We start from the raw sequence: 461,373 nt of genomic DNA on the forward strand, positions 1-461,373 counted from the left end.
CGCTCCCCCCTGTGGGACTGGGCAGGGTGGTTACCCGTAAGTAGCATGGGAGGTGAGCGCGCGCTCAGGGCGTGTGTGTCGCGCAGCAGTGCCATCCCGCATCTGGAGGAGAGCCATCGTGCCTCGTACCGTCAGGGACGTCGTCTTCGTCGACGGCGTCCGCACCCCGTTCGGCAAGGCGGGCCCGAAGGGCATCTACCACGAGACCCGTGCCGACGACCTCGTCGTGAAGGCGATCCGGGAGCTGCTGCGCCGCAACCCCGGACTCGACCCGAAGAAGATCGACGAGGTCGCCATCGCCGCGACCACGCAGATCGGCGACCAGGGCCTGACGCTGGGCCGCACGGCCGGAATCCTGGCCGGGCTGCCGCAGTCCGTGCCGGGCTACTCGATCGACCGCATGTGCGCCGGTGCGCTGACCGCGGTCACCTCGACCGCCGGTTCCATCGCGTTCGGCGCGTACGACGCCGTCATCGCCGGTGGTGTCGAGCACATGGGCCGCCACCCCATGGGCGAGGGCGTGGACCCGAACCCGCGGTTCGTCAGCGAGAAGCTGGTCGACGAGTCCGCCCTGTTCATGGGCATGACCGCCGAGAACCTGCACGACCGCTACCCGCACATCACCAAGCAGCGCACCGACGAGTACGCCGTGCGCTCGCAGGAGAAGGCGGCCAAGGCCTACGCGGACGGCAAGATCCAGGCCGACCTGGTCCCGATCTCCGTACGCCGCACCAACGCCGAGGCCGGTGAGACGGGCTGGGGCCTGGTCACCGCCGACGAGCCGATGCGTCCGGGGACCACCCTGGAGAACCTGGCCGGTCTGAAGACGCCGTTCCGTGTGCACGGGCGGGTCACCGCCGGTAACGCGGCCGGTCTGAACGACGGCGCGACCGCCTCGATCATCGCGTCCGAGGACTTCGCCCGCGAGAACAACCTGCCGGTCAAGATGCGCCTGGTCTCGTACGCCTTCGTGGGTGTCGAGCCCGAGGTGATGGGCTACGGCCCGATCCCGGCCACGGAGAAGGCGCTGGCCAAGGCCGGTCTCTCCATCGAGGACATCAACCTCTTCGAGATCAACGAGGCCTTCGCCATCCAGGTCCTCGCGTTCCTCGACCACTACGGCATCGCCGACGACGACGCGCGCGTCAACCAGTACGGCGGCGCCATCGCGTACGGCCACCCGCTGGCCTCCTCCGGCGTCCGGCTGATGACCCAGCTGGCCCGCCAGTTCGAGGAGCAGCCGGAGGTCCGTTACGGCCTCACCACCATGTGCGTCGGCTTCGGCATGGGCGCCACGGTGATCTGGGAGAACCCGCACCACAAGGACGCCGGAGGCGACAAGTGAGCACCACTGAACTCCTGAAGGGCGCGGCCGAGCTGTTCCCCGACGAGGTCGTGACGTCGGCGCACGTACGCCACCTCGACCTGCCGTTCGGCGCCGGGCGCTTCGCGCTCATCACGCTCGACAACGGCCTCGACCACACCAAGCCGACCACCTTCGGCCCGGCCTCGCTGGCGAACCTGAACACCGCCCTCGACCAGGTCGAGAAGGAGGCCGCGGCCGGCGAGATCATCGGTGTCGGTGTCACCGGCAAGCCGTTCATCTTCGCGGTCGGCGCGGACCTCAAGGGCGTCGAGCTCCTGAAGGACCACAAGGACGCGCTGGCCATCGGCAAGGGCGGCCACGAGGTCTTCAAGCGCCTCGCGGCCCTCGCGGTCCCGACCTTCGCGTACTACAACGGCGCGGCCATGGGCGGCGGCGTCGAGGTCGGTCTGCACTGCACCTACCGGACCGTCTCGAAGGCCCTGCCGGCCTTCTCGCTGCCCGAGGTGTTCCTGGGCCTGGTCCCGGGCTGGGGCGGCTGCACGCTGCTCCCGAACCTCATCGGCGCCGAGCGTGCGGTGAGCGTGATCATCGAGAACTCGCTCAACCAGAACAAGCAGCTCAAGGGGCAGCAGGTCTTCGACCTGGGCATCGCCGACGCCCTCTTCGAGGGTGCGGACTTCCTGGAGCAGTCGCTGATCTGGACCGCCCAGGTCCTCAAGGGTGACGTCAAGGTCGAGCGTCCGGCCGTCGACCGCGGCGAGGCCTGGGACCAGGCCGTCGCCAAGGGCCGCTTCATCGCGGACAGCAAGGTGCACGGGGCGGCTCCGGCCGCGTACCGCGCGCTGGACATCATCGCCGCGGCGAAGAACGGCGACCTGCAGCAGGGTTACGACGCCGAGGACGTGGCCCTCGCCGACCTGATCATGGGTGGCGAACTGCGCGCCGGCATCTACGCGTTCAACCTGGTGCAGAAGCGCGGCAAGCGTCCCGCGGGTGCCCCGGACAAGAACCTGGCCCGCCCGGTCACCAAGGTCGGTGTCGTGGGCGCCGGTCTGATGGCCTCACAGCTCGCCCTGCTCTTCCTGCGCCGCCTGGAGGTGCCGGTCGTGCTGACCGACATCGACCAGGAGCGCGTCGACAAGGGTGTGGGCTATGTCCACGCCGAGATCGACAAGCTGCTGCTGAAGTCCCGGATCAACCAGGACAAGGCCAACCGCCTCAAGGCCCTGGTCACCGGTGTGCTGGACAAGGCCGAGGGCTTCTCCGACGCCGACTTCATCATCGAGGCCGTCTTCGAGGAGATCGGCGTCAAGCAGCAGGTGTTCGCGGAGGTCGAGGCGGTTGCCCCGGCGCACGCGATCCTCGCCACCAACACCTCCTCGCTGTCGGTGACCGAGATGGCGTCGAAGCTGAAGAACCCCGAGCGGGTCGTCGGCTTCCACTTCTTCAACCCGGTCGCGATCCTGCCGCTCCTGGAGATCGTGCGGGGCGAGGTGACGGACGACGCCTCCCTGGCCACGGCCTTCGCCGTCGCCAAGAAGCTCAAGAAGACCGCGGTTCTGGTCAAGGACGCCCCGGCGTTCGTCGTGAACCGCATCCTCACGCGCTTCATGGGCGAGATCCAGAACGTCATCGACGAGGGCACGTCCGTCGAGGTCGCGGAGAAGGCGGTGGAGCCGCTGGGTCTGCCGATGTCGCCGCTCGTGCTGCTCGAACTGGTCGGCCCGGCTATCGGTCTGCATGTCTCGGAGACGTTGAACCGGGCCTTCCCGGAGCGCTTCACGGTCTCCCCGAACCTCGCGGCCGTCGTCAAGGCGGGCAAGCGTGGCTTCTACGTGTACGACTCCGGAAAGCCGGAGCTGGACCCCGAGGTCGCCGCGCTGCTCAAGCAGGGCGATGTCGTGCTGAGCGAGGAGCAGGTTCGCGCGCGGGTCCTCGACGCCGTGGCGCAGGAGATCGGGCTCATGCTCGACGAGGGTGTCGTGGCCGAGGCCCAGGATGTCGACCTGTGCCTGATCACTGGTGCGGGGTGGCCCTTCCACCTGGGTGGGATCACGCCCTACCTGGACCGTGAGGGCGTCTCCGAGCGGGTCAACGGCAAGCCGTTCCTTGCGCGGGGTGTGGCTTCCGTGCCCGCGTAGCCGTTCCACTGCGTTGCGCGAGTGCCCCGCACACCGACCGGGTGTGCGGGGCACTTGGCGTTCGTCGCGCAGGTCCCCGCGCCCTCAAGGGCTGATCGGTGGTTGCGTGTCATTGATCGTCGAGGAACAGCTCTTCGATCTTCAGGTCGAAGAGCCTGGCGAGACGGAAGGCGAGGGGAAGGCTTGGGTCGAACTTCCCTGTTTCGATGGCGTTGATCGTCTGTCTGGACACACCGGCACGCTGAGCCAGGTCGGCCTGTGTCCAGCCGTGTTCGGCGCGAAGGTCCGTGATGCGGTTCTTCATCGGTATCGGATCCTGCCGACGACGAACGCGATCACAAAGACGACTCCCATGAGTGCGGGGAGGACGGCGATATCGACGTCGCGGGCGACGAGTTCGCCGGCGTCCACGACGACATAGGCGAATCCGACGACCCACCCCACGCCGAGGGTGACCGCCAGCGCATCCTGCATGATCTTCCGTTGCAGCTCATCGATCACGCGGAGAAAGCGCGTGAAAGCGACGATCCAGCCGATGCCGACGGCGAAATTGACGGCAACGGCGGCCCAGCTCGCCACCTGCTGTGTATCCCACAGGCGTTGGGGCCCGAACTTGGCCAGGGCAAGGGTCACCACCCAGGCGAGTGTCCAGAGCGCGAGCCGAACGGTCGCCTTGATCTCGTCGAGTGCTTGCACGGGTACCCTCCTCCAGCGCCATGTCAAGTTCACTTGACACGCTAAAAGGCACCTCGTGAGATGTCAAGCACACTTGACACCGGGCGTCACCTGGGGACCCTCTAACAGGGCTAACGACAGCCGGCCCGCACCCGAGGGGGGCTAAATGGTCTGCCAGGCCTCCAGGGCCAGGCCCGGCTCTTCCTTTCGGCGGGTCAGGAGGAGGTGGCCGTTGGCCGGCTGGAGGGTGGCGGCCGTGACGCGGCCCTCGTGGTCGTGGCCCAGCGACAGCTGGACGTCCGCGGGGAGCTGGGGACCGGACTCGGTCCACCACGCCCCCGCAGACTCCTGCTCGGTCGGATAGGCGGCGAAGGCGATACGGCCGCTCAAGGACCGCTGGGCGAGCAACGTGCAGTCGACGCCGTCGAGCGTGCAGCGGATCGCGGACACCGGTCCCGGCCCGGCGCAGGTCAGAAGCGCGACCGGCTCACTGCCGGCCCGCCACGCGCACACCGTGTCCGACTCGTCCGTGAAGAAGAGCGTCACATGCTCGTCGGAGGTGGTGAGGGCCCTCAGCGTCCCCGGCCGCGCCGCCACCTTCAGCGGCTCCTCGTCGATCGCGGGGATGTGGCCAGGGCCGAGCTGGGTCCAGCGCAGGATGCCCGCCGGCGAGGCCGCGTACAACTCGACGAGCCCCGACGCCCGGGTCACTGCCGCCAGTTCGCCCTCGACCTCACGGCCCTTGAGGTCGCGCCACGGGCCCCACCCGCCGCGCTCCTTCTGGCCGCGCATACTGACGCCGCCACCCCTGTTGGGTACGAAGACATGGGCGCGGCCCTGCGCGTCGACCGTGACGGCCGGTACCCCGGTCGCCTCGCCCTTCTTGTTGGGATGCCCGAGGGGATTCCAGTCGAGGGCCGCGAGATGCGGCCGGAAGTGCGTGGCGTGGACGAGCCCCGACTCCTGCCCGCCGGTGGGACGCCAGGACACCAGATGGGCGTAACCGTCGGTTCCCTGCCCCACGGCGAGCGCGGGATGGACACGCTGGTCGCCGCCGACCGTACGGGGCGCCGACCATGCGCCGCCCGGGTGCTGCTCGGCCCAGCACCACACCGCTTCGTCCCGCGGAGCGTAGGCGCCGAGTCTGCCGTCCCGGCCGCGTATGAGCCAGTCACCGTTCACTGTGCGGACCATTGACACTCCCCCACTCTAATCGGGTCGTGTGATCCCCCTCCGTGCGACCCTGGCCACATGGACGCCCCGCTGCTCGTGATCGTCGACGCCGCCAATGTGGTCGGGTCCGTACCCGACGGCTGGTGGCGCGACCGCAAGGGCGCCGCGGAGCGTCTGCGGGATCTGCTCGTCCCGTACGCCACCGACGGGCTGCCGGCGCACCCGGGTCCCCTGGAGCTGGTCCTCGTGGTCGAGGGCGGCGCTCGCGGCATCGCCTCCGCCCCGGGCGTACGGGTCGACGAGGCGCCCGGCAGCGGCGACGACCGCATCGTGGAACTGACCGCCGAGGCCGCGGACCGCCCGCGTCTGGTGGTCACGGCCGACCGTGAACTGCGCCGCCGGGTGAGCGAGTTGGGCGCGGAGGTCACGGGCCCACGCACGGTCCGCCCCTAGCCCCCACACCGCACGTCGTCGCCCCTCACCTCATAGGCCCGCACACCGTCCCAGCCCCTGGGAGCCGTCTCACGGGCGCGTACGGCACCGCCCCGTCCCACCCATGCCCACTTGTCCGTACCGGGCCGTCAGGGGCCGCCGTGGCGACGGCGGTCGGCGCGCGGACGCACGCGGTCCGGCCCCGCGGTCTCCGCCGGAGCGGGACGTACGGGGCCGGTTGATCGCGAGGGTCGGTCGATCGCGAGGGTGGATCGAAAGCGGGGCGGTTACTCGCTGTCTCCGCGCTGCGGCTTGACGGTATCGGCGGCCACGGCCTCCTCGCCGCGTCCGAGACGGCTGTGGGAGCGGCCGTACACGAAGTACACGAGGAAGCCGATCGCCATCCAGATGCCGAACCGCAGCCAGGTCTCGGCGGGCAGGTTGAGCATCAGCCACAGCGAGGCGAGGACGGAGACGATCGGCAGGAACGGCACCAGCGGGGTACGGAAGGAGCGGTGCAGTTCGGGGCGGGTGCGGCGGAGGATGATCACGCCGATCGCGACGACGACGAACGCGAACAGCGTGCCGATGTTGACCAGTTCGGCGAGCTCGCTCAGGCTCGTGAAGCCCGCGAGGATCGCGATGATCACGCCGAGCAGGATGGTCGGCCGGTGCGGGGTCTTGAAGCGCGGGTGGACGCGCGAGAAGAAGCGCGGCAGCAGTCCGTCGCGGCTCATCGCGAAGAAGACCCGGGTCTGGCCGAGGAGCAGGATCATGCAGACCGTCGTGAGGCCGACTGCGGCGCCGAAGCTGATGAAGCCCGCGAACCAGGGGTGCCCGGTGGCCTTGAACGCGTCGGCCAGCGGGGCGTCCACGGAGAGCTCGGTGTAGTGCTGCATACCGGTCACGACGATCGCCACCGCCACATACAGCGTCGTACAGATGATCAGGGAGCCGAGGATGCCGCGCGGCATGTCCCGCTGGGGGTTGCGGGTCTCCTCGGCGGCCGTGGCCACGACGTCGAAGCCGATGAAGGCGAAGAAGACGACGGAGGCGGCGGTGAAGATGCCCATCACGCCGAAGTTGGAGGGGGCCCAGCCGAACATCAGCTGGATGAGCGGGGATTGGAGATCACCGCCCGCCGACACCTCCTGCGCCTTGGGGATGAACGGGTCGTAGTTGTCGCCCTTGATGAAGAAGGCACCGGCGATGATGACGACCATGACGACGGTGACCTTGATGGCGACGACGATCGCGGTGATCCGGGCGGAGAGCTTCATCCCGATCACGAGGATGCCGGTGAGCACCAGCACGAGGGCGGCGGCGAGGATGTCGAAGCCGAAGCCGTCGGCCCCCTCTCTTCCGCTGAGCGCCGCCGGCAGTTGCCAGCCCGCGTTGTCCAGCAGCGAGGCGATGTAGCCCGACCAGCCGACGGCGACCACCGCCGTGCCGAGCGCGAACTCCAGCACGAGGTCCCAGCCGATGATCCAGGCGGGCAGCTCCCCGAGCGAGGCGTACGAGAACGTGTACGCGGAGCCGGCCACCGGAACCGTGGAGGCGAACTCGGCGTAGCAGAGCGCGGCGAGCGCGCAGACGACCCCGGCGACGATGAAGGCCAGGGCTACGGCGGGACCGGCGTTGTTCTTGGCGACCGTGCCGGTCAGGACGAAGATGCCGGTGCCGATGATGACACCGACGCCGAAGACGGTCAGATCCAGCGCGGACAAGGATTTCTTGAGCGCGTGCTCTGGCTCCTCGGTATCGAGGATGGACTGTTCGACCTTCTTCGTCCTGAAGAGGGTGCTGCTCACGGCGTACCTCCCACGCTTGTCGTCCTCGACATGATCGAGAGGGGGCGTGGTCCGTATGCCCCGGCGCGGCAGGTTTCACGCTAATGGGCCGGTTTCACCACCGTAAAGGGTGTGGAAACCGGCCCATTGAGCCCTGTTCAGTCGCGGGCGGACTCCACCGTGGCGTGGGCCTGCTCGGTGGGGGTCCCCCCGTTCGAGCGAAGCCGGGAGTGGGGGAGGCCGTCGAGCTTGGAGACGAGGCCGGTGACCTGCCGGGCGATGTCCGGTGCGGTCAGTCCGATCTCGGCCAGCACCTCCTTGCGGGAGGCGTGGTCCAGGAAGCGGGGCGGGATGCCGAAGTCGCGCAGCGGTACGTCCACGCCCGCGTCGCGCAGGGCCTGGGCGACGGCCGAACCGACGCCGCCGACGCGGGAGTTGTCCTCGACGGTGACGACCACGCGGTGCTGCTCGGCGAGCGGGGCCATGGCCTCGTCGACGGGCTTGACCCAGCGCGGGTCGACGACGGTCGTGGAGATGCCCTGCTTGTCGAGAAGGCCGGCGATCTCCAGGCACATCGGAGCCAGGGCGCCGACGGAGACGAGCAGCACGTCCGGGGCGTCGGTGCCCGGCTCGCGCAGGACGTCCATGCCGCCGATCCGGCCCACGGCGGGTACGGCGGGACCGACCGCGCCCTTGGAGAAGCGGACCACGGTCGGCGCGTCGGTGACCTCGACGGCCTCGCGGAGCTGGGCGCGGACCTGGTCGGCGTCGCGCGGGGCGGCCAGCCGCAGCCCGGGGACGACCTGGAGGATCGACATGTCCCACATGCCGTTGTGGGAGGCGCCGTCGGTGCCGGTGATGCCGGCCCGGTCGAGGACGAAGGTGACTCCGCACTTGTGCAGGGCCACGTCCATCAGGACCTGGTCGAAGGCGCGGTTGAGGAAGGTCGCGTACACGGCGAAGACGGGGTGCAGGCCGCCGGTGGCGAGGCCGGCCGCGGAGACCGCCGCGTGCTGCTCGGCGATGCCGACGTCGTACACCCGGTCCGGGAAGGCCTTGGCGAACTTGTCGAGGCCGACCGGCTGGAGCATGGCGGCCGTGATGGCGACGACGTCCTCGCGCTCCTTGCCGAGCTTGACCATCTCCTCGCCGAACACGGACGTCCAGTCGGCGCCGGAGGAGGCGATCGGCAGGCCCGTGTCGGGGTGGATCTTGCCGACGGCGTGGAAACGGTCCGCCTCGTCCTGGAGGGCGGGCTGGTAGCCGCGGCCCTTCTCGGTGAGGCAGTGCACGATGACGGGGCCGCCGAAGCGCTTGGCGCGCACGAGCGCGGACTCCAGGGCCTCGATGTCGTGGCCGTCGATCGGGCCGACGTACTTCAGGCCCAGGTCCTCGAACATGCCCTGCGGGGCGATGAAGTCCTTGAGGCCCTTCTTGGCGCCGTGCAGGGTTTCGTAGAGCGGCCTTCCGACGACGGGCGTGCGCTCCAGAATGTCCTTGCCCCGGGCCAGGAAGCGCTCGTAGCCGTCGGTGGTGCGCAGGGTCGCCAGGTGGTTGGCGAGGCCGCCGATCGTGGGGGCGTACGACCGCTCGTTGTCGTTGACGACGATGACGAGCGGGCGGTCCTTGGCGTCGGCGATGTTGTTGAGCGCCTCCCAGGCCATGCCGCCGGTGAGGGCTCCGTCGCCGATGACGGCGACTACGTGGTCCTCTTTTCGCAGGACCTCGTTGGCTTTCGCGAGGCCGTCGGCCCAGCCGAGGACCGTGGAGGCGTGGGAGTTCTCGATGACGTCGTGCTCGGACTCCGCCTGCGAGGGGTAGCCGGACAGGCCGCCCTTCATCTTCAGCTTCGAGAAGTCCTGGCGGCCCGTGAGCAGCTTGTGCACATAGGACTGGTGTCCCGTGTCCCAGAGGATTCTGTCCTTCGGGGACTCGAAGACGCGGTGCAGCGCGATGGTGAGCTCCACGACACCGAGGTTCGGGCCGAGGTGGCCGCCGGTCTTGGAGACCTCTTCGACGAGGAAGGTCCGGATCTCGCCTGCCAGCTGGTCCAGCTGCTCCAGGCTGAGCCGGTCCAGATCGCGCGGTCCCCTGATGCGGGTCAGCAGCGGCACCCGTGCCTCCTTGCAGTAGAGCTGATCGAGCTTTCGCCGGGTCTGTCGAGTCTAATGTTCCGCCTTTCACGGCGGCGGCCGGGCTGTGCGTCGTACGTCACGCGTTCGGCCGTAAAACATCTCGCCCACAGCTCCCGCCACCAAACGCACCAGGACAAACGAAAGTGCCCGACACCGCCATTGGTGTCGGGCACTTGTCCGAAAGGGGCTTCGCCCTGTCGAGGGGCTTCGCCCCTAAGGGGCGCGGGGAACTGCGCGACCAGCCACAAGCCGGCCGGCAGCTCTCCACAACCGTCAGGCCATGTACCGCTACGCGCGACCCGCCGTCTTCTGCGTCTTCCGGGTGATCGAGTCGATGACGACCGTGGCCAGAAGCACACCACCAGTGATCATGTACTGAACCGGCGTGGCGATGCCCTCAAGGGCCAGCCCGTACTGGATCGACGTGATCACCATGACACCGAGCAGCGCGTTCCACGTACGCCCGCGCCCACCGAAGAGGCTGGTGCCACCGATGACCGCCGCCGCGATGACGTTCATCAGAAGGTCACCCGCACCGGCGCTCTGGTTGGCCGCCGCGATCTTCGAGGCCCAGAACAGACCGCCCACCGCGGCGAAGAAGCCCGCGATGGCGAAGACCGAGATCCGTACCGCCGTGACGTTGATACCGGCACGCCGGGACGCCTCCACGCTGCCGCCGAGCGCGAAGATCTTGCGGCCGTAGGTCGTGCGGCGCAGCACGAAGTCCGTGATCACCAGGACCAGGACGAACAGCAGCAGCGCCAGGGGCAGACCCTTGTACTGGTTGAACATGATCGCCGCGGCGAAGGCGACGACCGCGAGGATCGCCGTGCGCACCACGATGTCGACGAGCGGCCGGGCCGGGATGCCCGCCGCCTCACGGCGGCGGCTGTCCAGGAACGAGGTGACGAAGAAGAGCGCCACCGCGACCACCGCGAGCCCGTAGGCGGCCGCGACGTCCGAGAAGTAGTACGTGGTCAGCTTGCCGACCACGCCGTCGCCGTCGAGGTTGATCGTGCCGTTCTCGCCCAGGATCTGGAGCATGAAGCCGAGCCAGAACAGCAGACCGGCCAGGGTGACCGCGAACGCGGGCGCGCCGATCCTGGCGAAGAAGAAGCCGTGGATGGCGCCGATGGCCGCACCGCTGGCGAGGGCGATGAGGACCGACAGCCACTCGTTCACGCCGTTGGTGACGCTGAGCACGGCGGTGATGGCGCCCGCCACACCGCTGACCGAGCCGACCGACAGGTCGATCTCGCCGAGCAGCAGCACGAAGATGATGCCCACCGACATCATGCCGGTGGCGACCATCGCGACGGCGATGTTGTTGAGGTTCTCGGCCGAGAGGAAGGCCGAGTTGAGGCTCTGGAAGATGACGCAGATGACGATCAGACCGACGACGACCGGGATGGAGCCCAGGTCACCGGCGCGCATCTTGCGCTTGAACTCGTCGAGGTAGCCCGCGAAGCCCCGCTCGCGCACCAGCAGCCGGGGGTCGACGGCGACATCGGCGCCGGCCGCGGCCTCGGGGTTCTCGACAACGTGGTCGTCGGGAGTGACGGAGGTCTTGTCGATGCTCACTTCTGAGCCTCCCCGTTGCTGCGCGCCGCACGACGGGTCACGGCGTTGTCCGTGGCACCGGTGATGGCGGAGATGATCTCTTCCTGCGAGGTGGTCTTGACCTCGAACACACCGTTGTTGCGGCCGAGCCGGAGCACGGCCACCTTGTCGGCGACGGCCTTGACGTCGGCCATGTTGTGGCTGATGAGCAGGACCGCGTGGCCGCGCTCGCGCAGCCGCTCGACCAGGTCGAGGACCTGGGCGGTCTGCTCGACACCGAGGGCCGCGGTGGGCTCGTCGAGGATGACCAGCTTGGGTGCGCCGAGCATGGATCGGGCGATGGCCACCGTCTGGCGCTGACCGCCGGAGAGCGAGGCGATCGGGATGCGCACGCTGGGGATGCGGATCGACAGCGTCTGGAGCAGTTCGCGCGAGCGGCGCTCCATCTCGACCTCGTCCAGGATGCCGCGCTTCTTCAGCTCACGGCCCAGGTAGAGGTTGCCGACGACGTCGATGTTGTCGCACAGCGCGAGGTCCTGGTAGACGGTCGCGATGCCCAGGTGCTGGGCGTCGTGCGGCTTGTTGATCTGGACGGTCTTGCCGTCCCATTCGATGACGCCCTCATCGATGGGGTGCACGCCGGCGATCGTCTTCACCAGCGTGGATTTTCCGGCGCCGTTGTCGCCGACCAGGGCGACCACCTCGCCGGCGTGGACCTCGAGCTCTACGTCGGTGAGCGCCTGGACGGCACCGAACCGCTTCGAGACCCCGCGCAACGCCAGGACAGGCGTAGCGGACACGTTAACCATCTCCTTCGCCGCCTGACCCGGCGGGAGGTTGTGCAGAAGAATTGGGGGAGGGAGGAAGGATTCCGTCCGGCGCCCCGCCCTAGCTTGCGGGGCTGGTGGTTGCGGGGCGCCGGAGGAGCTTCTGGTACGCGAGCCCCGGACGGGATTCCTTGCGGGAATCAAGCCTCGTACGGGAATCCGATGACGAATTCCCGTACGCGGTGAGGGACTTGCGTTTCGGCTACTTGAGACCGATCTTGTCGCAGGCGGCCTTGAACTTCGCCGTGCAGATCTCGTCGAGGGTGTAGATGCCGTCCTTGATGACGGTGTCGTTGATGTTGTCCTTGGTCAGCGACACGACGGGGACGAGCACCGACGGGACGCCCTTGGTGGTCGGGCTGTCGACCGAGTCCTTGGCGATGGAGTCGAGCTTCTCGCCCTTGGCGAGGGCGACGGCCATCTCCGCGGCGACGTCCGCCTCCTGCGGGTAGGGCTTGTAGACGCTCATGTACTGCTCACCGGAGACGATGCGCTGCACACCCGCGAGCTCGGCGTCCTGGCCGGTGACCGGCGGCAGCGGGGTGACGCCCGCGGCCTTCAGGGCGGTGATGATGCCGCCCGCCATGCCGTCGTTGGCGGAGTAGACGCCGACGATGTTGTTCTTGCCGATCGCGGAGATCGCGCCTTCCATGTTGGCGTTGGCGTTCTCCGGCTTCCACTCCTTGGTGTCGTACGACTTCGCGATGTCGACCTTGCCCTCGAGCTCGGACAGCGCGCCCTTCTTGAAGAGGGCGGCGTTCGGGTCGGTGACCGCGCCGTTCATCATGACGATCTTCGCGGAGGGCTTCGCCTTGTCGCCCAGGGCCGTCAGAAGCGCCTTGCCCTGGACGCGGCCGACCTCTTCGTTGTCGAAGGAGGTGTAGGCGTCGATCGGGCCCTCGGCCAGACGGTCGTACGCGACGACGGGGATGCCGGCGTCCTTGGCCTTCTTCACGCCGTTGGCGATGGCCTTGGAGTCCACCGCGTCCACGATCAGCACGTCCACCTTGTTGGTGATCATCGTGTCGACCTGCTGGGACTGCGTGGTGGCGTCCTGCTTGGCGTTGGCGTAGACGATCTCGCCCTTGTTGTTCGTGAGCTCCTTGACCTTCTTCTCGATCAAGGGCTTGTCGAACTTCTCGTACCGCGCGGTCTGGTTCTCCGGAAGGAGGAGGCCGACCTTGATGGCGTCGCCCTTGGCCGCGGACTTCGTGCTGTCACTGTCGCCGGCCTCGTCGGCACTGCCACAGGCAGCCAGCGAGACAGCCATCGCACCTGCGGCAACAGCAAAGGCGGCGCGACGCATACGCGTATTCACTTCAGAAACCTCCCTGACGAGGCCGCGACGTTGCGGCCGAGGTGGCTGGAAGTCAACTCGGCCACAAGTGCGACGTCAAGAAGTAAATCCTTAACGAGATGGCAACGGTGCCATCCGTTCTCTAAGTGAAGGCAGGCGTGGCGGTCGTGAGCGAACCGTCCAAAAGGGTCGAATCGCCCATCTCGCTGAGTGCGAGAGCGAGCGCCCCGAGGACCTCCGCCCGGCCGCCAAGTGCCCCTGGCAGAACGGATAGTTGACGTGCCGCACTGGGGATCGCATAGCGGCCGACGGACTCCCTTATGGGCCCGAGCACGAGCTCTCCGGCCTCGGCGAGATCACCGCCGAGAACCACCCGACTCGGGTTGAGCAAGTTGCAGAGATTGGCGACTCCACTGCCGATGTGTCGGCCGACGTCGGCGATCACCCGACGACAGCCAGGGTCTCCGTCCCTCGCCAGCCGTACGACACCTTCCATGGTCAGGTCCGTGCCGTGGCTGGACTGGAGGAGCGGCAGCACATAGCGCGCCGCCGCGAAGGTCTCCAGGCAGCCCCGGTTGCCGCAGCGACAGACCGGGCCCGACTCGTCAAGAGTAATATGCCCGATTTCTCCCGCTGTGCCACCCGGGCCGCGATAGATCTTGCCGCTGATCACGAGTCCGGCGCCCACACCGCTCGCGACCTTGATGTATGCCAGGTCCCGGACACCCCGGCCACTCCCCCAGACGAGTTCGCCGAGGGCTCCCAGGTTGGCGTCGTTGTCGACGTGCACGGGCACGCCGAGCCGTCCGCCCAGCTCCTCGGCGGGTTTGGTGCCGGTCCAGCCCGGCAGGATCGCGGTGGAGCCGAGCGTCCCGGACTCCACGTCGATCGGCCCCGGCACGCCGAGCCCGACGCCCGCGATCTTCGTACGGTCCACACCGGTGGCAGCGATCAGGCGGTTGACCAGCTGTTCCGCCCGGTCGAAGCCCTGTGCGGCGGAGGCGTCCACATCGAGTGGCTCGGACTCCTCGGCGAGCACCTGATGGGCGAGGTTGCCGACCGCGACGCGCAGGTGTGTGTGCCCGAAGTCGACGCCGATCACGATGCCTGCGTCGCCGCTGAGACTGACGCTGCGGGCCCTTCGGCCGCCCGCCGAGGTGGGGGTGACCTCGACCGTCCCGCCGTCCTTCAGCTCCCGAACGATATTGGAGACCGTGGCCGCGGACAGGCCCGTCGTCCTCGCGATCTCGGCCTGCGTGAGCGACCCGGCCAGGCGCACCGCACGTACGACCCGTTCGAGATTGGCTCGGTGCAGCGACGACTGCGACCCCGGAGTCTCCACGACGACCTCCTGCGTACGGGGTCGCCTCAGTGAGACCCCGTCTATGTCCAACTAGTGAACTCTAAGCTGAGCCGTTTGGGTTGCCTCCCGTCAAGAGGTTGAGCAAGAGAGGGGCGCGCCGGCGCCCGCACACACAAGGGTGGCCCCGGCTCCAATCCGGGACCACCCTCGCAAACCGAACCGACGGCCGAACCGTTACTTGAGCGCACCCGCGGTGAGGCCCTGGACGACCTGGCGCTGGAAGACGATGTACGCGGCGAGCACCGGCAGCATCGCCATCACGAGGCCGGCGAAGAGACCGGACCAGTCACCTTTGTAGCCCTGGCTGACGGCCAGCTGGACGAGCCCCTGGGTGAGCACCTTGTTGTCCGGCTCGGTGTTGAGCACGGTCGGCAGCATGTACTGGTTCCACTGGCCCAGGAAGTTGAAGATGGTGATGCTGATCAGGCCGGGCTTGGCCATCGGCAGCATCACCTGGAAGAACGTCCTGGTGTGCGAGGCGCCGTCCACGAAGGCGGCCTCGGCCACCGAGGACGGCAGCGTGCGGAAGAAGGCCGTCATGAAGAACACGGTGAACGGCAGCGAGTAGCCGATGTAGACCAGGATCAGTCCGGGCAGCGTGTTCAGCAGCGAGAGGTTCTGCATGACGTAGAACAGCGGGACCAGCGCCAGGATGATCGGGAAGCTCATTCCTCCGATGAAGAGGAAGTAGATGAAGCGGTTCCCGGGGAACTCGAAGCGCGCGAGGACGTAGGCCGCCATGGAGCCCAGCAGCATGGTGCCCAGGAGCGAGAACCCCACCACGATGATCGTGTTGAGGAAGTAGTCGCTCATGTTCGCCTCGGTCCAGGCGCGCGACCAGTTGTCGAAGTGCAGCGAGTCGGGCAGCGCCCAGGGCGAGCTGAAGATCTCCTTGTCCGTCTTGAACGAGGTCATCACCGCCCAGAGCAGCGGCAGCACGACCATGAACGCCCAGAGGATGAGCATGCCGTGCGAGAAGATGTTGAGGACCCTGCCCTCGGTGGCCTTCTCCCTCGGCCCGGGCGCCGGCGTCGTCTTCATGACGGGCGGCCTCTCCTCGGTGGTGTCGGCGGGAGGCATGTCGGTCGTCTTCACTCGTGGCCTCCTCGCGGCTCGGTCAGCTCGGTCTGCATCAGTACTCCAGCCGCTCGCGCCGGCCCAGCTTCATGACGACGGCCACGAACAGCAGCGTCACGATGAGCAGGGCGACACCGATCGTCGTCGCGTAGGCGGCCTGACCGTCGCGGAACGCCTTCTGGTAGACGTACAGCGGCAGGACGGTCGTCGAGTAGTCGGGACCGCCGCCGTTCGGGCCCACGGTCATGATCTGCACGACCGCGAAGGCCTCGGCGCCGAGCGCCAGGATGCCCACATAGGCCCAGCCGGACTGCACGGTGTCCCAGAGGAGCGGCAGGGTGATCTTGAAGAATGTCGTGATGCGGTTTGCGCCGTCCAGCAGCGCCGCCTCGTAGTAGTCCTTGGGAATGGAGGCCATTCCCGCGGAGAAGAGCACCACGAAGAAACCGACGGTGCACCAGACGAGTACCGCGAAAACGCACCAGAGGGCCAGATCGGGGTCACCGAGCCAGTCGGGCTGAACGCTGTCCAGTCCGATCGCCTTCAGGGCGGAGTTGATCGCACCGCTGTTGGGGTTGTAGGCGAACTGGAACAGCAGCGCGACGATGGCGATCGACAGCACCTGCGGAAAGAAGTAGACCACCTTGTAGAAGGCGGAGCCGCGGACACCGGCGATCGCGGCATTCTTCCGGCGCCGTCCGCCGACATTGAGCATGAAGGCGAAGAACAGCGCCATGGTGAGGGTCACCAATGGCAGCAGCACGACCAGCATCACGCTGTGCTGCAACGACTTCCAGAAGACCTCGTCATCGAGCAGTCGCGTGTAGTTCTTGAAGCCCACCATCTTGAACTCGGGGCTCAGACCGCTCCAGTCCGTGAACGAATAGTAGATGGACTGGATGAAGGGCCAGATCACGAAGAGGCCGTAGATGGCCAGGGGGGCCGTCAAGAACCCCACGATGAAACGGTATTTGCCGTGTTGCATTCCTACCGACCCGATCTTCCCGCGGGGGCTGCCGTCGATGCCGCACTTCCAGGTCCTGTCTCCCCGATCTTCGCGGATCGGCGCGCGGCGTCTGGTGCGGTGCGTCGGCGTGTGGCCGCATCGCCCTCGTACTGGACGTACTTGGGTGATGCGGCCGTGCGTCGAGGTGCCGTGCCAGGCGTCGTGCGCCCGCGAAGATCGGGGAGACAGGGCCTGGAGCCGGGGCCCCGGTCACCGCCCGGGGCCCCGGCCTCACTCACTGGTGCTTGTAGTGCTGGATGTTGTCGTCCTTGGCCGCCTCGTCGGCATAGCCCTGGATCTTCTTGATGGCTTCTACCGGGGTGAGCCGCCCCGCCATCATCTCGCCGAGGCCGCCGACACCGATCTTCTCCTTCTGCAAGGCCACGTACCAGTCCTGGATGCGCGGGTTGACCACGTTGGTGCCGGCCTTCTCCAGGGCCGCGACACCTGACTTCAGACCCGGCGTCAGCTCGATGCCGTCGGTGCCGCCGTTGAACGCGGTCAGCGACTTGACGGACGCCGTGAAGTTCTTCGACGAGGCCTCGCTGAGCATGATGCGCAGCTGCTCCATGCCGCCGTCCGTGTTCTTGGCCTTGGCGGGAACGATGAAGGGCTCGCCGCCGGACGCCCAGATGGTGCCGAAGGGCATCTTGTCCGAGCTGTCGATGCCGCTGGGCGCGTTCACCGCGAGGTTGAAGTCCTTCGGCATGGTCTTCGCCGCCTCGTTCTCCACCCAGGAGCCGTTCGGGATGAAGAGTGCCTTGCCCTCGGTCCAGGCCGTCTGGGACTGGATGTGGTCCAGGCCCGGGGTGCCCTTGAGGATGTAGCCCTTCTTGTAGAGCTCGTAGTACGCCTCGAAGCAGGTCTTGACCGCGGGGTGCTTCCAGGCGTTCGGCTCCAGGTTGTCGATGGCGTCGAGCACCTCGACACCGCCGACCTTGGCGATCATCGGGTAGAGGGAGAAGGGGATGTAGTACGGGTGCTTGCCCGCGTACGTCCAGCCCGCGATGCCCTTCTTCTTCGCCTTGGCACAGACCGCGAGCATGTCGTCCCAGGTCTCCGGGTACGTGGCGTCGAGGGACTCCAGCGCCTTCTGGGAGTACCACACGCCGTAGACGGTGTACGCGTAGTACATGATCCAGACCGGGTCGCCGTCGAACTGGCCCATCTCGACGATGCCGGGGCGCAGAGTGTCCCGGACCTTCTTGGCCGGGTCGTCGACGGACGGCGCGTCCAGCAGCGGGGTGAGGTCCGAGAGCTGCTTCTTGCCCACGAGGACGCCCATGTCCATCTGCTCGGCACCCGAGTTGTCGATCAGGTCCGGCGGAGTTCCCTGGTTGAAGCGCGGCTGCAGGACCGACTGGATCTTCTGGGTCGACGAGAACTTGACCTTGGCCTTGGGGAAATTCTTCTCGTAGATCGCCTTGGCGTCCTCGGCGTACTTCGTGCCGAAACCGCCGTCGAAGATGACGATCTCCAGCGGCGCGGTCTCATTGACGGCGAGGGGGTTCTCCTTGGTCTTCTTGCCCTTGTCGACCTTTTCCTCGCTGCCGCTGTCGCCGCTGGCACAGGCCGACAGGAAACTCATCGTGGGTACGGAAATCAGGCCGAGCGCAGCGGTCCGCTTGATCAGATCGCGGCGGCCGACACCCTCTGGGTTGTTGTGGGCGGAAGTGGATCCCATGCTCAAGTCCTCGCCTTCATCAGGACTCAGGCGGTGAACCGGACCCTCCCCGGCACCGCGGTCGGTACTGCATTACCCGGGGGTCAACCCCCGGACCCCCGGCAGGAAAAGCAGGTCGGACGGCTTGCCCGGCGCTTTCCGCGGGGGGACGTAGAGCTGGATCGTGCGTGGAATGCCGGGATCGGCGGGAATACGCGGCAGTCGCTGATCGCCACGCCCCCTTCTTCTCCCTGGCCTGTGCCTGTCCGCGGCCCGTCGAACGACTGGGCGGACGCCGACAGGTATAGTCCACTTCCCGCCAGCGGAGCAAGATCGAATGCACAGTTGGCCGACACTCTTTCCCGAAGTGAGACCTCGCGGAAATATCAGCTGCCCACAGGCCCCGCCGCACAGTGGGCGATCAGCGAACGATCAGCGGCCGAACAGGAAGCCGACAGGTGAGCCCGTGGATGGGCCATCGGGCCGACTGTCGTCATTACCCCCGTACGCCACGTTCAACACCCTTGACATCCCTGACCACTTGACTCCCTACTGGACCTGCGCAGCAAATATGACAACGTTGTCCAGGCGCACGTGACAGGGAGGGTGCTGGCGCATGCACCACAGATCTCGGCAAGGATCTCCGCACAGATCTCGGATCAGGGCACGGCACGGATGGGGTTCCACGGCGGTCCTCGGAGCGACCGCCTTCGCGCTGGTGGTGGCCTCGCAGGGCGCCGCCGTCGCCCGTCCGGCCGAAGCCGCCGCCGCGGACAGGGAATTCGGTTCCTCCTTCGAGGCGGGTGAACCCGCACCCGACTGGCTGAATACAGTCGACACCGCGCCCGATGGTTCCAAGCGTTCGTCGGGTGTCGACGGCGGCTTCAGCACCGGCATTCCCGGCAATGTGACCGAGCACGTCACGGATGTCGCCGCGAGCGGCGAGAACTCGGGCTCGGGCGAGGTGAAGGAGAACCTCGTCGACGTCGAGCCCGGCACCAAATGGCTCACCTTCGCACCCACCGGCTGGGTGGAGTTCGAGCTGGACGCCCCGGTCAAGCTGGTGACGTACGCGCTCACCTCGGCCAACGACCACGACGAGCGCGACCCGGTCGACTGGACGTTCCAGGGGTCCACGGACGGCAAGGACTGGAAGACCCTCGACACCCGCACCGGCGAGTCCTTCGGCGAGCGCTTCCAGACGAAGTCGTACGACCTCGCCGAGCCCGCGGAGTACCAGCACTTCCGGCTCGACATCACCAAGAACAACGGTGCTTCGGACGCCACGCAACTCGCCGACGTGCAGTTCTCGACGGGCGGCGGCGCGGAGCCGACGCCCAAGGACATGCTCTCGCTGGTGGACCGCGGCCCGAGCGGCTCCCCGACCGCGAAGTCCGGCGCGGGCTTCACGGGCAAGAAGGCCCTCCGGTACGCGGGCACGCACAAGGCGGACGGCCGCGCCTACTCGTACAACAAGGTCTTCGACGTGAACGTGGCCGTGGGCCGCGACACCGAGTTGGCGTACCGGGTCTTCCCGTCGATGGCGGACGGCGACCGGGACTACGACGCCACGAACGTCTCGGTGGACCTGGCGTTCACGGACGGCACCCATCTGAGCGATCTGCGGGCCCAGGACCAGCACGGCTTCCCGCTGACTCCGCAGGGTCAGGGCGCGTCGAAGGTGCTGTACGTCAACCAGTGGAACAACGTCGTCTCGCGGATCGGCTCGGTCGCCGCCGGCAAGACGGTCGACCGGATCCTGGTCGCGTACGACTCCCCGAAGGGGCCCGCGAAGTTCCGCGGCTGGCTGGACGACGTGAACCTGAGCGTGAAGAAGCCCGAGAAGCCGAAGGCGCATCTCTCGGACTACGCGTCCACCACGCGCGGCACCAACTCCAGCGGCGGCTTCTCGCGCGGCAACAACTTCCCGGCGACGGCCGTGCCGCACGGCTTCAACTTCTGGACGCCGGTGACGAACGCGGGTTCGCTCAGCTGGCTCTACGACTACGCCCGCGCGAACAACGCGGACAATCTGCCGACCATACAGGCGTTCAGCGCGAGTCATGAGCCGAGCCCCTGGATGGGTGACCGGCAGACCTTCCAGGTGATGCCGTCGGCCGCGGCCGGCACCCCGGAGACGGGCCGCACCGCCCGCGCGCTGCCGTTCAAGCACGAGAACGAGACGGCACGCCCGTACTACTACGGGGTGCGGTTCGAGAACGGGCTGAAGACGGAGATGGCGCCGACGGACCACGCGGCGGCCATGCGCTTCACCTACCCCGGCGACGACGCGAGCGTCGTCTTCGACAACGTCACCGACCAGGCGGGCCTCACCCTCGACAAGGAGAACGGGACCTTCACGGGCTACTCGGACGTGAAGTCGGGCTTGTCGACGGGCGCGACCCGCCTCTTCGTGTACGGCGTGTTCGACGCGGAGGTCGCCGACGGCAGCTCCTCCGGTGTGAAGGGCTATCTGAAGTTCAAGGCGGGCGAGGACCGCACGGTCACGCTCCGCCTGGCCACGTCCCTGATCAGCATCGACCAGGCCAAGGACAACCTCCGTCAGGAGATCCCGGACGGCACGTCCTTCGACGCGGTCAAGTCGCGCGCCCAGAAGCAGTGGGACAAGATCCTCGGCAAGGTCGAGGTCGAGGGCGCGACCCCGGACCAGCTGACGACCCTGTACTCCAGCCTCTACCGGCTGTACCTGTACCCCAACTCCGGCTTCGAGAAGGTCGGTGGGAAGTACCAGTACGCCTCGCCGTTCTCGCCGATGCCCGGCCCGGACACCCCGACGCACACCGGCGCGAAGATCGTCGACGGCAAGGTGTACGTCAACAACGGCTTCTGGGACACCTATCGGACGACCTGGCCGGCCTACTCTCTGCTGACACCCGGTCAGGCCGGTGAGATGGTCGACGGGTTCGTGCAGCAGTACAAGGACGGCGGCTGGACCTCGCGCTGGTCCTCGCCCGGCTACGCGGACCTGATGACCGGCACCTCGTCGGACGTGGCGTTCGCGGACGCCTACGTCAAGGGGGTCGACTTCGACGCAAAGTCGGCGTACGACGCGGCGGTCAAGAACGCCACCGTCGTACCGCCCTCCTCGGGCGTGGGCCGCAAGGGCATGGCGACCTCGCCGTTCCTCGGCTACACGAGCACCGACACGCACGAGGGTCTGTCGTGGGCACTTGAGGGCTACCTCAACGACTACGGCATCTCGAAGATGGGCCAGGCCCTCTACAAGAAGACGGGCGAGAAGCGCTACAAGGAGGAGGCGGAGTACTTCCTCAACCGCGCCCAGGACTACATCAACCTCTTCGACTCCAAGGCCGGCTTCTTCCAGGGCCGCGACCAGAAGGGCGACTGGCGGGTCGAGTCGTCCAAGTACGACCCGAGGGTGTGGGGCTACGACTACACCGAGACCAACGGCTGGGGCTACGCCTTCACCGCGCCCCAGGACTCCCGCGGCCTCGCCAACCTGTACGGCGGCCGCTCCGGGCTCGCGGAGAAGCTCGACACGTACTTCGCGACCCCCGAGACCGCCTCTCCCGAGTTCGTCGGCTCGTACGGGGGCGTCATCCACGAGATGACCGAGGCGCGTGACGTACGGATGGGCATGTACGGGCACTCCAACCAGGTCGCCCACCACGTGAACTACATGTACAACGCGGCGAGTCAGCCCTGGAAGACGCAGAAGAACGTCCGCGAGGTGCTGTCCCGGCTCTACACCGGCAGTGAGATCGGGCAGGGCTACCACGGCGACGAGGACAACGGCGAGCAGTCGGCCTGGTTCCTCTTCTCCGCGCTCGGCTTCTACCCGCTGGTCATGGGCAGCGGCGAATACGCCGTCGGCTCACCGCTGTTCACCAAGGCGACCGTGCACCTGGAGAACGGCCGGGAGCTGGTCGTGAAGGCTCCGAAGAACAGCGCGAAGAACGTCTACGTGCAGGGCCTGAAGGTCAACGGCAAGGCCTGGACGAAGACTTCGCTCCCCCACTCGATCATCTCCCGTGGTGGCGTGCTGGAGTTCGACATGGGGTCGAAGCCGTCCTCGTGGGGCACCGGGAAGAACGCGGCGCCCGTCTCGATCACCGAGGACGACAAGGTGCCGTCGCCCCGGAGCGATGTCATCAAGGGCGAGGGCGAGTTGTTCGACAACACCTCGGCGACGAACGCGACCGTCGAGTCGGTGGATCTGCCGACCGCCGACCGGGCCAAGGCCGTTCAGTACACGCTGACGTCGGCCGAGCGCTCCAAGGCTCCACAGGGCTGGGTCCTCCAGGGCTCGTCCGACGGGACCACGTGGAAGGATCTCGACAAGCGGTCCGGTCAGTCCTTCACCTGGGACCGGCAGACACGGGCGTTCTCGGTCTCGGCGCCCGGGTCGTACACCAAGTACCGCCTGGTCCTCGACGGTGAGGCGACGCTGGCGGAGGTGGAACTGCTGAGCTGACGCGCGGCACGCTCGGTACGGCAAACACGCACGGCGTACACGGCACCGGTTACGGCAGGACGGTAACCGGTGCCGTGTCGTTGGCGGGGTCGGGGTCCCGGCGGTCGGAATCGGGGGCGTCCGTCACCCGCACGCTGCCCTCGGCCGGTCCGCCGAGACGGAGCGTGAACTCGAAGGTGCGTGTCTTCCCCGCTTCGAGCCCGCTCCCCACGGAGCAGGAGTACGTGCCCTTGTCGAGGTCGCAGTAGGGCTCGTACACGTCCTCGTCGATGGCTTCCATGGGCTGCTTCACCACGGTGGCGCTCTCCGGCGGGGTGAACAGCAGTGTGGTGCTGCCGGGGTTGGCGGGCCCGTTGTTGCGGACCTTCAGGCGCACGGTGTGCTCGCTGCCGCGCCCGCCACTCACCTCGACGGCGAAGACCTCGAAGTCGGCGTACGTGTCCACCCGCACCTCGCTCCATACGTCGCCGCCGGCGAACGTCCCCTTCAGGTCGGCGCCCTTCGCGGCGCCGGTCGTCAGCCGGGGGCCGTCGCCGCGGTCGCCGCCCTCGGGCACCACGCTGTTCTTCGCGGGGCCCATGTCCAGGGCCCACGCCTGCTGGCGGAACGAGGAGTACATCTCCGTTTCGGCGACGTTCAGTGCCAGGGCCGGGCGGAGGACGACCGCCTGCCCGGGCTGGATGCGCACGCCGGGGAACTCGCACACCGCGAGGGAGCCCTTCTGCGGCTCCGGGTAACGGCAGTTGCCGTACCGGTTCTCGAAGCGCAGGCCCGTGCCGACGGCGAGTTGCAGGCCGACCCCGCGCACGGGCACCTCCCCGGTGTTGCGGACCACGACCGGCGTGCTGAGGACGGAGCCGGGCCCGACGTCCTCGAACACCTTCGTCGTGCGCACCTTCACCACGGGCTCGCCGACGACGACCCGGGTGCGGGCGCTGAGCTTCTTCCCCTTCTCGGTGGTGAAGCTGAAACGGACCGTTCCGCTGTCGCCGGGCTTGCTGCCCGGGGCGGCGTACGGATAGACCCGGTCGATGTCGGACCAGCTGTTGTAGGCGCCGCTCACCCGGCAGACGACCCGGGTGTCGGTCCCCGCGCACCTGGGGTTCTTCTTGCGGATGTCCGAGATCTTGAGCCGTACCGCGTGCTCGGACCCGGTGACGTCCACCGTGAGCCGGTGGTCCTGCGTTCCGACGCTGCTCCTGGCCTTCACGTCCTCGGCCTGGACTTGGAAGGGCACCTTGTTCGTCGGACCGGACCTGTCCCCGGGCGGCCGGAGATAGAACTGGTCCGGCACCGCGATCCAGGACTTCTTCGCGGCGCCGACGCCGTCGCCGCATCCGGCGAGTCCGCCCAGCAGCATCACCAATGTCAGGCAGACCGCCGCGGGCCGCGGCACTGTCCCTCGCGCGCGCATGGTTCGTCCCCCGGGGAGATCGTCGGAATCGCACACGCTACCGCCTCCGCCGGTCGGAGCACCGGCGGAGGCGGATCACCTTGCTGGGAAGCGGGTTCCCTTGCTGGGGAAGGGAGTTCAGTTCACCGCGACGGTGAACACATGCAGGTCGGCGTTGTCCGGCAGTTTCACGCTCTTGATCGTCCTGCCCTCCGGCGCCTCGAACGGCTTCGTGGCGAAGACGTACGTGGCGACCGGGTCCTTGTCGGCGCCCGCGACGTTCCGGTACGCGGCCCGGGCGACGACCTCGTTGCCGTACTGGACGGCGCCGCCTCCGCCGCCGACAGTCCAGTCGGTGAAGGAGAGGTCGATCGAGTCGGTGGTGCCGTCGTCGTACGTGACGGTCGCCCGGGTCTGCTGGTTGCCGTTGACCGCACTGCCCAGGAAGCTCAACTCGGCTGCTGATGAGGGGAGTTCGATGGTCTGCCCGGTCGCCGACGCGTTGTCCGGGCGGCCCGCCGGGGAGTTCGGCCAGGTGTAGGCGAGACCCTTCACCGAACCCTGCCCGCCCGGGGTGAGACCGGCGGCGGCGAGGGCCTGACGGGAGTAGCTCCAGCCGCCACCGTCGTAGTCGCCCTCGGCGTGGTCACCCTCGTCGTCCGTGGTCCCGGTGTTGTTGTACGCGGCGAGGAGGGAGCCTGGTGCCGCGACGGTGAGGGCGACAGGCTGGTCGTACGAGGTGTCGCTGTCGCCGGAAGTGACGCTGACCTTGACGTCGTAGAAGCCCTGCTCGGCGTTCTCGTCGGCGGCCAGCGTGATCTCCTGGGCCCCGTCCGTGACCGTGCCCTCGGCGGGAGTCGCCCGGACGCCTTCGGGGGTCTCGACGCGGAAGCGCACCTCGGGGCCGTCACCGCCGCTCAGTGCGAGCGCGCGGATGCCGAGCTTCGTGCTGCCGCCGGGGGCGACCGTCGCCGTGGTCGGGCCGACACCGATCTGGTAGGGCTGCTCCCCGTCGCGGAACGACGGCGGGGCGTCCTCTGCGCCGCTCCCCCAGGCGCGGTTCGGGGTGCCGGCGAGGGTGTAGTCGAGCGTGCCGCCGTCGCGCACGAAGGAGGCGGGCAGCCAAGGCCGGTCGCTGGTGCGCCCGTTGACCTTCAGAGACTGGACGTACGGCGAGTCCGCAGACGCGCCGGCTGCCCGGATGTCGATGTCGTTGCCGTTCGGGCGGGAGATGTGGGCCCTCGGGAACACCGGTGATCCCAGGACGAGTTCGGCCCGCGAAGGCACCTGGGGGTACATGCCGAGCGCGGAGAAGACGTACCAGGACGACATCGCGCCGAGGTCGTCGTTTCCGGGGATCCCGGCGGGCTCGGTGGACCACAGCTTGCCCATCGCGGCCCGTACGGTCTCCTGGGTCTTGTGGGGTGCGCCCGCGTACGCGTACAGGTAGGGCACGTTGATGGACGGCTCGTTGTCCAGTTCGGACTTGTCGCCGCCGCTGCCGGTGAAGGCCCAGCTGCCGTCGGCGTTGTGGAAGAAGGAGTCCAGGCGCTCGACCGCCTTGTCCTGCCCGCCCATCGCGGCGAAGAGGCCCGCCGGGTTGTGCTGGACCATCCAGGTGTACTGGGCCGCCGTGCCCTCGACGAATCCGTTGCCGGTGGCCGGGGTGAAGCCGGTGACCCAGCTGCCGTCGGCCTTGCGGTTGGCGATGTGGCCGCCGGTGGGGTCGGCCGCGATGTTGAAGTTGTTCTGCCACCACTGGGAACGCCGGGTGAAGGTCTCGGCGGTCTTCTTCTCCCCTGCGGCGGTGGCGAGTTGGGCGAGGGCGAAGTCGGCGCCCGACATCTCCAGGGTCTCGGCGGCGCCGCCCCAGGCGTTGGACACGGACGGCATGTAGTGCTTCGCCAAGTACTTGTCGAGGGACGGGCGTTGGCCGACGGACATGATGGGCTTGCCCGCCGGGCTCAGATCGAGGTCGGTCGGGACGGTGGCGGCCTTCACCAGCGAGTCGAGCGCGCCGCGCAGGTCGAAGTCCCGTCCGCCGAAGGCCCTGATGCCCGCCAGGGTCGCCGGTGCCGGGTCGCCGTTCATGACGTGGGTGCCGCTCGCGCCGTGCAGCCAGCGGTCCCAGACGCCGCCGTTCTGGCGGGCCAGTTCGAGCAGCGACTGCGCGATGTCGGAGCCGGTGCGCGGGTCGAGCAGGGTGAGCAGCTGGACCTGGGAACGGTAGACGTCCCAGCCGGAGTAGGTGCCGTACTGGGCCCGATGTCCCGCGCCCACCCGGTGCACCTTGCCGTCGGCGCCTCTGTATCTCCTGTCGGAGTCGCTGATGACGTTCGGGTGCAGGAGGGAGTGGTAGAGCGCGGTGTAGAACGTGGTGCGCCCGTCGTCGGTACCGCCGCCGACCTTCACCGCGGAGAGACGGTCGCGCCAGGCCTTTCGCGCAGCGTCCTGAACGTCGTCGAAGGAGCGGCGGGGCGGGTTCTCGGCGGCGAGGTTGGCCTCGGCGCCTGCCCTGCTGACGTACGAGATGCCGACCTTGACGTTCACCGGTCCTGCGCCGGGCTCGAACTCCACGTATCCGCCGGCTCCCTTGCCCGCGACCGGCCTGCCGTTCGTGCCGAATCCGCCGGTGCCGCCGCTCGCCTCGGTGGCGCCGGGGCTCAGCTTGCCGTCCTGCCAGGTACCGGTGGCCTTGAAGTCGCGGTCGAAGCGGGCGGTGAAGTGGAGGGTGTAGTAGTCGCGTTGGCCCTCCGGGTCGAGGTAGCCGCAGAAGTTGCCGGACGTGACGGAACCGGAGACCGTACGGGCCTCGGGGTCGATGCGGACGTCCGAAGTCGTCGAGCCCACCTCGGAGTTGGCGGTCCGGATCAGCAGCGAGGCCGGTTTGTCGGCGGGGTAGGTGAAGCGGCCCGAGCCCGTGCGGGCGGTCGCCGTGAGGTCCGCGGTGACGCCGGAGGAGAGGCCGACCTTGTAGTGGCCGGGTTCGGCGGTCTCGTCGGCGTGCGCGAAGTCCGAGGCGTACACCGCGTCCTTGGTGTCGCTCGCCGGGGAGGAGGTGACCTCGCCCGCGTACGGGAAGAACGGGATGTCACCGCTGCCGCCCGCACAGCCCGTGCCGGACATGTGGGTGAGGCTGAAGCCGCGGATACGGGTCGCGTCGTACTGGTAGCCGCCGGGCGCGGCCGTGCGGGTCGCGTCGCCGCGGGTGTTCTCGGGGCTCCAGGAGAGCATGCCGAACGGCACGACGGCGCCCGGGAAGACATTGCCGCCGTTCCTCGTGCCGATGAGGGGGTCGACGTACGGGGTGGGGTCCTGGACGAGCGCCGGTACCTGTGAGGGTGCGGCCAGGGCCGGGGTGGCTCCGCTGCCGACGGCCATGGCGGCGGCAAGAGCAACGGCGGGAAGCACGGATGACGGACGGAAACGCATGACGCGGCCCCTCCTCCTTCGGACGGGTCGCGCACCACGGGTCGCACAAGCCGCAGGGACAGTAGCGTGCCGCACCTGTACCACGGAAGAGCGCCGGGCAGCGGAGAGGCACGCGTGGCCGACACTCGGACGGCTCAACGCCCAACAGGTTTGACAGCGTTGTCTGTTGGAGGAGTAGAGTCTCGGCCAGACCATTCGACAACGTTGTCGCGTCCTCTGGTCCACACAAGCCATGTTCCATCCGGGCAGACCTTCCCCCGAACCTGCCCGGCTCGCGGACCCGGTGGATTACGGCCACCGGGTCCGCCCCGAGCACGTGGTGCCCGCGCCGGCGGTTTCGCAGGGTCCGCCGGCCCGGCTCAGCCCGGCCGACAGGCGAGGGCGGTCGCCGGATCACCCCCGGCCCCCTGGACGACGTACCCGAACGAGGCACTCTCGCCCGGATCGAGCGACCCGTTCCAGTCGGCGTTGTGGACCATCACGTTCTGACCGCTGTACGTGGCGTTGCCGCTCCAGAGACTGGCGACGGACTGGCCGCCCGGCAGTGCCCAGTCGACCATCCAGCCGAGCATCGGCACCGCACCGGTGTTGGTGACGGTGACCTCGGACTGGTAGCCGCCGGACCAACTGCCCGTCGTACGGCGGGTGGCGGAGCAGGCGCCGGGCGGGGGCTCGGTCGGGTCGCCCGGGTCGTGGATGCCCGTCACCTCTCCGTTGCCGCCGTCGAAGACGACGTCGGAGCAGGAGTAGAAGGTCTCCGCGCTGTCCGAGCGCTGCCAGACCATGTAGATGAGATGGCGGCCCGACTTGCCCGAGGGAAGCCTGCCGGACCAGGAGTAGTTCGCCTCGACCGTGCCCGGGGAGCCGTTGAGCGGCGGGTGGTCGACGCTCAGGAACGGCTGTGCCTCCATGTCGTTCCAGGTGAGCGACTTGGTCGGGTCGAAGCCGTCCTTGGAGATGTAGACGTAGAACCAACCCGGGTGCGCGGCCCAGGCGTTGTAGGAGAAGTCGACGGTCGCGCCCGAGGTCAGATGGGTCAACGGCCAGTCGGCGCTCGGGGAGTTGAAGCCCGTGAAGTTGGTGTTGCCACCGCTGCACAGCTCGCCGTCGGGCACGAAGCCACGGGTGCGGCCCGCGCCGTCGGAGCGCAGCACCGAGAACCAGTTGTAGAACGGGGTCGTGCCGCTGACCTGCTGTGCCTTCTTGCAGGCCGGGTTGATCGGCTTGATCTCACCGGTGTCGGTGAGCCCGTCCTGCCAGCACAGGAAGGTGCGGCTGCCGGGCTTCATGGGGGTGCCGTGGGCCTTCGCCTCGCCGCCGGCCGAGACGACCAGACCGAGCGCCGGGATCGTGACGACCAGGGCCAGCAGGATGAGGAGGAAGGCTCTGCCACGGGCGGGGAGCGGTAATCGCCGTGGGGGGCGGGGGGTGGGTGGGGATGTTGTCAGGATCATGACAGATCTGTCCGTCCCTTCGTTCATGGGCCGTGCCGGTGTCGGGTGATGTCCGTGTGCGGATGCGCGAGATGGGAGCGAGCCCGGGGCGGGTTCCGGTCCACCAGATGTGGGAGCGCTCCCACCCCACGTGGTTTTGACGCTAGCGCGGACCTCTGCACCTGTAAACGCCTGGCGCAAGGGGGTTGCACCCGGGTGGGTGCGGCGCTCGCGGCGGCTGGGAAACCGGGTCTCTGTCAGCTCATGGACGAGGAGGCGATGTCCGGGGCTCGTGTCGGTGCTGGGGTGGGGGGTGGTGCGGGCGTCTGGGCCTGGGTCTGGGGCTGAGTCGGGGTCGGCGCCTCGGTCCGGGTCGGCGTCGAAGGGGCCGAGACCGTGTCCACGGGCAGCAGTCGGGGCATCCCGACGGGTGGCAGTTCGATGGTGAACTCCGTGCGTCCCGGCTCGCTCTCGACCGCGATCCGGCCCCCGTGCGCCTGTGTGATCGCCGCCGCGATGGCGAGGCCCAGACCGGAGCCGCCGGACCTGGCGTCCGGGCGGGAGCGCGAGACGTCGGCGCGGGTGAAGCGTTCGAAGACCCTGGGGAGCAGGGCGGGCGGAATGCCGGGGCCGTTGTCGCGTACCCGGATGACGCGGCGCTCGTCCGTGGCCTCGACCGAGGTGACGACGGTCGTGCCCACAGGTGTGTGCATACGCGCGTTGGCCAACAGATTGGCCACCACCTGATGCAGCCGGGCCTCGTCGCCGACGACGAGCGCCGGGGTGTCGAGGAGCAGCCCGAGCTGCCAGTCGTGGTCGCCCCCGGCGGCCCGCGCGTCCCACACCGCGTCGGCGACCAGGGCCGCGAGATCCGCCTCGGCGGAGTGCGACAACCGTCCCTCGTCCAGTCGGGCGAGCAGCAGCAGGTCCTCCACGAGGCCGGTCATGCGCGCCGACTCGGCGGAGACCCTCCGCCAGGCCAGCGTGGGCTCGATCATGTCCGCGTCGCGGTTCATCAGTTCCGCGTATCCGGCGATGGCCGCGAGTGGCGTACGGAGTTCATGGCTGGCGTCGGCGAGGAGGCGGCGTGTGCGTTCCTCGCTGCGGCGGATCTCCTCCTCGCCATGCTGCCGTTGGGCGAGCGAGGACTCCACGTGGTCGATCATGCGGTTGAGCGCGGCGCCGACCTGGCCTGCCTCGCTGGCGGGGTCGGTGTCCCGTTCGGACACGCGGGTGAGGCCGGACGCGGGGGTCGGGCCGATGGCCCCGCCCCGGTCCAGGGGCGAGCGGGAGACCTCGACGGCGGCCGCGGCGACCCGTCCCAGCGGCCGCAGTTGACGTCGTATGACGACGGCGCAGACGCAGCCCGCGGCGGCGAGACCGACGGCGCCGACCACGGCCTCGACCACGACCAGGTCCCGGATCATGTCCTGTACGCCGTCCATCGGCAGGCCGGTGAGGACGGCGTGCCCGCTGTCGGCGAGGGCGGTGACCCGGTAGGTGCCGAGGCCGGGCACGGTCCTGGTGTGCAGGGAGCCGTCGGGCTCGATGCCGTCGAGGGCGGCACGTTGGGTGGCGCTGAGATTTCGCGGGTCGCCGTCCTGGGGGACGACCCGGGCGGCGGACACGTACCCGTCGGCTTCGAGCGTGGCCGCGATCGTGCCGACGGCCTGACCTCGCTGGTCGGGGAACGCCAGGTCCGTGACGGGGGTGGTGCCCCTTGCACCGCCCTGCACGCGCTCGGCGGCGTTGGTGACTCGCTGGTCCAGATCGCCGAGCAGATAGGCGCGTTGGACGAGGAAGACGGTGAGCGCCGTCACCACGCACACCGCGACGAGCGTGACTCCGACGAGCAGCGGAAGGCGGGCCCGCAGCGAGCGCCCGCGCGGGGAACGGTCCCGCTGCGACCGCCCGGACGGCCGGAGCCGCAGCCGCAGCCGCAGCCGCGAACTCATCTCCCGGCCTCCGTCGGTCTGCGGGCATACGCGGCGCCCCGTCCGGCATGGGTCGTCGGCGCCGAAGTGGGTCCGTCCGTGCGGGATTCCGGCCCGGCCGGCCGGTGCTCCGGCCCGCCCGTGTCGTGTCGCGTTCCGTCGAGGGCGTCGCCGCGCCGGACGCCGCCGCGCGCCCCGCGACTGTGCGCCGTACCGCTGTGCGCACCACCGCTGTGCGCAATCCCGCTGTGCCCGACGCACGGCACGGACGCGCCGTCCGCAACCCGGCACGGCCGCCCACCGGTCGCGGTGACGGACCCAGTGCCGGTCGCGGTGACGGAACTCGTGCCGACCCCGGAGCGCGGTCCCGTGTGGCCGGTTTCGTCGTCGACGTTCAGCACGCGGACGTGCTCCCTTCGGATGCCAGACATGTCTTGATCCTGTCCCGGTTCGCTGGCAGAACGCTGTGTTCCGCCTGAGCCGCAGCCGTGCGACCCGGTGGGCCGGGGCAGACGGCGACCCGCCCCCGGGCGTAGGCAGCCCATCAACTCCCCTGGCCAAAAGGGGCATTGGCATTCCTCGGCCACGCGAATCCCTTGAGCCCCCTGCCGCGCGGCGCCCACTCTGATCACTGGCTTCCGCCCACCAGGCCGGAAGCGTTGTCAGCGTTCAGGGGAGGACGTCCACCCATGCGAAGACACCACGCCCTCTGGGCCGTGGCCGGAGCTGCCGGACTGCTCGCGGGGGCAGTCACGCCCGCGACGGCCGGTCCCGGAGACACGGTCACCAAGTCCGACGCGACCACGAGGACCGGAGCGGGAACCGGAGCGGTATCCCGCGCCGGGACCACGCAGACCGTCACCCTCCTCACAGGCGACACGGTGTCGCTCACCGCCGGTCCGGACGGCAAGTACGCCGTCGACGTCCGGCGCGGCAAGGGCCGCGAGGCCGCCACCTTCCTGTCCACCGAACGCGACGGCGAGATCAGCGTGCTGCCGGCGGACGCGATCCCGCTGGTCCAGGCCGGCCGCCTCGATCCGGCCCTGTTCAACATCACCCAGCTGGTGAAGCAGGGGTACAGCGACGCCACGACCGGCACCACCCCGCTCATCGCCACCTACACGAAGGGCAGCGCGACGCCCGACGGCGCACGCCGCACACTCGCACTCCCGGGGATCGACGGAGCAGCACTGAGCGCGAAGAAGTCCACCGCCTTCTGGGCGGACATCGCCCCCGCGCTCGGCGCCGAACCCACCACGAAGGCCGCGAAGCAGCTCGGCGACGGCATCGCCAAGATCTGGCTGGACGCCAAGGTGAAGGTGTCCCTCGACAAGAGCGTCCCGCAGATCGGCGCGCCCGAGGTGTGGCAGTCGGGCTACGACGGCAGGGGCGTCAAGGTCGCCGTCCTGGACACGGGCGTGGACACCGGCCACCCGGATCTGGCGGGAAAGCTCGCGGAGACGAAGAGCTTCGTACCGGACCAGACCGTGCAGGACGGCCACGGCCACGGCACCCATGTCGCGTCCACGATCGCCGGTTCCGGCGCCGCCTCCGACGGCAAGCGCAAGGGCGTGGCACCCGGTACGGAGCTGCTGGTCGGCAAGGTACTGGGCAACGACGGCCGCGGCCAGACCTCCTGGATCCTCGACGGCATGGACTGGGCCGCGCGCTCCGGTGCGAAGATCGTCTCGATGTCGCTGGGCGGTGACGCGTCCGGCCCCTCCGACGTGCTGAGTGAGACCGTGGACGAGTTGTCCGCGTCCACCGGCGCCCTCTTCGTGATCGCGTCGGGTAACTCGGGCCCGTCCGAGAAGACGGTCGGCACCCCGGGCATCGCGGACTCCGCGCTGACCGTGGGCGCGGTCGATGGGTCCGACAAGCTGGCCTCGTTCTCCAGCCGCGGCCCACGGCTCGGCGACTCGGCCATCAAGCCGGAGATCACCGCGCCGGGCGTGGGGATCACGGCGGCCCGTTCCCTTGGCACGAACATGCCGGGGAGCACGCCTGTCGACGACAGGTACACGACGGCGAGCGGCACGTCGATGGCGACGCCGCATGTCTCGGGCACCGCGGCACTGGTGGCGCAGGCGCATCCCGACTGGACGGGACAGCAGATCAAGCAGGCTCTGGCCACCACTGCCAAGACCAGCCCCGACGCCTCCGTGTTCGAGCAGGGCGACGGCCGCGTCGACGCCGTACGGGCGGTCGGGCAGGGCGTCTTCGCCACCCCGGCGCTCAGCTTCGGCCAATACGAGGCCGACGGAGCCGAGGCCGCGAGCAAGGACATCACGTACACCAATACCACCGACAAGGCAGTGGAGTTGAAGCTGGCGTCCTCGCTCACCGAGGCCGCCCTGGGCGCGGATGTCGTGACGGTCCCCGCGAAGGGCACCGCCACCGTCACGGTCACGGTCGACCCGGCCGAGGAGGCCGAGGGCCGGTACACGGGCCATGTCACCGCGAGCGCCGACGGCGTCCGGGTCACCACGGCCGTCGGCTTCGAGAAACTGCCGAAGACCTACGACCTGAAGGTCTCGCTGGTGAACCGGAGCGGCCAGCCGTCGACCTCGGCGTCGCTCTTCGTGCTGCAGGAGCTGAACGGCGCGTACCCGGACAGCCACGGGTTCCTCGGCCGCGGCTACACCTTCAAGGTGCCGGCCGGTACGTACTCCATGGCGACCTGGATCCCGGAGCGGGACGCGGCCGGACTGGAGGTCGCCACCTCCGTCGTCGGTGATCCGGAGATCAAGGTCGACAAGGACACCGAGGTCGTCTTCGACGCGCGCAAGGCCGTCGAGATCAAGCCGAGGACGAAGGAGAACTCCGAGTTCCAGGGCTTCAGCACCAACTGGCACCGGGAAGGGCCCGGAACCGCCTTCGGAGCGACCTACGCCCAGAACTGGTGGACCGACCGCGTCTATGTCGCTCCGACCGAGAAGGTCACCGAGGGCCTGTTCGAGTTCTCCTCCAAGTTCCGTCTGTACGAGAAGGAGCTGACGGCGAGCGTCAGCAGTCCCGAGAAGTACGCGCTGCCTCTCGACTACTCGCAGAACGACAGCCTTCCGGTGAAGTTCAGCGGAAAGCGCACGGTGCGGGCAGTGGACGCTGGCAGCGGCACCGCGGCCGACTTCCAGGGGCTCGACGTCAAGGGCAAGGTGGCGGTGGTCCGGCTGGCCGCCGGGAAGACCGCGGACGAGGCGCTGGCCAACGCGACCGAGGCCGGGGCCGGTTACGTCATCGCGTACCAGGAGAAGCCCGGGTACTGGATCTCCTGGGTGGACAGCGCGACGATCCCGCTGATGGTGGCCACCGGCGAGGACGGTGCGAAGCTCGGCGCGCTGCTGAAGAGCGGGAAGAAGGTCACGCTGAAACTGGACGGCACCGCGGTCAGCCCGTACGTCTACAACGTGATGTTCCCGCAGACCGGCGCCATCTCGAAGAACCAGACGTACTCACTGAACAGCTCCAACACCGTGCAGCAGAAGGTGCGTTACCACGGGAGCCGGGCCGGTGACGTCGGCAAGGACGCCGTCTACCGGTACCGCCCGTGGCAGGGCGCCGCCATCGAGACCAGCCAGTACGCCCCCCTGGGCACGACACGCACCGAGTACTACAACGTCGATCCCGACACCCGCATCTGGAACACCGTCACCCCGAACTGGCAGACCGGCAGGGGTCAGTGGAACGACCTGCGGACCTTCGACAAGGCGGGCAGGGCGCCCACCGAGGAGTGGCTGCGGCAGGTCGTCCGCCCGGCGACCAGCGAGCGGTACGGCCTCTCCCAGCGCACCGGTGACAAACTCGCCCTCAGGGTGCCGGAGTTGAGCGACGCGACACCGGGTCACTACGCGAGTGTGGACGGCGCCCAGGACACCGCGAAGGGCACGTTGTACGCGGACGGGAAGCTGGTCGGCAACAGCGCGCTAGGCGGCTACGGCACGTTCGACGTCCCGGCGACGAAGGCCTCGTACCGCTTCGTGCTCGATGCGCAGCGCAAGGCCGACTGGGCCACGTACTCCACCAGCACCCACACCGAATGGTCCTTCGCGTCGGCGCACACGAACCAGCAGACCGCGCTGCCGCTGCTCTCCGTCGACTACGGCCTGGACGGGCTCGACCTGCTCAACCGGGCGGAGGCGAAGCGGAAGTCGAAGCTCGAACTCTCCGTGCGGGACCAGAAGTCGGGCATCACGGCCCGTGAACTGAAGGCCTGGGTGTCGTACGACGACGGCGTGTCCTGGAAGGAGGTGAAGGTCCGGGGCGGCAAGGCGGAACTCAAGCACCCGAAGGGCGCCGAGTTCGTGTCCCTGCGCGTACGGGCCGCCGACCGGGAGGGCAACACGGTCGACCAGACCGTCCTGCGGGCCTTCGGCCTGAAGTAGACGGCGGCCCGGACCGGTACGACAACAGAGTTAACAAAGATCGCCTACCGTGCCGAGCCATGGTGAACACGGCATATGGCACGGCGGGACAGAACACGGCGGGACGCGCCCCTGCCGCGAGCCCTTGGGCCGCGGTGGGGGTGTCCGCCTTCCAGGAGCGGGTGTACCAGGCGATCCTCCATCAGCCCGACGCCGGTGCCGCCGGCTGGGCCCTGCTGACCGGCGGCTCGCCGGCCCAGGTGCGCGAGACCTGCAACCAACTCCTCGGGCTCGGGCTGCTCCAGCCGCCGGACTCCATGGGCGGGTTACGGGCGGTCGACCCCCGGGTCGCGGTGCGCGCGCTCATCCGCCGGCGCGAGACGGAGTCCGAACTGCTCGCGGCCACCGCCGAGGAGATGGGCACCGCGTACGAGGCCGGGCTGCTGCGGGAGGAACCGTCCCGGCTGATCGAGGTCGCCTCCGGCGAAGGCGCCATCGCGGCACGTCTGGAGGAGATGTACGCACGCGCCGAACGGGAGGTGTGCCTCTTCGACACGCCGCCGTATCTCGCCCCGCCGGCACCGCAGGCGGATCTCCAGGCCGATCTGCTGCGCCGCGGGATCGTCTCTCGCGGGGTGTACGCGGCGACGGCCCTGGAGGACCCGAAGATACTGTCCCGCACCTGGAAGATGGTGGAACTCGGTGAGCAGGCGCGGGTGTTGCCGTCCGTGCCCCTCAAGCTGCTGGTGGTCGACGGGTGCCGGGCGATGCTGCCGCTGACCGCCTCGGCGGCGGGCGGCTACTGCGCCGTCGTGGTGTGGCACTCGGCGGTCACCGAAGCCCTGCAGAAGCTCTTCGAAATGGCCTGGCAGCAGGCGACACCGCTCGGCCAGCCGACCGGCGACGGTGAACTCCTGGAAAGCGAGCGGACGTTGATCCGGTTGCTGGCGGCCGGGATGAAGGACGAGGCGGTGGCCCGCCATCTGGGAGTGAGCCTGCGAACCCTGCGGCGGCGGGTGAGTGAACTGCAGGACCGGCTGGGGGCGGCGAGCAGGTTCCAACTGGGGGTACGGGCTGCCCAACGCGGCTGGGTGTAAGGGCCGCAACAGGCCCCGCTGTTCGGGCCCCTGCGAGGCGAAGGGCCGCGCCCTGGTCGGGAGCACGGCCCCGCCTCCGTCGACTGCCGTGGCCGAAGGGTGCATTGGCACGCCCTGGCCACAGGAATCCCTTGAAGCGCCTTCCGCACACCGCTCACTCTGTTACATGGCTTCCGCCCACCAGGCCGGAAGCCTTTGCAGAGTTCAGGGGAGGAAGTCCACACATGCGAAGACTCCACGCCCTCTGGGCCGTGGCAGGAGCAGCCGCACTGCTTGCGGGGGTCATCACCCCGGCGATGGCCGGCCCCGAGTCCCCGGTCACCGATCCGGGTGCCACGCCCGTGCCGAGCGTCACCACACCAGGCGCCACCGGCACCCAGACCGTCACCCTTCTCACCGGCGACACCGTGTCGATCACCGCGGGGGCGGACGGCAGGAACGCCGTCGACGTCCGGCGCGGCAAGGGCCGTGAGGCCGCCACCTTCCTGTCCAGCGAGCGCGAGGGCGAGATCAGCGTCATCCCCGCGGACGCCGTCCCGCTGCTCCGGGCGGGCCGTCTCGACCCGGCCCTGTTCAACATCACCCAGTTGGTGAAGCAGGGCTACGCCGATGCCAGGACCGGCGCCACCCCGGTCATCGCCACCTACAGCAAGGGCAGCGAGACTCCGAACGGAGCGCGCCGCACGCTCGCGCTGCCCGGCATCGACGGCGCGGCACTCAGCGCGAAGAAGTCCACCGCCTTCTGGGCGGACATCGCCCCCTCGCTCGGCACCGAACCCACCACGAAGGCCGCGAAGCAGCTCGGCGACGGCATCGAGAAGATCTGGCTGGACGCCAAGGTGAAGGCGTCCCTGGACGTGAGCGTCCCTCAGATCGGCGCGCCCGATGTGTGGCAGTCGGGCTACGACGGCAAGGGCGTCAAGGTCGCCGTCCTGGACACGGGCGTGGACACCGGGCACCCGGACCTCGCGGGGAAGGTCGCCGAGTCCCAGAGCTTCGTACCGGACCAGGCGGTGCAGGACGGTCATGGCCACGGCACGCATGTGGCGTCCACGATCGTCGGTTCGGGCGCGGCCTCGGACGGCAAACGCAAGGGAGTCGCGCCGGGCGCCGAGCTGCTGGTCGGCAAGGTGCTGGGCAACGACGGCCGGGGCCAGTCCTCGTGGATCATCGCGGGCATGGAGTGGGCGGCCCGCTCCGGTGCGAAGATCGTGTCGATGTCGCTGGGCGGTACGGCGTCGGGCCCCTCCGACGCGCTCAGCCAGAGCGTCGACGAGCTCTCCGCCTCCACGGGCGCCCTCTTCGTCGTCGCGGCGGGCAACACCGGCCCGTACGAGCAGACCATCGGCACCCCGGGCATCGCCGACTCGGCGCTGACGGTGGGCGCGGTCGACAAGGACGACAAGCTCGCCCCGTTCTCCAGTCGCGGCCCGCGTCTCGGCGACTCCGCGGTCAAGCCGGAGATCACCGCCCCGGGCGCGGCCATCACGGCGGCCCGCGCCTCGGGCACCTCCATGGGTACGCCGGTCGACGCCAACTACACGACGGCGGGAGGCACTTCGATGGCGACGCCGCATGTCTCGGGCGCGGCGGCCCTGGTCGCGCAGGCCCATCCGGACTGGACGGGACAGCAGATCAAGCAGTCCCTCGCCAGTACGGCGAAGACGAACGCCGACAACTCCGTGTTCGAGCAGGGCGACGGCCGGGTCGACGCTGTACGGGCGGTCCGGCAGGGCGTCTTCGCGACTCCGGCACTGAGCTTCGGCAAGTTCGAGGACGGTGACGCCGGGGTCGTCAGCAAGGACATCACGTACACCAACACCACTGACACGGCAGTGGAGTTGAAGGTCGCCTCGTCGCTCGCCGCGGCCGTCCCGGGCGACGGTACGGTGACGGTTCCGGCCAAGGGCACCGCCACGGTCCCGGTCGGCGTCGACCCCGCGAAGGAGGCCCAGGGGCGGTACACGGGCCATGTCACTGCGACCGCCGACGGCATCCAGGTCACCACGGCCGTCGGCTTCGAGAAGGCGCCCAAGACGTACGACCTCAAGGTCTCGCTCCTGGGCCGCGACGGCAAGCCGCCCACCGGGGGCTCGATCTACACGCTGATGGAGCTGAACGGCGCCTACCCCGACGAGTACGGCTTCCTCGGCTCCGGCTGGACCTGGCAGGTTCCGGCGGGCACCTACTCCATGTCGACCTGGATCCCGGACCGCGACGCGGGTGGGACGGCCGTCGGCACCTCGGTGGTCATCAACCCCGAGATCAAGGTCGGCAAGGACACGGAGGTCGTGCTGGACGCCCGCAAGGCAGTGGAGATCAAGCCGAAGACCAAGCAGGACTCCGAGTTCCAGGGCTTCAGCACCAATGTGCACCGCGAGGGGCCGGGCAGCGGCTGGGGCCTCACCTACAGCCAGGGCTTCTGGACCGACCACGTCTATGTGACGCCGACCGAGAAGGTCACCGAGGGAACCCTGGAGTTCTCCGCCAAGTTCCGGCTCTACGCGAAGGAGTTGACGGCGAGCGTCACCAGCCCCGAGAAGGTCGAGCTGTCCTCGCTCTACTACTCCCAGACCTACAACGACTTCCCGTTGAAGATCAGCGGCGACCGCAAGGTCCAGGCGGTGGACGCGGGCGGCGGTACCGAGGCCGACTTCGCGGGGCTCGACGTCAAGGGCAAGCTCGCGGTGGTCAGGGTCGGCGCCGCGGACCGCGCACAGAGCGCCCTGGACAACGCGACCGAGGCCGGGGCCGGTTACCTCATCGTGTACCGCGACAAGCCCGGTTTCTGGGTCGAGGCCGTGGACCGCGCGACCACCGTCCCGCTGATGATCGCCACCGGCGAGGAGGGTGCCAAGCTCACCGGCCTGCTGCAGAACGGCAAGCAGAGCGGCAAGAAGGTCACGCTCAAGCTGGGTGGCACGCCGGTCAGTCCGTACGTCTACAACCTGCTCGCCGCGCAGAGCGGATCCGTCTCCGCGGACCAGACGTACAGCCTGGACAGGTCCAACACGGTGAAGCGGCCTGCCCGTTACCACGGAGCCACGGCCGGCGAGATAGGCGCGGACGCCCTGTACACCTTCCGCCCCTGGCAGCTCTTCGGCATCGAGAGCAGCGTGTACATGCAGCTGGGCACGGAACGCGACGAGTACTACTACGTCGACCCCGACACCCGTACCTGGCACGTCGTCTACCCCAACTGGAATACGTTCAGGGGTCAGTGGAGCCCGCTGCGGACCTTCAGCCGGCCGGCCACCGAGCCGACCGAGAACTGGCTGCGCCAGGTGATCCGTCCCGGAACCAGCGAGGAGTACGGCCTCTCCGTGCGCGAAGGTGACAAAGTCACCCTCTCCGTGGCCGAGTTGACCGACTCCACGCCGGGCCACTACGGATACATCGACGGCACCGACAGCACCGCGAAGGGCAAGCTCTACGCGGACGGAAAACTGGTCGGCGACTCGACGCTCGGCGGCTACGGAATCTTCAACGTGGCGCCGGACAAGGCCTCGTACCGCTTCGAGCTGGATGTGCAACGCCGGGCCGCCTGGGCGAAGTACTCCACGAGCACGCACACCGAGTGGACCTTCGCCTCGGCGCACACCGACGCCGAGAGCGCGCTGCCGCTGCTCACCGTCGGCATCGCCCCCGAGGGCCTCGACCTCCTCAACCGGGCCAGGAGCGACCGGGAGTTGGAGATCGGGCTGCCGGTCGCGAACCAGCTGGGAAGCGTCCGGGCCAAGACGCTCAAGGCCTGGGCCTCCTACGACGACGGCGCGTCCTGGAAGGAGGTGAAGGTCGAGAAGGGCCAGGCGCGGTTCAAGCCCGCGAAGGGCGCCGAGTCGGTGTCGCTGCGCGTGCGGGCCACGGACCGGGACGGCAACGCGATCGACCAGACCGTGCTGCGGGCCCTCGGCCTGAAGTAGCCGTCTGTCGGTTCATCGCGCCGGCCCGGAGCAGCCGTCCGCCCGGCGCGGTGTATCAGCCTCAACAAAGATCCTCTACCGTGCCGGGCCATGGTGAACACGGCATACGACACGGCACGACAGACCCCCGCCGCGAGCCCCTGGGCCACGGTGGGGGTCTCCGCCTTCGACGAGCTGGTGTACCAGGCGATCCTCAACCAGCCCGACACCGGCGCGGCAGGCTGGGCGCTGCTCACCGGTGGCCCGCCGTCACGGGTGCGCGAGTCCTGCAACCGGCTGCTGACACTCGGACTTTCCAACCCCCGGACTCCATGAGCGGGTTACGCGCGGTCGACCCACGGGTGGGGATCCGCGCGCTGATTCGGCGGCGCGAGACGGAGTCCGAACTCCTCGCCGCCACCGCCGAGGAGATGGCCCCCGCCTACGAGGCCGTGCTGCCGCGCGAGGAGCCCGCCCGGCCGGTCGAGGTCGTCTCCGGCGAGGGCGTCGACGCGCCGACCGCCACGGAGGACCCGGACGTGCTGACGCATGCCTGGAAGATGGTCGAACTCGGCGAGCAGGCCCGGGTGTTGCCCTCGGTGCCGGTCAAGATGCTGCTGGTCGACGGGCGTCGGGCGATGCTTCCGCTGACCGCGTCCGAGACGGGCGGCTACCGCGCGGTCGTGGTACGGCACTCGGCGGTGACCGAGGCCCTGCAGAAGCTCTTCGACCTGACCTGGCAGCAGGCGACTCCGCACGGGCCAGCCGGCCGGAAGCGGTGAACTCCCCGAGGGGGGAGGTTCCAGCTGGGGGTACGGGCCGCCCAGCGGGGCTGGGTGTAGCGACCGCGCGCCCCACGTCACCGCCGCACGGCAAAGGCCGCACCCCCGTCTCCGGGAGTGCGGCCCCTCAACTGCCGTACTGGACCGCGTACTTGCGGCGCCCGCCTACTTGCGGATCAGGCTGCGCAGCACGTACTGCAGGATGCCGCCGTTGCGGTAGTAGTCGGCCTCACCGGGGGTGTCGATGCGGACGACCGCGTCGAACTCCACACCGGTGTCGGTGGTGACCTTGACCGTACGGGGGGTGGTGCCGTCGTTCAGCTCGGTGATACCGGCGATGGAGAAGGCCTCCTCGCCGGTCAGGCCGAGGGACTCGGCGGACTGACCCTCCGGGTACTGCAGCGGGATGACGCCCATGCCGATGAGGTTCGAGCGGTGGATGCGCTCGTAGGACTCGGCGACGACGGCCTTGACGCCCAGGAGCGCGGTGCCCTTGGCCGCCCAGTCGCGGGACGAGCCGGAGCCGTACTCCTTGCCGGCCAGGATGACCAGCGGGGTGCCCTGCTCGATGTAGTTGCGCGAGGCGTCGTAGATGAAGGAGACCGGGCCGCCGTCGACGGTGAAGTCGCGGGTGTAGCCGCCCTCGGTGCCGGGCGCGATCTGGTTGCGCAGGCGGATGTTGGCGAAGGTGCCGCGGATCATGACCTCGTGGTTGCCCCGGCGCGAGCCGTAGGAGTTGAAGTCACGCCGCTCGATGCCGTGCTCGGTGAGGTACTTGCCCGCCGGGGTGTCGGCCTTGATCGCACCGGCCGGGGAGATGTGGTCGGTGGTGACCGAGTCGCCCAGCTTGGCGAGGACGCGCGCGCCGGTGATGTCGGAGACCGGGGTGGTCTCCATCGTCATGCCCTCGAAGTACGGGGGCTTGCGCACGTAGGTGGACTGCGGGTCCCACTCGAAGGTGTTGCCGGTCGGGATCGGCAGCGCCTGCCACTGGGCGTCGCCCGCGAAGACGTCCTGGTAGGACTTGTTGAACATGTCCTCGCCGATGGCGTTCGCCACGACGTCGTTGACCTCGGCCTCGGTCGGCCAGATGTCGGTCAGGAAGACCGGCTTGCCCTCCTGGTCGACACCGAGCGCGTCGCGCGTGATGTCCACCTTCATGGAGCCCGCGAGGGCGTACGCGACGACCAGCGGCGGGGACGCCAGGTAGTTCATCTTGACGTCGGGGTTGATCCGGCCCTCGAAGTTGCGGTTGCCGGAGAGGACCGAGGTCACGGCCAGGTCGTGGTCGTTGACGGCCTTGGAGACCTCCTCCGGCAGCGGGCCGGAGTTGCCGATGCAGGTGGTGCAGCCGTAGCCGACGAGGTTGAAGCCGACCTTGTCGAGGTAGGGGGTGAGCCCCGCCTTGTCGAAGTAGTCGGTGACGACCTTGGAGCCCGGGGCGAGGGTGGTCTTGACCCACGGCTTGCGGGTCAGCCCCTTCTCCACGGCCTTCTTCGCGACGAGCGCGGCGGCGACCATGACGTACGGGTTCGAGGTGTTGGTGCAGGAGGTGATGGCCGCGACCGTCACCGCACCGTGGTCGATCTCGTACGTGGAACCGTCGGCGGCGGTCACGGTGACCGGGTTGGACGGGGCACCGTTGGGGTGGTTGGCCGGGGCGTCGGAGGCCGGGAAGGACTCCTTGCCGGCCTCGTCGGCGGTGTCGACGTAGTTGCGGACGTCGCTCTTGAACTGCTCGGCGGCGTTCGCGAGGACGATCCGGTCCTGCGGGCGCTTGGGACCGGCGATCGACGGGACGACCGTGGAGAGGTCCAGCTCCAGCTTCTCCGAGAAGTCGGGCTCGGCGGCCGGGTCGAGCCAGAGGCCCTGCTCCTTGGCGTACGCCTCGACGAGGGCGACCTGCTGCTCGCTGCGGCCGGTCAGCTTCAGGTACTTCAGCGTCTCGCCGTCGATCGGGAAGATCGCGGCGGTGGAGCCGAACTCCGGCGACATGTTGCCGATGGTGGCGCGGTTGGCGAGGCTCGTGGCCGCCACACCCTCGCCGTAGAACTCGACGAACTTGCCGACGACACCGTGCTTGCGGAGCATCTCGGTGATCGTGAGCACGAGGTCGGTGGCGGTGGTGCCGGGCGTGAGCTCACCGGTGAGCTTGAAGCCGACGACGCGCGGGATGAGCATCGAGACCGGCTGGCCGAGCATCGCGGCCTCGGCCTCGATACCGCCGACGCCCCAGCCCAGTACGCCCAGGCCGTTGACCATGGTGGTGTGCGAGTCCGTACCGACGAGGGTGTCGGGGTACGCCTGGCCGCCTCGGACCATGACGGTCCGGGCCAGGTGCTCGATGTTGACCTGGTGGACGATGCCGGTGCCCGGCGGGACGACCTTGAACTCGTCGAAGGCGGTCTGGCCCCAGCGCAGGAACTGGTAGCGCTCGCGGTTGCGGCCGTACTCCAGCTCGACGTTCTGGGCGAACGCCTCGTTGGTGCCGAACTTGTCGGCGATGACGGAGTGGTCGATGACCAGCTCGGCGGGGGCCAGCGGGTTGATCTTCGCCGCGTCGCCGCCCAGCTCCTTCACGGCCTCGCGCATGGTCGCGAGGTCCACGACACAGGGCACACCGGTGAAGTCCTGCATGATCACGCGGGCCGGCGTGAACTGGATCTCCTGGCTGGGCTGGGCCTGCGAGTCCCAGCCGCCAAGAGCACGGATGTGGTCGGCGGTGATGTTCGCGCCGTCCTCGGTACGGAGCAGGTTCTCCAGCAGGACCTTGAGGCTGTACGGAAGGCGGGCCGAGCCTTCCACCTTGTCCAGCCGGAAGATCTCGTACGACTCGTCGCCCACGCTGAGCGTGCTACGGGCGTCGAAGCTGTTCGCCGACACGACAGTCTCCTTCATTCATGTGCGCGTACCACCGCATCCTGCCGCCACGCCCTCCTGGCCGATCCGCTAAGGTAAGGCTAAGTTAGGTAACCCTTACCGGTCCGGGCGGCTGCGGCACGCCTCGGCAGATATCTCGATGTCGAGATAACTCTAGTACATGACCGCTGGGCGGTCATGCCCGGAGGGTGTGTCCTGTCGCACGGACACGCCCGCCGACCTGCGCCGGAAGCCATCTCAAGACGGCCCGAAACCGCGCCGCGGGGCAGCCGCGAACACCGGTCCGGAGCGGCCTCCGACACGGACAGGGACCCGATCCGGAACCCGGCCCGGACCCGAACCGCGCCCGGGGGCAAGCGCGTTCGGCGTATCGACCGGCATCCGGGGTACCCGGCGACGGACGACAAGGAGGCACGCATGCCCCTCACATTCCGCAAGAGCTTCCGGATCCTGCCGGGAGTACGGCTGAACATCAACCGTCGCTCGTGGTCCATCACCAGCGGCGGCAAGAACGGACCGCGGCGCACCCACAGCAGCACGGGCCGCCGGACCACCTCCATGGATCTGCCGGGCCCCTTCGGCTGGCGGCGCACCACGACCAAGCGCCCCAAGCGCGGCTGAGGGACCGTCACCCACTCGGACCCCCCGAGATGCCCCATCTCATATGTGAGATAGCCTGCCGCCATGGCAGACGACTACCTCGTACGCATCGGCAAGCTCATCCGTGACGCCCGTCAGCACCGGGGCTGGACACAGACGCAGCTGGCCGAGGCGCTCGGCACCAGTCAGAGTGCGGTGAACCGCATCGAACGCGGCAACCAAAACATCAGCCTTGAGATGATCGCCCGAATCGGTGAAGCGCTGGACAGTGAGATCGTCTCGCTCGGCTACGCGGGTCCGATGCATCTGCGGGTGGTCGGCGGCCGTCGGCTCTCCGGCTCGATCGACGTGAAGACCAGCAAGAACGCGTGCGTGGCGCTGCTCTGCGCGACGCTCCTGAACCGGGGCCGCACAGTGCTGCGCCGCGTCGCGCGCATCGAGGAGGTGTACCGCCTTCTGGAGGTGCTCGGCTCCATCGGCGTACGCACCCGGTGGATCAACGGTGGCGTCGACCTGGAGATCGTGCCGCCGGCCGAGCTGGACATGGGGGCGATGGACGCGGCGGCGGCCCGTCGCACCCGCTCGATCATCATGTTCCTCGGCCCGCTGCTGCACCGCATGGACAGCTTCACGCTGCCGTACGCGGGCGGCTGCGACCTGGGGACGCGGACGATCGAGCCGCACATGATCGCGCTGCGCAGGTTCGGCCTGGACATCGCGGCCACCGAGGGCCTCTACCACGCACAGGTGGACCGCAAGGTGACCCCGGGCCGCCCCATCGTGCTGACCGAGCGCGGCGACACGGTGACCGAGAACGCGCTGCTCGCGGCCGCGCGCCACGACGGCACGACCGTCATCCGCAACGCCTCGTCCAACTACATGGTCCAGGACCTGTGCTTCTTCCTGGAGGCACTGGGCGTACGCGTCGAGGGCATCGGCACCACCACACTCACCGTGCACGGCGTGCCGAACATCGACGTGGACGTCGACTACTCCCCCTCCGAGGACCCGGTCGAGGCGATGAGCCTGCTGGCCGCGGCGGTCGTCACGGAGTCCGAGCTGACCGTGCGCCGGGTGCCGATCGAGTTCCTGGAGATCGAGCTGGCGGTCCTGGAGGAGATGGGCCTCGACCACGACCGTACGCCGGAGTACTTCGCGGACAACGGCCGTACGCGCCTGGTGGACCTGACCGTCCGGCCCTCCAAGCTGGAGGCGCCGATCGACAAGATCCATCCGATGCCGTTCCCGGGCCTGAACATCGACAACGTCCCCTTCTTCGCGGCCATCGCGGCCTCGGCGCTGGGCAAGACCCTGATCCACGACTGGGTCTACGACAACCGCGCGATCTACCTCACGGACCTGAACCGCCTCGGCGGCCGCCTCCAGCTCCTCGACCCGCACCGCGTGCTGGTCGAGGGCCCGACCCGCTGGCGCGCCGCCGAGATGATGTGCCCGCCCGCCCTGCGCCCCGCCGTCGTCGTCCTCCTGGCGATGATGGCGGCCGAGGGCACGTCCGTCCTGCGGAACGTGTACGTCATCAACCGCGGCTACGAGGACCTGGCCGAGCGGCTCAACTCGGTCGGGGCGCAGATCGAGATCTTCCGCGACATCTGACCCACCCGGCCGACCCGAGGGCCCTTGCCGACCAGCACGAACACCGGTCGGCAAGGGCCCTCGTCGTTGAGTCAACTCCTCCACCTGCGTAACTGTACCTTCCGGATGGTACAGTTACGACTATGCGACCGAGCTCTCGAACCCAGATCCTGGATGCCGCGATCCGTGTGACCGAGAAAGAGGGGATCACGAGCCTGACCCTGGAGTCCGTGGCCGTGGAGGCCGGGCTGACCAAGGGGGGCCTGCTCTACCACTTCCGTACGCGGGAGGAACTGCTGATGGCGATCCAGCGGTATCTGACCGAGGGATGGGAGAAGCAGTTGGAGGCGCGGCTCGGGAAGGCCTTCGCGGAGGCGACGGCGGCCGAGCGGGCGATCGCCTACACGCTGATGGACCTGGAGAGCGAGCCGCGCAAGGCGGATCTGGCGTTCATGGTCGAGTCGGCGTCCGACCCGGAGCTGGCGCAGGTGTGGAACGCGCTGGTGGACCGGTGGGTGCCGGTGCCGTCCGAGCCCGATCCGGCGCAACTGGAGCTGTTCCTGGCCCGGATGGCCGCGGACGGACTGTGGCTGTTCGAGGCGACCACCGGGACGAGCCTCACGCCCGCGGTGAAGGATGCCCTGCGGCAGCGGATCGCCGCGCTCACCGAAGCGGCCACTCCGTGACCCACAGGCTCGGCGCCCGGCCGGCGCACCGTCGAATCCAGAAGATCCGAGGTACGAGATGAGCAAGGCACGACGCTGGTGGGTCCTGTTGACCGTCTCGGCAGGGCTGTTGCTGATATCGGTGGACATGACGGTGCTCTACACCGCCCTGCCCACCCTGACCGGCGACCTGCACGCCGACGCCTCGCAGAAGCTGTGGATCATCAACGCCTATCCGCTGGTGTCGGCCGGCCTGCTGCTGGGCACCGGCACACTCGGCGACCGGGTGGGGCACAAGCGGCTCTTCCTGGCCGGCCTGGTCATCTTCGGCGCGGCCTCGACGATGGCCGCCTTCGCCCCCTCCCCCGGGATGCTGATCACCGCGCGCGCCTTCCTGGCGGTGGGCGCGGCGACGATGATGCCCTCGACACTGGCGCTGATCCGGCTCACCTTCGAGGACGAGCGGGAACGCGGGGTGGCGATCGGCATCTGGGGCACCACGTCGGTGGTCGGCACCGCGCTCGGACCGGTTCTCGGCGGCTTCCTGCTGGAGCACTTCTGGTGGGGTTCGGTGTTCCTGGTCAACGTGCCCGTCGTCCTGCTCGCCCTGGTCGCGGCGGTGTTCCTCGCGCCGGGCGGATCGGGTCGCGCCGACCGGCCCTGGGACCCGGTCGCCTCCGTGTACGTCATGGCCGGCCTCGTCGGCCTGGTCTACGCGATCAAGGAGATCACCAGGCCCGATCCCGCGCCCCTGCACATGGTCGGGGCACTGCTGGTGTCCTTCCTCGGCTTCCGGGCCTTCCTGCGCCGCCAGCGCTCCCAGCCCTACCCGCTGATCGACTTCGCGCTCTTCCGCAACCGGCCCCTGCTCGTCGGCGTGCTCGGCGCCGGCCTCGCGATGTTCGCCACCGCGGGCATCCAACTCGTCCTGGCCCAGCGCCTCCAGCTGGTCATCGGCCACACCCCGCTCGGCGCGGGCCTGCTCGTGGCCGCGTGCGCGCTGGGCGCCCTGGTGGCGGGGGTCGTCGTCGGTGGGCTGGTCCACCGGGTCAGCGTGCGTACGCTGATCGGCGGCGGCCTCGCCACAAGCGCAGTGGGCATCCTGCTCACCCTGCTGCTCACCCCCGGCGCGGTCCCCCTCCTGGACTCCGCGCAGAGCTCCGGCTGGGTCGTCCCCGGCCTGATCCTGGCCGGCGCGGGGCTGGGCACCACGATGACCGCCGCCTCCGCCGCGATCATCGGCGGCGCCCCGCCGCACCGCGCCGGTATGGCCTCCTCGGTGGAGGAGGTCTCGTACGAACTGGGCAGCCTCACCGGTGTCGCGGTCCTCGGCAGCGTGCTGACGGCGGTCTACACCGGCACGGTCACCCTGCCCGCGGGCACCCCCGACACAGCGGCCGACAGCCTGGACGAGGCCCGCGCCACCGCCGACCACCTGCCCGCCGAACAGGGCCGCCCCCTGCTGGACGCCGCCACCTCCGCCTTCGACAACGGCTACAACGCGACCCTGGTCATAGCCACCGCCCTCCTGGCCGTCGGCTCCCTCTTCACCTACCGCTACCTGAACCGCGTCCCCAAGCCCACCCCCGTCACCACGGAACAGACCGAACCGGCCCTGGACCCCTCCCCCTGACCCGGCGGCTAGCGTGCGGCGAGCTCACCGAACACCTCGACGGCGCGGTCGAGTTCGGCCTCGGTGTTGTAGTAGTGCGGCGACAGCCGCACCAGCGGATGGACGCCCCGGTCCTCGGTGTCGAACTGGGTGTGCGCGGCCACGGTGGTCGTGACATTGACGCCGTGGGCCGCAAGTGCGGCAGCGACATCCGCGGTGGACACGCCGTCGACCTTGGCGGTCACGATCGCGCAGCGCTCCCGACCGAGGTCGTACGTCGTGACGCCGGGCACGGCGTCCAGCCGGTCGCGCAACAGCTCCCCGAGCCCCACAGCACGCCGCCCAATGTCGTCCATACCGATCTCCAGAGCCTGTTCGACGGCGGAGCTCAGGCCGAGCACGTTGGCGTAGCTCACCTCCCAGGTCTCGAAACGCCGGGCTCCGTCGCGCCAGGTGAAGCCCCGCTTCCCGTCCCAGGTGGCGGAGGCGATCTCGCTGACGTACGGCTCCAGGTGGTCCAGTGCTTCCCGGCGCACCCACAGGAATCCCGTACCGCGCGGGCCGCGCAGGAACTTCCTGCCCGTGGCGGTGAGCATGTCGCATCCCAGTTCGGCGACATCGACCGGGAACTGGCCGATCGACTGGGTGGCGTCGAGCAGGAAGGGGACACCCGCGGCGCGGCTGATGCGACCGATCTCGGCCGCGGGGTTGACCAGGCCGCCGCTGGTGGGGACATGGCTGACACCGACCAGCCTGGTCCGGTCGTCGATCAGCTCCGCCAGGGCCGCGGTGTCGAGCTGCCCGGACTCGTCGTTGGGGACGACGACGACCTCGGCGCCGGTACGGCGGGCGATCTGCAGATAGGCGAGGACGTTGCTTCCGTACTCGGCCCGGCCTGTGAGGATGCGGTCGCCTGGCGCGAACGTCATGGAGTAGAACGCGGCGTTCCAGGCGTGCGTGGAGTTGTCGAACAGCGCGACCTCGTCGGGGCGGCCGCCGATGAGCCGGGTGACGTTCGCGTACGTGGCGTCGATCCGGTCCCGTTCCCGGCCGGCGGCCTCATACCCACCGATGGCCGCCTCCAGCTCCAGATGCTCGGTCATGGCCCGAAGGGTCCTCCGCGACAGGAGTGCGGCGCCCGCGTTGTTCAAATGAACCCGGTTCGCCGTGCCCGGGGTGTCCCGGCGGATCGCTTCGATGTCCATTCCTGTGCCCCATCTCTACGGTCGGACGCCTCTGCCTTCCCTTCCCAACCGACCCATCCCCCACGCGGGGCTCCGCCGGGGCTTCTGGGCCAGGTGCGGGTGCGTTGTGGCTGGTCGCGCAGTTCCCCGCGCCCCTAAAAACCCGTGGCCAGGGCCGGTTCACCACGTGCCGGCCCGTCTTGAGTTGCTCGCTCAGTTCCTCGCGCCCCTAAAAGACTGCGCCGTTCCCCGCGCCCCTAAAGACCCGTGGCCGGGGCCTGTTCACCACCCACCGGCCGTCCTGGGTTGCTCGCGCCGTTCCCCGCGCCCCTGACGGGGCGCTGCCCCCGTCCCCCCTGCCTGCCCGGGGCCGGATGGTCCGTCGGCCGGAGGGGACGTGGCGGGATGTGTGGCCGCAGCTTACGAGGACACCAGTGGGCGGTCAGCGGGCGGCAACTGCGCTTTACGTCAGCGGCTGCGGACGCACATTCCGACGCGGCCCCGCACCCAGGCCACGAGCCGCAACCCCCACCCACCCAGGGGCGCGGGGAACTGCGCGACCAGCCACAACGAACCCGCAGCCGACAACGAACGCGAACCCCTACCTACACCCCCAACCCCCGAAGCGTCGCAGCCTCCCGCGCAAGGAGTTTCTCGTCATCCCCCGGCACGAACTCGAGAAGAACATCCAACGGCCCGCCACCACCCCCCACCCGCAGCCGATCAAGAACCCCACCCCACAACTCGGACCGCGCGGAGAGCGGAAGCCGAGTCGTCCCCGGCCACCACGAAAACGCATGCACCGCGGCAACGCGGTCAATCACCGCATCGAGACCGAGAAGCGCATCCGAGTCGGCCACATCGAGCGGCGGCTGCCAATACGTGAGCACGTCAGGACGCCCCACCTCCTCCAGCAACCGCACCACACGATCCGCACCATCCGTGAGCGTGTTGCGGTGGAACTCGTAAGCGAGATACACCCCCGCATCGGCCGCAAGCTCCGCCGCACGCCGAGTGTCCTCGACAACCGCAGCCCGCTCCTCCGGCGACGCCTCCTCCGTCCCCGTCACCCCCGCCCAGATCCGAATACGCGGCGCCCCGAGGAGCACGGCGGAGCGAAGGACTCCGTCGAACTCCGCGGGGTCGGTACGCCCGGCGCGGTAGTACGAGCCGTACGAGGCCACCGCGAGCCCCGCTTCCTCGGTGGCGCCGCGGACCCGTACGGCCGCGGCCTCGTCCCCCGCAGGCACGTGGACGTCGGCACCCCACTCCACACACTCCAGCCCCGCCTCGACCGCGGCCGCGAGAACTCCGGCCACATCAAGGTGCCGCAGGGTGACGGAACACAGCCCCAGCCTCGGCGACACCCGGCTCACACCGACTCTTCGGTGACGGAGAGACCACACGCACCAACCGCACCACCCACACCACCACCAAAGTCCACGACCGTTCGCACCCCATCGCCCCAGCGAACAGCGACAACAAGCCCACTCACCTCAACACCGACCTGCCCGGCAAGCGGCGCCGCGCCCTCTTCCCCCGTAAGGGACGCCAACGCAACAAACACCGTCCCCTCACCCTCCGACTCCACCTCCGCCCCCGCCCCAACCACTCCGGTGAGTTCAGGAACAAGAGCCCAAGCCCCATACGCCGTCCCCTGCGGCGCCCGCACCACGCACTGCGTCTCCCAACCGTGCAGCCCAACCAGTTGACTCGTCACCTCCGCCCCGTCGAGCCGTACCTCCGAGCCCTCTTGGACCTCTGGGACGGCCCCCGGCGACACCGCGACGGCCCAACCGCTGTGATGGACCGGCGTCCCCACCGGCACACCGACCGTGCGATGCACACGCAGTTCGAACCTGCCGCGGGCCAGCGTCAGGCTCTCGATCCGCGCAGACGGAAACACGGGCCCGCCCGCCGGGAAGACGGGCCGATGCCACGAGGCGAGCCAGTCCCGCCCGGCACCCAGCGGATGAATGCGTACACGGGCACTCCGCAAGCCACGGGCCGACAACGCGACATGGTTGTCGGCGGCGTTGGCCGCGCCGGTCGGACCGGTACGGGTGGAGTACGCGAGCCGCGCGTACAACGGGTTGCCCGGCGCCCGCTCCGGCTCCCGCGAGTCGAGCTTGTAGCTGCCGTGGTTGTGCAGGCGCGCCAGCCCGTCCCCGCCCGTGGTCTGGACGAGCAGCCCGGGCGCGGGAAGGGCGAGCACACGGTCTGCCCCCTCGACCGGCGCTGAACCCTCCGTGACCGTCCACACCGGATCGTCGGCCGGGATCAGCAGCGAGAGGAACCCCTTGGAGGCCCAGTACGGCGACCCGGGCCCGGAGTACCGCTGAAGAGTCGCCTCGTGCGGCCCGTACCACCCGAGCCCGAGGAGCCCGTCCGCGGTCGGCGCACCCCGGTCGACAAAGTGGCGCAGCCCCCCGCTGAGGATGCGGCGGGTGACGCCCGGGTCGAGCGGAGTCTCACCCGTGAGCGCACCGAGCGCCACGGCGGTGACGGCCGCGAAACGGTACGTCAGCGAGCGCCCGTGGTGAATCGGCGCACCGTTCGCGTCGAAGAGGAGCGCGAACCCCTCAAGGAACTCCCGCAGCCGCGGGCCGAGTCGGTCGAGCAGCGCGCGGTCGCCCGTGAGATGGGCGTGCAGCAGCGGGTAGAAGTGGAGCGCCCAGCCGTTGTAGTGGTCGAAGGAGCGGCCGTCGCCGTCGGAGTACCAGCCCTGGCCCTGGTACCAGCCGTCCAGCAGGCCGAGCGCCCGGTCGATCGCCCCGCGCGTCTCGGCGTCGCCCCGTCCCACGGACTCCAGGAATCCGGCCACGGTCAGCGGGAAGAGGTACCAGTTGTTGGGGGCGGGCGTGTGCCGCAACGCGCCGCGCAGCCACTGCTCGACGCGGTCCTGGTCGGCGGCCGGGAGGGTGTCCCAGGTCCAGGGCGTGGTGAGCCGCAGGGCGAGCGCCACGGAGGCCGACTCCACCATGGGCTGGCCCTGGATGCCGTGGTGGCCGATCTCGGGCCAGGACTCGGCGTCGTCGCGGCCGGGGGTGCGGGTGCCGCGCGCGACGCCGGCGGTGTAGCGCTCCAGGAATCCGTGCGGGTCCTTGCCGGACGCCCCGGCGGTGCGGAACGCGGCGAGCAGGAACGTACGGGCGAACCCTTCGAGACCGTCGGAGCGTACCCCCGACTGCGAGGGCGGGCCGGGCAGGTCGATCAGGGCGTGGCCGGGGGTGGCGTATCGGAGGGCGGCGGCCAGCAGCCGGTCGCCGGTGGCTTCCCAGTGGGCACGGGTGTAGCCGGTGTGCGGGCTGAGGGTGCGGTCTTCTTCGGGGGCCGTGGGCAGCGGGTGTTCAGGCATGGGAGTGGCCATGTCTCCTGTTCGTTCCGTCGGTTTCCGAGAGTCCGTTGAGGCGGTTTCCGAGAGCGGCTGCGATGGGCGGGGCACGTCAGGCGAGGCGGGCCAGGTGTTCGGGCCGGACGGGGTGGGCGAAGGGGCGGCCGAGGGCGTACGACTCGATCTCGGTCAGTGCCAGGTCGGCGAGGCGGCGCAGTTCGCCGCCCTTCGAGCCGGCGATGTGCGGGGTGATGAGGACGTTCGGGCAGTCCCACAGCGGGGAGTCGGCGGGCAGTACCTCCGGCTCGGTGACGTCCAGGACCGCGTTGATGCGCCCGGACACCACCTCGCCGGTGAGAGCGGTCTGGTCGACGACCGCGCCGCGCGCGGTGTTGATCAGCGTGGCGCCCGTGCGGAGCCGGCCCAGCAGTTCGCGGCCGACCAGGCCGCGGGTCTCGGGCAGCAGCGGTGTGTGCACGCTGAGGACGTCGCTGACCGTGAACAGATCGGGCAGGGAGACCGGCTCCGCCCCGAGGTCGCGGGCCTCGGTGTCCGTGACGAAGGGGTCGTGGAGCAGCACGTTCAGATCGTGCGGGCGGAGCAGGTCGATGACCCGGCGTCCGATGACGGAGGCGCTCAGGATGCCCACGGTCCTGCGGTAGTTGCCCGCGTCGGGGTGGCGTGCGTTCCAGTCGATGCGGCGGCGCTCGGTGCGGTAGGTCCGGGCGGTGTCGAGGACGCGTTTGTTGGCGAGCAGGATCATGGCGAGGGTGTACTCGGCGACCGGCACGGCGTTGGCCGCGGCGGCGGAGGACACGGTGAGGCCGCGCTCCCAGCAGGCGGCGGTGATGTGGTGGCGTACGGTCCCCGCGGTGTGCACGACGGCGCGCAGCCGGGGTGCCGCGTCGAGCACCGCCACGTCGATGCGCGGGCAGCCCCAGCCCGTGACGAGCAACTCGGCGTCGGCGAGCGCGCGGTGGGCCGCGGGGGTGGTGAGGTCGTCCAGGACGAGCTCAGGGTCGATGTCGGTGAGGGCGGCCAGCCGGGCCCGTACATCCGGGTCGAGGACCTGTTCCGCGGTCCTGTGTGCCATGGCGAGCACGGCACGCGGTCGGGGACGGGGCCGGAGGTCGGGGTGGGTCACTTGGCGCTCCTACGGGTCAACTGGGTCTCCTTGCACATCACTTGACGGTGCATCACTTGACGCTTCCGGCGGTCAGGCCGGACTTCCAGTAACGCTGCAGCGTGACGAACGCGACAATCAGCGGCACGACGGCGAGCAGCGAGCCGATGACGACGAGCGGGTAGTACTCGGGCGAGACGGTGGCGGAGCTGTTCCAGGTGTAGAGCCCGAGGCTCAGCGGATACAGGTGCTGGTCGGAGAGCATCACCATCGGCAGGAAGAAGTTGTTCCAGATGGCGGTGAGCTGGAAGAGGAAGACGGTGACGAATCCTGGGCCGAGCATGCGCAGACTGACGCGTATGTAGGTCTGCAGTTCGCCGGCGCCGTCCACGCGGGACGCCTCCAGTACCTCGTTGGGTACGTAGCCGCTGCTGAGCAGGCGGGCGAGGTAGACGCCGAAGGGGTTGAAGAGGACGGGTATGAAGACCGCCCAGAAGGTGTTGACCAGGCCGATCTCGGAGGCCACCAGATAGAGCGGGAGGGCGAGCACGGTCTGCGGGACCATGACGCCGGTGAGGACGAGACCGAACAGCTTCTCCTTGTGCCGGAACTCGTACTTGTCGAAGGCGTATCCGGCGGAGACGCTGATGAGGGAACCGACCAGGGCGCCGCCGACCGCGTACAGCAGGCTGTTGAGGTACCACTCGCCGTAGAGGCCGCCGTCCATGGCGAAGAGGTCGGAGAGGTTGCGGGAGAGGGAGAAGTCGCCGAGGGAGAAGATGTCGCTGCCGAAGAGGGCGTCGGCGTTCTTGGTGGACGCGAACAGCAGCCACAGGGCGGGCAGCATCGTGTAGAGGGCGGCGATCAGGACGACGGCGTTGGCGACGCCGCGGCTGGTGAGCCCGGACTTCCCGAAGGGGCGGCCGAGTGGCTTGGTGGGCGCCCCGGCGGAGGTGGTCGTGGGTGTCGTCGTGGTCATTTCGCGCTCCGTTCCCGGCGGCCGGCCCAGCGCGTCACGGCGAACGACAGTGCGCAGGTGACGACGAGGAGGATGACGGAGGCCGCGGAGGCGAGTCCGTAGTTGTTGCGGCGGAAGGCCGCGTCGTAGATGTACATGTTCGGTGTGAAGCGGGAGTTGACCATCGGCGTGGCCTGGTTCATCAGCATGGGCTCGGTGAACAGCTGCAGGGCGCCGATGAGGGAGAACATGCACACCATGAGGACGGACCCCCGGATGATGGGGATCTTGACCTGGAACGCGGTGCGGACGCCTCCGGCCCCGTCGATCGTGGCCGCTTCCAGCACCTCGCGCGGCAGCGCCTGGAGGGCGGCGTAGAAGATCACCATGTTGTAGCCGAGGCCGCTCCACAGGGCGATGTTGACGATCGACGGGAGCACGGTGTGCAGGCCGAGGAAGTCGATGGTGATGTCGGCCTCGGCGAAGAGCTTGATGACCGGACTGAGCCCCGGTGTGTAGAGGTACAGCCAGATGACCGCCGCGATGATGCCGGGCACGGCGTGCGGCAGGTAGAGCAGCATCTGCGCGGTGCGCCGCAGCCGGATCAGTCCGGAGTCGAGCAGCAGGGCGAGGCCCAGGGAGCCGGCGACGACGAGCGGGACGAAGATCACGCAGTACAGGGCGATGGAGCCGAAGCCGGAGACGAAGCTCGGGTCCTGCAGCACGGCGAGGTAGCTGCGCAGTCCGGTGAAGATGGTGCGACCGCCGCCGAAGCCGAGGCCGTCGTGGTCCTCGGAGAAGAAGCTGAGGTAGACGGCGTAGCCGACGGGGACGAGGAACACGGCGACGAGCAGCGCCGTGAACGGGGCGAGGAGCGTGACGTAGGCGAACCTCTGCTGTCGCCGTCCGGCTCTGCGGGTGCGGGCGGGGTCCGCCGGTGGCGGTGTGGTCCCCGTCCGTTTTCTGGGAGTCATCACTGTGCTCACGGATGCACCTCGGATCCAACCTGATGTGCGGCTCTGGAGGGGTGGTGTGCGGGGGCATGGTGTGACGCGGCGCGGTGCGGCACGGCTGCCGGTCAGCGGGAGGTGACGGACAGGCCGAGGCTCTTGAGGTCGGGCAGGGTTTTGCTCTGTGCCTCCCGGAGGGCCTCCAGGATGGTTCCGCTGCCGACACCGGCCCGCGCGAGGCCGTCGTCGCCGGAGCTGATCGTCGAGACCATGCGCGGTCCCCACTTCCATCGGGTGGAGATCAGCTCGGCCTCCCGCTGGAAGAGGGAGAAGATGTCCTGGCCGCCGTAGTAGCTGGTGTCCATCTCCTTGCGGGCGACCGGAACGAGGTCGGGCACGGTCGGATACGCGCTGCTGACGCCGCTGGCGAGCTTGGCCTTCAGCGCGTCCGGGCTGGTGACCATCCAGGTGATGAACTCCAGGGCTTCCTCGGGGTGCTCGCTGTCCTTGGTGACCATGAAGGTCGAGCCGCCCTGGGTGCCCAGGGAGGGCTTCTTCGGGTCCCACTGCGGGGAGGGGGCGATGGCCCACTTGCCCTTGCCGCCCGGGGTGGAGGCCATCATCGAGCCCGCCGCCCAGGCGCCCGCCAGCCAGCCGGCCGTCTCACCGCTCTGCAGATGCGCCCGCCACTGCTGGCTGGACGAGGGCTCGACACGCACCAGGTCGTCGTCCACCAGGCGCTGCCAGTACGCGGCGACCTTGCGGGTGGGGGCGTCGTCCATGGAGACGGTCCAGGACTTGTCGGAGGTGTCGTACCACTGGGCGCCTGCCTGCCAGCTGAGGCCGGCCATGGCGAGCGTGCCGCCGGTGGTGAAGAGAGAGGCGATACGGGAGTCGGGCCTGGCCTTCTTCAGCTTGCGGGCCGAACTCTCGAACTCCGCCCAGGTCCTGGGGACGGGGATGCCGTACTTGGTGAACAGGTCCTTGCGGTAGAGGAAGACCATCGGCTCGATGTCGACCGGCAGGGCATAGGTGCGCCCCTCGAACGTGGTCAGGTCCATCGCCTGCGGCAGGATCTTGCGGCGCACCGAGTCGGGCAGCATGTCCGTGATGTCGCGGGGCACACCGTCGATGGCGTAACTGGGCAGCTGGGGATACTCGATGGTGGCGACGTCGGGGGCGTTGCCCGCCCGTGCGGCGTTGCTGAGTTTGGCCCAGCCGCCCTGGTCGCCCGAGGGGACCTGTTCGAAGTCGACCTTGATCCTGGTGTGGGTGCGGTTGTACTCGTCCACGACCTCCTGGCTGCCGCGCAGCGCCGACCAGAAGGTGACGTGCACCGGCCCGTCCCCGGCGCTGTCCCCCTTCCCGCCGCCGGAACAGCCCGCCACCAGCAGCATGGCGAAGATCGTGAGCAGTGCCGTCACGGCCGCACCTGAGCGTCTGGCCGCTGGGCGTTGAGCAGGCATGGGCCCTCCCGCGTCGTTGCTGGGTCATGGGCATCCTCAGCGTCAGACGAAAAAGGCGTCAATACATCGAACAGAAGAAACTAAAACGGTCAAACGAACAAGTCCGAACGCCGGGCGGCTGTGGACGGGGTCAGACCACCGGCGCGGCCGTGGACTCCCTGATCACCAGACCCGGCAGCAGTTCCACGTGCCGGCTGGCCCCGGGCCGCAGCCCGCCGCCCGCCATGTCGAGCCGGCGCAGCAGCAGCTCGACCCCGGTCCGGCCGAGCTCCGTCTTGGGCGGGGCGACGGCCGTCAGCGGCACCGGCCCCATGTCGGCGACCACGTCGTTGTAGGCGACCACCGAACAGCGCCCCGGCACGTCGATCCCCGCCGCCAGCAGGCGTTGCACCAGCATCAGCGCGTCCATGTCGCTGTGGATCAGCACCGCCGTCGCGCCGCTCTCCCCGACCGCCTCGACCAGGTCGGCCGCCCGTGGATCGGCGACGCGCGGGTCGGGACCCGCGGTGCTCGAACTGAGAATCGTGGGGCATCCCTCCGCGAGCCCCCGGGCGGCGGTCTGCTCGGCGAACTCGGCGCGGATGACCCGCGCGGTGGGGCTGTCGTCGCGCGCCGCCAGCACGATCCGCCGGTGCCCGAGACCGACCAGGTGCCCGAGCGCCAGATGCACGCCGTACGCGTGGTCCGTACGCACACAGTCCAGTGAGTAGATCCCGCCTGCCCGGGCGGGGCGCCGCTCCACCAGCACCGCGGGGACGTCAAGGGCGGCCAGCCACGAGTGGTCCGCCTCCGCCTCCGCGCGTGTGCGCCAGTGCGGCGACAGCAACAGACCGCGCGCCCCCGCGTCCACCGCCTGGCGTACCGCCTCGCGCTCCGAACCGCCGTCACCCGCGGTGATGTGCAGCGCCAGCCGCAGACCGGCCTTCGCCGCGGCCTCCCGCGCGCCCTGCACGGCCTCGGTGAGATAGGTGTTGCTCTCCGGTACGACCATGGCGACCGCGTCGCCGCCGACAGGAGCTTCCTCGGGCACCGGCCGCAGTGAACGCGCCACCCCGTGCCCGCGGCGCACCTCACCGCGCCGGGCCAGGTCCTCGACGTCCCGGCGCACCGTCACCACGGAGACGCCGAGTTCGTCGGCGAGATCGGTGATGCGCGCGACACCCCGCTCCCGCACCGTCTCCGCGATCCGGTCCTGCCGCGTCCGCGCCGACTCCCGCATGTCCCCACCGCTCCCGCCCACGTCCGCCGCGCCGCCCGGTCACCACCGCCCGCGGCTCGCACGATCGAGTTTCGCGCGATGACTCCATCGTAGCGATCAATCGATCAAAGTGACGGCCGCGGCCGAGGTTCGTTGGACCGGTCACTGGACCGGGCGGGCGTTTTCGGGCGTGCGGCACAAAGGCCGCGCGGGGCCACGGAACGTGGCCTGGTAGGGCTGTTCCTTCGCCCCTCCGTGGACATCGAAGAATGAACGTCAAATGAACGTCGACGGAGGGAATCGCATCTACCTCCCCAGCAGTCCCTCCCGCCCCGCCCGCTCTGCCCCAGGAACAGCCTTCATGCACGTACAGCCGTTCTCCGCGGTCGCCACCGCACCCTCCGGACCCGACGGCGTCCTCGACGTCCCCCGGAGGCCCGCGTACCGGCCGCTCCGGCTGTGGGCGGGCCGCGTCCCGGTGGTCGCCGTCCTCGCCGTCCTTCCGCTGTACGGGGTGTGGGCGACGCTTCTCGCGACGGGCGGCGGCGACCTCGCGGCCCAGTACGCCTGGGCGGGATTCTTCGCCCGGAACCCGGACTCGGCGTACGGACTGTTCTGGTACGGCGGTACGCACACCGCCAACTACAGCGTGCTGTCCCCTCCGTTGATGGCGATGCTGGGTGTACGGACCGCCTCCGTCCTGGCCGGGGTGGCCGCCACCTGGCTGCTGGGCACGCTGCTTGAGCGGACCGTCGCCAGGGCGCCGCTGTGGCCCGCGCTGCTCGGCGCTCTCGGACTGTGGGCCAACGTCGCCTCGGGGCGCACCACGTTCGCCCTCGGGCTGGCCTTCGGACTCGCGGGACTGCTGGCCGTGGCGGGCCGTCCCGAGCGGTGGGACCGGCTGACCGCGGGTGCCCTGGGAGCGCTGCTGGCCACCCTGGCCAGTCCGGTGGCCGGGCTCTTCCTGCTGGTGGCCGGTGCCGGGTATCTGCTCGACCGGCGGTACGCCAAGTGCCTCGCGCTCTGCGTGCCGCCCGTCGTCGTCTGCGCCTCGACGGCACTGCTGTTTCCCTTCCAGGGCGAGCAGCCCATGCCCGCGGTCCGCGTGCTGCTGCCCCTGCTGCTGTCCGGCGCCGTGCTGTGGGCGGCTCCCCGCGCCTGGCGGGTGCTGCGGGGCGGGGCGGCCGTGTACGCCGTCGGAGTCGTACTGACCTGTCTCGTCCCCTCGCCGATCGGCACCAACGTGGAACGGCTCGCGGCGCTCTTCGCCCCCGCGGTGCTGCTCCTGTGCCTGCGAGGCGCGGCCGGGTCCGGTGACGCCTTGTCCGCCCTGCGGACGGCCTTCGTACGGCGGGCCTTCGTACGGCGGGCTTTCGTACGGACGGCCTCCGTGCGGCAGACCTCCTGGTGGCGGACCTCTTGGTGGCGGACCTCCCCGCGCTGGGTCGCCCCGGTCGCGCTCGCGCTCGCCGCGTCGGTCGCCTGGACCACCACGACGACCGCCAACGACCTGCGGGTCACCACGTCGGTGCCGGCCTGGGCCACGCACACCGGCGGGGTGCTCGCCGAACTCGACCGGCTCGACGCGGATCGCGACCGGGTCGAGGTGGTGCCCGCCCGCAACCACCGCGAGGCCACCCTCTTCGCGCCGCACGCGCAGCTGATGCGGGGCTGGAACCGGCAGTTGGACGTCGAGCGGGGACGGCTGTTCTACGAGGGTGCGCTCGACGCTCCGCGCTACCACGCCTGGCTGCGCCACTGGGCCGTGGGATACGTCGTCGTGCCAGACGGGACGCCCGACGGTCCCGCCGAGCACGAGGCCGCGCTCGTCACCTCCGGGCAGGACTGGCTGGAGCCGGTGTGGCACGACGCGTACTGGAGGATCTACCGCGTCCGGGACGCGGAGCCCCTCGTCTCGGCGCCGGCGCGGGTGGTGCGGGCGGGCGAGGCGTCCGTGGTGCTGAGGGTGCCGGGGCCCGGGACCGTGACCGTCCGGGTCCGGTACTCGCCGTGGCTGCGGGCCGCCGGGGCCTGCGTACGGCCGGACGGACCCTGGACGCGGCTGACAGTGCGGCGGGCGGGGCTGTACCGGCTGGACTCCAGCTATGTGAACGGGCCCGCGGACGAGGACGGTTGCCTGCCGGCCGAGGACGGCTCCCGGCAGGGATCGCGGTGACCGACCGGGACGACCGTGGCCCGGCACGGGCAGCAGTGGCACAGGCGGCAGCGGCACGGGCCGCAGCCGGTGAAGCCGAACCGGGCCCGCCCGCCGGTCTCCTGGGACTCGGCGGGCGGGCCCGGCCCGGTACGTGCTCGTCGGCGGTCAGTCGACGAGCGTGACGTCCTGCTGCTGTCGCGCGTGGAAGTACGGCAGCGGAAGGCCGCCGCCGGAGCGCAGTTCCATCACCGTGGCCTCGACGCGGGCCGCGCCCGGCTTGAACCGTCCCGGCTCGGTGCGGTCGGTGTTCGTCCAGCGGTGCTCGGCACCGTCGCAGACCGCGCTGGTGCCTCCGACCCCCTTGCGTGACTTGCCCTCGCCCTGGCCCAGCGAGGAGCTCACGAAGACCGGTCCGCGGCTGCCCGTGCAGCGGTAGGTGCCGGAGAGGGTGACCGTGCCGTCCGCGGTGACACGGCCCGTCGGATCGACGGTCACCGTCTCGAACGGCCCGGACAGTTGGGAGGGTTCGAGCGAGGGGGCGACCGCGTGCGCGGACGAGGGGGCGGTGAGGAGCAGCAGCGCGGCACCGGCGGCTGTGCCCATGACCTGGCGCAATGGCATTGGAGTACCTCCTGGAGTGGGGGGTCTCCACAGGTACCGGCCCGGTGTGCTCGCGCGCGTGATCATCACCCCTTTGGTGGCGAGTCCGCACCATCCGTCCTGGGCACGTCCGAGTGTTGTCCGCGTGTTGTCACGCTTCCCTTCCCGCTGTTCCGATGAGTTCGCGGCAGGAGGATGGTCTATCCGCAAGAGGCGGCGACAACTCCGCCGAACCCTTCGCACGTGGAGGTACGCCATGTGTTCCCACCGGACTTCGTGCCCGTCCGCCGACCGCTCCGAGCTCTCCCACCGCGACGAGGCGCACATCGTCTCCGCGCACCCCGAGCAGGGCTGGTACCTGCTGTGCGACGGCGCGATCGTCTTCGACGACACCGGCGCGCTGCTGCCCGACGGCCGTGTCGTCGCCCCGCACCGGGTGCCGGCCGAGCAGCTGACCATCGCGGCCTGACGCTCCCTGGGATCTCTCGGTTCTCCCCGGATCTCCTCGGATCCCGCCCGGCACAGGCCGGGCCGCAGGCGGCAAGGGCCGGCTATCGCGGCCCATTGACTGCCGTCATGAAGACGATACGCTCCAGGTGCGACCCCACCACGACAAGGGGGCGAACCACCATGGAGCCCAGGAACCCCCGGGACGTCGACACCTTCCCGCGCGACAGTCTGCCGCCGCCGGACCAGTGGCCCGAGCTCCGCTTCGACCTCCCGGAACTGCGCTTTCCCGAGCGCCTCAACTGCGCCGCGGAGCTCCTCGCCCGCACCGCCCCGGACCGCCCGGTCTTCCGTACCGCCTCCGGTGACACCTGGACATACGGCGAGCTCCGCACCCGCGTCGACCGCATCGCGCATGTCCTGACCGGTGAACTCGGTGTGGTGCCCGGCAATCGCGTCCTGTTGCGGGGGCCCACGACACCCTGGCTGGCGGCATGTTGGCTGGCGGTCCTGAAGGCGGGCGCGGTCGCCGTCACCGTTCTCGCCCAGCAGCGCCCCCACGAGCTGACCACGATGTGCGGGATCGCCCGGGTCGAGCACGCGCTGTGCGACATCCGGTCGGTGGACGACCTGGCGAAGGCGGAGATCCCCGGCCTCCGGATCACGACGTACGGCGGGGACTCCCCCGACGACCTGCTGAACCGCGACGCCCCCGACGAGCCGTACCCAGCTGTGGACACCGCGGCCGACGACGTGGCGCTGATCGCGTTCACCTCGGGCACGACCGGCCGCCCCAAGGGCTGTATGCACTTCCACCGCGATGTGTTGGCAATAGCGGACACCTTCTCGAAGCATGTGTTGCGGCCCCATGCCGACGACGTCTTCGCGGGCAGTCCCCCGCTGGGCTTCACCTTCGGGCTCGGCGGTCTGGTGATCTTCCCGATGCGGGCCGGCGCGAGCGCGCTGCTGCTCGAACAGGCGGGTCCCGGGCAGCTGTTGCCCGCGATCGCCGAGCACCGGGTGTCGGTCCTGTTCACCGCGCCGACCGCGTACCGCGCGATGCTGGACGAGCTGGGCGCGTACGACGTCACGTCCCTGCGGCGCTGTGTCTCCGCGGGCGAGAACCTTCCGGCCGCCACCTGGCAGGCCTGGCACGACCGCACGGGCCTGCGGATCATCAACGGCATCGGTGCCACCGAGCTGCTGCACATCTTCATCTCCGCGGCCGACGAGGACATCCGCCCGGGCACCACCGGCGTTCCCGTGCCGGGGTGGCACGCGCGCGTGGTCGACGGTTCCGGTGAACCCGTGCCCGACGGCGAACCCGGACTGCTCGCCGTCCGCGGCCCGGTCGGCTGCCGCTACCTCGCCGACCCGCGGCAGCGGGAGTACGTACGCGACGGCTGGAACATCACCGGCGACACCTACGTCCGCGACTCCGACGGCTACTTCAGTCATGTGGCCCGCGCGGACGACATGATCATTTCTGCCGGGTACAACGTCGCGGGCCCGGAGGTGGAGGACGCGCTGCTGCGTCACCCGGACGTGATCGAGACGGCCGTCGTGGGGCATCCCGACGCGTCGCGCGGCCAGGTCGTGGTGGCGTACGCGGTCCTGCGGCCCGGGGCCCGCCGGGACCCCGAGGCGCTGCGCGCCTTCGTCAAGTCGGAGCTGGCCCCGTACAAATGCCCGCGCGAGATCGTCTTCCTGGACGCGCTGCCGCGCACGGCGACGGGCAAGCTGCAGCGGTTCCGGCTGCGCGCGGACGTCAACCCGGTACGTACGGAAGGCGGTTCCGTACGAACGGAAAGTGATCCCATGCCCCTGGAAGGCGATCAAGCGTGATGGTGACGATCTAGAGTGATCAACGTGTCCGAGCAGCACACTCCCCGGTCCCTCATCGTCACCTTCTACGGCGCGTACGGCCGCTTCGCCCCTGGTCCCGTACCCGTGGCGGAACTGATCCGGCTTCTCGCCGCGGTCGGCGTGGACGCGCCCTCCGTGCGCTCGTCGGTGTCCCGGCTCAAACGCCGCGGGCTGCTCGTGCCGGCGCGCACGGCGTCGGGCGCGGCCGGGTACGTGCTGTCGCCGGACGCGCGGCAGCTCCTCGACGACGGCGACCGACGGGTCTACGCGGCCTCGCCCCCCGAGGACGACAGCTGGGTGCTCGCCGTGTTCTCCGTGCCGGAGTCCGAGCGGCAGAAACGTCACGTACTGCGCTCCCGTCTGTCCGGCCTCGGCTTCGGGACGGCCGCGCCCGGGGTGTGGCTCGCGCCCGCCCGCCTCTACGAGGAGACCCGCCACACGCTGGAACGGCTGCGGCTCGACACGTACGTGGAACTGTTCCGCGGCGAGCACCTGGGCTTCGCGGCGACGGCCGACGCGGTCGCCCGCTGGTGGGACCTGGCCGCGATCGCCAAGCAGCACGAGGCGTTTCTCGACACCCACGAGCGCGTGCTGCACGACTGGGAGGCGCGGGACGACACCCCCGAGGAGGAGGCGTACCGCGACTACCTGCTCGCCCTGGACACCTGGCGTCATCTCCCGTACGCCGATCCCGGACTGGCTCCCGCGCTGCTGCCCGAGGACTGGCCCGGCGCCCGCTCGGTGGCCGTCTTCCGCGCGCTCCACGAGCGGCTGCGGGACGCGGGGGCCGCCTTCGCGGGCGTACCGGAGAAGGATCCCAAACCCGAAACCATGTGACGCCGGCCACACTATGGACCGCTAAGGCAACGCTCAGGCTGCTCAGTCCCTCTTCTCATAATCCTTACCTAGCGTCGTGACGCATGAGTCTGATGCGCAGTCTGAACCGGGCGCTCTCCGCCACCACCGGCCTCCAGGTGCGTAGGGCCACCGCCGTCGCACCGCCGGGGCCGAAGAAGGCAGCGACGAAACCCGGCAAGCGGCCCACGCCGGTGTACCGATGTCCCGCGCCCGTGGACCTCGCGACGGACCGGCTGCTTCGGGAGCCGGTCTTCATCATGTCGCCGGTGCGCTCCGGCTCGACCCTGCTGCGGATGCTCCTGAACGCGCACTCACGGTTCCACTCCCCGCACGAGCTGCACATCCGCCGCCTGGAGGTCGACTTCGGCAGCAGGCTGTCGCAGCGCGCGATGAGCGCCCTCGACCTGGAGCGCGGCGATCTGGAGCATCTGCTCTGGGACCGGGTCATGCACCGCGAACTGGTCAGGTCCGGCAAGGACTTCATCGTCGAGAAGACGCCGAGCAACGCGTTCGTGTACCGGCGCATCCGGGACTGCTGGCCCGACGCCCGCTTCGTCTTCCTGCTCCGCCACCCGGTGTCCATCGCCCGGTCCTGGCACGAGGGCGACCCCGGCAAGCGGACCTTCGACGAGGCCGCCGCCGACGCGCTGCGCTACATGCGGGCCGTCGACGACGCACGCGAGGGGATCACCGGCGGCCACACCCTGCGCTACGAGGAGATCACCGCCGGCCCCGAGGAGGAGATGCGCCGCCTCTGCGCCTTCCTGGACGTGGACTTCGAGGCGTCGATGCTCGACTACGGCAGGAAGGACGACATCCAGGTCGTGAAGGGCCTCGGCGACTGGCGGGACAAGATCCGCACAGGGCAGGTGCAGAGCGGCCGGGCGCTGCCCGCCGAGGACGAGATACCGGAGATCCTGCGACCGATGTGCGAGGCCTGGGGCTACACCTCGTGAAGCCGCACGCCGAGATAGCCGAGGTCTGGCCGCGTGACGGGCGCGTGAGACTCGTCGGACACATCCACGGGCATCCCGCCGAGGGCGAGTGGCGGCTGCTGCTCACCCGCCGGAGCCACGCGGAACAGCGCCTCGACTATCCCGCGCAGGTGAAGGGCGACCGCTTCGAGGGCGAACTGCCTGTCGCCGACCTGGCGGCGGCGACCGACACCACCGAGGCCGAGAACGGGATCGGGGTCGGTGTTGGTGTTGGTGTCGAGGAGTGGGACATCCATCTCACCGACGGCGAAGTGGAGTTGCGGGCCGGACGGCGGCTCGACGACATCCACGGCAAGAAAAAGATCATGGTCTTTCCGGAGCAACGGGTACGCGGCATCGGCGTGCGTCCGTACTACACGGTGAAGGACAACCTTTCGCTGGAGTGCCGCACGGGAGCCGCAACATGACGATCCATCAGATCGGAGGGCGGCCGAAGGTCCGCTATCTGCTCCTGCACGCGTACGGACGCGGCGGCACCATCCGCACGGTGATGAACCAGGCCAACTCCCTGGTGCAGGCGGGCTGGCAGGTCGAGCTGGTGAGCGCGCTGCGCCGCCGTGACGACCTCCAGTTCCCGCTCGACCCGCGAGTGCAGGTCACGACGGTCGTCGACCTGCGCGAGGAGGCCCACACCCCGCCCTCGGGCGTGGTCGGCCGCTGGCAGGACTGGCGCCGCGGCCGGCTCACCGAGCAGCCCGCGCGGCACATCCCGTGCGGCGAGTTCGGCTACCGCTACTTCAACCGCTACGTGGAACAGCGGCTGATCGCGTACCTCTCCTCGCTGCGCGACGGGGTCCTGGTGACGACGCGGCCCGCGCTCAACTTCCTCGCCGCGGAGCACGCGACGGGCGGCGTGGTGCGTGTCGCGCAGGAGCACATGAACCACGGCACCCACAAGCACGACGTGCGGCAGCGCATCCGGGAGACCTACTCACGCTTCGACGCGGTCGCCGTCCTGACGGAACGGGACCGCGAGGAGTACGAGCAACTGCTGCCCGGCACCCGGGTCGTGCGCATCCCCAACGCCGTGCACTCCCTCGACCAGGTGCCTTCGGACCACCGCTCGAAGATCGCGGTGGCGGCGGGCCGGCTCTTCCCGCAGAAGGGCTTCGACCTGCTGATCCCGGCATGGGCGAAGCTCGTCGAGACGCACCCCGACTGGCAGTTGAGGATCTACGGCAGCGGCGAGAAGAAGGCCGAGCTGCGGGAGCTCATCGAGGAGCACCACCTCTACAACCACGTGTTCCTGATGGGCCACACGGACCGGCTCGACGACGAACTCGCCAAGGCCTCCTTCTACGTGCTCAGTTCGCGCTTCGAGGGGCTGCCGATGGTGATGATCGAGGCGATGAGCCACTCGCTCCCGGTGGTGAGCTTCGACTGCCCGACGGGGCCCTCGGACGTGCTCACGCACGGAGTCGACGGTCTGCTCGTCGCGCCGGAGGACCCCGACGCGCTCGCCGACGCCATGGCCAAGCTGATGGGCGACCGGGCGCTGCGGGCGGACATGGGCGTCGCCGCCGTACTGACGGCGGCCTCGTACGGACCGGACGCCGTGCACCCCCGCTGGGAGGCCCTCTTCCGCGAACTCCACGAGGTTCGCGAACTCCACGACCTCCACGAACTTTCCGACCAACGGCACCGCGTCGCGGGTGCCTCGAAGGGACAGCGCGCATGACCACCACGGCCAGGGGCTGTCAGAAGCCCCCCACCGCCCAGGGAGCCACCGTCTGGCTCACCGGGCTGCCGAGCGCGGGCAAGACGACCATCGCCCGCTTCCTCGCCGGCCGGCTGCGGTCCGAGGGACACCGCGTGGAGGTCCTCGACGGCGACGAGATCCGCCGCTTCCTCTCCACCGGCCTCGGCTTCTCCCGCGAGGACCGCAACACCAACGTGCAGCGCATCGGCCTGGTCGCCGAGGTACTCGCGCGCAACGGGGTGCTGGCGGTGGTACCGGTCATCGCCCCGTACGCCGACAGCCGCGAGGCGGTGCGCAAACGGCACGAGGCCAGCGGCACGCCGTACATCGAGGTGCATGTCGCCACTCCGGTCGAGGTGTGCAGCGAGCGGGACGTGAAGGGCCTGTACGCGCGTCAGGCCGCGGGGCAACTGACCGGCCTCACCGGGATCGACGACCCGTACGAGCCACCGCTGGACCCCGCCCTGTCCCTGGAGACGCAGTCGCAGACGCCCGAGGAGTCGGCGGACGCGGTGCACGCGGTGCTGGCCGCCAGGGGGCTCGTGTGACACCGGGCCCGACGACCCCCGCGGCGCCCGAGCGCGCGCAGGCGCTCGCCCAGCACACGCTTCCGCAGCCCGTGCTCCCCCGGCACGCGCCCTCGCATCTGGACGCTCTGGAGTCCGAGGCGGTGCACATCTTCCGCGAGGTGGCGGGCGAGTTCGAGCGGCCGGTGATCCTGTTCTCCGGCGGCAAGGACTCCATCGTCATGCTGCACCTGGCGCTGAAGGCGTTCGCGCCCGCTCCGGTGCCGTTCTCGCTGCTGCATGTGGACACAGGACACAACTTTCCGGAAGTCCTCGACTACCGGGACCGTGTGGTGGCCGCACATGGGCTGCGGCTCCATGTGGCCTCCGTACAGGACTACATCGACCGGGGTGTGTTGAGGGAACGTCCCGACGGGACGCGTAATCCGCTGCAGACGGTGCCGCTGACGGAGAAGATCCAGGCCGAGCGGTTCGACGCGGTGTTCGGCGGCGGACGCCGGGACGAGGAGAAGGCCCGCGCGAAGGAGCGGGTGTTCTCGCTGCGCGACGAGTTCTCCCAGTGGGACCCCCGCCGCCAGCGCCCCGAGCTGTGGAACCTCTACAACGGACGCCACGCGCCCGGCGAGCACGTCCGCGTCTTCCCGCTCTCCAACTGGACCGAGCTGGACGTCTGGCAGTACATCGCCCGCGAGGGCATCGAACTCCCGGAGATCTACTTCGCCCACGAGCGGGAGGTCTTCCAGCGGGCCGGCATGTGGCTCACCGCCGGCGAATGGGGCGGCCCGAAGAAAACCGAGACGGTCGAGACCCGTCTCGTCCGCTACCGGACCGTCGGTGACATGTCCTGCACGGGCGCCGTCGACTCGGACGCGGTGACCCTCGACCAGGTCATCGCCGAGATCGCCGCCTCCCGGCTCACCGAGCGGGGCGCCACCCGCGCCGACGACAAGATGTCCGAGGCCGCGATGGAAGACCGCAAGCGCGAGGGGTACTTCTAGAGATGACCAGCACCACCGTGGACACACTGCGGTTCGCGACCGCCGGGTCCGTCGACGACGGCAAGTCCACCCTCGTAGGCCGACTGCTGCACGACTCCAAGTCGGTCCTCACCGATCAGCTGGAAGCCGTGGAGCACGCCTCCCGCAACCGCGGACAGGACACACCCGACCTCGCACTGCTCACCGACGGCCTGCGCGCCGAACGCGAGCAGGGCATCACCATCGACGTGGCCTACCGCTACTTCGCCACCGCCCGGCGCCGGTTCATCCTCGCCGACACCCCCGGACACGTGCAGTACACCCGCAACATGGTCACCGGCGCCTCCACGGCCGAACTGGCGATCATCCTGGTCGACGCCCGCAACGGCGTCGTCGAACAGACCCGGCGCCACGCGGCGATCGCCGCGCTGCTGCGCGTCCCGCACGTCGTGCTGGCGGTCAACAAGATGGACCTCGTCGGATACGAGGAGAAGGAGTTCGAGCGGATCGTCGAGGACTTCGCGGGCCACGCCGCCGAGCTGGACCTGCCCGGTTTCACGCCGATCCCCGTGTCTGCCCTGGCAGGCGACAACGTGGTGGACCGCTCGACGCGCATGGACTGGTACGAGGGCCCGGCGCTGCTCCGGCATCTGGAGTCCGTCCCGGTCGGCGGCGACCGCTCGGGCGAACCGGCGCGATTCCCCGTCCAGTACGTGATCCGGCACGCGGAGATCCGTCACTACGCGGGCCAGTTGGTCTCCGGCACGCTGCGCGTCGGGGACCGCGTGACGGTCCACCCCTCCGGCGGGACGTCCGCGATCACCGGCATCGACGTACTCGGTGAGGACGCGCGGGAGGCGTACGCCCCGCAGTCGCTGACCCTGCGCCTGGCCGACCAGCGCGATGTCTCTCGCGGCGACATGATCACGACCGGGGCGGACGTGCCCGCGCTCACCCGGGACGTCCGGGCCGCCGTCTGCCATCTGGCCGACCGTCCGCTGCGGGTCGGCGACCGGGTCCTGGTCAGGCACACGACCCGTACGGTCAAGGCGATCGTGAAGGATCTGGCCGGGGCCGCCGAACTGGCCGCCAACGACCTGGGCCGGATCACCCTGCGCACCGCCGAGCCGCTCGCGCTCGACGACTACGCGGACTCGCGCCGCACCGGGGCGTTCATCCTGGTCGACCCGGCGGACGGGGCGACGCTGACGGCGGGGATGGTCGATCTGGGGGAGCCCCGCTCGCCCGCGTGAGCCGGGCTCCCCCACGCCCACCACCCGTCCGTCCGGACAGGGCCGTGGGAGGTCAGGCACCGACGTGCCTGACCTCCCACGGCCCTGTTTCGTTTTGGCGACTGCCGTCATGAATGCGCGACAACGCGGTCACGGAGTCACGACTCGTCGATAGGCCGGTAACGACGGGCGCAGAACACGGGATGCGGACCGTTCACCTGGGTAAGCAGCCCGATACCAGGTCGAACGTCCCGAAAAAAGCCCGCCGAGCGCCTCTGTCCGGTTGCGTCGTACCATTCCTAAAGTTGAAAGCAGGACATCCTGCTCCATGAACGGACCCGCCTTGCACGATCCCCACGCCCCAGCCTCCTGGCGCATCGCTCTGCCGCACACCGCTGCGGCAGTGCCCGTCGCCCGTGCCCTGGTCCGTACCGCGCTCGCCGAGCTGGAACACGCCGCCGACAGCGACACCGCAGAGCTGCTCACCGCGGAGCTGGTGGCGAACGCCGTGGAGCACACCAAGGGCGACAGGCCCATAGAGCTGGTCGTGGAGCTGCTGCCGACCGGCTGCCAGGTCGAGGTCCACGATCCGGACCCGTCCCCGCCGGGCGATCTCACGATCCCCGACCCGTCGGGCGAGCCCGACCCCTGGCAGGAGCACGGCCGCGGGCTGCTGCTGATCCGCGCTCTCAGCTCGTCGTGCGGGCACCGCCCCACGGACTCCGGGAAGGCGGTCTGGTTCAGGCTGCCGGCGGTGCCGCACCAGCGGAACCCGCTGTAGCGACGACGTAACCCGTCGCGCCTCAGACACCCCAGGCCCTCTACAGCCCGAGCAGCCCCCCTCCAGCCGCCCAGCCCCAGCCCTCGCAGCTTCCGCAGCCTTCAGGCGAGGGTCGCCACCAGCATCGCCTTGATCGTGTGCAGCCGGTTCTCCGCCTCGTCGAAGACGACCGAGTGGGCCGACTCGAAGACCTCGTCGGTGACCTCCAGCGAGTCCAGGCCGTGCCGCTCGTGGATGTCACGGCCGACCTTGGTGCCCAGGTCGTGGAAGGCCGGCAGACAGTGCAGGAACTTGACGTCCGCGTTGCCGGTGGCCCGCAGGACGTCCATCGTCACCGCGTACGGGCCGAGGGCGACGATGCGCTCGTCCCAGACCTCCTTGGGCTCCCCCATGGACACCCAGACGTCGGTGGCGACGAAGTCGGCACCCGCGACCCCCTCCGCCACATCCTCGGTGAGCGTGATCCGCGCCCCGCTGCGCACGGCGAGCTCACGCGCCCGGTCGACGATCTCCTCGGCGGGCCAGTAGGCCTTCGGCGCGACGATCCGTACGTCCATGCCGAGCAGCGCGCCGGTGACCAGGTAGGAGTTGCCCATGTTGAAGCGCGCGTCGCCGAGGTAGGCGAAGGCGATCCGGTTCAGCGGTTTGGTGGTGTGCTCGGTCATCGTGAGCACGTCGGCGAGCATCTGGGTCGGGTGCCAGGCGTTGGTCAGACCGTTGTAGACGGGCACGCCCGCGTGGGCGGCCAGTTCCTCGACACCTTCCTGGCTGTCCCCGCGGTACTGGATCGCGTGGAACATCCGGCCGAGCACCCGCGCGGTGTCCTTCACGGACTCCTTGTGCCCTATCTGCGAGCCCGAAGGATCGAGGTAGGTGGTGGAGGCCCCCTGGTCCGCGGCCGCGACCTCGAACGCGCAGCGCGTACGCGTCGAGGTCTTCTCGAAGATCAGCGCGATGTTCCGGCCCCGCAGGTACTGGGCCTCCGTCCCGGCCTTCTTCGCCGCCTTCAGCTCTGCGGCGAGCCCGATCAGGCCGCGGAACTCCTCCTCCGTGAAGTCCAGCTCCTTCAGGAAGTGGCGGCCGGCGAGGGCGTACGGGACTGTCGCCATGGGGGCGCTCCAGGGTTACGTAAACAGGGACTCTTGGAATTCTATACGATGGTCCACATTTCTATACGGAATCTCTTTCGAGACGTGGGCCTCACTTTCGAGGCCCCGCGCCGACGCCGACCGCTCCCCCTGAGCCCTGACCTCTGACCTCTGACCTCCGACCGCTGACCTCTGACCTCTGACCTCTGACCTCTGACCTCTGACCGCTACCCGACCGGATCCCGTACCACCGGACAGCTCATGCACCGCGGACCGCCCCTCCCCCGCCCCAGCTCGCTCCCCGGGATCTCGATCACCTCGATGCCCTGCTTGCGCAGATGCGTGTTGGTGGTCTGGTTCCGCTCGTACGCGACGACGACGCCCGGCTCCACCGCGAGGACGTTGCAGCCGTCGTCCCACTGCTCGCGCTCGGCGGCGTGGACGTCCTGTGTGGCCGTCAGCACGCGGATCCGGTCCAGCCCCAGCGCGGCGGCGATCGCGCGGTGCATGTGCTCCGGCGGATGGTCGGTGACCTTCAGCTCCTTGTCGCCGACGCCCGGTTCGATGGTGTACGAGCGGAGCATGCCGAGCCCCGCGTACTGGGTGAAGGTGTCGCCGTCGACCATCGTCATCACCGTGTCGAGGTGCATGAGGGCGCGCTTCTTGGGCATGTCTAGCGCCACGATCGTCTTCGCCGAGCCGGTGGCGAACAGCTTGTGCGCGAGCATCTCCACGGCCTGGGGCGTCGTCCGCTCGCTCATCCCGATGAGCACGGCGCCGTTGCCGATCACGAGCACGTCGCCGCCCTCGATGGTGGACGGGTAGTCGGCCTGCCCCTCGGACCACACGTGGAACGTCTCGTCCTGGAACAGCGGATGATGCCGGTAGATCGCCTCGAAGTGCACGGTCTCGCGCTGCCGGGCGGGCCAGCGCATGGCGTTGATGGAGACGCCGTCGTAGATCCAGGCGGAGGTGTCGCGGGTGAAGAGGTGGTTGGGGAGGGGGCCGAGGAGGAAGTCGTCGAGCTCCATGACGTGGAAGCGCACGGAGGTCGGCTCGGGGTGCGCCTCCAAGAACTCCCGCTTGGTCATACCGCCGACCAGCGCCTCCGCCAGCTCGCCCGCGGGCAGCCCCTCGAAGGACGCTCTGAGATGGTCGGTGGCCAGCGGCCCGTACTCCTTCTCGTCGAAGACCCTGTCCAGGACGAGCGATCTGGCCGCCGGGATCGCCAGGGCCTCGGTCAGCAGGTCGCCGAAGAGGTGGACGGTGACTCCGCGGTCGCGGAGCACGTCGGCGAAACCGTCGTGCTCCGCGCGGGCCCTGCGCACCCACAGCACGTCGTCGAAGAGCAGGGCGTCCTTGTTGCTCGGGGTGAGCCTTTTGAGCTCAAGATCCGGCCGGTGCAGGATGACGCGGCGCAGCCGCCCGGCTTCGGAGTCGACGTGGAATCCCATGCCTCCATCCTGACCACCGGTGACCGTCTTCACCCCCTGGTCGACCGTTTCCGCGATTTCTCGTTCTCGTCCTCTTGACGATTAGAGGCGGCGACGATTATCGTCGTACTGACGAAAACGGATGAGGGGGACGCACACACATGGCCGACATCACCCGGCGCCTGGGCTGGCGCCATCTGCGCGGTGCGCCGACGGCACACGTCCGGCACCACCGGGGCGGCAAGCTGCTGCACGACGGACCGGGACTCAGCTTCTGGTTCCGCGCGCTCACCGCGGCGGTCTCCGAAGTGCCGGTCGACGACCGGGAGTTGGCGATGACCTTCCACGCCCGTACGTCCGACTTCCAGGACGTGGCGGTGCAGGCGACGGTCACCTACCGGGTCAGCGACCCGGCACTCGCCGCCGCCCGGCTGGACTTCTCCATCGACCCGGACACGGGAGTGTGGCGGGGCGCGCCACTGGAGCAGCTGGGCACACTCCTCACGGAGACGGCCCAGCAGCACGCGCTCGACGTCCTCGCCCGTACGACGCTGTCGGCGGCCCTGGTCGACGGGGTGGCGGCGGTCCGCGAGCGCGTCGCCGTCGGCCTGGGCGCGGAGCCCCGCCTGCCGGCCACCGGTATCGAGGTGGTCGCGGTGCGCGTGGTGGCGCTGCGCCCGGAGCCCGAGGTGGAGCGCGCCCTGCGCACGCCGGCCCGGGAACTGATCCAGCAGGAGGCCGACCGGGCCACGTACGAGCGCCGGGCGGTGGCCGTCGAGCGGGAGCGGGCCATCGCCGAGAACGAACTGGACAGCCAGATCGAACTCGCCCGCCGCGAGGAGCAGTTGGTCGACCAGCGCGGTACGAACGCCCGCCGCGAGGCGGAGGAGCACGCGGCGGCGGACGCGGTACGGGCGGGCGCCGAGGCGGCCCGGACGGTGCGGCTGGCCCAGGCGGAGGCCGAGCGGTCGGTGAAGCTGGCTCAGGCGGAAGCGGAGCGGTCGGTGAAGCTCACCGAGGCCGAGGCGGCGCGCACCGTGAAGCTGGCCGACGCCGAGGCCGCCCGGTCCGTGCGGCTCGCCCGCGCGGAGGCCGAGGGCGCGCGCGAGGTGGGCGAGGCACGGGCACAGGCCCAGGCGGCATGGCTGCGGGTGCACGGCGAGGTGGACGTGGCGACGCTGCACGCCCTCACCGGGACGCGGCTCGCGGAGAACCTGCCGAACATCGAGAGCGTGACGGTGTCGCCGGACGTGCTCACCGGGCTGCTCGCCAGGTTCGGCACCGGAGAGCGGGCGTGAGTCTCGCACCACGGGTCGTGGTGGTCCACCGGACCACGGAGTACACCGAGTTGGTGGCCCACCACGGCACGCACGGACAGGCCGCCTTCTTCCTCTCCTCCCGGGGCCGGGACATCGAGGAGGTCGCCGAACGCCATCGCCGCACCCGGCGCGCGCTGACCGACGTGACCTCGGCGATCCCGCTGACCTGGCGTCAGACACTGGTCGAGCGGCGTGACTTGGACCGTTTCCTGTTCGCGCCGGAGGACGTGGTGGTCGTGGTCGGCCAGGACGGCCTGGTGGCGAACGTCGCCAAGTACCTAGCCGGCCAGCCGGTGTTGGGCATCGACGCAGACCCCGGCCGCAACCCGGGCGTCCTGGTCCGGCACCGCCCGGCGGACGCGCCGGCGCTGCTCCCCGCGGCCCTCACCAGCGCCGTCGACGAACTCACCATGGTCGAGGCCGTCGCCGACGACACGCAGCGGCTGGTCGCGCTCAACGAGATCTATCTCGGCGCCGTCGGACATCAGACGGCCCGATACCGCCTGGACCTGGCGGGCGACGGGGGTGTCGTCGAGGCCCAGGCCTCCTCCGGGGTGCTGGTGGGGACCGGCACCGGGGCGACCGGATGGATCCGGTCGGTGTGGCAGGAGCGGGGCAGCTCACTGCCCCTGCCACGCCCCACGGAGGACCGCCTGGTGTGGTTCGTCCGCGAGGCATGGCCGTCACCGGCGACCGGCACGTCCCAGGTCGCCGGCCAGCTCTCCGCCTCGTCCCACCTCAGCCTCACCGTCGAGTCCGAACGGCTGATCGCGTTCGGGGACGGGATGGAGGGGGACGCGCTGGAGTTGACCTGGGGGCAGACCGTGCGGGTGGGGGTGTGCGGGGAGCGGTTGCGGTTGGTGGGCTGAGACGCTCACCACCACTCCGGCAACTCCGGTGGGGAGGCCGCCACACCGCCTCCCCACCGGCGGATGCCTACAGCCGCGGGTCCACCGGCTCCGACTCCAGCGCCAGCACCCCGAACACCGCCTCGTGCACCCGCCACAGCGGCTCACCCTCCGCGAGCCGGTCCAGGGACTCCAGTCCCAGGGCGTACTCGCGCAGGGCCAGTGACCGCTTGTGGTTGAGGAAGCGGCCGCGGAGGCGGTCGAGGTTCTCGGGGCGGGTGTACTCCGGGCCGTAGATGATCCGCAGGTACTCCCGGCCCCGGCACTTGATACCGGGCTGGACCAGTCGGCCGTTCCCGCCGCGCACCACGGCCCGGTCGGGCTTGACGACCATGCCCTCGCCGCCGCGGCCGGTCATCTCCAGCCACCAGTCGACCCCGGCCCGCACCGACTCGGGGTCGCCCGTGTCGACGAAGAGGCGCCGGGTGGTCTGTAGGAGCCCGGACGGGTCGTCCGCCACCAGCCGGTCGATCAGCGCGAGCTGCTCCTCGTGCGGCAGGGCCGCGAGACTCCGGCCCCGCACCGCGAGGATCTGGAAGGGCGCGAGACGGACACCGTCGAGCCCGGACGTGGTCCAGCAGTAGCGCCGGTACGCGTCGGTGAAGGACGCGGCGTCGACGGCCCGTTCGCGCTGCTTGGCCAGCAGGTCCTGTACGTCGACACCACGCGCCGCGGCACCTTCGAGCGCGGCCACCGCTCCCGGGAAGACGGCTCCGGCCGCCGCACCCACCGCGGCGTACTGCGAGCGCAGCAGCCCGGAGGCCTTGAGCGACCAGGGCAGCAGCTCGGCGTCGAGCAGCACCCAGTCCGTCTCCAGCTCCTCCCACAGACCCGCCTCGGTGACGGCGGCACGGACCCGCCCGAGGATCTCCTCGGTGACGGCGGAGTCGTCGAAGAAGGGGCGTCCGGTACGGGTGTAGAGCGCGCCCGACACCCCGGTCGCGCCGAACCGCTCACGCGCGGTCTCCTCGTCCCGGCACACCAGCGCCACCGCCCGCGACCCCATGTGCTTCTCCTCGCACACGACCCGCGCGACGCCGTCGGCCTCGTACTGCGCGAAGGCCTCGACCGGGTGCTCCAGGTAGCCCTCCACCTTGGAGGTCGCCGTGGGCGCCATGGTCGGCGGCAGATACGGCATCAGCCGCGGGTCGACGGCGAAGCGGCTCATGACCTCCAGGGCCGCGGCCGCGTTCTCCTCGCGTACGGAGACACGTCCGGCGTACCGGGTCTCGACGACCCGGCGGCCGTGCACGTCCGCGAGGTCCAGCGGCCGTCCCTCGTGTCCGCCGGGCGCCTCGGAGGCCAGCGGCTTCGTCGGCTCGTACCAGACCCGCTCGGCCGGTACGTCGACGAGTTCGCGCTCCGGCCAGCGCAGCGCGGTGAGCTTGCCGCCGAACACGGCACCGGTGTCCAGGCAGATGGTGTTGTTCAGCCAGGTGGCCTCCGGGACCGGGGTGTGGCCGTAGACGACGGCCGCCCGGCCCCGGTAGTCCTCGGCCCACGGGTAGCGCACCGGCAGCCCGAACTCGTCGGTCTCGCCGGTGGTGTCGCCGTACAGCGCGTGCGAGCGCACCCGGCCCGACGTACGCCCGTGGTACTTCTCGGGCAGTCCGGCGTGGCAGACGACGAGCCGGCCGCCGTCGAGGACGTAGTGGCTGACCAGCCCGTCCACGAACTCCCGTACGCGCTCCTTGAATTCGTCGCTCTCGCCCTCCATCTGCTCGATGGTCTCGGCGAGGCCGTGGGTGTGCTGGACCTTGCGGCCCTTGAGGTGACGGCCGTACTTGTTCTCGTGGTTGCCCGGCACGCACAGCGCGTTGCCCGAGCCGACCATGGACATCACGCGGCGCAGTACGCCCGGGGTGTCCGGGCCGCGGTCGACGAGGTCGCCGACGAAGACGGCCGTACGCCCCTCGGGGTGCACGCCGTCCGCGTAGCCCAACTTGCCCAGCAGCGACTCCAGTTCAAAGGCGCAGCCGTGGATGTCACCGATGATGTCGAACGGACCGGTGAGGTGGGTCAGGTCGTTGTACCGCTTCTCGGTGCGGACCTCGGCGCTCTCGATCTCCTCCACACCCCGCAGGACGTGCACCTTCCTGAACCCCTCGCGCTCCAAGTGCCGCAGGGAGCGCCGGAGTTCGCGGGTGTGGCGCTGGATGACGCGGCGCGGCATGTCGGCGCGGTCGGTGCGCGAGGCGTTGCGCTCGGCGCACACCTCCTCGGGCACGTCGAGCACGACGGCAATGGGCAGCACGTCGTGCTTCCTGGCCAGCTCGATGAGCTGCTTACGGCTCTCCTGCTGCACGTTGGTCGCGTCGACGACCGTGCGCCGGCCCGCCGCGAGCCGCTTGCCCGCGATGTAGTGCAGGACGTCGAAGGCGTCGCCGCTGGCGCTCTGGTCGTTCTCGTCGTCGGCGACGAGCCCTCGGCAGAAGTCCGACGAGATCACCTCGGTCGGCTTGAAGTGCCTGCGGGCGAAGGTGGACTTGCCCGACCCGGACGCGCCGATCAGCACGACGAGGGACAGGTCGGTGACGGGCAGGGAACGAACCTTGTTGCTGTCGGTACCGGTCATGCGGCCTTCTCCTCCTTCGTGTTCCGAGTGGTCATGGTGAAAACCGCCATCTGCGTGGGCGGTCCGACCTCGGGGTCGTCCGGTCCGACCGGCACGAACTCCACGTCGTACCCGTGCCGTTCGGCCACCGTCCCAGCCCAGCCGCGGAACTCCTCGCGCGTCCACTCGAAGCGGTGGTCGCCGTGCCGGACATGGCCGGCGGGGAGGGTCTCCCAGCGGACGTTGTACTCGACGTTCGGTGTCGTCACGATCACGGTCCTGGGGCGCGCCGAACCGAACACCGCGTACTCCAGGGCGGGCAGCCGCGGCAGGTCGAGGTGCTCGATGACCTCGCTCAGCACGGCGGCGTCGTACCCCTTGAGCCGCTTGTCGGTGTACGCCAGCGAACCCTGGACGAGCTTGACGCGCTCGGACTGCCGCTCGCCCATCCGGTCCAGCTTGAGCCGCCGGGAGGCGATGGTGAGCGCGCGCATCGAGACGTCGACCCCGACGATCTCGGTGAACCGCGTGTCCTTGAGCAGCTCCTGAACCAACTGACCCTGTCCGCAGCCCAGATCGAGGACCCGTACGGCGTCGGTGCCCTTCAGCGCGCCGACGATCGCGTCACGCCGCTGGACGGCGAGCGGTACGGGCTTCTCCTCGGTGTCCGTCTGCTCGTCGACGGCGTTGTCGATCTCCTCGACCGCGCTGTCGTCCGTCTCGGCGAGCCTTACGAGTTCGAGGCGCTCCATGGCCTGCCGGGTCAGCGACCAACGGCGGGACAGATAGCGGCTGGTGATCAGCTTCTGCTCCGGGTGCTCCGGCAGCCAGCCCTCGCCGGCCAGCAGCAGCTTGTCGACCTCGTCGGACGACACCCAGTAGTGCTTGGCGTCGTCGAGAACCGGCAGCAGGACGTACAGATGCCGCAGCGCGTCGGCGAGCCGCTGCTCACCTTCGAGTACGAGGCTCACGTACCGCGAGTCGCCCCACTCGGGGAACTCGGTGTCCAGGGCCACGGGTTCGGCACTCACCGTCCAGCCGAGCGGCTCGAACAGCGCCCGTACGAGGTCGGCGCCGCCGCGGGCCGGCAGTGCGGGCACCTCGACGCGCAGGGGCAGCGGGCGCGCGGGCAGCTCGGGCTTCGCCTGGCAGGTGCCCTTCATCGCGCTGGAGAACACGCTGCTCAGCGCCACGGCGAGCAGGGACGAGGCGGCGTACGGCCGGTCGTTGACGTACTGCGCGAGGGCCGCGTCCGGGGCTCCGCCGCGACCCTTGCCCTTGCCGCGCCGGACCAGTGCCACCGCGTCGACCTCCAGCAACAGCGCCGCCGTGCAACGCTCCACGCTCGCCTCGGGGTAGACGACATGCGCCTTTCCGTAGGAGGTGGAGAACGCCTGCGCCTTGTCGGGATGCTTGTGCAGCAGGAAACCGAGGTCGGTCGCGGGGCGCTCTGGAGTGCCGGTGGTACTGATCGTCAGGAACATGGTGGGAATACCTCGAGAACTCTTCTGACCTGCGGAAACACATCGGCGGGCAGGGCCCGGGCGCGCAGTTCGTGCGCACGTGCCGGGCACCCGTGAACCTCAGCGGCGGGAGAGCGGACCTCGGTGGTCACCGCTCCTGGCCCTTCCCCGACCTCATGGCGGTGAGTACGCCGCGCCGCGGTGGGCCGCCCACGCAACTCCCCTTCTTCGATGCGCCAGCACAACGTACAGCGGAGGACGAGGACGAAGTCATGTATTTTCGCCCGCCGTCAGGCTCCCCGGACACCCTCTAGGTCGACTGCGGGGTGAAGACACGGGCGAAGGTGGCCAGCAACGACTTGGGGCCGGACAGCTCGACCTCGCCGGACTTGATGGCCTGCATGATCTCTCTGTACGTAGGCACCGCGTCCGCCGCGATGGTCACCACGAGATCGGGTTCGGTCGGCGCGGGCCCGACACCGCTGGTGAGGTGTCCGTCGGTCACCACGGCGTGCAGAACGACCTCGGCCGCTCGGAGTTCCCACGAGGCGGTCAACCCGCTTGCCGCGTCGCGGTTGAAGGTGGCACGCAGTCCCATGACCAGTGAGGACGGCGGTACGAGGTCGCCGGGCTGGTGCTCGCCGAGCTGTGTGTTCCCCCAGCGGGCGAGCGTAAGGACAGCGGCTTCGAGGCCCTCCCCCTCCTTGGTCAGGGCGTAGACCACACCGCGCTGGGGAGCCGGGGCGATGCGCCGTTCGACGATGCCGGCCTCCTCCAGCTCCTTGAGCCGGGTGGAGAGCACGTTGGTCGGAATGCCCGGCAGGTCTTCGAGCAGATCCGTGTACCGGCCGGGGCGGGCCAGCAGCTCTCGAATGACCAGAAGGGCCCACCGCTCACCGATGAGCTCCAGGGCGCGAGCGAGCCCGCAGTACTGACCGAACTCTTTACGCCTCACGCATGGAGCATAGCAGCCTGCTCGAACTGCCGTAGACTTTCCCTATCGCAGTTCACTTGCAAAAATGAAGTTGGCGCACCTACGCTCCCTGGCATGACCAATCGGAACCCCCTGGCGCCCGCTCCTGTGCGGGCCGCCGCACCACCACCGGCCGGGCGCAGTCCGCGTTCGATACTTGCGATCCTGTCGCTCGCCGGGTTCATGGCGAACCTGGACGTCTTCATCGTCAACGTCGCCTTCGACGACATCGCCGACGACTTCCACGGCTCGTCGATCAGCGACGTGAGCTGGGTACTCAACGCCTACGCGATCATCTTTGCCGCGCTGCTGGTCCCGTTCGGCCGCCTGGCCGACAAGGTCGGCCGCAAGCGGATGTTCCAGCTCGGGATGGGCCTGTTCACCCTTGCCAGCGTGGCGTGTGGCGTCGCCCCTGGCCTGTGGTGGCTGGTCGTGTTCCGGGTGCTGCAGGCCGCCGGTGCGGCCGCGCTGACCCCGACCGCACTCGGTCTGCTGCTGGCCGCCGTACCGGCGGAGAAGCGGTTGCACTACGTGCGCATCTGGTCGGCCGTGGCAGCGGTCGCCGCGGCGGCCGGGCCCGTCCTCGGCGGTCTGCTCGTCACCGCGAGCTGGCGCTGGGTGTTCCTGGTCAACCTGCCGATCGGCGTCTTCGCGATCATCGCCGCCCAACGCAGGGTCCCCGACTCGCGCGACGCGAGCGTCACCAACATGCCGGACATCGTCGGCTCCGTCCTGCTCACCCTGGGCATCGGGTCACTCGCCCTGGCGATCGTCAAGGGCGGCGACTGGGGCTGGGGTGCCGGCCGGACCGTCGGTGGCTTCGTCGTCGCCGGTCTGCTTCTCGCCGCCTTCGCCTGGCGGGCCGAACACCACCCCGTCCCGGTCATCGAGCCCGACCTCTACCGGGTGCGCACCTTCGCCTCGGCGAACCTCGCCATGGTCGCCTTCGGCCTCGGCATGTCCGCCTATCTGCTCATCACCGTGCTGTGGATGCAGAACGTCTGGCACTGGTCGGTCATCACGACCGGGTTCGCGATCGCGCCGGCACCCGCGATGGTCCCGATCGTCACCGTGCTGGCCCAGCGACTCGTCCACAGGATCCCCGCGAGTGTCCTGTCGGCCCTGGGGTGCGCGATATTCGCGGCCGGGACAATCCTGACCCTGTCCCGCATCGGTGCGCACGGGTCGCACTACGCGAGCGAACTGCTCCCCGGTCATCTGCTCGTCGGCATCGGCATCGGGTTGGCGCTGCCGACCATCCTGGCGACCGCGACCCACGACCTTCCCCAGCATCGTGCGTCGACCGGCAGTGCCGTCATCAACATGGCCCGCCAGATCGGCTTCGTCCTGGGCGTCTCCGTGCTCGTCGCCATCCTCGGCACCCCGACGACCTACCAGTCGGCGCACACCGCGTTCGTGCACGGCTGGTGGACCATCGCCGCCGTCGAACTGGCCGCCGCGGTGGCCTGCCTCGGCATCGTCAAACGCCGTGGCGCCACACGATGACAGCCGAGTCAGGCGACGCCGTGGCCAAGGAACCGCCTCGCCGACCACCCGGCAACTGCCTGCTCTTCTACCCGATCCCGGCCGACGACGAGCCCGACACCCAGGCACCGCCCGACGCGGCGCACGCGCCCGGCGCCGACCGCCGTACCCACGAACTCCCGCGGCCGGCAGACCGACCGCGGGCGCACCACGAAAGCCTTGTCCAGGAAAGGAACACCACGATGACCTCCCTCAACGGCGCGACCGTCCTCGTCACGGGCGCAAACGGCGGACTCGGAACCGAGTTGGTCAAAGCCGCCCTCGACCGCGGCGCGCGACGCGTGTACGCGACCGCGCGCAGCCCCAAGGAGTGGGGCGACGAGCGTGTCGTACCCCTGCGGCTCGACGTTGCCGACCCTGAAGCCGTCGACCGGATCGCGCGGCAAGCCGGCGACACGACGATCCTGATCAACAACGCGGCCGTCTACCCCAAGGGCGACCTGCTGACGGCGTCGGCCGAGGACATCACGACGACCATCGACACCAACCTGCTGGGCCCGATCCGCCTGACCCAGACGTTGGCATCCGCGCTTCGCTCGGCCAAGGGCGCGCTGGTCAACGTCGGCTCCGTGCTCGGCTGGCTCGCCATCGGCAAGGCTCACAGTGTTTCCAAGGCGGGTCTGTGGATGGCGACCAACGCCTTCCGACTCGAACTCGCACCTGCCGGCGTCCAGGTCCTCGGTGTCTACGCCGGCCCGACCGACACTCCGATGCAGGCAGGCAACGACCCGGCCGGGATGAACAAGCCGTCCGACGTCGCCTCCGCGATCCTCGACGCCGTCGAAGCCGGAGACCACGAGCTGTTCGTCGACGAGCTGACCACAAAGGTGCACACCGCGCTCTCCGCACCGGTCACCGCTCTCTACCCGGCTCTCGCGCAGTAGCCGACCATGCGGTTCGCCCCCGAAAGGCGATTCCGACCTCGGTCATGACGTGGACGTTCCCGGCTCGTCGGACGGCGCGCTGTCGCCACTCTGCCGCTGACGTTCCGCACGCTGCTGGACGAGTTCCTCGACCGCGCTGGGCAGGGTCGTCTCGAAGTCGATCAGCTTCGCCCACGTCGGCGTCATCACGATGCGGACCATGCCGTCGTAGAGCGAGCGGATCTCCGCCTCCCACTCGACCCGCTGCTCGGCCGTCATCTCGTAGGAACCGTTCATCTCCAGGTATTCCTCGGGAATGCCCTCGACCTCGTCGAGTTCGACGGTGCCGCGGACGAGCAGGATCTTCGGCGGGTGCACCTCGGTGTCGATCGTGATGGCGACGACCGGGTTCTGACGGAGCGAAGCCAGCTTCGGGGCGTTCTTCGACGTGCACATCACGGCCTCCTTGCCGTTCCAGGCGAAGGCGATCGGGATGTTGCGCGGTGTCCCGTCCTTCGCTACGTAGGCGAGGCGGCAGAGGTCACGAGCCAGCAGCTCCTGGCTCAGCGGGCGGTTGAGGATCTCGGCGATCTGGTCGTTCGTCATGGCGGACCTCCTGAGGGCCATGCGACCACGGTGGTCGCTTCTGCCCCTGGGACGGAGCCGCCACGCCGTTCTCGACATCCTCGCCGAACTTTCCCCCGCGGGCCTGCGCACCGCGTGGGGAAGGGCCGACGGGCGAAGGCGCACGCTACGTGCGGCGGATCACGGAGGGCTGCAGGGGTAGTTGTCGCCGGTGCCCAACGCAATGGAATTGATCGGGCTCAGATCTTCGACGAACCCGTATCCCGCGAAGATGATGGATTTGCCTCTGCCGGTGCCGTTGTAGCCGGTGCACAGCTCCACCCAGGCGCCACCGTACTGATTGTTCATCACGTAGTGGTTGCCGAACTGGTTGCTGAGGTTGTGCGGGCCATAGGCCCAGTAGACACCGCCGCTCTGGATACCCGAGTTCGGGTCGGCGTTGTTGTAGATGCACACGGCGCCGTACGGGCATCCGTAAGCGGAGTCGTTGGAACTCGCGGACGCGGGCCCGGCGGTAACCGCCACGAGCGACCCCGCCACCGCGACGGCCGAAACCGCCAGCCTCACCAATTCACCGAAAATCGCAAGTACCTCCTTTTGGTAACGCGAGCGGATCCTTCAATCCGCTCGCTACTGCTGCACGGCTGCCGACGGATCACGCGCCGGGAGCCCTTCGATGGTGCGGAGAGGCGGACCGCCGCCGCTCCCTTCCCGGTCAGGTCAGGTCAGGTCAGCAGTTGCGGATCGACCAGACCGGCTCCCAGTCCACGTCGGGTGCGTCGGTGCTGACCGGGAAGGTCTGGATCACGTTGCCGCTCTGGCCGTAGGTCGTCGCCTGGGCGTTGTCGGTCTGGCTGTTCATGACCTCGCCCGTGCCGTGCCAGTTCGACAGGTAGTAGCGGTTGCAGTCGTAGAGGAAGAAGACCCGCCACTGGTTGACCGTGGGGTCCCAGACGCCTGCGCAGAAGTTCCCCGTGTCACAGGTGACGGAGCTGCCGGCGGGCACCAGCTGCGAGGGGGCGGCCGGTGAGACCGTCGGCGAGACGGCGGACGTGCCGGAGGACGCCGCCTGGGCCGAGCCGGAGGCAAAGACGGAGGCCAGCACCAGAGTCATGGTGCCGACCACGCCGAGAAGGGATCGCTGAGGACGCATGGGTTCGATTGCTCCTGTGGGGAGGGGCCAGCGGTGGGTATGAGGAGGCCGGCCGGATGCCGGCAGTGGCGACCGACGACCGAGGACCGACCGGCGAAAGCGCGTGCGGAGGGACCTCGGAGAGATCGGGGTATTCCGAACTGACAGAAGCGGTGCGCACAGCAACGTAGAGGGCCGCCGACCTCAACGGTCCCTGACAGATGTCAGGAACCCGCCCCGCGTCCGGGACGACAGAGCAACGCGGAGCACGACCGTGTCCAAACAGCGAGACAGATGCGAACGTGCGCCCCCACATCGATGACTCCAGCCCGGGGCCGTGACAGGTGATCAGCAGGTCCGGCTCGAAGTATCGGTTCACGGCGCGTGTCCGGGCGAGAGGGGAATGCCGATGGTCTCGTGGTCCGGGAGCGCGGTCTGCCACGTACTCGTACGTCACCGATCGGGTGCCGCGGAGGACGTCCTGGGCGCCCCGGCCCTCGATGTCCTTCATGTGGTCATGTCGGCTTCCCTTGGCGGCAGTTGGCCGGGCACTTGCTCCAAGTTGGCGTCTCCGGACGGGTCGGTTGCCCCTCGGGGTGACTCGTCACCCGTGGTCGCGGCCTTTGTGGTCTGTCGCGGCTCTGCCGGGTCGCGCAGGTGTGCCTCCCAGTGCGAGGGCGGTTGCTGCGACGGAGGTGAAGGCGAGGGTGGTGAACAGGCCTGGGTAGCCGCCCAGGGTTCCGGCCAGCGCCGCTCCGGCGAAGGGGGCCAGGGCTGAGGCGAGGGTGGCCGGGGCGGCGAGCAGTCCGGAGAGGCGGCCGTAGTGGGTGGTGCCCCAGCGGTCGGTGACGGCGGTGGCCTGGAGCAGGGTGAGGTTGCCGCGGACCATGCCCGCGACGAGGGACAGCAGGAGCAGCAGGGAGTAGGGGCCGGGGACCGCGGCGAGGGCCATCGTGGTGGCGCCGCCCGCGGCGATCAGCGTGACCGTGCGGGTGGTCACTCCGGTGTACCGAGTGAGGGTGGCGTAGAGCGTGCGGCCCAGGGTTTGGCCGGCGCCACCGAGGCCGAGGGCCCAGGCTGCCTGGGTGGGGCTTGCACCGCGTTCCAGCAACAGCGGAACCAGGGCGATGACGACCGCGTACATGGCGAAGCCGTTGAGGGTGAGCGCGGCGGTGAGAACCAGGAAGGGGCGACTGCGGGTTACTGCCCGGCTGTTGGGGGCTTGTGGGGTGTGGTGCGTCGGGGCGGGTGGCCATGGGGTGCGCAGCGCGAGGGCGTGAGCGGGGATGGTGACGGCTGCGAGGATCACGGCGAGGACGGTGTAGGTGGTGCGCCAGCCGAAGGATTCGGCGAGTACGGCGGTGAGTGGTGCGAAGGCGGTGGAGGCCAGACCACCCGCCAGGGTGACGATCGTGAGGGCGCGGACGCTGTCCCTTCCCCACCAGCGGGTCACGGCGGCGAATGCGGGCTGGTAGAAGGTGGAGGCCATGGCCAGCCCGGCGAGCAGCCAAGCGGCCGTGAAGACAGCCAGATTGGGTGCGTGCGCGAGAGCGAGCACTGCGATCACGCCGAGCAGTGATCCGGTGGTCATCACGGCGCGCGGGCCCCGGCGGTCGAGGATGCGACCGATGGGTATCCCCGCGAGCGCGGACACGACCAGGGCGCTGGAGAAGGCTCCGGTCGTGGCGGTGGTGGACCAGCCGGTGTCGGCGGTGATGCGCGCGTTGAGGACCGGGAAGGCGTAGTAGACGATGCCCCAGCTGGTGATCTGGGTGGCGCACAGGGCGGGCAGGACCGCGCGAGGCCGCGCCCGGTCCCCCGTTCCGGGCGCGGCCTCGCTGGTGCCGAGGTCTGTCATCGGGCGGTCAGCAGCAGGTGCCGGCTGCGGTGACCGACGGCTCCGTAACCGCCTCGGACGGGCCGGTGCAGCAGGTGCCGCCCTGTTGCCCGGCCAGGGTGTCGGCGTCGGCCTTGACGACGTACACCTCCCAGGGTTCCCGGCCGGGGCCGTGGACCCAGACCTTGTCCTGGAGGGCGTAGCAGCAGGTGGTGTCGTTCTCCTCGACGGTGGCCAGCCCGGCTTCGGCGAGCCTGGTGGTGGCGGTGTGCACGGCCTCGGTCGTCGCCACCTCTACGCCGAGATGGTCCATGCGGGTGTCCTCGCCTGCCGCGCCTTCGATCAGGACGAGCTTCAGCGGCGGCTCGGTGACGGCGAAGTTGGCGTAGCCGTCGCGGAGTTTGGCCGGTCCGGTGCCGAAGAGCTTGGTGTAGAAGGCGATGGACGCGGCGAGGTCGGGGACGCGGAGGGCGAGCTGTACGCGGGACATGGCATGCCTCCTGGTGGGTGAGGGGTGGGGTGGCGTGTCAGCAGCCTCCGCTGGATGAGGCCGGTGCGCCGATCCCGATCTGGAGGGTCGCGGGGGCTGCGCAGCATCCGCCGCCTTCCCCGCTCTGCGCGGCGTCGGGGTCGTCGAACAGGCCCACCCCACCGCACACTCCGGTCTCGGGCAGCGTCAACTCGACGCGCTCGGCGGCTTCCTGGTCACCGGCGAGTGATGCGGCGATCGAGCGGACCTGCTCGTAACCGGTCATCGCGAGGAAGGTCGGGGCGCGGCCGTAGGACTTCATGCCCACCAGGTAGATGTCCTTCTCCGGGTGGGACAGCTCGTTCACGCCGTGCGGGTAGACGGTGCCGCAGGAGTGGACGTTCGGGTCGATGAGCGGGGCCAGCGCGGTCGGGGCCTGGAGGCGTTCGTCGAGGCCGAGGCGGATCTCGGAGAGGAAGGACAGGTCGGGGCGGAAGCCGGTGAGGACGATGATCTCGTCGACTCGGTCCAGGCGGCGGCCGTCTTCGGCGACCAGCACCAGGCGCCCGTCGGCGGTGCGCTCGACAGCCTCGGTACGGAAGCCGGTCGCGGCGGTTGCGTGGCCGGCCTCGACGGCGGCCTTGGCGCGCAGGCCCAGCGCGCCGCGGGCGGGAAGCTCGTCGGCCTCGCCGCCCCCGTACGTACCGGCGCCGATGCCTCGTCGCAGGATCCACACCGCGTGCGTACCGTCCTCGTCCTTCGCCAGGTCGGCGAGCGAGGCCAGGGCGGTGAAGGCGGAGGCTCCGGAGCCGACCACCGCGGTGCGCCTGCCCGCGTAGCGGGCTCGGACCGCCGGGTCCTTCAGGTCGGGCACCCGGTAGGAGATCCGCTCGGCGGCGGTCTTCTCGCCGAGCGCGGGCAGGCCGTCCGCGCCGATGGGGCCGGGTACGGACCAGGTGCCGGAGGCGTCGATGACGGCCCGGGCGGTGATCCGCTCCTCGCGGCCGTCGGCGTGCGCGAGGTGCACGGTGAAGGGCTGCTCGTCGCGGCCTGAGTCGACGATCCGGTCACGGCCCGCGCGGGCCACCCCGGTCACGGTCGCGCCGAAGCGGACCCTGGTGCCGAGGACGTCGGCCAGCGGCTGAAGGTAGCGCTCGGCCCAGTCACCGCCCGTGGGGTACGTGGTCCCGTCGGGGCGGATCCACCCGGTCGGGGCCAGCAGCTTCTCGGCGGCGGGGTCGACGAGTTCGGCCCAGGTGGAGAACAGGCGCACATGCGACCAGTCCCGCACGGCGGTGGCCGCGGACGGGCCGGTTTCCAGGACCAGCGGTTCGATGCCGCGCTCGACGAGGTGGGCGGCGGCGGCCAAGCCGACGGGGCCTGCTCCGATCACCACGACGGGCAGCTGGTCGGCGGTGGGCGTGCTCACGGGATTCCCCTTTGATTCGACATTCGTCGATACCTTGCACGGCCAGAATGACACCTGCTTCGACAAGCGTCAACATAGACACTTATCGAAACCGGAAGGTGGCCTTGCCCGGCAGACGGACCCCGGACGCACCTTGGACGCGCCTTGGACGCACCTTGGACGCACCTTGGACGCACCTGGAAAGCGCCTCGGACTTGAGGTCTTTCACGCCCATCCGCGGCGCCGCCGTCCGGCCCGGGAGGAGAATCACCGGCATGACCATGGTGAAGGACATCGATGTCCGCGGCATGCAGCACTGCGAGACGACGACGCTGGGCGTGCTGCTGCGGCATGAGGGACTGGACCTGTCCGAACCCATGCTGTTCGGGCTCGGCTCCGGGCTCTCCTTCATCTACTGGGACAGCAGGAGCATGGGCTTTCCCTTCCTGGGAGGCCGGGTCAAGCCGTTCGAGCTCACCAGGAACCTGGCCGCCGCACTCGGACTTGAGCTGAGGGTCGGGGAGACCACCTCCCCGCGCAAGGCATGGCACAACGTGGCGGCACCGATCGACGCCGGTCGGCCGGTCGGCCTTCAACTCGACAGCTACCACCTGGACTACTTCAGCACCAAGGTGCACTTCGGCGGGCACGTCGTGGCCATGTACGGCTACGACGATCAGGACGCCTACCTGGTGGACACCGACCCGCAGGGCGGAGCCGTCTCGACCAGCCTCGCGACCCTCGCCAGGGCCAGGGCCGAGCGCGGCCCCATGACCGCCAGGCACCGCTCCTTCACCCTCACGGCGCCCAGTAGTCCGACGTCACCGCAGGACCGGATCGTCCCGGCGATAAGGACCTGCGCCGACGCGTTCCTGAACCCGCCCATCGCGAACCTGGGCCACCGGGGCATCGAGAAGGCCGCCGAGCAGGTGCCGAAGTGGCTGCAGCGCAGCGACAATCCGAGGGAGGACCTGCCACGGACCGCCCTCCTCATGGAGAGGGCCGGTACCGGCGGCGCCCTGTTCCGCAATCTCTACCGGGACTTCCTCGCCGAGTGTGCCCAGCTCATCGACAGCAGCCATCTGCGCACTGGCCACAGCCTGTACGCCGAGGCCGCCACGCTCTGGACGCAGGTGGCCGCACTCATCGCAACGGCAGGCGAATCCGGCGACGCGAAGCACCTCACGCAGGCAGGCTCCATGCTCCACAAGCTCTCGCGCATCGAACGCGATGCGATGCGGGCGCTCGGCATGGTCTAGACGCCGATCGTCCGCTCGATCAGCACCGGACCGACTCCCGGCTCACTGGTTCGACATGTGTCAACATAGACGTATGTCGAATGTCGAGGTGCTGCCGCTGCTGGAACCCGCGGGTGCCGAAGCCGTGGCGCCCTGCTGCCCGCCGCTGTCCGAACGTCCCTTCACCGCCGAAGAGGCGGAAAGGACGGCGCGGATGTTCAAGGCGCTCGGCGATCCGGTGCGTCTGCGCCTGTTCTCCCTGGTCGCCTCGCACGAGGGCGGGGAGGCGTGCGTGTGCGACATCTCCGACGTGGGTGTCTCGCAGCCGACCGTCTCCCATCACCTGAAGAAGCTCAGGGAGGCCGGGCTGCTCACCTCCGAGCGGCGCGGCACGTGGGTCTACTACCGCGTCGAGCCGTCGGTCGTGGCCGCGCTCGGCGGGCTCCTCAGCGCCAAGAACTGATCCGCGCGTACGGCCGCCGGTGGGCACTGCCCGACGGCCGTACGCGGATGATCACATGTCGGCCGCGTCCACCACGGCTCCGAGGTCGACGAACTTGAAGCCGGTCGCCGTGCGCGTACCGCCCTCACCGTCCGGCACTGCCGGCGTCTCCTGGCCGTCCTGGACGACGAGCAGGCCGCGCGGATAGCGGGCTCCCAGCGGGGCGTTGAGCACGGCGGCTCCGTCGCACTCCTCCACGCTGTCGAGCGTCGGCGTGGCGGCCCCGATCCGGAAGCCGCCCTCGTACTCGTTGTCCTCGCCCACCTCACGGTCGTACAGCGCGAAGGTGTTGTCGCCCTGACTGGAGGCGAGCAGATAGCCGTCGCCGCCGCGTTCCTGGAACAGGGTCAGGCCCTCGACATCGGCCGAAAGACGCTTGCCGCCGTAGCCGGGGTCGGCGCCCGGTGCGCACTCCTCGGTGTCCTCGTCGTAGACGCCGGGGACGCCGTACTCCTTCACCTTGTCCACCAGGACCGGTTTGCCGGTGAGGTCGGCGCGCAGTCGCCAGATGCCGATGTCCTCCTGTCCGGCGTAGAGCGTGCCGGTCGCCGGATCGACGACCATGCCCTCGACCTGCGGGAGTTCCCCGGGCTCCGCGCAGGGGCTCCACGTCGTGCCGTCGGGCAGACGGAACGAGGACGGCAGATCAAGGGTGCGCACCTTGCGGTAGCCGACGGTGCCACCCTCGCCCGGCAAGAGTTCGAGAAGGGCGAGGCGGGTCCGCTCTCGCCGACTGACCAGGGCGTACGTACGTCCGGTGGCCTTGTCCGTCCAAGTGGCCAAGCCGTATGTGGTCCGCTGGTCGTTGATCTCGGCCTGGTCGGCGGAGAACACCGGGGTGGCGGCCGGGTCGGTGATGTCGGTCAGCGGGCCGCCCGGCTTCGACGGGTCGATGCGGTAGATCCGCAGCCGGTCGCCGCCCCGGTCGCTCACCACGGCCACGTCGGCCCGGCCGGTCGAGGTGCGCAGGCCGCTGACGAGGTCGACGTTGTTGTAGCGCCCCGGGGCGTCGTCCGGCCCCGGCGGGCGCGGAGCGGACAGCGACTGCACCAGGCGCGCGTCAAGATCGTAGACCCGCAGCCCGCCCTCCTTGGCGGTCGTGACGACGAGGCTGCGCCCGGGGTCGGCGGCGTTGCGCCAGATCGCGGGGTCGTCGGCGTCGGAGTTGCCGCCCGCCTCGTCGTCGTAGAGCGCGGCGGTCTCACTGGTGGCGGTCACGACAGGCAGACCGGGCGCGCCCGCCCCCGCGGGGGATGCTCCGAGCAGGGTGACGAGCGCGATGCCCGAGGCGAGGGCTGCGGCTCTTCGCTTGGTGCGGTGCGTCGTTGTCACAGGCGTTTCCTTGGCTGTCGGGGGTGGTTGGTTCGGTCAGGGACATGCCCATGGTCCGAGTGACAGCTTGCGTACAGAGAGCCGTGAACTGTCCATGCCATCACGGGAATTACCCCAACAGGTCGGTTGAAGTTCGCCCGAGGGTCGCCCGGTCCACCGAAGCCTCGATGGCCGAACTCCGTCCTGGCGGACCGGGGAGACAGGTCAGGCGGCGCCTTGCCCCATCGCCCGTCAGTCGGCAACTGCGGCGAGTCCGACCCGACCGCCACCGATCACGACAGCGTGGGTCGTTCGCGTCATGGGGCGGGCTGCTCCACGGCGGCTCGGCCGGGCATGAAGATGAGCGCGACCAGTGCCAACCCGACCACGGCGCCGACGAGTTGCATCGCGATGAAGGCCGCGAGCGAGCCGGGCGCGATGCCCGCGAAGGAGTCGGTGAAGGCGCGGCCGACGGTCACCGCCGGGTTGGCGAAGGAGGTGGAGGAGGTGAACCAGTAGGCGGCGCCGATGTAGGAGGCCACCGCGACGGGGGCGAAGCGCAGCCGGTCGGTGCGGGCGAGGCCGAAGATCAGCAGGATCAGCCCCGCGGTGGCGACGACCTCGCCGAGCAGCAGGTGACCGGCCGAGCGGTCGTGCGTGGACCACGTCACCGGCGGCTGGTCGAACATCGCGTTGGCGAGTACGGCTCCCGCGATCGCGCCGGCGATCTGGGCGGGGACGTACACGGCGACCTCCCGGCCGGTGACACCCGCGCCGCCGCGCCGGGCGGTGGTCCACCACTCGGCCAGCGTCACCGCCGGATTGAAGTGCGCACCCGACACCGGGCCGAGCAGCACGATGAGCACCCCGAGCCCGAAGACCGTGGCCAGCGAGTTGGCCAGCAGCTGCACGCCCACGTCACGGGTCAGCTCGGTGGCCTGGATTCCGGAGCCCACCACGATCGCCACCAGAGCGGCGGTGCCGACCAGTTCGGCCGCCGCCTTGGCGGTCAGCGGCGTACGGGGTGGGGTGGCGCCCGGTGCGAGCCGCGATTCACCGGCCGCCATGACGGACTCCGCGGCGGACTCGTGGGTGGCGGTCAACAGTCACTCCTTGGAACGGCCGCGGCGAGCGACGGGGATCAGGGGCAGGAACGCTTGTTGCCAGCGGCGGTACGCGCGGACTCGGCCAGGTCGGCGAACTGGCCCGCGAGCCGGGCGATGACCTCGGGGCAGAGCTTGTAGTAGGTGAACCGTCCGCACGGCTCCGTCTCCACCACCCCGGCCTCGCGCAGCACCCTCAGATGGTTGGAGAGGTTGGTCTGCCTCGCACCGGTCTCCTCGATCAGATGGGTGGTGCAGAGCGTTTCCCGGGCGAGCAGGGTGACGATCCTCAGGCGGAGCGGGTCGGCCAGAACCCGCATCAGATCAGTGTCGACTGACGTCAGCATGGACTGATACTTTCACATCAGGCCAGACTGATACCAGTGCTCCACTTGAACCGCTTCGCGAAGGAAGAACCGATGTCCTCGACTCCGCTCGCCTCCGTGCTCTTCGTCTGTGTCCACAACGCAGGGCGTTCGCAGATGGCCGCCGGATTCCTCAACCACCTCGCGGGTGACCGGATCGAGGTCCGTTCCGCCGGCTCGATCCCGGGCGACCAGGTCAACCCTGCCGCGGTCGAGGCCATGCGGGAGGTCGGCGTCGACATCTCCGGCCAGAAACCGAAGATCCTCACCACCGAGGCCGTCCAGGCGTCCGACTACGTCATCACCATGGGCTGCGGCGACGCCTGCCCGATCTTCCCCGGCAAGCACTATCTCGACTGGGCCCTCGAAGACCCGGCCGGCAAGGGCGTCGAGTCGGTACGTCCCATCCGCGACGAGATCAAGACCCGCATCGAGGCCTTGATCGCCGAGATCGACACGAAGCACGAGGCGTGAAGCGCAAGGCGTGAGGCGTGAGGCGTGAGGCGTGAGGCGTGATCACGATGGCCGCGACGGAGAACGTACGCAAGGTCGTCATCGTCGGTGGCGCGCTGAACCCCCCTCCGGACGCCTGGCCGATCGGACCGGGAGCTTGGCCGGTCGGACCGGGAGCCTGGCCGGTCGGCCGACGCCCTGGCGTGAGGTCGCCGTCTAGCGTCGGTCGTGTCCGGCCACAGCAGCCCGAGGGGAATGTCGATGCACCAGCGACCGACGACCGGAGAACACACCGACGCCACCGCCATGGACGGGTCGGCCGCATTGGCCGGTGCGGCCACGGAGTTCGAGCTCGACGTCGTGGAACTGCTCGTGGAGGCACTGCGCGACGCGGTGAAGTTCGAGTCGCCGGCCGTGGGTACCGAGAACCTGCTGTCCGCGCTCGTGATGGGTGAGACGGACGCCGGTTCGGCGATGGCCCCCGGGATGCGGAAGGCCGGCTCGCTGAGCGGTCTGGTCGCGGGCCGGGCCGGGAGCGGTGGGGCGGCCTGGGCGAACGACGACGGATACGGCAGCACTCCGGTGGACGCCACCGACGAGGACGAGGCCGAGGTCACCGCCGCCTGGCGCGAGGCCCAGTGGCGTCTCGGGCTCAAGGCCGGCGAGTCGCGCGGCTCGCGCAAGGCGAAGGAACCGGCGAACGAGAGCGGCCGGTCGCTGCCAGGGATGACCGACGCGACGCGGATGTGCCTGCTGCTCGCGCTCGGGTCGGCCCGCGCCGAAGGGACGGTCGCGGTGCGCTGCCGGCACGTGGCACGAGCCCTGCTGAACCTGCCGGCGAGCCGCGCCCGGGAAGCACTGGTCGTGGAGAGGCTGGACCTGGCCGCCGCGGCCACGGCACTCGACGCACTGGACGCGAAGGCCTCGGCGGAGACCGAGGGACCGGAATCGCGTGGCGTGCTGCTTCTCCGCCGGGCCGGCACGCTGGGCAAGAGCGGCAACCGCCTGTCCCGCGCGATCACGTCGTGGACCGCCGGGTCGTCCATCTACGGCTCACCGGTGATGTTCGCGGTGAGCGTCGAGGCCGCACGGCAGGTGGCGCGGTACGGGCGCGGCAGGACGGAGCCCGTGGACCTCCTGCTGGGAATCCTGGCCCTGGACCGGGCCCTGGCCGTTGCCGGACGGTCTCTGCCCGAGGATCTGGCATCGGTCAGCACGGCCGCCGAACTCCTGCGCCGGCACGGCGTACGGCACGAGTCCCTGGCCCGTGCGGCGACCATCGACGCGCCCGTCGGTGGCCTCGACCAGACACAGCTCTCCGACTCCGCCCAGCAGGCCAGGGCGGTCGCGCAGCTCATCGCCGCCGAGCAGGGTTCGCCCACGGTCGGTACGGTCCACCTGCTGGCCGCGCTGCTCGAAGCACCCGCGGCCGACGCGGAGGCGGGGGACGAGGGCCGGACGGTCGGACGGCTGCTGGCCGCCGAGCGCGTGGACACCGCCGCGCTGCGGGCGGAGCTGGGTCCGCGGTCGGGCGCGTGACATCGGGGGACCGTCCGGCAGCGCGCCCACCTGCCGCGGATACCGTTCCTTCCGGCGGATCCGTGATACGCGGATCCGTGATGCCGGGGGCAGAGGCGAGCATGAGTCAAGTGACGGAAGAACAACGGCAGTTGCCCGAACCGCCGACGCGCGGGCCGGCCGGTCCGGCACGCCGGTTGCGCCGCGAGGCGGCCGAGATCCGGGCCGCGCTGCGGGCCGCTCCACGCCGTACGGTGGTCGCCGAGGGACTGGTGTGTGCCGTGGCGGCGGCCTTCGGACTGATCCCGCTGCTGCTGATTCCGCCGGACCGGCCGGTGCTCGCGGTACTGGAGGCGTTGTGGGCGGCGCTGCTCGTCGCCGCGCGGCGCGGCCGGCCGGTCGCCGCGGTCCTGGGCGCCTTTCCACTGCTGGCGGGTGCCAACGTATGGGTGCTCGCGGTGGTACCGCTGATCGTGCTGTCCGCCACCCGCCGCATCGCACCGCCGCGGCGCGCGTGGCGGATCGTCGGGGTGGCCTGCGCCGCGCTCGGCGGACTGACCGTCGCCGGGGGCCTGTTCCGGTGGGAGACCCTGCCGATGAATCTGGCGGAGAACGCCGTCTCCGCCGTACTCCTCCTGCTGCTCCCCACCCTGGCCGGCACCATGCTGGGTCGGCGACGGCCCCTGGTCGACCTGCTGCGGGAGCGCAACACGTATCTGGAGCAGACTCGTACGCTGACCGCCGCGGCGGCCCGGATGGAGGAACGGACCCGGATCGCACGGGAGATGCACGACCTCCTGGGCCACCGGCTGAGCCTGATCTCGGTGCACGCCGGGGCGCTGGAACTCGCCGCCGCGCGCCAGGCACCTCCCCTGGCCGGACAGGTGGAGCTGCTGCGCACGACCGCGGGAACGGCCATGGAGGAGCTTCGCGAGATCCTCGGCGTCCTGCGGCACTCGGACCTGTCGGACCTGCCGGACGAGACCGGGGGCGACCGGGGAACGTACGAGGACATCACCGCTCTGGTGGCCCAGTCCCGGCAGACGGGTGGCGGCCCGGTCGAGCTGGCCTGGTCGGTTCCCGACACGGTCGAGGTGGGCGCCCGTGTCCGGCAGGCGATCCACCGGGTGGTCCGCGAAGGGCTGACGAACGTGCTCAAGCACGCGTCCGGCGCGCCCACCCTGGTGGAGGTCAGGGGCACGGACGCGGGCATCGAGGTGTACGTCACCAACGGGGTGCCGCGCGTGCCGGGCGACTCCCGGGGCGGAACGAGCAGCGGGCTGGCCGGACTTCAGGAGCGGATCTCATTGCTCGGCGGCACCTTCGGGGCGGGTGCGCTGCCGGACGGCGGCTTCCGCGTGACGGCATGGCTGCCGTCCCACGCGACGAACGGGCCTGTGCCCGCCGCACCCTCGGAGGCCGGCGCCGAACCCCTGCCACCTGCACCCCGCCCTCCTTCCGGCGACGGCGACACCTGGCGGGCAGGGGCCAACAACCCGTTGTCGGCCCAGACCCTGACCTGGCCGCGTGTCCTCGGCGCCGGCTGCACGGCGGTGCTCGTGGTCCTGCCCACGGCGGGCTTCCTGATCGTCCTGCTGGTGATGGCGGCCCTAGGATGACCTGATGATCCGAGTGCTGGTCGCCGACGACGAAGCGCTGATGCGCGTCGGAATCCGGCTGATCCTGGAGAACGCCGACGACATCGAGGTCGTCGCCGAAGCGGGCGACGGCCTGGAGGCCGCGGCGGCCTGCCGCACCCAGGACATCGACGTCGCCCTGCTCGACATCCAGATGCCGACCCGGGACGGCATCGCGGCCGCCGAGGACATCGCCCGGCTCTCGCCCCGTACGTGTGTGGTGATGCTGACGGCGTTCGGCGAGGAGGCGAGCGTGACGCGGGCCCTGCGGGCCGGGGCGAGCGGTTTCCTCCTCAAGGACACCGGCCCCGCCGAACTGATCCGCGCCGTGCAGCTCGCCGCGAAGGGCGAGCCGGTCCTCGCGCCCCGGATCACGCGCCAACTGCTCGAACGGCACGTGCGCTCCGGCCGTGACACCGAGGCCGCCGTGCGCAGGATCGAGGAACTCACCCCGGCCGAACGGGATGTCCTGCGCCTGCTCGGCACGGGCCTGTCCAACGCGGAGATCGCCGACCAGCTGTATATGAGCGCCGGTACGGTCAAGGCCCACATCAGCCGGATCCTGACCCGCACCGGCTGCGCCAACCGCGTCCAGGCAGCGGTCCTGGCCCATGACGCGGGGTTGCTGACGGACTGCTGAGGCGGGGTCCACCGCCTGGGATCCGTGCGTCCTGCCTCCCCTGTCCCTTCGGCCCCGGCTTCGGTCCCGGTCCCGGCCAGAGAACTTCCGTCGGCCGGGGACCGGGACGAACCCCACGGCAGTCACCGGTCGGCGGATTGCCGGGGGAAGCGCGGCGAGACCGCCCGGCTACTACAGCTGCGACTGCACCTGGGAGGAGATCAGGTCCAGGTGGTCCAGATCGTCGAGGTCGAGGATCTGCAGGTAGACCCGCTGGGAACCGATCTCCGTGTATCGGCCGATCTTTTCGACGACCTCGTCCGGGGTACCGGCCAGCCCGTTCGCCTTCAGCTCCTCCACCTCGCGGCCGATCGCGGCGGCGCGGCGGGCGACCTCCGCGTCGTCCTTGCCGACGCAGGCGACGAGCGCGTTGGAGTAGACGAGGTCGGTGCCCTTGCGGCCGGTCTCCTCCGCCGCCGCGCGCACCCGGCCGAACTGCCGCTCGCTGTCCTCGATCGACGCGAACGGCATGTTGAACTCATCGGCGTAACGGCCCGCGAGGCGCGGCGTACGGGTGGCTCCGTGGCCGCCGATGAGCACCGGCACCTTGGGCTGCGCCGGCTTGGGCAGCGCGGGCGAGTCGGTGAGCTGGTAGTACGTGCCGTCGAAGCTGAAGGTCTCGCCGACCTTCGTCTCCCACAGCCCGGTGACGATCGCCAGCTGCTCCTCCAGACGGGCGAACTTCTCCTTCGGGAAGGGGATGCCGTACGCCTTGTGCTCCTCCTCGAACCAGCCCGCGCCCAGGCCCAGTTCGACGCGGCCGCCGGACATCTGGTCGACCTGGGCGACCTGGATCGCCAGGACGCCGGGCAGGCGGAACGTACCGGCGGTCATCAGTGTGCCGAGGCGGATTCGCTTGGTCTCACGGGCGAGTCCGGCGAGGGTGATCCAGGCGTCCGTGGGGCCCGGGAGGCCGTCCGCGGAACCCATGCGGAGGTAATGGTCGGAACGGAAGAAAGCGTCAAAGCCGAGGTCTTCGGTGGCCTTGGCGACGGCGAGAAGGGTGTCGTAGGTGGCGCCCTGCTGGGGCTCGGTGAAGATTCGAAGATCCATGCCTCCATCCTGCACGGTCGAACGTCGGTCAACCCCATCGGTCCCGCCGGTCCTCCGCGTCCCCGGTCGGGTGAAAATGCGTCAACCGTGTACGTGGCGGGATACCGCGCCAGTGACCCGTCTGGGCGGTGATCGTTGGCTCGGGCGGAGCCGGACCGCCCGGCACCCGTCGCCGGCGGTCGGCCGGTGCGTTGCTGGTTCTCCCTGTGGGGAGGGCGAAGGCCGAGGAGGCCGTCATGTCCCAGGAAACCGTTCCCTCGTCGCAGCCCAAGGGTTTGCTGCAGCAGATGGAGGAGCTGATGGCGGCGCTCAACGCGGATCTGTCGCAACTCGACGCGGATTTCCAACAGTCGGCCGAGCGCCCGGCGACCCCGACCCCGGCCGACGGTTCCGACCACGCCTGATCTTTTCGCCCCCGCCGCCCCTACCCATTCCCGTCCCTTGGGGCTCCGCCCCCAAACCCCGCTGAAATTCAGCCCCTCCGGCGTTCGAGGAGCGGGGGTTCGGGGGCCGGCCCCCGAGTAGTGACGGGAATGGGTAGGGGCGGCGGGGGCGAAAGAAACCCCCTACCCCGCCGCCGCCCCCTGATCCCGTACCGCAAGTCTTCGCAGCATCTCCAGCACCCGGTCCCTGGACTCGTCCGCCGCGTCGATCGCCTCCATGCACTGCCAGTACGTCCCCTCGTCATTGGCCGCGCAGGCTATCCCGACGAGGGCTATCCCGACCTCGCCGAGCAACCCGCCGAGATCGAGAAGCGCGAGGCGCGCATCGCCGAGCTCCGTGAGCTGGGCGGCCCGCAGCCTCCCCACATCGAGCACCGGCGCGTCCAGCACCCCGCATCCCCGCCCCGCCAACTCGGTCAACCCCAGTGCCTCGCCCCGTAATTCGGGCGGCCCGGACACCGCCAGCCGACTGCCTATCGCCTGTGCGAGGGCCTGCGCCTGCCAGGCCTCCGCCATGATCCCGGGAGCGTCCGCACTCCCCATCAGGGCACATCTGCTCGCGCCGATGAGCCGCACCGCGTCCATGCGCTGACCCCGTCTGTCCCGACGCGCTCTTCACACGCCTGCCCGAACTCCGCCTGTCCACTACCCAGAGTGAAGTGCTTCGGGACGAAAAGCCAGAGGAAGCCTGAAATCTGTGGACACGGAATTGATTGTGGACAGATCAACAACTCCGGAGAGTGACAAACGGGGTCTTCAAGTCCCTTTCCGGGGGCGCCTCATGGAGTCATGCGGACATGAAGCGGCCGTCAAGCGGACTGTCACGACCCCTCCCCCACCGGAAACCTCCGTTCATTCCGGTCGATCTTCGCATCGAGCGCCGCAAGGGCATCGATACCGAGCACCTCGCACACCTGCAGCAAGTACGCGAGCACGTCGGCGACTTCGTCCGTCACACGGGAGGCCCGCTCCGGGTCGTCCATCACCCGGGCCGACTCCTCGGGCGTCAACCACTGGAAGATCTCGACGAGTTCGGACGCCTCCACGCTGAGCGCGGCGACGAGGTTCTTGGGCGTGTGGTACTGCTCCCAGTTCCGCGCCGCCGCGAACTCGGTCAACCTGCGCTGCAACATCGCCACATCAAGTTCGGTCACGGCTCAAGGTCTACCACCGTCACCCCGCCCACCCCCGCCGCCCAGGACGCGTCGCTCACGGCCCCCACCAGCCGGATGTGCCCGCGCTCGCACATCCGCGCCGCCAGCCGTACGAGCCCCTCCCGCTGCCGTACGTCCAGATCGCGGTCGAAGCCGTCGGCGAGGACGGTGAGCGTCTGCAGTGCCGCGGGCACCTCGCCCGCCGTGTCGACCTCCAGAACCCCGGGCCCGGTGAGCAGCACCAGGGACAGCGCGAGGTACCTCAACTCCCCGTCCCCCAGTCGCCCGAGCGGTGTGCGCAGCCCGTCGCCCCGGTCCAGCAGCCCCCGGACCGTGCCGTCGATCCTGCCGATCTCGCCGGGCTGCCGCTCGGCCAGCAGGTCGAGGACCGGCCCCGCGCATCCCGCGCGCACCGCGTCGACCAGCAGCCCGTGCCGGCGCCCGCACTCCGACCGCGTACGCCACAGCACTTCGGCGAGGTTGCCGCAGCCGCGCAGCAGCCGTCCCGCGCCGAGCGGCACCGCCGTGCGCATCGAGCGGGGCAGCGGATCGCAGGCGAAGACCGACCGCAGGGCGACCACCATCTGCTCGGCGGCGGCCAGGACTTGGCGCTGGCCGTCCGTCTTTCCGGCGACGCGAAGCGGCAGGAGCGGCGTGCCGAGACGGTCGTCGGGCAGTGGCGCCCGGGTCACCGGGGACGAGCCCGCCGTGTGCCAGGCCGCCTGCACGGACCGCCGGCCCGGGTCGCGCAGCGCGGTCTCCAGGAGGGTCAGCCCGCCGGCCGTCAACCGCTCACCCACAATGCGCAGTTCGGGCTCCGCCTGTACGGCGACGTCGAGCCGTACGGGACCCTCGGGGCCGTCCGCCGTGCAGCCGATGCGGAAGCCGCGCCGCCGCTGGGCGTCGGGGCGGGCCCGTTCCGGCACGCACGCGACCGGGTCCGGGAACACCTCGTCCAGTTCGGCGCCGCCGCCTAGCCGGGCGAGTGCCTCGTACGCCCGCAGGGCACTCGATTTGCCGCTGCCGCTGGGGCCGGTGAAGAGGCTGAGCGGTCCGAGCGGGAATCCGGCGCGGCGGTGCGCGGCGAACGCGGTGAGCCGCAGTTCGACGACGCTCGGCCGGTCCGGACGTGCCTCGGCCTGCGCGCGGGACCCTAGAGATGACACGGTCATATCCGGACGGTAGGACTCCGCGACCAGGCGGAACCGTTTCGTCCGCGAAACCTTCCTACGAACGGGGTACCGATCGAGGGTTGACATCCCGATCCGTCGGAAAACACGCCTCGGAATCACGCCCGCGTGCAACACCTCGCGCGTCACGCCCCCGGACCCGGAATCACGCCCCGCGCACAACACTCGGCGCGTCACACCCCAGAGTCGCACTCCGAAAGTCGGGCCCCGTGCGTCACACCCCGGGAATCCCCGCCCCCTCCATCAGCCCCCGCACCTCGGTTCCCGGCGGCGTGAGCAGGAAGACATTCCGGTCGACCCGATGCATCCCGCTCGCGAGGCCGAAGACGACACCCGTACTGAAGTCGAGTACGCGCTTGGCGACGTCCGTCTCGGCGCTGGTGAGGTCCAGGAGGACCGGGATGCCGGCCATCAGGGTCTCGGCGACCTCGCGGGCGTCCGCGAAGACATTGACCCGGAGCACCACGAAACGGCGTCGCGCCTCGGTCTCGGCCTCCGGTATCGCCCGGTGGCCGACCGCCGAGGGCCAGGCGTCGCGACCACGCAGCGGTACGACCTGGGCGAGTCCTTCCCACTGTTCATCGGTGACGTCGTGGCTGTTCACCGGTTCCCCCCGACCTGACTCGCACTGATTGCCTGCACCGGGCAATTCTTGCGCATGATCACCCGTTCGGCCCAATGCGACACGGTCCGCGGCGGACCGCGCCCCTATGCGTCCCCTCACACCCCTGTCACGCCTCCGGGTCCCCTCACACCTCGCCGACGGCGGCTGTGTGGCGCGTGTAACTCCTCAAGATCGCGTCACGTGACACAGGCGTAACGGGCAATTCGTACGCTCATGGACCGAGGTCTTCCTCGGAGAAGCTCGGAATGGCTCGGAAAGGCCGGAGAAAGGCAGCGTGTGAGCACCACCTCCCCCACGTCGCAGGTGCGCACGGTCTGCTCGTACTGCGGTGTGGGCTGCGGCATGGTCCTCGACATCGGGATGGGCCCCGACGGACGGCGTACGGTCCTGAAGGCGTCCGGGGACAAGGCGCATCCGGCGAACCGCGGCCGGCTGTGCACGAAGGGCGCGACCACCGCCGACATGCTCGCCGCGCCGGGACGGCTGACCAGAGCCCTCGTACGGGACGACCGCGGGGCGGAGCCGGGGCCGGCGCCCGTGGACGCGGCGATCGCCGAGACCGCGCGGCGGCTGCGCGCGATCATCGACGAGCACGGTCCCGATGCCTTCGCCTTCTACGTCTCCGGGCAGATGAGCCTGGAGGCCCAGTACCTGGCGAACAAGCTGGCCAAGGGCTTCGTACGGACGAACCAGATCGAGTCGAACTCGCGGCTGTGCATGGCGAGCGCGGGCACCGGCTACAAGCTGTCGCTCGGGGCCGACGGGCCGCCCGGCTCGTACCAGGACTTCGAGAAGGCGGACGTCTTCCTCGTCATCGGCTCGAACATGGCCGACTGCCACCCGATTCTGTTCCTGCGGATGATGGACCGGGTGAAGTCGGCGGGCGCGAAGGTGATTGTCGTCGACCCGCGGCGCACCGCCACCGCCGACAAGGCCGATCTGTACCTGCGGATCAGGCCGGGGACGGACCTGTCCCTGCTGAACGGGCTGCTGTATCTCCTCCACGAGAACGGGCACACAGATCCCGAGTTCATCGCGGACCGCACCGAGGGCTGGGAGGCCATGCCCGGCTTCCTCGCCGACTACGCGCCCGCGGTCGTCGCGGAGACCACCGGCATACCGGAGGACGACATCCGTGAGGCCGCGCGGCTGATCGGTGAAGCGGGCGAGTGGATGAGCCTGTGGACCATGGGCCTCAACCAGTCCACACACGGCACCTGGAACACGAACGCGCTGGTCAACCTGCATCTCGCCACCGGTGCGATCTGCCGCCCGGGGTCCGGGCCCTTCTCGCTCACCGGGCAGCCCAATGCCATGGGCGGCCGCGAGATGGGGTACATGGGGCCCGGTCTGCCGGGGCAGCGGTCCGTGCTCGTCGACGACGAGCGTGCCTTCGTCGAGGAGCTGTGGGAGCTGCCGCCCGACACCCTCCGCAAGGACGGGGTCGGCAAGGGCACGATCGAGATGTTCCAGAAGATGGCCGACGGCGAGATCAAGGCCTGCTGGATCATCTGCACCAACCCCGTCGCCTCGGTCGCCAACCGCCGGACCGTCATCGAGGGTCTTGAGGCCGCCGAGTTCGTCGTCACACAGGACGTCTTCGCCGAGACAGAGACCAACGCGTACGCCGATGTCGTACTCCCCGGCGCGATGTGGACCGAGACCGAGGGCGTCCTCATCAACAGCGAACGCAACCTCACGCTCGCCCGCGCCGCCGTGGAACCGCCGGGCGAGGCGCTCGCGGACTGGCAACTCATCGCGCGGGTCGCCTGCGCCATGGGGTACGAGAAGGGGTTCTCCTACGAGAGCGCGGAGGAGATCTTCGAGGAGATCAAGCGCGCGTGGAACCCGAAGACCGGGTGGGATCTGCGGGGAGTGACGTACGAGCGGCTGCGGGAGACGTCCGTGCAGTGGCCGGCCGCGCGGGAGGACGGGGACGACCGGAATCCGATCCGGTACATCGACTCCGGGGACCCCGTTTTTCCCACGGCCAGTGGGCGGGCCGTATTTCACGCGCGGCCTCATCTTCCCGCCGCCGAGATGCCCGACGACGACTTTCCCTTCGTGCTGAACACCGGGCGGCTTCAGCATCAGTGGCACACGCTGACCAAGACGGGGCGGGTGGCCAAGCTCAACAAGCTCGATCCCGGGCCGTTCGTGGAGGTGCATCCGGAGGACGCGGCGGTGCTCGGCGTGGCCGAGGGTGACCGGGTCGAGGTCGCCTCGCGGCGGGGGCGGGCCGTGCTGCCCGCGGTGGTGACGGACCGGGTGCAGCGGGGGTGTCTGTTCGCGCCGTTCCACTGGAACGACCTGTTCGGGGAGTATTTGAGCGTCAATGCCGTCACCAGTGACGCCGTTGATCCTTTGTCGTTTCAGCCGGAGTTGAAGGTGTGTGCGGTGTCGGTGGTGAGGGTTTCCTCCCCCGCCCCGCCCCTTCCCGCCCTTCCCGAAAGCGGGGCGCTGCCCCGGACCCCGCTGGGGGCGCTGCCCCCAGGCCCCCGCTCCTCAAACGCCGGAGGGGCTGAAAATACCGGTGGCTCCGGAGGGGCTGAGATTTCCGGTGCCGGTCTTGCCAGTGCTGCCCTCGGCCTGACTCCCGCCCCTCCCCCCGTCCTCACCGCCCAGGAACGCCAGTACCTCACCGGGTTCCTCGCCGGGATTCCCGCGGGTGCCCCCGGTGTGCCCGTGCTCCCGCCGGACGCGCCCTTCGGCCCCGACCATGCCCTGTGGGTGAACGGCGTTCTCGCCGGGATGTACTCACGAGCGGCGGACGCCCCGCAGGCCCCTGCCACTCCCCTGCGCGAAGTCGTCGTCCTCTGGGCCTCGCAGACCGGTAACGCCGAGGAGTTCGCGGTCGCGGCGGCCGAGCGGATCACCGCGACCGGGCACCGGGCGACGCTCCTCGGGATGGACGACGCCGACCCTCGTGCGCTGCCGCCGGGAGCGGATCTGCTGTTGATCACGAGCACGTTCGGCGACGGAGACGCGCCCGACAACGGCTCCGGCTTCTGGGCGGCGCTGGCCACTTCCGAGTCGCCGCGCATGGACGGCGTGCGCTATGCCGTACTGGCCCTCGGCGACTCCTCGTACGACGACTTCTGCGGGCACGGCCGCCGACTCGACCGGCGGCTGGACGAGTTGGGAGGGGTGCGGCTCACCCCGCGTACGGACTGCGAGCCGGACTACGAGCCCTCCGCGCAGGCCTGGCTCGACCAGGTGCTCACCGCGCTCGTGCCCGCTCAGCAGGGCGCTCCCGCACCGGCTCCGAGCGCAAGTACAAGTGCGCCTTCGGCGTCGCGGAAGCCCGCCCCCGTCACCGCCCGGCTCACCGGCAACCGGCTGCTCAGCCTGCCGGGCGCGGGCAAGGAGGTCCGCCGGTTCACCTTCGACACACGGGACAGCGAGACCCCGCTGACGTACGAGGCCGGGGACGCACTCGGTGTACGGCCGGTCAACTCCCCCGCGCTGGTGGCGGAGTGGCTGGAGGTGGCCGGGCTGGAGGCCTCAACGACCGTCGATGTGAACGGAGTTGGCCACACCTCCCTGGCCGACGCGCTGGGCCGGCATCTCGACATCACCAGGATCACCCCGGACCTGCTGCGCTTCGTGGCCGAACGGACCGGTGACAACCGGGAGTTGAAGAGACTGCTGCGTCCGGACAACAAGGACGGGCTGGCCAAGTGGAGTTGGGGTCGGCAGGCCGTCGACGTCATCGCCGAGCACCCCGTACGGGCGAGGGCCCAGGAGTGGGCCGGGGTCCTGAAACGGCTCCAGCCACGCCTGTACTCCATATCGTCCAGCCCGCTCGTCGACCCGCACCTCGTGTCGCTGACGGTGTCCGTCGTGCGGTACGAGAACCTCGGCGGACAGGTCCGGGGCGGTGTCTGCTCGCCCTTCCTCGCCGACGCCGAACCGGACACGCCGGTACCGGTGTTCGTGCAGCGCTCCCCGTATTTCAGGCCCCCTGCCGACCCGTCGACCCCGATGGTGATGGTCGGGCCCGGCACCGGAGTCGCGCCCTTCGTCGGCTTCCTCCAGGAGCGGCGGGCACTCGGCCACCGGGCGCCCAACTGGCTGTTCTTCGGCGAGCAGCACCGGGCCACCGACTTCTACTACGAGGACGAGCTGACGGGCTTCGTCGACGACGGCACCCTCACCCGTCTGGACACCGCGTTCTCCCGTGACCAGCGCGCCAAGGTCTACGTCCAGGACCGGATGCGCGAGCACGGGCCGGAACTGTGGTCCTGGCTCCAGAGCGGCGCCCGCTTCTATGTCTGCGGTGACGCCTCCCGGATGGCCAAGGACGTCGACCGGGCCCTGCGGGACATCGCCGTCACACACGGCGGCCTGAGCGAGACCGAGGCCGCCACGTACGTGAAGCAACTCGCCGCGGACAAGCGGTACGTCCGGGATGTGTACTGACAGACCGCCAGGAGCGGCTTCCTGACGGATCGCCAGGGGTGGCCTCGGGAACGGCTTGGGGAGCGGCTTGTTGCGGGGGGGATACTCCCCGCCGGGCGGCCTCGGGTCGCTCTTACCGGCCTCACACCGGGCTCTTCACCTCCGGCACCGCGGTGCTCACCACCGCGCATTAGCTTCCGATGCCGTGTACGTGACAGAGACAAGGCCCTCGGCAACCGGTCTGCGGACACCCGCGAAGGTGTCGTCGCCGGACGGGGCACCCGCGCAGTGGCACCGGCTCCTGACCCTGCTCGCCGACATCAGCCTCTTCATCGGTACGCGTCCGGTGTGGGCGCAGGCCGCGAGCCACCGCCCGCTCGTGGCAGCGCTCATCTCCGTCTGTTACGCGTCGATCCTCACGACCGGTGTCCTGGTCCTGGTGGTCCGCCGGGGCCGTTCGCTCGCCCGGCTCGACCTGTGCGTCCTCGTCACGGCAGTCACGCTCACCCTCTGCGCGTACGCCATGGACCACGGCGGCAGTGACGAGGCCCTGCTCACCACACAGGCCGCGCGGCAACTCGTCCACGGGCTCCCGGTCTACGGGCAGCCATGGCCCGGGCTGTTCGGCCACGGGGTGGCGCTCACGCCCACGGCGGCCGGCGGCTACGACTTCACGTACGGCTATCCGCCCCTGGCCGTGCTGCTCACGGCGCCGTTCGTGGGGGTGGGGCACGGGGCGATGGCCGCGACGCTGGTGAGCACTGGCGCTCTACTGGTCGGCGCGGTCGTCATGTGGTGGATGCTGCCCGTTCCCTGGCGGTCCGCGGCCACTCTCGTGTGCCTCGGTTTCGGGCTGCTCCCCGACTACGCGCGGCTCGGCTATCCGGCGGTCGTCGCGCTCGCGCTGCTCGTGCCGGTGGTGGTGGGCTGGCCGGGGACGGGAGCGGGCGGCCGGCTCGGTCCGGCCGGTCTGGCGCGGGCGGCATGCCTCGGGGCGGCGAGCGCGGCGCAGCAACTGCCGTGGTTTCTGGCGCCGTTCCTGCTGGCCGGGATCTACGCGGTACGCCGTGGGGAGCTGGGGCCGCGCGGGGCCGCCCGTGTCGTGGGCCGGTTCGTGGCGGTGACCGCGACGGTCTGGCTGCTGATCAACACGTACTTCATCGTGCGACAGCCCCACGACTGGCTCTCCGGCATCGCGCTGCCCCTGACCCAGGGCGCGGTCGTCCACGGCCAGGGTCTCGTGGGCATCTCGCTCTACCTCACGGACGGCAGCGGCCGGCTGGTCTGGTACTCGTACGCGAGCCTGCTGCTAGCCGCGGCCCTGCTCGCGCTGTTCGTCCTGTTCGTACAGCGTCTGGGTCCGGCCGCGGCCGTGCTGCCCTGGTGCGCGTTCTTTCTGGCGACCCGTTCCCAGGACGGGTACTACCTGCTGATGACACCGCTGTGGGTGGCGGCGGCCGTCACCGCGCCACCCACGTCGTTCGCGACGGCGTGGCAGCCACGGCTCGGGCTCGGGCGGCGCGCCCGTGCCGGGCTGAGCGCGCTCCTCCTGGCCCCGGCGGCGGTGGGCGTGACCGTCGCGGCGACGAGCACGCCGCCGCTCCGCATGACCGTGCTCGATGAACACCTCGTCGGCCGCGCGGCCCTGGCCGACCTCACCGTGCGCGTCACCAACCGCGGCGACGACGACCTGCGGCCCCACTTCACCCTGACCACGGGTCAGGGCATGTCCCGCTACTGGTCGGTGGCACGAGGCCCGGCCGTCCTCGCCCACCGCACCTCGGCGACGTACGAACTCCGGCCGCCCGCAGGCGGGTTCACGCTTCCCCGGCACGGTGTACGGATCCGGTTGCGGGCCTTCACGGGGGCGCCGATGACGCTGTCGAGCACGGACGTACGGGTCGAGCCCTGAACCGCCGCGGTCAGGCCTTCGCCTCGGCCGTCTCGGGGGTGGTGTCCGGTGCCGTGCCGGGCTCCGGCTCGGCGGCCGTCTTCGGGACCGGGATGAAGAAGGCGACGGCCGCGGCCACGAGGGCGACACCGGAGCCGATCAGCATGGCGACCCGGAACCCGTCCTCGGACGGCAGGGCGAAGCCGCCGAAGTCCGTGGTCATCTGGGCCAGGACCACCGCCATCACGGCGGCCGACACGGAGCTGCCGATCGAGCGCATCAGCGTGTTGAAGCTGTTGGCGGAGGCGGTCTCCGACTGGGGCACCGCGCTCATGATGAGGGCCGGCATCGCGCCGTACGCGAAGCCGACGCCCGTGCTGGTGACGATGGTCACGGCGAGCAGGCTCAGGGGCGAGTCGGTGCCGATCATCGGCAGGGAGATGCCGTAGCCGAGGGAGATGATCAGGGCTCCGACGGTCAGGGTGACCTTGGGGCCGGAGGCGGCCGAGACCTTGGCGCCGATCGGCGACATCACCATCATCATCAGACCGCCGGGGGCCATCCAGAGACCCATGGCCAGCATCGACTGGCCGAGGCCGTAGCCGGTGGCCTCGGGCAGCTGGAGAAGCTGGGGCACGACCAGCGACTGGGCGTACATCGCGAAGCCGACCAGGATCGAGGCGACGTTCGTCATCAGCACCTGCGGGCGGGCGGTCACACGGAGGTCGACCAGCGGCTCACGCGTCCGCAGCTCCCACCAGCCCCAGGCCAGCAGGACGACGACCGCGGCGCCGAGCAGTCCGAGGGTGGTGCCGCTTCCCCAGCCCCAGTCTGCGCCCTTGGAGACGCCGAGGAGCAGACAGACGAGCGCGACGCCCAGGCCGACCGCGCCGAGCAGGTCGAAGCTGTTGCCCGCGGCGGGGTTCGCCCGGCCGACGGGCACGACGAACCAGATCAGGGTGCCGACCGCGAGGGCCAGGGCCGCGACGACCCAGAACAGCACGCGCCAGCTGGCGTTCTCGGCGATCGCCGCGGAGAAGGGCAGACCGAGCGCACCGCCCACACCCATGGACGCGCTCATGATCGCGATGGACGAGCCGAGCTTCTCCTTCGGCACCACGTCGCGCAGGAGGCTGATGCCGAGGGGCACCACGCCCATGCCGAGACCCTGCAGACCTCGTCCGGTGATCATCGGGATCACCGAGGAGGACAGGGCACAGACGACCGAGCCCACGACGAGCGGTATCAGCGAGGCCAGGAGCATGCGCCGCTTGCCGTACATGTCACCGAGGCGTCCCGCGACGGGAGTCGCCACCGCCGCGGCCAGCAGCGTCGCGGTGATCACCCACGAGGCGTTCGAGGCACTGGTGTCGAGCAGCTTCGGCAGGTCCCCGATCAGCGGCACGACCAGCGTCTGCGTGAGCGCGGCCACGATGCCCGCGAAGGCGAGGATGCCGACGACACCGCCTGAGCGGGACTCGGCCTTGGGACTGTCAGGACTTTCCACGGGGGGACTCTCCCTCTTGCGCTTCCGGATCACGGCGGGCGCGACGCACTGCACGGCAGGAATGCGGCATGCATAGAATGTGCATCGTACATGCCCAGTGCATCATGCATATTCGCGACGACGCCCACGCGATGCGATGCGGCGTGACGGGCTGCGGGGTGACGGGATGTGGCGTGACGGGGTGCGGCGGCACGCCGTGCGGTGTCGCACAGACGAGGGGACGCCCCGTCCCAGCAGGCCCAGGACCCAGATCCCCCTCCCGGAGCCGAGGAACCCGAATGGACAAGCCGACAGAGCTGATCGAGTTCGAGGCCATGCTGCTCGGGCGCCACATCCACCTGCTCACCCCGCACGCACGGGGCCTGCACGGACGGCTCGACCGCAGCGCCTATCTCCTGCTCAGCCGCATCCAGGCGGAGGGACCGATGTCCATCGGCCGGCTCAGCGCCGCCTTCGGCCTGGACGTCTCCACCCTCAACCGGCAGACCGCCGCCATGCTGCGCGCGGGCGTCGTGGAGCGCATCCCCGACCCGGACGGTGGCGTCGCCCGCAAGTTCGCCATCACCGCCGAGGGCGAACGGCGACTGACCGCCGACCGCGCCGAGAACGTCCGGGGTCTTGAGAAGGTGGTGGCCGACTGGACGCCCGAGGAGGTCGCCGAGTTCGCGACCCTGCTCAGCCGCCTGAACCGCGATGTCGAACGCCACGACGGGCGCCCTTGGCCGCGGAGTTGAGACCAGCGGCTCCGGTGAGAGCCGCGCGACGGGCCCAACACCCCGGCCCTGAGGCCACCGTCGGTACGGGAGTCAGGAGGCGGCCTCACAACTCCCGTACCCGCACCCCTTGTTGGGGCCGCCGGACTCAACGCCTGGGTACGGCCGAGGGAGGACCGCCCACCGAACCCCGGACAGCAGCGTCCGTGAGTTCCTTCACCCGGGCGGCAGGCACCGGAACGCCAGGGGTCTCGAAGAACCAGCGCCCCATCTCTTCCTCACTCAGCCCCTCGGGCCGCTCCGCCATGTACGGCTGCACGTAGACCGGGGTGTTGGGCTCGCTGCGCCAGCTGTCGGCGAGGGTGCCGATGTCCACCGCGTCGTAGCCGAGGGCGTCCAGGAGACGGGCCACGTCCGCCTTCGCGGCGGGGTCGTCACCGGCGACGGGCAGGGCGCTGCGGTCGGCGGCACCGGAAGGCCGGGCGCTGGTGAACAGGCGCCGGAAGTCGATGTTGTTGAACGCCTTTACCAGCCGCGCACCCTCCAGATGCCGCTGCACGAGAGCGCTGGAGGTCAGCTCGCCCGAGTCCAGCTCGGCGATGCGGCCGTCGCGGTCCGGGTAGTAGTTCATCGTGTCGATCACCGTCCTGCCCGCCAGGGCTTCCACGGGCAACCGGTCGTAGGCGCGCAGCGGGACGGTCGCCACCACCAGGTCACCGGCCCGAGCGGCTTCGGCGGGCAGGGCGGCGCGGGCCCGCTCGCCGAGTTCGGCGACGAGGTCGCCGAGGGTGTCCGGGCCGCGGGAGTTGCTCACGACGACGTTCAGTCCGGCGGCGACGGCGAGGCGGGCCAGAGCTCCGCCGATCATGCCGCTGCCGATGATTCCAAGGGTCTGGGTCACGGTGTCGAATCCCCTTCGATGAATATCGATGGCAATCGGTAGTAGATAGTCGGTGGCATGGATGAAACTCAGTGTCACAGATGCCACCAAGACTCTCTCCTGCGATCCAGGGTCGGTCAAGGGGTACGATCACGGGGTGAGTGGAGCGGCGCGTACGAACACGCGAGACATCGCCAGGGCGGCCGTTCGGGCCGAACTGGCCCAGGTGGCCTTCGAGTTGTTCCGTCAGGAGGGCTTCGCCAAGGTCACCCTCGACGACCTGGCGGCGGCTGCCGGGGTGTCCCGCAGCACGTTCCTGCGCTACTTCGGCACCAAGGAGGACGCGGTCCTCGGCGCCTTCAACGCCCACGGCACCCAGGTCGCCGACGCCCTACGGGCCCGCCCCGCCGACGAGGACGACTGGACGGCCCTGCGCCGGGCACTGGACACGGTCGTCGAGCGCTACCGTCTGGACCCGGCGGGCTCCCTGGCGATGACACGCCTCGTGCAGGACACCCCCGCCCTGTGCGCCCGCCAACTGGAGAAGCAGCACGGCTGGCGCCCCGCCCTGGTCGAGGCCCTGGCCGAGCGCGACGACTCCGCAGCCTCCACAACGCTGAGCCGATCCGTACGAGCCGCCGCCGCCCTGGACTGTCTGAACGTCGCCCTCGACCACTGGACCGCATCCAACGGCCACCTGGACCTGGTCGACCTCCTGGACGAGGCCTTCACGGCACTCGCACCACACTGATTCAGCCGGTTCAGGCACCCTTCGAGACGGGCTCCAGAATCGCCACGCACTCCACGTGATGAGTCACCGGAAACGTGTACGACTCCATGCCGCCAAAGAAGTCGCAGGTCAAACCATGCTTCTAGCTTCTCCGCAGTGAAATTCCGGGGCTGGAGCGTCACGCGAGTCTGCCGCATCCCAGAGGGTGAGACCCGAGCACCAAAGCTGGCACGAGATCGCGTTTCGCGATCTCCAGGCTGACGTCCGAGGACGCAACGAGGTCGAGGCGTTCGGCGGGATCGCCAACACCTTTGTGAGCCAACGCAGTACACCGACATGCTCCGTGCCCCCGCCACGCTCCAGTCGGCGCACATTGAACTGGCGACAGCACAATTCGTGGCGCCCTCCAGCTTCGTCGGACATGCCGTCGGGCGTGGTCGAGAACCGGCACCCAGCGCGGCGCCAGGATCTTGGATGCCACGGATAACATCACCAATCTGCGCAACCGGCGCCGCTTTTCACGGGGTCCCGGCCAGTACGGTTCGCTTGCCAGATACCAGAAGCCCGCCCCCTGGGGGACGACCCGGCCTTTTCGGCCGACAAGTCGACGTGGATCGAGCCGGGATCACGTGCGGCCGGGTGTAGTCGTAGATCCAGCAGTCTTGTGGGGACCCGCCGGCACCGGACGAGTTCGGCCAGTGGCACGGCGCTCCAGCCACGGCGTTCGGGCGGCACCGGCCGGAATGAGGGCTCGACTTCGGTCGATTTCGGACTCGAAGGCGAGCTCGGGCTCCCCAGGGCAAAGCGGGCCCATGCTGGACGTCGATCTGCACGCCCAGGTAAGTGACACCAGCCACCCACTCGAGGAGAAGCAGTGTGCCGAACAGGTGTCGAGCCACGTGTCCACCGTCCCTGCATCAAACTGTCCCGGTTCCAGGGGGTTGCGGGCACTGCCCAGACGTCCTCAGCAAGCCAGACCGGCACGACGATCGGCTGGGCGACGTAAAGTACGGACTCCGCTACGCACCCGGTAGCGACCGCTGCGCACCTCCAGATGAGACGGGAGCGAGTGCAGTGTCCTGCGTCTGATCCCGAACCACCCTGTCAACTCAGCCGCCGTTGTGGGTACCCAGAGGGTCCATCTCTCTGTCGAGAACGCGCACGTCGGTGGCGCCCAGACCAGAGGCCTCCGCAGACGATCCCGGAGAGGCCCTGGAGCAGGCCGCTGAAGAGATTGCCCGTGTAGTTCCTGGTCCGGTCGACAGCGTGGTGCACCAGCCCTGGCAGAGCCGCGAAACAGCGCGCCCGAGTGCGCTACGACCTCCGCCGTCGCCGCGTTGCCCTACGGTTCCGGCACATCGTCCGCCTCGATCGGCGCGCCCATTCCCCGTCATCGGTGTCGAAGGTCGAACGTGGGCCGACGGAAGCGGCCTGGAATCGGATCCAGCAGCCGGTGGCGCGACGGGCTCCTCGATCAGTCCAGGACGGTACTCGCGTCATTCCTTCGGTACGTGGACGGATGCCTGCCGCTGCTATGCGTGTCATCACCGACTGGCAGTGCGCCATCCGTCACTATTGCGACAACGTCTCGCATGCTCGATGAACTAGGCACTAGCGGGCGATGAAGCTGCCCGATGTGATACATCGCCGCCGCGTCACTGCCCGCGCTTCAGGTCACCGCGCCAAGTGACGCCAATTCGGAGAAAGGTCACCCGGTCGCTCGTAGAAGTCCGAACGGTGAACCACTCCGGCTCGCCCCGCATTCAGCACCGTAACCGGAGTTGACCGTGATCGAAGACGCCGCGCCCACTACCGTAGCGCTGCCTGATCTCGTACGCGAGGTCGTCACCCCTGCTGTGGCAGCCGAAATCCTTGAGAAGACCCGCTTGCACAGCTGCAACCCACGCAAGCTGGATTCCTCTCACGCCCGGCGGCTCGCCCGTGACATGTGCAGCGGTAGCTGGGACGACTACAACCCCGACGTCCTGTCTCTGTGCAGTCATGGAGCCGCAATCCAGGGACAGCACCGCCTCGAAGCGGTAATCATCAGCAAGACGCCCCGCAGCTTCCTTGTCGCCCGGAACGTGCCACATGGTGCGGCAACAACGATGGACTGCGGCAAGGCTCGATCGGCTGCGACCGCGCTGTCCCTGGTGGGCGTCGATGGGCATCGCAAGGACATCTCTTCGACCATCCGGCTGCTGCAGAATTACGACGTCGAACGCAACAAGGTTGCCTGGCCCGCATGGCGGTCGGTCGTCTACACCAATGCAGAGATCGTACGGTTCTTCCGGTCCAAGTATTCCGACCTGCCGGACTTCCTGCCGCTGATGACCGCTCTGAAGAGCGGCGTGTACTCCGCCCCCGCAGCGTCACTGGCATGCGCGTACCTGGTCCATCGGGACAGCGGGAGCACCTCGCACGCGGACGACTTCTTCCAGGGCCTGGCCTCCGGAGCCCACCTGGACACAACCGACCCTAGGTGGATCACTCGCCGGTACTTCCACAGCCCAGCCCGGCCACGACGCGGCAACATCACCAGCGCCCTCCACCTGGGACTGCTCCTGAAGACGTGGAACCTATGGGCCACCGGTCAGAGCTGGGAGATCGCCAACTTCCGTGCGACGCAGCGCATGCCCGACATCGTCAACGCGCCATGTCCTGCACAAGCGCAGCAAGCCTTCAGAAATCCGAGCAAGGACGGACCCTCCATTCCACGCCGCCGAGCTACAGACCGAGCCGCCGTTCCTGGGCAGACGATGGGCATCATGCACCTGCCCATGGAAGAGTGCTTCCCCGTATGAGAGGCGCATCCAGCACACGGCGACGGCGTTTGGCCGCTCGCCCTGCACGACGCGTTCAAAAGGCACTGCTGGGCACCAAGGCTTTGACGGGCGGACACGCAACGCCAGGCCCCACCGACCTTCGGACATGGTTGTCGGCTCGGACATCGACGTGGACGTACCAAAGGAGCCCTTGGCTCTGCCCCCTAGGGCCGACCGGCATGCTTGGTCGCCTCCTGCGGCGAGACCACCGCGGAGTGTCGCTGCGACCAGCGGCTGGGACGGGCTGCTGTCACGGCGTTACCGGTGCAGCGGGCCTCGCTGCGAGGAGTGATTTCGCGTGATGCCGCTCCATGCCGAGCACGGCGGGACGCCGGTGGAACCCGACACGCATCGAACCAGGCAAGAAAACGCTTGCGCAAGCAGAACGTCCTTCGACAGGGCTGACGGCAAGCCGCGGTCGTCCGTCTTCGGCGTAGCGCCGAATCATTGAGCGAATGGTCACACCCGCGGCGCCTAGTTGCGCCACTCGGTTTCACCTGGTCACGCCACGACATCGATTCACGTCACAGAAATTGATCTCGGGTGGTGCGACTGATCATATAAAGGTGGGAGCCCTCCTACCAAGGGCTCCCACCACCTTCCCGTGTCCTCTGAAAGGTGAAACACGGTCATGAGTCACCCTTCCAGATCCGGAACAACTTCACGCTGGCGCAGGACCCCTGGTGATGCCGTCCCTCAATCGGACGCAACTTCACCGCTCTGCAATGCCCCTTCGCACCCGAAGCCTCCCGAGAGCGCCCCCATCACGGCAGCCCGGCACAATTCATTGTTCAAACAGCGCACCCTCCTCGTGTTGTGCGCCGCGGTCACTCTTGCCAACAGCGTGGGCTACATCGTGGCGTCCGCAGGCGACGATCCACTGGCCGGGCTAGCCGCAGGAGTCTGCGCATTCGGTGGAACCATCGGATTCTTCCATGAACATACAGACTGACATCACCGGCCACTGAATACCGGTCCTTGTCGAGCTGACGGTGCACCGCCCGCCTCGCCGTCAACCGTGCCCCATTCTCGATCCAGAAGAGGAAGCCGAGCCGTCGGCAAAGGCGGGCATTAATCACCGCACTTGGCTCACTTCCCACAAAACAAGGTCACCTGCTCCGGCAACGTGATCCCACTCCTGACTACGCAAACAAGAAACGTCGCTACGAAAAACGCCACCCAATCGCCCCAGTCTCGGATCCATCGGAGTCTGACATGAACGACGAGAGCACGTCTTCCTCTGCACCACTCCCCTTGCCGGTGCGTGAGATCGTCACCCCTGCTGCGGCAGCCGAAATCCTTGAGAAGACCCGCTTGCACGGCTGCAACCCACGCAAGCTGGATTCCTCTCACGCCCGGCGGCTCGCCCGTGACATGTCCAACGGTAGCTGGGACGACTACAACCCCGACGTCCTGTCTCTGTGCAGTCATGGAGCCGCAATCCAGGGACAGCACCGCCTCGAAGCGGTAATCATCAGCAAGACGCCCCGCAGCTTCCTTGTCGCCCGGGACCTGCCGCACCAGACAGCCACCACTATGGACTGCGGCAAGGCGCGCTCCGCCGCCACAGCGCTGTCCCTGGTGGGCGTCGAGCGACACCGCAAGGACATCTCATCGACCGTCCGGCTGCTGCGGCTCTACGACGCCGAACGCAACAAGGTTGCCTGGCCCGCATGGCGGTCGGTCGTCTACACCAATGCAGAGATCGTAAGATTCTTCCAGTCGGAGTACCTCGACCTGCCGGACTTCCTGCCACTGATGGCCGCCCTGAAGAGCGGCGTGTACTCCGCCCCTGCAGCCTCACTGGCATGCGCGTACCTGGTCCACCGGGACGGCGAGAGCACCTCGCACGCGGACGACTTCTTCCAGGGCCTGGTCTCAGGAGCCCACCTGGACACAGCCGACCCCAGATGGGTTGTCCGCCGATACTTTCAGAATCCGGTCCGGCCACGACGCGGCAACACTGTCAGCTCACTTCAGCTGGGGCTACTGCTCAAGACCTGGAATCTATGGGTCTCTGGCGGGGCCTGGGAGATGGCGTACTTCCGACCCAACGAGCGTATGCCCGAAGTCGTCCGCGCTGGCTCGGCACGCAGATTCACTGAGATGCAGCACGAATCAGCCGACCCGGACAATAACAAGATGTCCTTGTCACCACGCACTGCACGCCAGGCCCGTGTGCCCGACCAGAACATCAACACGGCTCAGGTACGCTCCTGAACCATCCGTGCCGGGCTTCCTCGTGGCCGAGTTGGCGCAGCGTCAGGGCTACAAGGCGGCAGTCGCCACCAGTAACCAGGCGACTTCCTCGCCGCGGCCATCAGCCGTTCGGACGCCCCGGAAGCGTCGCCAGGACGCCACTGGCAACGACCTCACGCAGGGCAGCCGACATCCCGCCGTCGCTGGCCTTCAGAAACCGCCGAAGGCCAGTCGATTTCGATTCCCGCGGAGTGGGCATGCCCTGAGGATCCTGGTCGCCATGGTCCGCCGCCTACACGCCCTACAGGCACGCCTGAAGTCCACCGCCGCTGGGAGTTGGCGGCTGACTGGCTCTTGATCGGACCGGCGTCGGAGTCGTGGCGGCAGCCTGAACAGCCTTCGCCAAGGTGCGAGCCGCTGGGCGGCCGGTCCGTGAGGTCTGTGGTGAAGACGCGCAGTCGCCGCCTGATGGAGTGTTCGCCGGAGGGCGAGCGAGGCGTCTTCCCTCGTTCAAGCTTCGCCGCGTCCCTCCTCGCGGTCCATGTCCACAGCCCTCGACGGCGAGCCGTACGACTCCAGACCGTGCTCCCCGGCCTTCGCAAGAGTCACGGCGCATGTCCCGTCATCAGAATCGGCCGCATCGCGATCACTCGGCCGTTCTCGACGGTCGGTCAGCGACAACAACACCTCCGGAAGTCGGCATCAGTCGCGCACCCCGCCGTTGCTTCGACCTCGCCTTGCTGTCCGTCTACACGGCCTTCCCATCTATGTGTGCGAGACTCACCAGGGCCTGCAGAGAGCCGTCTCCCACACAGGCGCAGTCCAGCCAAGCCGTCGCCGTTTCCCCGGGCTTTAGCCAGCCTCGGACACCCGAGTCATCGCCTCGCTCAGCGATGCGCCGTACAAAGAGTTCGACTCCTCGGGCGTTCCCGGCCCTGTCACAGACCAGCACCACGCTGCGGCGTCGACGTAGCCGGCCAAAGCGTCTCCCTCCAGCAGCAGGGCGGACTCATCGTGCTCGCCCATGCCTTGGGCGATCCAGGCTGCCCGCGCCAATTCGCGTCGCCTCTACGGCCACCGCTTTCAGCGCACCGACACCGCTTCGCCCGGCTCGCCGCATTGCTCCACGGTTTCGCCGAGCAGACTCCCGTGCTCGGGGGCTTCCTCGATACAGGACGCGGTCGGTCATTCGTTCGGCTCGGTCGCCATCCCTTTGAGTACCCAGGGGAGGCCGACTGGGCCATTGCCTTGCCGCCGTCGGCATCGACTGCCTGTGTGGCAAGGCATTTCACCCTGTCCTGGTCACCTGCCCACCGCGGAGCCCCGCCCGCAGAAACAGGGTCTCCATGCCATCTGTCTCCCCGCCTGCCGAAGGTTGCGCCCCGCTCTCGCGGTGTCCCGCCGGTGCCCAGCCTGCGTTCGCTCAGCCTCGCAAACCCGACGTGCCAGCCTCGGCGGCTGTCTACTGTCGATGCTGACGCGCACTCCAGTCCGACAGGCCCCGAATTCCGGAAGTCCCCATATGGGATCAGAAATGCCATACCTATGTCATGGCCGACGACACAGCCTTCTTCCCCGGCGATGGACCCAGCAGCGGCATCTTCGTCACCCTCACCGCCGACATGCGAAACCTCATCCGTCCCCCATCGCACGACGTCGAACGTCAGGAAACGGGGAACCAGGTCGAGAGGTGCTTGGCGATGACCGGTACATCGATGGTGTCCTGCGCCACTTCCTCGACGAACAGGCCGGCAACAGAGACGGGCGGCGGGACGGTACTGGCGCTGATGCCGTTGAACCGCAGGAAGACGCGCATGGCGAGCCAGGCGGCTCACTTGTTGTCGTCAATCAGCGCGTGATTGCGAGCGACGGAGTGCAGTAGCGCCGCAGCCTTCTCGTGCAGCGTGGGATACAACTCAGCTCCGAACACGTTCGTCCGGGGTCGCTCGATCGCCGACACCAGAAGTCCCATGTCACGCACGCTGTGCTCGCTGCCGTTGACTGTGCGGGCCATGGCCAGGATCTCGTCGATCTAGATATAGCGCACCTCGGTCACTTCAGGTAGTCCAGGATCTCCGCATCGCTGTTCATGAGCTCGGCCAGCACGTCATCGACCTTCAGTTCAGCTCGATTCTGAGCGTCACGGATGGCCTCAATGGCAAGTTCCTGCTTGCTGCGGCCCTCCCGACGAGCCCGTTCGGTGAGCTTTGCGTCTGGACGAGTCGCCGATGCAAGCGCCTCGCTCACGAATTCGCAGGTCAGAGAGCACTCAAAATCGATCCGTCCACTCGAGCCGCTGCCCGGAGGGAAACACGTCGAGCAACCCACCCGAACCATAAAACCTCAGGTCAGATACCTTTGCCCACGGGCTCCAGAATCGCCACGCACTCCACGTGATGCGTCATCGGGAACAGATCGAACGCCCGCAGCGTCCGCACCCGGTATCCGCCCTCCCGGAAGTACGCCAGGTCCCGCGCCAGCGCGGCCGGATCGCAGGCGACGTACGCGATCTTGCGGGCGCCCAGGGAGGCCAAGTGCTGGACCGTCTTCTTGCCGGCGCCGGCGCGGGGCGGGTCGAGGACGATGAGGTCGACCTCGGTGATGCCGGTGCGCGGGAGGACCGTCTCGACCTTGCCCTGTTCGATGCGGACGCGGTCGAACGCGGCGAGGTTGTGCTTGGCGTCCTCCACCGCGCGCTTGCCGGACTCGATGCCGAGGACCGCGCCCTTGTCGCCGAGGCGGTCGGCCAGCGCGCCGGCGAAGAGGCCGACGCCGCAGTAGAGGTCGAGGGCCATGTCGCCCTTGCGCGGGAGCAGGCCCTGCATGACGGCCTTGACCAGGGTGTCGGCCGCCATCGGGTGGACCTGCCAGAAGCCGCCGCTGCCGACCCGGTGCGTACGGCCGTCGGCGCGCTCGCGGACGAAGGCGCGGCCGTGGACGCGGTGGATACCGCCGTCGTGCTCCTCGACGCGCATCACGGAGACGGGCTTGTCGAGTTCGACCAGGGGCAGGCGGGCGCCGGGCCGCGGTTCGAGGATCACCATGCGGTCCTGCGAACCGGTCGCCGCGATCGCCTCGACCGACTCCATGCCGGACCAGTCGCGCTCCTCGATGCCCAGCTCGGAGACCCCGGGCGCGGCGATCATGCAGTGCTCGATCGGCTCGACCTCGTGCGAACGGTGGCGGCGCAGACCGGCGTTGCCGTCCTCGTCGACCGCGTACTGCACGCGCGTACGCCAGGCGGGGACCTCACCGGCGGGCAGCTTGTCGCCCTCGGCCGGCATCACCGTGCCGTCCCAGCCGGCCTCCTCCGGTGTGAGGCCCGCGAGCCGCTGGAGCTGCTCGGTGATGACCTCGCCCTTGAGCCGCCGCTGTGCGCCCGGCTTGGCGTGCTGCCAGTCGCAGCCACCGCAGCGGCCAGGACCGGCGTACGGACAGGGCGCCTCGACACGGTCCTTGGAGGCCTCCAGCACGGTCACCGCGTCCGCCCGCAGGAAGCGCGAGTCCTCCTCGCCGTCCGTCACCCGTGCGACGACCCGCTCCCCGGGCAGCGCGTGCCGCACGAAGAGGACCTGGCCGGCGTCCGTACGGGCGATGCAGTGCCCGCCGTGCGCGACGGGGCCGATCTCGACCTCGTACTCCTGACCCACGAGCGACCCCGCCGGCGATTTCTTCGGTTCTGCCTGCATGGCGGGGTGACTCCAGATGCGAAATGGGGAACGGCCGGACAACAGCCCACCAGTCTACGTGGACACCGCCCGGCCGCTCACCACGAGCCCGCAGGCCCCCTGCTCCCCGTTTCTCAGCTCTTCGGGGACGACGGCTCCTTCGGCCGGTCCTCGGCAGGCCCGCGCCGCACGGAACCCGGCGCGTTCCAGTCCTGCCGCTTGCGGGCCCGCTTCTTGGCCACCTCGGAGGACTCCAGCTGGTACGGCACGGACGTCACCATCACGCCCGGCGTGAACAGCAGCCGCCCCTTGAGCCGCAGCGCGCTCTGGTTGTGCAGCAGCTGCTCGTACCAGTGGCCGACCACGTACTCGGGGATGATCACCGACACCGCGTCGCGCGGGGACTCACGGCGCAGCCCCTTCACGTACTCGATGACCGGCCGCGTGATCTCGCGGTACGGCGAGTCGAGGACCTTCAGCGGTACGTCGATGCCGCGCCGCTCCCACTCCTCGCGCAGGGCCTTCGTCTCGGCCGGGTCGACGTTGACGCTGAGCGCCTCCAGGGTGTCGGAGCGCATCAGCTTGGCGTACGCGAGGGCGCGCAGCGTCGGCCGGTGGATCTTCGAGATGAGCACGACGGAGTGGACGCGGGAGGGGCGCACGCTGTCGTCGGACGGGCCCTCGGGCGCGGCGATCTCCTCGGCGACCCGGTCGTAGTGCTTCCGGATCGCGGACATCGTGGCGTAGAAGATCACCATGCCGAGCAGTGCGACCCAGGCGCCGTGCGTGAACTTGGTGACGAGGACGACGACCAGGACCAGGCCGGTGAAGAAGGCGCCGAACGCGTTGATCGCCCGGGAGCGGACCATGTGACGGCGCTTGGCCTGGTCCTTCTCGGTGGCCAGGTGGCGGTTCCAGTGCCGGACCATGCCGGTCTGGCTGAGCGTGAAGGACACGAACACGCCGACGATGTAGAGCTGGATGAGCCGCGTCGAGTCGGCGCCGTAGACCCAGACGAGCAGGATGGCCGCGCCGGCCAGCAGCACGATGCCGTTCGAGAAGGCGAGCCGGTCGCCGCGGGTGTGCAGCTGGCGCGGCAGGTAGCGGTCCTGCGCGAGGATCGAGCCGAGCAGCGGGAAGCCGTTGTACGCGGTGTTCGCGGCGAGGAAGAGCACGAGCGCGGTGGCCGCGGCGAGCACGATGAACAGGAAGCTGCCGTCGCCGAACACGGCCTCGGCGACCTGGGAGATCACCGGGTTCTGGACGTAGTCGGAGCCGACCTCGACGCCGTTCTTCAGCAGGTCGTGCGCGGGGTTCTCGGCCATGCGGACGTTGGTCGCCATGGCCAGGCCGATGATGCCGCAGAACATGGTGACGGCGAGCAGGCCCATGGCCGCGAGCGTGCTCGCCGCGTTCTTGGACTTGGGCTTGCGGAAGGCCGGGACGCCGTTGGAGATCGCCTCGACGCCCGTGAGCGCGGCACAGCCGGAGGAGAAGGCGCGCAGCAGCAGGAAGACGAGGGCGAAGCCCGCGAGCCCCTGGTGCTCGGCCTTGATCTCGAAGTCGGCGGTCGGCGCCTTCATGGTGTCGTCGAGGACGAACCCGCGGAAGGCACCCCACGCGATCATCAGGAAGACACCCACCACGAAGACGTACGTCGGGATCGCGAAGAGCTTCCCCGACTCCTTGACCCCGCGCAGGTTCATCAGCGTGAGCAGCACGATCACGGCGATCGCGCAGAGCACCTTGTGCTCGACGACGAACGGGATCGCGGAGCCGAGGTTCTCGATGCCGGACGAGATCGACACGGCGACGGTCAGGACGTAGTCGACGAGCAGCGCGCTGGCGACGGTGAGGCCGGCCTTGGGCCCGAGGTTGGTGTTGGCCACCTCGTAGTCGCCGCCGCCGCTGGGGTAGGCGTGCACGTTCTGCCGGTACGAGGCCACAACGGTGAACATCAGCACGACGACCGCGACCGCGATCCAGGGGCTGAAGTGGTAGGCCGACACGCCCGCGATGGAAAGGACGAGGAGCACTTCCCCGGGTGCGTACGCCACGGAGGAGAGCGGGTCGGAGGCGAAGACGGGGAGTGCGATGCGCTTCGGCAGGAGTGTCTCTCCGAGCCGGTCACTGCGCAGTGCGCGCCCGATCAAGATCCGTTTGGGCACGTCGGTCAGTTTGGACACGCAGAGGATCGTAAGCGGTCGAACACGGCCACGCCCACCCTCCCCCGCCCTCGGTGTCGCCCGGAGGACACGGCGGCCGTCCTTCGTCTGCCCTCCGAGTGAAATCCCGTACGGGCCCGGTTGCGGATTCCGCCGCCGGGCGAAGCCGCATGCCTATATGAAAAAAGCCAAAACTTTGCCACCCCTTGCCACTTCATGGAGGTTCCATGCACGCCACCGCGGAACTCATCGGTGCCGCCGCCGGACTCGTAGGCCTCGGGATCCTCACTCTCGTCAGCGTGCGCAGCATCAGCCGCCGCTGATCGCCGGGATCCCGCGGGCGATCGTGCACGGGGGGTGCCCCCCGCGGACCGCGCGTGTGTAGCTTGGGCGTCGGTCTGAGACGCTGTCTTGGCGTATCAGCCTGAGCAGTAACTTTTCACACCGGAAGGACGGTCGTGCACATCGTCATCATGGGCTGCGGAAGAGTGGGTTCCGCTCTTGCCCAGACCCTGGAGCAACAGGGGCATACGGTCGCCGTGATCGACCAGGACCCCACCGCCTTCCGACGACTGGGCTCCGGGTTCGGCGGCCGTCGTGTCACCGGCATCGGCTTCGACCAGGACACCCTGCGCGAGGCGGGCATCGAGGACGCCGGTGCCTTCGCCGCCGTCTCCAGCGGTGACAACTCGAACATCATCGCCGCCCGGGTGGCCCGCGAGATGTTCGGCATCGAGAACGTCGCGGCGCGTATCTACGACCCCCGCCGTGCCGAGGTCTACCAGCGGCTGGGCATTCCGACGGTCGCCACCGTGCGCTGGACCGCCGACCAGATGCTGCGCCGGCTGCTGCCGTCGGGCGCCGAGCCGCTGTGGCGCGACCCCACGGGCGGGGTGCAGCTCGCCGAGGTGCACGCGTCGACGGCGTGGGTCGGCCAGCGGATCAGCCGGCTCCAGGAGGAGACCGGTGTGCGCGTGGCCTTCCTCACCCGGCTGGGCGAGGCGGTCCTGCCCACCTCGCAGACGGTGCTGCAGGAGGGCGACCTGGTGCACGTGATGATGCGTACGGACGACGTCGAGAAGGTCGAGGCGTCGTTCGCCGAGGGCCCCGAGGAAGAAGGCGGTCACTGATGAGGGTCGCCATTGCCGGTGCCGGTGCGGTGGGCCGCTCGATCGCGGGCGAGCTCCTGGAGAACGGGCACGAGGTCCTGCTGATCGACAAGGCGCCGACCGCCATCTCGGTCGAGCGCGTTCCGCAGGCGGAGTGGCTGCTCGCCGACGCCTGCGAGATCACTTCGCTGGACGAGGCCGCGCTGCAGCGGTGCAACGTGGTCATCGCGGCGACGGGCGACGACAAGGTGAACCTCGTCGTCTCGCTCCTCGCCAAGACGGAGTACGGGGTCCCGCGGGTCGTCGCCCGCGTCAACAACCCCAAGAACGAATGGCTGTTCAACGAGTCGTGGGGCGTGGACGTCGCCGTCTCGACCCCCCGTCTGATGTCGGCCCTGGTCGAGGAGGCGGTGAGCGTCGGCGACCTGGTCCGCCTGCTCCGCTTCAGCCACGGCGACGCCAACCTCGTCGAACTGACCCTGCCCCCGGAGTCGGCCCTCGCCGGCACCCAGGTCGGCGAAGTGGCCTGGCCCGAGGACACGTCCCTCGTCACGATCATCCGTGGCACGCGGGTCCTCACCCCCACCCGGGAGGACTCCCTGGAAGCGGGCGACGAACTCCTCTTCGTGGCGGCCCAGGCCCGCGAGGAACAACTGGAGGACCTGCTGTCGGTACGCCGCGAGGAGACGACGGGCTGACGGCCGACCGGATGTCCGGAGACAAGTGGAGGGGCGCTCGGAGTTTTCTCCGAGCGCCCCTCCACTTGTCAGCTTGTCCGGCGGCACCAACCAGCCCGTCCGGCGTTTGAGGACGAGGCCGTTCAGGCCGACAGCGGGGGTCTGAGGGTGCAGCCCCCAGCGGCCCACACAGGCACCGCGTACCTAGTCGGCGGACCGAGCAGCAGACTCCCGCTCCTTCTCCGCGCGCTCCTCCGCCTCCATCTCCGCAAACACATCGATCGGCGGCGGAGCCTTCGCCAGGAAGACCCATGTGAGCCAGACGGCGAGCAGGAAGGGCGGGATCTTCAGTGCGATCAGGACCCAGCCGAACTGGGTCGTGTCGGCCCACCAGTACAGCGGGAACAGGATCGCGCACTTGGCGAGCAGAATGAGCCCCCAGGCCCAACTGGCCTTCGCGTACGCCTTCTTGCGTCCCGGATTGCGCGTACGCCAGGAGAGGTTCTCCTTGAAGACCGGGCCGAGAATGAGCCCGATCAGCGGAACTCCCGCGAGCGTCGTGATGATGTAGGCGAGGGCGAGGCCGAGCGTGTAGAGCATGCCCGGCAGGTAGAAGTCCTTCGCGTTGCCCGTCATCATCGCGAAGACCACGCCGAAGGCCACACCGAAGACGCCGCTGAAGGCGTGCTTGACGGTGTCCTTCATGACGAGGCGGACCACGACCAGCAGGATCGAGACGCCCAGGGCCGCGATGGCCGCCGAGTGCAGATCCTTGTTGATCGTGAAGATCGTGACGAAGAGCAGGCCCGGCAGGACCGTCTCGATCATGCCCCGCAGACCGCCGAACGCCTCGAAGAGCGCGGCCTCGGTCACCGCCCGCGAATCCCGCTGGGCGTCTTCGGTCGGCTTGTCGAGCGACGTCACCGGCTACTCCCGTCCGAGGGGTCTGAGTTCGTATTTGGGGTTGAACAGCACCCGGCGGCCCCGGCTCATCGAGATCCGGCCCGATGCGATCAGCTTGCGCCCCGGTTCTATCCCCACTATGGAGCGCCTGCCGAGCCACACCACGTCCAGCGCGGCCGAACCGTCGAACAGCTCGGCCTCCAGGGCCGGGACACCGGCCCTCGGGCGCAGCGTGACCGTGCGCAAGGTACCAGTAACGGTGACCACCTGTCGGTCGCGGCAGTCACCGATACGCGTACAGCCCGCGGTCTCCGTGTCCTCGCGCAGCTCCTCCGACTCCAGGTCCTGCTGGGACGAGGAGAGCCGGTCGAGCATCCGCCGGAACCGGCCCGCCGGCTTTTCGGAACGAGGAACAGCGCTCATATCCGAAGCGTACCGGGGGGCGCTGACGTCTACGTACCCCTGGTGCCGCCGCTCGAACCGGCGTACGACCCGAACCTCGCTCACTTCTCGAACCGGTACCCCATACCCGGCTCCGTAATGAAGTGCCGGGGGTGCGCCGGGTCCGTCTCCAGCTTGCGGCGCAATTGGGCCATGTAGACCCGCAGATAGTTCGTCTCGGTGCCGTAGGAGGGGCCCCAGACCTCCTGGAGCAGCTGTTTCTGGCTGACCAGGCGGCCCGTGTTGCGCACCAGCACCTCCAGGAGGTGCCACTCGGTCGGGGTGAGGCGCACATCGCGGCCGTCCCGGTTGACCTTCTTGGCGGCCAGGTCGACGGTGAAGTCGTCGGTCTCGACGATCACGTCCTCCTCGTCGCCCCCGGTGGGCTCGGCGCGGCGGACGGCGGCCCTCAGACGGGCGAGCAGCTCGTCCATGCCGAAGGGCTTGGTCACATAGTCGTCGGCGCCCGCGTCGAGGGCCTCGACCTTCTCGTCGGAGGAGTGCCGGGCGGACAGCACCAGGATCGGCACCCGGGTCCAGCCGCGCAGCCCCTTGATCACCTCGACGCCGTCCATGTCGGGCAGGCCGAGGTCCAGCACGACGACGTCCGGGTGCCGGGCGGCCGCGAGCTGGAGCGCGGTGGCGCCGTCGGGGGCCGCGTCGACCTCGTACTTGCGTGCCTTGAGGTTGATCACGAGGGCTCGGGTGATCTGCGGCTCGTCGTCGACCACGAGGACGCGGGTCATGAAGCCTGCCTTTCCGGTTGTACGAGTGCTGTGACGTCCACGAGGGGTGTCGGGTGGGCGGGGGCCGCCCTGAGGGTGAGGACCATGGTGAGGCCGCCGCCGGGGGTGTCCTCGGCTTCGAGGGTGCCGCCCATGGCCTCGGCGAAGCCCCGGGCGACCGCGAGGCCGAGGCCCACTCCGGAGCCGCGCGGGGCGTCCCCGTACCGCTGGAAGGGCGCGAATATACGGTCCTTCGCCTCGTCCGGGACCCCGCGGCCGCGGTCCACCACGCGTACCTCCACGCGGTCCCCGAGGACGCTGGCGGCGACCAGGACCCGCTCGCCCGCGGGGCTGTACTTGACGGCGTTCTCGACGATGTTGGCGACCGAGCGCTCCAGCAGGCCCGGGTCGACGGCGACCATGGGCAGCGTCTCGGGGATCTCCAGCTCGACGCTGTCCTCCGGTACACCGCCGAGGGCCATCGGGACGACCTCGTCGAGGTCGATCTCACGGATCAGCGGGGTGACCGTGCCGGTCTGCAGGCGGGACATGTCGAGGAGGTTGCCGACCAGGTGGTCGAGCCGGTCGGCGCCCGCCTCGATGCCCTCCAGGAGTTCGGCCTCGTCCTCCTCGGACCAGGCCACGTCGTCGGACCTGAGGGACGACACGGCGGCCTTGATGGCGGCCAGCGGGGTGCGCAGGTCATGGCTGACGGCCGCCAGCAGCGCCGTACGGATGCGGTTGCCCTCGGCGAGTGCGCGGGCCTGCTCGGCCTCCTCCTGGAGGCGTTTGCGGTCCAGGACGACGACTGCCTGGGCGGCGAAGGCGGCGAGCACCCGGCGGTCCTCGGCGGGCAGGACCCGGCCCGAGAGGGCGAGCGCGGTGTGGTCGCCGACCGGCATGTCGACGTCCGCGTCCTCGGGGAGCGTCGGCGGGTGCGGGCCGACGCTGCCCGCGCAGGTCCACGGGTCCACGTCGCTCTCCCGCTCCAGCAGGGCCACCGACTCCATGCCGAAGGTCTCGCGGACCCGCTCCAGCAGGGCGTCCAGGCTGGTCTCGCCGCGCAGGACGCTGCCGGCCAGGAAGGAGAGGATCTCGGACTCGGCCCGCAGCCGGGCTGCCTGGTGGGTACGGCGGGCGGCCAGGTCCACCACGGAGGCGACCGACACCGCGACGCCCACGAAGATCACGATGGCGACGATGTTCTTGGGGTCGGCGATGGTCAACCGGTGCAGCGGCGGGGTGAAGTAGTAGTTCAGCAGCAGCGAGCCGAGGGCCGCCGAGGCGAGCGCCGGGAACAGCCCGCCGAGGAGGGCCGCCGCGACGATCAGCGTCAGGAAGAGCAGCATGTCGTTGGCGAGCCCGAGGTTCGAGGCGCCATGGGTCAGCAGCAGGGCGAGGAGGGCCGGGCCGACCACACCGACCAGCCAGCCCGCGACGATCCGGGACCGGCCGAGCCGCGATCCCCGGGCGGCCGGCAGTCCGCGCCCCTTGCCGACCGCGTCGTGCGTGACGATGTGCACGTCCAGGTCGGGCCCCGACTCCCGGGCGACCGTGGCTCCGACGCCCGGGCCGAGCACGTACTGCCAGGCCTTGCGCCGCGAGGAGCCCAGCACGATCTGGGAGGCGTTGACTCCGCGTGCGAACTCCAGCAGCGCGGACGGGATGTCGTCGCCGACGACGTGGTGGAAGGTGCCGCCGAGGTCCTCGGCGAGGGTGCGCTGGACGGCGAGCTCCTTGGGCGAGGCGGAGGTCAGTCCGTCGCTGCGGGAGATGTAGACGGCGAGCACCTCGCCGCCGGCCCCCTTCTCCGCCAGCCGGGCGGCTCGGCGGATCAGCGTACGGCCCTCGGGTCCGCCGGTCAGGCCCACGACGATGCGTTCGCGGGCCTGCCAGGTGGAGCGGATGCCGTGCTCGCCGCGGTACTGCTGGAGGTACTCGTCGACGCGGTCGGCGACCCAGAGGAGGGCCAGCTCGCGCAGGGCGGTGAGGTTGCCGGGGCGGAAGTAGTTGGAGAGGGCCGCGTCGACCTTGTCGGGCTTGTAGATGTTGCCGTGCGCCATCCGGCGGCGCAGCGCCTGGGGCGACATGTCGACCAGCTCGATCTGGTCGGCCCGGCGCACGACCTCGTCAGGGACGGTCTCGCGCTGCCGCACTCCCGTTATCGACTCGACGACGTCACCGAGCGACTCCAGGTGCTGGATGTTGACCGTCGAGACGACGTCGATCCCGGCGGCGAGGAGTTCCTCGACGTCCTGCCAGCGCTTGGCGTTCCGTGAGCCGGGGACATTCGTGTGGGCCAGTTCGTCCACCAGGGCGACGGCCGGGGCGCGCTCCAGGACGGCGTCGACGTCCATCTCGGTGAAGACGGTGTCCCGGTAGGGGATCTCCCGGCGGGGGATCCGCTCCAGACCGTGCAGCATGACCTCGGTGCGCGGCCGGTCGTAGTGCTCCACGAAGGCCACCACGCAGTCCGTGCCTCGCTCTACGCGGCGGTGCGCCTCGGACAGCATCGCGTACGTCTTGCCGACGCCCGGTGCCGCACCGAGGTAGATCCGAAGCTTGCCGCGTCCCATGGCCCCATTGTCTTCCCAAAACGCACTGCGTACGCTGCGTCGACCCTACGGCCAACAATCCTGACAAATGGGGTGAGGGGTGGGGCGCGGGACGTCTTTGACAGAACCCTGACGCGCCCCTGAAGGACCCTCCTGGCCTCAGTGCTCGACGATCTCGCCGTCGCTCAGCTCCAGGACCCGGTCGGCGAGGTCCAGGAGGGCCGCGTCGTGGGTGGCGACGAGCGCGGTGACCCGCTCACTGCGGACGACCGCCCGCAGCAGTTCCATCACCGCGATACCGGTCTCGGCGTCGAGCTGGCCGGTGGGCTCGTCGGCGATGAGGAGCGCGGGCTCGTTCGCGAGGGCGCGGGCGATGGCCACGCGCTGCTGCTGTCCGCCGGAGAGTTCGCCGGGCCGCTGCGCCGCGTGGTCGGCGAGCCCGACCAGGGAGAGCAGCAGCTCGACGCGCTCCTCGCGCTCGCGGGGCTCGGCCCGGCGCAGCCGCATCGGCACGCCCACGTTCTCGGCGGCCGTCAGGATCGGGATGAGACCGAAGGACTGGAAGACGAAGCCGATACGGTCCCGGCGCAGCTCCAGCAGCCCGTTCTCCCCGAGCCCGGAGAGGTCGAGCCCGTCGACGGTGATCCGCCCGTCGTCCGGCTCGTCGAGCCCGCCGACGAGGTTGAGCAGGGTGGTCTTGCCGGACCCCGACCGCCCCTTGAGGGCGACGAGTTCACCGCGCGGTATGTCGAACGAGACGCCGCGCAGGGCGTGTACGGCGGTTGCTCCGCTGCCGTACGAGCGGTGGACGTTCTCGACGCGCACCATCGTTTCGGTGACGACCTGGCTCATGACCCTCCCCCGTGGACCGGGCGCCAGTATCACCGTCCGGCGCCCGGTCGGGCAACGGTTCAGTTCGGGTTGTCGCCGTGCGTGAGCGTCTCCCAGGCGACGAAGAGGTTGTTGCTCCCCGACGGACGGTTCTGCTGCGTCAGCCGCTCGGTGTTGGTCATGACATGGCCGAGGCGGTTGCTCAGCGCGTTGTGGCCGACCTCCGTGATGGGCCCGAGCCCGAGGTGCAGCGACCCGCCGCACAGCCAGCTCGGGGGCGCCTCGCCCAGCTGGTACTTGGCCTGGAAACCGAGCGCGTGCCGCAGCCTCTCACCCACATCGGTGCCGTACAGGTCCTGGCCCTGGATGCGGCTGGTCTCGGCGACGTGCGAGATGGCGGAGATGCCGTATCCGGTGTGCGTGAGGTCGCGGCAGGTCTCCTGGGTGAGCCCGTTGACGAAGGTCGACTGCCCGTGCCAGTAGTTGATGATCTTCTGCGTGGTGTCGAGGTTCTGGCTCGGCACGGTTTTCGGCAGCGCGCCGTCGGAGGACAGGTACACGAACGCGGCCGTACGGGTGCGGAACTTCGCCATGGCCTTGTCGTACGAGGCCTTGTCCTCCAGGAAGACGGAGATGCCGACGGCGGCCTCCATCATCGACAGCTCCCAGTTGCCGTTGGAGTTCGAGCCGTTGATGATCTCGGGCAGGTACACGGTGCGCAGCATGGTCGCGAAGCGGCCCGAGTTCGCCCAGCCGCCGTCGTACGTGTACTTGATGATCTCGGCGGCCTTGGGCCAGGACGAGCCGGCCCAGCCGGTCTGCAGCGGGGCGTTGCTGTTGGTGTGGTCCCGGATCGTCGCGGACCAGGCGTCCATCAGCTCGATCGCCTTCCTCGCGTACCGCGCGTCCCGTGTGACGTACCAGGCGAGGGCCTGGGTGTACGCGGCGATCGCGTCCTCGCGCTCGTCGGTGCAGCCGTTGTTGGGGTTCGAGTACGAGCCGCACTCGACGACGGCCCGGGGCTTGGGGGTGCGCGTGAGCGAGCCGTACTTGCTCGCCAGCATCTGGTCGTACGCGCCCTTCCAGGGCTGTGCGCCGGCGTTGACCTGTTGCCGGGCGAAGTCCAGTTGGCCGCGGGAGACGGTGACTCCGGGGTGCGTGAAGGTGGCGGGAGCCGCCTCGGCGCGGTCGGCGGCGGGCCAGGCGAGCGCGCCCGCCACGAGGGCGGCGACGGTCGCGAGGAGCGCGAGGCGGGATCTGCGGCGATGACGTGGAGGTACCGGGGTGTTCAGCATTGTGGGGGACATCCGTTCTCGTATGTGAACACGGAATGCCTTTATGAACACAGGCGTTGGCGGTGACCATAGGTACGGACCAATTTCACGTCAAGAGAAAAGGCAGGGGAAAAGAAGCGGGGGAACCGCGACGGCCCGTGGGCTCCAGAAGTCGTCCGGAGCCCACGGGCCGCGCGCCGAGGTGCTGAAGTTCACTCAGTCCTTGACCGTGAAGCCGTGCTCCTTGCCGAGCCTCTTCAGCGTCGTCTGGCCCGGGATGCCGTTGGCGTCCGCACCGCTGAAGCCGTACCGGCGCTGGAGGCTTGCGTACGCCTCGACGGTCCTGCTGCCGAAGGAGCCGTCGGCCCACTGCGCGGGCAGCAACCCCTCGGCGACGAGGGCCTTTTCGACGACGAGGACGTCCGCCTTGTGGGTCTTGCCGCCCTGGGGCAGACCCGGGTCGCGGCGCGCGGCGGCGATGACGTTGCTGAGGTCGACGACCGGCTTCGACGGCTTGGACGGCGTGTCACCCGTCGCGGGCTTCCCGATCGGGGCCGCCTCGAAGAGCGCGGACTTGTCGATGTTGCCCGGGTCCCAGTGGTCGTTGCCCGGGATGTTGGCGTGGCCGTAGTGGCCGCCCTTGCTCATCCAGATCGTCCGGGGACGGTTGGTCGCGTCGGCGCCCGAGGTCGCGAGACGGCCTGCCGGGAAGGTGTCCGGGATCTTCCAGGAGCGGATCGCGGCCATCATGGCCCGGTAGTTGGGCCCCGGCTTCCAGGTGGCGGTGAACGGCTTGCCCGCCCGCCCGAGCACCTCGATCTGGATGCAGACCTTGCCGACGCGGTTGGTCCTCGTCGAACCGTCGTTGCGCAGCGCGCGGGCGCTCGCGTTCAGCGGCCCATACTGGCCGAGCCGGTCGGTCGTCGGGTCGTACAGCAGATGCGGCTCGGCGGAGACGCTGATCAGATACGCGGACACGGAACGGAAGGCGTCATCGCCGGCGCCGCTCTCCGTGGTGTGCCAGACGACGCGGCCGGGGATCGACGGATGGTCCATCGCGCCCCCGATGCTCCCGTCGCCCAGCCGCTGCGCCTTCTCGATCCAGTTCGTACCCATGCCGGGCTCCCGTGCTCTGTTGCGTAGGTCGGTAAGTCGTGGGTGGTACAGGCGAGTTGACGGTCCGGCGCCAGCTCCGCCCTGGGTGACGCAGCGTAGCCACCCACGGGTTCCGGTTCAGACGTTTCTTTGCTTTTCCAGCGCAACGAGTGACTCCTGCCCTTGACGGCGAAAAAGTGTGAGTGGTTGAGTACTCACATGCAGACGGAACGACGACGCCACCTGTCCACCGCCGAGGAGCGCCGCGAGACGGTGCTCCGCACCGCCATCGGCGCCTTCGCCTCTCGGGGCTACTTCGGCACGACGACCACGGAGGTGGCCAAGGCCGCCGGAATCTCCCAGGCGTACGTCTACCGGCTGTTCCCGAACAAGGAGTCCCTGTTCGCCGCGGTCGTCGAGCACTGCTTCGTCCGGGTGCGCGAGAGCCTGGAAGGGGGCGCGGCCGAGGCGAAGGGCAGTTCACCGGAGGCGGTGCTCTCGTCGATGGGCGACGCCTACGCCCGCCTGATCAGCGACAACGACCTGCTGCTCGTCCAGCTGCACGCCCAGGCCGCCGCGGTCTCCGTCCCCGCCATCCGGGACGCAGTGCGAGCGGGATACGCCCGCACGGTGGAGTACGTGCGCGGCGCCTCCGGGGGCGACGACCGGCAGGTCCAGGAGTTCTTCGCCGTCGGCATGCTCTGCCATCTCGTGGTGTCGATGGAGGCGCAGGAAGTGGACGCCCCATGGACGCGCACGCTCACGGCGGGCATCCGGCACTACTGACGAGCCCGCCGGCGGCGGGGCGAGGGTCGCTGAGGGGTCACCTTTCACGCCTCGACAGCACCGCCTCTTTTTGAACCCAATCTTTTTTGGACCCAAGAGTGAGTGGTCAACCACACATACTTCATACGCACTCCTGGCGCCCAAGAACTCACAGGAACTCACAGGAACCCGCGAGAAGGGGAACCCGATGTCCAGCACGCGAAAGGGAGCAAGGGCGGTCCGCCCCGGCGCCGCCCTCGCGGTCCTCGCCGCCGCCCAGTTCGCTGTCGCGCTCAGTACGTCCGTCGTCAACGTCGCCCTGCCCGCGGTCCGCGACGGCGTCGGGCTGTCGGACACCGGCATGTCCTGGGTCGTGAACTCCTACGGCCTCGCCTTCGGAGCGCTGCTTCTGCTGGGCGGCCGGACCGCCGACCTCGTGGGCCGGCGCCGCGTCCTCCTCGGCGGCCTCGCGCTGTTCACCGCGGCCTCGGTCGCCGCGGGCCTCGCCACCGGCCCGTGGACACTGATCACCGCCCGCACCGCACAGGGCGTCGGAGCCGCCGCCGTGGCACCCGCCGCACTCTCCCTTGTCATGCGGCTCTTCCCGCCGGGGCCCGGACGTGCCAGGGCACTTGGCGTCTGGGGCGCGGTGTCCGGCGCGGGCGGAGCCGCCGGAGTCCTGCTCGGCGGGGTGCTCACCGAGGGTCTGGGCTGGCCGTGGGTCTTCCACGTGTCCGGACTCGGCGCGGCCGTCGTGCTCGTCGGCACCCTGGCACTGGTCCCCGCCTCACCGCCCGACGACGGCGCTCCCCGGCGGCTCGACCTCGTCGGCACGCTCACCGTCACGGCCGGACTGGTCGCACTGGTGTACGGGCTCACATCGGCCGGACGCTCCGGCTGGACCGATCCCTGGGTGCTCGGCGCCCTGGGCACGGCGGCCCTGCTGCTCGCGCTGTTCCTCCTGGTCGAGCGGCGCCACCCCGCCCCGCTGCTGCCGCCGCGCCTGTGGACGGAGGGGCTGGTCGCGCCCGCCAACCTCGTCATGACGCTGCTCGGCGCCGTCTGGGTCGGCCTGTTCTTCTTCCTCCCCCTCTATCAGCAACAGGTCCTCGGCGCCGGACCGTTGGAGACGGGGCTGTCCCAACTCCCCCTGGCGGCGGCGAACATGCTCGGTTCCTGGTTCGCCCCGCGGCTCGCCCGCCGGCTCGGCCCGCACGTCACGCTCGCCGCGGGTCTGCTCACCCAGGCCGCCGGACTGCTGTGGCTGTCCCGGATCACGGCGGACGGCAGCTACCCGACCGATCTGCTCGGCCCGATCCTCGTGATCGGCCTCGGCCTCGGCACCGCGTTCGTCCAGCTCACCGGGGCCGCCGTGACCGGCGTACGGCCCGCCGACTCGGGGCTGGCCAGCGGCCTGGTCAACACCACCCGGCAGATCGGCGGAGCCGTGGGCCTGGCCGTCCTCGGCACACTCGCCGCCTCCCGCACGGCCGCCGCCGCGCACCACCACTCCCCCGCGGCCGCCCTCACCGAGGGCTACCGGCTCGCCTTCCTCGTCTCGGCGGCCGTACTCGCCGTCGGCGCCGCACTGACTCCCCTCCTGTCCCGCCGCCTCGCGGCACAGCCCCGCGCCGAGCAGGCCCCGACCCCCGCTCCCATCCGCTGAACGCCCGTCCGACACCCACAGAAGGAGATCCCGCCATGACTGCCGACAACACCAAGAACGCCGAAAACGCCAAGTCCGCCAAGAACACACCCGGCCACTGCGTCGACGAGGACGCCCCCGTCGTCGTACGCCTCTCGACCACCGTCGACGCCCCGCTCGCGACCGTTTGGGCCCTGCACACGGACATCGGTTCCTGGGCCGACTGGAACCCGGACATCGAGAGCGTCGACTTCGGCGGCCCGCTCGCCCCGGGCTCCTCCTTCCGGTGGCTCACCCACGGCCTGGACATCACGTCCACGATCCGCGAGGTCGTGCCCGGCGAGCGGATCGTCTGGGGCGGTCCGGCGCACGGCATCGAGGGCGTCCATGTCTGGACCTTCGAGGAGAACGGCGAGGAGACCGGCGAGGGAACCGTGACGGTCCGCACCGAGGAGTCCTGGGCCGGAGCTCCGGTCGAGGAACGCCCCGAGGAGATGCGGGAGGCGCTGCGCCAGTCCCTGGAGAGCTGGCTGGACCGCCTGCGCTCCGAGGCCGAGCGCCGCCGCTGACGCCGTACGGCGAGCGAGGTGTCCGCGTACGCCGGAGCCACCCGCCCCCCGCTCCACGAGCGAGAACCCACCGGACAAGAACCCACCGGAGAACCCGCCAGAAAGGTCACCGTCATGAGCGTCGACAAGCCCTACCTGACCGGCCACTACACCCCCGTCACCGACGAGATCACCGCCACCACGCTCCCCGTCGAGGGGACGCTGCCGCCCGAGCTGACCGGCCGGCTCATCCGCAACAGCCACAACCCGAAGCCCGGCATCACCCCCACCCACTGGTTCAAGGGCAGCGGCATGGTGCACGGCGTACGGCTGCGCGAGGGGCGCGCGGAGTGGTACCGCAACCGCTGGGTGCACACCCCGGCGCTCGAAGGCGTGCCCTACATGACCGAGCGGGGCCCCGACCTGACGGCCAGCACCGCGGGCACCCATGTCATCGAGCACGCCGGACGCCTCCTCGCGCTGTGCGAGGCGAACCTCCCCTTCGAGCTGACCGCCGACCTGGAGACCGTGGGCGCGTACGACTTCGGCGGCAGGTTGACCTCGGCGATGACCGCGCACCCCAAGGAGGACCCGGTCACCGGCGAGCTGCACTTCTTCGCCTCGTCCCCGTTCCCGCCCTACCTGATCCACCACGTGGCCTCCCGCGACGGTCAGGTCCTCGACAGCCAGGAGGTCCCGGACGCGAGCGCCGCGCTCAAGCACGACTTCGCCATCACCGAGCACCACGTCGTGTTCCTGGAGGGCTCGGTCACCTTCGACCCCGCCGAGAACTCCGGCATCCCGTACGGCTGGAGCGACGCCCAGCGGTCCCGTATCGGGGTCATGCCGCGCGGCGCGGGAGGCGCGGCCCGCATCCGCTGGTTCGAGATCGACCAGGGATACGGGATGCACTTCGCCAACGCCTACGAGGACGCGTACGGCCGGATCGTCGTCGAGGGCCCGACGGTGGGCCGCACCGGCTGGCGGCGCTCCTGGAACTGGTGGGTCGGCGCCCCGGAGCGCGGCGCGGAGCCCAACTCCGGTTCCAGGACGAAACGCTGGACGGTCGATCTCGCGGCGGGCCGCGTGAAGGAGGAGCAGATCGACGACCTCACCGTCGAGTTCCCCACCATCAACGACGCCTTCACCGGCCGCGAACACCGCTACCAGTACGCGCTGTCGTTCCCCGACGACCTGGGCATCGGCAACCACACGCTGGTCAAGTACGACCGCCGGGACGGCACCCGCCAGTTGCTGCCGTTCGGCAACGGCCAGCTGCCCAGCGAGGCCGTGTTCGTCCCCGCGGCCGACGCCTCAGGCTCCTCCGGCTCCTCTGGCTCCTCCGAAGAGGACGCCGGGTATCTGCTCACCGTCGTCGGCGACCTGAACGCCGACGCGTCCCGGCTGCTCGTCCTGGACGCCTCGGACCTGTCCCTGCCGCCGGTCGCGACGGTCAGGCTGCCGCGCCGCGTACCGGCGATGATCCACGGCTCATGGATCCCGGACGCCGCCTGACGGGAGACCCCGGGAAAAGGCGAAACGGCGTTGGGCCGCGCTCCCCCAAGGGGAGTGCGGCCCAACGCCGTACTTCCTTCTACGCGGCTACCGGACCTCGGTGATCTCCGGTCCGCGCTGCAGCTGACCCATGCCGCCGGAGAAGCGGGAACCGGCCTGCTCCTCCTGCTGGACGCCCTCGGCGACCATCTGCGCGTCGTCCGGCAGCTTCAGGACGATCGGGTCGCGCGGGGCCATCGGACCCTCGCCACGGACCACCACGGTGTCCCGGAAGATCGACTCCAGTACGCCGCCGGTCTGCGGCTGCACGGCGCCCTGGCCGGAGATCACTCCGCGCAGGAACCAGCGGGGCCCGTCCACACCGATGAACCGGACGACCTGGAAGCCGCCCGTCCCGTCCGGCAGCTGCACCGGTACCTGTGCGCGCAGCTCCCAGCCCAGCGGGCCCTCGACCTCGTCGATGACACCGCCCTGCTGGGTGATGCCGGTGGCGATCTCCTCGCGGACCTCGCCCCAGATGCCCTCGCGCTTGGGGGCGGCGAAGGCCTGCAGCTGGACGGCGCTGTCCTTGAGCACCACGGTCGCCGCGACGATGGCGTCGCCCGCGACCTCCACCCGGAGCTCCATGCCGTCGACCCCGGGCACGAAGAGACCGCCCAGGTCGACCCGGCCCTCGGCCGGATCCCGGACCTCTGTGCTGTCCCAGGGGCCGTCGGGGCGCGGCTCGGGCTCGAGCCTCACGCGCTCGCGCTCCGCGTCGTCCGCCTCAGTGTCGACACTGTCGACGACCTGCTCGGCCTCGCCCGCCGCGTCCTCGGCGGCACTGCCCTTCTTGCGACGTCCGAACACGTCACTGTCCTTCCCGGTCGGATACGACCGAAGCGTATCGATTCCCACCCGTTGTGCCGCCCACGCCGGCATGCCCGCCGGTGGACCCGAAGCCCCCTGCGGCCCGCGCCGAGTCGGGAAGCTCCGCCACCTCCTGGAAGCGCACCTTCTCGACCTGCTGGACGACCAGTTGGGCAATCCGGTCGAAGCGCTCGAACCGCACGGACTCGCGCGGGTCGAGATTCACCACGATCACCTTGATCTCCCCACGGTACCCGGCATCAACCGTCCCCGGGGCATTCACCAGAGCGACACCGCAGCGGGCGGCCAGCCCGGAACGCGGGTGCACGAAGGCCGCGTACCCCTCAGGGAGCGCGATGCACACTCCCGTGGGCAGCACGGCCCGCTCGCCGGGTTCCAGTACGCGGCTCTCCGTCGTCCGCAGGTCCGCGCCGGCGTCACCGGGGTGCGCGTATTCCGGAAGCGGTACGTCCGGATCGACGCGCTTGATCAGCACGCCCACGGGCGTCCGGGTCGGGGTCACGGGTTCACCTCGAAGGCACGGGCACGACGGACCTGGTCGGGGTCGTCCATGGCCGCTCGGATCTCCTCCGGGCGGCCGTTGTCGATGAAGTGCTCCACCTTCACCTCCAGGAAGAGCGCGTCCGCGCGCACGGCGACGGGCCCGTCCGGGCCGCCGGTCCGTCCGGTGGCGGACGAGTAGATCTTGCGTCCCGCCACCGCCGTCACCTCGGCCTCCAGGTACAGCACGGTGCCGACGGGCACGGGCCTTACGAAGTCGGTCTCCAGCCGTCCGGTCACGGCGATGGTGCGCAGCAGCCAGTTCAGCGAGCCGAGGGTCTCGTCGAGGGCGCTCGCGAGGACTCCGCCGTGCGCGAGGCCGGGAGCGCCCTGGTGGGCCGGCTTCACGGTGAACTCGGCGGTGATCCTCACCCCCTCGCCCGCGCGGGCCTCCAGGTGCAGTCCGTGCGGCTGCTCTCCGCCGCAGCCGAAACACTCGCCGTAGTGCGCGCCGAGCAGTTCACCGGGCGCGGGCGCGTCGGGATGCCTCACCGGCGCCACGGCGTCGGCCGGGGGCCGCAGAGCTGAAGATGTACCACTCACAGGCGCAGACCTTACCTCCGCGTCAGCGCCGCGCACGCACCGTGGCAGGCTAGGCCGTATGCAGCTTTCCGCCTCGCCGTACGAAGAACGTCTGACAGCGCCCCGTTCCTGGTGGTTCATCAGCCTGCTGGTGGGTCTCTCGATGGCCCTGATCCTGCTGCCGTTCGGCACGCTTCCCCTGCTGGGGGGCCTGGTCGGCGGCACGGCGGTCGCGGCGGTGGCGGCCAGTTCGTACGGCTCCGTGCGGATCCGGGTGGTGGCAGGGTCCCTGATCGCGGGCGACGCGAAGATCCCGGTCTCGGCCCTTGGCGAGGCCCATGTCCTCGACCCGGAGGAGACGCGCGCCTGGCGCACGTTCAAGGCCGACACACGCGCCTTCATGCTCCTGCGCTCCTACATCCCGACGGCGCTCCGCGTGGAGGTCACCGACCCGGCCGACCCGACGCCGTACCTGTATCTGTCGACCCGCGAGCCCGAGCGCCTGGCCGCGGCACTGGAAGCGGCACGCACGACGACGGCGTAGCCCGGCTCCCCGCTCCCGGCCGGGTTTGGGCCGTGCTCGCACGCGTGTCCCGTACGGAAACTTTCCCTTCCGCGGGTCAGAACTTTGCCTGCCAGGGCCGGGGGAAGGGGTCAGCGCCCCAGCTCCTTGGGGATCTCCCCGACGCGCAGCGGATCGGCGGGCTTCTCCAGGGGCGGCAGCGCCGGCAGCGCGTCCCACGGCACCTGTGCCTTGCGGAGGTCCTTGCGGATGCGCTCCGCGAGCTTTCTCGTGTCACGGCGGTTCATGACCGCCCCGACGGCGGCGCCGACCATGAACGGCATCAGGTTCGGCAGATTTCTGACCATGCGCTTCATGATCTGCTGGCGCAGCTCGCGCTTCAGCTGGCCTCCGAGGGCCACGTTGAGCGTCGACGGTTTGGTCACGTCGATTCCGCGCTCCTCCGACCACGAAGTCAGATACGTGGTGGAGCGCTCTCTCAGGCTGCCCGGCGGCCGCAGGCCGTAGACCTCGTACAACTCCGCGATCAGCTTCATCTCGATCGCGGCCACGCCGGTGATCTCGGCGGCCAGTTCCGTGGGCATCGCCGGAGGCACGGGCATCATCGCGGCCGCGCCGATTCCCGCGCCCACCGTGGAGGTCGCGTTGCACGCGCCCGCCACAAGCTTGTCCGCGAGCTGCTCGGGGCCGAGGCCCGGGAACTGCCTGCGGAGGGTCGCGAGGTCCCGTACGGGGATTCGCGGGGCGTTCTCGATGATGCGGTCGGTGAGGTACGCCAGGCCCGCCCTGGCGCGGCTGCCGCCCTTACGGACACCTTCCTTGACCCCGTGGCCGACCGCGGCGGCCCGGCGTTTGGCGACAGGCGCCTTTGGAACCGGCACCTCCAGGGCACCGGAGGCGCCTGTCGCGTCCACTGCTTCGAGCGAGGCCGGGTGGCCCCGCTCGTCGTCACGCATGCCGTCCGAGGACGGACCGGCCGCTCCCTGGTCACGAAAGCGGCGCTTCCAGGGCGGGGTCGAGCCTGTCACGGCCGACCCTGCCTCAGTCGCAGTCGCGGCAGATCGGCTGGCCGTTCTTCTCGCGGGCCAGCTGGCTGCGGTGGTGGACCAGGAAGCAGCTCATGCAGGTGAACTCGTCCTGCTGCTTCGGCAGGACCCGGACGGCCAACTCCTCGTTCGAGAGGTCCGCTCCGGGCAGTTCCAGGCCTTCTGCTGCCTCGAACTCGTCCACGTCGACCGCCGAAGTCGACTTGTCGTTCCGGCGAGCCTTCAGTTCTTCAAGGCTGTCCGAATCGACGTCGTCGTCGGTCTTGCGTGGGGTGTCGTAATCCGTTGCCATGTCGCTCTCCCCCTCTGGGTGTCTGCGGTGTCTCCAGCGCACGTAACGCGTGAGAGGCCGGACTTGTGCCCGACCCGAGGCGGAGATTTTGCCTCACATCAAGGTCTGTTACTCAATCGACACCCAATCGGACCCCTCAAGAGTGATCGGCTTGGATGGCGAACGGGACCGTACACGGTCCGAATGCCGCACTTCAAAGGCGTCTCACCGTGTACTTCCCGTGATCTCGACCCCCGAAAACCCGGATGTTCCCGGCTTTACGACGGCCTTCTTGATCACGGAGAGTAGATGGCCGGAAATTCGCCCTTGTGATCGATCACACACGAGGCAGCCCTCTGGATGCCCAGAAAATTCCGCGCAAAGCGAACATCCTCGCGTGTCGGCGACATGGTCTCAGACAGGCAGGGTTACTCGCATCACCAGCCCACCCCCCTCACGCGGTTCCGCGGCGATATGACCGCCGTGGGCACGGGCCACCGACCTGGCGATCGACAGGCCGAGACCCACGCCTTTGTCACTGCCCGTCCGCTCCGTGCGCAGTCGCCGGAAAGGCTCGAAAAGATTGTCGATCTCGTAGGCGGGCACCACGGGTCCCGTATTGGAGACCACGAGAACCGCCTGACCGTGCTGAACCTCCGTGGTCACCTCGACCCAGCCCTCCTCCGCCACGTTGTACCGCACGGCGTTCTGGACGAGGTTCAGGGCGATCCGCTCCAGGAGGACGCCGCTGCCCTGGACGACCGCGGCATCGCGCTTCCCGCGGATCGCCACGCCCTTCGCCTCCGCCTCGCCACGGGCCTGGTCGATGGCCTGCGAGGCGACCTCGGCGAGGTCGACCGGTTTGCGTTCGACGATCTGGTTGTCGCTGCGGGCCAGCAGCAGCAGGCCCTCGACAAGCTGCTCGCTGCGCTCGTTCGTGGCGAGCAGCGTCTTGCCGAGCTGCTGCAGCTCCACGGGCGCTCCCGGATCGGACAGGTGCACCTCCAGGAGCGTGCGGTTGATCGCCAGCGGCGTACGCAGCTCGTGCGAGGCGTTCCCGACGAACCGCTGCTGGGCCGTGAAGGCTCTCTGCAGCCGCTCCAGCATGTCGTCGAAGGTGTCCGCCAGCTCCTTGAACTCGTCGTCGGGACCGTCCAGCTCGATCCGCCGTGACAGGTCCGAGCCCGCCACCGCGCGCGCGGTGCGCGTGATCCGGCCGAGCGGCGACAGCACCCGGCCGGCCATCGCGTAGCCGAAGGCGAACGCGATGACGGCGAGGCCCAGGAGGGCGAGGAGCGAGCGGCTGAGGAGGTTGTCCAGGGCGTGCTGGCGCTGTTCGTTGACGCACGCGTTCATCGCGTTGTTGAGCTCGGTCGCCGACGGCTCGGACGGGAAGTTGCAGGTGGGGCTGGTCACGCCGCCGGAGACGATCCTGAAGGGCAGATCGCTGCCCACGTTCAGGGCCTGGGCGGCGAGCAGGTAGATGATCGACAGCAGGAGGATGCCCGCGATCAGGAACATCCCGCCGTACAGCAGCGTGAGCCGTATCCGGATGGTCGGACGCAGCCACGGGAACGGGGGTTCCGGCTTCCGCGGGTCCCAGGTGGGCTTCGGAGGCGCCGTCGGGGGCGCGGGCGTCGTGGCCACCACGGATCAGATCCGGTAGCCGGAACCGGGCACCGTGACGATGACCGGGGGCTCACCGAGCTTGCGGCGCAGGGTCATCACCGTGACGCGCACGACGTTGGTGAACGGGTCCGTGTTCTCGTCCCAGGCCTTCTCCAGGAGCTGCTCGGCGGAGACGACGGCGCCCTCGCTACGCAGCAGCACCTCCAGGACGGCGAACTCCTTGGGCGCGAGCTGGACCTCCTTGCCGTCGCGGAAGACCTCGCGGCGGTTGGGGTCGAGCTTGATCCCGGCGCGCTCCAGGACGGGCGGCAGCGGCATGCTCGTACGCCGGCCGAGGGCACGCACGCGTGCCGTCAGTTCGCTGAACGCGAAGGGCTTGGGGAGGTAGTCGTCGGCGCCGATCTCCAGGCCCTCGACCCGGTCGCTGACGTCTCCGGAGGCCGTGAGCATCAGCACGCGTGTGGGCATGCCGAGCTCGACGATCTTGCGGCAGACGTCGTCGCCGTGCACGAGGGGGAGGTCACGGTCGAGGACGACCACGTCATAGTCGTTGACGCCGATGCGCTCCAGGGCGGCCGCGCCGTCGTACACGACGTCGACGGCCATGGCCTCCCGGCGCAGTCCGGTGGCCACCGCATCGGCGAGCAGTTGCTCGTCCTCGACGACGAGTACGCGCACGTCGCTTGTCCTTCCTCTGTCCACCCGCGTAGCGCCTCTTCGGCGCATGCGGGCAGGGTCTGTCGCGGGTTGAGTCTCCATCCTGCCCTTTTCGGCCATAAGTCGGCTGTAAGGCGGGTGCGGAGGCCGGGGAATGCGAGATTTTCTCGCGCTGTTGAGGTTTCCGTGGAAGGGAGCGGGGGGAGGACGGCTTTACACCCCGCGATCACGCTCTGCTTGTGCCGCACCACCATGCGGTACGTCACGGTCCGCTTCCGCAGGGCGGGCGTGGGTGTCCGGCACCGTCGCCGCCCAGTGCGGGCAGCGCTGGGCACCCTGGAGACGTGATCGCCCCTTCCGAACGGCACACCCCCGTGCCACCGACCCACGACCCAGGACGAGGGGGCGCAGCATGGACGCATTCACCGCAGGACTTCTGCAGCGCATAAGGGCGACCGAGTCCGACCTGACGATGGCTCGCGAGACCGGCGACGACTTCCTCGCGGAGGTCGAGCAGGCAGAGCTCGACGATCTGCACCGCCTTGCCGCCGAGCACGGCGTGGAGGTCGGCGCGTCACGCGTCTGATCAGCTCGCACCAGAGCGGGGCCCCGGCATCGATCCAGTGCCGGGGCACCCGTTTTTTTACGGCTCGGTTCACCGCCGGGCGTCCACGCGCGCTCAGTCGTGCCAGGCGCCCAGTTCGTCCAGGCGGGCCTGGAGCGGTTCGAAGAGGCCGGGTGGGGCCGCGATGGTCAGGTCCGTGGAGAGGGGCTCTCCGGGGCGTCCGCCGGTCAGGGCGCCCGCCTCGCGGGCGATCAGGTCGCCGGCGGCGTAGTCCCAGGGGTTCAGGCCCCGCTCGTAGTACGCGTCCAGGCGGCCCGTCGCCACATCGCACAGGTCGATCGCCGCGGAGCCGCCGCGGCGGATGTCCCGGACCTGGGGGATCAGGTGTCCGACCACCTCGGCCTGCCGGGCCCGGCGCTCGGCGACGTAACCGAAGCCGGTGCCGACGAGGGCCAGCCCGAAGGCGGGGGCGGGCCGCACGCGCGCGGGGCGGTCGTTCACGTAGGCGCCCTGCCCCAGGACGGCCCGGTAGGTCTCGGCGCGCATCGGGGCGTGCACCACTCCGACGACGGTCTCGCCGTCCTTGAGGGCCGCGATGGAGACGGACCAACTGGGCAGTCCGTACAGGTAGTTGACCGTGCCGTCGATCGGGTCGATGACCCACTGGACGCCGCTGCTGCCCTCGACGCTGGCGCCCTCCTCGCCGAGCACGCCGTCGTCCGGCCTGCGGTCGGCCAGCAGACCGGTGATCAGCTTCTCGGACGCGATGTCCATCTCGGTGACGACGTCGACGGCACTGGACTTGGTGGCGGCCACGCCGAGGTCGTCCGGGCGGCCGTCACGCAGGAAGGCGCCCGCGCGGTGGGCCGCGTCGAGCGCGATCTCCAGCAGCTCGGCCTTCAGATCGTCGTTCGCTGTGGCGGTCACGGTGCTCCTCATGCGTACGGGCTGTCGGCGCCCGCGGCTGCGGGCTTGGGGGCGCGGGCCGGGCAGCAGCCCACGGGGCACAGGTTGTGGCTCGGGCCCAGGGCGCCGAGCGCGCAGGGCGTCACGGCCCGGCCGTTCTCCGCGGCGGCCCGCTCCAGGACGAGCTCGCGGATCGCGGCGGCGAACCGGGGGTCGGCGCCCACGGTGGCCGAGCGGCGGACCGGCAGTCCCAGCTCCTCGGCCTTGGCCGTGGCCTCCGTGTCGAGGTCGTACAGGACCTCCATGTGGTCCGAGACGAACCCGATGGGAGCCATGACGACGGCCGGGACGCCGGAGCCGTGCAGCTCCTCCAGGTGGTCGCAGATGTCCGGCTCCAGCCACGGGATGTGCGGGGCGCCCGAACGCGACTGGTAGACGAGCCGCCAGGAGTGGTCGATCCCGGTCCGCTCACGCACGGTGTCGGCGACGAGCCGGGCGACGTCCAGGTGCTGCTTCACGTACGCCCCGCCGTCGCCGTGGTCCTCGGCCGGGCCCGAGGTGTCCGCCGAGGCGTTCGGGATCGAGTGGGTCGTGAAGGCGATGTGCGCGCCCGCGCGGACGTCCTCGGGGAGGTCCGCGAGGGACTTCAGGAGGCCCTCGATCATGGGCTCCAGGAAGCCGGGGTGGTTGAAGTAGTGCCGCAGCTTGTCCACGCGCGGCAGCTCCAGGCCCTCGCCCTCCAGGGTGGCCAGGGCCCCGGCGAGGTCCTCGCGGTACTGTCTGCAGCCCGAGTACGAGGCGTACGCGCTCGTGGCGAGCACCAGCACCCTGCGGCGGCCGTCGGCGACCATCTCACGCAGGGTGTCGGTGAGGTACGGCCCCCAGTTCCGGTTGCCCCAGTACACCGGCAGGTCGAGCCCGTGCTCCGCGAAGTCCTTGCGGAGGGCGTCCAGCAGGGCGCGGTTCTGGTCGTTGATGGGACTGACCCCGCCGAACAGGAAGTAGTGCTGCCCCACTTCCTTGAGGCGTTCCTTGGGGATGCCCCGTCCACGTGTCACGTTCTCCAGGAACGGGACCACGTCGTCGGGGCCTTCGGGGCCGCCGAACGAGAGCAGGAGCAGGGCGTCGTAGGGGGTGGCATCGAGCGCGTCTCGCATGTCTCGATCCTGCCACCCGGCTCCGACAGCCGGACAACGGCGGGGTGCCGGACAGCGGGCGGACGGAGTGATGGCCGACATCCGCGTATGGGTTAGGGTCACCTGACTCGTAAGCTGTATCAGCCGCATTCGCGCCTTACCGGACCCGCTCCCGGAGACCCTCGTGCCCAGCCCCTACCGCGCCCTGTTCGCCGCCCCAGGCTCCAAGGGCTTCACCACCGCGGGCCTCCTCGGCCGGATGCCGCTGTCGATGATGGGCATCGGCGTGGTCACGATGATCTCGCAGCTCACCGGGCGGTACGGGCTCGCGGGCGCGCTCTCGGCGACCATGGCGCTGTCCGCGGCGGTGTTCGGCCCGCAGATATCCCGCCTGGTGGACCGGCACGGTCAGCGGCGGGTGCTGCGCCCCGCCACTCTGTTCGCGCTCGCCTCGGCCGCCGGACTGCTGCTGACCGCGCACTTCGACTGGCCGGACTGGGTGCTGTTCCTCTGCTCGGCCGGCATCGGCTGCGTACCGAGCGTCGGCGCGATGACCCGGGCGCGCTGGGCGTACCTGTACCGGGGCAAGCCCCAGCTGCACACCGCGTACGCCTTCGAGTCCGTCGTCGACGAGATCTGCTTCATCTTCGGGCCGATCATCTCCATCGGTCTGTCCACCGTCTGGTTCCCGGAGGCGGGGCCGCTGCTCGCGGCCTGCTTCCTGGCGGCCGGCGTCTTCTGGCTGACCTCCCAGCGCGCCACCGAGCCCCCGCCGCATCCGCGCGAGCACCACACGGGCGGCTCGGCCCTGCGCTCGGCCGGACTGCAGGTCCTGGTGGCCACCTTCGTGGCCACGGGGGCGATCTTCGGGGCGGTCGACGTGGTCACCGTCGCCTTCGCCGACGAACAGGGCCACAAGGGGGCCGCGAGCGTCGTCCTGGCCGTGTACGCGGCGGGCTCCTGTCTGGCGGGTGCCGTGTTCGGGCTGCTGCGCCTCGGCGGAGCGCCCGCCCGCAGGTGGGTGCTGGGCGTATGCACCATGGCCGTGAGTATGATCCCCCTCCTACTGGTCGGAAACTTGCCGTTCCTGGCCGTGGCGCTGTTCGTTGCGGGCCTGTCCATCGCGCCGACGATGATCACGACGATGGCCCTCGTCGAACTGCACGTACCTCGCGCGAAACTGACCGAAGGCATGACGTGGGTGAGCACGGGGCTCGCGGTCGGGGTCGCGCTCGGCTCCTCCCTGTCCGGCTGGGTGATCGACACGGCCGGGGCGCGGGCCGGGTACGGGGTTCCGGTCGCCGCCGGAGCCGTCGCGGTCGCGGTGGGTTTCCTGGGGTATCGCCGGCTCAGCAGGCCGGTTCCGCAGCGGGAGGGGACCCATGAGCAGCACAGTGAGCGGGAAGAGCGGCACCTGGCGTAACTGGGCGGGGAACGTCACCGCCCGGCCGGCCCGGGAGGTCACTCCGGCTTCCGTCGAGGAACTCTCCGCCGCCGTGCGCCAGGCTGCGGAGGACGGGCTCAGGGTGAAGGCCGTCGGCACCGGTCACTCCTTCACGGCGGCCGCCGCCACCGACGGTGTGTTGATCCGCCCTCAACTGTTGACCGGGATCCGCAGGATCGACCGTGAGGCAGGCACCGTCACTGTTGAGGCGGGCACCCCGCTCAAGCGTCTCAACCTGGCTCTCGCGCGCGAGGGGCTGTCGCTCACGAACATGGGCGACATCATGGAGCAGACGGTTTCGGGGGCGGTGAGCACCGGGACCCACGGCACGGGCCGTGACTCCGCCTCGATAGCCGCCCAGATCACGGGCCTTGAGCTGGTGACGGCCGACGGCTCGGTCCTCAGCTGCTCGGAGAAGGAGAACCCCGAGGTCTTCGCTGCGGCCCGTGTCGGCATCGGCGCCCTGGGGGTCATCACCGCGATCACCTTCTCCGTAGAGCCCACGTTTCTCCTCACGGCCCGTGAGGAGCCGATGAGCTTCGACGAGGTGACGGGGTCCTTCGACGAACTGTTCGCGGAGAACGAGCACTTCGAGTTCTACTGGTTCCCGCACACCGGCAACTGCAACACCAAGCGCAACAACCGCAGCGCGGGCCCTGAGAGACCGGTCGGCACCGTGCGCGGCCTCTTCGAGGACGAGTTCCTCTCCAACGGCGTCTTCCAGGTGGCCAATTACGTGGGCCGGGCCGTGCCCGCCACGATCCCCTCGATCGCCAGGATCTCCAGCCGCGCGCTGTCCGCGCGCACCTACACCGACATTCCCTACAAGGTCTTCACTTCCCCGCGCCGGGTCCGCTTCACGGAGATGGAGTTCGCCGTTCCGCGCGCGGCCCTCGTCGAGACGCTGCGCGAACTGAAGGCCATGGTCGACCGTTCGCCCCTGCGCATCAGCTTCCCGGTGGAGGTGCGTACGGCGCCCGCGGACGACATCACGCTCTCCACGGCGTCCGGCCGGGACACCGCGTACATCGCCGTCCACATGTTCCGGGGCACGCCGTACCAGGCGTACTTCAGCGCCGCCGAGCGGATCTTCACCGCGCACGAGGGGCGGCCGCACTGGGGCAAGGTGCACACGCGCGACGCGGAGTACTTCGCCGATGTCTACCCGCGCTTCGGCGAGTTCACCGAACTGCGGAACCGGCTCGACCCCGAACGGCGGTTCGCGAACGACTACTTGCGCCGGGTGCTGGGCGAGTAGACGCGGACGTTTGCACGAGTGCTTCGAGACGCCCGCGCGAGAAGAGGACGTACAGGCGAAACCATTCGTTCCGTTTGCGGTGATTCCGTGAAGCGCGCCACGCGCCATGGTCACCGGAACGTCGCCCCGGGTGGCCAACTCCCGCCCCCGGACAGAAGTTCGGCGGCGTGCCGATCCACGCAAGTGGCCCGAATGGAGTACTGTTGCGAGCCCTGGGTCCGGACACTCGCCAGGGCGTCCGGGGCCTTCCAGGACCGCCGGGAGGGGGCTCGTTGCACAGGGTGATGGAGTTCGTCACTTAGCGTTGCGAATAGGTAACCGTGCCATAACGGCGATCCCGGGCCACCGCCCGACACGCCGGGCAACTCGGCAAGGTTGTGGCAGGCTGCACCCGGGCAGGCCACACTCGACTAGCGGAAGCAGCGACGCACGTGACGTCGGCAGGCACCACCCGGGAGGTCCCCATGCCCGAACTGCGTGTCGTGGCCGTCTCTAACGACGGCACACGGCTGGTGCTGAAGGCTGCGGACAGCACGGAGTACACGCTTCCGATTGACGAGCGTCTGCGCGCCGCCGTACGCGGCGACCGTCCCCGCCTCGGCCAGATCGAGATCGAGGTGGAGAGTCATCTCCGCCCCCGAGACATCCAGGCACGTATACGTGCGGGAGCGTCCGCCGAAGAGGTCGCCCAGCTCGCCGGTATCCCCGTCGACCGGGTCCGTCGCTTCGAGGGACCCGTACTCGCCGAGCGTGCCTTCATGGCGGAGCGTGCCCGGAAGACCCCTGTCCGCCGCCCAGGCGAAACCACCGGTCCCCAGCTCGGCGAGGCGGTGCAGGAGCGGCTCCTGCTGCGCGGCGCCGACAAGGAGACCGTCCAGTGGGACTCCTGGCGCCGTGACGACGGCACCTGGGAAGTCCTGCTGGTCTACCGGGTGGCGGGCGAACCGCACTCGGCGAGCTGGACGTACGACCCGCCCCGGCGGCTCGTCCAGGCCGTGGACGACGAGGCGCGCTCGCTGATCGGCGAGTCCGACGACCTCGCCGCGGCCGAGCCCAGCTTCCCGTTCGTGCCGCGCATCGCCCGGCTGCCGCGCGACCGTCCGATGGACCGTGCCCTGGACCGGCAGACGGAGCGGCCGAGCCTGCCCTCGCCGTCACCCGAGCCGGACCTGGAGGAGACCGCGAGCGAGCGCGACTCGCTCACCAGTCTCCTGGAGGCGGTGCCCAGCTTCCGCGGCGACATGGTGGTGCCCGAGCGCCCTTCGACCGCTCCCGCTCCCGCTGCCTCGACCACCTCCACCACGGAGCGTCCCGAGGTGGAGGAACCGCTCGACGCGGAGCCCGAGGCGGAGGAGCCCCCGGCTCCCGCGGCCTCGGCCGGTTCCGCGTACGCGGACGTGCTCATGCCGCGCTCGGTGGCCAGTCACCGTGACCGTCTGATCGGTGCGACCGACCGGCAGGCCGAGGCGGACGGGGTCCGTCCCGGACGCAGAGCGGCCGTACCGAGCTGGGACGAGATCGTCTTCGGGACACGCAGGAAGAAGCAGGACTAGGACATGCCGGAAAGGGCTCGCACCACCTCGGTGCGAGCCCTTTCCGCTGCCGTGCGCCGTTCGTCGCGGACCCGTACGGCCACAGCCACGATGGAACTACTGCGGGTCCGGGCCCGTGGCCACCGGGCGGTTCTCGTCCTGGGACCACTCCGACCAGGAACCCACGTACAGCGCGGCCGGGATTCCCGCGACCGTGAGCGCGAGGACCTCGTGCGCGCCGGAGACGCCCGAGCCGCAGTAGACGCCGACCTCGGAAGTGCCGGTCACGCCAAGCGACTTGAAGTGGTCGGCGAGGTCCGCGGCGGGGCGGAAGTGGCCGGATTCGGCCACGTTCTCCGTGGTGGGGGCGGAGACCGCCCCGGGGATGTGCCCGCCGACGCGGTCGATGGGCTCGACGTCGCCCCGGTAGCGTTCGGCGGCCCGGGCGTCCAGGAGCAGACCGGTGCGGGCCAGCGCCGCGGCGCCGTCGGCATCGAGGAGGGACAGCGCTCCGGGGGCCGGTACGAAGCTGCCGGCGGAGGGCGACGGGCTGCCGGACTCGACCGGGCCGCTCCAGGCGGCGAGGCCGCCGTCAAGCACACGCACCGACGGATGACCCGTCCAGCGCAGCAGCCACCAGGCGCGCGCGGCGGCCCAGCCGAGCCCTCCGTCGTACACGACCACATCCCGGTTCTCGGACACTCCGGCCGCCCGCACGGCCGCTCCGAAGACCTCCATGTCGGGCAGCGGATGGCGGCCAGCCGCTCCTGCGGGGGCGGCGAGTTCGGAGTCCAGGTCCACGTAGACGGCCCCCGGAATGTGCGCCTCCTCGTAGGCGGAGCGCAGGTTCGGGCCGCCCAGCTGCCAGCGGATGTCCAGGACGACCGGCGGATTCGGACCCGCCAGGTCGCTCGCGAGTTCGGGTGCGGAGATGATGGCGTTCATGGCCACCATCCTCGCGCACGGGGTGGCCGCATCGTCCAGCTCCGGCTACTCTGCTCGGCCGGGCCGCCCCGACCACTCGGCGTGCGGGCCCGGCCACACGCTGTATGTCTGATGGACATCATCAGGCAATGGCGGGGAAACGGATGGGAACCAGCAATTCGGGCATCCTCCCGCCATGGGCCACTCGGCCGGTGCGCGCCGTGCCCCTGGTGGTGCGAACATCGGCACCGGGCGCGGAAAGCGCACGGCGGCGGAACACGCGGTTCGGTAGTGGAAGTGAAGCGGCCCCACGAGGCGCCGAGGAGAGGGTGACGATGACCGAGGCACGGGGGTCGGCCGGCCTGAACGGCACTGCGCACACGCCCGGCACACCCTGCTGGGTGAGCCTGATGGTGCACGGAATGGCCGCGACCCAGGAGTTCTACGGGGATCTGTTCGGCTGGGAGTTCCAGCCGGGCCCGCAGCACCTCGGCTCGTACGTGCGGGCACAGCTCGACGGCCAGGAGGTGGCGGGTATCGGCCAGCTCCCGCCCGACCGTCATCTGCCCATCGCCTGGACGCCCTACTTCGCCTCGGACGACGTCGATCTGACGGCGGAGACGGTCCGGCACTGCGGCGGCACGGTCGGTGTCGGCCCGCTCGACGCGGAGGACGCCGGGCGGCTGGCGATCGCCTCGGACCCGGCGGGGGCCGTGTTCGGTGTCTGGCAGGCCGCGGCCCACCTCGGCACGGGCATCACCGGCGTCCCGGGCACCCCCACCTGGAACGAGCTGATCACCCGCGACTCCTCCGGCGTCGCCAAGTTCTACGAGACGGTCTTCGGTTTCGAGGAGGAGCCCGTCGTCTCCGCCGACTTCGACTACATCACCCTGCACATCAAGGGGCGTCCGGTGGCGGGCATCCACGGCGTCGGCAACTCCCTGCCCCGTGACCGGGGACCCCATTGGATGACGTACTTCGAGGTCGCGGACGTGGACGCGTCGCTCGCCCATCTGCTCGACCTGGGCGGCCATGTCCTCAAGCCGGCCCGTGACACCCCGCACGGCCGGATCGCCACGGTGGCGGACCCGGAGGGGGCGGTGTTCTCGGTGGTGCGGACGACTTCCTGAGGAGAGCCCCGGCGCCCGTTGCAGGGCCTCCCCTTACGGGCAGGCAGGTCCCCCTGCAAGCAGGTCCCTCACAGGGGCAAGTCCCTCAGGTCCGGGACACCGCGTCCACCGGCAGCACGTCCGGGGACAGCACGCCCGCGCGGGCGCTGGCCGCGGTCGTCCGCCGGCGGTGATGCCGACGGCACAGGACCTCGTAGCCGATGTCCTCCGACTGGTCGACGTCTCCGACGACGACCTGGGCGCCCTCGACGACCATGTGGCCGCCTATGGTGCGGGCGTTGTGGGTGGCGCGGGCGCCGCACCAGCAGAGGGCCTCGACCTGGAGGACCTCGACCCGGTCGGCGAGTTCCACGAGGCGCTGGGAGCCGGGGAAGAGCTTGGAGCGGAAGTCCGTCGTGATGCCGAAGGCGAAGACGTCGATGCCCAGGTCGTCGACCACACGGGCGAGTTGGTCGATCTGCTCGGGGGCGAGGAACTGTGCCTCGTCCGCGATGACGTAGTCCGCGCGACCGCCCCGCGAGAGATGGTCGACGACGTACGCGTACACGTCCTGGTCGTCCTCGACCTCCACCGCGTCCGTGACCAGGCCGAGGCGGGAGGACAGCTTGCCCTCGCCGGCGCGGTCGTCGCGGGTGAAGATCATGCCCTGCAGGCCGCGGGCCGAGCGGTTGTGCTCGATCTGGAGAGCCAGTGTCGACTTCCCGCAGTCCATGGTTCCGGAGAAGAACACCAGCTCGGGCATGGGGAGTTGAGCACCTTTCGGCATGAGGGGTTCGCTGGGCGGGCGGGGAGGGTCAGGAACGGACTTCCAGGAGCGGGATGTGCTGCTCGACCGGTGTCATCGAGCCGTGGTTGCCGACCATCGCCGACTCCTTCGGCTCCCGCTCGGACGCGATGATCAGCACGTCGTCGCGGGCGGCCGCGACCACGTCGCCGATGCGCGCGTAGACCCGCTCGTCGATGTGCGGGCCGAACCAGCCCGCCGCGATCGCCTCGTCCCGCGAGGCCACCCAGAACTGCTCGCCGAGCACCTCGCGCCAGCAGGTCAGGACGTCCGACTCGGCGCCCGGGACCGCGTAGACGTGCCGGGCGCGGCCCTCACCGCCGAGGAGGGCGACTCCGGCGCGCAGCTCCCAGTCCTCGTCGAAGTCGATGCGGTGCTGCTCGTCGAAGGGGATGTCGATCATCCCGTGGTCCGCCGTGACGTACAGGGCGGTGCGCGGGGGCAGTTGCTCGGCCAGGCGCTGGACCAGCCGGTCCACGTACATGAGTTGTCCGCGCCAGGGGTCCGAGTCGACGCCGAAGCGGTGGCCCTTGCCGTCGACCTCCGCGTAGTACGTGTAGACCAGCGAGCGGTCACCTGCGGCCAGTTGCTCGGCCGCGAGGTCCATGCGGTCCTCGCCGGTCAGCCGCCCGTGGAAGGTGCCGCCGCTGAGGGCGACCTTGGTCAGCGGGGTGTTCTGGAAGTGCGGTGACGACACCTGGGCGGTGTGCACGCCCGCCGCGTCGGCCAGCTGGAACAGGGTGGGGTACGGCTGCCACTTGCCCGGCTGCGTCCACGGCTGCCAGCGGAGCTGGTTCATCAGCTCGCCGGTCTCCGGGTTGCGCGCGGTGTAGCCGGGCAGGCCGTGTGCGCCCGGCGGCAGGCCCGTACCGACCGAGGCCAGGGAGGTCGCGGTGGTCGCGGGGTAGCCCGCCGTGATCGGGCGGCCGGTGCCGCCGCGCGAGCTGCCCAGGAGGGAGGTCATGAACGGGGCCTCGTCCGGATGCGCCTTCAGCTGTTCCCAGCCGAGGCCGTCGATCAGGAAGACGCAGTTCCGGTCGGCCGGGCGCAGTTCCGTGAGCGAGGCGGTGACGTCCGGGACGTCCATGCCCGCGGCCAGTGTGGGCAGCAGGTCGGCGAGCGAACCGGCCCCGTACTCGGGCACGGGGGCGGAGTCGAGGGAGAGTGGTTCCGGGTGGTCCCAGACTTGCTGGGACATCAGCGGGTGACGTCCGCGGTCGCCTCGGAGAGCGACTGCGCGAAGGCGAGCGTCTGCCGCACGGCGTCCGGGCCGTCTCCGGCCTCGCTGACGCGCAGGCTCAGGTCGTCGGCCGTCGAACTGCCCGTGTACCCGTGGTCCGCCTCGCAGTTGGGGTCGCCGCAGGCGGCGGGCTCCAGGTCGATACGGGCGACCGCGCCCCAGCCGATGGTGAGGACGACCTCGCGCGGCAGCGTCCCCGGAACGTACTTCTCCGGATTGGCGACGACCCGGCTGAGAACCACCGACGAGATCCGGCCAAGCTTCACGGACTCGGTCGACGTGGTCGCGTACGGCGTCGGGGACGTGCTGTCCGCCGCCTGTTCGTCGGTGTGGCTCACGATGAAACGGTTTCCCGTGAGGACGAGCACCGTCACGTGCCGACGCACCTCGTTGGCGTCGAACGTCGTCTCCTGATGGACCAGATACGACCGGATGGGCTCGCCGCCCACAGCGGCCTCCACAGCCTCGGCCACGAGGGCCGGGTAGTAGCCGCTGCGCTCGATCGCCGCTCGCAGCCCCTGGGTCGTCGTACTGGTCTTGGCCATGACGTCCATCCTACGGGGGCGCACTGACTGCGAGGCACCGCTCAGTACACAGGAAGCGTGCGCGGACCGAGGTCGTCGCGGGCGGGCGGGGGCGCGAGCCGCACGGAGGCGCCGAGCGCGCTCAGCCCGTGCGGGGCCACGACGACGGGCTCCAGGGACACGGAGACGACCTCGGGGTGGTCGTCGACAAGGCGTGACAGGCGCAGCAGCAGTTCCTCCAGGGCCGCCGTGTCCGCCGGCGCGGAGCCCCGCCAGCCGAAGAGGAGCGGTGCGGTCCGGATCGACCGGACCAGCGAGGCCGCGTCCCGGTCGGTGACCGGAATCAGTCGGTGCGCGGTGTCTCCGAGCAGCTCCGAGGGGGCCCCGGCGAGCCCGAAGGAGAGCACCGCTCCGGCCGCGGGGTCGATGACCGCCCGTACGACCGTGTCGACTCCGCGCGGTGCCATCGCCTGGACCACCGGGCGCAGTTCCTCGGGCGTCCCGAAGAGGCCGGTCAACTCGGCGTACGCCCGGCGCAGTTGCTCCTCGTCCGCAAGATCCAGCCGTACGCCCCCGAGGTCGGCGCGGTGGCGCAGGTGGGGGGCGGTGGTCTTGAGCGCCACGGGGTAGCCGAGGCGATCCGCGGCGGCGACGGCCTCGTCGGGTGTGGGCGCGGGGAGGGCACGGCGGACGTCGATGCCGTACCGCCCGAGCAGGGCGCAGGTGTCCTCGGGGCCGAGGGTGAGGCCGCCCATGCCGCCGTCACCGAGCAGTCCGTCGATCTGTTCGGCGGCGCCCTTCTCGTCGATGTCCTCGTACTCGGGGACGCGACCGGGGTCGGCGGCCTCGCGCCGCCACTGGCCGTATCTCACGGCCTCGGCGAGGGCGCGGACGGCTCGCTCGGCGGCGGGGTAGGCGGGGATGAGACGGGAGTCGGCCTCGGCCTCGGGGACTTCGGCCACCGTCGGCGGGCGGTCCGCCGGGCGGATGGGGTGGTTGCTGCCCGAGAACGGGGGCGCTGCGGGAGCCGCCTGGGGCGCGGTGCTTGCGGCCGCGGACAGCGCCTCCGCGAGGCCGCCCAGCTCGACGTGGACCACGAGGACCGGCTTGGCGGGAGCGGCGGCGGAGGCCGAGCGCAGCGCCTCCGCCAGGGCGGCGTCGGCCGTGGAGGCCTCCCCCACCGCCGGAATCGCGGTGACCACCACGGCGTCGCAGGCGTCGTCGGCCAGCGCGTGCGTCAGCGCGGCGCGGAAGTCCTCGGCCGAGGCGGCCGTGGTCAGGTCCACCGGGGGCAACGGTCGCAGCCCCTCGGCGAGGCACGCGTCGTACGTCAGCAGCCCGAGGGACTCGGAGTTCCCGAGGATCGCCACCCGGGGGCCGGTCGGCAGGGGCTGGCGCGCCAGGAGCAGGCCCGCGTCGACCAGCTCGGTGATCGTGTCCACCCGGATGACGCCGGCCTGCCGCAGCAGCGCCGACACCGTCGCGTGCGGCAGCCGGGTGGCCCGGACGGCATGTCCCTGGGGCGCGGCACCGCCGTGCCGTGCGCCCTGGACGACGACCAGCGGCTTCGCCGCCGCGGTGCGCCGCGCGAGGCGGGTGAACTTCCTCGGGTTGCCGATGGATTCGAGGTACATGAGGGCTACATCGGTGTCGGGGTCCTCGTACCAGTACTGAAGGACGTCGTTGCCCGACACGTCCGCGCGATTGCCCGAGGAGACGAACGTCGACACGCCGGTCACGCCCGTGACCCCGCCGCCGCGCCGGTGCAGCCGGGACAGCAGCGCGATGCCGATGGCGCCGGACTGCGCGAACAGGCCGATCCGTCCGGCGCGCGGCATCTCCGGTGCGAGCGAGGCGTTGAGCCGCACCTCCGGGGAGGTGTTGATGACTCCGAAGGCGTTCGGTCCGATGATCCGCATCCCGTACGTACGCGCCTGGCGCACGAGCTCGCGCTGGCGCTCCCTGCCTTCGGGGCCGCTCTCGGCGTACCCCGCGGAGACCACGACGAGCCCCTGCACCCCGTGTTCACCGCACTCGGCGACGACCTCGGGGACGCGCTCGGACCGGACGGCGACGACGGCGAGGTCGACGGGCTCGGGGATGTCACGGACGGAGCGGTAGGCCGGCACTCCGCCGAGCTCCTTCTCCTGAAGTGCTCCGTTCACCGCGTACAGGCGCCCGGTGAATCCCGCTTCGCGGAGGTTCTCCAGGACGCTGCGGCCCACTCCCCCGGGTGTGCGGCCCGCGCCGATGACGGCGACCGAGCCCGGCGCGAGGAGGCGGGCCACCGAGCGCCCCTCCGCCCGCTGCTCCCGCGCGCGCTGCACTGCGAGCGAGCGGTCGGTGGGCTCCAGGTCGAACTCCAGGCGTACGACGCCGTCCTCGAAGTGGCGCTTCTGCTGGTACCCGGCGTCCGTGAACACCTTGATCATCTTGTTGTTGGCGGGCAGCACCTCGGCGGCGAAGCGGCGGATGTCGCGCTCACGGGCGACGGCCGCGATGTGCTCCAGGAGGGCCGATGCCACACCGCGGCCCTGGTGGGCGTCCTGCACGAGGAAGGCGACCTCGGCCTCGTCCGCGGGGGACGATGCGGGGAGGCCGTCGGCGTTGATGCGGTCGTAGCGTACGGTGGCGATGAACTCGCCGCCGACCGTGGCCGCGAGTCCCACCCGGTCCACAAAGTCGTGGTGCGTGAAGCGGTGGACGTCCTTGGCGGACAGGCGCGGATACGGCGCGAAGAAGCGGTAGTACTTCGACTCGTCGGACACCTGCTCGTAGAAGCTGACCAGGCGGTCGGCGTCGTCGGCCGTGATCGGCCGGATGCGCGCGGTGCCGCCGTCGCGCAGCACGACGTCGGCCTCCCAGTGAGCGGGGTACTCGTGCCGGTCCGGCGAGGTCTGCATGGGGCCCAGAGTACGGCTCGGGTCCGACAACGGCCGGTCGTCGTCCCGGGGGTTCATGTCCCGGGCCCGGTCGCGGGTCCGGGTCCCCGGGTTCGCCTCCGAGGGGTTCACGTCCCGGCGACGGCGGGCTCGCGTCCGACAGGGGCGCGAGGCAGTCTTGGGGGACCGAAGCCGCCTCGGGCCCGGAATCCGCATCCGCTCGGGGCACGCTTCACGATATGGAACAATGGTCTAGACAACCGTGAGACACCTGAAGGGCAGCATCACATGGCTGAGCGCCGCGTCAACGTCGGCTGGGCCGAGGGCCTTCACGCCCGTCCCGCCTCCATCTTCGTCCGGGCCGCCACGGCTTCCGGCGTCCCCGTGACGATCGCCAAGGCCGACGGCAACCCCGTCAACGCCGCCTCGATGCTCGCGGTTCTCGGCCTGGGCGCCCAGGGTGGCGAGGAGATCGTCCTGGCCTCCGACGCCGAGGGCGCGGACGCCGCGCTCGACCGCCTGGCGAAGCTGGTCGCCGAGGGCCTTGAGGAGCTTCCCGAGACCGTCTGATCTCGCGGACCACATACGGCGGAGCCGCGTCCACCCATGCCGGGGGACGCGGCTCCGCCGTTTCCGTCTGCGCGGCGAGCGGCACGGTTCGAGCGTACGTGCCGTGCGCGACACTTTTCCCACGACCGCGTCGGCGTTTTGTCCGTACGTCGCGTCGGCGCGCGGCTTTCCGCCGCGCCGTCGGCATCGTCCGGAATTTCTTCGCCTGCCCTCGCGCCGAGTTCCACTCACGCGGTTCCGCGCATGCGGAAATCACGTGCGCGGGAATTCTCGGCACGTGGAGAAAAGGGGCAGCAGAAATAGACCCCTACGAATAACTCTCTTTGTATACGGCGCCACTGTTAATGCCGCAGGCCCGCCGTGTTTACGGGATGTTGCGAAGTCCTCACACGCTCCGCGCGGTCACCGCCGCCGGGAAAGCGCAGCCGGTGCGCGGCCATCGCCCGCTCGGTGTGCAGCGCCGTGATCGCCCTGGCCCGGTCGTTGTCGCCGCGCGCGACGGCGTCCACGATGGCGCCGTGCTCGGCCCAGGACTCGGCGGGATGGGCGGGCGCCTCGACCGAGTACATCCAGGCGATCTTGTGCCGCAACTGGGCGAGCGTGGAGGTCAGTGCGGGGCTTCCGGAGGCCTGTGCGAGCGTCTCGTGGAACCAGCCGCCCAGTGAGCGCAGATCCTCGCTGTTGCCCCTCCTGGCGCGCTCCTGGCCCAGCCTGACCAGGCCGCGCAGCACCTTGAGGTGCGCCTCGGTGCGGCGCTGGGCGGCCCGCGCGGCCCCCAGCGGCTCCAGCAGCATGCGCATCTCCAGGAGGTCGGCGGCCTCCTGCTCGGTGGGTTCCGCGACGCACGCGCCCGCGTGCCTGCGCGTGACGACGAATCCCTCCGCCTCCAGGGTGCGCAGAGCCTCCCGCACGGGGACCCGCGAGACGCCGTACCGGCGCGCGAGCAGTTCTTCGGTGAGCCGGCCGCCGCGCTCGTAGACACCCGCGACGATGTCGTCACGGATCGCCGTGCATACCGAGTGCGCGGGAATACGCATGACCCGACCTCCGCCTTAACCCCCGCGAAACGCGGTCGATTGACGCTTGTTCGGTGACTCTATTGCAGAGAGCGGGAAATTCCGATGGCGGACCGGAATCCGTGGATATTTTTTGGACACACCTCGCTTCTGAACAGGCAGTCGTCCGGTACGAAGTCGGTCGAGAAGTGGTCGAGATGCCATCAGGAAGTGATCAGGACCGCGCGAAGGCCCCGGCTCGGTGAGCCGGGGCCTTCGGGACAGTGCCGCGCCTGGAGGGCCGTCGCGCGGAGGGCTGCCGTGTGGAGGGCCGTCGCGTGGGGAGCTGTCGCCCTCCGTCAGACGTTCACGCCGTGCTGGCGCAGGTACCCGAGCGGGTCGATGTCCGAGCCGTACTCCGCGCTCGTCCGCGCCTCGAAGTGCAGGTGCGCCCCGGTGACGTTGCCGGTCGCCCCGGAGAGGCCTATCTGCTGGCCGGGCGTGACCGTCTGACCGACCGAGACACCGAGGAACGACATGTGCCCGTACTGGGTGTAGGTGCCGTCGTTCATCTTGATGACGACCTGGTTGCCGTACGCACCGCCCCAGCCGGCCTCCACGACGGTGCCGGCGCCCACCGCGTGCACGGCGGTGCCGCTGGCGGCGTGGAAGTCGATGCCGGTGTGGCTGCCGGAGGACCAGACGGCGCCGCCGGCCTTGTAGCCGGTGGAGACGTACGAACCGGAGATGGGCGCGGTGTACGACTTCAGCAGCCGCTCGCGCTCGGCCGCGCGGGCGGCGCGGGCCTTGACCTCGCGCTCCTTCTTGGCCTTCTCCGCGGCTTCCTTGGCACGCTCCTTGGCGGCGGCCTCGGCCTTCTCGCGGGCGGCGGTCTCGTCGGCGGCCTGCTGCTGGGCGGCGGCCTGTGCGTCGATCTGGTCGGCGACCGAGTCGCCGATGGTGATCGCCTGGGTCAGGGTCTGCTCTGCGGGGCTCTCGGCGGCGAGTGCGGGAGCAGCCAGGGTGCCGACGACACCGGTGGTGGCGAGTGCGGCGACGCCGACGGTCCGGTTGGTCGTGCGCTTCATGCGGCTGGGACGACGGTGCTTCCCGGTGGCGCGGGTGAACGCCATGAAGTGGCTGGTCCTTTCCTTCCTTCTCGCCTACCGGGTTAGCTGACGGGTTCGGAGCAGGAAGGTCTCCTACGGACCCCCTTCGGGAAGGGCGTCCGATTCACCCCAGGGACTACATATGGGTCCCCGGCTCCCCTGGCTCGCGCCGTACGGGGACTCGGCGATGACTGTCCGGTGCCGCGGGCGCGGCGCACTGCCTGACGAACAGCCGGACCGACGCTAAGCGGGGCGTCTTTCAATCAACAAACGGATCAAGGGTTTTGTAGCGCATGCCACAGGGCAGACGGGCAACCTCTCTACCAATACGGACAACTCGCCGATCGAGTGCTGAAGTCCGGGCAAAAGGAGAACCCAGGCGACTCCTCAGTCACCTGGGTTCTCCATGGAGAAGCGTTGTACTGCTCCGCTCTACTCCGCCGTCACGACGCTGACTTCGCCGATTCCGAGGGCCCGGACCGGCTCCTCGATCTGCGCGGCGTCACCGACGAGGACGGTCACCAGACGGTCCACCGGGAAGGCGCTCACGGCGGCCGCGGTGGCCTCCACGGTGCCGGTCGCGGCGAGCTGCTGGTACAGCGTCGCCTGGAAGTCGTCCGGCAGGTACTGCTCGACCTGGTCGGCGAGAGTGCCCGCGACGGCGGCCGCCGTCTCGTACTTCAGGGGTGCCACGCCCACGAGGTTCTGCACGGCGATGTCGCGCTCGGCGTCGGTGAGTCCCTCGGCCGCGAGCGTGCGCAGCACCTTCCAGAGGTCGTCGAGCGCCGGGCCGGTGTTCGGGGTGTCCACGGATCCGCTGATGGCGAGCATCGCGGCGCCCGTCCCGTCCGGCGCGGAGCGCAGCACCTGGCCGAACGCCCGCACACCGTAGGTGTATCCCTTTTCCTCGCGCAGGACGCGGTCCAGGCGCGAGGTGAGGGTGCCGCCGAGGCAGTACGTGCCGAGCACCTGGGCGGGCCACACGCGGTCGTGCCGGTCGGCGCCGACGCGGCCGATGAGCAGCTGCGTCTGGACGGCTCCGGGACGGTCGACGATGATCACGCGGCCGGTGTCGTCGGCGGTCACCGGCGGAATGGGGCGGGCCTCGGCCTGCGATCCCGTCCAGGCGCCGAGCGTGTCCCCGAGCAGCGCGTCGAGGTCGACGCCCGTGAGGTCGCCGACCACCACGGCGGTCGCGGTGGCGGGGCGTACGTGCTTCTCGTAGAAGGCGCGGACGCCCGCCGAGTCGATCGAGGTGACCGTCTCCTCGGTGCCCTGGCGCGGGCGCGACATGCGCGAGGTCGCCGGGAAGAGCTGCCGGGAGAGCTCCTTGGCCGCGCGGCGGGCCGGGTTGGCGGTCTCGTGCGGGATCTCGTCGAGCCGGTTGCGCACCAGCCGCTCGATCTCGCTGTCCTCGAAGGCGGGTGCCCTGAGGGCGTCGGCGAGCAGACCGAGCGCCTTGGGGAGCCGGGAGACGGGGACTTCGAGGCTGATCCGTACGCCCGGGTGGTCGGCGTGCGCGTCGAGGGTGGCGCCGCAGCGCTCCAGCTCGGCGGCGAACTCCTCGGCGGAGTGCTTGTCGGTTCCCTCGGTGAAGGCACGCGCCATGATCGTGGCGATGCCGTCCAGGCCCTTCGGCTCGGCCTCCAGCGGGGCCGCCAGGAGGATCTCGACGGCGACGACCTGCTGGCCGGGGCGGTGGCAGCGCAGCAGGGTCAGGCCGTTGTCGAGCGCGCCGCGCTCGGGGGCCGGGAAGGCCCAGGGCCTGGCCTCGCCGGCCTGGGGCTGCGGGTGGAATTCCATCGTGGCGAGCTCGGTCACTTGGCCGCCTCCTCGTCGGTGTCGTCAGCGGCGTCGGTCTCTTGGGCCTCTTCGGCGACGGTCGGCTCGTAGACCAGCACCGCGCGGTTGTCGGGGCGCAGGCGGGCCTTGGCGACCTCCTGGACCTCCTCGGCCGTGACGTCGAGAACGCGCTGGACGGCCGTCAGGGCGAGCTGCGGGTCGCCGAACAGCACCGCGTACCGGCACAGTTCGTCGGCGCGGCCCGCGACCGTGCCGAGGCGGTCCAGCCACTCGCGCTCCAACTGGGCCTGGGCGCGCTCCATTTCCTCGGCGGTGGGGCCCTCCTCGGCGAACCGGGCGAGCTCCTCGTCGACGGCGGTCTCGATCACCGGCACCTCGACGTCGCCGGACGTCTTCACGTCGAGCCACCCCAGGGAGGGTGCTCCCGCGAGGCGCAGCAGGCCGAACCCGGCCGCGACGGCGGTGCGGTCGCGGCGTACGAGCCGGTTGTAGAGCCGGGACGACTCGCCGCCGCCGAGCACGGTCAGGGCCAGGTCCGCCGCGTCGCACGCGCGCGTGCCGTCCTCCGGAAGCCGGTAGGCGGCCATCAGCGCGCGGGCCGGGACCTCCTCCTCGACGACCTCGCGCAGCTGCTCGCCGATGGTCTCGGGCAGCGCGCCGTCGCGCGGGGCGGGCTTTCCGTCGTGGCCCGCGATCGAGCCGAAGTACTTCTCGACCCAGGCGAGCGTCTGCTCCGGGTCGATGTCTCCGACGATCGAGAGAACGGCGTTGTTGGGCGCGTAGTAGGTGCGGAAGAACGCGCGCGCGTCCTCCAGCGTGGCCGCGTCCAGGTCCGCCATCGACCCGATGGGGGTGTGGTGGTAAGGGTGGCCCTCCGGGTAGGCGAGGGCGGTCAGCTTCTCGAAAGCGGTGCCATAGGGGACGTTGTCGTAACGCTGCCGGCGCTCGTTCTTGACGACGTCCCGCTGGTTCTCCATGGACTCGTCGTCGAGCGCGGCGAGCAGCGAGCCCATGCGGTCGGCCTCCAGCCAGAGGGCGAGCTCCAGCTGGTGCGTGGGCATGGTCTCGAAGTAGTTGGTGCGCTCGAAACTGGTCGTGCCGTTGAGCGAACCGCCCGCCCCCTGCACCAGTTCGAAGTGACCGTTGCCCTTCACCTGACCCGAGCCCTGGAACATCAGGTGCTCGAAGAGGTGGGCAAGTCCGGTGCGGCCCTTGACCTCGTGGCGCGAACCGACGTCGTACCAGAGGCACACCGCCGCGACCGGGGTCAGGTGGTCCTCGGAGAGCACCACACGCAGGCCGTTGGCCAGGCGGTGCTCGGTCGCTGTCAGGCCGCCGGAACCGGCCTCAGCTGTGGCCGTGTGACCCATGGGCATGTACGTCCCTTCGATCGCGGAAAACTGCTGAATTCCTGCTAGTCATGCCACTGTATGCAAGCGCGCGGACAGCTGGCGAAGTTCCCGCGGCGCGTACGCCGAGAGCGAGCACGCGGGCGGCGCCGGGAGCCCGTACGCTCGTGCGGCCGCACGGCCTCCGAAGCCCTGTGCGGGCACGCGGCTCCGCCGCTTCCGAGGCCTGTGGAAAAGGCCGAGAAGGCGGCCCGCGACGCCTGTTGGGGCGGCCGGACACCCGGCTCTGGAGGCCCGTACGGACGGGTCGTGGTCCGCGTTGTCAGTGGGCCGGTCCACAATGGAGCCCGTCAGAACCCGTTCATGCCCCGGCAGAGACTGTGAAGGAGTCGCAGCAGCGATGGCCCGCCGCAGCACGAAGACCCCGCCGCCAGACGACTTCGAGGAGCGCATCCTCGACATCGACGTCGTCGACGAGATGCAGGGCTCCTTCCTCGAGTACGCGTACTCGGTCATCTACTCCCGAGCCCTGCCGGACGCCCGCGACGGCCTCAAGCCGGTGCATCGCCGCATCGTCTACCAGATGAACGAGATGGGCCTGCGTCCCGACCGCGGCTATGTGAAGTGCGCCCGCGTCGTCGGCGAGGTCATGGGTAAGCTCCACCCCCACGGCGACGCGTCGATCTACGACGCCCTGGTCCGCCTGGCCCAGCCCTTCTCCATGCGGTTGCCCCTGGTCGACGGCCACGGCAACTTCGGTTCGCTGGGCAACGACGACCCGCCTGCCGCCATGCGGTACACCGAGGCGCGGATGGCCGACGCGACGTCCCTGATGACGGAGTCGATCGACGAGAACACGGTCGACTTCTCCCCGAACTACGACGGCCAGGAGCAGGAGCCGTCGGTCCTCCCGGCCGCCTACCCGAACCTCCTGGTCAACGGCTCGTCGGGCATCGCGGTCGGCATGGCGACGAACATGGCGCCGCACAACCTCGGCGAGGTCATCGCCGCCGCCCGTCACCTGATCCGCCACCCCGGCGCCGATCTCGAGACGCTCATGAAGCACGTCCCGGGCCCCGACCTGCCCACGGGCGGCCGCATCGTCGGCCTCACCGGCATCAGGGACGCGTACGAGACGGGCCGCGGCACGTTCAAGATCCGCGCGACGGTGTCCGTGGAGAACGTGACAGCGCGCCGCAAGGGCATCGTCGTCACCGAGCTGCCGTTCACCGTCGGCCCGGAGAAGGTGATCGCCAAGATCAAGGACCTGGTCGGCTCGAAGAAGCTGCAGGGCATCGCGGACGTCAAGGACCTCACCGACCGTGCGCACGGCCTGCGTCTGGTCATCGAGGTCAAGAACGGCTTCGTGCCCGAGGCCGTCCTGGAGCAGCTCTACAAACTGACGCCGATGGAGGAGTCCTTCGGCATCAACAACGTGGCGCTGGTGGACGGCCAGCCGCTCACGCTGGGCCTCAAGGAACTCCTGGAGGTGTATCTCGACCACCGTTTCGAGGTCGTGCGCCGCCGCAGCGAGTTCCGCCGCACCAAGAAGCGCGACCGGCTGCACCTGGTCGAGGGCCTGCTCGTCGCCCTGCTGGACATCGACGAAGTCATCCGTCTCATCCGCTCCAGCGACAACTCCGCCCAGGCCAAGCAGCGCCTGATCGAGCACTTCTCGCTGAGCGAGATCCAGACGCAGTACATCCTGGACACGCCGCTGCGCCGGCTCACCAAGTTCGACCGCATCGAGCTGGAGACCGAGCGCGACCGGCTCAACGGCGAGATCGACGAGCTGACCGGCATCCTGGAGTCGGACGCCGAGCTGCGCAAGCTGGTGTCGTCCGAACTGGCCGCGGTGGCCAAGAAGTTCGGCACCGAGCGGCGTACGGTCCTGCTGGAGTCCGCCGGTTCCGCCGCCACGACCGTGCCGCTCCAGGTGGCCGACGACCCGTGCCGCGTGCTCCTGTCGTCGACGAAGCTCCTCGCGCGTACGGCCAACGGTGACCCCTTCGGGGAGAGCGAGGGCAAGCGCGCCAAGCACGACCTGATCCTCTCCGCCGTTCCGGCGACGGCACAGGGCGAGATCGGCGCGGTCACGTCCGCCGGCCGGCTGCTGCGGATCAACGTCATCGACCTCCCGCAGCTGCCCGACACCACGGCGGCGCCCAACCTCTCGGGAGGCGCGCCGGTCTCGGAGTTCCTGACCCTGGAGGGCGACGAGGACATCGTCTGTCTGATGACGCTCGACGAGTCGTCACCGGGGCTCGCCCTCGGCACACAGCAGGGTGTCGTCAAGCGCGTGGTGCCCGACTATCCCTCCAACAAGGAGGAGCTGGAGGTCATCACGCTCAAGGACGGTGACCGTATCGTCGGCGCGGCCGAGCTGCGCACGGGCGAGGAGGACCTGGTCTTCATCACCGACGACGCCCAGCTGCTGCGTTACCAGGCCTCCCAGGTCCGCCCCCAGGGCCGGCCCGCGGGCGGTATGACGGGCATCAAGCTCACGGACAACACCAAGGTGATCTCGTTCACGGCGGTGGACCCGGCCGTGGACGCGGTGGTGTTCACGGTGGCGGGCTCGCGCGGCACGCTGGACGACTCGGTCCAGACGACGGCCAAGCTGACGCCCTTCGACCAGTACCCGCGCAAGGGCCGCGCCACGGGTGGCGTGCGCTGCCAGCGGTTCCTGAAGGGCGAGGACTGCCTCAGCCTCGCGTGGGCAGGCCCCGCGCCGGCCCGGGCCGCGCAGAAGGACGGCACGCCCGCGGAGCTTCCCGAGATGGACCCGCGAAGGGACGGCTCGGGCGTCTCACTGGCGAAGACGGTTTCGGTGGTAGCCGGCCCGGTCTAGACGTCGTAGGCACCCGGCAGGTCGGCGCCTCGGTCCCGACCGTCCGGGCCCTGCGCCGCCTCCGCCTCCTGCGCCCCCTCCCGCTCCTGTACGTAGCGGAGGACGCCCCACATGCTGTGCTCGTCGGCGTGTGGGGCGTCCTCTTTGCACGCCTCCAGCTCCTTGCCGAGGGCGAGGGCGTCGATGCCCGAGCCGATGAGGACGAGCTGGCTGAGGCGCTCGCCCGGGGCCCAGGGCTCCGGGTAGAAGCGCAGGAAACGACCGACGGCGTGCACGGCGTACCGGTTGCGGGGGTCGGCGGGGCCGAAGTCGACGTACCCCTTGATGCGGTAGAGACCCTCGGGCTTGCTGTCGAGGAAGTCCATCAACCGCCTGGGACTGAGGGGCACTTCGGAGGTGAAGGAGACGGACTCGTAGGCGGAGTGCAGATGGCTGTGATGGCCGTGATGGCCGTGGCGATCGGGGTCGTCGTGGCGGTCGGGATGGTCGTGGGAGCCATGGCACTGGGGAGACCCATCCTGCTCGCCCTCGCCCTCGCCCTCCTCGTGCCGGTGCAGGTCGTCGAGCCGGTTCAGGTCGTCGAAGGAGAGCTGCCCGATGCGCTCCTCCGTGGGCCTGCGGTCGAAGAGGAACTCGGGGTCGATCCGCCCGTACGAGGCGGACACGACGGCGGCGGCGCGGTCGGTGAGGGACCGGACGAGGCCGATCACACGGTCGGGATCCGTCGCGCGGTCCGCCTTGTTGACGACGACCAGATCGGCGATGGCGAGGTGCCGGTCGATCTCGGGATGCTTCTGGCGGGTCGCGTCGAACTCCGCGGCGTCGACGACCTCCACGAGCCCGCCGTAGACGATGCGCGGGTTCTCGCTGGCCAGGAGCATCTTGACCAGCTCCTGGGGCTCGGCCAGCCCGCTCGCCTCGATGACGATGACGTCGATCCGGGCGGAGGGTCGAGTGAGCCGGTCCAGGAAGACGTCGAGCTCGCTGGCGTCCACGGCGCAGCACAGACACCCGTTCCCCAGGGAGACGGTGGAGTCGCCGAGTGCCCCGGCCACGGCCATCGCGTCGATCTCGATGGCGCCGAAGTCATTGACGATCGCCCCGATACGACTGCCTCCGCTGCGGTGCAGGAGATGGTTGAGCAGGGTGGTCTTGCCGGAGCCCAGGAAGCCGGCGAGGACGACGACCGGGATCTGCTGGGGGCTCGCCTGACTCAACGCGCGACCTCTCTCACACCAATGCGTACACCGGCTCACGGACCGGCTCTCACGACGGGAAACGAATGCTCACTCAGGATACGAGCCGGTGGAAAGCCCTCGAAGTGAACGATTGTTAGCGGCGCTCGCGGGGCACACGTCTGGCATGGCGCCGAGTTGCGCGACCCGCGCTTCCCTCCGTGCGCCTCCTCTCCGCCTCCCTGCCGATCAGAGCCGCTCGGCACCCTGGGAGACGGCAAGCGCGCCGCCCACCGCTCGCCGGTCCGCCCCCTGGCGACCCACACCGACGACCGGCGGACGGTCGCCTGATTCGGGGGTTGACATGGTCACACAATCTGGGAAGCAAAGGCTGAGCTCCGCGGTCACAGCGGGGCTCGCGTTTGCAGCGGGGGCACTCGCAGCGCTGGCCGCCCAGCAACGCCGGTACGAGGAACTGCGGCTGCGGGTCGCGGAAGTCGAGCGGAGTGACAGGCAGGCCATGCTGACCGAGCAGCAGCGTCTGCAGTTCTACCTGCTGAGCAGGGCGATGGAGGACCCCGATCTGGCCGCCGTCTACAGCAACGTCCAGGTGGACTCACCCACACAGCGGCGCCAGTACCTCTTCGCCAACGCGCTCTACACCAACGCCCTGCTTGCCTACCGCGTCGGCGTCGTCAACTGGGAGGAGTTGCACGGCCACCTTCGCATGATCTGCCTCAACCCCATTTTTCGGGACTACTGGGAGGCGCACCGACCCCATCGGGCCAGCCTTGAGGACAACTCAGAGGAGGCCAGGGTCGGCCGAATGGTGGACGTCCTGATCCGCGATTTGGACGAGGCGGACACCGAAGAGTGGTGGGTGGTGGGCGAACCGCCGCTGGAATAGAGAGAGTTGACGCGACATCAACGCTGGCGTGCCGACTTGACCGCTCGTCAACTCGCACATGCCAATCGGACCCCTCCGCCAAGATCGACTCAATCCTCGTTGTACGATCCCGCCCCGAATCATCTATCACTCCAGAGGACAGGGATCCCTTTGAAGATCGTGCGCCGCATCGGTGCGTCCCCACGCGAACGAGGCAGTCTGTCCGGCGACTCGTGTCCGGACATTTTTGAACTCAGCGACGGGAACTTCGCAGTCATCGGAACAGAGGCCACCGCGGCGCTCGACCAGGAACTTCCCCCGGACGCGGCACGCGCGGACTATGAACGCATCGTCATCGTCAGCAGAGAGACGCTGGTCCGCGCCAAGGCGGACATCCCCGACGCGTAACGCGACCACAGGGCTGTCATAAGGACGATCCCGTCAACTGTTGAGGTCCATCCGGTCACCCCGTTGAGGTTCGCCTCCGGGAGACGGTGCCGTTCCAGCCCGCCCCACACACCCACCACGCCCCGCGCACCACTCCCTGACGACAGGGGCCCACCGAGAAGGCCGGCGCCTACCTCGCCGCCCGCTCGATCCAAGCTTCCCGAGGTCCGGCACCTGAACGGTGCCGGACCTCGCGCGTACACACCGCATGCCGTGCCCTACGTCGAATGCGTGACCCTCAAGCCACCGCTGGCACCGCAACCGGCGCCCCCGGACCCACATACCGTGCCGCCGGGCGGATGATCTTCGGGTCCTCCGCCTGTTCGAGGATGTTGGCGCTCCAGCCGACGACGCGGGCCGCGGCGAAGGTCGGTGTGAACATCTCGCGTGGCAGGCCGCAGAGTTCCATGACGACGCCCGCGTAGAACTCCACGTTCGTGTGGAGTTCCCGGCCGGGCTTGAGCTCCGCGAGGATCGCTTCCACGTGGCGTTCGACCTCGACCGCGAAGTCGACCAGGGGACCGCCGAATTGCTGGGCGATGCCGCGGAGCATGCGCGAGCGGGGGTCCTCGGTGCGGTAGACGGGGTGCCCGAAGCCCATGATGCGGTCGCCGGCGAGGACGCGTTCACGGATCCAGGAGTCGATGCGGTCGGGAGTCCCGATCGCGTCGAGGGTGTCCAGGGCCCGACTCGGGGCGCCCCCGTGGAGCGGACCGGAGAGGGCTCCCACCGCGCCGACGAGACAGGCCGCCACATCCGCCCCCGTCGACGTGATCACCCTCGCCGTGAATGTTGATGCATTGAATCCATGGTCAATGGTCGAGATCAAGTACTGCTCGATCGCCCTCGCCCGGTCCGCGTCCGGTTCCGAACCCGTCAGCATGTAGAGGTAGTTGGCGGCGTAGGGCAGATCGTCACGCGGCTCGATCGGTTCGAGGCCCTGCCCGAGCCGGTGGAGCGCCGTCAGCAGCGTCGGCACGGCCGCCGACGCGGCGAGCGCGTCCGCTCGGCGCTGCTCGGCGTCAATGTCGTACACCGGCCGGAACCCCAGCGCCGCACCGAGCAGCGACAACGCGGTGCGCATCCCGGCGAGCGCCCCCGACCCTCCACTGGCCGCGGCGATCGCGGGCAGTACGGCCCGCACCTCCACCGGCAGCCGCCGCAGTTCCGCCGTCCGCGCGAGAAAGGCGGAACGCTGCGTCGCGTCCGGCAGTTCACCGTGCACCAGCAGATGCCACACGTCCTCGAAGCCGCGGGTCCGTGCGAGGTCGACGGCCGAGTACTGGCGATAGTGATAGAACCCCTCGACCCCCCTGACGTCACCCAGCACGGTGTCGGTGACAACGACGCCCGCGAGTCCTCGCGGTACGTCGACAGAGGCGGTCGCGGCCCGGTTGATCGGCATGTTTCCTCCCTGGACTTGATTCGACTGTCCATGCTTGACTCAATTCCTGTCAATATTGATTGAATCAATACTCAACTGCACGGATACGGTGATACTCATGACGGATCAAGAACCGGCCCTCGCGTACGACACGCGGCGGATCAGCACCAAGCAAGCCGCCGAACTGCTCGGGGTGAAGCCCGAGACGGTCTACGCGTATGTGAGCCGCGGCCAGCTCAGCAGCCGACGCAGCACGGGCGGCCGGGGCAGCACCTTCGACGCAAAAGAGGTGGAGGCGCTCGCGCGTCGCAACAGGCGCGAGCCGGCCGAGAGTTCACCGGCCGCCGGCAAGCTCTCCGTACGCACCCGCATCACCTTGATCGACAAGGACCGGTACTACTTCCGAGGCGTCGACGCGACCGAACTGGCCTCGCGCCACTCCTACGAAGAGGTCGCCGAGTGGCTGTGGACGGGCGTCCTGCGCCCGGGTGTCACGTTCACAGCACCGGAGGCATCCGTCGCCGTCGCCCGTCGCGCCGTCGACGCGCTGCCGGAGCACACCGGCCCGACCGACCGGCTCCGCGTAGCGGCCATCGCCGCGGCGACCGCCGACCCGTTGCGCTTCGACCTCTCCGAACAGGCCGTGCTCGGCACGGCCCGCACGCTGATCCCGACGCTCGTCGACGCCCTGCCCACCAAGGGGCACGCCCCTCGGGACGGAGGCTCGCTCGCACACCGCCTGTGGGCCCGGCTCAGCGGCCGCGAAGCCGACGAGGCATCCCTGCGCGCCCTGGACACCGCGCTCGCGCTGCTCGTCGACCACGACCTGGCCGCCTCGACGCTGGCGGTCCGGGTCGCCGCATCGGCCCGCGCCCACGCGTACGCCGCCGTCTCGGCGGGCCTCGGCGTCCTCGAAGGCCCGTTGCACGGAGCGGCCAGCGGCCTGGCACACCGGATGCTGCTCGACGTCCTGGACCGGGGTACGGCGGCCCCGGTGGTCGCGGACGAGCTGCGGGCCGGGCGCCGCGTCCCAGGGCTGGGTCACCGCATCTACCCCGGCGAGGACCCACGCGCGCGGGTGCTGTTCGGCCTCCTGGAGGAGGTCCCCCGCGCAGCCCCCGCCCTGGCCGCGGCCCGCGACATCGTGGACACCACTGCCCGCCACGCACCCCTGCATGCCAACGTCGACCTGGCCCTCGCCGTCCTCACGGCCACGTCCGGCATGCACGCCTCGGCGGGCGAGACGATCTTCGCCGTGGCCCGCACGGCAGGCTGGATCGCCCATGTGCTGGAGGAGTACGACGAGGCCCCGCTGCGCATGCGCCCGAGCGGACACTACGTAGGCGCACGGCCCCCTCAGCCACTTCCGCAGCCACTTCCGGAGCAGTGACACCACCCGCCCGGAAGTCACCCCGATCAAGTCAGGTTAGGCTCACCTCTGTGAGTACGTGCGCGAAGGTCTCACGGGACCTGGAGGAGCCCCTCGCGGGGACCGCCGCCACCGCGAGGACGTGGCTGCTGGTCGAACAGCCCGGCCCCTGGGGCGCCAAAGCGCTGACATCGAGCCACCTGGACCCCGCGCTCGGCCGGGCGCTCGAGAAGGCCGCCGAGGGCACCGGCGTACGCATCGCGCTGATCCGCCGCCCGGGCCGCCACGCCGACTGCCACACGGTCGCCGAGCGCCAGGTGTACGCGGCCCACACCACTCCGGGAAACGTATGGCTGCACAAGGCCACCACGTCTGCTCCCGAGCGACTACTCGAACTTGACTTCACCGAGCTCGGCGAGGGCCTGCCCGGGACGTTCGACGCGACTCTCGACGGCGCCCCGCACACCGGCGACCCGCTCGCGCTCGTGTGCACGAACGGCAGGCGCGACCGCTGCTGCGCCCTACTGGGCCGCCCCCTCGCCGCCGAACTCGCCGCCTCGGGAGTGGACGGCATATGGGAGGTCACGCACCTGGGGGGCCACCGCTTCTCCCCCACCCTCCTCGTACTGCCGTTCGGATACGCGTACGGGCGAGCCGAGGCCCATGCCGTCAAGGAGATCCTCCAGGGCGTACGGGAGGGCCGTGTCGTCACCGAAGGGTGCCGTGGGAGCTCTGCCTGGGAACGCCCGGGCCAGGCTGCCGAGCTGGCCGTACGCACGGCGGCGCACGAGGACACCGCAGGCGCGCTGAGCGTCGTCCGTACGGAGGGTTCGGCGCCCCGCTGGGAGGTCACGGTCGCCCACGCCGACGGCCGCCACTGGCTCGTCACGGTCGCCCAGGGCGCGGCCCTGCCGCCCCGCCCCGAGAGCTGCGGCTCGGCTCTCGGCTCTCCGGCCCGGATGGACGTGATGGCGGTGCGCGAGCTGTCCCGTACGGCTGTCGCGCACCCCACGGGCCACTGACCGCCCCTCCCAAACGAGATCCACGCCACACCCCCTACGGCACCGTGCGCCCCTCCCCGTACCGTCGTAGGCATGAGCCCCACTCCCCCTCGACGACTCCGCCTGGGCATGCCGAAGCGGATGTTCTCGCAGGTGCTGCTGATGCAGGTGGCGATCGCCGCCGGGGTCGCCGTCCTCGCGACCGGACTGTTCCTCGCTCCGCTGAGCGAACAGCTGGACGACCAGGCGATGCGCCGCGCTCTCGCGATCGCGCAGACCACGTCGGCGCAGCCGAGGCTCGCCGAGGAGCTGAAGTCGACACCGGCCTCGGCCGACGGGCCCGTACAGGCCGAGGCGGAACGGATCCGCAAGGCCAGCGGAGCCGAGTACGTCGTCGTGATGGACGTCCACGGCACCCGCTGGTCGCACACGAACCCCGCCGAGATCGGCGGGCACGTCTCGACCGATCCCAGGTCCGCCCTGTCCGGCCGGGAGGTCATGGAGATCGACAACGGCACCCTGGGCCGCTCGGCGCGCGGCAAGGTCCCGTTGCGCGACACCGACGGCCGGATCGTCGGCGCGGTCTCGGTCGGCATCGAGTACGACAGTGTGCGCGCCCGCCTCATCCACGCGATCCCCGGGCTCTTCGCGTACGCCGGAGGAGCCCTGGCCGTGGGCGCGCTGGCCGCCTATCTGATCTCACGGCGGGTGCAGCGGCAGACCCGTGACCTGGCCTTCTCGGACATCGCCGGGCTCCTGGCGGAGCGCGAGGCGATGCTGCACGGCATCAGGGAGGGCGTCGTCGCGCTGGACCGGGACGGCAGGATCCGGCTCCTCAACGACGAGGCCCGGCGCCTGCTCGGGATCGGCGACGAGGCCGTCGGACAGCCCCTCGACACCGCGCTCGGAGAGGGCCGTACGACCGATGTGCTGGCCGGGACCGTCACCGGAACCGATCTTCTCACCGTCCGCGGCCAGCGTGTGCTGGTCGCCAACCGCATGCCCACCGACGACGGCGGTGCCGTCGCCACCCTGCGCGACCGCACCGAACTGGAGCAGCTGGGCCGCGAACTCGACTCCACGCGCGGCCTGATCGACGCCCTGCGCGCCCAGGACCACGAACACGCCAACCGCATGCACACACTGCTCGGGCTGCTGGAGCTGGAGATGTACGACGACGCCGTGGAGTTCGTCGGCGAGGTGGTAGGTGACCACAGGGCGACCGCGGAACAGGTCACGGAGAAGATCCATGACCCTCTGCTCGCCGCCCTCCTGGTGGGCAAGGCCACCGTCGCGGCGGAACGCGGAGTGGCTCTGTGGATCTCGGACGCGACGCTGTTCCCCGACCGGTTGATCGATCCGAGAGGGCTGGTCACGATCGTCGGGAACCTCGTCGACAACGCGCTCGACGCAGTCGCGGGCACTCTCCACGCGCGCGTGGAGGTCGAATTGCGCGCGGAAGGGCGCACGGCCGTCCTGAGAGTGCGGGACACAGGGCCCGGAATTCCTGCCGAACAGCGTGAGTTGATCTTCACGGACGGGTGGTCCACGAAGAAGCCCCCGGCCCACAGAAAGCGCGGGATCGGCCTCTCCCTGGTGCGCAGGCTCGCCGAGCGGCAAGGTGGCAGCGCCCGGGTCTCGGAGGCGGACGGCGGAGGCGCCGAGTTCACCATCGTGCTGCCGGAGGCACTGGCGGAGCCGGGACTCGCTCCGGAGCCCACGACCGGCCTCGTACTGAAGAGTGCCGCCACGACCGTCAACGAGGAGTCGAGATGATCGAGGTACTGGTCGTGGACGACGACATCCGGGTCGCCCGGGTCAACGCCGCCTACGTGGAGAAGGTCGCGGGCTTCCATGTCGCGGGCGAGGCGCACTCCGCGGCGGAGGCGCTGCGGCAGCTGGAGGCGCTGCCCCGGCTGGACCTGGTGCTCCTCGACCACTACCTGCCGGACGAGACGGGCCTCGCGGTCGTCCAGGAGATGCGCAGACGCGGCCATCAGGCCGATGTGATCATGGTGACCGCTGCCCGTGACGTCTCCACGGTCCAGGCGGCGATGCGGCAGGGCGCGCTCCAGTACCTGGTGAAACCGTTCGCCTTCGCCGGACTGCGCGCCAAGCTGGAGGCGTACGCGGATCTGCGCCGCACCCTCGACGGCGGCGGCGAGGCCGAACAGGCCGAGGTCGACCGGATCTTCGGCGCCCTGTCCGCGGGCTCGGAGCCCGGTCTGCCCAAAGGGCACTCCCCCACCACCGCGGAGGCCGTACGCCGGGCGCTGGTGACCGCGGAAGGCCCTCTGTCGGCCCAGGAGATCGCCGACCGGACCGGACTCAGCCGCCAGACCGCCCAGCGCTATCTGAAGCTCCTGGAGCGCACGGGACGGGCCACGCTGACCCTCAAATATGGTGACGCGGGCCGCCCGGAGCACCGTTACGTCTGGGCGACCCGCGCCTGAGGACACGGCCGCGGTACGGGGGAAGCGACCGCACCCGCCTGCGTACGGCTGTCAGGGGAGTTCAGCCGTGCGCAGGAGCTCAGCCCGCGGTCGGGGGAGACCGCTGGTCGGGGGGTTCAGTTCACGCTGGTCGGGGGTTCAGTCCACGACCTTGTCCACGAACTCCGTGGTGTACGTCCTGCTGAGGTCCACGTCGGCGTTCTTGATGTCGGGGTTGAACGCCTTGAGGACCTTCTCGACGGTCTTGGGACCGTCCTCGGGCATCACACCGTCCTGGGTGAACATCGGCATGGTGCTCTGGATCGCGCTGGCGTAGAGCGTCCCGTTGCCCTTCGAGTAGTCGTCCGGCATCTCGTCGGCGATCTCACTGGCGCTGTGCCCGGCCATCCACTTGAGCGTCTTCACGAAGGCGTTGGCCAGCTTCTGGACCGTCTCCTTGTTGTCGTTCACCCAGTCCGTCTGCATGTAGAGGCTGGACGACGGGTACGCGCCGCCGAGCGCCTCGTCGGAACCCTGCGGGGTGCGCATGTCGAGGAGCACCTTGCCGCTGTTCTCCGCCAGGATCGTGGCGACGGTCGGGTCGGTCGTCATGCCGCTGTCTATGTCGCCCTTCTTCAGCGCGGAGATGAAGCTCTCTCCCGCGCCGACCGGGACGGTCTTGAACTCGCTGACGGACACACCGTTCTTGACGGCGAGATACTTGGTGAGGAAGTCGGTCGAGGAACCGAGGCCGGTGACGCCGAGCCTCTTGCCCTTGAAGTCCTCCGGTGAACTGATCTCGGTCGCCGCCTTGTCGGAGACGATCTGGACCTCGCCGGGCGCGTGCGAGAACTGCACCACCGACTGGACTTCCTCGCCCTTGACCTGCAGATCGAGGGTGTGGTCGTAGAAGCCGACGGCTCCCTGCACCTGCCCGGCGACGAGCGCCGTCTCGGCCTCCACACCGGCATGCTCGCCCAGCAGCTCCACGTCCAGGCCCTCGTCATCGAAGTAGCCGAGCCGCTCGGTGAGCATCGCGGGCAGGTAGATGACCTTGTCCAGGCCGCCGACCATGATTTTGACGCTCTCCCCCTTGCCGCCCGCCTCGTCGGCGGCGGCCGATCCGGCCACGTCGTTGGCGCAGGCGGTGAGCGAGGAGAGGACAAGCAGGCCGGCGGCTGCCAGCGACCCGTGTCTGAGGGTCTTGGGCATGTTCGTTCACGTCCTTGTGAAGAAGGCGGTGCGGGGAAAACGAGCGCCCTGGAGAGACCGGTGACGGGGAACCGGCCGCTCCCCCAAGAGACCGACGCCGAAGGAGAACCGGTGTCCTGAAGAGGGCTGTCTGCGAAATGCGCCCCCTAGGGAGGGGCTCAACGAAAACGGGGACCTAGGAGGGGCATTTGGGGCTGTGCGTGCCCTGAGAAGGGAGTTCGGCTCTCGGTCTACAACGGCGTCCACCTGGAGCTACGACGCTCGGCGGACGTGGGCAACCCCTCCTGGAGCGTCACCCGGCAGGCACTCGCTCCCAGGGACCGCGCGTCGCCTGCCAGGGGCAGCAGGCGGGGGACGGCGACAACAGCCCCGCTTCCGAGGGCGGCCCGCGCGCGGAAGCCCGTAGGGGCCGTCTTGGCACGCTCGGCAGCCTCGGGGGCCTTGGCAGCGGCTGACGCGGTCAGCGTCCAGCGGATGACCGAGTCGCGCGTGTCCTCCCGTGGGTCGAGCGATTCGTCCGGCACCACGGCTTCGCACTCCAAAAGTTCTTCGAGACCGCTGACGAGGGTCGGTGTGGTCGACCTGCCTCGGCCCGTGGGGGCCACGACGGCTGTGAACCCGCAGCGTCCCACGGTCGGATCGAGTCCGATGGCGGCCGTGTGCAGTTCCCCCGACGGGGTTGTGAAGACCTTGCGCACGCCTCGCGGTGCGACGGCGGGGCCGGTGTCTGCGCTCATGCCCCGCGACCGTAGCCCTGGCCCGCATCACGACATCAGTCTTGTGTGCGCAAGGCGTTCTTCTGATTACAGAAGGGTGTTGTGCTCTTTCTGCTCACTCCACAACACTGGGGCCGACAGCACGGGCTCACCGCTCGCCCGGCTCGGGGAGAGAGGCCCGATGATTGACGTCCTGGTCGTGGACGACGACTTCCGTGTCGCCGAAATCAACGCCAAGTTCGTGGGGAAGGTTCCCGGCTTCCGGGTGGCCGCCCGTGCGCACAGCGCCGCCCAGGCCCTGGACGCGGCGGGCCGGGAGCCCGTCGACCTGATCCTGCTCGACCACTATCTGCCCGACCGGACGGGCCTCGAACTCGTCCAGCAGATGCGGGAACTGGGCATGGGCGCGGACGTCATCATGATCACCGCGGCCGGCGACGTGGAGACCGTACGGGCCGCGATGCGTCTGGGTGCTCTGCACTACCTGGTCAAGCCGTTCACATTCGCAGCGCTGCGAACGCGGCTCGAGTCGTACGCCGCACTGCGCCGCACCGTCGACAGAGTCAGCGACCAGGGCGTGGCAGGGCAGGAACAGGTCGACCGCATGTTCGGCGCCCTGCGTACGACGCCCGCCCCCTCCTCGCCGGGTCTGCCCACCGGCCACTCGGAGCCGACCACGGACCTGATCTGCACTGTCCTCCACCAGGCCGACCACCCCCTTTCGGCCCACGAGGTCGCCGCCGAGACGGGCCTCAGCCGCTCCACCGCCCAGCGCTACCTCCGCCACCTGGAACAGGCGGGCCGCCTCCGGCTCTCACTCAAGTACGGGGACACAGGGCGTCCGGAACACCGCTACGCGTGGGTTGCGCCTTGAGCCGGTGAACCCGTAACCCTGCCGGACCGCCACGCAGGCCTCACGGGCCTTCTGGCCTCGCCTGAAGGCGTCCCGCCGGGCCTCCCCTTCGCCACCCCGTCGGTCAGACCGCTCCCGCCCCCGTAAGCGCCCGTACCTCGGTCTCGGCGTGCTTGGCCTCGTCCGGCGGCTCCGCCGAGGTGACCGTGCCGAGCCAGCCCGCCAGGAAGCCGAGCGGGATCGACACCAGGCCCGGGTTCTCCAGCGGGAAGTACTGAAGGTCGACTCCCGGGAACAGCGACGCGGGGCTGCCCGTCACCACCGGAGACAGCACGACGAGCACCAGAGCCGGCACCAGGCCCCCGTACACGGACCACACCGCGCCGCGTGTCGTGAAGTTCCGCCAGAACAGCGAGTACAGCAGCACCGGCAGGTTCGCCGACGCGGCGACGGCGAAGGCAAGCCCCACCAGGAAGGCCACATTGAGGTCGCGCGCGAGCAGGCCCAGCGCGATGGCGACGACACCGATACCGACCGCGGCGGTCCTCGCCACGGCCACCTCGCTGCGCGGCTTCGCCCGCCGACGCAGCGAGGCGTACAGGTCGTGGGCCACGGACGCCGAGGAGGCGAGCGTGATTCCGGCGACCACCGCGAGGATCGTGGCGAAGGCGATCGCGGCGACGATCGCGAACAGAACCGTTCCTCCGGTGGAACCGGCGCCACCGCCCAGATCGAGTGCCAGCAGCGGAACCGCCGTGTTCCCGGCCGCGTTCGACCCGCGTACGGCATCGGGGCCGACGATCGCCGCCGCCCCGAACCCCAGCACGATCGTCATCAGGTAGAACCCACCGATCAGACCGATCGCCCAGACGACCGAGCGCCGCGCGGCTCGCGCGGTCGGCACGGTGTAGAAGCGCGACAGAATGTGCGGCAGCCCCGCCGTGCCCAGCACGAGCGCGAGTCCCAGGCTGATGAAGTCCAGGCGCGCGGTCCAGTCCCCGCCGTACCTCAGCCCCGGCGCGAGGAACGACATCCCGTGCCCACTCCGATCCGCCGCCGCACGCAGCAACCGGTCGAAGTCCCCGTGGAACCGCATCAGGACGAGCACGGTCAGCGCGATCGCTCCGCCCATCAGCAGGACCGCCTTGACGATCTGGATCCACGTGGTGGCCCGCATCCCTCCCATCGACACATAGATGACCATCAGCGCCCCGACGCCAATGACCGTCCAAGCCTGCGCCGCCTCGCTCGTACCGCCCAGCAGCAGCGCGACCAGGCTGCCCGCACCCACCATCTGCGCCACCAGGTACAGAACGGACACGGTCACCGAAGAGGTTCCCGCAGCGATCCGCACCGGTCGCTCCTTCATGCGGGCCGCGACGACGTCCGCGAGCGTGAACCGCCCGCAGTTGCGCACCAGTTCGGCGACAAGGAACAGCACGACGAGCCAGGCGACGAGAAAGCCCACCGAGTACAGCAGCCCGTCATAGCCGAAGAGCGCGATCAGCCCCGAGATACCGAGGAAGGACGCGGCGGACATGTAGTCGCCCGCGATGGCAAAACCATTCTCCATGGGCGAGAAGAGCCGTCCGCCCGCGTAGAACTCCTCCGCCGAACCATGCCGGTGGCGGCTCACCCAGGTCGTGATCCCCAGGGTGACCGCGACGAACGCGCTGAACAGCAGCAGCGCCAGCGTCTGATGGTTCCCGGTCACCGGCCACCACCCGCGACGCTTCGCGTCAGCTCCTGTGTGTCCCAGCGCAGATCGAGCGCCGCCCGGTCTCTGCGCAGCCTCGCGTGCCGTGCGTACGCCCAGGTGAACAGGAACGTCGTGAGGAACTGCCCCAGCCCCGCGAGCATCGCCACGTTCACCGCGCCGGCTACGGGTTGCGCCATGAACTCCGGAGCCGTCGTCGCCGTCACCACATAGCCCACGTACCAGGTGAAGAAGACGGCGACGGCCGGGACCACGAACCTCCGGTACCGGCTGCGCACCTCCTGGAAGGCCGCGCTGCGCTGCACCTCCAGATAGACGTCGGCCGCACGGGCGGTCCGGTCCTCCTGCTCCCCGCGCGCGGGCGGCACGGCGGGAGCGGGCGCGCCCGTACTGTCCAACTCGCCCCAGCCGGAGGCGAGCGCGTCGTACCAGGGGTCGTCGAACCGGACCTTTCCGGAGTCGGGACCGTCGTACTTCTCCACCGAACTCTCCTTGTCCGCTGCCCGTTTCGGCCGCGTGCCCAAGGATGGACAGATCGGGAAGATCCCAGACTCTTCTCTCCGCGCTCTTCACCCCATCAGGTGACTCACCCCCCTGGTGGCCGCACAAGTCCCTTCCCGAAGGCGTAACGGACCGCCTGCGCACGGTCCTTGAGCCCCGTCTTGGCGAACAGGTTGTTGATGTGGGTCTTCACGGTGGCCGTCGAGACATGGAGCTTGCGGGCGATCTCCTGGTTGGTGAGACCGTCGGCGATCAGCACGAGCACCTCCGTCTCCCGCGCGGTGAGCCCGTCCGGCGCCTCGGCGCCCTCCGCGGGAACGGCGGGTTGCGGCTCGGACAGCCTCTCCAGCAGACGCCGTTGAATGCCCGGGGAGAGCCCGGCGTCCCCCGACAGGACGCTCCGCACGGCCCGTACGATCTCGTCGCCGCCCGCATCCTTGGTGAGATAGCCGCGGGCCCCGGCCCTGAGCGCGGGGAACAGCGAGGCGTCGTCGGCGTACGTGGTGAGCACGACGACCTGTGTCCTGGGGTGTTCGGCCCGGATGCGTCTGGTCGCCTCCACCCCGTCACAGCGGGGCATGCGCAGGTCCATCAGCACGACGTCCGGGTCGAGCTCGGCCACCAGCCGCACCGCCTCGTGCCCATCGGCGGCGGCCCCGACGACCTCGATCCCGGGCAGCAGCCCGAGCAGCATCACGATGCCCTCGCGCACCACGGTCTGATCGTCCGCCACGACGACACGGGCCGGTGCCCCGCCTTCCTCCTCCGTCATACGGGCACCTTCAGCGTCACCACGAACCCCTCCTCGTACGGCCCGGCCTCCAGCGAGCCGCCCAGCAACTCGGCCCGCTCCCGCATTCCGAGCAGACCGTATCCGGCACCGGAGTGTGTGAATTCACCCGGCGGCGCTCCCGAATCCCTTACGTTCAACATCACTTCGTGCTCGCCGTAGTCCAGGCGTATGCGGATCTTGGCCCCGGGCGCGTGCTTCCGGACGTTCGTCAGCGCTTCCTGGGCGACCCTGCGCACCGCCTGCGACGCCTCGGCCGGCAACAGCCGCCGTTCACCCGTGACGGTGACATCTGCACCGGCGGTGTCGGCGACCAGTTCGCTCAGGAACTCCTCCAGCGGGGACAGCTCTCCGCGCAGCGCGGAGAGTGCCTGCCGGGTCTCGGCGAGGCCTTCGCGGGCCATCCCTCGTGCCGCCACGACCCGATCGAGGATCTGGTCCCGCTCCGCTCCCCTCTCGATCAACAGCCGTGCCGCCTCCAGGTGCACGAGTTGCGCCGACAGGCTGTGCGCCAGCACGTCGTGGATCTCCCGTGCGATCCGGGCCCGCTCCGCGAGCGCCGCCGACTCCGCCTCGGCCGCCCGCGCGGCCCGCTCCTGAGCGAGTAGCCGCAGGGCGCTGCCCCGGGCCTCCGCGTCCAGCCGCAGCACGTATCCGGCCAGAGCAAGCCCCACGGTCGTGGCCAGGGTGGTGAGCCACGCGTCGTTGTTCACTGCCGCGTACGTCCCGAGAGCCACGGCCCCCGCGGGCAGTGCCGCCGCGAGCGGCAGCCGTTCCATGGCGCTGACGGCGCAGACGCACCACACGACGAGGGCGGGAACCCGCAGCCCCGCGCCCTCCGCCACCGTCGCTATGGCGAAGAGCAGCACGAGCGACCCCAAGGAGGGAAGCAGGCGATGCTCGAGCGTGGCCCTCCAGAAACCCCAGACCCCGAGTCCGCAGACAAGGACTCCCAGAACAGCCCCTGCGACACCCCAGCCGTGCAGGTCGCTGTCCGCGAAGGTCGTCACCAGGAGGACACCGACGGCGAAGACGCGCGCGACCCCGGCAAGCGCCCGTCTGGCTCTGTGCACTCCCTCTCGGGAGAGCGCCTCGCGGGAGGGCCAGAGCATCCAGACGTTGTCCGTCATACACGCTCCTTCCGCGAAGGCTGGGGCATGCCGTCACCGTACGCCGCGCTCCGCCCGCTCGCCGGGGGCAGTGTCTGCGCCCGCCGGACCATGATCCCGGAGCGCACCAACAGCGTCACCGCGAGTGCGAGGAGCAGGGCGGAGCTGTCCTGGCGCAGGCCGAGGGCGGCGCCGAGGCCGAACAGACCCGCCCGCAGAGCTATCCCGGCGGTCCAGACGAGAGCACTGGCCTTGCTGCTCCTGCTCCACACCGTGCCGTCCGGTGTCCTCCACATCCGGGTGGTCCACGCCCAGCCGACGCCGGTGGCCAGGCCGATGAGGAGTTCGGTGCCGAGCAGCAGGACCGAAAGCGTCCGGTGGTCAGGGTCGAGCAGGCCCGGTTCGCGCAGAGCCAGGAAGACCAGGACCGCGGGCACGACCCACCAGCTCCTGTCCGTCGTTATGCGACGGGTGCGGAACTGGCGGGCGATCACCAGGACGACAACGGCGAGGATCACCAAGGCATCGACAAGCCCGGACATCGCGGCCTCCGTGTGCGGGAAGGGCGGGTGCCGACAGCGGGCGCTGTCGACGCCTTCGACGCTACGGAAACGGGCAGGTCGGCAGATCGGAGCCAGGGTGGATCATGGGTGGATCCGGGAGGCGCCCCGTCTCCACCCGCGGGTGGAGACGCCCTCACGGACGTCTCCCTCTCCACGGTCCCCGGAGGGCCCGACGCCCGTCGGAACCCCTCGCGGTCCCGACGGGCTCACTCGACCGTCTACGCGTCGATGCGCGAGCGGTCCAGCGTCGCCGCGGAGCTGGAGATGAACTCCTTGCGCGGGGCGACGTCGTTGCCCATCAGCAGGTCGAACACCTGCTCGGAGGCCTCCAGGTCGGAGATGTTGATCCGGCGCAGCGTACGGAAGCGCGGGTCCATGGTCGTCTCGGCCAGCTGGTCGGCGTCCATCTCGCCGAGGCCCTTGTAGCGCTGGATCGAGTCCTTGTACCGCACGTTCTTGCGCTGGAGCTCCAGCACGGTCTCTCGCAGCTCGCGGTCCGAGTACGTGTAGATGTACTTGTCCTGGCCCTTCTTGGGCTGGCTGAGCTCGATGCGGTGCAGCGGCGGCACCGCCGCGAACACGCGCCCCGCCTCGACCATCGGCCGCATGTAGCGCTGGAAGAGCGTCAGCAGCAGGATGCGGATGTGCGCGCCGTCGACATCGGCGTCGACCAGGAGAATGATCTTCCCGTAGCGCGCCGCGTCGATGTCGAAGGTCCGGCCCGACCCTGCTCCTATGACCTGGATGATCGCGCCGCACTCGGCGTTCTTCAGCATGTCCGTGACGGACGCCTTCTGGACGTTGAGGATCTTTCCGCGGATCGGCAGCAGCGCCTGGAACTCGGAGTTCCGGGCGAGCTTGGCCGTGCCAAGCGCGGAGTCTCCCTCGACGATGAACAGCTCGCTGCGGTCCACGTCGTCGCTGCGGCAGTCGGCGAGCTTGGCCGGCAGCGAAGAGGACTCCAGGGCCGTCTTCCTGCGCTGCGCGTCCTTGTGCTGACGGGCGGCGATGCGCGTACGGGCGGCGGAGACGGCCTTCTCCATGACGACCCGGGCCTGCGCGGCGGCATCCCGCTTCGTGGAGGTCAGGAAGTCCTTGAGCTCCTTGGAGACCACGTTCGTCACGATCCGGCGGGCCGCCGAGGTGCCGAGGACCTCCTTGGTCTGGCCCTCGAACTGCGGTTCGGCGAGGCGGACCGTCACAACAGCCGTGAGGCCTTCCAGGGCGTCGTCCTTGACGATGTCGTCCTCGGCGACGCGCAGCAGCTTCTTGGTGCGCAGCACCTCGTTCATCGTCTTCGCGACGGCCTGCTCGAAGCCCGCGACATGGGTGCCGCCCTTGGGCGTGGCGATGATGTTCACGAACGACTTCAGGGTCGTGTCGTAGCCCGTGCCCCAGCGCATCGCCACGTCGACGCCCAGTTCCCGGGTGACCTCGGTGGGCGTCATCTGCCCGTGGTCGTCCAGGACCGGAACCGTCTCCTTGAAGGTGCCCTGCCCGGAGAAGCGGAGGACGTCGCAGACAGGCTTGTCGCTTGCCAGGTACTCGCAGAACTCGCTGATGCCGCCGTCGAAGCGGAAGGACTCCTCACCCTTGCTGCCTCCCTCGCCGAGCCCGAACTCGTCGCGGACGACGATGGTCAGGCCGGGCACCAGGAAGGCGGTCTGCCGGGCGCGCTGGTGAAGGTTCTCCAGGGAGAGCTTCGCGTCCTTGAGGAAGATCTGCCGGTCGGCCCAGTAGCGCACGCGTGTGCCGGTGCGGGTCTTGGGGATCCTCTTGAGCTTGCGCAGCCCGCTCGACGCGTCGAAGGCGGCGTCGGCCCCGTCCCCCTTGAACGCTCCGGGGGTGCCACGACGGAAGCTCACCTCGTGGGTGTGGCCCCCGCGGTCCACCTGGACGTCCAGACGGGCCGAGAGCGCGTTCACCACGGAGGCGCCCACGCCGTGCAGGCCGCCGGAAGCCGCGTACGAGCCGCCGCCGAACTTGCCTCCGGCGTGCAGCTTGGTCATCACGACCTCGACGCCGGACATGCCGGTCTTGGGCTCGACGTCGACCGGGATGCCCCGGCCGTTGTCGCGCACCTCGACCGAGCCGTCGTCGTGAAGGGTCACGTCGATGTGGTCGCAGTAGCCTCCGAGGGCCTCGTCCACGGAGTTGTCGATGATCTCCCACAGGCAGTGCATCAGACCGCGGCTGTCGGTCGACCCGATGTACATGCCCGGGCGCTTCCGCACGGCCTCGAGTCCCTCGAGGACGAGCAGGTGCCGCGCGGTGTAGTTGGAACCGTCCCGGTCTGCTCCGGTCAGCAGCGCTGTGGACGGCACGGACGTCTCGGCGGTCACGCGGTTCGCTCCTCGCTGAATTTCAAATGTGGCCCTCTTGGGTAAGGGCCCGGCTTCGGTCGCCGCTCCGAGGGTACCGAGGCCTGGTAGAGCCGTCGTAACGCCACCCTCGTCCGAAACTCAGACTAGACCAGCGTCGCATGCTTGTTCGATCCCTCGTTGGAGTGAAGTACATATCACGTTCCCTTCCAGGCATGAACCATTTAGGCTCCGGGCACGTCCTCAAGAACAACCGGCAAGCCAGCCGGTGAGGACTGAACCTGACAGAGCGCGAACCCGTAAGACACGAAGACACGCAATACGGCTCATTCGCCGCCAACCGGCAGCAGACAGCCGACTCGGAAAGATTTTTTTCGAGGAAGAGCCACGAGCGGGAACGTTTTCGGCCTGGTTGGATGTTGACCCTGGTACGACAGCTCGTCGAGCTAGAGAAGAGGCGACGTGACTACTGTTCTGACCCCCGCGAGCCCGCTGACGGCCGCTGACCGCTGCGACCGTTGCGGCGCCCAGGCATATCTGCGCGTCGTCCTCCTCAGCGGTGGTGAGCTGCTCTTCTGTGCCCACCATGGGCGCAAGTTCGAGCCGGAACTCAAGAAGATCGCCGCTGAGATACAGGACGAGACGGAGCGGTTGACTGCCGCCCCGGCAAGCGCCAACGACGAAGAGCACTGACACTTCGCGCAGACGACGAGCCATCTCCGGCACAGGCCGGTGACCGGGCGGCCGCCCCTATCCAGGGGCGGCCGCCCGCGCTCGTGTCTCCCTGAGGCCGTGAGACCGCCCACACCTCTCAGGGCCGCGGAAGGGCCTTCAGCGGCCCGCTCCGAGCGTCCTGACGACCTCCGAGACCCGCGTGTAGACACCGGGGCTACCGGGCCGCCCACAGCCGCTCCCCCACGACACGAGGCCGATCAGCCGCCCCTGGGCGACCAGCGGTCCGCCGCTGTCCCCCTGACAGGCGTCGCGGCCCCCCTCCCTCTCCCCCGCACACAGCATGGAAGCGGCCACGTACGTTCCGTCCACGCTCCCCGGATAGGCCTCCTCGCAGAGCGCGTCGGGCAGTACCTGCACGCGCGCGGCCCGCAGAGCGGTCGCGTAGTCGCCGCTCCCCGTGGTGTCGCCCCAGCCGTAGACCACGGCCCCCGGGCCGGGCTTGTACGCGGCGTCACCGGGGCCCGCCATGGGGATGACGGCGCTCGCGGCGAGGGGCTCCGCGAGAGTGAGTACGGCGAAGTCCCCGGCGTTCGTGAAGCTGTCATAGCGCGGGTTGATCCAGGTGTCGCGCACAGCGATCTCCCTGCCCTCGGCCGACAGCAGGTCCCCGCGGCCCGCGATCACCTTCAGATCGCGAACCTGCCGTGGAGGTGCGCCCAGTACCTCCTTGCTCAGACAGTGGGCCGCGGTCAGCACCGTCGAGCGGCTGATCACCACACCCCCGCAGAACTGTCCGGCACGCGTACCCCCGAACCGGTCACGGCTGGACACGGCGACCGTCCAGGGACTCTCGGAGATCTCGACCGGGTAGCCGCCGATGATGACATCGGCCGTCGCGGGGGCCGGACAGGCCAACGGTATGACGGCCGCCGTGGCCGCGACGGCCAGCGCTCGGGCAAAGGGACGAGGCATGCGCGCTCCTCACTCTGGGGTTGTCATGAGACACCCAGCGTGATCCAGATGGCGGCACTCCGCACTCCGCACAGACCGAGGGCCCGGCTCCCTGAGCGGGAAACCGGGCCCTCGGTGACGTACGGCCGAGACCTAGTCGAGGTAGTCGCGCAGCACCTGCGAACGCGACGGGTGACGCAGCTTCGACATCGTCTTGGACTCGATCTGGCGGATGCGCTCGCGCGTCACGCCGTACACCTTGCCGATCTCGTCGAGGGTCTTCGGCTGACCGTCGGTGAGACCGAAGCGCATCGAGACGACGCCCGCCTCGCGCTCGGACAGGGTGTCCAGGACCGAGTGCAGCTGCTCCTGGAGGAGCGTGAAGCTGACCGCGTCGGCCGGGACGACCGCCTCGGAGTCCTCGATGAGGTCACCGAACTCGCTGTCGCCGTCCTCACCCAGGGGGGTGTGGAGGGAGATCGGCTCACGGCCGTACTTCTGGACCTCGATGACCTTCTCCGGGGTCATGTCGAGTTCCTTGGCCAGCTCCTCCGGGGTGGGCTCGCGGCCCAGGTCCTGGAGCATCTGGCGCTGCACGCGCGCGAGCTTGTTGATGACCTCGACCATGTGCACCGGGATACGGATGGTGCGGGCCTGGTCGGCCATGGCGCGGGTGATCGCCTGACGGATCCACCACGTGGCATACGTCGAGAACTTGTAGCCCTTGGTGTAGTCAAACTTTTCCACCGCGCGGATCAGACCGAGGTTGCCCTCCTGGATGAGGTCCAGGAAGAGCATGCCGCGGCCGGTGTAACGCTTGGCCAGGGAGACCACCAGACGGAGGTTGGCCTCCAGGAGGTGGTTCTTGGCGCGGCGGCCGTCCTCGGCGATGATCTCCAGCTCGCGCTTGAGCTTCGGGGCGAGCTTGTCGGCGTTGGCCAGCTTGTCCTCGGCGAACAGACCGGCCTCGATGCGCTTGGCAAGCTCGACCTCCTGCTCGGCGTTGAGCAGCGGGACCTTGCCGATCTGCTTGAGGTAGTCCTTGACGGGGTCGGCCGTGGCACCGGCCGCGGCGACCTGCTGCGCGGGCGCGTCGTCCTCGTCCTCGTCGGACAGGACGAAGCCCTGGGCGCCGTCCTCGGCGGGCTCCTCGCCGCCGGCCTTGGCCGCGCCGGGGGTCTCCTCGGCCGCCTCGTCGTCGACGATCTCCGCGTCGTCCTTCTTGGCGGTGGTCTTCTTCGCCGTCGCCTTCTTCGCGACGGTCTTCTTCGCTACGGCCTTCTTGGCCGTCGCCTTCTTGGCAGCGACCTTCTTCTCGGCTGCGTCCTCGGCGGGAGCGTCTGCGGCAGGCATCGCCGGGGCGGCGGTGGCGGTGGCCTTCTTGGCCGTCGCCGTCTTCGCCGCGACGGTCTTGGTGGCGGTGCGCTTGGCCGGACTCTTCGCTGCGACGCTCTTTCGGGTGCGCTTGGGCTCCGCGGCACTGACCATCAGCGTCACACCCTCTTCCTCGAGGATCTGGTTGAGGCTGCGCAGTACGTTCTTCCACTGAGTGGCCGGAATCTGGTCAGCTTCGAAGGCCCGACGCACGTCATCGCCGGCGATCTGCCCCTCAGCCTTTCCCCGCTCAATGAGCGCCATGACAGAGACGGACTCGGCGATCTCCGGCGGGAGCGTACGGGATGTGCTGGCCGACACGAACAACCTCTCGGAACGTTGGAAAACGGCTTCCGGCCCCGTCCGGTACGGACAGGAGCCGACGACCGCCGACTTGGGGATGGGCCGACGGCGCGGGCGAGGGCCGGGAAGAGTCACAGCGCCTTGAACGGCGTCTGTATGCCCTACTCGGCTGTCACCTCTTAGGTCATCGCGCTGCCCCGTGGAGCGTTACGCCCAATCTGCGTGGCCCGAGTCACACCCCGTAAGTGCTCAAAAGCTCCCAGACACGGTCAGAGGTGGTCAGCCGTTGACCTCAGTACCCCATCACACCGCCGGACCCCGCCGGATTCAGAAGCATCCAGGGGGTCCGGCGGCAGATGGTTCGCCGGCCAAGCGATGCCACACGGGCACCCGCCACCGACCGCGCTGCCCTCGGTGCGCGGTCAGTGCTCGCGCGGCGCGGGCACGACGCGCTCCACCTCGGGGTGGACGGTGAGCAGTTGGCGCATGGCCGTCTCGGCGCCCGATCCGTCGCCGGCGGCGAGAGCGTCGACGATGCGGGCGTGGTGCCCGAGGGACGCCTCGGTCGGCCGGTCGCAGCCCGTGACCGGGTTGCCGGACACCTGGAGCGCGGCGGACACGATCCCGGAGAGATGCTCCAGCATGCGGTTGCCGGCGACCTGGATGAGCAGGGAATGGAACTCCGCGTCGGCGCGCGAGAAGGTGAGCGCGTCACCCTGCGCCATGGAGTGGCCCATGATCTCGACCATGTCGCCGAGCCGCTGCTGCACCTCCTCCCGGCCGTGTCCGGCGGCGAGACGGGCAGCGAGCGGCTCGATCGTCCAGCGGAGCTCGCTCAGCTCGCGGCGCTGGTCGTCACGCTGCGGCCCGAAGGCCCGCCACTCGATGATGTCCGGGTCAAGGAGGTTCCAGTCGCTGACCGGGCGTACGCGCGTGCCGACATTGGGGCGGGCGCTGACCAGGCCCTTCGCCTCAAGAACGCGGAGCGACTCACGGACGACGGTACGGGAGACCTCGAATCGCTGGCCGATCTCCTCGGGCACCAGCGGGCGGTCCGCGCCCAGGTCGCCGGAGACGATCATCTGCCCCAGCTGCTGGACCAGTTGGCCATGCAGGCCTCGGCCGCGGCTGCCGGCGGCACGTCGGCCCATGCGGCCCAGCTCCGGGTCCGTGCCGTCCCACACGGAGGCGCTGAGGCGGTCTGCGCCGGGAACCTCCCCGTAGGGGTAGCGGTCGAGTTCGCCCGGGCCGGCGAGGCCGGAGTCTGCGGAACGGGCGGCGGTCATCATGGTGTGCGCAAGGGTACTCACGGATCCTTTGTCGGCTCCGTCTCCAACTCCCTTGAGGTCTTTGGTGAAAAGCACACGAAAGGGTGATCGCTCACCCCGTCGCAATTGACGCCTTATCGGAAAGAAATGGGCGTTCTGCGTGGAGTTGCGCACACGAAGGGAACGCATGTGCACCCGCCGCCGTCATCGAACCCTGCTCCGTAGAGTGGTGAGCAGGTATGCGCAGAGCAGGGCACTGATCGACAACATCAGTGCGCCGCCGACGGGTTGGGCGATCACTCGCGCCACAGCACCCACATAGCGCTCGCCTCCGAACGGCCACTGGACCAGCACGAGCTCGCGCAGCCGGGTCGAGAACCCGGCGGCGGTCCGCACGGACGGTCCCTCCAAGACCTTCTGTACGAGCGGTACGACGAGGACCGGTACGGCCAGTACCGCCGCGAGTCCGGCGGTCGTCGACCGGAAGATACCGGCCGCCAGGACACCCGCCCAGGCACAGCCCACCACGAGACCGATCCAACTCACGCTCAGCGAAAGCCAGTCCTCGGGAACTCCGGTGAGCTCCCGTCCGTAGACGAGGTAGAGCAGTTCGGCGTCCACACCCACCGCGAGGAGTGCCAGCAGCAGCGCGGTGGCGGCGGCGACGAGGAGTTTCGCGGCGAGCAGCCCCAGGCGGCGGGGGACGTTCCCGCGATCCGCGGCCAGGGCGGGATGGCGGAACTCGTCGCCGAAGGCCATGGCGCCGAGCAGCCCCGCGCCGAGCGCCGCGGGCGGCAGAGGAAAATCCCGTGGCCACGCGGCGAGCAGACGCGACTGCGGGGTGTGCCCCGCTCGGGCCAGGAGCACGGAGATCAGGGCCGAGGAGACGAGCACGGCGACCGCGGTGAGGTAGCCGGTGGCGACCCCGGCCGCACGACGCAGTTCGTAGCGCAGCGGCCGCAGGGGGCTGGCGCCCGGCCTGACGGAGATGGGCGGCGGGAGGGGAGACAACTCGTTCGCGCCCTCCGCCTCCGCGGTGCGCACGGGCTGCTCGGCCTCCTGAGAGTCACTCGCCGGGTGCCGCGCGGGAACGGGCCCCATGTCGCCGACTTCGTCCGCGAGTTGGTGTACGAGGATGCTGTGGCGGTAAGCGGTTTCGCCGATGTCGGCGCACGTGCTGCCGTACACGGAGAGGCGGTTGCCGTCCTCCCGCACGACCTCCACGGAGCGTCGCGTGGTGCGGGCCTCCTTGGTGAGCAGGGCGCCGAGCCGGACGGCGTGCGGGCTGCGGACGGCGACGCGGGGTCGGAGACGGGTGCGGGCGAAGTCGGTGACGTCCTGGTCGGCGACAAGCCTGCCCTCCTCCAGCGTGACGACACGGTCGGCGGTCCGCGCGGCCTCCTTCGGGTCGCCCGTGGCGAACAGCACAGTGCCGCCCCCGGCGGCATGGGCTCGCAGAATCCCGTGCAGCCAGCGACCCTCGCGGGCGGAGAGCCCGTCGGCGGCGTCGTCGAGCACGAGCGTGTGCGGGTCGGACAGCAGTGCGCAGGCCAGTCCGAGGCGACGGTCCATGCCTCGCGAGAGCGTGCTCAGACGCTGGTCGCGCAGGCTGACCAGGCCCACCACTTCGAGGACGTCGTCGGCGCGCCGGGCGGGCACACCCGTCGCGGCGCACAGCATGCGGAGTTGGCCGCGGACCGTGCGTGCCGGGTGGCCGGGGACCTCTCCGAGGAGCACGCCGACCTCGCGCGAGGGATGGGCGATGCGGTGCAGCGGGCGGCCTCTGAAGTAGGTGATTCCGCGGCCCTGTTGGAGTTCAAGCATGAGCCTGAGCGCCGTCGTCTTGCCCGCGCCCGGGGCTCCGAGGAGCGCTGTGACGCGGCCCGCGGGCACCTCGAAGGAGACATCGTCGACGGCGGGGGGAAGCTCCTTGCGGGCGTTGCTGGTCAGTCCGATGGCCTGGATCACCCGAAGCAAGATAGCGCGATATGTACGGTTTTTCGGGCATCTTGAGCACGCTGGACGGCATGCCCCGTCCCCTTCCGGCCACTTGGCCCGACGGGGAATCTCGGGGTGGCTTCAGGTCGCGGCACGGAACTCGGAGCCATGCCCGGCCTCGGCACGGATGTCGAGACCGCGCCCGTCCTGGCACGGTTCCGTCTCTGCACCGCTCCAGGAGCGGTGTCAGACCTCGGGACGGAGCATCGGCGGGTTGAGCAGCGTGGCGCCGCCCGCGCGGAACAGCTGGGCCGGGCGGCCGCCCTGGCGGGTCGTCGTACCGCCCGTGGGGACGAGGAATCCCGGCGTGCCGGTCACCTTGCGGTGGAAGTTTCGGGGGTCGAGTGCCACGCCCCACACCGCCTCGTACACCCGGCGCAGTTCACCGACCGTGAACTCCGGCGGGCAGAAGGCGGTCGCCAGCGACGAGTACTCGATCTTCGAGCGGGCGCGCTCGACACCGTCCGCCAGGATCTGCGCATGGTCGAAGGCCAGCGGCGCGGCCTGTTCGCCGTCCCGGCCGTAGCCGCCCCGCTGAAGCAGTTCCTCGACGGGGGCCCAGCGCGCGCTGTTCGCGTCTCCGCCGGCCCTGGGCGCGGGCAGATCGGGGGCGAGCGCGAGGTGGGCGACGCTGACGACCCTCATCCGGGGGTCGCGCTTCGGGTCGCCGTAGGTCGCGAGCTGCTCCAGGTGTGCGCCGTTGGCCTGTGCGGGGGCGGCCGGGTCATGGGCGCACAGCCCGGTCTCCTCACCCAGCTCCCTCGCCGCCGCCTGCGCCAGATCCTCGTCCGGCCGTACGAAGCCGCCGGGCAGCGCCCACCGTCCCTGAAAGGGCGGCTCACCCCTCCGTACCGCCAGCGCGCACAGGGCATGGCGACGCACGGTCAGCACGACCAGGTCAACGGTGACGGCAAACGGCGGGAAGGCTGACGGGTCGTAGGGCATGCCGAGATCATAGTCGTCTGCCTGACGATAAACACTCCCTTCGTCGGTCGCTTCACTGGCTGATCCACTGCTCTCCGGTACGAGTGCCGGGGACGCCACCGGCCCGCCCTCGTCGGCTTCCGCCCGCTCACACGCCCAGCTGGAGCCCGTCGGCGGCCTCCTCGACCATGGCGAGACCGAGCCTGCTGACGCGTACGGAGAAGGGGGCGCCCGCGACGCGCAGGCCGGTCAGGCCGATCTCGCCCAGGGGCGCGCCACGGACCGGCCGCAGCGTCACCGTCCCGGCAGGGGCGTCCGGACGGATTCCGGCGAGGGTGGTGAGCAGAAGGACTCCGGCGGCCGCGGCCGTGGCCGCGGGTCGGCAGGCCGCCGGATGCGGCAGCGGGGCACCGACTTCCGTCCGCTGCTCCCCCGCGTACATCTCCGGGAGCCGGTGCCCGAAGGCCTCGGCTGCCGACAGCACGCCCCGCAGGAGTGAGCTCGCCTCCTTCTCGTAGCCCGCTGCGGCTAGTCCCGCGACGGCGACAGCCGTCTCGTGGACCCGCACGGCCCCGCCTCGATGCCCGAACGGGTTGTACGCCGCCTCCTTCGCGCCGAGGCTGCGCAGTCCCCAGCCCGAGTCCATGGCGGGCCCGCCGAGCAGCCGCGCCAGCTGTTCCGTCTGCACCTTGTCGAGCAGCCCCTGGGCTGGAGCGCCCACGCCGAGCAGCCCGGTGTCGAGGAGGTGCACACTGGCCGCGCCTAGGTGCGGCACGATCCGCCCGTCCGACAGACGGGCCGCGGCCGGTCTGCCGCCTCCCCTGTCCTCGATCCAGAAGTCCTCCTGGAACGCGGCCCTCATTCCGCGAGCCCACCCCCGCAACTCGGGGCCACCTCCCCTGCCGTACGCGTCGAGGAGATCGGCGCCCAGCAGCGCGGCCCGGTGAGCATGCGCCTGGGTCTCGCAGCGCCACGGTCCGCCGGGGCGTGGGTCGGACAGATACGTACCGTCGCCGACCGCCGTCCGCAGCCACTGCAGGCAGCGCTCGGCCACAGGAAGCAGTTCCTCGGTCTCCTGTTCAGGGAGCCCCCAGCGCCTGGCCTCCGCGAGAACGACGGGGAACAGGAGGGTCGCCTCTTCGCCCGTGCAGCTCGGCGGCAGATGCGTACCGGCGTGCCGTCGCGGCCCGGGGAGCAGCCCAGATCGCGGCCCCGCGCCCACCAGTTGGGTGCGCGCGAGGGTGCGCAGGGTGCCCGCGGCGAGTCGCGTGCCCAGCGGCAGGGTCATGCGCGCCGCCGCCAGCGCCTCGGCCGGTGCCATGCCGCAACGCCAAGGCGCGCCGGCCGCGAGGTGGTTGTCGGACGGATGCACGGGGTCACGCAGCAGAAGGGCCTGGAGGTCCTCGATGCTCGTGCGCAGGAGCGCCTGGACCCTCGGGTCGTCGCTCACGGCCCGTGCCGGGGCAATCGGGCTCGTGGCAGCGCGCGCGACGGCCCGGATGGGACCCGCACCTGTCGGCCGTACCCTCAGCTCCACGCTTCGGGTGTCGCCGGGTGGCAGTTCGAGCTCCCATCGGAGCAGCCCCGCGGAGGCCAGCGCGTCCGAGGGCGGCGGGTTGGCCGTAACGACGGAGTGCCCGGTGGCGCAGGACCACCGCATGCCCGAGTCGTGAACGCTGGCGGGCAGGTCGGGACCGGCCCGCCCGGAGGCGACCGCGCCCAGTTCCGCCAGGTCCGTGCCGAGCGACACCTCGACGGGCAGGCGCAGATGCCGGTGGGCCGCGCTGCGCAGGGTGATCCGCTCGGTGCCGTCCGCGTATCGCGTCCGTTCGACGATGACGTCCGGGTCGGGGCCGCCGTCGGCGGACAGGCTCAGCGTCGCCACGAAACGGGCCTGGTCGGCCGCGATCATCCGGGCCTGGATCGCGAGAGGCTCCCGCCCCGCGACGCGCAGTCGACATCGGGAGAGCATGCGTCGGCCCGCGCGGTAGAAGCCCTCCAGCCCCTGCCCGGTCAGCTGGCCGTGCTCCGTGGAGATCGCAAGCCCGGGCAGCGCGACGCAGATCAGCGCGTTGTGCGCGGGAGGCAGATTCCCTGTCGCGTTCGGCAGGGACAGGGGTGCCTTCTGGGTTGTGGCACTGCCGGGTGTTATGGGGGGTTGTGCTGGCCTGCGGAGCAGAGGGTGATTGTCGTGCTGAGTGGAGGACTGGGTGGGCAGGGGCATGGGGCGGCTTCTTCTGTGCTCCGTGCGCTGAGTGCGCACTCAGCGGCGTGTAGGGGGCTCCGGAAGGGCGGGTTCGATGCGATGGCACGGCCCGGCCGCGGGCTGCGCCACTCAGGTGAACGGAACGGGCCTGTCCCGGGTCACGCCCCGGTTCACGGAAGCCGACCGATTGGCGGTGGGCGGGGGGCTCCGGGGTGCGTCGGCGGCTGATCCGAGCACGCACCCCACGCCACATCGTCCCGAGTCCGGCAGACCCCCACACCAACCCAAGCCCCGCCAGCCCCCAGGCCATCACCCGTAGCAGCCATTCCGACCAGCCCAACCGAATCGGCCGACTCGCTCGGAGCCACTCCCCCGCCCTCATGTCTCGCCTTGCTTCGTCCCGTGCCGGCCGGCCCCTCGGCGGGACCGGGTGGCGCCGCCCGTACTGTCACCCGCCCTGGTGGGTGCTTCCGGCGCCGGGGAGTCGTCGGCGCTGGACCGGGGACGGCGCATGCCCGCAGATCCGGAGGGCCGGGAACCCGGACGGCTCACCGCACTCCCCGTGGACCGCGGCTTGCGTCGGCGACGGGAAGCCGCCCGGGTGGACGATGTCGAGGCGGGCCCGGACGGCCCATCGGCGTAGACCGGGGACTCTGAGTGCTCCGAGGACGCCAAGGACGCGATCACCTCCGCGTCGGCACGGTCCACACGCTCCTTACGGAGGCAGCGGCGGATCGACTCCGGGTCCAGGCCCTCATTGCACGCCTGGTGGAGAAGGCGGGCGAACAGGTATCCCGGATCCGCTCCGAGGGCCATCGCCAGGGCTTCGCGGGCTTCCAGTTCGTCACCGGAGGACCAAGCAACCCATCCCACGAGGGTGAGCGGCGCCGCGGCATGCTCGCCGTACGGGCCGACACAGCGTCGGGCCAGAGCCCGCCAGAGGCGCAGGGCGGGGCCGGCCTCGTCGCCTTCCATCCACTCCGCCGCCCGGTCGCGCGTAGTGCGGTCCTGGAGGCCGAGGATCAAAGTGGCTGCCTCGTCGTGGCCCAGGAGTTCGTCGTCCCGGAGATCCGCAGACAGGGCACCGGACACACCTGCCGCACCAGACAAAGCAGATGCGGGAGATACAGCAGACACACCGGGCACACCCGGTACGCCCGCCGCAGACGTGGAGTCGGCGAATCGGCGCATGACCCGATGAGCCAGGTCCAAGGTCTCGGTCGCCACAGCTGTGCGGCTCTCGTCGTCCAGGATTCGGGGGATCAGCGCCATGCTCACCGCGTTGAGCGCGGACTCCTGCTCCAGTGCGGCCGCGGTTTCCCACGGAATGAGCCTCGCCCTGAACTCCCGCAGGGATCCCCGAACCTGAAGACCGGCGTAGGTGGCCGCCGCGGCCAGCACGGACGTGCCGGGCAGCCCCATGGGTGTCCCGTCGGACGGACAGCACTGCTCACTGGGGCAGCAGTACGACCAGAAGCGACCGTCCGAGATGCACAGTGCCTCGATGACGGGCACGTCCAGGGCACCGCAGGCCCTGCGCAGAAACTGCGCGAGTGGGCGCAGTCGTTCCATGACATCCCGGGCCGACTCTCCGCCCCTGGGGTCTTGGCAGAGGAAGGCGACCATGCTCTCGGGGTGCGCGCCCCTGCGTTCACTGCCCTTCACAAGTCCTTCGGTCAACTGTCGGGCGACGGACGCCCAGTCGTCCGCGTTGGCCGGGATACCAAGCCGGGCCCGTCCGCCGAACCTGCCACGCCCGTCCCTGTCGTGCAGGGCGGCGAGCACGATGCTGTCCTCGGGCCGGTATCCGAGCAGGTACGGCAGCGCGTCTGCCAGTTCGGCGGGAGTGCGGAGTGTGACCTGATGCTCGGCGAACGGGACACCGGACGCGCCGTGCGCGGGGCCGACACTGCTCTCACCTCCACGGCCCGCACCCCGTGCACCCGGTCCCGAGCCGTGCCCTCCGCTCGCCGAGCCATGTCCTCCGCTTCCTGGACCACGCCCACTGCTACCTGGACCGTCCACACCGTGCTCCGAACCCGGTCCGCCAGGCCCTGAACCGTGTCCGACACATCCTGAACCGCGTCCCCCACGCCCTGAACCGTGCCCGCCACCGGCCTCGCCCTGACCGCCAACCCCTTCGCGATCACCCCCACCGACTTGGCCATGCTCACCACCCGCACCCCCGCCCCTTCCAAGCCCTCCGAGCCCACCGGCCCCTCCAAACCCGTCGAGCCCCTCAAGCCCCTCAAGCCCGTCGCGCTCGCCACGCTCGCCGCACCCGCTCATGTCACCGTCGCCGAGATTCCCGGCCGCTTCGCTGTGATTCGTCATGCCGTGACCATCCCGCGGATCCCGGCATTCCGCTTTAGCCTGTGGATAACCACGACCATGATCACGTCAGAACTTGTCCACAGGCTGACCGCCTCATTCGCGCGATGTCCGACCCATCGGGTTGCATGGGGCCATGAGCAACGCAGAGCTGCGCACCGCGGCCGACACTGTCCTCGCCCGCCTCGTCGGCGCCCCGGCGGGTGACGCCCGGCTGCGCGAGGACCAGTGGCGAGCCATCGAGGCACTGGTCGCCGACAAGCGCAGAGCCCTGGTCGTGCAGCGCACCGGCTGGGGCAAGTCCGCCGTGTACTTCGTGGCGACGGCGCTGCTGCGGGAGCAGGGCGCGGGCCCCACCGTCATCGTCTCCCCACTCCTCGCCCTCATGCGCAACCAGGTCGAGGCGGCCGCCCGCGCCGGCATCCGGGCACGGACCATCAACTCGTCCAACACGGAGGAATGGGACACGATCCAGGACGAGGTGGCCGCGAGCGAGGTGGACGTCCTCCTGGTGAGCCCCGAGCGGCTGAACAATCCGGACTTCCGCGACCAGGTGCTGCCCAAGCTCGCCGCCGCGACCGGCCTCCTCGTGGTCGACGAAGCACACTGCATCTCCGACTGGGGACACGACTTCCGGCCGGACTACCGCCGGCTGCGCACGATGCTCGCGGACCTCCCGCCCGGCGTCCCGGTCCTCGCCACCACCGCCACGGCCAACGCGCGCGTGACGGCCGATGTCGCCGAGCAGCTGGGCACAGGTGGCAGCACGGACGCTCTCGTCCTGCGCGGCCCGCTGGACCGGGAGAGCCTGAGCCTCGGTGTGCTGCAGCTGCCCGATGCCGCACACCGGATGGCCTGGCTGGCCGAGCATCTGGGCGAGCTGCCCGGCTCCGGAATCATCTACACGCTCACGGTGGCCGCGGCCGAGGAGGTCACCGCGTTCCTGCGGCAGAGCGGGCACACAGTGGCCTCGTACACCGGGAAGACGGAGAACGCGGACCGGCAGCAGGCCGAGGAGGATCTGCTCGCCAACCGCGTCAAGGCCCTCGTGGCCACGTCGGCGCTGGGCATGGGCTTCGACAAGCCCGACCTCGGGTTCGTGGTGCACCTGGGGTCACCGTCCTCCCCCATCGCGTACTACCAGCAGGTCGGCCGTGCGGGGCGCGGGGTGGAGCATGCCGAGGTGCTGCTCCTGCCGGGCAAGGAGGACCAGGCGATCTGGCAGTACTTCGCGTCGATCGCCTTTCCTCCGGAGGAGCAGGTCCGGCGCACCCTGGACGTCCTCGCCCAGGCGGGCCGTCCGCTGTCGCTGCCCGCGCTCGAACCCTTGGTGGAGCTGCGCAGGTCACGGCTGGAGACGATGCTCAAGGTCCTGGACGTGGACGGCGCGGTGCACCGCGTCAAGGGCGGCTGGATCTCCACGGGCGACCCGTGGACGTACGACACCGAGCGCTATGCCTGGGTCGCCAAGCAGCGTGCGGCCGAGCAACAGGCGATGCGTGACTACGTGACGACGACCGGCTGCCGAATGGAGTTCCTGCGGCGCCAGCTGGACGACGAGGGAGCCACTCCGTGCGGTCGCTGCGACATGTGCGCTGGGCCCCGGTTCACCGACGCCGTCTCCTCGTCGTCCCTGGACTCCGCGCGTGGTGAGCTGGGCCGGGCGGGTGTCGAGGTCGAGCCCCGGAAGATGTGGCCGACGGGCCTGCCTGCGGTCGGTGTCGACCTGAAGGGGCGCATTCCGGCCGGTGAACAGGCCACTTCCGGGCGAGCCCTGGGACGGCTCTCGGACATCGGCTGGGGCAACCGGCTGCGGCCGATGCTCTCGCCCCAGGCCCCCGACGAGCCCGTTCCGGACGATGTGGCGAAGGCCGTGGTCGGTGTGCTGGCCGACTGGGCGAAGGGTCCCGGCGGCTGGGCTTCGGGAAGCCCCGACGCGCAGCCGCGCCCGGTCGGTGTCGTCACCATGGCCTCGCACGGCCGACCGCGCCTGATCCAGTCGCTGGGCGCACGGATCGCGGAGGTCGGACGCCTGCCCCTGCTGGGTTCCATCGAGTACGCCCCCGGAGCCGGGGCGGCGCAGGTGTCCAGGAGCAACAGCGCGCAGCGGTTGAAGGCCCTCGACGGGGCGCTTGTGGTGCCGCCCGGCCTGGCCGCCACGCTGGCCCAGGCCCAGGGCCCCGTCCTGCTCGTGGACGATTCGACCGAGACCGGCTGGACGCTGGCGGTGGCCACGCGCCTGCTCCGGCGGGCCGGTGCACAGGGGGTGTTGCCGCTGGTCCTTGCCGTGCAAGGGTGATCCAGGCGTGACAGGGAGGGTTACGGGCAGGGATATATGAGGCGGATCACCGGATAACGGTCGGTGGCCCCAATTGCTCGTTGCCGCAACCAAGTTCGACAGGAAGAATTGGCCTCGCGCCCCGCGCGGTCCTTCCAGGGCCGCCCGTTCGGGCTGTGTCGCGGTGCGCTCCCCCAAGTCCGACCCCCCGCCCGTTGTATGGGCGCGTAGCCGAAGGGAGGACCGTGACCTTCGGATTCGCTCCGTCCTCGGCGGCATCGATGTCGACGTCCGCCACTTCCGCCAACTCACTCGCCCGGATGCTCGAACCCGCCGAATGGGCCGCCGCGGGGATTCCGCTGCTGCGCAATCCCCGGGAAGTCGTCAGCGGGCTGCACTCCCGGCATCGGCCTCGGCCGGACACCGCGATCGTCGCCGTCCTCGATCCGGACGAACGGCTCAGGGCCAGCGCCTCGTTCGTCCGGCGGCCGGCCCCGGCGGACGGCTGGATGTTCCGCAACGCACTGCTCGCGCAACTGCGCCGGGTCATCCCGCACGACCTGCGGCGCCGCACACCGGTGCGTACGGCCGTCCTGCTCTACTGCCGTGAGGGCGACGGACGATGGACGGAGGAGGACGGGGCGTGGATGTGGGGGTTGCGGGACGCCTGCACGCTGCACGGGCTGCGTTGCGGGGCGTACATCACGCTGACGCGTGAGGGCTGGCAGGTGCTCGGGGAAGGACGGGGCGGACGTCGGCCGAGCGCGGGCTCCAAGCCGGAGTCCCTGGACGCCCTCGCCGCGGTCGAGGCCATTCAGCCACGCACGGGTGGCTCGGCCTCGGAGGTGCTGCGCCGCGCGGCGGCCCGCTGAGACGGGGCCCGCGAATGCCACACGCGGCACCGGTCGGCCGTTCATCCGGCCGACCCTCAGCACCGGCCCCACCGGCCGCCGCGCAGCCACGCAGGACCACCTGCCTCACTGCGGCAGGACGGGCAGTCGGGTACAACACCGGCCGGCTGGCCGGCCGAAGACTGCAAGGGAACGGCGAAGCCGGTGCCCCGAACCCGCACGGCCCCCTCGGACAAGTGCTGCCCTCTCGGGCACATGCAGCCCCCTCGGGCACGTGCGGCCCTCTCGGGCACATGCAGCCCCATCGGGCACGTGCGACAACAACGCTGAACAGCCACGCCGACCGCGCAGACCATGACAGCCGTGCCGGCAGTCAGCGGCCGGCACGTCCCCCGTACTGGCCGTTTCCGGCACACGTCGAACCGTCCACCGTGCTCATGCCACCGCAGCCTGGGCCGCAGTGGCACTCCACCCCCCAAGTACCCCCAGAAGAACGGGGGTCCTCAGACCCCCGCGCCCAGCACCGAGTTGATCTGCTGCGGATCCCCGCAGACGATCAGCAGGGTGCCGGCTCGGCCGAGGGCCAGCGGCAGGGCGGTGGCGGCAGTGGCGTCGGCTCCGCCGTTCACGGCGACGACGACCACGGGCCGGGACGCGGCACGACCGAGGGCGGACGCGTCGGCGTAGAAGACGTCGTCTCCCGCGTCGTGCTGGGCCCAATAGGCGGCCTCGCCGAACGAGAGCTCGTGCGCGGCCCACGGGTGAGGTTCGCCGGTGGTGATCACCAGAACCTCACCGGGGACGCGGCCCGAGTCAAGGAGCAGGTCGACCGCTTCCTCGGCCGCGTCCAGCGCGCCCTCGGCCGAGGCCGGGATCAGCTGGATCTGCGGAGTCGAGGGGGCGGTGGGGGCCGCCGGGGCGGATGGCCCCGGCTTGGCCACGGCTGTGTCGCGCGGCGTGCGTTGAACCGGCGGCGCAGGCCGGACAGGACCCGGACGGCCGGGACGCGGTGGCGCCACGGGACGGGGTCCGGGTACGGGACGGGGGGTCGGCGCGGTACGGCCGGCGGCCGGAGTGGCGCGGGGACCCTGGGCACTCTCGTGAATCTGAGGCTCCTCGGGAATGAGAGGCATGAGCTGATTTTTATCAAACGCCGGTGCGAGTCGCGTCGGCGGGTGGCACATGAGTGCGAGTGGAACGGTCAGAAATCGAAGCCGAGCTGCCCTTCGATCTCCGGAACGCTTCCATCCGCCCAACTGCGGACCTTCTTGAGGTGCCGCCACTGGGGCAGCGCATCAAGATACGCCCACGTCATCCGGTGGTACGGGGTGGGGCCCCGCATCTCCAGCGCGGCCTTGTGCACCGGTGACGGATACCCGGCGTTGGCCGCAAAACCGAAGTCTGCATGGTCGATACCCAGTTCGGCCATCATTTTGTCGCGCTGCACCTTGGCGATCACGGAGGCCGCCGCGACGGCGACGCAGGACTGGTCGCCCTTGATCACCGTACGGACCCGCCAGGGATCCCCGAGGTAGTCGTGCTTCCCGTCGAGGATGACCGCGTCGGGACGCACCGGCAGGGCTTCGAGGGCACGGCAGGCGGCCAGTCGCAGCGCGGCCGTCATCCCCATGTCGTCGATCTCCTCCGGAGAGGCGTGCCCGAGGGCGTACGACGTCACCCACTTCGCCAGTATCTCGGCGAGCGCGGTACGCCTCTTGACGGTCAGGAGCTTGGAGTCGGTGAGGCCTTCGGGCGGGCGGCGCAGGCCCGTGACCGCCGCGCATACGGTGACCGGGCCGGCCCAGGCGCCTCGGCCCACCTCGTCGACACCGGCGATGACCTTCGCTCCGGTCGTGGCGCGCAGCGAGCGCTCGACAGTGTGGGTTGGTGGTTCGTACGGCATGGCTCCCTCAGCCTACGCCGCTCGGAACCCCACGCGACACCCAGGTTTCCCCAGGCAACCTCGGCGCTCCGGCCTCACCGTCACAGAGACCACTCACTCACTCGTCGGCCGCAGCAGCGGAACCATGAGCCGGTCGATCATCTCCTCGATGTCCCGCTCGCTCCATTCGCTCGCGCACACCTTGGACCGGTACATCATCATTGCCGGAATGACGTCGAAGACATACGAGTTCGCCGCGTCGGGCCGCACCTCTCCCCGCCGGATTCCACGGTCGACGACCTCGCCGAGCAGCCGGATGGTCGGCTCCACGGCACCTCCGAAGATGATCTCCTGGAAGCGCCGGGCCTGCGACGCGTCACATTCGTGAATCACCGAGCGCAGCGCGAATCCGGGGCGCGAGAACATCGCCTCGCGCGCACGTCGGCACAGCTCCAGCAGGTCGTCCCGCACGCTCCCCATGTCCGGTACGTCCTCGAACGGCGGCAGCCCCGCCTGGAGTGCGTCCGCGACCAGATCCTCCTTCGACGGCCAGCGGCGGTAGACCGCGGCCTTGCCGGTCTGGGCGCCGGCGGCGACGCCCTCCATCGTGAGTCCGTTCCAGCCGACCGTACTGAGCTGATCCAGCGCGGCTTCGAGGATCGCACGTTCGAGTACGGCACCACGGCGGCGCGGGGAGGCCGCCTGAGCGGAGGCGGCCGTCCAACTCGAAGTAACCATGAGCGTGTCTCCGTCTGAGCGGGCAAGCGGCACGCACGCACGCGCGTGCAGACGTGCCGTGCGGACCGGGGGTCCGCAAGCGGTCAAGTAACGCAAAGCGGCAGCGACTTCAGTGAACGCTTGCGTTCACTGTCGGGGACTCACTACCGTTTGACGCGGCAGTGAACGCGAGCGTTCACTAAGGCACTCGTGGGGGACTTGATAGTGACAACCTCTCCGTTGATTAAGGAACCGAAGCCAGGAGCGGCACGCCGGGAGGGGCATCCCGGCATCGCGCTCACCGTCATCGCGGCCTGCCAACTCATGGTGGTACTCGACGCGACGATTGTGAACATAGCCCTCCCGCACATTCAAAACGCGCTCGAGTTCTCCACCACCGACCTCACCTGGGTCGTCAGCGCGTACACGCTCACCTTCGGCGGTCTGCTGCTGCTCGGCGGCCGCGCCGGTGACATCCTCGGCCGTCGCCGGGTCTTCATGACCGGCATCCTGCTCTTCACACTCGCCTCGCTGCTGGGCGGATTCGCCCAGGAACCATGGCAGTTGCTGGCCGCACGTGCCCTCCAGGGCGTCGGTGGCGCGATCGCGTCGCCGACCTCGCTGGCACTGATCACCACGACGTTTCCCGAAGGGCCCGAGCGCAACAGGGCGTTCGGCGTCTTCGCCGCGGTCTCGGCCGGCGGCGGTGCGATCGGTCTGCTGGCCGGCGGCATGCTCACCGAGTGGCTCGACTGGCGCTGGGTGCTCTTCGTCAACGTACCCATCGGTGTACTGATCGCCGTGCTCGCGCCGCTCTACATCAGCGAGTCCGAACGGCATCCGGGGCGCTTCGACATCGCGGGTGCGCTGACCTCGACGGCCGGTATGGCGTCGCTCGTCTACGGCTTCATCCGGGCCGCGGAAGAGGGCTGGCGGGACAGCCTCACCATCGGGTCCTTCGGCGCGGCGGTGGTCCTGCTGGCCGCCTTCGCACTGGTCGAGTCCCGGGCGAAGGAACCGATCACACCACTGCGGATGTTCGCCGACCGCAACCGCTCCGGTACGTACGTGATCATGCTGAGCCTGGCCGCGGCGATGTTCGGCATGTTCTTCTTCATCGTCCTCTTCGTGCAGAACGTGTTGAGCTACACGCCGATCGAGGCGGGCCTGGCCTTCCTCCCCGTGACGGTCGCGATCGCCGTCGGTGCGGGTCTGTCGCAAAAGTTCCTGCCGGTGCTCGGCCCGAAGCCGTTCATGATCGTCGGCTCGGCCCTCGTCGCACTCGGGCTCGGCTGGCTGACCTTCATGGACCCCGGGAGTACGTACGTCGGCGGGGTGCTCGGTCCGATGCTCCTGTTCGCCTTCGGCATGGGTCTGAACTTCGTGACGCTGACCCTGACAGCGGTCTCCGGAGTCGCCGTGCACGAGGCGGGCGCGGCGTCCGGCCTGCTCAACGCCACGCAGCAGGTGGGCGGTTCGCTCGGTCTCTCCATCCTGACCACGGTCTTCGGCACGGCCAGCCGTGACGAGGCGGAGAAGCAGGTCGCGGACTTCATGGCCACCGCCTCGGCCGAACAGAAGGCGGAATTCGCCAAAACACAGCAGCTGCCGGCGCCCTGGAGCCACGAGGTGCTGTCCCAGGGGATCTCCACGGCCTTCATCCCGGCCGTCGCGATGGCGGTGCTCGCCCTGGCCGTCGCCGCGTTGGTGATCCGGGTCCGCAAGAGCGACCTCGACGCCCTGGCGGGCACGTCCGGACCCGCCGGGGGCTGAACCACACGACAGGGCCGGGCCGCCGTACCGGGGACGGCGGCCCGGCCCTGTCGTTCGTACGAGTCCGTCAGCGAGGATCCCTCGCAGACGTGTACGTGTACGTATTCGTGTACGCGGTCCGTGCGCGCCCCGTCTCAGCGGCGGTACGCCAGCTCGGTGCCCAGGCGGTTGCACTCGCTCCAGTCGGCGTCGGGGGACAGCGGCCGTCGGTCGAGGATGTCCCGGGCGCGTGCCTCACCCAGACTCGTGGCGTACCAGGACTCGTCCGCCCCCGCCAGGTCCAGCGCGATGGACTGCAGGGCACAGGAACGCAGCGGCTCGTCAAGTTTGTCGAGAGCCGGTGCGGCGTCGGCGGACAGCCCGCGCGCGTAGTCGAGGTCGAACGACCCCTTCGCCTCGTACCGCTGGACGTTGCGCTCGGCGATCAGAGCGTCCGGCGACATCAGCCCGAAGGCGAGCACTCCCGCGGCGGCGCTCGCCAGCACCGCACGCGGCAGCCAGCGGGCACCCCAGACGCCGGCCGCCATGATGAGCACGATGACCAGACCGAGCCAGAGCTCCACGGTCACCACGGAGATCCTCAGTCGCGTCAGCCCGTACGCCTCCACGTACATGTCCATCCGCCGCACCGCCGATGCCACGACAACGAGCGCGAGGACGCACAGCGTTCCGAGGACGGCACGCACCAGCGTCCAGTCGCCGGAGCTGTCACGAGGGGCCCAGCGCAGGGCGAAGACGATGACGAGCAGGGTGAGGAGCGTGACCAGCAGCAGCTGCCAGAAGCCCTGGCGCGCGTACTCGGCGTACGTCTGGCCGGTCTTCTCCAGCACGGCGTCGTATCCGCCGAACAGGACGGCGAGCTGGACCGCGTTGAAGACCGCGAAGAGCGCGGCGAGCACGATCAGGGGCAGTGCCCACTCGACGCGTCCGCGAGGGCGGCCCGCCGGTACCTCGACGCGGTCCCACTGAACGGGTGCGGCGGCCGTGTGCGCCACGACCAGGGCCCCGACCACGCCGATCGCGAACAGGACGGCGTGCCAGGGCCCTCCGGAGACCGACGCGTCGGGCACGAGACCGCCGAGAAGGTCCGCGAAGGCGGCGTCCGCCCCGGCGAAGAGCGCGCCGAAGACCACCAGCAGGACCGCGGCGACGGCGAGCGCGCGGACCAGCGGGCCCACGTTGCCCCGGGCGCCGCCGGACCGCTCCCGCAGGCCGCGCCAGCCCCAGAGGGGTCCGGTGACCAGCGAGGTGTGGAGACCGATCGGGCCGAACAGCACTCCTGTCCAGGTGCGACCGCCGTGCAGGGCGAGCGAGCCCGCCCCCACGGCGGCCACGACGGCGAGGAACGAGGGCCAGTCGGCGTCGCGAAGCGCCGGCACGCTGAGCAGGGCAAGTCCTCCCACGCCCCACACCAGCGTCCAGCGGTGCGGTCGCCGACCCGCTGCCTGAGCCGCGTAGTACGCGCCGAGCGCGGCCGGTATCGCCACCAGCAGGAGGTTGAGGGCCAGGCCGTCGCCGAGCAGGAGCATGCTGAGTACGCCGGTGGCGAGGGCGGCCCAGAGCGTGGCGTTACGGATGGGGGCCGGGCGCTCCGCCTGAACGTCGGCGAACCAGGACTCGACGACGGGGCCGTCCCACTCTTGATCCCCTTCGCCCTCTTCGTCGCCGACGCCCTGCCGGTGGACATCTCGCGTGGCGACGCTGCGTTTCTTGGACTCGGTCCCGCCTGAATCGGTCCCGCCTGAATCGGTCCGGCCCGACTCGGTCCCGCTCGAATCGGTCCCACGTGAGTCTGTCTCGTTCGAACCGGGCCCGCCCGAACCGGCCCCGACTGAACCGGTACGGGCCGCGGGCACCTCGTCCGCGGGCGCCTCCGGCACCTCGGGTACGTCAGGCTCCTCGGCATCGATTCGGGGCTTCACCCCTGAACCCTTCGAGGCCGACCCTCTCGGCTCGGCCTCGGACGGCGTGTCGGACACGGGACCCCCTCCCGACCGGTCCGGGCAGCGCGGCTCGTGGCTGCCACGTAAGCCCAGGGACCGGTGTCTCGTCGGCGCACGCCCGTGATGATCAACGGGCGGCGTGGCGGAAAGGTTAACCGTGGGACACGCGGCGCAGCCGGTCACCGGCTCTCTGTGGCAGGGCTGTGACAGTGACAGACGCTTGGGGCAGAAGGGAACGGGCAGGCCCGGCACCCTCGCCGCAGCCGAACGTAAGCCCCGCCCCGCAGCTCTCATCCACAGCCGTGGTCCATGGCCCTCGCCGCAAGCTTCAACCCGCCGGCCTCAACCCGCGGCCCTCGCAGCAGGCCTCAACCCGCGACTTTCGCCGACAGCCACTCCGGAACCGCCTCGGTCCGCTCCACCCATTCCGTGGGCGGCGTCCCGGCCTTCCCCGCGGCCACGACGCCTCCGACGATGGCGCAGGTCGTGTCCATGTCGCCGCCGACCTGGGCGGTCGCCCAGAAGCCCTCTTCGTAGTCACCGAGGGCCCGCGCCGCCGACCACAGGGCGAACGGCACGGTGTCGTGCGCGGTCGTACGCCGCCCGCAGCCGAGGACCGCGGCGACGGTCGTCGTGTCTGCGTAGTCGAGCATGTCCCGGGCGCGCCGCAGACCGGCTTCCACCGCGCTGCGCGGCACCAGGGCGATGACCCCGTCGAGCAGCGCCCCGGGGGTCGGCGGACCGCCCGGTGCGGCGGTCAGCGCAGCCGCCGCGGCCACTGCCATGGCGCCGACCACGGCTTCGCGGTGCTGGTGCGTGGGGTAGGCCGAGATCTCGGCCTGGTGCGTCGCCTGCTCCGGATCGTCCGCGTACCAGGCGCCCAGGGGAGCGATCCGCATCGCCGCGCCGTTCCCCCACGAGCCCTGTCCCTTGAAGAGGGCCGAGGCCAGCTCGCGCCAGTCGCCGCCCTCCCGGACCTGCCGCAGCAGCCGGTTGACCGCGGGGCCGTAGCCACGGTCGAAGTCGTGGTGCTCGGCGAAGGAGCGGGCCAGCGCGTCCTGGTCGATGCGGCGGTGGACGGCCAGAGTGGCCACTACGGAGGAGGCCATTTCCGTGTCGTCGGTCCACTGCCAGGGGCCGGGCGGCAGCCCTCGGCGCTTGAGCAGCGGATAGTTCGCGGGCACGAAGAACTGCGAGCCCAGCGCGTCCCCGACCGCGAGTCCGCGCAGGCTGGCCAGGGCGCGGTCCAGGCGCCCGTCGGGAGAGGAGTCAGCGGTCATTGCCCTGCCACTCTATCCGGTGACTCCGTACGGTTCCGGATCACGCCAGCGTTCGAAAGGACGGTCAAGGGTGTACTTGCCGTCCTCCCCGAGAACGAGCATGCGCACCTCCGCGTTCCCCGGGTTCGACAGCGACTCGAATTCCGCGACCGTCCAGTGGAACCAGCGCATGCAGAACAGCCGCATGGCGAGGCCGTGGGTCACCAGGAGCACGTTCGGCGGGTGATCGGGGGCCTCGAAGCTCCGGAAGAGGCTCTCCAGGAAGCCGCCGACCCGGTCGTACACATCGGCACCGGACTCACCCTGCGCGAAGCGGTAGAAGAAGTGCCCGTACGCGTCGCGGTACGCCTTCTGCAGCCGTACGTCGTCCCGGTCCTGCCAGTTTCCCCAGTCCTGTTCGCGCAGCCGCGGCTCCTCGCGTACGCGTACCTTCCCGGGGTCGAGATGGAAGGCCCGGAAGGTCTCGTGGGTGCGGCGGTACGGGGAGACGTAAACGCTTACGCGCTCGTCGCCGAGGACCTCTCGAATGCGTGTGCCCGTCTCCTCCGCCTGCCGCCACCCCTTCTCGGTGAGCGCCAGGGCGTGGTCGGGTTCGCGTTCGTACACCGAGTCATCGGCATTGCCCACCGACTCGCCGTGCCGGACAAGGACGATGCGCCGTGGACGTGCCATACCGAAACCCTAGATCGAGTTACGCCCGATCGAGCACTCGTACGGGCTCTATACGGCACAGGTCACATAAATCGCGCGCGTCTCAGACCGTCCAGGACGGTTCCAACTGGACGATGTCGCCCGTGAGCGCCGCGACGTCCGCCTCCAGCTGGGCGCGCAGGGCGAGGCGCTCCACCCGCTCGGCCCGGTATTTGCCGTGCTCGGCGGCGGACTGCCACATGGACAGGACCAGGAACTCGTGGCCGGGTGCCTCGCCGAAGAGGCCCCTCACCATGCCGGGAGAGCCGGCCATCGCCGGGTTCCACACCTTTTCCTGCATCAGCGCGAAGTGCTCGGCGCGCTCCTCGTGGACGCGACAGTGCGCCACCCGGACCAGATCGGTCTCCGTGAAGCGCGGCTCGAAGCCGGTCTTCACGTCGAAGCGGTGATCGAAGAGTTTGCTCTGCGCGTCCTTGAAGGTGCCCGACTGGGCTGCGGCCAGCCGGTCATGGGAGCGCGCCATGAAGGAGTCGTAGAAGGCACGGCTCTCCCAGAAGGCGAAGATGTGGGCCACTCCGGGCCTTCCCCGGCTCCAGCCCCCGCCCTGCCCCCGGAAACCCGGCTCCCCCAGAAGTCCCGCCCATTTCCGCTGCCCCCGTTCAAAACCGCGGCGGTCCACCACGGTGCAGCGAATCCACTTGACCAGCACCGCGCCATCGTACGGCCCAGGAACGTGGCGTCGGTCACGCTCGGGCGGACTGCGGCCGCCCGTGCGCCCCCATGCGCGTGGCACGATGGGCAACACGCCTCACCTGCCAGGCAGTTGAGGCGACCGTTGCAGGGGGACCACGAGGGGAGAACCGGTGAACGGCCTCAACAAGGGCATCAACAAGGTCGAGATCTCGGTGAAATGGGATCCCGGACCCGTCGGCGAACCGGCCACCGATCTCGACATCGTCGCCGCCACCTACCTCGCGACCGACACGCACAAGAACCCTGACTACGTAGTGCACTTCGACAGCCGCTCACCGGACGGCACGATCTATCTCAACCGGGACAGCAAGGACGGCAAGGGCTTCGGCTGGGACGAGGTGATGACCCTGGAGCTCAGCCGCCTCGACAAGCGGTACGCGCGCGTGGTCGTCGGCGTCGCCATCCAACAGCGCTCCGGACGGGCCACCTTCGTCAGCGTGCACAACCCGGGCCTGCGGATCCGCGAGGGCTACAACGTCCTGGCCGAGGGCGATTTCGGCAGCGTTCTGGGGTCGACGGCCACTACGGTCGCGGACTTCGTGCGCGACGACTCCGGAGAGTGGACCTTCCAGTCGGACATCCGCGGCTTCGACGCCGACCCGGCGACCTTCGCCAGGATCATGGGCAGCCCCCAGGAGTCCTGACCCACGACGCACTCATGCACGCCGAAGGGGCGGTACGGCCGATGGCCGTACCGCCCCTCACGGTTTGTGGATCAGCTGCAGCCGCTGGTCGAGCCGCAGCCCTCGCAGATGTAGCAGGAGCCGGCCCGCTGCATCTTCGTACCGCAGGAGAAGCACAGGGGGGCGTCCGCCTGGATGCCCAGCTGCATCTCCACCAGTTCGGCGCTGGTGTGGGCCTGCTGCGGGGCGGGCTTGGCCGCCTCGACCACGGCCTTCGGTGCGGCGACGGCCTTCAGTTCCTGCGCGCGGGGCGCGGACTGGGCGAGACCCTCGACGTCCAGCTCGTCGTCGGTCGGCTCGTAGGAGCCCGTCTCCAGGTGGCGCTGACGCTCGTCGGCGGAGTGGATGCCGAGCGCGGAGCGCGTCTCGAAGGGCAGGAAGTCGAGCGCCAGGCGACGGAAGATGTAGTCGACGATCGACTGCGCCATCCGCACGTCCGGGTCGTCCGTCATACCGGCCGGCTCGAAGCGCATGTTGGTGAACTTCGAGACGTACGTCTCCAGGGGCACGCCGTACTGCAGGCCCACGGAGACGGCGATCGAGAAGGCGTCCATCATGCCCGCGAGGGTGGAGCCCTGCTTGGACATCTTCAGGAAGACCTCGCCGAGACCGTCGTCCGGGTAGGAGTTGGCGGTCATGTAGCCCTCGGCGCCGCCCACCGTGAACGAGGTGGTGATGCCGGGACGTCCCTTGGGGAGACGCTTGCGGACCGGGCGGTACTCGACGACCTTCTCGACCGCGGTACGGATGGTCTCCTCGGCCTTGGCGGTGACCTCGGCCTTCTCCTTGTCCTTGGTCTTCGCGGAGAGGGGCTGGCCGACCTTGCAGTTGTCGCGGTAGATCGCGAGCGCCTTGACGCCCATCTTCCACGCCTCGAAGTAGACCTCTTCGACGTCCTCGACGGTCGCCGTCTCCGGCAGGTTGACCGTCTTGGAGAGCGCGCCGGAGATCCACGGCTGGATCGCGGCCATCATGCGGACGTGGCCCATCGCGGAGATGGAGCGCTCGCCCATGGCGCAGTCGAAGACCTCGTAGTGCTCGTGCTTGAGGCCCGGGGCGTCGACGACATTGCCGTGGTCGGCGATGTGGGCGACGATCGCCTCGATCTGCTCCTCCTGGTAGCCCAGGCGGCGCAGGGCCTGCGGGACGGTGCCGTTGACGATCTGCATCGAGCCGCCGCCGACCAGCTTCTTGAACTTGACCAGCGCGAGGTCGGGCTCAAGGCCGGTGGTGTCGCAGGACATCGCGAGACCGATGGTGCCGGTCGGGGCGATGACCGAGGCCTGCGCGTTGCGGAATCCGTTCTTCTCGCCGAGGCGCAGCACGTCCTGCCAGGCCTCCGTGGCGGCGGCCCAGACCGGCGAGTCCAGGTCGTCCACGCGGACCGCCACGGCGTTGGCGTCGGAGTGCTGCTTCATGACGCGCTGGTGCGGCTGCGCGTTGCGGGCGTAGCCGTCGTACGGGCCGACGACCGCGGCGAGTTCCGCGGAGCGCTTGTACGAGGTGCCGGTCATCAGCGAGGTGATGGCGCCGGCGAGGGAGCGGCCGCCGTCGGAGTCGTACGCGTGGCCGGTCGCCATCAGGAGGGCGCCGAGGTTGGCGTAGCCGATGCCCAACTGACGGAAGGCGCGGGTGTTCTCGCCGATCTTCTGCGTCGGGAAGTCCGCGAAGCAGATGGAGATGTCCATCGCGGTGATGACCAGCTCGACGACCTGCGAGAAGCGCTCGACCTCGAAGGACTGGTGGCCGAGGCCGTCGTCCTTCAGGAACTTCATGAGGTTCAGCGAGGCGAGGTTGCAGGACGTGTTGTCCAGGTGCATGTACTCACTGCACGGGTTCGAGCCGTTGATCCGGCCGGACTCCGGGCAGGTGTGCCAGGCGTTGATGGTGTCGTCGTACTGGATGCCGGGGTCTGCACAGGCCCAGGCCGCCTCGGCCATCTTGCGGAAGAGCTCCTTGGCGTCGACCTCCTCGATGACCTCGCCGGTCATACGGGCGCGCAGGCCGAACTTGTCGCCGTTCTCCACGGCCTTCATGAACTCGTCGTTCACGCGGACCGAGTTGTTGGCGTTCTGGTACTGGACGGACGTGATGTCGTCGCCGCCCAGGTCCATGTCGAAGCCCGCGTCGCGAAGGGCGCGGATCTTCTCCTCTTCCTTCACCTTGGTCTCGATGAAGCCCTCGATGTCGGGGTGGTCGACGTCGAGGATGACCATCTTGGCCGCGCGGCGGGTGGCGCCGCCCGACTTGATCGTTCCCGCGGAGGCGTCGGCACCGCGCATGAAGGAGACGGGACCCGAGGCGTTGCCGCCCGAGGAGAGCAGTTCCTTGGAGGAACGGATACGGGAGAGGTTCAGGCCGGCGCCCGAGCCGCCCTTGAAGATCATGCCCTCTTCCTTGTACCAGTCGAGGATGGACTCCATGGAGTCGTCGACGGCCAGGATGAAGCAGGCGGAGACCTGCTGCGGCTGGGGCGTACCGACGTTGAACCACACCGGGCTGTTGAAGCTGAAGATCTGGTGCAGGAGGGCGTAGGCCAGCTCGTGCTCGAAGATCTCCGCGTCGGCGGGCGAGGCGAAGTACTTGTTGTCCTCGCCGGCCTTCCGGTACGTCTTCACGATGCGGTCGATGAGCTGCTTGAGGCTCACCTCGCGCTGCGGGGTGCCCACAGCGCCGCGGAAGTACTTGCTGGTGACGATGTTGACCGCGTTCACCGCCCACTCGGCGGGGAACTCGACGCCACGCTGCTCGAAGTTGACCGAGCCGTCGCGCCAGTTGGTCATGACGACGTCACGGCTCGCCCACTCGACCTCGTCGTACGGGTGCACCCCCGGGGTCGTGTGGATCCGCTCGATGCGCAGGCCCTTGTTCGCCTTCGTCCCCTTGGCTCGGGAACTCCGTGCCGGACCGCTCGCCGTCTCTGTCATGCCGCCTCCCTGTATCGGGCTAAAACGCCCAGAAGTGCCTCGTTCTTCCCGTGGCACGGTGTGTGTCTGAATGCCACGAGCCACGCGTACGCGTCCGCTCGCAACAGGTCCGTGGTCGCCGCCGTCCGGGCCGGGCCGGCCCCTCTCGTCAGTCGGCGGCGCTGGCGGGCACGGGGACTTCGACAGTCTCTCCGGACCCGCGGTCGATTCCCTGGCACCCCTGGCCCGCGTCTTCGTCGGCCGCGGCGGGGTGCTGCGTTTCTTCCCTGAGTTCAGTGATGGCGGCCTCGAAGTCCTCCAGCGAGTCGAACGCCCGGTACACGGACGCGAAGCGCAGATAGGCGACGAGGTCGAGCTCCTGCAAGGGGCCGAGTATGGCCAGTCCCACGTCGTGGGTGGTCAGTTCGGCGCTTCCGGTGGCCCGCACCGCCTCCTCGACCCGCTGGCCGAGCTGAGCGAGTGCGTCCTCCGTGACAGGCCTTCCCTGGCACGCCTTGCGCACGCCGTTGATGACCTTGGTACGACTGAAGGGCTCGGTGACTCCGGACCGCTTGACCACCATGAGCGAGCACGTCTCCACGGTCGTGAAACGACGGGAGCAGTCGGGACACTGGCGGCGCCTGCGGATCGACGTACCGTCGTCCGTCGTACGGCTGTCGACGACGCGGCTGTCGGGGTGCCTGCAGAAGGGGCAGTGCATCGAACTCCAACCCTCCTTCACAAGCACGACTCAATAGCCTCGGCAGGGCCCTTGGGCCCCTCGAAGCAGGCTCCAGCATAGGCGATGACCATGGGTCCGGAAGACCGGGGGACCACAACTTCTGGGCTGCTGCTGCAATCCAACCACTAGATGTGGGGCTTGACCCGTAAATTCGCACCTTGCGCGCGTGTCGCACCCGTATTGGCATGTGCCGCAGGGCCATACCCGTGAGAGGCGTACGGGGATACGGTGGGCGCCACAGGGGCAGGGGGCCGGTTCCCGGCCGACGGAACACCTGGTGGCAGACTGACCCTCGCCCCGCTCCGGCCCACAAGGCCATCGCCCCGGCGGTGAAGAGTACAGCAATGAGCGCTTTTGTCCGCCCGGTGCAGCGTTAGCCATACACCCAGACACGTGATCACGTCAGGCCATCCACACTTTTTCACTCGAACGTGTGTTTGGCGCAACCTTTCGAAAGCAACTACCGTTGTCCAGCAGGGAGACGAACGAGAGGGGCCGACGTGACCACCACCGCAGACAGTGCCACCATCACTGCCCAGGACCGCTCCCAGGGCCGATTTGAGCCGGTGCATGCCATGAATGAAGTGAACCAGGAGGGGCCCAAGCCCACACGCTCCCTGCCGGGCCGACCTCCAGGTATCCGGGCGGACAGCTCCGGACTCACCGACCGGCAGCGCCGGGTGATCGAGGTCATCAGGGACTCCGTGCAGCGGCGCGGATACCCGCCGTCGATGCGGGAGATCGGACAGGCCGTAGGCCTCTCCAGCACCTCCTCGGTCGCACACCAACTGATGGCACTGGAGCGCAAGGGCTTCCTGCGCCGCGACCCGCACCGACCGCGGGCCTACGAGGTGCGGGGGTCCGACCAGTCCACCGCGCAGCCCACCGACACGGCGGGCAAGCCGGCCGCGTCGTACGTCCCGCTGGTCGGCCGGATCGCCGCCGGTGGCCCGATCCTCGCCGAGGAGTCGGTCGAGGACGTGTTCCCGCTGCCCCGGCAGCTGGTGGGTGACGGCGAGCTGTTCGTCCTGAAGGTCGTCGGAGACTCGATGATCGAGGCCGCGATCTGTGACGGAGACTGGGTGACGGTCCGCCGCCAGCCGGTCGCGGAGAACGGCGACATCGTGGCCGCCATGCTGGACGGCGAGGCCACGGTCAAGCGCTTCAAGCGCGAGGACGGCCACGTCTGGCTGCTCCCGCACAACTCCGCGTACCAGCCGATCCCCGGCGACGAGGCCACCATCCTCGGCAAGGTCGTGGCGGTGCTGCGGCGGATCTGACTCCGCCCCTGACCGGGCCCCGGGACCCCTGCGCCGGTTCCGGGGCCCTGTGCTGCCCCCACGTGCGCATGTCAGTGGCCTGCCCCCGACCTCGGCCGGGGGCAGGCCACTGGCGTCTATGCCTCTTCTGTCTTCGCCTCTTCTGCCTTCGCCGCTTCGGTCGTCTGTTCCGCTTCTGCGTTCTGTTCCGCCTTCTTCGCCACCTCGTCGATGGCGGCCAGGGACCTTCGCACCTGGTTACGGTCCGTCGTGAACCAGAAGTCGGGCAGTGACGCCTTCAGATAGCTGCCGTAGCGAGCCGTGGCGAGCCGCTGGTCCAGCACGGCGACCACACCGCGGTCCCCCGTCGCCCGTACGAGACGGCCGGCGCCCTGGGCCATCAGCAGGGCCGCGTGGGTGGCCGCGACGGCCATGAAGCCGTTGCCCCCTGCGTCCTCGACCGCCTTCTGGCGGGCGCTCATCAGCGGGTCGTCGGGACGGGGGAAGGGGATCTTGTCCATGACGACCAGCTGGCAACTGGCGCCCGGGACGTCCACACCCTGCCAGAGCGAGAGTGTGCCGAAGAGACAGGTCTTCGGGTCCGCCGCGAAGTTCTTGATCAGCTCGCCGAGCGTCTCCTCGCCCTGAAGCAGAATGGGGAACTCCGGGATACGGGAACGCAGTTCCTCCGCGGCGAGCTGGGCGGCCCGCATCGAGGAGAACAGGCCGAGCGTGCGGCCGCCGGCGGCCTGGATCAGCTCGGTGAGTTCGTCGAGCATGTCCCCGCGGTCGCTGTCCCGCGCCGGTCGCGCGAGGTGCTTCGCGACGTACAGGATTCCCTGCTTGCCGTAGTCGAAGGGCGAACCGACGTCGATGCCCTTCCAGGGCGGGATGTCCTCACCCACGATGCCTTCCGGGGCCAGGCCCAGTGAGGCACCCACGCCGTTGAAGTCACCGCCGAGCTTGAGGGTGGCCGAGGCCAGGACGACGGAGCGGTCCGTGAAGAGCTTCTCGCGCAGCAGGCCCGACACGGACATCGGGGCAACCCGCAGGGAGGCGCCGAAGCGGTCGTGCCGCTCGTACCAGACGACGTCCCACTCCGAGCCGTTCGTGATCCGCTCCGCCACGTCGTGGACCGACTCCACGGAAGCGAGGGCCTGTTTGCGGACCGCGTCCTCGTCGGCGATGGACTTGTCGCGGGTCGCGCCGATCGCGGAGATGACCGTGCGCGCGGCGTCCCGCAGGGCCATCAGCGCGTACCCGAGATCCTCGGGGACCTCCTCCAGGCGGCCGGGCAGAGCGAGCTCCATCAGGCGCTCGAAGCCCTCGGCGGCTGTCTGGAGCTGATCGGCCGCCTTCTCGTTCACGAGCCTCGAGACGCGGCGCACGGCACGGTTGACCTGGCCCGGGGTGAGCTCGCCGGTCGCGACGCCGGTGACGCGGGAGACCAGCTCGTGTGCCTCGTCCACGATCAGCACCTCGTGCTGCGGGAGGACCGGGGCGCCTTCGATGGCGTCGATCGCGAGGAGGGCGTGGTTGGTGACGACGACCTCGGCGAGCTTGGCGCGCTCGCGGGCCATCTCGGCGAAGCACTCCGCTCCATAAGCACACTTCGAGGCGCCGAGGCACTCCCGGGAGGACACCGAGATCTGTGACCAGGCACGGTCCGAGACACCCGGGGTGAGATCGTCGCGGTCGCCCGTCTCGGTCTCGTCCGCCCAGTCCCGCATCCGCAGCAGGTCCTGACCCAGCTTGCTGGTGGGAGCGGCCGCCTCGAACTGGTCGAAGAGGCCCTCCTCCTCGTCCTGCGGGACACCTTCGTGAAGGCGGTGCAGGCACATGTAGTTCGACCGGCCCTTGAGCATCGCGAACTCGGGGCGGCGGCGCAGCAGCGGATGCAGTGCGTCCACCGTGCGCGGCAGGTCCCGCTCCACGAGCTGCCGCTGGAGCGCCAGGGTGGCCGTCGCCACGACGACCCGCTCACCGTGCGCGAGCGCGGGCACCAGGTATCCGAGCGACTTTCCGGTACCCGTGCCGGCCTGGACCAGCAGATGGGAGCCGTCGTCGATGGCCTGCTCGACGGCTTCGGCCATGGTCACCTGGCCAGGGCGCTCCGTACCGCCGACGGCTGTGACGGCGGCATGCAGGAGTTCGGGGAGTGAGGGCTCTGTCATAGCCCGACCACCCTACGGGGCCGCACTGACAACCGGGCGATCAAGGCCGCGGCGAGGGACGCGATCAAGACGGGTGCACGGTCGGTGACGAGGTCGGTCACGTCGTCGGTGATCACGGCTGGTGCAGCGGGTTCGGAACGGTGCCGTGCACCGCGGCGTGCGGGCGCTGGGGGCGGTCCCGGTAGCCGTCCAGGTGCAGTCGATTGCGGTTGAGGCACAGCCGCTCAATACGCGGAGTGAGCAGGTCGAACGTTTCGTAACGCTCCTTGAGCTCCGGGAAGAGCCTGTGATGACGGAGAATCTCCGCCCGTACGAGCGACCAGAACTCGGCCTCCGGAACGCCCAGTTGCGCCTCGCAGAGCGGGGCCAGGTAGCGGAAGACACCGACGAAGAGCCCGGAGTGGATGAACTGCGTGAGGAAAGCAGCCGGTTCCGTGAGCAGAACGGCCCGTACGTCGTCCGGCATGGACGCGTGCTCGGGAAGCCGCTCGGCGCTGACGTTCACGTCGTCCACAAAGTCCTTCACCGCGAGCCGGACGGGTACGTCATGGTCGTCGAAGACAACGATCGCGTTCTCGCCGTGTGGGCTGAACACAGTGCCGTAGCGGTAGAGGAAGTGCAGCAGGGGCGGCAGCAGCGCGGCGAAGAGACGGCGCAGCCAGATCCTCGGGGCCAGGCCTGAGCGCTCGACGAGCTCAGCCGTGAAGGCCCGGCCGTCGGGGTCGGTGTGCAGGAGAGCGGCCAAGGTGCGGGCGCGCTCGCCGGGCGCCAGATGGAGGGAGAGCGGCTCGCGCCAGATCGCGCCCAGCAACTCCTTGTACTGGTACGGGACCTCCGGCAGCGTGTCGTACACGGGGTGCCCGACCGTGACGGACGCGACCTCCCCCAGGAGGATGACGCCGCAGGTGTCGCGCAAAAAGGGGTCCGCGTCGCGCAGGCCATGCATCCAGGCGGTGACGGCGGGTGCCGCGAGAGTGCGCTCCGTCGGAAGGCCCCGCCACACCAGGGTGTTGAGGACGGACAGCGGCAGTTTGACGGTGTGCCGGTCCGGGCGTGAGGTGTTGAGGAAGGTGCGCACCGACTGCTGGGGCAGGCGTAAATCGGCGTCCGGGGGCAGCGGAACGATGGCGCCTGCGGCGACAGACGGCGCGAAGAGTGGCAGCACGACGTCGTTCCACTGCCAGGGGTGCACGGGCAGGTAGAGATACGACTCCGGCGTGAGCCCACGCGCGCGTAGTGCGACGGCGTAGGACTCCCTGGTGGCGGGATCGAGCTCGCGCGCGTAGAGCTCGTCCGCGGTCTCCAGGCCCGCGACGCCCCGATATGTGGCCAGTGAGGTGTGCACCGCGATCCACGGCAGGGCTGTGCCTCTGCGGCCCTCGGGTGCCCAGTGGGCGGCGTCCGTGGCGGAGAAACCGAGGCGGCCTTTGTTGAGGACGATCCAGGGGTGACCCGTCTGATGGCCTTCCAGCTCGGCGTATCCGAGGTCGGCGAGCCGGGCGGCGGGCAGCGCTGTGTGGTCGAGGCGTGCGTCCGCCGCGAGTGTGGTGGTCAGTTCCCTGATGACGTGCCCGAGGGTGGCGCCGTCCAGCCCGAGGGTGGCGCGGGCGCGGGTGAGGAAGTCGAGGGGGTCGGTGTAGAGGCGCGAGGGTCCGGGTCCCGCGGTCTCGCTGGTCGCTCCGGTTGCCTCGGTCAAGGTGAGGGAGGACGGATCGACCTGCCAGCTGTCGTACGCGCCGCGACGGGCGCGGAAGCCGATGATGCCGCCGGCGTCGAGGCGGAGGGTGTACGACCGCTCGTCGTCGGCGCCTACGGCGGGCGGCGAATCGTCTCCTCTGAGGTCCGGGACGCTGCCCGGTGCCGTGGCCTCGGGAGGATCGGTGGCTGCCGCCGCAGCACCGGGGCTGTTCCCGTCCGCCTCGGGTACCAGGATCTCCTCGTGCGCGAACTCCCCGATCATCTTGGCGAGCAGTCGTCGCCCCGCTCTTTCCCATCGCTCCGGGCTCAGTTCGGGCGGGTCGTAGAGCCACGACGGCTCTTCGGGAGTCGGGGCGGCGGACGGGTTCGGCACGGGGACTCCTCGACTGGGAACCTGATCGGGGCGAGCGGTGTACTAAAAGTGACGGCGCTACAACAGATCGCGCAGGGCCCGGTCCCGGACCATGAGGGCTGCCTTCTTGTCGGGCAGATCGACCTCGGCGGAGAACCGGAAGCCGGCACTGAGAAAGGCGGACACGGAGGGGATGTTGCGGAGGTCGGGTTCAGCGATGACGCGTGCGCATGAGGGACGACGGTCGAGGACGAGATCGGAGACGGCTCTGAGCAGAGTCGTGCCGAGTCCGCGCCCGCGATTGGCGACACCGCCGATGAGGAGGTGGATACCGGTGTCGTGAAGGCGGGCGGGATAGTGGCGGGCCAGGGGGTCGAGGTCCGCCCGGTAGATCTCCCAGTAGCTCATCGGCGTGCCGTCCAGCACGCCGAGACAGGGGACGCTGCGTCCGTCGCCGCCGAGCTGGGCGCGCAGGTGGTCCTCGGTCGCCGTCCCGGGCCCGGAGAGCTCCCAGAAAGCGGCCACCGCAGGGTCGTTCATCCAGCGGCTGATGAGCGGGAGGTCTCGGTCGAGGTGTACGGGGGCCAGCTGGAAGACGCCCGCGGCGGTGGCGATCGGCCCCCAGTCACCGACACGGTCGAGCAGGTCGTCACCGTCCGGGGCGACAGGGGCGGGCCACGCTGTGCCCGGCGCCGAGCCCCGCGCCGTGCCCACCGTGTTCCGGCCCCCGCCGTTTCCCTCTGCCCGTTCCGCGGCTCCCCCGGCCGCCTCGGCCTTCGCTTCCCCTGCCTTCTCCGCGAAGAAGGTGAGGAATTCGTCGGGCAGGCGCAGATCGAGGGTGTCCTCGGTGTCCGCACCGGGACCCGTGTCTCTGTCGGCGGTGGTGTAGGGGGCGGTACCGGCGTCGGTGCTCGCATCGGTGGGAGGCACGGCGACGCTCCTCTCAGGAGACGGGGTGGGTCATGTTCCTCAGGAATGAAGGGGGTTGGCGATGGTGACGTAGACGGACTGGGTGTCGACCGGACCGACAAGTTCGTCGAGGCCGTGCAGCCGGGTCAGCAGGTTGGCCTTGCAGCGCAGAACGGGTGAGTCGAGCAGCTGGGGGGGCAGGGAGGTACGCAGCCGGGCGGGTCCCGAGGCGACATCGGTGAGGAATCGGCGGAAGGCTGCGAGCAGCAGGCGTTCGTCGGCGAGGCGCTGGGAGCCGAAGGCCCCGATCAGGCCGAGCACGTTGTTGATGCCGAGGTAGTAGGCGAAGCGCTCGTCGGTGACCTCGTCGGAGACGAACGTGTCGCTGTTCTCACCGATGCCGGGGAGTCGTTCGTTCAGTTCCGCGCGCCGGGACTCGCGGAAGTAGTAGCCCTGGTTGTCGCGGTAGCGGCCCCCCGCGGGCCACCCTTCCTGGTCCAGCAGGAGCAGGGTGTTCTGCTGGTGGGCCTCCAGCGCGATGCCCGCCTCGCTGTCCAGCCAGAGGACGGGGCGGACGACCTGCTCCAGGTAGCGCAGGAACCACTCGGCGGCGACGGCGCCGCGTGGCCGGCCCGTGCGTCCGGCGAGCCGGGTGACGATCTCGGTGAGCCTGGCCCGTGTCGTGGTCCTGCTCTGCTCGGAGTGCTGTTGTCCGGTGGGCTGGGCCTGGGGCCTGGGCGAGACGAGTCCGGCGACGCAGGAGACGTCGTCCGTCGGCGTGAACGGATTGTGGCGGATCATCACGTCGAGGCCGGGCACGGGGTTGCCGTCCGGGTCGTTCACCGCGAGCCAGGCCGGGTCGCGGACGATGTCGAAGCCCGGGTGGGCCGCCTGCCACTGTTCGGCGAGGCCGACGCGCAGCAGTCGGTGGACCTCGACACCGCGGTGGAGTTCCTTGCGGAGGTTCTCCCGGCGGGAGTTGGTGATGCGCAGGCCCAGCGAGAGCTTCAGCATCGCGGGGGCGTCGGAGCGGTAGAGGGTGCGTACGGAGGAGGTGGGGTACCACGGGGAGCCATGAGGACCGAGGTCCAGAAGCAGACCGGCGTCCAGAAGTTTCGCCGTGTCCGGGCGGTGGCGGATCTCGCGGACCTGCCAGGGGTGCATCGGCAGCGCGGCGTATCCGTCCGGCAACCGCAGTCCGGCGCCGGCGAGCCTGGGGGTGAGCTGCTCTGCGGGTACGAGACGGCCTCGCTCGGTCCAGGCCGAGTCGGTGGCGAGCGCGGAGGGGGCGACGGCCATCCAGTGCAGAGGGAAGGAGCCGCGCAACTCGGGTGAGTAGAGGCGGGTTTCGGCCCCGGAGAGTCCCTCGCGGCTCTTCGGGGTGGGGTGCAAGGGGTGGCCGAGCAGCAGCGCCTGCTCAGCCGAGAGGAACAGGTCGGGGCCGTCGGCGGGATTTTCCCTGCGGTCCGTGATGAAGACGACGGTCCGCCGTACGGAGTCGGCGACTCGGCCTACCAGGTCACCGCCGTCGGCCGAGGCGTGGGAGTGAGAGTGGGAGTGGGCGGGGGTGTCGGAGGTATCGGGGGCGTCCGTCGTGGCGGAGGCGCGTGGCTCAGCAGGAGCGTCTGGGGCGCCGGAGGCATGGGGTTCAGCAGCATCCAGCGCGTCGGAGGCGATTGGCTCGGCGGGAGCGTCCGGGGCGGTGGAGGCGATTGGAGCGTCCGGGGCCGTGAGGGCGGTCGGCTGGGTGGGGGCTCCGGTCGTCGGGGTCTCGCGTCCCAGAAGGGCCGCGAGGGTGACCGCGTCCGTGGGAGGTGCCTGGTCGGGGGCGTCGGAGAGGTAGGGAGGGCCGAGGCGGTGCCATCCCGTGGGGGACCAGTAGTGGACGGGGACGACGAGGGCTGTGCCGCTCGCAGGGAGGGGGATGCGGAGGGTGCCGTCGTCGGGGGCGGCGAGGTCGTGCTCGCGTACCCAGCAGCGCAGCAGGTTCTCGATGGTGGCGGCCTGGGCCGCGGTGTGGGGATCGGGGTGTTCCAGCAGGTCGGTGGTGGCGCCGCGCAGCCGTTCGGACTCCTGGGACCCTGTCTTCTGCCTGGGGACCGATTCGGCCCCCGACCCGAGCGGGGCCTGTGTGCCGCGCGCTCCTCGCTCGTGGGTGTAGGGGTGGCCGTCGGGTGCGGGGATGGCGTTCAAGAGGCTTCCTCGGGGGTGGTTCAGGTTCGTGCGGCGACGAACCGGGGCTGTTCCGGCGTGCGTTGGACCCGTGCGATTCCTGGTTGATGCGGGTGCGAGTGCGGGTGTCGTCCGGTTTCGGGGGTGCGGGGTGGATTCGGGGGTGCGGGGTGGAGGAGGCAGTTCCGGTGGTGCCTTGCGGGTGTCACCGGAGGACGACGTCTCCGGGGCCCCACTGCCGAGCCGTCCAGTGGGCCGGCTGCTATCCGGATCGCTCGCCCCGTTGGGTGTGCTCGGCGCCTTGGGCGTGCTCAGTGACTTGGGCGTGCCCGACCATCTGGGTGCGCCCGGTTGCTGTCCGCCGGGTGGCCTCTGCCGCCGAGCCGGTGTGCGCCTTGGCGACGTCCGCCACCGCGTCCGCCAGCCGGTTGAGCACCGCGCTCGCCTGTTCGTCGCTGATCGTGAGCGGTGGAAGCAGGCGCACCACGCTGGAGTTCCGTCCGCCGAGTTCCACGATCAGTCCGCGGCGCAGGCACTCCCGTTGGACGGCGGCCGCCAGTTCGGGGGCCGCGGGAGACGGCCCGCCGGGCGACGACGGCGGCTTCTCGGGGTCCACGAGTTCGACGCCGATCATCAGCCCCCGGCCGCGCACGTCGCCGACGCAGTCGAAGTCGTCGGCAAGGCACTGGAGTTGGGCGATCATGCGAGTGCCCAGAGTCGCGGCCCGCTCGGCGAGGCCGTTCTCACGGACGTACGCGAGCGTCGCGGCGCCGGCAGCCATGGCGAGCTGGTTGCCGCGGAACGTGCCCGCGTGGGCGCCCGGTTCCCACACGTCGAGGTCCTCGCGGTAGACGACGACCGCCAGTGGCAGGCTGCCGCCGATGGCCTTGGAGAGGACCATCACGTCGGGTGTGATGCCGCTGTGCTCCACCGCCCAGAAGGCGCCGGTCCGCCCGACTCCCGTCTGGACCTCGTCGGCGATCAGCGGGATGGAGCGCGCCGAGGTGATCTCCCGCATCCGCCGCATCCAGTCGTCGCGGGCCGGAATCACTCCGCCCTCGCCCTGCACCGGTTCCAGGATCATCCCGGCGGGGCTCGGCACTCCGGACTTGGTGTCGTCGAGGATGGACTCGGTCCAGCGCGCGGCGAGTTCGGCACCCGGCTCGCCGCCGACGCCGAACGGACAGCGGTAGTCCTGCGGATAGGGCAGGCGCGCGACCCGTACGTCGGACGCGCCCCCGGATGCCGCGAGCGCCCCCGCGGTCATCCCGTGGTACGCGCCGGCGAAGGCGAGAATCCCGCTGCGCCCGGTCGCGGCGCGCACCAGCTTCAGGGCGGCCTCCACGGCGTCCGTACCGGCGGGCCCGCAGAACTGCACGCGCGCGTGGTCGGCGAGACCGGGCGGCAGCGTGCGGAACAGCTCGGTGGTGAAGGCGTCCTTGACGGGCGTGGCCAGGTCGAGGACCTGCAGCGGCGCCCCGGAGTCGAGGACCTTCCTGATGGCTTCCAGTACGACCGGGTGGTTGTGGCCGAGGGCCAGCGTCCCGGCGCCCGAGAGGCAGTCGAGGTAGCGGTTCCCGTCGGCGCCCTCGATCGTCAGGCCTCGTGCGCGGACGGGGACGATCGGCAGGGCGCGTGCGTAGGTGCGCGCCGCGGATTCACGCGCCGCCTGACGCCGCAGGATCCCCTCGTGCGCCGCGCGCGCCCCGACGTTCTCCTGGGTCGCGCGCGCCCCCACGGCCTCGGGCATCGCGGGCGCCGTCTCGGGTGCAGACTCGGTCACAGCCACGTCTGTCGGTCCTCCCGCTGTCCAGAAGAGGCGAGTTGCTCGGCCGCCCGGTGGGAGGCGACAGGGGAATGAACGCAGCCGGAACGTCCCCCGTACGTACCAACGACGAGGACCGCGAGGGGCAACGGTGGGGCGAAGATCCTTGCCGTGACGGAACCGTTGCGGTTCCGTCGGAAGTCCCCCACAGCAACGGCATAGTCTGTGGTGCCGTTCAGCGAATCCCCGCTGATCAGCACCCACGGTCCACGTCGGACACATCCGGGTCACCGGATGCTTACGAAGTCCCATGTGGCAGCACAGAGTTGTTCGTTCACCTCCAGGGGGAGTCACACCATGCGACCCATACGCCCGCTCTTCACCGCCCGTCGAGGGAGGAGCTCGCGCCGCAGAACCTCCCCCATGCTGGCCGCGGTCGGACTGGCCACCGCCCTGGCGCTCACCGCCACCGCCTGCGGTTCGGAGGAGGACTCCAACGCGGGCGCTCAGGCGTCGGCGTCAGCGGCGGGCGACGGCAAGATCAAGATCCCGGACGACATCAAGGACAGGCTCAAAGAGCACGGGATCGACATCGACCAGTGGAAGGGCGGCGCCTGGAAGAACTGGGACAAGGACGACTGGCTGCGCGAGGCCGGGGACTACATCAACCCGATCATCAAGGACCTGTGGGACCCGGACCGTATGCGCGAGGCCGAGGACCCGGACCAGGGCAAGGGCGTCGACGAGAACGACCTCTCGGGTGACCAGGGCGTGACCGACCCGGAGCCCGCGCCCGTGGAGGCGAAGGGCGTCCCGGCGGCGTACCACGAGAACGCGCCCGAGGCGGGCAAGGTGTTCTTCGACTCCCCCGAGGGCACGATGGTCTGCTCGGCGACCGTGGTCCAGGACCCGGCACACCCGGGCAAGTCCAACCTCGTGTGGACCGCGGGCCACTGCGTGCACGCCGGCAAGAAGGGCGGCTGGTACCGCAACATCGCCTTCGTGCCCTCGTACAACAACGACGCCATGTCGGCGGCGGAGCTCGCGACCGCCACCAAGGAGGAGGTCGCTCCGTACGGTCTCTGGTGGGGTGACTGGGCGCAGACCTCGGACCAGTGGATCGAGCAGGGTGGCGCGACGGGCGGCGACGGCGCCTCGTACGACTTCGCGGTCATTCATGTGACGCCGGAGAAGGGCAGCGGGGGCAAGTCCCTGGAGGAGACCGTCGGTTCGGCGCTTCCGGTGGACTTCAACGCTCCGGCCGTGTCGCAGGTCGGGGACATCACCGCGACCGGCTACCCGGCGGCGAAGCCGTTCGACGGGGAGACCATGTTCCAGTGCGCGGACAAGCCGGGCCGGCTCTCGATCGCCGAGGCCGAGCCGACGATGTACCGCATCGGCTGCACCATGACCGGCGGTTCGTCGGGCGGCGGCTGGGTCGCCGCGGGTTCGGACGGCAAGCCCGCGTTGGTGTCCAACACGTCGATCGGCCCGGTGACCGCGGGCTGGCTCGCGGGCCCGCACCTGGGCACGGAGGCCAAGGGGATCTACGACGCGGTGAGCAAGAAGTTCGCGGCGCAGCAGTAGCAGCGCGGCAATAGCGGCACAGCCGTGGCGACGCGGCAACAGCGGCGCAGCCGTGGCAGTACGGCAGTAGCCACACAGGGACGGACGGCGGCAGGGTGGGCCTCACGGAAACCTTCACCACCTGGCCGCCGTTCGTCCTCGACTCCCCGGGCATAGTGGGGTGTCGCGGTGAAACGGGCTCCGCGGAGAGCCTTCTTCGCGCTCTTCGCGCCTGACCCGCAGACGAAAGCTGCACGTTCAATCGGGGGTAACAACACCATGCATTCCACACGTCCGTCCTTCTCGGGGATGCGCGGGCGACGCCGCGTCCTCGTCGCCGCCGGGCTGGCGGCGGCTCTGACGCTCACCGCCACCGCCTGCGAGTCGGGCGACGACAACGCCGCCGACAAGCCGGCCGCCACCGGCTCCGGGGCCTCCGGCGGCGACAAGATCGAAATTCCGGCCGACATCGCCGACAGGCTCAAGGAGCACGGCATCGATGTCGACGACTGGAAGGACGGCGAATGGAAGAACTGGGACAAGGACAAGTGGCTCACTGAGGCCGAGGACTTCGTCAACCCGGTGATCGAGGGCCTCTGGAAGCCCGAGCGGATGAAGTCCGCCAAGGACCCGGACAAGACGATCTCCGCGAAGGACGCCTCGGCCGACCAGGGCGTGAGCGACCCGGCCCCCGCGCCGGTCAACGCGACTCGGGAAGAGACCCCGTACCACGACAACGCCGCCCCGGTCGGGAAGGTCTTCTTCGACTCCCCCGAGGGCTCGATGGTCTGCTCGGGCACGGTCGTCAAGGACCCGCGCAACCCGGGGAAGTCCAACCTCGTGTGGACCGCCGGCCACTGCGTCCACGCGGGCGGTGGCGGCGGCTGGTACCGCAACATCGCCTTCGTGCCCGCCTACAACGACCTCGGCAAGTCCGAGTCCGAGCTGGCCAACGCGACACCGCAGGAGATCTCCCCGTACGGCCAGTACTGGGCGGACTGGGCGTCCACTTCGAACGAGTGGATCCAGGGAGGCTCGGAGTCGGGCGGCGCGGGTGCCGCGTACGACTACGCGGTGCTGCACGTGAAGCCGGAGTCGGGCTCCAAGTCCCTTGAGGAGACCGTCGGTACGGCGCTGGACGTGGACTTCTCCACCCCCGCCGCGGCGGACGCGGGCACGATGGGCGCCTGGGGTTACCCGGCCGCCCCGCCGTACAACGGTCTGATCATGCACAAGTGCGTCGACCGGCCGGGCAGGCTCTCGCTCAGCCCGAGCCTGCCGACGATGTACCGCATCGGCTGCACGATGACCGGCGGTTCGTCGGGCGGCGGCTGGTTCCGGGTCGTCGACGGCAAGACCGTGCTCGTCTCGAACACCTCGATCGGCCCGGCCGACAACACCTGGCTCGCGGGACCGCAGCTGGGGCAGGGCGCCAAGACGCTCTTCGACAACATGAGCAAGGAGTACGGCGCCAAGTAGGCGCCCCTACGAACGCCGGCGCCACGCCCACGGCATCCGCGCCACGGATACGGCGAAGGCCCGCCCCCTCTGGCAGGGGGCGGGCCTTCGCCGTATGCGATCGGATCGGGGATCAGACAGCCGGCACCGGAACGTACGCCGCCAGCTCCGCCGCCAGCTCCTCGTGCACCCGCACCTTGAGCAGGGTGCCCTCCGGGGTGTGCTCCTCGGAGATCACCTCGCCCTCGGAGTGGGCGCGCGCGACCAGTCGGCCGAGCGTGTACGGCACGAGCACCTCGATCTCGACCGAGGGGTGCGGCAGTTCGACGTCGATGAGCGCGAGCAGCTCGGCGATGCCCTGGCCCGTGCGGGCCGAGACGGCGATGGACCGCTTCTCGTTCCGCATGAGCCGCTGGAGCACCAGCGGGTCGGCCGCGTCCGCCTTGTTGATCACCACGATCTCGGGCACCTTGGTGGCGCCCACGTCACGGACGACCTCGCGCACGGCGGCCAGCTGCTCCTCCGGCGCCGGGTGCGAACCGTCCACCACGTGCAGGATCAGGTCGGAGTCCCCGACCTCCTCCATCGTGGAGCGGAACGCCTCGACGAGGTGGTGCGGCAGGTGCCGGACGAAGCCGACGGTGTCCGCGAGTGTGTAGATCCGCCCGCTGGGCGTCTCGGCGCGGCGCACGGTCGGGTCGAGGGTGGCGAACAGCTCGTTCTGCACCAGCACGCCCGCGCCCGTGAGGCGGTTGAGCAGCGAGGACTTGCCGGCGTTGGTGTACCCGGCGATGGCGACGGACGGCACCTTGTTGCGACGGCGCTCCTGGCGCTTGATCTCGCGGCCGACCTTCATGTCCGCGATCTCCCGGCGCATCTTCGCCATCTTCTCGCGGATCCGACGCCGGTCGGTCTCGATCTTGGTCTCACCGGGACCACGGGTGGCGAGTCCGCCGCCCTTGCCGCCGCCCATCTGACGGGACAGCGACTGACCCCAGCCTCGCAGCCTCGGCAGCATGTACTGCATCTGCGCGAGCGCGACCTGCGCCTTGCCCTCTCGGGACTTGGCGTGCTGGGCGAAGATGTCGAGGATCAGGGCCGTACGGTCGATGACCTTGACCTTGACGACGTCTTCGAGGTGGATCAGCTGGCCCGGTGAGAGCTCACCGTCACAGATGACGGTGTCCGCGCCGGTCTCCAGCACGATGTCCCGCAGCTCGTTGGCCTTGCCGGAGCCGATGTAGGTGGCCGCGTCGGGCTTGTCGCGGCGCTGGATGACGCCGTCGAGCACGAGCGCGCCCGCGGTCTCGGCGAGGGCGGCGAGCTCCGCGAGGGAGTTCTCCGAATCGGTCGCGGTCCCGGAGGTCCACACACCGACGAGCACCACGCGCTCCAGACGGAGCTGTCGGTACTCGACCTCGGTGACGTCCTCGAGTTCGGTGGAGAGGCCCGCGACGCGGCGCAGGGCCGCACGCTCGGAGCGGTCGAACTGGTCGCCGTCCCGGTCTCCGTCGACCTCGTGGCTCCAGGCGACGTCCTCTTCCATCAGGGCATCGGCCCGAAGACCGTCGGGGTAGTTCTGCGCGAAGCTCTGCGTGTCCTGGGAAGGGGAAGAAGAGGAGGTCATTGGGTCCTTACGTCGATGGGGATACCTGTGGGACGACGGACTTCCGTCCGACATTCACGACAACGTCCGGGGCCGCCGGGAGATTCCCGTCCGGATTCCGGAGGGCAGTGCCGCCGACCCGAAGTGGCGTCGACGTGAAGATGTTCGCACGGCACGGCCCGTCTCGTCACCGGGTTTTTTGCGGCTGTCGAGTGGGCTTGGCGGGCTTCTCCACGGGCTTGGCGGGCTTCTCTGCCGGCTTCTCCGCAGGCTTGGCGGGCTTCTCCACGGGCTTCTCGCTGCGCCAGTCGGGGTGGCCCGGCATGGGCGGGGTCTTCTCCCCGTAGAGCCAGGCCTCGAAGAACCCGCTCAGATCCCGGTCCGCGATGCCCGAGGCCAGGTGCATGAAGTCCGCGGTGTCCGCGACCCCGTCGTGGTGGGTGCTCACCCAGGTCCGCTGCAGCTGCTCGAAGGAGCGGCGGCCGATCTCCTCGCGCAGCGCGTACAGGACCAGGGCGCTGCCGTCGTAGACGTTCGGGCGGAAGATGCTGAGCTTCTCGCCGGGCGCGGCCCCCTTGGGCGCGGCGGGCGGGCCTCCCGTGGCGCGCCAGGTGTCGGAGGCCCGGTAGGCGGCACGCATCCGCGCCTCCATGGGCCTGTCGGCCTTCTCCTCGGCGTAGAGGGCCTCGTACCAGGTGGCGTGGCCTTCGTTGAGCCACAGGTCGGACCAGGTGCGCGGGGAGACGCTGTCGCCGAACCACTGGTGCGCCAGTTCGTGCACCATGATCGCCTCGACGTACCACTTCGGGTACTCGGGCCGGGTGAAGAGCTCTCTCTCGAAGAGAGAGAGTGTCTGTGTCTCCAGTTCGAACCCGGTGCGGGCCTCGGCGATCAGCAGCCCGTACGTCTCGAAGGGGTAGTCGCCGACCTTCTCCTGCATCCAGGCGATCTGGTCGGGTGTCTTCTTGAGCCACGGTTCGAGCAGCTCGCGGTCCTTGGTGGGCACGACGTCTCGTACGGGCAGTCCGTCCGGTCCGCTCCGGTGCAGCACCGAGGAGCGGCCGATGGAGATCTGGGCCAGCTCGGTGGCCATGGGGTGCTCGGTCCGGTACGTCCAGGTGGTCGCCGCGGCGCGCCGGTTCACGTCCAGGGGCAGCCCGTTGGCGACGGCCGTGTAGCCGTTGGGCGCGGTGACCCGGAAGGTGAACAGGGCCTTGTCCGAGGGGTGGTCGTTGCTCGGGAAGACCCGGTGGCCGGCGTCGGCCTGGTTGGCCATCGCGAGTCCGTCCTCGGTCCGCACCCAGCCGCTGTCCTGGTCCTTGCTCGACACGGGGTTGCTGTCGTGGCGCACGGTGATCCGCATCCGGATGCCGGGCGGCAGTGGCTCCGCGGGGGTGACCACCAGGTCCTCGCCGACGCTCCGGAACTCCGCGGGCTCGCCGTTGACCTCGACGGATCGCACTGTTCCGAGCGAGTAGTCAAGATTGACCTGCTCCAGCCGGTCTGTCGGCCTGGCCACGATCGTGGTGACGGCCGGCAGCGGCTTGCTGTTGCTGCCGGGATAGGTGAAGGCGAGGTCGTACGCCATGACGTCGTACCCGGGATTGCCCAGGTGCGGGAAGAGCCGGTCGCCGATGCCGAGCGGGGCCGGAGCGGGCGCGCTCGCGGCGATGAGGCAGACGGAGGCGGCGGAGGCGAGGAACGCCGTGCGGAGCCTTCGGGGGACCTTCTGGGGTGGCGTCCCGGCACGGGGGGTGGTCCTGGGGGTGCGCAGCATGGACCACGGCTATCAGCGACCGCCCGCCCCACGGCGACGACTCGCGCCGAGCCCACCCGAACGGGCGCTTTCCGCCGAGTCGCTGTTCTACGGAGTCGTCGTCTGGTGCTGTGCGCGGCCCACGTCGAAGACACCCGGAACATTGCGCATCGCCCGCATCAGCACGGGAAGGTGGGCGGCGTCGGGGAGTTGGAGCGTGTAGGTGTGGCGTACTCGCTGCTGGCTGGGTGGTTCGACGGTCGCCGAGACGATGTCCACACCCTCCAGGGCAATGGCCTCGGTGAGGTCGGCGAGCAGATGGGGCCGCCCGAAGGACTCGACGAAGAGCGTGACGCGGCACTCCGAGGTGTCGCCCCAGCGCACCGAGACCTCCGTGCGCCCGAGGTCCTTCATGCGGGTCACGCCCGCGCACTCGACGCGGTGCACGGTCACCACTCCGCCGCGTACGGCGAAGCCGGTGATGTCGTCGGGCGGCACGGGCGTACAACAGCCCGCGAGGCGTACGGTCGCGCCGGGCTGGTCGACGACCACGTCCGCGGCGGCCGGGCGCGCGGCAGGCGCGTCCGCGGAGGGGCGGCGGGTCGTGGCGGGAGCCTCGGGCGGTGTCGCGGGCGACGGGTGCGCGGCCAGCCAGCGGGTGATGGCGATCCGCGCCACGGGCGTGTGCGCGTGCTCCAGCCACTCCCTGGAGGGCTCGGAGGCCGCGTCCTGGCCCATGAGCAGTTGAACGGTGTCGCCGTCGCTCAGGACTGTACTGAGCCTCACCAGGCGGCCGTTGACGCGCGCGCCGATGCAGGCGTGCGCGTCCTCGCCGTACTGGGCGTACGCGGCGTCGACGCAACTGGCGCCCGCGGGCAGCCCGAGCGTGCCGCCGTCGGGCCGGTAGACGGTGATCTCCCGGTCCTGGGCGAGGTCCTCGCGGAGCGTCGACCAGAACGTGTCGGGGTCCGGGGCCGCCTCCTGCCAGTCGAGGAGGCGGGAGAGCCAGCCGGGACGGGTCGGGTCGGCGCGCTCGCCGTCCACCGCGTCGCCGGCGCGCGTGCCGTCGCCGTCCGTCTGCTCCTCCGAAGGAGGAGCGTAGGGATTGCCGAGCGCGATGACGCCGGCCTCGGCGACCTTGTGCATCTGGTGCGTCCGGATGAGGACTTCGGCGACCTGGCCGTCGGTGCGGGCGACCGCGGTGTGCAGCGACTGGTACAGGTTGAACTTGGGAACGGCGATGAAGTCCTTGAACTCCGAGACCACGGGCGTGAGACAGGTGTGCAGTTCGCCGAGGACCCCGTAACAGTCGGCGTCCTCGTTGACGAGCACCAGGAGCCGTCCGAAGTCGCAGCCGCGCAGCTCGCCGCGTTTGCGCGAGACGCGGTGCACGGAGACGAAGTGCCGTGGCCGGATGAGGACTTCGGCCTGCAGACCTGCCTCGCGCAGGACCACCCGCACCTCTTCGGCGATCTCGTCGAGCGGATCGTCGGCGCGCGAGGCGTTGTTGACGATGAGTTGGCGGGTGTGGGCGTACTCCTCGGGATGCAGGATCGCGAAGACGAGATCCTCCAGCTCGGTCTTCAGGGCCTGCACGCCCAGGCGTTCGGCGAGCGGGATGAGGACATCTCTCGTCACCTTGGCGATGCGCGCCTGTTTCTCGGGGCGCATCACGCCGAGGGTGCGCATGTTGTGCAGCCGGTCGGCGAGCTTGATCGACATCACGCGTACGTCGCTGCCGGTGGCGACGAGCATCTTGCGGAACGTCTCGGGCTCGGCGGCCGCCCCGTAGTCGACCTTCTCCAGCTTCGTCACGCCGTCGACGAGATAGCGGACCTCCTCGCCGAACTCCTCACGCACCTGATCGAGAGTCACTTCCGTGTCCTCGACGGTGTCGTGGAGCAGAGACGCCGTCAAAGTCGTGGTCTCCGCGCCCAGTTCGGCGAGGATCAGCGTCACGGCGAGCGGGTGCGTGATGTACGGCTCGCCGCTCTTGCGCATCTGACCGCGGTGCGAGGACTCGGCGAGGACGTACGCGCGGCGCAGCGGGTCCAGGTCGGCGTCGGGGTGGTGGGCGCGATGGGCCTCGACCACGTGGCCGATCGCGTCGGGCAGCCGGCCGCGGACCGTGGGCCCCAGGAGAGCGGCCCGGCCGAGGCGCCGCAGGTCGATCCGGGGGCGGCTTCTCCTGCGCTGTGCCCCGGGCGTCATGGGGCCGGGCGTCGCGGGGTTCGTGGCCTCCGCACTCATGGGCACCTCCGGCTGCGTGGACCGGCGGACGGGGTGCCCCATGGCGTACTGCGCGGCTCTGGGGATGGCGTCGTTCCCCCGTCCGGGCCGGTGCTTGATGCTACCGAGCCCACCACGCCCGGCTGACCGCCTCTCGCCGAGCGTGAAACGGATCACCCATTCGAGCGAAGGTTCAGGGGGTCGCGGTTTCGAGCCACCCGGCGTCGATCTCACCCTCTGCGACGATCACCGCGGGCCCGGTCATCTCGATCTCGCCGTCGGGCCGCTCGGTGATCACCAGACGCCCGCCGGGCACGTCGACCGTGTACGTCGCCGGTGTGCCGGTCACCGCGGGGTCGGCGCCGTCCCTGCGCGCCGCCGCCACGGCCACGGCGCACGCGCCCGTGCCGCACGAGCGGGTCTCGCCGGAGCCGCGCTCGTGAACACGCAGAGCAACGTGACGAAGACCACGGTCGACGACGAACTCGACGTTCACGCCGTCCGGGTACGCGGAGGCGGGGCTGAACGGCGGCGCGGTGTACAGATCTCCGGCGTGGTCGAGGTCCTCCACGAAGGCGACCGCGTGGGGGTTGCCCATGTTGACGTTGCGCGCGGGCCAGCTGCGGTCGCCGACGCTCACGGTGACATCCCCTTCGGGGAGGAGCGCCTTGCCCATGCCGACGGTGATGTCGCCCTCCTTGGCGATGTGCACCGTCTTGACGCCTCCGCGGGTGGCGACGGTGATGTCACCTTCGGCCACATGTCCGGCGCGCTGGAGATAGTGGGCGAACACACGCACTCCGTTGCCGCACATCTCCGCGACCGAGCCGTCGCCGTTGCGGTAGTCCATGAACCATTCCGCTTCGGCGGCCATCGCCCGGGCCTCCGGGTGCGCCGCGGACCGTACGACATGCAGCAGACCGTCCCCGCCGATGCCCGCTCGGCGGTCGCACAGGGCGGCGACGGCGGCCGGGGGCAGGTCGATGACGTTCTCGGGGTCGGGGATGATCACGAAGTCGTTCTCGGTCCCGTGCCCCTTGAGGAAGGCGATCCGCGTGCTCATCCCTCGATCGTAAGGGGTCGGTACGACAACCCGGCCGTGCGGTCCGGCAGCCGGACCACACCGGAGGAGGCTCAGCGCAGCCGCGCCACTCGCCCCACGGCGAGCACCACGACCGCGGCGACAACCACCGCGTACGCGATCACGACCCGCCAGTCCGGGCGGCGGCCGGAGCCGCGCTGTGGCAGGCCCGGCCACGTGTAACCCACGCGGCGGGCCGCCATCATGCCCCAGCCGGCGGCACAGGAGCAGATCAGCAGGCCGAGCATGGCGATCATGGCCCCGCTGTCGCCGAAGTCGAAGGCGAGCGGGAAGGCGAACATCAGGGAGCCGAGTGCGGCGAGGCTCACGATGGGTGCGAGCTGCCAGATGCGCATGCGGCGCTGCGGGCGGAGCTCGACCTCGACCTCGGGCCCGGGGAACATCTCGTCGGGCTCGGGACCGTCGGCGGTGACCCCGCCGGTGATCTCGTCGGGCCCGTCCGGGCTCAGTCGGTCCTCATCGGGGTCCTGCTGCTCCTGTGCGGTGTCGTGCGCCCCGCCGGCGGCGGTGCCTTGTTCCGCGCCTTGTGCGGTGTCGCGAGGGCCGGCCTCCATCGCCACGCGCCCTCCCAACTCGGACTCCACTTGGTCGATCGAAGCTCGATGATGGCACGGCCTCGGATACCGGGATGACGGCCGGAGCGTCCCGATGCCAGGACGTGATCAGGCTGTGACCGGTCGTTCGACCAACGCCAGCGCGAGCTGCGGAAGTTCTGTGAGATCCGCCGCAGCCCCACTCAGCCAATGCACCCGTGGATCGCGTCTGAACCAGGAATCCTGACGGCGCGCGAAGCGCTTGGTGGCCCGTACGGTCTCGGCACGCGCCTCGTCCTCCGTGCACTCCCCCGAGAGCGCCGCGAGCACCTGCTGGTAGCCGAGGGCGCGCGACGCCGTACGCCCCTCGCGCAACCCTTGCGCCTCCAGTGCGCGCACTTCCTCGACCAGGCCGGCCTCCCACATGCGGTCCACCCGCAGGGCGATGCGGTCGTCGAGCTCGGGGCGCGCCACGTCGACGCCGATCTGCACGGTGTCGTAGACGGAGTCGTGGCCGGGGAGGTTGGCGGTGAAGGGCTTGCCGGTGATCTCGATGACCTCCAAGGCCCGGACGATCCGGCGGCCGTTGCTGGGCAGGATCGCGTGGGCGGCCTCGGGGTCGGCGACGGCCAGCCGGGCGTGCAGGGCACCGGAGCCACGCAGGGTGAGCTCCTCCTCCAGACGGGCCCGCACTTCGGGGTCGGTGCCGGGGAACTCCAGGTTGTCGACGGCGCCCCGGACGTACAGCCCGGAGCCGCCGACGAGGATCGGCCAGCGGCCCTCGGCGAGGAGTGTGTCGATGCGGTCGCGCGCGAGGCGCTGGTACTCGGCGACACTCGCCGTGACCGTCACGTCCCAGATGTCCAGGAGGTGGTGCGGGATGCCACCCCGTTCCTCGGGCGTCAGCTTGGCGGTACCGACGTCCATCCCCCGGTAGAGCTGCATCGAGTCGGCGTTGACGACCTCACCGCCCAGGCGCTGGGCCAGATGGACGCCGAGATCGGACTTTCCCGCCGCGGTGGGACCGACGACGGCGATGACCCGCGGGGCGGGGGCAGGACTACTCACCGCAACAGTCTCGCAAACCTCGGGGCCACTTCTCGAACGAGCTACGTGACGGCGCGGGGCCGGGGTCGTTGCCTGTTGCGAGGTTCCAGCCGCCGGTCGTGAGGGCCGGTGACCCGGGCGACGCAATGGGACGCACCGGGCAGCTCGGAATTTCGCCCACATGAGTAGAGTATGGAGATGATATGGGCGTTTTTGCACGACTTCTTCGTAAGGATGGGCCTAAGTCCAAGGGTTCGGAGGAGGCGTCAACGGCTGAGGCTGAGACCGACGCTGTGACGGCCGAGTCCGGGGCGGACGCGGAGGACTCGGCGGAAGACGCGGCGAAGGGGTCGGCCAAGGCCGAGACCGAGACCTCGTCCGGAGCGGCGACGGAGTCGGCGGAGTCCGAGGAGTCCGCGGCGGAGGGCGTCGAGATCCCCAAGCAGCAGTCCGCCGAGGCGGCGGCAGACAGCGAGGCCGGCGAGGGCGCCCGCAAGTAACTGTCCCGCGAGGGAAGGTGAACCATGAGTCTCCTGGACAACCTCAAGGCCAGGCTCGCGCCTGCCAAGGAGAAGGTCTCCGACCTCGCGCAGCAGCACGGGGGAAAGATCGACAAGATCGAGCAGGGTCTCGACAAGGCCGCGAAGCTGGCCGATGAGAAGACCAAGGGCAAGTACAGCGACAAGATCCAGACGGGCACGGGCAAGGCCAAGGGCGCCCTGGACCGACTCGCGCACAAGGAGGGTGACGGTACGGACGGCGGGGCGACGCCCCCGTCTCCCCCGGCATCACCGCCCTCGGCATCCTGAGCGACACCACATCGGCGGACGGCCTCGGAGCACGTTGAGCTCCGGGCCGTCCGCCGTGTTGGCAGCGCCCTGACGCCCCACGGCCTCGCGGCGACCGCCCGCCTGTTGCCCCCTGCGGGCCGCCTCGCATCTGCCGACTTCGCCCGTGCCCGAATCCCCGGCAGAGGCGCAGAGGGCGTCCAGGCCGGTACCACGTACCCGACGCGCGCGGGCACTACGACCAGCGCGCGGGGCCAGGGCGAGCGCGGTCACTACAACCGCCTCGGGCGCTACGACCGACCATCCCGGGCACTCGGACCGGCCGCCCCGAGTTCTACGCCGGCCCAGGCCCTGGCCCTGCTCCAGGCCCAGGCCCCGCCCAGGCCCAGGCCCCGCCCAGGTCCGGGCCCTACTCCGGTCCCAAGCCCAAGCCCGACCCCAGTCCCAAGCCCAGGTCCAGGCCCCACGCCAGGCCCAGGTCCAATCCCAGGTCCTACGCCCGATGCCCGACGCCTGGCCCAGCCACTACGACCAGGCCGCCACCACGTACCCCACGCCGTAGGGCGCGTCCTCGTACAGGAGCGCGCCCGCGAGCCCCGCCCCCTCGGCCGCGCCCGCGAGCACCTGCCAGGGCGCGCGCCCGGAGGCCTTCAGTTCGTGCGCCAGCTCCGCGTCCAGTGTCTTGAGCGCGGCCACGTCGGCCGTTCCGAGCGCATGCGTCACCTCCGCGTCGAAGCCCGCCGCCCGGTCGTCCAGATACCCGGGTGCCTTGAGCGTGCGGCATGCGCTGGCGTCGCCCATCACCAGCAACGCCACTCTCTCGGCCCGCGCGGCGATTTCCTTTCCGCTTTGGATACACCGCTCGGCCGCGAGAGGTTCCCCCACGCCGAGACCTTCGACGGGGGCGTCCGACCAGTCCGTACGACCGAGCAGCCAGGCCGCGACCGCGAGCGACGGCGGCAGGGGCCGATCGGCACCCTCGACGAGTCCGGACCCGGCCGGACCCTCCGGCGTCCGGACCCTGTTCTGGCCCAGCCGATCCCCCTTGCGGCCCATCCGATCCCCGTTCCGCCCCAGCCTGACCTCGAGATCCACCCCAAACCCGTGAAACGTGCCCCGCGCGCCCTCCGGGTGGGCTCCACGGCCGCTCTGCTCGGCAGGGCCCACGACCACCAGCAGGTCGGGCCGTGCGGCGGCCAGTACCCCCAGCGCGTCAGTGCAGGCGGCACGCGCCGCGTCCAGTTCGGGCGCGGCGCCCGCGGCGACGTCGGGCACGAGAAGGGGCGGGCAGGGGCAGACGGCGGCGGCGACAAGCATGATCGGCAGCGTAGCCCCGAGCGACGTCCGGACGGGACTCCTCAGCAGCGAGGCCACACCCCGTCCGCGTTACGCCGGGCCCTCAGTCGCAGCCGCAGCCGCTGCCCGTGGCGACCGGCAGCGGGGCGGGCGCGCCGATCTTCGGCAGCCCCAGCATGACGCCCGCCGGCTTCGCTGCCTCGGTGGCGTTGCGCTTGTCCCAGGCGTCCCCCGCGCGCGTGCGGCGCACATCGAGGACGGCGCCCTCGGCGAGCAGGTGGTGCGGTGCGGCGTACGTGATCTCGACGGTGACGACGTCGCCGGGGCGGACCTCGGTGTCGGGCTTGGTGAAGTGCACCAGGCGGTTGTCGGCGGCGCGGCCGGAGAGGCGGTGGGTGGCGCCGTCCTTGCGGCCCTCGCCCTCGGCGACCATCAGCTCCAGCGTGCGGCCGACCTGCTTCTTGTTCTCGTCCCAGGAGATCTCCTCCTGGAGGGCTACGAGACGCTCGTAGCGCGCCTGCACGACCTTCTTGGGGATCTGCCCCTCCATGGTGGCCGCCGGGGTGCCGGGGCGCTTGGAGTACTGGAACGTAAACGCTTGCGCGAAGCGGGCCTCGCGGACCGCGTGCAGGGTCTGCTCGAAGTCCTCCTCGGTCTCGCCGGGGAAGCCCACGATGATGTCGGTGGTGATCGCGGCGTGCGGGATCGCGGCGCGGACCTTGTCGATGATCCCGAGGTAGCGCTCCTGCCGGTAGGAGCGGCGCATGGCCTTCAGGACGGTGTCCGAACCGGACTGCATCGGCATGTGCAGCTGCGGCATGACGTTCGGGGTCTCGGCCATCGCGGCGATGACGTCGTCCGTGAAGTCGCGCGGGTGCGGGGAGGTGAAGCGGACGCGCTCCAGGCCCTCGATCTTCCCGCAGGCCCGCAGGAGCTTGCTGAAGGCCTCACGGTCGCCGATGTCGGAGCCGTAAGCGTTTACGTTCTGCCCGAGCAGCGTGATCTCGGAGACGCCCTCGCCGACCAGCGCCTCGATCTCGGCGAGGATGTCGCCGGTCCTGCGGTCCTTCTCCTTGCCGCGCAGCGCCGGGACGATGCAGAAGGTGCAGGTGTTGTTGCAGCCGACGGAGATGGAGACCCAGGCCGCGTACGCGCTCTCGCGGCGGGTCGGCAGCGTCGAGGGGAACGCTTCGAGCGACTCGGCGATCTCGACCTGTGCCTCTTCCTGTACGCGGGCGCGCTCCAGGAGGACGGGCAGCTTGCCGATGTTGTGCGTACCGAAGACGACGTCCACCCAGGGCGCCTTCTTCACGATGGTGTCGCGGTCCTTCTGGGCGAGGCAGCCGCCGACGGCGATCTGCATGCCGGGCCGCTTCGTCTTCATCGGCGCGAGCCTGCCGAGGTTCCCGTAGAGCCGGTTGTCGGCGTTCTCCCGGACCGCGCAGGTGTTGAAGACGACGACGTCGGCGTCACCGTCGGAGCCGTCGGGCGCGCGTACGTATCCGGCGTCCTCGAGCAGTCCGGAGAGCCGTTCGGAGTCGTGGACGTTCATCTGACATCCGTAAGTGCGTACTTCATACGTTCTCGTCAGGTCCACTGCACGGCTCCGGTCGCTGCTGCTCATGCGACAAGGGTAGGCGGTGCCCGGAGTACGTCCGGCCCTGGCGCCCGTCGTGCGGGGACGAGCGGACCGTGGCGCCCGCCTCCGGGGGCCCGGCCCTGGTCATCGTGGGCTGTGTGCTGGCAGGATCGCGGCATGTTCCAGGCATTTTCCCGTATCGGCAGACGCCGGGCCCTGCAGGGTTCGGCCGCCGCCTTCGTGGCCTTCGGGCTGCTCCTGTGGTGGCTGCTGCCCCTGGGCAAGAGCTCACCGGGCGGGACGGTGTCCTTCAGTACGGGATCGGCGACCGGCGTGTACCAGCTGTACGGGACGCTGCTGCAGGAGGCGCTCGCGAAGGACATGCCACGCCTGAACGTGGAGCTGCGGGAGAGCGTCGGCTCGCAGGAGAACGTGCGGCGGGTGGCGACCGGAAAGGCCGACTTCACCATCGCGGCCGCCGACGCGGTGGCGAAGTACAAGCGGGAGGGCGGCCGGGGCGCGGAAAAGCTGCGCGGCTGCGCCCGACTGTACGACGACTACGTGCACGTGGTCGTCCCCCAGACGTCCACCGTGGAGTCCATCGGGCAGCTGAAGGGCAAGAAGGTCGCGGTGGGACAGCCCGGCTCCGGGGTGCGGCTCATCGCCGAGCACGTGCTGAGAGCGGCCGACCTGGATCTGAACAAGGACATCCAGCCGGTGTCCGCCGGCATAGGGGAAATGCCGAAGCTGCTCGAATCGAAGAAGATCGACGCCTTCTTCTGGTCCGGCGGGCTCCCGACGAGTGCGGTGACCGACCTCTCGAACAGGTTCGACATCAGGCTGGTCCCGATCACCCCCGACCTCGTGGAGCAGCTGCACGAGCAGGGCCAGGAGGCCGAGTACTACCGGTCCGCCGTGATGCCGGCGGAGGCCTATCCCCGTGCCCAGTCCGGAGTCTCCGTGCAGACGGTCGCGGTGGCGAACCTGCTCGTGACCCGGGCGGGAACGGACACGACGCTGACCGAGGGGATGACCCGCACGGTGATCCACAGTCGCGACCGCATCGGCGAGGAGGTGCACGCGGCACAGCGCGTGGACCTGCGGACCGCCATCTACACCGACCCGCTGGAACTGGACGAGGGCGCGAGGCGCTACTACCGCTCGGTCAAGCCGTAGCGGTTCGGACGGCGGCAGGACCGGGGCGGCGGCACAGGTACGGCACGGGCGCCGCTCACGGGGCCGTTTCAGGCTCCCGGCACCGTCCGCGGCACGCTCACCGTCACCTTCAGGCCGTGCGGCTCGTGGTGCTCGTACGCGATGGTGCCGCCGCCCGCCGAGAGCAGGGCGCGGGAGATGGACAGGCCGAGGCCCGAGCCCTTGACGTTCTGGTGGCCGGGGCTGCGCCAGAAGCGGTCGCCGACGCGGGTGAGTTCCTCGTCGCTGAGGCCGGGGCCGAGGTCGGTGACGACGATGGTCGAGACCTCGCCGTTGGAGGCCACCTCGACCTCGACGGACTCTCCCTCGGGGGTGAACTTCAGCGCGTTGTCGATCACCGCGTCCAGGGCGCTGGAGAGGGCGACGGGGTCGGCCCACGCGGTCGTGGCGGGGCAGGTCCCGACGAGTCGTACGCCCTTGTCGTCGGCGACCGGCGACCAGGACGCCACGCGCTCGGCGGTGAGCTCGCCGATGTCGGTGAGCCGCAGGTCCGCCTCGGCGTGCTCGGCGAGGGCGAGGTCCAGGAGGTCGTCCAGGACCTGCGCGAGGCGCTTGCCCTCGGTGCGGACGGAGGCGATCTCCTCGTTGCCCTCGGGCAGTTCCAGGGCGAGCAGTTCGATGCGCAGCAGCAGCGCGGACAGGGGGTTGCGCAGCTGGTGCGAGGCGTCGGCGACGAAGGCGCGCTGCTGTTCCAGCACGTCCTCGACGTTGTCGGCCATCTCGTTGAACGACCGGGCCAGGCGTCTGAGTTCCGGCGGCCCGCCCGCGGCCGCGACGCGGGACTTCAGGCGGCCGGTCGCGATGTCGTGGGTGGTGGCGTCGAGGACGCGTACGGGCCGCAGCACCCAGCCGGTCAGGCGCAGCGCGGCGCTGAGCGCGAGGAGCATCGCGGCGATCTCGCCGACGCCGATGACCAGCCAGCCGCGCAGGATCTTGGAGCGCATCTGTCCGGTGGGCGAGTCGGTGACCACGACGGCGATGACATCACCGTCCCGGATGACCGGGGACGCCACGACGAGACGGTCCCGTTGCCACGGCCAGACCTGTTGGGGGTCGTGGCTGCGGCGGCTCTGGAAGGCCTCGTCGAAGGCGTCGCGGGCCTCGCCCTTCACGGGGATGTACCAGTCCGCGGGCGCCTTGGCCATGATGTTGTCGCGGTAGAACACGCCGACCTTGATGCCGTACAGCCCGTTGTACTTGATGAGTTCCCTGCCGAGCGTGTTGAGGCGCTCGTCCGAGGAGTCGACCCGTGAGCCCTTGGGCGGGTCGGTGACGAACTGTGCGAGGGACGCGAAGCGGGCCGTGTCGTCGATCCGGTCGACGACCACCTTCTGCTGCTGGGCGGCCGCCAGGCTGACGGCGAGGGGCACGCCGAGGGCGAGCAGTACGGCCGCCATCAGGATGATGAGCAGCGGGAGGAGACGTGCGCGCACCTGACCCCGCTACGCGGCGGGCGCGACGAGCCGGTACCCGACGCCGCGCACGGTCTCGATCAGGGCCGGCATGCGCAGCTTGGAGCGCAGGGACGCGACGTGCACCTCCAGGGTGCGGCCGGTCCCCTCCCAACTGGTGCGCCAGACCTCGCTGATGATCTGTTCGCGCCGGAACACGACGCCGGGACGCTGGGCGAGGAGGGCGAGAAGGTCGAACTCCTTGCGGGTCAGTTGGACAACCGAACCGTCCACGCTGACCTGCCGGGTGGGCAGTTCGATCCGTACGGGTCCGAGGTGCAGTGCGGTCTCGCCGGGTGCCGCGGCCTCGTCGGCGACGGTGCGCCGGCTGACGGCGTGGATACGGGCGAGGAGCTCCCCGGTGTCGTACGGCTTCACCACGTAGTCGTCGGCGCCGAGGTTGAGGCCGTGGATCCGGGAGCGCACGTCGGCACGCGCGGTGACCATGATCACGGGGATGCTGGTGCGCTTGCGGATCTTGCCGCAGACCTCGTAGCCGTCCTGGTCGGGCAGGCCGAGGTCGAGGAGCACCACTCCGAAGCCGGCGCCTTCGGGGACGAGCGCCTGGAGGGCCTCCTCGCCACTGCGGGCGTGGGTGACGTCGAAGCCGTGACGTGCGAGGACCGCGGACAGAGCGGCGGCCACGTGGTTGTCGTCCTCGACGAGGAGCAGTCTCATCCCGGCCCCCTTCGGTTCATCGGTCGTACGTTTTCGGTGGATAGACGTGGGCACGCGCGCGTGCCCCCTGGAAGTCAGTCCGATGACGCTGACGGCGTCAAGTGTGTTCGGGGCGCGGCCGACTTCCGTTACGCAGCCGGTACGTGCCCGCCACGGCCTTCACGAAGAGTGTCCGGTTGCTACCAGATCGTTATGCTCAATTTCCCCTCAGATGTAATGACGCTGGTCGTGCGGCATCACTACTGTCCTCCGCAACCGAGGAGGACGGAGCAAGAGGCCGATGACCGAAGTATCGGTGACCAAGGACGCCGTACCCGCGGCCGACGATCTGGTCGTACTGAAGAACGTCAACAAGCACTTCGGTGCGTTGCACGTGCTCCAGGACATCGACCTGACGATCGCGCGTGGTGAGGTCGTCGTGGTCATCGGGCCCTCCGGGTCCGGAAAGTCCACCCTGTGCCGCGCCATCAACCGCCTGGAGATGATCGACTCGGGAGACATCTCGATCGACGGCAAGCCGCTGCCCGAGGAGGGCAAGGAACTGGCCCGGCTGCGGGCCGATGTCGGCATGGTCTTCCAGTCCTTCAACCTCTTCGCGCACAAGACGGTGCTCGAGAACGTGATGCTGGGCCAGCTCAAGGTCCGCAAGGCGGACAAGAAGGCCGCGGAGGAGAAGGCCCGCGGGCTGCTCGACCGGGTGGGTGTCGCCACGCAGGCGGACAAGTACCCCGCCCAGCTCTCCGGCGGTCAGCAGCAGCGTGTCGCGATCGCGCGGGCGCTGGCGATGGACCCCAAGGTCATGCTCTTCGACGAGCCGACGTCGGCTCTCGACCCGGAGATGATCAACGAGGTCCTCGAAGTCATGCAGCAGCTTGCGCGTGACGGGATGACGATGGTTGTAGTCACACACGAGATGGGTTTCGCCCGTTCGGCCGCCAACCGCGTCGTCTTCATGGCGGACGGACGCATCGTCGAAGAGGCTGTGCCGGACCAGTTCTTCAGCAACCCCCGCAGCGACCGGGCGAAGGACTTCCTGTCGAAGATCCTGCACCACTGACGGCCTGCGTCACCCGCCACCGACGGATCGCACATCTTCACCACTCAAAGGATGTTCACCATGAAGCTCCGCAAGGTCACCGCCGCCTCGGCCGCCGTCCTCGCACTCGCCCTCACGGCCACCGCCTGCGGCTCGGACGACAAGGACAGCGACAGCGCTGACACCGGCTCCGGCGGCAGCAAGAAGATCACCGTCGGCATCAAGTTCGATCAGCCCGGCATCGGCCAGAAAACGCCGCAGGGCTACGAGGGCTTCGACGTCGACGTCGCGACGTACGTCGCCAAGCAGCTCGGCTACAACGCGGACCAGATCCAGTGGAAGGAAGCGAAGAGCGCCGACCGCGAGACCATGCTCCAGCGTGGTGACGTCGACTTCATCGCCGCCTCCTACTCGATCAACGACGAGCGCGCCGCGAAGGTCGACTTCGCCGGTCCGTACCTCCTGGCCCACCAGGACGTCCTGATCCGCGCCGACGACGACTCGATCAAGACGCCGAAGGACCTCAACGACAAGAAGCTGTGTTCGGTGACGGGCTCGACCTCGGCGCAGAACGTCAAGGACAAGCTCGCCCCCAAGGCCCAGCTGCAGGAGTACCCGACGTACTCGGCGTGCCTGACCGGTGTGCAGAGCGGCCAGCTCGACGCGCTGACGACGGACGACTCGATCCTCGCCGGTTACGCCTCGCAGGCGAACTTCAAGGGCAAGTTCAAGCTCGGCGGCTTCAAGATGACCAACGAGAACTACGGCATCGGCGTCAAGAAGGGCAGCGACCTCAAGGCCAAGATCGACACGGCTCTCGAGAAGATGGTCGCCGACGGTGCGTGGGAGAAGGCCGTGACGGCCAACTTCGGCCCGGCGAACTACAAGAACGAGCCCGCCCCGAAGATCGGCAACATCGTCAAGTGAAGCGGGACCTGACCTGACAGGTGCGCCGTCCTCCGGGACGGCGCACCTGTCAGGAAGGCCCCTCCCCACACGCGGAAGCGCGGGAGATCGTGTTCGACTTTCTTGAAGGTTACGACCTGTGGGAAGCCTTCTGGACGACGGTGCAGCTCACCGTCCTCTCCGCCGTCGGCTCCCTGATCTGGGGAACCCTGCTGGCCGCCATGCGGGTCGGTCCGGTGCCTCTCATGCGCGGTTTCGGTACCGCCTACGTCAACATCGTGCGGAACATCCCGCTCACCGTGATCATTCTGTTCGCCTCGCTCGGCCTCAATCAGACGCTGGGCATCAGCCTCGGATCGGACCAGGTCGACACCACGAACTTCCGGCTCGCGGTGCTCGGTCTGATCGTGTACACGTCGGCATTCGTGTGTGAGGCACTGCGGTCCGGCATCAACACGGTGCCTGTCGGCCAGGCCGAGGCGGCGCGCGCCATCGGCCTGAACTTCACGCAGGTGCTGACGCTGATCGTGCTGCCCCAGGCGTTCCGTTCCGTCGTCGGCCCGCTGGCGAACGTTCTGATCGCATTGACCAAGAACACCACGGTGGCCGCCGCGATCGGTGTCGCCGAGGCGGCGCTGCTGATGAAGGAGATGATCGAGAACGAGGCGCAGCTCATCGCGATCTCCGCGGTCTTCGCATTCGGATTCGTGTGTCTGACGCTGCCGACCGGTCTGATCCTCGGCTGGGTGAGCAAGAAGGTGGCGGTGAAGCGATGAGCTCGGTCCTGTACGACGCCCAGGGCCCGCGGGCCAAGCGGCGGAACGTCGTGTTCTCCGTGGTGTTCCTCGCCGCCCTCGCCGCGGTGCTGTGGTGGGTGTACACCATGCTCGACGAGAAGGGCCAGCTGGAGTGGGTGCTGTGGAAGCCCTTCTTCACCGGCACCGAAGCCTGGAGCACGTACCTCTGGCCCGGTCTGCAGAACACGCTCAAGGCCGCGGCTCTCTCCATGGTCATCGCACTGCCGCTCGGTGCCGTCCTCGGTATCGCCCGGCTGTCCGAGCATGCCTGGGTACGCGTTCCGGCCGGCGCCGTGGTGGAGTTCTTCCGCGCCATCCCGGTGCTGGTCCTCATGATCTTCGGACTCGCGCTGTTCTCGGAGTACACGAACGTCAATGCGGACGACCGTCCGCTGTACGCGGTCGTCACCGGCCTGGTGCTCTACAACTCCTCGGTCCTCGCGGAGATCGTCCGGGCGGGCATCCTGTCGCTGCCCAGGGGCCAGTCCGAGGCCGCTCTGGCGGTCGGTCTGCGCAAGAACCAGGTGATGCGGTTCATCCTGCTGCCGCAGGCGGTCACGGCGATGCTGCCGGCGATCGTCAGCCAGCTCGTGGTGATCGTGAAGGACACGGCACTCGGTGGCGCCGTCCTCACCTTCCCCGACCTGATGGCGGCCGTGAGCCCGATGAGCGCCTACTACGGCGCGAACACCATCGCCAGCTTCACGATCGTCGCGGTCATCTACATCGTGATCAACTTCGCCCTCACAAGTTTCGCGAGCTGGCTGGAGGGCAGGCTGCGCCGCGGCAAGAAGTCCACCGGTGCGGTCCTCGGAGTGGACGCGGTCGACGAGCTCAGTGCGCCCGGCGACCACGTGGACGTCACCCACGAGGTCGACAAGGGTCCGTGAACGACCCGCGCACACCGAAGAACTGACGAGATGTGAGCAACCGGAGGCAGTGGCGTGATCGCCACTGCCTCCGTCACTTGACGCAAGCACCGGCAATGGGTTGCATACGTTCTGTGATCGTGCACCCCGCTCCACCTGCCACTCCCGGTAAGACCCTCGGTACACCTCTCCGGGCAGGGGGCGCCGCGCCGTGGACCCGGTGATCATCGTCGGAGCGGGGCCCGTCGGACTCACGCTCGCCCTGGCGCTGGCCCGCCAGGAAGTCCCGTCCGTCGTCCTGGACGAGGGTCCCGGCAAGGACGAACAGAGGCTCGCGCGCACGGTCGTACTGCGCGAGGACACCACCGCGCTGGTCGAGCGGCTGACAGGGTTCCCGCTCGCCGAGGCCGGTTTCCGTTGGGCCGGATGGCGGTCGATGCGGCGCAAGCAGGTGATGCGGCAGATCACGTTCGGCGACGACGAGCCCGCACCGCTGCATGTCCCCCAGCACGTACTGACCGCCGCGCTCAGGGCCGCCATCGCGACCCAGCGTCTGGTCAAGGTCGCCGTGGACAGCCGCCTCGACTCGATCGAGCAGGAGACCTCGGGCGTCACGGCGCACACCCGCGAACCCAAGGGCACCTGGTGGCGCGGCAGCTACCTGATCGGCTGCGACGGACCGCGCTCGACGGTGCGCAAGCTCCAGGACATCCGCTTCCCCGGTCGCACCGCCGTGGAGCGACACGCCGTCGCCGCGCTGCGTACGGAACTTCCGTGGCCCGGCGAGGCGTTGTTGCACCGGATGCCGCCGTGGCGGACGTCGGGCCCCTCGGCCGGGGAGGTGACCGCACGCCCGCTCGCGGACGACGTGTGGCGCCTGGACTGGCTGCTGCCGCCGGGCAAGGACCTGGTCACGCCGGATCTGCTGGTGGCGCGCGTCCGCGAGACCCTCGCGGGCTGGAGCGGGGGCACGACACCCCCGTACGAGCTGCTGGACACCGGAGTCCACACGGTGCATCACCGGCTGGCGCGCCGTTGGCGGGCCGGCCGTGTCTTCCTGGCCGGGGACGCCGCGCATCTGCTCGGTGCGCTCGGTACGCAGGGCCTCGACGACGGTCTGCGGGACGCCGACAACCTCGCGTGGAAGCTGTCCCTCGCCTGGCACCACGGCCCGCACGAGGCGCTGCTCGACAGTTACCAGGTGGAGCGGCGCGCGGTCGTCGCCGCGCGCCTGCGCGCCGCGGACCAGGCGCTGCCGATACTGCGTGCCGGAGGACTGCGCTCGGCGGTGCCCGGGTCGGCCCGCGGCCATGACTCGTTGCTCACCGACGGTCATTTGGGGCGCGGCCCGCTGGGCGCGCCGGGGGCGTACGCCGATTCGCCTCTCGCGCCTCCACGCGCCGAGTCGTCGGCCGAGGTCGGCACGGCGGTGGGCGACCAGGTCACCGATGTACGGGTGACGGCGGAGGACGGTTCCTTCGTACGGCTGCGGGACCGGCTGGGCCACGGGGCGCTGCTGGTCCTGCTGATCGCGCCGGGAACCGGGGTGTGGGAGCGCAAGCACTGGGTGACGGCCGGGATCATGCCGCGCCTCGCGGCCGCCGTGACCGCGCTGCCGCACCACGCCGAGCTGCTGGTCGCCGAGAGCTACCCGGGTGCGGCGGCGCACACGGTGCTGCTGATCCGCCCGGACGGACACCTGGTCACGGCGTTGAGCGGGGTGCGCCCGGCGGATCTGTACGAGGCGGCGGAGGCGGCCCTGGGCGGCCCCCGGGCCACGGCGGAGGCCGCCGCGGGTACGTCCTGAGCGGGCTCTGTCCAGTCGGTGACACTGAGTTGACCGGTCCGGACCGTCATGGTGTACTCCAGATCGTGACCGACACCTGTGTGCGCCTGTGGCGGAGGGTCCATATGGACCTCGTCCGCTATGCGGGCTGCGTGTGTCGCCCGTCCTGCTGAATTCGCATCCTCTCCACCCGCGCGCGTCGCCGATGTCGTTCCCGCGCGCTCCCACGCGAACGCTGACCAGGACGGTACCCGTGTCTGTCTCCCCTTCCCTGACGCCCGCTGCCTCTGCCGCCGCTCCGGCTCACGGCCCCACGCAGGCCGAGCTGCTCGACTTCGTCCGGCGCACGGCCGGTGACGCCGAGCTGATCTCCTCTCTCCCGCTCGACCCCGAGGGCCGTACATGGGTGCGCCTCGAAGGGCCCGGCGGCAGCGAGGCCTGGCTCATCGGCTGGCCGCCCGGTACGGGCACCGGCTGGCACGATCACGCCGAGTCGGTCGGCGCCTTCCTCACGGCGTCGGGCGAGCTCAAGGAGCACTCGCTCACCGCGCGGCTGCCCACCGACGGCTGGAAGACCCTCGAACTGACCGAGGGCATCGACCGGGAACGGCGGCTGGGAGCGGGCAAGGGCCGTTCCTTCGGTCGTCACCATGTGCACGAGGTGCTCAACGAGTCCACGGAGGAGCACGCGATCTCCGTCCACGCGTACTATCCGCCGCTGCCGCAGATCCGTCGCTACAGCCGCAGCGGCCAGGTCCTGCGCCTTGAGCAGGTCGAGCGCCCGGCGGACTGGCAGTGACCGCCGAAGGCCCCCTGCGAGCCGAAACCCCGGTCGGGATCGACGAGTTGCTGGAGCGGGTCCGTGAGGGCCTCGACCGGGTCGAGGCCGACGCCGCCCACGAGGCCGCGCGGGCGGGCGAGGCCCTGCTGGTCGACATCCGGTACGCGGCACTGCGCGAGCGCGACGGGCTGATCCCCGGCGCCCTCGTCGTCGAGCGCAACGAACTGGAGTGGCGCCTCGACCCCCAGGGCAGCCATCGCGCTCCCGAAGCCACGAGCCATGCCCTGCGCGTCGTGATCGTCTGCAACGAGGGCTACGCGTCGAGCCTCGCGGCCGCGTCCCTGCGCCAGTTGGGACTCCACCGGGCGACAGACCTGGTGGGCGGCTTCCAGGCTTGGCGTGCGGCCGGCCTGCCTGTGGCTCCTCAGACGTCCGGCCAGAGCTCCGGTCAGGCCTCCGGCCAGACTTACTGATCCGGGCTACGTCCCAACCGGGTGCCCAACCAGGTGCGCGGGTCGGAGCCGCGGCCCTGCCTGGCCCAGGTCGGAGATACACGCCCCTGCCCGGGGTGCCCTGCGGCGGTTCCTGCCGCACACAAAGCCTCCCCTGTCGGCGTACTCCGCTGCCCACTTGGGCATAGTTAGCGGTGGGGGCCCCTTCGAGTAAGGGGCCCCCACCATTGCGCACCACCCCTTACTCCCAGCCCCCTCAGGTCACTCCCTGGCCGTTGCCACCGTGACCGGCCGCGCCTTGAGGGCCACCCGGCCCGGCAGCGCGGTGCCGACGAGGGCGAGCAGTCCGGCGGCGGCGACCACCGTGACGTACACCAGGGGTGTGACGGCCGGGGCCGCGCTGCCTGTCATCCCGATGCTGAAGGCAGTGAGGACGGCGAGCGCGATGCCGCTGCCGAGGGTCGTGGCGAGGAGCAGCACCGACAGGGCCTCGGTCCGCAGCATCCGCAGTACCTGGCGACGCGTGGCACCGGCGAGTCGGAGCAGCGCGAACTCCCGTACACGCTCGGAGACCGACATCGCGAGCGTGTTGACGACCGCGATGGCGGTGAAGGCGAGAACGAGCCCCATGGCGAAGTAGTTGACCTCGGCGTTGGCCTGCAGGCGCTCGGCCTGCAGCGAGTCCGCGGTGGCCGGTGAGACGACCCGGACTCCCGGGAACTTCCGGACGGCGGCCGCGAGTTCTTCCTGTGAACGGGCGGTGGAGACGAGGACGGTTGCCGCGAGCGGGTTGTCGACGTGGCGGGCGACCAGGTCGTGGGCCATGGTGAGGTCACCGAAGCCGAGGCCCTTGGCGTAGACGGCGGCGACGGTGAGGGTGGCGGGCGTGCCGTCGCCGAGGGTGAGTTTCAGCGTGCTGCCGGGCTTCAAGTGGAGCTGGTCCGCGGCGAGTTCGCTGACGGCGACGGTTTTGTTGGTGAGCTCGGCGAGGGAGCCGGCGGTGACGTCGGGGTCCCAGGTGCGGGTGAGGCCGGCGGGGCTGACGCCCTGTGCCGCGTACTTGTCGAGGCCGACACGGACGGTCGTCCGGACGACTTCGGTGGCGACATCGCGGTCCGTACGCAGCTGCCGTGCGGCTTCTGCCGGGACGCCGGGGCCCTCGGCGGCGAGGACCCAGTCCGCGCGGATGCCCTCGCGGGCCTGGGCGCGGGCGGCGTGTCCCAGGGTCGGCTGGACGAAGAGGACGGTGCAGGTCATACCGATGAGGAGGGTGAGCGGGGTGACGACGGAGGCCATGCGGGCGGCGTTGCCCCGCAGATTGGCGGTGGCGAGCCTGCCGCCCGGGCCGCTGAGTCGCAGCGGGGCGCCCAGGACCGCCGCGGCCGCCCTCACCAGGAGCGGGCCGAGCAGGGCGACGGACGAGGCGAGGACGACAACGGCCAGGAACGTCACGGGAGTCGATGCCGGCTCGGTTCGCAGGATGCTGAGTACGGCGACGAGGACCGTACCTCCGGCGAGCAGCACGAGCCCGGCGAGGATGCGCCCCCAGGCGGGGCGGCCGCTCTCGGCGGCGGCTTCGGCGAGCGCCTCGGCCGGGCGAATACGGGCGATGCGGCGTGAGGAGACACGAGCCGCGGCCCAGGCACCGACGAGGGTGGCGGCGACGGCGGCGAACAGCGGGAACACACTGACGGTGTGCTGAAGCGTGGCGGGCACGGCTCCCAGGGCGACGAACCTGCTGTGCAGCCAGCTGCCGAGCGGTAGCCCAGCGAGAGCTCCGGCGACTCCGGCGGCCGCGCCGACCAACAGGGCCTCGCGGCCGAGGAGCTTGCGGATCTGTCCCGGTGTGGCGGCGATGGCGCGCAGCAGGGCGAGTTCGCGGTGCCTCTGCTGCACGGAGAGCGCGAAGGTGCCGACGACCACGAGGACGGCGACGAGCAGGGACGTGCCGCCCATCGCTCCTCCCATGCTGACGAGCTTGATCCGGGCGGCGGCCGCGTCCAGGAACTCGACGGGACCGCGCTCGTCTCCTGCGCTGACCTGCGCGGTCGTGCCGCGCAACGCCTTGGCCACGGCTGCTTTGAGGTCGGCGGTGTCGGTGCCCCTGGCCGGGACGACGCCGATCGCCGTGACCTGGCCGGGGTGTGCGGCGAGGTGACGGGCTTCGGCGGTGGAGAAGAAGAGCGAGGTCTGGTGGCGTATCTCGTCTCCACTGGGCGCGGCGATGCCGGTGATGCGATACGTGCGCGGACTCTGGGTGGACTGGACGGTCACGCGGTCGCCTAGCTTCAGCCGGGCTCGGTCGGCGAGATAGCGGTCGACGACCAGGTCGTCCCGGGCTCGGGGAGGGGTTCCGGTGGCGAGGGTGTACGGCGTGAGGGCCGCTGAGTCCCAGGCGTGGCCGTAGGCGGTGCGACCGCCGGTTCCGGTGGGCGTCAACGGCTCGGCGAGGAAGGTCAGTTCGGGGATGACACGTTCGGCACCGGGGACTCGGCTGAGCCTCGTGGTGAGGTTCTCGGACAGCCAGGCCCGTTCGGCGATGGGCTTGGCCTTGTGCTTGGTCTTCGTCTTGCCCTTCTTCTGCTTGACCGTGGTCTGGTGGACGTTCTGGTCGGCGGAGACCACGACGGGGGTGGCGGCGTAGCGCTCGGTGCCGATGGTGCCGCGCAGTCCGGTTTCGAGGAGGGTGCCGCAGGCGGTGATGAGGGCTGCCGCGCACATCAGGGCGAGGAAGGCACCGAGAAATCCGCCTTTGCGGTGGCGGACGGTCCGCAGGGCGTAGCGAAGCATCATGGGGTCTCGGTCTCTCTTCCGTCGTCTGCGGTGTCGGGAGCGGAGCCGGGCGGGGAGTCAGGGGCGGGCGCGTCTGCGGCGGCGGCCTGGGCGGGGAAGGCGAGGAATCGGGTGAGTACCGTGCGCGCGTCGGCCGGCGTGTCCGCCTCGGGACGCTTGTAGCGGTTGAGGAGCGCGATGTACTCCTCGAAGAACTCGCGCAGTTCGGGGAGCGTCAGCCGGATCGTGCCGCGCGAGTACGGGAAGGCGTCGGCCCATGGCTCGTCCGCCGCGTCCCGCTGGAGCTGCTCGAAGAGTTCGAGGTCGGCGGCGTACGCGTGGTGGTTCAGCTCGTCCATCACGAGCCGCATCTCGGGGCTCTGACGGCTGCGCGGCGGGAAGCGGCGGTCGCCGGGTATGGCTCGCCACCAACGTTCGCGGCCGTGTCCGGCGGTGCCCGTCTCCTCGACGAAGCCGTAGCGCGCGAGTTCGCGCAGGTGGTAGCTCGTGGCCCCGGTGTTGAGCCCGAGCGCCCTGGCGAGCGTCGCGGACGTGGCGGGGCCGTGCACAGTGAGGTGCTGCAGCATCCACTGCCGCCGGGGCTGGGCGAGTGCCTTGAGCGCGGCGAGATCGGAGAGCTCGACGGGGGCCGGGCGGGGGTCGGGGTCGGGAGCTGTGTGCTCCGGTTTCGCGGGGTCGGGACGCGTGCGTCCCTGCTCAGCAGGGTCGGTGGCGCCGGGTTCCTGTGCCATGCGTACACAGTCGCCTGTGCACAGGGGTCTGTGCACTGCGGTCGGCCAGCGTCTTGGACCGGGGGTTAACCCCACCCTCGCTCTTGGCAACGGAGGCTTCCCGGAGGGGAGTTGGTGCTCGTCCGGAGCGGGGCGCTCCGGTGCCGGCGCGGGCTTCCGACGCCGATGTCGGTGCTGACGTCAGTGCTGGCGTCGGTGTCAGTGCTGGCCCCGGGAACCCGCGCCCCGCCCAGCCCCTTCCGCCCTGCCCTGCACTGCCCCACCACGCTCCACCCCGTCCCGGCCCGGACCCGGATGCGATGGGCGCCCCCGCGCGTCCACCGTGCCCGGGGCCCGGAACCGGTCGGCCCGGAGGCAGCCCCACGCCTCCTCAAGGGCCCGTCTCAGAACCCCTCGCCGTCATCGAGGAACTCCGTTTCCTCGCCCTCTTCCTCCAGCGCCTGCCGGACCACTCTGAGGGCCATGCCTTCGGAGTAGCCCTTGCGGGCGAGCATGCCCGCGAGGCGTCGTATCCGCTTGTCGCGGTCGAGGCCGCGCGTGGAGCGCAGCTTGCGAGCGACGAGTTCGCGTGCGGTGGTCTCCTCCTGCTCGGAGTCGAGCTGTCCGACGGCCTCGTCGATCAGTGCGGAGTCCACGCCCTTGGTCCGCAGCTCCCTGGCGAGCGCCCGCCGGGCCAGGCCCCGGCCGTGATGCCGTGACTCCACCCAGGCATCGGCGAAGGCACTGTCGTTGATCAGCCCGACCTCTTCGAAGCGGGAGAGCACCTCGTCCGCCACGTCGTCCGGGATCTCGCGCTTGCGCAACGCGTCCGCGAGTTGTTTCCGCGTGCGCGGGGTCCCGGTGAGCAGGCGCAGGCAGATGCCCCGCGCCCGCTCAGCCGGGTCCCCTGGGGGCTCCCCCTTCTCGGCCCTCGACGAGGCAGAGGAGCCTCCGTCCTGTGGGTCGCCGTCGGCAGGCGATTCGCCGAAACCACGCCGCCGACCGCGGCCACGTCCACCACGGCCGCCACCGCGCGGGGCTCCGGCACCCCGTTCCCCCGTGCTCTGCGGGCCGTCGCCCTCGTACGACCAGCCGTCGTCACCGCGTCGGCCGGAGCCGCGGCGCGAGCCGCCGCTCGGCGTGGTGTCACCGTCCCGCGAATCGTCGCCGCGGTACGGACCGTCATCGCGGCGCGGGCTGTCGTCCGGCCGTCCGTCCCCCTCCGGATCGCCGTACGCGGCCTTGGCGTCCCAGGCCCCGAGACCGTACGGCCCGTCAGTGTCGTATGCCCTGTCGCTGTCTCCGGCCGTGCCGCTGTCACCCCCGCGCCTCTTCCCTTCGGAGGCGGCGGGGTGAACGTACTCGGCCCAGTCGGTTCGCCGTGTCACGGACTAGCTCTTGGCCGCCGCGGCCTTGGGCTTGACGGCCTTGGCAACGGGAGCGGGAACCGTCTTCGCGGCCTCGTCCGACGCTGCCGACACCGCCGCGTCCGCGCCCGGCTCGGCGGCGGGCTTCTCCGGCTTCACACCGACGCCCAGCTTCTCCAGGATCTTCTTCTCGATCTCGTTGGCGAGGTCGGGGTTGTCCTTGAGGAAGTTGCGCGCGTTCTCCTTGCCCTGACCGAGCTGGTCGCCCTCGTACGTGTACCAGGCGCCGGCCTTGCGGACGAAGCCGTTCTCCACGCCCATGTCGATCAGGCCGCCCTCGCGGCTGATGCCCTGCCCGTAGAGGATGTCGAACTCGGCCTGCTTGAAGGGCGGGGCGACCTTGTTCTTGACGACCTTCACGCGGGTGCGGTTGCCGACCGCGTCCGTGCCGTCCTTCAGCGTCTCGATACGGCGGATGTCGAGCCGCACCGAGGCGTAGAACTTGAGCGCCCGGCCACCGGTCGTGGTCTCCGGGGAGCCGAACATCACGCCGATCTTCTCGCGCAGCTGGTTGATGAAGATCGCCGTGGTCTTCGACTGGTTGAGCGCGCTGGTGATCTTCCGCAGGGCCTGGCTCATCAGGCGGGCCTGGAGACCCACGTGCGAGTCGCCCATCTCGCCCTCGATCTCCGCGCGCGGCACGAGCGCGGCGACGGAGTCGATGACGATGAGGTCGAGGGCGCCGGAGCGGACCAGCATGTCCACGATCTCCAGAGCCTGCTCGCCGTTGTCCGGCTGCGACAGGATCAGGTTGTCGATGTCGACGCCGAGCTTCTTCGCGTACTCGGGGTCGAGGGCGTGCTCCGCGTCGATGAAGGCGACCTGGCCGCCGGCCTTCTGCGCGTTCGCCACCGCGTGCAGGGTCAGGGTCGTCTTGCCGGAGGACTCCGGGCCGTACACCTCGACCACGCGGCCGCGCGGCAGACCGCCGACGCCGAGTGCGACATCGAGTGCGGTCGACCCGGTGTGGATGACCTCGATGGGCTCGTTCGGCCGCTCGCCGAGGCGCATCACCGCGCCCTTCCCGAATTGCCGTTCAATCTGGGCGAGAGCGGCGTCGAGCGCCTTCTCGCGGTCAGTACCTGCTGCCATGGGTTCCACCCGATTTGCTTGAGTCGATCGCTTCACGTCAAAGACGCTAACGCCTGCCACTGACAATGCGCCCCGACGCCCGTCCGGCCTGTGGATAACTCGGGCGCTTCTCCACCAAATCCCCGTCGACATCCCGTCTCGGGCTTCGCCGGAGCCTCCATCAGAATGGATGTTCGATTTTGGTGTCAAGCGCACCACGCGCTTCGACGGGAGCGTGTCGCGAGCCGTGTCTCCCGCCTGTTTCCAGGGTCGTACGGGCGCCGCGCCGGTGCGCTAGGAGGCGTCGCGGGGTTCTTCGTCCTCCGCCGCCCGCGCCTCCCGGGGCCCCTTCAGCGCGCGACGTATGCGTGCGAGGAGAGTGCCCGTGGTCCGCTGCCGGCGCCCGTGGACCCGGGGGTCGTCCGTGACGTCGTACCGCTTCACATAGGCCCCCAGGAAGGCCTGCAGCGTGGCGACCGCCGGGATGGCGATCAGCGCGCCGACCGCGCCGAGGAGTGCGGTGCCCGCGATGACCGACCCGAAGGCGACCGCCGGGTGGATGTCCACGGTCTTCGCGGTCAGCTTGGGCTGCAGCACGTAGTTCTCGAACTGCTGGTAGACCACGACGAAGATCAGCACCCACAGCGCGTACCAGGGGTCGACCGTGAAGGCGATCAGCATCGGCAGGGCGCCCGCGAGGTACGTGCCGATGGTGGGGATGAACTGCGAGACCAGGCCCACCCAGACTGCGAGCACGGGCGCGTAGTTCACGCCGAGGGACTCCAGCAGGATGTAGTGAGCTACGCCGGAGATCAGGGCCATCAGCCCGCGCGAGTACAGATAGCCGCCGGTCTTGTTGACTGCGATCTCCCACGCGCGCAGCACCTCGGCCTGCCGGGCGGGCGGCAGTACGGAGCACAGGGCGCGCCGCAGCCGTGGGCCGTCGGCGGCGAAGTAGAAGGCGAACAGTGTGATCGTCAGGAGCTGGAAGAGTCCGCCCAGCACCTGTGTGGACACGTCCAGGACACCGCTCGCGCTGTTCTGCACGTACTTCCGCAGCCAGTCGGAGCGCAGCAGGCCCTCCTGGATGTCGACGCGGCTGAGCTCCGTGTGGAAGGTCGTGTTGATCCAGCTGATCACCGAGTCGACGTACTTCGGGAAGTCCTCGACCATGTCGATGATCTGTCCCGCGAGCATCGAGCCGAGCAGCGTGACGAAGCCCGCGCTGGCGATCATCACGAAGAGGAACACGATCCCGGTGGCCAGGCCTCTGCGCATGCCGTACGAGGCCATCCAGCTCACCGCGGGCTCGATGGCGAGCGCCAGGAAGAACGCGATCAGGATGTTGATCAGCAGCCCGGTCAGCTCGTGGAAGGCCCAACTGCCCAGCTGGAAACAGGCGATGAGAGTGAGGGCGAGCACCATGGCCCGCGGCAGCCAGCGCGGCATGCGGGCACCCGTCTCGGCCGCGCTCCCGGCCGGGGGCCTGGGGGGTGTCGTGCCGAGCGGGGATGCCTGCTGACCGACGTGCGCGGTCTCATCTGTCGATGCCACGGACCAAGTCTCGCCCACGCCTCCGACAATCGACCCCCGCCCCCGGATCTTCGTGGCCCGTCAGCGGTTTTCGTAGGGAACGTTCACCGCTGTACACACCGCGCGCCACACGTCCTTCGCCTCCCAGCCCGCGTCCAGCGCCTGCCGCACCGTGCGTCCACCGAGTTCCGACATCACGTGGTCGCGCGCGAAGGTATCGGCGTACCCCGCTCCGAAGTGATCCGCCATTCGCTGCCAGAAGACCGTCAACCGCATGACTCCAGTATCCCGCCCCTGAGAGTGGGCCAGGGCCGGGACCGCTTGCCGAGAACGCTTTCCGTCCTACGGTCTGACTCATGGCCGAAACAGGAGCATCTCCACTCCCCCCGACGCCCCCGGCGCACACCCCCCTCGCCCGCGCCGAGCGCTTCGTCTGGCTCACCGCGCGCGTGCTGGAGCAGCATCGTTTCGCGTACCACTTCCTGGGTGGCAGTGCGGACGCGGTCGAGACCGCGCTGTCCGCCTACCGCAACGAGGACGACGGGTACGGTCACGCGCTGGAACCCGATCTGCGCGGCCCGGTCAGCCAGCCCCTGCACACCGGGCACGCTCTGCGCGTCCTGGACTCGATCGGGCGCTGCGGCGGGCAGCGGGTGGAGCGCATGTGCCGCTATCTGACCTCCGTGTCGACGCAGGACGGGGCACTGCCGACGATCCATCCCAGCCAGCGCGGCTTTCCGGCGGCGCCCTTCCTGCCGATCGTCGACGACCCACCCAGCGAACTCCTCGCCACCGGCCCCGTGGTGGGCTTGTTGCACCGCAACGAGGTCTGGCACGCCTGGCTGTTCAGGGCCACCGACTTCTGCTGGCAGGCGGTGGAGTCCCTGGACAAGTCGCATCCGTACGAGATCGAGGCGGCCGTGGCCTTCCTGGACTCTGCGCCCGACCGCCCGCGCGCGGAGGCGGCCGCCGACCGGCTCGGCCGCCTGGTGCGCGAGCACCGGCTCGCGGCGCTGGACCCGGCGCGTCTCGACGCGTTCCCCGTGGCCCCCGGTTACGCGCCGGGGGAGCACCACTTCCCGTACGACTACGCGAAGACCCCGGGCTCACTCGCGCGCGCGTGGTTCACCGACGCCGAGATGACGGGCTCCCTGGAGTTCCTGGTGAGCCGACAGCAGGAGGACGGCGGCTGGCCGACCCGCCGACGCCAGTGGGCACCGAGCACGGCCCTGGAGGCACGCCCGATCGAGACGATCGAGGCCCTGCGCACCCTGCGGGCCCATGGACTGCCCGTCGGATGACATCGCCGCCCATCCCGCTCGCGGACCTGTCCCAACCAATGGCCGCCAAAATCCGCTGCCGATCGCCGACGGGACCTTGATCAGGGTGCACACGCACGCGTGCCCCTCCTCAGCCCAAACGTCACCTCAGCCCGCCCCTCCCCGGCCCGGCCCTCCTCATCCAGCCATCGCCCGCACCCCCGCCGTGACGAGCACGGCCGCGGCGACGACCAGCAGGAACGGGGCACGCAACAGCAGCGCCACGCCGGCCGCGGCAAGCCCCGCCGCCTTCGCGTCCAGCACCAGGACGCGTCCGTCGGCGAACGTCTGCTGGGCCGTGAGGGCGGCCAGCAGGGCGACGGGCAACAGAGCGGCGAGCCGCTGGACGAGCGGTCGCTCCAGCAGGCCCGCGGGAATCAGCAGCCCGATGAGCTTGACGGCATAGCAACCGACGGCGGTGAGGCCGATGGCGATCCAGATGTTCAACGCCCCTCCCCCACGGTGTCGTCGTCTTCGGCCGGCCCGGTGCGCGCCCGGCGACGCCCTTCCGCCCACAGGACGGCCGGGGCGGCGAGCGCGGCCACCAGGACGGGAACACCGGCGGGCAGGACGGGCAGCAGCCCGAGCCCCAGGACGACCGCGAGCCCCGCGACAACCCGCTCCGTGGTGGTCTTGATCATGGGCGCGAGCAGCGCCAGGAAGACGGCGGGCCCGGCCGCGTCCAGGCCCCAGGCGTCGGTGTCGCCGATGGCGTCGGCGCCCAGCGCGCCGAGCAGCGTGGTGAGGTTCCACAGCACGTAGAGGGTGAGCCCGGTGACGGTGAAGCCGATCCGCACGCTGCGCCGCGTGGGCTGGGCGAGGGCCACGGCGGTGGTCTCGTCGATGACCCACTGGGCGGCGAACGGCCGCACCGCGCGCGGGAGTGCCAACAACTGCGACAGACGCAGTCCGTAAAAGGCGTTGCGCACCCCCAGGAAGAACGCGCCCGCCGCGGCCGTGAACGGGTTCCCCCCGCCTGCCAGCGCCCCCACCAGTGCGAACTGGGAGGCGCCGGTGAACACCAGAAGACTCAGTGCGCAGGTCTGCAGCAGCGTGAGCCCGCTGCCCACCGAGGTCACGCCGAAGGCGAACCCGGACAGTCCGACGGCGACCCCGACTCCGAGGGCGTCCCGTACGACGGCGGCGTCGGGTTTTCCGCCGTCTTCACTGCGTATGTCTGCGAGAGCTGCGTGTTCTGCCACGCCCCGGACGGTACGAGAATCTCCCGCCGCGATTCTTGTACGTTCTTGCGCTCGCGCTGATACGCGCCCGGCGGCACGCCCACGATCCGCGTGAAGTGCCGATTGAGGTGCGGCTGGTCCGTGAACCCCACCGCGACGGCCGCCTCCGCGGGCGCGACACCCGAGTCCAGCAACCGACGCGCACGCCGTACCCGGACATCGGTCAGCCACGCGTGCGGGGGCATCCCATAGGCGTCCCGAAAGGCACGCAACAGCGCGAAGGGACTGGTCCCGAGATCGCCGGCGAGCCGCTCCAGAGTGGGCGGCTCCACGATCTGCTCCTCGAGAACGGCACGCGCGCGTGCCGCCACCCCGGCTCCCGCGGTCCGCAGGACCCGCTCCGGCAGCGGCCCGCCGTTCACCCGCAGCAACCGGGTCACGGCAACGCGCAACAAGGTGTCGGCAGCGAGCGCGTTGCCCTCCTCGGCGGCCCGCAACACCTGATGAACCAGCGTCACGGCATACGGATCATCGAGAACCGGGCTCACGAACCCCGGAGTGCCACGAAGAGCGGTGGTCTCGGCAGCGATCTCCGCGACCAGCTCCGGCGACGGATAGACGGCCCCGTACCGCCAGCCCTCGGGCACCCCTGCCCGCCCCGTGTGCGACGTATCGGGATTGACCAGCGCCAGCGAGCCGACCCCCACGTACTGATCCGCCCCACCGTGCCGGAAGACCTCGACACCATCGGTGATGGCGGCGATGACGAAGTTCTCATGCGTATGCCGGACAAAGGTCTTCTGCACATACCGAGCCCGCAGCAGATCGACACCGGGCAGCTCCGCATACTGCCAGTGCCGAGCCCGCTCCTTCCCAGCTCCAGCCATGCCCCCCATTCTCCGCCACCGGGGCAAACACGAGACGGGCACACCCCACGCCCAGCAGCCGCCGGACAACGGAAGGGGCCGGTCCGGGGGTGTCCGCCCGCAGCGGATGGCGCGTCGACTGCACCCCCGTGAAAGCAAACCGATTCCGCGCCAGACCGAGGACGGACACCCCCGGACCGGCCCCGACCCAAAACGACGACAGCCGCGCAACCCACCGGCCCGCAGCCAACCCCTCACAGCGAATCCCCCGCAACCGATCCCTCCGCAGGTCAGCCCCGTTGTCAGTGCCCGGGTGCAGGATGGACGCATGGTCAGCTCCGCACACCGAGCCCTGGACGGCTTCTCACCAGCGACCCGTGCCTGGTTCACGGGTGCCTTCGACGCGCCCACCGCGGCCCAGGCCGGAGCGTGGCGAGCCATCGGCGAGGGCTCGGACGTGCTGGTCGTGGCCCCCACCGGCTCGGGCAAGACCCTGGCAGCGTTCCTGGCCGCCCTGGACCAGCTGGCCTCGACCCCACCCCCGGCCGACCCGAAGAAGCGCTGCCGGGTCCTGTACGTGTCCCCGCTGAAGGCCCTCGCGGTCGACGTGGAGCGAAACCTGCGCAGCCCGCTGACCGGCATCCGGCAGGAAGCCGTGCGCCTGGGCCTGCCCGAGCCCGAGGTGAAGGTCGGCATCCGCTCCGGCGACACCCCGCCCGCCGAGCGCCGCGCGCTGTCCACCCGCCCGCCGGACATCCTGATCACGACCCCGGAGTCGCTGTTCCTGATGCTCACGTCGGCCACGCGCGACGCGCTGACGGGCATCGAGACGGTGATCCTGGACGAGGTGCACGCGGTCGCGGGCACGAAACGCGGCGCCCACCTCGCCCTCACCCTGGAGCGCCTGGACGAACTGCTGCCGAAGCCGGCCCGCCGCATCGGCCTCTCGGCCACCGTCCGCCCGGTGGACGAGGTCGCCCGCTACCTCTCCCCCCACCGCAAGGTCGAGATCGTGCAGCCCCCGTCAGGCAAGGAATTCGACCTCTCCGTGGTCGTGCCCGTCGAGGACCTGGGCGAGCTCGGCGGCTCCCCCGTCGCGGACTCCGACACGGGAGCCGAGCGCCCCTCCATCTGGCCTCACGTCGAGGAGAGAATCGCCGACCTCGTCCAGTCCCACCGCTCGACGATCGTCTTCGCCAACTCCCGCCGCCTGGCGGAGCGCCTCTGCAACCGGCTCAACGAGATCGCGTACGAGAGGGCGACGGGCGAGCCCCTGGAGGAGCACCACGCGCCGGCCGAGCTGATGGGCGGTTCGGGCGCGGCCCAAGGTGCCCCGCCGGTCATCGCCCGCGCCCACCACGGCTCGGTCTCCAAGGAGCAGCGCGCTCTCGTCGAGGAGGACCTGAAGGCGGGCCGCCTGCCCGCGGTGGTCGCCACGTCCAGCCTGGAGCTCGGCATCGACATGGGCGCGGTGGACCTCGTCGTCCAGGTCGAGTCACCGCCGTCCGTGGCATCCGGCCTCCAGCGCGTGGGCCGTGCGGGCCACCAGGTCGGCGCGGTCTCCACAGGCGTGGTCTTCCCCAAGTACCGGGGTGACCTCGTACAGGCCGCCGTGGTCACCGAGCGGATGCGCACCGGCTCCATCGAGTCCCTCCGCATTCCCGCCAACCCGCTGGACGTGCTGGCCCAGCAGCTCGTCGCCATGACCGCGCTCGACACCTGGCAGGTCGACGACCTGCTCACCACGGTCCGCCGCGCGGCCCCCTTCGCGTCGCTTCCGGAGTCGGCGTTCACGGCGGTGCTCGACATGCTCGCGGGCCGCTACCCCTCCGACGCCTTCGCCGAGTTGCGGCCCCGTGTGGTGTGGGACCGCGTCGCCGGTACGGTCACGGGCCGCCCCGGTGCCCAGCGCCTCGCCGTCACCTCCGGCGGCACCATCCCCGACCGCGGCCTCTTCGGCGTCTTCCTCGCCGGCGCCGACCCCAAGAAGGGCGGCGGCCGGGTCGGCGAGCTCGACGAGGAGATGGTCTACGAATCCCGCGTGGGAGACGTCTTCACGCTCGGCACCAGCTCCTGGCGCATCGAGGACATCACCCGCGATCGCGTCCTGGTGTCCCCCGCCCCCGGTGTGCCGGGCAGGCTGCCGTTCTGGAAGGGCGACCAGCTCGGGCGTCCGCTCGAACTGGGCCGCGCGGTGGGCGCCTTCCTGCGCGAGGTCGGATCGCTGCCCAAGGACGACGCCCGCCTCCGCCTCCTCGCGGCGGGCCTGGACGCCTGGGCGGCCGACAACGTCCTGTCCTATCTGGCCGAACAGCGCGAGGCCTGCGGCCACATCCCGGACGACCGCACCATCGTCGTCGAGCGTTTCCGTGACGAGCTGGGCGACTGGCGGGTCGTCGTGCACTCGCCCTTCGGCGCCCAGGTCCACGCCCCGTGGGCCCTCGCGCTGGGCGCACGCCTCTCCGAGCGGTACGGCATGGACGCCCAGGTCATGCACGCCGACGACGGCATCGTCCTGCGCCTCCCGGACGCCGACCTGATGGGTCTGGACCTGCTCGACCAGGAACCCACCAAGCTGGGCACGGAGTACGACTCCGACCAGGCCCCCGTGGGCGCGGCGGACGTCGCGTTCGACAAGGGGGAGGTCAACCAGATCGTCACCGACCAGGTCGGCGGCTCCGCCCTGTTCGCGTCCCGCTTCCGCGAATGCGCCGCCCGCGCCCTGCTTCTGCCGCGCCGCAGCCCCGGCAAGCGCACCCCCCTGTGGCAGCAGCGCCAGCGCGCCGCCCAACTGCTCCAGGTGGCCAGTGAGTACGGCTCCTTCCCCATCGTTCTGGAGGCGGTCCGCGAATGCCTCCAGGACGTCTTCGACGTACCGGGTCTCACGGAACTGATGGGCGACCTGGAGTCCCGCAAGGTGCGGCTCGTCGAGGTCACGACGCCGGAGCCGTCACCCTTCGCCCGGTCACTGCTGTTCGGCTATGTCGCCCAGTTCCTGTACGAGGGAGACTCCCCGCTCGCCGAGCGGCGCGCCGCGGCCCTGTCGCTGGACTCGCGTCTGCTCGCCGAGCTCCTGGGCCAGGCGGAGCTGCGCGAGCTCCTGGACGCCGATGTGCTGACGGAGCTGGAGAGCGAGCTCCAGTGGCTCACGGAGGATCGCCGCGCCAAGGACGCCGAAAGCGTCGCGGACCTCCTGCGGATGCTCGGCCCGCTCACCGACGCCGAACTGGCCGAGCGCGGCGCCGAACCGGAGTGGGCCCGGGACCTGGCTTCGGCCCGCCGCGCAATCCGGGTCCGGATCGGCGGGGCCGACCACTGGGCGGCGATCGAGGACGCGGGCCGACTGCGCGACGCGCTCGGCACGGCGCTGCCGGTCGGCGTCCCGGAAGCCTTCACCGAACCGGTCAAGGACCCGCTCGGCGACCTCCTCGCCCGGTACGCGCGCACGCACGGCCCGTTCACCTCGACCACTGCGGCGACCCGCTTCGGCCTAGGTCCGGCCGTCACCGAGGGGGCGCTGCAGAGGCTCGCTGCGGCCGGTCGCGTCGTCCAAGGGGAGTTCCACCCGGCGGGGATCGGCCAGGAGTGGTGCGACGCGGCGGTGCTGCGCCGGCTGCGGCGCCGTTCGCTGGCCGCTCTGCGCCACGAACTGGAGCCGGTGCCGCCCGCCGCGCTCGCACAGTTCCTGCCGCAGTGGCAGCACCTCGGCAGCGGGCACGGCCTGCGCGGCATCGACGGACTCGTGCGCGCCATCGAGCAGTTGCAGGGCGCTTCGGTGCCCGCGTCGGCGCTGGAGAAGCTCGTCCTGCCGTCCCGCGTCGCGCACTACGCGCCCGCGATGCTCGACGAGCTGACCGCCGCCGGAGAGGTCGTCTGGGCCGGAGCGGGCGCGCTCCCCGGCAAGGACGGCTGGGTGTCCGTCTATCTTGCGGACACCGCTCCCCTCCTCCTGCCGCCCCCGCATCCCCTGGAGCTGACCGCGCTCCACCAGTCGGTCCTGGACGCCCTCTCCGGGGGCTACGGCCTCTTCTTCCGCCAGATCACCGACCAGATCCGCGCCACCACACACCCCGATGCCACCGATCCCCAACTCGCCGACGCCATCTGGGACCTGGCCTGGTCGGGCCGGCTGACGAACGACACGCTCGGCCCGATGCGCGCTCTCCTCGGTTCGGGCCGCACCGCCGGTTCCACCGCGCACCGCGCGAAGCGCACGGTGCCCCGCGGACGTTACGGAAGCCTGACGGCCGCCGCACGCCCCCAGTCCCGGACGGGCCCTCCGACCGTCGCGGGCCGCTGGTCACTGCTCCCCGCTCTCGAGCCCGACGCCACGGTCCGCGCCCATGCCCTGGCCCGTACCCTGCTCGACCGGCACGGCGTGGTCACCCGGGGCGCGGTCGCCGCGGAGGGCGTGGAGGGCGGCTTCTCCGCCGTCTATCGCATCCTGTCCGCCTTCGAGGACAGCGGTCAGGCCCGCCGCGGGTACGTGGTGGAGGGGCTCGGCGCCGCCCAGTTCGCGATGGACGGCGCGGTGGACCGGCTGCGCGCGGCGGCCAACGCGCGCGAGCGGGGCGAGGCCCTGCCCGAGTCCGGGTTCCCGGGCATGCCCCTGCCCGGCGGCCGCCCGGGCACCCGCACGCCGGGCCACACCGAAGGTCCCACCGAACACCCGGACCCCTTCGACGACCCGGGCGACACAGGCTTCCCTGCCTCCGACGCCCTCCGGTCGGACCACGACCCGTACTCCTTGCGCGACGGTTCCGGGCCGCCCTTCCCCGGCGCCCCGACGCCCGGCTCCGACCACCGGTATCCACCCCCCTTCGCCGACACTCCCCGTACGGCCCCGCAGGCCTTCCCGGGAGGCCCCGCCTCCGCCCGTGCCCGCGCGGCCAACGGCAACCGCGCCATCGTGCTGGCCGCCGCCGACCCCGCGAACGCCTACGGCGCTGCCCTCCCCTGGCCAGAACCCCCCACCGGCGCCGGTCACAAGCCGGGCCGCAAGGCGGGCTCCCTGGTCGTGCTGGTCGACGGCGAGCTGACCCTCTACATGGAGCGCGGCGGCAAGACGCTCCTGGCCTGGCCGTCCACTCTCGACGGCTCGCCCTCCGACAGCTCCTCTCCCGACGACTCTCCGCTCCACGACCCGCGCCTGCGCACAGCCGCCGAGGCACTCGCCGCGGCCGCCCGCGCGGGATCCCTCGGCACTGTCACGGTGGAGCGGGTGAACGGCGCCTCCGCGCTGACATCCCCCTTCGGCACCCTCCTGGAAGGAGCCGGTTTCCACGCGACCCCAAGAGGGCTGCGCCTCCGCGCGTGAAGCAGCCCGCGGCGTAAAGCCCGCCCACCCCCACCCAATCCCGTCCCCACCGCTCCCCTCTCCGCCCACCCCACCCCATCCCCTCCCCAGCCTTCCCCGCCACACAAGACACCCCGCCCGCCCCATGCCACCCTGGACCCCATGCCCGAAGGAGACACCGTCTGGCAGACCGCCCGGCGCCTGCACACCGCGCTCGCGGGCCACGTGCTCACCCGCTCCGACCTCCGGGTGCCGAAGTACGCCACGGCGGACCTCACCGGACGCACGGTCCTGGACGTCACCCCACGCGGGAAGCACCTGCTCACCCGTATCGAGGGCGGCCTGACCCTGCACTCGCATCTTCGGATGGACGGCTCCTGGAAGGTGTACGCCCCGGGCGAGCGCTGGAGCGGCGGCCCGGGCCACCAGATCCGGGTGATCCTCGGCACCGCCGACCGCACGGCCGTGGGCTACCGGCTCCCCGTACTGGACCTGCTCCGCACCACCGACGAGGCCCGAGCCGTCGGCCACCTCGGCCCCGACCTCCTGGGCCCGGACTGGGACCCCGACAAGGCCCTGGCGAACCTCCTGCGCGACCCCGCCCGCCCCCTCGGTGAGGCCCTCCTCGATCAGCGCAACCTCGCCGGCATCGGCAACATCTACAAGAGCGAGCTCTGCTTCCTGCTCCGCGCGACCCCCTGGCTCCCCATCGGCGACCTCCCCGCCGAGCACGCCGCCCGTCTGCCCGCCCTCGCCAGGAAGCTCCTCGAAGCCAACCGGGACCGCCCGGCCCGCAGCACCACGGGCCGCCGCGACCAGAACCTGTACGTGTACGGCCGCGCACCCCGCCCCTGTCTGCGCTGCCGCACCTCGATCCGCACCGCGAACCAGGGCGACGGCTCCCGGGAGCGCCCCACGTACTGGTGCCCGACCTGCCAGCCGGGCCCGTCCCCGCACTCCTGACCAGCCCACCGCGAACAACCCATCGCATACGAACCCACCACGCACGACCAATTGACGACCCGTCAGAAACCCTCGTACGGTCCCCTCATGCCCGTCACGGCGTACGACCTCACCGGACGCACCGCATTCGTCACCGGCGCGGCAAGCGGTATCGGCCGCGCCAGTGCCGTGCTGCTCGCGGAGGCGGGGGCCACCGTCCACTGCGCGGACCGCGACGCCCAGGGCCTGGACGAAACAGCGGCCCGCATCAAGGACACGGGCGGTACCGCACACTCGCACCCCCTCGACGTCACCGACCGCGCCCAGCTCAAGGACGCGGTCGCCGCCTGTGAGCGCCTGGACGTCATGGCCGCGGTCGCCGGGATCATGCACAGCAGTCCGGTCCTGGAGACCCGGGACGAGGACCTCGACCGCGTACTCGGCGTCAACTTCAAGGGTGTTCTGTACGCCTGCCAGGAGGCGGCCCTCGCGATGATCGCGTCAGGTACGCGCGGCAGCATCATCACGATGGCGTCCGGAGCCGTCGACACCGGCGGGCCGGGCCTGCTCTGCTACGGAGCGGCGAAGGCGGCCGTCGTCCAGCTTACGAAGACGCTGGCGACGGAGATGGGCCCGCACGGCATCCGCGTCAACGCGGTGGCGCCGGGCTGGATCCGTACGCCCATGACCGACCGCCACGACGGCGAGGCCCAGGCGCGGACCGAGGGGTTCATGGCCCGGATGTCACCACTGGGCCGGGTCGGCGAGCCGGAGGACATCGCCCACGCGGTCCTGCACCTCGCCTCCGACGCCTCGTCGTTCACAACGGGCCAGATCCTCCGCCCCAACGGAGGCGTGGCAATGCCCTGGTAGCGAGGCACTGACGCCTGCCCCTCCCTCACCCCGACACACGCCCGGCACCAACCGACGACACACACCCCCCTCCAGAGCCCCCCAGAAGCCGCCGCGGGGCCCGCCCAAACCCTCCCAAGCTTTCCGATGCCCTTCGGAAACGCGCGGCCTGCGCTGCGTGCGCGGCCTGCGCCTCAGGAAGGCCCCCCACGCCCCAGATGCGGCCCCCGCCTCCTCCGCCAAGCCTCCGAAACGCGCCGCGCCCACTGGTCCGACCCGGCCGCCCCCGCAGCACGCCCCTTCGGCACACAGTGCACCGGAAGCAGACTCAGACCCCACCCGCCGGCCGCGACCGCCCCCTCAAGCACGCCGGCGTCCGACGCGAACGCCAGCCGCGTCACGGCCCACCACCACAGCCCTCCAACGCCGAGGGCCAGCCCCCATCTGCCTATTCGCCCCATCCGCCCCGCCATGGCACCACCTCCAGCCGGACGCCCGACGCTAGACCGCCGAGTTCACCCATCGACAGGGCGCATCGACACGAACGGGGCGCCCGGCGCACACCACCGGCGCCCGCCCCACAACCGCACACCCAGACCCGAAGCCGAGGCCAACCTCAATCCCAAAACCACAGCCACAGCCACAGCCACAGCCACAGCCCACGAAACCCGGCAGAGCCACCCTCACCCGTTCTCCGCCTGGAACATCCAGTGATGCTTCTCAAGATCCGCGGTGATCCCGATGAAGATGTCCTGGCTCACCGGATCCGCCTCCCCCGTAGCCCTGACCCGCTCCCGCATCCGCTCGATGACGGCTGCGAGCGCGTCCACGAGTGCCCCCACCGCGTCGGTGTCCTTCACCCACCCGTCCGGCGTGACCCCGATACCGCTGCTGGTCGCGACGGTCGCGGCACGTCCATCCGGGGAGACCCCGAGCGTGGAGGCACGCTCGGCCACGGTGTCGGAGTGCAGCCGGGCGGTGTCCACGACCTCGTCGAGCTGGAGATGGACGGACCGGAAGCGCGGTCCGACCACGTTCCAGTGAATCTGCTTCGCCACGAGCGACAGATCCACCAGATCGACGAGCGCCCCCTGCAGCGCCTCGGACACGGTCTTCAGATCAGCATCGGTCAACGGGCTCTTCACGACGTACATGGACATCCTCCGGTCGACAACGCCCCCGGCTTCAGCCCCCGCTCCTCCACCATGGCCGCCCCGACCAGTACCGGCAAACGCTGACAAAACCCACTGCACCACCGAGTCACACCATCAAGCCTCACCTCACGCCACACCCCCGGCTTCGGCCTCCGCCCACGCAAAAGCCCCGACCGCCCCCCTCCAGGTCTCCCCGGAGAAGGCCCCGGCCGGGGCTCTCACACAGTTCTTCGCATCTCAGCTCGCGGGCGCGAGCCCGTGAGCGTCAGGCGGCGACGACGTCGACCGCCTCCGCAGGCGCCTTGATGGTCACCCGTTCCGGCGGCACACCGGTCACCGATACGGAATTGAGCCTCGGGCGCACCGGTGTGGGCACAGGCTCGGTGGCCGCTGCCGACCGGGCCAGCTCGGCGAGTGCGAGCTCGTCGCTCACTTCCCGCATGAGCTCGGACATCCGTACGTCCAGCGCGTCGCAGATCGCGGAGAGCAGTTCAGAGGAAGCCTCCTTCTGCCCCCGCTCCACCTCGGAAAGATAGCCGAGTGAAACTCGGGCGGACGAGGAGACTTCGCGCAGAGTACGGCCCTGGCGCTGGCGCTGCCGACGCAGCACGTCACCAAGCAGGCGACGGAGCAGAATCATCGGTGGCTCCCTCCTCGGACCGCGTAGCCGCATCCTTCTCGCCCCACCGTACCGCCTTGCGCCGCGGCCGTGCGGGGAGCGATGTCGTGTTCACTCAGGGCTGCAAACATCAAAACCCCCCGTTCTGTTCCGTATCCTGTGCCCGCTCATTCTCAGTGAGTTCGCCCACAAGCTGCTCCAGAAGCAGTGCGAGCACGCTCCGTACACTCTCCATACGGATTTCCGTCCGGGAGCCGTTCAACCGCAACGCCACCACTTTCCCGCCAAGAACGCCTTCGCCGGACGTGCCGTGCGGCCCGTCCACGGCAACGAAAACCGTGCCGACGGGCTGTCCGTCCTGGGGTTCGGGGCCGGCGACACCGGTCGTCGAGATGCCCCAGTCCGCGCCGAGCACCTTGCGGGCGCCGGCCGCCATCTGGGCCGCGACCTGCGGATCCACCGCTCCACGCTGATCCAGCAGAGTGGCGTCGACGCCGAGTACATCGCGCTTGAGATCGGTGGCGTACGCGGTCACCGAGCCGCGGAAGGCCTTGGATGCTCCGGGGACCGCCGCGAGATCCGCGGCCACCAGACCGCCGGTCAGCGACTCGGCGACAGCGAGCGTCTCACCCCTCACCGTGAGTAGTCGCAGCACTTCGGCGGCCGTGGAGGTCACGCTTCCGCCTCCTCGGCGGCGGCCTTCCGGTCGGCCAGTCCCTGGCGCCGCAGCACAATGGCCTGTCTCACATAGTCGAGCCCGGTGACGACGGTCAGGGCGACCGCCGCAGCCATCACCCAGAACCTCAGGGTCGCCAGTGGCCCCGTCAGCGCCAGGACGTACATCCCGACGGCCACTCCCTGCGTCAGCGTCTTTATCTTGCCGCCGCGGCTGGCGGGGATGACGCCGTAGCGGATCACCACGAAGCGCAGCAGGGTGATCCCGAGCTCACGCCCGAGGATCACGCCCGTCACCCACCACGGCAGATCGCCGAGCGAGGAGAGGCAGATGAGCGCCGCTCCCATGATCGCCTTGTCGGCGATCGGGTCGGCGATCTTCCCGAAGTCGGTGACGAGGTTGTACGTACGGGCCAGATGGCCGTCGAAGACGTCCGTGATCATGGCTACGGCGAAGGCCGCCCAGGCCCAGGCCCGCCACACGGGGTCGTATCCGCCGTCGGCCAGCATCAGCGCCACGAAGCCCGGCACGAGCACGAGCCGGAGCATGGTGAGGAGGTTGGCCACGTTCCACAGGCTGGCCTGGTTGACGGCCGCGGCGCTCAGCTTCGCGCCACGCGGTGTCTTCGAGCCCTGGGCGCCGGTGGCACCCGTACCGGAGGTTCCGGAGGTTCCCTTGCCGGAAGCGCTGGAGGCGCCGGCAGCACCACGCGTACCGGGCGCACCGGGGCCGCCCGCCGCGGGTGCCGGGACTCCGGTCATCTGGCCGCCTCCTCTGTACATGCGAGCGAACCCGGGAGCGGCTCGGCCACCAGGTCGACACCTTCCGTACCGACCACCTTCGCCTCGACCATACGGCCGACGGTGAGGCCTTCGCCGCTTGTGAAGAGCACCTGGCCGTCGGTCTCGGGCGCCTGATGGGCGGCGCGGCCGTACGCGGGCTCCTCCTCGCCGTCGGAACCGGCGGAGCCCAGGGACTCGACCAGCACCTGCAGGGTCTCCCCGACGCGCTCCTCCGCCCGCTGCGAGACCAGTTCCTCGGCGAGCCGGGACACGCGCGCGAGGCGCTCGGCGACGACGTCCTCGTCCAGCTTGTTCTCGTACGTCGCCGCTTCGGTGCCGTCCTCGTCGGAGTACCCGAAGACGCCGATGGCGTCCAGGCGCGCGCCGGTCAGGAATCGCTCCAGCTCCGCCAGGTCGTCCGCGGTCTCGCCCGGGAAGCCCACGATGAAGTTGGACCGCACACCGGCCTGCGGGGCCTTGGAGCGGATCGTGTCGAGCAGCTGCAGGAACTGGTCGGTGCTCCCGAAGCGCCGCATCGCGCGGAGCACCCCGGGGGCGGAGTGCTGGAAGGACAGGTCGAAGTAGGGCGCGATCTTCGGCGTCGAGGTCAGTACGTCGATGAGTCCGGGCCGCATCTCGGCGGGCTGGAGGTAGCTGACCCGCACCCGCTCGATCCCGTCGACGTCGGCGAGCTCGGGCAGCAGCGTCTCCAGGAGGCGGATGTCGCCGAGGTCCTTGCCGTACGAGGTGTTGTTCTCGGAGACCAGCATGACCTCCTTGACGCCCTGCTCGGCCAGCCAGCGCGTCTCGCCCAGGACGTCGGACGGCCGCCGCGAGATGAAGGAGCCGCGGAAGGACGGGATGGCGCAGAAGGAGCAGCGCCGGTCGCAGCCGGAGGCCAGCTTCACCGAGGCGACCGGTGAGCCGTCGAGCCGGCGGCGCAGGGGCGCGCGGGGGCCGGACTCCGGAGCGAGGCCTTCCGGAAGATCGACGGGAGCGTGCCCCGGAAGGGCGACCTCCGTGCCCGCGCTCTGCCGCTCGGCCGGGCTGATCGGCAGCAGCTTGCGCCGGTCGCGCGGGGTGTGGGCGGCGTGGATTCCGCCGTTCAGGATGGTCTGGAGGCGGTCGGAGATGTCGGCGTAGTCGTCGAAGCCGAGCACTCCGTCGGCCTCGGGCAGGGCCTCGGCGAGTTCCTTGCCGTACCGCTCGGCCATGCAGCCGACGGCGACCACGGCCTGCGTTCTTCCATGGCCCTTGAGGTCGTTGGCCTCCAGGAGGGCGTCGACGGAGTCCTTCTTGGCGGCCTCGACGAAGCCACAGGTGTTGACGACCGCGACGTCCGCGTTCTCGGCGTCCTCCACGAGGTGCCAGCCGTCCGCCTCCAAGCGGCCTGCGAGCTCCTCCGAGTCCACCTCGTTACGGGCGCAGCCAAGAGTGACGAGTGCGACGGTACGGCGTTCAGGCATGGGCTCAAGAGTACTTCGTCCCACTGACAGCCCACGTCGACGGGGTTGGCCGATCTTGGCCAACCCCGTACCCGCATGCCCCTTGAGGTCGCTTGTCCGACCTCGGGGTCGATCATCCGACCTCGGGGTCGCCCTTCGTGTAGGTGAGGCGCTCGACCCCACCGGGCTGGAACTCGTCCTCGATCTTCTTGCCGTTGACGTAGAGCTGGAGCGCTCCCGCGTCACCGAGGACGAGGTCGATCTTCTCCTTGTCCTGGAAGGTCTTGGAGTCGCCCTGCTTCAGGAAGCCGTCGAAGAGCAGCCGGCCGTTGTGGTCCTTGGCGGAGATCCAGCTGCGCCCGTCGGGGGCGGTCACCTGGACGGTCACCTTGTCCTGCGGCGCGGCCGCGATGGCGCTGTCCGACGGGTCGGGCTTGGGGTCGGCGGGCTTGGTCGGGGTCGGCTTGGTCTTGACGGGCTTGCTGGCGGTGGGCGTGGATCCCTCTGCGACCTGCGTCTTCGAGCCGTCCGAGTCGTCCTTGACCATCGTGAACCCGACGAAGCCGATCACCGCGACGATCGCGGCGACCATGGCAGCGGTCCAGTTGGGACCCCGGCGCTCCGGACGGATCCGCTCGGCCTCGAACATCGGTGCCGCGGGGGTCGGCGCGGGCCGCCCGCCGTGATCGTCGTCGTACTGGGCGAGCAGGGGCGCCGGATCGAGGTGGACGGCGCGCGCCAGCGTCTTGAGGTGACCGCGCGCGTACACGTCGCCGCCGCAGGGCGTGAAGTCGTCCTGTTCGATCGCGTGCACGATGGCGATGCGGACCCGGGTGGCGTTACTGACGTCGTCGACTGTCAGCCCCGCCGCGATGCGCGCCTGCTGCAGAGCACGGCCGATCGAAGGGCGATCACCCTTTTCGATGGGAGGCTCGTCCTGAGGGGAGTTGTCGTCAGGGGAGTTGCCGATGGACACGGGGGCGCCTTTCGAGCGTGTAGCCACCTGTGCTGGAGGTTCAGTCTAGGGGGGTTGCGAAAGGGTGGGGCAACCGGGCGGTGGGACTTTGTACGCCATCAGAACGGCCGGTCATCCTGATGGTGGGACACGTGCCTTTCCCTTCCCTCAACTTGACGTGCGACGAAGGGAAACGGTTGCTCACGGTTCCCTTACAGGTGAGTCACGTTCGAATCACCCACGTGGCCCTGACGTGCTCACCCACGTGGCCGCGGCCCATCCGCAAGAGGAAACGGACTTCCCCGTTTCTCTACGGATGAGCCTCCCCACGGATCACCGCGAGCACTCCGTCCAGCTCGTCAGGTTTCACAAGAACATCACGAGCCTTGGAACCCTCGCTCGGTCCGACGATGTTGCGGGACTCCATGAGGTCCATCAGCCGGCCGGCCTTCGCGAAGCCGACGCGCAGCTTGCGCTGGAGCATCGAGGTCGACCCGAACTGCGTGGAGACCACCAGTTCGGCGGCCTGGCACAGCAGGTCGAGGTCGTCGCCGATGTCCTCGTCGATCTCCTTCTTCTGCTTGGTGCCCACGGTGACGTCGTCCCGGAAGACCGGCGCCATCTGGTCCTTGCAGTGCTGGACGACGACGGCGACCTCGTCCTCGGTGACGAAGGCGCCCTGCATACGGGTCGGCTTGTTCGCCCCCATCGGCAGGAAGAGCCCGTCGCCCTTGCCGATCAGCTTCTCGGCGCCGGGCTGGTCGAGGATGACCCGGGAGTCCGCGAGCGACGACGTGGCGAATGCGAGCCGCGAGGGCACGTTCGCCTTGATCAGACCGGTGACGACGTCCACGGACGGCCGCTGCGTGGCAAGCACCAGGTGGATGCCGGCCGCACGCGCGAGCTGCGTGATGCGCACGATCGAGTCCTCGACGTCCCGTGGCGCGACCATCATCAGGTCGGCGAGCTCGTCGACGATCACCAGCAGATAGGGATAGGTCTTGAGCTCCCGCTCGCTGCCTTCCGGCGTCTTGAGCTTGCCGTCGCGGATGGCCTGGTTGAAGTCGTCGATGTGCCGGTAGCCGAAGGCCGCCAGGTCGTCGTACCGCAGATCCATCTCCCGTACGACCCACTGGAGAGCCTCCGCGGCCCGCTTCGGGTTGGTGATGATCGGCGTGATCAGGTGCGGGATGCCCTCGTACGCGGTCAGCTCGACGCGCTTGGGGTCGACGAGGACCATGCGCACGTCCTCAGGGGTCGCGCGGACCATGACGGACGTGATCAGGCAGTTAATGCATGAGGATTTACCGGAACCGGTCGCTCCGGCCACCAGGACGTGCGGCATCTTCGCGAGGTTGGCCATCACATAGCCGCCCTCGACGTCCTTGCCGAGCGCGACGAGCATCGGGTGGTCGTCCTCGGCGGCGTCCGCGAGGCGCAGCACATCGCCCAGGTTGACCATCTCGCGGTCGGTGTTGGGGATCTCGATGCCGACCGCGGACTTGCCGGGGATCGGGCTGATGATCCGCACGTCCGGGCTGGCGACGGCGTACGCGATGTTCTTGGCGAGCGCCGTGATCCGCTCGACCTTCACGGCCGGGCCGAGCTCGACCTCGTACCGCGTGACCGTGGGGCCGCGGGTGAAGCCGGTGACGGCGGCGTCGACCTTGAACTCCATGAAGACGTTCGTGAGCGAGGCGACCACCGCGTCGTTGGCGGCGCTGCGCGTCTTGCCCGGGCCGCCGCGCTCCAGGAGGTCGAGCGAGGGCAAGGAGTAGGTGATGTCCCCGGAGAGCTGCAGCTGCTCGGCGCGCGGAGGCAGGTCGCGCGGTGCCTCGGGGGCGGGCTTGGTCAGGTCGGCGACCTCGGCCTTGAGCATCTCCTGCTTGGGCTTGGCGCCCTTGGTCCCCTTGGCACGCGCGGCGGGCACCGGCGTCGGCTCCCCGCGCCGGCCCGTGTCCTGTCCGCCGGTGTCCTCACGGTCCCCGCGGTCCGCGCCGACGCCCTGCGTCAGATCGGCCACCAGCGCGCTGGGAGGCATCCCGTGCATCACGGCGCCGTCGAGCGCCGCGGCGGCGGCCGCGGCCACGTCCACGGCGTCCATGGGCCTGTCCAGCGCGGGCTGCTGCACGGCGGGCCGCCTGCGGCGGCTCCGGCGCGCGGAGAGCGCCTCCTGCTCGGCACTGTCCGGGTCGTACTCCTCGGGCGCCGCCCGGCGCCGCCGGGGGCTCGCGGGCAGCGCTTCGCGCCACTGGTCGTCGTAGCGCTCGTCGTCCTCGCCGAAACCGTCGTCGGTCTCACGAGGGTGTACGAGGCCGAGCCGGGCGCCCAGCATGCGCAGCCGCTGCGGAATGGCGTTGACCGGTGTCGCGGTGACCACCAGCAGCCCGAAGACCGTGAGCAGCGCAAGGAGCGGTACGGCGAGGACCTCGCCCATCGTGTACGTCAGCGGTGTCGCCGCACCCCAGCCGATGAGCCCGCCCGCGTCCCTTATCGCCTGCATGCCGTCGCTGCGCGCGGGCGCCCCGCAGGCGATGTGGACCTGGCCGAGCACCCCGATGGCGAGCGCGGACAGACCGATCACGATGCGGCCGTTGGCTTCGGGCTTCTCTGGGTGCCTGATGAGGCGTGCGGCGATGACCCCGAGCAGTATCGGCACGAGCAGGTCGAGGCGGCCGAAGGCACCGGTCACCAGCATCTCGACGAGATCGCCCACCGGACCACGGAGGTTGGACCAGGTCCCGGCGGCGACAATCAGCGCCAGCCCGAGCAGCAGCAGCGCGAGACCGTCCTTTCGATGCGCCGGGTCGAGCCCCTTCGCGCCCCGCCCTATGCCGCGGAACACGGCGCCGACGGCGTGCGCGACCCCCAGCCACAGGGCGCGCACCAGCCTGTACACGCCCCCGGTCGGATTGGGCGCCGGCTTCGGAGGCGCGGCTTTCTTGGCCGCGGCCTTCTTCGCGGGCGCCTTTTTCGCCGGAGCTTTCTTCGCAGGGGCCTTCTTCGCCGCAGCCTTCCTCGGAGCGGCCGCCTTCTTCGCGGGCGCCTTCTTGGCTGCGGACTGACGTGGGGCCATGAGTGTGAGGTTACCGGTGGAGACCACTGCGGACACGTGTGCCTACTGCTTCACCCGTTCGTGTCGCCCACACAGGGCACCGAACTGACGCCGCCTCAACAGGCGGGGCCCGTAAGAGGCGCGGGGCCGCACCATGTGCGGCTCCGCCGCGTGGGCGCGATCAGCGCCCGCCAACCCGCAAGCCACACACCGGCCTTGACGAACCCGGTGCGACTCAGTTCTGCGAGGGCAGCGAAGAAGCCGCCCCGCTCCCGGTCCCCGGTTCCAACGCGTCCAGCGCCCGCCGCAACCCCGTGAGTTTGCGTTCGAGATGGGCGGCGGTGGCCACCGCCGCCGCGTCCGCCGAATCGTCGTCGAGCTGTTTGGAGAGGGCCTCGGCCTGCTCCTCGACAGCCGCGAGCCTCGCGGAGAGTTCGGCGAGCAGCCCGGCAGGCTCCTTGGTGTCGCCGACCGCCGCCTTGCCGCCTCCGCCTTCGAGCTGGAGCCGCAGCAGCGCGGCCTGCTCCCGGAGTTGGCAGTTCTTCATGTAGAGCTCTACGAAGACCGAGACCTTCGCGCGCAGCACCCACGGGTCGAACGGCTTCGAGATGTAGTCCACCGCACCCGCCGCGTATCCCCGGAAGGTGTGGTGCGGGCCGTGGTTGATCGCCGTGAGGAAGATGATCGGGATGTCCCGGGTCCGTTCTCGCCTCTTGATGTGCGCGGCGGTTTCAAAACCGTCCATGCCCGGCATCTGGACGTCCAGCAGAATGACCGCGAAGTCGTCCGTGAGCAGTGCTTTGAGCGCTTCCTCCCCGGAAGATGCCCGTACCAGTGTCTGATCGAGCGCGGAGAGAATCGCCTCCAGCGCCAGCAGATTCTCCGGCCGGTCATCGACCAGGAGGATCTTGGCCTTCTGCACCATGGCCCGCCCTCCTCGTCCCGGCAGTGCACCGGGCGCCGCCCCAGGGGACGACTCCCTTGCGTCGCCCATCCTTGTGCCGGTCATGGTAGCCGCACCCCGCCTGTCGCCACACCCTGTCACCGCGATGTCACTGTGCACGTAGCAGAAACGTAGCGGGAGACCAGAAGGTTCCCCGAATCCCGGGTTTCTACACCGCCTCGGGCACACTCAGTCAACAGCCCGGCGAGCCCGGGCCAGAGCCCGGACACCCCTGGCCACCCGGCCGTTTCCGGCCTGCCGATCACTCCCGCCACTCTGTCACCCTGTCACTGTCCGCTCATCCACTGCTGCATCACCGCGAGCAGATGATCGGGATCGACCGGCTTCGTCACGTAGTCGGAAGCGCCCGACTCGATCGCCTTCTCCCGGTCGCCCTTCATCGCCTTGGCGGTGAGCGCGATGATCGGCAGCCCGGCGAACTGGGGCATCCGGCGGATCGCCGTCGTGGTCGCGTATCCGTCCATCTCGGGCATCATGATGTCCATCAGGACGACCGTCACATCGTCGTGCTGTTCCAGCACTTCGATGCCCTCACGGCCGTTCTCGGCGTACAGCACCGACAGCCCGTGCTGCTCCAGGACGCTGGTGAGCGCGAACACGTTGCGGATGTCGTCGTCGACGATCAGCACCTTCTCGCCCTCGAAGCGGATGACGGCGCGCGAGTGCACGGACGTCTCCTCGCCGCCGACGGTCCAGGAGTCCCGGGCCTGCGTCTGCGGCCCCGGAAGGGCGGGCCGCTGCTGGGCCGAGGGCATCGCCCTGCGACGCCGCCTGAAGAGCGCGGCGGCCCCGTTCTGGGTCTCCTGGTACGACTTGACCTCGGCGGGGGTGTCCACATGCTCCTCGTCCGAACCCGCCGGAAGCGCCCCGTTCTCCATGGGCGTACCGAGTTGCGGATAGCCCTGGGGGGGCAGTTCGCTCGGGTGCAGCGGCAAATACAGCGTGAAGGTCGAGCCGCGTCCCGGTTCGCTCTGCGCGTGGATCTCGCCGCCCAGCAGTCGCGCGATCTCCCGGGAGATGGACAACCCCAGTCCCGTACCGCCGTACTTGCGGCTCGTCGTGCCGTCCGCCTGCTTGAACGCCTCGAAGATCACCCGCATCTTGCTGGCCGCGATCCCGATACCCGTGTCCGCCACGGAGAACGCGATCAGATCGGCGTCCGCGTCCCGCAGCGAACCCGCCTCCAGGAGCTGTTCCCGGATGGCGACCGGCACCTCCGCACCCGCGGGCCGGATGACCAGTTCGACCGCTCCGGAGTCGGTGAACTTCACCGCGTTGGACAGCAGGTTGCGCAGCACCTGGAGGAGCCGCTGTTCGTCCGTGTGCAGCGTGGCCGGCAGCTCCGGCGACACCCGTACGGAGAAATCGAGGCCCTTCTCCGCCGTCAGCGGACGGAAAGTGGCCTCTACGTAGTCGACGAGTTGGACCAGCGCGATACGCGTCGGCGACACGTCCATCTTGCCCGCCTCGACCTTCGACAGGTCGAGGATGTCGTTGATCAGCTGGAGCAGGTCGGAGCCCGCGCCGTGGATCGTCTCGGCGAACTCGACCTGCTTCGGGGTGAGGTTGGAGTCCGCGTTGTCGGCGAGCAGCTTGGCGAGGATCAGCAGCGAGTTGAGCGGTGTACGCAGCTCGTGCGACATGTTGGCGAGGAACTCGCTCTTGTAGCGCATGGAGACCGCGAGTTGCTCGGCGCGCTCCTCCAGGACCTGCCGCGCCTCCTCGATCTCCGTGTTCTTGACCTCGATGTCGCGGTTCTGCTGGGCGAGCAGCTCGGCCTTCTCCTCCAGTTCGGCGTTGGACGCCTGGAGGGCCTTCTGCCGGTTCTCCAGCTCGGCCGACCGCTCCCGCAGTTGCTCGGTCAACTCCTGCGACTGCTTGAGTAGTACCTCGGTCTTCGTGTTGACCGCGATCGTGTTGACGCTCGTCGCGATCATCTCGGCGATCTGGCTGAGGAAGTCCTTCTGGATGTGCGTGAACGAGTGGAACGACGCCAGCTCGATCACACCGAGGACGGTCCCTTCGAAGAGCACCGGCAGCACGATGACATGCGCGGGAGGCGCCTCACCGAGCCCCGAGGCGATCTTCAGATACCCCGGCGGCACGTTCTCCACGAGAATCGTCCGCTTCTCCTTGGCCGCCGTCCCGATCAACGTCTCACCGGGCCTGAACGACGTCGGCATGGAGCCCATGGAGTACCCGTACGACCCGAGCATGCGCAGCTCGTACGAGTCGTCGTGCGCGGCACCCACGTCCTTGCCGTCGTCCAGCGGCATCGCCAGGAAGAACGCGCCGTGCTGCGCCGAGACCACCGGAGTCAGCTCGCTCATGATCAGCGAGGCTACGTCGGCGAGGTCTCGCCGGCCCTGCATCAGACCGGAGATCCGGGCGAGGTTGCCCTTCAGCCAGTCCTGCTCCTTGTTGGCGATGGTGGTGTCGCGCAGGTTGGCGATCATCTTGTTGATGTAGTCCTGAAGTTCCTGGATCTCGCCGGAGGCGTCCACGTCGATCTTCAGGTTGAGGTCGCCACGGGTCACCGCGGTCGCCACGCGCGCGATGGCACGCACCTGCCGGGTGAGGTTCCCGGCCATCTCGTTCACCGACTCGGTGAGGTCGCGCCAGGTGCCGTCGACGTCGCGTACGCGTGCCTGGCCGCCCAGTGCTCCCTCGGTGCCTACCTCACGGGCGACCCGGGTGACCTCCTCGGCGAACGACGACAGCTGGTCGACCATCGTGTTGATGGTGGTCTTCAGCTCCAGGATCTCGCCGCGCGCGTCGATGTCGATCTTCTTGGTCAGGTCGCCCTTGGCGATGGCCGTGGTGACCATCGCGATGTTGCGCACCTGGCCGGTCAGGTTGGACGCCATGCCGTTCACGGACTCGGTGAGGTCCTTCCACGTACCGGACACACCCGGTACGCGCGCCTGGCCGCCGAGGATGCCGTCCGTGCCCACCTCGCGGGCCACCTTGGTGACCTGGTCGGCGAACGAACTCAGCGTCTTCACCATGGTGTTGAACGTGTCGGCGAGCTGCGCGACCTCGCCGCGCGCCTCGATCGTCACCGTCCTGGTCAGGTCGCCGTTGGCAACGGCCGCGGCAACCTGGGAGATGTTCCGCACCTGCACGGTCAGGTTGTTGGCCATCAGGTTGACGTTGTCGGTGAGGTCCTTCCAGATGCCCGTGACGCCCGACGCGTGCGCCTGTCCGCCAAGGATGCCCTCGGTGCCCACCTCGCGGGCCACCCGGGTCACCTGCTCGGCGAACGACGACAGCTGGTCGACCATCGTGTTGACGGTGGTGACGAGTTCGAGGATCTCGCCCTTCGCGTCGACGGTGATCTTCTTCGACAGGTCGCCCTTGGCGACGGCGGTCGTGACCTCGGCGATGTTGCGCACCTGGATCGTCAGGTTGTTCGCCATGAAGTTCACGGACTGCGTGAGGTCCTTCCAGGTGCCGGAGACACCCTGCACCTCGGCCTGTCCGCCGAGGATGCCCTCCGTGCCCACCTCACGGGCGACCCGCGTGACCTGCTCGGCGAAGTTCGAGAGCTGGTCCACCATCGTGTTGAGGGTGTTCTTCAGCTCCAGGATCTCGCCGCGCGCGTCCACGTCGATCTTCTGCGACAGGTCACCGCGAGCCACCGCCGTCGCGACCTGCGCGATGTTGCGCACCTGGGCGGTGAGGTTGCCGGCCATGCCGTTCACGGAGTCGGTCAGGTCGCGCCAGACACCGGCGACGCCGGGCACCTGCGCCTGACCGCCCAGCCGGCCGTCCGTACCGACCTCACGGGCCACCCTGGTCACCTGCTCGGCGAAGGCGCTGAGCTGGTCGACCATCGTGTTGATGGTGTTCTTCAGCTCCAGGATCTCGCCGCGCGCGTCGACCTCGATCTTCTGCGACAGGTCACCCCGGGCCACCGCCGTCGTCACCTGGGCGATCTGCCGCACCTGGGACGTCAGGTTGCCCGCCATGAAGTTGACGGAGTCGGTGAGGTCCTTCCACGTGCCGGACACACCGTCCACACGCGCCTGACCGCCCAGCCGGCCCTCCGTGCCCACGTCACGCGCCATCCGCGTCACCTGGTCGGCGAAGGACGACAGCTGGTCCACCATCGTGTTCACGGTGTTCTTCAGCTGGAGCATCTCGCCGGAGACGTCCACGGTGACCTTCTGCGACAGGTCGCCGTTGGCCACCGCCGTCGTCACCTGCGCGATGTTCCTCACCTGTCCGGTGAGGTTCCGGAACGCCGTGTTGACGGAGTCCGTGAGGTCCTTCCACGTACCGGCCGCGCCCGGCACCGCCGCCTGGCCGCCCAGCTCACCCTCGACACCGATCTCCCGCGCCACGCGGGTCACCTCGGCACCGAAGCTCGACAGCTGGTCGACCATCGTGTTGACGGTGTTCTTCAGCTCCAGCATCTCGCCGGCGACCTCGACGCTGACCTTCTGCGACAGGTCACCGTTGGCCACCGCCGTCGTCACCGCGGCGATGTCCCGCACCTGAGTGGTGAGATTCCGGAAGACCGTGTTCACCGAATCGGTGAGGTCCTTCCACGTTCCCGCCGCACCCGGCACGTTCGCCTGCCCGCCGAGCCGCCCCTCGCCGCCGACCTCGTTGGCCACCCGGGTGACCTCGTCCGCGAACGTACGCAGCGTCTCGGTCATCTGGTTGATCGTCTCGGCGAGCTGCGCCACCTCGCCGCGTGCCGACACGGTGACCTTCTGCGACAGGTCGCCGTTGGCCACCGCCGTCGTCACCTGGGCAATCCCGCGCACCTGCGCGGTCAGATTGCCGGCCATAAGATTCACCGAATCGGTGAGGTCCTTCCACACTCCGGCCACACCCGGCACCTGTGCCTGGCCGCCGAGCTCGCCCTCGGTGCCCACCTCGCGCGCGACTCGCGTCACCTCGGAGGAGAAAGAGGACAGCTGGTCCACCATCGTGTTGACGGTGTTCTTGAGCTCCAGCATCTCGCCGGCCACGTGAACCGTGACCTTCCGGGACAAGTCACCCTTGGCCACCGCAGTGGTCACGAGCGCGATGTCCCGCACCTGAGCCGTCAGCCGGTACGCCATGGTGTTGACCGAGTCCGTGAGGTCCTTCCACGAACCGGACATCCCGCGCACCCGCGCCTGCCCGCCCAGCTTGCCCTCGGTGCCGACCTCGCTGGCCACGCGCGTGACCTCGTCGGTGAACGTGGACAGCTGGTCGACCAGGTTGTTGACCGTGCGCCCGACCTTCAGGAACTCCCCGCGCAGCGGATGCCCGTTCCCGTCCGCGGCCTGCGCACGCAGCTCCATACGCGGCGACAGATCGCCCTCCGCCACGGCGGACAGCACCCGTCCGACCTCGGAGACGGGCCGTACGAGGTCGTCGACCAGCGCGTTGGAGTTGTCGATCGCGGTGGCCCAGGAGCCCTCGCAAGCGCCCGACTCCAGCCGCTCCGTCAACTTCCCCTCACGGCCGACCATGCGCCGCACACGCGCCAGCTCGCCCGTCAGATGCAGATTCCGGTCGGCCACTTCATTGAAAACCGCCGCAATCTCGGACATCACGCCATCGCCCGAGACCGTGAGCCGCTTACGGAAGTTGCCGTCCCGCATCGACACCAGGGCCGCCAGCAGCCTGTTCAGGGCAGCCGTATCCACGTCGGTGGTGCCATTGCGTGGTTTGCGCTGGTTACTCAGGGACTGTCCGCCTTTCGCGCGCGTTTTAGTGCCCCGCGTCGCTGCGCCAGACTCCACTGTGTCCCTCCCGCAAGGGTCGACCATTTACTGCTCGGCGTACTCGGGTACTACTGCTCGGCGTACTGGAAGGCACTCTGCCTGCCCGGACCTTCCCTGGAAGCTTGCCCAGTGTTTCACCATGGCTGAACCAGGCCATAACAGTTCGGCAGCTTCGCACATGGTCCGCACACACGCTCCGGAGTGGAAACAGTGGTGACCGGCATCCGCATGGACGGCGAAGGTAAGTAACCTTGCATGCGGCTGTCCAGCCACGCCGGTCCTTCCGGCCTGGGCGGTGGCACGAGCACGAGCGGGCAGGCATCGGAGGGGCACCGCACCATGACCACCGAACTGCATCCTGGGGGACCGCCCCAGGATCCCCGGCCGACGGGGAACCAGCCCCTGCCACGGCAGGAGCGGGTCGGCCACGCAGCGCTGCCCTCCGACAACCGGACAAGGAGTTCTGTGATCACCGCGCGCGCGGCCGCCAGCTTCGATCCTGTCGGGCGGTCCGTCGCGACCGCTCGGTCCTTCGTCCGTGACACCCTCCAGGGTTGGGGCTTCGCCGACATCGTCGACGACGCCGTGGTCCTCACCAGCGAGCTTGTCACCAACGCCGTGGTGCACGCGGGCACGTCCGCCGACGTCCTGTGCCTGCGCAGCGACGAGGGCGTACGGATCGAGGTGGGGGACCGCTACCCGGAACGTGAGATTCCACTCCAGGCGACCGCCATCAACATGGGCAGCCCCGACCGCGAGGGAGGCCGCGGCCTCCAGCTCTGCGCCGCCCTGGCCGGCCGCTGGGGCGTCGAGTACACACCCACGCACAAGCAGGTCTGGTTCCAGCTGGAACTGCCGGAACGCTCGGTGGGCACCCGCACGGCCGGCCCCGCCCTCCCGGCCAACCTCCTCCCGCTCGCCGACGGCCGCGTACGCGTGGCGGTCATCCAGATCGACCGCACCGGCGCCATCAACGCCTGGAACGAGGACGCGGAAGAACTCTTCGGGTACGCGGCCGAACAGGTCATCGGCAAGCCCCTCACCGACCTCGCGGCCTGGCCGCACACACCCGGCACCAGCACCGGCATCGTCGAGGCGCTCCAACTCTCCCGCTGGGAGGGCAGCTACGGCCTGCGCGCGGCCAACGGCCGTGTGACGCCCGTCTACGCCTCGCATCTGCGCGTCCGGGACACCGGCGGCGAACCCTCGACGGTCTGCCTTCTCGTACGCGACCACGAACGCGCCGTCCTGCAGACCCCGTTGCGCGTCAACGCCTCGGACACGACCACCAGTTCGGAGGGCCAGGCGTCGGACCCCTTCGAGGTCTTCATCGGCTCACCGGCCCCCGACGACCTGGACGGCCTCCTCCAGCGCACGGTGGAGCGCGCCCGCGACATGCTCGACGGCGACTCCGCCTTCCTCCTCCTGGCGACCGACGACGAAACGGAGCTGGAGGTCCGCGCCTCCACCGGCCTCCCCTCCGCCCGCCAGCGCTTCGCCCGCGTCCCCGTGGAAGCGGGCCCGGGTCGCTACGGCTCGGCCCGAATGCCCGCGGTGCACGAGGACCTGACGGTCGTTCCGGGCGCCGTACCGCTGCTCAGCGGCACGGGCATGCGCTCGGTCGTCACAGTCCCCCTCAAGGTCGAGGGCCGCCTGACCGGTTCGCTCGGCGTCGCGGCGGAGGCCCAGGGCCGGTATTCGAACGAGGAGGCCCTGCGCCTCCAGTTCGCCGCCGACCGCATCGCGCTCGCCGTGGAGTCGGCACGCCTGGGCGAGTTGGAGCGCCTGCGCCGCGGTTCACTGTCCTTCCTCGTCGAGGCCTCGGACCTCCTCGCGGGCACGCTGGACCGCGACCAGACACTGGCCCTGATGGCCCAGATGACGGTCCCGACCCTGGCCACCTGGTGCGCCGTCTACACGATCGCCGACCAGGCATCGGATCCATATCTTTCGTACGTCCTGCACGAGGACGAGGAGCGCATCGACGGCCTCAAGGCCCTCCTGTCGAAGATCGCCCCTCCGGACCCCGTCCCGACCCCGGGCGCCCGCGTCTGGGGCGCTCCCGCGGAGGCCGCCCACCAGGCCGCCCTGCGCACCTCCATGCGCAGCCTCGGCCTCGGCGAGCCTGCCACGGTGAGCTCCGGCATCGGTACGACACTGCAGACGGCCGCCGCGGTCGGCGGTGAGACCGTCGTACTCCCCCTGGTGGCCCGCAACCGCGTCATCGGCATGCTGACGCTCGGCAAGCCGTCGGACGAACACTTCCGCCAGGAAATCCTGGAACTGGCCGAGGACTTGAGCCGCAGGGCCGCCCTGGCCCTCGACAACGCCCGCCTGTACTCGGAGCGCACGGCCATCAGCCAGTCCCTCCAGCGCAGCCTCCTGCCCCCGGAACTCCCCCAGATCGATGGCGTGGAGGTCGAGGTCATCTACCGCGCGGCGGGCGAGGGCAACGAAGTCGGCGGCGACTTCTACGACCTCTTCCCCATCCGTGACGGCGCCTACGGCTTCGCCATCGGAGACGTCTGCGGTACGGGTCCGGAGGCGGCCGCGGTCACAGGGCTCGCCCGCCACGCGCTGCGTCTGCTCGCCCGCGAGGGCTTCGGCGGCCCGGCGGTCCTTGAGCGCCTGAACTCCGCGATCCTCGACGAGGGTGCCCGCAGCCGCTTCCTGACGCTCCTGTACGGGGAGTTGTGGCCCCAGGAGGACGGCTCGGCGCTCCTCAAGGTCGTCTGCGCCGGCCACCCGCTCCCCCTGCGCCTCCGTCAGGACGGCACGGTCGAACCGGCCGCCGAACCTCAGCCGCTCCTCGGCGTGATGGAGGACCTGGAGCTCTACGAGCAGACGATCACGCTCGACCCGGGCGACGTCCTGCTGTGCGTGACGGACGGCGTCACCGAACGCCGCGAGGGCACACGCATGTTGGGCGACGACGGCCTCATCGACGTCCTCACCACCTGCACGGGCCTCACGGCCGGAGCCGTGGCCGCCCGCATCATGCGCGCGGTGGAACGCTTCGCGTCGGACGCCCCGTCGGACGACATGGCCATTCTCGCGATGCGCGTCCCGGGCCTTCAGAACGACTGAGCCCGGCCCCGGAGGAACCGGCCCCGGACACACGAAAGGCCCCCGCCCACAAGGGCGGAGGCCTTTTTGTCTGAGCCCCCCAACGGAATCGAACCGTTGACCTTCTCCTTACCATGGAGACGCTCTGCCGACTGAGCTAGGGGGGCCAGTTACCTTTCGAGGTCTCCCTCGCGGCAACGAAATAGATCATACCCCGAACGGCGGCGTGCTCCCAACCCTGTTCGACGCCTAGAAAGCGGGCTGCAGGAGCCCACCGAGCGCATTGCACGCGGACACCATCCGCTGCATCTGCCGCTTCGACAACGACGCGTCGACAGGCAGAGCCAGCGTCTCGTCGGCGGCCCGCTCGGTCTCCGGCAGACAGACGTCCCGCCTGAACACAGGCATCCGGTGCACGGGCGTCTTCACCGGCACCCGGCACTCGACTCCCTTGGCCCGTACGGCACGCGCGAAGGCGTCCCGGTCCGGCCGCCCGTTCCCCGGCACCCGCACGACGTACTGCTGGTACGTGTGTCCGATGCCGCGCACCGGCGTCCGCACGCCCCTCAACCGCCCGTCGAGGTACGCCGCATGCGCCCTGCGCTCCTCGATCTCGTCGTACGGCGCCTCGGACTCGCCCTGCTCCAGCACGAGCAGCCCGTGCCGCTGCCCGACGTCCCGGAGCCGCGTGATGTCCGCGGGCCGGCCGAAGCGGTGTACGGCGACGACAGCGACCGTCCGCGGACCGACGGCCGCGTTCACCTCGGCGGCGTCCAGGCAGTACGTGGCCGGGTCTATGTCGGCGAAGACCGGCATCGCACCGGCCTGGATCACGGCCTCGGCGACCTCGACGTTGCCGAACGCCGGCACGATGACCTCGTCACCGATTCCCACGCCCGCGGCCCGGAGCATTGCAGCAGTACCCATGTGCCGGATGTTGGTCGCGCAACGTGAACTCCAAGTGACGCACAACAAAAAAGAGCTGGTCCCTGAACCGAAGTTCAGGGACCAGCTCTATTAATAATAGTTCGGCGGTGTCCTACTCTCCCACAGGGTCCCCCCTGCAGTACCATCGGCGCTGTAAGGCTTAGCTTCCGGGTTCGGAATGTAACCGGGCGTTTCCCTCACGCTATGACCACCGAAACACTATGAAATTCTGAACCGGTGCCTCAACCCCCCTGTGGCCCAGGAGGGGAGACGTGTCGTTCGTTATTTCAGAACTGACACAGTGGACGCGAGCAACTGAGGACAAGCCCTCGGCCTATTAGTACCAGTCAGCTTCACCCCTTACAGGGCTTCCACATCCGGCCTATCAACCCAGTCGTCTACTGGGAGCCTTAACCAATCTAGTTGGTGGGAATACTCATCTCGAAGCAGGCTTCCCGCTTAGATGCTTTCAGCGGTTATCCCTCCCGAACGTAGCCAACCAGCCATGCCCTTGGCAGGACAACTGGCACACCAGAGGTTCGTCCGTCCCGGTCCTCTCGTACTAGGGACAGCCCTTCTCAATATTCCTACGCGCACAGCGGATAGGGACCGAACTGTCTCACGACGTTCTAAACCCAGCTCGCGTACCGCTTTAATGGGCGAACAGCCCAACCCTTGGGACCGACTCCAGCCCCAGGATGCGACGAGCCGACATCGAGGTGCCAAACCATCCCGTCGATATGGACTCTTGGGGAAGATCAGCCTGTTATCCCCGGGGTACCTTTTATCCGTTGAGCGACGGCGCTTCCACAAGCCACCGCCGGATCACTAGTCCCGACTTTCGTCCCTGCTCGACCCGTCGGTCTCACAGTCAAGCTCCCTTGTGCACTTACACTCAACACCTGATTGCCAACCAGGCTGAGGGAACCTTTGGGCGCCTCCGTTACTCTTTAGGAGGCAACCGCCCCAGTTAAACTACCCATCAGACACTGTCCCTGATCCGGATCACGGACCCAGGTTAGACATCCAGCACGACCAGACTGGTATTTCAACGACGACTCCACCATGGCTGGCGCCATGACTTCACAGTCTCCCAGCTATCCTACACAAGCCGAACCGAACACCAATATCAAACTGTAGTAAAGGTCCCGGGGTCTTTCCGTCCTGCTGCGCGAAACGAGCATCTTTACTCGTAGTGCAATTTCACCGGGCCTATGGTTGAGACAGTCGAGAAGTCGTTACGCCATTCGTGCAGGTCGGAACTTACCCGACAAGGAATTTCGCTACCTTAGGATGGTTATAGTTACCACCGCCGTTTACTGGCGCTTAAGTTCTCAGCTTCGCACACCCGAAAGTGCACTAACCGGTCCCCTTAACGTTCCAGCACCGGGCAGGCGTCAGTCCGTATACATCGCCTTACGGCTTCGCACGGACCTGTGTTTTTAGTAAACAGTCGCTTCTCGCTGGTCTCTGCGGCCACCCCCAGCTCACGGAGTAAATCCGATCACCAGTGATGGCCCCCCTTCTCCCGAAGTTACGGGGCATTTTGCCGAGTTCCTTAACCATAGTTCACCCGAACGCCTCGGTATTCTCTACCTGACCACCTGAGTCGGTTTAGGGTACGGGCCGCCATGAAACTCGCTAGAGGCTTTTCTCGACAGCATAGGATCATCCACTTCACCACAATCGGCTCGGCATCAGGTCTCAGCCTTGATGAGTAGCGGATTTACCTACCACTCGGCCTACACCCTTACCCCGGGACAACCACCGCCCGGGCTGGACTACCTTCCTGCGTCACCCCATCACTCACCTACTACAGGTCTGGTCCGTCGGCTCCACCACTCCCCTTTGCCCGAAGGCTCCAGGGCGGCTTCACGGACTTAGCATCGCCTGGTTCAATGTTTGACGCTTCACAGCGGGTACCGGAATATCAACCGGTTATCCATCGACTACGCCTGTCGGCCTCGCCTTAGGTCCCGACTTACCCTGGGCAGATCAGCTTGACCCAGGAACCCTTAGTCAATCGGCGCACACGTTTCTCACGTGTGTATCGCTACTCATGCCTGCATTCTCACTCGTGAACCGTCCACCACTAGCTTCCGCTGCGGCTTCACCCGGCACACGACGCTCCCCTACCCATCCCAGCGGGCGTTGGCCCTATATGCTGAAATGACACGACTTCGGCGGTACGCTTGAGCCCCGCTACATTGTCGGCGCGGAATCACTAGACCAGTGAGCTATTACGCACTCTTTCAAGGGTGGCTGCTTCTAAGCCAACCTCCTGGTTGTCTCTGCGACTCCACATCCTTTCCCACTTAGCGTACGCTTAGGGGCCTTAGTCGATGCTCTGGGCTGTTTCCCTCTCGACCATGGAGCTTATCCCCCACAGTCTCACTGCCGTGCTCTCACTTACCGGCATTCGGAGTTTGGCTAAGGTCAGTAACCCGGTAGGGCCCATCGCCTATCCAGTGCTCTACCTCCGGCAAGAAACACACGACGCTGCACCTAAATGCATTTCGGGGAGAACCAGCTATCACGGAGTTTGATTGGCCTTTCACCCCTAACCACAGGTCATCCCCCAGGTTTTCAACCCTGGTGGGTTCGGTCCTCCACGACCTCTTACAGCCGCTTCAACCTGCCCATGGCTAGATCACTCCGCTTCGGGTCTTGAGCGCGCTACTATACCGCCCTGTTCGGACTCGCTTTCGCTACGGCTTCCCCACACGGGTTAACCTCGCAACACACCGCAAACTCGCAGGCTCATTCTTCAAAAGGCACGCAGTCACGACCCACCAAGTAAACTTGATGAGCGACGCTCCCACGGCTTGTAGGCACACGGTTTCAGGTACTATTTCACTCCGCTCCCGCGGTACTTTTCACCATTCCCTCACGGTACTATCCGCTATCGGTCACCAGGGAATATTTAGGCTTAGCGGGTGGTCCCGCCAGATTCACACGGGATTTCTCGGGCCCCGTGCTACTTGGGTGTCTCTCAAACGAGCCGTTGATGTTTCGACTACGGGGGTCTTACCCTCTACGCCGGACCTTTCGCATGTCCTTCGCCTACACCAACGGTTTCTGACTCGTCTCACAGCCGGCAGACTGTGAAAGAGAGATCCCACAACCCCGTACACGCAACCCCTGCCGGGTCTCACACGTATACGGTTTGGCCTCATCCGGTTTCGCTCGCCACTACTCCCGGAATCACGGTTGTTTTCTCTTCCTGCGGGTACTGAGATGTTTCACTTCCCCGCGTTCCCTCCACACACCCTATGTGTTCAGATGTGGGTGACAGCCCATGACGACTGCCGGGTTTCCCCATTCGGAAACCCCCGGATCAAAGCCTGGTTGACGGCTCCCCGGGGACTATCGTGGCCTCCCACGTCCTTCATCGGTTCCTGGTACCAAGGCATCCACCGTGCGCCCTTAAAAACTTGGCCACAGATGCTCGCGTCCACTGTGCAGTTCTCAAACAACGACCAACCACCCACCACCCCACCCTTACGGGCGAGTTCACTGGGGCCGGCACTGAAGATCCAGACACAAGGTCCGTACCCTCAGACACCCAACAGCGTGCCCAGCCGGCTCCCGCCCAGAGATCATGCTTTCCACACCCTCTTACGAGGGCAGTACTTGCAAGCCTCCGGCTCGTGAACCGGCCGAATAATCAACGTTCCACCCTTGAGCAACCACCGTCGGACGTGTGCCGACGTAATGGCTCCTGGACCACCAAGCAGAGCTTGGCGGCCTAGATGCTCCTTAGAAAGGAGGTGATCCAGCCGCACCTTCCGGTACGGCTACCTTGTTACGACTTCGTCCCAATCGCCAGTCCCACCTTCGACAGCTCCCTCCCCACAAGGGGTTGGGCCACCGGCTTCGGGTGTTACCGACTTTCGTGACGTGACGGGCGGTGTGTACAAGGCCCGGGAACGTATTCACCGCAGCAATGCTGATCTGCGATTACTAGCAACTCCGACTTCATGGGGTCGAGTTGCAGACCCCAATCCGAACTGAGACAGGCTTTTTGAGATTCGCTCCGCCTTGCGACATCGCAGCTCATTGTACCTGCCATTGTAGCACGTGTGCAGCCCAAGACATAAGGGGCATGATGACTTGACGTCGTCCCCACCTTCCTCCGAGTTGACCCCGGCAGTCTCCTGTGAGTCCCCAACCCTCCGAAGAGGTTGCTGGCAACACAGAACAAGGGTTGCGCTCGTTGCGGGACTTAACCCAACATCTCACGACACGAGCTGACGACAGCCATGCACCACCTGTCACCCGACCACGAAGGGGCACCATCTCTGATGCTTTCCGGGCGATGTCAAGCCTTGGTAAGGTTCTTCGCGTTGCGTCGAATTAAGCCACATGCTCCGCTGCTTGTGCGGGCCCCCGTCAATTCCTTTGAGTTTTAGCCTTGCGGCCGTACTCCCCAGGCGGGGAACTTAATGCGTTAGCTGCGGCACCGACGACGTGGAATGTCGCCAACACCTAGTTCCCACCGTTTACGGCGTGGACTACCAGGGTATCTAATCCTGTTCGCTCCCCACGCTTTCGCTCCTCAGCGTCAGTAATGGCCCAGAGATCCGCCTTCGCCACCGGTGTTCCTCCTGATATCTGCGCATTTCACCGCTACACCAGGAATTCCGATCTCCCCTACCACACTCTAGTCTGCCCGTATCGAATGCAGACCCGGGGTTAAGCCCCGGGCTTTCACATCCGACGCGACAGACCGCCTACGAGCTCTTTACGCCCAATAATTCCGGACAACGCTTGCGCCCTACGTATTACCGCGGCTGCTGGCACGTAGTTAGCCGGCGCTTCTTCTGCAGGTACCGTCACTTTCGCTTCTTCCCTGCTGAAAGAGGTTTACAACCCGAAGGCCGTCATCCCTCACGCGGCGTCGCTGCATCAGGCTTTCGCCCATTGTGCAATATTCCCCACTGCTGCCTCCCGTAGGAGTCTGGGCCGTGTCTCAGTCCCAGTGTGGCCGGTCGCCCTCTCAGGCCGGCTACCCGTCGTCGCCTTGGTGAGCTTCTACCTCACCAACAAGCTGATAGGCCGCGGGCTCATCCTTCACCGCCGGAGCTTTCAACCCCACAGATGCCTGTAGGAGTGTTATCCGGTATTAGACCCCGTTTCCAGGGCTTGTCCCAGAGTGAAGGGCAGATTGCCCACGTGTTACTCACCCGTTCGCCACTAATCCACCCCGAAGGGCTTCATCGTTCGACTTGCATGTGTTAAGCACGCCGCCAGCGTTCGTCCTGAGCCAGGATCAAACTCTCCGTGAATGTATTCCCGTAATCGGGACAACACACACGAGAGCGGAACAACCAGCCGGAATAAGACCGGTCGTTCACTGCGTCCTCGCTGTGCGCCTGCCGGAACAATGCCCGACAGGACTTTTTCAAAGGAACCTCATCCTCGGCCATGACGACCGGAGACGGGGTATCAACATATCTGGCGTTGATTTTTGGCACGCTGTTGAGTTCTCAAGGAACGGACGCTTCCTTCGTACTCACCCTCTCGGGCTTTCCTCCGGGCGCTTCCCTTCGGTCTTGCGTTTCCGACTCTATCAGACCGTTTTCCGATCTGATTTCCTCGGTGCTTTCCAGGTTTTCGCTTTCGCGTTTCCCTTTCCGGCGACTCCGACTTTATCAGAAGTTCTGAGTCGGAATTCCCGTCCCGGTCGGGGTGGTCCGGACGCACAGTTGCGTCGGGTTCCCGTTCAGGCGGAGCCGTAAACCTACTGGAGCGGGGCGCCCCGATGCAAATCGAGGGGCCCCGCTCCGGGTTCACGCGTACGAGGTGCTCAAACCTCGACCACGACCGGCAGGATCATCGGCCGGCGGCGGTAGGTGTCCGAGACCCATTTGCCCAGCGTGCGGCGGATCAGCTGCTGCATCTGGTGGGGTTCGACCACGCCGTCCTGGGCCGAACGCTCCAGGACCTCGGTGATCTTCGGGAGGACGTCACCGAAGGCGGAGTCGTCGATGCCCGAGCCGCGGGCCTGGATGTGGGGACCGCCGGTGATCTTGCCCGTGCTGGAGTCCATCACCACGAAGACCGAGATGATGCCCTCGTCGCCGAGGATCTTGCGGTCCTTGAGCGCGGGCTCGCCGACATCGCCGACCGAGAGGCCGTCGACGTACACGTATCCCGCCTGGACCTTGCCTGAGATCTTGGCCTTGCCTTCGACGAGGTCGACGACGACGCCGTCCTCGGCGATGACGATCCGGTCGTGCGGGACGCCGGTGAGCGCGCCCAGCTCGGCGTTGGCCCGGAGGTGGCGCCATTCGCCGTGGACCGGCATCAGGTTGCGCGGCTTGCAGATGTTGTAGAAGTACAGGAGCTCGCCCGCGGACGCGTGGCCCGAGACGTGCACCTTGGCGTTGCCCTTGTGGACGACGTTGGCGCCCCAGCGGGTCAGGCCGTTGATGACGCGGTAGACCGCGTTCTCGTTGCCGGGGATGAGCGACGACGCCAGGATCACCGTGTCGCCCTGGACGATGCGGATCTGGTGGTCGCGGTTCGCCATGCGGGACAACGCGGCCATCGGCTCGCCCTGTGAGCCCGTACAGACGAGGACGATCTCGCGATCCGGGAGATCGTCGAGCGTCTTGACGTCGACGACCAGGCCCGGCGGGACCTTCAGATAGCCCAGGTCTCTCGCAATGCCCATGTTGCGGACCATCGAGCGGCCGACGAAGGCGACCCGGCGGCCGTATTCGTGCGCGGCGTCGAGGATCTGCTGGATGCGGTGGACGTGGCTGGCGAAGCTGGCCACGATGATCCGCTTGCTGGCGCCGGCGAAGACCTGGCGCAGCACGTTCGAGATGTCACGCTCGGGCGGCACGAATCCCGGGACCTCGGCGTTCGTCGAGTCCGAGAGGAGGAGGTCGATGCCCTCCTCGCTCAGGCGCGCGAACGCGTGTAGATCTGTCAGACGACCGTCCAGCGGAAGCTGGTCCATCTTGAAGTCGCCGGTGTGGACGACCATGCCCGCGGGGGTGCGGATGGCGACCGCGAGGGCGTCCGGGATGGAGTGGTTGACCGCGACGAACTCGCAGTCGAAGGGGCCGATGCGCTCTCGGTGACCCTCCGCGACCTCGAGCGTGTACGGACGGATGCGGTGCTCCTGGAGCTTCGCCTCGATGAGGGCGAGGGTCAGCTTGGAGCCGATGAGCGGGATGTCCGGTTTCTCGCGCAGGAGGAAGGGGACGCCGCCGATGTGGTCCTCGTGACCATGGGTGAGGACGATGCCCTCGATGTCGTCGAGGCGGTCCCTGATGGAACTGAAGTCCGGCAGGATCAGGTCGATTCCGGGCTGCTCCTCCTCCGGGAAGAGCACGCCGCAGTCGACGATCAGAAGGCGGCCTCCGTACTCGAAGACCGTCATGTTTCGGCCGATTTCACCGAGGCCGCCGAGCGGGGTGACCCGCAGGCCGCCCTTCGGGAGGACCGGCGGCGCGCCGAGTTCAGGATGCGGATGACTCAAAAGACTCTCCTCACCACACGCGCCACGTACCTGGCAGGGCACGTGGCGCGCGTGACGTTCGTGCAGTAGCAGTTGTCTGGTGGTGCAGGCTCTGCGGCCTGCGGGTCGTGCGTATTCAGTTGTGAAGTCTGTGGTTAGAGCTGTACCCCGCCGGCGGCAAGATCGATCTTGAGCTGGGCGGTCTCCTCGGGCGACAGGCCGACCATGGGCAGACGCAGCGGTCCGGCGGGCAGGCCCTGGAGGGCGAGCGCGGCCTTGGTCGTCATGACGCCCTGGGTGCGGAACATGCCGGTGAAGACCGGAAGCAGCTTCTGGTGGATCTCGGTGGCCTTCTGGACGTCGCCGCTGACGTACGCGTCGATCATGGCCCGCAGCTCGGGGGTGACGACGTGACCGACGACGGAGACGAAGCCGACCGCGCCCACGGAGAGCAGCGGGAGGTTCAGCATGTCGTCGCCGGAGTACCAGGCGAGGCCGGAGCTGGCGATGGCCCAGCTGGCACGGCCGAGGTCGCCCTTGGCGTCCTTGTTGGCGACGATACGCGGGTGCTCGGCCAGACGCACCAGCGTTTCCGTGTTGATCGGGACACCGCTGCGGCCGGGGATGTCGTAGAGCATCACCGGCAGTTCGGTCGCGTCGGCGATGACCTTGAAGTGCTGGTACAGGCCCTCCTGCGGGGGCTTGTTGTAGTACGGCGTGACGGTCAGGAGACCGTGTGCGCCGACCTTCTCGGCCGACCGGGCGAGCTCGACGCTGTGGCGCGTGTCGTTCGTGCCGACGCCCGCGACGACGTGGGCCCGGTCGCCGACCGCCTCCAGTACGGCTCGTACGAGATCCGCTTTCTCCGCGTTGCTGGTGGTCGGGGACTCGCCGGTGGTGCCGTTGACGATCAGGCCGTCGTTGCCTGCGTCCACCAGGTGGGTGGCGAGCCGCTGAGCGCCGTCGAGGTCGAGTGCGCCGTCCGCCGCGAAGGGCGTGACCATGGCGGTGAGGACCCGCCCGAAGGGGGTCTGCGGAGTGGAGGTCGGAGCCATGGGTAACACGCTACTCGCTGCTCAACGTGCGGTCTGCCCTCGGGGGCGGCGACAAGTCACGACAAAGGAGGAGCCCGGCACTGCCTGCTCGGGGGTTCAAGCAGTGCCGGGTCCGTTTGATCAGGCTAGATGAACTTCTCGAAATGCCGCAATACGGACACTTCGCATGGTTGACCCGCACACATGTGCCCGACCGGGTGACTGAGGTGCGCTACGGCGCCACGCGCCCGTTGGCATTGAAGGCGGCGTACGTGAGGGGCATGAGCCGGGCCCATTCGGCCTCCATCTTCTCGCCGACCATCTCGATCTCCCGCTGGGGGAAGGACGGGACCTTCGCCAGCTCGTGCTGGGTGCGCAGGCCGAGGAAGTGCATCAGCGAGCGGGCGTTGCACGTCGCGTACATCGACGAGAAGAGGCCGACCGGGAGGACCGCACGGGCGACCTCGCGGGCCACGCCGGCTGCGAGCATCTCCTGGTACGCCTCGTACGCCTGGCGGTACGAGTCCTCCATGACGCGGCCCGTCAGCTCCTGCTGGGCCGGGGTGCCCTCCACGAAGACGTACTTGCCGGGGCGGCCCTCCTGGACCAGCTTGCGGGACTCGCCCGGGACGTAGAAGACCGGCTGGAGCTCCCTGTACCGGCCCGACTCCTCGTTGTACGACCAGCCGACGCGGTGGCGCATGAACTCGCGGAAGACGAAGATCGGGGCGTTGATGAAGAACGTCATCGAGTTGTGCTCGAAGGGGCTGCCGTGCCGGTCCCGCATCAGGTAGTTGATCAGGCCCTTTGAGCGCTCCGGGTCCTTCTGCAGCTCTTCCAGGGACTGCTCCCCGAGCGTCGAGACGCGGGCGGCGAACAGCACGTCGGAGTCGGAGGCGGTGTGCTTGACCAGCTCGACGGTGACATCGCTGCGGAAGCTGGGCTTGAGGTCGTCGGCGGGTGTGTCGGTCACGGCTTGGAGGGTCCTTCCCATCACTGGCTCGGGCGGCGTCCACTCTACGGCCCGGCACTGACAACGGGGCGTTCGGTGCCGTGCTGCGACATACTTCGCCGAACTTCTGCGAAGTCGGTGAAACTGGGCACCAATTGGGGCTCTCGCTCGTCTGTATTGGTGACAGCGATTCGTTCGAGTCGCCTGTTCCGTCAGACCCCCTTCGAGTCTCCAGAGGAGAAGCGCACTTCATGTTTCGTCGGCGCGAGCCCGTTCCGTTCGCCTTCATCGCCGAAGCCGACAGGTTCCGCAGCAATGTCACTCCCCCACCGCGTCAGCGGGCCTCCGCCGGTGAGCTCGCGGGCCGCTGGCTGATGGGCCTCACCGTGGTCGCGGGCCTCGTGGGCTCCCTGCTCATAGGGACCCCCGCCCTGCAGGCCGACAGCTCACCTGCGCATACGCAACAGTCGGACGCGTCGCAGGGCCGTTGACCCTCCTCCGGCCCGGATGGCCTGGGAGCACCCCCATGGACCCCCGAGGGTGGTGACCGGAGATCCCGCTAGGTAGCCTCACCGGGCATAGTCCATGCGTGGATTGAGTGAGGATCAGTCGTGCCCCTGCCCTTTCTGACCGCCGATCGCGCTTTCGACGAGGCGGGCGAGGATCTCGCGCTGCCGTTCGACGATCGCGATCAGTGGCGACGCCCCTACCGGCCCGGACCGTGGCGCGTCGCCGCGGCGGCGCTTCTGCTGCTGCTCGCGTCGTACGTGCTGTTCGCGGCGGTCATCGTCGCTGCGGCCGGCAACCGCTCCGGTGGCGCGGTCTTCCTGGGGCTCGCGGCGCTCGTCATCGTGTGTGCCCTGCGGTTGCTGCGTATGGGCGCGTGGGTGAGCGCGTACGGGCTGCGCCGGGTCCGTTTCCTGGTCACGAGCACGGCTCCCTGGGCGAAGGTCCAGGCGGTGCGGACGGTCCAGCAGCCGGTGCGCTGGCTCGGGCTGCCGCGCACCGTGCAGGGACAGGCGCTCGTCCTCGTCAGCGGCGACCGCTCCGGCGCCGAGCCGACACAGCTGCTGACCACGCACAACGCGGACTTCCTCGGGCGCCCCGACGCGTTCGACCGGGCCGCGGACGGCGTCGAGGTGTGGGCGGACGAGTACCGCGGGCACGCCTGACGGTCGGCGCAGCCGGCACAACCATCACGGTCGGCATGGTGAAGGGGCCGGTCCGCACCCGCGGACCGGCCCCTTCACCATGTCTGTGCCTGTGCCTGTGTCGGTGCCTCAGGCCCGTACGGGTTTTCCGTCGTGCAGGGCGATCGCGTGCTGCATCGCCTTGCGGGCCCGGGGAGTGTCGCGGGCGTCGTGGTAGGCGATGGCCAGCCGGAACCAGCTGCGCCAGTCGTCGGGGGCGTCCTCGGTCTCTGCCTTGCGCATGGCGAAGACCTCGTCGGCCGAGTCGCGGTCGATCCGGCCGGCCGGGGTGCGCTTCAACTCGTCGACGGGCAGGCCGCCTTCGGCGTCGAGCTCGGCGGCGAGCCGGTTGGCCTTCTTGACGAACTCGGTGTTCTTCCAGAGGAACCAGATGCCGATCACCGGCAGGATGAGCACGGCCACGCCGAAGGTGACGGTGAGCAGGGTTCCGCGCTGAATGAGCATCACCCCGCGGCTGCCGACCAGGACGAAGTAGACGACCAGGACGGCGGCCGTGACGGCGTATGTGATCTTCGCGCCCATGGCGGTTACTTCAGATCCAGGAAGTGTTCCAGGCCGAAGGTGAGGCCCGGGGTGTCCACGACGCGGCGGACGCCGAGCAGGATGCCCGGCATGAAGCTGCTGTGGTGGAGGGAGTCGTGGCGGACGGTGAGGGTCTCGCCCTCGGCGCCGAGCAGCACCTCCTGGTGGGCCAGCAGACCACGCAGGCGCACCGAGTGCACCGGGACGCCGTCGACGTCCGCGCCGCGGGCGCCGTCCAGGGCCGTGACCGTGGCATCGGGCTGCGCGGCGCTGCCCGCCCGCTGCCGGGCGGCGGCGATGAGCTGGGCGGTGCGGTGGGCGGTGCCGCTCGGGGCGTCCACCTTGTTCGGGTGGTGCAGCTCGATGACCTCGACGGACTCGAAGTACGGCGCGGCCACCTCCGCGAACTTCATCGTGAGGACGGCGCCGATGGAGAAGTTCGGGGCGATGAGCACGCCCGTCTCCGGTGACGCGGCGAGCGAGGTGTTCAACTGCGCGAGGCGCTCGTCGGTCCAGCCCGTCGTACCGACCACGGCGTGGATGCCGTGGCGGACGCAGAAGTCGAGGTTGCCCATGACCGAGGCGGGCGTGGTGAGTTCGACGACGACCTGGGCGCCGGCGTCCACCAGCGTCTCCAGCTTGTCGTCGCGGCCGAGGGCGGCCACCAGTTCCAGGTCCTCGGCCGCCTCGACCGCTCGTACGGCCTCGGATCCGATACGGCCCTTGGCACCGAGGACCGCCACGCGCAGCTTGCTCATCTTCTTGCTTCCTTACCGGATTCGGAGGGTTACGCGACCGCTTCGTGCAGACGGGAAGCCTGTTTGTCCTTCAGCGGGCCGATGACCGACAGCGAGGGCCGCTGTCCCAGGATCTCGCGGGCCACCTCCCGTACGTCGTCCGGGGTGACCGAGGCGATCCGGGTCAGCATGTCGTCGACGGACATCTGCTCGCCCCAGCACAGCTCGCTCTTGCCGATACGGTTCATCAGCGCGCCCGTGTCCTCCAGGCCGAGGACCGTGGAGCCGCGGAGCTGGCCGATGGCGCGGCCGATCTCGTCGTCCGAGAGGCCGTGCTCGGCGACCTGGTCGAGTTCGTCGCGGCAGATCTTCAGCACGTCGTGGACCTGGCTGGGCCTGCAGCCCGCGTACACACCGAAGAGACCGCAGTCGGCGAAGCCCGAGGTGTACGAGTACACGCTGTAGGCCAGGCCGCGCTTCTCGCGGACCTCCTGGAAGAGGCGGGAGGACATGCCGCCGCCCAGCGCGGTGTTCAGGACGCCCAGGGCCCAGCGGCGCTCGTCCGTGCGGGCCAGGCCCGGCATGCCGAGCACGATGTGGGCCTGCTCGGTCTTGCGGCCGAGGAGTTCGACACGGCCGGCCGTACGGATGGTGCGGGAGCCGTCGCGCGGGGCGATCGGAGCCGCGTCCGGCTGCCTGAGGGCGCCCGACTTCTCGAAGGCGGCGCGGACCTGGCGTACGACCTTGTTGTGGTCGACGTTTCCGGCGGCGGCGACCACGAGGTGGGTCGGGTCGTAGTGCTTCTTGTAGAAGCGGCGGATGCGGTCCGCGGTGAGGGCGTTGACGGTGTCGACCGTGCCGAGGACCGGGCGGCCGAGGGGGGTGTCGCCGAGCATGGTGTGCGCGAACAGGTCGTGCACGCAGTCGCCCGGGTCGTCCTCCGTCATGGCGATCTCTTCGAGGATCGCGCCCCGCTCGACGTTCACGTCCTCTTCGAGGATCAGCGAGCCCGTGAGCATGTCGCAGACGACGTCGATGGCGAGCGGGAGGTCGGTGTCGAGCACGCGTGCGTAGTAGCACGTGTACTCCTTCGCCGTGAACGCGTTCATCTCGCCGCCGACCGCGTCGATGGCGGAGGAGATGTCCAGGGCGCTGCGCTTCTGCGTGCCCTTGAAGAGGAGGTGCTCCAGGTAGTGCGTGGCGCCGTTCAGAGTCGGCGTCTCGTCACGGGAGCCGACGTGGGCCCAGATGCCGAAGGTCGCGGAGCGGACCGACGGCAGGGTTTCGGTGACGATGCGCAGGCCGCCGGGGAGGGTGGTCTTACGGACCGTGCCGATGCCGTTGGTGCCCTTGATCAGGGTTTGGGTACGGGCGACGGCCCGCGCCTCCGAGGAGGTGCGGGCCGTCGCCGTGGAGCTACTCGACGTCACTTGTCGGTGTCGTCCTTCTTCTCATCGTCGCCTTCGCCCTCGATCACGGGGATCAGGGAGAGCTTGCCGCGGGAGTCGATCTCGGCGATCTCGACCTGGACCTTGGAGCCCACGCCGACGACGTCCTCGACGTTCTCCACGCGCTTGCCGCCGGCGAGCTTGCGGATCTGCGAGATGTGCAGCAGACCGTCCTTGCCCGGGAGCAGCGACACGAACGCACCGAAGGTCGTCGTCTTCACGACGGTGCCCAGGTAGCGCTCGCCGACCTCCGGCATGGTCGGGTTCGCGATGCCGTTGATCGTGGCGCGGGCGGCCTCGGCCTGCGAGCCCTGGGCGGCACCGATGTAGATGGTGCCGTCGTCCTCGATCGTGATGTCGGCGCCGGTGTCCTCCTGGATCTGGTTGATCATCTTGCCCTTCGGGCCGATGACCTCACCGATCTTGTCCACGGGGATCTTGACCGTGATGATCCGCGGGGCGTTCGGGGACATCTCGTCCGGCGTGTCGATCGCTTCCATCATCACGTCGAGGATGTGGAGGCGGGCGTCACGGGCCTGCTTGAGGGCCGCGGCCAGGACGGAGGCCGGGATGCCGTCCAGCTTGGTGTCGAGCTGGAGGGCGGTCACGAACTCCTTGGTGCCGGCGACCTTGAAGTCCATGTCGCCGAAGGCGTCCTCCGCACCGAGGATGTCGGTGAGGGCGACGTAGTGCGTCTCGCCGTTGATCTCCTGGGAGATCAGGCCCATGGCGATACCGGCGACGGGGGCCTTCAGCGGCACACCGGCGTTGAGCAGCGACATGGTGGAGGCGCAGACCGAGCCCATGGACGTCGAGCCGTTGGAGCCGAGGGCCTCGGACACCTGACGGATCGCGTACGGGAAGTCCTCGCGCGAGGGCAGGACCGGGACGATCGCGCGCTCGGCGAGAGCGCCGTGGCCGATCTCGCGGCGCTTCGGGGAGCCGACGCGGCCGGTCTCGCCCACGGAGTAGGGCGGGAAGTTGTAGTTGTGCATGTAGCGCTTGCGGGTCACCGGGGAAAGGGTGTCCAGCTGCTGCTCCATCCGGAGCATGTTGAGGGTGGTGACGCCCAGGATCTGGGTCTCGCCACGCTCGAACAGCGCCGAGCCGTGCACGCGCGGGATGGCCTCGACCTCGGCGGCGAGCGTACGGATGTCCGTGACGCCACGGCCGTCGATGCGGACCTTGTCCTTGATGACGCGCTCACGGACCAGGGACTTGGTCAGCGAGCGGTACGCGGCGGAGATCTCCTTCTCGCGGCCCTCGAACTGCGGGAGCAGCTTCTCGGCGGCGATCTCCTTGACGCGGTCCAGCTCGGCCTCGCGGTCCTGCTTGCCGGCGATGGTGAGCGCCTGGGAGAGCTCGCTCTTGACCGCGGCGGTCAGGGCCTCCAGGACGTCGTCCTGGTAGTCGAGGAAGACCGGGAACTCGCCGGTGGGCTTGGCGGCCTTGGCGGCGAGGTCGGCCTGGGCCTTGCAGAGCACCTTGATGAAGGGCTTCGCGGCGTCCAGACCGGAGGCGACGATCTCCTCGGTCGGAGCCTCGGCGCCGCCCGCGACCAGGGCGATGGTCTTCTCGGTGGCCTCGGCCTCGACCATCATGATCGCGACGTCGCCGTCCTCCAGGACGCGACCGGCGACGACCATGTCGAAGACGGCGTCCTCGAGCTCGGTGTGCGTCGGGAACGCGACCCACTGGCCGTTGATCAGCGCAACGCGGACGCCGCCGATCGGGCCGGAGAAGGGCAGACCGGCCAGCTGGGTGGACGCGGAGGCGGCGTTGATCGCCACGACGTCGTACAGGTGGTCGGGGTTGAGCGCCATGATCGTGGCGACGACCTGGATCTCGTTGCGCAGGCCCTTCTTGAAGGACGGGCGCAGCGGGCGGTCGATCAGGCGGCAGGTGAGGATCGCGTCCTCAGAGGGCCGGCCCTCACGACGGAAGAAGGAACCGGGGATCTTCCCGGCCGCGTACATGCGCTCCTCGACGTCCACCGTGAGGGGGAAGAAGTCGAGGTTCTCCTTGGGCTTCTTGGAGGCAGTGGTGGCCGACAGCACCATGGTGTCGTCGTCCAGATACGCCACGGCGGAGCCGGCGGCCTGCTTGGCCAGGCGGCCCGTCTCGAAGCGGATGGTGCGGGTGCCGAAGGTTCCGTTGTCGATAACGGCCTCGGCGTAGTGGGTCTCATTCTCCACTAGCGTTTTCTCCGATACTTTTCGTCTTTTGTCCCGATCCGCCCGTGTGGCGGGGGGACGTGGGCGGAGAAGCGCGCCTTCTGGTGCGGGCCGGTCTTCGATCGAAGCACCCGGGGTTCGCATCGCCCGGGAGCCACTACCGAGGACCGGCGGCGGCGAGGTGCACTTCATCCTCGTGATATTGCGTTGTGCTACCACACTACAAAGGTGCGGTGACACTCCGCACGTACAGCAAAGGGAGCGGCCCCCTAAGAGTGGGAACCGCTCCCTTCACGGCGTCTTACTTGGCGCCCGCCGCACCGCGGCGGATGCCCAGGCGGTCGACCAGCGCACGGAAGCGCTGGATGTCCTTCTTCGCCAGGTACTGCAGGAGGCGACGGCGCTGACCGACCAGGATGAGCAGACCACGACGGGAGTGGTGGTCGTGCTTGTGGGTCTTGAGGTGCTCGGTCAGGTCCGAGATACGGCGCGAGAGCATCGCGACCTGGACCTCGGGGGAGCCGGTGTCGCCCTCCTTCTGACCGAACTCGGTGATGAGCTGCTTCTTCGTTGCGGCGTCGAGCGACACGCGTACTCCTCGTAGTCTTTGAGTAGCCACCGAGTGCCCCTGGTCCACATCTCAGGGGAGCTTCCGTAACTCGGGAGGCGGGGATCCGCTGGGCGCGTCCTCCAGGGCCCTTGAGGGGCGGTCCGGGGGTGCGTACACATACGGCCGTCACACAGGGTACCAGGGGGTGGGGGTCCCGCTTACCGGGGTTCCGGGAGTCCGGGGAGGCCAGGGGCGGTCCCAGTAGGGTGACGCGACAGTTCGTTCGTCAGGTCGGGGCCGTACGTCGGACGCGTACGTCGGGAAGGGGTCGCTTCGTCATGGCCGAGGCAGAGGACAAGGACGTCAAGGCGCGCAAGGAGCGGGAGAAGGACGAGCTCTACGCCCTCGACATCTCGGGCGTCGAATGGCAGAGCGCGCCGGGTACGGAGGAACACGAGGAGCGGGTCGAGATCGCCTACCTCCCCGGGGGTGCGGTGGCCATGCGGTCGTCCCTCGACCCGGACACGGTCCTGCGGTACACGGAGGCCGAGTGGCGGGCCTTCGTGCTGGGGGCGCGGGACGGCGAGTTCGATCTGGAGCCGGCGCCGCACAACGGCGGGGTTTCGGCGGAGTAGCGGAGCGACGCGCAGTCGCCTTCGAGCGCGCGGGGACCGGTGGCTTGTATGCCACCGGTCCCCTTTGTTGTGTCGCGGTACCGCCTCGTTGGGTCCGAGCGCTGCACGGAGGAGTGGATTCGCGCTTCTTAAGCGCGCTTTTGTCCACTTTGCCGTCCATACAAGGCCGTTCATACGTCACTTCTGCGCAGGGTGTGACGTAGTGGGTGGGACCGGAGGGGTGGACGGGCCTGCCGTGGGGGTGGTTGTGGTGATTAGGCTGGGGTGGGCGCGGCAGCAGAACCCGGGGACGGGGCCGCCGCGTCGGACAGGGGGAGCCGGGGCGCGACGGAAGGCCTCGGACGATCGGAACGGTCGCCCCAGCTCGGTATGAGGGTGCTCGACCACACCAGGAGGAATTGTGAACAGCGATCGGGACGGGATCCGCGGGGGCTGGGCCACACCCGGCGATGACCAGTCCGACGCGGAGTCCGCCGTCGAGACGACGGGCGAGTTCACCATCGACTACGCCCCTCCCGCCTGGTACACGCAGAACGCGTCGGGGAGTTCGGAGGCGGCTTCGTCTGCTCCGGTCGGGGAGGAGTCCGACGAGGCGGACGGCTCGGACGGGTCCGAGGGGGGCGGGGCTGCGGGTGCGGCTCCGGCTCCGGCTCCGGGGGCAGGTGCGGGGGCGCCCGAGGCGCCTGCGGTTTCACCGGCTTCCGTGCCTACGTTCGCTCCTGGGGCTCCTTTCGCTCCGCCCGCTGCTGTTCCTCCCTCGCCCCTTCCTCCCTCCACTCCTGACGGTGGTCCGGGTGCCGTTCCGCGGTTGCCCGTGGGGAGTGGGTTCGAGCCTCAGGCCCCGGCTCCTGTCCCGCCCGCCGCGGGTCCCGCCGGTCTGCCGAATCTGCCGAACCTCCAGGCTCCGCCGGTGACGTCTCCGGGTGAGACCGAGGAGGACAGTGGGGACATCGAGAGTGGCGCCACCATGCGGATCTCCGCTGTCGCCGTGAAGCGGGAGGTCTCGGAGCGGGAGCTCTCGGAGCGGGCCGATGCCGAAGCCGCGGCTTCGGACGAGGTCGCCGTCGACGACGACGACGCCCAGGATTCGGACGAGAACTCCGACGAGGCCTCTGACACGGGTGCCGACGCGGAGGTCGTCGAGGTGGCGTTCGGGCGCGAGTCCGATGCCGACGACGTGGACGGCGTTGACGAGGGAGCCGAGGTGGCGGCCTCCGAAGACGTGGCCGCGGCTTCCGGTCAGGCCGACGCGTCGGATGAGGTCGACACGACCGACACAACCGACGCGACCGACGAAGACAACGACGCCGTCGCGGACGACTCCGCCGGGGTCGTCGAGCTGCACCAGGTTGACGTCGACGCCGAGGACTCCGTCGACGTCAGCGATGCCGTGCCCGCGGCGGACGACGAGCCCCAGGACGCGGAGCCGAGAGATGCGGCCCCGGAGACGGCCGCGGACTCGGGCTCTGCCTCTGGCTCGGGCTCTGAGCCGGAGGATGCTCCGCCCGCGAGCCAGGCAGAGCCTCAGGACGCCGAGCCGCAAGACGCCGGGCCTCAGGATGCGGAGCCGCAGGACGCGGAGCCCCAGGACGTAGTGCCCGAGCCCGTCGCGGACGTGGCCGACGCCGTGCAGGACACGCCTCCCGCGTGGGCTCCGCCGCCGGTGCCGCAGGGCGGGCTTCCGCCGTTGCCGCCCTCGTACCAGCCTGCCGCGCCCGCTTCGGCCGCTCAGTGGCCCGCGTCCGCGGAGAGTGAGGGGGGCGGGCCGTCTGCGGCTGACGCCCCGGTTCAGCCGTCCGTACCGCCGCAGGGACAGCAGCCCTTCCAGCCGCAGGCTCCCCAGCCTTCGCCGTCGCCCTGGCCCGTCGCGCCCGGTACGCCTGCCGCGGCCGACGCTGCTTCCGCAACCGCGTCGCCCGCCGCTGACGTACCCCCGCCGGCGCCGGCCTCCGCTGCTCCGGCGGCTCCCGGGCAGCCGGGCGGCTACGGATTCCCGCAGTTCAGCGCCCCGGGCACGGCTCCGGGCCCGCAGGACAGCATTCCCCGTACGACTCCGGAGCCTCAGGACAGCGTCCCCGGTGCGGCCCCCGCGGCGCAGGCCTCTCCCGGCTTCCCGCAGCCCGGACCCACGACCGCGCCTCCGGCCCAGACTCCCGAACCGGCGCCCGCGCCCGCCCCTGCGCCCGCGCAGCAGAACCCGCCCCCGGCGCCCCAAGGCGGCTACGGATTCCCGCAGTCCGGCCCCGCTGCCGCCCAGCCCACTCCCCCGGCGCCCCAGGCACCGCGGGCGCCCCAGGACGGCTACGGCCTCCAGCAGCCGGGCCTTCCCACGCCGCCCCAGCAGCCGGCTCCGGCCCAGCCCGCTCCGGCGGCGCCGAACACCCCGGCGCAGGCTCCCGGTTACGGATTCCCGCAGCCGGGTGCTCAGGTTCAGAGCGAGCCCAGCGCGCCTGCGCAGCCGCCCGCGGGTTACGGGTTCCCCCCGCAGGGAGCCAATGCCGCGAGCACGCCCAACCCGCCCGGCCCGCAGCCCGGCGCCCAGGCACAGAGCGAGCCCAGCGCACCAGCACAGCCGCCCGCCGGTTACGGGTTCCCCCCGCAAGGCACCCCCGCCCCGAGCACACCCAACGCCCCCGGCCCGCAACCCAGTTACGGGTTCCCGCAGCCCGGCGCCGCGCCCGCCGCCAATCCCGCGGTGCCGCACGTGCCCAACCAGCCGGCCGGAGCCGACGCCGGAGCCGGAACGGGCTATGGATTCCCGCAGCCCGGGACGCCCAACCCGCCTGCCCAGCCGGGAGGTTACGGATTCCCGCAGCCGCCGGCCGCCGAGGCCCAGGCTCCCGCGCCCCAGGCGCCAGCCCCGCAGCAGGCGCCCGCGCCTCACCAGCCCGGCGCGCAGCCGCCTGCCGCTCAGCCGTTCCCCCAGCAGGGGCAGCCCCACCAGCAGCCGCCCGTACCGCACCAGCCGAACGCGGGCGCAGGCCAGCCCGGCGTACCCCAGCCGGGGGCCCAGCAGCCGCAGCACCAGGCACACCAGCCGCAGGCTCACCAGGCCCCAGCCCAACCTCAGGGCCAGGCCCAGCAGCCGCAGCACCAGCCCGGTCAGCAGGCCCCCGTCGACCCCCGTACCGGCACAGCCTGGCCGCAGCCCGTGCAGCACGATCAGCGGCAGCCGACCAATCCGGGGGCGCCGCTCGGCTACACGGCGGCCGTGGAGCTGTCGTCGGACCGGCTGCTCAACAACAAGAAGCAGAAGGCGAAGAGCGGTCGGCCCAACGCCGGTTCCTCCCGGTTCAAGCTCGGCGGGAAGAAGGAGGAGGCCGAGCGGCAGCGCAAGCTCGAACTGATCCGTACGCCGGTGCTGTCGTGCTACCGGATCGCCGTCATCAGTCTCAAGGGCGGTGTCGGCAAGACGACCACGACCACCGCGCTCGGCGCCACGCTCGCCACGGAGCGGCAGGACAAGATCCTCGCCATCGACGCCAACCCGGACGCCGGCACGCTCGGCCGCCGTGTGCGCCGGGAGACCGGGGCCACCATCCGTGACCTCGTCCAGGCGATCCCGTACCTCAACTCGTACATGGACATCCGGCGGTTCACGTCCCAGGCGCCCTCCGGTCTGGAGATCATCGCCAACGACGTCGACCCGGCCGTCTCCACGACGTTCAACGACGAGGACTACCGGCGCGCGATCGACGTGCTCGGCAAGCAGTACCCGATCATCCTCACCGACTCCGGTACGGGTCTGCTCTACAGCGCCATGCGGGGCGTACTCGACCTCGCCGACCAGCTCATCATCATCTCGACGCCGTCCGTCGACGGTGCCAGCAGCGCCAGTACGACGCTGGACTGGCTGTCGGCGCACGGGTACGCGGATCTGGTGTCGCGGTCCCTGACCGTCATCTCCGGGGTGCGCGAGACCGGCAAGATGATCAAGGTGGACGACATCGTCAGCCACTTCGAGACGCGGTGCCGGGGCGTCATCGTCGTGCCGTTCGACGAGCATCTGGCGGCCGGTGCCGAGGTCAATCTCGACATGATGCGGCCGAAGGTGCGCGAGGCGTACTTCAACCTCTCGGCGCTGGTCGCCGAGGACATCGCGCGGCACCAGCAGTCGCAGGGCCTGTGGACGTCGGACGGCAACCCGCCGCCGGTCGCCGCCCCTCCGATGCCGGGCCAGCCCCTGCCCGGCCAGCCGATGCCGGGACAGCCGATGGCGGGGCAGCCCGCGCCGGGCCAGCCGTATCCCGGTCAGATCCCCCAGCAGGGCCAGCCGCACGCGCAGCCGGGTCAGCCCTATCCGCCGCAGCAGCACCCGGGCCAGCCGTATCCGCAGCCCGGGGCCCAGCCCCCGCACGGGCACGGCGCCCCGCAGCAGCCCGGCGGCTACCCGCAGCCACCTCAGCAGCAGCACGCCCAACCCGGCCAGCACGCTCAGCCCGGCCAGCCCGGCCACCAGGGTCACCCCGGCGCCGCCCCCCAGGGCTGGCAGCCCCAGCCCGCCCCCGCCCAGCCTGGCCAGCAGCCCGGTCAGCCGGGTCAGCCCCAGCCGGGCGCCCCCTTCCAGCAGCCCCCGGCCCCGGTCGCCCCCGGCCAGCCCTTCAACCCCAACGCCCCCGCACCGGCACCGGCACCGGGCCAGCAGTTCCAGCCGGGGCAGCCCTACCAGCCCCCGCATCCGGACCAGGGCGCGCAGGACCCTCAGGCCCCCCAGGGTCAGACCCCGCCGCCTCCGCCGCCCCATCAGTAACCGGCGTCACCCGTAACCCATACGGCCGAACTCGCCGCTCCCGTTCCACTGCGAAGGGCCCGCCCCGTAACCCACGGCGCGGGCCCTTCGCGTACCCCGGACACCTCCCGGACGAGCCCCGCCCGCCGCGGCCCAAAACGCCGCCACACCAGCCACGTTCCCTGCCGCCACGCTCCGACCAGGGCCCCTTCACCGGTATGGACCAATGGCCGTGAAATCAGCGTCAACTCGTTATTTCCGCAGGCCACACGGGGTTCCCGGGCCGTTGACGGGTGCCGACCAGCGCTGATAGACACTCACATCTGCCCGGCCGCGGTCACCGGATCGAGCAGGCCAACAGCCCATCTCCGTGCGAGTGATGACGCGAGGTCAGCGACCCATGGACACACACGACCAGTACGGCGCGAGAGGCACTGTCCTCCGCCTCCTCGCGGCCGCCGGCGCTGCCGCCCTCACCCTCACGGTCGGTCTCGTGACCCCGCTCAACCCCGCGCCCCAGCAGGCCGAGGCGGACGGCAAGAAGGTGCTCACGGTCGCGGTGGCGCAGAGCGTCGACTCGCTGAGCCCGTTCCTCGCGGCGCGCCTGGTCAGTACCAGCATTCACCGGCTCACGTACGAGTACCTGACCAACTACGACCCGAAGGACAACCACGCGATCCCGGGTCTGGCCACCAAGTGGGAACCCTCCGCGGACAAGCTCACCTGGACCTACACGATCCGCGACAACTCCAAGTGGTCCGACGGCAAACAGGCCACCGCCGAGGACGCGGCGTGGACGTTCAACACGATGATGACCGACGAGGGCGCGGCCACCGCGAACGGCAGCTTCGTCGCGAACTTCGAGAAGGTCACCGCGCCGAGCCCCACGAAACTCGTCATCGAGCTGAAGAAGCCGCAGGCCACCATGGCCGCGCTGGACGTGCCGATCGTGCCCAAGCACGTCTGGGAGAAGGTCGACGACTTCTCGAAGTTCAACAACGACAAGTCCTTCCCCGTCGTCGGCAACGGCCCGTTCGTCCTGACGGGCTACAAGGCCGACAGCTACGTACGGCTGAAGCCCAACAAGTCGTTCTGGCGCGGGGCCCCGAAGTTCGACGAGCTGGTGTTCAAGTACTACAAGGACGGTGACGCGGCGGTCGCGGCCCTGCAGAAGGGCGAGGTGTCGTTCGTCTCCGGGCTCACACCCGCGCAGGCGGCGGCGCTGAAGGGTCAGGCGGACGTCACGGTCAACGACGCGCCGGGGCGTCGCTTCTACGCGCTCGCGACCAATCCGGGGGCGCAGTCGAAGGACGGCGAGAAGTTCGGTGACGGCCACGAGTCACTGCTCGACCGGAGGGTCCGCCAGGCCCTGTTCATGGCCGTCGACCGCCAGACCGTCATCGACAAGGTCTTCCAGGGCCACGCGGAGGAGGGCGAGGGCTACATCCCGCCGCGGTTCTCCACGTACTACTGGCAGCCGTCCGACGGCCAGAAGATCACGTACGACCCGGAGAAGGCGGCCCAGCTCCTCAAGGAGGCCGGCTATTCGAAGAACGGGGACGGCAAGCTCGTCGGCAAGAACGGCAAGCCGATCACCTACCGCGTCCTCTGCCACGCGACGGACCCGCAGGACAAGGCGGTCGGGAAGTACCTTCAGGAGTGGTGGGGCAAGCTCGGCATCGGCGTCGAGCTCGACTGCCGGGACAACGTGAGCGATCCCTGGCTGGCGGGTGAGTACGACCTCGCCTTCGACGGCTGGTCCGTCAACCCCGACCCCGACTTCGTCCTCTCCATCCACACCTGCTCCGCGCTCCCGGCGACGCCCAAGGACATCGGCGCGACCGACAACTTCATCTGCGACAAGAAGTTCGACGAGCTGTACGCGCAGCAGCTCGCGGAGTACGACCCCGCCAAACGGGCGGAGATCGTCAAGCGGATGGAGTCGCGGCTGTACGACACCGGGTACATGAACGTCATGGCGTACCCGAACGCGGTCGAGGCCTACCGCACCGACCAGATCGCGTCGATCACGAAGATGCCGGAGGCCGCGGGCAACATCTACGGCCAGGACGGCTACTGGAGCTGGTGGTCGGCGACTCCGGCCGCCGCCAGCGAGTCCTCCGACGACTCCAGCCAGACAGGCGTCATCATCGGCATCGTCGCGGGTGTCGTCGTCCTGGCGGGTCTCGGGGTGTTCTTCGCGATGCGCCACCGCGCCACCGCCGAGGACCGCGAGTAGCGGCCCGGTACCGCGCACAGTCAGCCAGTCGGGAGTGATCGAGAGTTGAGAACCGTTCATGACCGCTGAAGCGACACCCCCGCTGGTCGGAAAGACCGAGGGTCCGGCCTCCGCCGGACCGTCGGCCCGCCGACCACGGGCGAGCGCCACCGCCGGATATCCGCGGTACGTGGCGGGCAAGCTGGGCGGCGCGGCCGTCTCGCTGCTCGCCGTCCTCGTCACGAGTTTCTTCCTCTTCCGGCTGATCCCCGGCGACCCGGTGAAGTTCATGACCGGCGGACGCCAGGTCTCGGCCGAGCAACTCGCCGCCTACCGGCGGGAGTTCGGGCTCGACCTGCCCATGTGGGAGCAGTTCACGGACTACTGCGGCAAGGCGCTGACCGGCGATCTCGGCACGTCGTACCAGTTCCGGGCGCCCGTCCTCGACAAGATCACCGAGGCCCTGCCGAACACGCTGCTGCTCACCGGCACCTCGTTCGTGCTCTACACCGTGCTCGGCGTCTTCCTCGGCACACGGGCGGCCTGGCGCAACGGCGGGCTCGGCGACCGGATCAACACCGGGCTCGCGCTGACCCTCTACTCCATCCCGTCGTTCTGGCTGGGACTGCTGCTGATCATCGTCTTCGCGGTGGGCATCGGGCCGATCCCCGGTCTCTTCCCGACGGGCGGCATGGAGTCCGGCGACGAACAGGGTTTCGCGTACGTTCTCGATGTCGCCCATCATCTGGTCCTGCCCGTGGTGACACTGGTCGCGGTCGAGTACGGGCAGACGCTGCTCGTCACACGCTCGGCGCTGCTCGACGAGATGGGCAGCGACTATCTGACGACCGCGCGGGCCAAGGGCCTGCGGGACGATCTCGTACGCCGTCGCCATGCCGTGCCGAACGCGCTGCTGCCGACGATGACGCTGATCTTCATCAACCTCGGCCGGACCGTCGCGGGCGTGATCCTGGTCGAGACGGTCTTCTCCTGGCCGGGCCTCGGCGGGCTCTTCTACCAGGCGCTGAGCGTGCCCGATCTGCCACTGGTGCAGGGGCTGTTCTTCGTCTTCGCCGCCGCGGTGATCGTGATGAACACGCTCGCCGACCTGATCTATCCGCTGCTCGACCCCAGGGTGGGCCGATGACGACGACGGACCCGGACGAGCCGATGGCCGCCGAGGCGCCTCCCCCGGTGGCTCCCTCCGAAGCCCCCTCGCCCCCGAAAGCGGGGCCCCGCGCCCTCGCGTGGCAGCGCCGCCGCCGCTCCGCCGCCCGATTCTGGCAGCGGTACCGCACTCATCGCGCGGGCGTCCTCGGTCTGGCCGCCCTCACTCTCTTCGCGCTGATCGCGCTCACCGCGCCGCTGACCGTCGGCTCCGACGTGCAGAGCGTGACGAACGCGCCGGGACGGCCCATGGAGAGCCCGAGCGCCGAATTCCCGCTCGGCACCGACCAGTTCGGGCGCAGTCTGCTCGGGCTCGTGGTGTGGGGATCGCGGGTCTCACTGCTGGTCGGGCTGCTGGCGGCCGTCCTCTCGGTCGCGATCGGCGCGCTGATCGGCATCACCGCCGGGCACTTCCGGGGCTGGTTCGCGACGGTGATGATGCGGATCACGGACTGGTTCCTGGTCATGCCGACGCTGGTCCTCGCGATCGCGCTCGCGACCGTGATGTCCCGCTCGCTCGGCACGATCATCCTGGCGATCGGCGTCACGACCTGGCCGACGACGGCACGGCTCGTGCGCGCGCAGACCCTCGCCGTGGAGTCCCGGCCGTACATCGAGCGTGCCAAGGCTCTCGGCGGCGGCCACTGGCACGTCATGTCCCGTCACGTCCTGCCCAACGTCATGCCCCTGGTCCTGGCGCAGACGACCCTGATCATCTCCTCCGCGATCCTCGCCGAGGCGACCCTCGCCTTCCTCGGCCTCGGCGACCCGACGGTCGTCTCCTGGGGCGGTCTGCTCCAGGACGCACGCGAGGCGGGCGCGGTCAGCGCCGGGAAGTGGTGGTACCTCGTGCCGCCGGGCATCGCCATCGCCGTCGTGGCCCTCGCCTTCACCCTGTGCGGGCGCGCGGTCGAATCCGTCCTCAACCCCAAGCTGGGGGTGACCCTTTGAGCACATCGACCGCGCAACCCCTGCTGGACGTACGGGACCTGGAGGTGACGTACGCCGGAGGAGCGGCCGCCGTGCGCGGGGTGAACCTCACCGTGAACGCGGGCCAGAAGCTCGGCATCGCGGGCGAGTCGGGCTGCGGCAAGTCCACTCTGGCGCTCGCGCTGCTGCGACTGCTGCCGTCCGGCACCCGGGTGACCGGGGAGATCCTCCTGGACGGCGAGGACGTACTGACCATGAAGTGGGGGCGGGTACGGGCGGTCCGCTGGGCCGGTGCCTCGATCGTGTTCCAGGGCGCGATGCACTCCCTCAACGCCGTGCACCGCGTCGGCGACCAGATCGCCGAGCCGATCCTGCTGCACAGGAAAGCGACCCCGGCGGGCGCGCGGAAGAAGGCCGGCGAACTCCTGGAGCACGTGGGGCTTCCGGCGGCGCGGGCCTCCGCGTATCCGCACGAACTGTCCGGCGGCCAGCGCCAGCGCGTGATGATCGCCATGGCCCTGGCCTGCGACCCCCGCCTGGTCATCGCCGACGAGCCGACGACCGCACTCGACGTGATGATCCAGGCGCAGATCCTGCGACTGATCCAACAACTGGTCTCCGAGCAGGAGTTGGGGCTCATGATGATCAGCCACGACCTGGCGGTCCTGTCCGACACCTGCGACCGGCTCGCGGTGATGTACGCCGGGCGGGTGGTGGAGGAGGGTCCGGCCCGGCAGGTGTACGAGGACGCCCAACACCCGTACGGGCAGGCGCTGTCGGCTGCCTTCCCGCGGATCGGGGACGCCGGTTCGCGGTTCGCGCCGCGCGGGCTGCCCGGTGACCCACCGGATCCCGCGGCCCTCCCGAGCGGCTGTACGTTCCATCCGCGGTGCGCGGTGGCACTGGACTCGTGTGCCGCGGAGGACCAGGCGCTGCGGCCTGCGGCACCGGATCGCCGGGCGGCCTGCGTACATGTGGGACCCGTGGCCGTGCCGGAAGAAGCGAGGAGCACCTGATGACGACGGCCGCGGCGGTCTCTCCGCTGCCCTCAGCCCCCTCCGCTCCCCTGCTGAGCGCCGAGGGCCTGCACGTCACGTTCCCCGCCCGGCGCGGCGACGCCGACCGGGCGCGGGCCGTCGACGGAGTGGACCTCGACATCCGGGCCGGTGAGATCGTCGCCCTCGTCGGTGAGTCGGGCTGCGGAAAGACGACCCTGGCGCGCTCGCTGCTCGGTCTCGTCCCGCCGACCGCGGGCCGCGTCACCTTCGCGGGCCGCCCTCTCGACTACTCCTCGCGCGCGCTCAAGGCGTACCGCAAACGCGTCCAACTGGTCCTCCAGGACCCGAGCGGCTCGCTCAACCCCCGGCACACGGTGTACGACGCGGTGGCCGAGGGCCTGCGCATCCACCGGTACGGGGGCGACGAGCGCGAGGCGGTCTCAATGGCCCTCTCCCGGGCGGGACTTCGCCCCCCTGAGCGCTTCTTCCTGCGCTACCCGCACGAGCTCTCGGGCGGCCAGCGCCAGCGTGTCGTCATCGCGGGCGCGCTGGTCCTGAACCCCGAACTCATCGTCGCCGACGAGCCGGTGGCCTCCCTGGACGCATCGGTACGCGGCGAGATCCTGGCCCTGCTCCTGCGACTGCGCTCCGAACTGGGCCTGTCCGCCCTGGTGGTGACGCACGACCTGGGCCTCGCGTGGAACATCGCGGACCGGGTCGCGGTGATGTACCTGGGCCGGATCGTAGAGACGGGAGCCGTGGAGGACGTCCTGACGACCCCTCAGCACCCGTACACCCAGGCCCTGTTGTCGGTCCTGCCCGAAGCCCCCGGCGATCCGGTCGTCCTCACCGGCGAGCCCCCCGACCCCTCCCGCATCCCCACCGGCTGCCGTTTCCACGCCCGCTGCCAGATCCTGGCAACGGGCGAGGCAGAACGCGCAGGCGTCGCGGACGCATGCAGAGGGCAGGACCTACCGGTACTGGACGGGGGAGGCGGGGCACAGGTGGCGTGCCACTGGGCGCCCCGTTAGGGGCGCGGGGAACTGCGCGACAAGCCACAACGAACCCGCAGCCGACCACCCGCCGGCGGGACGCCTACAGCCCGCCGTCGTACGCCGAAATCAGCTCCCGCGACCGCTTGACGTCGTCGGAGATCGCTTCCAGCAACGCCTCGATGGACTCGAACTTCGCCTGCCCCCGCACAAAGGCGAGAAAGTCCACAGCCACATGCAGCCCGTACAGATCAAGCCCCACCCGATCGATGGCGTACGCCTCCACCGTGCGCTCGGTCCCGTCGAACTGCGGATTCGTACCGACGGAGATCGCCGCCGGCATCGCCTCGCCCTGCGCGTGCAGCCAGCCGGCGTAGACGCCGTCGGCGGGGATCGCGGTGTGCGGGAGGGTCTCGACGTTGGCCGTGGGGAAGCCCAGCTCGCGGCCCCGCTGAGCGCCGCGCACGACGATGCCCTCGACGCGGTGCGGGCGCCCGAGGATCTCGCGCGCGCCTTCGACATCGCCCTCGGCGACCAGTCGCCGGGTCATCGTGGAGGAGAAGGGCTCGCCGCCGCCGGCTTCACCGGTCACGTAGAGATCCACCACCTCGACCTCGAAGTCGTACGTCTTGCCCTGCTCGGCGAGGAAGGCGACGTTGCCCGCGGCCTTGTGGCCGAAGCGGAAGTTGGGGCCCTCGACGACGGCCTTGGCGTGCAGCTTGTCGACCAGGACCTTCACCACGAAGTCGGCGGGCGACAGCTTCGAGAACTCGGTGGTGAAGGGCAGGATGAGCAGCGCGTCGACGCCCAGCTCGGCCATCAGCTCGGCGCGGCGGTGGTGCGGGGCGAGCAGGGGCGGGTGGCTGCCGGGGCGCACGACCTCGCTGGGGTGCGGGTCGAAGGTGACGACCACTGACGGGACGCCCAGCTCACGCGCCCGTTCCACGGCATGCGTGATGATCAACTGGTGCCCGCGGTGGACCCCGTCGTACGAGCCGATGGTGACGACGCTGCGCCCCCAGTCCTGGGGGATGTCCTCCAAGCCACGCCAGCGCTGCACTGTGACCGCTCCTCGTCGAACCTGTGTCCGTGTCTGCCTCATTACGCAGCTCTAAGAGTGCCATGCCGGGTCCGCGCGGCCCGCATCGGCATGGGGCGCTGTGACAGGGGGCACGTGGTGGCCGCGGAGCACCCGCGGTCACACCGGAACCCGTGCCCCCGTCAGGTTCTCGATCATGCGCCGTGTGCTGGGGCCGACCAGGATGGACCAGTCCTCGGGAGCGTCGGTGAGCCAGCCGGCGACCAGGGCGGCGAAGCCGGGAATCCGGCGGCTCTGGTCGAGAAGGGCACGGTCGAAGACGGTGGCGCCGTCCGGGGTGCGGACGAGCATGAGGCCCGCGCTGTGGACCAGCGCGCGGGTGTGCTCCTCACCGCCGCGGGACACGCTGCGGGCCGCGCCCTCCGCGGCGGCCCGTACGAGCGCGTCGAGCACCACCGGGTCGTGCTCGCGTGTCAGCAGCAGGTCCAGGAACTCGCAGCGCAGTGGGTGCGCCACGGGCGTGCCGGGTGCCGCGAACACCTTGGCGAGCGCGGCCCGCAGCTGCGGCCTGCCCCCGTCGAGCAGCCCGGTGACCAGGGGATACAGCACGGAACGGGCGGCTGGACCGTGCTCGAGCCGCCGGTCGACGTACGCCGCCACATGCGCGGCCGCTTCCGGACGCCGCTCCACGACATCGCGTACGAGCGCGGCGACGCGGCGGGCCGGCGCGGGTGTGGTGACCTCGGCGAGCGTGCGCAGCGCCTCGCCCGTGTCGGGCTCGCGCAGCCGGTCGCCGAACGCGGCGAGAACCGGTTCCGGATGCGTCGCCAGCGCCGCCACCAGCGCGCTCGCGGGCAGCCGTGGGTCGCCCGCCCTGAAGCGCGCGAGAGCCCCCGGGAGATGGCGGGCCCGGGTGTGCGGATCGCGTACGAGGAGCGCCAGTGCGGCCCCGTGCAGGGTGCAGTCGCCGGGGCGGGCGAGCAGGAAGAGAGCGGCGTAGCGCAGCAGCTCGCGGTCCGCCTCGGTGCGTACGTGCGACGCGGCCCGCAGTCCGTGGGTCATGGCCGCCGCCCGGCGGGCCGGCCGCTCGTCGTGCGTCCAGCGGTCGACCGCCCGGCACACCGCGGACGGCTCCTCCTCCGCGAGGACGGCAAGGAGCTCGTCGGCGCGCGGGTGCGCACTCTCGGCCAGGGCCTCCGTGAGGTCGTCCAGGGCTCGGCGCCGATGCGTGTGGAGAAGGGCCTGGGCGGCGGTCGCGACGGTGGCGTCGGGGGTCGCGGGCAGCGGGCGCTCGTCGTCGAACCAGTGGGTCAGGTGGGGCTGAGCGGCGGCCGGGTCGGCGGCGAGCAGCCCGGACACGGCGTCCAGGTAACGGAGTTCGGTGGCCGGAGGTGCCTCGTCCGCCACGACGAGCCGCCTCAGCAGATCGAAGCGGTGCGCCTCCGGCAGCGGCAGCCGGGTCCAGAAAACAGGCCCGAACTCCCCCGGCACGGCCCGCCCTTCGGCCCGCCACGTCACCACCCGCTCGGCGAGGTGCCGCAGCACTCCGACGTACGGGGTCGCGTCGGGGACCCGGAGCAGTACGCCACTGAGGAGGCGGGTGGCCCACCAGGCCCCCGTGTCCGTCGGCTCAAGTTCGTCGACCGCTCGAAGCAGTTCACGCAGCCGGAGGGTGAGGTCGGCGTCCCCTTGTTGACGCGGCAGGAGGAGCAGGGCCTGGAGGACGGGACCGATGCGGTGACGGGGTACGGGGGGAGGCTCGGGCTCGTATCGGAACTCCGGCTCGTACCGGGAGTCCGGTTCGTACTGGGAGTCCGGTTCGTACTGGGAGTCCGGTTCGTACCGGGACTCGGGCTCGTACCGGGACTCGGGCTCGTACCGGGACTCGGGCTCATCCCGATGTTCGTGGTGCACCAGCGCCCGGAGTGCCGTGTCGAGGTCGAGGTGTATGCCCTGGATCCAGTCGGCCAGCTCCTCGTGGGCGAAGCGGTAGCCGTCCCCGGCGGGCACGAGGAGGCCCTCCGTGAGGACCGCGGAGGCCCACCCGGTACAGCCGCCGAGCCGTCGGTCGGGCACCGGCCCCCACGGGAACACGGACTCGAACGCCGCCCGGTCCAACTCCCCCTGCCCCGGCCCCAGACAGCGCCGCGCGGCCGCGTGCACCTGCCCGGAGACCCTGGCCGCGAGCCGCCGTACGGCCCTACCGCGCAGCCCGTTCGCCGCCGCGAGCCGTACGGCCACCCGCAGACACATCAGATCGAGGTACGCGGCGAAAACGTCGTCCCGCCCTGCAGGCCCGACCGGCCCGACTGGCTCGGCCGGCTCGGCCCCCTCGTCCGAGGCGGTAGGCAGCGACATCGCGGCCCGTACCTCCGACAGCAGTCGCAGCATCAGCGGATGGCGGGCGTCGGGGCCGTCCAGGGCTCCCTCCGGCACGCCGTACCGCGCCCTGGCCCGCCGTGCCTCGCTCTCGTCCAGGTCCCCGAGCCGTACACAGGCGGGCAGCCCGCCGGGCGCCTCGCCTCCGCCCCGCTCGGCCCCGTACAGCAGCTCGCGCGGGAACTCCGCCCCCGCTCGCTCCCAGTACTCGGCCCGGCAGGCCACGACGAGACGGGCCCCGTGCGCCCGCAGCCACTCGGCGGTACCCTCGGTCCACTCGGGCAGCCGGTTCGCGAGAGCCGTCGGCATCTCCTCGGGGCTGTCGAGGAGGAGCAGGAGGGGGCGACCGGCGTCCCGGGCAAGACGGGCCAGCCGCTCGGGCCCGATGTCACCGAGCTCACCGCCCGAGGACGCGGGCTCCGGCGAAAGGGCCCATGCACCCGCTGCCCCGGCCTCCTCGGCACTGCTGGAGGCCGAGACCGAGGTCGAGGTCGATGCGGGGGCCGGAGCCGAGGTCGATGCCGAGGCCGTGGTCGCGGTCGGTGCCGTGCTCACGGTCGCAGTCGATGCCGTTGCTGAGGCAGAGGCCGCCACGATCCGCCCCGCCCGCTCCAGCGCCCTCCTCGCCGCGTCGGCCACCGATGAGTCGGCGTCCAGCAGGTCGGCGCCGCGCAGCCACAGTGTCGGGGCCGGTTCCGCACCCCGGTCGCGCCGGGCGGCGAGGGCCGCCAGTTCCGTCGTACGGCCGCTTCCGGGAGCCCCGACGAGCCCCAGAACGGCGTACGGACCTTCACCGAAGGCGCTGAACTCCCGTACCGCATCGGCTCGTTCGACGGGATCGACCCCACCGGAGCCCGGCGGCGCCTCGACGGTGGCGGCCAGCTCCAGCACGCCCGCCAGATTGAGGTCGTCCCCGTACGCGGGGACCGTCGCCGCGTTGCGGGCCAGCAGTTCGGCGAGCGCACCACCGGCGCCAGAACCAGAACCCGAGCCGGAGGCCGCCGGTCCCGCGGACAGCGGCACTGCGAAGCCCCCCACCCGTCGCCCGGAGTGGAGTGCCGTTCCCAGCACGGCGACGACCGCACCGGTGGCCGCGTCGACCACCGGTCCCCCGGCCGCCCCGCCCCCGAGCCGCAGCGCATCGCTTCCCGCCGTGCCGATCGCCAGCTCCAGGACGTCGTCGAGGAGATGAAAGCGGTCGGTCGCCGTGTACGTCACGGCGGACGTGCCCAGCACCCGGGCCTCGCGCCAGCCACCCGCGGCGATACGGACGTACGTGCCGCTCTCCACGGAGTCCCGGACGGTGATCGGGAGGGGGTCGAGGCCGAGACCATCCGAGCCGAGGCCGTCCGAGCCGAGAGCATCCGAGCCGAGACCATCCGTGTGGAGCCCCTTCGTGTGGATCAGGGCGAGGTCCAGGGACGGAAAGGGGGTGACCGAGTCGGCCGTCACCAGGCAGGTGCGGTCCCCAGGGGCCTGCAGGACGAGACGGGCGAGCCCGTCGACCGCCTCGTGGCTGGTGATCACCGTGCCCCGGTGGTCGGCGACGAACCCGGTGCCGCGCGGCCGCCCGGCGAGATCACTGATCCGCACCAGAGCCCGGTCCGCGGCTTCGACCACCGCTTCGGCCGGGTGCGCTGCTTCGGCGGCGTACCCCGCGTCAGCCGCGTGCGCCGCCTCGGGTGCGTGCCGGGCAGCGTCCGGCAACTGATGACGGCCCCCGGTCCGCGGGCCCCGTCCCGCCATGCTCGAACCTCCCCGCCGCGCGCGTCGCCCGGTGCCACCGACGCCTCGTCTCCGACGGTAGGCGCGAGGTGATCGGGTGCGACAGATCGCGAGCCGAACGAGCCCCCTTCCGCTCCCCCGGTTCACTCCGAGCGCCTGCCCGGACGGGTGAATGGACGAGGTCGGATGGATACACCCTTGGGTGGGGGAACCGAGGGGGACAGTGGAGCGGCGCACACAGGAATCCCCGTGAACGCCGCTCCACGACGAATCCGGCCGGCCGGCGACCCACACGGGTCAGCCGAACACCGCCAGGCTCTTCGCCTTGCCCTTCTGCTCCTCCACCAGTGCCAGGAAGCGCCCCTCGGGATCGAACACCCCGACGGCCCCGGCCCCTGCGTACTCCTCGGGCATCTCCAGCCGCACACCGTTCGTCAGCAGCTGCCCGCGCTTGGCGTCCACGTTCCAGCGGGGGAACGCGGCAGCGGCCGCCTCCGCCATCGGCATCACGGTCAGCTCCTCCTGGAGCTGGTCGAGGGTGCGGGCGGAGTCGAGCTTGTACGGGCCGACGCGGGTGCGCCTCAGCGCCGTCAGATGGCCGCCGACGCCCAGGTCGGCACCCAGGTCACGGGCGAGCGCGCGGATGTACGTACCGGACGAGCACACGACCGAGACGACCAGGTCCAGGACGGGCGTACCGTCCTCGGCGACCGCGTCCCGGATGTCGTACACGGCGAACGACGAGATCCGTACCGGACGGGCCGGGATCTCGAAGTCCTCGCCGTCGCGTGCCCGCTTGTACGAGCGCACGCCGTCGATCTTGATGGCGCTGACCTTGGACGGCACCTGCATGATGTCGCCGCTGAGCTTGGCGACACCGGCGTCGACGGCGTCCCGGGCGACCTTGGAGGCGTCCGTGGACGAGGTGATGTCACCCTCGGCGTCGTCGGTCAGGGTGTTCTGCCCGAGCCGGATCGTGCCGAGGTACTCCTTCTCGGTCAGCGCGAGGTGTCCGAGGAGCTTGGTCGCCTTCTCGACGCCGAGGACGAGCACGCCCGTCGCCATGGGGTCGAGGGTGCCCGCGTGTCCGACGCGGCGGGTCTTCGCGATCCCGCGCATCTTGGCGACCACGTCGTGCGAAGTGAAGCCCGACGGCTTGTCCACGATGACAAGGCCGTCGGGCGTCTTCTGCTTCTGCGTCATTCCGCGGCGTCGCCGTCCGTCTCGTCGTCCTCGCCCGGCTTCTTGTACGGGTCCGCTTCACCGGCGAAGGTGGCGCCGGCCGAGACCTCGCGCACCTTCGCGTCCGAGGCCCGTGCCTTGTCGAGCAGGTCCTCGATGGTCTTGGCGGTGTCCGGCAGGGCGTCCGCCACGAAGGTGAGGGTCGGCGTGAACTTCACACCGGCGGCCGCACCCACGGCCGAGCGGAGCACGCCCTTGGCGCTCTCCAGGCCCGCGGCGGCCTCCGCGCGCTCCTCGTCGTCCCCGTACACCGTGTAGAAGACGGTCGCCTCCCGGAGGTCCCCGGTGACCCGGGTGTCCGTGATGGTCACATGCGAACCGAGCCGCGGGTCCTTGATCCCGCGCTGCAGCTTCTGGGCCACCACCTCTCGGATGAGGTCCGCCAGCTTCTTCGCCCGCGCGTTGTCGGCCACTGGTCCGTCTCCCTCTTGTTTCTTGCTGTTCTGTGTACGGCCGATCCTTGTCGCCGCACGCTGCATACGCTCAGTCGTCGTCTTCGCCGTGGAACCGCCGTCTCACCGACAGCAGCTCCACCTCGGGACGGCCGGCGACCAGACGCTCGCAGTGGTCCAGTACGTCGGTCAGGTGCCCCGCGTCCGCCGACACCACCGCCAGGCCGATGCCGGCCCTCCGGTGGAGGTCCAGGTGGTCGACCTCCGCCGCGCTCACGGCGTACTTCCGCTGGAGTTCGGCCACGATGGGGCGGACGACGGAGCGTTTCTCCTTCAGTGACCGTACGTCGCCGAGGAGCAGATCGAAGGACAGAGTCCCCACGTACATATGTGTCCGGATGTCCCGCCGGTACGGGGTAGATGGCCCGGCCAAGCTCTTGGCGGGACATCAGAACGGTACAACGAACGACCGCCCCCACTCGACGGAGTTTCGCCCCCGCCGCCCCTACCCGTTCCCGTCACTACTCGGGGGCCGGCCCCCGAACCCCCGCTCCTCAAACGCCGGAGAGGCTGAAATACCTCAGGGGCGCGGGGAACTGCGCAACGGGGGTTCGGGGGCGGAGCCCCGAGTAGGCACGGGAACGGGTAGGGGAGGCGGGGGCGAAAACCCCGCGGGGGCCGGTCGACGAGGACGTGTCCTCGTCGGCCAACCCCACACGGTTCAAGCACCCGCCGCGGGCTACGACCGCGGCTTCTCGCGCATCTCGTACGTCGCGATGACGTCGTCGATCTTGATGTCGTTGAAGTTTCCGAGGTTGATACCGCCCTCGAAGCCTTCGCGGATCTCGGTGACGTCGTCCTTGAAGCGGCGCAGACCGGAGATGGTGAGGCTCTCCGCGATGACCTTGCCATCGCGCAGCAACCGCGCCTTGGTGTTGCGCTTGACCTCGCCGGAGCGGACCAGCACACCGGCGATGTTGCCCAGCTTGGACGAGCGGAAGACCTCGCGGATCTCCGCCGTACCGAGCTCGACCTCTTCGTACTCCGGCTTGAGCATGCCCTTGAGGGCTGCCTCGATCTCCTCGATGGCCTGGTAGATCACCGAGTAGTAGCGGACGTCGACGCCCTCGCGCTCGGCCATCTGCGCCGCGCGGCCCGCAGCGCGGACGTTGAAGCCGATGACGATCGCGTCGGAGCCGGTCGCCAGGTCGATGTCCGACTCGGTGACCGCACCCACGCCGCGGTGCAGGACGCGGATGTCGACCTCTTCGCCGACGTCGAGCTGGAGCAGCGAGGACTCGAGAGCCTCCACCGAACCGGACGCGTCGCCCTTGATGATGAGGTTGAGTTCCTGCACCAGACCGGCCTTGAGCGCCTCGTCCAGGTTCTCCAGGGAGAACCGGACTCCACGCCGGGCGAAGTTGGCGTTGCGCTCGCGCGCCGCGCGCTTCTCGGCGATCTGACGCGCCGTGCGGTCCTCGTCGACGACCAGGAAGTTGTCGCCGGCGCCCGGGACGTTGGTGAGACCCAGGACCAGGACGGGGGTCGACGGACCCGCTTCCTCGACGTTGTTGCCGTTGTCGTCGAGCATCGCCCGGACACGGCCGTACGCGTCGCCGACCACCATCGTGTCGCCGATGCGCAGCGTGCCGCGCTGGACCAGGACCGTCGAGACGGCACCGCGGCCACGGTCGAGGTGGGACTCGATCGCAATACCCTGCGCGTCCTGCTCCGGGTTGGCCCGCAGGTCGAGCGAGGCGTCCGCGGTGAGGACCACGGCCTCCAGCAGGCTCTCGATGTTGAGGCCCTGCTTGGCGGAGATGTCGACGAACATCGTGTCGCCGCCGTACTCCTCGGCCACCAGACCGAACTCGGTGAGCTGACCGCGCACCTTGGTCGGGTCGGCACCCTCGACGTCGATCTTGTTGACCGCGACCACGATCGGCACCTCGGCCGCCTTGGCGTGGTTCAGCGCCTCGATCGTCTGGGGCATCACACCGTCGTTGGCCGCCACCACGAGGATCGCGATGTCGGTCGACTTGGCACCACGGGCACGCATGGCGGTGAACGCCTCGTGACCCGGGGTGTCGATGAAGGTGATCCTGCGCTCTTCGCCGTTGACCTCGGTCGCGACCTGGTAGGCACCGATGTGCTGCGTGATGCCACCGGCCTCGCCCGCGACGACGTTCGTCTTGCGGATGGTGTCGAGGAGGCGGGTCTTACCGTGGTCGACGTGACCCATGACGGTCACGACCGGCGGACGCGCGACGAGGAACTCCTCGCCACCCTCGTCCTCGCCGAACTCGATGTCGAAGGACTCGAGCAGCTCGCGGTCCTCCTCCTCGGGGCTGACGATCTCGAGGACGAAGTTCATCTCGTCCGCGAGGAGCTTCAGCGTCTCGTCGGAGACGGACTGCGTGGCAGTGACCATCTCGCCGAGGTTCATCATCACGCCGACGAGCGACGCCGGGTTGGCGTTGATCTTCTCGGCGAAGTCGGTGAGCGAGGCACCGCGCGACAGACGGACGGACTGTCCGTTGCCACGAGGCAGCATGACGCCGCCGACCGACGGGGCCTGCATGGCCTCGTACTCCTGGCGCCTCTGCCGCTTCGACTTGCGGCCACGACGCGCGGGACCGCCGGGACGACCGAAGGCGCCCTGCGTGCCACCACGGCCACCCGGACCACCGGGACGACCACCGAAGCCGGGACGACCGCCGCCGCCACCGCCGGGACCACCCGGACGGCCGGCGAAACCGCCGCCACCGCCACCGGGACCACCGGGACGACCTGCGAAACCGCCACCGCCGCCACCGGGACCACCGGGACGACCTGCGAAGCCGCCGCCACCCGGACGACCGCCGCCACCGCCACCGCCGGGACGACCGCCGCCGCCGGGGCCGCGGCCACCGGGGCCACCGCCGCCGGGACGCGGGGTACCGGCAGCGGGACGCTGCGGCATCATGCCGGGGTTCGGACGGTTGCCACCGGGGCCGCCGCCGGGACGCGGAGCGCCACCGGGACCACCCTGCGGACGAGGCATGCCGCCCGGGCTCGGACGGTTGCCACCGGGGCCGCCGCCGGGACGCGGAGCGCCACCGGGACCACCCTGCGGACGGGGACCACGGTCCTGGCCCGCGCCCTGGGGACGTGAGCCGCCCGGGGCACCGGCACCGGCACCGGGGCCGCCGGGACGCGGGGCACCGCCCGGACGGGGCGCCTGCGGGCGCGCCATGCCGGTGGAGCCACCAGAGGTGAACGGGTTGTTGCCCGGACGGGGACCGGCGGGACGACCACCGGGACGCGTGCCCTGGCCGCCGGGACGCGGAGCGCCCTGACGGTCGCCACGGTCACCGCGCTCGCCGCGGCCCTGACCGGGACCACCCTGACCGCCCTGTGCGGGGCCGGCCGGACGGACACCGGGCTTCGGGGCACCGGGACGGGCACCGCTCGGACGGGGACCCGCGGCCGGAGCCGCGGGGGCCGCCGGAGCGGCGGGAGCCGCCGGGGGTGCCGTGAACTCGGGCGCGGCCGGAGCCGGGGACGCCGGAGCGGGCTTCGGCGCCGGCGCCGGGGGCTTGGGACCCGGAGTCGGACGCGGGCCTGCGGCCGGAGCCGCCGGGGACGCGGGTGTCTCCGCAGCGGCCGGCTTCGGGGCCGGCGGGCGCGGCGCTGCCGGACCCGGACGGGCGGCCTGCGCCGGAGAAGGCGCGCCGGGCCTGGCGGGCGCGGCCTTGCGCGGGGCGGGCTTGCCGCCGCCGTTGCCCTGCTGCAGGGCATCGGTCAGCTTGCGTACTACGGGCGCCTCGATCGTCGAGGACGCCGAACGGACAAATTCACCGAGTTCTTGGAGCTTGGCCATGACGACCTTGCTCTCCACCCCGAACTCCTTGGCGAGTTCGTATACCCGGACCTTAGCCACTTCGCTCCTTTTAGGTCCGGGTTGCGTCCGGACCGTCGCTACTTCATGGGCGTACTCATCGCGTGCTCATCGAGTGCTCATCGCAATCTCGACCTACTTCCAACTCGCGGGGTACCAGGGCCGCACGGGGTTCCGTGCGACACGTTTTACGGTGTTGCCTGCTCAGCAACTGTCTGTCTGCTCGACGTACAGGCGCAACGCCTTTGTGTCGAGCGGACCCGGGGCACGCAGCGCCCTCGTGAACGCCCGGCGGCGGACCGCCAGGTCGAGACAGACGAGGGCGGGGTGTACATACGCACCCCGGCCGGGCAGCGTACCGCGAGGATCGGGGACGCATTCGCCCTCGGCCGCCACGGTGCGCAGCAGATCGATCTTGGCCGCTCGCTCCCGGCACCCCACACAGGTGCGCTCAGGGCATGCACGGGCACGCGTCCGGCCAGACACTCTTAAGTCTACCTCCCCGCACCGACCTCACCCCTTTGGGGCAAGAACCGAACGGTTGTTGTCGTAATCCAACCGTCACACGGCGTGATCTATTCCCGATCTTGCCGTTGACGCCCCGGACCTGGGGCTGTTTCGCCTCAGTCCTGCTTCTCGGCGGGCTGCTCGGTGTCCGGACGGATGTCGATGCGCCAGCCGGTCAGACGGGCGGCGAGCCGGGCGTTCTGCCCTTCCTTGCCGATCGCCAGGGACAGCTGGTAGTCGGGGACCGTCACTCGCGCGGAGCGGGCCGCGAGGTCGACGACCTCGACCTTGGAGACCCGGGCCGGGGACAGCGCGTTCGCCACCATCTCCGCCGGGTCGTCCGACCAGTCGACGATGTCGATCTTCTCGCCGTTCAGCTCGGCCATCACGTTGCGCACGCGGCCGCCCATGGGGCCGATGCAGGCGCCCTTGGCGTTCAGCCCTGACCGGGTGGACCGGACGGCGATCTTCGTGCGATGGCCGGCCTCGCGGGCGATCGCGGCGATCTCGACCGAGCCGTCGGCGATCTCGGGCACCTCGAGGGCGAAGAGCTTCTTCACCAGGTTGGGGTGCGTGCGGGAGAGGGTCACGGAGGGACCGCGTACGCCCTTCGCCACCCGCACGACGTACGACCGCAGCCGCAGGCCGTGCGTGTAGGTCTCACCGGGGACCTGCTCCTGCACCGGCAGGATGGCCTCCAGCTTGCCGATGTCGACGAGCACGTTCTTCGGGTCACGGCCCTGCTGGACGACACCGGTGACGATGTCGCCGTCGCGGCCCGCGTACTCGCCGAGCGTCGCGTCGTCCTCCGCGTCCCGCAGGCGCTGCAGGATGACCTGCTTGGCGGTGGTGGCGGCGATCCGGCCGAAGTCGGACGGGGTGTCGTCGAACTCGCGCGCCCCCTGACCCTCCTCCAGGTCCTCGGCGTCCTCCTTCGCCCACACGGTCACATGACCGGTCTCCCGGTCGAGCTTGACGCGCGCGTGGCGGCGGCTTCCCTCGGTGCGGTGGTAGGCGATGAGGAGGGCCGACTCGATCGCCTCGACCAGCAGGTCGAAGGAGATCTCCTTCTCCCGCACCAAGCCCCGCAGGGCACTCATGTCGATGTCCACGGCTACGCCTCCTCCTCTTCCTTCATGTCTGCGTCGTTCTCGTTGGACTTGCGGTTGAACTCGACCTGGACGCGCGCCTTGTCGATGTTCTCGAAGGCGATCCTGCGGGCGGTGGCCTTGCGTCCCTTGACGCCGGGCACCTCCAGGTCGATCCCGTCCTCGTCCACCGTCAGGATCCGGGCGACCAGTTCGTCGCCGCTCGTCAGCTGGAATCTCACCAGGCGGTCCGTGGCGCGTACGTAGTGACGGTGTTCCTTGAGCTCGCGCTCGGCACCGGGGGTTCCCACTTCGAGGGTGTACTCGCCCTGGCCCATCGCGTCGGTCTCGTCGAGCTTCGCCGAGAGCGCGCGGCTCACATCGGCGATCGCGTCCAGATCGGCTCCCTCGTCGGAGTCGACCACGACGCGCAGCACACGCTTGCGTCCTACCGAGTCCACCTCGATCTCCTCGAGATCGAGTCCCTGGGAGCTGACGAGCGGTTCCAGGAGCTCTCGAAGCCTCTCGCTCTGGGTGGTGCTCATCCGGGTGACTCCTCGGCCGCGTGTGCTGTTGTGGGTAGGTCGCGTGTCAGGTCAAAGGGTATCCGGTCCCAAGGGGTGTTGCCGTCCACCGTGGCCCGCCCGACGGCGGGACGGCGCCGCTGGTGGGTGCGGCGGCGGTACACGGGTACCGTGATCACGGGCCTGCCGCCCTTCCGTTCGTACGAGCCCTCCGAGGACGTCTGCCGTGCCGTTCACCCTGCCGTCGCGCATCCCCTCGGGGCCGCGCCGAAGGAGCCTGTTCGCCGGGGCCGCCGGTGTCGGCGCCGCGCTGCTCACGGGCTGTTCCTCCTCCGACTCCTCCGAGACCACCAAGGGGAGCACGTCCGCCGCCGAGCGGGCACGCGCGCGTGCGGCCCTCGACAGCGAGCGGCTCGCGGAGCGGTACGAGGCCGTGCTCGCCGTGCATCCCGCGCTGGCCGGGCGGCTGTCGCCGCTGCGGGCGGAGGTCGTACGGCACGCGGAGGCGTTCGGCGGAGGCAGGAAGGCCTCCGGGAGTGCGTCGCCGAGTGCTTCCGCCGATCCGTCCGAGGCGCCTTCCCCCGGCCCGTCCGCCGAGGTGCCGGCCGTGGAGAAGGACGCCCTCGCCGAACTCGCCACGGCCGAGCGGACGCTGGCGGACCGGCGTACGAAGGCGCTCCTCGACGTGCCGGGAGAGCTGGCGCGGCTGCTGGCCTCGGTGGCTGCGGCCGGTGCGGTGCACGCGTTTCTGCTGACGGAGGGCGAGAAGTGAGCGGTTCCGGAAGGGCCGGAGAAGCAGACCGGAAGGCCAAGGCGCCGGCGGAGCTGACGGCCGTGCAGGCCGCGCTCGCGGCCGAACACGCCGCCGTGTACGGCTACGGGGTCGTGGGCGGGAAGATCGGCGAGGCCCGGCGCGGCGAGGCCCGGGCGGCGTACGACGCGCACCGGGCCAGGCGGGACGAACTGGGGCGGGCGGTGCGCGACCTGCGGGGGAAGCCCCGGCCCGCGGCGGCCGCGTACGCGCTGCCGTTCCCGGTGACGGACGCGGAGTCTGCCGTGCGGCTCGCCGCCGAGCTGGAGGACCGGGTGGCCGGGGTGTACTCCGACCTGGTCCGTGCCTCGGAGGGCGACCGGCGCCGGGCGGCGGCCGAGGCGCTGCGGGACGCGGCGGTGCGGGCGGTGCGCTGGCGGGGCGAGAGCGTACCCTTCCCTGGGCTCGCGGAGCGGTCGGCCCGGTCCACCGCGTCGGCGGCACCGCCGTCGTAACGCGTACAGGAAGGAAACGACTCGCGCATGGCTTTCGAACCGCCGCGGCGTCTGGTCAAGGCGCTCGGCGAGACGGCACCGAGCGGTGACGACTGGCTGGAGAAGCTGCCCGAGGCGGCTCAGCAGGCCGTCGCGCTACGCGAGTTGACCGTGGAGCGCGTTCAGGTGCCCGGTGGGCGCAGCAGCCTGGTGGTGCTTGTGCGGCTGCCGGACGACACCCCCGCCGTCCTGAAACTCGCGCCCGGCCGGGCCCGTCCGGAGAGCGAGCGGGCCGCGCTCGCGCACTGGGACGGCCTGGGCGCGGTACGGCTCCTGGAGCCGGCCGGTGCCGAGGGTGTGCTGCTCCTTGAACGGCTGCACCCCGATGTGTCGGTGCGTTCGCTGGCCGAGGCCAAGTCGATGCTGGAGGCGGCGGGAGCGCTGCGTCGCCTGTGGGTCGAGCCGCCGGCCGGGACCGTCTTCGAGACGGTCGCCGAGCGGACCGGGCGGCAGGCCGAGGCGATGCGGGCCGGAGCGGACGCGGAGGCGGCGCCGCTGGTCGACGCGGCCCTGGCGGTGCGCGACGAACTGCTGGCCTCCCCGCCCGAGGCCCGCCTGCTGCACGGCACCTTCCGGCAGAGCAAGGTGCTGGCCGGCGAGCGCAGCCCCTGGCTGGCCGTGGGGCCCGACCCCGTCGTCGGCGAGTGCGCCTTCGACCTGGCCCGGCTGGTCCGTGACCGGGTCGAGGACCTGATCGCCTCTCCCTCCGGTTCCGCCATCACCCGCCGCCGGGTGAAGCGCCTCGCGGAGTCCCTGGACCTGGACCAGGAGCGGCTGCGCGGCTGGACCCTGTTCCGGGCCGTGGAGTCGGGCGTACGGGCTCGGCGGGTGGGCCGGTCCCAGGACGCGGAGCTGTTGCTGGAGTTCGCGAGCTGGCTGTAGGGGTCGGCGGTTCGGCGCAGGCCACTTCGTTCAGGCCGCCGCGAGTCTGAGGGCCAGGACCGGGCAGTCCGCCGCCGCTCTGCGGGCGCGTCTCAGGGTTCGGGCGGGGACGGGGCGCGCGTCGACGAGCGGGTAGCCCCATTCGTCGAGGGTGACGTGTTCGGGGAGGAGTTCGGCGCAGAGGCCGTGGGCCCGGCAGGACGTCCAGTCGATGTCGAGGTGCTGGGGCAACTGGTCCATGTCTGTCAGCTCCGGTGGTCGGGGACGGGCAGCAAGGGGGTGCGGTCGGTCGCGGTGCACAGGCCCCGGGCGTGGGCGTCGAGTTCGGCGGCGAAGGTGGTAAGGGCGCTGCGGACCAGGCGGACCGTGCCGTCGGGGTGGTGGCAGGCGCCACGGCCCTCGACGAGTCCGGCCCAGCGGGCGACGTCGTCGCGGGCGGTGCCCTGCGGGCCGGGGACGGCCAGGGTGTGGAAGGCGGCGGCGATACGCGGCAGGCCGTTGAGGCAGGGGCCGCACTGACCGGCCGACTCCAGGGCCAAGTAGCGCAGGACGCGGGCGGTTTCGGCGAGGCCGCAGCGGTCGGCGGGGAGAGCGGCGAGGACGCCCGCGCCCAAGTTAGCGGCGGACAGGCGGAGTTGAGCCGCTTCGGTGGCCGGGAGCCAGGTGCCGTGGTAGCCGCCGAGCAGGACCGCGCCGGTGCCTTCCAGCGGGAGCAGTCGGCGCAGGGGCATGCCGAAGGGGGCTTCCACGACCTGCGGCTCGCGGCCCGGCACGTGCACCGTGCACAGGGCGCTGCCCGGTTCCGACGGGGTGCCGGCCGAGCGGAACCAGTCCGCTCCGTAGCGGGCGATCAGCGCGAGGTGGGCGAGCGTCTCGACGTTCTGAACGAGGGTGGGCGCCCGGCGTACGCCCTGTTCGCGCACCGGAGGGTCCTGGTGGCGGGGCAGGGCCGTGTGGCCGGAGAGGTGCTGGGCGAGAGCCGAGGACTGGCCGGACAGGAAGCGCCCGGGTACGCGCACGACGCGTACGGGGAAGGGGTCGTCGCGTTCGGCCACGGCCGTTTCGAGACGGGTGGACCCGTCCTCCACGGCGAGGTACGCCTCCCCCGCTCCGGTCGCCTGCGCCGCCAGCCGCAGCCCGTCCAGGACCAGTTGGGGCGAGAGGCTCAGCAGGGTTTTGTCCTTGGCACTCGCCGGTTCGCCCTCGGCGCCGTTCGCGACGACGACCGGGGTACGGCCGGTGCGGCGGGCCGCGTCGACGACCGAGACGAACTTGCGGTACGTGGGGAAGGCGGCGCCGCCCCGGCCGGTGAGGCCGGACTCCGCCAGGGTGCGCAGGAGGGCCGCCGGGTCCGTGTGCGTAAGGGGGCCGTAGCGGGTCTCGTGCGTGGCGCGGTCGGCGGGGGCGCCGCCGGGGGCGAGGAGGCGCGGGGGCATGCGGGTGTCCGTGAACGTGCCGGTCATGGTCGCGCCCCTTCGGCGGTGAGGAGGGTGGCGGGGGTGCGGCGGTTGGCCCGGGTGGCCTGGGTGACGCGGATCGTGAAGGCGGTGAGGACCGCTGCCACGCAGGTGACGGTCAGCCAGAGCATCCAGTCGGTGCCCGTGTCCGTGCCGATGCCGATGCCGTGGATCAGGGCCACCGGCCAGGACGCGTAGGCCAGCCAGTGGACGGCCCGCCAGGTGCGGTGGCCGAGCCTCGCTCGGAAGAGGCTGGTGATCAGGACGGCGAGCATCAGGTCCAGGGCGACCGTGCCGAGGCCCAGCCAGAGGGGCTGGTAGTCGGAGGCGAACGGGATCAGGACGTCGAGTGCGGTGATGTCGACGTAGCCGTCGATGACCGCCGTGGCTATGTGGACGGCCAGGAACGCCGTTGCGGAGAGGGAGATCGTGCGGTGGAGGGAGACCGTGCCGAAGCGGGGGAGGCCGGGGAGGCGGGTCCTGAGGCGTACCGCCACGCCCAGGAGAACCACGACGGTGAAGAGCACCAGGCATACGGCTCCGGTGGCTCTGTTGGCGTACCAGAGGATGGAGGCGTCGGTCATCGGGTCGGCTCCGGGGTCGGCCCGGTGGTGGGTGCCGCCGGGTTTTCTCCGCCCCCGCCGCCCCTTCCCGTCCCGACCCTGGGGGCTGCGCCCCCAGACCCCCCTTCGGCCTGAACGGCCTCGTCCTCAAACGCCGGACGGGCTGAGTACGTCGGCCAGCCCGGAGTCGTCACCACCGTGCCGTCCCGGGCGACCAGCCTCGCCGGGAGGCCCAGGCCGGACAGCCAGCGTTCCGCGCCGGTGCCCTTGACGAGGGCCGCCGTGCCGGCAGCGTTCGCGTCGGCGCAAGTGGTTGCGGAGACGGAGACCGTGCGCCAGGGGGAATCCGTCGGGAGGCCGGTCTTCGGGTCGAGGATGTGGTGCAGGGTGTGCGGACCCGAGCGCCAGGCGCGGGCGGCCGTGCCCGAGGTGGCGAGCCCGCCGCCGCGCAGGCCGACCGTCGCGTACGGGCCCTGCGAGGGCGTCTCGTCGACCGGGCCCGTGACGTCCTGGACCCGGATCCGCCAGCCGCCGGCCGGAGGTTCGCCCGCGACCGCCGTGTCACCCCCGAGGCTCACCAGGACCCCACAGCCCGCCGCCCGTGCGAGCGTCGCCGCGGCCTTGTCCGCCGCCCAGGCCTTGGCCGTGGCGCCGAGGTCGAGGCGGACACCTGCCGGGACGGTGACCGTGCCGGTCACGCGGTCCAGGCGTATCAGGCGCCAGCCCGGGACCGGGCGCACGGTGAGCTTCACCGGTCGCCCGTCCTCCTGGACGAGCCGGAAGTCGCGGTCGTAGCCGATGGCGTTCATCGCCGAACCGACCGTCGGGTCGACGGCTCCGTCCGTAGCCGCGGCGGCCCGCAACGCGACCGCCAGCGCCTCCGCGAGCAACGGGCTGACCCTGACCGGCCGTCCTCCGGCGCGGTCGAGCGCGACCAGCTCGGAGTCCTCGCGGAACCTGCTGCACGCCGCGTCGACCTCGGCCAGATGCCGGGCGAGGAGGAGGTTGCAGGAGTCCAGCAGCGCTGGGTCCGTCGTGACCAGCCGGACGCTCGTACCGAGCGCACGCCAGTTCGCGGCGGCCGTGGGGCGGGCTGCCGTGCCGCCCGGGGTGGCGGCCATCACGACGCCCCCGAGGTGGAGTCGGCGGTCCCGCTGTCGTCGGCGGAGGTCAGGTCGTCGGACGAGCCCTGCAGCGAGGAGGAGTCGCTGCCGCTGTCCGAGGCCGAGGAGTCCGACGAGGAGGACGAAGACGAGTCCTCCGACTGCGATGTCGACGACGAGGACGATGAAGGAGACGAGGACGACGAGTCCGTGCTTCCGCTCGCTGCCGTCGTCGCGGTCGACTCCATCGTGCCGATGAGTGCGAAGACGCCCGCCGCGGCCGCCAGTGTCACCGCCGCTGCCGCGGCAGCCGTACGCCGTGCGCCTCTGCGGACCGCTGCGGCGGCCCCCCGTTCGCTGCCTGACATGACTGCTCCCCTCCCGAATGACGCTGTGTCACGTCCTACGGTCGGGGAGCAGCCTGAGAGAAAACTGTGCGGCGCCCATACGCCCGGCAAGAAGTCTCTGAGAGGCTTCTTAACCGCGCGGGGTCAGCCGCTCAGGGCCGACGTCAGTTGCTCAGGCGGGCGATCGCCTCGTCCACCGTCAGCTCCTCGCGCTCGCCGGTGCGGCGGTCCTTCAGTTCCAGGACGCCCTCGGCGGAGCGCCGGCCGGCCACCAGGATCTTCGGTACGCCGATGAGCTCGGCGTCGGTGAACTTCACGCCCGGCGAGACACCCGCCCGGTCGTCCACGAGCACGCGGACACCCGCCGCGCGCAGCTTCTCCGAGACGTCGAGCGCCAGTTCGGTCTGCAGTGCCTTGCCCGCGGCGACGACGTGGACGTCGGCCGGCGCGATCTCGGCGGGCCAGACCAGGCCCTGCTCGTCCGCGTGCTGCTCGGCGAGCGCCGCGACCGCACGGGAGACACCGATGCCGTACGAGCCCATGGTGACGCGGACCGGCTTGCCCTGCTGGCCGAGCACGTCGAGCTGGAGCGCGTCGGCGTACTTGCGGCCGAGCTGGAAGATGTGGCCGATCTCGATGGCACGGTCCAGCGTGAGGCCGGTGCCGCAGGCGGGGCAGGGGTCGCCTTCCTGCACGACCACCGCGTCCACGTACTCGTCGACCTCGAAGTCACGGCCCGCGACGACGTTCTTCGCGTGCACGCCCTCCTTGTTGGCGCCGGTGATCCAGGCGGTGCCGGGGGCGACGCGGGGGTCGGCGAGGTAGCGGACCTTCTCCAGGCCCTGCGGGCCGACGTATCCGCGTACGAGGTCGTCGCGGCCCGTGAAGTCCTCGGCCGTGACGAGTTCGACGGCGGCGGGGGTGAAGTGCGCCTCGACCTTGTCCATGTCGACCTCGCGGTCGCCGGGCACGCCGATGGCCACGATCTCGCCGTCCACCTTGACCAGCAGGTTCTTCAGGGTGGCGGAGGCGGGGACCTCCAGATACGCGGCGAGCGTCTCGATGGTCGGGGTGTCGGGGGTCGGGATCTCCTCGAGAGCGGGCACGGCCGTCCCGTCCACCGGCTTCAGCGCGTACGTGATCGCCTCGGTGTTGGCCGCGTAGTCGCAGTTGGGGCAGTCGGCGAAGGTGTCCTCACCGGCCGCGGCCGGGGCGAGGAACTCCTCGGACTTGGAACCGCCCATGGCGCCCGCGGTGGCCGCGCAGATGCGGTAGTCCAGACCGAGACGCGCGAAGATCTTCTGGTACGCCTCGCGGTGCAGGGCGTACGACTGGGCCAGGCCCTCGTCCTCCGTGTCGAAGGAGTACGAGTCCTTCATCAGGAACTCGCGGCCGCGCAGGATGCCGGCGCGCGGGCGGGCCTCGTCACGGTACTTGTTCTGGATCTGGTAGAGGATCACGGGCAGGTCCTTGTAGGACGTGCACTGGTCCTTGACCAGGAGGGTGAAGATCTCCTCGTGGGTCGGGCCGAGGAGGTAGTCGCCGCCCTTGCGGTCGTTCAGGCGGAACAGCTCGGGGCCGTACTCCTCCCAGCGGCCGGTCGCCTCGTAGGGCTCCTTCGGCAGCAGAGCGGGAAGGGTGACCTCCTGGGCGCCGATGGCGTCCATCTCCTCGCGGACGACCCGCTCCACGTTGGCCAGGACCTTCTTGCCCAGCGGCAGCCAGGACCACAGACCGGCGGCGGTACGGCGTACGTATCCGGCGCGCACCAGGAGCTTGTGGCTGAGCACCTCGGCGTCCGCCGGGTCGTCACGCAGTGTCTTGACCATCAAACGGGACATGCGCTGGACCTGGGCCATGGTTCTCGACTCCTGCTGCGTAAGGGTGATGGCTGAGCGGTCTCGGGGAAGTGGGGTGCGTTCCCGCGTCGTCCGGTGCGGTGCATCGGCGTGCTGCCGCATCGCCCTCGTACTGGACGTACTTGGGTGATGCGGCAGTGCGTCGAGGTGCCGTGCCGGGCGGCGTGGGGGCGTGCCCCACTTCCCCGAGACTGCTTAGGAGGTTAGCCGGGGGGCCGCCGTCGCCGGAAATCCGTTTACGACGCCGGAGGGATCCGTCGGCGGTGCCGGTGGGGTCGGCCCGCGGCATCGACGGGACGGGTCAGCGGCGCCGGAGGGGTAGGGGGGCGCCCATCACCGCGTACGGCTTCGGTGCGCTGGGGAACAGGACCTGTCTGGCGAGGTCCTCGTAGCCGAGCGAGCGGTAGAGGCCGCGGGCCGGGCTCTCCGTGTCGATGGCGGAGAGGATCGAGCGGGGCTGGGCGGCGCTGTCCGTGATGGTGGTGATCAGGGCGCGGCCGACACCCTGGTTCTGGAAGCCCGGATGGACGTGCAGCTCGGTGATCACGAAGGAGTCGTCCAGCCACCCGTCGGACCCCTGGCCGCGCAGATAGGGCTCGACGACGGTGGACCACCAGTGCGTCCGGTCGTTGGGCATGCCGTAGACGAAGCCGACGAGGCGGCCGTCCGCGGTGGTCGCCCCTAGCGCGCGGGCGCCGGGGTAGGCGAGGTGCCGCAGCACGATCTGTCGTCGTACGGCGATCTCGTCCGAGCCGAGTCCGAACGCCAGGGCTTGGACGGCCAGCGCCTCGTCGATCCTGGCGGCCAGGTCCAGGGGGCCGATGACGATGTCGTCGGGCGTGACGGGGCCCTGACCGGGGAAGCGCAGCATGCCCGGAGACTACCCGGGCGATTCGTTTCAGTGCGCTGGGGACGGGGGGGGTTGTCTTGTTGCTGCGGGTGCGTCGTGGCTGGTCGCGCAGTTTCCCGCGCCCCTGACGGGCGCCTCCTCAGAACAGGATGCTCATGAAGGCGCCGACCTCTTGGAAGCCCACTCTGCGGTAGGTGGCTCGGGCGGCTGTGTTGTAGTCGTTGACGTAGAGGCTGGCGATCGGGGCCACGTCCGCGAGGGCGTAGCGAAGGACCGCTGCCATGCCGGGGGCCGCGAAGCCTTGGCCCCGGTATTCGGGGGCCACCCAGACGCCCTGGATCTGGCAGGCCTCGGTCGTGGCCGCGCCGATCTCCGCCTTGAAGACGACCCGGCCGTTGTGGTCGAGGCGGGCGAACGAGCGGCCGGAGCCGACGAGTTCGGCGACCCGGGCCTGGTAGAGGAGTCCGCCGTCGCCCGCGAGCGGGGAGACTCCGACCTCCTCGGTGAACATCGCCACGCACGCCGGCATGATCGTCTCCATCTCGTCCTTGCGGATGCGACGGACATAGGGATCCGGGGCCATGTCGGTGGGGAGCCGGTCGGTGACCATCAGGGGCTGGTGCGGGCGGACCTCGCGGGCGGGGCCCCAGTTCGGTTCGAGGAGGCGCCAGAGCTGAGAGGTGGCGTCGGACGGGCCGACGATGGAGGAGCAGCGGCGGCCTGCCCTGCGGGCGCGGTCGGCGAAGGCGCGTACGGCTCTGGGGGTGGCGCAGATCGGGACCAGGTTGGCGCCCGCGTAGCAGAGGGACGTCAGCATGCCGTCCTCGTACCAGCCCCACATCTCGCCGCCGAGGCGCCAGGGGTCGAGGCCGGCCACCTGTACGCGGGAGGCCACGAAGGCGTTCGCCACCGGCTCGCGGTCGAGGACGGCGAGCGCGGCGTCCAGGTCGCTCGGTTCGAGGACCCTGGTGGTCGTCTGCGTCAACACGTGCGGGGCCTTCACCATCAGGTCTGCTGATCTCCGCACTGTACCTGGCGGAATTGTGCCGCGCCGCCCGATGGGTCGGGGCCGGGTTCTCTCGCCCCCGCCGCCCCTACCCGTCCCATCCTTCTGGGACTCCGCCCCAGACCCCGTGGGGTTCGATTTCGGGTGCGGGCCGGTGGGGGCTGGTCGCGCAGTTCCCCGCGCCCCTAAAGACCAAAGACCTAGGGGCGCGGGGAACTGCGCGACCAGCCCCACGCGACCCGCACCCGAGGTCGTCAGCCCGCCACGGATACCGAAGGCTCGCCGGAGGGGATTCCGTCCGCTTCCATCTGCTCGGCGATCTTCAGCGCCTCCTCGATGAGCGTCTCGACGATCTTCGACTCCGGGACCGTCTTGATGACCTCGCCCTTGACGAAGATCTGACCCTTGCCGTTGCCGGAGGCGACCCCGAGGTCGGCCTCGCGGGCCTCGCCGGGCCCGTTGACGACACAGCCCATGACCGCGACGCGGAGCGGCACCTCCATGCCCTCAAGACCGGCGGTGACCTCCTCCGCCAGCTTGTACACGTCGACCTGCGCCCGCCCACAGGACGGGCAGGAAACGATCTCAAGACGCCGCTGCTTGAGATTCAGCGACTCCAGGATCTGCATGCCGACCTTGATCTCCTCGACCGGCGGGGCCGAGAGGGAGACGCGGATCGTGTCGCCGATGCCCTCGGCGAGCAGCGCTCCGAAGGCCACCGCGGACTTGATCGTGCCCTGGAAGGCGGGGCCGGCCTCGGTGACACCCAGGTGCAGCGGATAGTCGCAGGCGGCCGCCAGCTGCCGGTAGGCGTTGACCATGACCACCGGGTCGTTGTGCTTGACCGAGATCTTGATGTCCCGGAAGTCGTGCTCCTCGAAGAGCGAGGCCTCCCAGAGCGCCGATTCCACGAGCGCCTCGGGCGTCGCCTTGCCGTACTTCTGGAGCAGCCGCTTGTCGAGCGAACCGGCGTTGACCCCGATCCGGATCGGCGTGCCGGTGTCCTTGGCGGCCCGCGCGATCTCCTTGACCTGGTCGTCGAACTGCTTGATGTTGCCGGGGTTCACCCGGACCGCGGCACAGCCGGCCTTGATCGCGGCGAACACGTACTTCGGCTGGAAATGGATGTCGGCGATGACCGGCAGCTGCGACTTGCGGGCGATGGTCGCGAGCGCGTCCGCGTCGTCCTGCGTGGGACACGCGACACGCACGATCTGGCAGCCGGACGCGGTGAGTTCGGCGATCTGCTGGAGGGTGGCGCCGATGTCCGACGTACGCGTCGTCGTCATCGACTGCACCGAGACGGGTGCGTCTCCGCCCACCGCCACGGTTCCGACCTGGATCTGCCGGCTCTTCCGGCGCTCGGCGAGCTTGGTCGGAACGGACGGCATGCCGAGTGAAATCGCAGTCATCTGCTGTGCAACCCCAAGGTAAGGATCGGTCGGTCCCGAAAGCTGACGGGCTCCAGCCATCGAGATTACGGCACCCCCGCAGACAGGAGCACATCCGCTGCGCAGGTCCACCCAATGGAGGGCGGCCGGACACAAATCATGTCCGGCCGCCACAAACTCCGTATGACTAGGAGATTCTCACCGGGTTAACCACGTCCGCGATCAGTACCAGGATCGTGAAGCAGATGAAGATCCCGGCCACCACGTACGCGACGGGCATGAGCTTCGCCACGTCGAACGGACCGGGGTCCGGCCGCCGCAGCACCTTCGCCAAGTTGCGGCGCAGGGACTCCCACAGGGCGCCCGCGATGTGCCCGCCGTCGAGCGGCAGCAGCGGGAGCATGTTGAACAGGAACAGCGAGAGGTTGAAGCCCGCGACGAGGAACAGCATCATCGCGATCTGGTTCTCCGGCGGAATGTCCAGCGTGAAGACCTCGCCGCCGACCCGGGCCGCGCCGACCACGCCCATCGGGGAGTCCGCCTCGCGCGGTCCGTCGCCGAAGGCCGCGTCCCACAGGGCGGGGACCTTGGACGGCAGGGCGACGAGCGACTCGACGCCGTTCTGCATCATGTCGCCCATGCGGTCCACGGACTGTCCGAACGACTGCTGGACGATGCCGGAGGCGGGCGTGAAGCCGAGGAAGCCGGCGTACACGTACTTGCCCTCGACGTAGCCGCCGTCGCCGTCGGTCTTGCTGACCTGGTTGCGGATGAGGTGGGCGGTCAGGTCGAGCTGCTTGCCGTCGCGCTCGACGGTGAGGGTGACGTCCTTGCCGGGGTTGGCGCGGATGTCGGCCTGGAGGGTGGACCAGTCGGTGATCTTCTCGCCGTTGAACGCGAGGATCTTGTCACCGCCCTGGAGCCCGGCGGCCTTGGCGGGCGCGGCCGTGTCGCTCTTCTGGCACTCGGAGCGGTTCTCGCTCTGCTCGATGACGCAGTCGGAGACCTTGCCGACCGTGGTCGTCTGGGTCTGGATGCCGAAGGTCATCATCACGCCGAGGAAGATCGCGACGGCCAGGATCAGGTTCATGAAGGGGCCGGCGAACATCACGATGACGCGCTTCCACGGCTTGCGTGTGTAGAAGAGGCGTTTCTCGTCGCCCGGCTGGAGTTCCTCGAAGGACTGGGCCCTGGCGTCCTCGATCATGCCGCGCCACGGCGAGGTGGAGCGGGCCTCGACACGGCCGTCGGGGCCGGGCGGGAACATCCCGATCATGCGGATGTAGCCGCCGAGGGGAATCGCCTTGACCCCGTACTCCGTGTCGCCCTTCTTGCGCGACCAGATGGTCGGGCCGAAGCCGACCATGTACTGCGGCACGCGAATGCCGAACAGCTTGGCCGTGGAGAGATGCCCCAGCTCGTGCCAGGCGATCGAGATGAGCAGGCCGATCGCGAAGACGACTATGCCGAGGATCATCATCAGGGTCGTCATGCACGAGCCTCCGCCGTTGTCGTGGCTGTCGCTGTTGCTGTGGTCTGGGCTGTCAGTTCACGGGCCCGGGCGCGCGCCCAGGTCTCCGCATCGAGGACGTCCGGGACGGTGAGCGAGGTTCCCGTACGAGGAGTGCCGTGCTCGGCGACGACCTTCGTGACGGTCTCCATGATTCCGTTGAACGGCAGGGAGCCCTTCAGGAACGCGTCCACGCACTCCTCGTTGGCCGCATTGAACACCGCCGGGGCCGTGCCCGCGAGCTGCCCGACATGCCGGGCGAGCCCCACCGACGGAAACGCGTCGGTGTCGAGCGGGAAGAACTCCCAGGTCGACGCCTTCGACCAGTCGAAGGCGGGCGCCGCGTCGGGGACCCGCTCGGGCCAGCCGAGACCGATGGCGATCGGCCCGCGCATGTCGGGGGGCGTCGCCTGCGCCATTGTCGATCCGTCCGTGAACTCCACCATCGAGTGGACATACGACTGCGGGTGCACGACCACCTCAATCCGCTCGAAGGGAATGTCGTAGAGGAGGTGCGCCTCGATGACTTCGAGACCCTTGTTGACCAGGGTCGCGGAGTTGATCGTGATGACCGGGCCCATGGCCCAGGTGGGGTGCGCGAGGGCGGCCTCGGGGGTGACGTCGGCCAGCTCGGCCTTCGTACGTCCTCTGAAGGGGCCGCCGGACGCGGTGACGACGAGCTTGCGTACGTCGGCCCTGGTGCCGGAGGCCAGTGCCTGGAAGAGGGCGGCGTGCTCGGAGTCGACCGGGATGATCTGGCCCGGCTTGGCCAGCGCCTTCACCAGCGGGCCGCCGACGATGAGCGACTCCTTGTTGGCGAGCGCGAGAGTGCGACCCGCTTCCAGGGCGGCGAGGGTGGGGGCGAGGCCGATCGAGCCGGTGATGCCGTTCAGGACGGTGTGGCACTCGGAGGCGGCGAGGTGGGTGGCGGCGTCCGCTCCCACGAGGATCTCGGGGAGGGGCTCCCCCGCCCCGTACTGCGCGGACAGTGCCTCGCGCAGCGCCGGTACGACGTCCTCGCGCGCGACGGCGACCGTCCGGACGCGGAGCCGGTGCGCCTGCTCGGCGAGCAGTCCGACCCGCCCGCCCGCGGCGGAGAGCCCGGTGACCCGGAACCTGTCGGGATTGCGCAGCACGAGATCGATGGCCTGGGTCCCGATCGACCCGGTGGATCCGAGGATCACCACATCCCGGACTCCGTCCACAGGATCGAAGACAAGATGCGGATCGGCGAGGGGGGCTGGACTGTCGCTCATCCCCCCATTGTTGCCGCAACGCCTCCACAACAGGACAGGGGAGTCCCACCATGCCTCGTAAGGGGCACTCCGTGCCCCTTTAGGGGCGCGGGGAACGGCGCGACCAGCCCAACACCACCCGCACCCGCCACCGAACCGCGCAGCCCCCCACCTCACGCGCCCCCGGCTACCTCTTGCGCTTCCGACGGCTCCTGGACCTGGCCGCACGCTTCTGCTGAGGCTTCACATCGGCCACACCCTCCGCCGAAGGCGACGGAACCGCGTCGGCCGGTTCGAAGTCCCCTTCGACAACCCCCTCCGCCGTGTCCAACGTGGGCGCACTGAAATGCAGCCCATCCGTACGACGACCGGAATCCAGCCCCTCCTGGCCACCGGTGGCCTTCCCGGACGCGTCCAGATTGAAGACGTACCCGACCGACTCCTCCTTGATCGCCTCGGTCATCGCGGCGAACATGTCGTACCCCTCGCGCTCGTACTCGACGATCGGCTCGCGCCCGAGCGTCCACCGCAGCCCGATGCCGTCGCGGAGGTAGTCCATCTCGTACAGGTGCTCGCGCCATTTGCGGTCGAGGACCGAGAGCACGACGAGCCGCTCCAGATCGCGCAGCGCGTCCGCGCCGAGCTCGGCTTCGCGCTCCTCGTAGCGGGCGTGGACGTCGTCGGTGACGGTCTCGACGAGTTCGTCGGCGGTGAGCTCGGCACGCTGGCCCGCCGCGTCCTCGAGGTCCTCGATGGTGACCCGGACCGGGTAGAGCTGCTTGAAGGCGCCCCACAGCCGCTCCAGGTTCCACTCCTCGGGGAAGCCCTCGGCGGTCTCCTCGGTGATGTACGCGCGGATGGTGTCGTCCATGAAGTGGACGATCTGCTCGCGCAGGTTCTCGCCGTCGAGGACCCGGCGGCGTTCGGCGTAGATGAGGGTGCGCTGCCGGTTGAGCACCTCGTCGAACTTCAGGACGTCCTTGCGGGACTCGAAGTGCTGCTGCTCCAGCTGGGACTGGGCGGAGGCGATGGCGCGGGTGACCATCTTGTTCTCGATGGGGACGTCGTCGGGGACGTTCGCCATCGACATCACGCGCTCCACGACCTGGGCCCGGAACAGCCGCATCAGGTCGTCTCCGAGGGAGAGGTAGAAGCGGGAGGCGCCGGGGTCGCCCTGGCGGCCTGAGCGGCCGCGCAGCTGGTTGTCGATGCGGCGTGACTCGTGGCGCTCGGTGCCCAGCACGTAGAGACCGCCGAGGTCCTTGACCTCGTCGTGCTCGGCCGCGACCGACTCCTTGATCCGGTCGAGGGCCGCCCGGTGTTCGTCGGGGTTCTCCTCGGGGGTGAGGCCGCGCCGGTCGAGCTCGGCGAGGGCCATCGCCTCGGGGTTGCCGCCGAGCATGATGTCGGTGCCGCGCCCGGCCATGTTGGTGGCCACGGTGACCGCGCCCTTGCGGCCGGCCTGCGCCACGATCTGGGCCTCGCGCTCGTGGTTCTTCGCGTTGAGGACCTCGTGGCGTATGCCCCGCTGCTTCAGCCGGGCGGCGAGGGTCTCGGACTTCTCGACGGAGGTGGTGCCGACGAGGATGGGCTGCCCCTTCTCGTGCTTCTCGGCGATGTCGTCGAGGATCGCCGTGTACTTGGCCTCCACGGTCCGGTAGATCTGGTCGGGGTCGTCCTCGCGGGCGTTGGGCTGGTTGGTGGGGATCGGCACCACGTGGAGTTTGTAGATCTGGTGGAACTCGGCGGCCTCCGTCATGGCGGTGCCGGTCATTCCGCCGAGCTTCTCGTAGAGCCGGAAGAAGTTCTGGAGGGTGATCGTGGCGAGAGTCTGGTTCTCGTCCTTGACCGTCACCGCCTCCTTGGCCTCGATGGCCTGGTGCAGGCCCTCGTTGTAGCGGCGGCCGGCGAGGATGCGGCCGGTGTGCTCGTCGACGATGAGGACCTCGCCGTTCACGACGACGTAGTCCTTGTCCTTCTTGAAGTGCTCCTTGGCCTTGAGCGCGTTGTTCAGGTGCCCTATGAGGGGCGTGTGGTCGGACTCGTAGAGGCTCTCGATGCCGAGCTGGTCCTGGAGGAACTCCACTCCGCTGTCCAGGATCGCGACCGTGCGCTTCTTCGGGTCGTACTCGTAGTCGTGGGTGGCCCGCAGTTCGGCGAGGCGCTCCTTGTCCAGCGGCGAGGTGAAGTTCTCGTCCTGGACGGCGACGCCCCGCATCCGCGTGACCATCCTGGAGAAGGCCTCGTACCAGTGCGTGGGCTGGTCGGCGGGGCCGGAGATGATCAGCGGGGTGCGGGCCTCGTCGATGAGGATCGAGTCGGCCTCGTCGACGATCGCGAAGTGGTGACCGCGCTGGACGAGTTCGTCCTTCGACCAGGCCATGTTGTCGCGCAGGTAGTCGAAGCCGAACTCGGTGTTGGTGCCGTAGGTGATGTCGCAGGCGTACTGCGCGCGGCGCTCGGCCGGGGTCGACTGCGTCTTGATGACGCCGACGGTCAGGCCCAGGAAGCGGTAGGCGCGGCCCATCCACTCGGCGTCTCGCTGGGCGAGGTAGTCGTTGACCGTGACGAGGTGAACTCCCTTGCCGGTCAAGGCGTTCAGGTAGACGGGCAGGGTGGCGACCAGGGTCTTGCCCTCGCCGGTCTGCATCTCGGCGATGTTGCCGAGGTGGAGGGCCGCGCCGCCCATGATCTGTACGTCGAAGTGGCGCATCCCGAGTGTGCGGCGGGCGGCCTCGCGCATGGCGGCGAAGGCCTCCGGCAACAGGTCGTCGAGGCTCTCACCGGCCTCGTACCGCTCCTGGAACTCCGGTGTGAGCGCCTGGAGTTCCTCGTCGGTGAGCTGCTCGAAGTCCTCCTCCAGGGAGCCCACCTGTTCCGCGATGCGCTGGAGTCTGCGCAGGATTCTTCCCTCGCCGGCCCGCATGATCCGGCCGGTGATGTTGTCGAGACCGAGAGCCGGCACTGGAATTACCCCCATTAAATCGCGTCCACCAGCATCTGTATGCGGCGATTGGCGCGCTGCAGAATGTGGACGCCTTGTTGGTTCGCTTTGATCACCTCGCGCAGTACGGGGTCCTTCGCATATCCCACCGCACCGCGGAACAGTTGCTGGATCACGGGCCTTTCGCCCGGTCGCCCCGCGTCGAGCAGGGCGTCGACGTCACGGAGGTCGATTCTCCGGACGGGCAGCGGATCGAAGGAGGCCACGGAGGGCCGCGGTTCCTCGTCGACCAGGGCGAGCGCGCAGTCGTTCAGCAGGACCGCGAGCGCGTCCCGATGTGCCTCGAAGGTCTCCGGCGCGCTCTGGCGAAGCTTGTCCGCCAGTGGCAGAACCTCATTGCGCACCGTCCGTAACGCCCGTACGAGTTCTGTGTCGTTCAGCTGCTCTCGCGCTTGCCCGCGCGCCCGTGTCAGCTGGACAGAAAATCCCTGACTGTATTCTTCCCCCACACCGTGGCGCATATTTTGTCCCCGTTCGCCATTCTGTTCATTGTTGACGCACACCTTCTGTGCGGCAAGCGGCAGAATGACGACGGGGACAGCAGCGCATTCCTGGGGAAAAGGTCAACGGATGGGGCGGTGGACGTTCTCCCTTTCCGATGGTCCGGGTGTTGCGTCGGCGATCCAGGGGCCTTCGCCGGACGGGTCGACGACTCCCTCCTCCAGCCAGGTGTAGGCACCGCCGAGGACGCCCTTGACGACCTTGCGGTCGAGGTCGTCGGTGTTGGACCACAGCCGGCCGAAGAGCTCCTCGACACGGACCCGGGACTGACTGCAGAAGGCGTCGGCGAGCTGGTACGCCTCGCGGCCGTGGTCGCCGGTGGTGCGCAGCAGTTCGGCGCGGACACAGGCGGCGCTCATCGCGAAGAGTTCGGCGCCGATGTCGACGATCCGGCCGAGGAAGCCCTGTTTGGTCTCCATCCGGCCCTGCCAGCGGGACATGGCGTAGAAGGTGGACCGGGCGAGCTTGCGGGCCGACCGCTCCACGTACCGCAGATGCCCGGAGAGGTCGACATGACCGGCCGGGTGGAAGTCCCCGTACGAGCGCGGGAGTTGGCCGGGTCCCGCGACCAGCTTCGGGAGCCACTTGGCGTAGAAGACTCCGGCGTTCGCGCCGGCCTTCGCCTTGTCCGAGAGGGACTTCTCCGGGTCGATGAGGTCACCGGCCACGGACAGATGGGCGTCGACCGCCTCGCGGGCGATCAGCAGGTGCATGATCTCGGTCGAGCCCTCGAAGATGCGGTTGATGCGCAGATCGCGCAGCACCTGCTCCGCGGGGACGGCCCGTTCACCGCGGGCGGCCAGCGAGTCGGCGGTCTCGAAGCCGCGGCCGCCGCGGATCTGGACCAGCTCGTCGGCCATCAGCCAGGCCATCTCCGAGCCGTACAGCTTGGCGAGGGCGGCCTCGATACGGATGTCGTTGCGGTTCTCGTCGGCCATCTGCGACGACAGGTCGAGGACGGCCTCCAGCGCGAAGGTCGTCGCCGCGATGAAGGAGATCTTCGCGCCCACGGCCTCGTGGAAGGCCACCGGCTTGCCCCACTGCTCGCGCACGGACGACCACTCGCGGGCGATCTTCAGACACCACTTGCCCGCGCCGACGCACATGGCGGGCAGCGAGAGCCGCCCGGTGTTGAGCGTGGTGAGGGCGATCTTGAGCCCCGCGCCCTCCGGACCGATCCGGTTCGCGGCGGGCACCCGCACCTGGTGGAGGCGGGTGACACCGTTCTCCAGACCGCGCAGCCCCATGAAGGCGTTCCGGTTCTCGACGGTGACACCCTCCGAGGCGGTCTCCACGACGAATGCCGTGATGCCACCCTTGTGGCCCTCGGACTTCGGTACGCGCGCCATCACGACCAGCAGGTCCGCGACGACGCCGTTGGTCGTCCAGAGCTTCACCCCGTCGAGGACGTAGTCGTCGCCGTCCGGCACCGCGCTGGTCGCGAGGCGCGCCGGGTCGGAGCCCACGTCAGGCTCGGTGAGCAGGAACGCGGAGATGTCGGTACGGGCGCAGCGCGGCAGGAAGATGTCCCGCTGCTCCTGCGTGCCGAAGAGCTTCAGCGGCTGCGGTACGCCGATCGACTGGTGCGCGGAGAGCAGCGCGCCGAGCGCCGGGTTCGCCGAGCCGACCAGGGCGAGCGCCTTGTTGTAGTACACCTGCGTCAGACCGAGGCCGCCGTACTTGGTGTCGATCTTCATGCCGAGGGCGCCGAGCTCCTTGAGCCCGTTGATCACCTCGTCCGGGATCCGCGCCTCCCGCTCGATGAGGGCCGAGTCGATCCTCGTCTCGCAGAAGTCGCGCAACTTCGCGAGGAACTCCTCGCCGCGCTGCACGTCCTCGTCGGGCGGCATCGGGTGCGGATGGATCAGATCGAGCCGGAAGCGGCCGAGGAACAGCTCCTTGGCGAAGCTGGGCTTGCGCCAGTCCTGCTCCCGTGCCGCCTCGGCGACCTGCCGGGCTTCACGTTCGGTGACAGCGGGCTGGTGGGGTGTTGCGGACAAGAGGCTCACCTCGCCGCGAATAGGGATCTTGGTCCGGTTCGGTTACCGACCGGTTCTACTCGATCGTATGTACCCGATTCCGCCCACCCCCACCACCCCTCACGCGCCGTTCGGCCCAACCCGACGCACACAAGAGGGAAACACCCACCCGGGACGACAGCGGATGGCGGGGGCGAAGCCTCCCCGCCAAGGGGCGCGGGGAACTGCGCGACAAGCCCCCACCACGCGCACCCGCCCACGACACCTGATCCCCCACCCCAATAGGCGCCCCAAGAAAACCGACGGAGTCGAAGCGCTTCGACAACCTATGGACACCCATCCGCCGTCAAGCTACTGTCGAGCCACCCTCACTCGCCCCTTATCCGCAACGCGCACTGTCGAAGCGCTTCACACAACGCTTGGAGAGCTGGATGGTCACCCTCGCCGAGGTCGCCCAGCACGCCGGAGTCTCGGCGAGCACGGTGAGCTATGTCCTCAGCGGCAAGCGGTCCATCTCCGCGGGCACCCGCGAGCGGGTCGAGCAGAGCATCCAGCAGCTCGGCTACCACCCCAACGCGGGAGCCCGGGCACTGGCAAGCAGCCGGTCCAACATCATCGCGCTGATGATCCCGCTCCGTACGGACATGTACGTACCCGTGATGATGGAGATCGCCATCGCCGTGGCGACCTCGGCCCGCACCCACGGGTACGACGTGCTGCTGCTGACCGGCGAGGAGGGCCCCGACGCCGTGCGCCGGGTCACCGGCAGCGGGCTCGCCGACGCGATGATCCTGATGGACGTCGAGCTCGACGACGAACGGCTGCCGCTGCTGCGCGGCACGGACCAGCCGTCCGTCCTCATCGGCCTGCCCGCCGACACCAGCGGCCTGACCTGCGTCGATCTCGACTTCGGTGCGACGGGCGCGCTGTGCGCCGAGCATCTGGCGATGCTCGGTCACCGTGACATCGCTGTCATCGGCGAGGCGCCCGCGGTCTACGAACGGCACACGGGCTTCGCCGAGCGCACGCTCGACGGACTCCGGTCCCGGTCACGGGAGTTGGGGCTTCGCGTGCTGCACCGCCCGTGCGAGGGCGGCTACGACGCGATGTCGCTGACCCTGTCCCGGATCTTCGACGAGCGCCCCGGCACCACGGGCTTCGTCGTGCAGAACGAGTCCGCGGTCGAGCCGCTGCTCGCGCTGCTGCGCCAGCAGGGCCGGGCGGTGCCCGAGGACGTGTCGGTGATCGCGATCTGCCCGGACCAGGTCGCCACCCAGGCCTCGGTGCGGCTGACCTCGGTCGCCATCCCCGCACAGGAGATGGGCCGGCACGCCGTGGAGCATCTGATCGCCAAGCTCGAAGGGCACGGCAAGGACGAAGTCGTGCTCCTCGCACCCGAGTTGACGGTACGGGCGAGCACGGGCCCGGCCGCTTCCTGAATCGACCTGTCCCAACCACCCCACGTCATACGGGCGTTGGGGCATCCCCATCTGTCCCGGTCCGCCGGAGCCGCGTCACCGGGTCCTGTCGCCACTCCTTCCTTCAGGAGCACCCCACGTGAATCAGCCTGCCGAGAACCAGCCCGGACAGCCCGGACAGCAGGGTCCGTCCGGTAACCCAGGACAGCCCGGCCAGGGGTCCGCGAGCCTCGCCCAGTCCTCCCCCACCGTCGGAACGTTCCGCGAACGCGACGGCGCCCTGGAGTGGAGCGGCCGCCAGGAGACCGTACGCATCGAGCCGTGGGGCCCGGACGCGGTCCGGGTCCGGGCCAGGCTGGGCGGGCCGATCCTGGAGGGGTTGCCGGGCGCACTGCTCGACGAGGCGCCCGCGACGGAGGCCACCGTCAAGATCGAGGACGGGCACGGGCAGTTGACCGTCGGAGCGCTGACCGTCGAGGTCGACGCCGAGGGCCTCGTCCGCTTCCTCCGCACCGACGACTCCGCGGAACTCCTCACCGAGGAGCGCGCCCACTTCTGGTGGCCGGGGCCGCGCCTCTACACCCCGGTCGGCAACGGCCACCACCGTCTGGAGCAGCGCTTCGCCGCGTACGAGGGCGAGAAGCTGTACGGGCTGGGTCAGCACCAGCACGGGCTGCTGGACCAGAAGGGCGCGGTCCTCGACCTGGTGCAGCGCAACGCCGAGGTGACCATCCCGGTGCTCACCTCCAGCCGTGGCTACACCCTGCTCTGGAACAGCCCGGCCATCGGCCGCGTCGAGCTCGCGGGCAACGGCACGCGCTGGGTGGCCGACTCGGCCCGGCAGATCGACTACTGGATCACCGCCGGCCGGCCCGCCGACGCGCAGCGCCGCTACAGCGCGGCGACCGGCCGTACGCCGATGCTGCCCGAGTGGGCCGCCGGCTTCTGGCAGTGCAAACTGCGCTACCGCACCCAGGACGAACTGCTGGGCGTGGCAAGGGAGTACAAGCGCCGGGGCCTGCCCATCGACGCGATCGTCTGCGACTTCTTCCACTGGACACACCTCGGCGAGTGGAAGTTCGACCCGGCCGAGTGGCCGGACCCGGCGGCGATGCAGCGGGAGCTGGAGGAGCTCGGCATCAAGCTGGTCGTGTCCGTCTGGCCGTCCGTCTCCCCGCTCTCCGAGAACCATCAACTCATGGAGCAGCGCGGCTACTTCATCGGCACGCAGTACGGCCCGATGGCACACGCCGACTGGCCGGACAAGGAGGTCGCCTCCACCGTCCAGGTCGCCTTCTACGACGCGACGAACCCCGAGGCGCGCGACTTCATGTGGTCGCGGATCAAGGAGAACTACCTGGAGCCGTACGGGATCACGGCCTTCTGGCTCGACGCCTGCGAGCCGGAGCTGAAGCCGGGCTTCCAGGAGAACCTGCGCTACTGGGCGGGCCCGGGCCTCGAAGTCGGCAACATGTACCCGAGCGAGAACGCCCGCACCTTCTACGAGGGCATGATCGCGGCCGGCGAGACCGAGATCGTCACCCTCAACCGCTCGGCGTGGGCGGGCAGTCAGCGCTACGGCGCCGCCCTGTGGTCCGGTGACATCGGCACGGACTTCGCGACCCTGCGCCGCCAGATCGCGGCGGGCCTCAACACCTCGATGTCCGGCATCCCCTGGTGGAACACCGACATCGGCGGCTTCCACGGCGGCGACCCCGACGACCCCGCGTACCGCGAGGTGATGATCCGCTGGTTCCAGTTCGGCGCGCTCTCCCCGCTGATGCGGCTGCACGGGTTCCGGGACCCGGGCACCCCGCTCGGCCCGGACATGACCGGCGGCCCGAACGAGGTCTGGTCGTACGGCGAGGAGGCCGCCACGATCATGGAGAAGTACCTCCGGCTGCGCGAACGCCTGAAGCCTTACGTGCTCGACGTGATGCGGGCCGCGCACGAGGAGGGGCTGCCGGTGATGCGGCCGCTGTTCCTGGAGTTCCCTGACGACCAGGCGACCTGGTCGGTGGCCGACTCGTATCTCTTCGGCCCGGATCTGCTGGTCGCACCCGTCCTGACGGCGGGAGCGAGCGTACGTACGGCCTATCTCCCGGCCGGGGCACGGTGGACGGACGCCTGGACGGGAACCGAGTACGAGGGCGGCAGGAACGTCACGGTCGACGCCCCGCTGGACCGGATCCCGCTCTTCCTGCGGGACGGGGCGGCTCTGCCGATCGCCGAGTAACACCCCCTCTGTTCAGGGGAGTCGAGGCGCGACCTCGACCGCCAGCAGGTCCAGGTGGTCGAGGTCGGAGAGGTCGCGCAGGCGTACGTAGACGCGGGAGGCCCCGAGGTCGGCGTACTGGCCGAGTACGTCGACGATCTTCCCCGGGGGGCCGTGCAGCGGTTCCTCCGGGGGGAGGCGGGACGGCTCGTGCAGGAGGGCGAGGCGGGTGTCGATCTCGGCCCCGGTGCGGCCGGAGGCTATGCCGAGGCACACCGAGAAGATCAGTGGAGGCCCGCCGACCGCTTCCCTTGCGGACCGCGCTCCCGCAAAGAGGCCGGCGCTCTGCTCCGGTGAGGTGAAGGGCAGGTTGAACTCGTCGGCGTACCGGGCGGCCAGCCGCGGTGTGCGGCGGGGGCCGCGGCCGCCCACGATGATCGGCATCCGCGGTCGCTGTACGGGCTTGGGCAGGGCGGGCGAGTCGGTCAGGCGGTAGTGGCGGCCCTCGTACGAGAAGCGTTCGCCGGGCGGGGTGGCCCACAGGCCGGTGACGATCCGGAGCTGTTCCTCCATCCGCTCGAAGCGTTCGGCCGGCGGCGGGAACGGAATGCCGTACGCACTGTGGTCGAGGCCGAACCAACCGGCGCCCAGGCCGAGTTCGACCCTTCCGCCGCTCATCGCGTCGACCTGGGCGGCGATGACCGCAAGCGGACCGGGGTGCCGGAAGGTGGCCGAGGTCATGAGGGTGCCGAGCCTGATGCGCGAGGTCTCGCGGGCCAGACCGGCGAGGGTGGTCCAGGCGTCGGTGGGTCCCGGCAGGGCGTCGGTGTAGTGCATCGGGTGGTAGTGGTCGGCGACGAAGAACCCCTCGAAGCCGCACTCCTCCGCGTGCCGGGCGGCTCGCGCCAGTTCGTCGTAGGTGGCCCCGTGGTACGGCTCGGTGAAGAGGCGCAGTTCCATCTCCCCGCTCACACTCCCGTCATGTGGCTGGCCAGCAGCAGGTCGTGCAACTCGGCCCGGCAGCGGGCGAGTTCGGCGGCGTGTGCGTCGTGGCCCAGGGAGCGGGGCCGGGGTACGGGGACGTCGAGGACGGTACGGACCTGGCCGGGGCGCGGACTGAGCACAACGACCCGGTCGGCGAGCAGGACCGCCTCCTCGATGGAGTGGGTGACGAGGACGACCGTGGCGGCGTACTCCATGTGCACGCGTTGCAGCACCTCGCACAACTCCTCGCGGGTCAGGGCGTCCAGGGCCGAGAAGGGCTCGTCCATCAGCATCACGCGCGGCCGCTGGATCAGTGAGCGGCACAGGGCCACGCGTTGCTGCATGCCGCCGGACAGCTCGTGCGGAAGGCGCTTGTGGAAGGGGGTGTCCAGGCCGACGGTGGACAGCAACTGCCCTGCGGCTTCCCGGTGTTCGGAGCGTGGTCGGCCGTGCACCTGGATGGGCAGCAGGACGTTGTCGAGCACCGAACGCCAGGGGAGCAGGGCCGGGCACTGGAAGAGGATGGCGACGTCCCGGCGCGGTTCCCGCACCGGCTCGTCCGCGATCCGCACCTCGCCCGAGGAGGCCGGGAGCAGTCCGGCGATCACTCTCAGCAGGGTGGACTTGCCGCAGCCGGAGCGGCCGAGGACCGCCACGAACTCTCCGTCCCCGACGTCCAGTTCGATGCCGCGCAGGGCCTCCACGGTCCCCCTGCGGCCGTTGAAGCTCTTCGACACGCCGCGCACTCGGATCACGGGCCGCCCTCCATCACCGGTTCACCCTGAGCGGTAGCGGTACGGCCGAGGATAGGGCGGCGCAATCCGTGATCAACCGCCTCGGTCGATGTTTGTTACATGACAACGAGGTCTTCGCTATCGACAACTTCCCTCTCACCAGCTCCACTTGAGACCCATGAGACGGATTACGCGGTTACCCGCCGCGCTCCTGGCCGTCCTGTTGACGGCGGCACTCTCCACGGCCTGCGGCTCCGACGACGACGGCAAGGGCGCGTCCTCCTCCGGCGGTTCCTCGCCCGACAAGGTCACCTACATCACCGGCTTCGGCACCTTCGGGCGCGAGGCGTACGCCTATGTCGCGCAGGACAAGGGCTACTTCCGCGACGCCGGCGTCTCGGTCACCATCCAGCCGGGGCAGGGCAGCGCCATCAGCCTGGCCGCACTGGCCGGCGGACGGGCACAGTTCGCGCCCGTCGACCTCAGCAGCACGATCATGCAGGTCGGCAGCGGCAAGGTGTCCGGTGTCACGGCGGTCGCGGCCGTCCACCAGACCACGGACGCCGCCGTGATGGCGCTGGCCGACAGCGGTATCAGCAAGCCGGCGGACCTGGAGGGCAAGAAGATCGCGGACCCGGCCGGGTCGGTGATCGGGGCCCTCTTCCCCGCGTACGCGAAGCTCGCCGGATTCGACGCCGACAAGGTCGACTTCGTCAATCTCGAACCCCAGCAGCTGGGGGTCAACCTCGCGACCGGCAAGGTCGACGCGGTCGGCCAGTACCGGGTGGGCCGCCCGAACATCGAGAACGCCGTCAAGGGCAAGGAGGTCGTGGTCCTGCCGTTCGGCACGTTCCTGACCGAGAGCTACGGCTCGGCCGTCACGACCACCACGAAGATCGCCGAGGAGGACCCGGACCTGGTCAGACGCTTCACATCGGCGCTGTTCAAGGGCATGCGCTACGCGATCGACCACCCGGAGGAAGCGGCCGCGGTCCTGGCGAAGAAGCACCCGACCGTCAACGAGAAGGCCGCCGCCGCGGAGATCGAGCTGGTCGGCGAGGCCGTACAGCCTAAGAAGGACGGGGCGCCGATCGGCACGATGGACCGGGAGCGGGTGGCCGGGGCGATCAAGGCGCTGGTGGACGCCGGGGCAGTCAAGTCCGGTCTGACACCTGAGCAGTTGGTCTCCTTCGATCTGGTGCCGAAGTCCTGAAGTGCTCAGGCGGGTGATGGAGTTCGGCTGGCCCGTGCTCGGGCTGGCCGCCGCGATCGGCGCCTGGGCACTGGCCGTGGTCGTGTTCGACGTACCGGAGATCGTCCTGCCGTCACCCGCGGACGTACTGGACGCCTTCCTCCGCGTCCCCGGCTATCTGCTGGGCGAGGCGGTCACCACGTTCGTCGTCATCGTGCTGGGCTTCGCGCTGGCCGTGGCGGCGGGGCTGGTGATCGGGGTGGCGATCGCGGCGTCGCGGATCGTGGAGCTGATGTTCTCGCCGCTCCTGGTGGCGTTCAACGCGGTGCCCAAAGTGGCGCTGGCCCCGCTGCTGGTGGTGTGGATGGGGTTCGGGCAGCAGCCCAAGGTCGTCATGGCGCTGCTCGTCTGCTTCTTCCCCGTCGTGCTGTCGGTCGCGGGCGGGCTCACCTCGACACCGGTCGAACTCGTCGAGCTGGCACGGTCGTTGCGCGCGTCGCGCACCCAGACGTTCCTCAGGTTCCGCTTCCCGAGCGCGCTGCCGCAGATCTTCGTCGGGCTGAAGGTCGCCATGCCGCTGTCGGCCGTCGGCGCGGTCATCGGCGAGTTCAGCGCCGGCGACGAAGGGCTCGGCTTCGTCGTCGTGCAGTCCGGGGCGAACTCCGACACCGCGCTGGCGTTCGCCGCGATCGCCCTGCTCGGCGTGATGAGCGTGGCGCTGTTCTACGCGCTCGTGCTCGCCGAGCGGACGCTGCTGCCGTGGGTGAGGGAGACGACGTCACAGCGGTAGGCGCAGAGATGGGCGCGGCCCGGGCCGGCCCCGTGTGGGGGACGGCGCCGACCCGGGCGTACGGTCACCTGGCGGTGACGGTGTGGCTCAACTGCTGGAGAGGGTCAGGTTGTTGGTCGCGAAGTCCAGACCGCCGGACGACGAGGTGATCTCGAAGCCGAACTGCACGTCGCCGATGGTCTCGTTGCCCATCCAGCCCTTGGTGTCCTTGATCCACTTGAGGATCGGCAGGACGTTGACGGTCCCGGAGTTCGAGTCCGAGGTGCGCAGGAACGAGAAGACCTCGTTGGCGCCATTGTTGCCCTTGTAGACGGTCCAGGTGTGGCCGCCGAGGGTCACGTTGCCCTGCGAGGTGCCCAACGGGCCTACGGCTCCGTTGTAGTTGACCCAGAGCATGATCTCGTAGTCGTAGTCGGTGTCCCAGATGTCGTACGAGGTGTTGTACGCGCCCGAGGACGGGACGGTGACGTTGTAGCTGCTGCTGAGCGAACCGAGCGAGGTGATCGTCTTGTTGACCACCTTCTTGGAGTTCGGGTACGACTTGATGCCGCCGGTGTTGGGGTGGTTGGCCCAGACACCCCAGTTGGTACCGGAGTTGGCCCAGATGCACTGGCTGCCGGCGCCGGAGCCCCAGATGTTGTTGTAGAGCGTGTAGCCGTTCAGGCTGGTGTTGCCCCACTGGTCGCAGGAGTTCCACACGGCCGCCGAGGCGGGCGCGGAGGCGAGGCCGATGGTGGCGCCGAGAGCGAGCGCGGGAGCCAGGAGTGCCTTGGTGATCCGGGTCAGCGTGCGTGTTGCCATGGTGTCCCTTCCATGGGTGGGGGGGTGTGGGGGTTCGAACTGCTGTGGATCTGCTGTAGATCTGCTGTGGATCTACTGCGGCCCCAGGGTGAGGACGCAGTCTTCTCCGGCGCGCAGGTGGGGCGGTCGCGCTCCGGAGGAAGTCCGGATGGCTGAGGTGCCGGTGGTCGTAGGTGTCGGCGAGGCCGGGCCATGCCCACTCGGCGGGGTGGAAGGGCTGCACCCACTGCAGGGGGCGCCCGTCGGTGAGATCCTCGGCCGCGGTCAGGTCTCCGGCGAGCAACCGGTCCTGGAGCAAGGGGAGTTGGTCCGCCTGCTCCGGGGGTGTGGCGTGCTCGCCGCCGTTGGGGCGGACCAGGGTGTGGTGCGTGACGATGACACGGTCGTCGTTCGGATCGCCGAACACCATGGCGCCGTGACGGCCGTTGCCGCTGAGGAAGGCGTCCCCCCGGCGGAGGGCGGGGCGCGGCTCCCAGGTGCCGTGCGGCGAAGGCGAGAGTGCGGGTGCGGGTGCGGACGACAGTGAGAGTGAGGATGTGGGCGATGGTGAGGGCGAGGGCGAGTGGGATGCGTCGGGGCTCACGGTGAGAGCACCGCCGCTCCGAGGCGCCCCAACTCCACTGATCCCGTTACCTGTTGGCCGGTGAGCAGGTCCCGATACGTCATCCCCGGCACCTGCACGGTGACCGCCTCGCGCCCGTGGTTGAGCACGAAGAGCAGGTCTCCCCGGCGGACGGCCTCGACCTGTGGGGGCAGTCCGTCGAGCACCGGCCGCACGCCCGCGCCGGACGCCATGCCCGCCAACAGCCCGCGCAGCGCGGCAGGTTCGGGCAGCGTGGAGACGTACCACGCACGGTCCTTGCGCAACACCGCCGGGAAGCCGTCGAGTTCGCCGCCCTTGTAGCGGACCTCCGCGACCGCGCCCTCCTCGGTCTCGATCTCCTCCGACCACAACGTGCCGCGGAATCCATCGCATTCGGCGGTCTCCTGCGCGTCCAGCGGCCACCACTCGTGCAGGGTTCGGATGCCGAAGAGCTTCCGCAGCCGCTCGTCCATGCCGCCGGGCCGTACCCGGTCGTCCTCGTCGGCGACACCGGTGAGGAAGCCGCTGACGAGGGTGCCGCCGCCTCGTACGTACGCGACGAGGTTGTCGATCGCCAGGTCGGTGAGAAGGTAGAGCTGCGGCACGACGACCAGCCGGTACGCGGACAGGTCGTGCTCCGGATGCGCGAAGTCCGTGGTGATGTGGGCCTCCCACAGGGCGCGGTGCCAGGCACGCACGACCTGCGGATGGTCGACCTCGGAGGAGAGACGGCCCTCCTGCGCACCGGCCCACCAGGCGTTCCATTCGTGGAGGATCGCGACGTCCGCCTCAGAGTGACTGCCCGTCACTTCTCCGCCGATACTGGCAAGTTCCGCGCCGAGCTGCTTGACCTCCTGGTAGGTACGACCCTGCTCCCCCGCGTGGCTGACCATGCCGGAGTGGAACTTCTCCGCGCCCTGGCGGGACTGCCGCCACTGGAAGTAGCAGACGGCGTCGGCGCCCCGGGCGACGGCCTGGAGGGACCAGAGGCGGTTGAGGCCGCGCGGCTTGGGGTGGTTCACGCCCCGCCAGTTCACGGGCCCCGCGGCCTGCTCCATCAGCATCCATGGTCCGCGGGCCTGGGAGCGGGTCATGTCCTGGATGAGCGCGCCGTTCTGGGCGCCGAAGGGGTCGCGCGGGTCGGGATAGATGTCGACGGAGACGACGTCCTCCTCCGCCGCCCACTTCCAGGCGTCCTGGCCGACCCACATCGGCATGAAGTTGGTGGTCACCGGGATGTTCGGGCAGTACCGGCGGACGATGTCGCGCTCTGCGACGTAACACTCCAGGAGCATGTCGGAGGTGTAGCGTTTGAAGTCCAGCACCTGGCCGGGGTTCTTCATGTAGTGGGCGTGCCGCGGCGGCAGGATCTCCTCCCAGTCGCCGTAGCCCTGACTCCAGAAGGCCGTTCCCCAGGCGGAGTTGAGGGCGTCGAGCGTGCCGTACCTGTCCAGGAGCCAGCGGCGGAAGGTGGCCGCGGCCTCGTCGCCCCAGTCGTACGTGCAGTACTCGTTGTTGATGTGCCACATCGTGAGGGCCGGGTGGCTGCCGTAGCGGGCGGCCAGGTCCTCGGTGATGGCGGCGGCGTAGCGGCGGTAGGTGGTGCTGGAGTGCGAGAAGTGCTGGCGGCCGCCCCACCACTCGGTGCGGCCGTCCTCGTCCCGGGGCAGGGTGTCCGGGTGGAGGCGGCCCATCCAGGGCGGGGGCGAGGTGGTTGGCGTGGCGAGGACAACCCCGATGCCGTTCTCGTGCATCAGGTCCATCAGCCGGTCGAGCCAGCCGAACTCCCGCTCCCCCGGCTGCGGTTCGAGCTTCGCCCACGAGAAGACGCCGAGCGTGACGGAGTTGACGCCGGCCGCCTTCATGAGGCGTACGTCCTCCTGCCAGGTCTCCTCGGGCCACTGCTCGGGGTTGTAGTCGCCACCGAAGAGGATGCGGCCGCGGGTGGCGTCGGCGAGGCCGGGAGGGCCTGGGTTCGGAGCCAGAGCCGGGGTCGAGGTTGGCGCCGAGATCGGGTCCGGCTTCGGGTTGGGGTTCGGGTTGGGGTTCGGGTTGGGGCTCGGGGTCGGGTCCGGGCTCGCGTTCGCGTTCGGGTGGCTCATCGGAGGGGCTCCCCGTACTGGATGCCGCGCCCGTTGGTGGCCAGGTACACCCGGCCGTACACGCGCGGGTCACCGATGACGATCTCGCCGGTCCAGCCCCACTGGTGGGCGTCGTCGTTGATCCGCGTCCAGGTCTTCGCCTCGTCGTCGGAGCGGTAGACGGCGGTGATGGTGTCCGTCGAGCCGACCTGGTAGATCGCGGGGTAGTCGGCGCCGTCGGCGGCCTTGCCGAAACCGAGGGTGTACGAGGCCCAGCAGCTGGCCACCTTCGAGAAGCTCACGCCGCCGTCGGTGGACCGGTAGAGCCCGTTCCATTTGGCGGAGAGCCACAGGTCACCGCTCCGCCCGGGCGCGGCGACGAGCTTGAACTGGGCGTCCCCGGAGGGCAGTCCACCCGCACGGGCCGTGAACGAACGGCCACTGTCAGTGCTGGCGAGTAGCGTTCCTGTGTCGGTGTCGTATGCGTAGAAGTGCGTCGGGTCGGCCGGGTCGGCGACCGGCGTGGCGCCCTTTGGGAAGGAGGAGATCTCGGTCCAGGTCGTGCCGTTGTCGGTGGACCGGTGGGCTGCGTACCTCGTGCCGTCCCAGTGCACGAAGGACCACAGCAGCGCGCTGCCGTCGGCGTTTGCGGCGATCGGCCCCGGTGCGTTCTTGGCGATGTCGGGCTGGGCCTCGAAGGGCGCCCAGGTCCTGCCCCCGTCGTTCGAGCAGGCGCCGTTGCCGTGGTCGCCCCATCCGCTGCGCACCACGTAGGACGGCTTGGCCGCGGCCTGCGCGAGTCCCGTCGCCGACCCGAACACGGGGTTCGCCGCCATGCCGCGCGCCGGCGACGCCGTGAGCCGCTCGTGGTACATCACGCCGATGTCCCGCGAGCCGCTGAGCAGGTGCGCCTCCCCGGCCGGGGGCGACACCAGCTGCACCACGGACGCCTCCTCCAGGCCCCGGATCTGCGGCGCCCAGCGCTTCAGATCACGGGTGCCGTAGAGGGTCGCCCCGGTCCCGTACACGATGTGCTTCGAGTCGTACGGGTCCACGGCCAGCGCCTGGATCCACCAGCCGAACTTCGGCTGGTCGTCGCCCCACTTGAGGTAAGGAGTCTCGGACACGTCGAACACAGCAGCGTCCTTGAGGGACGTCCAGGTACGGCCGCCGTTCGTGGTGCGGTACACGGTGTCGATGTCGGCCCAGCGGTTGTTGGTGGAGACCACGAGGGTGCCCGGGCGGCGGGCGTCCACGGCGACTCCGCCATAGCCGAAGGTGTCGGCGGACCCTCCCCCACTGCTGAACGTGTGGGCGGTGCCCCCATCCGTGGTCCCGCCCGGCTTCACGGGAGTCACGTCGGCCCATGTGCCGGTCGCGGTGCGCAGCTTGTGCACGCTGCCGTCGGACTGGCCGTTGGGCCCGGGCGCGTTGGCGTAGGTCACGTACAGCTCGCGGGTGTGCGTGTCGTACGCGGCACGGATCGGCACCTTGGCAGCGGTGCCGGACGGCTGCCCGGGAACGGCCTCCCACGCCGTCCCGTCGGTCGTGCGGTACAGATTCGCCGTGCCCGAGGTGCCGTCGCCGTCACCCCACCCGGCGTAGACGGCCCGCCCGACGGCGACGAGGAACACGACGCCCTGCCCGGAAGCGCTCGCCTTCGCCGGAAACCCGCTCACGGCGGCCCAGGTGACCCCACGGTCGGTGGACTTGAGCAGCCCGTCGTGCCGCGTCCCCAGCCACAGGGTGTCGCTGTCCCTCGGGTCGACGAGCAGCCGCTCCCCCGCACCCCGTCCGTCCTCGTTGGCCCCGAGCTTCACATCGAGATCGGTCCGGCTCCAGGTCGCCCCCCGGTCCTCGGACCGCAGCACCGCCCCGTTGCCGGCCCACGACTGCGCGTACGTACCGAGGGCGAGGTAGACCCGCCCGGGATGCGCGGGGTCGACGGCGATCGCCTCGACACCGAGCAGATTCCAGTCGTCCCACCCGAGGTGATCGGTGAGCGGGGTCCAACGGGAGGCGCGGTCGTCCCAGCGGTAGGCGCCGCCGATGTCGGTACGGGCATAGGCGAGACCTCGTACGGAGGGATGGAACAGCACCCCGGTGACGAACCCGGTCCCGCCAATGACCACATTCCGCCACCGATACGCGGACCCGTCCGCCACCGGTGCGGCCACCGCAGGGCTGACGGCCGCTCCGGAGACAGCAGTAGCGGCAACCGCGGCAGCACTACCGGCAAGAACAGCACGTCTACTGAGGCGGGGCGTGCGCATGACATACCTCGTTCCAAGAAAGGGGAAAATTCGAAATGAGGAGTGGACAAGCGCCCCTCAGGGGCGCGGGGAACTGCGCGACCAGCCACGCCCAATCCGCGGCCGAAAAACAACCCGACAATCCCAAGCCGAGCCAGAAGGGGGACGCAAGTCACCCCTTGACCGCACCGGTCAGCATGCCCTTCTTGAAATGCCGCTGCACAAACGGCGAAAGCACCGCGACCGGCAGCAACGCCATCACCATCACGGCCATCTGAATGGCGAGGGACGACAACTGCCCGGTGTTGACCTGGGTCGCGAGTCCCACCGGCCGTTCCTGCTTCTGCACCAGCTGGATCATGACGTTCTGCAACGGCATCATGTCCTGATCGGTCAGGTAGATGGACGCGTTGAACCACGCACTCCAGTACCCCACCGCGTAGAACAGCGAAATCACCGCGATCACCGCCCGCGACAACGGCATGACGATTTTCCACAGAATCCGCCAGTCACCGGCACCGTCGATCCGCGCGCTGTCGATGAGTTCGGACGAGATGCCCATGAAGAACGACCGCAGCACGAGAATGTTGAAGACGCTCACCGCACTGGGCAGGATCAGCGCCAGATAGGTGTCGGTGAGACCGAGGGCCTGCACCAGCAGATAGGTCGGAATCAGCCCCGCACCGAAGAACATCGTGGCCAGCAGCGTCATCAGGATCCACCGGTGCCCGAGCGACCCGCTCCGCGAGAGCCCGTACGCGCACAGCACCGACACGGCCATGCTGAACACCGTGCCGACGAGGGTGACACCGAGGCTGACGAGCGCCGCGCGCTGCACCTGGCCGCCGCTGAGCAGCTCCTGGTAGGCGATGAACGTGATGCCCTTGGGGATCACGACCAGGCCGCCCGCCTCGTCGATGGTCTTCTTCGACTGGAGGCTGGTGACGATGACGATCCACAGAGGGAAGAGGATCGCGAGTCCCGCGATGGTGAGGACCAGGCCCTTGGAGGCGATGCCGACCTGGCTGGGCCTCTCCTCCCAGGGCGGCCGGGGCGGAGCCGCCCAACGGCCCGGTCCCCGATCGCGCTTCACGGCGGCCTCGGCCGGTGTGTCGATGAGAGCGGTCACTTCTTGTACACCCCCTGCTCGCCCATGAGATGAGCGACCTTGTTGGCCACGAGGACGAGGGTCAGACCGACGATGCCCTTGATCAGACCGGCGGCGGCCGCGTAGCTGAAGTCCTGGTTGCGGATGCCGTTCCACCACACATAGGTGTCGAGGACCTCGGAGGCGTCCGGGCCCACCGCCTGTCTCTGGAGCAGCAGTTGCTCGAACCCGACGGTGAGGGCGTCACCGACGCGCAGCACCAGCAGCAGGGCGATCACCGGTCGCAGCGCGGGCAGCGTGATGTGCCACATGCGGCGCCAGCGGTTGGCGCCGTCCATCGCGGCGGCCTCGTACAGGTCGTTCGACACGGACGAGAGCGCGGCGAGGAAGACGATGATGCCCCAGCCGGCGTCCTTCCAGACGCTCTGGAGTGTCACGAGGTACTTGAAGCTCTCCGGGTCCGTCATCAGGTCGAAGCCGGTGTGCCCGTGGTCGGCGAGCGTCTGCGCGATGACGCCGGCGCCGCCGAAGATCTGCTGGAAGACGGTGACGACGAGCACCCAGGAGAAGAAGTGCGGCAGATACATGATCGCCTGGGCCATCGCGCGCACCCGGGGCCTGAGCACGCTGTTGATGAGCAGCGCGAGCAGGATCGGTATCGGGAAGAAGAGCACGAGCTGGAGGAAGAAGAGGACGAACGTGTTCTGCACGGCGTGCCAGAACTCGGAGTCGGCGAAGACCCGGTCGAACTGCTCGAAGCCCACCCAGGGGCTCTGCAGCATGGCGACGAAGCCGTTGTCGCTCAGGTAGGGGTCGTAGTCCTGGAAGGCGACGATGTTGCCGAGGACCGGTATGTAGTTGAAGACGAGGATGAGCAGGATCGCCGGCACCGTCATCAGGATGAGCGTGCGGTCGCGCCTCAGCCGGATCCCCAGGCTCACGTTCCCGGAAAGCCCGTCGCCCTTGGCCTTGCCCTTGCCGGACCTGCCGAACCGGCCCGACAACCACCCGAGCCTCCCGAGCCACCCCGGCCGCCCTGACCCGGACTTCGCCGACGTCACCGATTCCGCCCCGGACTCCTCCGCCGACGGAGCCGCCCCGTCCTTCGCCTGGGTACTCGCCTGGGCCCTGCCCCGGGGCACCGTGCTGTGCGACACGGCCTTCTCCTTGCCTCGGTCCGGCGTCAGTTCGCCGAGGAGCCGTTGTCGTCGAGCAGCTTCTTGTACCAGTCGCGCAGCTTGTCGCCGCCCTGCTGCTTCCAGTCGGAGACTGCCTGCTGAACGTCGCTGATCTTCTTGCGGCCTCGTACGACGTCGTCCTCCAACTGCTCGAAGTCGTCGGCGAGGTTGGACCAGCGGTTCGGCTCGGTGACGGTGAGCCCGTAGAAGGAGGACTTCTTGGTGAAGGCGCCCATCCGCTGCTGCCACTCGACCATGCCCTTGGTGACCTCGGGGAGGTCGGGGTGGGCGACGAAGGGTGCCGCGTCTCCGGTGTAGTCGAAGGCGCCGTTGACCTCGTTGACGCCCTTCTCGGTCTTGGTGGGCAGGCCCTTCTTCACCTCGAAGTCGGTTCCCTCGACACCGAAGTTCGTGAGCATGAACTCCGTGGTGCCGTACGGCGCGGCACAGAAGTTGGCGATGGCGAGGAAGTCCTTGATCTGTGTCTTGGACGCCTTCTTGCTGATGAAGGTGAAGATGTTGGCGGGCTGGACCGCCCACAGGCTCGGGTCGCCGCCGTCGGAGCCGAAGATGTCGAACGCGGCCATGTCGAAGTCCGGGTTCTGGGTGAGCTGTTCGGACATCTTGCCCCACCAGGAGGAGATGTTCTGGTTGTAGACGAGCACCTCGCCCGCGCTGAACCGGTTGCCCGCGTCGCCGCCGGCCTTGCCGGACCGCGCGTCCGGGTGGACCACGTCGGCCGCGTACAGCTTCCGTGTCCACTCCAGGGCTTCGAGGTACGCGTCGGTCTCGACGCGGTTGATCAGCTTGCCGCCTTCGAGGTTCCACCACAGCGCCTTGTCGCTGCCGGACAGGACGCCGAAGATGTTGAACGACGTCCACTTCATGTCGTCGCAGGCCCAGACCTTCGACTTGGCGTCGGTGGCCTCCTTGGCCCAGGACAGGAACTCGTCGGGGCTCTTCGGGACGCCGTACCCCTTCGCCTCGAAGAGGTCCCTGCGGTAGAGGGGCGCGATGTCGGTGACGTACGACGCGGGCATCGGGATCGCGCGCAACTGGCCGCCGAAGATGGAGCGTTGCCAGGCGTCGGTCGGGACGGCCGCGAGGTTCGGGTAGTCCTTGACCGCGTCGCCGGACAGATACGGGCCGAGGTCGGCGAACTTGGCGTTGATGGCGCCGGGGATCTTGCCCATCAGGTTCCAGCCGGGCACGACCACCACATCGGGGATGTCACTGGAGGCGAGGACCGCGCCGAGCTTCGCGTCGTAGGTGACACCGTCCTGGTTCTGCCAGGTGACGTCGACGCCGATGGCCTTGTTCATGGCCTGGTAGTACGCGTTGCTCCCCGACGGAGGAGTGCCCCAGAAGGGCGCCATGACCTTGAGCCCGCCGCCGCTGCCGAGCTTCTTCTCGACCGAGGTCTTCAGGTCGGCGGTGGCTATCGCCTTGGTGAAGCCCGCGGCGGAGCCGTTCTTCGCCGGGATGTCGGGGCTGACGACGTTCCGCGCCACGAAGGCCGGGAGGAGCTTCTTCGCGTCCTTCCCGGACGTGGTGCCCTCCTTGCGGCCTTCCTGCGAACCACCGCAGGCGGCCAGCAGCGGCATCCCGCCGGCCACCGCGGCGGTGGCGACCGCCGTGGAGGCGAGGAAGCTTCTCCGGCTGGGGGCGGAGGCGGAGGTGTTCGGCGTCATTGCGTCAACCCTTCATGGCGCACAGCAGGACACCCGGCGGTGGGGCCGTCGGCTGCGGTGTCTGAGTGGAACTGGCTGAGCTGAAGCGGACCTCGGAGGTATGCGCACCCTCCGGGGGCGACATCTTCGACTATCGACGAGAGTCGAAGCGCTTCGATGTTGCTGCGAGGTTAAGTGAACACCTGGGGGTGCACAAGAGCCGATTCCAACATTCCTCGGAGGTATAAAGGTCTGAACCGGTCGCTTCCGGCCCTTGGGATGGCGGTGAGGATTCGGAGTTGTTGCGTCGGGGTGTCTTGACACCCACCCCGGAGTCGAATGAGCATCGAAGCGCTTCGAAAGTCCTGGGCAGTTCTCCCGCACCTTCCACAGAGGGATCCTCGCGTGACCGCTCAAACGCCGCCTTTCCGCGACTCGCAGCTGCCGTTCGCGAAGCGCATCGACGATCTTCTGTCGCGGCTCACCCTGGAGGAACGGGTCGCGATGCTGCACCAGTTCGGGCCCGCGGTGGAGCGGCTCGGCGTCGCCGCGTTCCGCACCGGCCAGGAGGCGCTGCACGGGGTCGCCTGGATGGGCCCGGCGACGGTGTTCCCCCAGGCGGTCGGCCTCGGCGCGACCTGGAACGACGAGCTCGTACGCCGGGTCGGCGAGGCCGTCTCCACCGAGACCCGCGCGATGCGCTCGCGCGACGACCGCGTGGGCCTCAACGTCTGGGCGCCCACGGTCAACCTGCTGCGCCACCCCCTGTGGGGCCGCAACGAGGAGGGCTACTCCGAGGACCCGAAGCTGACCTCGGCGATCGCCACCGCCTACACCCGGGGCCTGCGCGGCGACCACCCCGCGTACTGGCGGACGGCCCCGATCCTCAAGCACTGGCTCGCGCACAACAACGAGACGGACCGGGCGACCGCGTCGAGTTCCGTCCGCCCGCGGGTGCTGCACGAGTACGACCTGCGCGCCTTCCGCGAGACGGTCGAGGCGGGCACGGTGGCCGGCGTGATGCCCGCGTACAACCTGGTCAACGGCCGCCCCAACCATGTGTCGCCGTATCTGCGCGAGCAGTTGCGCACCTGGACGGACCAGGACCTCCTGGTCTGCTCGGACGCGGGCGCGCCCTCCAACCTGGTCGACCACGAGCACTACTTCGACACGCACGAGGAGGCCACGGCCGCCTCCCTGATCGCCGGCGTCGACAGTTTCACGGACCACGGCACGGACAGCTCGCAGATCGTCGAACGCCTCCAGGGAGCCCTGGACCAGGGCCTGTTGACCGAGTCCGACATCGACGCGGCGGTCCGCCGACAGCTCGCGATCCGCTTCCGCCTCGGCGAGTTCGACCCGCGCCTGGACCCGTACACCGACACCAAGGACTTCGACACCCCCGCACACCGGTCCCTCGCGCGGGAAGCCGCCGAGCAGGCGATCGTCCTCCTCAAGAACGACGGCCTGCTCCCCCTCACCGGACAGGACACCCGCATCGCGGTGGTGGGCCTGCTCGCCGACGAGTGCAAGCTCGACTGGTACAGCGGCACCCTCATCCACCGCTCCACCCCGCTCGAAGGCCTCTACGAACGCTTCGGCGCCGACCGCGTGGACTTCGCCGAGGGCGTGGACCGCGTACGCATCAAGACCTCCGCCGGTACGTATCTGAGGGTGCCGCCGGCGGACGACGCGACCGACGAGGTCCGGGGCGCCGAGGGTGCGCTGGACCCTGCCCTCCTCGCGGGCCGCACGGACCTGCCCCCGCTCACCACCGACACCACGGGCACCGAACTCGCGCTGATCGACTGGGGCGGGGGCGTCCTCACCCTGCGCGCGCCCGACGGCCGCTATCTCTCGGTCGCCGACGACGGCTTCGTACGCGCCTCCGCCGACCAGCCCGGCGGCTGGGTCGTCCAGGAGACCTTCCGCCTGGAGCCTCACGGATCCCATGCATCTCATGGGCCCCGCGAATCCGGTGAATCCCACGGATCCCATGAGGGCGGTCACCTCCTGAAGCACATCGGTACGGGGCGCTACGTCTCTGTCACCGCCGACGGCGTGAAGGTTGCCGCCGAGAACCCGGAAATCCTCGAACTGGAGATCACGGAACGCGGCGAGCACACGGTGGCCCGCACGGCCGCCGCGGCCGACGTGGTCCTCGTGGTCGCGGGCAACGACCCGCACATCAACGGCCGAGAGACGGAGGACCGTACGACCCTCGCCCTCCCCGCCCACCAGCGGCGCCTCCTGGAGGCGGCCCGCGCCGCGAACCCCCGCACGGCCCTGGTGATCACGTCCTCCTACCCGTACGCGACCGATGCCACGGACCTCCCCGCCGTCCTCTGGACGGCCCACGGCGGCCAGGCGGCCGGCACGGCACTGGCCCGTGTCCTGGCGGGCGACGTCTCCCCGGCGGGCCGGCTCCCCCAGACCTGGTACGCCTCGGACGCGGACCTCCCCGACCTCCTCGACTACGACGTGATCGGCAGCCGCCAGACGTACCTGTACTTCGAGGGCACCCCGCTCTTCCCCTTCGGCCACGGCCTGTCGTACGCGTCCTTCGAGTACGGGAACCTCGTGGCTCACGTGGGCGAGAACTCCGTGCATGTCACCTTCACGGTCACCAACACGGGCAGCACGCCCGGCGACGAGGTGGCCCAGCTCTACTCCCGTGCCGTGACGCCCTCGGTCTCCCGCCCCCGCCGCGAACTGCTGGCCCACCGCCGGGTCCATGTACTGCCCGGCGCCTCCACCGAGCTGACCTTCGAACTCCCGCTGTCCGTCTTCGAGTTCTGGGACGTCGCCCACGGCATCCGACGCCTTGAGCCGGGCCCGTACGAACTCCTCGTGGGCGCGTCCAGCGAGGACGTCCGGCTGCGCGCGACGGTCGACCTGGACGGCACGCCCGCCACCCCGCGCCCGGTCCTCGAACTCGGCCTGAACGTGGCCGACTTCGACGAGCAGCGGGGTGCGGAGATCGTCGACCGTACGAAACTGTCGGGCGACGCGGTGACACCCGCGCGCGGGAGCCACGGGAACCAGGGGAGCCAGGGGAGCCAGGGGAACGCCGCCGAACTGGTCTACCGCGGCTGCGACTTCGGCCCGGCGACCAGGACGGTCACCGTCGAGGTGTCCGTCGACGCGTCCGGTGAGGGCTCACTCGAACTGGCCCTGGACGGCGGCCCGGTGATCGCCCGGCTCGATGTCCCGGCCACGCCGGGACCGTACGACTACACCACCGTCGTCACCCCGTTCAGCGCCACCGAGGTGCACGACCTGCACATCGGGCTGCGCGGCCCGGTACGGCTCGCGCGCGTCGGCTTCTCCGGCTGAGGGTCCGGACGAGGTACGACGACGGCCGGAGTCCCCGCACAGCGGACTCCGGCCGTCGCGTGACGTCTCGGCGCCTGATCTCAGAGAGCGAGCCCCGTGAGGACGAGCACGCGCTCGTACGTGTAGTCGTCCATCGCGAACTTCACGCCTTCACGCCCGACCCCTGACTGCTTCACGCCGCCGTAGGGCATCTGGTCGGCGCGGTAGGAAGGCACGTCACCGACCACCACCCCGCCCACTTCGAGCGCGCGGTGGGCACGGAAGGCGGTCTGCAGGTCGTGGGTGAACACCCCTGCCTGGAGCCCGTACTTGGACTCGTTGACGGCGGCGAAGGCTGCCGCCTCCCCCTCCACCTTCTGCACGGTGAGCACGGGCCCGAAGACCTCCTCGCAGGAGAGGGTCACATCGGCCGGCACATCGGCCAGCACGGTCGGCGCGTACGAGGCACCGTCCCGCTTGCCGCCCGCGAGCAGCGTGGCGCCGGCGTTCACGGCCTCGTCCACCCAGGTCTCGACCCGCTTGGCGGCGTCCTCGCTCACCAGCGGCCCGACATCGGTGGCGTCGTCGGCCGGATCACCGGTGACCTGCGCCTCGACGGCGGCCACCACACGGGGCAGCAGCCGGTCGTACACGGACGCGTCCGCGATCACCCGCTGTACGGAGATGCAGGACTGTCCGCCCTGGTAGTTGGAGAAGGTGGCGATCCGTGAGGCCGCCCGGTCCAGGTCCTCGTCGCTCGCCCAGTCGGCGAGGACGACGGCCGCGCCGTTGCCGCCCAGTTCGAGGGTGAGGTGCTTGCGCGGCACGGAGTCCATGATCGCGTAGCCGACCTTGTCGGACCCCGTGAACGAGATGACCGGCAGCCGGTCGTCCTGCACGAGGGCGGGCATCTTGTCGTTGGCCACGGGCAGCACGGACCAGGACCCGGCCGGCAGGTCGGTCTCGGCCAGCAGCTCGCCGATGAGCAGCCCGGAGAGGGGAGTCGCGGGAGCCGGCTTGAGGATGATCGGGGCGCCGGCCGCGATCGCGGGGGCGATCTTGTGGGCGCAGAGGTTCAGCGGGAAGTTGAAGGGCGCGATGCCGAGGACGACGCCCTTCGGGAAGCGGCGGGTGAGGGCGAGGCGCCCCTGGCCACCGGCGTCGGTGTCGAGCCGCTGAGCCTCGCCGCCGTTGAACCGGCGGGCCTCCTCGGCCGCGAACCGGAACACGGACACGGCCCGGCCGACCTCGCCGCGGGCCCACTTGACCGGCTTGCCGTTCTCGGCGGAGATGAGCCGGGCGATCTCCTCGGTCCGCTCCACCAGGCGGCGGCTGACGTGGTCGAGGGCGGCGGCGCGTACGTGGGCGGGGGTGGCGGCGAACTCGTCCCGTACGGCGTGTGCGGCGGCCACGGCCTCCTCGACCTGGGCGTCGGTCGGTACGGAGACCTTGCCGACGAGGTGGCCGTCCCACGGGGAGGTGACGTCGAAGGTGGACTCGCCTGTGGCCTGGCGGCCGGCGAGCCAGAAGGCGTGGGTGGAGGTCATGTGCGCGTCCGGGCCCTTCCGCGTTCGGGGGTGTTCTTGGTCTTCCTCGTCCACGGTAGGGCCGCGATGCCTCGGCGACGCCTGTCCGAGTCGTAGCACTCCCCCACCGGGGTACACCGCTTTGGCCTAGTCACCGACCTTTTCTCGCCCCCGCCGCCCCTACCCATTCCCGTCCCTTTTCAGGGGCTCCGCCCCCGAACCCCCAAAAGACTGCGCAGTTCCCCGCGCCCCCAGGCGCCTAGGGGCGCGGGGAACTGCGCGACCAGCCACAGCCGAACCCGCACCCGAAATCGCGCCCCACGGGGTCTGGGGCGGAGCCCCAGGGGACGGGACGGGTAGGGGCGGCGGGGGCGAGAAAAGCCCCTCCTACTCCGCCGAAGCCGTCGTCTTCAAGGCCAGCCACAGTTCCATCCGTACATCCGGATCGTCCAGGGACCGTCCGAGGATCTCCTCGACCCGCCGCATGCGGTACCGCAACGTATGCCGATGCACCCCAAGATCCGCCGCGGCCGCGTCCCACTGCCCGTGCCGCGACAACCACGCCCGCAACGAGGCGACAAGATCCCCCCGCCCGGTGGCGTCGTGCTCGTACAGGGGCCTCAACAGCCCGTCCGCGAACGCCCGCACCGCGTCATCGGCGAGCAACGGCACCACGGACCCCGCGGCCAGATCCTCGTGCTCGACGAGCACCCGCCCCCGCCGCCGGGCGACGGACAGGGCCTGCTCGGCCTGCTTGTAGGCGGCCCCCGCGGCGATGGGCCCGGCGGGAGCCGAGATCCCGACCACCAGCTCGTCCTCGTCGCCGGCCTGCTCGCCACCGCCCTGAGCGCCCCCGACGGCCTCGGCGTACTGGGCGCAGGCGGCGACGACCGCACCCCGATCCGCGGCGAGCACCACGAGCCGCTCCCCGTCGGGCACCACGAGCACGGCCTCGCCGGACCGGGCGGCGGCGGACTCCACGACCTCACCGAGCCCGGCCACGAGATCGCCGCCGGCATCGGCAAGGGCGGCGGCGGCCTCGGCGCTGACCGTGGCCCCGCCACCGTCCTCCGCGTCCCCGGCCCGGGCGCGGGCCCGCCCCGCGGAGGCCGACGCGGCCTCGGCCAGGATCATCCGGTAGGGCGCGTCCAACAACCCTCCGTACAGGTCCCCGGCAACCCCCCGCGCATGATCCGGCTGCCCGGCCAGCAGCATCCGCAGCACGGCCGCGCCGATCCGCTGCTCGGCGGCGTACAGCGACCGGGACCGTTCCGTGGTCAGCGTGAGCAGGGCGATGGCCGAGTGCACGGCGTACCGCTCGGCCGTACCGAGCGCGGACGCGGTCCCCACGGCCAGCGCGGCCCGGGCCCGTCGGCCCGTCCCGAGCGAGTGCAACTCGACGCGGTCCTCGCCGGTCCCGTCCCCGCCGTCGCTCTCACCGTCGCCCGCGCCGCCGACGACGGAACTCGCGGGCGCGGCCCGCTCGCGCAGCTTCTCCACGTCAGCGGTGATCCGGGAGGCCCGCCGCCCCGCCCACTCGGGCGCGGTGGCGACGACGGCGCCGGACGCGTCGTACAGGGCGGCCCATCCGTCCACCTGCGAGGCGAGCGCGGTCAGCAGCCCCTCGGGCCCGTCGCTCAACGCCTGCTTGGTCAGTTCCCGCTGTGCCGCGAAGCCCGCCGTCACCGCCCGGTACTGATCGGCGGCGATGGCGGCGGACACGGCCTTGCTGATGGCGAGGAAGGGTGTGCGCCGCGGCACCTCCAGCAGTGGCAGCCCCTCGCCCTCCGCCGCGTCGACGAGCGCCTTGGGCGTCTCCTCGTAGTGCACCCCGACGGCGAAGCCGAGCCCGGCCACCCCGGCCCCCACCAGCCGCTTCACATACCGCCGCATGGCATCGGCGTCCTCCGCGTCCAGCTTGAGCGCGGTGATGAGGAGCAGTTCCCCGCCCTCCATGTACGGCACGGGGTCGGTGAGCTCGCTGGCGTGCACCCAGCGGACGGGGGTGTCCAGACGTTCCCCGCCCGCGCGCACGGTGAGTTTCAGCGCCGAGTGATGGACGAGCGAGGCGAGCGTGGGGGGCATGAGGCCTTCAGGTCTTCACAGGTTCTTCTACGGTCACGGGCAATGTGATCTTTGTGATCTTTTGGCCGCAGCGTATGAACGACCTATGTCGATTCTGCCTCACCGTACGGTCGGCCCGTGACCATATGTCCGGACGTCCTGCTCGGCACACCCATCAAATGTCCCTCAGGAGCCCTCGGCTCCCGCAGCCGCCTCAGCTCCGCAGATCCACCAGCAGCGGGGGCGCGTGCTCCCCGCGTACGCTGGTGAGCGAGAGCACCGCGTGCCCCGGCGGCACCCCGTGCGCCAGCTCGGACGCGGACCACCGCTCCCGCTCGACCTGCCGTACCGTCACGGCCCGGGCGGTGGGCGCGTTGCCGGTGATCACCCGTCGCAGCATGTGTACGGCCTTGCCGGCCGGCGTCTCCGCGATGATCTGCCGGTCGGTGACGTCCCGCGCCTCGGTCCACTCCTTGCCCCACACCTCGGCGAAGTCCTGCCCGTCCCACGGTGTGAGCCCGGACAGCGCCATCCGGCACCCGATCGCACCGAGCAGCGGCGACCGCAGCGGCCGGGGCACGTCGTCGAGCGTGCGCAGGGTCATGACGACCCCGGCGTTGGCGGACCGCAGCCGCTGAATGCCCCGTACGGCCTCGGGCGTGATGACTCCCGTGGCGTCGTCGAGCACGAGACAGGCGAACAGTGACCGGTCCTCCCGTACGGCGACGCTCGCCGCGAACTGGGCGAGCACGAGCCGCGCGAGCATCCGGGAGGCGTCGGCATGCCCGCGCTCGGGCAGGTCGATCCGCACCCGCACGGGATGGTCGAGGGCACGCAAGGAGAAGGGACGGGACTGCCCGGACGTGTCGAAGAACCCGGCGAACGCGGGCCGGTCCAACAGTGCCACCCGGTCGGCGAGCACACTGCCCACATCCCCCGGATGCCCCAACTGCCGCTCCCGAGCGTCGAGTTCGCGCAGCAGTGACTCCTGGCCGCCCTCCGTGAGCGCCTTGCGCAGTGCGCCCAGCGGTCCGGGCGCGCCGTCGAGCAGCTGCCTCAGCTCGGGCACGGACGGGAAACGGCCGTGCACGCCCCGGAACGGCCCGAGCAACTGGGCCAGCACGGTCGTGGACCGCCTGCTGTCGGCGCCGGGATGCGGATCGGCGAGGTCCCCGACGAGCGCCTCGGCGAGCACGGCCGCCGCCTCGTCGGGGTCGGTGGTCCCGCCGTACAGATCGAGGTCGTACACCGACTCGGGATTGCCCACCCGCACCACGACGTCGTACGCGTCCACCGGCCCGAGCCCCGCCCCCGCGGCCCCGACGACGACCACGGCGGCCCGCCCCGCGAGCGCGTGCAGGCACAGCGACTCGGCGAGCGGCCAGACGACCCCGCCGGTCTTGCCGGACCCGGCGGGCCCGACGGCGAGCAGCGAAGTGCCCAGCAGGTCAGGTCCGAGCGCGAGGCCGGTCCCACGGTAGGAGTACGGGTTCCGCGGGTCGTCGGCGGTCGTGCCGAGCCGTACCTGCCCGGTGACGAGGTCGTGCTTGGCGAGCCGTCCCGGCAGGTCCCGCTCGCCGGAGGGGTGCAGACAGGCGGCGGCTCCGTCCTGCAGAACGGCACCGCTGAAGGTGGCGAGACTGTGGCGTCCGCTGCGCACGCCCTGCCAGGCGCGGGCGATCCTGGCCTGGTCGACATCGCGCATGCGTCCGGCCCTGGCCTCGGCACCGAGCCGCTCGGCGGCGTCGGCGGCTCCGGCTGCGCGCAGCTGGTTCCACTGCGCCGGGTCCTCCTCGGGCGCGGGCGGCCGCTCGCTCACGGGTGCGGCCCGGCGCCAGGCGGGCAGCCCGTAGCGTTGCCACACCTCGCTCCAGCGGCCGAGGCGCCCGACCCCGATCATGATCCCGAGGGCGATGGTCACGTAGTAGGCGTAGACGACCACGACGGAACCGAAGCTGTGGGGCTCGGCCCAGGAGTCGGGGATCATCGCGTAGAGCGGCAGCAGCCACCAGCCGCCGAGGTAGCCGTTCCACAGCAGCGACCAGATCAGCCATCCCACGAGGAACGCGATGAGCGCCCCGCCGATCAGCTGCCGGGCCGGAATCCGCTCGGGCTCCTCGTCCGGCCGCGGCAGATGCCCGAAGCGCCACACGCCCGGGGCGGCCTCGGGGCGCGGGGTCCGCAGCCAGGTGAGAAAGGCGGACCCGTCCGGCGCCGACGGCATCCCTGGCGCCTGCGCGGGCCGTGGCGGCACCTGGGGCGGTCCCGCCGGCCGCGGCACACGATCGGCGTGCGTGCCCCGTGCGTCCTGCGTGCCGTCGCTGTCCATCGCCTCTGCCACCCCTGACCAGCCGCTCCATACGTCGTTTGCGAGTCAATCTAACGCCCTCACAAGGGGAGTTCACCGCTTACCGGGCCGGGTACGCGGCGATACGGACACCCCGGGCCCTCGCCGCTCACCGCCCACGCTATGTCCATGGCGGACAACCGAATCTCCCGACACCGCCCAGATGGAGCATGCCCACCCCCCGTTCCCGGCTCTAGCCTGCGAAGAAGGAAGCCGGGCGTCCGAAGAACCTGTTCGCAGGCCGTCAGCACGCCCTTCCCTAAGACTTTCCCCAAGCCGTTCGCAAGACCCCCCAGGGAGCCCCTCATGAGCACACTTCCGCAGGAGCGCCGCGTCGTCACCGCCATTCCCGGTCCGAAGTCGCAGGAACTGCAGGCCCGCCGTATCGCCGCGGTCGCGGCCGGAGTGGGGTCCGTGCTGCCCGTCTTCACCGCGCGCGCGAGCGGCGGGATCATCGAGGACGTCGACGGGAACCGGCTGATCGACTTCGGTTCCGGCATCGCCGTGACGTCCGTCGGCGCGTCCGCCGAGGCCGTCGTCCGCCGGGCCTCCGCCCAGCTCCAGGACTTCACCCACACCTGTTTCATGGTCACGCCGTACGAGGGCTACGTGGCCGTCGCCGAGGCGCTGGCCGAGCTGACGCCGGGCGACCACGCCAAGAAGAGCGCGCTCTTCAACTCCGGCGCCGAGGCCGTCGAGAACGCCGTCAAGATCGCTCGGGCGTACACCAAGCGCCAGGCCGTCGTCGTCTTCGACCACGGCTACCACGGGCGCACCAACCTCACGATGGCGCTGACCTCGAAGAACATGCCGTACAAGCACGGCTTCGGCCCGTTCGCACCCGAGGTCTACCGGGTGCCGGTGGCGTACGGCTACCGCTGGCCGACCGGTGCCGAGAACGCGGGCCCCGAGGCCGCCGCGCAGGCCATCGACCAGATCAGCAAGCAGGTCGGCGCGGAGAACGTGGCCGCGATCATCATCGAGCCGCTGCTCGGCGAGGGCGGCTTCATCGAGCCCGCCAAGGGCTTCCTGCCCGCCCTCAGCAAGTTCGCCACCGACAACGGCATCGTCTTCGTCGCGGACGAGATCCAGTCCGGCTTCTGCCGTACGGGTCAGTGGTTCGCGTGCGAGGACGAGGGCGTCGTCCCGGACCTGATCACCACCGCCAAGGGCATCGCGGGCGGTCTGCCGCTCGCCGCCGTCACGGGCCGCGCCGAGATCATGGACGCCGCGCACGCGGGCGGCCTGGGCGGCACCTACGGCGGCAACCCGGTGGCCTGCGCGGGCGCGCTCGGCTCGATCGAGACGATGAAGGAGCTCGACCTCAACGCCAAGGCGAAGAACATCGAGGCCGTGATGAAGGCCCGGCTGGGCGCCATGGCCGAGAAGTTCGACATCATCGGCGACGTCCGGGGCCGCGGCGCGATGATCGCCATCGAGCTGGTCAAGGACCGTACGACCAAGGAGCCGAACGCGGAGGCGACCGCCGCGCTCGCCAAGGCGTGCCACCAGGAGGGCCTGCTGGTCCTGACCTGTGGCACCTACGGGAACGTGCTGCGCTTCCTGCCGCCGCTGGTCATCGGCGAGGACCTGCTGAACGAGGGCCTCGACATCATCGAGCAGGCTTTTGCCCGCATCTGAGCGGAGTCTGTCTCATCGGTTCCGGTGTCGCGGCGGTGAGGAGCGGGGCGTGTGAAGAACGTGTGCGAGGTGCATGGCGGGACGCGAATCCACCTGTCGGAGGCCCCACCCCTGACGTAGGTTCTACCCAGATGAGAGATACACCCCGGCCACAGGGGACTGTGGCCGGTACCGGGACGGGGCCTCCCCAGCTTCGCCCTGGGCGTGCCTCGCGCACACAACCGGAGCTTCCGGCTTCGGGTCTCCTCACCGATCGGACAGTCGCCCGCCCCAAACCCCCCGGGGCGTGCGACAACCCGATCTGATCGGTTCCACCGAAGGGCTTGCACCTACCCCCCTGGTGCAAGCCTTTCGGCGCGTCTGCGCTCCGCTGGTGGTGGTGGGCGTCTGCGGGGCTTGTGTTGCGGGGTGGGTGCGGGTTGATCGTGGCTGGTCGCGCAGTTCCCCGCGCCCCTGACGGGGCGGCCCCGGTTACCCCCTGCCCAGCACCACTGTCACTCTGTGTGGCATGACCAGTGTTCCGGATCGGCGATCATCACTGCATGCGCCTGACAGTCAGGACGACGGGCGCCCCGCTCCGGGGCCCCCGGTCTGGGTCCTCGGGCCGCTTGCCCTCCTCTTCTCCTTCCTGACCTGGGCGGCAGCCGTCGAAGGCCCCGTGCGTCGGGCGGACGAGCGGCTGGCCGGGGAGGTCAGGGGGAGTCGGCTTCCGAGTGGTGCCGCCGAGTTCCTCGCGGATCTCGGCAATCTCGTGGTGGCCGTTCCGGTGCTGCTGGCGGTCGTTGTGTATGTGTCCTGGCGGGCCCGGCGCGCGGGCCTGCCCCGCTGGTGGGTTCCGTCGCTCGCGGCACTGGTCGCGATGGCCGCCGTACCGGCATTGGTCGTACCTCTGAAGGAAGCCGTCGGCCGCACCGGCCCGCCCGGGATGGCCGGCGACGGCTACTACCCCTCGGGCCACACGGCCACGGCCGCCGTCGCCTACGGAGCGGCCGTCCTCCTCCTGCTCCCCTGGCTCCACAGCCGCTACCGCCGCCGCGAACTGGCCATCGGCTACCTGGTCCTGGTGACAGCGGTGAGCTTCGGCCTGATCCGCCGCGGCTACCACTGGCCACTGGATGTGGCGGGGAGCTGGTGTCTGTCGCTGGTGCTTCTTCAGCTGATGGCCCTGGTCGTCGCGCGATACGGTCGTGGGTCGGCGTAGGGCCGACCGGCGGGCAGTACAACAAAGGGGAGCACGATGGCGGACGAGCAGGAACGGGTGGCCGTCATCTTCGAGCGCCGCGACTACGCGCTCACTCCCTCGCCGGGCGAGGTGATCCTCCCCGTGCACGGCCGCATGATCCACCACGATCCGGGCTGTCTCCATCTGACCGATTCACACGAGCTGGGCCGTTTCCCGGACCCGGAACGGCTGTTGTGGCGCCGGCTGATCGACTCGGCCCCGTCCGACAACACCGCGGGGCGCGTGGAGTTCGCGCGGTCCATCGGTCTGCTGAACGGCTCGGGACGTCCGCTCGTCAGCCCGTGCAGCTGCGTTCTGCGACCCATCTCGTCCACCCAGGCCGCGGCGCTGCGCCCCTGGCCCCTCGACGAGGCGGTCGCGGCGTTCGACCGTGACCGGTTCTCGGAGACGCTGCGCGGGATGGAGGCGGCGGCTGAGGACGTCCGCCGGGACTTCCCCTGGGAGGACTGGCCGACCCTGCCGCTGGAGCGCTACGCCCTGGGCCAGGGCGACAGCGCCGAGACGAAGCCGTACTGCTATCTGATGGAGTTCGGTACCAACGCGCTAGGCAGCATCGCCGGTGGCTCCTCGATGAAGCACCTCATCTACGCACGCAGCCAGGACGGTTCCTGGTGGCACGACCCGCGCTACGCGGACGAGGAAGAGGCGTGGGAGGCGGTGCGCGCCGGGATCGTGGCGGCCGTGACCGCCGCCCGCGAAGGCCGGATCGCCGACATCGACTCGATCGACGCCATCCGTTCGGGCCCCTCCCTCGTCTCCAAGACCCTGCGTGTGTACGCGCCGGAGGGCTCCGTCCCGGTCTACGGCACCGATCAGGTGCGGCACTTCCTCCAGCGGCTGACCGGGCAGCCCGCGTCCGGACTGGAGCGGTTCGCGCTGCGGGCGCGGCTCAAGGAGGTCGTCGACGCCGACGAGCGGTTCGCCGGGTGGTCGTACGACCTCGTGATGGAGTTCCTCTACTGGTGGGCCGACCCCAACCGGACGCGGCAGATAGTGAAGATCGCTCCTGGTCACGAGGGGAGGCTGTGGGAGGAGTGCCGTGCCGGCGGCTACATCGCCGTGGGCTGGGACGACGTACCGGATCTTCGCACGTACGCGGACAAGGAGGAGTTCCTGGCCGCTTTCGCCGCCGCGTATACGGACGAGTACAACGGCTACAAGTCCAAGATCTCCGCGAAGACCAACGAGGTCTGGAAGCTGCTGAGTCTGCGCCCCGGTGATCTGGTCGTCGCCAACAAGGGCACCAGCCAGATCCTCGGCGTCGGCCGGGTGACCGGCGACGGTTACGTGTGGCGGGAGGACCGCGCCGACCACCGGCACACGGTCGACGTGGAGTGGGACGAGAGCTACGCGGGACGGCTGGAGGAGCCCGAGCGTTCCTGGGCGACCGTCACCGTGAAGGAGGTACCCGCTCAGCTGTGGGCGAGGATCCGGCGGGCCGGGCCCACAGCAGAAAGCACCGGGGTAACGACCGAGGCGGAGAACACCGTGGTCGCCCAGCCGCTCGACGCCGAGCTGCGGCCGATCGCCGACGCACTCGGGCGGCGCGGCCAGGCCGTCCTGTTCGGGCCTCCGGGCACCGGCAAGACGTACACCGCTCTGCGCTTCGCCGCCCGCTGGCTGGGCGAACTGTCGGACGGGCTGCCGGGCGTGGATCCGTACGCCGAGCCGGGAACGCCCGCGTTCGGCCGGACGCTCGACGCGCTGACCGCGGCCGGGCGGCTGACGACGGTGACCTTCCACCCCAACTACGGGTACGAGGACTTCGTCGAGGGGTTCCGGCCGGTGAAGGGCGACTCGGGCGGGCTCGTACTGGACCGGACCGACGGTGTGTTCAAACGGGTGTGCGCGGCGGCGGCCTCGGATCCGGGCCATCCTTACCTGGTCGTCGTCGACGAGCTGAACCGCGGCAACCTGCCAAGGATCTTCGGTGAGTTGATCACCCTTCTGGAGAAGGACAAGCGCGGCTACTCGGTGCTGCTGCCGCTCAGCCAGGAGCGGTTCAGCGTGCCGGACAACGTGTATCTGATCGGCACCATGAACACGGCCGACCGTTCGATCCGGATGCTCGACGCGGCGATCCGCCGCCGCTTCGCCTTCCTCGAACTGCTTCCCGATTCCTCGCCGTTGCAGGGCTGTCATGTGGAACAGCTGCACCTGGCGGACCTGCTCGACTCGCTCAACCAGCGCATCCGTACGCACCTCGACCGCGAGAAGCAGATCGGCCAGGCCTTCTTCCTGCCGAACGGCGCTCCGGTCGACTCGGCCGCCGCCCTCGCCTCGATCATCCGCGGCGAGATCCTGCCCCTGCTCCAGGAGTACGCGTACGACGACTACTCGCTGCTCGCGGCCTTCCTCGGTGAGGCGCTGGTCGACCCCGAGACGCACACTCTGCGGGACCTCAGCGATGAAGGGCTGACCACCGCCCTCTACACCGAGCTGCAGCTCAAGGGCGGGGCGGCGGAGTAGGTCACGTGGTCACGCTGCGGGAGTACGAGACGCGTGTCGTCGAAGGGGTCCGGCTCAGCTCCGCCGACCGGGCGCTCTGCGCTGGCGAACAGTTGGCAGGGCGCCTGCAGATACGTGAACTCGCGGGCAGCCGCCTGGAGTTGACCGCTGGTGCGTGTGTCGGAGTCGTCCGCCTCGACGCCTGCGAGATCCGCATCCTGCCCAAGTACCTGGGTGAGGAGCTGGACGTGCTGCGGATGCTGGAGTACGCGGCGGGCCGCGGGATGCCCGCGCTGGACGCGGCCCGCACGGTGCGCGAGGGATCTCCCCATCTCCGGGACCTGGTCGCGCTTCTGGCGACGGAGCACTGCGAGCGGCTGCTGGCGCGCGGGGTGCGCCGCGACTACGTGACGGTCGAGGACGAACTGCCGGCGATCCGGGGCCGGCTGCTGGCCGACCGACAGATTCTGGGGCACTACGGACGGCTGGACCGGCTGGCGTGCCGCTTCGACGAGCACGACTCGGACATCGTGGACAACCGGCTGTGCGCCGCCGCCGTCGATCTGGCGGCGCGTACGGCACGCTCCCCCGCCGTACGCGCCAGGGCCCGGCGGGCAGCCGCGCAGTTCGCCCAGGTGGCGCCGACGCCGCTCGGCGATCTACGCACGGCCCTGGCAGGGCTCGACTACCACCGGCACAACAGCCACTACGAGAGCGCACACCGATGGGCGGCGCTACTGCTGTCCGGCGGCGGCATCACGGACCTGTTCGCCCGAGGGTCGCTCGCCTCCCGGGCGTTCCTCATCGACATGAACGTGCTGTTCGAGTCCTTCGCCACACAGTTGCTGCGGGAGGCCGCGGCCGGTACCGGCCATGTCGTCCGGGGCCAGTCCCGGCACGCCGGTGTGCTGCACGACGAGCGAACCGGCCGCTCCTACACCGAGGTCCGACCCGACGTCCTGCTGTGCGGCAGTGTCGACGGGGCACCGATGCGGCGCCCCGTCGACATCAAGTACAAGCTGTACGAGGGCAGAAGGCTCGCGGCTTCCGACCTCTACCAGTCCTTTCTCTACGCCCATGCGCTGGCCCGGCAGCCCGGTGGTGGAACGCCCACCTGCGTTCTGCTCCATCCCGGTGGGACGTCGGCGTCACGCGACAGCGTTGCCGTGCACCGTTGGGACGGCTCCACCTCGGCCCGCGTACGGTCGGTGTCCATCGACCTGCCGTCGGTGCTCGGCGCACTGGGAGGCGCCGAGCGGACGGCGACGCTCGGGAAGCTGCTCGCGGCGATGCTGGAGTGACGCCTCCGCCGCGAAGCCCGAACCTCAGCCGAAATAGTTGTCGAAGTTCCTGGAGAACTCCCACCCTCCGAACCGGTCCCAGTTGATCGACCAGGTCATCAGGCCGCGGAGGGCGGGCCAGGTGCCGTGGGTTGTGTAGGGGCCGCAGTTGGTCTTCTTGGTGAGGCAGTCGAGGGCCTTGTTGGTTTCGGCGGACGGTACGTGGCCGTTGCCCGCGTTGGTCGTCGCCGGCATGCCGATGGCGATCTGGTCGGGGCGCAGGGGCGGGAAGACGTTGTTGGCGTCGCCCGCGACCGGGAAGCCCGTGAGGAGCATGTCGGTCATGGCGATGTGGAAGTCGGCGCCGCCCATGGAGTGGTACTGGTTGTCGAGGCCCATGATCGGGCCGGAGTTGTAGTCCTGGACGTGGAGAAGGGTGAGGTCGTCGCGCAGGGCGTGGATGACCGGGAGGTAGGCGCCGGCGCGCGGGTCCTGGCCGCCCCACTTGCCGGTTCCGTAGTACTGGTAGCCGAGCTGGACGAAGAACGTCTCCGGCGCCATCGTCAGGACGAAGTCGGCGCCGTACTTGGCCTTGAGGGTCTTCACCGCCGAGACGAGGTTCACGATCACCGGTGTCTTCGGGTTCTTGAAGTCGGTGTCGTCGGCGTTCAGGGAGAGCGAATGGCCCTCGAAGTCGATGTCCAGGCCGTCCAGACCGTAGGTGTCGATGATCTTCGAGACCGAGGTGACGAACGTGTCGCGGGCCGCCGTGGTCGTCAGTTGCACCTGGCCGTTCTGGCCGCCGATGGATATCAGGACCTTCTTGCCCGCCGCCTGCTTCGCCTTGATCGCCGCCTTGAACTCGGCGTCGCTCTCGACGTTCGGGCACTCGGTGGCCGGGCAGCGGTCGAAGCGGATGTCGCCGGAGGTGGTCGTGGTGGGTTCGCCGAAGGCCAGGTCTATGACGTCCCAGCTGTCGGGGACGTCGGCCATGCGCGTGTAGCCGGAGCCGTTGGCGAAGCTCGCGTGGAGGTAGCCGACCAGGGCGTGGGCGGGGAGGTCCGAGGGGTCGCCGCCACCCGGACCGGAGGTCGTGGTCGCCGTGACGGCCGGGGACTTCGCGGACTCGCCCGCCTCGTTCACGGCGGTGATCTGGAAGGAGTACGCGGTCGACGGGGACAGCCCGGTGACCGTGGCCGAGGTGCCGTTCGCCGACTGGATCCTCGTCCCGTTGCGGTGGATCGCGTAGCCCGTCGCGCCGGGGACCGCCGGCCAGGACAGGGCGACGCTGGTGGAGGTGACCGTACCGACCGTGGGGGCGGTGGGTGCGGCCGGCGGTTGTGCGGCGTCGACGCCCGGGCCGACCAGGGAGATGTCGTCGGCGTGATACGCGCCGGTGCCGTACCAGCCGTGGGTGTAGATCGTGACCTTGGAGGTGGACGGGCCGGTGCGGAAGGTCGTGGTGAGCCGCTGCCAGTCCGGCGCGGACTGCGTCCAGGCGGAGACGTCGGTGGTTCCGGTGCCGCTCGCGCCGAGGTAGGCGTAACTGCCCCGGACGTATCCGGCCAGGGTGTACTGGGAGTCGGGCTTGACGGTCACGGTCTGCGCGCAGCGCGCGTTGTCACTGCCGGCCGGGGTCGCCTTCAGTGCCGAACCGCCGCTCCGCACGGGTGTGGTGACCACGCTGCCCGCCGTGCAGGTCCAGCCGTCGAGGCCCGCCTCGAACCCGCCGTTCCTGGCGAGGTCCGCGTCGGCCGCACGGGCGGCCGACGAGAGTGCGGTGATGCCGGGTACGGCCAGGACGGTGGCCGCACAGAGGGCTAGGACTGATCTGACGCGATCCACAAGTACCTCCTGGCGTGGGGGAATTGGAGGGTGGAGCGCGCCCAATTTGGTCCAGACCAATCCAGGTTGTCAAGACCTCCGGCGACTGGCGACGGTCAACTGCGGCCGGCCACGGTCAACTCCGACTGGCCGTAGCCATCGGCGGCTAGCTCGGGTCATCGGTAGCCAGGCCCGCCGCCGCCTCGTGCATCGCCAGTTCCAGCAGTGTCGGGTCGGTGAGTGTGCCGGAGCCGTCCGGTGGGACCAGCCAGCGGACCCCGCCGGTCGACCTCCCCGGATACGGCACCACGATCCACGTACCGTGCCCCGCCGTGCGAACCCCCGTGCCGAGCCAGCGGGCCGCGGTGCCCGCGGGTACGAAGAACCCCATCCGGGCGTCGCCGAAGTCGACGAGCACCGGGCCCGGTTGGTCGAGCACCCGGGTGAGCACGTCGAGCGTCGGATAGCCGAGCTCGCCCGGCAGGATGAGTACGTCCCAGGCCCTGCCCGCCGGCAGCAGCGCGACCCCCAAGGGGTTGCGCTCCCACTCCCAGCGGCAGGCCTCTGGATCCGGAGCGACGGATGCCAGCCACTCGACCGCCGTCTTGGCCCCTGTCATGGCGGAACCTCCCTTTTTCTCGTGTCGACGCTGGTCGCGTCACAGGAGAGAGGGAGGTTCGGGCCTGGCATTACGCGGGTTCTGACAACTTGTTGAGAGTGAGGCGGGTCACACGGTCTCAGCTGTCGAAGCCGAGCCCCAGCCGGTCCATGGTCTTCAGCCACAGATTGCGCCGGCCGCCGTGCGCGTCCGCCCGCGCAAGCGACCACTTGGTGAGCGCGATCCCCGTCCACGCGAACGGTTCGGGCGGGAAGGGCAGCGGCTTCCTGCGGACCATCTCCAGCGACGTACGTTCCGTGCGCTCCCCCGACAGCAGGTCGAGCATCACGTCCGCGCCGAAGCGGGTGGCGCCGACGCCGAGGCCCGTATAGCCCGCCACGTAGGACACCCGGCCCCCGTGGGCCGTGCCGAAGAAGGCCGAGAAGCGGGAGCAGGTGTCGATCGCGCCGCCCCACGCGTGGCTGAAGCGGACGCCCTCCAACTGCGGGAAGCAGGTGAAGAAGTGCCCGGCGAGCTTCGCGTACGTCTGAGGCCGGTCGTCGTACTCGGCGCGCACCCGGCCGCCGTACGGGTACACCGCGTCGTAGCCGCCCCACAGGATCCGGTTGTCGGCGGACAGCCGGAAGTAGTGGAACTGGTTCGCCGAGTCGCCGAGGCCCTGCCGGTTCTTCCAGCCGATGGAGGCGAGTTGTTCGGCGGTCAGCGGCTCGGTCATCAGCGCGTAGTCGTAGACCGGGACGGTGTACGAGCGCACCCGCTTGACCAGGTTCGGGAAGATGTTGGTGCCGAGGGCGACCCTGCGGGCGCGGATGCTGCCGTACGGAGTGCGTACGGCCATACCGGCGCCGTACGGCTTGAGGGTGAGCGCGGGCGTGTTCTCGTACACCCGGACACCCAGTTCGACGCAGGCGCGCTTGAGGCCCCAGGCGAGCTTGGCGGGGTGCAGCATGGCGACGCCGCGACGGTCGTGCAGGCCCGCGAGGAAAGTCGGTGAGTCGACCTGTTCCCGTACGGCCTCGGCGTCCAGGTACTCGACTCCGTTCGCCAGGCCGCGGCGCTCCAACTCCTCGTGCCAGTCACGGAGTTCCGCCGCCTGGTACGGCTCGGTGGCGACGTCGATCTCACCGGTGCGCTCGAAGTCGCAGTCGAGGGAGTAGCGGGCGACGGTCGCCTCGATGCCGTCGAGGTTGCGGGCGCCCAGCTCCTCCAGCTTGTGGATCTCGTCGGGCCAGCGGGTCAGGCCGTTGGACAGGCCGTGGGTGAGGGAGGCGGCGCAGAAGCCGCCGTTGCGGCCCGAGGCGGCCCAGCCCGCCTCGCGGCCCTCGACCAGGACGACCTCGCGGCCGGGGTCGCGCTCCTTGGCGAGGAGCGCGGTCCACAGTCCGCTGTAGCCGCCGCCGACGACGAGCAGGTCGCAGGTCTCGGCGGTGGTGAGGGCGGGTTCGGGGCGGGGCCGGCCCGGGTCGTCCAGCCAGTACGGGACCGGCTGGGCGTCCGAAAGCGACTTCGCCCAGTTCTTGTCACGGCTCATGGCGCTTGGGGCCATGATTTCAACTCCCTACGACTGCTGCTTTCCTGAAGTTTCTTGATGCTTCTTGAGGCGCTATGCCTTCTGGCGGTTCCTGCGGTTTCCGATGACCATTCCGGCCAGCACGAACAGTACGGCGACGATGAACATGGCCGTACCGATGACGTTGATCTGAACGGGTGTTCCGCGCTGGGCCGAGCCCCAGACGAACATGGGGAACGTGACGGTCGAGCCCGCGTTGAAATTGGTGATGATGAAGTCGTCGAAGGAGAGCGCGAAGGCGAGCAGCGCTCCGGCGGCGATTCCGGGGGCGGCGATCGGCAGGGTGACACGGACGAAGGTCTGCAAGGGACCCGCGTACAGGTCCTGGGCGGCCTGCTCCAGCCGCGGGTCCATCGACATGACACGCGCCTTGACGGCGGTGACCACGAAGCTCAGACAGAACATGATGTGGGCGATCAGGATCGTCCAGAAGCCCAGCTGCGCGCCCAGGTTGAGGAAGAGCGTGAGCAGCGAGGCGGCCATCACTACCTCGGGCATCGCCATCGGCAGGAAGATCAGCGAGTTCACGGCGCCGCGCGCCCGGAAGCGGTAGCGGACGAGCGCGAAGGCGATCATCGTGCCGAGGACGGTCGCGCCGAGGGTCGCCCAGGCCGCGATCTGCAGGCTCAGCGAGAGCGAGCCGCACAGATCGGCGACCCCGCAGGGATCGGTCCAGGCGTCCGTGGAGAACTGCTGCCATTCGTAGTTGAAGCGCCCCTTCGGATTGTTGAAGGAGAACACCGTGACGACGATGTTCGGCAGCAGCAGATAACCGAGGGTCAGCAGACCCGCGATGACGACGAGACGGCGCTTCAGCCAGCGTACGAGGGCCATTTAAACCAGATCCTCCGTCCCGGACTTGCGAATGTAGAGCGTGACGATGGCGAGGATCCCGGCCATGAGAATGAACGAGAGCGCCGCTGCCGTCGGATAGTCGAGAATCCGCAGGAATTGCGTCTGGATGACGTTTCCGACCATGCGCGTGTCGGTGGAGCCGAGCAGATCGGCGTTCACGTAGTCGCCGCTCGCCGGGATGAACGTGAGCAGCGTCCCGGAGACGACACCGGGCATCGACAGCGGGAACGTCACCTTGCGGAAGGTGGTGAAGGGTTTCGCGTAGAGGTCACCCGCCGCCTCGTGCAGCCGTCCGTCGATCCGCTCCAGCGAGGTGTAGAGCGGCAGGATCATGAACGGCAGGAAGTTGTACGTGAGACCGCAGACCACCGCGAGCGGCGTGGCGAGGACGCGGTCCCCGGCCGTGATGCCGAGCCAGCTCGTGACGTCCAGGACGTGCAGCGTGTTGAGGGCGCCGACGACCGGGCCGCCGTCCGCGAGGATCGTCTTCCAGGCGAGCGTACGGATCAGAAAGCTGGTGAAGAACGGCGCGATCACCAGGATCAGGATCAGATTGCGCCAGCGGCCGGCGCGGAACGCGATCAGATACGCGAGCGGATAGCCGAGCAGCAGACACAGGATCGTGGCGGTGCCCGCGTACGCGATCGAGCGCAGGAACTGCGGCCAGTAGTCGGCAACCGCGTCCCAGTACGTCGCGAAGTGCCAGGTGACCTTGTAACCCTCCTCCAGGGAGCCCGTCTGCACGGACGTGGAGGCCTGGTAGACCATCGGCAGCGCGAAGAAGACGAGCAGCCAGAGGATGCCGGGGAGCAGCAGCCAGTACGGGGTGAGGCGGCCTCTTTTGCGAGGCGGGCGCTCCTCCGGAGCGGGCGTGGGCGCCAGGGGTGGCGCGTCGGTGACGGTCGTCATCAGGCCGCCGCCCCCTCGTCGGGGCCGACCGTCTCGACGCCCGCGTCGATGTCCTGGGCCGCGTCCAGGCCGAAGGTGTGGGCCGGGTTCCAGTGCAGGACGACCTCGGTGCCGGGTACGAGCCGGGAGTCGCGGTCTATGTTCTGGGCGTAGACCTCGAACTCGGGGCAGACCGGGCTGTCGATGACGTACTGCGTGGAGACGCCTATGAAGCTGGAGTCGGCGATCGTGCCGGTGATGCGGTTGCGGCCCGCCGGGATCTCGCCGGCGTCGTCGGCGTGCGTGAGCGAGATCTTCTCGGGGCGGACGCCGACGAGGACCTTGCCGCCGGTCGTCGTGGGCGCGGAACATCGCGCCTCGGGCAGGACGAGCTTGCCGCCGCCCGCCTTGAGGACGATCTCGTCGCCGCTCTTCGTGTCCACCTCGGCCTCGATGAGGTTCGAGGTGCCGAGGAAGTTGGCGACGAAGGTGGTCTGCGGGTTCTCGTAGAGGTCGGCGGGCGAGCCGAGCTGCTCGACGCGGCCCGCGTTCATCACGGCGACCGTGTCGGCCATGGTCATGGCCTCCTCCTGGTCGTGCGTGACGTGCACGAAGGTGATGCCGACCTCGGTCTGGATGCGCTTGAGCTCCAGCTGCATCTGGCGGCGCAGCTTGAGGTCGAGGGCGCCGAGGGGCTCGTCGAGCAGGAGGACCTTGGGGGTGTTGATCAGCGCGCGGGCCACGGCGACGCGCTGCTGCTGGCCGCCGGAGAGCTGGTGCGGCTTCTTGCGGGCCTGCTCGCCGAGCTGGACCAGCTCCAGCATGTCCTCGACCTGCTTCTTCACCGACTTGATGCCGCGCCGGCGCAGACCGAAGGCGACGTTCTCGAAGATGTCGAGGTGCGGGAAGAGCGCGTACGACTGGAAGACCGTGTTCACGGGCCGCTTGTACGGCGGCAGGTTCGTCACGTCCTGGTCGCCGAGCCGGACCGATCCGGAGGAAGGTTCCTCCAGACCGGCGATCATGCGCAGGGTGGTGGTCTTGCCGCAGCCCGAGGCGCCCAGGAGGGCGAAGAACGAGCCCTGGGGGACGGTCAGGTCGAGCGGATGGACGGCGGTGAAGGAGCCATAGGTCTTGCTGATTCCGGAGAGGCGGACGTCACCGCTGGTGTCTGTGTTCTTCATGGTCACGGTGATCACGCTCCCGTCAGCTTTGCGAACTTCTCTTCGTAGGCCGTCTCTTCCTTCGTGCTCAGCGAGCGGAAGGAGTGGGACTTGGCCGCCATGGCGGCGTCCGGAATGATCAGCGGGTTGTCGGCCGCCGATTCGTCGATCTTCGCCAGCTCGGCCTTCACGCCGTCGACGGGACAGACGTAGTTGATGTAGGCGGCGAGCTGCGCGGCCGGAGCGGGCTCGTAGTAGTAGTCGATGAGCCGCTCGGCGTTGGTCTTGTGCCGCGCCTTGTTGGGGACCAGCAGGTTGTCCGTGGAGGTCAGATAGCCGCTCTCCGGGATGACGAAGTCGACGTCCGGGCTGTCCGCCTTGAGCTGTACGACGTCACCGGCCCAGGCGACACAGGCCGCGAGGTCGCCCTTGGTGAGGTCGGAGGTGTAGTCGTTGCCGGTGAAGCGGCGGATCTGGCCCTTGTCGACGGCCTTCTGGAGGCGGGCGATCGCCGCGTCGAAGTCGTCGTCGGTGAACTTCGCCGGGTCCTTGCCCATGTCGAGCAGCGTCATGCCCATGCTGTCGCGCATCTCCGACAGCAGGCCTATCCGCCCCTTGAGCTTGGGGTTGTCAAGCATGTCCGAGAGGGACTTCACCTCCACGCCGTCCAGCGCCTTCTTGTTGTAGGCGATGACCGTGGAGATACCTGTCCAGGGATAGGAGTACGCGCGCCCCGGGTCCCAGTCCGGCGTACGGAACTGCTGGGAGAGGTTGGCGTACGCGTGCGGCAGGTTGGAGGCGTTCAGCTTCTGCACCCAGCCGAAGCGGATGAGCCGGGCGGCCAGCCAGTCGGTGACGCAGATCAGGTCGCGTCCGGTGTCCTGGCCCGCCGCGAGCTGCGGCTTGAGCTTCCCGAAGAACTCGACGTTGTCGTTGATGTCCTCGGTGTACTTGACCTTGATGCCGGTCCGTTTGGTGAACTCGTCGAGCGTGGGATGGCGCTTCTCGCTGTCGTCCACGTCCATGTACTCGGTCCAGTTGGAGAAGTTGATCTGCTTCTCCTTGGCCGAGTGGTCCTCGGACGAGACGCCCGCGGTGTTCTTCGCCGCGGGGATCCCGCAGGCGCTCAGCGTCCCGAGCCCGCCGAGGGCGAGCGCACCGCCGGCGGACGCACGCATCAGCGAACGGCGGGTGAGGGAGGCCCTGCCGTTCCTGAGGCTGCGCCGCATGGCGGCCAGTTGGGCCGAGGACAGGCTGTCGGGCTCGTACTGCTCCATGCTCGTGGTGCCCTTTCGGGAGGGTGCGGCCTGGTCTCGGCCGGTGGTGACTATCGGTCCCCGAAGATCGTGCGGTGCCAGTCCTTCCTGGCCACCGCGGTGTTGTCGAACATGACGTGCTTGATCTGGGTGTACTCCTCGAACGAGTACGAGGACATGTCCTTGCCGAAACCGGACGCCTTGTAGCCGCCGTGCGGCATCTCGCTGATGATCGGGATGTGGTCGTTGACCCACACACAGCCCGCCTTGATCTCGCGCGTGGCCCGGTTCGCGCGGTACACGTCACGGGTCCACGCCGAGGCGGCCAGGCCGTACGGGGTGTCGTTGGCGAGCCGGATGCCCTCGTCGTCGCTGTCGAAGGGCAGCACGACGAGCACGGGACCGAAGAGCTCGGACTGCACGATCTCGCTGTCCTGCGCGGCGTCCGCGACCAGGGTGGGCCGGTAGTACGCGCCGTGCTTGAGGTCCTGCGGGATCTCGCCGCCGGTGACCACGCGCGCGTAGGAGCGCGCCCGGTCGACGAAACCGGCGACACGGTCGCGCTGGGCGAACGAGATGAGCGGCCCGAGGTCGGTGTCCGGCGCGAACGGATCGCCGAGCCGGACGGTCGCCATCAGGTCCGCGGTCCTGGAGACGAACTCTTCGTAGAGGGGCCTTTGCACGTACGCGCGCGTGGCGGCCGTGCAGTCCTGGCCCGTGTTGATGAGGGAGCCCGCCACCGCGCCGTGCACGGCGGCCTCCAGGTCCGCGTCGTCGAAGACCACGAAGGGCGCCTTGCCGCCGAGTTCCAGGTGCAGGCGCGTGACGGTGGCGGTGGCGATCTCGGCGACGCGCTTGCCGACGGCGGTCGACCCGGTGAACGAAGTCATCGCGACGTCGGGGTGACCGACGAGATGCTCACCCGCGTCCTTGCCCGCCCCGGTGACGATGTTGACGACACCGTCGGGGATGCCCGCCTGGGTGGCCGCCTCGGCGAACAGCAGCGAGGTGAGCGGGGTGAGCTCGGCGGGCTTCAGGACGATGGTGTTGCCCGCGGCGATCGCCGGGAGGACCTTCCAGGCGGCCATCTGGAGGGGGTAGTTCCAGGGCGCGATGGAGCCGACGACACCGATGGGTTCACGGCGTACGTACGAGGTGTGGTCGCCGGAGTACTCGCCCGCGGACTGGCCCTGCAGATGCCGGGCGGCGCCCGCGAAGAAGGCGGTGTTGTCGATCGTGCCCGGGACGTCGAACTCCCGGGTCAGTTTGATGGGCTTGCCGCACTGGAGGGACTCCGCCTGCGCGAACTCCTCCGCACGGTCGGCCAGTACGGAGGCGAAGCGGTGCATGGCGTCCGAGCGCTCGCCCGGGGTGGTGGCGGCCCAGGCCGGGAACGCCTCGTGGGCCGCGGCGACCGCCGCGTCCACGTCGACGGTGCTCGCCAGCTGGTACGTGTAGACGTCGTCGCCGGTGGCCGGGTCGACGACCGCGTGGGTGCGGCCGGACGTGCCCTTCGTCAGCCGGCCCGCGATGTACTGCGCGCCCGCCTCGAAGCGGTCCTGTGCCTGGAAGCGATGGCCCGGATTGTGCATGTCGCTCTCCTCCGCCGTCCTCCCCGTTCACCGGGGGTCGGCGTAGCTCCAGCTCGATTTGAGTGCCGATCCTGACAGAGCAACGGCCCTCCAACAAGTGATTCCGTTGTTGCCTTTTGGTTACGCGACGGAATCTGTCGACCAGGTGTCGAGTTCGCTTGGAAAAGGAGGGACGGAGTGTCAGTGGTTCCTGCCAGACTCGCGTGCATGGGGAAGATCGATTCGCGGGACGCGCTGGTCGGCGCGGTCCGGTCGGGGGCAAAGGTCGAGTACCTCCACTTCTGGGGGCACCGGGCGCGGGCCGACGGGCAGGTGGGGGCGAGCTGTCTGAGTCAGTGGTGGCCGTCGCCGTTCACGGTGGACGGAGTGGAGTACCGGACGGCCGAGCACTGGATGATGGCGCGGAAAGCGCGGCTGTTCGGTGACGAGCGGGCCGAGCGGCTCGCTCTCGACGCGCCGAATCCCGCGCTCGCCAAGAAGGCGGGGCGGCTGGTGCGGGGGTTCGACGAGGCCGCCTGGGAGCGGGAGCGGTTCGGGATCGTCGTGGAGGGAAGCGTGCGGAAATTCGCCTCGGACGGCGAACTCCGGTCGTTTCTGCTGGGTACGGGTGAGCGGGTCCTCGTCGAGGCCAGCCCTCTTGACCGGGTGTGGGGGATCGGATTGTCGGCCGACGACGACCGTGCGTTCGATCCTGAGCGGTGGAGGGGTCCGAACCTGCTGGGGTTCGCACTGATGGAGGCGCGGGGGCGGTTGGGGGCTGCGTGACGGGTGCGGCCCGGTGGGTGCCGACCGCGCAGTTCCCCGCGCCCCTTGGCCCCAGGGGGCGTCGGGTTCGTCTGCCGGGTGCGGGCCGCCCTGGGCTGAGCGCGCAGTTCCCCGCGCCCCCTGGGGGAATGCGGGTCCGTGGGCCGGGTGCGGGTTGTCGTGGGTTGGTCGCGCAGTTCCCCGCGCCCCTGAAAAGCATGGGGCGCCCTGCGCTTTCAGGGGCGCGGGGAACTGCGCGCTCAGCCAGGGACGGCCCGCACCCGATACACAACATCAGGCCCCACCCTCCAAGGGGCGCGGGGAACTGCGCGGCCGGCCCCCACCGGGCCGCAGGTCAGCCGGAGACGGTCAATGACGTGTTGAAGCCGTCGTCCACGGTTCCCGAATCGCTGTCGGAGTCGTCGGGCACCATGAGGAACACCACCACGAAGGCGATGGCCAGGGCTATTCCGACGGCACCGCAGATGATCCCGGCCAGGGCCTGGCCAGGATTCGTCGCCTCACCGCGGCGAGCCTTCCCGCGCCCGATCGCACCGAAGATCACCGCGAGGATCCCGCAGGCCAGGGCAACCGGCCACAGACAGAAGCCCACCGCCGCGATGATGCCGAGTACGAGCCCCGCCGTGCCCAGCCCGTTGCTGGGCGCCATGGGCATCCCCGGCCAGCCGTAGCCGGGCCCCCCGCCCTGGCCACCGTAGGCGGGATAGCCGGGGTAGCCGTATCCGTACGGCATCTGCCCAGGACCCTCGGGCGCGATCGGAGGCGGGGGGACGGAGGAGCCGGGAGCGGGGTGGAGGTGGGGCCCGGCCGGGGGTGCGTACGGGTAGGGGTTCGGCGGAGCAGAGGCGGCCGGCGGCGCGAACGGATCGGCCCACGGCTGCGGACCTGACGGAGCCGAGGGGGACACAGGGGTCGCGGGACCCGAGCCGGGCGGCACCGGAGCGCCCGGCCCCGCAACCGGACCCGGTCCCGCCCACGGCGCCTGCGGCACCCCGCCCGGCAGCGACGTCACCGTCTGCTGGTCGTGCACCGAAGGCGGTGTCGGGCCGGCCCCCTCTCCAGGGGCCGCGTCCACCGGTGGGGCCCAGGGGTTCGGCTCGGCGGGCGGCTTGCTCAGCGGGACCTTCGCCGAGGGAGCCGCGTCCTCGGGGCCGGCCCCCGATTCGTCGCCGGCCGCCGCACCCGGCGTCTGCGCGTCGTCGGACATGCGCGAGTCCCCTCTGTCGTACGTAGCGTCATGCTACGACCCGGGCCTCGCCCGCACGGACCGCGTCCTACGATGATCCCTGAACCATCGATCAGCCGATCACCCGCGTCCGCCGGACACACGGCCGGACGCCGTTCCCGGGGAGGAACCCTTGACCGCCCACCACGACCTGCACGCCTTCATCGCCGGACTGCCCAAGGCCGAACTCCACGTGCACCACGTCGGCTCAGCCTCCCCGCGTATCGTCTCGGAACTGGCCGCCCGCCACCCCGACTCCAAGGTTCCGTCGGACCCCGAGGCCCTGGCCGACTACTTCACGTTCACGGACTTCGCCCACTTCATCGACGTGTACCTGTCCGTCGTCGACCTCATCCGCACCCCCGAGGACGTACGTCTGCTGACGTACGAGGTCGCCCGGGACATGGCCCGCCAGCAGATCCGCTACGCCGAGCTGACGATCACGCCGTTCTCGTCGACCCGTCGCGGCATCGACGAGGGCGCCTTCATGGAGGCGATCGAGGACGCGCGCACGGCCGCCGAGGCCGACTTCGGGACCGTGCTGCGCTGGTGCTTCGACATCCCGGGCGAGGCGGGACTCGAATCCGCAGAGGAGACGGTCCGGCTCGCCACCACCGACAAGCTCCGCCCGGAGGGCCTGGTCTCCTTCGGGCTCGGCGGACCCGAGATCGGTGTGCCCCGGCCGCAGTTCAAGCCGTACTTCGACCGGGCGATCGCGGCCGGCCTGCACTCCGTGCCGCACGCGGGCGAGACGACGGGCCCCGAGACCGTCTGGGACGCGCTGACCGACCTGCGCGCCGAGCGCATCGGGCACGGCACCAGCTCCGCCCGGGACCCGAAGCTCCTCGCGCACCTCGCCGAACACCGGATCCCGTTGGAGGTGTGCCCCACCTCCAACATCGCCACCCGCGCGGTCCGCACCCTCGACGAGCACCCCATGAAGGAGTTCGTACGGGCCGGAGTCGTCGTCACCATCAACTCCGACGACCCGCCGATGTTCGGCACCGACCTCAACAACGAGTACGCGGTCGCCGCCCGGCTCCTCGACCTCGACGAGCGTGGTCTCGCCGAACTCGCCAAGAACGCCGTCGAGGCCTCCTTCCTCGACGACACCGGCAAGGCGAAGCTCGCAGCGGACATCGACACGTACACCTCTGCCTGGCTCGCTCCCTGAGCCAGCACAATGGGCCCATGCGTACCGTGACAGCCGTGGCCCATCGCGGCGACCCCTACCGCGTCCGCGAGAACACGATCGACTCCCTGCGTTCCGCGCTCGGTCGGGGCGCGGACGCGGTGGAGATCGACGTCCGGCTCACCCGCGACGGCGTGCCCGTGCTGCTGCACGACAGCACGCTGAAGCGGCTGTGGGAGCAGGACCGGCCGTTGCTGTCGCTCTCCTCGGACGAGGTGCGGGGCCTGACCTCCGGTGGTGTTCCCACGCTGGAGGAGGCCTTGAAGGCGACGGACGACGGCCGGCTCATGGTCGATCTGCCGGGTCCGGCGGACGCGCGTGCCGTCCGCCGGATCGTCGGTGTCATCCGTGACTTCGGCGCCGAGGAGCGTGTGTACTACTGCGCCGGCGCCGACACCATGCTCGCGGTCCGCGCCGCCGACCCCGCCGCGGAGATCGCCCTCACCTGGACGACCCTCGCGCCCCCGCGGCCCGCACTGCTCGACGCGGTGCGGCCGCGGTGGCTCAACTACCGCTTCGGGCTCGCCAATCGTGATGTGATCGCCCGTACGCATCGCGACGGGTACCTGGTGTCCGTGTGGACGCCCGACACCCGCCGCTCCATGCGACGCCTCCTCGACGCGGGCGTCGACTCGATCACCACGAACCGCATCGACACACTGTGCGCCCTGCGCAAGGGCTGACGGTCCAAGAGCCCGGGTCCCTGAAGAGCCCAAGGGGCTAGAGCGAGGGCCCCGCGAACTCCAGTGGCGGGGCGATCGCCTGGGCGTCCGCCCCCTGCCCCACCCACAGCCCGATCAGCAGTGCCGCCATCGCCTCCAGCAGCCCGGCCCGGTCCAGGCCGCCCGCGTTCAACGGCTCGCAGCCCAGGTCGCGTACGAGACGGCGTACGACGGTCAGCGCGGCCTCGTCGTCGCCGCACAGCGGGACCGCCAGCGGGCGGCCTTCGAAGACCGGCGGGGTCAGCCGCCAGACGTCCACGTGGCAGAGGTTGAAGGCCTTGACGACGGGTGCGGCCGGGGCGGCGGAGGCGATCCGTTCGGCCGCCGCGGGCCCGCCCGCCGTGAGCAGGGCGAAGCCCGGGCCCACCGGGTTGGTGCAGTCGATCAGCACCCGCCCGCGGAGCACGTCCTCAAGACCGGCGACCACGTCGACCACCGCCGCGTACGGCAGCGCCAGCAGCACCGCGTCCGTGCCGAACTCGGCCGCCTCCCTCAGTCCGCCCGATCGGCTGCCCGCGAGCACCTCGTGTCCGGCCCGCCGCCACTGCGTGCCCAGCGCGTCCGCCATGCCGCCCGTGCCGAGAATCCCTATCCGCATACGCCCCTGCCTCCGGTCCGTGAGTCGGTCTCCCACGACAGTAGGAAGCCGCTCGGGCACCATTCGGTATGTGAGCACCGAACCGTTCTTCCTCGCCGACTGCCGTGCCCGGCTCGCCTTCGACCTGCTCTCCAACACCTGGAACGCCGTGGTCCTCTGGGCGCTGCGGCACGGGCCGCGGCGGCCGGGCGAACTGCGTGAGCACATCGGCGGGATCAGCCAGAAGGTGCTGACGGAAACCCTGCGGCGGCTGGAGTTCAACGGTCTGGTCGCGCGGCACGCGTACGCCGGGTCGCCGCCCCGGGTGGAGTACGAACTCACCGCGCTGGGGCGGACGTTGCTCGACCCGATCGAGTCGTTCGGGGCGTGGGCCTTCGACCACGGGGACGAGGTGATGGCGGCCCAGGACCGGGCAACTAGCCTGTCACCCGAGACTTCTGACGAACCGTCGACGCATCTGCCGGGGTCGAGCGCGTGACGTACTGCGGGACCGGTGCCGTGTCCTCTCCGGTGTCGCGGACGAGGCCGTAGCGGATGGCGCCCTGGGCTGGGCCGGTCAAGATGTCCTCGGTCACGGCGTCCCGGTTCGACGGGAACACGATCAGTCCGTAGTCGGCGCCCCGTTCGTTCTGGACGAGGGTGACGGTGCCGTCGACATAGAAGTACTCGTTCTGCCACATCTGCTGGGTGCCGGCCGGCAGGACCGTGTATCCGACACGCGGCCCGCCCATGCCGGAGGTGTAGCCGTCGGCGTTCTCCGCGAAGGTGTCGTCCATCCGGCGGCCGCCGCCCGACGCCACGTGGAACAGCTTCCCCTTGAGGCCGGTCCAGGCCGGCATGACCAGGGCGCCGGGCCGCGACTTGGGAGAGATCTGCCAGCGCACCAGCACATAGCCCCGGCCGCTGAGCGTCACGCTGTCCCCGCGGTGCTGCATCACGGCCTTGGGGCCGCCGGTGCTGGTGATCCCGGTTTCGGGGCGGCGCGGCAGGTCCCCGGGGCGCGCGCCCGGGTCCGGGGCCTTGTCGAGGGCGTCGACGACCGTGCCGTACAGGGCCTGGCGGGTTCTGCTGGGGGACGGTGACGGGCTGGGCTTCGCGGTGGGGCTCGGCGCCTTCGGGCGCGAGGTGCTCGCCGCGGTGGGTGGCGCGGCGGCCCTGGGCGGCGCGGAGTCCGGCTGGGTGACGACGTACGCGCCGCCCGCGACGATGGTCGCCCCGGCGGTCATGGCGACGGCGGGCTTGGTGAGCGCGGCGACTACCTTGGCCGACCAGCCGACCCCCGTGGCGGCGGTCGTCGCGGCGGCCGCCGTCTTGCCTCCGAGGGCGAGCGAGAGCGTGAAGCCGACCGGGATGGGGACGAGCGCGAGCCCGACGAGCAGCCGTTCGGCCGGTACGACCGCCTCGCCGGGAGCGGCGCACCGGCGGCAGCCCCTGATGTGCCGGGCCAGCCGCTTGCGCCACACCGAGTCGGGGCGCCCGTCCCAGCGGGCCGTCACCTCGCGCAGTCCGGGGCAGGACGAGTCGAGTGCCCGCACGATGCCGCGCGCGGCCTCCAGGCGGGCCTTCATCCGCTGGACGCGTACGGCGGTGTGCTGGCGGCTGATGCCGACGGCCGCGGCCAGTTCGCGCCGGGTGAGTTCGCCCGCGACCTCCAGCCACCACAGCGACAGCAGTTGCCGGTCCTCGTCGTCGAGCCAGCGCACCGCCTCCGCGACCTCGCGCCGCTGGCCCTCCAACTGAAGTCGCAGCACGGTGAGTTCGGCGAAGTCGGTGGCCTCCTGGGCCGCGTCGTCGGCCAGCGACTCGGAGGTCCGGCGTCTGGCCCGGTCGCGTATCTGCCGCATGGCGATGGCGACCAGCCAGGAGCGGAAGCTGTCCGGATCACGCAGTGTGCCGAGGTTGTCGACGGCCCGCAGCATGGTCTCCTGCACGACGTCGTCGACATCGGCGTGACCGTTCAGCGCGCGGCCGACGATGTTGTAGACCAGCGGCAGCCAGCCCTCGACGAGTTCGTCGAGCGCGCGCCGGTCACCGGCCTGCGCCGCCGCGATCGTCGTTCGCCACTGCCGCCCGTTCACGTCCGTCCCTTCCCGAAGAGGTGTCACTTGGCGTAGAGCAGCGTCCCGAAGCCGAGCTGGTCGAAGCCGCCGCTGTTCGGCCCGTAGTCACCGCCTCCGCCTTCCGCACGCACCTTCTCAGCCATGGCCGTGATGTTCGGAACGGAGAGCCGACGGCGGCGCGCGTAGTGGTAGTGCAGGATCTCCCAAACGGGACGAGTCTCTCCACGCGCTATGCCGGAGATCACAGACTGCTCGTTGTACTTGCCCCTCCCCGTGCCGCTGCGCCAGCTGTATTTGGTGAAGGGCACGTCGCCGCCGAGGTTGTACTTGGCGACGTACTCGGCGGCCTTCATGAACCGGCTGTCGTCGTAGCCGTACAGGTCGACGCCCTGGTTCCAGGCCATCTCGCAGATCGCGCCCATCTGGCCCATGCCCATCGCGGTGTGCCCCTGGTCGCGGCCTGCCTCCTGCCACTGGGCGAGGTCGTCGGACTCGTGGACGAAGGGAATGGCGTTCCCGATCGAGCCGTTGCCCGCGCCCTTCTTGAAGTACTCCACCGCGCGGTCGAACAGGGCCCTGTCGTCGCAGAGGATGCCGATCGCCATGACCGAAGCCACGTTGCACAGATCCCAGTTGGCCCAGTAGTTGGTGATGACGGCGCCGTTGTGGTGGGTGAGGAAGTCCTCGTTCATGGGGTGGAAGACCTTGAGCATCATCTTCCGGAAGCGGGCCAGGTCGAAGCCGTCGTGGTCGCGCACCAGCTCGGCGGCGTTGGCGAACTGGTAGCCGTAGAGCCCGGCGGCCAGGAACCGGTCGGCATTGCCGGTGACCGTGGTGAGCGTGGCCGACCAGGCGTTGAGGATCGCGACGGCCGCCTCGGCGTTCTCCTTCGTGCCCGCGATCCGCCAGCGCAGGGCGTTCTGGTAGGCGGCGTGGATGTCGTTGTAGAGGGTCACGTAATTCTGGCCGGTGCCGCCGCGGACGACCGTGGCCTGCGGCCTGGGGGTCCAGGTGCTCGCGGAGTGCCGGTTGGCGGTCAGCCGCTGCCAGCCCGCGGTCCAGGGCTCCCGGCGGGCGGCGACGCGCACCTTGGCCCGGTTGAGGTCGCCGGCGTTGTGCAGCATGCCGGGGTGCGCGAAGACCGGCTTCCCGGCGGACTCGCCGGGCGACGGGGAGGCACCGCTCTGCGCCGCGTCGGCCGAGTCACCTCCGCCCAACGAGACCGCGATGCCCCCGACGGCTCCCGCGGCGGCGACACCACCGGCGATCCGGAGCGCGCTGCGACGGCTGATGCGGTGCTTGTTGTGCTCTGCCACGGATAACTCCTGTGCGGATGGAGGGGCGTGTGTGGTGCGTGTTGCACGCGTGCTGTGTGCTGCGTGTGCACAGGAGACGGAGGAGGGCCTTCCGCGATAACAGTTTTTCCCGTGAAGGCGTGCGCCGCCCTAAGGGAAATCCCTGACAACACCCTTGCCCTGCACGGGAGTTGATAGGGGTCGCGGCCAGGGTCGGCACCCTCCTCGGAGAGGATCCGCGGCGACGGCGTACGACCGGAGGATGAAGGTCACCGATCACCCCTGGGAGTCAGCCGATGCATGTCCGTATCCGTACCGCCTGTGCCGCCCTCGTGGTCCTGGGACTCACCGCGGGGCCCCTGGCCGGGACCGCGCTCGCCGCCCCCACCCCCACGGCGGTCGTACAGGAGACCGTGAGTCCGAAGACCGACAAGGCCTTACGCGAAGCTCTGAAGGGAATTCCGGACAAGGACACGACGGCCGCGCTGGTACGGGTCGGGGGCAAGGCCGGCAAGTGGCGCGGCAGCGCAGGGGTGCACGACCTGGCGAGTGGCCGCAAAGCTCTGGAGCACGGGCGCTTCAGGGCCGGTTCGACCACCAAGGTGGTCACTTCGGCCGTCGTGCTGCAGCTCGCCGCCGAAGGCAGGATCGACCTGGACGAACACGTCCAGACCTACCTCCCCGGCCTCCTCTCCAAGGCGTTCAAGCCCATCACCGTACGGCAGTTGCTGACCTTCACGAGTGGGCTGAGGCCGGGAGCGACGCTGGGCGACGTGAACGGTGAGGGGTACGAGCGGCGGTTCGAGACGCTGACCCCCGAGGCGGTCGTGGCCTCGTCCGTCGCCGCCGGCCCCGCCTTCTGCCCGGGCGAGCGGCAGCAGTACAGCAACATCGACTACACGGTGCTCGGCCTGCTCATCGAGAAGGTCACCGGCGACACGTACGAACACCAGGCGGCCGTACGGGTCCTGCGGCCGGCCGGAATGCGTCACACGTCCTTCCCCGGCGGGCCCGACCCGCGTATCCACGGCCCGCACAACCGCGGCTACCAGATCCTGGCGGACGGCAGGCTGGTGGACGCCACCGAGTGGAACATGTCGGACCGGTGGGCCGCGGGCGACATGATCTCCACGACCGAGGACCTGGAACGCCTGCTCTTCGCACTGTTCCGCGGCCGGCTGGTCCCCCAACCCCTGCTGGACAAGGAGATGTTCACGCTCCCCGACGTACCGAACGCGACGATGAGCGCCGGGCTCCAGCAATACAAGGTCGACGAGAACACCGTCCTGTGGGCCAAGTCCGGTGCCAGGCCCGGCTACAGCACGGTGATCGCCGCCACCCGCAATCTGTCCCGCACCCTCGTGTACTCGGTGAACGCGACCGACGCGAAGAGCGAGGAGATGAATCCGGTGGCGGAGCGGATCCTGTGGGCGGCGTTCGGAACCGGAACCTGAGGAGCCGGCCGGGGCGCTCAGCTCCGGGCCTCGCGCGGCCAGGCCGCTGCCGTGGCGGCGCAGGCAAGGACGTGGACGGTGGCGAGGACATCGAAAGTGGTGACGAGGGCGTCGGCGTCCTTCAGGCGTTCGGTGGCGACGGGCGGCGACCAGCCGCCCGGGATGACGGAGACGGAGATGACGGCGCCGGCGGGTACACGTGTCCGTGGGCCGAACCGCAACCGGCCGAGGTCACGCTCGGTCGCCGCGTCCGCGATGCGGTAGTGGGTGAGCCCGCTGTCCTCGCCCTGGCTGTCGCTGACCGGCTCGACCTCGATGACGCGGACCCGCGTCGGCTCCCCGGCCAGATCGTGGAGGGCCCAGGGAGCGAGCCCCGGTGCCGCGAGGAGCAGAGCGGCTGCCGTGAGCCCGGGCGCCGCGGTCAGGAGCTCCCGCGGTGCGGGGTCCGCCATGTACGTGCGGGGCCAGGAGTGGCCGATCGCCAGGCCCATGGCGCCCGAGATGATCGCGAGGAGGACGACGACGGCCACCCATGACGTTCCGTGGCTGCGGGACGCCAGGACGGCGAGGATCGGTACGACGACCAGGGACCACGTCATCGTGAAGGCGAGGCGGCCCCGTCCGCGCAGGCGCGGCCGTCTCACTCCGGCCGGTCCTCGGCCGTCCCGTGCAGGGAACGGGTGATCTCGTCGAGCGTGTCGAGTCCGGTCTGCACGGCGTCGAGTTCGTGGTCGAGGGCGGTGAGGTCCGGAGGAGCGGCGGAGGCGTCCGTCGCGGCCTGGAGGGACAGCAGCATGGCTCCGCGCTCCGCCGCGGCTTCCAGGCGCAGGGCGGTGGCCTCCATGGTGGTGATCAGGAGCTGGCGCAGTTCGGCCAGGCGTTTCAGGGTGGCGGCGCGTTCGCCCGTGGCGCGCGCGGCGTCCTCCTTGGCCCGCCGCAGCGGGCCGTCGGGGAGGGCCCGCGCCTCGGCCTCCAGGCGCTCCTGGTCGCGCCGCAGGACCTCGTGGTCGGCGGGTGTGCCGCCGGTAACGCTGGTGCCGCCGGTGCCGCTGGTACCGCCGGTACCACTGGTGTCGATGACGCGGACCGCCTCGGCCGCCGCCGTCAGCCGGTCGGCCGCGGCCCGTACGGATGTCGCCGCCGTCGCCAGCGTCGGCCAGAGCGAGGCGTTGGGGCTCTGCCGGCACTGGTTCTGCAGCCGGTCGGCTGCCGCCGACGCACGGGTCAGCCATCGGGCGGCGTCGGCGGGCGGGTCGGACAGCGGGTCGGACGTCGTGTCCGTCGGCCGATCCGCGTCCGGGGCGTCCGTCCGGCGGGTCGCGGAACTCGTGGACGGCGACGCCGCAGGGCGGGTGAGACGGCCGGTGAGGGCGTGCGTCCCCCATACGAGGCCGCCGACGCCCGCGCCGACCGGCAGGGCGGCGCCGGCCGGGGCACCCGCGAGGAGAGCCGTGACGCTGCCCGCGACGGCGAACAGCGCGACCGCGGCGGCGGGAAGGAGACGGCTGCCCATCGTGTCCTCTCTGTTCTGTCCGTACTGCCCATGGGACGTGGTCTGTCGGTACCGCCCATGGGGCTGAGCCCGTGTTCACGTGCCGTGCCGGGTCAGAAGTTGCTGATGACGGAGACCATCACCTTGTCGATGACCGCCGGGTCGCGAGCGTCGTAGGAGGTGGCCTTGGTGGCGGTGGCGATCTTCGTGAGCGTGCCGAAGTCGGCCTGGCCGCTGAAGGCGACGGTGAAGACCCGTACGGAACGCTCCAGTTGACTGGCGTCGAGGTCGCGCAGCAGCGAGTCGAGGTCGTTGTCGGCCGGGTACTCGTTCCGGCCGTCGGTCAGGACGACGACGGCGTTGATGCGGTCGGTGTCCAGATCGGCCAGCATCTCCTTCTGGGCGGCGCGCACGGTGGTGTAGAGAGCGGTGCCGCCTTCGGCGTTGAGCCCGTTGATGGCCTCGGTGAGCCGCTGTTCGTTCTCGCGGACGGGACGCGGCGGCACGATCTCCCGGTACGGCTGGGGATGGTCGTCGGTCTCGGTGGAGAACGCCCACAGGCCGACCTCGTCGTCGGGGTGGTAGAGGTCGAGCGTGCCGGCGGCGGCCTTCTTGGCGGCCTCCATCCGGGTCTGTCCGCCGCCCGCGGCCTGGTTCATCGACCCGGAGACGTCCATGACGAGCAGCACCCGGGCCTTCTTGCGCAGCTCGTCCCAGCTGTCCAGGACCGCCGCCAGCACGTCGGCCGCGGGCGGGTCGATCAGTGACAGGTTCCCCTGGCTCTGCTCGGACAGGCTGACCGAGCGGGCGAGTTCGCTGCCCGCGTTGCCCTCGTGGTCGCGGAATCCGGTCTGCTGGAAGCGGCGCTGCTGGGCGTCCTCCAGCAGGAAGGCGCGGAAGTCGGCGGCCGCGGCCCGCTGGTCCTTGGACGCCGAGGGCAGCACAGCGAAGGGGTGGTCGAACATGAGCGTGCCGTCGGCCGGGTGCACGGCCACGAGGGGCACCTGCGGCTTCTTCCCCTTGCCGATCCGCTCGGTCTCGCCCGTGGGGCTGCCCTGGTTGTAGAGATGGATCAGCTGTTCCTGTACGGCGATGGCGCTGGCGTACGACAGGGCCTGACCGTCGGCGTCCGCCTCGGCGAGGTTGGCCATGTACGCGGTCGCGTCGGAGGCGTAGTGCAGGACACCCGCCTCGACCCCGGCCACGAACCGCCGGGTCTTGGGGTCCTCGACCTCCTTCACGGTGAGGTCGCTGGATCGGCCGGTGGCGGCGTAGAAGGTGGCCACGGTCGCGCCCAGACCGGAGGTGGAGGTGTGCGGGTTGTCCTTGCCCAGGCTGAAGCGGCCCCACTCGGGCCGGCCCTTCGAGGCCCAGCCCTTCTCCGTCAGCGACAGCACGTCCCGCCAGCCGATCTTCTTCTCCGGCCAGCCGAGTGCCTCCGCCAGGGGCCGGGGCATGCCGATCGCAAGCGGGCTGGTGGCGAGCGACCGGGGCTTCTCGTCGGTGAGCAGCTTGCGGTCGGCGGCGGTCGCGTCGCGCTGGAGCAGCGTCAGCCACAGCGAGGAGGACGGCGTCCACACCTGTGGTTCGGGCGCGCCGTCGCGCCGCTCGTCCCATCCCTGGGCCAGTGCGTCCTTGGCGACGCCGGAACTCGTCTCCGACACCGCCACTCGGGCGCACTTCCCGCCCGCGAGCTCACGCCCGGAGTCGTTGTAGTCCTCGGCCAGGTCGGCGAGCAGATCGCCCTTCTCCGTCGAGGAGTTCACCTCAAGCCGTACGTCGCAGTCGTCGTCCGAACCGCCGACGGCCGCGTTCACCACCACGCCGACGGCGACGAGCAGCACCAGCCCCACCACGACCGCCACCAGCATGGGCAGCCTGCGTGCGTTCCCCATGACACCCCCGTGTCCATGCCTCACCCGAGGCGGACTCACACACAATGAGACGCGTGTCATCACACGGTCTACACAGCGCGTTCGGTTGTCAATGGCCTTGCCGACAAAGGAAGTTGGGGTTTTCGCGGGCCTGGCGCAGCACTGTTGGAGCGAGTCGGGTTCGACACTGATTGAGTTGATCTATGCGACCTGGGAGGGTTTGGCGGTGGTCGTCCGCCATCATGGCGACCAGCATCGATCGCCGCAGATCCGAACTGATCGAGACGAAGCTCGACCAGCAGAAGAAACAAAAGAACAAAGGAACAAGGGAAAGGTGTCGCCAGCCATGTCACTAGCCCGCGTCCACAACTTCACCATCTCACTCGACGGCTTCGGCACCGGTGAGGGCCTGAGCCGTGACGCGCCCTTCGGCCACGCCGGCGAAAGGCTGCACCAGTGGATGTTCACCACCCGGTTCTGGCACGAGATGACCGGCCGTTCCGGCGGCACCGCCGGCCTCGACGACGCCTTCGCCCGGCAGTTCGAGCCCGGGATCGGCGCCGAGATCATGGGCGCCGGGAAGTTCGGCTACCCCGGATGGCACGAGGACCCGGACTGGAAGGGGTGGTGGGGGCCCAACCCGCCGTTCCACACACCGACCTTCGTCCTCACCCATCACCCGCGCCCGTCGATCGAGATGGAGGGCGGCACGACGTTCCACTTCCTCGACACATCGCCCGCCGAGGCACTCGCGACGGCCCGCGAGGCCGCGGACGGCCAGGACGTACGCATCGGCGGTGGCCCCACCGTGGTCCGCGACTTCTTTGCCGCCGGACTCATCGACCGCCTGCACGTCGTGGTGGCCCCGATCCTCCTGGGCCGGGGCGTACGCCTCTGGGACGGACTGGAGGGCCCCGAGAAGGACTACGAGGTCGAGGCCACATCCTCGCCCAGCGGAGTGACACATGTGACGTTCACGCGCGCGGGCCTCTGAACACCGTGAGTGCCTGTTCCACAAGGCCCGGAGTCCTGCGGAGCGGTGTCACGGTGGTAGGTGGTGACAGTGAGCGGGTTCAGCGGCCGTGTCGGGCATGGCCGGTTTGGGGCCGTCCTTCCGACCCCCGTGGCGGGAGGACGGCCCTGGCCTATTCCGGTGGCCGCCCGGTCAGTACAGCTTGTTGACGGCCGTGGTCGTGGTCTTCTTGAAGGCGGCCACGGGCACGTCGTTGAAGTCGCCCAGCTGTCCCCACTGAACGACGGTGACGGTCCTGCCGTCCCGTCCGACCGACAGCAGGGCGACGTCGTTGGCGCCCCCCGACGTCTCGGTGTTCAGACCGCGGACGTGGGCGCCCTCCTCGACCGGCAGCGTGCCGTAGTCCCGGCCCTCGGCGTCGACGTCGGGCGAGGCCTCCTCAAGGCGGTCGGCGCAGGTGCGGATCAGGTCGTCGTAGTGCTTCGCCAGGGCCTTGGCCTGGCCGGCCGTGCCCGTCACGACGGTCAACTGGACGGCGTTGGTGTCCAGGTCGGTCCGGAACTCCCGGTGCCGGTAGTCGTAGTCGAGCACGCCCTCGGTGCTCACGCAGAGGCCGAGTGCCTCCGGGAAGCCCTCGGTGACCGGCCCGGCGGTCCAGGACGACGTCGGGTGCGGCGGCAGCTGGGACGCCGACAGGAACTTGGGCACGGCGGCCTTCGGCGCGGCGCCTGCGGCCGGTGCCGTGAGGACCGTGCCCGCCGCGAGGGCGGCGACGGCGAGTGCGGTGAGAGCGCTCGTTCGGATGCGCATGGACATGGGTGTTCCCCCGTTTGAATGAGTTACGTGGACATGGATGCCGCGGAGAGGCCGGCTGGTCGGCCCGGACCTGGTCGGTGCGACACCAAGAGCATCAGCCGTCACAGCGGCCGAGCGCAACAACTCACGGCCGATCGGACACGGTGGAACCATCCCAGCCCCTCTGACCTGCAGATACATGGGGTGCCTGGGATACCGTCCCAGGCCGGGTGGGGTCGCACGAGGACGCGGGACCTGCGTCGGCACAGGACGACGACACTTCGGTGACGCCCTCCGCCACACCTACCGCCGAGACCCGCTGACGTACGACCTCGCCGGGCTCGACGTGATCGGCGAGCCCGACCGGGTCGACGTCCGCATCCGGTTCTACAAGGAGCCGCTCTACCTCGCCCACGGGCAAAGGGCGGATCTTGGTGCCAACCATCCCTCTTCTTTGCCAACCAAAAATCCTCGTCACATGACGATCGCGCGTCCGTCTACAGCCCCGCAATCGCGTTCCACCGCTTCGCGAACTCCGTGCGTTCCTTCGCCGTGATGTCCCGGGCGATCGCGAGCCGCTTACGCATGGCGGTGTCGGGGAAGATGAGCGGGTCCTCGGCGAGGGCGGCGGTCTCCTCGTCCTTGGCGGAGGCGAGGATGTCCTGCGCGGCCGGGACGGGGCAGACGTAGTTGACCCACGCGGCGAGCTCGGCGGCGACGGACGGCTCGTAGTAGTAGTCGACGAGCGTCTCCGCGTTCGCCTTGTGCCGGGCGAGGTTCGGGATCATCAGGGACTCGGACCAGAGCTCGGCGCCCTCCTCCGGGACGACGAACTCGATGTCGGGGTCGTCGGCCTGGAGCTGGATCACGTCACCGCTGTATGCCTGGCAGGCCAGCACGTCACCGCTCGACAGGTCCTTGATGTAGTCGTTGCCGGTGAAACGGCGGATGTGGTCCGTGCGGACGAGCTTCTCGACCTGCTCGCACACCGTGTGGAAGTCGTCCGCGGTCCACTTGGTGATGTCGACGCCGTTGCCCTGCATGAGCAGCGCGAACGCCTCGTCGAGACCGGAGAGGAGCGTGACGCGGCCCTTGAGGTCGTCCGCCCACAGGTCGGAGACGTGCCGGATCTCGCGACCGACCGTGCGGCGGTTGTACGCGATGCCGGTGATCCCCGACTGCCACGGCACGGTGTATCCCCGGCCCGGGTCGAAGGCCGGTGAACGCAGTTGGGGGTCCAGGTACCTCGTCACGTTGGGCTGCCTGGACCTGTCCATCTCCTGGACCCAGCCCAGGCGTACGAACCTCGCGCACATCCAGTCGCTGATCACCATCAGGTCCCGGCCGGTCTCCTGATGGTTCATCAGGGAGGGGCTGACCTTCCCGAAGAACTCGTCGTTGTCGTTGATCTCCTCGGTGTACGTGACCTCGATCCCGGTGCGCTTCTCGAAGGCGTCCAGGGTGGGGCGCCGCGACTCGTCCTCGTCGTCCGTGTCGATGTAGAGGGGCCAGTTGGCCCAGGTCAGGCGCTTGTCGGTGGCCGACAGGTCGCTTCTGGACCGGTCCGAGGGTGCGACGTACGCCGCCGGTACGCCGCAGGCGGCGGCCAGGGTGGTGGCTGCGCCCGTGCCGAGGGTGCGCAGCAGGCCGCGTCGGGAGATTCGCGTTTTCGGGTTCGTCGGCACGTGGGCAGCATGCCGTTCGCCCTGCCGGGCGGGCAATGGACGCTGCGTCGAGCCGTCCGCTCCGGGGACGACAGAGTGTCGCCCCCGCCGCCCCTTCCCTCCCCCACTCTCGGCTTCGCTCGATCGGGGGGACCTCCATCGTCCCTTACTCAGGGGCTCCGCCCCCGAACCCCCGCTCGTCAAACGCCGGAGGGGCTAGATTCTTTGCGGCCCGGGCCGACAATTTCAGCCCGTCCGGCGTTTGAGGACGAGGCCGTTCAGGCCGACAGCGGGGGTCCGGGGGCGGCAGCCCCCGGGGTCGGGACGGGAAGGGGCGGCGGGGGCGGAAACACCACCTCGACCCACAGCCCGCCCTCCCCCCGGGCCCGCGCCTCCACCGCACCCCCGTGCGCCGCAGCGATCGCCGCCACGATCGACAACCCCAGTCCGGAACCCTCCCGAGACCGAGACCCAGACCCAGACCGGGACCGGGTCCGCACCCGCTCCTCCCCCAACCTCCGAAACGGTTCGAACAGGGCGCCCACCTGATCCCCCGGCACCACAGGCCCACTGTTCGCGACCCGCAAGGAGGCCCACCCATCGACGACCCCGGTCCAGACGGAGACCCAACCCTCCTCCCCCGGCGACACGTTGTGGCGTACCGCGTTCTCGACGAGGTTGCTCACCAGCCGCCCGATCAACTGCGGGTCCCCGACAAGGGCCGCAGGCGAGAGCTCGGCGGACACCCGGGGCCCAAGCCCGGCATCGGGCAACAGCTCGGCGGCCACCACGGACAGGTCCACGAACTCCCGCTCCGGCACCCCCCGTTGACTGCGCGCCAACGTCAACAAAGCCTCGATCAACCGCTCCTGCTCCTGCCCGGCCGCCCGCACCCGAAGACAGGCGGCCCGCAAGGTCTCGGCATCCGCCCCGGGATCGGCGAGCGCCACATCGATGACGGCCTGCTGAAGGGTGAGCGGCGTACGCAACTCGTGCGACGCGTTGGCCACGAACCGCCGCTGGGCCTCGAAGGCGCCCTCCAACCGAGCGAGCAGATCGTCGAACGTGTCGGCGAGGTCCTTGAGTTCGTCGGCGGGCCCGGCCACCGCGAGCCGTCGGTGCAGAGCGTCGGCGGAGATCCGCCGCACCGCCCCGGTCATGCTCCGCAGCGGCGCGAGCACCCGCCCGGCCACCAGCCACCCGAGCACGAGTGAGGCAAGCGCCATGATGCCGAGGGCGACCGCCGACTCGACGAAGAGCTGATGGAGCTGGTCGCTGCGCTGGGCGACCAGCTGCTCACGTACGTACCCCTGGACGGCGGGCGCCCCCGCTCCCCACGCCCCCGGAGGCACATCGGGCCTGGTCACCGACACCTGTTCGCCGCGCTCGGACATGAGGGCGTACGTGAGGGCCAGCAGCACCGCCCCCGCCACCACGAACAGCCCGCTGTAGAGCAACGTCAGCCGCCACCGGATGCTCTGCGGCCCCCGGATGCCCCGCAGCCCGCGCACGCTCTTCGGTACGCGGATCCGCCGTACCGCGGGGAGCGCGGGTCGCACTCTCATACCCGGTACCCGGCCTGCGCCACCGTCTCGATCAACGGCGGTTCCCCGAGCTTGCGCCGCAGTCGGCTGACCGTCACCTTCACGGTCTGCGTGAACGGATCGGCCGCCTCGTCCCAGGCCCGCTCCAGCAGTTCCTCGGCGGAGACCACGGCCCCGCCCGCACCCATCAGCAGCTCCAGGACGGCGAACTCCTTCGGGCTGAGCGGGAGTTGGCGGCCGTCGCGGGACGCCACCCGTCGCGCGGGGTCGAGCCGCAGATCGCCGTGGACCAGGACCGGCGGCAGCGCGGGCTGGGCCCGGCGCCCCAAGGCCCGTATTCGCGCGACGAGTTCGGTGAACGCGAAGGGCTTCGGCAGATAGTCGTCGGCGCCCATCCCGAGCCCCGCGACCCGGTCGGCGACCGTGCCGGACGCGGTCAGCATCAGTACCCGCGCCCGGCTGCCCCCCTCGGCCAGGGCCCGGCAGACCCGGTCTCCGTGCAGCCCGGGCAGATCACGGTCGAGTACGACGACGTCGTAACCGTTGACCGTGGCCCGCTCCAGCGCCGCATGGCCGTCCAGCGCGATGTCGACGGCCATACCCTCTCTGCGCAGTCCCGCCGCGACGGTCTCGGCGAGCTCCTCGTGGTCCTCGACCACCAATACGCGCATCGGCATCTCCGGCTGCGTCTCCGGCTGCTGCGAACCCTGCGGCCAGCGTGCCCGCCGGGCGGTAACAGTGCGGTAAGAGCACCCGTTCCCGTGCCGTAACCGCCCACGCGCTGAGGTGACTTCAGGAGACCTGCTCCACAGACGCACCCAGGAGGATCCTCATGCGAAGTACGACGAAAGGGCATCGCCGGCTGGCTGCGGCCTGCGCCCTGATCACCGCCGTCACGCTCGGCGGGGTGTACGCGGGCCAGGCCGTCGCGGCCGACCCGTCCGCGCCGTCGAGCGGCGGGTCGTCGTCGGAGCCCCCGAAGGACGACGGCCCTGGCGACTCCACGGACTCGACCGACTGGAAGCGCCAGGACGAGGCCTCCCGCGAGTTCACCGAGTGCGTGCGCGACAACGGCCTGGAGGACTTCCCCGACATCGTCGTCTACACGGCGGAAGACGGCGAAGGCGTCCGCGTACGGATCGACGCGGGCGACCGGAAGAGCCGTCCCGACCCGGTCTCCAAGGAGTTCCGGAAGGCCGTGAAGGCCTGCAAGCACATCCTGGAGGACATCGGCGTCGACTTCCCGGTCCCGCCCGACGAGCTGCCCGGCAAGGGCGACCGGCCCTGGCCCCCGGACTGCGGCGGCCGCGAGGTGCACAAGAACGAGGAGGGCGACAAGAGCGGAAAGGAATCCGACGCAGAGCTGAGCGTCACCGGGCTCGTACTCACCCAGGCCGTCTGACACGGCACAACACGCACAACACACAGCACGGCCCCGAGCGGATCAACTCCCGCCCGGGGCCGTGCCGTTCACTGCGTCAGCCGCAGAGACTCAGCCCTCGATGGACGTCATCACATGCTTGATCCGCGTGTAGTCGTCGAACCCGTACCCCGAAAGGTCCTTGCCATAGCCGGACTTCTTGAAGCCGCCGTGGGGCATCTCCGCGACCAGCGGGATGTGGGTGTTGATCCACACGCAGCCGAAGTCGAGGACCTTGGACATGCGCATCGCGCGCGAGTGGTCCTTGGTCCAGACGGAGGAGGCGAGGGCGTACTCGACGCCGTTCGCCCACTCGACGGCCTGCGCCTCGTCCGAGAAGGACTGGACGGTGATGACCGGGCCGAAGACCTCGTTCTGGATGATCTCGTCGTCCTGCTTCAGACCCGACACCACGGTCGGAGCGTAGAAGTAGCCCTTGTCGCCGACGCGGTGGCCGCCCGCCTCGACCTTGGCGTGGGCGGGCAGGCGCTCGATGAAGCCGGTGACCTGCTTGAGCTGGTTCGGGTTGTTGAGCGGCCCGTACAGCACGTCCTCGTCGTCCGGCATGCCGGTCTTCGTGTCGGCGGCGGCCTTGGCGAGCGCGGCCACGAACTCGTCGTGGATGGACTCCTGGACGAGGACGCGGGTGGCGGCCGTACAGTCCTGGCCCGCGTTGAAGAAGCCCGCGACCGAGATGTCCTCGACGGCCTTGGCCATGTCGGTGTCCTCGAAGACGACGACCGGCGCCTTGCCGCCCAGCTCCAGGTGGACCCGCTTGACGTCCTTGGCGGCGGACTCGGCGACGGAGATGCCCGCGCGCACGGAGCCGGTGATCGACGCCATGGCGGGCACCGGGTGCTCGACCATCGCGCGGCCGCTGTCGCGGTCGCCGCAGATGACGTTGAAGACGCCCTTGGGGACGATCGAGCCGATGATCTCGGCGATCAGGACCGTGGAGGCGGGAGTGGTGTCCGACGGCTTGAGGACGACCGTGTTGCCGGCCGCGAGCGCGGGGGCGAACTTCCACACGGCCATCATCATCGGGTAGTTCCACGGCGCGACCTGCGCACAGACGCCGACCGGCTCGCGGCGGACGATCGAGGTCAGGCCCTCCATGTATTCGCCGGCCGCGCGGCCCTCCAGCATGCGCGCCGCGCCCGCGAAGAAGCGGATCTGGTCGACCATGGGCGGGATTTCCTCGGACCGGGTGAGCCCGATGGGCTTGCCGGTGTTCTCCACCTCGGCCGCGATCAGCTCCTCGGCCCGCTCCTCGAAGGCGTCCGCGATCTTGAGCAGGGCCTTCTGCCGCACGGCGGGGGTCTGGTCGCGCCAGGCCGGGAAGGCCGCGGCGGCCGCGGTCATCGCGGCGTCGACGTCGGCCTGACCGGACAGCGGCGCGGTGGCGTAGACCTCGCCCGTCGCGGGGTTGACCACGTCGGTGGTCCGTCCATCGGCGGCATCACGGAATTCTCCGTCGATGTAATTGCGCAGACGACGCAGCTCGGTGCTCACTGCCGGCCCTCCAGTCAGATGTCCAATCACTGAGACACCCACCCTAGTCCCGTGCTCCACGTTTTCAACACCCCCGATCGGCCCAGAACTGCGAAATCCGCACATGCAGGCCGCGCAGACAACGAATTTCATCAATCAACTCTTGCGGAACTGCTGATGCCTCATGCACAGTGAGCACGTGCCCAGTCGCAGCGCAGAGCCAAAGGGCTCCCGAGACACCCGGTCGGGGAACACCACTCCCCCGCTGGACAGCGTCTCCCTCGCCATCATCGAGCAGCTCCAGGAGGACGGCCGCAGGCCCTACGCCGCGATCGGCAAGGCCGTCGGTCTCTCCGAGGCGGCCGTGCGCCAGCGCGTCCAGAAGCTGCTCGACCAGGGCGTGATGCAGATCGTCGCCGTCACGGACCCGCTCACCGTGGGTTTCCGCAGGCAGGCGATGGTGGGCATCAACGTCGACGGCGACCTGGAGCCCGTGGCGGACGAGCTGACCGCGATGCCGGAAGTCGAGTACGTGGTGATGACCGCGGGCTCGTTCGACATCCTCGCCGAGATCGTCTGCGAGGACGACGACCACCTGCTGGACGTCATCAACAAACGCATACGTGCCCTGCCCTGTGTGCGCTCCACCGAAAGCTTCGTCTACCTCAAGCTCAAGAAGCAGACCTACATGTGGGGAACCCGATAGCCGTGACCACCAAGGACCTCAGCCGAACCGCGTACGACCACCTGTGGATGCACTTCACCCGCATGTCGTCGTACGAGAACGCTCCCGTCCCCACGATCGTCCGTGGCGAGGGCACCTACATCTACGACGACAAGGGCAAGCGCTACCTCGACGGTCTCGCGGGGCTGTTCGTGGTCCAGGCGGGCCACGGCCGCCGGGAGCTGGCCGAGACGGCGGCCAAGCAGGCGCAGGAGCTGGCCTTCTTCCCGATCTGGTCGTACGCCCACCCGAAGGCCGTCGAGCTCGCGGAGCGCCTCGCGAACTACGCTCCGGGCGACCTGAACAAGGTCTTCTTCACCACGGGTGGCGGCGAGGCCGTCGAGACCGCCTGGAAGCTCGCCAAGCAGTACTTCAAGCTGCAGGGCAAGCCGACCAAGTACAAGGTCATCTCCCGCGCGGTCGCCTACCACGGCACCCCGCAGGGCGCCCTGTCCATCACGGGCCTGCCCGCCCTGAAGGCCCCGTTCGAGCCGCTGGTCCCCGGTGCCCACAAGGTCCCGAACACCAACATCTACCGCGCGCCCGCCTTCCTCGACCAGGGCTCCGGCGTCTCCCCCGAGGCCTTCGGCCGCTGGGCCGCCGACCAGATCGAGGAGCAGATCCTCTTCGAGGGCCCCGAGACGGTCGCCGCCGTCTTCCTGGAGCCCGTGCAGAACGCCGGCGGCTGCTTCCCGCCGCCGCCCGGCTACTTCCAGCGCGTACGCGAGATCTGCGACCAGTACGACGTGCTGCTCGTCTCGGACGAGGTCATCTGCGCCTTCGGCCGCCTGGGCACGATGTTCGCCTGCGACAAGTTCGACTACGTGCCGGACATGATCACCTGCGCCAAGGGCATGACCTCGGGCTACTCCCCGATCGGCGCCTGCATCATCTCGGACCGGCTCGCCGAGCCGTTCTACAAGGGCGACAACACCTTCCTGCACGGCTACACCTTCGGCGGCCACCCGGTGTCGGCGGCCGTGGGTCTCGCCAACCTCGACCTGTTCGAGCGGGAGAACCTCACGCAGCACGTGCTGGACAACGAGGGGGCGTTCCTCTCCACCCTCCAGAAGCTGCACGACCTGCCGATCGTCGGCGACGTCCGCGGCAACGGCTTCTTCTACGGCATCGAGCTGGTGAAGGACAAGGCCACCAAGGAGACCTTCACGGACGAGGAGTCGGAGCGCGTGCTGTACGGCTTCGTCTCCAAGAAGCTCTTCGAGTACGGCCTGTACTGCCGCGCCGACGACCGCGGTGACCCGGTCATCCAGCTCTCGCCGCCGCTGATCTCCGACCAGTCGACCTTCGACGAGATCGAGGGGATCGTCCGCCAGGTGCTGACGGAGGCGTGGGCGAAGCTCTGACCCCGCCGGGCCCCCAGGGGTTCCGATGAGCTGAATCTGTGATCAACACCGGCCCCGGTGCCGCCCGTTCGAGTGAGAATGGGCGCTCCGGGGCCGCGTGCTGTCCGGCCTCCCGGCCCCGACTACCTAGCGTGCCCAGTGACCGATCGGCCCTGCCTTCGTTCCCCCGGAAGGGGGACTTCGCACGGCATTTCTGATCTGAACCGAGGTGTACGCCATGGTGGCTCCGCCGGACAACGACGTGCTGTGGGCACGCGCCCTGCACGTCAAGCACAACGGCTCGCCCGCGCTCACCGGCGTCTCGCTCGGGGTTCGCGAGGGCGAGATCCTCGCCGTCGGCGGCCCACGTGGCAGCGGCAAGACGACCCTGCTCCAGTGCCTGTCCGGGCAGTTGCAGGCGCAGCAGGGCGAGGTCTGGTTCAACAGCACGCCCGTGCACACCATGGGTCCGCTGACCCGCGAGCGGCTGCGCCGCGACCGGTTCGCCTGGATCGACCCGGCGCCGGTCCTGGTCCCGGAGCTGAACGCCTGGGAGAACGCGGCACTGCCCCTGATGCTGCGCGGAGTCTCGCGCCGCCGCGCCAAGACCGCCGCCCTGGAGTGGCTGGACCGCCTCGACATCGGCGGCTGCGCCCGCAAACGCCCGTACGCGCTGCTGCACGCCGAGCGACAGCGCGTGGCCATCGCCCGCGCCCTGGCCCCCGCGCCGACCGTGCTCTTCGCCGACGAGCCCACCGCCCCGCTGCACCGCGCGGACCGGGCCCATGTGCTGCGTACGCTCACGACGGCGGCCCGTTCGCACGGGATCACCGTCGTACTGGCCACGCACGACGCGGACACCGCGGCCCTCGCCGACCGCACGGTGTCGCTGCTCGACGGGCGGCGGGTGAACACCGTCCATCTGCCGCCGGTGGCCGACGGCGCGGAAGGCCGGGCCGCGTGCTCGCTCTCCGTCTAGCGCGCGGCGCCCGCCCCGCCGTCCAGCTCCGCAGGCTCCTGGTCGCGGCGGCGTCGGCGGGCACGGGTTTCCTGCTCCTGTGCACCCTGGGGTACGCGATGGGGCACCCGGACGCGTCCGGTGCGGCCGTGCTGCGGCTGGCCTGGTGCGTCGCGCCGCTCGCCGCGACCGTGCAGTTCGCGGTGGCGGTCGCCCGGACCGACCCGGCCACCCGTCCCCGGCAGGGACTGTCGGCGCTCGGCCTCGGCCCCGCCCGGCTGACGGCCCTCGCGGCGATCTCCACCGCCGTGTCCTGCACGCTCGGTTCGATGGTCGCCCTGCTCTTCTTCCTGCATCTGCGCGGCGACCTGACCGGCCTCCCCTTCGACGGCGACGCCGCCGACGTCCTCGCCGCGGACGAGCCGCTGCCGCTCCCGGCCGCGCTCACCCTGCTGGCCCTCGTACCGATCATCGCCTCGGCGGCCAGCGCGGCGGTGCTCCGGCCGCGGGGCCCGAGGCCGAGCGGCTTCAGGACGGGCGGCCGGCCTGGGCGGCTGAGCGGCTTCGGCGGCTACGGACGCTCCGTCGAACGCGTCGGCTTCGGCGCGTACGGACGCTTCGGGACGCGTACGGAGGCGAAGGCCGGCCCTCGCTCGGAGGGCCAGGACGGTTCGGCGGGCCCGGGCGGCGCCGAGGGCCGGGAGGCTCCGAAGGGCCGGGGCGGTTCCGGGCAGGACGCCACCGGCCGGTCCGGGCGGGCCGGAGTCCCCGACGGACCGAGCGGGCAGGGAACTCCCGACGATCACGCCGGACGCACCGCACACGCCGGGCCCGCCACCAGTGCCGCGGCGCTCGACGTGCCCCGCCGCTCCGGCGCGCGCGCCCGCGCGAGGGTCGAGGGCCGCCCCGGCGCCGAGCAGCTCTCCACCACCGACGTCACCGCCGACGCCCCCGCGCACAACGGCCACGACGGTCCCGTCGCAGCCGACCGCCACGCCACCTCACAACACCCCGAGAACCCCAGCCACACCCGCCACCCCCTGGACCCCCTGAGCCCCGAGCACCCCCCGGCCCCCCTCCCCACCCCCTCCGGTCTCCCCTGGGGCGCCGCGGTCCTCGCGGCCGGGCTCGCCGTGGAGACGTACGCCGGCCGTACGTCCCCGGCCCTCGCGGGGCCCGAGCTGCCGGGCGGTTTCTCGGTCGGACCCCTCGGTGTGCTGGTCGGCTGGGCGCTCACGGCGTTCGGTCTCGCGCTGGCCGGGCCCGCGATCACACACCTCTGCGGCAGGCTGCTCCAGGCGGTTCGGCCGGGCGCCCTGCGGCTGCTCGCCGGACGCGTCCTCATGGAGGAGGCGGCCCGCATCGGGCGCCCGCTCGGCGTGGTGTGCGCGGTCGCGTCGGGGGCGTACGCCATGGCCGTGCTCTACGGCCGCGCGCGCCCCGACGTGGGGCCGCTCACCACCCTGGGCGCGCTGCTCGTCGCGGGGTGCGCCGTCGCGACGCTCATGACCGCCGCGGTGGAGGCGAGGAACGCGCGCGCCGACACCACGGCCGCCCTGCTGCGGCTCGGGGCGCCCGCCACGGCGCTGCGCAGCGCAGCCGCCCTCCGCACGGGCGCCCTGCTCGCCGTCTTCGGCCCGCTGACCTGGGCGGTCGCCGAGCTGGCCGCACTGCCACTGACCCGCTGACGGCCCGCCCGAAAAACTCGCCCGAAAAACTTCGCGGGACGCCGATGACTTTCCGACGACCCCCCGGTCTACCCCTCCGAACAGCACATCACGCGATGGGAGACCTCATATGTACCAGCAGATGATCTTCGTGAACCTGGCCGTGACCGATGTCGACGCCTCCAAGAAGTTCTTCACGGAACTCGGCTACACGATCAACGCGCAGTTCTCGGACGAGAACTGCGCGTCCGTCGTGATCAGCGACACGATCGTCGCGATGCTGCTGAACAAGCAGCGCTACGCGGACTTCACGAAGAAGGAGATCGCGGACTCGACGAAGACCAGTGAGGTGCTGCTGTGTCTGAGCGCCGAGAGCCGCGAGAAGGTGGACGAGCTGGTCGACAAGGCGGTCGCGGCGGGCGGTTCGGAGACCCGCGACCCCCAGGACTACGGCCAGATGTACGGCCGGTCCTTCGACGACCCGGACGGCCACACCTGGGAGGTCATGTGGATGGACCCGGCGGTCGTCCAGGGCTGAACCGGCCGTGCTTAGCATGGGCGGGTGCAGACGAGCCCCGCCCATGCGGCCCACCACAACGACCGTGAGATCGAGACGCTGGAGGAGTTCGACGCAGTCGTCTCGTCCCGCGGCACCCTCGCCGGCTTCCGTGTCCAGTGCGTCGATCTGACGGACCGTACGAAGGAGTTGCTGGCGAGCGACGCCACCGGCGCCGTCTTCCTCGGCTGCCCGATGCGGGAGAACGCCGCGGCGAAGGTCCGTGCCGACGGCGCCCTGGTCTTCCCGCCGCTCCCCGGCCTGCCCTTCGACCCGTACCGCGGTCATCTCTACCGTCCCGACGAGCTGTTCGCCGCGCTCGACAAGGGGTACGAGGAGACGCCGGACGCCCTCGCGTACGCCTGGTTCCAGCAGACGAAGACCGATGGCGACATCTACGCCTCGATGCTGCGCTCCGTCCACGACGACGCGATCTCCGACGCCCTCGACGAACTCCTGCGCGGCACACGGGTGGTGGGTGTGATGGGCGGCCACGCGCTCGGGCGCGGCACGGATGCGTACGGCGGCGCGGCCCGGCTCGGCCGTGCGCTCGCGCGCGCCGGGTTCACAGTGGCGACGGGCGGCGGCCCCGGCGCGATGGAGGCGGCGAACCTCGGCGCGTACGCGGCCCCGTACGACGACACCATGCTCGACGAGGCATGCGAACTCCTCGCGAAGTCACCGTCGTTCGTGCCGTCGGTGACCGACTGGGCCCGCGCCGCCTTCGAGGTGCGTGCGCGCTGGCCGAAGGGCAACACCTCGGTGGGGATCCCCACTTGGTTCTACGGCCACCAGCCGCCGAACGCCTTCGCCTCGCACATCGCCAAGTACTTCGCCAACGCCACCCGTGAGGACGGCCTGCTGGCTCGTTCGAACGCGGGTGTGGTGTTCCTGCCCGGCGCGGCCGGCACGGTCCAGGAGATCTTCGACAACGCGACCCCCAACTACTACGAATCCAGGGGCGAACCCACCCCGATGGTGCTGGTGAACCGCGCGCACTGGACCGAGCGGCTCCCCACCTGGCCCCTGCTCCAGGCGCTCGCCCGCGACCGCTCGATGGAGTCCCGGATCGCGCTGGTCGACCGGATCGAGGAGGCACCGGAGGCGCTCATCCGGTTGGCTCATGTAAATGAAAGCTAAAGCCGGGGTTCAAGACGGACAGACGGATTGACAACCCGAGACGCGGCCCAATAAACCTGTGAGGCGTCTGGGATTGCTGTTTCTTCGCAGCCAATCCCCCACCCCCCTCGTTTGTGCATCCCGTGAAGGGCAATCGTGTCCATATCTCGCCGTACCGCACGTTCCGTGCGCATTCTCGGAGTTGCCTCCGCCTCGGCCGCGCTCACGCTCGGCCTCGCCGGCAACGCGCTCGCCTGCAACATCAGTGAGTTCTCGGCCGTCGCCAAGTGCGACGGCGCCAAGGGCGTCATCAGCGTCACCGACAAGGACCCCACCGGCGTCCCGGCCACCGTCACGGTCTTCCTCGAGTCCAACGGCGCGGACGAGAAGCTCGTCGGCACCCAGGAGGTCAAGGGCTCCCGCGAGGGCGTGACCATCGACTTCTCGGAGGACTGGAAGCCGAACGCGGAGTACCGGATCCACGTGAAGGCCGGCAAGCAGGTCGACGAGGACATCAAGCCGAACCTCGTCACCCCGTCCGAGGCCTGCAAGTCCGAGGAGCCGTCGACGCCTCCGGCCACCCCGTCCCAGTCCGACGAGCCGTCCTCGCCCGTCACCGCGAAGCCGGAGTCCCCGGCGCCCTCGGAGTCGGAGAGCACCCCGGCCGCGTCGGCCGGCGGCAGCACCCCGTCCCCCGCGGGCGGCGAGTCGAACCTCGCCGAGACCGGCTCCAGCTCCAACACCGGCGCGATCGCCGGAATAGCGGCCGCGCTCGTGGCGGCCGGCGCCGGAGTGATGTTCGCCCTGCGCCGCCGCGGCGCAGCGAACGGCCGCTGAGCACACCCGGTCAACCCAGTTCCACCAGGCGTGGCCCGCCCCCGTACGAGGGGGCGGGCCACCGCCCTTTCAGGGGCGCGGGGAACTGCGCGACAAGCCCCCACCGGCCCGCAGACTCATCAACGTGCCGGGCGCTAGCCGAACGTCGCCCGCTCCAGCCAGAAGTCCAACAACTCCCGCTCCCCCAGAACCTCCAACCCCCCACCGTCCGGCGCCATCCGGCGATAGAAGGCGAGCAGCACCTCGGTCAGCGGCCCCCGCAACGCAACGCTCGCCTTCTCGTGCCCACGCCGCCAGTCGATTCCCTCGTCGCCGAACTCGATGAGCCATTCGGCGTCGAGGCCGCGCTCGGTATCGGTGGCGTGCAGGTGAATGCTGCGACCCGCTCCGCGCAGCTCCGTCGCGGCGTCGCTCGGATACTTCTCCTGCGCGAACCGCACGATCTGCAGCCACTCGTCGATCGCGTCGGCGGCGAACTCTGGCGCCACCTCGTACGTCACGCCCGCGGCGATCGCCGCGTCGGCCCGGTGGATCACCGTCTCGTGGGTCATGCGCCGCGCCCAGAACCCGGCCGTGTGCTCCCAGGCCCACGACCAGGCGGCGGTGTCGGCCCCCACGGAGCGAAAGGTCTCCGCAGCCTTCTCGGCACCCTCCGCGAGCCAGGCGTCCAGGGCGGCGGGGTCGTCGCTCTCCGGCCCTCCGGCATCGGCCACGTCCTCGATGGGCACGCTCTTCGCCGCCCGCGTCCGCACGATGTGCTCGGCCCAGCGATGCGCCTCCCCCACATGAACGGCGAGCTGCCGCAGCGTCCAGTCCGGACAGGTCGGTACGGTCGCGCCGAGGTCGGCTCCGGCGAGATGGGACCTCAGCAGCGCGGTCTGCCCGACGATTTCGCCGCAGTAGCGGTCGTGCCCGAGTAGCGTCATGAGCCGCACCTTAGGCGTCGGAGGCTCCCCCGAGTACGACAATTTCCGCTGCGTCGAACGCCACCCCGACCTCGTCCCCCGTCTCCGGCGCGTCCCGCAGCGCACACGCCGCCTCCAGCCATGGCGCGTCCTCGGGCTGCAGGCGTACGGCGACATGGGTGCCCCGGAAGGTCCGCGCGGCCACCGTGCAGCGCAGCCCCTCGGCCGCCGGTACGAGGCGTACGCCGGCGGGCCTGACGAGCAGTGCGACCTCGCCCTGCCGGGCGTCCGAGGGCACCGGCACCTTGCCCCAGGGCGTGTCCGCGGCCTCCCCGCTGACGGTCGCCGCGGTCACGTTCTCGAAGCCGAGGAAGCGGGCCACGAACGCGTCGGCCGGGCGCTGCCAGACCTCAAGTGGCGTACCGGACTGGGCGATCCGGCCGTCCCGCATCACGACGACCCGGTCGGCGAGCGCGAACGCCTCCCCCTGGTCGTGGGTGACCGCGAGCACGGTCGTGCCCAACTCGCCGAACAGTTGGCGGAGTTCGACCACCAGCCGCTCACGCAGCGAGCGGTCCAGCTGGCCGAGGGGTTCGTCGAGCATGAGCAGCCGGGGGCGGGGCGCGAGGGCCCGGGCGAGCGCGACGCGCTGCTGCTCACCACCGGAGAGGGAGGCGACGGCCCGTCCACGAGCCCCGGGCAGCCCCACCAGATCGAGCAACTCCCCCACACGTACGGCCTGTTGGTCCTTCGACTCGCCGTGCATCCGCAGCCCGAAGGCCACGTTGCCGCCGACGTCGCGCTGCGGGAACAGCTGGTGGTCCTGGAACATCAGGCCGACGCCCCGCTTGTGCGCGGGCACGCCGTGGAGGTCGCGGCCGTCCAGGAACACCCGTCCCTCGTCGAGGGGTTGGAGGCCCGCGACCGCCCGCAGCAGGGTCGACTTGCCGCTGCCGCTGGGCCCGAGCACGCACACGATCTCGTGCTCGGCGACATCGAGCCCTACGGAGTCGAGCACGGCCCGCCCACCGAAACGTACGGTCGCCCCGTCGAGCTTCAGCATGGGTCCGGTCGCCGTTCCGGTCATGGCATCGCTCATGGTCAGAACTCCCCGGTCCGGTCGGTGCGAAGGCGTTCGAGAACCAGCAGCGCCACCGCGCACACCACCATCAAGATCGTCGAAAGTGCCATGGCCTGGCCGTAGTTGAGCTCGCCGGCCCGCCCGAGCAGCCGTGCCACGGCGACCGGCAGTGTCGGGTTGTCGGGCCGTGCGATGAAGACGGTCGCGCCGAACTCGCCCAGCGACACGGCGAAGGCGAACCCGGCCGCGATCAGCAGCGCCCGCCGCACCATCGGCAGATCGACCTCGCGCCACACCCGCCACGGCGAGGCCCCGAGCACCGCCGCCGCCTCGCGCAGCCGCCCGTCCACCGCCCGCAGCACGGGCAGCATGGTCCGTACGACGAAGGGGACGCCCACCAGCGCCTGCGCGAGCGGCACGATGATCCAGGTGCTCCGGAGGTCCAGCGGAGGCTTGTCGAGCGCGATGAGGAAGCCGAACCCGACGGTCACGGCGGAGACGCCGAGCGGCAGCATCAGCAGGGCGTCGAAGCCCCGTACGAGACGGCCGGCGTCGCGGCGGGTGAGGGCGGCGGCCGCGAGTCCGCCGATCAGCAGGGCGATGGCGGTGGCGGCAAGGGCGTACTGCAGCGAGTTGCCGACGGCCTCGATCGGCGGGACGAGGAAAATACCGCCCTCGTCGCTGGTCAGCGCCTTGTAGTAGCCGAATCCGGGGGCGTCGAGGGACCGCTCGACCAGCACGGCGAGCGGCAGCACCAGCAGGACGGCGATGGTGGCGAGGACGGCGGCGAGCAGCGTCCACTGCCCGGCGCCGCGCGGCCGTCGTGCCGTCACGGACGCGTCGACCAGGCGCAGGGCGGTCTCCCGCCGCCGTACCGTCCACGCGTGGACGGCGAGGATCGCGCCGACCGCCACGAACTGGACGAGGGTGAGGACGGCGGCCGTCGAGAGGTCGAAGATCTCCGAGGTCTGCCGGTAGATCTCGACTTCGAGCGTCGAGAAGGTGGGCCCGCCGAGGATCTGCACCACGCCGAACGAGGTGAAGGTGAAGAGGAAGACCATGAGCGCGGCGGCGGCGACCGCCGGGCCGAGCGCCGGAAGCGTCACCCTGCGCCAGGCGGCGAACCGCGAGGCGCCGAGCATCCGCGCGGCCTCCTCCTGCCGCGGATCGAGCTGCGACCAGAGGCCGCCGACCGTGCGGACGACGACCGCGTAGTTGAAGAAGACGTGCGCGAGCAGGATCGCCCACACGGTCGTGTCGAGCCGTACGCCCCACAGCTCGTCCAGGAGCCCGCCGCGGCCGAGGAGGGCCAGGAAGGCCGTGCCGACGACCACGGTCGGCAGGACGAACGGCACGGTCACGACGGCCCGCAGGACCTGCTTGCCCCTGAAATCGAAGCGCGCGAACACATACGCACCGGGGAGCGCGATCAGCAGCGTGAGCGCGGTCGAGGCGAGCGCCTGCCAGGTCGTGAACCACAGGACGTGCCGGATGTCGGACTGCGCGAGCACGTCGCCGATCCGCCCGAACCGCCAGACCCCGTCGATCCTGAGCCCGCGGGCCGTGATCGCCGCGACCGGGTAGGCGAAGAAGAGCCCGAAGAACACGACGGGCACGGCCATGAGAGCGAGCCGCGCCGCGCTCCCCGTACGCGGATGCGTGCGGGGGCACGGACGGAGGCGTGGACGCCGGCGCGCGGGCGGCTTCTCCCCGGCGCGAGGCTCTACTTCAGTACGAGCGAGGTCCATGACTTGACCCACTCGTCACGGTTGTCGGCGATCCTGGCAGGGTCGAGGGTCTCGGGGTTCTCGGCCTGCGGACCGAATTTCCGGAACTCCTGGGGCACCTCGGCGGCCTCGCGGACGGGGTACACGAACATGTTGAGCGGCATGTCGTCCTGGAACTTCTTGGAGATCAGGAAGTCGAGGAGCGCCTTGCCGCCCTTGGTGTTCTTCGCGTTGCTGAGCAGGCCCGCGTACTCGACCTGGCGGAAGCAGGTGCCGTCCGCGACCCCGGTCGGCGCGGTCTTCGGCTTCGGGTCGGCGTAGATGATCTCGGCGGGCGGGGACGAGGCGTACGAGACGACGAGCGGCCGGTCGCCCTTGGCCTTCTTGCCGCCGGCGGACCCGGAGAACTCCACGTTGTAGGCCTGCTCCCAGCCGTCGACCACCTTCACGCCGTTGGCCTTGAGCTTCTTCCAATACCCCTGCCAACCGTCGTCCCCGTACTTCGCGGCAGTCCCCAGCAGGAAGCCGAGACCGGGCGAGGACGTCGAGGCGTTCTCGGTGACGAGCAGGTTCTTGTACTCGGGCTTGATCAGGTCGTCGAAGGACGTCGGCGGGGCCAGCTTGTGCTTGCTGAAGTAGGCCTTGTCGTAGTTGACGCAGATGTCACCGGAGTCGATGGGCGTGACACGGTGCTTGTCCTGGTCGACCCGGTACTGCGGCAGGATGAGTTCCGAGCCCTTGGCCTCGTACGACTGGAAGAGCCCGTTGTCGAGTGCCCGCGACAGCAGTGTGTTGTCGACGCCGAAGAAGACGTCGCCCTGCGGGTTGTCCTTGGTGAGGATGGCCTTGTTGACGGCCGTACCGGCGTCGCCGTCCTTGAGGACCCTGACCTTGTAACCGGACTCCTTCTCGAACTCCTTCAGTACGGCCTTGGTGTACGCGAAGGAGTCGTGGCTGACGAGGGTCACGGTCTTGGAACCGGAGCCCTCGTCGCCGGAGTCGGACGAACCGCACGCGGTGAGCGCGGCGAGGCCGATTCCCACGGCCACGGCCGTGAACTTCCTGGTGGTGCTCACTGAATTCCTCCTGGGGTGACCAGGAAGAGACGCGGCCCTGCCCGGGACCTCGGTCGGATCCCGGGCAGGGCGCAACAGCTTGAGTAGTGACCGAACTTCCTACCCAGAATGACCTGGGCAAGGTTCAGAGGGTCTGCGGGCTGTCCCGCACTCTCAGCGCTGTGGCGCTCCCCTGTCGGAATATGAAGATGTGACGGGCGATGTGCTTACGGAGCCACACTACCTCCCGGCCACCGGCCGAAACCTACCGCTCGGTCGCCGCGAGCTGTCCGCAGGCCCCGTCGATCTCCTGGCCACGGGTGTCCCGGACGGTGACGGGCACGCCATGGGCGGCGATCGCCTCGACGAACGCCTTCTCGTCCTCGGGCCGCGAGGCGGTCCACTTGGAGCCGGGGGTCGGGTTCAGCGGAATCAGGTTCACATGCACGGGCTTGCCCTTGAGCAGCCGCCCGAGCCGGTCACCGCGCCACGCCTGGTCGTTGATGTCCCGGATGAGCGCGTACTCGATGGAGAGCCTGCGCCCCGACTTGGCCGCGTACTCCCAGCCGGCGTCCAGCACTTCCCGCACCTTCCACCGCGTGTTCACGGGTACGAGCGTGTCGCGCAGCTCGTCGTCCGGTGCGTGCAGGGAGATGGCGAGGCGGCACTTGAAGCCCTCGTCGGCGAACCGGTTGATGGCGGGGACCAGACCCACCGTGGAGACGGTGATCCCCCGCTGCGACAGCCCGAGCCCGTCCGGCTCGGGGTCGGTGAGGGCCCGGATGGACTGGACGACCCGCTTGTAGTTGGCCAGCGGCTCGCCCATGCCCATGAAGACGATGTTGCTGAGCCGGGCCGGCCCACCGGGAATCTCGCCGTCCCGCAGCGCCCGCATCCCGTCCACGATCTGGTGGACGATCTCGGCGCTGGACAGATTCCGGTCGAGACCGGCCTGCCCGGTCGCACAGAACGGGCAGTTCATCCCGCAGCCCGCCTGCGAGCTGATGCACATGGTGACCCGGTCCGGGTAGCGCATCAGCACGGACTCGACGAGCGTGCCGTCGAAGAGCCGCCAGAGGGTCTTGCGGGTGGTGTTCTCATCGGTGGAGAGATGCCGCACGACCGTCATCAGCTCGGGAAGCAGCGCCTCCTGCAGCTTGGCGCGCGATCCCGCGGGGATGTCGGTCCACTGCTCCGGGTCGTGCGCGTACCGCGCGAAGTAGTGCTGCGACAGCTGCTTGGCACGAAACGGCTTCTCACCGACCGCGGCAACCGCCTCTTTACGCTCGGCAGGCGTGAGATCGGCAAGGTGCCGCGGCGGCTTCTTGGCTCCGCGGGGGGCAACGAAAGTAAGTTCTCCGGGCTTAGGCATGGCTGTACCAGTGTCGCAGATCGATTCGTGTGACTTGTGCCCCCGGCGGTCTCAGCCGCGGGGCTGGGCATCCAGGAAGCGGTGGACCGATTCCGTCATGCTCGCCACGAAGGAGTCACGGGTCCGGTCGGGGACCAGGTCCAGGGACAGATACGGGTTGAGGTCCTCCAGCTCGACGAGGAGCAGCGCGCCTTCCCTGGTGCGGCAGGCGTCCACGCGCTGGATGCCGTGGTCGAGGGTGTTCCAGTCGATGAAGCGCCGGGCGAAGGCCAGGTCGGCGTCCGTGGGCTCGTAGGACTCGAGGACCCAGCGCCGCTCGGGATCGGGGGCGTGAAGGGCGTACTGGAAGGCGTCGTCGACGTAGTAGAAGGACACTTCGTAGCGGAAGTCGATGCGCGGCTGGACCAGGATGTCGCCGTAGGCGAGGCCGTCGAGCTGTTCGCGGGGCACGAAGGCCAGGCCTATGGAGTCCGCGCCCACCTTCGGCTTGACCGCGTACTGGCCGGTCTCGGGCAGCAGGTGCAGGTCCTCGGGCCGGTCGACGGTCGGGATGACCGGGTGTCCTGCTGTGGTCAGATTCAGCAGGTACTGCTTGCCGGCCATGTCACCGCGGCCGGTCAACGGGTTGTAGACCCGCGTGCCGCCCGCCTTGGCCCGCTCCCGGAAGGCGTCGTACTCCCGCTGGTAGTGCAGCACGGGCCCGCTGTTGCGGACCACGACCACGTCGAAGGCGTCCATCAGCGCGGCGGCGTCCAGCGGGTGGCACAGGGCGACATCGAAGTCGTCGCGCAGTCGGGAGGTCAGGAAGATGTCCTCGTCGCAGTAGCGCCGCCCCCGGGCCGGGTAGGCGAGATCGGTCACGTACAGGGCTCTACGGCGGTCCGGCATCGCGCATCTCCTTAAGCGGTGCGACAAACCTACCCATCCCGCGGAACACGGGCCGGGCAGGCACGTGGTCGTGGGCTGTCGGCTCGCTCAGGACTGATGCCGGAGGACGCGGGCACTGTCCCATGAGCCACACGTGGACCTACAATCGAACTCGTGTACGAATATGCGTCTCGCCCGGATCATCGGCGCAGCGACCTCGATCGGCTGGTCCGGCGGCTGCGCCCCACCGACGACACCAGCGCCTCCGACTTCGCCAGCACCACCGCCTCCGCTTCCGCCTCGGCCTCCGCCAGCACCACCGTCCCCGCCTCCGCCGAGGTGGAGTGGAGACGCACCCCTACCCCCACCCCCGCTGCCATCCGCGGTCAGTTGTGAACCGCGAGCAGGCACAACCTGAGGACGAGGGCGCCGCGCCCATCGTCGTGCATCGCGCGGCGGGCACCGGCGGCCGCCGGGTGTCGATCCGCGCCCGGTTCGCCGGCCTCGCGCACAGCGACGCCGACCTGATCGAGTTCCTGCGCCGCGCGGGCCTCCCGGACGCGTGGGAGCTCCTGGACGATCCGCACTGGGTGGACTGGCAGGACGGCCGACCGCACGAATACGGCACGGACTGACATCGGCCCGGACACACGTCAGGGGCTCGCCGTCCACTTGGACGACGAGCCCCTCGTACCGCGAAACCTCAGACCGCGAGCCTCGGCGCCGGCTCCCGAAGAGCAGCTCCCGAAGAGAGGCTCCCGACAATCGGCTGCCGACAGTCAGCTACCGACGAACAACACGAGCAACAGCCACACCACAGGAGCCGTGGGCAGCAGCGAGTCCAGGCGGTCCATGATGCCGCCGTGCCCCGGCAGCAGGGTGCCCATGTCCTTGATGCCCAGGTCGCGCTTGATCATCGACTCGCCGAGGTCGCCGAGCGTGGCGCTGGCCGCGACCGCCAGGCCGATGATCAGGCCCTGCCACCACGTGCCGTCGTCGATGAGGAACTGCATGCACAACGCGCCCGCCACCATGGCGAAGGCGAGCGCGCCCAGCAGACCCTCGCGGGTCTTGCCGGGGCTGATGCGCGGAGCGAGCTTGTGCTTGCCGAAGCGCCAGCCGACGGCGTACGCGCCCGTGTCGCTGACCACGGCCAGCAGCAGGAACGTGAGCACCCGCCGCGCACCGTCGTCCGCGGTGAGCATCATCGCCACGAACGTGGCGAGGAACGGGATGTAGAAAGCGGCGAAGACTCCCGCGGTGACGTCCTTGAGGTACCCCTCGGGCGGTTCCGTCATCCGCCAGACCAGGACCGCGAGCGCGGTGAGCGCCATCGCCACCCAGGCACCCTCGGCACCCCGGACGTAACCGGCGACCACCATCGCGGCACCGCCGACCGCCAGCGGCACGAGCGGCGCCTTGATGGCCTTCTGCTCGGCGAGCCGCGACGTGAGTTCCCAGAGGCCGACCACGACGGCGACCGCTATCACCCCGACGAAGGCGGCCTTGACGACGAACAGCGACGCGACGATCACCGCACCGAGCCCGACCCCGACCCCTATGGCAGCGCCCAGGTCGCGGCCCGCGCTCTTCTTCTGCGGCGCGGGTGCGGGCTGTGCGGCGCTGGACATGGGCTCCTGCGGATTCTGCGACTGGTGGGACGGCACCCGAGAGGACGGATCCTGGTGCGGCGGCGTCCGAGGCGTCTCGTCGCGGAACAGGGGGCCGCCCGTCCGAGCAGCCCCCCGGTCGTCATCCTGGTCTCCGCCATGCGCGGGTACGTCGGGCACGATGGGCATGGGGCGAGTCTGCTGCGCGTTGTGCGCATCGTAGGCGGGACCCGCCGGGGCAGCCCCCTGGACAGGCCCCTGGTCGGACGGCCCCCAGTACCCGGCTTGTGGCGGCGCCCCCCAGGAAGAGTCGTTCATCAGACCTCGAGCAGCTCTGCTTCCTTGTGCTTGAGCAGCTCGTCCACCTGGGCGACGTACTTCGCGGTGGTGTCGTCGAGCTCCTTCTCCGCACGGCGGCCCTCGTCCTCGCCGACCTCGCCGTCCTTGATCATCTTGTCGATGCCGTCCTTGGCCTTGCGGCGCACGGAGCGGATCGAGATCTTGGAGTCCTCGGCCTTGGTGCGGGCGACCTTGATGTAGTCCTTGCGGCGCTCCTCCGTCAGCTCGGGGAACACCACCCGGATGATATTGCCGTCGTTGCTCGGGTTGACGCCGAGGTCGGAGTCACGGATCGCCTGCTCGATGTTGCGCAGCGCGCTCTTGTCGAACGGGGTCACCACGGCCATACGCGGCTCGGGCACCGAGAACGAGGCCAGTTGGTTGATCGGCGTCAGCGCGCCGTAGTAGTCCGCCACGATCTTGTTGAACATCGCCGGGTGCGCACGGCCGGTGCGGATCGCGGCGAAGTCCTCCTTGGCGACCACGACGGCCTTCTCCATCTTCTCCTCGGCCTCGAGGAGGGTCTCTTCGATCACCACTTGCTCCTGCGTGTCTTGAGTAGGCCCGGCTGCGGTTCCTTGGCGGGTAGGCGGCCGGCTGCGTCGCGTCTTATTCCTGCACGGTTCCCGACCGGCAGGACATTGTCCATCCCCCGGTCAGGCCCGACTGCCCTGGTCACCCACGAGCGTGCCGATCTTCTCACCCTTGACCGCCCGCGCGATATTGCCCTCGGCCAGAAGCTCGAAGACGAGGATCGGGAGCTTGTTGTCGCGGCACAGGGTGATCGCGGTCATGTCGGCGACCTTGAGGTCGCGGGTGATGACCTCGCCGTAGCTGAGCGAGTCGAACTTGACCGCTTCGGGGTTGGTCTTCGGGTCGGAGTCGTAGACCCCGTCCACACCGTTCTTGCCCATCAGCAGCGCCTCGGCGTCGATCTCCAGGGCGCGCTGGGCGGCGGTGGTGTCGGTGGAGAAGTACGGCATGCCCATGCCCGCGCCGAAGATGACCACACGGCCCTTCTCCAGGTGCCGCACGGCCCGCAGCGGGATGTACGGCTCGGCGACCTGCCCCATGGTGATGGCGGTCTGCACGCGCGAGTCGATGCCCTCCTTCTCCAGGAAGTCCTGGAGGGCCAGGCAGTTCATGACCGTGCCGAGCATGCCCATGTAGTCGGAGCGGGCCCGGTCCATGCCGCGCTGCTGGAGTTCCGCGCCGCGGAAGAAGTTGCCGCCGCCGATGACGACGGCGATCTGGGCACCGCCGCGGACCACCGCGGCGATCTCCCGGGCCATTTTGTGCACCACGTCGGGGTCGACGCCGAGTGCCCCGCCACCGGCGAAAGCCTCGCCGGAAAGCTTCAGCAGGAAGCGGCCGGCGCCCTTGCCGGTGTCGCTCTTTTCGTCCTTGTCGGCCTTGGTGGTGGTCATGGAGATCTCGCCTCTTCTACGTGTCGCACATACAAAGAAGGCCATTGCCGGTGGGGTGTTGGTGGCAACCCATGCGCGGCAATGGCCTCCTCGTCAGATCTGCTGCCGACCGTCACGCGCACGCGTGGCGGCATACGCAACCAACACGGACGACTGCTGTCGACCCTATAGGGGTCGCGCGTCGATCGCGGTACGGACTCAGATGCCGACCTTGATGCGTACGAAACGCTTCAGGGTGACACCGGCCTCGTCCAGGATCTTCTGGACGGACTTCTTCTGGTCGAGCGCGTACGGCTGACCGAGAAGGGTGGCCTCCTTGAAGAAGCCGTTGACGCGACCCTCGACGATCTTCGGGAGGGCGGCCTCGGGCTTGCCCTCGGCGCGGGTGGTCTCCTCGGCGACGCGACGCTCGGACTCGACGACCTCGGCCGGAACGTCCTCACGGGAGAGGTACTTCGGCGCGAAGGCGGCGATGTGCTGCGCGATGCCCTTGGCAAGGTCGGCGTCGGCCTTGTCCAGCTCGACCAGGACACCGATCTGCGGGGGCAGGTCGGGCATGGTGCGGTGCATGTACGAGCCGACGTAGGCGCCGGAGAACTGCGCGAAGCGGTCCAGGACGATCTTCTCGCCCAGGTTGGCGTTGGCCTCGTCGACGTACGCCTGGACCGTCTTGCCGGCCTCGATCTCGGACGCGAGCAGCGCCTCGAGGTCGGCCGGGGAGGTCTTGGTGACGTGCTCGGCGATCGTGTTGGCGACGGCCTGGAACCTCTCGCCCTTGGCGACGAAGTCCGTCTCGCACTTCAGCTCGACCAGGACGCCGGAGGTGTTGTCGTCGGCGATGATGGAAACCACGGCGCCGTTCTCGGCGGAGCGGCCCTCGCGCTTGGCGACGCCCTTCTGGCCCTTGATGCGCAGCGCCTCGACGGCCTTGTCGACGTTGCCGTCGGCCTCGTCCAGGGCCTTCTTGCAGTCCATCATGCCGGCGCCGGTGAGCTCGCGGAGCTTCTTGACGTCAGCGGCGGTGTAGTTCGCCATGATCTGTGAATCTCTTCTCGGAGTTCGAAGTCTCGAAGTCGGCGTCCGCCGCTGATCGGGCGGGCGTCCACCGAAGATCTACGGTCTGGGGGTGAACGGCGGGCGGCGCCCTTGGCACCGCCCGCCGTCACTCAACCGTGACGCTGGTTCGTCAGGCCTGCTCGGCCTCGGCCGGCTTCTCGGCCTCAGCAGCGGGGGCCTCGGCGACGGGAGCCTCGGCAGCGGCCGGAGCCTCGGCCTCGGCGGCCGCGGGGGCCTCCTCGGCGGCAGGGGCCTCAGCGGCAGGCGCCTCGGCGGGAGCCTCGTCGGCCTTCTTCTCGCCGCCCTCGAGCAGGTCGCGCTCCCAGGCGGCGAGCGGCTCGCCCGCGGCCTTGTCACCCTCGGCGGCCTTGCCGGCACCGGAACGGGAGATGAGGCCCTCGGCGACGGCGTCGGCGATCACGCGGGTGAGCAGGGTGACGGAACGGATCGCGTCGTCGTTGCCCGGGATCTTGTAGTCGACCTCGTCGGGGTCGCAGTTGGTGTCGAGGATGGCGACGACCGGGATGTTGAGCTTCCGGGCCTCACCGACCGCGATGTGCTCCTTCTTGGTGTCCACGATCCAGACGGCGCTGGGAACCTTGGACATCTCGCGGATACCACCGAGGGTCTTCTCCAGCTTGGCCTTCTCGCGCGAGAGCACGAGAAGCTCCTTCTTGGTGAGACCGGACGCGGCGACGTCCTCGAAGTCGATCTGCTCAAGCTCCTTGAGGCGCTGCAGACGCTTGTAGACGGTGGAGAAGTTGGTGAGCATGCCGCCCAGCCAGCGCTGGTTGACGTAGGGCATGCCGACGCGGGTGGCCTGCTCGGCGATGGCCTCCTGCGCCTGCTTCTTCGTGCCGACGAACATGACCGTGCCGCCGTGGGCGACGGTCTCCTTGACGAACTCGTAGGCGCGGTCGATGTACGACAGCGACTGGAGCAGGTCGATGATGTAGATGCCGTTGCGCTCCGTGAAGATGAATCGCTTCATCTTCGGGTTCCAACGACGGGTCTGGTGACCGAAGTGGACGCCGCTTTCCAGCAGCTCCCGCATCGTGACGACGGCCATGGCCGTTCTCCTTGAGTTTCTCGGTTGTGCCGCGCGTGCCGGACGGCACTCGCGCCTGACGCCCGCGATGCGCCTTGCCCGCTAGGGACCGAGAGGCGCTGACACCGGCTGTTTGAGGGCCTGGTGTCGGGGCGTGCGAAGTCGACCCGGTGACCCGGATCGCCACCAGAAGTGTACGGGACCCACGAGGTGCCGGGTGACGCCGCTGTCCACAACCGGCCGGTACTCCACAGATCCTGGCCATGATCCACTTTTTGCCGTCCCGCACGGGACCGTTCTCGCATGCGAGAAGACCGATCGATGCGTACGTGGCTGACGTTGCTGCTGGCTCTGGTGGTTGCCGCCGTGGGCGCCGCGGGTGCTGCTCTGCCCGCGGCGACCGCCCTCGACGGGGGTCCCGGCCGCGGGCCCGGCGGCCTGCCCGGCGATGACCCCGTCGGCAGTTCGCCCTCAGCTCCACCCGCCGCCGACACGTCGGTGCCCGCCGTCGGCCGCGCCTGGCCGGTGGGCCTGCGTCCGTCGGTGATACGCGGCTGGGAACCCCCGGCCAGCACCTACGGCCGGGGCCATCGCGGGATCGACCTCACGGCGGCACCCGGCGCCCCGGTCCGCGCCGTGGCCCCCGGCCGTGTCTCCTTCGCGGGCCGGGTCGCGGGCCGCGGGGTCGTATCGGTGGAACTGAACGGCACGGGCGACCCTCCCCTGCGCACGACCTACGAGCCGGTGCGGGCGACGGCGAAGAAGGGCGCGGAGGTGGCGGCGGGCGAGGTGATCGGCGTACTGGAACCGACGGGATCCCACTGTCCTGCGTCCTGCCTGCACTGGGGACTGCGCCGGGCCGACACCTACCTCGACCCGCTGTCCCTGCTGCCGCCGTGGCTGCTCGGCCGGGGACCGTCACGGCTGCTGCCGGTCATCGGAGTGCCCGAGCCCGAGGCGTGAGCCGCGCCGCGGCGCCGGCCATTTCCCTAGCCCTGGTCCGGTCGGCCGGACGGCGGCATCTCATGGACCGACCGCCGCGACGGATACCACTCCGCGCCCACCGGACGGCCCGCCATGTTCCAGCTCCAGGAGACGGTCGGCGTGATGCGCACATAGAGCCCCGGGCCGACCATCCCCACCCGCTCGACGGGTTCCTCGGCGGTGCCGTACACCCGTACCCCGCGCGCGATGAACGGATCGAGGGACACCAGATCGTCGATCACGAGGGCCACCTCGAGGTGACCGGCCCGGATGTTGCGGAACTTACGGGTCCCGGCGACCGACGAGCCACTGCCACCGATCCAGAAGTGAGTGCCGTCGTACTCGAAGGCGAGCGGGACCACATCGGGCTGCCGGCCGTCGGGGGACAGCGTCGCGACGCGGGCGAGCGGCTGCGACCGCATGTAGGCGATCTCTTCGTCGGTGAACGACATGACAACCTCCGGGCGTACGTCGAAAGGGGCGCCGCCCTCCCGGAGAGGAGGGCTCCTCCACTCCCATACGAACGGCATTCCACCGAATCGACACCGACCGACACACCGGAGAGGCATCTTGACCGGCAGACGCCGAAGACACACTGCCCGGCCGTCGCCGGAGGGACCCGGACCGTCCGAGGCCGACAGAACCGCGACCGTCGACGCCGGAGAGGGCCCGTCCGCCAGCCCCGGAGGGGCTCAGCCCTGGACGCCCCGCAGGGCCATCGCCACCGCGGCGTCGGTGATCACACCGGGGTCCTCGGCCGCGCCGATCTCGATCCTGCGCACGGCCGCGTCCACGATCCCCTGGAGGAGCATCGCGGCCATCCGGGGCTGCTCGTGCCCGATGTCCCGCAGCGCCTCGACGATCATCGCGACGAGTCCCCCGTGAGCCGCGCGGATCTTCTCGCGCGCACCCGCGTCGAGCTCGCTGGCGGAGATCGCCACGACAGCCCGGTGACGCCGGTCGCCGACGAGACCCAGCTGCTGGCGGACGTACGCCTCGACCTTGCCCTCGGGCGTCCCTGCCAGGGCCATCGCCGCCTCGACCTCGGCCGCCCATACCGGGAAGTCGACCTCGCAGAGCTCTTCGACGACGGCGGCCCGCGACCGGAAGTACTCGTACACGGAGGACCGCGCCAGACCCGTCCGCTCGGCGAGTGCCGGGAACGTCAGCGCCTCCGTCCCGCCCTCGGACAGCAGTGACCGCGCCGCGTCCAGCAGGGCGGCTCGCTGCATCGACCGGTGCTCGGCCACGGAGGCCGCTCGAATCCTTGGCACGCCCCCACTTTACGGATGCCCCGCCCAAGACGGGAGACTCTCGCCCGTCAGGGCTCGATCCTTGGGTCCCCGGCCGAAAGAAGTCCCACTTCAGAGGCGTTACCGAGGAAACGAGGTCAGCGTCCGAAGCTCGCCAGCTTGGCGCGCAGCTGCAGCACGGACTTGGTGTGGATCTGGCTGACCCGGCTCTCCGTCACTCCGAGGACATTGCCGATCTCGGCGAGCGTGAGCCCTTCGTAGTAGTAGAGCGTGACGACGGTCTTCTCACGCTCGGGCAGCGTGTTGATGGCCCGTGCCAAAAAGCGCCGCAGTTCCCGGTCCTCGGCGACCTCCACGGGATTGTCGGCCGCGGTGTCCTCAAGGGTGTCCATCAGGCTCAGCCGGTCGCCGCCCTCACCGCCGACATGCAGCAGCTCCTCCAGGGCCACCACGTTGGCCAGCGACAACTGACTGAACACCGCATGCAGTTCGTCGACCGCGATACCCATCTCGCCGGCCACCTCGCACTCCGACGGCGTACGCCGCAGCCGCGCCTCCAGCGTCGCGTAGGCCCGCTCGACATTGCGTGCCTTCTGCCGCACGGACCGCGGGATCCAGTCCAGCGCCCTCAGCTCGTCGATCATGGCGCCCCGGATCCGCGTGATCGCGTACGTCTCGAACTTGATCTCCCGCTCGATGTCGAACTTCTCGATGGCGTCGATCAGCCCGAACACTCCCGACGAGACGAAGTCCGCCTGCTCCACATTGGGCGGCAGCCCCACACTCACCCGGCCCGCGACGTACTTCACCAGCGGCGAGTAGTGCAGGATCAGCTGCTCGCGCAGTCGCTCGTCGCCCGTGGTCTTGTACGACCTCCACAGCTCGTCGAGCGTCGAGGGGGCGGGCGGCCGCACGCCGCCGCGGGCAGCGGGGGTAACAGCCGCCCGGTCAGACCCGGAGGTGTGCTGGGGCATTCGTCGCCTTGTGCCGTTCTGCCGTGAACTGGGGGTGCCTGAGTGAGCTGTCGGTCTGATGTCGAGTTGCCTGTCTGAGTCGGAATCCTCGTGAGCGTAGCGTGACTGAGGAGTCGCAGTGTGCGAAGGGCGAGGGTTCCACCGTGCGCAGATACGTTCCGCTGGGCGCCCCTCGGGGTCACGACCGTCGCCGTGCGTAATCACCGCGGGGCGCCAACTACGGGAATTGCCAAGGGTTTCGGGGGGTCGCCCGGACGGCCGAACACTGTCGGTCAGCATCGCCCCCGATCCGTGTCGACGGAGATAGTGGCCTGGCGTGTCAACTTCCAGCCGTCGCCGTGTCGTTCGACGAACCCAAGTGAGCGGAGTTCGTACAGTCTCGCGACCGCGTCGTCCGCCGTAGTGCCGGCGCCCCTGGCCGTGTCCTGGGGCGACGCGATCCCCTGGGCCGGCAGCGCGGCAAGCACACGGGCGGCGGCGGGGTCCAGGAGGTCGCGCGGCAGCACCGGCCCACGCCGGTCCGGCGCCAGCTCGCCCATGTCACCGACCAGCTCCGCCACTTCCGCGGCGTCCGTGACCAGCGCCGCGTCCCCGCGCAGCAGTTCGTGCACCCCCGCCGAGAGCGCGCTGGTGGCCGGGCCCGGCACCCCTATCGCGTACCGGCCCAACCGCTGGGCGGCCCGGGCGGTGACCAGAGCGCCGCTGCGGTACGCCGCCTCGACGACCACCGTGCCGCGGGTCAACGCCGCGATGACTCTGTTGCGCAGGATGAACCTGCTCGGTGTCGGATGGTCGCCGGGCGGCAACTCGCCCACGACCAGTCCCTGTTCGGCGATGCGGGTGATCAGTTGAGTGTGCCCGCGCGGATAGGGCCGGTCGACCCCGCAGGCGAGTACGGCGACGGTGGCCCCGCCCGCGCCGAGAGCACCGCGGTGTGTCGCGCCGTCCACCCCGTAGGCACCCCCGGACACCACGACCCAACCCCGCTCGGCGAGCCCCGCGCCCAGTACGGACGCCATGTGCGCGCCGTACTCGGTGCAGGCCCGCGCCCCGACGACCGCGACCGAGCGCAGCGCCCATATCCGCAGGCTGGGCCGCCCTCGCACCCACAGACCGGTGGGCCGCGCGTCCCCGAGGTCGTCCAGCTGTGCGGGCCATTCGGCGTCCCCCGGGCAGACGAACCGCGTCCCGGCGTCCCGTGCCACGGCGAGGTCGTGCTCCGGGTCAGCCCGCTCGGCCCGGGCCCTCAGCCCCGCCCATCGTTTGTCCGTCACGCCCGGCAGCTGTTGCCCGCCTCCGACGAGCCGCCGGACCACCTCCGCGGCCCCGAGCTCGCGCAACCACCGTCCGCAGACCTCGTCCCCCGGTTCGACGACGCGCGCGAGGAAGGCCCGATGGAGCCGCGCGACGTCCCCGCTGTCCCCGCTTCCCCTCCCATCTCTGCTACCCCTGTTATCTCTGCTGCCCCTGTGGTCTCTGCTGTCCCCGCCATCCCCTCCGCCCCAGCCGTCCCCGCTCACGACAGCGCTGCGATCGCCATGGGCACCCCCCGAGGGACCCCGGTGCGCAGTTGCAGGGCGAGGGCGACGTCCGTCGCGTCGGGCCGGTCGTGTCCCACGAGGTCCGCGACGGTCCAGGCGACGCGCAGGACACGGTCGAGACCGCGTGCGGTGAGCACTCCGCGCTCCAGACTGCGCTCGGCGTCGTCCATGGCTCCCGGCGAGGCGAACCAACGGCTGCGCAGCTCCCGCCCCGGCACTTCGCTGTTGGTCCGCCAGGGAGTGTCCGTCAGACGGGCCCCCGCCCGCTCCCTGGCCTCCCGCACCCGGTCGGCGACCGTCTCGGTGGATTCCCCCCGCGCGCCCCTCTCCGTGAGCTGAGACCGGGTGACGCGGTCCACCTCGACCCTCAGATCGACCCGGTCGAGCAGCGGTCCGGAGAGCCGTGCCTGGTAGCGGCGGATCGCGGACGACGGGCACTCGCACAGACTGTCCCGCTGTGAGAAGCGGCCGCAAGGGCATGGGTTCGCCGCGAGCACCATGAGGAACCTGGCCGGGAAGCGCACGACCCCGGCGCTGCGCGCGATCACCACATGCCCCGATTCCAAGGGCTGGCGCAGGGCGTCGAGGGCGTGGCTGCTGAACTCGGGTGTCTCGTCGAGGAAGAGCACTCCCCGGTGCGAGAGGGACACCGCGCCCGGCCGTGCGATTCCCTGGCCGCCTCCGACGAGCGCCTGCATGGTCGCCGAGTGGTGCGGTGCGCAGTAGGGCGCGACGTCGACCAGGGGCTTGCCCGGTGGCAGCAGGCCCGCGACCGAGTGGACGGCTGTGACCTCCAGGGACTCGCCGCGGCTGAGCCTCGGCAGGATGGCCGGAAGTCGCTCGGCGAGCATCGTCTTGCCCGCCCCCGGTGGACCTTCCAGGAACAGGTGGTGTCCGCCGGCCGCGGCGACCTCCACCGCGGTCCGTGCCGAGTGCTGGCCCACGACGTCGGCGAGGTCGTGTCCGTGGTCGTGCTGCATCGCGCCCATGCTGTGCATGCCCGTGGCCGCGCCCGTCCCCGGCATGCGCAGGCCCGCGAGCAGCGGATCCGGGCGGCCCTGATCGTCGGGCTCCTCGTCGGGCACCGGTTCGTCCGTGAGGACGGCGATCAGCTGCCGGAGGCTGCGGACGCCGAGCACGGACACCCCGGGCACCAGCGAGGCCTCGGCGGCCGCGCATTCCGGCACCACCACCTGCTCGTACCCCGCGTCCGCCGCGGCCAGCACGGCCGGCAGCACACCCCGGACGGGCCGGACACGACCGTCCAGGCCCAGCTCGCCGATCATCACGATGTCGGAGAGCACCCGTGGGTCGATGCGCTCGGAGGCCCCGAGCGCCGCGCAGGCGATGGCCAAATCAAATCCGCTGCCGCTCTTCGGCACCGAGGCCGGGCTGAGGCCCACCGTGAGCTTCTTCTGCGGCCATTCGCCGCCGGAGTTGACCACGGCCGCCCGCACCCGGTCCTTGCTCTCCGTCAGACTCTTGTCGGGCAGGCCGACCAGGGTGAACGCCGCGACCCCGGGCTCCAGATCCGCCTGGACCTCGACGACGACGCCCTCCACGCCGACGAGGGCCACCGAGCACGTACGCGCGAATCCCATCAGGCCACCCCTCGCACGTGCTCCACGACGGGGGCGCCGCGGTCGGGCAGCAGGACGCCGACGACGTCGATACGGACGCCGCCGGGTGGGGCTCCTCCGTGTTCCTGCAGCCAGCGCTCGGCGAGGCCGCGCAGCCGCTGCGCCTTGACCGGGGTGACGGCGGCCATCGGGTGCTCGTACGTTCCCGTGCGGCGGGTCTTGACCTCGCAGACGACGAGCGCGTCACCGTCCCGGGCCACGATGTCGATCTCGCCGGCCCTGCCCGAGCGCCAGTTGCGCTGCAGGACCGTCATTCCCGACTCGGTCAGCCGCCGCGCGGCCAGATCCTCGCCGTACTTTCCCAGTGCGTTGCGTGCCTTGGACGTCTTCATGTGGGCACCACCTCCGGCACCCACACTGAGCCCGCAGCGTCCCGCTATTGGATCTTGGTGGACGGCCACCCGGTTGTGGACAACTCAGTCACCCACACGAGCGGCCGCTCCCCAGCTCCGGCCCGTCGGCGGCACGTCCGGCCGGTCAGCGGCCGTGCACCGATCAGGACAGCAGTGATCCCTTAGCTGCTCGGCAGTTCGAGATCGCTCTTGTTGAGCTCCTCGATGTTCACATCCTTGAAGGTCAGGACACGCACTTGCTTCACGAACCGAGCAGGCCGGTACATGTCCCACACCCAGGCATCCGCCATGGACACCTCGAAAAACACCTCGCCCTGGACCGAGTGCACCTGCATCTCGTAGTCGTTGGTGAGGTAGAAGCGCCGTTCGGTCTCGATCACGTATTTGAACAGACCGACGACATCGCGGTACTCCCGGTAGAGCTTCAGCTCCATCTCGGTCTCGTACTTCTCGAGGTCCTCGGCGCTCATGGCATGTTCCCCTTCAGCCGTGCGTCCCCCTATTGTGCGCCAGCCCCGCGAGCCCCTAGACGATTTCCGTGTCGAGGGTCTCGGGACCGGCCGGGGGCCCTTCGTCGAGCAGCCTGCGCAGCAGCTCGGCGAGTCTGGTCGGATACACCGTCTCATGTGCCTGGTTAAGTTCCTGGCACGTCCACCAGCGCGCTCCGGCGACACTGCGCCGTTCCAGCTCGGTCAGTCCCGTGGCCTCGGGCACCTCATCCCGCGTATCCGCCGTCCGGGCCAGGTAGTACCACTCGTCCTGGTCCCAGCGGCGCCCCGCGAACGGGAACGAGCAGGTCCGTCGCCACAGCACCGGGCCCAGCTCGACGTCGGTGATGCCGGTCTCCTCCGCGAGTTCCCTTCGGGCGGCCTCTTCTCGCGTCTCGTCGCCCTCCACGCCGCCGCCCGGTGTGAACCACCAGTCGTCGGAGGGATCCTCGGGTTCATGGCCGTGAAGCAGCAGAATGCGGTCCTGCGGATCGAGCAGCACCACCCGTGCGACCTTCCGCAACTCCCCGAGTTCGTCGACCCCGGGAACCGGCTGCCCACCCTCGTTTCCAGGCCCGTGGACCGACCCCTCGCCCGCGCTTCCAGGCTCCTGGACCGCCCGCCCGCTCTCGCTTCCGGGCCCGGCGGCCGCCCGCTCACCCTCGCTTCCGGACTCCGCAGCCGAAGCTGAGACCCCGGCCGAGACCCCGGCAGACCCCTCGCCCGCCCCCCGCGCCGCCTCAGCCCGCAAGGGCCTGCTCCCTCGTCCCCGTGCGGCCGCGCCGGCGCTCCGCCCGCTTGGCGATCGGACCGTACGCCCCTCCGCCGAGGACGAGTGCCGCGCCCACCACGATCGCTGTGAGGACCAGGCGCAGGGGCCCCGGCTCGGAGATGGCGCCGAGGCTCTCGAAGTTGGTGGGCCGGGACAGCATGCCGTTCATGGGCCAGGCCACGGCGTCGACGCGGGCGTCCACCGAGCTGCGCGGCACCGTGCCGCTGCCGGCCTCGGTGAGGTGGGCGGTGGAGTCGAGGGAGCCGCTGCGCTCGTCGCCGAGCAGGAAGAGCCTGCCCTCGGGGACCTTGATGGCCGGGATCGTGGTCGCCTCGGCCGCGCTGCCCTTGGGAAGATACGGTTCGTCGATCTTCTTGCCGTTGACGGTCAGCTTGTTCTCGGTGCAGCAGGCCACGGTGTCCCCGCCCACGGCGACGACACGCTTGACCATGGGCATGTTGCCCCAGCTGGCCTGCTTGAAGACGACGACGTCACCGCGCGTGACGTCCGAGCCGTCGATCCGCTCGGCGAGCACCCGGTCGCCGGCCGTGATGGTCGGGGACATCGAGTCGGTCGGCACGGTGTAGGGCTGGTAGACGATCGCGCCCCAGGCGAACCCGCCGAGGAAGAGCACACAGCCGAGGGCCATGGCGAATCCCGACAGCTTGCTGCCGAGCCGTCCACGGCCCTCGTCCGTACGACTTGTCCCGCTCATCCCAGTGCTCCCCCAACTCGGAGAATCGACCCCGCGGCCCAGGTGCGGGCCGCGGAAGATCGGCGATCTGGGACGGCACCCTACCCGGCGGTACCCGGCCCAGAAACCCTGGCGTTCGCGACGGTGAGACGGCGCCTGCGCCACAGCACCAGCGGCACCGCGCCCGCGAGCCCGAGCGCACCCGGAGCGGCGGCGCTGAGGTCCTGGTCGAAGGTGTCCGGCACCGGAAGCGTGGACCAGCGGGTGGGCGGCCAGGCGACCACGATGGCGCGGCCCACGACGTTGTCCACGGGCACGAAGCCCTTGTACTTGTCCTGCTGGTGGTAGCGGGAGTCCAGCGAGTTCTGCCGATGGTCACCCATGACCCAGATTTTGCCTTCGGGTACCTTCTTCTTGAACTGGCCCCCGAGGTCGTCCACGGTGCACGGGGTGTTGCCCGGGTACACGTAGGAAGACTCGTTCAGCGCCTTGCCGTTGACCTTCAGCGGGCCGGTGCCCTTGCACTCGATCGTGTCGCCGGCGACTCCGATGACGCGCTTGATCAGGTCCTTCTCCTCGGCGGACGGCATCAGGCCGATCCAACTGAGGCCCTTCTGGATCGCGTTCGGGTTCGGCGTGGGCTCGCCCGCCAGCCACTTGTCGGGGTCGTGGAAGACGACGACCTCGCCGCGCTCGGGCTCCGAACCGAACCACGGGGTCAGCTTGTCGACCAGGACGCGGTCACCCTGCTGGAGGGTGTTCTGCATCGAGTCGGAGGGGATCGAGAACGCCTGGACCAGGAAGGTCTTGATCAGCAGCGCGAGAACGAGCGCGATACCGATGAGCAGCGGGAGTTCTTTCCAGAAGGACCGCGGTTTCTTCGGCTGCGGGGCGGTTCCGTCGCCGTCCCGCTCGTCCCTGCCTCCATCACCACCGGAGTCACCACCGTTGTCACCTCCGGCGGTTACGTCGTCCTCTGCGGCCGGGGGGACCGACTCTTCGGGTCGTTCCGGTCGCTCCTCGGGGCCCTCGTGTCCGGACCGTGCGCCGACCGCCAAATCCCCCACATCCACTCCTCACTCCGTGCCGCCGCCTGCGACGGATGCGACGCAGGCCCACCACTCCCATAACGAGCGGGAGTTCCGCAGGGGTCGGGAGCGGGATCAATCCGTATCGATCCGCGGTGGCCACCCTATGCGACGCGCCGAGCACAACGCCCGCCCCACCGGGCGCGTCGGGCACGGAGGCATACGTTTCCGGCTCGTTGAGCCGGCTCCAGTGACCGATGGGCCAGGCGATGACCATGGCGCGGCCCACGACGTCCTCGGAGATGGTGCCGTTGTACTTCTCGGTGCGGTGATAGCGGGAGTCGGCGGAGTTGGAGCGGTGGTCGCCCATGACCCACAGGCGCCCCGCGGGCACCTTCACCTCGAAGGTGAGCGAGGAGGGCTTGTCGCCGGGGTTGATGTAGGGCTCGTTGAGCGGCATGCCGTTGACGGTCACGCGGCCCTGGGTGTCACAGCACTTGACGGTGTCACCGCCGACCGCGACGACCCGCTTGATCAGGTCCCGTTCGTTGTCGGAGGGCAGCAGGCCGATGAAGGTCAGCACCTCCTTGACCTGCTTGACGACGATGGGGTCGTCCGCCTTGGCCACCGGCTGTTCGTCCTCGAGCCATCCGCCGGGGTCCTTGAACACGACGACGTCGCCGCGCTCGGGCTTCGAGCCGAACCACGGCGTGAGCTTGTCGACGAGGACGCGGTCACCGATCCGGATCGTCTGCTCCATGGAACCCGACGGGATCACGAAGGCCTGGACGAGGAACGTCTTCAGGACGAGCGCTATCAGCAGGGCGACCCCTATCAGAAGGGGTATCTCCTTGATCGCCGAGCGCTGCCTGCGCCGCTTGACCCTGCGGGCGAGCTTGCGCCGCTCGGCCCGGCCCGGCATGACGGGGCCGCCGGTACGCCGTGTACCGGTGGGCAGGAGGTCCTCGGCGGCGCTGTGGGCGCCGCGGGGCTTGCCGCGGTTACCCATGGACACCGTCCGCGGTGCTCGGCCCGCTCGACGCTGGGGCGCTCGGCCCGCTCGATGCCGGGGCGCTGGCCCCTGTGGCGGCGGGCACGCGCGCGTAGCCGTCGGCGCGCCCCAGGCGGGTCCAGTGGCCGAGGGGCCAGGCGATCCAGTCGGCTCTGCCGATCACGTCGTCGAGGGGGATCATGCCGCCGCCCGGGGAGCCCAGGTGGTCGCGGGAGTCGCTGGAGTCACCGCGGTGGTCGCCGAGGACGAACAGAGTGCCGTCGGGCACCGCGACGTCGAAGGACACCTCTGACGGCTCGTCGCCCGGGAACAGAAACGTCGACTCGTCGACCGACCGGCCGTTCACCTCGATCCTCCCCTGCCTGTCGCAGCAGACCACATGGTCTCCCCCCACGCCGACGACACGCTTGATGTAGTCGGCGTCGCCGAAGTAACCGGTGCCGTCGAACACGACGACGTCACCGCGCCTCGGCTCAGCACCGAAACGGTACGCCAACTTATTTACGAGAACGCGGTCCCCGATCCTCAATCCGGGCTCCATCGAGCCACTGGGAATCTGGAACGGCTGGATCACGAAGCGGCTGAGCAGCAACAGAGAAAACAGACAGAACAGCACGGTCAGGGTGATCCGGCCCCCGGGCAGCCGGTCCGCGGCCCGGTCCACCAACGCGAAACGCGACCGTTCCTCCGTCCCCTCTGTGTCCGAGATCTCCTCGGATCCGGCGGGGTGGGAGGAGCGGTCGCGCTCCGTGTGCTGTGCTTCGGCGTCCATCGGGGCCAGATGCTATCCGGCCCTCATACGGAGCCCGTCGCGAGCGCTCAGTTGTCGCGCTTCTCCTTGATCTTCGCGGCCTTGCCGCGCAGGTCACGGAGGTAGTAGAGCTTCGCGCGACGCACGTCACCGCGGGTGACGAGCTCGATCTTCTCGACGATCGGGGTGTGCACCGGGAAGGTGCGCTCGACGCCGACGGAGAACGAGACCTTGCGGACCGTGAAGGTCTCGCGGACACCGGCGCCCTGGCGACGGATGACTACGCCCTTGAACTGCTGCACACGCGAGCGGTTGCCCTCGATGACGCGGACGTGGACGTTGACGGTGTCACCCGGGCGGAAGGCCGGGACGTCGCTGCGCAGCGACGCGGCGTCGACTGAGTCGAGCAGGTGAGACATGATCGTCTGCTTTCTTCGCCGATGCCACAGGTCATCAACGGAAGTCGGTGTTCCATAAGGGAGGCCGTGCGGGTCGGGGCGGGCGTCGTGTCCCCCTGTGGCAGGGGCGCACGCCGGACGACGTACAGCAGCCGCCTATTCTTCCACGGCCTCTGGCCTGCGCCAAAATCGGCCGTCGGGGCCGGGCTGCCAGCCGAGGATGGAGAGCATTTCGCGGTCCTTCTTGTCGAAGGCCGCGGGGTCGCAACGCTCGATGAGGTCCGGCCTGTTGGCCGTCGTGCGCTTCAGGGCCTCGTCCCGCCGCCAGCGGGCGATCTTCCCGTGGTGGCCGCTGAGCAGCACGTCCGGGATCCCGCGGTCGCGCCACTGGGGCGGCTTCGTGTAGACGGGCCCCTCCAGGAGGTTGGCCATGGCTCCCGGCGCGAAGGAGTCGTCCCGGTGCGACTCGGCGTTGCCGAGGACACCGGGCAGCAGCCGGGCCACGGCCTCCGTGACGACCAGGACGGCCGCCTCGCCGCCGGCCAGCACGTAGTCGCCGATGGACACCTCGTAGACGGGCATACGGGTCGCGTACTCGTCGATGACCCGCCGGTCGATGCCCTCGTAGCGGGCGGGCGTGAAGACCAGCCAGGGGCGCTCGGAGAGCTCGACGGCGAGCTCTTGGTCGAACGGACGCCCGCTGGGCGTGGGGACGACCAGGACGGGCCCGTGGGAGCCCGTCTCGAAGCCGTCCGCGAGGACGGAGTCCAGCGCGTCGCCCCAGGGGTCGGTCTTCATGACCATGCCGGGGCCGCCGCCGTACGGGGTGTCGTCGACCGTGTTGTGCCGGTCGTACGTCCACTGCCGAAGATCATGCACGTGCACATTCAGCTGTCCACGCGCGCGTGCCTTGCCGACGAGCGAGACGTTCAGGGGTTCCAGGTACTCGGGGAAGATCGTGAGGACGTCGAGCCGCATCACGCCTCGTCTCCCGCGGAGGTGTTCTCGTCACTCCTGGAGGTGTTCTCGTCATCCCCCGAGGAGTTCTCGGCGTCTCTGGAGGAGGCGATTTCCGCCCGGTCGTCGATCAGTCCGGGCGGCGGGTCGATGACCGCCCGCTGCTTCTCCAGGTCGATCTCGACGACGATCTCCTCGACGAACGGGATCAGCACCTCGGTCCCGTCGGCCCGCTCGACCACGAAGAGGTCCTGCGAGGGCAGGTGCGAGATCTCGGTGATCCGTCCGACCTCGGTGCCGTCCTCCAGGACGACGTCCAGGTCCATGAGCTGGTGGTCGTAGTACTCGTCCGGGTCCTCGGGCTTGTCGTCCGGGTCGACCTCGGCGATCAGCAGGGTGTTGCGCAGCGCCTCGGCGCCGTTGCGGTCGCGTACGCCCTCGAAGCGCAGCAGGAGGCGGCCGCTGTGCACCCGCCCCGTCTCGATGGTCAGCGGCCCGGCCGAGGCGGGGTCCGTGGCCAGGACGGCGCCGGGTCCGAGCCGCAGCTCCGGCTCGTCGGTACGTACCTCGACGGTGACCTCGCCCTTGATGCCATGGGCGCGGCCCACCCGCGCGACTACCAGCTGCACTTGCCTGATCTCCTGTCGTGTGGCTACGGCATTGCCGCGTAGACGACTACGGGCCGGGGACGGCCCAATGGCCCTCCCCGGCCCGAGCCGGTGCTGCTTTTACGTCAGCGGACGTGGTCCACGTCGACGAGGTCGACACGGACGCCGCGGCCGCCGATGGCGCCCACGACGGTGCGCAGGGCGCGTGCGGTGCGGCCGTTGCGGCCGATCACCTTACCGAGGTCGTCGGGGTGCACCCGGACCTCGAGAACGCGTCCGCGACGCAGGTTGCGCGAGGCGACCTGCACATCGTCCGGGTTGTCGACGATGCCCTTCACGAGGTGCTCGAGAGCCTCCTCGAGCATGCTCAGGCCTCGGTCGACGCGGACTCGGCGGAAGCCTCGTCCTTCTTCTCAGCCTTCTTCTTCTGGGTGATGGCCTCACCCTTGCCCTCGTCGTCGCCGCCCAGGGCGTCGAACGACGGGCGCGCGGCCTTCGGCTCGGCCACGAGCAGCGGCGCCGGGGCGGGCTCGCCCTTGTACTTCTGCCAGTCGCCGGTCAGCTTGAGAATGGCGAGCACGGGCTCGGTCGGCTGCGCGCCGACACCCAGCCAGTACTGCGCACGCTCGGAGTCGACCTCGATGCGCGAGGGGTTCTGCACCGGGTGGTACAGGCCGATCTCCTCGATGGCCCGGCCGTCACGGCGGGTACGGGAGTCGGCTACGACGATGCGGTAGTGAGGCGAACGGATCTTGCCCAGACGCTTCAGCTTGATCTTGACTGCCACTGGAGTGGTGTCTCCTGGTCTTGACGTGGTTGGGCACGACGAAATTGCCGCGTGGGGTTGCGGTACCCGAGTGCCCGATGGACGCGTCAGCCGGAGGAGAGAGGGGTCCTGTGCGGCTGTCGAGTACAGCTGGCCATTCTGCCACACCCTGACCGGCGCCTCGACCGGGGCAGCGCATGACCGGCCCGCGGCACGATCGGGCCCCACGCGGGTGTCGCCGTCGAGGTGGGCCGCTGCGCAACCCGGCATCCACGAGATGCCGCTGCGCTCTCCCGCACCACCCCGGCGGCACGACGGCCCGCCGCTACGACGACTGTCCGCTCAGCCCGCTGCGGCGCCGACCACCTCCGGGATACGGAACGGCTTCCCGCACCCTCCGCACACGATCGGCGCCTGGGCGAGGACCGACGGGACGACGCGGACGTTGCGTCCGCAGTCGCACACCGCCTTCACGCGCACGCCTCCTCCGGAGGAACCGTGCCGAGCGGCCGGGCCCCGGAAGCTGCGGGCCGTGTCCGCGGCGGTCGCGACCGTGTGCGCCTTGAGGGCGCGCTGCAGCCGCTCGATCGTCGGGCGGTAGCGCCGCTTCGCCTCGGGGTTGAGCGTGACCAGCGAGAAGCCACTGCTGGGATGCGGCTCCTCGGGGTGGTCCAGGCCCAGCTCCTCGGCGATCGCGAGGAATCTGCGGTTGTGGTACCGGCCGGCGCGGGAGGTGTCTCGGACACCTCGGGCGGCGGCGATGCCGTGGACTGCTTCGTGAAGCAGTCGTTCGAAGGAGAGCTCGTGCCCGCAGGCGGACGACGACTCTCCGATCAGGGACTCTGGCGCGGCAAGATCGGGCAGCTCGGGGTGGTGCCGCTGAATGTCGGCCCACGCCCCTGCCAGCTCTGCGGCGAGAACAGGTGGTGTCGTGCTCACGTAATGACAACGAGCCGGGGTGCCTCTGTGTTCCTATTCCGGGGCATCCCAAATAATTTGCACGTACCCGTCAGTTGCCGCTGATGCGTCCTGACGAGGGCGGGTGCGCTGATCTGCGGAGAAGCCTCACAGTTCACACCTAGCCGGTACGTAGTGACTCGTACGCCCCGGCCTGTAGACGGTGTCCGCGCGCCGGGGCACCTGCGGTCATCAGATGCGCAAGAGGCGTTTCGGTCCTTCTCGCGGCGGAATGCCGGGGCTCAGTAGGCGCGGGCCACGACTGCGACGTTACCGGGTGCGTCGTCGCTCCCGGGCACCGACCCGTCTTCCGCGACCAGACACCGTACGGTCACGGCGTGCGCCGCGAGCTCGGCCTCGCCCTCTTCGCCGAGGGTGACCCAGGGGACGCGCGCCCATCCGCCGGCGACGGCGGCCTCGATCGCCTCCCCGATCGTCGACACCTCGGACGTCCGGGACTCCCGCCGCTCGCGCGACTGAGTCAGCAGCAGGGCCTGGTCCTCCTCCAGAACGGCGGGCAGCAGCCGTACGAGGGAGTCGATCGCCACCGGCTCCTTTCCGCCGGGGATGCGGCGGGCCAGCATCGCGGTGCCGTTCTCCAGGTCACGGGGGCCGACCTCGATACGTACGGGCACGCCCTTGAGTTCCCAGTCGACGGCGCGGCGGCCGAACGGGGTGTCCGTCCGGTCGTCGACCCGGACGCGTACGCCCGCCGCCTTCAGCCGGTCGCCGATCTCGTGGACCTTGGCCAGAACCGCGTCGTCGCCCTTGATGGCGAGGACGACGGCCTGTACGGGGGCGAGGCGCGGCGGCACCCGCAACCCGCTGTCATCACCGTGCGACATGATCAGGCCACCCACCATACGGGTCGAGGACCCCCAGGAGGTCTGCCAGACGAGCTCCTCCCGGCCCTCCCTGGACAGGTACCGGGTGTTGAAGGCCTTCGCGAAGTTCTGACCCAACTCATGGCTGGTGCCCATCTGCAGGGCCTTGCCGTCACCCATCATCGCTTCGAGGGTGAGGGTGTTGACGGCCCCGGCGAACCGCTCGCGCGGGGTCTTCCGCCCCAGCACCACATCGATGCCCAGGACGTTCACCATGAAGTCGGCGTACACCTTCTCGTGGATGTGCGCGGCGTAGTCCCGGGCGTCCTCGTACGTGGCGTGGGCCGTGTGTCCCTCCTGCCACAGGAATTCGGTCGTACGGAGGAACACGCGCGGGCGCATCTCCCAACGGACCACGTTCGCCCACTGGTTGATCAGCAGCGGTAGGTCGCGGTAGCTCTGCACCCACTTGGAGAAGTAGTCGTTGACGATCGTCTCGGAGGTGGGGCGGACGACGACCGGCTCGTCCAGTTCCTTGCCTCCGGCGTGCGTGACGACGGCGAGCTCGGGGGCGAAGCCCTCGACGTGCTCGGCCTCCTTCGTCAGGTACGACTGCGGGATGAAGAGCGGGAAGTACGCGTTCTGGGCACCCGCCTCCTTGATCCGGGCGTCCATCTCCTGCTGCATCCGCTCCCACAGCCCGTAGCCGTACGGCCGGATGACCATCGTGCCGCGCACCGGACCGTTGTCGGCCAGCTCGGCCTTGCTGATCAGATCCTGGTACCAGCGCGGGAAGTCGTCCGCCCGAGGCGTGAGAACAGGTGCCTTTGCCATGGCGCGATGGTACGGGCACATGTTGCCGGTATGTGAATTTTTACGGCGCGCGCCGGTGGCACGCAAACCGGGCTCCGTAACCCCTGGACGCCACGACGAGCGCGGAGTTTCCTGGCATACGGGGGCGGAGTGCGCGCGCACTGCACGGGGGCGGAGAAACGGGGCACAAGAAGCAACTCTCGGCGGATTGGGGCGCTTTCGATGACACCTACGCTCGTGCGGCATCACCTACCTCACGCGGGGACCGTTCCCCGGGTGGATCCGTGGGCACGCGCGCGTGACTGGGCCGAGATTCAGGAGCGGATGCTCGTCCCGCTCTACGAGGCCGTGTACCAGCGGCTCGAAGTGGGCTCTGCCACCCGGTTGTTGGGGCTCGGCTGCGGATCCGGTCTCGCACTGCTGATGGCGGCCTCCCGAGATGCCCGGGTCACCGGTGTCGATGCCGGCGCGCCCGAGCGGCTGGCTCTCGCGCGGGAGCGGTTGCTGCCCGAGGCGTGGGGCACGCGTGCGCGTGCCGGGACCCGGCTGGTCGACGGGGAGCCGGCGGACCTCGCGTCCGGCGCGGGTGACTCGGGGACGGCCGCGTACAACCTGGTGACGGCCTTCGAGCCGATCGGGTGTGTGGGCGGAGACTCCGAAGGGCTGGGTGAGTTGCTGGCGGAGGTGCGTCCGCTTGTGGGGCGGGGGGTTCCTGTGGTGCTCGCGGGGTGGGGGCCGCCGGAGCGGTGCGCCACCGCCTCGGTGCTGCGGGTCGCCACGAAGCTGGCGGATCCGCTGCGGAGGGCGGGGAGTTGGCGGCCTGCCCTTCGGGACGATCTGGAGGAGGTCGCCCAGCGGGCCGGGCTTCGGCCCGACGGGTCGGGGCGGGTTGCCTGTCCCTTCGGGTACGCCGATGTGGGCAATGCGGTTCGGGGGTTGCTCTCCACGGGGCTGTTCGACGCTGCCGTCGCTGCGACGGATCAGGCGCAGGTCGACAAGGAGCTCCGCGAGGCGCTGCATCCCCACAAGCGCCGTGACGGAACGGTATGGATGCCGAACATCTTCCGCTACCTGATCACCCGCACGCCCTGACCAAATGTCTCCCGCCCCCGCCGCCCCTACCCGTTCCCATCCCCTGGGGGCTCCGCCCCCAGACCCCCGTATCGCGCTCCGCGCTCGTCCTCAAACGCCGGACAGGCTAATAGTCAGCCCCTCCGGCGTTTGAGGAGCGGGGGTTCGGGGGCGGAGCCCCCGAGTAGTGACGGGAATGGGTAGGGGCGGCGGGGGCGAAAGAAGCCCTCAGTCGCCCTTCGTCAGGCGCGTGACCCCCGCGACCCGATACGCGTCCGCCTCGTCCAACGTCTCGTTCTCCAGGAGCGCCGCCGCGAGGGCGTCGAGTTGGGCGCGGTGGGCGCGGAGCTTGCCGCACGCCTCCTCGTAGCACTCGTCCACGATCCGCCGCATCTCGTGCTCGATCGTGTCGAGGGTCTCAGGCGCGGCGGAGAGCCCGTACGCCTGCTGGGCATCACCCGGAAGGGCGGAGAGACGGCCGACGCGTTCGCTCATGCCCCAGCGCGCGACCATGCCCCGGGCGATGTTGGTGACCTGCTCAAGGTCGTTCTCGGCACCGGTCGTGACCACGTCGAAGACGACATGTTCCGCCGCCATGCCACCCAGGGCCCCGATGATCCGGCCGCGCAGATACTCCTCCGTGTACGCGTACCGATCGGCGTCGGGGGTGGAGAGCGTGACCCCCAGCGCCCGCCCGCGCGGCACGATGGTGACCTTGCGGACCGGATCGGCGCCGGGCTGCAGCATGCCCAGGAGGGCGTGCCCGCTCTCGTGGTAGGCCGTGCGCCGCCGCTCCTCCTCCGGCATGACCAGCGGCCGTTCCGCGCCCAGCTGCACCTTCTCCAGCGCCTCCGACAGGTCGCTCCGGGTGACCTGGGACTGCTTGCGCTTCACCGCGAGCAGCGCCCCCTCGTTCGCCAGGTTGGCCAGCTCCGCACCGGTCATGCCAGGCGTCGTACGGGCGATCTGGCCGAGGTCGACGTCCGGCGCGAGCGGGATCTCCCGGGTGTGGATCTCCAGGATCGCCTCGCGGCCGGCGCGGTCGGGAGGCGAGACGGTGACGACCCGGTCGAAGCGGCCGGGCCGGGTCAGCGCGGGGTCCAGGACGTCGGCCCGGTTCGTCGCCGCGATGACGATCACGCCCTCGGATCCTGAGAAGCCGTCCATCTCGGTGAGGATCTGGTTCAGCGTCTGCTCGCGCTCGTCGTGGCCGCCCATGCCGGAACCGCCGGCCCGGGCCCGTCCGATGGTGTCGATCTCGTCGATGAAGATGATCGAAGGAGCGACCTTGCGGGCCTCCGCGAACAACTCCCGTACGCGCGAGGCACCGACGCCCACGATCATCTCGATGAACTCCGAGGCGGAGGCCGAGAAGAACGGCACTCCCGCCTCCCCGGCGACAGCCCGCGCGAGCAGCGTCTTGCCTGTCCCGGGCGCGCCCGCGAGCAGCACCCCGCGTGGCATCTTCGCGCCCATCCTGCGGTAGGCGTCCGGGTTCTTCAGGAAGTCGACCACGTCGTTGAGCTCGCCCTCGACCTCGTCGATACCGGCCACGTCCGCGAACGTCGTGCGCTCGGCGCCGGGCTGCAGTTCGACCGGCTTGGGCGGTGCCTTGCGGCCGAGCATGCCGCCGGCGCCGCCGAGGCCCCCGCGCATCCGCCGGGCGATGAAGATCCACAGGACGACCAGCAGGAGCATCGGCGCCAGCGAGATCAGCAGGTTGGCCAGGAGGCTGCGCTGCTGGACCACCGGCTCGGCCGTCACGGTGACGTTGTGCTTGTCCAGCTGTTCCCAGAGCTGGTCGTCGGCGAAGACCGGGCGCTGGGTCTTGAACTTGGTGTACTTCCCGTCGTCCCCGGGTTTGTCCTGCGCCTTCTTGAGCTGGCCCTGGATCGCGTCGCCCTTGGAGTAGATCTTGGTGACGTTGCCGTCGTCGACCTGCTTGCTGAACTCCGTGTACGAGATCGTCGGTTCGTCGCCCTCGTTGAAGAGGGACAGCCCGAGGTAGCAGATGAGGAAGACGATCAGGGCGGTGAGGGCCAGGCCCCACCAGCCGCCGCGCATCCGCCTCCCACCCGGCGACGGCTTCGGCGGCTCCTCCTCCGGAGTGCCCTCGGAGCGCCACGGCCGGTCGGGGGTCTTGCGCGGCGGCACAGGGTTGCTCATATGCGGACGTTACGACACGAAGGCCGCACCAGCATGCGCGCGAAGGGCCGACTCCGGCTCCGGCGCCAGAGCCGGCACCCGCACCCGCACCCGCACAAACGAGGCTGGGGGCGCCCTTCCAAAGAAGGGCGCCCCCAGCCTCGTACCGAAAAGTCGTCAGCCCATGAACTTCTTGAACTCGTCCGGCAGCTCGAAGTCCTGCGGCTGCTGCTGGCCGCCCGGCAGGCCGAAGGCGCCGCCGGCCTGGCCCGCTGCCTCGCGGCGTGCGGCGGCCTCTTCCTCCTGCTGCTTTCGCTTCATCGGGTTGCCGGAGCGCTGCTTGCCCTTGGCCTTCTTGGGCTGCTTCTTCGAGCGGCCGGCGCCACCACCGGTGCCCGGCATCCCGGGCATGCCCGGCATCCCGCCGCCCTGGGCCATGCGGGACATCATCTTGCGGGCCTCGAAGAACCGCTCGACCAGGCCCTTGACCGCGCTGACCTCGACACCGGAACCCTTGGCGATACGGGCACGGCGCGAGCCGTTGATGATCGTCGGCTCCTGGCGCTCGCCCGGCGTCATCGACTTGATGATGGCGGCCGTGCGGTCGACGTCACGCTCGTCGAGGTTGTTGATCTGGTCCTTGATCTGACCCATGCCTGGGAGCATGCCGAGCAGCTTGGAGATGGAGCCCATCTTCCTGACCTGCTCCATCTGGGCCAGGAAGTCGTCGAGCGTGAAGTCCTGGCCCTTCTTGGAGGCCAGCTTCTCGGCCATCTGCTCGGCCTCTTGCTGCGAGAAGGTCTGCTCGGCCTTCTCGATCAGCGTGAGCATGTCGCCCATGCCGAGGATGCGGGACGCCATGCGGTCCGGGTGGAACGCGTCGAAGTCGTCCAGCTTCTCGCCGTTCGAGGCGAACATGACCTGGCGGCCGGTGACGTGCGCGATGGAGAGAGCGGCACCACCACGGGCGTCGCCGTCGAGCTTGGAGAGGACCACGCCGTCGAAGCCGACGCCGTCACGGAAGGCCTCGGCGGTGTTGACCGCGTCCTGGCCGACCATCGCGTCGACGACGAAGAGGATCTCGTCCGGCGAGACCGCGTCGCGGATGTCCGCGGCCTGCTGCATCAGCTCCTGGTCGATACCGAGGCGGCCGGCGGTGTCGACGATGACGACGTCGTGCTGCTTCTGCTTCGCGTACTCGATGGAGTCCTTGGCGACCTGGACCGGGTCACCGACGCCGTTGCCCGGCTGGGGGGCGTAGACGCCGACCCCGGCGCGCTCGGCGACGACGCTCAGCTGGGTCACCGCGTTCGGGCGCTGGAGGTCGCAGGCGACCAGCAGCGGGGCGTGCCCCTGGCCCTGGAGCCACTTGCCGAGCTTTCCGGCGAGCGTGGTCTTACCGGCACCCTGCAGACCCGCGAGCATGATCACGGTCGGCGGCTGCTTGGCGAAGCGCAGCCGACGGGTCTCGCCGCCGAGGATGCCGACGAGCTCCTCGTTGACGATCTTGATGACCTGCTGGGCGGGGTTCAGTGCCTGCGACACCTCGGCCCCGAGGGCCCTCTCCTTGACCTGCTTGATGAAGGCCCGCACGACCGGGAGCGCGACATCCGCCTCCAGCAGGGCGATACGGATCTCGCGCGCGGTGGCGTCGATGTCCGCCTCGGACAGGCGCCCCTTGCCGCGAAGGTTCTTGAATGTCGCTGCGAGGCGATCGGAGAGAGTGTCGAACACGGCGGTCGCGAATCCTCAAGTAGGGGGCAGGGGGGCAGGTCCGCCCTCCAGGGTATCTGTCCGCGCCAGGAAGGGTCTCCACCCCGTCACAGGGTTCCGGGCCCGCGCCCCTGAAGGGGCGCGGGGAACTGCGCGATCAGCCACTGGCGGCCCGCAGGCATCGAACGACCTTCCCGCACGACACTCACTCCCGCAACGTGTCTTCCAACGCCCGGGCAAGCGAAGCCGCCTGCTCCCCCGGCAACGGCGCCCCCTCGGGCCCCGTCACATAGAACGCGTCCACCGCGTTCGCACCCAGCGTGGACACGTGCGCACTACGGACACGCACCTGCGCCTGCTCCAGCGCCCGCCCGATCCGGTGCAGCAGCCCAGGCGCGTCATGGGCGCGCACCTCGATGACGGTGGCGAGCCGGGACGCGGCGGAGGCCACGGTCACCCGGGCGGGCGGCGCCACGATCCCCCGCCGGCGCGGATACGCGGCGTCCCGCTCGGCGAGACGCCCTGCGATGTCGAGGGACCCGTCCAGGGCGCGTACGAGATCGGCGCGCAGCCGGGCGGCCTGCGGCAGTGAGCCGTACTCGGCGGCGACCCGCCAGTCGAGGAGCAGCACGGAGCCGGAGACGCCGTCGGGCAGGTCCAGCGCCCGCAGCTCAGCCGTGCGCACGGTGAGCCGGTGCATGGCGAGGACGCCCGCGACGGCCGGGAGGACGCCCTTCTGGTCCGGTACCGCGATGAGCAGTTCCACACCGAGGGGCTCCGGGTCGCCGGACGGTTCCTCGGCGGGCGGTTCGGCCGGCGGCTCGGTCTGGGCGCGCAGCGCGAGTACGGGTCCGCCGGTGCGGAACGCCTCGATGGCGAGCCGCTCCTGTTCGGCGGTGGGCGCTGCGGCCTCGGGCTCCTCGGGGGTGTCCCCGGCGAGCACGGCGGAGACCCGCTTGACCAGGTCGGCGACGAGGGAGGCGCGCCACGAGGACCAGGCGGCGGGCCCGGTGGCCAGCGCGTCGGCCTCGGTCAGCGCGTGCAGCAGCTCCAGCGTGCCCTGCGAGCCGACCGCCTCGGCGACCGAGCGCACGGTGGCCGGGTCCTCCAGGTCGCGCCGGGTCGCCGTCTCGACGAGCAGCAGGTGATGACGTACGAGTGTGGCGAGCACGGCCACGTCCGAGCGGTCGAAGCCGATCCGGGCGGCCACGTCCCGCGCGATGATCTCGCCGGCCACGGAGTGGTCGCCGGGCCAGCCCTTGCCGATGTCGTGCAGCAGGGCGGAGACCAGCAGCAGGTCGGGGCGGTGGACGCGGCGGGTGAACTCCGCGGCGCGGACGGCCGTCTCGATCAGGTGGCGGTCGACGGTCCAGATGTGGACGGCGTTGCGCTGCGGGCGGCAGCGGACGCGCTCCCAGTCGGGCAGCAGCCGGGTGATCAGGCCCTCCGCCTCCAGTGCCTCCCAGACCTCGATGGTCGAGGGGCCCGAGCCGAGCAGCGTGACGAGCTGCTCGCGGGCCTCGGCGGGCCAGGGCGTGGGCAGCGGGCGGACCCCGGCGGCCATGCGGCGGACCGCGTGCAGGGAGAGGGGCAGACCCGCCTGGGCGGCCGCGGCGGCGGCGCGCAGCGGCAGCACGGGGTCGCGGTCGGGGCGGGCGGCGCGGGCGAGGACGACCTCGCCGTCCTGCTCGACGACTCCCTCGGCCAGCGGTGAACGCTCGGCGGTCGGCTTGCCGCCGCCCAGCATGGCGCGCAGCCGCGGCCGCACGGCGCGCGACCGAAGCACACGCCCCACCTCGCGCCAGGTGACATCACTGGCGTACGAGACGACGCGGGCGGCCTCGTACACCTGGCGCAGCAGTGTGTCGGCGTCGAGCAGGCCGAGTTCGGCGGCGACCTGGTCCTGCTCCTGGAGGGAGAGGCGGTCGGTGGCGCGGCCGGTGGCGAGGTGCAGGGCGTCACGGACGTCGAGGAGGCGCCTGCGGGCGTCGGCGAGGCCCTCGCGCGGGGCGTCGGCGAGCCAGGAGGCGGCGACGGCGCGCAGCGCGGTGTCGTCGCGCAGGCCGCCGCGGGCCTCCTTGAGGTCGGGTTCGAGGAGGAACTGCAACTCGCCCTGGCGCTCGGCGCGTTCGGCGCACAGTTCCTGGAGTTCGGGGAGACGTTTCGGCGCCTGGTTGCGCCAGTCGGCGAGGACGGCCGTGCGCAGTCCTGCGGTGAGGCCGAGGTCGCCTGCGAGATGCCGGGCGTCCAGCAGTCCGAGCTGGACCTTGAGGTCCTCGCCCGCGACCTTGCGTGCCTCGGCGGGCGTACGGACGGAGTGGTCGAGGTCGAGGCCGAGGTCCCAGACCGGGTACCAGATGCGGTCGGCGAGGGAGGCCACCGCGCCGGAGTCGGCGCTGCCGTCGTGCAGGAGCAGCAGGTCGAGGTCGCTGCGCGGGGAGAGCTCGCCGCGGCCGTAGCCGCCGACGGCGACGAGCGAGATGCCGCGCAGTTCGCCGGCGCCCGCGTCGAACAGACCGGACAGCCAGTCGTCGGTCAGTTCGGCGAGGGCCGCACGGCGCGGCGGCCCGGACCGCGCCCCCTCCTGGAGGAGGCGCAGCCGGGCCGCCGCATAGCCGCTGGGTCCCGAGTCCTCTGCTTCCGTACGCACGTCCGTACTCGTCACCCAGTGGCTCCTGTTCTTGTTCTGCCTACAGCGCGTCGGGTCCGCGCTCGCCGGTCCGGACCCGGACCGCCGTCTCGACCGGGACGGACCAGACCTTGCCGTCCCCGATCTTGCCGGTACGGGCCGCCTTCACGATGACGTCGAGCAGCTGCTCGGCGTCGTCGTCCTCGACCAGCACCTCGATGCGGATCTTGGGAACGAGGTCGACGGTGTACTCGGCACCGCGGTAGACCTCGGTGTGCCCCCGCTGACGACCGTAACCGCTCGCCTCGGTGACCGTGAGGCCGTGGACGCCGAAGGCCTGGAGGGCCTCCTTGATCTCGTCGAGCCGGTGGGGCTTCACGACGGCGGTGATGAGCTTCATGCGTCCACCTTCTTGGCCGGAGTGCCCTGGGCCGGGGAGGGTGCGGCGCTGAAGGACGCGCCGCCGCCGCCACCGCTGAAGTCGTATGCGGTCTCGGCGTGCTCGGCCTGGTCGATGCCCGCGATCTCGTCGTCCTCGGAGACGCGCATCCCGATCGTCTTGTCGATCAGGAAAGCGAGCACCGCGGAGGCCACGAGGGAGTAGGCGAGGACCGCGAAGACACCGGCGCACTGCTTCCAGAACTGGTCGAGGCCGCCGCCGTAGAAGAGGCCCGCCACGTCGGACTGGCCGCCACCGGTGGCGAAGAAGCCGATCAGCAGGGAGCCGACGACACCGCCGACGAGGTGGACGCCGACGACGTCGAGCGAGTCGTCGTAGCCGAACTTGTACTTCAGGCCGACGGCCATGGCGCAGAGGATGCCCGCGATGGCACCGACGGCGATCGCGCCGAGCGGGGAGACCGCACCACCCGACGGGGTGATGGCGACCAGACCGGCGACCGCGCCGGAGGCGGCACCGAGCGTGGTGAACGCGCCGTGGCGGATCTTCTCGTAGGCGAGCCAGGCCAGCATGGCCGCGGCGGTGGCGATCTGCGTGTTGATGAACATCAGCGCGCCGACGCCGTCGTCGTTGCCGAGCCAGGAGCCGGCGTTGAATCCGAACCAGCCGAACCACAGCAGACCGGCGCCGAGCATGACCAGCGGCAGGCTGTGCGGGCGCATCGGGTCCCTCTTGAAGCCGACGCGCTTGCCGATCACGAGGATCACACCGAGTGCCGCGGCACCCGCGTTGATGTGGACCGCCGTACCACCGGCGAAGTCGATGACGCCGAGCTCGAAGGCCCAGCCGCCAGCGCCCCAGACCCAGTGCGCGACCGGAAAGTAGACGACCGTGGCCCACAGGGCGACGAACAGCGCCCAGCCCGTGAACTTCACCCGGTCCGCGACGGCGCCGCTGATCAGGGCGGGCGTGATGATCGCGAACATCAGCTGGAAGACGGCGAAGACGTAGATCGGGATGGTGTAGCCGTCCCAGAGCTGCGTGATGCCGATTCCGCTGAGGCCCACGTAGTCCGAGGACCAGCCGATGATGCTGCCCGAGTCGGTGCCGAAGGCGAGCGAGAAGCCGTAGAGCACCCACAGGATGGTGACGATCCCCATGCTGATGAAGCTCATCATCAACATGTTCAGGGTGCTCTTGACCCGGACCATGCCTCCGTAGAAGAAGGCGAGTCCGGGAGTCATGATCAGCACCAGGGCGGAACAGATGAGCATGAACCCGGTGTTGGCGGCAGACAGCGTGGGAGCGTCTGCGGCAAGCGTGATGGCTGGTGCCATCGGCGTCTCCTCGTCGTTTGGTACGGCCCCGTGCGGGCGAAGCCATGAGCGGTTATGAGGGGTGGGCCGGTTATGCGCCAGAGATTGGCGCAGCGCCGTTTCGACCGGCACCCCTCGATGTTTCGCCGCAGTGACGAAGAGGTCCTGTGTGTTACGCGTCGATGAACTGGCTGATGCCGGTCCGCGCGATCGTTATCGTGGCGCAACCTTCACTGAAGGTATGGAACCGGCCGCGGCCGGCCGTCCGATGACCTGGCATGGGGGAGCCGAGTCGGGCTGTTAAGGACGGCGGCCGCGGCCGGGGTACTGGGGTCAGACCGCCTCGGCGGTCTCGGGCAGATCGATGGCGAGCTGCTCGGTCAGGTCCACCACGGCGGCGAGATCCCCGAAATCGCGTACAGCCGTGTCGACGGTTTTTCGGATACGAGTGTTGACCCGCTCGGAGCGCACCTTCTTGGCGATCCTGAGGGCCTGGCGCACCAGGACCGTGCTCTGCTCGGGCTCCCGCCGCAGGAGATGCACCGTGCCCATCCCGACGAGGTTGAGTGCGTACGAACGCTGGTGCTCGGTGTCCTTCTCGAAGAGGTCCACGGCCTTCTGCATGACGGGCTCGGCCAGCGAGGCGTACGTGGGGCTGCGGCCCGCGACGTAGGCGAGGTCGCGGAAGGAGTGGGAGTTCTCGCCGTGCAGCTCGGCCTCGGAGAAGAAGCGGATCCAGTCGGGCTCGGGCTCGCCGGACTCGACCGCGTCGCCGAAGGTGTCCTCGGCCATCCGGACGGCTCGCTTGCACTTTCCGGGCTGCCCCATGTTGGCGTAGGCCCGGGCCTCCATCGCATACAGCATGGACTGGGTTCGGGGGCTCGCGCAGTCGCGGCTTCCGTACTGGGCGAGGTGGATCAGTTCCAGAGCGTCGTCGGGCCGGCCGAGGTGGATCATCTGGCGGCTCATGCTGGACAGCACGTACGAGCCGAGCGGCTTGTCGGCGGCCTCCTTGGCGGCGTGCAGGGCGAGGACGAAGTACTTCTGGGCGGTCGGCTGGAGCCCGACGTCGTAGCTCATCCAGCCCGCCAGCTCCGCGAGCTCGGCGGCGACCTTGAACAGGCGCCTGGTGGTGGCCTCGGGCTGGGGCTCCTGGAGGAGGTCGGTCACCTCGTGCAGCTGGCCGACGACCGCCTTGCGGCGCAGGCCGCCGCCGCATTGCGCGTCCCACTGGCGGAACATGACCGTGGTGGATTCGAGGAGGTCCAGCTCGGGCTGGGAGAGCCGGCCGGGGCGGCGGGAGGCGGCGGCGGACTCGGGCTGCTCACGGGGGGTGACGGGGCTGGGCACCAGCCAGCGCTGCATGGGCTCGATCAGCGAGGGGCCCGCGGAGAGCGCCAGTGACGTGCCGAGGAATCCGCGGCGCGCCAGCATCAGGTCGCTGCGCGAGAACTCACCGATCAGGGCGACGGTCTGCGGACCGGTCCAGGGCAGGTCGACGCCGGACACGGACGGTGACTGGTGCGCGGCGCGCAGGCCCAGGTCCTCGACGGCGACGACACAGCCGAAGCGCTCGGAGAACAGCTCGGAGAGGATGCGCGGGATGGGCTCGCGGGGATTCTCGCCGTCCAGCCAGCGGCGGACGCGCGAGGTGTCCGTCGAGATGTGGTTGGCTCCCAACTGGCGCGCTCTGCGGTTGACTTGCCGCGCCAGCTCACCCTTGGACCAACCGCTGCGCACGAACCACGAGCCCAACAGCTCATTGGGGCGCTTGTCAGCAGTCGTCCCGCCTCCGCCGTTGCCGCCCACTGGAACGCCCCCATCCCTGAACCCACTTGTGCGCTGTGTGCGCCAAGCCCTACCAGAATGCCGGTACATATGGTCGTCCGTCCGGTGGTTCTCACCCATCGAACGGGAAGCCGAGTTGCCTCCGGCATACCCGCGAGTGCATGCGTCCCCAGGACCCGTGCACTCACGGTAATCCTACGATCACCCCTCCAGCCATGGCGATCCCGGAAACGCCACCATTCGCCACCCCTTCGAATGAACTCCCGGCGGCCTGTACGCGATTCACTTGACACATGACGGCCGGGAGTGGGCGGAGCGATGCACATCGGGGCGCGCGAAGCCGGACGCACCACCCGTGACACCACCGGGCGCCGCATGAACTGCACAGGGTCGGGAACAGAGAGTTACGGTTCCGTTCCGTCACGTAACCACCGGCGCGCTGGACCCGTTGGAGGGGGCATGGGCTTCACGATCGGCGGCATCCGCGAAATCCGGTCCGGCTCTCGTCGCCGCGGCCGCTCCTCGGAGTGCACGGCCGTGGCCGAGTTCACGGGGCTGTGGGGCTGGGACGTGGCGCCCGGCGCCCGGACCGCCGCGGGGACCTGCTCGTGCGGCCGGGCCGACTGCCCGGCACCCGGCGCGCACCCCCTGGACTTCGCCCCCGTCGTCCCGGCCGGCGCCACACTCGGCGAAGTGACGCAGGCCTGGGGCGAGTTCCCCGGTGCCGCGGTGATGCTTCCCGTGGGCCGCGCCTTCGACATCATCGAGGTCGCCGAGCCGGCCGGCCGCCGTGCCCTGGTCCGGCTCGAACGCATGGGGCTCCCGGTGGGCCCCGTGATCGCCACCCCGGACGGCCGCGCCCACTTCTTCGTCGCTCCCGGCGCCGCGGCCGAACTGCCCGATCTGCTCTACCGCATGGGCTGGGACGACGCCGCGCTCGACCTGCACGGCCTGGGCCCCGGCGCGTACATCACGGCCCCGCCCTCCGACCGCGCCGGCCTCGGCCCGGTCCACTGGCTCCGCTCCCCCGCCCTCGACTCGGCCACGAAGCCGCCCGCGGCACGGCTGTTGCTGGGGACGCTGGCGTACGTGGCGCATCGCTCGCGCGCGTAGACCAACGCGCGCATGGACCAACCCATACGGAAGGGCCCCACTCCATCTGCACCATGGACTGGGGCCCTTCCTCGCGTACGTACCTCTCGTACGGGACGTCACTCTCCGATAAGGGCATCCACGAACGCTTCCGGCTCGAACGGGGCCAGGTCGTCCGCGCCCTCGCCGAGGCCGACGAGCTTGACGGGGACGCCGAGTTCACGCTGGACGGCGATGACGATGCCGCCCTTGGCCGTGCCGTCGAGCTTGGTCAGGACGATGCCGGTGATGTCGACGACCTCGGCGAAGACCCGGGCCTGGACCAGACCGTTCTGACCGGTCGTGGCGTCCAGGACGAGCAGCACCTCGTCCAGCGGGGCGTGCTTCTCCACGACGCGCTTGACCTTGCCGAGCTCGTCCATGAGGCCGGTCTTGGTGTGCAGCCGGCCCGCGGTGTCGATGAGTACGACGTCCGCGCCCTCCTGGATGCCTTCCTTGACGGCGTCGAAGGCGATGGACGCGGGGTCGCCGCCCTCGGGGCCGCGTACGGTACGGGCGCCGACGCGCTCGCCCCAGGTCTGCAGCTGGTCTGCGGCGGCCGCACGGAAGGTGTCGGCCGCGCCGAGCACCACGTGCTTGCCGTCGGCGACGAGCACGCGCGCGAGCTTGCCGGTGGTGGTGGTCTTGCCGGTGCCGTTGACCCCGACGACCATCACGATGCCCGGGGTGACCAGACCGGACTCGGTGTTCACCGTGCGGTCGAAGTCGGGCACGAGGAGGGTGAGCAGTTCCTCGCGCAGCAGGGACCGCAGCTCGTCCGGAGTGCGTGTGCCGAGCACCCGTACGCGCTCGCGCAGCCGCTCGACCAGCTCCTGGGTGGGCTGCACGCCGACGTCGGCGGTGAGCAGGGTGTCCTCGATCTCCTCCCAGGTGTCCTCGTCGAGGTGCTCGCGCGAGAGGAGCGTGAGCAGCCCCTTGCCGAGCGCGTTCTGCGAGCGGGAGAGGCGGGCGCGCAGGCGGACCAGGCGGCCCGCGGTCGGCTCCGGGATCTCGACCGGGGGCGCTTCGACCACCGGCGCGGGCTCGTCGACGGCGACCGGCGCGCCCGACGAGGTGTCCGGAAGATCCACCTCCTCTATCGTGCGGCGCGGTTCGTCGCGCGGCGTCTCGGCCTCGTCGCCGATATGCGGCTCGGCCGGCGGAGCGGTGATGTCGGGGGCGGCGGGGGGCGACGGGGGCAGCTGCTTCCGCTTGCGGCTGCCGATGACGAGCCCGCCGAGCGCGCCGATCACGACCACGGCGATGACTACAGCAAGGATGACGATTTCCATAACAGCTCCAGTATGGCGTGACCTCCCGCTCGGCCGTTCGTTTCCGAGCGCGGGGCTGCATGCCCCACCGGCCGGATCGGCCCGCCGCCCGTTCCTGTGTCGGCCGGAAGCCCCTCAGGGGCGGAGTCACAGCGCACCCGGTATCGGATGCGTCACGGTACGCACAGCGTCCACTGGGCCGTGCCGGTGAACGCGGTGATCTCGCTGGTCCTCGGCGGCGTCCTGATGCTCTTCGCGACCAGCTTCATGAGCTCGTTCATCGCGTTCCTGTCGATGCTCGCGGTCGCGTTCTCCGCCTGGGTCGGCGTCTGCGGGGCGGACATGCTGCGCCGCCGGGGTACGACGCGAAGGCGCTGCTCGACACCACGCGCACCAGCGCCTACCGGTACCGCGGCGGCTTCGCCCGGGCCGCGGTCGCCGCGTGGGCCGTCGGCCCGGGTGCGGGACTCCTCTTCACCACGTCCGACCGATTCACCGGACCGCCGGCCTCCGGCAACCCGGTCGGCGAGTACGGCCTCGGCCGGGTGGCCACCATCGTCGTCTCCTTCCTCCTGTACGCGCTGCTCCCGAAGCCCGCGATGACCGCGCCCGAGCCGGGGCCGGGGCCGGGGCCGGGGCCGGGGCCGGGGCCGGGGCCGGGGCCGGGGCCGGAGTCGGAGTCGGAGTCGGAGTCGACGTCGGAGTCCGAGTCGGAGTCGGCCAAGAAGCCCGCCGCTCTGGCTGTCTGACGATCCGTCAGCTACCGTCCCCCTGCACCGACATCACCGGCACCCCACCCGGCTCGGCGAAGGGGGACTTTCCCATGCCCGCAACGGTCGTACGTTTCAACCTCGTTGAGCCCGGCGCGACACCCGCCTCGCTCAGCGCCCGCTACAAGGCCGCGCTGGAGATGGCCACTTACGCCGACGACCGCGGGATGACCACCGTGCAGACCGAGGAGCACCACGGCGTCGACAACAACTGGCTGCCCTCGCCGTTCACCTTCGCGGGCGCGGTCTTCGGCGCGACCCGGCGCATCGCGGTCACCGTCTCAGCGATCATCGGCCCGCTGCACGATCCACTGCGGCTGGCCGAGGACATCGCCGTACTCGACCTGCTGAGCGGCGGCCGGCTGATCACGGTCGCGGGGATCGGCTACCGGCCCGAGGAGTACGCGATCTTCGACGTGGAGTGGAAGCGACGCGGCCGTCTCCAGGACGAGCTCCTGGAGACCCTGCTGAAGGCATGGACCGGCGAGGAGTTCGAGTACCGGGGCCGTACGGCACGGGTCACACCGCGCCCCTTCTCTGATCCGCACCCCCTGCTGCTGGTCGGCGGCTCCTCCAAGGCGGCGGCCCGGCGCGCGGCCCGGCTCGGACTGCCGTTCTTCCCGAGCGCGCATCTGCCGGAGCTGGAGGCCTACTACAAGGAGCGGCTGGTCGAGTACGGCAAGGAGGGCTGGACCATGATGCCCTCGGCGGTCACCCCTCTCCTGCACCTCGCCGAGGACCCGGACCGCGTATGGGCCGAGCACGGCGAGCACTTCCTGCACGAGGCGAGGACGTACGCCTCCTGGCAGTCGTCCGACATCCGCTCGGCGGTGAGGTCGGCGGCCACGACGGTCGACGAGCTACGCGCCGAGGGCGTCTACCGGATCGTTACGCCGGACGAGTGCCTGGCACAGGGCCTCGACAGCTACGTACTGCATCCGCTGTCCGGCGGGATGCCGGTCGACGAGGGCTGGCGCAGCATGCACCTGTTCTGCGAGAACGTACTGCCCCGGCTCAAGGGCCTGTAGATCCTGGGGCGGATCTTCGAGGCCGAGCCGGGGCAGTACGTCCTACGGATACGGGGAGAGGGGCAGCGGGGACTTGGCCCTTCTCCCCGAGTTCGGGGAACCGGCGAGGACTCGCGCGTCGCGACCCGCGGAGGCCCGCCGGACGGACGGGCCTAGCCCATCTCCTCCAGGGTCTTGCCCTTGGTCTCCGTCACGAACTTGAGCACGAACGGGATGGAGAGCGCGGCGAAGACCGTGTAGATCACGTAGGTCAGGGAGAGGTTCCAGTCGGCCAGCGACGGGAAGCTCGCGGTGATGGCCCAGTTGGCGATCCACTGTGCGGAGGCCGCGACGCCGAGGGCGGCGGCGCGGATCTTGTTCGGGAACATCTCGCCGAGGAAGACCCAGACGACGACACCCCAGGAGAGGGCGAAGAAGAGCACGAACACATGGGCGGCGATCAGGGCGACCCAGCCCTGCGTGGCTGGCAGCTTGCCGTCGACGAGGTCGAACGAGAAGGCCCAGGCCTCCAGGCCAAGCCCGATGACCATGCCCACGGAGCCGATGAGCGCGAGCGGCTTGCGGCCGATCCGGTCGACGAAGATCATCGCGATCACGGTGCCGACGATGTTGATGATCGAGGTCGTGAACGAGTAGAAGAAGGACTCGGACGGGTCGACGCCGACCGACTGCCACAGCGTCGAGGAGTAGTAGAACGCGACGTTGATGCCGACGAACTGCTGGAAGACCGAGAGGCCGATGCCGATCCAGACGATCGGCTTGAAGAAGAAGGTCCCGCCCAGCAGGTCCTTGAAGACCGACTTGTGCTCGCTCTTCATGGCGTGCTCGATCTCGGCGACGCGGGCGTCCAGGTCGACGTTGTCGCCCTCGACCTCGCGCAGCACCTCACGGGCGCGCTCGTCCTTGCCCGCGGAGATCAGAAAGCGCGGCGACTCGGGGATCGCGAACGACAGCAGCCCGTACAGGACGGCCGGGATGACCATGACGCCGAGCATGACCTGCCAGGCTTCCAGGCCCATGATCTCGCCGCGCTGGTCGCCACCGGCGGCGTTCAGGATGCCCCAGTTGACCAGCTGCGAGATGGCGATGCCGATGACGATCGCGGCCTGCTGGAAGGAGCCGAGCCGTCCCCGGTACGCGGCGGGGGCGACCTCGGCGATGTAGGCCGGGCCGATGACCGAGGCCATACCGATGGCGAAGCCGCCGACGACCCGCCAGAAGGCCAGGTCGTACAGGGCGAAGGGCAGCGCGGAGCCGACGGCACTGACGGTGAAGAGCACGGCCGAGATCTGCATGCAGCGGATACGGCCGATGCGGTCGGCGATCCGGCCCGCGGTGGCGGCGCCGATCGCAC

The 461,373-nt window shown here is 70.0% G+C and carries 360 protein-coding genes, 1 tRNA gene, 3 rRNA genes, 6 pseudogenes and 1 riboswitch (1 of these 371 cut by a window edge); of the genes and pseudogenes, 128 read left to right on the plus strand and 242 right to left on the minus strand.

Annotation, left to right across the window (positions count from 1 at the left end; translation table 11 throughout):
* The first annotated feature begins 118 nt into the window (after window positions 1–118).
* Together JEQ17_RS12645 and JEQ17_RS12650 are read left to right on the plus strand one after the other, a co-directional pair.
* Window positions 119–1,345, plus strand: coding sequence for a thiolase family protein (locus JEQ17_RS12645; RefSeq protein WP_055616739.1), 1,227 nt, complete (start codon window positions 119–121; stop codon window positions 1,343–1,345).
* Window positions 1,342–3,468, plus strand: a complete 2,127-nt coding sequence (locus tag JEQ17_RS12650) for a 3-hydroxyacyl-CoA dehydrogenase NAD-binding domain-containing protein (RefSeq protein ID WP_200395359.1) — start codon at window positions 1,342–1,344, stop codon at window positions 3,466–3,468. The genes JEQ17_RS12645 and JEQ17_RS12650 overlap by 4 nt, the downstream gene beginning before the upstream one ends.
* A 109-nt stretch (window positions 3,469–3,577) precedes the next feature.
* Here the strand turns inward: JEQ17_RS12650 and JEQ17_RS12655 are convergent, their stop codons facing one another.
* The 3 genes from JEQ17_RS12655 to JEQ17_RS12665 form a co-directional block, all read right to left on the minus strand.
* Window positions 3,578–3,772, minus strand: coding sequence for a helix-turn-helix transcriptional regulator (locus JEQ17_RS12655; protein WP_200395360.1), 195 nt, complete (start codon window positions 3,770–3,772; stop codon window positions 3,578–3,580).
* Window positions 3,769–4,164 (minus strand): hypothetical protein, encoded by a 396-nt coding sequence (locus JEQ17_RS12660; RefSeq protein WP_200395361.1) that lies wholly within the window; start codon window positions 4,162–4,164, stop codon window positions 3,769–3,771. The genes JEQ17_RS12655 and JEQ17_RS12660 overlap by 4 nt, the downstream gene beginning before the upstream one ends.
* A gap of 141 nt (window positions 4,165–4,305) precedes the next feature.
* On the minus strand, window positions 4,306–5,325 hold the full coding sequence (locus tag JEQ17_RS12665; RefSeq protein WP_200401461.1) for a hypothetical protein: 1,020 nt from the start codon (window positions 5,323–5,325) through the stop codon (window positions 4,306–4,308).
* A gap of 69 nt (window positions 5,326–5,394) precedes the next feature.
* On the opposite strand from JEQ17_RS12665, the gene JEQ17_RS12670 reads away from it, so the two are divergent.
* Window positions 5,395–5,769, plus strand: coding sequence for a PIN domain-containing protein (locus tag JEQ17_RS12670; RefSeq protein ID WP_200395362.1), 375 nt, complete (start codon window positions 5,395–5,397; stop codon window positions 5,767–5,769).
* A gap of 266 nt (window positions 5,770–6,035) precedes the next feature.
* On the opposite strand, the gene JEQ17_RS12675 is transcribed toward JEQ17_RS12670, so the two are convergent.
* From JEQ17_RS12675 to ngcE, 9 genes are all read right to left on the minus strand, one after another.
* Complete coding sequence (locus JEQ17_RS12675) at window positions 6,036–7,559, minus strand: amino acid permease (RefSeq protein WP_200395363.1); 1,524 nt, start codon at window positions 7,557–7,559, stop codon at window positions 6,036–6,038.
* Between the two features lie 137 nt (window positions 7,560–7,696).
* Entirely contained in the window at window positions 7,697–9,652 is a 1,956-nt protein-coding gene (dxs, locus tag JEQ17_RS12680) for a 1-deoxy-D-xylulose-5-phosphate synthase (RefSeq protein ID WP_200395364.1), read from the minus strand.
* 309 nt (window positions 9,653–9,961) lie between these two features.
* Window positions 9,962–11,254, minus strand: a complete 1,293-nt coding sequence (locus JEQ17_RS12685) for a sugar ABC transporter permease (protein WP_200395365.1) — start codon at window positions 11,252–11,254, stop codon at window positions 9,962–9,964.
* Window positions 11,251–12,042: an ATP-binding cassette domain-containing protein gene (locus JEQ17_RS12690; RefSeq protein WP_200395366.1), complete on the minus strand. Its 792-nt coding sequence runs from the start codon at window positions 12,040–12,042 to the stop codon at window positions 11,251–11,253. Before JEQ17_RS12690 ends, JEQ17_RS12685 begins: the two co-directional genes overlap by 4 nt.
* A gap of 220 nt (window positions 12,043–12,262) precedes the next feature.
* Window positions 12,263–13,366: a substrate-binding domain-containing protein gene (locus tag JEQ17_RS12695; protein ID WP_200401462.1), complete on the minus strand. Its 1,104-nt coding sequence runs from the start codon at window positions 13,364–13,366 to the stop codon at window positions 12,263–12,265.
* 133 nt (window positions 13,367–13,499) lie between these two features.
* Window positions 13,500–14,699: an ROK family transcriptional regulator gene (locus JEQ17_RS12700; RefSeq protein WP_055614337.1), complete on the minus strand. Its 1,200-nt coding sequence runs from the start codon at window positions 14,697–14,699 to the stop codon at window positions 13,500–13,502.
* A 195-nt stretch (window positions 14,700–14,894) separates the two neighbouring features.
* The gene (locus JEQ17_RS12705) at window positions 14,895–15,761 is read right to left on the minus strand and encodes a carbohydrate ABC transporter permease (protein ID WP_234048713.1); all 867 of its coding nucleotides are present in this window, start codon (window positions 15,759–15,761) and stop codon (window positions 14,895–14,897) included.
* 91 nt (window positions 15,762–15,852) lie between these two features.
* Complete coding sequence (locus tag JEQ17_RS12710) at window positions 15,853–16,782, minus strand: carbohydrate ABC transporter permease (RefSeq protein WP_200395367.1); 930 nt, start codon at window positions 16,780–16,782, stop codon at window positions 15,853–15,855.
* Between the two features lie 256 nt (window positions 16,783–17,038).
* A complete protein-coding gene (gene ngcE / locus JEQ17_RS12715; protein ID WP_200395368.1) occupies window positions 17,039–18,487 on the minus strand; it encodes an N-acetylglucosamine/diacetylchitobiose ABC transporter substrate-binding protein in 1,449 nt (482 codons plus the stop codon).
* Window positions 18,488–19,082: 595 nt separating this feature from the next.
* Between ngcE and JEQ17_RS12720 the strand changes: the two genes are divergently transcribed.
* A complete protein-coding gene (locus JEQ17_RS12720; RefSeq protein ID WP_200395369.1) occupies window positions 19,083–22,922 on the plus strand; it encodes a GH92 family glycosyl hydrolase in 3,840 nt (1,279 codons plus the stop codon).
* Between the two features lie 49 nt (window positions 22,923–22,971).
* Here the strand turns inward: JEQ17_RS12720 and JEQ17_RS12725 are convergent, their stop codons facing one another.
* From JEQ17_RS12725 to JEQ17_RS12740, 4 genes are all read right to left on the minus strand, one after another.
* Window positions 22,972–24,336, minus strand: a complete 1,365-nt coding sequence (locus tag JEQ17_RS12725; RefSeq protein ID WP_234048174.1) for a DUF11 domain-containing protein — start codon at window positions 24,334–24,336, stop codon at window positions 22,972–22,974.
* A 117-nt stretch (window positions 24,337–24,453) separates the two neighbouring features.
* Window positions 24,454–27,747 (minus strand): GH92 family glycosyl hydrolase, encoded by a 3,294-nt coding sequence (locus JEQ17_RS12730; RefSeq protein ID WP_200395370.1) that lies wholly within the window; start codon window positions 27,745–27,747, stop codon window positions 24,454–24,456.
* Between the two features lie 359 nt (window positions 27,748–28,106).
* Window positions 28,107–29,201: a lytic polysaccharide monooxygenase auxiliary activity family 9 protein gene (locus JEQ17_RS12735; protein ID WP_200395371.1), complete on the minus strand. Its 1,095-nt coding sequence runs from the start codon at window positions 29,199–29,201 to the stop codon at window positions 28,107–28,109.
* Between the two features lie 236 nt (window positions 29,202–29,437).
* Entirely contained in the window at window positions 29,438–31,135 is a 1,698-nt protein-coding gene (locus JEQ17_RS12740; RefSeq protein ID WP_200395372.1) for a sensor histidine kinase, read from the minus strand.
* A gap of 668 nt (window positions 31,136–31,803) precedes the next feature.
* On the opposite strand from JEQ17_RS12740, the gene JEQ17_RS12745 reads away from it, so the two are divergent.
* From JEQ17_RS12745 to JEQ17_RS12760, 5 genes are all read left to right on the plus strand, one after another.
* Entirely contained in the window at window positions 31,804–35,496 is a 3,693-nt protein-coding gene (locus tag JEQ17_RS12745) for a S8 family peptidase (protein ID WP_200395373.1), read from the plus strand.
* 59 nt (window positions 35,497–35,555) lie between these two features.
* Entirely contained in the window at window positions 35,556–36,572 is a 1,017-nt protein-coding gene (locus tag JEQ17_RS12750; protein WP_200395374.1) for a response regulator transcription factor, read from the plus strand.
* 224 nt (window positions 36,573–36,796) lie between these two features.
* Window positions 36,797–40,495, plus strand: a complete 3,699-nt coding sequence (locus tag JEQ17_RS12755) for a S8 family peptidase (RefSeq protein WP_200395375.1) — start codon at window positions 36,797–36,799, stop codon at window positions 40,493–40,495.
* 90 nt (window positions 40,496–40,585) lie between these two features.
* Complete coding sequence (locus JEQ17_RS50010) at window positions 40,586–40,810, plus strand: hypothetical protein (RefSeq protein ID WP_234048175.1); 225 nt, start codon at window positions 40,586–40,588, stop codon at window positions 40,808–40,810.
* Window positions 40,807–41,256: a hypothetical protein gene (locus tag JEQ17_RS12760; RefSeq protein ID WP_234048176.1), complete on the plus strand. Its 450-nt coding sequence runs from the start codon at window positions 40,807–40,809 to the stop codon at window positions 41,254–41,256. Before JEQ17_RS50010 ends, JEQ17_RS12760 begins: the two co-directional genes overlap by 4 nt.
* Before the next feature lie 165 nt (window positions 41,257–41,421).
* Here JEQ17_RS12760 and acnA read toward each other — a convergent pair whose 3' ends face one another.
* Window positions 41,422–44,139, minus strand: coding sequence for an aconitate hydratase AcnA (acnA, locus tag JEQ17_RS12765; RefSeq protein ID WP_200395376.1), 2,718 nt, complete (start codon window positions 44,137–44,139; stop codon window positions 41,422–41,424).
* Between the two features lie 414 nt (window positions 44,140–44,553).
* On the opposite strand from acnA, the gene JEQ17_RS12770 reads away from it, so the two are divergent.
* The 4 genes from JEQ17_RS12770 (at window position 44,554) to JEQ17_RS12785 (ending at window position 48,627) form a co-directional block, all read left to right on the plus strand.
* Window positions 44,554–44,757: a DUF4236 domain-containing protein gene (locus JEQ17_RS12770; protein WP_055614328.1), complete on the plus strand. Its 204-nt coding sequence runs from the start codon at window positions 44,554–44,556 to the stop codon at window positions 44,755–44,757.
* A 63-nt stretch (window positions 44,758–44,820) separates the two neighbouring features.
* Complete coding sequence (locus JEQ17_RS12775; RefSeq protein WP_200395377.1) at window positions 44,821–46,350, plus strand: helix-turn-helix domain-containing protein; 1,530 nt, start codon at window positions 44,821–44,823, stop codon at window positions 46,348–46,350.
* A 122-nt stretch (window positions 46,351–46,472) separates the two neighbouring features.
* Complete coding sequence (locus JEQ17_RS12780; RefSeq protein ID WP_200395378.1) at window positions 46,473–47,015, plus strand: TetR/AcrR family transcriptional regulator; 543 nt, start codon at window positions 46,473–46,475, stop codon at window positions 47,013–47,015.
* A gap of 58 nt (window positions 47,016–47,073) precedes the next feature.
* Window positions 47,074–48,627 (plus strand): MFS transporter, encoded by a 1,554-nt coding sequence (locus JEQ17_RS12785; protein WP_200395379.1) that lies wholly within the window; start codon window positions 47,074–47,076, stop codon window positions 48,625–48,627.
* Between the two features lie 8 nt (window positions 48,628–48,635).
* Here JEQ17_RS12785 and JEQ17_RS12790 read toward each other — a convergent pair whose 3' ends face one another.
* From JEQ17_RS12790 to JEQ17_RS12825, 8 genes are all read right to left on the minus strand, one after another.
* Entirely contained in the window at window positions 48,636–49,811 is a 1,176-nt protein-coding gene (locus tag JEQ17_RS12790; RefSeq protein ID WP_200395380.1) for an aminotransferase class V-fold PLP-dependent enzyme, read from the minus strand.
* 584 nt (window positions 49,812–50,395) lie between these two features.
* On the minus strand, window positions 50,396–51,166 hold the full coding sequence (locus tag JEQ17_RS12795) for a sugar phosphate isomerase/epimerase family protein (protein WP_234048179.1): 771 nt from the start codon (window positions 51,164–51,166) through the stop codon (window positions 50,396–50,398).
* Window positions 51,163–53,160 carry a DUF2264 domain-containing protein gene (locus JEQ17_RS12800; RefSeq protein ID WP_200395381.1) on the minus strand — a complete coding sequence of 666 codons (1,998 nt, stop codon included), beginning with the start codon at window positions 53,158–53,160 and terminating at the stop codon, window positions 51,163–51,165. The genes JEQ17_RS12795 and JEQ17_RS12800 overlap by 4 nt, the downstream gene beginning before the upstream one ends.
* A gap of 76 nt (window positions 53,161–53,236) precedes the next feature.
* Complete coding sequence (locus tag JEQ17_RS12805) at window positions 53,237–54,217, minus strand: hydroxyacid dehydrogenase (RefSeq protein WP_200395382.1); 981 nt, start codon at window positions 54,215–54,217, stop codon at window positions 53,237–53,239.
* A gap of 103 nt (window positions 54,218–54,320) precedes the next feature.
* Window positions 54,321–55,226 carry a carbohydrate ABC transporter permease gene (locus JEQ17_RS12810; RefSeq protein WP_200395383.1) on the minus strand — a complete coding sequence of 302 codons (906 nt, stop codon included), beginning with the start codon at window positions 55,224–55,226 and terminating at the stop codon, window positions 54,321–54,323.
* On the minus strand, window positions 55,223–56,179 hold the full coding sequence (locus JEQ17_RS12815) for a carbohydrate ABC transporter permease (RefSeq protein WP_200401466.1): 957 nt from the start codon (window positions 56,177–56,179) through the stop codon (window positions 55,223–55,225). Before JEQ17_RS12815 ends, JEQ17_RS12810 begins: the two co-directional genes overlap by 4 nt.
* A gap of 104 nt (window positions 56,180–56,283) precedes the next feature.
* Window positions 56,284–57,621 carry an ABC transporter substrate-binding protein gene (locus tag JEQ17_RS12820; RefSeq protein ID WP_200395384.1) on the minus strand — a complete coding sequence of 446 codons (1,338 nt, stop codon included), beginning with the start codon at window positions 57,619–57,621 and terminating at the stop codon, window positions 56,284–56,286.
* Window positions 57,622–57,751: 130 nt separating this feature from the next.
* Window positions 57,752–58,840: a LacI family DNA-binding transcriptional regulator gene (locus JEQ17_RS12825; protein WP_200395385.1), complete on the minus strand. Its 1,089-nt coding sequence runs from the start codon at window positions 58,838–58,840 to the stop codon at window positions 57,752–57,754.
* A 340-nt stretch (window positions 58,841–59,180) separates the two neighbouring features.
* Between JEQ17_RS12825 and JEQ17_RS12830 the strand changes: the two genes are divergently transcribed.
* Entirely contained in the window at window positions 59,181–60,995 is a 1,815-nt protein-coding gene (locus JEQ17_RS12830) for a hypothetical protein (protein WP_234048180.1), read from the plus strand.
* A 147-nt stretch (window positions 60,996–61,142) separates the two neighbouring features.
* On the opposite strand, the gene JEQ17_RS12835 is transcribed toward JEQ17_RS12830, so the two are convergent.
* Window positions 61,143–61,598, minus strand: coding sequence for a DUF6299 family protein (locus JEQ17_RS12835; protein WP_200395386.1), 456 nt, complete (start codon window positions 61,596–61,598; stop codon window positions 61,143–61,145).
* Between the two features lie 235 nt (window positions 61,599–61,833).
* Here JEQ17_RS12835 and JEQ17_RS12840 point away from each other — a divergent pair, with 235 nt between their 5' ends.
* The 10 genes from JEQ17_RS12840 (at window position 61,834) to JEQ17_RS12885 (ending at window position 70,959) form a co-directional block, all read left to right on the plus strand.
* Complete coding sequence (locus tag JEQ17_RS12840) at window positions 61,834–62,046, plus strand: DUF5999 family protein (protein ID WP_200395387.1); 213 nt, start codon at window positions 61,834–61,836, stop codon at window positions 62,044–62,046.
* Window positions 62,047–62,207: 161 nt separating this feature from the next.
* Window positions 62,208–63,869 (plus strand): AMP-binding protein, encoded by a 1,662-nt coding sequence (locus tag JEQ17_RS12845; RefSeq protein WP_234048181.1) that lies wholly within the window; start codon window positions 62,208–62,210, stop codon window positions 63,867–63,869.
* Window positions 63,870–63,884: 15 nt separating this feature from the next.
* Complete coding sequence (locus tag JEQ17_RS12850; RefSeq protein ID WP_200395389.1) at window positions 63,885–64,727, plus strand: PaaX family transcriptional regulator; 843 nt, start codon at window positions 63,885–63,887, stop codon at window positions 64,725–64,727.
* 83 nt (window positions 64,728–64,810) lie between these two features.
* Entirely contained in the window at window positions 64,811–65,704 is an 894-nt protein-coding gene (locus JEQ17_RS12855; protein ID WP_200395390.1) for a sulfotransferase family protein, read from the plus strand.
* The gene (locus JEQ17_RS12860) at window positions 65,701–66,150 is read left to right on the plus strand and encodes a hypothetical protein (RefSeq protein WP_200395391.1); all 450 of its coding nucleotides are present in this window, start codon (window positions 65,701–65,703) and stop codon (window positions 66,148–66,150) included. Before JEQ17_RS12855 ends, JEQ17_RS12860 begins: the two co-directional genes overlap by 4 nt.
* Window positions 66,147–67,421 carry a glycosyltransferase family 4 protein gene (locus JEQ17_RS12865; RefSeq protein ID WP_200395392.1) on the plus strand — a complete coding sequence of 425 codons (1,275 nt, stop codon included), beginning with the start codon at window positions 66,147–66,149 and terminating at the stop codon, window positions 67,419–67,421. The genes JEQ17_RS12860 and JEQ17_RS12865 overlap by 4 nt, the downstream gene beginning before the upstream one ends.
* Window positions 67,418–67,990, plus strand: a complete 573-nt coding sequence (gene cysC, locus JEQ17_RS12870; RefSeq protein WP_200395393.1) for an adenylyl-sulfate kinase — start codon at window positions 67,418–67,420, stop codon at window positions 67,988–67,990. Before JEQ17_RS12865 ends, cysC begins: the two co-directional genes overlap by 4 nt.
* A gap of 71 nt (window positions 67,991–68,061) precedes the next feature.
* On the plus strand, window positions 68,062–68,967 hold the full coding sequence (cysD, locus tag JEQ17_RS12875) for a sulfate adenylyltransferase subunit CysD (protein WP_200401468.1): 906 nt from the start codon (window positions 68,062–68,064) through the stop codon (window positions 68,965–68,967).
* A 2-nt stretch (window positions 68,968–68,969) separates the two neighbouring features.
* Window positions 68,970–70,199, plus strand: a complete 1,230-nt coding sequence (locus JEQ17_RS12880) for a sulfate adenylyltransferase subunit 1 (protein WP_200395394.1) — start codon at window positions 68,970–68,972, stop codon at window positions 70,197–70,199.
* Between the two features lie 307 nt (window positions 70,200–70,506).
* On the plus strand, window positions 70,507–70,959 hold the full coding sequence (locus JEQ17_RS12885) for an ATP-binding protein (RefSeq protein ID WP_055615138.1): 453 nt from the start codon (window positions 70,507–70,509) through the stop codon (window positions 70,957–70,959).
* Window positions 70,960–71,060: 101 nt separating this feature from the next.
* Here JEQ17_RS12885 and argF read toward each other — a convergent pair whose 3' ends face one another.
* Entirely contained in the window at window positions 71,061–72,068 is a 1,008-nt protein-coding gene (gene argF / locus JEQ17_RS12890) for an ornithine carbamoyltransferase (RefSeq protein WP_200395395.1), read from the minus strand.
* Window positions 72,069–72,274: 206 nt separating this feature from the next.
* Window positions 72,275–73,501 carry an arginine deiminase gene (locus tag JEQ17_RS12895; RefSeq protein WP_200395396.1) on the minus strand — a complete coding sequence of 409 codons (1,227 nt, stop codon included), beginning with the start codon at window positions 73,499–73,501 and terminating at the stop codon, window positions 72,275–72,277.
* Window positions 73,502–73,641: 140 nt separating this feature from the next.
* Between JEQ17_RS12895 and JEQ17_RS12900 the strand changes: the two genes are divergently transcribed.
* Together JEQ17_RS12900 and JEQ17_RS12905 are read left to right on the plus strand one after the other, a co-directional pair.
* Window positions 73,642–74,778, plus strand: a complete 1,137-nt coding sequence (locus tag JEQ17_RS12900) for an SPFH domain-containing protein (RefSeq protein WP_200395397.1) — start codon at window positions 73,642–73,644, stop codon at window positions 74,776–74,778.
* Window positions 74,775–75,668: an NAD(+)/NADH kinase gene (locus tag JEQ17_RS12905; RefSeq protein ID WP_200395398.1), complete on the plus strand. Its 894-nt coding sequence runs from the start codon at window positions 74,775–74,777 to the stop codon at window positions 75,666–75,668. The genes JEQ17_RS12900 and JEQ17_RS12905 overlap by 4 nt, the downstream gene beginning before the upstream one ends.
* Before the next feature lie 67 nt (window positions 75,669–75,735).
* On the opposite strand, the gene JEQ17_RS12910 is transcribed toward JEQ17_RS12905, so the two are convergent.
* From JEQ17_RS12910 to JEQ17_RS12920, 3 genes are all read right to left on the minus strand, one after another.
* Window positions 75,736–78,282 carry a polynucleotide kinase-phosphatase gene (locus tag JEQ17_RS12910; RefSeq protein WP_200395399.1) on the minus strand — a complete coding sequence of 849 codons (2,547 nt, stop codon included), beginning with the start codon at window positions 78,280–78,282 and terminating at the stop codon, window positions 75,736–75,738.
* Entirely contained in the window at window positions 78,279–79,745 is a 1,467-nt protein-coding gene (locus JEQ17_RS12915) for a 3' terminal RNA ribose 2'-O-methyltransferase Hen1 (protein ID WP_200395400.1), read from the minus strand. The genes JEQ17_RS12910 and JEQ17_RS12915 overlap by 4 nt, the downstream gene beginning before the upstream one ends.
* A gap of 289 nt (window positions 79,746–80,034) precedes the next feature.
* Entirely contained in the window at window positions 80,035–80,679 is a 645-nt protein-coding gene (locus JEQ17_RS12920) for a winged helix-turn-helix transcriptional regulator (protein ID WP_200395401.1), read from the minus strand.
* Between the two features lie 93 nt (window positions 80,680–80,772).
* Between JEQ17_RS12920 and JEQ17_RS12925 the strand changes: the two genes are divergently transcribed.
* Window positions 80,773–82,203, plus strand: coding sequence for an MFS transporter (locus JEQ17_RS12925; RefSeq protein ID WP_200395402.1), 1,431 nt, complete (start codon window positions 80,773–80,775; stop codon window positions 82,201–82,203).
* Complete coding sequence (locus JEQ17_RS12930; RefSeq protein WP_200395403.1) at window positions 82,200–83,126, plus strand: SDR family oxidoreductase; 927 nt, start codon at window positions 82,200–82,202, stop codon at window positions 83,124–83,126. The genes JEQ17_RS12925 and JEQ17_RS12930 overlap by 4 nt, the downstream gene beginning before the upstream one ends.
* A gap of 42 nt (window positions 83,127–83,168) precedes the next feature.
* On the opposite strand, the gene JEQ17_RS12935 is transcribed toward JEQ17_RS12930, so the two are convergent.
* The 6 genes from JEQ17_RS12935 to JEQ17_RS12960 form a co-directional block, all read right to left on the minus strand.
* Window positions 83,169–83,711, minus strand: coding sequence for a pyridoxamine 5'-phosphate oxidase family protein (locus JEQ17_RS12935; protein WP_200395404.1), 543 nt, complete (start codon window positions 83,709–83,711; stop codon window positions 83,169–83,171).
* A gap of 159 nt (window positions 83,712–83,870) precedes the next feature.
* Window positions 83,871–84,257 carry a hypothetical protein gene (locus tag JEQ17_RS12940; protein WP_234048182.1) on the minus strand — a complete coding sequence of 129 codons (387 nt, stop codon included), beginning with the start codon at window positions 84,255–84,257 and terminating at the stop codon, window positions 83,871–83,873.
* Between the two features lie 163 nt (window positions 84,258–84,420).
* On the minus strand, window positions 84,421–84,843 hold the full coding sequence (locus JEQ17_RS12945) for a hypothetical protein (protein WP_200395406.1): 423 nt from the start codon (window positions 84,841–84,843) through the stop codon (window positions 84,421–84,423).
* Window positions 84,844–85,426: 583 nt separating this feature from the next.
* Window positions 85,427–86,680 (minus strand): MFS transporter, encoded by a 1,254-nt coding sequence (locus JEQ17_RS12950; RefSeq protein WP_200395407.1) that lies wholly within the window; start codon window positions 86,678–86,680, stop codon window positions 85,427–85,429.
* A gap of 7 nt (window positions 86,681–86,687) precedes the next feature.
* Window positions 86,688–87,149, minus strand: coding sequence for an ArsI/CadI family heavy metal resistance metalloenzyme (locus JEQ17_RS12955; protein WP_200395408.1), 462 nt, complete (start codon window positions 87,147–87,149; stop codon window positions 86,688–86,690).
* Between the two features lie 37 nt (window positions 87,150–87,186).
* Window positions 87,187–88,557: an NAD(P)-binding domain-containing protein gene (locus tag JEQ17_RS12960; RefSeq protein WP_200395409.1), complete on the minus strand. Its 1,371-nt coding sequence runs from the start codon at window positions 88,555–88,557 to the stop codon at window positions 87,187–87,189.
* A 254-nt stretch (window positions 88,558–88,811) separates the two neighbouring features.
* Here JEQ17_RS12960 and JEQ17_RS12965 point away from each other — a divergent pair, with 254 nt between their 5' ends.
* Both JEQ17_RS12965 and JEQ17_RS12970 read left to right on the plus strand, forming a co-directional pair.
* Window positions 88,812–89,795, plus strand: a complete 984-nt coding sequence (locus tag JEQ17_RS12965; RefSeq protein WP_200395410.1) for a BtrH N-terminal domain-containing protein — start codon at window positions 88,812–88,814, stop codon at window positions 89,793–89,795.
* Between the two features lie 73 nt (window positions 89,796–89,868).
* Window positions 89,869–90,237: an ArsR/SmtB family transcription factor gene (locus JEQ17_RS12970; protein ID WP_200395411.1), complete on the plus strand. Its 369-nt coding sequence runs from the start codon at window positions 89,869–89,871 to the stop codon at window positions 90,235–90,237.
* Window positions 90,238–90,288: 51 nt separating this feature from the next.
* On the opposite strand, the gene JEQ17_RS12975 is transcribed toward JEQ17_RS12970, so the two are convergent.
* The 3 genes from JEQ17_RS12975 to JEQ17_RS12985 form a co-directional block, all read right to left on the minus strand.
* Window positions 90,289–91,608: a phytase gene (locus tag JEQ17_RS12975; protein ID WP_200395412.1), complete on the minus strand. Its 1,320-nt coding sequence runs from the start codon at window positions 91,606–91,608 to the stop codon at window positions 90,289–90,291.
* A gap of 296 nt (window positions 91,609–91,904) precedes the next feature.
* Window positions 91,905–92,654: an aquaporin gene (locus JEQ17_RS12980; protein WP_200401469.1), complete on the minus strand. Its 750-nt coding sequence runs from the start codon at window positions 92,652–92,654 to the stop codon at window positions 91,905–91,907.
* Between the two features lie 74 nt (window positions 92,655–92,728).
* A complete protein-coding gene (locus JEQ17_RS12985; protein ID WP_200395413.1) occupies window positions 92,729–93,037 on the minus strand; it encodes an ArsR/SmtB family transcription factor in 309 nt (102 codons plus the stop codon).
* Window positions 93,038–93,109: 72 nt separating this feature from the next.
* Between JEQ17_RS12985 and JEQ17_RS12990 the strand changes: the two genes are divergently transcribed.
* From JEQ17_RS12990 to JEQ17_RS13005, 4 genes are all read left to right on the plus strand, one after another.
* Window positions 93,110–93,529, plus strand: a complete 420-nt coding sequence (locus JEQ17_RS12990) for an arsenate reductase ArsC (protein ID WP_200395414.1) — start codon at window positions 93,110–93,112, stop codon at window positions 93,527–93,529.
* Window positions 93,530–93,769: 240 nt separating this feature from the next.
* On the plus strand, window positions 93,770–95,047 hold the full coding sequence (locus JEQ17_RS12995; protein ID WP_234048184.1) for a hypothetical protein: 1,278 nt from the start codon (window positions 93,770–93,772) through the stop codon (window positions 95,045–95,047).
* A 110-nt stretch (window positions 95,048–95,157) separates the two neighbouring features.
* Window positions 95,158–96,645 (plus strand): sensor histidine kinase, encoded by a 1,488-nt coding sequence (locus JEQ17_RS13000; RefSeq protein WP_234048185.1) that lies wholly within the window; start codon window positions 95,158–95,160, stop codon window positions 96,643–96,645.
* Window positions 96,646–96,649: 4 nt separating this feature from the next.
* A complete protein-coding gene (locus JEQ17_RS13005; protein WP_200395416.1) occupies window positions 96,650–97,303 on the plus strand; it encodes a response regulator in 654 nt (217 codons plus the stop codon).
* 171 nt (window positions 97,304–97,474) lie between these two features.
* Here JEQ17_RS13005 and JEQ17_RS13010 read toward each other — a convergent pair whose 3' ends face one another.
* Window positions 97,475–98,395 carry an LLM class F420-dependent oxidoreductase gene (locus tag JEQ17_RS13010; RefSeq protein ID WP_200395417.1) on the minus strand — a complete coding sequence of 307 codons (921 nt, stop codon included), beginning with the start codon at window positions 98,393–98,395 and terminating at the stop codon, window positions 97,475–97,477.
* Between the two features lie 236 nt (window positions 98,396–98,631).
* Here JEQ17_RS13010 and JEQ17_RS13015 point away from each other — a divergent pair, with 236 nt between their 5' ends.
* A complete protein-coding gene (locus tag JEQ17_RS13015; protein ID WP_200395418.1) occupies window positions 98,632–98,799 on the plus strand; it encodes a hypothetical protein in 168 nt (55 codons plus the stop codon).
* Window positions 98,800–98,961: 162 nt separating this feature from the next.
* On the opposite strand, the gene JEQ17_RS13020 is transcribed toward JEQ17_RS13015, so the two are convergent.
* The 4 genes from JEQ17_RS13020 to JEQ17_RS13035 form a co-directional block, all read right to left on the minus strand.
* Window positions 98,962–99,423, minus strand: coding sequence for a DUF6099 family protein (locus JEQ17_RS13020; RefSeq protein WP_200395419.1), 462 nt, complete (start codon window positions 99,421–99,423; stop codon window positions 98,962–98,964).
* Between the two features lie 236 nt (window positions 99,424–99,659).
* Entirely contained in the window at window positions 99,660–99,992 is a 333-nt protein-coding gene (locus JEQ17_RS13025) for a nucleotide pyrophosphohydrolase (protein WP_200395420.1), read from the minus strand.
* Window positions 99,989–101,164 carry an AAA family ATPase gene (locus JEQ17_RS13030; RefSeq protein ID WP_200395421.1) on the minus strand — a complete coding sequence of 392 codons (1,176 nt, stop codon included), beginning with the start codon at window positions 101,162–101,164 and terminating at the stop codon, window positions 99,989–99,991. Before JEQ17_RS13030 ends, JEQ17_RS13025 begins: the two co-directional genes overlap by 4 nt.
* Before the next feature lie 232 nt (window positions 101,165–101,396).
* A complete protein-coding gene (locus tag JEQ17_RS13035; RefSeq protein WP_200395422.1) occupies window positions 101,397–101,786 on the minus strand; it encodes a cell division protein SepF in 390 nt (129 codons plus the stop codon).
* A gap of 363 nt (window positions 101,787–102,149) precedes the next feature.
* On the opposite strand from JEQ17_RS13035, the gene JEQ17_RS13040 reads away from it, so the two are divergent.
* Window positions 102,150–106,229, plus strand: a complete 4,080-nt coding sequence (locus tag JEQ17_RS13040) for a molybdopterin-dependent oxidoreductase (protein WP_234048716.1) — start codon at window positions 102,150–102,152, stop codon at window positions 106,227–106,229.
* A 238-nt stretch (window positions 106,230–106,467) separates the two neighbouring features.
* Window positions 106,468–108,120, plus strand: coding sequence for a hypothetical protein (locus JEQ17_RS13045; RefSeq protein ID WP_200401471.1), 1,653 nt, complete (start codon window positions 106,468–106,470; stop codon window positions 108,118–108,120).
* 10 nt (window positions 108,121–108,130) lie between these two features.
* Here the strand turns inward: JEQ17_RS13045 and JEQ17_RS13050 are convergent, their stop codons facing one another.
* Complete coding sequence (locus tag JEQ17_RS13050; protein WP_200395424.1) at window positions 108,131–109,606, minus strand: MFS transporter; 1,476 nt, start codon at window positions 109,604–109,606, stop codon at window positions 108,131–108,133.
* A 278-nt stretch (window positions 109,607–109,884) separates the two neighbouring features.
* Here JEQ17_RS13050 and JEQ17_RS13055 point away from each other — a divergent pair, with 278 nt between their 5' ends.
* Complete coding sequence (locus JEQ17_RS13055; RefSeq protein WP_200395425.1) at window positions 109,885–110,340, plus strand: MarR family winged helix-turn-helix transcriptional regulator; 456 nt, start codon at window positions 109,885–109,887, stop codon at window positions 110,338–110,340.
* Window positions 110,341–110,467: 127 nt separating this feature from the next.
* Here the strand turns inward: JEQ17_RS13055 and JEQ17_RS13060 are convergent, their stop codons facing one another.
* Window positions 110,468–111,244 (minus strand): NADPH-dependent F420 reductase, encoded by a 777-nt coding sequence (locus JEQ17_RS13060; RefSeq protein WP_267924837.1) that lies wholly within the window; start codon window positions 111,242–111,244, stop codon window positions 110,468–110,470.
* A 112-nt stretch (window positions 111,245–111,356) separates the two neighbouring features.
* Between JEQ17_RS13060 and JEQ17_RS13065 the strand changes: the two genes are divergently transcribed.
* The 3 genes from JEQ17_RS13065 (at window position 111,357) to JEQ17_RS13075 (ending at window position 116,974) form a co-directional block, all read left to right on the plus strand.
* A complete protein-coding gene (locus JEQ17_RS13065) occupies window positions 111,357–111,950 on the plus strand; it encodes a TetR/AcrR family transcriptional regulator (RefSeq protein WP_234048186.1) in 594 nt (197 codons plus the stop codon).
* Window positions 111,951–113,716: 1,766 nt separating this feature from the next.
* The gene (locus JEQ17_RS13070; protein WP_200395428.1) at window positions 113,717–114,733 is read left to right on the plus strand and encodes a hypothetical protein; all 1,017 of its coding nucleotides are present in this window, start codon (window positions 113,717–113,719) and stop codon (window positions 114,731–114,733) included.
* Window positions 114,734–115,969: 1,236 nt separating this feature from the next.
* The gene (locus tag JEQ17_RS13075; protein ID WP_200395429.1) at window positions 115,970–116,974 is read left to right on the plus strand and encodes a hypothetical protein; all 1,005 of its coding nucleotides are present in this window, start codon (window positions 115,970–115,972) and stop codon (window positions 116,972–116,974) included.
* 1,642 nt (window positions 116,975–118,616) lie between these two features.
* Here the strand turns inward: JEQ17_RS13075 and JEQ17_RS13080 are convergent.
* The 4 genes and pseudogenes from JEQ17_RS13080 to JEQ17_RS13095 all read right to left on the minus strand — a co-directional run bounded on the left by JEQ17_RS13080 (window position 118,617) and on the right by JEQ17_RS13095 (window position 122,807).
* A pseudogene (locus JEQ17_RS13080) lies at window positions 118,617–118,967 on the minus strand (type II toxin-antitoxin system death-on-curing family toxin).
* A gap of 38 nt (window positions 118,968–119,005) precedes the next feature.
* Window positions 119,006–119,200 carry a hypothetical protein gene (locus JEQ17_RS13085; protein WP_200395430.1) on the minus strand — a complete coding sequence of 65 codons (195 nt, stop codon included), beginning with the start codon at window positions 119,198–119,200 and terminating at the stop codon, window positions 119,006–119,008.
* A gap of 101 nt (window positions 119,201–119,301) precedes the next feature.
* Window positions 119,302–120,642 carry a class I SAM-dependent RNA methyltransferase gene (locus JEQ17_RS13090; protein ID WP_200395431.1) on the minus strand — a complete coding sequence of 447 codons (1,341 nt, stop codon included), beginning with the start codon at window positions 120,640–120,642 and terminating at the stop codon, window positions 119,302–119,304.
* Window positions 120,643–120,755: 113 nt separating this feature from the next.
* A complete protein-coding gene (locus tag JEQ17_RS13095; RefSeq protein WP_200395432.1) occupies window positions 120,756–122,807 on the minus strand; it encodes an APC family permease in 2,052 nt (683 codons plus the stop codon).
* A gap of 437 nt (window positions 122,808–123,244) precedes the next feature.
* Here JEQ17_RS13095 and JEQ17_RS13100 point away from each other — a divergent pair, with 437 nt between their 5' ends.
* On the plus strand, window positions 123,245–123,916 hold the full coding sequence (locus tag JEQ17_RS13100) for a potassium channel family protein (protein ID WP_055615461.1): 672 nt from the start codon (window positions 123,245–123,247) through the stop codon (window positions 123,914–123,916).
* The gene (locus JEQ17_RS13105; protein WP_143638222.1) at window positions 123,916–124,593 is read left to right on the plus strand and encodes a potassium channel family protein; all 678 of its coding nucleotides are present in this window, start codon (window positions 123,916–123,918) and stop codon (window positions 124,591–124,593) included. The genes JEQ17_RS13100 and JEQ17_RS13105 overlap by 1 nt, the downstream gene beginning before the upstream one ends.
* 183 nt (window positions 124,594–124,776) lie before the next feature.
* Here the strand turns inward: JEQ17_RS13105 and JEQ17_RS13110 are convergent, their stop codons facing one another.
* The 7 genes from JEQ17_RS13110 to JEQ17_RS13140 all read right to left on the minus strand — a co-directional run bounded on the left by JEQ17_RS13110 (window position 124,777) and on the right by JEQ17_RS13140 (window position 132,417).
* The gene (locus JEQ17_RS13110) at window positions 124,777–125,496 is read right to left on the minus strand and encodes a DUF3159 domain-containing protein (RefSeq protein ID WP_200395433.1); all 720 of its coding nucleotides are present in this window, start codon (window positions 125,494–125,496) and stop codon (window positions 124,777–124,779) included.
* A 3-nt stretch (window positions 125,497–125,499) separates the two neighbouring features.
* Complete coding sequence (locus tag JEQ17_RS13115) at window positions 125,500–125,898, minus strand: OB-fold nucleic acid binding domain-containing protein (protein WP_200395434.1); 399 nt, start codon at window positions 125,896–125,898, stop codon at window positions 125,500–125,502.
* Between the two features lie 80 nt (window positions 125,899–125,978).
* On the minus strand, window positions 125,979–126,662 hold the full coding sequence (locus JEQ17_RS13120; protein WP_200395435.1) for a response regulator: 684 nt from the start codon (window positions 126,660–126,662) through the stop codon (window positions 125,979–125,981).
* Window positions 126,659–129,217 (minus strand): sensor histidine kinase, encoded by a 2,559-nt coding sequence (locus tag JEQ17_RS13125; RefSeq protein ID WP_200395436.1) that lies wholly within the window; start codon window positions 129,215–129,217, stop codon window positions 126,659–126,661. The genes JEQ17_RS13120 and JEQ17_RS13125 overlap by 4 nt, the downstream gene beginning before the upstream one ends.
* A 138-nt stretch (window positions 129,218–129,355) precedes the next feature.
* Entirely contained in the window at window positions 129,356–130,048 is a 693-nt protein-coding gene (locus JEQ17_RS13130; RefSeq protein WP_055615456.1) for an ABC transporter ATP-binding protein, read from the minus strand.
* 59 nt (window positions 130,049–130,107) lie between these two features.
* Window positions 130,108–131,334, minus strand: coding sequence for an alginate lyase family protein (locus JEQ17_RS13135; protein ID WP_200395437.1), 1,227 nt, complete (start codon window positions 131,332–131,334; stop codon window positions 130,108–130,110).
* 183 nt (window positions 131,335–131,517) lie between these two features.
* Window positions 131,518–132,417, minus strand: coding sequence for a peptidoglycan-binding domain-containing protein (locus tag JEQ17_RS13140; RefSeq protein WP_200395438.1), 900 nt, complete (start codon window positions 132,415–132,417; stop codon window positions 131,518–131,520).
* A gap of 198 nt (window positions 132,418–132,615) precedes the next feature.
* Here JEQ17_RS13140 and JEQ17_RS13145 point away from each other — a divergent pair, with 198 nt between their 5' ends.
* The 4 genes from JEQ17_RS13145 (at window position 132,616) to JEQ17_RS13160 (ending at window position 136,869) form a co-directional block, all read left to right on the plus strand.
* Complete coding sequence (locus JEQ17_RS13145) at window positions 132,616–133,182, plus strand: TetR/AcrR family transcriptional regulator (protein WP_143638208.1); 567 nt, start codon at window positions 132,616–132,618, stop codon at window positions 133,180–133,182.
* A gap of 187 nt (window positions 133,183–133,369) precedes the next feature.
* Complete coding sequence (locus JEQ17_RS13150; protein WP_200395439.1) at window positions 133,370–134,827, plus strand: MFS transporter; 1,458 nt, start codon at window positions 133,370–133,372, stop codon at window positions 134,825–134,827.
* 35 nt (window positions 134,828–134,862) lie between these two features.
* A complete protein-coding gene (locus JEQ17_RS13155; RefSeq protein ID WP_200395440.1) occupies window positions 134,863–135,375 on the plus strand; it encodes an SRPBCC family protein in 513 nt (170 codons plus the stop codon).
* Window positions 135,376–135,489: 114 nt separating this feature from the next.
* A complete protein-coding gene (locus JEQ17_RS13160) occupies window positions 135,490–136,869 on the plus strand; it encodes a carotenoid oxygenase family protein (protein WP_200395441.1) in 1,380 nt (459 codons plus the stop codon).
* An 87-nt stretch (window positions 136,870–136,956) separates the two neighbouring features.
* On the opposite strand, the gene JEQ17_RS13165 is transcribed toward JEQ17_RS13160, so the two are convergent.
* From JEQ17_RS13165 to JEQ17_RS13175, 3 genes are read right to left on the minus strand one after another with little or no spacing between them, the layout of a single operon-like run.
* Window positions 136,957–137,718 carry a DUF3710 domain-containing protein gene (locus JEQ17_RS13165; protein WP_200395442.1) on the minus strand — a complete coding sequence of 254 codons (762 nt, stop codon included), beginning with the start codon at window positions 137,716–137,718 and terminating at the stop codon, window positions 136,957–136,959.
* A 1-nt stretch (window position 137,719) separates the two neighbouring features.
* On the minus strand, window positions 137,720–138,241 hold the full coding sequence (dut, locus tag JEQ17_RS13170) for a dUTP diphosphatase (RefSeq protein WP_200395443.1): 522 nt from the start codon (window positions 138,239–138,241) through the stop codon (window positions 137,720–137,722).
* Window positions 138,238–138,822: a PaaI family thioesterase gene (locus tag JEQ17_RS13175; RefSeq protein ID WP_200395444.1), complete on the minus strand. Its 585-nt coding sequence runs from the start codon at window positions 138,820–138,822 to the stop codon at window positions 138,238–138,240. The genes dut and JEQ17_RS13175 overlap by 4 nt, the downstream gene beginning before the upstream one ends.
* 58 nt (window positions 138,823–138,880) lie before the next feature.
* Between JEQ17_RS13175 and JEQ17_RS13180 the strand changes: the two genes are divergently transcribed.
* Window positions 138,881–139,345, plus strand: a complete 465-nt coding sequence (locus tag JEQ17_RS13180) for a DUF3093 domain-containing protein (RefSeq protein ID WP_200395445.1) — start codon at window positions 138,881–138,883, stop codon at window positions 139,343–139,345.
* A gap of 110 nt (window positions 139,346–139,455) precedes the next feature.
* Here the strand turns inward: JEQ17_RS13180 and JEQ17_RS13185 are convergent, their stop codons facing one another.
* The 4 genes from JEQ17_RS13185 to JEQ17_RS13200 all read right to left on the minus strand — a co-directional run bounded on the left by JEQ17_RS13185 (window position 139,456) and on the right by JEQ17_RS13200 (window position 142,948).
* Entirely contained in the window at window positions 139,456–140,352 is an 897-nt protein-coding gene (locus JEQ17_RS13185; protein WP_200395446.1) for a hypothetical protein, read from the minus strand.
* A gap of 13 nt (window positions 140,353–140,365) precedes the next feature.
* Entirely contained in the window at window positions 140,366–140,662 is a 297-nt protein-coding gene (locus tag JEQ17_RS13190; RefSeq protein WP_005481602.1) for a DUF4193 domain-containing protein, read from the minus strand.
* A 393-nt stretch (window positions 140,663–141,055) separates the two neighbouring features.
* Window positions 141,056–142,288, minus strand: a complete 1,233-nt coding sequence (locus JEQ17_RS13195) for a sensor histidine kinase (RefSeq protein ID WP_200401472.1) — start codon at window positions 142,286–142,288, stop codon at window positions 141,056–141,058.
* Between the two features lie 6 nt (window positions 142,289–142,294).
* On the minus strand, window positions 142,295–142,948 hold the full coding sequence (locus JEQ17_RS13200) for a response regulator transcription factor (protein ID WP_055615445.1): 654 nt from the start codon (window positions 142,946–142,948) through the stop codon (window positions 142,295–142,297).
* Window positions 142,949–143,339: 391 nt separating this feature from the next.
* Between JEQ17_RS13200 and JEQ17_RS13205 the strand changes: the two genes are divergently transcribed.
* Window positions 143,340–143,513: a hypothetical protein gene (locus JEQ17_RS13205; RefSeq protein ID WP_189841132.1), complete on the plus strand. Its 174-nt coding sequence runs from the start codon at window positions 143,340–143,342 to the stop codon at window positions 143,511–143,513.
* A 93-nt stretch (window positions 143,514–143,606) separates the two neighbouring features.
* Here the strand turns inward: JEQ17_RS13205 and JEQ17_RS13210 are convergent, their stop codons facing one another.
* Window positions 143,607–144,431 carry an inositol monophosphatase family protein gene (locus JEQ17_RS13210; protein WP_200395447.1) on the minus strand — a complete coding sequence of 275 codons (825 nt, stop codon included), beginning with the start codon at window positions 144,429–144,431 and terminating at the stop codon, window positions 143,607–143,609.
* Window positions 144,428–145,555 carry a ferrochelatase gene (locus tag JEQ17_RS13215; RefSeq protein ID WP_200395448.1) on the minus strand — a complete coding sequence of 376 codons (1,128 nt, stop codon included), beginning with the start codon at window positions 145,553–145,555 and terminating at the stop codon, window positions 144,428–144,430. The genes JEQ17_RS13210 and JEQ17_RS13215 overlap by 4 nt, the downstream gene beginning before the upstream one ends.
* Before the next feature lie 163 nt (window positions 145,556–145,718).
* Between JEQ17_RS13215 and JEQ17_RS13220 the strand changes: the two genes are divergently transcribed.
* From JEQ17_RS13220 to sepH, 3 genes are all read left to right on the plus strand, one after another.
* Window positions 145,719–146,957, plus strand: coding sequence for an MFS transporter (locus JEQ17_RS13220; RefSeq protein ID WP_200395449.1), 1,239 nt, complete (start codon window positions 145,719–145,721; stop codon window positions 146,955–146,957).
* Window positions 146,917–148,236, plus strand: coding sequence for a D-arabinono-1,4-lactone oxidase (locus tag JEQ17_RS13225; RefSeq protein ID WP_200395450.1), 1,320 nt, complete (start codon window positions 146,917–146,919; stop codon window positions 148,234–148,236). Before JEQ17_RS13220 ends, JEQ17_RS13225 begins: the two co-directional genes overlap by 41 nt.
* A gap of 464 nt (window positions 148,237–148,700) precedes the next feature.
* Window positions 148,701–149,789: a septation protein SepH gene (gene sepH / locus JEQ17_RS13230; RefSeq protein WP_200395451.1), complete on the plus strand. Its 1,089-nt coding sequence runs from the start codon at window positions 148,701–148,703 to the stop codon at window positions 149,787–149,789.
* Between the two features lie 96 nt (window positions 149,790–149,885).
* On the opposite strand, the gene JEQ17_RS13235 is transcribed toward sepH, so the two are convergent.
* The gene (locus tag JEQ17_RS13235) at window positions 149,886–150,713 is read right to left on the minus strand and encodes a sulfurtransferase (protein ID WP_200395452.1); all 828 of its coding nucleotides are present in this window, start codon (window positions 150,711–150,713) and stop codon (window positions 149,886–149,888) included.
* A 314-nt stretch (window positions 150,714–151,027) separates the two neighbouring features.
* Here JEQ17_RS13235 and JEQ17_RS13240 point away from each other — a divergent pair, with 314 nt between their 5' ends.
* Window positions 151,028–151,822, plus strand: coding sequence for a VOC family protein (locus tag JEQ17_RS13240; RefSeq protein WP_200395453.1), 795 nt, complete (start codon window positions 151,028–151,030; stop codon window positions 151,820–151,822).
* An 85-nt stretch (window positions 151,823–151,907) separates the two neighbouring features.
* On the opposite strand, the gene JEQ17_RS13245 is transcribed toward JEQ17_RS13240, so the two are convergent.
* The 4 genes from JEQ17_RS13245 to JEQ17_RS13260 are packed head-to-tail and all read right to left on the minus strand — an operon-like array spanning window position 151,908 to window position 157,273.
* Window positions 151,908–152,564, minus strand: coding sequence for a thymidine kinase (locus tag JEQ17_RS13245; protein WP_200395454.1), 657 nt, complete (start codon window positions 152,562–152,564; stop codon window positions 151,908–151,910).
* A gap of 52 nt (window positions 152,565–152,616) precedes the next feature.
* Entirely contained in the window at window positions 152,617–153,804 is a 1,188-nt protein-coding gene (locus JEQ17_RS13250; RefSeq protein ID WP_200395455.1) for an alkaline phosphatase family protein, read from the minus strand.
* Window positions 153,804–154,391, minus strand: coding sequence for a DUF5998 family protein (locus tag JEQ17_RS13255; RefSeq protein ID WP_143638176.1), 588 nt, complete (start codon window positions 154,389–154,391; stop codon window positions 153,804–153,806). Before JEQ17_RS13255 ends, JEQ17_RS13250 begins: the two co-directional genes overlap by 1 nt.
* Before the next feature lie 41 nt (window positions 154,392–154,432).
* Window positions 154,433–157,273 carry a bifunctional acetate--CoA ligase family protein/GNAT family N-acetyltransferase gene (locus tag JEQ17_RS13260; RefSeq protein WP_200395456.1) on the minus strand — a complete coding sequence of 947 codons (2,841 nt, stop codon included), beginning with the start codon at window positions 157,271–157,273 and terminating at the stop codon, window positions 154,433–154,435.
* 267 nt (window positions 157,274–157,540) lie between these two features.
* On the opposite strand from JEQ17_RS13260, the gene JEQ17_RS13265 reads away from it, so the two are divergent.
* Window positions 157,541–157,822, plus strand: coding sequence for an HPr family phosphocarrier protein (locus JEQ17_RS13265; protein ID WP_003981826.1), 282 nt, complete (start codon window positions 157,541–157,543; stop codon window positions 157,820–157,822).
* Window positions 157,823–158,163: 341 nt separating this feature from the next.
* Here JEQ17_RS13265 and JEQ17_RS13270 read toward each other — a convergent pair whose 3' ends face one another.
* From JEQ17_RS13270 to JEQ17_RS13285, 4 genes are all read right to left on the minus strand, one after another.
* A complete protein-coding gene (locus JEQ17_RS13270; RefSeq protein WP_200395457.1) occupies window positions 158,164–158,859 on the minus strand; it encodes a GntR family transcriptional regulator in 696 nt (231 codons plus the stop codon).
* 317 nt (window positions 158,860–159,176) lie between these two features.
* A complete protein-coding gene (locus JEQ17_RS13275; RefSeq protein WP_200395458.1) occupies window positions 159,177–159,950 on the minus strand; it encodes a M23 family metallopeptidase in 774 nt (257 codons plus the stop codon).
* 12 nt (window positions 159,951–159,962) lie between these two features.
* A riboswitch (cyclic di-AMP (ydaO/yuaA leader) is annotated at window positions 159,963–160,123 on the minus strand.
* Window positions 160,124–160,358: 235 nt separating this feature from the next.
* The gene (locus JEQ17_RS13280) at window positions 160,359–161,747 is read right to left on the minus strand and encodes a M16 family metallopeptidase (protein ID WP_200395459.1); all 1,389 of its coding nucleotides are present in this window, start codon (window positions 161,745–161,747) and stop codon (window positions 160,359–160,361) included.
* Entirely contained in the window at window positions 161,744–163,105 is a 1,362-nt protein-coding gene (locus JEQ17_RS13285) for a M16 family metallopeptidase (RefSeq protein ID WP_200395460.1), read from the minus strand. The genes JEQ17_RS13280 and JEQ17_RS13285 overlap by 4 nt, the downstream gene beginning before the upstream one ends.
* A 373-nt stretch (window positions 163,106–163,478) precedes the next feature.
* On the opposite strand from JEQ17_RS13285, the gene JEQ17_RS13290 reads away from it, so the two are divergent.
* The gene (locus JEQ17_RS13290; RefSeq protein WP_200395461.1) at window positions 163,479–165,929 is read left to right on the plus strand and encodes a DNA gyrase/topoisomerase IV subunit A; all 2,451 of its coding nucleotides are present in this window, start codon (window positions 163,479–163,481) and stop codon (window positions 165,927–165,929) included.
* Here JEQ17_RS13290 and JEQ17_RS13295 read toward each other — a convergent pair.
* Window positions 165,926–167,146, minus strand: coding sequence for a CobW family GTP-binding protein (locus JEQ17_RS13295; RefSeq protein WP_200395462.1), 1,221 nt, complete (start codon window positions 167,144–167,146; stop codon window positions 165,926–165,928). The two genes, JEQ17_RS13290 and JEQ17_RS13295, sit on opposite strands and share 4 nt — an antisense overlap.
* A 322-nt stretch (window positions 167,147–167,468) precedes the next feature.
* Here JEQ17_RS13295 and JEQ17_RS13300 point away from each other — a divergent pair, with 322 nt between their 5' ends.
* The gene (locus JEQ17_RS13300) at window positions 167,469–168,011 is read left to right on the plus strand and encodes a DUF6082 family protein (RefSeq protein WP_200395463.1); all 543 of its coding nucleotides are present in this window, start codon (window positions 167,469–167,471) and stop codon (window positions 168,009–168,011) included.
* A 150-nt stretch (window positions 168,012–168,161) separates the two neighbouring features.
* Complete coding sequence (locus tag JEQ17_RS13305) at window positions 168,162–168,398, plus strand: hypothetical protein (protein WP_143638156.1); 237 nt, start codon at window positions 168,162–168,164, stop codon at window positions 168,396–168,398.
* 277 nt (window positions 168,399–168,675) lie between these two features.
* Here the strand turns inward: JEQ17_RS13305 and JEQ17_RS13310 are convergent, their stop codons facing one another.
* Window positions 168,676–169,842 (minus strand): citrate synthase/methylcitrate synthase, encoded by a 1,167-nt coding sequence (locus JEQ17_RS13310; protein WP_200395464.1) that lies wholly within the window; start codon window positions 169,840–169,842, stop codon window positions 168,676–168,678.
* Window positions 169,843–169,939: 97 nt separating this feature from the next.
* On the opposite strand from JEQ17_RS13310, the gene JEQ17_RS13315 reads away from it, so the two are divergent.
* The 4 genes from JEQ17_RS13315 to JEQ17_RS13330 all read left to right on the plus strand — a co-directional run bounded on the left by JEQ17_RS13315 (window position 169,940) and on the right by JEQ17_RS13330 (window position 174,644).
* Window positions 169,940–171,211: a citrate synthase gene (locus JEQ17_RS13315; RefSeq protein WP_200395465.1), complete on the plus strand. Its 1,272-nt coding sequence runs from the start codon at window positions 169,940–169,942 to the stop codon at window positions 171,209–171,211.
* Between the two features lie 50 nt (window positions 171,212–171,261).
* Window positions 171,262–172,212 carry a sucrase ferredoxin gene (locus JEQ17_RS13320; RefSeq protein WP_200395466.1) on the plus strand — a complete coding sequence of 317 codons (951 nt, stop codon included), beginning with the start codon at window positions 171,262–171,264 and terminating at the stop codon, window positions 172,210–172,212.
* Between the two features lie 72 nt (window positions 172,213–172,284).
* Complete coding sequence (locus JEQ17_RS13325) at window positions 172,285–173,967, plus strand: sensor histidine kinase (RefSeq protein WP_200395467.1); 1,683 nt, start codon at window positions 172,285–172,287, stop codon at window positions 173,965–173,967.
* Complete coding sequence (locus JEQ17_RS13330) at window positions 173,964–174,644, plus strand: response regulator (protein ID WP_200395468.1); 681 nt, start codon at window positions 173,964–173,966, stop codon at window positions 174,642–174,644. The genes JEQ17_RS13325 and JEQ17_RS13330 overlap by 4 nt, the downstream gene beginning before the upstream one ends.
* A 138-nt stretch (window positions 174,645–174,782) precedes the next feature.
* Here the strand turns inward: JEQ17_RS13330 and JEQ17_RS13335 are convergent, their stop codons facing one another.
* Window positions 174,783–175,835 carry an ABC transporter substrate-binding protein gene (locus JEQ17_RS13335; RefSeq protein WP_200395469.1) on the minus strand — a complete coding sequence of 351 codons (1,053 nt, stop codon included), beginning with the start codon at window positions 175,833–175,835 and terminating at the stop codon, window positions 174,783–174,785.
* A gap of 535 nt (window positions 175,836–176,370) precedes the next feature.
* Window positions 176,371–176,572 (minus strand): annotated as a pseudogene (locus tag JEQ17_RS50015) (ABC transporter ATP-binding protein); the annotation flags it as partial.
* Window positions 176,573–176,732: 160 nt separating this feature from the next.
* Between JEQ17_RS50015 and JEQ17_RS13345 the strand changes: the two are divergent.
* A complete protein-coding gene (locus JEQ17_RS13345; RefSeq protein WP_200395471.1) occupies window positions 176,733–177,425 on the plus strand; it encodes a response regulator in 693 nt (230 codons plus the stop codon).
* Between the two features lie 103 nt (window positions 177,426–177,528).
* Here the strand turns inward: JEQ17_RS13345 and JEQ17_RS13350 are convergent, their stop codons facing one another.
* The 6 genes from JEQ17_RS13350 to JEQ17_RS13375 form a co-directional block, all read right to left on the minus strand.
* Window positions 177,529–179,118 (minus strand): solute symporter family protein, encoded by a 1,590-nt coding sequence (locus tag JEQ17_RS13350; RefSeq protein ID WP_200395472.1) that lies wholly within the window; start codon window positions 179,116–179,118, stop codon window positions 177,529–177,531.
* A complete protein-coding gene (locus JEQ17_RS13355; RefSeq protein ID WP_234048188.1) occupies window positions 179,115–179,603 on the minus strand; it encodes a DUF485 domain-containing protein in 489 nt (162 codons plus the stop codon). Before JEQ17_RS13355 ends, JEQ17_RS13350 begins: the two co-directional genes overlap by 4 nt.
* Window positions 179,604–179,707: 104 nt before the next feature.
* A complete protein-coding gene (locus JEQ17_RS13360; protein WP_200395474.1) occupies window positions 179,708–180,394 on the minus strand; it encodes a response regulator transcription factor in 687 nt (228 codons plus the stop codon).
* Window positions 180,391–181,542 (minus strand): sensor histidine kinase, encoded by a 1,152-nt coding sequence (locus JEQ17_RS13365; protein WP_200395475.1) that lies wholly within the window; start codon window positions 181,540–181,542, stop codon window positions 180,391–180,393. The genes JEQ17_RS13360 and JEQ17_RS13365 overlap by 4 nt, the downstream gene beginning before the upstream one ends.
* Window positions 181,539–182,063: a CcdC protein domain-containing protein gene (locus tag JEQ17_RS13370; RefSeq protein WP_200395476.1), complete on the minus strand. Its 525-nt coding sequence runs from the start codon at window positions 182,061–182,063 to the stop codon at window positions 181,539–181,541. The genes JEQ17_RS13365 and JEQ17_RS13370 overlap by 4 nt, the downstream gene beginning before the upstream one ends.
* A 239-nt stretch (window positions 182,064–182,302) precedes the next feature.
* Window positions 182,303–184,426 (minus strand): DNA gyrase/topoisomerase IV subunit B, encoded by a 2,124-nt coding sequence (locus JEQ17_RS13375; protein ID WP_200395477.1) that lies wholly within the window; start codon window positions 184,424–184,426, stop codon window positions 182,303–182,305.
* A gap of 441 nt (window positions 184,427–184,867) precedes the next feature.
* Between JEQ17_RS13375 and JEQ17_RS13380 the strand changes: the two genes are divergently transcribed.
* Window positions 184,868–185,098: a DUF7455 domain-containing protein gene (locus JEQ17_RS13380; RefSeq protein ID WP_055513118.1), complete on the plus strand. Its 231-nt coding sequence runs from the start codon at window positions 184,868–184,870 to the stop codon at window positions 185,096–185,098.
* A 138-nt stretch (window positions 185,099–185,236) separates the two neighbouring features.
* On the opposite strand, the gene JEQ17_RS13385 is transcribed toward JEQ17_RS13380, so the two are convergent.
* From JEQ17_RS13385 to JEQ17_RS13415, 7 genes are all read right to left on the minus strand, one after another.
* Window positions 185,237–186,052 carry a serine protease gene (locus JEQ17_RS13385; RefSeq protein WP_200395478.1) on the minus strand — a complete coding sequence of 272 codons (816 nt, stop codon included), beginning with the start codon at window positions 186,050–186,052 and terminating at the stop codon, window positions 185,237–185,239.
* A 132-nt stretch (window positions 186,053–186,184) separates the two neighbouring features.
* Entirely contained in the window at window positions 186,185–187,726 is a 1,542-nt protein-coding gene (locus tag JEQ17_RS13390) for an RNA polymerase sigma factor (RefSeq protein ID WP_200395479.1), read from the minus strand.
* A gap of 404 nt (window positions 187,727–188,130) precedes the next feature.
* Window positions 188,131–189,018 carry a FadR/GntR family transcriptional regulator gene (locus JEQ17_RS13395; protein ID WP_200395480.1) on the minus strand — a complete coding sequence of 296 codons (888 nt, stop codon included), beginning with the start codon at window positions 189,016–189,018 and terminating at the stop codon, window positions 188,131–188,133.
* A 162-nt stretch (window positions 189,019–189,180) separates the two neighbouring features.
* A complete protein-coding gene (locus JEQ17_RS13400) occupies window positions 189,181–190,944 on the minus strand; it encodes an ABC transporter ATP-binding protein (protein WP_200395481.1) in 1,764 nt (587 codons plus the stop codon).
* A 216-nt stretch (window positions 190,945–191,160) separates the two neighbouring features.
* Window positions 191,161–191,919, minus strand: a complete 759-nt coding sequence (locus tag JEQ17_RS13405; protein WP_200395482.1) for an NUDIX hydrolase — start codon at window positions 191,917–191,919, stop codon at window positions 191,161–191,163.
* A 127-nt stretch (window positions 191,920–192,046) separates the two neighbouring features.
* Window positions 192,047–194,122: a glycogen debranching N-terminal domain-containing protein gene (locus JEQ17_RS13410; protein ID WP_200395483.1), complete on the minus strand. Its 2,076-nt coding sequence runs from the start codon at window positions 194,120–194,122 to the stop codon at window positions 192,047–192,049.
* 360 nt (window positions 194,123–194,482) lie between these two features.
* Window positions 194,483–196,129 (minus strand): DUF4192 domain-containing protein, encoded by a 1,647-nt coding sequence (locus JEQ17_RS13415; protein WP_200395484.1) that lies wholly within the window; start codon window positions 196,127–196,129, stop codon window positions 194,483–194,485.
* A 442-nt stretch (window positions 196,130–196,571) separates the two neighbouring features.
* Here JEQ17_RS13415 and JEQ17_RS13420 point away from each other — a divergent pair, with 442 nt between their 5' ends.
* Both JEQ17_RS13420 and JEQ17_RS13425 read left to right on the plus strand, forming a co-directional pair.
* Window positions 196,572–198,734: a RecQ family ATP-dependent DNA helicase gene (locus JEQ17_RS13420; protein ID WP_200395485.1), complete on the plus strand. Its 2,163-nt coding sequence runs from the start codon at window positions 196,572–196,574 to the stop codon at window positions 198,732–198,734.
* Window positions 198,735–198,958: 224 nt separating this feature from the next.
* Window positions 198,959–199,585, plus strand: coding sequence for a hypothetical protein (locus tag JEQ17_RS13425; protein WP_200395486.1), 627 nt, complete (start codon window positions 198,959–198,961; stop codon window positions 199,583–199,585).
* A 482-nt stretch (window positions 199,586–200,067) separates the two neighbouring features.
* On the opposite strand, the gene JEQ17_RS13430 is transcribed toward JEQ17_RS13425, so the two are convergent.
* The 3 genes from JEQ17_RS13430 to JEQ17_RS13440 all read right to left on the minus strand — a co-directional run bounded on the left by JEQ17_RS13430 (window position 200,068) and on the right by JEQ17_RS13440 (window position 202,184).
* Window positions 200,068–200,697, minus strand: a complete 630-nt coding sequence (locus JEQ17_RS13430) for a hypothetical protein (protein WP_200395487.1) — start codon at window positions 200,695–200,697, stop codon at window positions 200,068–200,070.
* Between the two features lie 68 nt (window positions 200,698–200,765).
* Window positions 200,766–201,467, minus strand: coding sequence for a ribonuclease HII (locus JEQ17_RS13435; RefSeq protein ID WP_189841091.1), 702 nt, complete (start codon window positions 201,465–201,467; stop codon window positions 200,766–200,768).
* Between the two features lie 93 nt (window positions 201,468–201,560).
* Window positions 201,561–202,184, minus strand: a complete 624-nt coding sequence (locus tag JEQ17_RS13440; protein ID WP_200395488.1) for a TetR/AcrR family transcriptional regulator — start codon at window positions 202,182–202,184, stop codon at window positions 201,561–201,563.
* 204 nt (window positions 202,185–202,388) lie between these two features.
* On the opposite strand from JEQ17_RS13440, the gene JEQ17_RS13445 reads away from it, so the two are divergent.
* Window positions 202,389–203,936 (plus strand): MFS transporter, encoded by a 1,548-nt coding sequence (locus JEQ17_RS13445; protein ID WP_200395489.1) that lies wholly within the window; start codon window positions 202,389–202,391, stop codon window positions 203,934–203,936.
* A 134-nt stretch (window positions 203,937–204,070) separates the two neighbouring features.
* Here the strand turns inward: JEQ17_RS13445 and JEQ17_RS13450 are convergent, their stop codons facing one another.
* The 4 genes from JEQ17_RS13450 to JEQ17_RS13465 form a co-directional block, all read right to left on the minus strand.
* Window positions 204,071–205,858, minus strand: a complete 1,788-nt coding sequence (locus JEQ17_RS13450; RefSeq protein ID WP_407700049.1) for a DUF4153 domain-containing protein — start codon at window positions 205,856–205,858, stop codon at window positions 204,071–204,073.
* A 389-nt stretch (window positions 205,859–206,247) separates the two neighbouring features.
* Window positions 206,248–207,159, minus strand: a complete 912-nt coding sequence (locus tag JEQ17_RS13455; RefSeq protein WP_200395491.1) for an ADP-ribosylglycohydrolase family protein — start codon at window positions 207,157–207,159, stop codon at window positions 206,248–206,250.
* 12 nt (window positions 207,160–207,171) lie between these two features.
* The gene (locus tag JEQ17_RS13460) at window positions 207,172–207,831 is read right to left on the minus strand and encodes a histidine phosphatase family protein (protein ID WP_200395492.1); all 660 of its coding nucleotides are present in this window, start codon (window positions 207,829–207,831) and stop codon (window positions 207,172–207,174) included.
* Window positions 207,832–207,913: 82 nt separating this feature from the next.
* Complete coding sequence (locus tag JEQ17_RS13465; protein WP_055617265.1) at window positions 207,914–208,519, minus strand: YdbC family protein; 606 nt, start codon at window positions 208,517–208,519, stop codon at window positions 207,914–207,916.
* Between the two features lie 154 nt (window positions 208,520–208,673).
* On the opposite strand from JEQ17_RS13465, the gene JEQ17_RS13470 reads away from it, so the two are divergent.
* Window positions 208,674–209,207: a TerD family protein gene (locus JEQ17_RS13470; RefSeq protein ID WP_200395493.1), complete on the plus strand. Its 534-nt coding sequence runs from the start codon at window positions 208,674–208,676 to the stop codon at window positions 209,205–209,207.
* Window positions 209,208–209,278: 71 nt separating this feature from the next.
* On the opposite strand, the gene JEQ17_RS13475 is transcribed toward JEQ17_RS13470, so the two are convergent.
* Together JEQ17_RS13475 and nrdR are read right to left on the minus strand one after the other, a co-directional pair.
* On the minus strand, window positions 209,279–212,173 hold the full coding sequence (locus JEQ17_RS13475) for a vitamin B12-dependent ribonucleotide reductase (RefSeq protein ID WP_200395494.1): 2,895 nt from the start codon (window positions 212,171–212,173) through the stop codon (window positions 209,279–209,281).
* Window positions 212,174–212,321: 148 nt separating this feature from the next.
* Window positions 212,322–212,873, minus strand: a complete 552-nt coding sequence (gene nrdR, locus JEQ17_RS13480; protein WP_200395495.1) for a transcriptional regulator NrdR — start codon at window positions 212,871–212,873, stop codon at window positions 212,322–212,324.
* 521 nt (window positions 212,874–213,394) lie between these two features.
* On the opposite strand from nrdR, the gene lexA reads away from it, so the two are divergent.
* Window positions 213,395–214,174 carry a transcriptional repressor LexA gene (lexA, locus tag JEQ17_RS13485; RefSeq protein ID WP_055617269.1) on the plus strand — a complete coding sequence of 260 codons (780 nt, stop codon included), beginning with the start codon at window positions 213,395–213,397 and terminating at the stop codon, window positions 214,172–214,174.
* A gap of 116 nt (window positions 214,175–214,290) precedes the next feature.
* On the opposite strand, the gene JEQ17_RS13490 is transcribed toward lexA, so the two are convergent.
* From JEQ17_RS13490 to JEQ17_RS13510, 5 genes are all read right to left on the minus strand, one after another.
* Window positions 214,291–216,327 (minus strand): ATP-dependent DNA helicase, encoded by a 2,037-nt coding sequence (locus tag JEQ17_RS13490; RefSeq protein WP_200395496.1) that lies wholly within the window; start codon window positions 216,325–216,327, stop codon window positions 214,291–214,293.
* 112 nt (window positions 216,328–216,439) lie between these two features.
* Window positions 216,440–218,398: an IucA/IucC family protein gene (locus JEQ17_RS13495; protein WP_200395497.1), complete on the minus strand. Its 1,959-nt coding sequence runs from the start codon at window positions 218,396–218,398 to the stop codon at window positions 216,440–216,442.
* 57 nt (window positions 218,399–218,455) lie between these two features.
* On the minus strand, window positions 218,456–219,307 hold the full coding sequence (locus JEQ17_RS13500; RefSeq protein ID WP_200395498.1) for a GNAT family N-acetyltransferase: 852 nt from the start codon (window positions 219,305–219,307) through the stop codon (window positions 218,456–218,458).
* Between the two features lie 39 nt (window positions 219,308–219,346).
* Window positions 219,347–221,479, minus strand: coding sequence for an IucA/IucC family protein (locus JEQ17_RS13505; RefSeq protein WP_200395499.1), 2,133 nt, complete (start codon window positions 221,477–221,479; stop codon window positions 219,347–219,349).
* 241 nt (window positions 221,480–221,720) lie between these two features.
* A complete protein-coding gene (locus JEQ17_RS13510; RefSeq protein ID WP_407700050.1) occupies window positions 221,721–223,247 on the minus strand; it encodes a diaminobutyrate--2-oxoglutarate transaminase family protein in 1,527 nt (508 codons plus the stop codon).
* Between the two features lie 333 nt (window positions 223,248–223,580).
* On the opposite strand from JEQ17_RS13510, the gene JEQ17_RS13515 reads away from it, so the two are divergent.
* The gene (locus JEQ17_RS13515; RefSeq protein WP_200395500.1) at window positions 223,581–224,810 is read left to right on the plus strand and encodes a trypsin-like serine peptidase; all 1,230 of its coding nucleotides are present in this window, start codon (window positions 223,581–223,583) and stop codon (window positions 224,808–224,810) included.
* 258 nt (window positions 224,811–225,068) lie between these two features.
* Entirely contained in the window at window positions 225,069–226,268 is a 1,200-nt protein-coding gene (locus tag JEQ17_RS13520; RefSeq protein WP_200395501.1) for a trypsin-like serine peptidase, read from the plus strand.
* 112 nt (window positions 226,269–226,380) lie between these two features.
* Here the strand turns inward: JEQ17_RS13520 and hflX are convergent, their stop codons facing one another.
* The 6 genes from hflX to miaA form a co-directional block, all read right to left on the minus strand.
* Complete coding sequence (hflX, locus tag JEQ17_RS13525; protein WP_200395502.1) at window positions 226,381–227,874, minus strand: GTPase HflX; 1,494 nt, start codon at window positions 227,872–227,874, stop codon at window positions 226,381–226,383.
* Window positions 227,875–228,040: 166 nt separating this feature from the next.
* Entirely contained in the window at window positions 228,041–229,630 is a 1,590-nt protein-coding gene (locus JEQ17_RS13530; protein WP_200395503.1) for a M1 family metallopeptidase, read from the minus strand.
* Between the two features lie 87 nt (window positions 229,631–229,717).
* The gene (locus JEQ17_RS13535; protein WP_200395504.1) at window positions 229,718–231,859 is read right to left on the minus strand and encodes a RelA/SpoT family protein; all 2,142 of its coding nucleotides are present in this window, start codon (window positions 231,857–231,859) and stop codon (window positions 229,718–229,720) included.
* Window positions 231,860–232,031: 172 nt separating this feature from the next.
* The gene (gene dapF, locus JEQ17_RS13540) at window positions 232,032–232,901 is read right to left on the minus strand and encodes a diaminopimelate epimerase (protein WP_200395505.1); all 870 of its coding nucleotides are present in this window, start codon (window positions 232,899–232,901) and stop codon (window positions 232,032–232,034) included.
* Between the two features lie 71 nt (window positions 232,902–232,972).
* On the minus strand, window positions 232,973–233,494 hold the full coding sequence (locus tag JEQ17_RS13545; RefSeq protein ID WP_200401474.1) for a hypothetical protein: 522 nt from the start codon (window positions 233,492–233,494) through the stop codon (window positions 232,973–232,975).
* 108 nt (window positions 233,495–233,602) lie between these two features.
* The gene (gene miaA, locus JEQ17_RS13550; protein WP_200395506.1) at window positions 233,603–234,541 is read right to left on the minus strand and encodes a tRNA (adenosine(37)-N6)-dimethylallyltransferase MiaA; all 939 of its coding nucleotides are present in this window, start codon (window positions 234,539–234,541) and stop codon (window positions 233,603–233,605) included.
* Window positions 234,542–234,813: 272 nt separating this feature from the next.
* Between miaA and JEQ17_RS13555 the strand changes: the two genes are divergently transcribed.
* Entirely contained in the window at window positions 234,814–235,020 is a 207-nt protein-coding gene (locus JEQ17_RS13555; protein WP_325176257.1) for a gliding motility protein, read from the plus strand.
* Window positions 235,021–235,044: 24 nt separating this feature from the next.
* The gene (locus tag JEQ17_RS13560; protein ID WP_200395508.1) at window positions 235,045–235,329 is read left to right on the plus strand and encodes an antitoxin; all 285 of its coding nucleotides are present in this window, start codon (window positions 235,045–235,047) and stop codon (window positions 235,327–235,329) included.
* Between the two features lie 504 nt (window positions 235,330–235,833).
* Here JEQ17_RS13560 and JEQ17_RS13565 read toward each other — a convergent pair.
* Window positions 235,834–236,625, minus strand: a complete 792-nt coding sequence (locus JEQ17_RS13565) for a class III extradiol dioxygenase subunit B-like domain-containing protein (RefSeq protein ID WP_200395509.1) — start codon at window positions 236,623–236,625, stop codon at window positions 235,834–235,836.
* Between the two features lie 82 nt (window positions 236,626–236,707).
* A complete protein-coding gene (miaB, locus tag JEQ17_RS13570) occupies window positions 236,708–238,228 on the minus strand; it encodes a tRNA (N6-isopentenyl adenosine(37)-C2)-methylthiotransferase MiaB (protein WP_200395510.1) in 1,521 nt (506 codons plus the stop codon).
* A gap of 132 nt (window positions 238,229–238,360) precedes the next feature.
* Between miaB and JEQ17_RS13575 the strand changes: the two genes are divergently transcribed.
* Complete coding sequence (locus JEQ17_RS13575; RefSeq protein WP_200395511.1) at window positions 238,361–239,359, plus strand: TAXI family TRAP transporter solute-binding subunit; 999 nt, start codon at window positions 238,361–238,363, stop codon at window positions 239,357–239,359.
* A gap of 68 nt (window positions 239,360–239,427) precedes the next feature.
* Here JEQ17_RS13575 and JEQ17_RS13580 read toward each other — a convergent pair whose 3' ends face one another.
* Window positions 239,428–240,831, minus strand: a complete 1,404-nt coding sequence (locus JEQ17_RS13580) for a sensor histidine kinase (RefSeq protein ID WP_200395512.1) — start codon at window positions 240,829–240,831, stop codon at window positions 239,428–239,430.
* Window positions 240,832–240,840: 9 nt separating this feature from the next.
* Window positions 240,841–241,527, minus strand: a complete 687-nt coding sequence (locus tag JEQ17_RS13585) for a response regulator transcription factor (protein ID WP_200395513.1) — start codon at window positions 241,525–241,527, stop codon at window positions 240,841–240,843.
* A 280-nt stretch (window positions 241,528–241,807) separates the two neighbouring features.
* On the opposite strand from JEQ17_RS13585, the gene JEQ17_RS13590 reads away from it, so the two are divergent.
* From JEQ17_RS13590 to JEQ17_RS13620, 8 genes are all read left to right on the plus strand, one after another.
* Window positions 241,808–242,584 (plus strand): amino acid ABC transporter ATP-binding protein, encoded by a 777-nt coding sequence (locus JEQ17_RS13590; protein WP_143638069.1) that lies wholly within the window; start codon window positions 241,808–241,810, stop codon window positions 242,582–242,584.
* A 60-nt stretch (window positions 242,585–242,644) separates the two neighbouring features.
* Window positions 242,645–243,490, plus strand: coding sequence for a glutamate ABC transporter substrate-binding protein (locus tag JEQ17_RS13595; RefSeq protein WP_200395514.1), 846 nt, complete (start codon window positions 242,645–242,647; stop codon window positions 243,488–243,490).
* Window positions 243,491–243,579: 89 nt separating this feature from the next.
* On the plus strand, window positions 243,580–244,245 hold the full coding sequence (locus JEQ17_RS13600) for an amino acid ABC transporter permease (RefSeq protein WP_200395515.1): 666 nt from the start codon (window positions 243,580–243,582) through the stop codon (window positions 244,243–244,245).
* On the plus strand, window positions 244,242–245,156 hold the full coding sequence (locus JEQ17_RS13605) for an amino acid ABC transporter permease (RefSeq protein WP_200395516.1): 915 nt from the start codon (window positions 244,242–244,244) through the stop codon (window positions 245,154–245,156). The genes JEQ17_RS13600 and JEQ17_RS13605 overlap by 4 nt, the downstream gene beginning before the upstream one ends.
* A 190-nt stretch (window positions 245,157–245,346) precedes the next feature.
* On the plus strand, window positions 245,347–246,942 hold the full coding sequence (locus JEQ17_RS13610; protein WP_200395517.1) for an FAD-dependent monooxygenase: 1,596 nt from the start codon (window positions 245,347–245,349) through the stop codon (window positions 246,940–246,942).
* A gap of 104 nt (window positions 246,943–247,046) precedes the next feature.
* A complete protein-coding gene (locus tag JEQ17_RS50700) occupies window positions 247,047–247,094 on the plus strand; it encodes a hypothetical protein (RefSeq protein WP_309506048.1) in 48 nt (15 codons plus the stop codon).
* An 80-nt stretch (window positions 247,095–247,174) separates the two neighbouring features.
* Window positions 247,175–247,720 (plus strand): cupin domain-containing protein, encoded by a 546-nt coding sequence (locus JEQ17_RS13615; RefSeq protein WP_200395518.1) that lies wholly within the window; start codon window positions 247,175–247,177, stop codon window positions 247,718–247,720.
* Window positions 247,717–248,175 (plus strand): rhodanese-like domain-containing protein, encoded by a 459-nt coding sequence (locus JEQ17_RS13620; RefSeq protein ID WP_234048190.1) that lies wholly within the window; start codon window positions 247,717–247,719, stop codon window positions 248,173–248,175. Before JEQ17_RS13615 ends, JEQ17_RS13620 begins: the two co-directional genes overlap by 4 nt.
* A 240-nt stretch (window positions 248,176–248,415) precedes the next feature.
* Here the strand turns inward: JEQ17_RS13620 and JEQ17_RS13625 are convergent, their stop codons facing one another.
* The 6 genes from JEQ17_RS13625 to JEQ17_RS13650 all read right to left on the minus strand — a co-directional run bounded on the left by JEQ17_RS13625 (window position 248,416) and on the right by JEQ17_RS13650 (window position 255,964).
* Window positions 248,416–250,947, minus strand: coding sequence for an ABC transporter permease (locus tag JEQ17_RS13625; RefSeq protein WP_200395519.1), 2,532 nt, complete (start codon window positions 250,945–250,947; stop codon window positions 248,416–248,418).
* Window positions 250,944–251,678 carry a winged helix-turn-helix domain-containing protein gene (locus tag JEQ17_RS13630; RefSeq protein WP_200395520.1) on the minus strand — a complete coding sequence of 245 codons (735 nt, stop codon included), beginning with the start codon at window positions 251,676–251,678 and terminating at the stop codon, window positions 250,944–250,946. Before JEQ17_RS13630 ends, JEQ17_RS13625 begins: the two co-directional genes overlap by 4 nt.
* A 383-nt stretch (window positions 251,679–252,061) precedes the next feature.
* Complete coding sequence (recX, locus tag JEQ17_RS13635; protein WP_200395521.1) at window positions 252,062–253,045, minus strand: recombination regulator RecX; 984 nt, start codon at window positions 253,043–253,045, stop codon at window positions 252,062–252,064.
* 3 nt (window positions 253,046–253,048) lie between these two features.
* Window positions 253,049–254,176: a recombinase RecA gene (gene recA, locus JEQ17_RS13640; protein WP_200395522.1), complete on the minus strand. Its 1,128-nt coding sequence runs from the start codon at window positions 254,174–254,176 to the stop codon at window positions 253,049–253,051.
* A 273-nt stretch (window positions 254,177–254,449) separates the two neighbouring features.
* Window positions 254,450–255,709, minus strand: a complete 1,260-nt coding sequence (locus tag JEQ17_RS13645) for an AI-2E family transporter (protein WP_200395523.1) — start codon at window positions 255,707–255,709, stop codon at window positions 254,450–254,452.
* A gap of 60 nt (window positions 255,710–255,769) precedes the next feature.
* Window positions 255,770–255,964: a DUF3046 domain-containing protein gene (locus JEQ17_RS13650; protein WP_055618504.1), complete on the minus strand. Its 195-nt coding sequence runs from the start codon at window positions 255,962–255,964 to the stop codon at window positions 255,770–255,772.
* A gap of 80 nt (window positions 255,965–256,044) precedes the next feature.
* On the opposite strand from JEQ17_RS13650, the gene JEQ17_RS13655 reads away from it, so the two are divergent.
* On the plus strand, window positions 256,045–256,989 hold the full coding sequence (locus JEQ17_RS13655) for a hypothetical protein (protein WP_200395524.1): 945 nt from the start codon (window positions 256,045–256,047) through the stop codon (window positions 256,987–256,989).
* Window positions 256,990–257,145: 156 nt separating this feature from the next.
* Here JEQ17_RS13655 and JEQ17_RS13660 read toward each other — a convergent pair whose 3' ends face one another.
* Genes JEQ17_RS13660 through JEQ17_RS13670 form a run of 3 tightly spaced genes read right to left on the minus strand, consistent with a single transcriptional unit; the run spans window position 257,146 to window position 259,075 of the window.
* The gene (locus JEQ17_RS13660) at window positions 257,146–257,454 is read right to left on the minus strand and encodes an AzlD domain-containing protein (RefSeq protein ID WP_200395525.1); all 309 of its coding nucleotides are present in this window, start codon (window positions 257,452–257,454) and stop codon (window positions 257,146–257,148) included.
* Window positions 257,451–258,182 carry an AzlC family ABC transporter permease gene (locus tag JEQ17_RS13665; protein ID WP_234048719.1) on the minus strand — a complete coding sequence of 244 codons (732 nt, stop codon included), beginning with the start codon at window positions 258,180–258,182 and terminating at the stop codon, window positions 257,451–257,453. Before JEQ17_RS13665 ends, JEQ17_RS13660 begins: the two co-directional genes overlap by 4 nt.
* Window positions 258,083–259,075 carry an AraC family transcriptional regulator gene (locus JEQ17_RS13670; protein ID WP_234048191.1) on the minus strand — a complete coding sequence of 331 codons (993 nt, stop codon included), beginning with the start codon at window positions 259,073–259,075 and terminating at the stop codon, window positions 258,083–258,085. The genes JEQ17_RS13665 and JEQ17_RS13670 overlap by 100 nt, the downstream gene beginning before the upstream one ends.
* 307 nt (window positions 259,076–259,382) lie before the next feature.
* On the opposite strand from JEQ17_RS13670, the gene JEQ17_RS13675 reads away from it, so the two are divergent.
* From JEQ17_RS13675 to JEQ17_RS13685, 3 genes are all read left to right on the plus strand, one after another.
* Window positions 259,383–264,371: an ATP-dependent helicase gene (locus tag JEQ17_RS13675; protein ID WP_200395527.1), complete on the plus strand. Its 4,989-nt coding sequence runs from the start codon at window positions 259,383–259,385 to the stop codon at window positions 264,369–264,371.
* Window positions 264,372–264,512: 141 nt separating this feature from the next.
* The gene (locus JEQ17_RS13680; protein ID WP_200395528.1) at window positions 264,513–265,313 is read left to right on the plus strand and encodes an Fpg/Nei family DNA glycosylase; all 801 of its coding nucleotides are present in this window, start codon (window positions 264,513–264,515) and stop codon (window positions 265,311–265,313) included.
* Between the two features lie 87 nt (window positions 265,314–265,400).
* Window positions 265,401–266,165: an SDR family NAD(P)-dependent oxidoreductase gene (locus JEQ17_RS13685; protein WP_200395529.1), complete on the plus strand. Its 765-nt coding sequence runs from the start codon at window positions 265,401–265,403 to the stop codon at window positions 266,163–266,165.
* Between the two features lie 662 nt (window positions 266,166–266,827).
* On the opposite strand, the gene JEQ17_RS13690 is transcribed toward JEQ17_RS13685, so the two are convergent.
* The 9 genes from JEQ17_RS13690 to JEQ17_RS13730 form a co-directional block, all read right to left on the minus strand.
* Entirely contained in the window at window positions 266,828–267,298 is a 471-nt protein-coding gene (locus JEQ17_RS13690; RefSeq protein ID WP_200395530.1) for a Dps family protein, read from the minus strand.
* A 265-nt stretch (window positions 267,299–267,563) separates the two neighbouring features.
* Window positions 267,564–267,938 (minus strand): helix-turn-helix domain-containing protein, encoded by a 375-nt coding sequence (locus JEQ17_RS13695; RefSeq protein ID WP_055509692.1) that lies wholly within the window; start codon window positions 267,936–267,938, stop codon window positions 267,564–267,566.
* A 109-nt stretch (window positions 267,939–268,047) separates the two neighbouring features.
* Window positions 268,048–268,593 (minus strand): CinA family protein, encoded by a 546-nt coding sequence (locus JEQ17_RS13700; RefSeq protein ID WP_200395531.1) that lies wholly within the window; start codon window positions 268,591–268,593, stop codon window positions 268,048–268,050.
* Window positions 268,590–269,354, minus strand: a complete 765-nt coding sequence (pgsA, locus tag JEQ17_RS13705; protein ID WP_200395532.1) for a CDP-diacylglycerol--glycerol-3-phosphate 3-phosphatidyltransferase — start codon at window positions 269,352–269,354, stop codon at window positions 268,590–268,592. Before pgsA ends, JEQ17_RS13700 begins: the two co-directional genes overlap by 4 nt.
* Window positions 269,351–270,841: a 30S ribosomal protein S12 methylthiotransferase RimO gene (gene rimO, locus JEQ17_RS13710; protein ID WP_200395533.1), complete on the minus strand. Its 1,491-nt coding sequence runs from the start codon at window positions 270,839–270,841 to the stop codon at window positions 269,351–269,353. The genes pgsA and rimO overlap by 4 nt, the downstream gene beginning before the upstream one ends.
* A 112-nt stretch (window positions 270,842–270,953) precedes the next feature.
* Window positions 270,954–271,796 (minus strand): helix-turn-helix domain-containing protein, encoded by an 843-nt coding sequence (locus JEQ17_RS13715; protein WP_055614895.1) that lies wholly within the window; start codon window positions 271,794–271,796, stop codon window positions 270,954–270,956.
* A gap of 289 nt (window positions 271,797–272,085) precedes the next feature.
* Complete coding sequence (locus JEQ17_RS13720; RefSeq protein WP_200395534.1) at window positions 272,086–274,851, minus strand: DNA translocase FtsK; 2,766 nt, start codon at window positions 274,849–274,851, stop codon at window positions 272,086–272,088.
* Between the two features lie 214 nt (window positions 274,852–275,065).
* A complete protein-coding gene (locus JEQ17_RS13725; protein ID WP_200395535.1) occupies window positions 275,066–275,755 on the minus strand; it encodes a response regulator in 690 nt (229 codons plus the stop codon).
* Between the two features lie 305 nt (window positions 275,756–276,060).
* Window positions 276,061–281,538, minus strand: coding sequence for a HAMP domain-containing protein (locus tag JEQ17_RS13730; protein WP_200395536.1), 5,478 nt, complete (start codon window positions 281,536–281,538; stop codon window positions 276,061–276,063).
* 321 nt (window positions 281,539–281,859) lie between these two features.
* On the opposite strand from JEQ17_RS13730, the gene JEQ17_RS13735 reads away from it, so the two are divergent.
* A complete protein-coding gene (locus JEQ17_RS13735; RefSeq protein ID WP_200395537.1) occupies window positions 281,860–284,607 on the plus strand; it encodes a SpoIIE family protein phosphatase in 2,748 nt (915 codons plus the stop codon).
* Between the two features lie 73 nt (window positions 284,608–284,680).
* Here the strand turns inward: JEQ17_RS13735 and JEQ17_RS13740 are convergent.
* The 8 genes from JEQ17_RS13740 to thyX all read right to left on the minus strand — a co-directional run bounded on the left by JEQ17_RS13740 (window position 284,681) and on the right by thyX (window position 294,994).
* A tRNA-Thr gene (locus JEQ17_RS13740) sits at window positions 284,681–284,753 on the minus strand.
* An 82-nt stretch (window positions 284,754–284,835) separates the two neighbouring features.
* Window positions 284,836–285,498 carry a DegT/DnrJ/EryC1/StrS family aminotransferase gene (locus tag JEQ17_RS13745; protein WP_200401476.1) on the minus strand — a complete coding sequence of 221 codons (663 nt, stop codon included), beginning with the start codon at window positions 285,496–285,498 and terminating at the stop codon, window positions 284,836–284,838.
* Window positions 285,499–285,612: 114 nt separating this feature from the next.
* Window positions 285,613–285,729 (minus strand): 5S ribosomal RNA (gene rrf / locus JEQ17_RS13750).
* A gap of 101 nt (window positions 285,730–285,830) precedes the next feature.
* Window positions 285,831–288,953: ribosomal RNA gene (locus JEQ17_RS13755) — 23S ribosomal RNA — on the minus strand.
* A gap of 323 nt (window positions 288,954–289,276) precedes the next feature.
* Window positions 289,277–290,801 (minus strand): 16S ribosomal RNA (locus JEQ17_RS13760).
* The 16S, 23S and 5S rRNA genes sit together here, the layout of an rRNA operon.
* 521 nt (window positions 290,802–291,322) lie before the next feature.
* Window positions 291,323–293,008: a ribonuclease J gene (locus tag JEQ17_RS13765; RefSeq protein WP_200395538.1), complete on the minus strand. Its 1,686-nt coding sequence runs from the start codon at window positions 293,006–293,008 to the stop codon at window positions 291,323–291,325.
* A 134-nt stretch (window positions 293,009–293,142) separates the two neighbouring features.
* Window positions 293,143–294,042: a 4-hydroxy-tetrahydrodipicolinate synthase gene (gene dapA, locus JEQ17_RS13770; protein WP_055615916.1), complete on the minus strand. Its 900-nt coding sequence runs from the start codon at window positions 294,040–294,042 to the stop codon at window positions 293,143–293,145.
* Between the two features lie 211 nt (window positions 294,043–294,253).
* Complete coding sequence (gene thyX / locus JEQ17_RS13775) at window positions 294,254–294,994, minus strand: FAD-dependent thymidylate synthase (protein WP_200395539.1); 741 nt, start codon at window positions 294,992–294,994, stop codon at window positions 294,254–294,256.
* Window positions 294,995–295,224: 230 nt separating this feature from the next.
* Here thyX and JEQ17_RS13780 point away from each other — a divergent pair, with 230 nt between their 5' ends.
* Together JEQ17_RS13780 and JEQ17_RS13785 are read left to right on the plus strand one after the other, a co-directional pair.
* A complete protein-coding gene (locus tag JEQ17_RS13780; RefSeq protein WP_200395540.1) occupies window positions 295,225–295,464 on the plus strand; it encodes a hypothetical protein in 240 nt (79 codons plus the stop codon).
* Window positions 295,465–295,584: 120 nt separating this feature from the next.
* Complete coding sequence (locus JEQ17_RS13785) at window positions 295,585–296,145, plus strand: hypothetical protein (RefSeq protein ID WP_200395541.1); 561 nt, start codon at window positions 295,585–295,587, stop codon at window positions 296,143–296,145.
* A 108-nt stretch (window positions 296,146–296,253) separates the two neighbouring features.
* Here JEQ17_RS13785 and JEQ17_RS13790 read toward each other — a convergent pair whose 3' ends face one another.
* The 5 genes from JEQ17_RS13790 to rpsO all read right to left on the minus strand — a co-directional run bounded on the left by JEQ17_RS13790 (window position 296,254) and on the right by rpsO (window position 301,654).
* Window positions 296,254–296,706, minus strand: coding sequence for a tetratricopeptide repeat protein (locus JEQ17_RS13790; RefSeq protein WP_200395542.1), 453 nt, complete (start codon window positions 296,704–296,706; stop codon window positions 296,254–296,256).
* A 5-nt stretch (window positions 296,707–296,711) separates the two neighbouring features.
* Entirely contained in the window at window positions 296,712–297,464 is a 753-nt protein-coding gene (dapB, locus tag JEQ17_RS13795; RefSeq protein ID WP_055615911.1) for a 4-hydroxy-tetrahydrodipicolinate reductase, read from the minus strand.
* 29 nt (window positions 297,465–297,493) lie between these two features.
* Window positions 297,494–298,873, minus strand: coding sequence for a M16 family metallopeptidase (locus JEQ17_RS13800; protein ID WP_200395543.1), 1,380 nt, complete (start codon window positions 298,871–298,873; stop codon window positions 297,494–297,496).
* Window positions 298,870–301,086: a polyribonucleotide nucleotidyltransferase gene (locus tag JEQ17_RS13805; protein WP_200395544.1), complete on the minus strand. Its 2,217-nt coding sequence runs from the start codon at window positions 301,084–301,086 to the stop codon at window positions 298,870–298,872. The genes JEQ17_RS13800 and JEQ17_RS13805 overlap by 4 nt, the downstream gene beginning before the upstream one ends.
* 280 nt (window positions 301,087–301,366) lie before the next feature.
* Entirely contained in the window at window positions 301,367–301,654 is a 288-nt protein-coding gene (rpsO, locus tag JEQ17_RS13810) for a 30S ribosomal protein S15 (protein ID WP_019075416.1), read from the minus strand.
* Between the two features lie 299 nt (window positions 301,655–301,953).
* Here rpsO and JEQ17_RS13815 point away from each other — a divergent pair, with 299 nt between their 5' ends.
* The 8 genes and pseudogenes from JEQ17_RS13815 (at window position 301,954) to JEQ17_RS13845 (ending at window position 313,323) form a co-directional block, all read left to right on the plus strand.
* Window positions 301,954–302,250: a DUF397 domain-containing protein gene (locus JEQ17_RS13815; RefSeq protein ID WP_151481659.1), complete on the plus strand. Its 297-nt coding sequence runs from the start codon at window positions 301,954–301,956 to the stop codon at window positions 302,248–302,250.
* Window positions 302,251–302,650: 400 nt separating this feature from the next.
* Window positions 302,651–302,731 (plus strand): annotated as a pseudogene (locus tag JEQ17_RS50865) (SCO5717 family growth-regulating ATPase); the annotation flags it as partial.
* Window positions 302,732–303,160: 429 nt separating this feature from the next.
* Window positions 303,161–307,000 (plus strand): AAA family ATPase, encoded by a 3,840-nt coding sequence (locus tag JEQ17_RS13820; protein ID WP_407700149.1) that lies wholly within the window; start codon window positions 303,161–303,163, stop codon window positions 306,998–307,000.
* A gap of 379 nt (window positions 307,001–307,379) precedes the next feature.
* Window positions 307,380–309,218: an ABC transporter substrate-binding protein gene (locus JEQ17_RS13825; RefSeq protein ID WP_200395546.1), complete on the plus strand. Its 1,839-nt coding sequence runs from the start codon at window positions 307,380–307,382 to the stop codon at window positions 309,216–309,218.
* Between the two features lie 58 nt (window positions 309,219–309,276).
* Complete coding sequence (locus JEQ17_RS13830) at window positions 309,277–310,344, plus strand: ABC transporter permease (RefSeq protein WP_200395547.1); 1,068 nt, start codon at window positions 309,277–309,279, stop codon at window positions 310,342–310,344.
* A 23-nt stretch (window positions 310,345–310,367) separates the two neighbouring features.
* Complete coding sequence (locus JEQ17_RS13835) at window positions 310,368–311,315, plus strand: ABC transporter permease (protein ID WP_200401478.1); 948 nt, start codon at window positions 310,368–310,370, stop codon at window positions 311,313–311,315.
* Entirely contained in the window at window positions 311,312–312,310 is a 999-nt protein-coding gene (locus JEQ17_RS13840; RefSeq protein WP_234048192.1) for an ABC transporter ATP-binding protein, read from the plus strand. The genes JEQ17_RS13835 and JEQ17_RS13840 overlap by 4 nt, the downstream gene beginning before the upstream one ends.
* Window positions 312,310–313,323, plus strand: a complete 1,014-nt coding sequence (locus JEQ17_RS13845) for an ABC transporter ATP-binding protein (protein WP_200395548.1) — start codon at window positions 312,310–312,312, stop codon at window positions 313,321–313,323. Before JEQ17_RS13840 ends, JEQ17_RS13845 begins: the two co-directional genes overlap by 1 nt.
* A 64-nt stretch (window positions 313,324–313,387) precedes the next feature.
* Here the strand turns inward: JEQ17_RS13845 and JEQ17_RS13850 are convergent, their stop codons facing one another.
* The 9 genes from JEQ17_RS13850 to rimP form a co-directional block, all read right to left on the minus strand.
* Window positions 313,388–314,344, minus strand: a complete 957-nt coding sequence (locus JEQ17_RS13850; RefSeq protein ID WP_200395549.1) for a bifunctional riboflavin kinase/FAD synthetase — start codon at window positions 314,342–314,344, stop codon at window positions 313,388–313,390.
* Window positions 314,345–314,482: 138 nt separating this feature from the next.
* Window positions 314,483–318,448 (minus strand): serine protease, encoded by a 3,966-nt coding sequence (locus tag JEQ17_RS13855; protein ID WP_234048193.1) that lies wholly within the window; start codon window positions 318,446–318,448, stop codon window positions 314,483–314,485.
* A gap of 276 nt (window positions 318,449–318,724) precedes the next feature.
* Window positions 318,725–319,630, minus strand: coding sequence for a tRNA pseudouridine(55) synthase TruB (truB, locus tag JEQ17_RS13860; RefSeq protein ID WP_200395550.1), 906 nt, complete (start codon window positions 319,628–319,630; stop codon window positions 318,725–318,727).
* On the minus strand, window positions 319,627–320,082 hold the full coding sequence (rbfA, locus tag JEQ17_RS13865) for a 30S ribosome-binding factor RbfA (RefSeq protein ID WP_189845206.1): 456 nt from the start codon (window positions 320,080–320,082) through the stop codon (window positions 319,627–319,629). The genes truB and rbfA overlap by 4 nt, the downstream gene beginning before the upstream one ends.
* A gap of 70 nt (window positions 320,083–320,152) precedes the next feature.
* On the minus strand, window positions 320,153–320,449 hold the full coding sequence (locus JEQ17_RS13870) for a DUF503 domain-containing protein (protein WP_055616319.1): 297 nt from the start codon (window positions 320,447–320,449) through the stop codon (window positions 320,153–320,155).
* A gap of 351 nt (window positions 320,450–320,800) precedes the next feature.
* Window positions 320,801–323,983, minus strand: coding sequence for a translation initiation factor IF-2 (gene infB / locus JEQ17_RS13875; protein WP_200395551.1), 3,183 nt, complete (start codon window positions 323,981–323,983; stop codon window positions 320,801–320,803).
* 162 nt (window positions 323,984–324,145) lie between these two features.
* Window positions 324,146–324,427, minus strand: a complete 282-nt coding sequence (locus JEQ17_RS13880) for a YlxR family protein (RefSeq protein ID WP_200395552.1) — start codon at window positions 324,425–324,427, stop codon at window positions 324,146–324,148.
* Between the two features lie 137 nt (window positions 324,428–324,564).
* The gene (nusA, locus tag JEQ17_RS13885) at window positions 324,565–325,560 is read right to left on the minus strand and encodes a transcription termination factor NusA (protein WP_200395553.1); all 996 of its coding nucleotides are present in this window, start codon (window positions 325,558–325,560) and stop codon (window positions 324,565–324,567) included.
* A 2-nt stretch (window positions 325,561–325,562) separates the two neighbouring features.
* Window positions 325,563–326,081: a ribosome maturation factor RimP gene (gene rimP / locus JEQ17_RS13890; RefSeq protein WP_200395554.1), complete on the minus strand. Its 519-nt coding sequence runs from the start codon at window positions 326,079–326,081 to the stop codon at window positions 325,563–325,565.
* A gap of 205 nt (window positions 326,082–326,286) precedes the next feature.
* On the opposite strand from rimP, the gene JEQ17_RS13895 reads away from it, so the two are divergent.
* Genes JEQ17_RS13895 through JEQ17_RS13905 form a run of 3 tightly spaced genes read left to right on the plus strand, consistent with a single transcriptional unit; the run spans window position 326,287 to window position 328,247 of the window.
* Window positions 326,287–326,832, plus strand: a complete 546-nt coding sequence (locus JEQ17_RS13895; RefSeq protein ID WP_200395555.1) for a hypothetical protein — start codon at window positions 326,287–326,289, stop codon at window positions 326,830–326,832.
* A complete protein-coding gene (locus JEQ17_RS13900) occupies window positions 326,829–327,326 on the plus strand; it encodes a ferritin-like domain-containing protein (protein ID WP_200395556.1) in 498 nt (165 codons plus the stop codon). The genes JEQ17_RS13895 and JEQ17_RS13900 overlap by 4 nt, the downstream gene beginning before the upstream one ends.
* A gap of 27 nt (window positions 327,327–327,353) precedes the next feature.
* Window positions 327,354–328,247: an aminoglycoside phosphotransferase family protein gene (locus tag JEQ17_RS13905; RefSeq protein WP_200395557.1), complete on the plus strand. Its 894-nt coding sequence runs from the start codon at window positions 327,354–327,356 to the stop codon at window positions 328,245–328,247.
* A 30-nt stretch (window positions 328,248–328,277) separates the two neighbouring features.
* On the opposite strand, the gene JEQ17_RS13910 is transcribed toward JEQ17_RS13905, so the two are convergent.
* The 14 genes from JEQ17_RS13910 to JEQ17_RS13975 all read right to left on the minus strand — a co-directional run bounded on the left by JEQ17_RS13910 (window position 328,278) and on the right by JEQ17_RS13975 (window position 345,082).
* The gene (locus JEQ17_RS13910) at window positions 328,278–328,487 is read right to left on the minus strand and encodes a ferredoxin (RefSeq protein ID WP_200395558.1); all 210 of its coding nucleotides are present in this window, start codon (window positions 328,485–328,487) and stop codon (window positions 328,278–328,280) included.
* Between the two features lie 5 nt (window positions 328,488–328,492).
* Window positions 328,493–329,710: an NADH-ubiquinone oxidoreductase-F iron-sulfur binding region domain-containing protein gene (locus JEQ17_RS13915; RefSeq protein WP_200395559.1), complete on the minus strand. Its 1,218-nt coding sequence runs from the start codon at window positions 329,708–329,710 to the stop codon at window positions 328,493–328,495.
* The gene (locus tag JEQ17_RS13920) at window positions 329,707–330,288 is read right to left on the minus strand and encodes a ferric reductase-like transmembrane domain-containing protein (RefSeq protein WP_200395560.1); all 582 of its coding nucleotides are present in this window, start codon (window positions 330,286–330,288) and stop codon (window positions 329,707–329,709) included. Before JEQ17_RS13920 ends, JEQ17_RS13915 begins: the two co-directional genes overlap by 4 nt.
* On the minus strand, window positions 330,285–331,388 hold the full coding sequence (locus JEQ17_RS13925) for an FAD:protein FMN transferase (protein WP_200395561.1): 1,104 nt from the start codon (window positions 331,386–331,388) through the stop codon (window positions 330,285–330,287). The genes JEQ17_RS13920 and JEQ17_RS13925 overlap by 4 nt, the downstream gene beginning before the upstream one ends.
* Window positions 331,388–331,738 (minus strand): hypothetical protein, encoded by a 351-nt coding sequence (locus JEQ17_RS13930; protein ID WP_200395562.1) that lies wholly within the window; start codon window positions 331,736–331,738, stop codon window positions 331,388–331,390. Before JEQ17_RS13930 ends, JEQ17_RS13925 begins: the two co-directional genes overlap by 1 nt.
* A gap of 143 nt (window positions 331,739–331,881) precedes the next feature.
* A complete protein-coding gene (locus tag JEQ17_RS13935) occupies window positions 331,882–333,576 on the minus strand; it encodes a proline--tRNA ligase (RefSeq protein ID WP_200395563.1) in 1,695 nt (564 codons plus the stop codon).
* Window positions 333,577–333,877: 301 nt separating this feature from the next.
* Window positions 333,878–334,447: a GNAT family N-acetyltransferase gene (locus JEQ17_RS13940; protein ID WP_200395564.1), complete on the minus strand. Its 570-nt coding sequence runs from the start codon at window positions 334,445–334,447 to the stop codon at window positions 333,878–333,880.
* Window positions 334,448–334,565: 118 nt separating this feature from the next.
* A complete protein-coding gene (locus tag JEQ17_RS13945; protein ID WP_200395565.1) occupies window positions 334,566–335,414 on the minus strand; it encodes a GNAT family N-acetyltransferase in 849 nt (282 codons plus the stop codon).
* A gap of 272 nt (window positions 335,415–335,686) precedes the next feature.
* Window positions 335,687–336,844: a flavodoxin-dependent (E)-4-hydroxy-3-methylbut-2-enyl-diphosphate synthase gene (ispG, locus tag JEQ17_RS13950; RefSeq protein ID WP_055616509.1), complete on the minus strand. Its 1,158-nt coding sequence runs from the start codon at window positions 336,842–336,844 to the stop codon at window positions 335,687–335,689.
* A gap of 166 nt (window positions 336,845–337,010) precedes the next feature.
* Window positions 337,011–338,315 carry a M50 family metallopeptidase gene (locus tag JEQ17_RS13955; protein WP_200395566.1) on the minus strand — a complete coding sequence of 435 codons (1,305 nt, stop codon included), beginning with the start codon at window positions 338,313–338,315 and terminating at the stop codon, window positions 337,011–337,013.
* The gene (gene dxr, locus JEQ17_RS13960; protein ID WP_200395567.1) at window positions 338,312–339,589 is read right to left on the minus strand and encodes a 1-deoxy-D-xylulose-5-phosphate reductoisomerase; all 1,278 of its coding nucleotides are present in this window, start codon (window positions 339,587–339,589) and stop codon (window positions 338,312–338,314) included. The genes JEQ17_RS13955 and dxr overlap by 4 nt, the downstream gene beginning before the upstream one ends.
* A 166-nt stretch (window positions 339,590–339,755) precedes the next feature.
* On the minus strand, window positions 339,756–342,494 hold the full coding sequence (gene secA, locus JEQ17_RS13965; protein ID WP_234048722.1) for a preprotein translocase subunit SecA: 2,739 nt from the start codon (window positions 342,492–342,494) through the stop codon (window positions 339,756–339,758).
* 53 nt (window positions 342,495–342,547) lie between these two features.
* Window positions 342,548–343,033: a hypothetical protein gene (locus JEQ17_RS13970; RefSeq protein ID WP_200395569.1), complete on the minus strand. Its 486-nt coding sequence runs from the start codon at window positions 343,031–343,033 to the stop codon at window positions 342,548–342,550.
* A gap of 102 nt (window positions 343,034–343,135) precedes the next feature.
* Window positions 343,136–345,082 carry an acyl-CoA dehydrogenase family protein gene (locus JEQ17_RS13975; RefSeq protein ID WP_383387892.1) on the minus strand — a complete coding sequence of 649 codons (1,947 nt, stop codon included), beginning with the start codon at window positions 345,080–345,082 and terminating at the stop codon, window positions 343,136–343,138.
* Between the two features lie 401 nt (window positions 345,083–345,483).
* On the opposite strand from JEQ17_RS13975, the gene JEQ17_RS13980 reads away from it, so the two are divergent.
* Both JEQ17_RS13980 and JEQ17_RS13985 read left to right on the plus strand, forming a co-directional pair.
* Window positions 345,484–346,491 (plus strand): LacI family DNA-binding transcriptional regulator, encoded by a 1,008-nt coding sequence (locus JEQ17_RS13980; RefSeq protein WP_200395571.1) that lies wholly within the window; start codon window positions 345,484–345,486, stop codon window positions 346,489–346,491.
* Window positions 346,492–346,609: 118 nt separating this feature from the next.
* Window positions 346,610–348,706 carry a glycoside hydrolase family 31 protein gene (locus JEQ17_RS13985; protein WP_325176258.1) on the plus strand — a complete coding sequence of 699 codons (2,097 nt, stop codon included), beginning with the start codon at window positions 346,610–346,612 and terminating at the stop codon, window positions 348,704–348,706.
* A gap of 12 nt (window positions 348,707–348,718) precedes the next feature.
* Here the strand turns inward: JEQ17_RS13985 and JEQ17_RS13990 are convergent, their stop codons facing one another.
* Entirely contained in the window at window positions 348,719–349,645 is a 927-nt protein-coding gene (locus tag JEQ17_RS13990) for an LLM class F420-dependent oxidoreductase (RefSeq protein WP_200401481.1), read from the minus strand.
* 8 nt (window positions 349,646–349,653) lie between these two features.
* Window positions 349,654–350,424 (minus strand): ABC transporter ATP-binding protein, encoded by a 771-nt coding sequence (locus tag JEQ17_RS13995; protein WP_200395572.1) that lies wholly within the window; start codon window positions 350,422–350,424, stop codon window positions 349,654–349,656.
* 157 nt (window positions 350,425–350,581) lie between these two features.
* On the opposite strand from JEQ17_RS13995, the gene JEQ17_RS14000 reads away from it, so the two are divergent.
* Together JEQ17_RS14000 and JEQ17_RS14005 are read left to right on the plus strand one after the other, a co-directional pair.
* Window positions 350,582–351,616, plus strand: coding sequence for an ABC transporter substrate-binding protein (locus JEQ17_RS14000; protein WP_200395573.1), 1,035 nt, complete (start codon window positions 350,582–350,584; stop codon window positions 351,614–351,616).
* Between the two features lies 1 nt (window position 351,617).
* The gene (locus JEQ17_RS14005; RefSeq protein ID WP_234048194.1) at window positions 351,618–352,385 is read left to right on the plus strand and encodes an ABC transporter permease; all 768 of its coding nucleotides are present in this window, start codon (window positions 351,618–351,620) and stop codon (window positions 352,383–352,385) included.
* An 87-nt stretch (window positions 352,386–352,472) separates the two neighbouring features.
* On the opposite strand, the gene JEQ17_RS14010 is transcribed toward JEQ17_RS14005, so the two are convergent.
* From JEQ17_RS14010 to JEQ17_RS14040, 7 genes and pseudogenes are all read right to left on the minus strand, one after another.
* Window positions 352,473–353,186: a glycoside hydrolase family 12 protein gene (locus JEQ17_RS14010; RefSeq protein ID WP_200395574.1), complete on the minus strand. Its 714-nt coding sequence runs from the start codon at window positions 353,184–353,186 to the stop codon at window positions 352,473–352,475.
* Between the two features lie 202 nt (window positions 353,187–353,388).
* Window positions 353,389–353,709: pseudogene (locus JEQ17_RS14015) on the minus strand (glycoside hydrolase N-terminal domain-containing protein); the annotation flags it as partial.
* Window positions 353,710–353,765: 56 nt separating this feature from the next.
* The gene (locus JEQ17_RS14020) at window positions 353,766–355,871 is read right to left on the minus strand and encodes a beta-galactosidase (RefSeq protein WP_200395575.1); all 2,106 of its coding nucleotides are present in this window, start codon (window positions 355,869–355,871) and stop codon (window positions 353,766–353,768) included.
* A complete protein-coding gene (locus tag JEQ17_RS14025; protein WP_200395576.1) occupies window positions 355,868–358,123 on the minus strand; it encodes a WD40/YVTN/BNR-like repeat-containing protein in 2,256 nt (751 codons plus the stop codon). The genes JEQ17_RS14020 and JEQ17_RS14025 overlap by 4 nt, the downstream gene beginning before the upstream one ends.
* A gap of 151 nt (window positions 358,124–358,274) precedes the next feature.
* Entirely contained in the window at window positions 358,275–359,231 is a 957-nt protein-coding gene (locus tag JEQ17_RS14030; RefSeq protein WP_200395577.1) for a carbohydrate ABC transporter permease, read from the minus strand.
* Window positions 359,228–360,367, minus strand: a complete 1,140-nt coding sequence (locus tag JEQ17_RS14035; protein ID WP_234048195.1) for an ABC transporter permease — start codon at window positions 360,365–360,367, stop codon at window positions 359,228–359,230. Before JEQ17_RS14035 ends, JEQ17_RS14030 begins: the two co-directional genes overlap by 4 nt.
* A 26-nt stretch (window positions 360,368–360,393) precedes the next feature.
* On the minus strand, window positions 360,394–362,079 hold the full coding sequence (locus JEQ17_RS14040) for an extracellular solute-binding protein (protein WP_200395578.1): 1,686 nt from the start codon (window positions 362,077–362,079) through the stop codon (window positions 360,394–360,396).
* A gap of 384 nt (window positions 362,080–362,463) precedes the next feature.
* Here JEQ17_RS14040 and JEQ17_RS14045 point away from each other — a divergent pair, with 384 nt between their 5' ends.
* Window positions 362,464–365,394, plus strand: coding sequence for a glycoside hydrolase family 3 C-terminal domain-containing protein (locus JEQ17_RS14045; RefSeq protein ID WP_200395579.1), 2,931 nt, complete (start codon window positions 362,464–362,466; stop codon window positions 365,392–365,394).
* Window positions 365,395–365,474: 80 nt separating this feature from the next.
* On the opposite strand, the gene JEQ17_RS14050 is transcribed toward JEQ17_RS14045, so the two are convergent.
* The 3 genes from JEQ17_RS14050 to JEQ17_RS14060 all read right to left on the minus strand — a co-directional run bounded on the left by JEQ17_RS14050 (window position 365,475) and on the right by JEQ17_RS14060 (window position 371,292).
* Window positions 365,475–366,920 carry an aldehyde dehydrogenase family protein gene (locus JEQ17_RS14050; protein ID WP_200395580.1) on the minus strand — a complete coding sequence of 482 codons (1,446 nt, stop codon included), beginning with the start codon at window positions 366,918–366,920 and terminating at the stop codon, window positions 365,475–365,477.
* A gap of 366 nt (window positions 366,921–367,286) precedes the next feature.
* The gene (locus tag JEQ17_RS14055; RefSeq protein ID WP_200395581.1) at window positions 367,287–368,984 is read right to left on the minus strand and encodes a PucR family transcriptional regulator; all 1,698 of its coding nucleotides are present in this window, start codon (window positions 368,982–368,984) and stop codon (window positions 367,287–367,289) included.
* Between the two features lie 193 nt (window positions 368,985–369,177).
* Window positions 369,178–371,292 carry an ATP-binding protein gene (locus tag JEQ17_RS14060; RefSeq protein ID WP_200401484.1) on the minus strand — a complete coding sequence of 705 codons (2,115 nt, stop codon included), beginning with the start codon at window positions 371,290–371,292 and terminating at the stop codon, window positions 369,178–369,180.
* Window positions 371,293–371,616: 324 nt separating this feature from the next.
* Between JEQ17_RS14060 and gabT the strand changes: the two genes are divergently transcribed.
* The 4 genes from gabT (at window position 371,617) to JEQ17_RS14080 (ending at window position 377,943) form a co-directional block, all read left to right on the plus strand.
* Window positions 371,617–372,951 (plus strand): 4-aminobutyrate--2-oxoglutarate transaminase, encoded by a 1,335-nt coding sequence (gabT, locus tag JEQ17_RS14065; RefSeq protein WP_200395582.1) that lies wholly within the window; start codon window positions 371,617–371,619, stop codon window positions 372,949–372,951.
* A 508-nt stretch (window positions 372,952–373,459) separates the two neighbouring features.
* A complete protein-coding gene (locus JEQ17_RS14070; protein ID WP_200395583.1) occupies window positions 373,460–374,152 on the plus strand; it encodes a phosphatase PAP2 family protein in 693 nt (230 codons plus the stop codon).
* A 36-nt stretch (window positions 374,153–374,188) separates the two neighbouring features.
* A complete protein-coding gene (locus tag JEQ17_RS14075) occupies window positions 374,189–376,663 on the plus strand; it encodes an McrB family protein (RefSeq protein WP_234048196.1) in 2,475 nt (824 codons plus the stop codon).
* 5 nt (window positions 376,664–376,668) lie between these two features.
* A complete protein-coding gene (locus JEQ17_RS14080; protein WP_200395584.1) occupies window positions 376,669–377,943 on the plus strand; it encodes an McrC family protein in 1,275 nt (424 codons plus the stop codon).
* 24 nt (window positions 377,944–377,967) lie between these two features.
* On the opposite strand, the gene JEQ17_RS14085 is transcribed toward JEQ17_RS14080, so the two are convergent.
* From JEQ17_RS14085 to JEQ17_RS14120, 8 genes are all read right to left on the minus strand, one after another.
* Window positions 377,968–379,767, minus strand: coding sequence for a chitinase (locus JEQ17_RS14085; RefSeq protein ID WP_200395585.1), 1,800 nt, complete (start codon window positions 379,765–379,767; stop codon window positions 377,968–377,970).
* Between the two features lie 145 nt (window positions 379,768–379,912).
* Window positions 379,913–380,365 (minus strand): bifunctional DNA primase/polymerase, encoded by a 453-nt coding sequence (locus JEQ17_RS14090; protein ID WP_200395586.1) that lies wholly within the window; start codon window positions 380,363–380,365, stop codon window positions 379,913–379,915.
* 118 nt (window positions 380,366–380,483) lie between these two features.
* On the minus strand, window positions 380,484–381,911 hold the full coding sequence (locus tag JEQ17_RS14095) for an NAD(P)/FAD-dependent oxidoreductase (protein ID WP_200395587.1): 1,428 nt from the start codon (window positions 381,909–381,911) through the stop codon (window positions 380,484–380,486).
* Window positions 381,912–381,968: 57 nt separating this feature from the next.
* Entirely contained in the window at window positions 381,969–382,769 is an 801-nt protein-coding gene (locus JEQ17_RS14100) for an ABC transporter permease (RefSeq protein WP_200395588.1), read from the minus strand.
* Window positions 382,770–383,699: an ABC transporter permease gene (locus JEQ17_RS14105; RefSeq protein ID WP_189845645.1), complete on the minus strand. Its 930-nt coding sequence runs from the start codon at window positions 383,697–383,699 to the stop codon at window positions 382,770–382,772.
* On the minus strand, window positions 383,699–384,862 hold the full coding sequence (locus JEQ17_RS14110; RefSeq protein ID WP_200395589.1) for an ABC transporter ATP-binding protein: 1,164 nt from the start codon (window positions 384,860–384,862) through the stop codon (window positions 383,699–383,701). Before JEQ17_RS14110 ends, JEQ17_RS14105 begins: the two co-directional genes overlap by 1 nt.
* 11 nt (window positions 384,863–384,873) lie before the next feature.
* Complete coding sequence (locus JEQ17_RS14115) at window positions 384,874–386,118, minus strand: polyamine ABC transporter substrate-binding protein (RefSeq protein WP_200395590.1); 1,245 nt, start codon at window positions 386,116–386,118, stop codon at window positions 384,874–384,876.
* A 50-nt stretch (window positions 386,119–386,168) separates the two neighbouring features.
* Window positions 386,169–387,689: a gamma-aminobutyraldehyde dehydrogenase gene (locus JEQ17_RS14120; protein ID WP_200395591.1), complete on the minus strand. Its 1,521-nt coding sequence runs from the start codon at window positions 387,687–387,689 to the stop codon at window positions 386,169–386,171.
* A 207-nt stretch (window positions 387,690–387,896) separates the two neighbouring features.
* On the opposite strand from JEQ17_RS14120, the gene JEQ17_RS14125 reads away from it, so the two are divergent.
* Entirely contained in the window at window positions 387,897–388,454 is a 558-nt protein-coding gene (locus tag JEQ17_RS14125; protein WP_200395592.1) for an NADAR family protein, read from the plus strand.
* A 334-nt stretch (window positions 388,455–388,788) separates the two neighbouring features.
* Here the strand turns inward: JEQ17_RS14125 and JEQ17_RS14130 are convergent, their stop codons facing one another.
* On the minus strand, window positions 388,789–389,661 hold the full coding sequence (locus JEQ17_RS14130) for a DUF4190 domain-containing protein (protein ID WP_200395593.1): 873 nt from the start codon (window positions 389,659–389,661) through the stop codon (window positions 388,789–388,791).
* A 98-nt stretch (window positions 389,662–389,759) separates the two neighbouring features.
* Between JEQ17_RS14130 and JEQ17_RS14135 the strand changes: the two are divergent.
* Window positions 389,760–390,853 (plus strand): annotated as a pseudogene (locus JEQ17_RS14135) (adenosine deaminase).
* A 17-nt stretch (window positions 390,854–390,870) separates the two neighbouring features.
* A complete protein-coding gene (locus tag JEQ17_RS14140) occupies window positions 390,871–391,554 on the plus strand; it encodes a glycerophosphodiester phosphodiesterase (RefSeq protein WP_200395595.1) in 684 nt (227 codons plus the stop codon).
* A gap of 37 nt (window positions 391,555–391,591) precedes the next feature.
* Here JEQ17_RS14140 and JEQ17_RS14145 read toward each other — a convergent pair whose 3' ends face one another.
* On the minus strand, window positions 391,592–392,191 hold the full coding sequence (locus JEQ17_RS14145; RefSeq protein WP_200395596.1) for an NADPH-dependent F420 reductase: 600 nt from the start codon (window positions 392,189–392,191) through the stop codon (window positions 391,592–391,594).
* Window positions 392,192–392,261: 70 nt separating this feature from the next.
* Between JEQ17_RS14145 and JEQ17_RS14150 the strand changes: the two genes are divergently transcribed.
* Complete coding sequence (locus tag JEQ17_RS14150; RefSeq protein WP_234048197.1) at window positions 392,262–392,669, plus strand: winged helix-turn-helix transcriptional regulator; 408 nt, start codon at window positions 392,262–392,264, stop codon at window positions 392,667–392,669.
* On the opposite strand, the gene JEQ17_RS14155 is transcribed toward JEQ17_RS14150, so the two are convergent.
* Window positions 392,608–394,269, minus strand: coding sequence for an RNA polymerase sigma factor (locus tag JEQ17_RS14155; protein WP_200395598.1), 1,662 nt, complete (start codon window positions 394,267–394,269; stop codon window positions 392,608–392,610). The two genes, JEQ17_RS14150 and JEQ17_RS14155, sit on opposite strands and share 62 nt — an antisense overlap.
* A 23-nt stretch (window positions 394,270–394,292) precedes the next feature.
* Window positions 394,293–395,567 carry an alginate lyase family protein gene (locus JEQ17_RS14160; protein WP_200395599.1) on the minus strand — a complete coding sequence of 425 codons (1,275 nt, stop codon included), beginning with the start codon at window positions 395,565–395,567 and terminating at the stop codon, window positions 394,293–394,295.
* 275 nt (window positions 395,568–395,842) lie between these two features.
* Here JEQ17_RS14160 and JEQ17_RS14165 point away from each other — a divergent pair, with 275 nt between their 5' ends.
* The gene (locus JEQ17_RS14165) at window positions 395,843–397,000 is read left to right on the plus strand and encodes a serine hydrolase domain-containing protein (RefSeq protein WP_200395600.1); all 1,158 of its coding nucleotides are present in this window, start codon (window positions 395,843–395,845) and stop codon (window positions 396,998–397,000) included.
* Between the two features lie 17 nt (window positions 397,001–397,017).
* Here the strand turns inward: JEQ17_RS14165 and JEQ17_RS14170 are convergent, their stop codons facing one another.
* The 3 genes from JEQ17_RS14170 to JEQ17_RS14180 form a co-directional block, all read right to left on the minus strand.
* Entirely contained in the window at window positions 397,018–397,644 is a 627-nt protein-coding gene (locus tag JEQ17_RS14170; RefSeq protein WP_200395601.1) for a hypothetical protein, read from the minus strand.
* Complete coding sequence (locus tag JEQ17_RS14175) at window positions 397,641–398,513, minus strand: hypothetical protein (RefSeq protein ID WP_200395602.1); 873 nt, start codon at window positions 398,511–398,513, stop codon at window positions 397,641–397,643. The genes JEQ17_RS14170 and JEQ17_RS14175 overlap by 4 nt, the downstream gene beginning before the upstream one ends.
* A 92-nt stretch (window positions 398,514–398,605) precedes the next feature.
* The gene (locus JEQ17_RS14180) at window positions 398,606–400,387 is read right to left on the minus strand and encodes a vWA domain-containing protein (protein ID WP_200395603.1); all 1,782 of its coding nucleotides are present in this window, start codon (window positions 400,385–400,387) and stop codon (window positions 398,606–398,608) included.
* Between the two features lie 325 nt (window positions 400,388–400,712).
* On the opposite strand from JEQ17_RS14180, the gene JEQ17_RS14185 reads away from it, so the two are divergent.
* Complete coding sequence (locus tag JEQ17_RS14185) at window positions 400,713–401,360, plus strand: dihydrofolate reductase family protein (RefSeq protein ID WP_200395604.1); 648 nt, start codon at window positions 400,713–400,715, stop codon at window positions 401,358–401,360.
* 171 nt (window positions 401,361–401,531) lie between these two features.
* Here JEQ17_RS14185 and JEQ17_RS14190 read toward each other — a convergent pair whose 3' ends face one another.
* The 4 genes from JEQ17_RS14190 to JEQ17_RS14205 all read right to left on the minus strand — a co-directional run bounded on the left by JEQ17_RS14190 (window position 401,532) and on the right by JEQ17_RS14205 (window position 406,013).
* A complete protein-coding gene (locus JEQ17_RS14190; RefSeq protein ID WP_200395605.1) occupies window positions 401,532–402,155 on the minus strand; it encodes a hypothetical protein in 624 nt (207 codons plus the stop codon).
* A gap of 476 nt (window positions 402,156–402,631) precedes the next feature.
* Window positions 402,632–403,795: a polyamine ABC transporter substrate-binding protein gene (locus JEQ17_RS14195; protein WP_200401486.1), complete on the minus strand. Its 1,164-nt coding sequence runs from the start codon at window positions 403,793–403,795 to the stop codon at window positions 402,632–402,634.
* A gap of 281 nt (window positions 403,796–404,076) precedes the next feature.
* Complete coding sequence (locus JEQ17_RS14200) at window positions 404,077–405,363, minus strand: sensor histidine kinase (RefSeq protein WP_200395606.1); 1,287 nt, start codon at window positions 405,361–405,363, stop codon at window positions 404,077–404,079.
* Entirely contained in the window at window positions 405,360–406,013 is a 654-nt protein-coding gene (locus JEQ17_RS14205) for a response regulator transcription factor (protein WP_200395607.1), read from the minus strand. The genes JEQ17_RS14200 and JEQ17_RS14205 overlap by 4 nt, the downstream gene beginning before the upstream one ends.
* 161 nt (window positions 406,014–406,174) lie before the next feature.
* On the opposite strand from JEQ17_RS14205, the gene JEQ17_RS14210 reads away from it, so the two are divergent.
* On the plus strand, window positions 406,175–406,744 hold the full coding sequence (locus tag JEQ17_RS14210) for a hypothetical protein (RefSeq protein WP_200395608.1): 570 nt from the start codon (window positions 406,175–406,177) through the stop codon (window positions 406,742–406,744).
* A gap of 90 nt (window positions 406,745–406,834) precedes the next feature.
* Here the strand turns inward: JEQ17_RS14210 and JEQ17_RS14215 are convergent, their stop codons facing one another.
* On the minus strand, window positions 406,835–408,274 hold the full coding sequence (locus JEQ17_RS14215; protein WP_200395609.1) for a gamma-aminobutyraldehyde dehydrogenase: 1,440 nt from the start codon (window positions 408,272–408,274) through the stop codon (window positions 406,835–406,837).
* A gap of 163 nt (window positions 408,275–408,437) precedes the next feature.
* Between JEQ17_RS14215 and JEQ17_RS14220 the strand changes: the two genes are divergently transcribed.
* The 7 genes from JEQ17_RS14220 to JEQ17_RS14250 all read left to right on the plus strand — a co-directional run bounded on the left by JEQ17_RS14220 (window position 408,438) and on the right by JEQ17_RS14250 (window position 415,457).
* Window positions 408,438–408,959 carry an Lrp/AsnC family transcriptional regulator gene (locus JEQ17_RS14220; protein ID WP_200395610.1) on the plus strand — a complete coding sequence of 174 codons (522 nt, stop codon included), beginning with the start codon at window positions 408,438–408,440 and terminating at the stop codon, window positions 408,957–408,959.
* Window positions 408,944–410,341 (plus strand): aspartate aminotransferase family protein, encoded by a 1,398-nt coding sequence (locus JEQ17_RS14225; RefSeq protein WP_200395611.1) that lies wholly within the window; start codon window positions 408,944–408,946, stop codon window positions 410,339–410,341. The genes JEQ17_RS14220 and JEQ17_RS14225 overlap by 16 nt, the downstream gene beginning before the upstream one ends.
* A 217-nt stretch (window positions 410,342–410,558) precedes the next feature.
* The gene (locus tag JEQ17_RS14230; RefSeq protein ID WP_200395612.1) at window positions 410,559–411,299 is read left to right on the plus strand and encodes an ABC transporter ATP-binding protein; all 741 of its coding nucleotides are present in this window, start codon (window positions 410,559–410,561) and stop codon (window positions 411,297–411,299) included.
* Window positions 411,281–412,966, plus strand: coding sequence for an ICP22 family protein (locus tag JEQ17_RS14235; protein WP_200395613.1), 1,686 nt, complete (start codon window positions 411,281–411,283; stop codon window positions 412,964–412,966). The genes JEQ17_RS14230 and JEQ17_RS14235 overlap by 19 nt, the downstream gene beginning before the upstream one ends.
* A gap of 109 nt (window positions 412,967–413,075) precedes the next feature.
* Window positions 413,076–413,483 carry a VOC family protein gene (locus JEQ17_RS14240; protein WP_200395614.1) on the plus strand — a complete coding sequence of 136 codons (408 nt, stop codon included), beginning with the start codon at window positions 413,076–413,078 and terminating at the stop codon, window positions 413,481–413,483.
* Between the two features lie 24 nt (window positions 413,484–413,507).
* Window positions 413,508–414,641, plus strand: coding sequence for an LOG family protein (locus tag JEQ17_RS14245; RefSeq protein WP_200395615.1), 1,134 nt, complete (start codon window positions 413,508–413,510; stop codon window positions 414,639–414,641).
* 165 nt (window positions 414,642–414,806) lie between these two features.
* On the plus strand, window positions 414,807–415,457 hold the full coding sequence (locus JEQ17_RS14250) for an LAETG motif-containing sortase-dependent surface protein (RefSeq protein ID WP_234048198.1): 651 nt from the start codon (window positions 414,807–414,809) through the stop codon (window positions 415,455–415,457).
* A 134-nt stretch (window positions 415,458–415,591) separates the two neighbouring features.
* On the opposite strand, the gene JEQ17_RS14255 is transcribed toward JEQ17_RS14250, so the two are convergent.
* From JEQ17_RS14255 to JEQ17_RS14285, 7 genes are all read right to left on the minus strand, one after another.
* Window positions 415,592–416,383, minus strand: a complete 792-nt coding sequence (locus JEQ17_RS14255; RefSeq protein WP_200395617.1) for a maleylpyruvate isomerase family mycothiol-dependent enzyme — start codon at window positions 416,381–416,383, stop codon at window positions 415,592–415,594.
* Window positions 416,384–416,393: 10 nt separating this feature from the next.
* Entirely contained in the window at window positions 416,394–417,461 is a 1,068-nt protein-coding gene (locus tag JEQ17_RS14260; RefSeq protein WP_234048199.1) for an ABC transporter ATP-binding protein, read from the minus strand.
* Between the two features lie 2 nt (window positions 417,462–417,463).
* Window positions 417,464–419,191 carry an ABC transporter permease gene (locus tag JEQ17_RS14265; RefSeq protein ID WP_200395618.1) on the minus strand — a complete coding sequence of 576 codons (1,728 nt, stop codon included), beginning with the start codon at window positions 419,189–419,191 and terminating at the stop codon, window positions 417,464–417,466.
* Window positions 419,167–420,246 carry a thiamine ABC transporter substrate-binding protein gene (locus JEQ17_RS14270; RefSeq protein ID WP_200395619.1) on the minus strand — a complete coding sequence of 360 codons (1,080 nt, stop codon included), beginning with the start codon at window positions 420,244–420,246 and terminating at the stop codon, window positions 419,167–419,169. Before JEQ17_RS14270 ends, JEQ17_RS14265 begins: the two co-directional genes overlap by 25 nt.
* A 244-nt stretch (window positions 420,247–420,490) precedes the next feature.
* On the minus strand, window positions 420,491–421,597 hold the full coding sequence (gene rlmN, locus JEQ17_RS14275) for a 23S rRNA (adenine(2503)-C(2))-methyltransferase RlmN (protein WP_055614577.1): 1,107 nt from the start codon (window positions 421,595–421,597) through the stop codon (window positions 420,491–420,493).
* Between the two features lie 51 nt (window positions 421,598–421,648).
* Entirely contained in the window at window positions 421,649–422,485 is an 837-nt protein-coding gene (locus tag JEQ17_RS14280; protein ID WP_200395620.1) for an ATP-grasp domain-containing protein, read from the minus strand.
* A gap of 179 nt (window positions 422,486–422,664) precedes the next feature.
* A complete protein-coding gene (locus tag JEQ17_RS14285; protein WP_200395621.1) occupies window positions 422,665–422,820 on the minus strand; it encodes a hypothetical protein in 156 nt (51 codons plus the stop codon).
* Between the two features lie 36 nt (window positions 422,821–422,856).
* Here JEQ17_RS14285 and JEQ17_RS14290 point away from each other — a divergent pair, with 36 nt between their 5' ends.
* Entirely contained in the window at window positions 422,857–423,099 is a 243-nt protein-coding gene (locus JEQ17_RS14290) for a hypothetical protein (protein WP_200395622.1), read from the plus strand.
* 144 nt (window positions 423,100–423,243) lie between these two features.
* On the opposite strand, the gene JEQ17_RS14295 is transcribed toward JEQ17_RS14290, so the two are convergent.
* The 5 genes from JEQ17_RS14295 to rpsB all read right to left on the minus strand — a co-directional run bounded on the left by JEQ17_RS14295 (window position 423,244) and on the right by rpsB (window position 427,965).
* On the minus strand, window positions 423,244–424,392 hold the full coding sequence (locus JEQ17_RS14295) for a phosphatidate cytidylyltransferase (protein WP_200395623.1): 1,149 nt from the start codon (window positions 424,390–424,392) through the stop codon (window positions 423,244–423,246).
* Complete coding sequence (gene frr / locus JEQ17_RS14300; RefSeq protein ID WP_055614581.1) at window positions 424,392–424,949, minus strand: ribosome recycling factor; 558 nt, start codon at window positions 424,947–424,949, stop codon at window positions 424,392–424,394. Before frr ends, JEQ17_RS14295 begins: the two co-directional genes overlap by 1 nt.
* Window positions 424,950–425,069: 120 nt before the next feature.
* On the minus strand, window positions 425,070–425,840 hold the full coding sequence (gene pyrH, locus JEQ17_RS14305; protein WP_055614582.1) for a UMP kinase: 771 nt from the start codon (window positions 425,838–425,840) through the stop codon (window positions 425,070–425,072).
* Window positions 425,841–426,038: 198 nt separating this feature from the next.
* Window positions 426,039–426,875, minus strand: a complete 837-nt coding sequence (gene tsf / locus JEQ17_RS14310) for a translation elongation factor Ts (RefSeq protein WP_143640679.1) — start codon at window positions 426,873–426,875, stop codon at window positions 426,039–426,041.
* 151 nt (window positions 426,876–427,026) lie between these two features.
* On the minus strand, window positions 427,027–427,965 hold the full coding sequence (gene rpsB / locus JEQ17_RS14315) for a 30S ribosomal protein S2 (RefSeq protein ID WP_200395624.1): 939 nt from the start codon (window positions 427,963–427,965) through the stop codon (window positions 427,027–427,029).
* Window positions 427,966–428,247: 282 nt separating this feature from the next.
* Here rpsB and JEQ17_RS14320 point away from each other — a divergent pair, with 282 nt between their 5' ends.
* Window positions 428,248–428,907: a murein hydrolase activator EnvC family protein gene (locus tag JEQ17_RS14320; RefSeq protein WP_234048201.1), complete on the plus strand. Its 660-nt coding sequence runs from the start codon at window positions 428,248–428,250 to the stop codon at window positions 428,905–428,907.
* A gap of 26 nt (window positions 428,908–428,933) precedes the next feature.
* Here the strand turns inward: JEQ17_RS14320 and JEQ17_RS14325 are convergent, their stop codons facing one another.
* From JEQ17_RS14325 to proS, 19 genes are all read right to left on the minus strand, one after another.
* Window positions 428,934–429,380 carry a PPOX class F420-dependent oxidoreductase gene (locus JEQ17_RS14325; RefSeq protein WP_200395625.1) on the minus strand — a complete coding sequence of 149 codons (447 nt, stop codon included), beginning with the start codon at window positions 429,378–429,380 and terminating at the stop codon, window positions 428,934–428,936.
* Window positions 429,381–429,620: 240 nt separating this feature from the next.
* Window positions 429,621–430,178: a TetR/AcrR family transcriptional regulator gene (locus tag JEQ17_RS14330; protein ID WP_200401489.1), complete on the minus strand. Its 558-nt coding sequence runs from the start codon at window positions 430,176–430,178 to the stop codon at window positions 429,621–429,623.
* A 140-nt stretch (window positions 430,179–430,318) separates the two neighbouring features.
* A complete protein-coding gene (gene whiG / locus JEQ17_RS14335; protein ID WP_055614587.1) occupies window positions 430,319–431,155 on the minus strand; it encodes an RNA polymerase sigma factor WhiG in 837 nt (278 codons plus the stop codon).
* A 272-nt stretch (window positions 431,156–431,427) separates the two neighbouring features.
* Window positions 431,428–432,675, minus strand: a complete 1,248-nt coding sequence (gene dprA, locus JEQ17_RS14340; RefSeq protein ID WP_200395626.1) for a DNA-processing protein DprA — start codon at window positions 432,673–432,675, stop codon at window positions 431,428–431,430.
* The gene (locus JEQ17_RS14345; protein ID WP_200395627.1) at window positions 432,672–434,297 is read right to left on the minus strand and encodes a YifB family Mg chelatase-like AAA ATPase; all 1,626 of its coding nucleotides are present in this window, start codon (window positions 434,295–434,297) and stop codon (window positions 432,672–432,674) included. Before JEQ17_RS14345 ends, dprA begins: the two co-directional genes overlap by 4 nt.
* A complete protein-coding gene (locus tag JEQ17_RS14350; protein WP_200395628.1) occupies window positions 434,297–434,668 on the minus strand; it encodes a YraN family protein in 372 nt (123 codons plus the stop codon). The genes JEQ17_RS14345 and JEQ17_RS14350 overlap by 1 nt, the downstream gene beginning before the upstream one ends.
* Window positions 434,669–434,850: 182 nt before the next feature.
* On the minus strand, window positions 434,851–435,159 hold the full coding sequence (locus tag JEQ17_RS14355; RefSeq protein ID WP_055510545.1) for a DUF2469 domain-containing protein: 309 nt from the start codon (window positions 435,157–435,159) through the stop codon (window positions 434,851–434,853).
* 55 nt (window positions 435,160–435,214) lie between these two features.
* Window positions 435,215–435,700, minus strand: coding sequence for an NUDIX hydrolase (locus tag JEQ17_RS14360; protein ID WP_200395629.1), 486 nt, complete (start codon window positions 435,698–435,700; stop codon window positions 435,215–435,217).
* A gap of 217 nt (window positions 435,701–435,917) precedes the next feature.
* Window positions 435,918–436,664: a signal peptidase I gene (lepB, locus tag JEQ17_RS14365; protein ID WP_200395630.1), complete on the minus strand. Its 747-nt coding sequence runs from the start codon at window positions 436,662–436,664 to the stop codon at window positions 435,918–435,920.
* Window positions 436,665–436,744: 80 nt separating this feature from the next.
* On the minus strand, window positions 436,745–437,710 hold the full coding sequence (lepB, locus tag JEQ17_RS14370) for a signal peptidase I (protein WP_200395631.1): 966 nt from the start codon (window positions 437,708–437,710) through the stop codon (window positions 436,745–436,747).
* Window positions 437,595–438,680 (minus strand): signal peptidase I, encoded by a 1,086-nt coding sequence (gene lepB / locus JEQ17_RS14375; protein WP_200395632.1) that lies wholly within the window; start codon window positions 438,678–438,680, stop codon window positions 437,595–437,597. Before lepB (JEQ17_RS14375) ends, lepB (JEQ17_RS14370) begins: the two co-directional genes overlap by 116 nt.
* Window positions 438,673–439,455: a signal peptidase I gene (gene lepB / locus JEQ17_RS14380; RefSeq protein WP_200395633.1), complete on the minus strand. Its 783-nt coding sequence runs from the start codon at window positions 439,453–439,455 to the stop codon at window positions 438,673–438,675. Before lepB (JEQ17_RS14380) ends, lepB (JEQ17_RS14375) begins: the two co-directional genes overlap by 8 nt.
* Window positions 439,456–439,502: 47 nt before the next feature.
* The gene (gene rplS, locus JEQ17_RS14385) at window positions 439,503–439,853 is read right to left on the minus strand and encodes a 50S ribosomal protein L19 (RefSeq protein ID WP_200395634.1); all 351 of its coding nucleotides are present in this window, start codon (window positions 439,851–439,853) and stop codon (window positions 439,503–439,505) included.
* 135 nt (window positions 439,854–439,988) lie between these two features.
* Window positions 439,989–440,810 carry a tRNA (guanosine(37)-N1)-methyltransferase TrmD gene (gene trmD / locus JEQ17_RS14390; RefSeq protein WP_200395635.1) on the minus strand — a complete coding sequence of 274 codons (822 nt, stop codon included), beginning with the start codon at window positions 440,808–440,810 and terminating at the stop codon, window positions 439,989–439,991.
* Window positions 440,810–441,418 (minus strand): ribosome maturation factor RimM, encoded by a 609-nt coding sequence (gene rimM, locus JEQ17_RS14395; RefSeq protein WP_200395636.1) that lies wholly within the window; start codon window positions 441,416–441,418, stop codon window positions 440,810–440,812. Before rimM ends, trmD begins: the two co-directional genes overlap by 1 nt.
* A 104-nt stretch (window positions 441,419–441,522) precedes the next feature.
* Entirely contained in the window at window positions 441,523–441,762 is a 240-nt protein-coding gene (locus JEQ17_RS14400) for an RNA-binding protein (RefSeq protein WP_003973401.1), read from the minus strand.
* Window positions 441,763–441,764: 2 nt separating this feature from the next.
* Entirely contained in the window at window positions 441,765–442,184 is a 420-nt protein-coding gene (gene rpsP / locus JEQ17_RS14405; protein WP_200395637.1) for a 30S ribosomal protein S16, read from the minus strand.
* A gap of 321 nt (window positions 442,185–442,505) precedes the next feature.
* The gene (locus tag JEQ17_RS14410) at window positions 442,506–443,102 is read right to left on the minus strand and encodes a hypothetical protein (RefSeq protein WP_107021810.1); all 597 of its coding nucleotides are present in this window, start codon (window positions 443,100–443,102) and stop codon (window positions 442,506–442,508) included.
* Window positions 443,103–443,362: 260 nt separating this feature from the next.
* Window positions 443,363–444,778 carry a proline--tRNA ligase gene (gene proS / locus JEQ17_RS14415; RefSeq protein ID WP_200395638.1) on the minus strand — a complete coding sequence of 472 codons (1,416 nt, stop codon included), beginning with the start codon at window positions 444,776–444,778 and terminating at the stop codon, window positions 443,363–443,365.
* Window positions 444,779–444,979: 201 nt separating this feature from the next.
* On the opposite strand from proS, the gene JEQ17_RS14420 reads away from it, so the two are divergent.
* A complete protein-coding gene (locus JEQ17_RS14420) occupies window positions 444,980–445,849 on the plus strand; it encodes an SAM-dependent methyltransferase (protein ID WP_200395639.1) in 870 nt (289 codons plus the stop codon).
* Between the two features lie 207 nt (window positions 445,850–446,056).
* Here the strand turns inward: JEQ17_RS14420 and ftsH are convergent, their stop codons facing one another.
* The 6 genes from ftsH to nsdA all read right to left on the minus strand — a co-directional run bounded on the left by ftsH (window position 446,057) and on the right by nsdA (window position 455,840).
* The gene (gene ftsH, locus JEQ17_RS14425) at window positions 446,057–447,994 is read right to left on the minus strand and encodes an ATP-dependent zinc metalloprotease FtsH (protein WP_200395640.1); all 1,938 of its coding nucleotides are present in this window, start codon (window positions 447,992–447,994) and stop codon (window positions 446,057–446,059) included.
* A 156-nt stretch (window positions 447,995–448,150) separates the two neighbouring features.
* Window positions 448,151–449,707, minus strand: a complete 1,557-nt coding sequence (ffh, locus tag JEQ17_RS14430; protein ID WP_200395641.1) for a signal recognition particle protein — start codon at window positions 449,705–449,707, stop codon at window positions 448,151–448,153.
* A 184-nt stretch (window positions 449,708–449,891) separates the two neighbouring features.
* A complete protein-coding gene (locus tag JEQ17_RS14435) occupies window positions 449,892–452,351 on the minus strand; it encodes a [protein-PII] uridylyltransferase (protein WP_200395642.1) in 2,460 nt (819 codons plus the stop codon).
* 25 nt (window positions 452,352–452,376) lie between these two features.
* Window positions 452,377–452,715 carry a P-II family nitrogen regulator gene (locus JEQ17_RS14440; protein WP_055510557.1) on the minus strand — a complete coding sequence of 113 codons (339 nt, stop codon included), beginning with the start codon at window positions 452,713–452,715 and terminating at the stop codon, window positions 452,377–452,379.
* Window positions 452,712–454,052 carry an ammonium transporter gene (locus tag JEQ17_RS14445; protein WP_200395643.1) on the minus strand — a complete coding sequence of 447 codons (1,341 nt, stop codon included), beginning with the start codon at window positions 454,050–454,052 and terminating at the stop codon, window positions 452,712–452,714. The genes JEQ17_RS14440 and JEQ17_RS14445 overlap by 4 nt, the downstream gene beginning before the upstream one ends.
* Before the next feature lie 312 nt (window positions 454,053–454,364).
* The gene (gene nsdA / locus JEQ17_RS14450) at window positions 454,365–455,840 is read right to left on the minus strand and encodes a transcriptional repressor NsdA (RefSeq protein WP_200395644.1); all 1,476 of its coding nucleotides are present in this window, start codon (window positions 455,838–455,840) and stop codon (window positions 454,365–454,367) included.
* 438 nt (window positions 455,841–456,278) lie between these two features.
* On the opposite strand from nsdA, the gene JEQ17_RS14455 reads away from it, so the two are divergent.
* A complete protein-coding gene (locus tag JEQ17_RS14455; protein ID WP_200395645.1) occupies window positions 456,279–456,932 on the plus strand; it encodes a bifunctional DNA primase/polymerase in 654 nt (217 codons plus the stop codon).
* Between the two features lie 98 nt (window positions 456,933–457,030).
* Here JEQ17_RS14455 and ftsY read toward each other — a convergent pair whose 3' ends face one another.
* Window positions 457,031–458,242 (minus strand): signal recognition particle-docking protein FtsY, encoded by a 1,212-nt coding sequence (ftsY, locus tag JEQ17_RS14460; protein ID WP_200395646.1) that lies wholly within the window; start codon window positions 458,240–458,242, stop codon window positions 457,031–457,033.
* Window positions 458,243–458,413: 171 nt separating this feature from the next.
* On the opposite strand from ftsY, the pseudogene JEQ17_RS14465 reads away from it, so the two are divergent.
* Together JEQ17_RS14465 and JEQ17_RS14470 are read left to right on the plus strand one after the other, a co-directional pair.
* A pseudogene (locus JEQ17_RS14465) lies at window positions 458,414–458,844 on the plus strand (cytosine permease); the annotation flags it as partial.
* Window positions 458,845–459,044: 200 nt separating this feature from the next.
* On the plus strand, window positions 459,045–460,019 hold the full coding sequence (locus JEQ17_RS14470) for an LLM class flavin-dependent oxidoreductase (RefSeq protein WP_200395647.1): 975 nt from the start codon (window positions 459,045–459,047) through the stop codon (window positions 460,017–460,019).
* A gap of 152 nt (window positions 460,020–460,171) precedes the next feature.
* Here JEQ17_RS14470 and JEQ17_RS14475 read toward each other — a convergent pair whose 3' ends face one another.
* Window positions 460,172–461,373 carry the 3' portion of a sugar porter family MFS transporter gene (locus JEQ17_RS14475; RefSeq protein WP_200395648.1) on the minus strand. Its footprint extends 217 nt past the window's final position, so the window shows 1,202 of its 1,419 coding nt (coding positions 218–1,419); its start codon lies off the right edge, out of view; the stop codon is at window positions 460,172–460,174.

Origin of the sequence: Streptomyces liliifuscus, from assembly GCF_016598615.1 — a bacterium.
GTDB classification, from domain to species: domain Bacteria; phylum Actinomycetota; class Actinomycetes; order Streptomycetales; family Streptomycetaceae; genus Streptomyces; species Streptomyces liliifuscus.

What these genes read in the sequence shown, in the direction of transcription:
- JEQ17_RS12910 (WP_200395399.1), bottom strand. Translation starts at nt 78,282, where the DNA reads ATGACCGGTACCGACAGCAACAAGGTTCGTTCCCTGCCCGTCACCGAC.
- JEQ17_RS13010 (WP_200395417.1), bottom strand. Translation starts at nt 98,395, where the DNA reads ATGGATCTTCGAATCTTCACCGAGCCCCAGCAGGGCGCCACCTACGAC.
- JEQ17_RS13075 (WP_200395429.1), top strand. Translation starts at nt 115,970, where the DNA reads ATGAACGACGAGAGCACGTCTTCCTCTGCACCACTCCCCTTGCCGGTG.
- JEQ17_RS13430 (WP_200395487.1), bottom strand. Translation starts at nt 200,697, where the DNA reads ATGCCTCTCATTCCCGAGGAGCCTCAGATTCACGAGAGTGCCCAGGGT.
- JEQ17_RS13735 (WP_200395537.1), top strand. Translation starts at nt 281,860, where the DNA reads ATGACCACCGAACTGCATCCTGGGGGACCGCCCCAGGATCCCCGGCCG.
- JEQ17_RS13335 (WP_200395469.1), bottom strand. Translation starts at nt 175,835, where the DNA reads ATGCCCAAGACCCTCAGACACGGGTCGCTGGCAGCCGCCGGCCTGCTT.
- JEQ17_RS14140 (WP_200395595.1), top strand. Translation starts at nt 390,871, where the DNA reads ATGCGTACCGTGACAGCCGTGGCCCATCGCGGCGACCCCTACCGCGTC.
- JEQ17_RS14175 (WP_200395602.1), bottom strand. Translation starts at nt 398,513, where the DNA reads ATGGGCAGCCGTCTCCTTCCCGCCGCCGCGGTCGCGCTGTTCGCCGTC.
- JEQ17_RS14295 (WP_200395623.1), bottom strand. Translation starts at nt 424,392, where the DNA reads ATGAACGACTCTTCCTGGGGGGCGCCGCCACAAGCCGGGTACTGGGGG.
- JEQ17_RS13160 (WP_200395441.1), top strand. Translation starts at nt 135,490, where the DNA reads ATGAGCGTCGACAAGCCCTACCTGACCGGCCACTACACCCCCGTCACC.
- JEQ17_RS14420 (WP_200395639.1), top strand. Translation starts at nt 444,980, where the DNA reads ATGACACCTACGCTCGTGCGGCATCACCTACCTCACGCGGGGACCGTT.
- JEQ17_RS13405 (WP_200395482.1), bottom strand. Translation starts at nt 191,919, where the DNA reads ATGCCCTACGACCCGTCAGCCTTCCCGCCGTTTGCCGTCACCGTTGAC.
- JEQ17_RS14320 (WP_234048201.1), top strand. Translation starts at nt 428,248, where the DNA reads ATGCGAGAAGACCGATCGATGCGTACGTGGCTGACGTTGCTGCTGGCT.
- JEQ17_RS14010 (WP_200395574.1), bottom strand. Translation starts at nt 353,186, where the DNA reads ATGGCAACACGCACGCTGACCCGGATCACCAAGGCACTCCTGGCTCCC.
- JEQ17_RS13780 (WP_200395540.1), top strand. Translation starts at nt 295,225, where the DNA reads ATGTTTCGTCGGCGCGAGCCCGTTCCGTTCGCCTTCATCGCCGAAGCC.
- JEQ17_RS13830 (WP_200395547.1), top strand. Translation starts at nt 309,277, where the DNA reads ATGACCGCTGAAGCGACACCCCCGCTGGTCGGAAAGACCGAGGGTCCG.
- JEQ17_RS14200 (WP_200395606.1), bottom strand. Translation starts at nt 405,363, where the DNA reads ATGAGAGTGCGACCCGCGCTCCCCGCGGTACGGCGGATCCGCGTACCG.
- trmD (WP_200395635.1), bottom strand. Translation starts at nt 440,810, where the DNA reads ATGCGGCTCGACGTCCTCACGATCTTCCCCGAGTACCTGGAACCCCTG.
- JEQ17_RS13685 (WP_200395529.1), top strand. Translation starts at nt 265,401, where the DNA reads ATGCCCGTCACGGCGTACGACCTCACCGGACGCACCGCATTCGTCACC.
- JEQ17_RS13205 (WP_189841132.1), top strand. Translation starts at nt 143,340, where the DNA reads ATGGACGCATTCACCGCAGGACTTCTGCAGCGCATAAGGGCGACCGAG.
- JEQ17_RS12995 (WP_234048184.1), top strand. Translation starts at nt 93,770, where the DNA reads ATGCACCAGCGACCGACGACCGGAGAACACACCGACGCCACCGCCATG.
- rlmN (WP_055614577.1), bottom strand. Translation starts at nt 421,597, where the DNA reads ATGCCTAAGCCCGGAGAACTTACTTTCGTTGCCCCCCGCGGAGCCAAG.
- JEQ17_RS14110 (WP_200395589.1), bottom strand. Translation starts at nt 384,862, where the DNA reads ATGAAGAACACAGACACCAGCGGTGACGTCCGCCTCTCCGGAATCAGC.
- JEQ17_RS12720 (WP_200395369.1), top strand. Translation starts at nt 19,083, where the DNA reads ATGCACCACAGATCTCGGCAAGGATCTCCGCACAGATCTCGGATCAGG.
- JEQ17_RS14265 (WP_200395618.1), bottom strand. Translation starts at nt 419,191, where the DNA reads ATGGACCTCGCTCGTACTGAAGTAGAGCCTCGCGCCGGGGAGAAGCCG.
- JEQ17_RS13265 (WP_003981826.1), top strand. Translation starts at nt 157,541, where the DNA reads ATGGCTGAGCGCCGCGTCAACGTCGGCTGGGCCGAGGGCCTTCACGCC.
- rplS (WP_200395634.1), bottom strand. Translation starts at nt 439,853, where the DNA reads ATGTCTCACCTGCTCGACTCAGTCGACGCCGCGTCGCTGCGCAGCGAC.
- JEQ17_RS13605 (WP_200395516.1), top strand. Translation starts at nt 244,242, where the DNA reads ATGAGCTCGGTCCTGTACGACGCCCAGGGCCCGCGGGCCAAGCGGCGG.
- JEQ17_RS12900 (WP_200395397.1), top strand. Translation starts at nt 73,642, where the DNA reads ATGGCCGACATCACCCGGCGCCTGGGCTGGCGCCATCTGCGCGGTGCG.
- JEQ17_RS13925 (WP_200395561.1), bottom strand. Translation starts at nt 331,388, where the DNA reads ATGGCCGCCACCCCGGGCGGCACGGCAGCCCGCCCCACGGCCGCCGCG.
- lepB (WP_200395632.1), bottom strand. Translation starts at nt 438,680, where the DNA reads ATGGGTAACCGCGGCAAGCCCCGCGGCGCCCACAGCGCCGCCGAGGAC.
- JEQ17_RS14060 (WP_200401484.1), bottom strand. Translation starts at nt 371,292, where the DNA reads ATGGACAGCGACGGCACGCAGGACGCACGGGGCACGCACGCCGATCGT.
- JEQ17_RS13725 (WP_200395535.1), bottom strand. Translation starts at nt 275,755, where the DNA reads ATGGTGCAGAAGGCCAAGATCCTCCTGGTCGATGACCGGCCGGAGAAT.
- lepB (WP_200395633.1), bottom strand. Translation starts at nt 439,455, where the DNA reads ATGGACGCCGAAGCACAGCACACGGAGCGCGACCGCTCCTCCCACCCC.
- JEQ17_RS13815 (WP_151481659.1), top strand. Translation starts at nt 301,954, where the DNA reads ATGGCCGAGGCAGAGGACAAGGACGTCAAGGCGCGCAAGGAGCGGGAG.
- JEQ17_RS13245 (WP_200395454.1), bottom strand. Translation starts at nt 152,564, where the DNA reads ATGCCCGAGCTGGTGTTCTTCTCCGGAACCATGGACTGCGGGAAGTCG.
- JEQ17_RS14115 (WP_200395590.1), bottom strand. Translation starts at nt 386,118, where the DNA reads ATGGAGCAGTACGAGCCCGACAGCCTGTCCTCGGCCCAACTGGCCGCC.
- JEQ17_RS13915 (WP_200395559.1), bottom strand. Translation starts at nt 329,710, where the DNA reads ATGACCGGCACGTTCACGGACACCCGCATGCCCCCGCGCCTCCTCGCC.
- hflX (WP_200395502.1), bottom strand. Translation starts at nt 227,874, where the DNA reads ATGACCTCCTCTTCTTCCCCTTCCCAGGACACGCAGAGCTTCGCGCAG.
- JEQ17_RS12730 (WP_200395370.1), bottom strand. Translation starts at nt 27,747, where the DNA reads ATGCGTTTCCGTCCGTCATCCGTGCTTCCCGCCGTTGCTCTTGCCGCC.
- JEQ17_RS13680 (WP_200395528.1), top strand. Translation starts at nt 264,513, where the DNA reads ATGCCCGAAGGAGACACCGTCTGGCAGACCGCCCGGCGCCTGCACACC.
- JEQ17_RS13475 (WP_200395494.1), bottom strand. Translation starts at nt 212,173, where the DNA reads ATGACAGAGACGGCGAGCGGTCCGGCACGGAGTTCCCGAGCCAAGGGG.
- JEQ17_RS13385 (WP_200395478.1), bottom strand. Translation starts at nt 186,052, where the DNA reads ATGCCTCGTCCCTTTGCCCGAGCGCTGGCCGTCGCGGCCACGGCGGCC.
- JEQ17_RS13190 (WP_005481602.1), bottom strand. Translation starts at nt 140,662, where the DNA reads ATGGCAACGGATTACGACACCCCACGCAAGACCGACGACGACGTCGAT.
- JEQ17_RS14025 (WP_200395576.1), bottom strand. Translation starts at nt 358,123, where the DNA reads ATGCGCACGCCCCGCCTCAGTAGACGTGCTGTTCTTGCCGGTAGTGCT.
- JEQ17_RS12915 (WP_200395400.1), bottom strand. Translation starts at nt 79,745, where the DNA reads ATGTTCCTGACGATCAGTACCACCGGCACTCCAGAGCGCCCCGCGACC.
- JEQ17_RS13930 (WP_200395562.1), bottom strand. Translation starts at nt 331,738, where the DNA reads ATGTCAGGCAGCGAACGGGGGGCCGCCGCAGCGGTCCGCAGAGGCGCA.
- tsf (WP_143640679.1), bottom strand. Translation starts at nt 426,875, where the DNA reads ATGGCGAACTACACCGCCGCTGACGTCAAGAAGCTCCGCGAGCTCACC.
- JEQ17_RS12965 (WP_200395410.1), top strand. Translation starts at nt 88,812, where the DNA reads ATGACCATGGTGAAGGACATCGATGTCCGCGGCATGCAGCACTGCGAG.
- JEQ17_RS13630 (WP_200395520.1), bottom strand. Translation starts at nt 251,678, where the DNA reads ATGGCACAGGAACCCGGCGCCACCGACCCTGCTGAGCAGGGACGCACG.
- JEQ17_RS13015 (WP_200395418.1), top strand. Translation starts at nt 98,632, where the DNA reads ATGTCCCAGGAAACCGTTCCCTCGTCGCAGCCCAAGGGTTTGCTGCAG.
- JEQ17_RS14145 (WP_200395596.1), bottom strand. Translation starts at nt 392,191, where the DNA reads ATGCGGATAGGGATTCTCGGCACGGGCGGCATGGCGGACGCGCTGGGC.
- gabT (WP_200395582.1), top strand. Translation starts at nt 371,617, where the DNA reads ATGAGCACACTTCCGCAGGAGCGCCGCGTCGTCACCGCCATTCCCGGT.
- JEQ17_RS13655 (WP_200395524.1), top strand. Translation starts at nt 256,045, where the DNA reads ATGGCCGAAACAGGAGCATCTCCACTCCCCCCGACGCCCCCGGCGCAC.
- JEQ17_RS13870 (WP_055616319.1), bottom strand. Translation starts at nt 320,449, where the DNA reads ATGTACGTGGGGACTCTGTCCTTCGATCTGCTCCTCGGCGACGTACGG.
- nrdR (WP_200395495.1), bottom strand. Translation starts at nt 212,873, where the DNA reads ATGCACTGCCCCTTCTGCAGGCACCCCGACAGCCGCGTCGTCGACAGC.
- JEQ17_RS12970 (WP_200395411.1), top strand. Translation starts at nt 89,869, where the DNA reads ATGTCGAATGTCGAGGTGCTGCCGCTGCTGGAACCCGCGGGTGCCGAA.
- JEQ17_RS12855 (WP_200395390.1), top strand. Translation starts at nt 64,811, where the DNA reads ATGAGTCTGATGCGCAGTCTGAACCGGGCGCTCTCCGCCACCACCGGC.
- JEQ17_RS12655 (WP_200395360.1), bottom strand. Translation starts at nt 3,772, where the DNA reads ATGAAGAACCGCATCACGGACCTTCGCGCCGAACACGGCTGGACACAG.
- JEQ17_RS12670 (WP_200395362.1), top strand. Translation starts at nt 5,395, where the DNA reads ATGGACGCCCCGCTGCTCGTGATCGTCGACGCCGCCAATGTGGTCGGG.
- JEQ17_RS13690 (WP_200395530.1), bottom strand. Translation starts at nt 267,298, where the DNA reads ATGTACGTCGTGAAGAGCCCGTTGACCGATGCTGATCTGAAGACCGTG.
- JEQ17_RS14220 (WP_200395610.1), top strand. Translation starts at nt 408,438, where the DNA reads ATGCACAGTGAGCACGTGCCCAGTCGCAGCGCAGAGCCAAAGGGCTCC.
- JEQ17_RS13150 (WP_200395439.1), top strand. Translation starts at nt 133,370, where the DNA reads ATGTCCAGCACGCGAAAGGGAGCAAGGGCGGTCCGCCCCGGCGCCGCC.
- JEQ17_RS14070 (WP_200395583.1), top strand. Translation starts at nt 373,460, where the DNA reads ATGACCAGTGTTCCGGATCGGCGATCATCACTGCATGCGCCTGACAGT.
- JEQ17_RS13140 (WP_200395438.1), bottom strand. Translation starts at nt 132,417, where the DNA reads ATGGGTACGAACTGGATCGAGAAGGCGCAGCGGCTGGGCGACGGGAGC.
- JEQ17_RS13520 (WP_200395501.1), top strand. Translation starts at nt 225,069, where the DNA reads ATGCATTCCACACGTCCGTCCTTCTCGGGGATGCGCGGGCGACGCCGC.
- pgsA (WP_200395532.1), bottom strand. Translation starts at nt 269,354, where the DNA reads ATGACCGGAGTCCCGGCACCCGCGGCGGGCGGCCCCGGTGCGCCCGGT.
- JEQ17_RS13315 (WP_200395465.1), top strand. Translation starts at nt 169,940, where the DNA reads ATGACGGATCAAGAACCGGCCCTCGCGTACGACACGCGGCGGATCAGC.
- JEQ17_RS13135 (WP_200395437.1), bottom strand. Translation starts at nt 131,334, where the DNA reads ATGTCCCCCACAATGCTGAACACCCCGGTACCTCCACGTCATCGCCGC.
- ispG (WP_055616509.1), bottom strand. Translation starts at nt 336,844, where the DNA reads ATGACTGCGATTTCACTCGGCATGCCGTCCGTTCCGACCAAGCTCGCC.
- JEQ17_RS12825 (WP_200395385.1), bottom strand. Translation starts at nt 58,840, where the DNA reads ATGCGGGAGTCGGCGCGGACGCGGCAGGACCGGATCGCGGAGACGGTG.
- JEQ17_RS13370 (WP_200395476.1), bottom strand. Translation starts at nt 182,063, where the DNA reads ATGTCCGGGCTTGTCGATGCCTTGGTGATCCTCGCCGTTGTCGTCCTG.
- JEQ17_RS14400 (WP_003973401.1), bottom strand. Translation starts at nt 441,762, where the DNA reads ATGCTCGAGGAGGCTCTCGAGCACCTCGTGAAGGGCATCGTCGACAAC.
- proS (WP_200395638.1), bottom strand. Translation starts at nt 444,778, where the DNA reads ATGGCAAAGGCACCTGTTCTCACGCCTCGGGCGGACGACTTCCCGCGC.
- JEQ17_RS13905 (WP_200395557.1), top strand. Translation starts at nt 327,354, where the DNA reads ATGGCTTTCGAACCGCCGCGGCGTCTGGTCAAGGCGCTCGGCGAGACG.
- JEQ17_RS13545 (WP_200401474.1), bottom strand. Translation starts at nt 233,494, where the DNA reads ATGGAGGCCGGCCCTCGCGACACCGCACAAGGCGCGGAACAAGGCACC.
- JEQ17_RS13530 (WP_200395503.1), bottom strand. Translation starts at nt 229,630, where the DNA reads ATGCTGCGCACCCCCAGGACCACCCCCCGTGCCGGGACGCCACCCCAG.
- JEQ17_RS12740 (WP_200395372.1), bottom strand. Translation starts at nt 31,135, where the DNA reads ATGAGTTCGCGGCTGCGGCTGCGGCTGCGGCTCCGGCCGTCCGGGCGG.
- JEQ17_RS13575 (WP_200395511.1), top strand. Translation starts at nt 238,361, where the DNA reads ATGTTCCAGGCATTTTCCCGTATCGGCAGACGCCGGGCCCTGCAGGGT.
- JEQ17_RS12790 (WP_200395380.1), bottom strand. Translation starts at nt 49,811, where the DNA reads ATGGACATCGAAGCGATCCGCCGGGACACCCCGGGCACGGCGAACCGG.
- JEQ17_RS13565 (WP_200395509.1), bottom strand. Translation starts at nt 236,625, where the DNA reads ATGCTTGTCGCCGCCGCCGTCTGCCCCTGCCCGCCCCTTCTCGTGCCC.
- JEQ17_RS13560 (WP_200395508.1), top strand. Translation starts at nt 235,045, where the DNA reads ATGAGTCTCCTGGACAACCTCAAGGCCAGGCTCGCGCCTGCCAAGGAG.
- JEQ17_RS14345 (WP_200395627.1), bottom strand. Translation starts at nt 434,297, where the DNA reads ATGGGATTCGCGCGTACGTGCTCGGTGGCCCTCGTCGGCGTGGAGGGC.
- JEQ17_RS12760 (WP_234048176.1), top strand. Translation starts at nt 40,807, where the DNA reads ATGAGCGGGTTACGCGCGGTCGACCCACGGGTGGGGATCCGCGCGCTG.
- secA (WP_234048722.1), bottom strand. Translation starts at nt 342,494, where the DNA reads ATGCGGGCCGGCGAGGGAAGAATCCTGCGCAGACTCCAGCGCATCGCG.
- recA (WP_200395522.1), bottom strand. Translation starts at nt 254,176, where the DNA reads ATGGCAGCAGGTACTGACCGCGAGAAGGCGCTCGACGCCGCTCTCGCC.
- cysC (WP_200395393.1), top strand. Translation starts at nt 67,418, where the DNA reads ATGACCACCACGGCCAGGGGCTGTCAGAAGCCCCCCACCGCCCAGGGA.
- dapB (WP_055615911.1), bottom strand. Translation starts at nt 297,464, where the DNA reads ATGAGCAAGCTGCGCGTGGCGGTCCTCGGTGCCAAGGGCCGTATCGGA.
- JEQ17_RS13515 (WP_200395500.1), top strand. Translation starts at nt 223,581, where the DNA reads ATGCGACCCATACGCCCGCTCTTCACCGCCCGTCGAGGGAGGAGCTCG.
- JEQ17_RS13105 (WP_143638222.1), top strand. Translation starts at nt 123,916, where the DNA reads ATGAGGGTCGCCATTGCCGGTGCCGGTGCGGTGGGCCGCTCGATCGCG.
- JEQ17_RS13410 (WP_200395483.1), bottom strand. Translation starts at nt 194,122, where the DNA reads ATGCCCCTGCCCACCCAGTCCTCCACTCAGCACGACAATCACCCTCTG.
- JEQ17_RS13855 (WP_234048193.1), bottom strand. Translation starts at nt 318,448, where the DNA reads ATGGCGGGACGGGGCCCGCGGACCGGGGGCCGTCATCAGTTGCCGGAC.
- JEQ17_RS14090 (WP_200395586.1), bottom strand. Translation starts at nt 380,365, where the DNA reads ATGACAGGGGCCAAGACGGCGGTCGAGTGGCTGGCATCCGTCGCTCCG.
- JEQ17_RS13670 (WP_234048191.1), bottom strand. Translation starts at nt 259,075, where the DNA reads ATGGCTGGAGCTGGGAAGGAGCGGGCTCGGCACTGGCAGTATGCGGAG.
- JEQ17_RS13490 (WP_200395496.1), bottom strand. Translation starts at nt 216,327, where the DNA reads ATGACAGAGCCCTCACTCCCCGAACTCCTGCATGCCGCCGTCACAGCC.
- JEQ17_RS12955 (WP_200395408.1), bottom strand. Translation starts at nt 87,149, where the DNA reads ATGTCCCGCGTACAGCTCGCCCTCCGCGTCCCCGACCTCGCCGCGTCC.
- JEQ17_RS12745 (WP_200395373.1), top strand. Translation starts at nt 31,804, where the DNA reads ATGCGAAGACACCACGCCCTCTGGGCCGTGGCCGGAGCTGCCGGACTG.
- JEQ17_RS13650 (WP_055618504.1), bottom strand. Translation starts at nt 255,964, where the DNA reads ATGCGGTTGACGGTCTTCTGGCAGCGAATGGCGGATCACTTCGGAGCG.
- JEQ17_RS12800 (WP_200395381.1), bottom strand. Translation starts at nt 53,160, where the DNA reads ATGGCCACTCCCATGCCTGAACACCCGCTGCCCACGGCCCCCGAAGAA.
- JEQ17_RS13625 (WP_200395519.1), bottom strand. Translation starts at nt 250,947, where the DNA reads ATGATGCTTCGCTACGCCCTGCGGACCGTCCGCCACCGCAAAGGCGGA.
- JEQ17_RS12820 (WP_200395384.1), bottom strand. Translation starts at nt 57,621, where the DNA reads ATGCCTGCTCAACGCCCAGCGGCCAGACGCTCAGGTGCGGCCGTGACG.
- JEQ17_RS13120 (WP_200395435.1), bottom strand. Translation starts at nt 126,662, where the DNA reads ATGACCCGCGTCCTCGTGGTCGACGACGAGCCGCAGATCACCCGAGCC.
- JEQ17_RS13155 (WP_200395440.1), top strand. Translation starts at nt 134,863, where the DNA reads ATGACTGCCGACAACACCAAGAACGCCGAAAACGCCAAGTCCGCCAAG.
- JEQ17_RS13005 (WP_200395416.1), top strand. Translation starts at nt 96,650, where the DNA reads ATGATCCGAGTGCTGGTCGCCGACGACGAAGCGCTGATGCGCGTCGGA.
- JEQ17_RS12840 (WP_200395387.1), top strand. Translation starts at nt 61,834, where the DNA reads ATGTGTTCCCACCGGACTTCGTGCCCGTCCGCCGACCGCTCCGAGCTC.
- JEQ17_RS12945 (WP_200395406.1), bottom strand. Translation starts at nt 84,843, where the DNA reads ATGCGTCCTCAGCGATCCCTTCTCGGCGTGGTCGGCACCATGACTCTG.
- JEQ17_RS14165 (WP_200395600.1), top strand. Translation starts at nt 395,843, where the DNA reads ATGCATGTCCGTATCCGTACCGCCTGTGCCGCCCTCGTGGTCCTGGGA.
- JEQ17_RS13595 (WP_200395514.1), top strand. Translation starts at nt 242,645, where the DNA reads ATGAAGCTCCGCAAGGTCACCGCCGCCTCGGCCGCCGTCCTCGCACTC.
- JEQ17_RS13440 (WP_200395488.1), bottom strand. Translation starts at nt 202,184, where the DNA reads ATGGTTACTTCGAGTTGGACGGCCGCCTCCGCTCAGGCGGCCTCCCCG.
- JEQ17_RS13325 (WP_200395467.1), top strand. Translation starts at nt 172,285, where the DNA reads ATGAGCCCCACTCCCCCTCGACGACTCCGCCTGGGCATGCCGAAGCGG.
- JEQ17_RS13285 (WP_200395460.1), bottom strand. Translation starts at nt 163,105, where the DNA reads ATGCCCATGGGTCACACGGCCACAGCTGAGGCCGGTTCCGGCGGCCTG.
- JEQ17_RS13675 (WP_200395527.1), top strand. Translation starts at nt 259,383, where the DNA reads ATGGTCAGCTCCGCACACCGAGCCCTGGACGGCTTCTCACCAGCGACC.
- JEQ17_RS13980 (WP_200395571.1), top strand. Translation starts at nt 345,484, where the DNA reads ATGGTCACCCTCGCCGAGGTCGCCCAGCACGCCGGAGTCTCGGCGAGC.
- JEQ17_RS12770 (WP_055614328.1), top strand. Translation starts at nt 44,554, where the DNA reads ATGCCCCTCACATTCCGCAAGAGCTTCCGGATCCTGCCGGGAGTACGG.
- JEQ17_RS12755 (WP_200395375.1), top strand. Translation starts at nt 36,797, where the DNA reads ATGCGAAGACTCCACGCCCTCTGGGCCGTGGCAGGAGCAGCCGCACTG.
- JEQ17_RS14050 (WP_200395580.1), bottom strand. Translation starts at nt 366,920, where the DNA reads ATGACCTCCACCCACGCCTTCTGGCTCGCCGGCCGCCAGGCCACAGGC.
- JEQ17_RS12775 (WP_200395377.1), top strand. Translation starts at nt 44,821, where the DNA reads ATGGCAGACGACTACCTCGTACGCATCGGCAAGCTCATCCGTGACGCC.
- JEQ17_RS13935 (WP_200395563.1), bottom strand. Translation starts at nt 333,576, where the DNA reads ATGGCCCAGGTCCAGCGCATGTCCCGTTTGATGGTCAAGACACTGCGT.
- JEQ17_RS14075 (WP_234048196.1), top strand. Translation starts at nt 374,189, where the DNA reads ATGGCGGACGAGCAGGAACGGGTGGCCGTCATCTTCGAGCGCCGCGAC.
- JEQ17_RS13825 (WP_200395546.1), top strand. Translation starts at nt 307,380, where the DNA reads ATGGACACACACGACCAGTACGGCGCGAGAGGCACTGTCCTCCGCCTC.
- JEQ17_RS14230 (WP_200395612.1), top strand. Translation starts at nt 410,559, where the DNA reads ATGGTGGCTCCGCCGGACAACGACGTGCTGTGGGCACGCGCCCTGCAC.
- JEQ17_RS14125 (WP_200395592.1), top strand. Translation starts at nt 387,897, where the DNA reads ATGGGGAAGATCGATTCGCGGGACGCGCTGGTCGGCGCGGTCCGGTCG.
- JEQ17_RS13835 (WP_200401478.1), top strand. Translation starts at nt 310,368, where the DNA reads ATGGCCGCCGAGGCGCCTCCCCCGGTGGCTCCCTCCGAAGCCCCCTCG.
- JEQ17_RS12725 (WP_234048174.1), bottom strand. Translation starts at nt 24,336, where the DNA reads ATGCGCGCGCGAGGGACAGTGCCGCGGCCCGCGGCGGTCTGCCTGACA.
- JEQ17_RS13020 (WP_200395419.1), bottom strand. Translation starts at nt 99,423, where the DNA reads ATGGACGCGGTGCGGCTCATCGGCGCGAGCAGATGTGCCCTGATGGGG.
- JEQ17_RS13435 (WP_189841091.1), bottom strand. Translation starts at nt 201,467, where the DNA reads ATGCCGTACGAACCACCAACCCACACTGTCGAGCGCTCGCTGCGCGCC.
- JEQ17_RS14255 (WP_200395617.1), bottom strand. Translation starts at nt 416,383, where the DNA reads ATGACGCTACTCGGGCACGACCGCTACTGCGGCGAAATCGTCGGGCAG.
- JEQ17_RS13590 (WP_143638069.1), top strand. Translation starts at nt 241,808, where the DNA reads ATGACCGAAGTATCGGTGACCAAGGACGCCGTACCCGCGGCCGACGAT.
- JEQ17_RS13225 (WP_200395450.1), top strand. Translation starts at nt 146,917, where the DNA reads ATGAGCAGCACAGTGAGCGGGAAGAGCGGCACCTGGCGTAACTGGGCG.
- JEQ17_RS13290 (WP_200395461.1), top strand. Translation starts at nt 163,479, where the DNA reads ATGGCCCGCCGCAGCACGAAGACCCCGCCGCCAGACGACTTCGAGGAG.
- JEQ17_RS13310 (WP_200395464.1), bottom strand. Translation starts at nt 169,842, where the DNA reads ATGCCGATCAACCGGGCCGCGACCGCCTCTGTCGACGTACCGCGAGGA.
- JEQ17_RS13115 (WP_200395434.1), bottom strand. Translation starts at nt 125,898, where the DNA reads ATGAGCGCTGTTCCTCGTTCCGAAAAGCCGGCGGGCCGGTTCCGGCGG.
- JEQ17_RS13180 (WP_200395445.1), top strand. Translation starts at nt 138,881, where the DNA reads ATGCAGCTTTCCGCCTCGCCGTACGAAGAACGTCTGACAGCGCCCCGT.
- JEQ17_RS12895 (WP_200395396.1), bottom strand. Translation starts at nt 73,501, where the DNA reads ATGGGATTCCACGTCGACTCCGAAGCCGGGCGGCTGCGCCGCGTCATC.
- JEQ17_RS14095 (WP_200395587.1), bottom strand. Translation starts at nt 381,911, where the DNA reads ATGGCCCCAAGCGCCATGAGCCGTGACAAGAACTGGGCGAAGTCGCTT.
- pyrH (WP_055614582.1), bottom strand. Translation starts at nt 425,840, where the DNA reads ATGACCACCACCAAGGCCGACAAGGACGAAAAGAGCGACACCGGCAAG.
- JEQ17_RS13695 (WP_055509692.1), bottom strand. Translation starts at nt 267,938, where the DNA reads ATGATTCTGCTCCGTCGCCTGCTTGGTGACGTGCTGCGTCGGCAGCGC.
- JEQ17_RS12935 (WP_200395404.1), bottom strand. Translation starts at nt 83,711, where the DNA reads ATGACGAACGACCAGATCGCCGAGATCCTCAACCGCCCGCTGAGCCAG.
- JEQ17_RS13920 (WP_200395560.1), bottom strand. Translation starts at nt 330,288, where the DNA reads ATGACCGACGCCTCCATCCTCTGGTACGCCAACAGAGCCACCGGAGCC.
- JEQ17_RS12815 (WP_200401466.1), bottom strand. Translation starts at nt 56,179, where the DNA reads ATGACTCCCAGAAAACGGACGGGGACCACACCGCCACCGGCGGACCCC.
- JEQ17_RS13845 (WP_200395548.1), top strand. Translation starts at nt 312,310, where the DNA reads ATGACGACGGCCGCGGCGGTCTCTCCGCTGCCCTCAGCCCCCTCCGCT.
- dapF (WP_200395505.1), bottom strand. Translation starts at nt 232,901, where the DNA reads ATGAGCACGCGGATCGCCTTCCTCAAGGGGCACGGGACCGAGAACGAC.
- rpsB (WP_200395624.1), bottom strand. Translation starts at nt 427,965, where the DNA reads ATGGCCGTCGTCACGATGCGGGAGCTGCTGGAAAGCGGCGTCCACTTC.
- JEQ17_RS14350 (WP_200395628.1), bottom strand. Translation starts at nt 434,668, where the DNA reads ATGAAGACGTCCAAGGCACGCAACGCACTGGGAAAGTACGGCGAGGAT.
- JEQ17_RS13330 (WP_200395468.1), top strand. Translation starts at nt 173,964, where the DNA reads ATGATCGAGGTACTGGTCGTGGACGACGACATCCGGGTCGCCCGGGTC.
- JEQ17_RS12930 (WP_200395403.1), top strand. Translation starts at nt 82,200, where the DNA reads ATGACAGCCGAGTCAGGCGACGCCGTGGCCAAGGAACCGCCTCGCCGA.
- JEQ17_RS13260 (WP_200395456.1), bottom strand. Translation starts at nt 157,273, where the DNA reads ATGCAGACCTCGCCGGACCGGCACGAGTACCCCGCTCACTGGGAGGCC.
- JEQ17_RS14355 (WP_055510545.1), bottom strand. Translation starts at nt 435,159, where the DNA reads ATGAGCGCCGAGGACCTCGAGAAGTACGAGACCGAGATGGAGCTGAAG.
- JEQ17_RS13940 (WP_200395564.1), bottom strand. Translation starts at nt 334,447, where the DNA reads ATGCTGCGCTTCCCCGGTCAGGGCCCCGTCACGCCCGACGACATCGTC.
- JEQ17_RS12735 (WP_200395371.1), bottom strand. Translation starts at nt 29,201, where the DNA reads ATGATCCTGACAACATCCCCACCCACCCCCCGCCCCCCACGGCGATTA.
- JEQ17_RS12880 (WP_200395394.1), top strand. Translation starts at nt 68,970, where the DNA reads ATGACCAGCACCACCGTGGACACACTGCGGTTCGCGACCGCCGGGTCC.
- JEQ17_RS13970 (WP_200395569.1), bottom strand. Translation starts at nt 343,033, where the DNA reads ATGCGCCACGGTGTGGGGGAAGAATACAGTCAGGGATTTTCTGTCCAG.
- JEQ17_RS13210 (WP_200395447.1), bottom strand. Translation starts at nt 144,431, where the DNA reads ATGAGGAGCACCGTGACCGCCACAGCGAACGACGATCTGAAGGCCGAG.
- JEQ17_RS12950 (WP_200395407.1), bottom strand. Translation starts at nt 86,680, where the DNA reads ATGACAGACCTCGGCACCAGCGAGGCCGCGCCCGGAACGGGGGACCGG.
- JEQ17_RS12885 (WP_055615138.1), top strand. Translation starts at nt 70,507, where the DNA reads ATGAACGGACCCGCCTTGCACGATCCCCACGCCCCAGCCTCCTGGCGC.
- JEQ17_RS12835 (WP_200395386.1), bottom strand. Translation starts at nt 61,598, where the DNA reads ATGCCATTGCGCCAGGTCATGGGCACAGCCGCCGGTGCCGCGCTGCTG.
- JEQ17_RS14055 (WP_200395581.1), bottom strand. Translation starts at nt 368,984, where the DNA reads ATGCCCCCCACGCTCGCCTCGCTCGTCCATCACTCGGCGCTGAAACTC.
- JEQ17_RS14325 (WP_200395625.1), bottom strand. Translation starts at nt 429,380, where the DNA reads ATGTCGTTCACCGACGAAGAGATCGCCTACATGCGGTCGCAGCCGCTC.
- JEQ17_RS13535 (WP_200395504.1), bottom strand. Translation starts at nt 231,859, where the DNA reads ATGAGTGCGGAGGCCACGAACCCCGCGACGCCCGGCCCCATGACGCCC.
- JEQ17_RS13745 (WP_200401476.1), bottom strand. Translation starts at nt 285,498, where the DNA reads ATGCTCCGGGCCGCGGGCGTGGGAATCGGTGACGAGGTCATCGTGCCG.
- JEQ17_RS13030 (WP_200395421.1), bottom strand. Translation starts at nt 101,164, where the DNA reads ATGACCGTGTCATCTCTAGGGTCCCGCGCGCAGGCCGAGGCACGTCCG.
- JEQ17_RS12780 (WP_200395378.1), top strand. Translation starts at nt 46,473, where the DNA reads ATGCGACCGAGCTCTCGAACCCAGATCCTGGATGCCGCGATCCGTGTG.
- dapA (WP_055615916.1), bottom strand. Translation starts at nt 294,042, where the DNA reads ATGGCTCCGACCTCCACTCCGCAGACCCCCTTCGGGCGGGTCCTCACC.
- ngcE (WP_200395368.1), bottom strand. Translation starts at nt 18,487, where the DNA reads ATGGGATCCACTTCCGCCCACAACAACCCAGAGGGTGTCGGCCGCCGC.
- dxr (WP_200395567.1), bottom strand. Translation starts at nt 339,589, where the DNA reads ATGAGCGACAGTCCAGCCCCCCTCGCCGATCCGCATCTTGTCTTCGAT.
- JEQ17_RS12690 (WP_200395366.1), bottom strand. Translation starts at nt 12,042, where the DNA reads ATGGTTAACGTGTCCGCTACGCCTGTCCTGGCGTTGCGCGGGGTCTCG.
- JEQ17_RS14020 (WP_200395575.1), bottom strand. Translation starts at nt 355,871, where the DNA reads ATGAGCCACCCGAACGCGAACGCGAGCCCGGACCCGACCCCGAGCCCC.
- JEQ17_RS14440 (WP_055510557.1), bottom strand. Translation starts at nt 452,715, where the DNA reads ATGAAGCTCATCACCGCCGTCGTGAAGCCCCACCGGCTCGACGAGATC.
- JEQ17_RS14185 (WP_200395604.1), top strand. Translation starts at nt 400,713, where the DNA reads ATGTCACTAGCCCGCGTCCACAACTTCACCATCTCACTCGACGGCTTC.
- JEQ17_RS14040 (WP_200395578.1), bottom strand. Translation starts at nt 362,079, where the DNA reads ATGACGCCGAACACCTCCGCCTCCGCCCCCAGCCGGAGAAGCTTCCTC.
- JEQ17_RS12980 (WP_200401469.1), bottom strand. Translation starts at nt 92,654, where the DNA reads ATGGCGGCCGGTGAATCGCGGCTCGCACCGGGCGCCACCCCACCCCGT.
- JEQ17_RS13790 (WP_200395542.1), bottom strand. Translation starts at nt 296,706, where the DNA reads ATGGGCGCGAAGATCACATACGCCGTCACGGCCGCCGTCCTGGTCGTC.
- JEQ17_RS12750 (WP_200395374.1), top strand. Translation starts at nt 35,556, where the DNA reads ATGGTGAACACGGCATATGGCACGGCGGGACAGAACACGGCGGGACGC.
- JEQ17_RS13910 (WP_200395558.1), bottom strand. Translation starts at nt 328,487, where the DNA reads ATGGACCAGTTGCCCCAGCACCTCGACATCGACTGGACGTCCTGCCGG.
- JEQ17_RS13090 (WP_200395431.1), bottom strand. Translation starts at nt 120,642, where the DNA reads ATGCAGGCAGAACCGAAGAAATCGCCGGCGGGGTCGCTCGTGGGTCAG.
- JEQ17_RS14180 (WP_200395603.1), bottom strand. Translation starts at nt 400,387, where the DNA reads ATGGGGAACGCACGCAGGCTGCCCATGCTGGTGGCGGTCGTGGTGGGG.
- JEQ17_RS12925 (WP_200395402.1), top strand. Translation starts at nt 80,773, where the DNA reads ATGACCAATCGGAACCCCCTGGCGCCCGCTCCTGTGCGGGCCGCCGCA.
- JEQ17_RS50010 (WP_234048175.1), top strand. Translation starts at nt 40,586, where the DNA reads ATGGTGAACACGGCATACGACACGGCACGACAGACCCCCGCCGCGAGC.
- JEQ17_RS12990 (WP_200395414.1), top strand. Translation starts at nt 93,110, where the DNA reads ATGTCCTCGACTCCGCTCGCCTCCGTGCTCTTCGTCTGTGTCCACAAC.
- JEQ17_RS14190 (WP_200395605.1), bottom strand. Translation starts at nt 402,155, where the DNA reads ATGTCCATGCGCATCCGAACGAGCGCTCTCACCGCACTCGCCGTCGCC.
- JEQ17_RS13215 (WP_200395448.1), bottom strand. Translation starts at nt 145,555, where the DNA reads ATGCGAGACGCGCTCGATGCCACCCCCTACGACGCCCTGCTCCTGCTC.
- sepH (WP_200395451.1), top strand. Translation starts at nt 148,701, where the DNA reads ATGCCCGAACTGCGTGTCGTGGCCGTCTCTAACGACGGCACACGGCTG.
- JEQ17_RS13240 (WP_200395453.1), top strand. Translation starts at nt 151,028, where the DNA reads ATGACCGAGGCACGGGGGTCGGCCGGCCTGAACGGCACTGCGCACACG.
- truB (WP_200395550.1), bottom strand. Translation starts at nt 319,630, where the DNA reads ATGACGCAGAAGCAGAAGACGCCCGACGGCCTTGTCATCGTGGACAAG.
- JEQ17_RS13275 (WP_200395458.1), bottom strand. Translation starts at nt 159,950, where the DNA reads ATGGCGTTCACCCGCGCCACCGGGAAGCACCGTCGTCCCAGCCGCATG.
- JEQ17_RS14470 (WP_200395647.1), top strand. Translation starts at nt 459,045, where the DNA reads ATGCCCGCAACGGTCGTACGTTTCAACCTCGTTGAGCCCGGCGCGACA.
- JEQ17_RS13990 (WP_200401481.1), bottom strand. Translation starts at nt 349,645, where the DNA reads ATGGAACTGCGCCTCTTCACCGAGCCGTACCACGGGGCCACCTACGAC.
- JEQ17_RS14210 (WP_200395608.1), top strand. Translation starts at nt 406,175, where the DNA reads ATGCGAAGTACGACGAAAGGGCATCGCCGGCTGGCTGCGGCCTGCGCC.
- JEQ17_RS12985 (WP_200395413.1), bottom strand. Translation starts at nt 93,037, where the DNA reads ATGCTGACGTCAGTCGACACTGATCTGATGCGGGTTCTGGCCGACCCG.
- JEQ17_RS12705 (WP_234048713.1), bottom strand. Translation starts at nt 15,761, where the DNA reads ATGAAGACGACGCCGGCGCCCGGGCCGAGGGAGAAGGCCACCGAGGGC.
- rimP (WP_200395554.1), bottom strand. Translation starts at nt 326,081, where the DNA reads ATGAGCACCACCCAGAGCGAGAGGCTTCGAGAGCTCCTGGAACCGCTC.
- JEQ17_RS14205 (WP_200395607.1), bottom strand. Translation starts at nt 406,013, where the DNA reads ATGCGCGTATTGGTGGTCGAGGACCACGAGGAGCTCGCCGAGACCGTC.
- miaB (WP_200395510.1), bottom strand. Translation starts at nt 238,228, where the DNA reads ATGAGCAGCAGCGACCGGAGCCGTGCAGTGGACCTGACGAGAACGTAT.
- JEQ17_RS14260 (WP_234048199.1), bottom strand. Translation starts at nt 417,461, where the DNA reads ATGAGCGATGCCATGACCGGAACGGCGACCGGACCCATGCTGAAGCTC.
- JEQ17_RS13420 (WP_200395485.1), top strand. Translation starts at nt 196,572, where the DNA reads ATGAGCAACGCAGAGCTGCGCACCGCGGCCGACACTGTCCTCGCCCGC.
- JEQ17_RS13955 (WP_200395566.1), bottom strand. Translation starts at nt 338,315, where the DNA reads ATGACGACCCTGATGATGATCCTCGGCATAGTCGTCTTCGCGATCGGC.
- JEQ17_RS14120 (WP_200395591.1), bottom strand. Translation starts at nt 387,689, where the DNA reads ATGCACAATCCGGGCCATCGCTTCCAGGCACAGGACCGCTTCGAGGCG.
- JEQ17_RS14240 (WP_200395614.1), top strand. Translation starts at nt 413,076, where the DNA reads ATGTACCAGCAGATGATCTTCGTGAACCTGGCCGTGACCGATGTCGAC.
- JEQ17_RS14130 (WP_200395593.1), bottom strand. Translation starts at nt 389,661, where the DNA reads ATGTCCGACGACGCGCAGACGCCGGGTGCGGCGGCCGGCGACGAATCG.
- JEQ17_RS12710 (WP_200395367.1), bottom strand. Translation starts at nt 16,782, where the DNA reads ATGCAACACGGCAAATACCGTTTCATCGTGGGGTTCTTGACGGCCCCC.
- JEQ17_RS13455 (WP_200395491.1), bottom strand. Translation starts at nt 207,159, where the DNA reads ATGACCGCTGACTCCTCTCCCGACGGGCGCCTGGACCGCGCCCTGGCC.
- JEQ17_RS13130 (WP_055615456.1), bottom strand. Translation starts at nt 130,048, where the DNA reads ATGAGCCAGGTCGTCACCGAAACGATGGTGCGCGTCGAGAACGTCCAC.
- JEQ17_RS12845 (WP_234048181.1), top strand. Translation starts at nt 62,208, where the DNA reads ATGGAGCCCAGGAACCCCCGGGACGTCGACACCTTCCCGCGCGACAGT.
- JEQ17_RS12805 (WP_200395382.1), bottom strand. Translation starts at nt 54,217, where the DNA reads ATGGCACACAGGACCGCGGAACAGGTCCTCGACCCGGATGTACGGGCC.
- JEQ17_RS13360 (WP_200395474.1), bottom strand. Translation starts at nt 180,394, where the DNA reads ATGACGGAGGAGGAAGGCGGGGCACCGGCCCGTGTCGTCGTGGCGGAC.
- ftsH (WP_200395640.1), bottom strand. Translation starts at nt 447,994, where the DNA reads ATGAGCAACCCTGTGCCGCCGCGCAAGACCCCCGACCGGCCGTGGCGC.
- JEQ17_RS14455 (WP_200395645.1), top strand. Translation starts at nt 456,279, where the DNA reads ATGGGCTTCACGATCGGCGGCATCCGCGAAATCCGGTCCGGCTCTCGT.
- JEQ17_RS13460 (WP_200395492.1), bottom strand. Translation starts at nt 207,831, where the DNA reads ATGGCACGTCCACGGCGCATCGTCCTTGTCCGGCACGGCGAGTCGGTG.
- ftsY (WP_200395646.1), bottom strand. Translation starts at nt 458,242, where the DNA reads ATGGAAATCGTCATCCTTGCTGTAGTCATCGCCGTGGTCGTGATCGGC.
- JEQ17_RS13055 (WP_200395425.1), top strand. Translation starts at nt 109,885, where the DNA reads ATGGACAAGCCGACAGAGCTGATCGAGTTCGAGGCCATGCTGCTCGGG.
- whiG (WP_055614587.1), bottom strand. Translation starts at nt 431,155, where the DNA reads ATGCCCCAGCACACCTCCGGGTCTGACCGGGCGGCTGTTACCCCCGCT.
- JEQ17_RS13250 (WP_200395455.1), bottom strand. Translation starts at nt 153,804, where the DNA reads ATGTCCCAGCAAGTCTGGGACCACCCGGAACCACTCTCCCTCGACTCC.
- JEQ17_RS13365 (WP_200395475.1), bottom strand. Translation starts at nt 181,542, where the DNA reads ATGACGGACAACGTCTGGATGCTCTGGCCCTCCCGCGAGGCGCTCTCC.
- JEQ17_RS13145 (WP_143638208.1), top strand. Translation starts at nt 132,616, where the DNA reads ATGCAGACGGAACGACGACGCCACCTGTCCACCGCCGAGGAGCGCCGC.
- JEQ17_RS13345 (WP_200395471.1), top strand. Translation starts at nt 176,733, where the DNA reads ATGATTGACGTCCTGGTCGTGGACGACGACTTCCGTGTCGCCGAAATC.
- JEQ17_RS13125 (WP_200395436.1), bottom strand. Translation starts at nt 129,217, where the DNA reads ATGGGACGCGGCAAGCTTCGGATCTACCTCGGTGCGGCACCGGGCGTC.
- JEQ17_RS12810 (WP_200395383.1), bottom strand. Translation starts at nt 55,226, where the DNA reads ATGACCACGACGACACCCACGACCACCTCCGCCGGGGCGCCCACCAAG.
- JEQ17_RS12830 (WP_234048180.1), top strand. Translation starts at nt 59,181, where the DNA reads ATGCACGTACAGCCGTTCTCCGCGGTCGCCACCGCACCCTCCGGACCC.
- JEQ17_RS12865 (WP_200395392.1), top strand. Translation starts at nt 66,147, where the DNA reads ATGACGATCCATCAGATCGGAGGGCGGCCGAAGGTCCGCTATCTGCTC.
- JEQ17_RS12695 (WP_200401462.1), bottom strand. Translation starts at nt 13,366, where the DNA reads ATGCGTCGCGCCGCCTTTGCTGTTGCCGCAGGTGCGATGGCTGTCTCG.
- lepB (WP_200395630.1), bottom strand. Translation starts at nt 436,664, where the DNA reads ATGAGCGGGACAAGTCGTACGGACGAGGGCCGTGGACGGCTCGGCAGC.
- JEQ17_RS13040 (WP_234048716.1), top strand. Translation starts at nt 102,150, where the DNA reads ATGGTCCTCGACATCGGGATGGGCCCCGACGGACGGCGTACGGTCCTG.
- JEQ17_RS14445 (WP_200395643.1), bottom strand. Translation starts at nt 454,052, where the DNA reads ATGGCACCAGCCATCACGCTTGCCGCAGACGCTCCCACGCTGTCTGCC.
- JEQ17_RS13255 (WP_143638176.1), bottom strand. Translation starts at nt 154,391, where the DNA reads ATGGCCAAGACCAGTACGACGACCCAGGGGCTGCGAGCGGCGATCGAG.
- rimO (WP_200395533.1), bottom strand. Translation starts at nt 270,841, where the DNA reads ATGCCTGAACGCCGTACCGTCGCACTCGTCACTCTTGGCTGCGCCCGT.
- JEQ17_RS14105 (WP_189845645.1), bottom strand. Translation starts at nt 383,699, where the DNA reads ATGACGACCGTCACCGACGCGCCACCCCTGGCGCCCACGCCCGCTCCG.
- JEQ17_RS13300 (WP_200395463.1), top strand. Translation starts at nt 167,469, where the DNA reads ATGGTCACACAATCTGGGAAGCAAAGGCTGAGCTCCGCGGTCACAGCG.
- JEQ17_RS13270 (WP_200395457.1), bottom strand. Translation starts at nt 158,859, where the DNA reads ATGCGTATTCCCGCGCACTCGGTATGCACGGCGATCCGTGACGACATC.
- JEQ17_RS12785 (WP_200395379.1), top strand. Translation starts at nt 47,074, where the DNA reads ATGAGCAAGGCACGACGCTGGTGGGTCCTGTTGACCGTCTCGGCAGGG.
- JEQ17_RS14100 (WP_200395588.1), bottom strand. Translation starts at nt 382,769, where the DNA reads ATGGCCCTCGTACGCTGGCTGAAGCGCCGTCTCGTCGTCATCGCGGGT.
- JEQ17_RS14280 (WP_200395620.1), bottom strand. Translation starts at nt 422,485, where the DNA reads ATGCCGGACCGCCGTAGAGCCCTGTACGTGACCGATCTCGCCTACCCG.
- JEQ17_RS14000 (WP_200395573.1), top strand. Translation starts at nt 350,582, where the DNA reads ATGAGACGGATTACGCGGTTACCCGCCGCGCTCCTGGCCGTCCTGTTG.
- JEQ17_RS13235 (WP_200395452.1), bottom strand. Translation starts at nt 150,713, where the DNA reads ATGAACGCCATCATCTCCGCACCCGAACTCGCGAGCGACCTGGCGGGT.
- argF (WP_200395395.1), bottom strand. Translation starts at nt 72,068, where the DNA reads ATGGCGACAGTCCCGTACGCCCTCGCCGGCCGCCACTTCCTGAAGGAG.
- JEQ17_RS13585 (WP_200395513.1), bottom strand. Translation starts at nt 241,527, where the DNA reads ATGAGACTGCTCCTCGTCGAGGACGACAACCACGTGGCCGCCGCTCTG.
- JEQ17_RS13720 (WP_200395534.1), bottom strand. Translation starts at nt 274,851, where the DNA reads ATGGCCCCACGTCAGTCCGCAGCCAAGAAGGCGCCCGCGAAGAAGGCG.